Origin of the sequence: Enterobacter sp. Tr-810 (genome assembly GCF_011752765.1) — a bacterium.
In the GTDB taxonomy this organism is placed as follows: domain Bacteria; phylum Pseudomonadota; class Gammaproteobacteria; order Enterobacterales; family Enterobacteriaceae; genus Enterobacter; species Enterobacter soli.
Genome location: NZ_VWWW01000001.1, coordinates 230,687 through 687,407, shown reverse-complemented (window position 1 = coordinate 687,407; position 456,721 = coordinate 230,687). Strand labels below are relative to the sequence as shown.

General features: G+C 53.5%; 455 protein-coding genes, 2 tRNA genes, 2 other RNA genes, 12 pseudogenes, 1 riboswitch and 1 other annotated feature (2 of these 473 cut by a window edge). Of the genes and pseudogenes, 273 read left to right on the top strand and 198 right to left on the bottom strand.

The window, feature by feature from the left end; all coding sequences use genetic code 11:
- On the top strand, window positions 1-1,100 hold the 3' portion of the coding sequence (gene edd / locus F3J30_RS03315) for a phosphogluconate dehydratase (RefSeq protein ID WP_166715830.1). It extends 712 nt beyond the left edge of the window; the window shows 1,100 of its 1,812 coding nt (coding positions 713-1,812); its start codon lies beyond the left edge, outside the window; it ends in the stop codon at window positions 1,098-1,100.
- Window positions 1,101-1,137: 37 nt separating this feature from the next.
- On the top strand, window positions 1,138-1,779 hold the full coding sequence (kdgA, locus tag F3J30_RS03310) for a bifunctional 4-hydroxy-2-oxoglutarate aldolase/2-dehydro-3-deoxy-phosphogluconate aldolase (protein WP_014070680.1): 642 nt from the start codon (window positions 1,138-1,140) through the stop codon (window positions 1,777-1,779).
- A gap of 60 nt (window positions 1,780-1,839) precedes the next feature.
- On the opposite strand, the gene purT is transcribed toward kdgA, so the two are convergent.
- Window positions 1,840-3,018, bottom strand: a complete 1,179-nt coding sequence (gene purT / locus F3J30_RS03305; RefSeq protein WP_166715828.1) for a formate-dependent phosphoribosylglycinamide formyltransferase — start codon at window positions 3,016-3,018, stop codon at window positions 1,840-1,842.
- Window positions 3,019-3,216: 198 nt separating this feature from the next.
- Here purT and ptrB point away from each other — a divergent pair, with 198 nt between their 5' ends.
- Window positions 3,217-5,277, top strand: coding sequence for an oligopeptidase B (ptrB, locus tag F3J30_RS03300; RefSeq protein WP_166715826.1), 2,061 nt, complete (start codon window positions 3,217-3,219; stop codon window positions 5,275-5,277).
- Here the strand turns inward: ptrB and exoX are convergent.
- From exoX to F3J30_RS03285, 3 genes are all read right to left on the bottom strand, one after another.
- Entirely contained in the window at window positions 5,274-5,936 is a 663-nt protein-coding gene (gene exoX / locus F3J30_RS03295; protein WP_166715824.1) for an exodeoxyribonuclease X, read from the bottom strand. The genes ptrB and exoX overlap by 4 nt on opposite strands.
- 24 nt (window positions 5,937-5,960) lie before the next feature.
- Window positions 5,961-6,611, bottom strand: coding sequence for a carbon-nitrogen hydrolase family protein (locus F3J30_RS03290; protein WP_166715822.1), 651 nt, complete (start codon window positions 6,609-6,611; stop codon window positions 5,961-5,963).
- 109 nt (window positions 6,612-6,720) lie between these two features.
- A complete protein-coding gene (locus F3J30_RS03285) occupies window positions 6,721-6,951 on the bottom strand; it encodes a DNA polymerase III subunit theta (protein ID WP_013096102.1) in 231 nt (76 codons plus the stop codon).
- A gap of 138 nt (window positions 6,952-7,089) precedes the next feature.
- On the opposite strand from F3J30_RS03285, the gene yobA reads away from it, so the two are divergent.
- From yobA to F3J30_RS03270, 3 genes are read left to right on the top strand one after another with little or no spacing between them, the layout of a single operon-like run.
- Complete coding sequence (gene yobA, locus F3J30_RS03280; protein ID WP_166715820.1) at window positions 7,090-7,464, top strand: CopC domain-containing protein YobA; 375 nt, start codon at window positions 7,090-7,092, stop codon at window positions 7,462-7,464.
- Window position 7,465: 1 nt separating this feature from the next.
- Window positions 7,466-8,335 carry a copper homeostasis membrane protein CopD gene (gene copD, locus F3J30_RS03275; protein WP_166715818.1) on the top strand — a complete coding sequence of 290 codons (870 nt, stop codon included), beginning with the start codon at window positions 7,466-7,468 and terminating at the stop codon, window positions 8,333-8,335.
- Between the two features lie 14 nt (window positions 8,336-8,349).
- Window positions 8,350-8,688: a YebY family protein gene (locus F3J30_RS03270; protein WP_014070673.1), complete on the top strand. Its 339-nt coding sequence runs from the start codon at window positions 8,350-8,352 to the stop codon at window positions 8,686-8,688.
- 482 nt (window positions 8,689-9,170) lie between these two features.
- Here F3J30_RS03270 and F3J30_RS03265 read toward each other — a convergent pair whose 3' ends face one another.
- The gene (locus F3J30_RS03265; protein ID WP_014070672.1) at window positions 9,171-10,112 is read right to left on the bottom strand and encodes a VirK/YbjX family protein; all 942 of its coding nucleotides are present in this window, start codon (window positions 10,110-10,112) and stop codon (window positions 9,171-9,173) included.
- Window positions 10,113-10,291: 179 nt separating this feature from the next.
- Here F3J30_RS03265 and pphA point away from each other — a divergent pair, with 179 nt between their 5' ends.
- The gene (gene pphA / locus F3J30_RS03260) at window positions 10,292-10,936 is read left to right on the top strand and encodes a protein-serine/threonine phosphatase (RefSeq protein WP_166715816.1); all 645 of its coding nucleotides are present in this window, start codon (window positions 10,292-10,294) and stop codon (window positions 10,934-10,936) included.
- 38 nt (window positions 10,937-10,974) lie between these two features.
- Here the strand turns inward: pphA and F3J30_RS03255 are convergent, their stop codons facing one another.
- The 4 genes from F3J30_RS03255 to yebS form a co-directional block, all read right to left on the bottom strand.
- Window positions 10,975-11,214, bottom strand: coding sequence for a YebV family protein (locus tag F3J30_RS03255; protein ID WP_014070670.1), 240 nt, complete (start codon window positions 11,212-11,214; stop codon window positions 10,975-10,977).
- Between the two features lie 105 nt (window positions 11,215-11,319).
- Entirely contained in the window at window positions 11,320-12,762 is a 1,443-nt protein-coding gene (gene rsmF / locus F3J30_RS03250) for a 16S rRNA (cytosine(1407)-C(5))-methyltransferase RsmF (protein ID WP_348771110.1), read from the bottom strand.
- Between the two features lie 76 nt (window positions 12,763-12,838).
- On the bottom strand, window positions 12,839-15,472 hold the full coding sequence (locus F3J30_RS03245) for a PqiB family protein (RefSeq protein WP_166715812.1): 2,634 nt from the start codon (window positions 15,470-15,472) through the stop codon (window positions 12,839-12,841).
- Window positions 15,441-16,724, bottom strand: a complete 1,284-nt coding sequence (gene yebS, locus F3J30_RS03240; protein WP_014070667.1) for a membrane integrity lipid transport subunit YebS — start codon at window positions 16,722-16,724, stop codon at window positions 15,441-15,443. The genes F3J30_RS03245 and yebS overlap by 32 nt, the downstream gene beginning before the upstream one ends.
- A 132-nt stretch (window positions 16,725-16,856) precedes the next feature.
- Here yebS and F3J30_RS03235 point away from each other — a divergent pair, with 132 nt between their 5' ends.
- The 4 genes from F3J30_RS03235 to htpX all read left to right on the top strand — a co-directional run bounded on the left by F3J30_RS03235 (window position 16,857) and on the right by htpX (window position 21,283).
- Window positions 16,857-17,354, top strand: a complete 498-nt coding sequence (locus F3J30_RS03235) for a GAF domain-containing protein (protein ID WP_166715810.1) — start codon at window positions 16,857-16,859, stop codon at window positions 17,352-17,354.
- A gap of 96 nt (window positions 17,355-17,450) precedes the next feature.
- Window positions 17,451-18,140, top strand: a complete 690-nt coding sequence (proQ, locus tag F3J30_RS03230) for an RNA chaperone ProQ (RefSeq protein WP_014070665.1) — start codon at window positions 17,451-17,453, stop codon at window positions 18,138-18,140.
- A gap of 19 nt (window positions 18,141-18,159) precedes the next feature.
- Window positions 18,160-20,208 carry a carboxy terminal-processing peptidase gene (prc, locus tag F3J30_RS03225; RefSeq protein WP_014070664.1) on the top strand — a complete coding sequence of 683 codons (2,049 nt, stop codon included), beginning with the start codon at window positions 18,160-18,162 and terminating at the stop codon, window positions 20,206-20,208.
- 193 nt (window positions 20,209-20,401) lie between these two features.
- The gene (gene htpX / locus F3J30_RS03220; RefSeq protein WP_166715807.1) at window positions 20,402-21,283 is read left to right on the top strand and encodes a protease HtpX; all 882 of its coding nucleotides are present in this window, start codon (window positions 20,402-20,404) and stop codon (window positions 21,281-21,283) included.
- A 46-nt stretch (window positions 21,284-21,329) separates the two neighbouring features.
- Here the strand turns inward: htpX and F3J30_RS03215 are convergent, their stop codons facing one another.
- Window positions 21,330-22,703, bottom strand: coding sequence for an MFS transporter (locus F3J30_RS03215; RefSeq protein ID WP_014070662.1), 1,374 nt, complete (start codon window positions 22,701-22,703; stop codon window positions 21,330-21,332).
- A gap of 178 nt (window positions 22,704-22,881) precedes the next feature.
- Here F3J30_RS03215 and kdgR point away from each other — a divergent pair, with 178 nt between their 5' ends.
- Entirely contained in the window at window positions 22,882-23,673 is a 792-nt protein-coding gene (kdgR, locus tag F3J30_RS03210; protein WP_014070661.1) for a DNA-binding transcriptional regulator KdgR, read from the top strand.
- A 63-nt stretch (window positions 23,674-23,736) separates the two neighbouring features.
- Here kdgR and F3J30_RS03205 read toward each other — a convergent pair whose 3' ends face one another.
- The gene (locus tag F3J30_RS03205) at window positions 23,737-23,976 is read right to left on the bottom strand and encodes a YobH family protein (protein WP_014070660.1); all 240 of its coding nucleotides are present in this window, start codon (window positions 23,974-23,976) and stop codon (window positions 23,737-23,739) included.
- A 160-nt stretch (window positions 23,977-24,136) separates the two neighbouring features.
- On the opposite strand from F3J30_RS03205, the gene mgrB reads away from it, so the two are divergent.
- The 7 genes and pseudogenes from mgrB (at window position 24,137) to rlmA (ending at window position 29,367) form a co-directional block, all read left to right on the top strand.
- Entirely contained in the window at window positions 24,137-24,280 is a 144-nt protein-coding gene (gene mgrB, locus F3J30_RS03200) for a PhoP/PhoQ regulator MgrB (RefSeq protein WP_013096124.1), read from the top strand.
- Window positions 24,281-24,354: 74 nt separating this feature from the next.
- A complete protein-coding gene (locus F3J30_RS03195; protein ID WP_166715805.1) occupies window positions 24,355-24,645 on the top strand; it encodes a YebO family protein in 291 nt (96 codons plus the stop codon).
- A 23-nt stretch (window positions 24,646-24,668) separates the two neighbouring features.
- Window positions 24,669-25,658: an MBL fold metallo-hydrolase gene (locus tag F3J30_RS03190; protein WP_166715803.1), complete on the top strand. Its 990-nt coding sequence runs from the start codon at window positions 24,669-24,671 to the stop codon at window positions 25,656-25,658.
- Between the two features lie 527 nt (window positions 25,659-26,185).
- Window positions 26,186-26,330, top strand: a pseudogene (locus F3J30_RS03185) (DUF2627 domain-containing protein).
- A gap of 12 nt (window positions 26,331-26,342) precedes the next feature.
- Window positions 26,343-26,552, top strand: coding sequence for a transcription antiterminator/RNA stability regulator CspE (cspE, locus tag F3J30_RS03180; protein ID WP_001062678.1), 210 nt, complete (start codon window positions 26,343-26,345; stop codon window positions 26,550-26,552).
- 218 nt (window positions 26,553-26,770) lie between these two features.
- Window positions 26,771-28,489, top strand: a complete 1,719-nt coding sequence (ftsI, locus tag F3J30_RS03175; protein ID WP_166715801.1) for a peptidoglycan glycosyltransferase FtsI — start codon at window positions 26,771-26,773, stop codon at window positions 28,487-28,489.
- A gap of 65 nt (window positions 28,490-28,554) precedes the next feature.
- Entirely contained in the window at window positions 28,555-29,367 is an 813-nt protein-coding gene (gene rlmA, locus F3J30_RS03170; RefSeq protein ID WP_166715798.1) for a 23S rRNA (guanine(745)-N(1))-methyltransferase, read from the top strand.
- Here rlmA and mntP read toward each other — a convergent pair.
- The 5 genes from mntP to manX form a co-directional block, all read right to left on the bottom strand.
- Window positions 29,364-29,930: a manganese efflux pump MntP gene (gene mntP, locus F3J30_RS03165; protein WP_014070655.1), complete on the bottom strand. Its 567-nt coding sequence runs from the start codon at window positions 29,928-29,930 to the stop codon at window positions 29,364-29,366. The two genes, rlmA and mntP, sit on opposite strands and share 4 nt — an antisense overlap.
- A 400-nt stretch (window positions 29,931-30,330) precedes the next feature.
- A complete protein-coding gene (locus tag F3J30_RS03160; RefSeq protein ID WP_166715796.1) occupies window positions 30,331-30,789 on the bottom strand; it encodes a DUF986 family protein in 459 nt (152 codons plus the stop codon).
- 54 nt (window positions 30,790-30,843) lie between these two features.
- Complete coding sequence (locus F3J30_RS03155; protein WP_014070653.1) at window positions 30,844-31,695, bottom strand: PTS mannose transporter subunit IID; 852 nt, start codon at window positions 31,693-31,695, stop codon at window positions 30,844-30,846.
- Between the two features lie 12 nt (window positions 31,696-31,707).
- Window positions 31,708-32,508, bottom strand: a complete 801-nt coding sequence (manY, locus tag F3J30_RS03150; protein ID WP_008500490.1) for a PTS mannose transporter subunit IIC — start codon at window positions 32,506-32,508, stop codon at window positions 31,708-31,710.
- A 47-nt stretch (window positions 32,509-32,555) separates the two neighbouring features.
- Window positions 32,556-33,518: a PTS mannose transporter subunit IIAB gene (gene manX / locus F3J30_RS03145; RefSeq protein WP_014070652.1), complete on the bottom strand. Its 963-nt coding sequence runs from the start codon at window positions 33,516-33,518 to the stop codon at window positions 32,556-32,558.
- 463 nt (window positions 33,519-33,981) lie between these two features.
- Here manX and yoaE point away from each other — a divergent pair, with 463 nt between their 5' ends.
- On the top strand, window positions 33,982-35,541 hold the full coding sequence (gene yoaE / locus F3J30_RS03140; protein WP_166715794.1) for a CNNM family cation transport protein YoaE: 1,560 nt from the start codon (window positions 33,982-33,984) through the stop codon (window positions 35,539-35,541).
- A 6-nt stretch (window positions 35,542-35,547) separates the two neighbouring features.
- On the opposite strand, the gene F3J30_RS03135 is transcribed toward yoaE, so the two are convergent.
- From F3J30_RS03135 to pabB, 4 genes are all read right to left on the bottom strand, one after another.
- Window positions 35,548-37,146 (bottom strand): cyclic diguanylate phosphodiesterase, encoded by a 1,599-nt coding sequence (locus F3J30_RS03135; protein WP_166715791.1) that lies wholly within the window; start codon window positions 37,144-37,146, stop codon window positions 35,548-35,550.
- 132 nt (window positions 37,147-37,278) lie between these two features.
- A complete protein-coding gene (sdaA, locus tag F3J30_RS03130; RefSeq protein WP_014070649.1) occupies window positions 37,279-38,643 on the bottom strand; it encodes an L-serine ammonia-lyase in 1,365 nt (454 codons plus the stop codon).
- Window positions 38,644-38,827: 184 nt separating this feature from the next.
- On the bottom strand, window positions 38,828-39,406 hold the full coding sequence (locus tag F3J30_RS03125) for a CoA pyrophosphatase (RefSeq protein ID WP_014070648.1): 579 nt from the start codon (window positions 39,404-39,406) through the stop codon (window positions 38,828-38,830).
- A 3-nt stretch (window positions 39,407-39,409) separates the two neighbouring features.
- On the bottom strand, window positions 39,410-40,738 hold the full coding sequence (gene pabB / locus F3J30_RS03120) for an aminodeoxychorismate synthase component 1 (protein WP_166715789.1): 1,329 nt from the start codon (window positions 40,736-40,738) through the stop codon (window positions 39,410-39,412).
- A 61-nt stretch (window positions 40,739-40,799) separates the two neighbouring features.
- On the opposite strand from pabB, the gene F3J30_RS03115 reads away from it, so the two are divergent.
- On the top strand, window positions 40,800-40,982 hold the full coding sequence (locus F3J30_RS03115) for a YoaH family protein (protein ID WP_014070646.1): 183 nt from the start codon (window positions 40,800-40,802) through the stop codon (window positions 40,980-40,982).
- Between the two features lie 6 nt (window positions 40,983-40,988).
- On the opposite strand, the gene F3J30_RS03110 is transcribed toward F3J30_RS03115, so the two are convergent.
- Complete coding sequence (locus tag F3J30_RS03110; protein ID WP_041162240.1) at window positions 40,989-41,333, bottom strand: RidA family protein; 345 nt, start codon at window positions 41,331-41,333, stop codon at window positions 40,989-40,991.
- Between the two features lie 132 nt (window positions 41,334-41,465).
- On the opposite strand from F3J30_RS03110, the gene F3J30_RS03105 reads away from it, so the two are divergent.
- The 5 genes from F3J30_RS03105 to rnd all read left to right on the top strand — a co-directional run bounded on the left by F3J30_RS03105 (window position 41,466) and on the right by rnd (window position 47,845).
- Window positions 41,466-43,376 carry an ATP-dependent DNA helicase gene (locus F3J30_RS03105; protein ID WP_014070644.1) on the top strand — a complete coding sequence of 637 codons (1,911 nt, stop codon included), beginning with the start codon at window positions 41,466-41,468 and terminating at the stop codon, window positions 43,374-43,376.
- A gap of 66 nt (window positions 43,377-43,442) precedes the next feature.
- Window positions 43,443-44,138: a tRNA (adenosine(37)-N6)-threonylcarbamoyltransferase complex dimerization subunit type 1 TsaB gene (tsaB, locus tag F3J30_RS03100; RefSeq protein ID WP_166715786.1), complete on the top strand. Its 696-nt coding sequence runs from the start codon at window positions 43,443-43,445 to the stop codon at window positions 44,136-44,138.
- Between the two features lie 37 nt (window positions 44,139-44,175).
- Complete coding sequence (locus F3J30_RS03095; protein WP_014070642.1) at window positions 44,176-44,757, top strand: Slp family lipoprotein; 582 nt, start codon at window positions 44,176-44,178, stop codon at window positions 44,755-44,757.
- A 203-nt stretch (window positions 44,758-44,960) separates the two neighbouring features.
- Window positions 44,961-46,646 (top strand): long-chain-fatty-acid--CoA ligase FadD, encoded by a 1,686-nt coding sequence (gene fadD / locus F3J30_RS03090; protein WP_166715784.1) that lies wholly within the window; start codon window positions 44,961-44,963, stop codon window positions 46,644-46,646.
- 83 nt (window positions 46,647-46,729) lie between these two features.
- Complete coding sequence (gene rnd / locus F3J30_RS03085; protein ID WP_166716691.1) at window positions 46,730-47,845, top strand: ribonuclease D; 1,116 nt, start codon at window positions 46,730-46,732, stop codon at window positions 47,843-47,845.
- Window positions 47,846-47,927: 82 nt separating this feature from the next.
- Here rnd and minE read toward each other — a convergent pair whose 3' ends face one another.
- From minE to minC, 3 genes are read right to left on the bottom strand one after another with little or no spacing between them, the layout of a single operon-like run.
- A complete protein-coding gene (minE, locus tag F3J30_RS03080) occupies window positions 47,928-48,194 on the bottom strand; it encodes a cell division topological specificity factor MinE (protein ID WP_003859937.1) in 267 nt (88 codons plus the stop codon).
- 3 nt (window positions 48,195-48,197) lie between these two features.
- Complete coding sequence (gene minD, locus F3J30_RS03075; RefSeq protein ID WP_014070639.1) at window positions 48,198-49,010, bottom strand: septum site-determining protein MinD; 813 nt, start codon at window positions 49,008-49,010, stop codon at window positions 48,198-48,200.
- Window positions 49,011-49,033: 23 nt separating this feature from the next.
- Complete coding sequence (gene minC, locus F3J30_RS03070; protein WP_166715781.1) at window positions 49,034-49,741, bottom strand: septum site-determining protein MinC; 708 nt, start codon at window positions 49,739-49,741, stop codon at window positions 49,034-49,036.
- A 124-nt stretch (window positions 49,742-49,865) separates the two neighbouring features.
- Between minC and F3J30_RS03065 the strand changes: the two genes are divergently transcribed.
- The 3 genes from F3J30_RS03065 to F3J30_RS03055 all read left to right on the top strand — a co-directional run bounded on the left by F3J30_RS03065 (window position 49,866) and on the right by F3J30_RS03055 (window position 51,382).
- Complete coding sequence (locus F3J30_RS03065; protein WP_014070637.1) at window positions 49,866-50,141, top strand: YcgL domain-containing protein; 276 nt, start codon at window positions 49,866-49,868, stop codon at window positions 50,139-50,141.
- Between the two features lie 47 nt (window positions 50,142-50,188).
- On the top strand, window positions 50,189-50,848 hold the full coding sequence (locus F3J30_RS03060) for a fumarylacetoacetate hydrolase family protein (protein WP_014070636.1): 660 nt from the start codon (window positions 50,189-50,191) through the stop codon (window positions 50,846-50,848).
- A gap of 93 nt (window positions 50,849-50,941) precedes the next feature.
- A complete protein-coding gene (locus F3J30_RS03055) occupies window positions 50,942-51,382 on the top strand; it encodes a YcgN family cysteine cluster protein (protein WP_014070635.1) in 441 nt (146 codons plus the stop codon).
- 115 nt (window positions 51,383-51,497) lie between these two features.
- Here the strand turns inward: F3J30_RS03055 and dsbB are convergent, their stop codons facing one another.
- Window positions 51,498-52,028 carry a disulfide bond formation protein DsbB gene (gene dsbB, locus F3J30_RS03050; RefSeq protein ID WP_014070634.1) on the bottom strand — a complete coding sequence of 177 codons (531 nt, stop codon included), beginning with the start codon at window positions 52,026-52,028 and terminating at the stop codon, window positions 51,498-51,500.
- 143 nt (window positions 52,029-52,171) lie between these two features.
- The gene (nhaB, locus tag F3J30_RS03045) at window positions 52,172-53,710 is read right to left on the bottom strand and encodes a Na(+)/H(+) antiporter NhaB (protein WP_166715779.1); all 1,539 of its coding nucleotides are present in this window, start codon (window positions 53,708-53,710) and stop codon (window positions 52,172-52,174) included.
- Window positions 53,711-53,911: 201 nt separating this feature from the next.
- Here nhaB and fadR point away from each other — a divergent pair, with 201 nt between their 5' ends.
- On the top strand, window positions 53,912-54,631 hold the full coding sequence (gene fadR, locus F3J30_RS03040; protein WP_014070632.1) for a fatty acid metabolism transcriptional regulator FadR: 720 nt from the start codon (window positions 53,912-53,914) through the stop codon (window positions 54,629-54,631).
- Between the two features lie 89 nt (window positions 54,632-54,720).
- Here the strand turns inward: fadR and F3J30_RS03035 are convergent, their stop codons facing one another.
- A complete protein-coding gene (locus tag F3J30_RS03035; RefSeq protein WP_166715777.1) occupies window positions 54,721-56,253 on the bottom strand; it encodes a SpoVR family protein in 1,533 nt (510 codons plus the stop codon).
- Window positions 56,254-56,575: 322 nt separating this feature from the next.
- Between F3J30_RS03035 and F3J30_RS03030 the strand changes: the two genes are divergently transcribed.
- Window positions 56,576-57,874 (top strand): D-amino acid dehydrogenase, encoded by a 1,299-nt coding sequence (locus tag F3J30_RS03030; RefSeq protein WP_014070630.1) that lies wholly within the window; start codon window positions 56,576-56,578, stop codon window positions 57,872-57,874.
- Window positions 57,875-57,886: 12 nt separating this feature from the next.
- Window positions 57,887-58,957 carry a catabolic alanine racemase DadX gene (dadX, locus tag F3J30_RS03025; protein WP_166715775.1) on the top strand — a complete coding sequence of 357 codons (1,071 nt, stop codon included), beginning with the start codon at window positions 57,887-57,889 and terminating at the stop codon, window positions 58,955-58,957.
- A 47-nt stretch (window positions 58,958-59,004) separates the two neighbouring features.
- Here dadX and F3J30_RS03020 read toward each other — a convergent pair whose 3' ends face one another.
- Window positions 59,005-60,738 carry a potassium/proton antiporter gene (locus tag F3J30_RS03020; RefSeq protein WP_014070628.1) on the bottom strand — a complete coding sequence of 578 codons (1,734 nt, stop codon included), beginning with the start codon at window positions 60,736-60,738 and terminating at the stop codon, window positions 59,005-59,007.
- 97 nt (window positions 60,739-60,835) lie between these two features.
- Window positions 60,836-61,750 (bottom strand): muramoyltetrapeptide carboxypeptidase, encoded by a 915-nt coding sequence (gene ldcA, locus F3J30_RS03015; protein WP_166715773.1) that lies wholly within the window; start codon window positions 61,748-61,750, stop codon window positions 60,836-60,838.
- A gap of 108 nt (window positions 61,751-61,858) precedes the next feature.
- Here ldcA and emtA point away from each other — a divergent pair, with 108 nt between their 5' ends.
- Entirely contained in the window at window positions 61,859-62,470 is a 612-nt protein-coding gene (gene emtA / locus F3J30_RS03010) for a membrane-bound lytic murein transglycosylase EmtA (protein ID WP_166715770.1), read from the top strand.
- A 37-nt stretch (window positions 62,471-62,507) separates the two neighbouring features.
- Here emtA and F3J30_RS03005 read toward each other — a convergent pair whose 3' ends face one another.
- A complete protein-coding gene (locus F3J30_RS03005; RefSeq protein ID WP_014070625.1) occupies window positions 62,508-63,239 on the bottom strand; it encodes a flagellar brake protein in 732 nt (243 codons plus the stop codon).
- Between the two features lie 207 nt (window positions 63,240-63,446).
- Between F3J30_RS03005 and F3J30_RS03000 the strand changes: the two genes are divergently transcribed.
- Both F3J30_RS03000 and F3J30_RS02995 read left to right on the top strand, forming a co-directional pair.
- Entirely contained in the window at window positions 63,447-63,701 is a 255-nt protein-coding gene (locus tag F3J30_RS03000) for a GlsB/YeaQ/YmgE family stress response membrane protein (RefSeq protein ID WP_014070624.1), read from the top strand.
- 113 nt (window positions 63,702-63,814) lie between these two features.
- Complete coding sequence (locus F3J30_RS02995; protein WP_166715768.1) at window positions 63,815-65,917, top strand: TonB-dependent siderophore receptor; 2,103 nt, start codon at window positions 63,815-63,817, stop codon at window positions 65,915-65,917.
- Window positions 65,918-66,330: 413 nt separating this feature from the next.
- On the opposite strand, the gene F3J30_RS02990 is transcribed toward F3J30_RS02995, so the two are convergent.
- Window positions 66,331-68,016 (bottom strand): alpha,alpha-trehalase, encoded by a 1,686-nt coding sequence (locus F3J30_RS02990; RefSeq protein WP_166715766.1) that lies wholly within the window; start codon window positions 68,014-68,016, stop codon window positions 66,331-66,333.
- Between the two features lie 355 nt (window positions 68,017-68,371).
- Here F3J30_RS02990 and F3J30_RS02985 point away from each other — a divergent pair, with 355 nt between their 5' ends.
- A complete protein-coding gene (locus F3J30_RS02985; protein WP_166715764.1) occupies window positions 68,372-69,730 on the top strand; it encodes a glycoside-pentoside-hexuronide (GPH):cation symporter in 1,359 nt (452 codons plus the stop codon).
- 97 nt (window positions 69,731-69,827) lie between these two features.
- Window positions 69,828-71,210 (top strand): carbohydrate porin, encoded by a 1,383-nt coding sequence (locus tag F3J30_RS02980; protein ID WP_166715761.1) that lies wholly within the window; start codon window positions 69,828-69,830, stop codon window positions 71,208-71,210.
- 13 nt (window positions 71,211-71,223) lie between these two features.
- Here the strand turns inward: F3J30_RS02980 and F3J30_RS02975 are convergent, their stop codons facing one another.
- Window positions 71,224-72,180 (bottom strand): AraC family transcriptional regulator, encoded by a 957-nt coding sequence (locus F3J30_RS02975; RefSeq protein ID WP_166715759.1) that lies wholly within the window; start codon window positions 72,178-72,180, stop codon window positions 71,224-71,226.
- 116 nt (window positions 72,181-72,296) lie between these two features.
- On the opposite strand from F3J30_RS02975, the gene F3J30_RS02970 reads away from it, so the two are divergent.
- Window positions 72,297-73,484, top strand: coding sequence for an MFS transporter (locus tag F3J30_RS02970; RefSeq protein ID WP_166715757.1), 1,188 nt, complete (start codon window positions 72,297-72,299; stop codon window positions 73,482-73,484).
- Between the two features lie 110 nt (window positions 73,485-73,594).
- On the opposite strand, the gene gap is transcribed toward F3J30_RS02970, so the two are convergent.
- The 3 genes from gap to hpaX form a co-directional block, all read right to left on the bottom strand.
- Complete coding sequence (gap, locus tag F3J30_RS02965; RefSeq protein WP_014070617.1) at window positions 73,595-74,605, bottom strand: type I glyceraldehyde-3-phosphate dehydrogenase; 1,011 nt, start codon at window positions 74,603-74,605, stop codon at window positions 73,595-73,597.
- A 78-nt stretch (window positions 74,606-74,683) separates the two neighbouring features.
- The gene (locus tag F3J30_RS02960) at window positions 74,684-75,664 is read right to left on the bottom strand and encodes a helix-turn-helix domain-containing protein (RefSeq protein ID WP_014070616.1); all 981 of its coding nucleotides are present in this window, start codon (window positions 75,662-75,664) and stop codon (window positions 74,684-74,686) included.
- A gap of 48 nt (window positions 75,665-75,712) precedes the next feature.
- Complete coding sequence (hpaX, locus tag F3J30_RS02955) at window positions 75,713-77,101, bottom strand: 4-hydroxyphenylacetate permease (RefSeq protein ID WP_166715755.1); 1,389 nt, start codon at window positions 77,099-77,101, stop codon at window positions 75,713-75,715.
- A gap of 265 nt (window positions 77,102-77,366) precedes the next feature.
- On the opposite strand from hpaX, the gene F3J30_RS02950 reads away from it, so the two are divergent.
- The 19 genes from F3J30_RS02950 (at window position 77,367) to F3J30_RS02860 (ending at window position 93,166) form a co-directional block, all read left to right on the top strand.
- Window positions 77,367-77,840, top strand: coding sequence for a MarR family winged helix-turn-helix transcriptional regulator (locus F3J30_RS02950; protein WP_014070613.1), 474 nt, complete (start codon window positions 77,367-77,369; stop codon window positions 77,838-77,840).
- A 333-nt stretch (window positions 77,841-78,173) separates the two neighbouring features.
- Window positions 78,174-79,298: an amidase gene (locus F3J30_RS02945; RefSeq protein ID WP_166715753.1), complete on the top strand. Its 1,125-nt coding sequence runs from the start codon at window positions 78,174-78,176 to the stop codon at window positions 79,296-79,298.
- Window positions 79,299-79,398: 100 nt separating this feature from the next.
- Window positions 79,399-80,526 (top strand): acyl-CoA dehydrogenase family protein, encoded by a 1,128-nt coding sequence (locus F3J30_RS02940; RefSeq protein ID WP_166715751.1) that lies wholly within the window; start codon window positions 79,399-79,401, stop codon window positions 80,524-80,526.
- A 22-nt stretch (window positions 80,527-80,548) separates the two neighbouring features.
- A complete protein-coding gene (locus tag F3J30_RS02935; protein ID WP_166715748.1) occupies window positions 80,549-80,908 on the top strand; it encodes an IacB protein in 360 nt (119 codons plus the stop codon).
- Window positions 80,909-80,919: 11 nt separating this feature from the next.
- A complete protein-coding gene (locus F3J30_RS02930) occupies window positions 80,920-81,432 on the top strand; it encodes a nuclear transport factor 2 family protein (RefSeq protein WP_166715746.1) in 513 nt (170 codons plus the stop codon).
- Window positions 81,433-81,451: 19 nt separating this feature from the next.
- The gene (locus F3J30_RS02925) at window positions 81,452-82,765 is read left to right on the top strand and encodes an aromatic ring-hydroxylating dioxygenase subunit alpha (RefSeq protein WP_166715744.1); all 1,314 of its coding nucleotides are present in this window, start codon (window positions 81,452-81,454) and stop codon (window positions 82,763-82,765) included.
- On the top strand, window positions 82,765-83,244 hold the full coding sequence (locus tag F3J30_RS02920) for an aromatic-ring-hydroxylating dioxygenase subunit beta (RefSeq protein ID WP_166716690.1): 480 nt from the start codon (window positions 82,765-82,767) through the stop codon (window positions 83,242-83,244). The genes F3J30_RS02925 and F3J30_RS02920 overlap by 1 nt, the downstream gene beginning before the upstream one ends.
- Window positions 83,245-83,254: 10 nt before the next feature.
- Window positions 83,255-83,989, top strand: a complete 735-nt coding sequence (locus F3J30_RS02915; RefSeq protein WP_166715742.1) for an SDR family NAD(P)-dependent oxidoreductase — start codon at window positions 83,255-83,257, stop codon at window positions 83,987-83,989.
- 9 nt (window positions 83,990-83,998) lie between these two features.
- Window positions 83,999-84,931, top strand: a complete 933-nt coding sequence (locus F3J30_RS02910) for a PDR/VanB family oxidoreductase (RefSeq protein ID WP_166715740.1) — start codon at window positions 83,999-84,001, stop codon at window positions 84,929-84,931.
- 10 nt (window positions 84,932-84,941) lie between these two features.
- The gene (locus tag F3J30_RS02905) at window positions 84,942-85,436 is read left to right on the top strand and encodes a flavin reductase (protein ID WP_166715737.1); all 495 of its coding nucleotides are present in this window, start codon (window positions 84,942-84,944) and stop codon (window positions 85,434-85,436) included.
- A 30-nt stretch (window positions 85,437-85,466) separates the two neighbouring features.
- On the top strand, window positions 85,467-86,780 hold the full coding sequence (locus F3J30_RS02900; protein ID WP_247650486.1) for an MFS transporter: 1,314 nt from the start codon (window positions 85,467-85,469) through the stop codon (window positions 86,778-86,780).
- Window positions 86,777-87,460: a 3-oxoacid CoA-transferase subunit A gene (locus tag F3J30_RS02895; protein WP_166715735.1), complete on the top strand. Its 684-nt coding sequence runs from the start codon at window positions 86,777-86,779 to the stop codon at window positions 87,458-87,460. The genes F3J30_RS02900 and F3J30_RS02895 overlap by 4 nt, the downstream gene beginning before the upstream one ends.
- Entirely contained in the window at window positions 87,457-88,119 is a 663-nt protein-coding gene (locus tag F3J30_RS02890) for a 3-oxoacid CoA-transferase subunit B (RefSeq protein ID WP_166715734.1), read from the top strand. The genes F3J30_RS02895 and F3J30_RS02890 overlap by 4 nt, the downstream gene beginning before the upstream one ends.
- A 12-nt stretch (window positions 88,120-88,131) precedes the next feature.
- Window positions 88,132-88,911: a 3-oxoadipate enol-lactonase gene (gene pcaD / locus F3J30_RS02885; protein ID WP_166715731.1), complete on the top strand. Its 780-nt coding sequence runs from the start codon at window positions 88,132-88,134 to the stop codon at window positions 88,909-88,911.
- Window positions 88,895-90,010 carry a muconate cycloisomerase family protein gene (locus F3J30_RS02880; protein ID WP_166715729.1) on the top strand — a complete coding sequence of 372 codons (1,116 nt, stop codon included), beginning with the start codon at window positions 88,895-88,897 and terminating at the stop codon, window positions 90,008-90,010. Before pcaD ends, F3J30_RS02880 begins: the two co-directional genes overlap by 17 nt.
- Before the next feature lie 9 nt (window positions 90,011-90,019).
- Window positions 90,020-90,310: a muconolactone Delta-isomerase gene (gene catC, locus F3J30_RS02875; RefSeq protein WP_166715727.1), complete on the top strand. Its 291-nt coding sequence runs from the start codon at window positions 90,020-90,022 to the stop codon at window positions 90,308-90,310.
- A gap of 32 nt (window positions 90,311-90,342) precedes the next feature.
- Window positions 90,343-91,269: a catechol 1,2-dioxygenase gene (catA, locus tag F3J30_RS02870; protein WP_166715725.1), complete on the top strand. Its 927-nt coding sequence runs from the start codon at window positions 90,343-90,345 to the stop codon at window positions 91,267-91,269.
- Window positions 91,270-91,401: 132 nt separating this feature from the next.
- Window positions 91,402-92,373, top strand: a complete 972-nt coding sequence (locus F3J30_RS02865; protein WP_166715723.1) for a fatty acid desaturase — start codon at window positions 91,402-91,404, stop codon at window positions 92,371-92,373.
- The gene (locus F3J30_RS02860) at window positions 92,366-93,166 is read left to right on the top strand and encodes a PhnD/SsuA/transferrin family substrate-binding protein (protein ID WP_166715720.1); all 801 of its coding nucleotides are present in this window, start codon (window positions 92,366-92,368) and stop codon (window positions 93,164-93,166) included. Before F3J30_RS02865 ends, F3J30_RS02860 begins: the two co-directional genes overlap by 8 nt.
- 4 nt (window positions 93,167-93,170) lie before the next feature.
- Here F3J30_RS02860 and F3J30_RS02855 read toward each other — a convergent pair whose 3' ends face one another.
- The 7 genes from F3J30_RS02855 to F3J30_RS02825 all read right to left on the bottom strand — a co-directional run bounded on the left by F3J30_RS02855 (window position 93,171) and on the right by F3J30_RS02825 (window position 99,459).
- Complete coding sequence (locus F3J30_RS02855) at window positions 93,171-94,487, bottom strand: LLM class flavin-dependent oxidoreductase (protein ID WP_166715718.1); 1,317 nt, start codon at window positions 94,485-94,487, stop codon at window positions 93,171-93,173.
- 54 nt (window positions 94,488-94,541) lie between these two features.
- On the bottom strand, window positions 94,542-95,432 hold the full coding sequence (locus F3J30_RS02850; protein ID WP_166715715.1) for an ABC transporter substrate-binding protein: 891 nt from the start codon (window positions 95,430-95,432) through the stop codon (window positions 94,542-94,544).
- A gap of 30 nt (window positions 95,433-95,462) precedes the next feature.
- Window positions 95,463-96,140, bottom strand: coding sequence for an ABC transporter permease (locus F3J30_RS02845; RefSeq protein WP_166715713.1), 678 nt, complete (start codon window positions 96,138-96,140; stop codon window positions 95,463-95,465).
- Window positions 96,140-96,769 (bottom strand): ABC transporter permease subunit, encoded by a 630-nt coding sequence (locus tag F3J30_RS02840; RefSeq protein ID WP_166715711.1) that lies wholly within the window; start codon window positions 96,767-96,769, stop codon window positions 96,140-96,142. The genes F3J30_RS02845 and F3J30_RS02840 overlap by 1 nt, the downstream gene beginning before the upstream one ends.
- Complete coding sequence (locus tag F3J30_RS02835) at window positions 96,762-97,850, bottom strand: ABC transporter ATP-binding protein (protein ID WP_166715709.1); 1,089 nt, start codon at window positions 97,848-97,850, stop codon at window positions 96,762-96,764. The genes F3J30_RS02840 and F3J30_RS02835 overlap by 8 nt, the downstream gene beginning before the upstream one ends.
- 546 nt (window positions 97,851-98,396) lie before the next feature.
- Window positions 98,397-98,717 carry an AzlD domain-containing protein gene (locus F3J30_RS02830; RefSeq protein ID WP_014070589.1) on the bottom strand — a complete coding sequence of 107 codons (321 nt, stop codon included), beginning with the start codon at window positions 98,715-98,717 and terminating at the stop codon, window positions 98,397-98,399.
- A 1-nt stretch (window position 98,718) separates the two neighbouring features.
- On the bottom strand, window positions 98,719-99,459 hold the full coding sequence (locus F3J30_RS02825) for an AzlC family ABC transporter permease (RefSeq protein WP_166715707.1): 741 nt from the start codon (window positions 99,457-99,459) through the stop codon (window positions 98,719-98,721).
- Window positions 99,460-99,579: 120 nt separating this feature from the next.
- Here F3J30_RS02825 and F3J30_RS02820 point away from each other — a divergent pair, with 120 nt between their 5' ends.
- On the top strand, window positions 99,580-99,894 hold the full coding sequence (locus tag F3J30_RS02820; RefSeq protein ID WP_166715705.1) for a cupin domain-containing protein: 315 nt from the start codon (window positions 99,580-99,582) through the stop codon (window positions 99,892-99,894).
- A gap of 17 nt (window positions 99,895-99,911) precedes the next feature.
- On the opposite strand, the gene F3J30_RS02815 is transcribed toward F3J30_RS02820, so the two are convergent.
- From F3J30_RS02815 to F3J30_RS02805, 3 genes are all read right to left on the bottom strand, one after another.
- A complete protein-coding gene (locus F3J30_RS02815; protein ID WP_166715703.1) occupies window positions 99,912-100,814 on the bottom strand; it encodes a LysR family transcriptional regulator in 903 nt (300 codons plus the stop codon).
- A gap of 105 nt (window positions 100,815-100,919) precedes the next feature.
- Entirely contained in the window at window positions 100,920-103,208 is a 2,289-nt protein-coding gene (locus F3J30_RS02810; protein WP_166715701.1) for an FdhF/YdeP family oxidoreductase, read from the bottom strand.
- A gap of 575 nt (window positions 103,209-103,783) precedes the next feature.
- A complete protein-coding gene (locus F3J30_RS02805; RefSeq protein ID WP_166715699.1) occupies window positions 103,784-104,683 on the bottom strand; it encodes a LysR family transcriptional regulator in 900 nt (299 codons plus the stop codon).
- Between the two features lie 146 nt (window positions 104,684-104,829).
- Between F3J30_RS02805 and F3J30_RS02800 the strand changes: the two are divergent.
- Together F3J30_RS02800 and F3J30_RS02795 are read left to right on the top strand one after the other, a co-directional pair.
- Window positions 104,830-105,851: pseudogene (locus F3J30_RS02800) on the top strand (aldo/keto reductase).
- A 31-nt stretch (window positions 105,852-105,882) separates the two neighbouring features.
- Window positions 105,883-106,593 (top strand): annotated as a pseudogene (locus F3J30_RS02795) (carboxymuconolactone decarboxylase family protein); the annotation flags it as partial.
- Window positions 106,594-106,659: 66 nt separating this feature from the next.
- On the opposite strand, the gene ychF reads toward F3J30_RS02795, so the two are convergent.
- Together ychF and pth are read right to left on the bottom strand one after the other, a co-directional pair.
- Window positions 106,660-107,754 (bottom strand): redox-regulated ATPase YchF, encoded by a 1,095-nt coding sequence (gene ychF / locus F3J30_RS02790; RefSeq protein ID WP_014070581.1) that lies wholly within the window; start codon window positions 107,752-107,754, stop codon window positions 106,660-106,662.
- A gap of 126 nt (window positions 107,755-107,880) precedes the next feature.
- Complete coding sequence (gene pth, locus F3J30_RS02785) at window positions 107,881-108,465, bottom strand: aminoacyl-tRNA hydrolase (protein ID WP_166715694.1); 585 nt, start codon at window positions 108,463-108,465, stop codon at window positions 107,881-107,883.
- A gap of 274 nt (window positions 108,466-108,739) precedes the next feature.
- On the opposite strand from pth, the gene ychH reads away from it, so the two are divergent.
- A complete protein-coding gene (gene ychH / locus F3J30_RS02780; RefSeq protein WP_014070579.1) occupies window positions 108,740-109,015 on the top strand; it encodes a stress-induced protein YchH in 276 nt (91 codons plus the stop codon).
- A 119-nt stretch (window positions 109,016-109,134) separates the two neighbouring features.
- Window positions 109,135-110,181 (top strand): MerR family transcriptional regulator, encoded by a 1,047-nt coding sequence (locus F3J30_RS02775; protein ID WP_166715692.1) that lies wholly within the window; start codon window positions 109,135-109,137, stop codon window positions 110,179-110,181.
- Here the strand turns inward: F3J30_RS02775 and dauA are convergent.
- The 4 genes from dauA to lolB form a co-directional block, all read right to left on the bottom strand.
- Window positions 110,164-111,858, bottom strand: a complete 1,695-nt coding sequence (gene dauA / locus F3J30_RS02770) for a C4-dicarboxylic acid transporter DauA (RefSeq protein ID WP_166715690.1) — start codon at window positions 111,856-111,858, stop codon at window positions 110,164-110,166. The two genes, F3J30_RS02775 and dauA, sit on opposite strands and share 18 nt — an antisense overlap.
- 246 nt (window positions 111,859-112,104) lie before the next feature.
- Complete coding sequence (gene prs, locus F3J30_RS02765) at window positions 112,105-113,052, bottom strand: ribose-phosphate diphosphokinase (protein WP_003856663.1); 948 nt, start codon at window positions 113,050-113,052, stop codon at window positions 112,105-112,107.
- Window positions 113,053-113,176: 124 nt separating this feature from the next.
- Window positions 113,177-114,046 (bottom strand): 4-(cytidine 5'-diphospho)-2-C-methyl-D-erythritol kinase, encoded by an 870-nt coding sequence (ispE, locus tag F3J30_RS02760; protein WP_166715688.1) that lies wholly within the window; start codon window positions 114,044-114,046, stop codon window positions 113,177-113,179.
- Window positions 114,043-114,654: a lipoprotein insertase outer membrane protein LolB gene (gene lolB / locus F3J30_RS02755; protein WP_166715686.1), complete on the bottom strand. Its 612-nt coding sequence runs from the start codon at window positions 114,652-114,654 to the stop codon at window positions 114,043-114,045. Before lolB ends, ispE begins: the two co-directional genes overlap by 4 nt.
- 234 nt (window positions 114,655-114,888) lie before the next feature.
- On the opposite strand from lolB, the gene hemA reads away from it, so the two are divergent.
- Genes hemA through kdsA form a run of 6 tightly spaced genes read left to right on the top strand, consistent with a single transcriptional unit; the run spans window position 114,889 to window position 120,192 of the window.
- Window positions 114,889-116,145: a glutamyl-tRNA reductase gene (gene hemA, locus F3J30_RS02750; protein WP_166715684.1), complete on the top strand. Its 1,257-nt coding sequence runs from the start codon at window positions 114,889-114,891 to the stop codon at window positions 116,143-116,145.
- Window positions 116,146-116,186: 41 nt separating this feature from the next.
- A complete protein-coding gene (prfA, locus tag F3J30_RS02745; protein ID WP_014070573.1) occupies window positions 116,187-117,269 on the top strand; it encodes a peptide chain release factor 1 in 1,083 nt (360 codons plus the stop codon).
- Entirely contained in the window at window positions 117,269-118,099 is an 831-nt protein-coding gene (gene prmC / locus F3J30_RS02740) for a peptide chain release factor N(5)-glutamine methyltransferase (RefSeq protein ID WP_166715682.1), read from the top strand. Before prfA ends, prmC begins: the two co-directional genes overlap by 1 nt.
- Window positions 118,096-118,488 carry an invasion regulator SirB2 gene (gene sirB2 / locus F3J30_RS02735; RefSeq protein WP_014070571.1) on the top strand — a complete coding sequence of 131 codons (393 nt, stop codon included), beginning with the start codon at window positions 118,096-118,098 and terminating at the stop codon, window positions 118,486-118,488. The genes prmC and sirB2 overlap by 4 nt, the downstream gene beginning before the upstream one ends.
- A gap of 3 nt (window positions 118,489-118,491) precedes the next feature.
- Entirely contained in the window at window positions 118,492-119,301 is an 810-nt protein-coding gene (gene sirB1 / locus F3J30_RS02730; protein WP_014070570.1) for an invasion regulator SirB1, read from the top strand.
- Between the two features lie 36 nt (window positions 119,302-119,337).
- A complete protein-coding gene (kdsA, locus tag F3J30_RS02725; protein ID WP_166715679.1) occupies window positions 119,338-120,192 on the top strand; it encodes a 3-deoxy-8-phosphooctulonate synthase in 855 nt (284 codons plus the stop codon).
- A gap of 94 nt (window positions 120,193-120,286) precedes the next feature.
- Here kdsA and chaA read toward each other — a convergent pair whose 3' ends face one another.
- Window positions 120,287-121,387, bottom strand: coding sequence for a sodium-potassium/proton antiporter ChaA (gene chaA, locus F3J30_RS02720; RefSeq protein ID WP_014070568.1), 1,101 nt, complete (start codon window positions 121,385-121,387; stop codon window positions 120,287-120,289).
- Between the two features lie 269 nt (window positions 121,388-121,656).
- On the opposite strand from chaA, the gene chaB reads away from it, so the two are divergent.
- Both chaB and F3J30_RS02710 read left to right on the top strand, forming a co-directional pair.
- Window positions 121,657-121,887, top strand: coding sequence for a putative cation transport regulator ChaB (gene chaB / locus F3J30_RS02715; protein ID WP_014070567.1), 231 nt, complete (start codon window positions 121,657-121,659; stop codon window positions 121,885-121,887).
- A 177-nt stretch (window positions 121,888-122,064) separates the two neighbouring features.
- On the top strand, window positions 122,065-122,760 hold the full coding sequence (locus tag F3J30_RS02710; protein WP_166715677.1) for a gamma-glutamylcyclotransferase: 696 nt from the start codon (window positions 122,065-122,067) through the stop codon (window positions 122,758-122,760).
- 42 nt (window positions 122,761-122,802) lie between these two features.
- Here the strand turns inward: F3J30_RS02710 and F3J30_RS02705 are convergent, their stop codons facing one another.
- From F3J30_RS02705 to F3J30_RS02695, 3 genes are all read right to left on the bottom strand, one after another.
- Complete coding sequence (locus F3J30_RS02705; RefSeq protein WP_010432930.1) at window positions 122,803-123,042, bottom strand: DUF1883 domain-containing protein; 240 nt, start codon at window positions 123,040-123,042, stop codon at window positions 122,803-122,805.
- 213 nt (window positions 123,043-123,255) lie between these two features.
- The gene (locus F3J30_RS02700; RefSeq protein ID WP_166715675.1) at window positions 123,256-125,040 is read right to left on the bottom strand and encodes a methyl-accepting chemotaxis protein; all 1,785 of its coding nucleotides are present in this window, start codon (window positions 125,038-125,040) and stop codon (window positions 123,256-123,258) included.
- 106 nt (window positions 125,041-125,146) lie between these two features.
- The gene (locus F3J30_RS02695) at window positions 125,147-125,500 is read right to left on the bottom strand and encodes a DsrE/DsrF/TusD sulfur relay family protein (RefSeq protein WP_014070564.1); all 354 of its coding nucleotides are present in this window, start codon (window positions 125,498-125,500) and stop codon (window positions 125,147-125,149) included.
- 73 nt (window positions 125,501-125,573) lie between these two features.
- Between F3J30_RS02695 and nasR the strand changes: the two genes are divergently transcribed.
- The 7 genes from nasR to F3J30_RS02660 all read left to right on the top strand — a co-directional run bounded on the left by nasR (window position 125,574) and on the right by F3J30_RS02660 (window position 137,982).
- Entirely contained in the window at window positions 125,574-126,758 is a 1,185-nt protein-coding gene (gene nasR / locus F3J30_RS02690) for a nitrate regulatory protein NasR (RefSeq protein WP_166715673.1), read from the top strand.
- Between the two features lie 229 nt (window positions 126,759-126,987).
- The gene (locus F3J30_RS02685; RefSeq protein ID WP_166715670.1) at window positions 126,988-128,235 is read left to right on the top strand and encodes a CmpA/NrtA family ABC transporter substrate-binding protein; all 1,248 of its coding nucleotides are present in this window, start codon (window positions 126,988-126,990) and stop codon (window positions 128,233-128,235) included.
- Window positions 128,236-128,237: 2 nt separating this feature from the next.
- Entirely contained in the window at window positions 128,238-129,119 is an 882-nt protein-coding gene (gene ntrB / locus F3J30_RS02680) for a nitrate ABC transporter permease (RefSeq protein ID WP_166715668.1), read from the top strand.
- A gap of 9 nt (window positions 129,120-129,128) precedes the next feature.
- A complete protein-coding gene (locus F3J30_RS02675) occupies window positions 129,129-129,917 on the top strand; it encodes an ABC transporter ATP-binding protein (protein WP_166715666.1) in 789 nt (262 codons plus the stop codon).
- Window positions 129,918-129,930: 13 nt separating this feature from the next.
- The gene (nirB, locus tag F3J30_RS02670; RefSeq protein ID WP_166715663.1) at window positions 129,931-133,917 is read left to right on the top strand and encodes a nitrite reductase large subunit NirB; all 3,987 of its coding nucleotides are present in this window, start codon (window positions 129,931-129,933) and stop codon (window positions 133,915-133,917) included.
- Window positions 133,914-136,412 carry a nitrate reductase gene (locus F3J30_RS02665; protein ID WP_166715660.1) on the top strand — a complete coding sequence of 833 codons (2,499 nt, stop codon included), beginning with the start codon at window positions 133,914-133,916 and terminating at the stop codon, window positions 136,410-136,412. Before nirB ends, F3J30_RS02665 begins: the two co-directional genes overlap by 4 nt.
- Window positions 136,413-136,575: 163 nt before the next feature.
- Window positions 136,576-137,982 (top strand): YchO/YchP family invasin, encoded by a 1,407-nt coding sequence (locus F3J30_RS02660; RefSeq protein ID WP_166715656.1) that lies wholly within the window; start codon window positions 136,576-136,578, stop codon window positions 137,980-137,982.
- A 2-nt stretch (window positions 137,983-137,984) separates the two neighbouring features.
- Here F3J30_RS02660 and narL read toward each other — a convergent pair whose 3' ends face one another.
- Complete coding sequence (narL, locus tag F3J30_RS02655; RefSeq protein ID WP_003856701.1) at window positions 137,985-138,635, bottom strand: two-component system response regulator NarL; 651 nt, start codon at window positions 138,633-138,635, stop codon at window positions 137,985-137,987.
- Window positions 138,628-140,424, bottom strand: coding sequence for a nitrate/nitrite two-component system sensor histidine kinase NarX (gene narX, locus F3J30_RS02650; protein WP_166715653.1), 1,797 nt, complete (start codon window positions 140,422-140,424; stop codon window positions 138,628-138,630). Before narX ends, narL begins: the two co-directional genes overlap by 8 nt.
- A gap of 309 nt (window positions 140,425-140,733) precedes the next feature.
- Between narX and F3J30_RS02645 the strand changes: the two genes are divergently transcribed.
- The 5 genes from F3J30_RS02645 to narI (F3J30_RS02625) all read left to right on the top strand — a co-directional run bounded on the left by F3J30_RS02645 (window position 140,734) and on the right by narI (F3J30_RS02625) (window position 149,171).
- Entirely contained in the window at window positions 140,734-142,131 is a 1,398-nt protein-coding gene (locus tag F3J30_RS02645; RefSeq protein WP_014070555.1) for a NarK family nitrate/nitrite MFS transporter, read from the top strand.
- 380 nt (window positions 142,132-142,511) lie between these two features.
- The gene (locus F3J30_RS02640) at window positions 142,512-146,255 is read left to right on the top strand and encodes a nitrate reductase subunit alpha (RefSeq protein ID WP_166715650.1); all 3,744 of its coding nucleotides are present in this window, start codon (window positions 142,512-142,514) and stop codon (window positions 146,253-146,255) included.
- Complete coding sequence (narH, locus tag F3J30_RS02635) at window positions 146,252-147,787, top strand: nitrate reductase subunit beta (RefSeq protein WP_166715648.1); 1,536 nt, start codon at window positions 146,252-146,254, stop codon at window positions 147,785-147,787. Before F3J30_RS02640 ends, narH (F3J30_RS02635) begins: the two co-directional genes overlap by 4 nt.
- Window positions 147,784-148,494 (top strand): nitrate reductase molybdenum cofactor assembly chaperone, encoded by a 711-nt coding sequence (gene narJ / locus F3J30_RS02630; RefSeq protein ID WP_166715645.1) that lies wholly within the window; start codon window positions 147,784-147,786, stop codon window positions 148,492-148,494. The genes narH (F3J30_RS02635) and narJ overlap by 4 nt, the downstream gene beginning before the upstream one ends.
- Window positions 148,494-149,171: a respiratory nitrate reductase subunit gamma gene (narI, locus tag F3J30_RS02625; protein WP_119937684.1), complete on the top strand. Its 678-nt coding sequence runs from the start codon at window positions 148,494-148,496 to the stop codon at window positions 149,169-149,171. Before narJ ends, narI (F3J30_RS02625) begins: the two co-directional genes overlap by 1 nt.
- Here narI (F3J30_RS02625) and F3J30_RS02620 read toward each other — a convergent pair.
- Complete coding sequence (locus tag F3J30_RS02620) at window positions 149,168-150,064, bottom strand: DMT family transporter (protein WP_014070550.1); 897 nt, start codon at window positions 150,062-150,064, stop codon at window positions 149,168-149,170. The genes narI (F3J30_RS02625) and F3J30_RS02620 overlap by 4 nt on opposite strands.
- Before the next feature lie 107 nt (window positions 150,065-150,171).
- Between F3J30_RS02620 and F3J30_RS02615 the strand changes: the two genes are divergently transcribed.
- Entirely contained in the window at window positions 150,172-150,615 is a 444-nt protein-coding gene (locus F3J30_RS02615; protein WP_166715643.1) for an Lrp/AsnC family transcriptional regulator, read from the top strand.
- Between the two features lie 92 nt (window positions 150,616-150,707).
- Here the strand turns inward: F3J30_RS02615 and F3J30_RS02610 are convergent.
- The 6 genes from F3J30_RS02610 to F3J30_RS02585 all read right to left on the bottom strand — a co-directional run bounded on the left by F3J30_RS02610 (window position 150,708) and on the right by F3J30_RS02585 (window position 152,769).
- Window positions 150,708-150,838, bottom strand: a non-coding RNA gene (locus tag F3J30_RS02610) — RtT sRNA.
- Window positions 150,839-150,883: 45 nt separating this feature from the next.
- Window positions 150,884-150,968: transfer RNA gene (locus F3J30_RS02605), tRNA-Tyr, on the bottom strand.
- A 34-nt stretch (window positions 150,969-151,002) separates the two neighbouring features.
- Window positions 151,003-151,134, bottom strand: a non-coding RNA gene (locus tag F3J30_RS02600) — RtT sRNA.
- A 43-nt stretch (window positions 151,135-151,177) separates the two neighbouring features.
- Window positions 151,178-151,262: transfer RNA gene (locus F3J30_RS02595), tRNA-Tyr, on the bottom strand.
- A gap of 157 nt (window positions 151,263-151,419) precedes the next feature.
- On the bottom strand, window positions 151,420-152,262 hold the full coding sequence (gene purU / locus F3J30_RS02590; protein ID WP_014070548.1) for a formyltetrahydrofolate deformylase: 843 nt from the start codon (window positions 152,260-152,262) through the stop codon (window positions 151,420-151,422).
- A 48-nt stretch (window positions 152,263-152,310) separates the two neighbouring features.
- Window positions 152,311-152,769 (bottom strand): YchJ family protein, encoded by a 459-nt coding sequence (locus F3J30_RS02585; RefSeq protein WP_014070547.1) that lies wholly within the window; start codon window positions 152,767-152,769, stop codon window positions 152,311-152,313.
- Between the two features lie 114 nt (window positions 152,770-152,883).
- Here F3J30_RS02585 and rssA point away from each other — a divergent pair, with 114 nt between their 5' ends.
- The 3 genes from rssA to galU all read left to right on the top strand — a co-directional run bounded on the left by rssA (window position 152,884) and on the right by galU (window position 155,998).
- Window positions 152,884-153,786 (top strand): patatin-like phospholipase RssA, encoded by a 903-nt coding sequence (gene rssA, locus F3J30_RS02580; protein WP_166715640.1) that lies wholly within the window; start codon window positions 152,884-152,886, stop codon window positions 153,784-153,786.
- A gap of 92 nt (window positions 153,787-153,878) precedes the next feature.
- Window positions 153,879-154,892 carry a two-component system response regulator RssB gene (gene rssB, locus F3J30_RS02575; protein ID WP_014070545.1) on the top strand — a complete coding sequence of 338 codons (1,014 nt, stop codon included), beginning with the start codon at window positions 153,879-153,881 and terminating at the stop codon, window positions 154,890-154,892.
- 197 nt (window positions 154,893-155,089) lie between these two features.
- A complete protein-coding gene (galU, locus tag F3J30_RS02570; RefSeq protein WP_014070544.1) occupies window positions 155,090-155,998 on the top strand; it encodes a UTP--glucose-1-phosphate uridylyltransferase GalU in 909 nt (302 codons plus the stop codon).
- A gap of 205 nt (window positions 155,999-156,203) precedes the next feature.
- Here the strand turns inward: galU and hns are convergent, their stop codons facing one another.
- A complete protein-coding gene (gene hns, locus F3J30_RS02565) occupies window positions 156,204-156,617 on the bottom strand; it encodes a histone-like nucleoid-structuring protein H-NS (protein WP_008502781.1) in 414 nt (137 codons plus the stop codon).
- Window positions 156,618-157,168: 551 nt separating this feature from the next.
- On the opposite strand from hns, the gene tdk reads away from it, so the two are divergent.
- The gene (gene tdk, locus F3J30_RS02560; RefSeq protein WP_166715636.1) at window positions 157,169-157,783 is read left to right on the top strand and encodes a thymidine kinase; all 615 of its coding nucleotides are present in this window, start codon (window positions 157,169-157,171) and stop codon (window positions 157,781-157,783) included.
- An 80-nt stretch (window positions 157,784-157,863) separates the two neighbouring features.
- Here tdk and adhE read toward each other — a convergent pair whose 3' ends face one another.
- A complete protein-coding gene (gene adhE, locus F3J30_RS02555; RefSeq protein ID WP_166715634.1) occupies window positions 157,864-160,545 on the bottom strand; it encodes a bifunctional acetaldehyde-CoA/alcohol dehydrogenase in 2,682 nt (893 codons plus the stop codon).
- A gap of 480 nt (window positions 160,546-161,025) precedes the next feature.
- On the opposite strand from adhE, the gene F3J30_RS02550 reads away from it, so the two are divergent.
- The 7 genes from F3J30_RS02550 (at window position 161,026) to F3J30_RS02520 (ending at window position 168,957) form a co-directional block, all read left to right on the top strand.
- Window positions 161,026-161,673, top strand: a complete 648-nt coding sequence (locus F3J30_RS02550; protein ID WP_014070541.1) for a YchE family NAAT transporter — start codon at window positions 161,026-161,028, stop codon at window positions 161,671-161,673.
- 772 nt (window positions 161,674-162,445) lie between these two features.
- Complete coding sequence (oppA, locus tag F3J30_RS02545) at window positions 162,446-164,080, top strand: oligopeptide ABC transporter substrate-binding protein OppA (protein WP_014070540.1); 1,635 nt, start codon at window positions 162,446-162,448, stop codon at window positions 164,078-164,080.
- A 123-nt stretch (window positions 164,081-164,203) separates the two neighbouring features.
- Window positions 164,204-165,124 carry an oligopeptide ABC transporter permease OppB gene (gene oppB, locus F3J30_RS02540; protein WP_014070539.1) on the top strand — a complete coding sequence of 307 codons (921 nt, stop codon included), beginning with the start codon at window positions 164,204-164,206 and terminating at the stop codon, window positions 165,122-165,124.
- A 14-nt stretch (window positions 165,125-165,138) separates the two neighbouring features.
- Window positions 165,139-166,047, top strand: a complete 909-nt coding sequence (gene oppC, locus F3J30_RS02535; protein WP_014070538.1) for an oligopeptide ABC transporter permease OppC — start codon at window positions 165,139-165,141, stop codon at window positions 166,045-166,047.
- 11 nt (window positions 166,048-166,058) lie between these two features.
- A complete protein-coding gene (locus tag F3J30_RS02530; RefSeq protein WP_014070537.1) occupies window positions 166,059-167,072 on the top strand; it encodes an ABC transporter ATP-binding protein in 1,014 nt (337 codons plus the stop codon).
- Window positions 167,069-168,073, top strand: a complete 1,005-nt coding sequence (oppF, locus tag F3J30_RS02525) for a murein tripeptide/oligopeptide ABC transporter ATP-binding protein OppF (RefSeq protein WP_014070536.1) — start codon at window positions 167,069-167,071, stop codon at window positions 168,071-168,073. The genes F3J30_RS02530 and oppF overlap by 4 nt, the downstream gene beginning before the upstream one ends.
- A gap of 14 nt (window positions 168,074-168,087) precedes the next feature.
- Entirely contained in the window at window positions 168,088-168,957 is an 870-nt protein-coding gene (locus F3J30_RS02520) for an ion transporter (RefSeq protein ID WP_166715632.1), read from the top strand.
- A 31-nt stretch (window positions 168,958-168,988) separates the two neighbouring features.
- On the opposite strand, the gene F3J30_RS02515 is transcribed toward F3J30_RS02520, so the two are convergent.
- Entirely contained in the window at window positions 168,989-169,318 is a 330-nt protein-coding gene (locus F3J30_RS02515; RefSeq protein WP_003856748.1) for an HI1450 family dsDNA-mimic protein, read from the bottom strand.
- A 33-nt stretch (window positions 169,319-169,351) separates the two neighbouring features.
- Window positions 169,352-170,812 (bottom strand): cardiolipin synthase, encoded by a 1,461-nt coding sequence (gene cls, locus F3J30_RS02510; RefSeq protein ID WP_014070533.1) that lies wholly within the window; start codon window positions 170,810-170,812, stop codon window positions 169,352-169,354.
- 157 nt (window positions 170,813-170,969) lie between these two features.
- On the opposite strand from cls, the gene F3J30_RS02505 reads away from it, so the two are divergent.
- The 3 genes from F3J30_RS02505 (at window position 170,970) to leuE (ending at window position 172,516) form a co-directional block, all read left to right on the top strand.
- Window positions 170,970-171,143, top strand: coding sequence for a YciY family protein (locus F3J30_RS02505; protein ID WP_014070532.1), 174 nt, complete (start codon window positions 170,970-170,972; stop codon window positions 171,141-171,143).
- A 256-nt stretch (window positions 171,144-171,399) separates the two neighbouring features.
- Window positions 171,400-171,810, top strand: a complete 411-nt coding sequence (locus tag F3J30_RS02500; RefSeq protein WP_166715629.1) for an Exc2 family lipoprotein — start codon at window positions 171,400-171,402, stop codon at window positions 171,808-171,810.
- Between the two features lie 70 nt (window positions 171,811-171,880).
- The gene (leuE, locus tag F3J30_RS02495; protein WP_166715627.1) at window positions 171,881-172,516 is read left to right on the top strand and encodes a leucine efflux protein LeuE; all 636 of its coding nucleotides are present in this window, start codon (window positions 171,881-171,883) and stop codon (window positions 172,514-172,516) included.
- A 105-nt stretch (window positions 172,517-172,621) separates the two neighbouring features.
- Here leuE and F3J30_RS02490 read toward each other — a convergent pair whose 3' ends face one another.
- Both F3J30_RS02490 and F3J30_RS02485 read right to left on the bottom strand, forming a co-directional pair.
- Window positions 172,622-173,632, bottom strand: a complete 1,011-nt coding sequence (locus F3J30_RS02490) for a tyrosine-type recombinase/integrase (RefSeq protein ID WP_166715623.1) — start codon at window positions 173,630-173,632, stop codon at window positions 172,622-172,624.
- A gap of 96 nt (window positions 173,633-173,728) precedes the next feature.
- Entirely contained in the window at window positions 173,729-174,028 is a 300-nt protein-coding gene (locus F3J30_RS02485) for a helix-turn-helix transcriptional regulator (RefSeq protein WP_166715620.1), read from the bottom strand.
- Window positions 174,029-174,152: 124 nt separating this feature from the next.
- Between F3J30_RS02485 and F3J30_RS02480 the strand changes: the two genes are divergently transcribed.
- The 8 genes from F3J30_RS02480 to F3J30_RS02445 all read left to right on the top strand — a co-directional run bounded on the left by F3J30_RS02480 (window position 174,153) and on the right by F3J30_RS02445 (window position 180,800).
- A complete protein-coding gene (locus tag F3J30_RS02480) occupies window positions 174,153-174,428 on the top strand; it encodes a regulatory phage cox family protein (protein WP_059354248.1) in 276 nt (91 codons plus the stop codon).
- Entirely contained in the window at window positions 174,425-174,598 is a 174-nt protein-coding gene (locus F3J30_RS02475) for a hypothetical protein (protein WP_166715618.1), read from the top strand. The genes F3J30_RS02480 and F3J30_RS02475 overlap by 4 nt, the downstream gene beginning before the upstream one ends.
- A complete protein-coding gene (locus F3J30_RS02470; RefSeq protein WP_166715615.1) occupies window positions 174,595-175,095 on the top strand; it encodes a replication protein B in 501 nt (166 codons plus the stop codon). The genes F3J30_RS02475 and F3J30_RS02470 overlap by 4 nt, the downstream gene beginning before the upstream one ends.
- Before the next feature lie 66 nt (window positions 175,096-175,161).
- Window positions 175,162-175,380, top strand: coding sequence for a DUF2732 family protein (locus F3J30_RS02465; protein ID WP_159109623.1), 219 nt, complete (start codon window positions 175,162-175,164; stop codon window positions 175,378-175,380).
- Between the two features lie 23 nt (window positions 175,381-175,403).
- A complete protein-coding gene (locus tag F3J30_RS02460; RefSeq protein WP_166715613.1) occupies window positions 175,404-175,679 on the top strand; it encodes a DUF5405 family protein in 276 nt (91 codons plus the stop codon).
- Entirely contained in the window at window positions 175,669-177,957 is a 2,289-nt protein-coding gene (locus tag F3J30_RS02455; RefSeq protein ID WP_166715610.1) for a replication endonuclease, read from the top strand. The genes F3J30_RS02460 and F3J30_RS02455 overlap by 11 nt, the downstream gene beginning before the upstream one ends.
- A 401-nt stretch (window positions 177,958-178,358) precedes the next feature.
- Entirely contained in the window at window positions 178,359-179,846 is a 1,488-nt protein-coding gene (locus F3J30_RS02450; protein ID WP_166715608.1) for a hypothetical protein, read from the top strand.
- 69 nt (window positions 179,847-179,915) lie between these two features.
- The gene (locus F3J30_RS02445) at window positions 179,916-180,800 is read left to right on the top strand and encodes a DNA adenine methylase (protein ID WP_166715605.1); all 885 of its coding nucleotides are present in this window, start codon (window positions 179,916-179,918) and stop codon (window positions 180,798-180,800) included.
- A gap of 331 nt (window positions 180,801-181,131) precedes the next feature.
- On the opposite strand, the gene F3J30_RS02440 is transcribed toward F3J30_RS02445, so the two are convergent.
- On the bottom strand, window positions 181,132-182,148 hold the full coding sequence (locus F3J30_RS02440; RefSeq protein ID WP_166715603.1) for a phage portal protein: 1,017 nt from the start codon (window positions 182,146-182,148) through the stop codon (window positions 181,132-181,134).
- Window position 182,149: 1 nt separating this feature from the next.
- Window positions 182,150-183,919, bottom strand: coding sequence for a terminase ATPase subunit family protein (locus F3J30_RS02435; RefSeq protein WP_166715600.1), 1,770 nt, complete (start codon window positions 183,917-183,919; stop codon window positions 182,150-182,152).
- A gap of 165 nt (window positions 183,920-184,084) precedes the next feature.
- Between F3J30_RS02435 and F3J30_RS02430 the strand changes: the two genes are divergently transcribed.
- From F3J30_RS02430 to F3J30_RS02385, 11 genes are all read left to right on the top strand, one after another.
- Window positions 184,085-184,927: a GPO family capsid scaffolding protein gene (locus F3J30_RS02430; RefSeq protein ID WP_166715598.1), complete on the top strand. Its 843-nt coding sequence runs from the start codon at window positions 184,085-184,087 to the stop codon at window positions 184,925-184,927.
- Between the two features lie 58 nt (window positions 184,928-184,985).
- Window positions 184,986-186,053 carry a phage major capsid protein, P2 family gene (locus F3J30_RS02425; RefSeq protein ID WP_166715596.1) on the top strand — a complete coding sequence of 356 codons (1,068 nt, stop codon included), beginning with the start codon at window positions 184,986-184,988 and terminating at the stop codon, window positions 186,051-186,053.
- A 3-nt stretch (window positions 186,054-186,056) separates the two neighbouring features.
- Window positions 186,057-186,812 carry a terminase endonuclease subunit gene (locus F3J30_RS02420; protein ID WP_166715594.1) on the top strand — a complete coding sequence of 252 codons (756 nt, stop codon included), beginning with the start codon at window positions 186,057-186,059 and terminating at the stop codon, window positions 186,810-186,812.
- A gap of 99 nt (window positions 186,813-186,911) precedes the next feature.
- On the top strand, window positions 186,912-187,418 hold the full coding sequence (locus tag F3J30_RS02415; RefSeq protein ID WP_156240060.1) for a head completion/stabilization protein: 507 nt from the start codon (window positions 186,912-186,914) through the stop codon (window positions 187,416-187,418).
- The gene (locus F3J30_RS02410; protein WP_166715592.1) at window positions 187,418-187,621 is read left to right on the top strand and encodes a tail protein X; all 204 of its coding nucleotides are present in this window, start codon (window positions 187,418-187,420) and stop codon (window positions 187,619-187,621) included. The genes F3J30_RS02415 and F3J30_RS02410 overlap by 1 nt, the downstream gene beginning before the upstream one ends.
- A complete protein-coding gene (locus F3J30_RS02405) occupies window positions 187,612-187,833 on the top strand; it encodes an HP1 family phage holin (RefSeq protein WP_166715589.1) in 222 nt (73 codons plus the stop codon). Before F3J30_RS02410 ends, F3J30_RS02405 begins: the two co-directional genes overlap by 10 nt.
- Window positions 187,817-188,326: a lysozyme gene (locus tag F3J30_RS02400; RefSeq protein WP_166715588.1), complete on the top strand. Its 510-nt coding sequence runs from the start codon at window positions 187,817-187,819 to the stop codon at window positions 188,324-188,326. The genes F3J30_RS02405 and F3J30_RS02400 overlap by 17 nt, the downstream gene beginning before the upstream one ends.
- The gene (gene lysB, locus F3J30_RS02395) at window positions 188,323-188,748 is read left to right on the top strand and encodes an Rz-like lysis system protein LysB (RefSeq protein ID WP_166715585.1); all 426 of its coding nucleotides are present in this window, start codon (window positions 188,323-188,325) and stop codon (window positions 188,746-188,748) included. The genes F3J30_RS02400 and lysB overlap by 4 nt, the downstream gene beginning before the upstream one ends.
- Window positions 188,636-188,881, top strand: a complete 246-nt coding sequence (lysC, locus tag F3J30_RS22590; protein WP_247650485.1) for an Rz1-like lysis system protein LysC — start codon at window positions 188,636-188,638, stop codon at window positions 188,879-188,881. Before lysB ends, lysC begins: the two co-directional genes overlap by 113 nt.
- Entirely contained in the window at window positions 188,844-189,311 is a 468-nt protein-coding gene (locus F3J30_RS02390) for a phage tail protein (protein WP_166715583.1), read from the top strand. The genes lysC and F3J30_RS02390 overlap by 38 nt, the downstream gene beginning before the upstream one ends.
- Window positions 189,304-189,762: a phage virion morphogenesis protein gene (locus F3J30_RS02385; RefSeq protein WP_166715581.1), complete on the top strand. Its 459-nt coding sequence runs from the start codon at window positions 189,304-189,306 to the stop codon at window positions 189,760-189,762. Before F3J30_RS02390 ends, F3J30_RS02385 begins: the two co-directional genes overlap by 8 nt.
- 69 nt (window positions 189,763-189,831) lie before the next feature.
- On the opposite strand, the gene F3J30_RS02380 is transcribed toward F3J30_RS02385, so the two are convergent.
- Window positions 189,832-190,914 carry a hypothetical protein gene (locus tag F3J30_RS02380; protein WP_166715579.1) on the bottom strand — a complete coding sequence of 361 codons (1,083 nt, stop codon included), beginning with the start codon at window positions 190,912-190,914 and terminating at the stop codon, window positions 189,832-189,834.
- Between the two features lie 90 nt (window positions 190,915-191,004).
- On the opposite strand from F3J30_RS02380, the gene F3J30_RS02375 reads away from it, so the two are divergent.
- From F3J30_RS02375 to F3J30_RS02305, 15 genes are all read left to right on the top strand, one after another.
- Window positions 191,005-191,640 (top strand): phage baseplate assembly protein V, encoded by a 636-nt coding sequence (locus F3J30_RS02375; protein ID WP_166715576.1) that lies wholly within the window; start codon window positions 191,005-191,007, stop codon window positions 191,638-191,640.
- Window positions 191,637-191,987, top strand: coding sequence for a GPW/gp25 family protein (locus tag F3J30_RS02370; RefSeq protein ID WP_166715574.1), 351 nt, complete (start codon window positions 191,637-191,639; stop codon window positions 191,985-191,987). The genes F3J30_RS02375 and F3J30_RS02370 overlap by 4 nt, the downstream gene beginning before the upstream one ends.
- 5 nt (window positions 191,988-191,992) lie before the next feature.
- Window positions 191,993-192,901 carry a baseplate assembly protein gene (locus F3J30_RS02365; RefSeq protein ID WP_166715572.1) on the top strand — a complete coding sequence of 303 codons (909 nt, stop codon included), beginning with the start codon at window positions 191,993-191,995 and terminating at the stop codon, window positions 192,899-192,901.
- Window positions 192,894-193,424 (top strand): phage tail protein I, encoded by a 531-nt coding sequence (locus tag F3J30_RS02360; RefSeq protein WP_166715570.1) that lies wholly within the window; start codon window positions 192,894-192,896, stop codon window positions 193,422-193,424. Before F3J30_RS02365 ends, F3J30_RS02360 begins: the two co-directional genes overlap by 8 nt.
- A gap of 12 nt (window positions 193,425-193,436) precedes the next feature.
- Entirely contained in the window at window positions 193,437-195,422 is a 1,986-nt protein-coding gene (locus F3J30_RS02355) for a tail fiber protein (RefSeq protein WP_166715567.1), read from the top strand.
- A 3-nt stretch (window positions 195,423-195,425) separates the two neighbouring features.
- Complete coding sequence (locus F3J30_RS02350; RefSeq protein WP_166715565.1) at window positions 195,426-195,848, top strand: tail fiber assembly protein; 423 nt, start codon at window positions 195,426-195,428, stop codon at window positions 195,846-195,848.
- Window positions 195,849-195,971: 123 nt separating this feature from the next.
- Window positions 195,972-197,165 carry a phage tail sheath protein gene (locus F3J30_RS02345; protein WP_023333467.1) on the top strand — a complete coding sequence of 398 codons (1,194 nt, stop codon included), beginning with the start codon at window positions 195,972-195,974 and terminating at the stop codon, window positions 197,163-197,165.
- 12 nt (window positions 197,166-197,177) lie between these two features.
- Window positions 197,178-197,696: a phage major tail tube protein gene (locus F3J30_RS02340; protein ID WP_166715563.1), complete on the top strand. Its 519-nt coding sequence runs from the start codon at window positions 197,178-197,180 to the stop codon at window positions 197,694-197,696.
- Between the two features lie 56 nt (window positions 197,697-197,752).
- Window positions 197,753-198,046 (top strand): phage tail assembly protein, encoded by a 294-nt coding sequence (locus tag F3J30_RS02335; RefSeq protein ID WP_166715560.1) that lies wholly within the window; start codon window positions 197,753-197,755, stop codon window positions 198,044-198,046.
- Window positions 198,047-198,078: 32 nt separating this feature from the next.
- The gene (locus tag F3J30_RS02330) at window positions 198,079-198,201 is read left to right on the top strand and encodes a GpE family phage tail protein (protein ID WP_006175769.1); all 123 of its coding nucleotides are present in this window, start codon (window positions 198,079-198,081) and stop codon (window positions 198,199-198,201) included.
- Window positions 198,191-200,641 (top strand): phage tail tape measure protein, encoded by a 2,451-nt coding sequence (locus F3J30_RS02325; protein ID WP_166715558.1) that lies wholly within the window; start codon window positions 198,191-198,193, stop codon window positions 200,639-200,641. Before F3J30_RS02330 ends, F3J30_RS02325 begins: the two co-directional genes overlap by 11 nt.
- A gap of 10 nt (window positions 200,642-200,651) precedes the next feature.
- Window positions 200,652-201,116 carry a phage tail protein gene (locus F3J30_RS02320; RefSeq protein ID WP_166715556.1) on the top strand — a complete coding sequence of 155 codons (465 nt, stop codon included), beginning with the start codon at window positions 200,652-200,654 and terminating at the stop codon, window positions 201,114-201,116.
- Window positions 201,113-202,282, top strand: a complete 1,170-nt coding sequence (locus F3J30_RS02315) for a phage late control D family protein (RefSeq protein ID WP_166715553.1) — start codon at window positions 201,113-201,115, stop codon at window positions 202,280-202,282. Before F3J30_RS02320 ends, F3J30_RS02315 begins: the two co-directional genes overlap by 4 nt.
- 76 nt (window positions 202,283-202,358) lie before the next feature.
- A complete protein-coding gene (locus F3J30_RS02310; RefSeq protein ID WP_166715551.1) occupies window positions 202,359-202,580 on the top strand; it encodes a DNA-binding transcriptional regulator in 222 nt (73 codons plus the stop codon).
- Between the two features lie 383 nt (window positions 202,581-202,963).
- The gene (locus tag F3J30_RS02305) at window positions 202,964-203,971 is read left to right on the top strand and encodes a hypothetical protein (RefSeq protein ID WP_166715549.1); all 1,008 of its coding nucleotides are present in this window, start codon (window positions 202,964-202,966) and stop codon (window positions 203,969-203,971) included.
- Window positions 203,972-204,158: 187 nt separating this feature from the next.
- On the opposite strand, the gene catA (F3J30_RS02300) is transcribed toward F3J30_RS02305, so the two are convergent.
- Together catA (F3J30_RS02300) and F3J30_RS02295 are read right to left on the bottom strand one after the other, a co-directional pair.
- On the bottom strand, window positions 204,159-204,836 hold the full coding sequence (gene catA / locus F3J30_RS02300) for a type A chloramphenicol O-acetyltransferase (protein WP_166715547.1): 678 nt from the start codon (window positions 204,834-204,836) through the stop codon (window positions 204,159-204,161).
- Window positions 204,837-205,109: 273 nt separating this feature from the next.
- Entirely contained in the window at window positions 205,110-206,021 is a 912-nt protein-coding gene (locus tag F3J30_RS02295) for a LysR substrate-binding domain-containing protein (RefSeq protein ID WP_166715545.1), read from the bottom strand.
- 177 nt (window positions 206,022-206,198) lie between these two features.
- On the opposite strand from F3J30_RS02295, the gene F3J30_RS02290 reads away from it, so the two are divergent.
- Window positions 206,199-206,975, top strand: a complete 777-nt coding sequence (locus F3J30_RS02290) for an SDR family oxidoreductase (RefSeq protein WP_166715543.1) — start codon at window positions 206,199-206,201, stop codon at window positions 206,973-206,975.
- 31 nt (window positions 206,976-207,006) lie between these two features.
- Here F3J30_RS02290 and F3J30_RS02285 read toward each other — a convergent pair whose 3' ends face one another.
- On the bottom strand, window positions 207,007-207,303 hold the full coding sequence (locus tag F3J30_RS02285) for a YciI family protein (RefSeq protein ID WP_166715541.1): 297 nt from the start codon (window positions 207,301-207,303) through the stop codon (window positions 207,007-207,009).
- Between the two features lie 221 nt (window positions 207,304-207,524).
- Here F3J30_RS02285 and tonB point away from each other — a divergent pair, with 221 nt between their 5' ends.
- A complete protein-coding gene (gene tonB / locus F3J30_RS02280; protein ID WP_166715539.1) occupies window positions 207,525-208,250 on the top strand; it encodes a TonB system transport protein TonB in 726 nt (241 codons plus the stop codon).
- A 39-nt stretch (window positions 208,251-208,289) separates the two neighbouring features.
- Here tonB and yciA read toward each other — a convergent pair whose 3' ends face one another.
- The 4 genes and pseudogenes from yciA to F3J30_RS22585 form a co-directional block, all read right to left on the bottom strand.
- Entirely contained in the window at window positions 208,290-208,685 is a 396-nt protein-coding gene (yciA, locus tag F3J30_RS02275) for an acyl-CoA thioester hydrolase YciA (RefSeq protein WP_014070524.1), read from the bottom strand.
- 104 nt (window positions 208,686-208,789) lie between these two features.
- Entirely contained in the window at window positions 208,790-209,329 is a 540-nt protein-coding gene (locus F3J30_RS02270) for a septation protein A (RefSeq protein WP_014070523.1), read from the bottom strand.
- A gap of 57 nt (window positions 209,330-209,386) precedes the next feature.
- Window positions 209,387-210,130 (bottom strand): YciC family protein, encoded by a 744-nt coding sequence (locus F3J30_RS02265; RefSeq protein WP_014070522.1) that lies wholly within the window; start codon window positions 210,128-210,130, stop codon window positions 209,387-209,389.
- 25 nt (window positions 210,131-210,155) lie between these two features.
- A pseudogene (locus F3J30_RS22585) lies at window positions 210,156-210,329 on the bottom strand (YkgJ family cysteine cluster protein); the annotation flags it as partial.
- Between the two features lie 278 nt (window positions 210,330-210,607).
- On the opposite strand from F3J30_RS22585, the gene ompW reads away from it, so the two are divergent.
- The gene (ompW, locus tag F3J30_RS02260; RefSeq protein ID WP_014070521.1) at window positions 210,608-211,243 is read left to right on the top strand and encodes an outer membrane protein OmpW; all 636 of its coding nucleotides are present in this window, start codon (window positions 210,608-210,610) and stop codon (window positions 211,241-211,243) included.
- Between the two features lie 55 nt (window positions 211,244-211,298).
- On the opposite strand, the gene uspF is transcribed toward ompW, so the two are convergent.
- The 5 genes from uspF to F3J30_RS02235 form a co-directional block, all read right to left on the bottom strand.
- Window positions 211,299-211,733, bottom strand: coding sequence for a universal stress protein UspF (uspF, locus tag F3J30_RS02255; protein WP_166715537.1), 435 nt, complete (start codon window positions 211,731-211,733; stop codon window positions 211,299-211,301).
- 148 nt (window positions 211,734-211,881) lie between these two features.
- Window positions 211,882-212,115 (bottom strand): sulfurtransferase-like selenium metabolism protein YedF, encoded by a 234-nt coding sequence (gene yedF, locus F3J30_RS02250; protein ID WP_166715534.1) that lies wholly within the window; start codon window positions 212,113-212,115, stop codon window positions 211,882-211,884.
- Window positions 212,112-213,323: a selenium metabolism membrane protein YedE/FdhT gene (gene yedE, locus F3J30_RS02245; RefSeq protein WP_166715531.1), complete on the bottom strand. Its 1,212-nt coding sequence runs from the start codon at window positions 213,321-213,323 to the stop codon at window positions 212,112-212,114. Before yedE ends, yedF begins: the two co-directional genes overlap by 4 nt.
- A 334-nt stretch (window positions 213,324-213,657) precedes the next feature.
- Window positions 213,658-213,897 carry a DinI family protein gene (locus F3J30_RS02240; RefSeq protein ID WP_014070517.1) on the bottom strand — a complete coding sequence of 80 codons (240 nt, stop codon included), beginning with the start codon at window positions 213,895-213,897 and terminating at the stop codon, window positions 213,658-213,660.
- 382 nt (window positions 213,898-214,279) lie between these two features.
- The gene (locus F3J30_RS02235) at window positions 214,280-214,615 is read right to left on the bottom strand and encodes a colicin E1 family microcin immunity protein (protein WP_014070515.1); all 336 of its coding nucleotides are present in this window, start codon (window positions 214,613-214,615) and stop codon (window positions 214,280-214,282) included.
- A gap of 274 nt (window positions 214,616-214,889) precedes the next feature.
- Here F3J30_RS02235 and F3J30_RS02230 point away from each other — a divergent pair, with 274 nt between their 5' ends.
- Entirely contained in the window at window positions 214,890-215,228 is a 339-nt protein-coding gene (locus F3J30_RS02230) for an SMR family transporter (protein ID WP_014070514.1), read from the top strand.
- A 40-nt stretch (window positions 215,229-215,268) separates the two neighbouring features.
- Here the strand turns inward: F3J30_RS02230 and trpA are convergent, their stop codons facing one another.
- Genes trpA through F3J30_RS02205 form a run of 5 tightly spaced genes read right to left on the bottom strand, consistent with a single transcriptional unit; the run spans window position 215,269 to window position 221,801 of the window.
- Window positions 215,269-216,078: a tryptophan synthase subunit alpha gene (gene trpA, locus F3J30_RS02225; protein WP_166715529.1), complete on the bottom strand. Its 810-nt coding sequence runs from the start codon at window positions 216,076-216,078 to the stop codon at window positions 215,269-215,271.
- On the bottom strand, window positions 216,078-217,271 hold the full coding sequence (gene trpB / locus F3J30_RS02220; RefSeq protein ID WP_014070512.1) for a tryptophan synthase subunit beta: 1,194 nt from the start codon (window positions 217,269-217,271) through the stop codon (window positions 216,078-216,080). Before trpB ends, trpA begins: the two co-directional genes overlap by 1 nt.
- A 10-nt stretch (window positions 217,272-217,281) precedes the next feature.
- Window positions 217,282-218,640 (bottom strand): bifunctional indole-3-glycerol-phosphate synthase TrpC/phosphoribosylanthranilate isomerase TrpF, encoded by a 1,359-nt coding sequence (gene trpCF, locus F3J30_RS02215; protein ID WP_166715527.1) that lies wholly within the window; start codon window positions 218,638-218,640, stop codon window positions 217,282-217,284.
- Between the two features lie 3 nt (window positions 218,641-218,643).
- The gene (trpD, locus tag F3J30_RS02210; RefSeq protein ID WP_166715525.1) at window positions 218,644-220,239 is read right to left on the bottom strand and encodes a bifunctional anthranilate synthase glutamate amidotransferase component TrpG/anthranilate phosphoribosyltransferase TrpD; all 1,596 of its coding nucleotides are present in this window, start codon (window positions 220,237-220,239) and stop codon (window positions 218,644-218,646) included.
- Window positions 220,239-221,801: an anthranilate synthase component 1 gene (locus F3J30_RS02205; RefSeq protein WP_166715523.1), complete on the bottom strand. Its 1,563-nt coding sequence runs from the start codon at window positions 221,799-221,801 to the stop codon at window positions 220,239-220,241. Before F3J30_RS02205 ends, trpD begins: the two co-directional genes overlap by 1 nt.
- Before the next feature lie 25 nt (window positions 221,802-221,826).
- Window positions 221,827-221,921 (bottom strand) — a sequence feature (Trp leader region).
- A gap of 160 nt (window positions 221,922-222,081) precedes the next feature.
- On the opposite strand from F3J30_RS02205, the gene rnm reads away from it, so the two are divergent.
- The 3 genes from rnm to rluB all read left to right on the top strand — a co-directional run bounded on the left by rnm (window position 222,082) and on the right by rluB (window position 224,552).
- Window positions 222,082-222,963: an RNase AM gene (gene rnm, locus F3J30_RS02195; RefSeq protein ID WP_166715521.1), complete on the top strand. Its 882-nt coding sequence runs from the start codon at window positions 222,082-222,084 to the stop codon at window positions 222,961-222,963.
- Window positions 222,960-223,580, top strand: coding sequence for an L-threonylcarbamoyladenylate synthase (locus F3J30_RS02190; protein ID WP_014070507.1), 621 nt, complete (start codon window positions 222,960-222,962; stop codon window positions 223,578-223,580). Before rnm ends, F3J30_RS02190 begins: the two co-directional genes overlap by 4 nt.
- A 96-nt stretch (window positions 223,581-223,676) precedes the next feature.
- Window positions 223,677-224,552: a 23S rRNA pseudouridine(2605) synthase RluB gene (rluB, locus tag F3J30_RS02185; protein ID WP_014070506.1), complete on the top strand. Its 876-nt coding sequence runs from the start codon at window positions 223,677-223,679 to the stop codon at window positions 224,550-224,552.
- A 37-nt stretch (window positions 224,553-224,589) separates the two neighbouring features.
- On the opposite strand, the gene cobO is transcribed toward rluB, so the two are convergent.
- Together cobO and F3J30_RS02175 are read right to left on the bottom strand one after the other, a co-directional pair.
- On the bottom strand, window positions 224,590-225,180 hold the full coding sequence (gene cobO, locus F3J30_RS02180) for a cob(I)yrinic acid a,c-diamide adenosyltransferase (RefSeq protein ID WP_166715519.1): 591 nt from the start codon (window positions 225,178-225,180) through the stop codon (window positions 224,590-224,592).
- Window positions 225,177-225,938 (bottom strand): YciK family oxidoreductase, encoded by a 762-nt coding sequence (locus tag F3J30_RS02175; RefSeq protein ID WP_166715517.1) that lies wholly within the window; start codon window positions 225,936-225,938, stop codon window positions 225,177-225,179. Before F3J30_RS02175 ends, cobO begins: the two co-directional genes overlap by 4 nt.
- 251 nt (window positions 225,939-226,189) lie before the next feature.
- On the opposite strand from F3J30_RS02175, the gene sohB reads away from it, so the two are divergent.
- The gene (sohB, locus tag F3J30_RS02170) at window positions 226,190-227,236 is read left to right on the top strand and encodes a protease SohB (RefSeq protein ID WP_166715515.1); all 1,047 of its coding nucleotides are present in this window, start codon (window positions 226,190-226,192) and stop codon (window positions 227,234-227,236) included.
- 34 nt (window positions 227,237-227,270) lie between these two features.
- Here the strand turns inward: sohB and F3J30_RS02165 are convergent, their stop codons facing one another.
- Window positions 227,271-227,522 carry a YciN family protein gene (locus tag F3J30_RS02165; protein ID WP_014070502.1) on the bottom strand — a complete coding sequence of 84 codons (252 nt, stop codon included), beginning with the start codon at window positions 227,520-227,522 and terminating at the stop codon, window positions 227,271-227,273.
- Window positions 227,523-227,921: 399 nt separating this feature from the next.
- On the opposite strand from F3J30_RS02165, the gene topA reads away from it, so the two are divergent.
- The 6 genes from topA (at window position 227,922) to acnA (ending at window position 235,411) form a co-directional block, all read left to right on the top strand.
- Window positions 227,922-230,519 (top strand): type I DNA topoisomerase, encoded by a 2,598-nt coding sequence (gene topA, locus F3J30_RS02160; RefSeq protein ID WP_166715514.1) that lies wholly within the window; start codon window positions 227,922-227,924, stop codon window positions 230,517-230,519.
- A gap of 187 nt (window positions 230,520-230,706) precedes the next feature.
- Window positions 230,707-231,681 (top strand): HTH-type transcriptional regulator CysB, encoded by a 975-nt coding sequence (cysB, locus tag F3J30_RS02155; protein WP_006175683.1) that lies wholly within the window; start codon window positions 230,707-230,709, stop codon window positions 231,679-231,681.
- Between the two features lie 338 nt (window positions 231,682-232,019).
- Window positions 232,020-232,160, top strand: coding sequence for a YmiA family putative membrane protein (locus F3J30_RS02150; RefSeq protein ID WP_217186602.1), 141 nt, complete (start codon window positions 232,020-232,022; stop codon window positions 232,158-232,160).
- Window positions 232,161-232,162: 2 nt separating this feature from the next.
- The gene (locus F3J30_RS02145; RefSeq protein WP_041162075.1) at window positions 232,163-232,333 is read left to right on the top strand and encodes a hypothetical protein; all 171 of its coding nucleotides are present in this window, start codon (window positions 232,163-232,165) and stop codon (window positions 232,331-232,333) included.
- Window positions 232,334-232,471: 138 nt separating this feature from the next.
- On the top strand, window positions 232,472-232,570 hold the full coding sequence (ymiC, locus tag F3J30_RS22580; RefSeq protein ID WP_041162233.1) for a small membrane protein YmiC: 99 nt from the start codon (window positions 232,472-232,474) through the stop codon (window positions 232,568-232,570).
- A gap of 165 nt (window positions 232,571-232,735) precedes the next feature.
- Window positions 232,736-235,411, top strand: a complete 2,676-nt coding sequence (gene acnA / locus F3J30_RS02140; RefSeq protein ID WP_166715513.1) for an aconitate hydratase AcnA — start codon at window positions 232,736-232,738, stop codon at window positions 235,409-235,411.
- A 43-nt stretch (window positions 235,412-235,454) separates the two neighbouring features.
- Here the strand turns inward: acnA and ribA are convergent, their stop codons facing one another.
- A complete protein-coding gene (gene ribA, locus F3J30_RS02135) occupies window positions 235,455-236,045 on the bottom strand; it encodes a GTP cyclohydrolase II (protein ID WP_014070497.1) in 591 nt (196 codons plus the stop codon).
- A 197-nt stretch (window positions 236,046-236,242) separates the two neighbouring features.
- Here ribA and pgpB point away from each other — a divergent pair, with 197 nt between their 5' ends.
- From pgpB to yciH, 5 genes are all read left to right on the top strand, one after another.
- Window positions 236,243-237,010 (top strand): phosphatidylglycerophosphatase B, encoded by a 768-nt coding sequence (gene pgpB / locus F3J30_RS02130; RefSeq protein WP_014070496.1) that lies wholly within the window; start codon window positions 236,243-236,245, stop codon window positions 237,008-237,010.
- Window positions 237,011-237,158: 148 nt separating this feature from the next.
- Entirely contained in the window at window positions 237,159-237,467 is a 309-nt protein-coding gene (locus F3J30_RS02125) for a LapA family protein (protein WP_014070495.1), read from the top strand.
- Window positions 237,468-237,473: 6 nt separating this feature from the next.
- Complete coding sequence (lapB, locus tag F3J30_RS02120; protein ID WP_014070494.1) at window positions 237,474-238,643, top strand: lipopolysaccharide assembly protein LapB; 1,170 nt, start codon at window positions 237,474-237,476, stop codon at window positions 238,641-238,643.
- Between the two features lie 185 nt (window positions 238,644-238,828).
- Window positions 238,829-239,566 (top strand): orotidine-5'-phosphate decarboxylase, encoded by a 738-nt coding sequence (pyrF, locus tag F3J30_RS02115; protein WP_014070493.1) that lies wholly within the window; start codon window positions 238,829-238,831, stop codon window positions 239,564-239,566.
- The gene (gene yciH, locus F3J30_RS02110; protein ID WP_166715512.1) at window positions 239,566-239,892 is read left to right on the top strand and encodes a stress response translation initiation inhibitor YciH; all 327 of its coding nucleotides are present in this window, start codon (window positions 239,566-239,568) and stop codon (window positions 239,890-239,892) included. The genes pyrF and yciH overlap by 1 nt, the downstream gene beginning before the upstream one ends.
- Window positions 239,893-239,997: 105 nt before the next feature.
- Here the strand turns inward: yciH and osmB are convergent, their stop codons facing one another.
- The 3 genes from osmB to F3J30_RS02095 all read right to left on the bottom strand — a co-directional run bounded on the left by osmB (window position 239,998) and on the right by F3J30_RS02095 (window position 241,461).
- The gene (gene osmB / locus F3J30_RS02105) at window positions 239,998-240,216 is read right to left on the bottom strand and encodes an osmotically-inducible lipoprotein OsmB (RefSeq protein WP_014070491.1); all 219 of its coding nucleotides are present in this window, start codon (window positions 240,214-240,216) and stop codon (window positions 239,998-240,000) included.
- Between the two features lie 265 nt (window positions 240,217-240,481).
- Window positions 240,482-241,234: a DNA-binding transcriptional regulator YciT gene (locus F3J30_RS02100; protein ID WP_014070490.1), complete on the bottom strand. Its 753-nt coding sequence runs from the start codon at window positions 241,232-241,234 to the stop codon at window positions 240,482-240,484.
- 44 nt (window positions 241,235-241,278) lie between these two features.
- Window positions 241,279-241,461 (bottom strand): hypothetical protein, encoded by a 183-nt coding sequence (locus F3J30_RS02095; protein WP_014070489.1) that lies wholly within the window; start codon window positions 241,459-241,461, stop codon window positions 241,279-241,281.
- Between the two features lie 193 nt (window positions 241,462-241,654).
- On the opposite strand from F3J30_RS02095, the gene F3J30_RS02090 reads away from it, so the two are divergent.
- Window positions 241,655-242,524 (top strand): crotonase/enoyl-CoA hydratase family protein, encoded by an 870-nt coding sequence (locus tag F3J30_RS02090; protein WP_166715511.1) that lies wholly within the window; start codon window positions 241,655-241,657, stop codon window positions 242,522-242,524.
- On the opposite strand, the gene pdeR is transcribed toward F3J30_RS02090, so the two are convergent.
- From pdeR to pspF, 10 genes are all read right to left on the bottom strand, one after another.
- Window positions 242,521-244,512, bottom strand: coding sequence for a cyclic di-GMP phosphodiesterase (gene pdeR / locus F3J30_RS02085; protein WP_166715510.1), 1,992 nt, complete (start codon window positions 244,510-244,512; stop codon window positions 242,521-242,523). The two genes, F3J30_RS02090 and pdeR, sit on opposite strands and share 4 nt — an antisense overlap.
- Before the next feature lie 324 nt (window positions 244,513-244,836).
- Window positions 244,837-246,771 carry an exoribonuclease II gene (locus F3J30_RS02080; protein WP_166715509.1) on the bottom strand — a complete coding sequence of 645 codons (1,935 nt, stop codon included), beginning with the start codon at window positions 246,769-246,771 and terminating at the stop codon, window positions 244,837-244,839.
- Window positions 246,772-246,859: 88 nt separating this feature from the next.
- Window positions 246,860-247,864 (bottom strand): CMD domain-containing protein, encoded by a 1,005-nt coding sequence (locus F3J30_RS02075; RefSeq protein ID WP_166715508.1) that lies wholly within the window; start codon window positions 247,862-247,864, stop codon window positions 246,860-246,862.
- Between the two features lie 156 nt (window positions 247,865-248,020).
- On the bottom strand, window positions 248,021-248,809 hold the full coding sequence (fabI, locus tag F3J30_RS02070) for an enoyl-ACP reductase FabI (RefSeq protein WP_014070484.1): 789 nt from the start codon (window positions 248,807-248,809) through the stop codon (window positions 248,021-248,023).
- Between the two features lie 124 nt (window positions 248,810-248,933).
- Window positions 248,934-249,740: a putrescine export ABC transporter ATP-binding protein SapF gene (sapF, locus tag F3J30_RS02065; protein WP_014070483.1), complete on the bottom strand. Its 807-nt coding sequence runs from the start codon at window positions 249,738-249,740 to the stop codon at window positions 248,934-248,936.
- 1 nt (window position 249,741) lies between these two features.
- Window positions 249,742-250,734, bottom strand: coding sequence for a putrescine export ABC transporter ATP-binding protein SapD (gene sapD, locus F3J30_RS02060; RefSeq protein ID WP_014070482.1), 993 nt, complete (start codon window positions 250,732-250,734; stop codon window positions 249,742-249,744).
- Window positions 250,734-251,624 (bottom strand): putrescine export ABC transporter permease SapC, encoded by an 891-nt coding sequence (gene sapC, locus F3J30_RS02055; protein WP_014070481.1) that lies wholly within the window; start codon window positions 251,622-251,624, stop codon window positions 250,734-250,736. Before sapC ends, sapD begins: the two co-directional genes overlap by 1 nt.
- On the bottom strand, window positions 251,611-252,576 hold the full coding sequence (gene sapB, locus F3J30_RS02050) for a putrescine export ABC transporter permease SapB (RefSeq protein WP_166715507.1): 966 nt from the start codon (window positions 252,574-252,576) through the stop codon (window positions 251,611-251,613). The genes sapC and sapB overlap by 14 nt, the downstream gene beginning before the upstream one ends.
- Entirely contained in the window at window positions 252,573-254,213 is a 1,641-nt protein-coding gene (gene sapA, locus F3J30_RS02045; protein ID WP_014070479.1) for an ABC transporter substrate-binding protein SapA, read from the bottom strand. Before sapA ends, sapB begins: the two co-directional genes overlap by 4 nt.
- A gap of 88 nt (window positions 254,214-254,301) precedes the next feature.
- A complete protein-coding gene (gene pspF / locus F3J30_RS02040) occupies window positions 254,302-255,279 on the bottom strand; it encodes a phage shock protein operon transcriptional activator (RefSeq protein WP_166715506.1) in 978 nt (325 codons plus the stop codon).
- Window positions 255,280-255,445: 166 nt separating this feature from the next.
- Here pspF and pspA point away from each other — a divergent pair, with 166 nt between their 5' ends.
- The 9 genes from pspA (at window position 255,446) to F3J30_RS22720 (ending at window position 262,042) form a co-directional block, all read left to right on the top strand.
- On the top strand, window positions 255,446-256,114 hold the full coding sequence (pspA, locus tag F3J30_RS02035; RefSeq protein WP_014070477.1) for a phage shock protein PspA: 669 nt from the start codon (window positions 255,446-255,448) through the stop codon (window positions 256,112-256,114).
- 54 nt (window positions 256,115-256,168) lie between these two features.
- Window positions 256,169-256,393, top strand: a complete 225-nt coding sequence (pspB, locus tag F3J30_RS02030; RefSeq protein ID WP_014070476.1) for an envelope stress response membrane protein PspB — start codon at window positions 256,169-256,171, stop codon at window positions 256,391-256,393.
- A complete protein-coding gene (pspC, locus tag F3J30_RS02025) occupies window positions 256,393-256,752 on the top strand; it encodes an envelope stress response membrane protein PspC (RefSeq protein ID WP_166715505.1) in 360 nt (119 codons plus the stop codon). The genes pspB and pspC overlap by 1 nt, the downstream gene beginning before the upstream one ends.
- Before the next feature lie 12 nt (window positions 256,753-256,764).
- Window positions 256,765-256,983, top strand: a complete 219-nt coding sequence (pspD, locus tag F3J30_RS02020) for a phage shock protein PspD (RefSeq protein WP_166715504.1) — start codon at window positions 256,765-256,767, stop codon at window positions 256,981-256,983.
- A gap of 115 nt (window positions 256,984-257,098) precedes the next feature.
- Complete coding sequence (locus F3J30_RS02015) at window positions 257,099-258,496, top strand: YcjX family protein (RefSeq protein WP_166715503.1); 1,398 nt, start codon at window positions 257,099-257,101, stop codon at window positions 258,494-258,496.
- Entirely contained in the window at window positions 258,493-259,539 is a 1,047-nt protein-coding gene (locus F3J30_RS02010) for a YcjF family protein (RefSeq protein ID WP_014070472.1), read from the top strand. Before F3J30_RS02015 ends, F3J30_RS02010 begins: the two co-directional genes overlap by 4 nt.
- A gap of 120 nt (window positions 259,540-259,659) precedes the next feature.
- On the top strand, window positions 259,660-261,201 hold the full coding sequence (gene tyrR, locus F3J30_RS02005; protein ID WP_166715502.1) for a transcriptional regulator TyrR: 1,542 nt from the start codon (window positions 259,660-259,662) through the stop codon (window positions 261,199-261,201).
- Window positions 261,202-261,626: 425 nt separating this feature from the next.
- Entirely contained in the window at window positions 261,627-261,863 is a 237-nt protein-coding gene (locus F3J30_RS02000; protein WP_014070470.1) for a hypothetical protein, read from the top strand.
- A 35-nt stretch (window positions 261,864-261,898) separates the two neighbouring features.
- The gene (locus F3J30_RS22720; protein WP_014070469.1) at window positions 261,899-262,042 is read left to right on the top strand and encodes a hypothetical protein; all 144 of its coding nucleotides are present in this window, start codon (window positions 261,899-261,901) and stop codon (window positions 262,040-262,042) included.
- A 127-nt stretch (window positions 262,043-262,169) separates the two neighbouring features.
- Here F3J30_RS22720 and tpx read toward each other — a convergent pair whose 3' ends face one another.
- Window positions 262,170-262,676 carry a thiol peroxidase gene (gene tpx / locus F3J30_RS01995; protein WP_014070468.1) on the bottom strand — a complete coding sequence of 169 codons (507 nt, stop codon included), beginning with the start codon at window positions 262,674-262,676 and terminating at the stop codon, window positions 262,170-262,172.
- 108 nt (window positions 262,677-262,784) lie between these two features.
- On the opposite strand from tpx, the gene ycjG reads away from it, so the two are divergent.
- Complete coding sequence (ycjG, locus tag F3J30_RS01990; RefSeq protein ID WP_166715501.1) at window positions 262,785-263,750, top strand: L-Ala-D/L-Glu epimerase; 966 nt, start codon at window positions 262,785-262,787, stop codon at window positions 263,748-263,750.
- On the opposite strand, the gene mpaA is transcribed toward ycjG, so the two are convergent.
- Window positions 263,741-264,454 carry a murein tripeptide amidase MpaA gene (gene mpaA, locus F3J30_RS01985; protein WP_166715500.1) on the bottom strand — a complete coding sequence of 238 codons (714 nt, stop codon included), beginning with the start codon at window positions 264,452-264,454 and terminating at the stop codon, window positions 263,741-263,743. The genes ycjG and mpaA overlap by 10 nt on opposite strands.
- 181 nt (window positions 264,455-264,635) lie before the next feature.
- Here mpaA and F3J30_RS01980 point away from each other — a divergent pair, with 181 nt between their 5' ends.
- The gene (locus F3J30_RS01980; RefSeq protein ID WP_014070465.1) at window positions 264,636-266,252 is read left to right on the top strand and encodes a peptide ABC transporter substrate-binding protein; all 1,617 of its coding nucleotides are present in this window, start codon (window positions 264,636-264,638) and stop codon (window positions 266,250-266,252) included.
- A gap of 208 nt (window positions 266,253-266,460) precedes the next feature.
- Here the strand turns inward: F3J30_RS01980 and F3J30_RS01975 are convergent, their stop codons facing one another.
- The 3 genes from F3J30_RS01975 to F3J30_RS01965 form a co-directional block, all read right to left on the bottom strand.
- Complete coding sequence (locus F3J30_RS01975) at window positions 266,461-266,601, bottom strand: Ecr family regulatory small membrane protein (protein WP_166715499.1); 141 nt, start codon at window positions 266,599-266,601, stop codon at window positions 266,461-266,463.
- A 75-nt stretch (window positions 266,602-266,676) separates the two neighbouring features.
- Window positions 266,677-267,909, bottom strand: coding sequence for a sensor domain-containing diguanylate cyclase (locus F3J30_RS01970; protein WP_014070463.1), 1,233 nt, complete (start codon window positions 267,907-267,909; stop codon window positions 266,677-266,679).
- A 92-nt stretch (window positions 267,910-268,001) separates the two neighbouring features.
- Window positions 268,002-270,131, bottom strand: a complete 2,130-nt coding sequence (locus F3J30_RS01965) for a bifunctional diguanylate cyclase/phosphodiesterase (protein WP_166715498.1) — start codon at window positions 270,129-270,131, stop codon at window positions 268,002-268,004.
- Between the two features lie 453 nt (window positions 270,132-270,584).
- Here F3J30_RS01965 and F3J30_RS01960 point away from each other — a divergent pair, with 453 nt between their 5' ends.
- Window positions 270,585-271,739, top strand: coding sequence for a methyl-accepting chemotaxis protein (locus tag F3J30_RS01960; RefSeq protein WP_166716688.1), 1,155 nt, complete (start codon window positions 270,585-270,587; stop codon window positions 271,737-271,739).
- A 33-nt stretch (window positions 271,740-271,772) separates the two neighbouring features.
- On the opposite strand, the gene F3J30_RS01955 is transcribed toward F3J30_RS01960, so the two are convergent.
- A complete protein-coding gene (locus F3J30_RS01955) occupies window positions 271,773-272,897 on the bottom strand; it encodes a membrane-associated sensor domain-containing protein (RefSeq protein ID WP_166715497.1) in 1,125 nt (374 codons plus the stop codon).
- A gap of 197 nt (window positions 272,898-273,094) precedes the next feature.
- Between F3J30_RS01955 and zntB the strand changes: the two genes are divergently transcribed.
- From zntB to dbpA, 3 genes are all read left to right on the top strand, one after another.
- A complete protein-coding gene (gene zntB, locus F3J30_RS01950) occupies window positions 273,095-274,078 on the top strand; it encodes a zinc transporter ZntB (RefSeq protein WP_014070459.1) in 984 nt (327 codons plus the stop codon).
- Window positions 274,079-274,352: 274 nt separating this feature from the next.
- A complete protein-coding gene (locus F3J30_RS22695; RefSeq protein WP_014070458.1) occupies window positions 274,353-274,535 on the top strand; it encodes a hypothetical protein in 183 nt (60 codons plus the stop codon).
- Window positions 274,536-274,562: 27 nt separating this feature from the next.
- On the top strand, window positions 274,563-275,936 hold the full coding sequence (gene dbpA / locus F3J30_RS01945; RefSeq protein ID WP_166715496.1) for an ATP-dependent RNA helicase DbpA: 1,374 nt from the start codon (window positions 274,563-274,565) through the stop codon (window positions 275,934-275,936).
- Between the two features lie 46 nt (window positions 275,937-275,982).
- On the opposite strand, the gene ttcA is transcribed toward dbpA, so the two are convergent.
- The 15 genes and pseudogenes from ttcA to F3J30_RS22570 form a co-directional block, all read right to left on the bottom strand.
- The gene (gene ttcA / locus F3J30_RS01940; protein ID WP_166715495.1) at window positions 275,983-276,918 is read right to left on the bottom strand and encodes a tRNA 2-thiocytidine(32) synthetase TtcA; all 936 of its coding nucleotides are present in this window, start codon (window positions 276,916-276,918) and stop codon (window positions 275,983-275,985) included.
- Between the two features lie 48 nt (window positions 276,919-276,966).
- Window positions 276,967-277,158: pseudogene (locus F3J30_RS01935) on the bottom strand (tyrosine-type recombinase/integrase); the annotation flags it as partial.
- Between the two features lie 86 nt (window positions 277,159-277,244).
- A complete protein-coding gene (locus tag F3J30_RS01930; protein ID WP_166715494.1) occupies window positions 277,245-278,858 on the bottom strand; it encodes a mechanosensitive ion channel domain-containing protein in 1,614 nt (537 codons plus the stop codon).
- Between the two features lie 169 nt (window positions 278,859-279,027).
- Entirely contained in the window at window positions 279,028-279,153 is a 126-nt protein-coding gene (locus F3J30_RS22690) for a hypothetical protein (RefSeq protein ID WP_254916055.1), read from the bottom strand.
- 34 nt (window positions 279,154-279,187) lie between these two features.
- On the bottom strand, window positions 279,188-279,400 hold the full coding sequence (locus tag F3J30_RS01925) for a KTSC domain-containing protein (RefSeq protein WP_014070454.1): 213 nt from the start codon (window positions 279,398-279,400) through the stop codon (window positions 279,188-279,190).
- A 204-nt stretch (window positions 279,401-279,604) separates the two neighbouring features.
- Window positions 279,605-280,714: a porin OmpC gene (gene ompC / locus F3J30_RS01920; RefSeq protein WP_166715493.1), complete on the bottom strand. Its 1,110-nt coding sequence runs from the start codon at window positions 280,712-280,714 to the stop codon at window positions 279,605-279,607.
- 392 nt (window positions 280,715-281,106) lie between these two features.
- Window positions 281,107-284,631, bottom strand: coding sequence for a pyruvate:ferredoxin (flavodoxin) oxidoreductase (gene nifJ, locus F3J30_RS01915; RefSeq protein WP_166715492.1), 3,525 nt, complete (start codon window positions 284,629-284,631; stop codon window positions 281,107-281,109).
- A 102-nt stretch (window positions 284,632-284,733) separates the two neighbouring features.
- Window positions 284,734-286,026: a DUF3596 domain-containing protein gene (locus F3J30_RS01910; RefSeq protein WP_166715491.1), complete on the bottom strand. Its 1,293-nt coding sequence runs from the start codon at window positions 286,024-286,026 to the stop codon at window positions 284,734-284,736.
- Window positions 286,026-286,241 (bottom strand): excisionase family protein, encoded by a 216-nt coding sequence (xisR, locus tag F3J30_RS01905; protein ID WP_166715490.1) that lies wholly within the window; start codon window positions 286,239-286,241, stop codon window positions 286,026-286,028. Before xisR ends, F3J30_RS01910 begins: the two co-directional genes overlap by 1 nt.
- 64 nt (window positions 286,242-286,305) lie before the next feature.
- Window positions 286,306-286,548 (bottom strand): DUF4060 family protein, encoded by a 243-nt coding sequence (locus F3J30_RS01900; protein WP_166715489.1) that lies wholly within the window; start codon window positions 286,546-286,548, stop codon window positions 286,306-286,308.
- Window positions 286,545-287,378 carry a DNA adenine methylase gene (locus tag F3J30_RS01895; protein ID WP_166715488.1) on the bottom strand — a complete coding sequence of 278 codons (834 nt, stop codon included), beginning with the start codon at window positions 287,376-287,378 and terminating at the stop codon, window positions 286,545-286,547. Before F3J30_RS01895 ends, F3J30_RS01900 begins: the two co-directional genes overlap by 4 nt.
- 34 nt (window positions 287,379-287,412) lie before the next feature.
- Entirely contained in the window at window positions 287,413-288,453 is a 1,041-nt protein-coding gene (locus F3J30_RS01890) for a RecT family recombinase (protein ID WP_166715487.1), read from the bottom strand.
- Between the two features lie 14 nt (window positions 288,454-288,467).
- Window positions 288,468-291,350, bottom strand: coding sequence for a RecE family exodeoxyribonuclease (locus F3J30_RS01885; RefSeq protein WP_166715486.1), 2,883 nt, complete (start codon window positions 291,348-291,350; stop codon window positions 288,468-288,470).
- Window positions 291,351-291,488: 138 nt separating this feature from the next.
- Window positions 291,489-291,653: a YdaE family protein gene (locus F3J30_RS22575; protein WP_247650484.1), complete on the bottom strand. Its 165-nt coding sequence runs from the start codon at window positions 291,651-291,653 to the stop codon at window positions 291,489-291,491.
- Window positions 291,646-291,798, bottom strand: a pseudogene (locus tag F3J30_RS22570) (hypothetical protein); the annotation flags it as partial. The gene F3J30_RS22575 and the pseudogene F3J30_RS22570, both read right to left, overlap by 8 nt.
- 317 nt (window positions 291,799-292,115) lie before the next feature.
- Here F3J30_RS22570 and F3J30_RS01875 point away from each other — a divergent pair.
- The gene (locus F3J30_RS01875; protein ID WP_166715485.1) at window positions 292,116-292,313 is read left to right on the top strand and encodes a hypothetical protein; all 198 of its coding nucleotides are present in this window, start codon (window positions 292,116-292,118) and stop codon (window positions 292,311-292,313) included.
- Window positions 292,314-292,335: 22 nt separating this feature from the next.
- Here the strand turns inward: F3J30_RS01875 and F3J30_RS01870 are convergent, their stop codons facing one another.
- The 4 genes and pseudogenes from F3J30_RS01870 to F3J30_RS01860 form a co-directional block, all read right to left on the bottom strand.
- Window positions 292,336-292,641: a hypothetical protein gene (locus F3J30_RS01870; protein WP_211053060.1), complete on the bottom strand. Its 306-nt coding sequence runs from the start codon at window positions 292,639-292,641 to the stop codon at window positions 292,336-292,338.
- Window positions 292,634-293,086, bottom strand: a complete 453-nt coding sequence (locus F3J30_RS01865; RefSeq protein ID WP_166715484.1) for a hypothetical protein — start codon at window positions 293,084-293,086, stop codon at window positions 292,634-292,636. The genes F3J30_RS01870 and F3J30_RS01865 overlap by 8 nt, the downstream gene beginning before the upstream one ends.
- Before the next feature lies 1 nt (window position 293,087).
- A pseudogene (locus tag F3J30_RS22565) lies at window positions 293,088-293,213 on the bottom strand (transcriptional regulator); the annotation flags it as partial.
- Between the two features lie 231 nt (window positions 293,214-293,444).
- Window positions 293,445-293,912: a helix-turn-helix domain-containing protein gene (locus tag F3J30_RS01860; protein WP_348771109.1), complete on the bottom strand. Its 468-nt coding sequence runs from the start codon at window positions 293,910-293,912 to the stop codon at window positions 293,445-293,447.
- Window positions 293,913-293,925: 13 nt separating this feature from the next.
- On the opposite strand from F3J30_RS01860, the gene F3J30_RS01855 reads away from it, so the two are divergent.
- The 10 genes from F3J30_RS01855 (at window position 293,926) to F3J30_RS01810 (ending at window position 299,562) form a co-directional block, all read left to right on the top strand.
- Complete coding sequence (locus tag F3J30_RS01855; protein ID WP_166715483.1) at window positions 293,926-294,144, top strand: YdaS family helix-turn-helix protein; 219 nt, start codon at window positions 293,926-293,928, stop codon at window positions 294,142-294,144.
- A 2-nt stretch (window positions 294,145-294,146) separates the two neighbouring features.
- Window positions 294,147-294,701, top strand: a complete 555-nt coding sequence (locus F3J30_RS01850) for a toxin YdaT family protein (protein ID WP_166715482.1) — start codon at window positions 294,147-294,149, stop codon at window positions 294,699-294,701.
- A 185-nt stretch (window positions 294,702-294,886) separates the two neighbouring features.
- Entirely contained in the window at window positions 294,887-295,879 is a 993-nt protein-coding gene (locus F3J30_RS01845) for a replication protein (protein WP_166716686.1), read from the top strand.
- Window positions 295,863-296,546 (top strand): replication protein P, encoded by a 684-nt coding sequence (locus tag F3J30_RS01840; RefSeq protein WP_166715481.1) that lies wholly within the window; start codon window positions 295,863-295,865, stop codon window positions 296,544-296,546. The genes F3J30_RS01845 and F3J30_RS01840 overlap by 17 nt, the downstream gene beginning before the upstream one ends.
- Before the next feature lie 11 nt (window positions 296,547-296,557).
- Window positions 296,558-297,277 (top strand): DUF1627 domain-containing protein, encoded by a 720-nt coding sequence (locus F3J30_RS01835; RefSeq protein ID WP_166715480.1) that lies wholly within the window; start codon window positions 296,558-296,560, stop codon window positions 297,275-297,277.
- Window positions 297,264-297,524: a DUF977 family protein gene (locus F3J30_RS01830; protein WP_166715479.1), complete on the top strand. Its 261-nt coding sequence runs from the start codon at window positions 297,264-297,266 to the stop codon at window positions 297,522-297,524. Before F3J30_RS01835 ends, F3J30_RS01830 begins: the two co-directional genes overlap by 14 nt.
- A complete protein-coding gene (locus F3J30_RS01825; protein WP_166715478.1) occupies window positions 297,521-298,003 on the top strand; it encodes a hypothetical protein in 483 nt (160 codons plus the stop codon). Before F3J30_RS01830 ends, F3J30_RS01825 begins: the two co-directional genes overlap by 4 nt.
- Window positions 298,000-298,413 carry a hypothetical protein gene (locus F3J30_RS01820; protein WP_166715477.1) on the top strand — a complete coding sequence of 138 codons (414 nt, stop codon included), beginning with the start codon at window positions 298,000-298,002 and terminating at the stop codon, window positions 298,411-298,413. The genes F3J30_RS01825 and F3J30_RS01820 overlap by 4 nt, the downstream gene beginning before the upstream one ends.
- Window positions 298,376-298,915 carry an ead/Ea22-like family protein gene (locus F3J30_RS01815; protein WP_166715476.1) on the top strand — a complete coding sequence of 180 codons (540 nt, stop codon included), beginning with the start codon at window positions 298,376-298,378 and terminating at the stop codon, window positions 298,913-298,915. Before F3J30_RS01820 ends, F3J30_RS01815 begins: the two co-directional genes overlap by 38 nt.
- A gap of 209 nt (window positions 298,916-299,124) precedes the next feature.
- A complete protein-coding gene (locus F3J30_RS01810) occupies window positions 299,125-299,562 on the top strand; it encodes a hypothetical protein (protein ID WP_166715475.1) in 438 nt (145 codons plus the stop codon).
- Here F3J30_RS01810 and F3J30_RS01805 read toward each other — a convergent pair.
- Complete coding sequence (locus tag F3J30_RS01805; protein WP_166715474.1) at window positions 299,546-299,728, bottom strand: hypothetical protein; 183 nt, start codon at window positions 299,726-299,728, stop codon at window positions 299,546-299,548. The two genes, F3J30_RS01810 and F3J30_RS01805, sit on opposite strands and share 17 nt — an antisense overlap.
- 367 nt (window positions 299,729-300,095) lie before the next feature.
- Between F3J30_RS01805 and F3J30_RS01800 the strand changes: the two genes are divergently transcribed.
- The 15 genes from F3J30_RS01800 to F3J30_RS01730 all read left to right on the top strand — a co-directional run bounded on the left by F3J30_RS01800 (window position 300,096) and on the right by F3J30_RS01730 (window position 308,400).
- On the top strand, window positions 300,096-300,377 hold the full coding sequence (locus F3J30_RS01800) for a hypothetical protein (protein ID WP_166715473.1): 282 nt from the start codon (window positions 300,096-300,098) through the stop codon (window positions 300,375-300,377).
- A gap of 22 nt (window positions 300,378-300,399) precedes the next feature.
- A complete protein-coding gene (locus F3J30_RS01795) occupies window positions 300,400-301,392 on the top strand; it encodes a hypothetical protein (protein ID WP_166715472.1) in 993 nt (330 codons plus the stop codon).
- A 222-nt stretch (window positions 301,393-301,614) separates the two neighbouring features.
- The gene (locus tag F3J30_RS01790; RefSeq protein WP_166715471.1) at window positions 301,615-301,815 is read left to right on the top strand and encodes a hypothetical protein; all 201 of its coding nucleotides are present in this window, start codon (window positions 301,615-301,617) and stop codon (window positions 301,813-301,815) included.
- A gap of 263 nt (window positions 301,816-302,078) precedes the next feature.
- Window positions 302,079-302,372 (top strand): hypothetical protein, encoded by a 294-nt coding sequence (locus F3J30_RS01785; RefSeq protein ID WP_166715470.1) that lies wholly within the window; start codon window positions 302,079-302,081, stop codon window positions 302,370-302,372.
- Between the two features lie 876 nt (window positions 302,373-303,248).
- A complete protein-coding gene (locus F3J30_RS01780) occupies window positions 303,249-303,845 on the top strand; it encodes a DUF1367 family protein (RefSeq protein WP_166715469.1) in 597 nt (198 codons plus the stop codon).
- 5 nt (window positions 303,846-303,850) lie between these two features.
- Window positions 303,851-304,051: a hypothetical protein gene (locus F3J30_RS01775; protein WP_166715468.1), complete on the top strand. Its 201-nt coding sequence runs from the start codon at window positions 303,851-303,853 to the stop codon at window positions 304,049-304,051.
- A 2-nt stretch (window positions 304,052-304,053) separates the two neighbouring features.
- Window positions 304,054-304,335 carry a DUF1364 domain-containing protein gene (locus F3J30_RS01770; RefSeq protein ID WP_166715467.1) on the top strand — a complete coding sequence of 94 codons (282 nt, stop codon included), beginning with the start codon at window positions 304,054-304,056 and terminating at the stop codon, window positions 304,333-304,335.
- Window positions 304,332-304,691, top strand: a complete 360-nt coding sequence (locus F3J30_RS01765) for a RusA family crossover junction endodeoxyribonuclease (protein ID WP_166715466.1) — start codon at window positions 304,332-304,334, stop codon at window positions 304,689-304,691. Before F3J30_RS01770 ends, F3J30_RS01765 begins: the two co-directional genes overlap by 4 nt.
- 112 nt (window positions 304,692-304,803) lie before the next feature.
- Window positions 304,804-305,619 (top strand): antitermination protein, encoded by an 816-nt coding sequence (locus tag F3J30_RS01760; RefSeq protein WP_166715465.1) that lies wholly within the window; start codon window positions 304,804-304,806, stop codon window positions 305,617-305,619.
- A gap of 208 nt (window positions 305,620-305,827) precedes the next feature.
- Complete coding sequence (locus tag F3J30_RS01755; protein ID WP_166715464.1) at window positions 305,828-306,022, top strand: hypothetical protein; 195 nt, start codon at window positions 305,828-305,830, stop codon at window positions 306,020-306,022.
- A 600-nt stretch (window positions 306,023-306,622) separates the two neighbouring features.
- Window positions 306,623-306,964, top strand: coding sequence for a phage holin, lambda family (locus F3J30_RS01750; RefSeq protein WP_166715463.1), 342 nt, complete (start codon window positions 306,623-306,625; stop codon window positions 306,962-306,964).
- Window positions 306,948-307,391 (top strand): lysozyme, encoded by a 444-nt coding sequence (locus tag F3J30_RS01745; RefSeq protein ID WP_166715462.1) that lies wholly within the window; start codon window positions 306,948-306,950, stop codon window positions 307,389-307,391. The genes F3J30_RS01750 and F3J30_RS01745 overlap by 17 nt, the downstream gene beginning before the upstream one ends.
- The gene (locus tag F3J30_RS01740) at window positions 307,388-307,858 is read left to right on the top strand and encodes a lysis protein (RefSeq protein ID WP_166715461.1); all 471 of its coding nucleotides are present in this window, start codon (window positions 307,388-307,390) and stop codon (window positions 307,856-307,858) included. Before F3J30_RS01745 ends, F3J30_RS01740 begins: the two co-directional genes overlap by 4 nt.
- An 84-nt stretch (window positions 307,859-307,942) precedes the next feature.
- Window positions 307,943-308,104, top strand: coding sequence for a hypothetical protein (locus F3J30_RS01735; RefSeq protein WP_155738258.1), 162 nt, complete (start codon window positions 307,943-307,945; stop codon window positions 308,102-308,104).
- Between the two features lie 101 nt (window positions 308,105-308,205).
- The gene (locus F3J30_RS01730; protein WP_166715460.1) at window positions 308,206-308,400 is read left to right on the top strand and encodes a hypothetical protein; all 195 of its coding nucleotides are present in this window, start codon (window positions 308,206-308,208) and stop codon (window positions 308,398-308,400) included.
- 111 nt (window positions 308,401-308,511) lie between these two features.
- Here the strand turns inward: F3J30_RS01730 and F3J30_RS01725 are convergent, their stop codons facing one another.
- Entirely contained in the window at window positions 308,512-309,117 is a 606-nt protein-coding gene (locus F3J30_RS01725; protein WP_166715459.1) for a phospholipase D family protein, read from the bottom strand.
- 110 nt (window positions 309,118-309,227) lie between these two features.
- Between F3J30_RS01725 and F3J30_RS01720 the strand changes: the two are divergent.
- A pseudogene (locus F3J30_RS01720) lies at window positions 309,228-309,683 on the top strand (putative metallopeptidase); the annotation flags it as partial.
- A pseudogene (locus tag F3J30_RS01715) lies at window positions 309,682-309,975 on the top strand (hypothetical protein); the annotation flags it as partial. The pseudogenes F3J30_RS01720 and F3J30_RS01715, both read left to right, overlap by 2 nt.
- Window positions 309,976-310,214: 239 nt before the next feature.
- On the opposite strand, the gene F3J30_RS01710 reads toward F3J30_RS01715, so the two are convergent.
- Both F3J30_RS01710 and F3J30_RS01705 read right to left on the bottom strand, forming a co-directional pair.
- On the bottom strand, window positions 310,215-311,123 hold the full coding sequence (locus F3J30_RS01710) for an LPO_1073/Vpar_1526 family protein (protein ID WP_166715458.1): 909 nt from the start codon (window positions 311,121-311,123) through the stop codon (window positions 310,215-310,217).
- A gap of 414 nt (window positions 311,124-311,537) precedes the next feature.
- Window positions 311,538-311,765, bottom strand: coding sequence for a hypothetical protein (locus F3J30_RS01705; protein WP_166715457.1), 228 nt, complete (start codon window positions 311,763-311,765; stop codon window positions 311,538-311,540).
- 23 nt (window positions 311,766-311,788) lie between these two features.
- Between F3J30_RS01705 and F3J30_RS01700 the strand changes: the two genes are divergently transcribed.
- The 26 genes from F3J30_RS01700 to F3J30_RS01585 all read left to right on the top strand — a co-directional run bounded on the left by F3J30_RS01700 (window position 311,789) and on the right by F3J30_RS01585 (window position 335,331).
- A complete protein-coding gene (locus tag F3J30_RS01700; RefSeq protein WP_166715456.1) occupies window positions 311,789-312,361 on the top strand; it encodes a terminase small subunit in 573 nt (190 codons plus the stop codon).
- Window positions 312,358-313,929 carry a terminase gene (locus F3J30_RS01695; RefSeq protein WP_166715455.1) on the top strand — a complete coding sequence of 524 codons (1,572 nt, stop codon included), beginning with the start codon at window positions 312,358-312,360 and terminating at the stop codon, window positions 313,927-313,929. Before F3J30_RS01700 ends, F3J30_RS01695 begins: the two co-directional genes overlap by 4 nt.
- 4 nt (window positions 313,930-313,933) lie before the next feature.
- A complete protein-coding gene (locus F3J30_RS01690) occupies window positions 313,934-315,337 on the top strand; it encodes a DUF4055 domain-containing protein (protein ID WP_166715454.1) in 1,404 nt (467 codons plus the stop codon).
- Window position 315,338: 1 nt separating this feature from the next.
- On the top strand, window positions 315,339-316,442 hold the full coding sequence (locus tag F3J30_RS01685; protein ID WP_166715453.1) for a phage minor head protein: 1,104 nt from the start codon (window positions 315,339-315,341) through the stop codon (window positions 316,440-316,442).
- A gap of 104 nt (window positions 316,443-316,546) precedes the next feature.
- The gene (locus F3J30_RS01680) at window positions 316,547-317,311 is read left to right on the top strand and encodes a DUF6651 domain-containing protein (protein ID WP_166715452.1); all 765 of its coding nucleotides are present in this window, start codon (window positions 316,547-316,549) and stop codon (window positions 317,309-317,311) included.
- A gap of 88 nt (window positions 317,312-317,399) precedes the next feature.
- A complete protein-coding gene (locus tag F3J30_RS01675) occupies window positions 317,400-318,539 on the top strand; it encodes a P22 phage major capsid protein family protein (RefSeq protein WP_166715451.1) in 1,140 nt (379 codons plus the stop codon).
- A 41-nt stretch (window positions 318,540-318,580) separates the two neighbouring features.
- On the top strand, window positions 318,581-318,910 hold the full coding sequence (locus F3J30_RS01670) for a hypothetical protein (RefSeq protein ID WP_211053050.1): 330 nt from the start codon (window positions 318,581-318,583) through the stop codon (window positions 318,908-318,910).
- A 2-nt stretch (window positions 318,911-318,912) separates the two neighbouring features.
- Window positions 318,913-319,395 carry a DnaT-like ssDNA-binding protein gene (locus F3J30_RS01665; RefSeq protein WP_166715450.1) on the top strand — a complete coding sequence of 161 codons (483 nt, stop codon included), beginning with the start codon at window positions 318,913-318,915 and terminating at the stop codon, window positions 319,393-319,395.
- Window position 319,396: 1 nt separating this feature from the next.
- On the top strand, window positions 319,397-319,750 hold the full coding sequence (locus tag F3J30_RS01660) for a hypothetical protein (RefSeq protein ID WP_166715449.1): 354 nt from the start codon (window positions 319,397-319,399) through the stop codon (window positions 319,748-319,750).
- A gap of 2 nt (window positions 319,751-319,752) precedes the next feature.
- On the top strand, window positions 319,753-320,352 hold the full coding sequence (locus F3J30_RS01655; RefSeq protein ID WP_166715448.1) for a hypothetical protein: 600 nt from the start codon (window positions 319,753-319,755) through the stop codon (window positions 320,350-320,352).
- Between the two features lie 7 nt (window positions 320,353-320,359).
- Window positions 320,360-320,791: a DUF4128 domain-containing protein gene (locus F3J30_RS01650; protein WP_247650482.1), complete on the top strand. Its 432-nt coding sequence runs from the start codon at window positions 320,360-320,362 to the stop codon at window positions 320,789-320,791.
- A gap of 46 nt (window positions 320,792-320,837) precedes the next feature.
- Window positions 320,838-321,770: a phage tail tube protein gene (locus tag F3J30_RS01645; RefSeq protein WP_166715446.1), complete on the top strand. Its 933-nt coding sequence runs from the start codon at window positions 320,838-320,840 to the stop codon at window positions 321,768-321,770.
- Window positions 321,771-321,811: 41 nt separating this feature from the next.
- Complete coding sequence (locus F3J30_RS01640; protein ID WP_166715445.1) at window positions 321,812-322,150, top strand: phage tail assembly chaperone; 339 nt, start codon at window positions 321,812-321,814, stop codon at window positions 322,148-322,150.
- A 17-nt stretch (window positions 322,151-322,167) separates the two neighbouring features.
- Window positions 322,168-322,458 carry a DUF1799 domain-containing protein gene (locus F3J30_RS01635; protein ID WP_166715444.1) on the top strand — a complete coding sequence of 97 codons (291 nt, stop codon included), beginning with the start codon at window positions 322,168-322,170 and terminating at the stop codon, window positions 322,456-322,458.
- A complete protein-coding gene (locus F3J30_RS01630; RefSeq protein WP_166715443.1) occupies window positions 322,455-325,508 on the top strand; it encodes a phage tail tape measure protein in 3,054 nt (1,017 codons plus the stop codon). Before F3J30_RS01635 ends, F3J30_RS01630 begins: the two co-directional genes overlap by 4 nt.
- A gap of 74 nt (window positions 325,509-325,582) precedes the next feature.
- Window positions 325,583-325,750 (top strand): hypothetical protein, encoded by a 168-nt coding sequence (locus tag F3J30_RS22555; protein WP_247650481.1) that lies wholly within the window; start codon window positions 325,583-325,585, stop codon window positions 325,748-325,750.
- Between the two features lie 68 nt (window positions 325,751-325,818).
- Window positions 325,819-326,169 carry a phage tail protein gene (locus tag F3J30_RS01625; protein ID WP_166715442.1) on the top strand — a complete coding sequence of 117 codons (351 nt, stop codon included), beginning with the start codon at window positions 325,819-325,821 and terminating at the stop codon, window positions 326,167-326,169.
- Window positions 326,169-326,939, top strand: coding sequence for a phage minor tail protein L (locus F3J30_RS01620; protein WP_166715441.1), 771 nt, complete (start codon window positions 326,169-326,171; stop codon window positions 326,937-326,939). The genes F3J30_RS01625 and F3J30_RS01620 overlap by 1 nt, the downstream gene beginning before the upstream one ends.
- 12 nt (window positions 326,940-326,951) lie before the next feature.
- Window positions 326,952-327,683, top strand: coding sequence for a C40 family peptidase (locus F3J30_RS01615; RefSeq protein ID WP_166715440.1), 732 nt, complete (start codon window positions 326,952-326,954; stop codon window positions 327,681-327,683).
- A complete protein-coding gene (locus tag F3J30_RS01610; protein WP_166715439.1) occupies window positions 327,671-328,267 on the top strand; it encodes a tail assembly protein in 597 nt (198 codons plus the stop codon). The genes F3J30_RS01615 and F3J30_RS01610 overlap by 13 nt, the downstream gene beginning before the upstream one ends.
- Window positions 328,268-328,345: 78 nt before the next feature.
- The gene (locus F3J30_RS01605) at window positions 328,346-328,708 is read left to right on the top strand and encodes a hypothetical protein (protein WP_166715438.1); all 363 of its coding nucleotides are present in this window, start codon (window positions 328,346-328,348) and stop codon (window positions 328,706-328,708) included.
- Between the two features lie 54 nt (window positions 328,709-328,762).
- Window positions 328,763-332,584, top strand: coding sequence for a DUF1983 domain-containing protein (locus F3J30_RS01600; protein ID WP_166715437.1), 3,822 nt, complete (start codon window positions 328,763-328,765; stop codon window positions 332,582-332,584).
- Between the two features lie 43 nt (window positions 332,585-332,627).
- The gene (locus F3J30_RS01595; protein WP_166715436.1) at window positions 332,628-332,942 is read left to right on the top strand and encodes a hypothetical protein; all 315 of its coding nucleotides are present in this window, start codon (window positions 332,628-332,630) and stop codon (window positions 332,940-332,942) included.
- On the top strand, window positions 332,943-333,614 hold the full coding sequence (locus F3J30_RS01590; RefSeq protein WP_166715435.1) for a hypothetical protein: 672 nt from the start codon (window positions 332,943-332,945) through the stop codon (window positions 333,612-333,614). It abuts the gene before it with no gap.
- Between the two features lie 108 nt (window positions 333,615-333,722).
- Complete coding sequence (locus F3J30_RS22550; RefSeq protein ID WP_247650480.1) at window positions 333,723-333,956, top strand: cor protein; 234 nt, start codon at window positions 333,723-333,725, stop codon at window positions 333,954-333,956.
- 58 nt (window positions 333,957-334,014) lie between these two features.
- Window positions 334,015-335,331 (top strand): phage tail protein, encoded by a 1,317-nt coding sequence (locus tag F3J30_RS01585; protein WP_166715434.1) that lies wholly within the window; start codon window positions 334,015-334,017, stop codon window positions 335,329-335,331.
- A gap of 173 nt (window positions 335,332-335,504) precedes the next feature.
- On the opposite strand, the gene F3J30_RS01580 is transcribed toward F3J30_RS01585, so the two are convergent.
- Together F3J30_RS01580 and crcB are read right to left on the bottom strand one after the other, a co-directional pair.
- Entirely contained in the window at window positions 335,505-335,867 is a 363-nt protein-coding gene (locus tag F3J30_RS01580) for a hypothetical protein (RefSeq protein WP_247650479.1), read from the bottom strand.
- 262 nt (window positions 335,868-336,129) lie between these two features.
- Window positions 336,130-336,546 carry a fluoride efflux transporter CrcB gene (crcB, locus tag F3J30_RS01575; protein WP_166715433.1) on the bottom strand — a complete coding sequence of 139 codons (417 nt, stop codon included), beginning with the start codon at window positions 336,544-336,546 and terminating at the stop codon, window positions 336,130-336,132.
- A gap of 35 nt (window positions 336,547-336,581) precedes the next feature.
- A riboswitch (Fluoride riboswitch) is annotated at window positions 336,582-336,652 on the bottom strand.
- Between the two features lie 236 nt (window positions 336,653-336,888).
- Here crcB and F3J30_RS01570 point away from each other — a divergent pair.
- The 5 genes from F3J30_RS01570 (at window position 336,889) to F3J30_RS01550 (ending at window position 341,110) form a co-directional block, all read left to right on the top strand.
- Window positions 336,889-337,551 carry a DUF3313 domain-containing protein gene (locus F3J30_RS01570; RefSeq protein ID WP_166715432.1) on the top strand — a complete coding sequence of 221 codons (663 nt, stop codon included), beginning with the start codon at window positions 336,889-336,891 and terminating at the stop codon, window positions 337,549-337,551.
- Window positions 337,552-337,636: 85 nt separating this feature from the next.
- On the top strand, window positions 337,637-338,257 hold the full coding sequence (locus F3J30_RS01565) for a paraquat-inducible protein A (protein WP_166715431.1): 621 nt from the start codon (window positions 337,637-337,639) through the stop codon (window positions 338,255-338,257).
- The gene (locus F3J30_RS01560) at window positions 338,254-338,874 is read left to right on the top strand and encodes a paraquat-inducible protein A (protein ID WP_348771108.1); all 621 of its coding nucleotides are present in this window, start codon (window positions 338,254-338,256) and stop codon (window positions 338,872-338,874) included. The genes F3J30_RS01565 and F3J30_RS01560 overlap by 4 nt, the downstream gene beginning before the upstream one ends.
- Entirely contained in the window at window positions 338,874-340,508 is a 1,635-nt protein-coding gene (locus F3J30_RS01555) for an MlaD family protein (RefSeq protein ID WP_166715430.1), read from the top strand. Before F3J30_RS01560 ends, F3J30_RS01555 begins: the two co-directional genes overlap by 1 nt.
- Window positions 340,505-341,110, top strand: a complete 606-nt coding sequence (locus tag F3J30_RS01550; RefSeq protein WP_166715429.1) for a PqiC family protein — start codon at window positions 340,505-340,507, stop codon at window positions 341,108-341,110. The genes F3J30_RS01555 and F3J30_RS01550 overlap by 4 nt, the downstream gene beginning before the upstream one ends.
- A gap of 65 nt (window positions 341,111-341,175) precedes the next feature.
- Here F3J30_RS01550 and F3J30_RS01545 read toward each other — a convergent pair whose 3' ends face one another.
- On the bottom strand, window positions 341,176-341,799 hold the full coding sequence (locus F3J30_RS01545) for a TetR/AcrR family transcriptional regulator (RefSeq protein ID WP_166715428.1): 624 nt from the start codon (window positions 341,797-341,799) through the stop codon (window positions 341,176-341,178).
- Between the two features lie 336 nt (window positions 341,800-342,135).
- Here F3J30_RS01545 and F3J30_RS01540 point away from each other — a divergent pair.
- A pseudogene (locus F3J30_RS01540) lies at window positions 342,136-342,593 on the top strand (recombinase family protein); the annotation flags it as partial.
- Between the two features lie 64 nt (window positions 342,594-342,657).
- Here the strand turns inward: F3J30_RS01540 and F3J30_RS01535 are convergent.
- Window positions 342,658-342,897 carry a DinI family protein gene (locus F3J30_RS01535; RefSeq protein WP_166715427.1) on the bottom strand — a complete coding sequence of 80 codons (240 nt, stop codon included), beginning with the start codon at window positions 342,895-342,897 and terminating at the stop codon, window positions 342,658-342,660.
- Window positions 342,898-342,974: 77 nt separating this feature from the next.
- On the opposite strand from F3J30_RS01535, the gene F3J30_RS01530 reads away from it, so the two are divergent.
- A complete protein-coding gene (locus F3J30_RS01530; RefSeq protein ID WP_166715426.1) occupies window positions 342,975-343,394 on the top strand; it encodes a translesion error-prone DNA polymerase V autoproteolytic subunit in 420 nt (139 codons plus the stop codon).
- Between the two features lie 2 nt (window positions 343,395-343,396).
- The gene (locus F3J30_RS01525; RefSeq protein ID WP_166715425.1) at window positions 343,397-344,662 is read left to right on the top strand and encodes a Y-family DNA polymerase; all 1,266 of its coding nucleotides are present in this window, start codon (window positions 343,397-343,399) and stop codon (window positions 344,660-344,662) included.
- Here the strand turns inward: F3J30_RS01525 and F3J30_RS01520 are convergent.
- Window positions 344,645-345,226: a hypothetical protein gene (locus tag F3J30_RS01520; protein ID WP_166715424.1), complete on the bottom strand. Its 582-nt coding sequence runs from the start codon at window positions 345,224-345,226 to the stop codon at window positions 344,645-344,647. The genes F3J30_RS01525 and F3J30_RS01520 overlap by 18 nt on opposite strands.
- A gap of 48 nt (window positions 345,227-345,274) precedes the next feature.
- Window positions 345,275-345,933, bottom strand: a pseudogene (locus F3J30_RS01515) (SOS response-associated peptidase).
- Between the two features lie 509 nt (window positions 345,934-346,442).
- Between F3J30_RS01515 and F3J30_RS01510 the strand changes: the two are divergent.
- Window positions 346,443-346,709, top strand: coding sequence for a DUF333 domain-containing protein (locus F3J30_RS01510; RefSeq protein ID WP_014070451.1), 267 nt, complete (start codon window positions 346,443-346,445; stop codon window positions 346,707-346,709).
- Here F3J30_RS01510 and hslJ read toward each other — a convergent pair whose 3' ends face one another.
- From hslJ to F3J30_RS01490, 4 genes are all read right to left on the bottom strand, one after another.
- Entirely contained in the window at window positions 346,710-347,150 is a 441-nt protein-coding gene (gene hslJ, locus F3J30_RS01505) for a heat shock protein HslJ (protein ID WP_014070450.1), read from the bottom strand.
- A gap of 125 nt (window positions 347,151-347,275) precedes the next feature.
- Entirely contained in the window at window positions 347,276-347,404 is a 129-nt protein-coding gene (locus tag F3J30_RS01500) for a DUF2474 domain-containing protein (RefSeq protein ID WP_166715423.1), read from the bottom strand.
- Window positions 347,404-348,414, bottom strand: coding sequence for a cytochrome d ubiquinol oxidase subunit II (gene cydB / locus F3J30_RS01495; protein ID WP_166715422.1), 1,011 nt, complete (start codon window positions 348,412-348,414; stop codon window positions 347,404-347,406). The genes F3J30_RS01500 and cydB overlap by 1 nt, the downstream gene beginning before the upstream one ends.
- Window positions 348,414-349,811, bottom strand: coding sequence for a cytochrome ubiquinol oxidase subunit I (locus tag F3J30_RS01490; RefSeq protein WP_166715421.1), 1,398 nt, complete (start codon window positions 349,809-349,811; stop codon window positions 348,414-348,416). Before F3J30_RS01490 ends, cydB begins: the two co-directional genes overlap by 1 nt.
- A 428-nt stretch (window positions 349,812-350,239) precedes the next feature.
- Between F3J30_RS01490 and F3J30_RS01485 the strand changes: the two genes are divergently transcribed.
- The 8 genes from F3J30_RS01485 (at window position 350,240) to F3J30_RS01450 (ending at window position 358,675) form a co-directional block, all read left to right on the top strand.
- Window positions 350,240-350,428 (top strand): hypothetical protein, encoded by a 189-nt coding sequence (locus F3J30_RS01485; RefSeq protein ID WP_064555888.1) that lies wholly within the window; start codon window positions 350,240-350,242, stop codon window positions 350,426-350,428.
- A gap of 83 nt (window positions 350,429-350,511) precedes the next feature.
- Window positions 350,512-351,921 (top strand): PLP-dependent aminotransferase family protein, encoded by a 1,410-nt coding sequence (locus F3J30_RS01480; protein ID WP_166715420.1) that lies wholly within the window; start codon window positions 350,512-350,514, stop codon window positions 351,919-351,921.
- Between the two features lie 302 nt (window positions 351,922-352,223).
- Window positions 352,224-353,369: a putative ABC transporter substrate-binding protein YdcS gene (ydcS, locus tag F3J30_RS01475; protein ID WP_166715419.1), complete on the top strand. Its 1,146-nt coding sequence runs from the start codon at window positions 352,224-352,226 to the stop codon at window positions 353,367-353,369.
- A gap of 17 nt (window positions 353,370-353,386) precedes the next feature.
- Window positions 353,387-354,400 (top strand): ABC transporter ATP-binding protein, encoded by a 1,014-nt coding sequence (locus tag F3J30_RS01470; protein WP_166715418.1) that lies wholly within the window; start codon window positions 353,387-353,389, stop codon window positions 354,398-354,400.
- A gap of 1 nt (window position 354,401) precedes the next feature.
- Window positions 354,402-355,346: an ABC transporter permease gene (locus F3J30_RS01465; RefSeq protein WP_166715417.1), complete on the top strand. Its 945-nt coding sequence runs from the start codon at window positions 354,402-354,404 to the stop codon at window positions 355,344-355,346.
- Window positions 355,336-356,142, top strand: coding sequence for an ABC transporter permease (locus tag F3J30_RS01460; RefSeq protein WP_166715416.1), 807 nt, complete (start codon window positions 355,336-355,338; stop codon window positions 356,140-356,142). The genes F3J30_RS01465 and F3J30_RS01460 overlap by 11 nt, the downstream gene beginning before the upstream one ends.
- 24 nt (window positions 356,143-356,166) lie before the next feature.
- Entirely contained in the window at window positions 356,167-357,591 is a 1,425-nt protein-coding gene (gene patD / locus F3J30_RS01455) for an aminobutyraldehyde dehydrogenase (protein WP_166715415.1), read from the top strand.
- A 103-nt stretch (window positions 357,592-357,694) separates the two neighbouring features.
- Window positions 357,695-358,675 carry an acyltransferase family protein gene (locus F3J30_RS01450; protein ID WP_166715414.1) on the top strand — a complete coding sequence of 327 codons (981 nt, stop codon included), beginning with the start codon at window positions 357,695-357,697 and terminating at the stop codon, window positions 358,673-358,675.
- A 41-nt stretch (window positions 358,676-358,716) separates the two neighbouring features.
- Here F3J30_RS01450 and F3J30_RS01445 read toward each other — a convergent pair whose 3' ends face one another.
- Genes F3J30_RS01445 through F3J30_RS01435 form a run of 3 tightly spaced genes read right to left on the bottom strand, consistent with a single transcriptional unit; the run spans window position 358,717 to window position 359,611 of the window.
- A complete protein-coding gene (locus F3J30_RS01445; RefSeq protein ID WP_014070439.1) occupies window positions 358,717-358,899 on the bottom strand; it encodes a DUF1869 domain-containing protein in 183 nt (60 codons plus the stop codon).
- Between the two features lie 4 nt (window positions 358,900-358,903).
- Window positions 358,904-359,257, bottom strand: a complete 354-nt coding sequence (locus tag F3J30_RS01440; RefSeq protein ID WP_014070438.1) for a DUF1971 domain-containing protein — start codon at window positions 359,255-359,257, stop codon at window positions 358,904-358,906.
- 27 nt (window positions 359,258-359,284) lie between these two features.
- Window positions 359,285-359,611, bottom strand: coding sequence for a DUF1971 domain-containing protein (locus tag F3J30_RS01435; RefSeq protein ID WP_014070437.1), 327 nt, complete (start codon window positions 359,609-359,611; stop codon window positions 359,285-359,287).
- A gap of 245 nt (window positions 359,612-359,856) precedes the next feature.
- Between F3J30_RS01435 and F3J30_RS01430 the strand changes: the two genes are divergently transcribed.
- Both F3J30_RS01430 and F3J30_RS01425 read left to right on the top strand, forming a co-directional pair.
- Window positions 359,857-360,030: a GhoT/OrtT family toxin gene (locus F3J30_RS01430; protein ID WP_014070436.1), complete on the top strand. Its 174-nt coding sequence runs from the start codon at window positions 359,857-359,859 to the stop codon at window positions 360,028-360,030.
- 86 nt (window positions 360,031-360,116) lie between these two features.
- Window positions 360,117-360,887: an alpha/beta hydrolase gene (locus F3J30_RS01425; protein WP_014070435.1), complete on the top strand. Its 771-nt coding sequence runs from the start codon at window positions 360,117-360,119 to the stop codon at window positions 360,885-360,887.
- A gap of 17 nt (window positions 360,888-360,904) precedes the next feature.
- On the opposite strand, the gene F3J30_RS01420 is transcribed toward F3J30_RS01425, so the two are convergent.
- From F3J30_RS01420 to F3J30_RS01410, 3 genes are read right to left on the bottom strand one after another with little or no spacing between them, the layout of a single operon-like run.
- Window positions 360,905-363,079 carry a virulence factor SrfC family protein gene (locus F3J30_RS01420; RefSeq protein WP_014070434.1) on the bottom strand — a complete coding sequence of 725 codons (2,175 nt, stop codon included), beginning with the start codon at window positions 363,077-363,079 and terminating at the stop codon, window positions 360,905-360,907.
- Window positions 363,076-366,057 carry a virulence factor SrfB gene (locus tag F3J30_RS01415; RefSeq protein ID WP_166715413.1) on the bottom strand — a complete coding sequence of 994 codons (2,982 nt, stop codon included), beginning with the start codon at window positions 366,055-366,057 and terminating at the stop codon, window positions 363,076-363,078. Before F3J30_RS01415 ends, F3J30_RS01420 begins: the two co-directional genes overlap by 4 nt.
- 4 nt (window positions 366,058-366,061) lie before the next feature.
- Window positions 366,062-367,408, bottom strand: a complete 1,347-nt coding sequence (locus F3J30_RS01410) for an SrfA family protein (RefSeq protein WP_014070432.1) — start codon at window positions 367,406-367,408, stop codon at window positions 366,062-366,064.
- 283 nt (window positions 367,409-367,691) lie between these two features.
- On the opposite strand from F3J30_RS01410, the gene F3J30_RS01405 reads away from it, so the two are divergent.
- Both F3J30_RS01405 and F3J30_RS01400 read left to right on the top strand, forming a co-directional pair.
- On the top strand, window positions 367,692-369,290 hold the full coding sequence (locus tag F3J30_RS01405; protein WP_166715412.1) for an ABC transporter substrate-binding protein: 1,599 nt from the start codon (window positions 367,692-367,694) through the stop codon (window positions 369,288-369,290).
- Window positions 369,291-369,386: 96 nt separating this feature from the next.
- Window positions 369,387-369,620, top strand: a complete 234-nt coding sequence (locus tag F3J30_RS01400; protein WP_166715411.1) for a YdcY family protein — start codon at window positions 369,387-369,389, stop codon at window positions 369,618-369,620.
- Here the strand turns inward: F3J30_RS01400 and F3J30_RS01395 are convergent.
- Together F3J30_RS01395 and mddA are read right to left on the bottom strand one after the other, a co-directional pair.
- Window positions 369,617-370,066, bottom strand: coding sequence for a DMT family transporter (locus F3J30_RS01395; protein WP_166715410.1), 450 nt, complete (start codon window positions 370,064-370,066; stop codon window positions 369,617-369,619). The two genes, F3J30_RS01400 and F3J30_RS01395, sit on opposite strands and share 4 nt — an antisense overlap.
- On the bottom strand, window positions 370,063-370,581 hold the full coding sequence (mddA, locus tag F3J30_RS01390) for an L-methionine sulfoximine/L-methionine sulfone acetyltransferase (RefSeq protein WP_166715409.1): 519 nt from the start codon (window positions 370,579-370,581) through the stop codon (window positions 370,063-370,065). Before mddA ends, F3J30_RS01395 begins: the two co-directional genes overlap by 4 nt.
- Before the next feature lie 150 nt (window positions 370,582-370,731).
- On the opposite strand from mddA, the gene F3J30_RS01385 reads away from it, so the two are divergent.
- From F3J30_RS01385 to F3J30_RS01370, 4 genes are all read left to right on the top strand, one after another.
- Window positions 370,732-371,307 carry a helix-turn-helix domain-containing protein gene (locus F3J30_RS01385; protein ID WP_014070427.1) on the top strand — a complete coding sequence of 192 codons (576 nt, stop codon included), beginning with the start codon at window positions 370,732-370,734 and terminating at the stop codon, window positions 371,305-371,307.
- Between the two features lie 65 nt (window positions 371,308-371,372).
- Window positions 371,373-372,413, top strand: a complete 1,041-nt coding sequence (locus tag F3J30_RS01380; protein ID WP_166715408.1) for an NADP-dependent oxidoreductase — start codon at window positions 371,373-371,375, stop codon at window positions 372,411-372,413.
- 249 nt (window positions 372,414-372,662) lie between these two features.
- Window positions 372,663-373,331 (top strand): GntR family transcriptional regulator, encoded by a 669-nt coding sequence (locus F3J30_RS01375; RefSeq protein WP_014070425.1) that lies wholly within the window; start codon window positions 372,663-372,665, stop codon window positions 373,329-373,331.
- A gap of 186 nt (window positions 373,332-373,517) precedes the next feature.
- Window positions 373,518-375,059, top strand: a complete 1,542-nt coding sequence (locus tag F3J30_RS01370) for a methyl-accepting chemotaxis protein (RefSeq protein ID WP_166715407.1) — start codon at window positions 373,518-373,520, stop codon at window positions 375,057-375,059.
- 37 nt (window positions 375,060-375,096) lie between these two features.
- On the opposite strand, the gene pqqU is transcribed toward F3J30_RS01370, so the two are convergent.
- Window positions 375,097-377,211: a TonB-dependent receptor PqqU gene (pqqU, locus tag F3J30_RS01365; protein WP_166715406.1), complete on the bottom strand. Its 2,115-nt coding sequence runs from the start codon at window positions 377,209-377,211 to the stop codon at window positions 375,097-375,099.
- Between the two features lie 243 nt (window positions 377,212-377,454).
- Here pqqU and F3J30_RS01360 point away from each other — a divergent pair, with 243 nt between their 5' ends.
- Window positions 377,455-378,516, top strand: coding sequence for a YncE family protein (locus tag F3J30_RS01360; RefSeq protein ID WP_166715405.1), 1,062 nt, complete (start codon window positions 377,455-377,457; stop codon window positions 378,514-378,516).
- 97 nt (window positions 378,517-378,613) lie between these two features.
- Here the strand turns inward: F3J30_RS01360 and ansP are convergent, their stop codons facing one another.
- Complete coding sequence (gene ansP, locus F3J30_RS01355; protein WP_014070421.1) at window positions 378,614-380,110, bottom strand: L-asparagine permease; 1,497 nt, start codon at window positions 380,108-380,110, stop codon at window positions 378,614-378,616.
- 423 nt (window positions 380,111-380,533) lie between these two features.
- Here ansP and F3J30_RS01350 point away from each other — a divergent pair, with 423 nt between their 5' ends.
- Window positions 380,534-381,517, top strand: a complete 984-nt coding sequence (locus F3J30_RS01350) for an aldo/keto reductase (RefSeq protein WP_166715404.1) — start codon at window positions 380,534-380,536, stop codon at window positions 381,515-381,517.
- Between the two features lies 1 nt (window position 381,518).
- Here F3J30_RS01350 and F3J30_RS01345 read toward each other — a convergent pair whose 3' ends face one another.
- Window positions 381,519-382,409 (bottom strand): LysR family transcriptional regulator, encoded by an 891-nt coding sequence (locus tag F3J30_RS01345; RefSeq protein ID WP_166715403.1) that lies wholly within the window; start codon window positions 382,407-382,409, stop codon window positions 381,519-381,521.
- Between the two features lie 111 nt (window positions 382,410-382,520).
- On the opposite strand from F3J30_RS01345, the gene F3J30_RS01340 reads away from it, so the two are divergent.
- On the top strand, window positions 382,521-382,919 hold the full coding sequence (locus tag F3J30_RS01340; RefSeq protein ID WP_166715402.1) for a cupin domain-containing protein: 399 nt from the start codon (window positions 382,521-382,523) through the stop codon (window positions 382,917-382,919).
- Here the strand turns inward: F3J30_RS01340 and F3J30_RS01335 are convergent.
- On the bottom strand, window positions 382,916-384,451 hold the full coding sequence (locus tag F3J30_RS01335; RefSeq protein WP_166715401.1) for a methyl-accepting chemotaxis protein: 1,536 nt from the start codon (window positions 384,449-384,451) through the stop codon (window positions 382,916-382,918). The two genes, F3J30_RS01340 and F3J30_RS01335, sit on opposite strands and share 4 nt — an antisense overlap.
- A gap of 349 nt (window positions 384,452-384,800) precedes the next feature.
- Between F3J30_RS01335 and F3J30_RS01330 the strand changes: the two genes are divergently transcribed.
- The 10 genes and pseudogenes from F3J30_RS01330 to pptA all read left to right on the top strand — a co-directional run bounded on the left by F3J30_RS01330 (window position 384,801) and on the right by pptA (window position 393,883).
- On the top strand, window positions 384,801-385,385 hold the full coding sequence (locus tag F3J30_RS01330; RefSeq protein ID WP_166715400.1) for an adenylate kinase: 585 nt from the start codon (window positions 384,801-384,803) through the stop codon (window positions 385,383-385,385).
- Between the two features lie 65 nt (window positions 385,386-385,450).
- Entirely contained in the window at window positions 385,451-386,452 is a 1,002-nt protein-coding gene (locus F3J30_RS01325; protein ID WP_166715399.1) for an MsnO8 family LLM class oxidoreductase, read from the top strand.
- Window positions 386,449-387,570, top strand: coding sequence for an amidohydrolase (locus F3J30_RS01320; protein WP_166715398.1), 1,122 nt, complete (start codon window positions 386,449-386,451; stop codon window positions 387,568-387,570). The genes F3J30_RS01325 and F3J30_RS01320 overlap by 4 nt, the downstream gene beginning before the upstream one ends.
- A 16-nt stretch (window positions 387,571-387,586) precedes the next feature.
- Window positions 387,587-389,849: pseudogene (locus F3J30_RS22545) on the top strand (NtaA/DmoA family FMN-dependent monooxygenase).
- Between the two features lie 9 nt (window positions 389,850-389,858).
- Window positions 389,859-390,368: a GNAT family N-acetyltransferase gene (locus F3J30_RS01305; protein WP_166715395.1), complete on the top strand. Its 510-nt coding sequence runs from the start codon at window positions 389,859-389,861 to the stop codon at window positions 390,366-390,368.
- A gap of 9 nt (window positions 390,369-390,377) precedes the next feature.
- A complete protein-coding gene (locus F3J30_RS01300; protein ID WP_166715394.1) occupies window positions 390,378-391,304 on the top strand; it encodes an amino acid ABC transporter permease in 927 nt (308 codons plus the stop codon).
- Window positions 391,288-392,061, top strand: coding sequence for an amino acid ABC transporter ATP-binding protein (locus F3J30_RS01295; RefSeq protein ID WP_166715393.1), 774 nt, complete (start codon window positions 391,288-391,290; stop codon window positions 392,059-392,061). Before F3J30_RS01300 ends, F3J30_RS01295 begins: the two co-directional genes overlap by 17 nt.
- 9 nt (window positions 392,062-392,070) lie before the next feature.
- Window positions 392,071-392,958 carry a transporter substrate-binding domain-containing protein gene (locus F3J30_RS01290; protein ID WP_166715392.1) on the top strand — a complete coding sequence of 296 codons (888 nt, stop codon included), beginning with the start codon at window positions 392,071-392,073 and terminating at the stop codon, window positions 392,956-392,958.
- Window positions 392,959-393,000: 42 nt separating this feature from the next.
- Complete coding sequence (locus F3J30_RS01285) at window positions 393,001-393,615, top strand: glutathione S-transferase family protein (protein WP_166715391.1); 615 nt, start codon at window positions 393,001-393,003, stop codon at window positions 393,613-393,615.
- A 37-nt stretch (window positions 393,616-393,652) separates the two neighbouring features.
- Window positions 393,653-393,883, top strand: a complete 231-nt coding sequence (gene pptA, locus F3J30_RS01280; RefSeq protein WP_166715390.1) for a tautomerase PptA — start codon at window positions 393,653-393,655, stop codon at window positions 393,881-393,883.
- A 42-nt stretch (window positions 393,884-393,925) separates the two neighbouring features.
- Here pptA and F3J30_RS01275 read toward each other — a convergent pair whose 3' ends face one another.
- On the bottom strand, window positions 393,926-395,611 hold the full coding sequence (locus F3J30_RS01275; protein WP_166715389.1) for an NAD-dependent malic enzyme: 1,686 nt from the start codon (window positions 395,609-395,611) through the stop codon (window positions 393,926-393,928).
- A 34-nt stretch (window positions 395,612-395,645) separates the two neighbouring features.
- On the bottom strand, window positions 395,646-396,593 hold the full coding sequence (locus tag F3J30_RS01270; protein WP_014070404.1) for an AEC family transporter: 948 nt from the start codon (window positions 396,591-396,593) through the stop codon (window positions 395,646-395,648).
- A 447-nt stretch (window positions 396,594-397,040) separates the two neighbouring features.
- On the opposite strand from F3J30_RS01270, the gene F3J30_RS01265 reads away from it, so the two are divergent.
- Window positions 397,041-398,366: a 2-hydroxycarboxylate transporter family protein gene (locus F3J30_RS01265; RefSeq protein ID WP_166715388.1), complete on the top strand. Its 1,326-nt coding sequence runs from the start codon at window positions 397,041-397,043 to the stop codon at window positions 398,364-398,366.
- A 47-nt stretch (window positions 398,367-398,413) separates the two neighbouring features.
- Here the strand turns inward: F3J30_RS01265 and F3J30_RS01260 are convergent, their stop codons facing one another.
- The 6 genes from F3J30_RS01260 to F3J30_RS01235 all read right to left on the bottom strand — a co-directional run bounded on the left by F3J30_RS01260 (window position 398,414) and on the right by F3J30_RS01235 (window position 405,389).
- A complete protein-coding gene (locus tag F3J30_RS01260; RefSeq protein WP_014070402.1) occupies window positions 398,414-399,418 on the bottom strand; it encodes a LacI family DNA-binding transcriptional regulator in 1,005 nt (334 codons plus the stop codon).
- A gap of 30 nt (window positions 399,419-399,448) precedes the next feature.
- Entirely contained in the window at window positions 399,449-400,849 is a 1,401-nt protein-coding gene (locus F3J30_RS01255) for a sucrose-6-phosphate hydrolase (protein ID WP_166715387.1), read from the bottom strand.
- The gene (locus tag F3J30_RS01250; protein ID WP_166715386.1) at window positions 400,849-402,219 is read right to left on the bottom strand and encodes a sucrose-specific PTS transporter subunit IIBC; all 1,371 of its coding nucleotides are present in this window, start codon (window positions 402,217-402,219) and stop codon (window positions 400,849-400,851) included. Before F3J30_RS01250 ends, F3J30_RS01255 begins: the two co-directional genes overlap by 1 nt.
- A 136-nt stretch (window positions 402,220-402,355) precedes the next feature.
- Window positions 402,356-403,873 carry a carbohydrate porin gene (locus F3J30_RS01245; RefSeq protein ID WP_166715385.1) on the bottom strand — a complete coding sequence of 506 codons (1,518 nt, stop codon included), beginning with the start codon at window positions 403,871-403,873 and terminating at the stop codon, window positions 402,356-402,358.
- A 165-nt stretch (window positions 403,874-404,038) separates the two neighbouring features.
- Window positions 404,039-404,962: an aminoimidazole riboside kinase gene (locus F3J30_RS01240; RefSeq protein WP_166715384.1), complete on the bottom strand. Its 924-nt coding sequence runs from the start codon at window positions 404,960-404,962 to the stop codon at window positions 404,039-404,041.
- Between the two features lie 217 nt (window positions 404,963-405,179).
- On the bottom strand, window positions 405,180-405,389 hold the full coding sequence (locus F3J30_RS01235; RefSeq protein ID WP_014070394.1) for a YdgH/BhsA/McbA-like domain containing protein: 210 nt from the start codon (window positions 405,387-405,389) through the stop codon (window positions 405,180-405,182).
- Between the two features lie 258 nt (window positions 405,390-405,647).
- Here F3J30_RS01235 and F3J30_RS01230 point away from each other — a divergent pair, with 258 nt between their 5' ends.
- Window positions 405,648-406,541 carry a PhzF family phenazine biosynthesis protein gene (locus F3J30_RS01230; RefSeq protein WP_166715383.1) on the top strand — a complete coding sequence of 298 codons (894 nt, stop codon included), beginning with the start codon at window positions 405,648-405,650 and terminating at the stop codon, window positions 406,539-406,541.
- Window positions 406,542-406,551: 10 nt separating this feature from the next.
- On the opposite strand, the gene F3J30_RS01225 is transcribed toward F3J30_RS01230, so the two are convergent.
- On the bottom strand, window positions 406,552-407,445 hold the full coding sequence (locus tag F3J30_RS01225) for a dihydrodipicolinate synthase family protein (protein WP_166715382.1): 894 nt from the start codon (window positions 407,443-407,445) through the stop codon (window positions 406,552-406,554).
- A 27-nt stretch (window positions 407,446-407,472) separates the two neighbouring features.
- The gene (locus F3J30_RS01220; RefSeq protein ID WP_166715381.1) at window positions 407,473-408,159 is read right to left on the bottom strand and encodes a B3/4 domain-containing protein; all 687 of its coding nucleotides are present in this window, start codon (window positions 408,157-408,159) and stop codon (window positions 407,473-407,475) included.
- 43 nt (window positions 408,160-408,202) lie between these two features.
- Between F3J30_RS01220 and F3J30_RS01215 the strand changes: the two genes are divergently transcribed.
- Window positions 408,203-408,805 carry a helix-turn-helix domain-containing protein gene (locus tag F3J30_RS01215; protein WP_166715380.1) on the top strand — a complete coding sequence of 201 codons (603 nt, stop codon included), beginning with the start codon at window positions 408,203-408,205 and terminating at the stop codon, window positions 408,803-408,805.
- A 17-nt stretch (window positions 408,806-408,822) separates the two neighbouring features.
- Here F3J30_RS01215 and F3J30_RS01210 read toward each other — a convergent pair whose 3' ends face one another.
- Window positions 408,823-409,362 carry a GNAT family N-acetyltransferase gene (locus F3J30_RS01210; RefSeq protein ID WP_166715379.1) on the bottom strand — a complete coding sequence of 180 codons (540 nt, stop codon included), beginning with the start codon at window positions 409,360-409,362 and terminating at the stop codon, window positions 408,823-408,825.
- A 35-nt stretch (window positions 409,363-409,397) separates the two neighbouring features.
- On the bottom strand, window positions 409,398-409,697 hold the full coding sequence (locus F3J30_RS01205) for a helix-turn-helix domain-containing protein (protein ID WP_014070388.1): 300 nt from the start codon (window positions 409,695-409,697) through the stop codon (window positions 409,398-409,400).
- A 161-nt stretch (window positions 409,698-409,858) separates the two neighbouring features.
- Between F3J30_RS01205 and fusA the strand changes: the two genes are divergently transcribed.
- Window positions 409,859-411,958, top strand: coding sequence for an elongation factor G (gene fusA / locus F3J30_RS01200; RefSeq protein WP_166715378.1), 2,100 nt, complete (start codon window positions 409,859-409,861; stop codon window positions 411,956-411,958).
- A 45-nt stretch (window positions 411,959-412,003) separates the two neighbouring features.
- On the opposite strand, the gene F3J30_RS01195 is transcribed toward fusA, so the two are convergent.
- On the bottom strand, window positions 412,004-412,576 hold the full coding sequence (locus tag F3J30_RS01195) for a flavin reductase family protein (RefSeq protein WP_166715377.1): 573 nt from the start codon (window positions 412,574-412,576) through the stop codon (window positions 412,004-412,006).
- 136 nt (window positions 412,577-412,712) lie between these two features.
- On the opposite strand from F3J30_RS01195, the gene F3J30_RS01190 reads away from it, so the two are divergent.
- From F3J30_RS01190 to nhoA, 4 genes are all read left to right on the top strand, one after another.
- Complete coding sequence (locus F3J30_RS01190; protein ID WP_166715376.1) at window positions 412,713-413,405, top strand: ABC transporter ATP-binding protein; 693 nt, start codon at window positions 412,713-412,715, stop codon at window positions 413,403-413,405.
- Complete coding sequence (locus tag F3J30_RS01185; protein WP_166715375.1) at window positions 413,402-414,370, top strand: ABC transporter substrate-binding protein; 969 nt, start codon at window positions 413,402-413,404, stop codon at window positions 414,368-414,370. Before F3J30_RS01190 ends, F3J30_RS01185 begins: the two co-directional genes overlap by 4 nt.
- 39 nt (window positions 414,371-414,409) lie before the next feature.
- Window positions 414,410-416,065, top strand: a complete 1,656-nt coding sequence (locus F3J30_RS01180; RefSeq protein ID WP_166715374.1) for an iron ABC transporter permease — start codon at window positions 414,410-414,412, stop codon at window positions 416,063-416,065.
- A 73-nt stretch (window positions 416,066-416,138) separates the two neighbouring features.
- Window positions 416,139-416,984 (top strand): N-hydroxyarylamine O-acetyltransferase, encoded by an 846-nt coding sequence (gene nhoA, locus F3J30_RS01175; RefSeq protein ID WP_166715373.1) that lies wholly within the window; start codon window positions 416,139-416,141, stop codon window positions 416,982-416,984.
- 87 nt (window positions 416,985-417,071) lie between these two features.
- On the opposite strand, the gene F3J30_RS01170 is transcribed toward nhoA, so the two are convergent.
- The 7 genes from F3J30_RS01170 to F3J30_RS01140 form a co-directional block, all read right to left on the bottom strand.
- Window positions 417,072-418,040 carry an alpha/beta hydrolase gene (locus F3J30_RS01170; protein ID WP_166715372.1) on the bottom strand — a complete coding sequence of 323 codons (969 nt, stop codon included), beginning with the start codon at window positions 418,038-418,040 and terminating at the stop codon, window positions 417,072-417,074.
- A gap of 102 nt (window positions 418,041-418,142) precedes the next feature.
- The gene (gene narI / locus F3J30_RS01165; RefSeq protein ID WP_014070379.1) at window positions 418,143-418,823 is read right to left on the bottom strand and encodes a respiratory nitrate reductase subunit gamma; all 681 of its coding nucleotides are present in this window, start codon (window positions 418,821-418,823) and stop codon (window positions 418,143-418,145) included.
- Window positions 418,820-419,515 carry a nitrate reductase molybdenum cofactor assembly chaperone gene (gene narW / locus F3J30_RS01160; RefSeq protein WP_166715371.1) on the bottom strand — a complete coding sequence of 232 codons (696 nt, stop codon included), beginning with the start codon at window positions 419,513-419,515 and terminating at the stop codon, window positions 418,820-418,822. The genes narI (F3J30_RS01165) and narW overlap by 4 nt, the downstream gene beginning before the upstream one ends.
- Window positions 419,515-421,059: a nitrate reductase subunit beta gene (gene narH, locus F3J30_RS01155; RefSeq protein WP_014070377.1), complete on the bottom strand. Its 1,545-nt coding sequence runs from the start codon at window positions 421,057-421,059 to the stop codon at window positions 419,515-419,517. The genes narW and narH (F3J30_RS01155) overlap by 1 nt, the downstream gene beginning before the upstream one ends.
- A complete protein-coding gene (locus F3J30_RS01150) occupies window positions 421,056-424,796 on the bottom strand; it encodes a nitrate reductase subunit alpha (RefSeq protein ID WP_166715370.1) in 3,741 nt (1,246 codons plus the stop codon). The genes narH (F3J30_RS01155) and F3J30_RS01150 overlap by 4 nt, the downstream gene beginning before the upstream one ends.
- 67 nt (window positions 424,797-424,863) lie before the next feature.
- Window positions 424,864-426,249, bottom strand: coding sequence for a NarK family nitrate/nitrite MFS transporter (locus F3J30_RS01145; RefSeq protein WP_166715369.1), 1,386 nt, complete (start codon window positions 426,247-426,249; stop codon window positions 424,864-424,866).
- 211 nt (window positions 426,250-426,460) lie between these two features.
- Window positions 426,461-427,036 carry a TetR family transcriptional regulator gene (locus F3J30_RS01140; protein WP_166715368.1) on the bottom strand — a complete coding sequence of 192 codons (576 nt, stop codon included), beginning with the start codon at window positions 427,034-427,036 and terminating at the stop codon, window positions 426,461-426,463.
- A gap of 116 nt (window positions 427,037-427,152) precedes the next feature.
- Here F3J30_RS01140 and F3J30_RS01135 point away from each other — a divergent pair, with 116 nt between their 5' ends.
- Together F3J30_RS01135 and F3J30_RS01130 are read left to right on the top strand one after the other, a co-directional pair.
- Window positions 427,153-428,643, top strand: a complete 1,491-nt coding sequence (locus F3J30_RS01135; RefSeq protein WP_166716682.1) for an MFS transporter — start codon at window positions 427,153-427,155, stop codon at window positions 428,641-428,643.
- Window positions 428,644-428,710: 67 nt separating this feature from the next.
- Window positions 428,711-430,594: a KUP/HAK/KT family potassium transporter gene (locus tag F3J30_RS01130; RefSeq protein WP_166715367.1), complete on the top strand. Its 1,884-nt coding sequence runs from the start codon at window positions 428,711-428,713 to the stop codon at window positions 430,592-430,594.
- A 39-nt stretch (window positions 430,595-430,633) separates the two neighbouring features.
- Here the strand turns inward: F3J30_RS01130 and F3J30_RS01125 are convergent, their stop codons facing one another.
- Genes F3J30_RS01125 through F3J30_RS01095 form a run of 7 tightly spaced genes read right to left on the bottom strand, consistent with a single transcriptional unit; the run spans window position 430,634 to window position 437,082 of the window.
- Window positions 430,634-431,860, bottom strand: a complete 1,227-nt coding sequence (locus F3J30_RS01125; protein ID WP_166715366.1) for a Zn-dependent hydrolase — start codon at window positions 431,858-431,860, stop codon at window positions 430,634-430,636.
- Entirely contained in the window at window positions 431,857-432,339 is a 483-nt protein-coding gene (locus F3J30_RS01120) for an L-2-amino-thiazoline-4-carboxylic acid hydrolase (protein WP_166715365.1), read from the bottom strand. The genes F3J30_RS01125 and F3J30_RS01120 overlap by 4 nt, the downstream gene beginning before the upstream one ends.
- Before the next feature lie 17 nt (window positions 432,340-432,356).
- On the bottom strand, window positions 432,357-433,514 hold the full coding sequence (locus F3J30_RS01115; RefSeq protein ID WP_014070369.1) for a branched-chain amino acid ABC transporter substrate-binding protein: 1,158 nt from the start codon (window positions 433,512-433,514) through the stop codon (window positions 432,357-432,359).
- 26 nt (window positions 433,515-433,540) lie between these two features.
- Entirely contained in the window at window positions 433,541-434,260 is a 720-nt protein-coding gene (locus F3J30_RS01110; protein ID WP_166715364.1) for an ABC transporter ATP-binding protein, read from the bottom strand.
- Window positions 434,253-435,020, bottom strand: a complete 768-nt coding sequence (locus F3J30_RS01105) for an ABC transporter ATP-binding protein (protein WP_166715363.1) — start codon at window positions 435,018-435,020, stop codon at window positions 434,253-434,255. Before F3J30_RS01105 ends, F3J30_RS01110 begins: the two co-directional genes overlap by 8 nt.
- On the bottom strand, window positions 435,017-436,123 hold the full coding sequence (locus F3J30_RS01100; protein WP_166715362.1) for an ABC transporter ATP-binding protein: 1,107 nt from the start codon (window positions 436,121-436,123) through the stop codon (window positions 435,017-435,019). The genes F3J30_RS01105 and F3J30_RS01100 overlap by 4 nt, the downstream gene beginning before the upstream one ends.
- 8 nt (window positions 436,124-436,131) lie before the next feature.
- Entirely contained in the window at window positions 436,132-437,082 is a 951-nt protein-coding gene (locus F3J30_RS01095; protein WP_166715361.1) for a branched-chain amino acid ABC transporter permease, read from the bottom strand.
- 171 nt (window positions 437,083-437,253) lie between these two features.
- Here F3J30_RS01095 and F3J30_RS01090 point away from each other — a divergent pair, with 171 nt between their 5' ends.
- On the top strand, window positions 437,254-438,198 hold the full coding sequence (locus tag F3J30_RS01090; protein ID WP_166715360.1) for a LysR substrate-binding domain-containing protein: 945 nt from the start codon (window positions 437,254-437,256) through the stop codon (window positions 438,196-438,198).
- Here F3J30_RS01090 and F3J30_RS01085 read toward each other — a convergent pair.
- The 3 genes from F3J30_RS01085 to yddG form a co-directional block, all read right to left on the bottom strand.
- The gene (locus F3J30_RS01085; protein ID WP_166715359.1) at window positions 438,188-438,628 is read right to left on the bottom strand and encodes a GFA family protein; all 441 of its coding nucleotides are present in this window, start codon (window positions 438,626-438,628) and stop codon (window positions 438,188-438,190) included. The two genes, F3J30_RS01090 and F3J30_RS01085, sit on opposite strands and share 11 nt — an antisense overlap.
- Window positions 438,629-438,707: 79 nt before the next feature.
- On the bottom strand, window positions 438,708-439,790 hold the full coding sequence (gene ompC / locus F3J30_RS01080) for a porin OmpC (protein ID WP_166715358.1): 1,083 nt from the start codon (window positions 439,788-439,790) through the stop codon (window positions 438,708-438,710).
- 626 nt (window positions 439,791-440,416) lie between these two features.
- Window positions 440,417-441,301, bottom strand: a complete 885-nt coding sequence (gene yddG / locus F3J30_RS01075; protein WP_014070361.1) for an aromatic amino acid DMT transporter YddG — start codon at window positions 441,299-441,301, stop codon at window positions 440,417-440,419.
- 221 nt (window positions 441,302-441,522) lie between these two features.
- Here yddG and fdnG point away from each other — a divergent pair, with 221 nt between their 5' ends.
- Genes fdnG through fdnI form a run of 3 tightly spaced genes read left to right on the top strand, consistent with a single transcriptional unit; the run spans window position 441,523 to window position 446,115 of the window.
- On the top strand, window positions 441,523-444,570 hold the full coding sequence (fdnG, locus tag F3J30_RS01070) for a formate dehydrogenase-N subunit alpha (RefSeq protein WP_166715357.1): 3,048 nt from the start codon (window positions 441,523-441,525) through the stop codon (window positions 444,568-444,570).
- 11 nt (window positions 444,571-444,581) lie between these two features.
- Window positions 444,582-445,466 carry a formate dehydrogenase subunit beta gene (gene fdxH, locus F3J30_RS01065; protein ID WP_014070358.1) on the top strand — a complete coding sequence of 295 codons (885 nt, stop codon included), beginning with the start codon at window positions 444,582-444,584 and terminating at the stop codon, window positions 445,464-445,466.
- Window positions 445,459-446,115 (top strand): formate dehydrogenase-N subunit gamma, encoded by a 657-nt coding sequence (gene fdnI / locus F3J30_RS01060; protein ID WP_166715356.1) that lies wholly within the window; start codon window positions 445,459-445,461, stop codon window positions 446,113-446,115. Before fdxH ends, fdnI begins: the two co-directional genes overlap by 8 nt.
- Window positions 446,116-446,207: 92 nt before the next feature.
- Here fdnI and F3J30_RS01055 read toward each other — a convergent pair whose 3' ends face one another.
- The 3 genes from F3J30_RS01055 to ppk2 form a co-directional block, all read right to left on the bottom strand.
- Window positions 446,208-446,531, bottom strand: a complete 324-nt coding sequence (locus tag F3J30_RS01055; RefSeq protein ID WP_166715355.1) for a CcdB family protein — start codon at window positions 446,529-446,531, stop codon at window positions 446,208-446,210.
- Window positions 446,531-446,719, bottom strand: coding sequence for a type II toxin-antitoxin system CcdA family antitoxin (locus tag F3J30_RS01050; RefSeq protein WP_166715354.1), 189 nt, complete (start codon window positions 446,717-446,719; stop codon window positions 446,531-446,533). Before F3J30_RS01050 ends, F3J30_RS01055 begins: the two co-directional genes overlap by 1 nt.
- Window positions 446,720-446,869: 150 nt before the next feature.
- Complete coding sequence (gene ppk2, locus F3J30_RS01045) at window positions 446,870-447,691, bottom strand: polyphosphate kinase 2 (protein WP_166716681.1); 822 nt, start codon at window positions 447,689-447,691, stop codon at window positions 446,870-446,872.
- A 164-nt stretch (window positions 447,692-447,855) separates the two neighbouring features.
- Here ppk2 and araJ point away from each other — a divergent pair, with 164 nt between their 5' ends.
- Window positions 447,856-449,031, top strand: a complete 1,176-nt coding sequence (araJ, locus tag F3J30_RS01040) for an MFS transporter AraJ (protein ID WP_014070353.1) — start codon at window positions 447,856-447,858, stop codon at window positions 449,029-449,031.
- Between the two features lie 6 nt (window positions 449,032-449,037).
- Here the strand turns inward: araJ and F3J30_RS01035 are convergent, their stop codons facing one another.
- The 7 genes from F3J30_RS01035 to F3J30_RS01005 form a co-directional block, all read right to left on the bottom strand.
- Window positions 449,038-450,129, bottom strand: coding sequence for an alkylhydroperoxidase domain protein (locus tag F3J30_RS01035; protein WP_166715353.1), 1,092 nt, complete (start codon window positions 450,127-450,129; stop codon window positions 449,038-449,040).
- A gap of 10 nt (window positions 450,130-450,139) precedes the next feature.
- Window positions 450,140-451,129 carry a putative FMN-dependent luciferase-like monooxygenase gene (locus tag F3J30_RS01030; RefSeq protein WP_166715352.1) on the bottom strand — a complete coding sequence of 330 codons (990 nt, stop codon included), beginning with the start codon at window positions 451,127-451,129 and terminating at the stop codon, window positions 450,140-450,142.
- On the bottom strand, window positions 451,126-452,733 hold the full coding sequence (locus F3J30_RS01025) for an ABC transporter ATP-binding protein (protein WP_166715351.1): 1,608 nt from the start codon (window positions 452,731-452,733) through the stop codon (window positions 451,126-451,128). The genes F3J30_RS01030 and F3J30_RS01025 overlap by 4 nt, the downstream gene beginning before the upstream one ends.
- Window positions 452,730-453,581: an ABC transporter permease gene (locus tag F3J30_RS01020; protein WP_166715350.1), complete on the bottom strand. Its 852-nt coding sequence runs from the start codon at window positions 453,579-453,581 to the stop codon at window positions 452,730-452,732. Before F3J30_RS01020 ends, F3J30_RS01025 begins: the two co-directional genes overlap by 4 nt.
- The gene (locus F3J30_RS01015) at window positions 453,578-454,522 is read right to left on the bottom strand and encodes an ABC transporter permease (RefSeq protein WP_166715349.1); all 945 of its coding nucleotides are present in this window, start codon (window positions 454,520-454,522) and stop codon (window positions 453,578-453,580) included. Before F3J30_RS01015 ends, F3J30_RS01020 begins: the two co-directional genes overlap by 4 nt.
- A gap of 10 nt (window positions 454,523-454,532) precedes the next feature.
- Window positions 454,533-456,152 carry a TIGR04028 family ABC transporter substrate-binding protein gene (locus F3J30_RS01010; protein WP_166715348.1) on the bottom strand — a complete coding sequence of 540 codons (1,620 nt, stop codon included), beginning with the start codon at window positions 456,150-456,152 and terminating at the stop codon, window positions 454,533-454,535.
- Window positions 456,153-456,292: 140 nt separating this feature from the next.
- Window positions 456,293-456,721 carry the final stretch of an NAD(P)/FAD-dependent oxidoreductase gene (locus F3J30_RS01005; RefSeq protein WP_166715347.1) on the bottom strand. 774 nt of this gene lie beyond the right edge of the window, so the window shows 429 of its 1,203 coding nt (coding positions 775-1,203); its start codon lies off the right edge, out of view — the gene reads right to left on this strand; the stop codon is at window positions 456,293-456,295.

Sequence of the window (456,721 nt, the reverse complement as noted above, 5' to 3'; positions counted from 1 at the left end):
GGATGCAGCTTCCTGGCTCGTCCTTCATTCAGCCGGATGCACCCCTGCGTCAGGCACTGACCGAGGCCGCTGCCCGCCAGGTTACTCGCCTTACCGGAAACGGCAACGAGTGGATGCCGATGGGCAAAATGGTGGATGAAAAAGTGATCGTCAACGGGATTGTTGCTCTGCTGGCAACCGGTGGTTCTACCAACCACACGATGCACCTGGTAGCGATGGCTCGTGCGGCAGGCATTCTGATTAACTGGGATGATTTCTCTGACATCTCTGCCGTTGTCCCGCTGATGGCGCGTCTGTACCCGAATGGCCCGGCAGACATTAACCACTTCCAGGCGGCCGGTGGTGTACCGGTGCTGATGCGCGAACTGCTCAAAGGCGGCTTGCTGCATGAAGATGTGAATACGGTGGCAGGCTTTGGCTTGCAGCGTTACACCATGGAGCCGTGGCTGAACAATGGCGCGCTGGACTGGCGTGATGGAGCCACTGCATCCCTGGACGCACAGGTTATCGCGACCTTCGATACCCCGTTCTCCCGTCATGGTGGCACAAAAGTGCTGAGCGGCAACCTGGGGCGCGCGGTCATGAAAACCTCTGCTGTACCGGAAGAGAACCAGATTATCGAAGCTCCGGCTGTGGTATTTGAAAGCCAGCACGATGTTTTACCTGCCTTCGATGCCGGTCTTCTCGACAAGGATTGCGTGGTGGTTGTGCGTCATCAGGGGCCAAAAGCGAACGGGATGCCAGAATTACATAAACTTATGCCACCACTTGGTGTATTATTGGACCGCCGTTTCAAAATTGCGTTGGTTACCGATGGACGCCTCTCTGGTGCATCAGGTAAAGTGCCTTCTGCAATCCACGTGACACCCGAAGCGTACGATGGCGGGCTGCTGGCGAAAGTCCGTGACGGCGATATGATTCGCGTCAATGGCCAGACAGGCGAGTTAACCCTGCTGGTGGATGAGGCTGAACTTGCTGCCCGTAAACCGCATATTCCTGACCTGAGCGCATCGCGCGTGGGAACCGGACGCGAAATGTTCAGCGCGCTGCGCGAGAAACTCTCCGGCGCGGAACAGGGTGCGACCTGTATTACGTTTTAAGACGACCTGAATTATCGATCTGGCGAGAGAAACTCTGATGAAAAACTGGAAAACAAGTGCAGAAGCAATCCTGAAAACTGGCCCTGTCGTGCCGGTAATCGTGGTGAATAAGCTGGAACACGCCGTACCTATGGCAAAAGCGCTGGTTGCTGGCGGTGTGCGCGTGCTGGAAGTGACCCTGCGTACTGCCTGTGCAATGGACGCGATCCGCGCGATCGCCAAAGAAGTACCGGAAGCGATTATTGGTGCGGGCACAGTTCTGAACCCACAACAGCTGGCTGACGTGACTGAAGCAGGCGCGCAGTTCGCTATCAGCCCTGGCCTGACTGAGCCACTGCTGAAAGCCGCAACCGAAGGCACCATTCCGTTGATCCCGGGTATCAGCACCGTTTCTGAACTGATGCTGGGTATGGACTACGGTCTGAAAGAGTTCAAATTCTTCCCGGCTGAAGCGAACGGTGGCACCAAAGCGTTGCAGGCGATTGCTGGCCCATTCTCTCAGGTTCGTTTCTGCCCGACTGGCGGTATCTCTCCGGCCAACTACCGTGACTACCTGGCGCTGAAAAGCGTGCTGTGCATCGGCGGTTCATGGCTGGTTCCGGCGGATGCGCTGGAAGCGGGTGACTGGGATCGCATCACTAAACTGGCTCGCGAAGCGGTTGAAGGCGCGAAACAGTAAGTTTGCTTGCCGGGTGACCCGGTCTGCGAAATAAAAAACGGGCCTTTTGGCCCGTTTTTTTTATTCTGCGACGATAACATTCGCCGCGGCTGTTTTGGCTCTTGCCACGGCATCGTCCACGTTATCACCGGTGGCTAACGCCACGCCAAGACGGCGCGTGCCGTCGATTTCCGGCTTGCCAAACAGACGTACCTGCAACCCTGCGCCAACGGCACCGTCAACGTTATCAAACGTCACGTTCTGGCTGGTCAATTGCGGCAGGATCACCGCCGATGCCGCCGGGCCGTACTGACGAATGCCGCCAACAGGCAGGCCAAGGAAAGCGCGGACATGCAGGGCGAACTCAGAGAGATCCTGCGAAATCAGCGTCACCATCCCGGTATCGTGCGGGCGAGGGGAGACTTCGCTGAACACCACTTCATCGCCACAGACAAACAGCTCAACGCCGAACAGACCATAACCGCCCAGAGCCAGCACCACTTTGCGGGCGATCTCCTGCGCACGCTCCAGCGCCAGGGCACTCATCTGCTGAGGCTGCCAGGATTCACGATAATCGCCATCTTCCTGGCGATGGCCGATTGCTTCGCAGAAATGCACGCCGTCCACGGCGCTGACGGTCAGCAAGGTGATTTCGAAATCAAACTTCACCACGCCTTCAACAATTACGCGTCCGGCGCCTGCGCGGCCACCCTGTTGTGCGTAATCCCAGGCCTTGTCCAGCATGGCGCTGTCGCGAATGAAGCTTTGTCCTTTGCCGGAAGAACTCATCACCGGCTTAATGATGCACGGGTAGCCAATCTCTTCCACTGCACTGATAAAGGTCTCTTTGCTGTCGGCAAAACGGTAGCTGGAGGTTGGCAGGGCCAGCTCTTCTGCCGCCAGGCGGCGAATGCCTTCGCGATTCATGGTGAGCTTTGCCGCTTTTGCACAAGGCACAACGCGCTGGCCTTCATGCTCAAGCGCAATCAACGTATCGGTGGCAATGGCTTCGATTTCAGGCACCACAAAATCCGGTTTTTCTTGTGCAATCAGGGCGCGCAGGGCATCGCCATCCAGCATGTTTATAACATGTGAGCGATGGGCGACATGCATGGCAGGCGCATCGGCATAACGGTCAACCGCAATCACTTCCACACCTAAACGCTGGCACTCAATGGCGACTTCTTTACCCAGTTCACCCGAGCCCAGCAGCATTACGCGAGTGGCTGCCGGACGCAGCGCGGTTCCTAAACGAGTCATAATAATCCCCCTGAAAAAGTTGCGCGCAGTATAAACGAAAACGTTTGCGTCTGTCTTGTCTCTGGCCCGATGAGAGGGGTAAGAAATTGCGCTTTCTGATTTCAGGGCCAAGTGACGGAGCTGACGGCGATGTTTCGCTTGCATCGTGCGTGTGTTTTGCCAACCTTATAGGGTGTAAAACCAAAACGAATAAATAACATGTCACCAAAAGCCCGACGCGAGCCTCACGCCATTACCACACATGGCGATACACGCATAGACAACTATTACTGGCTACGGGACGATTCGCGTTCCCGCCTGGAGGTTCTCGACTATCTTCACCAGGAAAATGACTATGGCCGCAAGGTGATGGCCAGCCAGCAGGCGCTTCAGGATCGGTTATTAGCCGAAATGGTGGAGCGAATCCCGCAACGGGATATCTCCGCCCCCTGGACCAAAAATGGCTATCGCTATCGCCATATCTACGAGCCCGGCAACGAATACCCGGTGTATCAACGCCAGTCTGCCCTGAGCGCGGAATGGGATGACTGGGAAATCCTGCTGGATGCCAACCAGCGAGCAGCCCACAGCGAATTCTATACGCTGGGAGGGATGTCCATCTCCCCGGATAACGCCATTATGGCGCTGGCCGAGGATTATCTTTCGCGTCGGCAGTACGGCCTGCGTTTTCGTAATCTAGAAAGCGGGAACTGGTATCCCGAAATGCTCGACAATGTGTCACCGGATTTTGTCTGGGCGAATGATTCCGAAACGGTCTACTACGTAAAAAAACACGCGGTGACATTGCTGCCTTACCAGGTCTGGCGCCATACCATTGGGACATCCGCCGCTCAGGATGAGCTGGTGTATGAAGAGAAAGACGAAACCTTTTACGTCAGCCTGAGTAAAACCACGTCCCGTCATTATGTTGTTATCTCTCTTGCCAGTGCGACCACCTCAGAAGTGCTGCTGCTGGATGCGGAGCTTCCTGACGCGCAGCCTTTGTGCTTCCTGCCGCGTCGTAAAGATCATGAGTACAGCCTGGATCACTACCAGCACAGCTTTTACCTGCGCTCAAACCGCGAGGGGAAAAACTTCGGCCTTTATAAAACCAAAGTGCGCGACGAGCGGAAATGGGAGGTATTAATTCCTGCCCGCGAACAGGTGATGCTGGAAGGTTTTACGCTGTTCACTGACTGGCTGGTGGTGGAAGAGCGCCAGCGCGGGCTGACCAGCCTGCGGCAGATCAATCGTAAAACGCGGGAAGTGGTGGGGATTGCCTTTGATGATCCGGCCTATGTGACGTGGATTGGTTTCAACCCTGAACCGGAGTCGTCTCGTCTGCGCTATGGCTATTCGTCAATGACTACGCCGGACACACTGTTTGAGCTGGATATGGACACCGGGCAACGGCAGGTGCTGAAACAGGCTGCGGTTGCGGGTTTTGAGTCGGAAAATTATCGCAGCGAACACCTGTGGGTGAAAGCCCGGGATGGCGTGGAAGTGCCGGTATCGCTGGTATATCGGCCGGAACATTTTCGTAAGGGCAAAAATCCATTGCTGGTTTACGGTTACGGCTCGTATGGCGCCAGCATGGATGCCGATTTTAGCAGCAGCAGGCTCAGCCTCCTCGATCGTGGTTTCGTGTTTGCGATAGCCCATGTGCGTGGCGGCAGTGAGCTGGGCCATCACTGGTACGAAGAGGGGAAATTCCTCAGGAAGAAAAATACCTTCAATGACTATCTTGATGTCTGCGATGCGCTGATAGAGCAGGGCTATGGCGATCCGGGGCTCTGTTTCGGTATGGGGGGCAGTGCCGGGGGAATGCTGATGGGAGCGGTGATTAATGCGCGGCCAGAGCGATTTAAAGGCATTGTTGCCCAGGTGCCCTTTGTTGATGTCCTAACCACGATGCTGGATGAATCCATCCCCCTGACGACCGGCGAATTTGAGGAGTGGGGCAATCCGCAGGACGAAACCTATTACCGCTACATGAAAGAGTACAGCCCTTACGACAACGTGGAGGCCAAAGCCTATCCGCATCTGCTGGTGACCACCGGGTTACATGACTCGCAGGTACAATACTGGGAGCCGGCAAAATGGGTCGCCAAACTGCGCGAGTTAAAAACCGACGATAATCTGTTGTTGCTCTGCACGGACATGGATTCCGGCCACGGGGGTAAATCGGGGCGTTTTAAATCCTACGAAGGGGTCGCGCTGGAGTACGCTTTTTTGATTGGCCTGGCGCAGGATACGCTGCCAGGCCGTGTCGGGAATTAAGATTCGCCCAGATAGTGCCGGAGGGTTAAACGAAGTTCCGGGCTCATTCTGTCGAGGTTGTTGTACAGCCAGCGCAGATAGCCCGGATCCTTGTCGGCAACTTCAGACACCGCTTTTCCGCGGTATTTGCCGAACGTAAAGGTCGTCAACAGTGCCGGGCGCCCGGTTATGGTTGCCATATCATCCGGCGTCCACCCCGAGGTATTCATAATATCGATGAGCAGTGCCGCGGTGATATAGCAATCATACAGGGCACGGTGATGGTGTAGCCCTTCAGGGGTTCTCACGCTCAGCTTGCGCGATTTGTAGAGCGCCATATTGCTGTATTTGATCCCCGGCCATAAGCGGCGGGCCAGCTTCATGGTACAGATCCACTCACCGGGCATTTCCGGCAACACGCGGCGGTCAAAACTGGCGTTATGCGCCACGTACCACATGCTGCCGAAATAGTGGGGGATGACCTCTTCGATCCAGGGCTTATCCGCCACCATCGATTCAGTAATGCGGTGAATGGCCATCGCCTGCGGGCTAATCGGACGATCGGGACGCACCAGGTGACTCATGGGATTGACTATTTTACCGTCAACCACGTCAACAGAGGCCACTTCCACAATTCCGCCCTGAAGATCGCAAGTTTCGGTGTCGATTACGCGCAGCATTGATCGCTCCTGACCCTAAAACGCTTAGCCTAAAGGAATGATATCGCCTTGCCAACCCTGTCTTCCCCGGGAGCCAGTCAATAACAGCTCACCTTTATCAGCCCGGACGATGAGTTGTCCTCTTTCATCCCACAGCGCGCTGCCGTTGCGGGCATTCGCCATCAACACGGCAATCGAATATTTGTGGGCAAATCGCTGTAAGGTACTAATAGACTGACGCCAGCGGTGATCGCCTACATCCTGGCTGCTGGTTAATAATGCGGCCAGTGGGTCGAGGTTTGGCGTGTCAGAGTGGGTGTCTATGATCGTGAGTTGCGTATCATCGCGGGTAAGGCTCGCGCTGCTTCCCTGCGGATAACGCAGAGCGGTATCGCAGCACGGGCTAAACAGGGCTAGTCCTTTCTGGCGCTGACCCTGGTTTTCCAGCGTGATCCCGGCGATAACGGTAATACGGTATATTTGGCTAGCCCGAAGAAGAGGCTCCAGCTGGCGATCGCTGGGTGGGGCTGGCAGAACCTCATCACCCGGGCCGGTTAACGAAAGCTCAGGGAAAACCAGCAAATCGCACTGCTGTCGTGCGGCTTCGGCAATGAAGCGTAAATGGTGCTCAACGTGCGCATCCACGCAGTGATGCTGGCGGGCATACTGAGCGGCAGCAATATTCCATCGTGACATCGTGACATCCTTATACACAGAGTCGCAGACTTTAAGAATACACCTTAAAACATCAGGGTTTTCTTATCCTGCCATAATCCGTGTAAGGAAATGTATCACGTCGTTAAGGTTACTTAACTTTAGGTTCGTAGGGTAAACGCGAAAGATTAACTGAGGCAAGACGGTGGGCAATGAGGCGCTCGCGGAACCAGTCGCGCAGGTGTGCAGGCTGTTCACGTTCGACAACTTCGGCCACGATAGGCATGTTGTAACGCTCTTTAAATGCCACGCCAGCGGCAGCGAGATCGACATTCACTTTGTCCATCTCGTCCTGAGGAAGGGCGGCCAGATTGATCTTCATTTCCTTCTCCTTTTTTTTGCGGCGGCAACGTTACCGCGATTGCACGGCGTTGACAAGCAGGCGCAGGATGATCCTCGACTCGTTTATTATACAGAGTTATCCTCTGTCATGTAGACATAACAAAAAGGAATGATTGCGATGGTTTTTTCCTCGACCCGCGCGGTTTGCGCGTTAACCTTTCTGATTGCTTCGGTGGCAACACCTTCTGTCCTGGCGCACGCGCATCTTAAACAGCAAACCCCGGCGGCAGACGCCGTGGTCGCAACGGCACCACAGGCGTTAACCCTACATTTTTCAGAGGGCATTGAACCTGCTTTCAGCGGAGTAACCGTGACAGGGGAGCAGCAGCAAACGGTCAAAACAGGCGCGGTTAAGCGTGATGAGAAAGACAAAACGCAGCTGATTGTGCCCTTAGACCAAACGCTGGCGACGGGGACGTATCTCGTCGAATGGCATGTGGTTTCTGTGGATGGCCACAAAACCAAAGGCAGCTATCGTTTCAGCGTGAAATAACATGTTGGCGTTAAGCTACGTTGTTCTGCGTTTTATCCACTTCGGCGCGCTGATGCTGATTTTCGGCAATGCGTTGTACAGCGCATGGCTCGCGCCTTTTTCGCTGCACCGGCTAATGACGCGGCGTTTTCAGCAACAGCAAAAAGTCATGGCAGTAGTTAGCCTTCTGTCGGCGCTCCTGATGTTTGGTCTTCAGGGTGGGTTGATGGGTAATGGCTGGAGTGACGTGTGGCGCCCGGAGATCTGGAGTACGGTGGCCTCGACGCAGTATGGTAGCGTCTGGATGTGGCAGATAATTCTGGCATTAATCACCACCGCAACTGCCTGGATTGCGCCGCAGAAAGGGGCGCGATTACTGTTGCTGGCGATGGGGCAATTTTTCCTGCTGGCGGGCGTCGGACACGCTGCGATGAATGAAGGCATTGCCGGAGGCGTGCAGCGTGTGAACCATGCAGTGCACCTGCTGTGCGCTGCAACCTGGCTCGGCGGATTGCTGCCACTGCTGTTTTGTATGCAGCTGGCCAAAGGCCGTTGGCACGTTGCCGCCATCTACACCATGATGCGTTTTTCCTGCGTGGGACATTATGCGGTGGCAGGCGTCATTTTTACCGGGGTAATCAATGCGCTGTTTATCCTTGGCCTAAATGTTCCCTGGGACACGCGCTACGGACAACTTTTGTTGTTCAAATGTGCGCTGGTGGCAATGATGGTGGTAATTGCGCTGACGAATCGGTATTTTCTGGTTCCACGATTTCGACCGGATGCCGGACGAGAACAACAGATTTTTATCAGGATGACACAGGCAGAGGTTGTGCTGGGGGCGCTGGTGCTGGCAACGGTCAGTCTTTTCGCCACCTGGGAACCCTTCTGAGAAGGTTAAAACATATGAAAAAGACACTACTTTCGCTCTTACTGCTGGCCAGCGCCGGAAATGCACTGGCGGCGCAGCAGGTGATCACGGTCAGCCGTTTTGAAGTGGGTAAAGAGAAATGGGCGTTCGATCGTGAAGAGGTGATGCTGACCTGCCGTCCTGGTCATGCTCTGTATGCCATTAACCCAAGCACTCTGGTGCAATACCCGCTTAATGATATTGCGGAGCAACAGGTCGCCAGCGGCAAAAGCAGCGGGAAACCCATCAGCGTGATCCAGATTGATGATCCGGCAAATCCCGGCCACAAAATGAGCCTGGCACCGTTTATCGAGCGAGCCGACAAGCTCTGCTAGCATTCTGGTTTCCAATAAAAAACCGCAGGCGCTTGCGAGAGCTCTGCGGTTTTTTTAGTTTTTATGATGGCGATGCGCTTTTTTTCAGGCCACTTTTACCGTGGACTGGAAAACCTGGCGCTCTCATCTATTCTTAAAAGGCAAGGCGATTTTAGCCTGCATTAATGCCAACTTTTAGCGCACGGCTCTCTCCCAAGAGCCATTTCCCTGGACCGAATACAGGAATCGTATTCGGTCTCTTTTTATGTGCTTGTTTTTTCAAAGTGATTACCGGTGTTAACCCGGAACCACCTGAAAACTTCTCGAATTTTCCATATCCTGTCTAAACCATAACATACTCTGCACCGCGTTCGTCCAGGTATTTTTGTCATTGTTACATTTTCGTGTTTGAGCGATCTGGTGAATGGATGTGGGGCGAGGGCGATACAAAAATGCCGCCCGAAAGCGGCATATCCTGCACCGGGTTTATACCCGTTTCAGGCTTAAAAGCGTGATTTTACTGACGCTTCAATTTCGTCGAGCAGTTCAAAACGGCGGCGGTATTCAGCACGTTTTTTACTGGCAATCTCTTCCAGGGATTTACGTTCCATCTGCAAAGGTAACTGCCAGCGGAAGGTGGACAGTTTTTTGCCGTCGATAGACTCCCAGAACTCATCGTAGCTGGCGTGGAAATGGCGGCCTTTGCTCAGACGATAACGCAATGCACGGAAGATGTGGCCTTCATCGCTGACGGCGTAAATGGCTTTGATGCCGGAAAGTGTTGCCAGCTGGAACAGCACTTCCATCAGTACGCGTTTCGGGAACAGGCCATGACAGGCGCGGGTGGCTTGTTTAATCACGTCACGAGACACGCTGCGACGCGGGCCTTGCAGACCGCCAATCACCAGCACCGGCTGGCCGTTTTCACGGGCAACACAGAACGTCAGGCTCGCGAGCAGGGTATTTTCGTTATCACGCAGCCACAACGTACATTCACCCTCACGTTCCGCTTTGCTGGCATTCATGGCGTTGACGTTATAACTGACGCCTTCTTTAGCATGAAATTCAACAATCGACTGTTCCTGCGGGCCCGTTAAGGCCTTGACCAGGCTGGCGTCTTTCAGTGAATCGATCCACTCATAGTGGCTGACGATGGCTTCAGCACGATCGTTGGCATTCATGCCGCGCATCAGATACTGACGGTGAGTTTTGCTCGGCAAGGTGATTTGTGAGGCCAGAAGCTGATCAAAATCGTCACGACGAGACAGCGCTTCCAGCATCCGGTGAGTTGAAGACCAGAACAGCAGCGAGCGCAGAAGAAACTTCAGTCGATACTCGCGTTTTTGCCAGATTGGGCCTGGGACGAGTTTACCTTTCACCAGATCGGAAATAATAGTTGCGCGATGAGAATGTGCTACATCGTTTTGCAGGCGCGAATTTGACACGTGAGAACCTCAGATTTTATGCATTGCATATTTTAGGGGGCATGCAAAAGTGGATTAATACTGGTGAGAGATTTATTTGTCCTTAGTTTACTGTTTGTTTAGCTTTATGAAAAGGTACATCACCCTGGCCGCTCCGTATGGACTTTTATGTTGCGACTATACTCCTTTGAGGAGGCGTTATGTATCAACGAATCGATGGTTCACAGTGGCGTCATGTCTGGGTTGTCAGCGATATACATGGTTGCTATCAATGGCTTATGGACGAACTTAAACGTCGGCATTTTAATCCCTATGAGGATCTACTCATCTCAGTTGGGGATTTAATCGACCGTGGGCCGGACAGTGTCAGTTGCCTCGCTCTAATGAACGAAAAATGGTTTCGCGCGGTACGGGGTAATCATGAACAAATGGCTCTCGATAGCCTTCAGGATAATGATTTCGCACTCTGGACGATGAATGGCGGCATATGGTTTGCCAGGCTTGAGAGCGGGGAGCAAAAACGGGCGCTGGCGCTGCTTGAGGAGTGTCGAAAGTTACCGCTGATTATTGAAATCACCTGTGCAAACGGTCTCAACGTAATTGCCCATGCAGACTACCCCTCAGAAGAGTATGCCTGGAACAAACCCGTCAGCGAGCAGCGGGTCTTGTGGGACCGTAATCGCTTAATGGGGTTTATGGCGGGTAAAGGGCAGGGGATTCGCGGTGCGGATCACTTCTGGTTTGGGCATACGCCACTCGATAAACGCTATGATTTTAATAACCTGCACTATATCGATACCGGTGCAGTCTTTGACGGGTATTTTACGCTGGCGCAGTTACAGTAACGCATAAATAACCCGCCTTCGGGCGGGTTCTCTTTAGGTCAGACAAGCCGCATGACCCAGGCATCGGAATTACGATCGTAGTGCTCACGGTAAAGAACAGAGTGTTCGCCATCAAGAATTGCAGGAATGCTGATATCGGCATCCCAGGCATCCAGTTGCATACATAAATCCGGGTCGGATTTGCAGGGAATACTTAACGTTCGGTCGCCTTGTGTTTCGCCGCGCAATTCTGCATCGTCGATTTCAAAAGCGCCAATACGCACGCTGGTTTTCGTCATAATGCTCTCCGGGGTTTGTGCTAAAAATCTGGTATGACCAGTCGGTCACCCAGATTTTAGAGTAGCCAGGGGGAGCAAAATCGCCAGTAAAAAAGTGCGCTTTTTTCAGGCAGTGCGATCGTTACCGGTAAACAGGCGGCCATCGCGCACCAGTTCGCGCGGGTAGCTGTTTTTCAGGCGTGAGCCCACCTTCTTCGCCAGCCCTATCGGATATCCCTGATGGGTGACGACCACTTCGTCAGATGCTGGCGTATTTTCAGGATAAACATCCCGGCCGCGATACCACTCTTCGGCTTCCTGATGCGTCAGGGCAAAGGTGTTTGCCTCACCGGCAAGCGCAATCACCGCTTCATGTTGCCAGCGATAGCCTTTGTTATGTACCTCTGCAAGGCGAATACCAATGCGCGAGAAACGAACTTTGCCGATCAGCGGCTCAATGTTGACCGGGAAAAGCCAAATCTCTTTATCACGCATCCAGAGGCGCAGGCTCTCATCCCAGGAAATCCCGGCCTTGCGCGCGGCCTCTTCGGCCTGTGCCGCTTCACGACCTTTTATCGGGGTGAAGGGGAAATTGCCGACTTTGAATTTTGGAGCGGGCAGCGGTGCGATTGCGGAGGTTTTACGCAGACGGGCGACGAAGAACCCTTCGCAGTCGTAAATTTGCGGGAAGACATGCAGGAAACCTTCAGGGGTCAGTGCCTCTGTTGCCGAAGAAAACAGCTCGCCAAGCGGCAGAAATTCGACGGCATCCGGATATTGCGCCTTGAGCCACAGGCAGACGTCTTCGTTTTCGTCGCGGTTTAATGTGCAGGTGGAGTAGACCAGCGTGCCGCCAGGGCGCAATGCATGGAATGCGCTGTCGATAAGTTCACGCTGCGTGGCGGCAATATCCAGATTACTTTCAACGGACCAGTTCTTAAGCGCATCGGGGTCTTTACGTACCACACCTTCACCGGAGCAGGGTGCATCCAGCAAAATGGCATCGAATGCTTCAGGTAATGCCGCGCCAAACACGCGGCCATCAAAATGCGTAAGGGCAACGTTGTGGATACCGCAGCGGCTGATATTGGCGTGCAGCACTTTGACGCGACTGGCGGAGAATTCGTTAGCGAGGATTGCCCCGTGGTTACCCATGCGTGCGGCAATCTGGGTGGTTTTTGACCCAGGCGCGGCGGCGACATCCATCACCCGCTCAGGCGTATTGCCGTCGGCGAACAGTGCTGCTACCGGCAGCATGGAACTGGCTTCCTGAATATAAAACAGCCCGCTCAGATGTTCGGCGGTGCTGCCCAGCGGCAGAGCTTCTTCGTCATCACGCTCAATCCAGAAACCTTCTTCACACCAGGGGATGGGCGTCAGCTGCCAGTTGTAGGGCGACACCAGTGCCAGAAAATCGGGCACGCTGATTTTCAACGTATTCACGCGGATGCTGCGGCGCAACGGGCGCTGGCAGGCCGCGATAAAATCGTCAAAGGAGAGATGAGAAGGAAGCGCCTCGCGCATCTGCGCCAGGAATTGTTCAGGAAGAAATACGGAGTTTTGAGCCACGGGCACACCACAGGGAATCATTCAAGTGCGCAGTGTAACATAAAGGCTCCGGCGCGTTGACACCGGAGCCCTGAGATTAACGCGGTAACGCGGTTCCCCACTCACGCCACTCTTTTGGTTCGCTCTCCAGCAGCAGGAAGTGTTTATCCGGCTGCGCTTTTGGCGCAAGAGGCGTGCCAGGCGGTGTGGCGAAGGCGATACCACCGCGGATGAACTGGTTGAAGGTCCCGGTTTTCACCACGCCTCCCGTCAGACCAAAGTCCAGCGAATACCCGGAGGCCAGCCAGAATACCGAGTTGTTCCGCACCAGATGCTGGTAACGTTCGCTGATCCTGAGGGCTACCATCACTCGGTCAGACAATGTTCCGAGCGTCAGGCCGGTAACGGTACCCACTTCAATACCGCGGAACAGTACCGGCGTCCCGATATTCAGGGAGCCCGCTTCCGGCACTTCAACCACAATGCTCAGGCCGTCAAGATAACGGGAGTCGGTGATGGTGGCTTCCTGAAGTTCAAAGTCACGACGGGCATTGCCACGACCGGGTTCGACGTTGATATACGGTTGCAGAATAGTATCCAGATGCTCAACACCCGCGGCAGAAATTTGCGGTGTAACCACCGAGAACCGGCTGCCTGTTCTGGCGAAGGTCTGCACATACTCCGGATACAGCACGGCAGTTGCCTGCACTTCGTTACGCGCGGTGATAAGCGTTAACTTCTGGATCTGCCCGATGTCGATACCCAGATAGCGAATGGGCATTCCCTCCGCCAGCTTGCCCGCATCGAATGCATGAAGCGTTATCTGCCCACCGACCGCGCGTGCTGCCGTTTCTGACGGGAAGAGAATACGTTTATCGCCTTTACGCAGGTTCGCACCTGCACCGCTGAGGTTGTCGAAGCTGATCGCCCCACGCAAGGCCCGGGAGAGCGGGGAGGCCTGAACGGTTAAACCGCTGCCATTGAGCTGCACTTTCGCGCCACCTTCCGCCCAGAAGACGCTATTCGGGGTCAGCAGATGGCGGTATTCCGGTTTGATATGCAATTCGATATCAAAGGCATCCGCACGCGGGCGCACGGTAATCACTTCACCCACGTCAAACTTACGGTAGAGCACCACCGAACCCGCCTGCACATCAGGCAGGGTTTCCGCGCTGAGCGTCAGTGTGGTGGTGGGTAAATCACTCAGGCTGTTTTCAATCGCCTTATCGAGATTGGCATACAGCGGATAACTGTCGCGCAGAGGACCCTTCGCACCCGGCAGAACTCGGATACCGCCGTTGATCCATTCGCTGGCGCTGGCACCAAGAAACTCCACACCGTCCAGACCGACTTTTACATCGACACGGCTGTTAACCACAAATTTGCTGTCGCCATGCAGCAAGTCACGATACTGCGGTTCGACGGCAGCGGAGAAGGTCACGCCCTGTTCCGTGAGTTTACGCTCCAGCACCTGGCCGACCTGAACGCCGTGTAAGATCAACGGCTGGCCCGCTTCGATACCGTAGCTTTCCGGGGCATTCAGCGTCACAGTGATCACACCAGGCTGTTGCAGCAGTGATTTATCTGCCGGGGCGATAACAAAACTGCTGACAGGCTCGCCGTCACCGGGGATTAACTCAAAGGTGCTGCCGGTCAACAGGCTACTGATGTTCGCATCGCTCAGGGATAGCTTCGGATTACGCATTTCAATACGCGTTTTTTCACGCAAGAGGTCGACCACGCCAGGGTCGACGGTCATCTCTCCGGTAACCGAGCCGCCAGGATTAAGCGTCATTTTGGTAAGCTGACCCACCTGCAAGCCCTGATACATCAGCGGCGTGGAGCCGGCTTTCAGACCTTTACCATCCGGCAGGGCGAGTTTGACGAGAACGCCACGCTGGCTGTGGGCCAGGTCGGCATACAGCCCGAAGGTGTCGTCTGCCGTTGCGGCGCTGGAGTTGTCAGGGGAGTCGAAGGCGATGGCACCATTGACCAGAGCCGCCAGGCTCTCAAGTTTTACTTTAGCTCCGCTGAGACTCAGATCTGCGTCCACGCCAGAAACATTCCAGAAGCGGCTACCTTTTTTGACCAGATTGGTGAAACGGCGCTCGATCAGGACGTCAATAGTCACTCCCTGTTTGTTCGGGTTGATCGTGTAATCGTAGACACGCCCGACTGGGATTTTACGGAAATAAACCAGTGAGCCACTGTTCAGCGAACCCAAATCCGGGGATTGCAGGTGAATCATCAAATCACCGTTATTGAGACGGTATTTGGGCTGGGTGTCCAGCGCGGTGAAGTGATCCTGGGGTTCGCCTTTACCGGGCATCATGCCGATATAGTTCCCGCCCACCAGCGCATCCAGACCTGATACGCCGGCCAGTGAGGCTTTTGGCGTAACCAGCCAGAACTGTGTTTCACTGCGCAGAGCATCCTGCATATCGGATTTAATACTGGCGCGGACCTGAATATTATTCAGACCTTTGCCCAGCGTAATATCCTGAACTGTGCCCACTTCTACACCCTGGAAGCGGACAGGTGTTCGCCCGGCGACAATACCGTCCGCAGACTGGAAATCTATGGTGATGGTATTACCGCGATCTTCGTAGCTCGTCCAGACGAGCCAGCCAGCGATCATCAGTGCGATGATCGGCAGCAACCAGAATGGCGAAATGCGGCGTTTTGTTTTAATTCTCGCTTCAGTCGGCGAAGCGGGCGTTTCCTGACTCATGTGCATCCCAAAGTAAGCGGCTATCCAGCCATTCCACTGCAAGAATAGTCAATATCACCGCAGAGCCGAAGTAAAAAGCTGCGGGTCCCATTGTAAAAGCAAGTAACTGATCGCGATTGATGAGCGACATCATCAACGAAATCACGAACAGATCCAACATCGACCAGCGACCAATCCACGTGACCAGCCGCAGGAGCAGGATACGTGTGCGTAACCCTTGCTCACATTTAAAGTGAATGCTGATAAGCAACGTAAACATCACTACGACTTTAGTAAACGGCACCAGAATACTGGCGATGAATACGATGGAAGCCACGGCAACGTTGCTGTGACCCAGCGAGATAATACCCGAGAGGATAGTATCTTCCTGTCGCCCCCCGTTAACATAAATGATTGAAATTGGAAGCATGTTCGCAGGTATCAGGAATACCACCGAGGCGATCAGCGCCGCCCAGCATTTTTGCAGGCTATTGTTGCGGCGCAATCTTAACGGGATATGGCAGCGCTTGCAGCGCCCACGGGCGTCGGGCAGGCCGGTGTAGTGGCAGCCCAGGCACACGCGCAGGTTGTTATCGGGGCGCGTGGCAGGGCGCTGGGGATAAAACCGTTCCCAGAGTTGCTCAACGTTGAGATGGATAAGCGTCAGAATACTGAGCAACACCAGCGAGAGAAATGCCACTAGGCCAATGCCTGGCTGCAAAAATGCATAGTCCTGTACCTTAATAGAGGCAACGCCAACGCCGACAAGATAGATATCGAGCATTACCCACTCTTTGAGCTTCTCCAGCATCAGCAGCACAGGGCGCAGGTTCATCCCCAGAATGTTGCCAAACCACAGGTAAGCAATGGCCGCGACCAATACCAGTGGTGCACCAACGGTACAAAATAACACCATCGCTGCCGTCAATGGATCGCCCTGACGGGTCATTTGCCAGATACCTTGCAACACGTTGGCATCAATGCGCACGCCAAGCAGATAGAGCTTGAGCAGCGGCTCGCTCCAGGCGAAAGGCATCAGCATCAGCATGGTCACCGCCATTGCCGCGAGCCGGGTTAATGACCAGTCGCGACCACTGCGGATTTTTGCATCGCAGCGAGGGCAAAATGCACTTTGGTGCGATTTCATCTTCGGCAACATAAAAAGCGTATCGCACTGAGGGCAACGCTGATAATGTGCACGAGGCAGCGCATCGCTTACCGTATGAACTGTTATCTTTTTTGTCGGCGTAATTTTGGGTGTTTTTAGAGCCATCAGTCGCGCACAGATAAGTATTGTTGAAGGTTATATTAACTCATGAACTGATTCATCTTGAGCATGAGCGCATTTAATGCTTATTTTAATAGGCTATGCGGTAATTTTGTAAGACAACCAAGTGATTGAATAATGAACAAAACAGAATTCTACGCGGATCTCAACCGCGACTTCCAGGCATTAATGGCAGGTGAAACCAGCTTTTTAGCCACTCTGGCAAATACAAGTGCGTTGCTGTTTGAACGTCTTTCCGACGTTAACTGGGCCGGTTTTTATCTTCTTGAAGATAAAACGCTGGTGCTCGGGCCATTCCAGGGGAAAATCGCCTGTGTGCGTATTCCTGTGGGGCGCGGCGTATGCGGCACTGCGGTTGCAACAAACCAGGTTCAGCGTGTAGAAGATGTTCACGCCTTTGACGGACATATTGCATGTGATGCGGCCAGTAATTCTGAAATCGTCCTTCCGCTGGTGGTGAAAAATCAGATTATTGGCGTTCTGGACATCGACAGTACGGTCTTCAGCCGCTTCACAACCGAGGATGAGCAGGGGCTGCGCGAGCTGGTCGCACATCTTGAAAAGGTGTTAGCAGCTACCGATTATCAAAAATTCTTTGCGAGCGTCGCAGGATAATCAACGGATAACGTAGCATTTACTGATGGCGTCATTATAATGTCGCCTGTTCATGCCTGCGCTTGTTGGCAACGTCCGTTGTAATCAGGAAATTTCATGGAAAATCAACCTAAGTTGAATAGCAGTAAAGAAGTTATCGCATTTCTGGCCGAGCGTTTCCCACAGTGCTTTAGCGCTGAAGGTGAAGCTCGTCCCCTGAAAGTCGGTATTTTTCAGGATTTGGTAGCACGCGTTGAAGGTGAGATGAATCTCAGCAAAACTCAGCTGCGTTCTGCCTTACGTCTTTATACTTCGAGCTGGCGTTACCTGTACGGTATCAAAGCGGGCGCGACGCGTGTCGATCTCGACGGCAACCCTTGCGGTGAGCTGGACGAGCAGCACGTAGAGCACGCACGCAAGCAGCTGGAAGAAGCGAAAGCCCGTGTTCAGGCACAACGTGCTGAGCAGCAAGCGAAAAAACGCGAAGCCGCAGCGGCAAACGGTCAGGAAGAAGCGCCTCGTCGTGAGCGCAAACCGCGTCCTGCACCACGTCGCAATGATAATAACGATCGCAAACCGCGTACTGACAAACCAGCAGCAGCGAAAGCTCCGCGTGCGCCTCGTGAAGAGCCGCGCCACACCCCAGTTTCTGATATCAACGCTCTGAGCGTAGGTCAGGCTCTGAAGGTTAAAGCGGGTAACAATGCGATGGACGCCACCGTACTGGAAATCACCAAAGATGGCGTTCGGGTACAGCTGACTTCTGGTATGTCAATGATTGTACGCGCAGAACACTTGTTGTTCTGAAACGGAGGCCAAGCCTGGCATGAACACTTTTTTTAAGCTCACCGCGCTGGCGGGCCTGTTTGCCATAACAGGTCACGCCTTCGCAGTGGACGATATTACGCGTGTTGATCAAATTCCGGTTTTAAAGGAAGAGACTCAGCACGCGACGGTGAGTGAACGTGTGACGTCACGCTTTACTCGATCGCACTATCGTCAGTTCGATCTCGATCAGGCCTTTTCGGCCAAAATCTTCGACCGCTATTTAAACTTGCTGGACTACAGCCATAACGTGCTGTTGGCCAGCGATGTTGAACAGTTCGCAAAACGTAAGGCCGACGTGGGCGATGAACTGCGCTCCGGTAAGCTGGATCTGTTCTACGACCTGTATAACCTGGCACAGAAGCGCCGTTTTGAACGTTACCAGTACGCACTGAAAGTGCTGGAACGTCCGATGGACTTCACCGGTAACGACACCTTTAATCTGGATCGCAGCAAATCTCCATGGCCGAAAGACGAAGCCGAGCTGAATGCGCTGTGGGACGGAAAAGTAAAATATGACGAGCTAAGCCTTAAGCTCGCCGGCAAAGACGAAAAAGAGATCCGTGACACGCTGACGCGTCGTTATAAATCGGCCATTCGTCGTCTGGCGCAAACCAACAGTGAAGATGTGTTCTCACTGGCAATGACCGCGTTTGCCCACGAAATCGATCCGCATACTAACTACCTTTCCCCACGTAATACCGAACAGTTCAATACTGAAATGAGCCTGTCTCTGGAAGGTATTGGTGCGGTGCTGCAAATGGACGACGATTACACGGTAATCAACTCCATGGTGGCGGGTGGCCCTGCATCCAAGAGCAAAGCGATTAGCGTTGGCGATCGCATTGTCGGTGTTGGTCAGACAGGTCAGAGCATGGTTGATGTCATCGGCTGGCGTCTGGATGACGTTGTCGCGCTCATCAAAGGACCAAAAGGCAGCAAAGTTCGCCTGGAAATCCTACCTGCCGGTAAAGGCACCAAAACCCGTATCGTTACCCTGACCCGCGAACGTATCCGTCTGGAAGACCGCGCGGTGAAAATGTCGGTCAAAACCGTGGGTAAAGAGAAGGTCGGTGTTCTGGATATTCCTGGCTTCTACGTTGGCCTGACGGATGACGTAAAAGTACAGTTGCAGAAACTGGAAAAGCAAAACGTCAGCAGCATTATCATCGACCTGCGTAGCAACGGTGGTGGTGCATTGACTGAAGCCGTCTCACTTTCCGGGTTGTTCATTCCGTCTGGTCCGGTGGTCCAGGTTCGCGATAACAACGGTAAAGTGCGTGAAGACTCTGATACCGATGGCGTGGTTTATTACAAAGGCCCGCTGGTGGTGTTGGTCGATCGCTTCAGTGCTTCAGCCTCTGAAATCTTTGCTGCTGCAATGCAGGATTATGGCCGTGCGCTGATTGTGGGTGAGCCTACCTTCGGTAAAGGCACTGTTCAGCAATACCGTTCTCTGAACCGTATTTACGATCAGATGCTGCGCCCTGAATGGCCAGCGCTGGGCTCCGTACAGTACACCATTCAGAAGTTCTACCGTGTGAATGGCGGCAGTACGCAGCGTAAAGGCGTCACGCCGGATATCATGATGCCTACGGGTACGGAAGAGACAGAAACCGGCGAGAAGTTTGAAGATAACGCACTGCCGTGGGATAGCATCAATGCCGCGACTTATGTGAAATCCGGTGACATGACCCAGTTTGGTCCTGAACTGCTGAAAGATCATAACGAACGCATTGCGAAAGATCCTGAGTTCCAGTACATCATGAAAGACATTGCGCGTTTCAATGCCATGAAAGATAAACGGAACATTGCTTCTCTTAACTACGCCCAGCGTGAGAAAGAGAACACGGAAGATGATGCAACCCGTCTGGCGCGTATCAACGATCGCTTCAAACGTGAAGGCAAACCGCTGCTGAAAAAACTGGACGATCTGCCTAAAGATTACCAGGAGCCAGATCCGTATCTGGACGAGACGGTACATATCGCTCTCGACCTGGCGAATCTTGAAAAAGACAAGCCAGCCGTGCAACCCGCACCGGCAAAATAACCCCCAGACAGGCACAAGTAATTGTGCCTGTTCTTTTTAGTTCTGCATCCTCCCGTCAATCAGCTTTCCAATTGTGTAAAGTTGTGTCTTTCTGGTGACTTACGCCCGTCGAATCCTTGAAAATAGCCGCAATACCCATACGATGTGGGTAATCGCATAGTGCGCTTTGTTAAACTGAGGTTAAAAGAAAATTATGATGCGAATCGCGCTCTTCCTGCTCACCAACCTGGCGGTTATGGTGGTATTCGGGCTCGTGCTAAGCCTGACAGGAATTCAGTCGAGCAGCGTTCAGGGCCTTTTGATTATGGCGCTGCTATTTGGTTTTGGTGGCTCCTTCGTTTCTCTGCTGATGTCGAAGTGGATGGCACTGAAATCGGTGGGTGGTGAGGTCATTGAGCAGCCACGTAACGATATGGAACGGTGGCTGATGAACACCGTTGCGCAGCAGTCGCAACAGGCGGGTATCGCCATGCCACAGGTCGCCATTTACCATGCACCGGACATCAATGCGTTCGCCACGGGGGCGCGCCGCGATGCGTCCCTGGTTGCGGTCAGCACCGGTCTGTTGCAGAACATGAGCCGTGATGAAGCCGAAGCGGTTATCGCTCACGAGATTAGCCATATTGCCAACGGTGACATGGTGACCATGACCCTGATTCAGGGCGTGGTGAACACCTTTGTTATCTTTATTTCGCGCATCCTGGCGCAGATTGCCGCAGGCTTTATGAGTGGCAACCGTGACGAGGGCGAAGAGAGCAACGGTAACCCGCTGATCTATTTCGCTGTGTCGATGGTGCTGGAGCTGGTGTTCGGTATTCTGGCAAGCATCATTACCATGTGGTTCTCCCGTCACCGTGAATTCCACGCGGATGCAGGCTCTGCGAAACTGGTAGGGCGCGAGAAGATGATTGCCGCGTTGCAGCGTCTGAAAACAAGCTACGAGCCGCAGGAAGCAACCAGCATGATGGCATTCTGCATCAACGGTAAATCGAAATCGCTGAGTGAGCTGTTTATGTCTCACCCACCGCTGGATAAACGTATCGAAGCACTGCGTAGTGGGGAATACCTGAAGTAACGCTGTGTGATGAAGAGCCGGGCAGGAGTCACTCCGCCCGGCTTTTTTATGCCTGAACGCCAGGCTGAGTGACGCGAAGCCCGCTGATAATCGCGGCAATGGTTGCCAGCGTCCCGGCGGTAAACAGTGCCACGTGCGTACCATTCTGACCGGCAAGGTTGAACATCAGAGCAACCAGTGCAGCCCCGGTACTTTGCCCCAGTAAACGCGCCGTACCCAGCATTCCGCTGGCACCACCGCTGCGATGGCGTGGAGCGGAAGTGATAATAGTGTGGTTGTTCGGTGACTGGAACAGACCAAACCCGGCGCCGCAGAGAATCATTCGCCAGATAATATCCAGGTCAGAAGGCGAAGAGGGGAGCAGTGCCAGAGCGAATAGCCCTGTCGCCATCACCACCAGACCAAGCGCACCCAGCAGCCCGGCATGAACCCGCTCAATCAAATAACCTGCCAGCGGTGCCATCACCATGGTGGCAAGCGGCCATGGGGTTAACAACAGCCCCGTCTCCACCTCAGTACGGCCAATCACGCTTTGTAAGAAGAAGGGCAGAGAAACCAGTGCCAGCATCTGCGCACAGAACGAACAGATTGACGTACCAATTGAGAGTGAAAACAGTGGAATGCGTAACAGATCAACCGGCAGCAGGGGAACGGGTAAAGACAACTGGCGGCGGACAAAGAAGAACCCGATAACCAGCATCGCGGCGATTTCTGCGGCGATTAAGGTGATGGACTGACCTTGCGCAAACCCACTCAGAGCGGTGATCAGCAGACCGAAGGTCAGCGCATTCATCACCGCACTGGGTAAATCGAATTTCGGCATAGTGCTTTTCGGCCCATTTGCCGGGAGGTAACGCAGGGCAAAAACGATAGCAATGATGCCCAGCGGCACGTTGATGGCAAAAAGCCACTGCCACGACGCAACGGAGAGGATTGCGGCGGCAATGGTTGGCCCGGCTGCCGAGGAGACCGCGACAATAAAGGAGTTTATCCCCATGCCGCGCCCCAGATGGCGCTGCGGGTAGATAAGGCGTATCAGAGCCGTATTCACGCTCATCAGTGCCGCGCCGCCAAACCCCTGGGCGATACGGGCGAGCGTCAGGGTATGCAGAGAATCCGACAGGGCGCAGAAAAGAGACGTCAGCGTAAAGACCACCAGACCACACTGATAGACCCGACGGTAGCCAAACATATCGCCGAGGAAAGAGAGCGAAAGCAAAGAAACCACGATCGCTATCTGGTACGCATTCACAATCCAGATAGAACTGGCGGGTGAGGCATGAAGGTCGCTGGCGATGGTTGGCAGGGCAACGTTAGCAATTGCACCGTCAAGGACGGCCATCGAAATACCGATAATAATGGTGGCAATGGCGCCGTACCGCTGGGGTAAGGGCAGCCCATCAGAAGGATTTTTTTCCATTGGGAATGAAAAGCTCAACGTGAAATTATTCTCAGAGTAACTATTTTAGCATTGTTAATTCTGTTTTATGTCGCAGATTTGTAACGAAGTAAACGCGGATTGATTGCAGGTAGCATGACAGGAATTTATAATAAAAACCGGTTCTGATTTTTATAAAACACTCTCCATGAGGTGATAAATGGCAATTGCGGATTTGGATAAGCAGCCAGATTCTGTTTCTTCCGTGCTGAAGGTGTTTGGCATCTTACAGGCGCTCGGAGAAGAGCGTGAAATTGGTATTACAGAGTTGTCGCAGCGTGTGATGATGTCGAAAAGCACCGTTTATCGCTTTTTGCAAACCATGAAGTCTTTAGGGTATGTCGCACAGGAAGGCGAATCTGAAAAATATTCTCTGACGCTGAAACTGTTCGAACTGGGTGCCCGCGCACTCCAGAACGTCGATCTGATTCGCAGCGCCGATATCCAGATGCGTGAATTGTCTCGTTTAACCAAAGAGACGGTTCACCTGGGCGCGCTGGATGAAGACAGCATTGTTTACATCCACAAAATTGACTCCATGTACAACCTGCGCATGTATTCGCGCATTGGTCGTCGTAACCCGCTGTACAGTACCGCAATCGGTAAAGTGCTGCTGGCCTGGCGCGACCGCGAAGAAGTGACCCAGATCCTCGAAGGCGTGGAATACAAACGCAGTACCGAGCGAACCATCACCAGCACTGACGAGCTGTTAACGGTTCTCGATAAGGTTCGCGAGCAGGGTTACGGCGAAGATAACGAAGAGCAGGAAGAAGGTTTGCGTTGCATCGGTGTGCCGGTGTTTGATCGCTTCGGTGTGGTGATTGCCGGTCTGAGTATTTCGTTCCCGACGCTACGTTTCTCTGAGGAGCGTCTGCACGAGTATGTGGCGATGCTGCATACCGCGGCGCGCAAAATCTCTGAGCAGATGGGTTATAACGAGTATCCGTTTTAATCCCGGCTAAGATAAAAAAACGCCGCGTAATCGCGGCGTTTTTTGTGAATTCCCATTGCGGTATTAGCCGTTATCGATAACGACCGTCATCTTGCGCAGCACCGGGCAGTTGGTTAACCCAATGAAACCGCTATCTGAATGCAGGTATTGTGCCGTGCTTACCCCACGAGCGGTCACATACTTACACTGAATGCCTAAGCCCGCCGCATTTTCTGTACTTCCCACAAGTACACCGTATCCAGTTAATAACAGGCCAATCCAGATAATGGCCAGTGCAATAATGGTGCGAATGATTAAATGCATCATTGCCTCTTTTTGTTAGTTGTCATGCCTTTAAGCGTAACGGGTTTACGCAATGAAACAAGTGCACTATTCCGAAAAGGACTTGATGACAGTACAGTTAGCCCCTGTTTAAGATAGCCATGCTAACCTGGTTGCATCAGGTCATAAGACGGAGTGTGGAGTGAAAAAAATACGCTGGGTAATTCTGGTTATCGTGCTGATAGCGTGCGTGGTGCTATGGACGCAGACTATCAATGTGATGTGCGATCAGGATGTACAGTTCTTCAGTGGCGTTTGTGCAATCAATAAGTTTATTCCGTGGTAAGACGCATTTTTTCTCAAGGTGATTTCCTTCCTTCGCGCCAGTGGTAAAATAGACGTTTTTATTGAGGTGGTGAAATGGGTGAGTTACTGAATTCAGGGCTGCTGAGTATGGCGTCCCTGGTTGTCTCATTGGTTATTCTGGTTGTGGGTTTGGTTCTGTGGTTCTTCGTAAACCGTGCCAGTTCTCGCACGAACGAGCAAATTGAGTTACTGGAAGCGTTGCTCGATCAGCAGAAACGACAGAATGCCTTACTGCGCCGTCTGTGCGAAGCCAACGAGCCAGAAGAGAAAGAAGAAGCAAAAGAAGCGGTTGTTGAAGATAAAGAAGAAGACGACGATTTTATTCGCCTGGTGGCTGAACGTTAATCTGTGATTCACGGGAGGTGGCTGTGGTCTGGAAAAATCCCTGGTATGACCCCTCCCTGAAGCATCACACCCCCGCTGGTTTTCGTAATACTCTCCCCGCTGGCCATCAGCAGGGCGATGTTGATCGCTGGCGAAAAGAGCGGAAATCCGCCGGGTTGCCTAAACCTCCCGCATTGGGCTATGAAGCCTTTCTCAACCAGTGGTGGCAGCCTGTAACCCTTAACGCATTACCTGAAGATGGCGTATGGTGGCTGGGCCATGCCAGTATGTTGTTGCGTATGGACGGGAATTATATCCTGACTGACCCCGTTTTTTCCCGACGTGCCTCGCCGTTACCTTTTGTTGGGCCCGAGCGTAAAACGCCCCCGGCTATCTCTGTCGATAAACTCCCGCAGCTTGATGCTCTGGTCATTTCCCATAATCACTATGATCACCTTGATGCTGCCACCGTTCGTCATCTGTTGCGTCGTTTCCCCGATCTGCACGTGTTTGTGCCATTAGGCCTGGCGAGCTGGTTTCGTCGTCGGGGGGCAAGAAATGTGACTGAACTCGACTGGTGGCAGAGCATCAGCTGGCAGGGTATGACGCTGACGGCTGTACCCGCGCAGCACTGGAGTATGCGCACGCCATGGAACCGAAATCGCTCTCTCTGGTGTGGCTGGGTGTTTGAAAGCCGTTATCATCGCTTCTGGTTCAGCGGTGATACGGGGTATACGCCAGAGCTGCTCACTATCCCCGAACGCCTTGGCAAGATTGACGCTGCCGCATTGCCGGTTGGCGCGTATGCACCACGCTGGTTCATGTCCGTACATCATATGGACCCACAATCCGCCGTTGCCTTATGGCAACAACTGGGTGCGCCGCTGGCATTTCCTATTCACTGGGGCGTGTTTGAACTGGGGGATGAATCGCTGGAAGAACCTGTGCAGGAGTTAAATCAGGCGCTCGCTAATTTAGCACCAGTTAATGATTCATTCAGGACACTGAAAATTGGTGAATATTTACCCTTCTAAACGCAGCGCTGATGTGTTGCATATATTCTGTATTTTAATCAATCAACGAGAGTTTTATTTTTATCGAAACGTTTTGCTTGCCTTCTTTTGAGGCAGAGTCATAAAAATTTCATTATTTTGGTGCATAACGATATTTATTAAGCGGTGAATTTTAATACAATTTGGGCGGGTTTATTAACAACGTATTTTCATTACAACGGTACCGGTACGTTGCAATGATTTAAGCATAACTTTTCACAATTTGTTCTAACTCAATCATTGCATGGAGGATTCTGTTGCCCGGCGTTGGACGCACCGAAGTGGTTGAGCTAAGATAAAAAAGTCTTAGATTACAGCGGTTGTGAAAACATCGTTAAGGCAGTTCAGGCTGGTAATGCTGGCCGCAAACATTGCGCATAATTGTGCAGAAGGTTGCGAGGCAGCGCCAGAATTTGTGCGGCGGATCGAGACACGTTTAAAAATGGCTTGCCATAATTAACGTTGTGTGTGATAACACGTTTTGGGTCAAACGAGGTACAGTTCTGTTTATGTGTGGCATTTTCAGTAAAGAAGTCCTGAGTAAACACGTTGTCGTTGAATACCGCTTCTCTGCCGAACCTTATATTAGTGCCTCAAGCAGTAATGTCTCAGTTTTATCTAAGTCAATGCCTGCGGGCTAAGAAAACACTCTAAGGAATTTTGCAAATGGCAAAGATTAAAGGTCAAGTTAAGTGGTTCAACGAGTCTAAAGGTTTTGGTTTCATTACTCCTGCTGACGGCAGCAAAGATGTGTTCGTACACTTCTCTGCAATCCAGGGTAACGGCTTCAAAACTCTGGCTGAAGGCCAGAACGTTGAGTTCGAAATTCAGGACGGCCAGAAAGGCCCAGCTGCAGTTAACGTAACTGCTATCTGATCGAACCACTGCTGACTGAAGTGCTTCTACGCTTCGATCTCAGATATAAAGCCTCGCTTATGCGGGGCTTTTTTATTGCTTTATCTTTCAAAATATTACGAATGAACGCCTTGTTAGCAACTTGTTGCAAAGCTACGAGGTTATTAGCATTGTTTTCACCGCGTCAGCCAGCCTTTTCCCGTTAAATCAGGGCGTTGTTCAACGGACCTGGGGTTCAGGTGAAAAAGAAAACGATAACGACAGCCGGAAACTTCACCCCGGCTCGTTTTGCGCTGCTGTGTCTTGCTATTTTTTGTAGTCTGGCTTTCTTACTGGGCCGTGTTGCCTGGTTGCAAATCATTAAACCTGACAATCTCGTTAAGCAGGAAGATATGCGCTCGCTGCGTGAGGTGGCGATTGATGCACCGCGCGGGATGATAGTCGACAGGGAAAATCGACCGCTTGCCGTCAGTGTACCGGTAAGAGCCGTCTGGGCTGACCCGAAAACTGTGCTGGCAAAAGGCGGAGTGGGGTTTGACGAACGCTGGCAGGCGCTGGCGAATGCGCTGCATCTCTCTCTTGGCACACTCTCTGCCCGAATTAACAGCACCCCGCAGGGACGCTTTATCTATCTTGCCCGTCAGGTTGACCCTTCCCAGGCACAATGGATCGATAAACTGAATCTGCCAGGCATCAATTTGCGCGATGAATCGCGGCGCTTTTATCCTGCCGGTCATGTGGCGGCCAACCTGATAGGGTTCACGAATATTGACGGGCAGGGTATTGAAGGGGTCGAGAAAAGCTTTAACGCACAACTTTCGGGGAAAGCCGGCGTCAGGCAGGTGAGGGAAGACCGCTACGGCCGCGTAGTTGAAAATCTGACAGAGATAGCGCCGGTTCCAGCACACAACATCCAGCTGAGTATTGATGAGCGTCTGCAAACCATTACGGAAGATGCGCTGGATAACGCTGTCGCGTGGAATAAAGCCGAATCAGGCGCCTCCGTACTGATTAATGTGCAGACGGGCGAGATCCTGGCGATGGCGAGTTTCCCTGATTTCAACCCGAACAACCGCGATGGGGCAACGCTGAACGATTTTCGCAATCGCGCCATCAGTGATACCTTTGAACCTGGCTCTACCGTCAAACCTCTGGTGCTGATGACCGCATTACAGCAAGGTCTGGTACAGCCAGACAGCGTGATAGATACCCATCCGTACATGCTTGATGGCCATCGCATCCGTGATGTGGGGTATTACCCGGAACTGACGATGACCGGGATCCTGCAAAAATCGAGCGACACGGGTGTGTCACGTCTCTCACTGGCGATGCCGATCCAGCGATTGCTCGATACCTATAAGAACTTTGGTTTTGGCACGAACACCGGGCTTGGCTTAACGGGGGAGAGCTCTGGCTTGCTGCCGCAGCGTAAATTCTGGAGCCAGCTCGACCGGGCCACCTTCGCGTTCGGTTATGGGCTGATGGTCACGCCGCTGCAACTGGCGCATGTCTACGCCACCATCGGCAGCTTTGGCCTGGAGCGGCCTCTGTCGATAACCCGAATTGATCCTCCGGTCATCGGGCACAGGGTGATGTCTGAGGAGATAGCCCATGAAGTCGAACATATGATGGAAAGCGTGGCGCTGCCGGGCGGCGGTGGCATTAAGGCGGCGGTACGCGATTATCGTGTCGCAGTGAAAACCGGGACGGCGAAAAAAATCGGCGATGACGGTAAATATGTCGATAAATACGTGGCTTACACCGCAGGCGTTGCGCCAGCCAGCCAGCCGCGTTTTGCGCTAGTGGTGGTGATTAACGATCCGCAAAACGGGGATTATTACGGCGGGGCGGTATCAGCACCGGTTTTCAGCGAGATCATGGGGAACGTGCTACGTCTTGAAAACGTCAAACCTGATGGTTTAGCGGCGGATTCCACTCACCTTATCGTCATGCGTTAGCCAGGCGTTTATAACCCGGGCGAATAGCGGTACACTTTCGCCCTTTATGATTGCCCGGAGCCACCATGTCCTTCAGTTGCCCACTTTGCCACGTGCGCCTGACGCGTTCTGAGAAAAGTTTTACCTGCCCGCAAGGGCACCAGTTTGATATGGCGAAAGAGGGCTATGTGAATCTTCTTCCGGTGCAACATAAGCGCTCGCGCGACCCGGGTGACAGCGCAGAGATGATGCAGGCGCGCCGCGCGTTTCTTGATGCCGGGCATTATCAGTCCCTGAGAGACGCCGTTGCACAGCTTCTGAGAAACAACCTATCGACGCCTTCAGCTATTCTGGATATCGGCTGTGGTGAGGGGTACTACACGGCGTTGTTTGCAGATGTGGCTCGCGAGAAAGGCGCTGAAACTTACGGTCTGGATGTTTCTAAAGTGGCTATCCGCGCGGCGGCGAAGCGCTATTCGTCGGTGACGTTCTGCGTAGCGTCCAGCCATCGCCTGCCGTTTGAGGATGCGAGTATGGATGCCGTGGTGCGAATTTATGCGCCCTGTAAAGCTGAAGAGCTGGCACGGGTCGTAAAACCCGGTGGCTGGGTGATTACCGTTACGCCGGGCCCGCGTCATCTGATGGAGATGAAAGGTTTGATTTACGATGACGTGCGTTTACATGCTCCGCATTCTGAACAGCTGGCGGGTTTTAGCCTGCAACAGGAACAGACGGTCGCGTATGAGATGAAACTCAAAGGGGATGAAGCGGTAGCCTTGCTGCAAATGACGCCTTTTGCGTGGCGGGCGAAACCGGCTGTGTGGGAAACGTTAGCGGAACAGGACGAGTTTTGCTGCCAGACGGATTTCAGTATCCACTGCTGGCAGCGCGAAGTTTAACCGGCGAAGTGTGCCCACAGGATTTGGGCACCAATCCCAATTAACACGATACCGCCCAGAATTTCGGCTCGCTTACCAAGCAGCGGGCCGATAAAGCGGCCAACCATTATGCCGAGCGTTGACATAATCAGGGTGGCACAGCCAATCGCCAGAGCGGTGGCGATGATGTTCACCTGAAGGAATGCCAGACCTACCCCTACAGCCATCGCGTCAAGACTTGTGGCGATAGCGGTCGTGACCAGCAACCAGAAACCATGGCGATGCTGCGGCGCTTCATCTTCATCGCTGTTGCCGCGAAAACCTTCGATAACCATTCGCCCGCCGAGGAACACCAGCAGAACAAAGGCGATCCAGTGGTTCCACTCCAGAACGAACTGACTGGCAAGCATTCCCAGACCCCAGCCAATAAGCGGCGTCAGAGTTTCGATGGCACCAAAGATAAGACCGGTGCGTAACGCTTCTGAGAATTTTGGTTTGTGGAGAGTGGCGCCTTTACCAATGGAGGCTGCAAAAGCATCCATGGACATGCCGAAGGCAAGAAGAATTGTTGCAGAGATATTCATAAGAGCGTCCAGACCGGGAGATATCCATATGACACATCACTGCCCCCAGTAAACAGCAGTTAATGTATCTATGGTCTCGCCTGATCTTTTCGTACACAGCAACTGTGCAGAAAGATCCGTACGCGCCACGTTTTTCAACGAGTATGTTGACACGTACATTTCCTGGAAAACAGGAAATCAGCTACTCCCCAACGACGGGCGCAACCTTAACATATTTTTAGAATATAAAACAACAACAGAAAAGTATTATTCCATTAACTAGTTGATAACGATTTTCATTTAGATTTAAGCGTAAAGTTATCGTTAATGAATATAAGTGTTTTTGGGGTTCTTAATATAGCTAAGGCTATATTCTTTGCGTGAAAATACCGCAATATATAGCCAGTGCTATAAATTTAACTTATTGAATTTTAATGAGTAATTTGTATATTTTTTCGAGGTCTTCAATATTCTTGACCCGAATAAGCAGGCGGCGTTGTTCTAATTGCATCACCAGAACACCATCTTCCGATAAATTCATCTCTTTAATGCGGTTATATTCTATCCACACATTGGCAAAGAAAAATCCCTGACTTTTAAAGATGATCTTTGGTGAGCGGACCCAGAACAAATAAATCGCCATTAATACCAGCGCACATAATAACCATGTGGTTAATAATGCACCGTGACTCATGGTGTTGTTGTAAATCAGAATGACCAGTAAACCCACAAAGATGACGGCATCGATGCGGTTACGGCGCAGAAGAGCGATGGTGAGCAACGATTCGCCATGGCGGCGGGGCATGATGAACTCATCATAAATGGCGTAAGCCAGAAGGGCAGCAATAAAAAGAACCAGTACGATGTCCGTGGCAGTCATTCATCCTCCAGATAAAAAAACCGGGGGCAAGCCCCCGGTATATAACGCAGTAACTTACAGACCCAGCAAGCCGACAGCGTAGCCCGCGATACCGATGACGAAGAAGCCAACGATGATCCACAGTGGGTTAACTTTCTTACGCAGCAGCCACATACAGGCGAAGGTCAACAGCAGTGGAACCAGGCCTGGCATCAGCTGATCCAGAATGGTTTGCACCGTGGTAACGCGAGTCTGACCATCCTGACCGGTAATGGTCGACACCACCAGCGGGATGTTCACGTGCGTCCACTTGTTAACCAGCGCCCCCATGACAAAGAGGCCGAGAATAGACGCCCCCTCGGTCAGTTTTTGCAGGAAGCCGCCGCCCATGTCCTTAACGATGTCCACACCTTTACGGTAGCCGTATGCCACGCCGTAGTAACGGGTCAGCAGACGCACGGCGTTGAACAGGATAAAGAACAGCAGTGGGCCGAGCAGGCTACCACTCATCGCGATACCTGCGCCAAGCGCCGCAAATACCGGACGAACAGTACCCCAGAAGATTGGGTCGCCCACGCCTGCCAGCGGCCCCATCAGACCGACTTTGATACCGTTGATGGCACCATCGTCAATCTCTGCGCCGTTAGCACGCTGTTCTTCCATCGCCAGGGTAACGCCCAGAACCGGTGCCGCTACATAAGGATGGGTGTTGAAGAATTCCAGGTGACGCTTAATCGCCTGACGACGTGCTTCGTTGTTTTCCGGATACAGGCGTTTGATTGCCGGTACCATGGAGAAGCAGAAGCCAAGCGCCTGCATACGTTCGAAGTTCCATGAACCCTGAAACAGGTTAGAACGGATGAACACGCCACGAATATCACCCGGAGTGAGTTTCTTCTCAGTGGTATTTTTTGTCATATCAACCATTTCGCTCACCTGCTAGTCCAGTTCGTTATCGAGATCGTTATTACCAGCAGCCTGTGCCGGAGCACCCGCTACGCGGTTGTATTTCGGGCTGAGCTGGATGTAGAGAATCGCCATGACCGCACCAATCACACCCAGAGCAACCAGGTTGAAGTTGGTGAACGCAGCGGTAACGAAGCCGAGGTAGAAGAACGGCATCAGATAGCCTGCGCGCATCATGTTGATGACCATCGCATAACCTACTACCACGATCATGCCACCAGCGATGTTCAGGCCGCCGGTCACCACTTCAGGAATGGCGTTCAGCATACTCTGCACTTCGCTGGTACCGACAGAGATAGCAACGATAACGGCCGGGATTGCAATACGCATTGCTTGCAGGAACAGGGATGAAACGTGGATCCAGGACAACGCCGTCAGGTTGCCATTTTCGGCCGCCTTATCCGCCGCGTGCTGGAAGGCTACGGTGATGGTACGAACGATGATGGTCAGTACCTGGCCTGCTGCTGCCAGTGGAATTGCCAGCGCGATACCTGCACCGATACTTTGGTGACCAGCAATAACCAGAACGGTAGAAATAATGGATGCCAGTGCGGCATCTGGCGCAACCGCCGCACCGATGTTCATCCAGCCGAGGGCGATCATTTCCAGGGTACCACCGATGATGATACCGGTTTTCATATCACCGAGAACGGCACCAATCAACGTACAGGCCACCAGAGGGCGGTGGAACTGAAATTCATCAAGTACGGATTCCATACCCGCAATACATGCGACGACGAACACCAGCACAATCTGAAGAGTGGTAATCTCCATTGCACTTCTCCTATTACATAAGCTTTATGTGAAAAATCAGCGCGGGGTTATTTCCCAACTTTGCCGATCAAATCCATCATTTTCAGTTTCTGGTCTGTGGAAACTTTACGGGCTTCCAGCTCAATACCGCGTGCATTCAGTTTGTTGAATGCTTCGATATCTTTCTCATCGACTGAAATCGCGTTGTTGACCTGAGTTTTCCCCTGACGGAAAGCCATACCACCAATGTTAACGGAGGAGATTTTCACGCCGCCTTCAACAATGCGCTCGACGTCTGTCGGGTTAGTAAACAGCAGCATCACGCGCTCACCCGCATATTTCGGGTTGTTATAAACGCGGAGCATCTTGGCGATATCCACAACGTGCGCGGTTACGCCCGGTGGAGCAACCTGAGTCAGAAGGGTGCTTCGCACCTTGTCGGCGGCAACTTCGTCGCTGACCACGATAATGCGTTTAACGTTGGTTTCTTTGGTCCAGCGTGTTGCCACCTGGCCGTGGATTAAACGGTCATCGATACGCGCGAGGCCGATAACCATGTAATCGTTCGGGCCCATCGGTTTCGCGGGTGCGGCGGGTTTTGGTGCTACGGCCGCTGGAGCTGGCTTCGCAACCGGCTGCGCTTTCAGCGCTTTCACGCCTTCGCGACCGGTTTCAACGGCCAATGCTACCAGCTCATCGAAAGAAGGATTGTCGTCACGCGCCATGAAGGTTTCCACCAACATCGGCACGTTAACCCCGGCGATGACTTCATAGTGCTCTTTATCGACGACAATGCGACTGGCAGCGTTGAACGGGCTGCCGCCCCATGTATCGACGAGAAACAGCACGCCTTTGCTGGTATCCAGCTTCTCCAGTTGAGCAGTGTATTTCTCAATTAGCGTTTCGGCGTTTTCACCGGGAACGAAATCGATCCAGCCCACGTTTTCCTGCTCGCCCAACAGCATTTCTGCTGTTTTGAGTAACTGCTCTGCAGCCCAACCATGTGTGCCTATTACAATAGCAATGGTCACTTGCTACCTCCTTTTATTATCATTAATACGTCTGCCAGGCATTCGTACTGAGAATCGTATTAGGTGAACCGAATCGATTCAGATAAGGGTTAGAGTTAAATTAACTAAGACTTCCGCGAATTATTTTAGATAGTGAAAAAATAATTTATGTGATGAAGATCCGTAATTTAGCTACGCATCGCAGAAATTCCTGTAAGTTAAAGCACTTGTGTTACAGATGTTTGCAAAGGAACGTAAATCTTTGCTAAAAACCCATTGTCTCTGATATGTTTAGCCTCCGTTTAATTGTTCAGGAGTATAGGGCATCAGCCCACTGTATGGACCGTCACCGACGTCAGACATCTTTCAGGCTATTTCATGCCTTTTTCACCGGCGTTTCTCGCCACGCATCAATTCTGTCTACCCTTGATTTGCCCACGTTGAGTGGGGCACCGTTTCGTCATTCCTTTAGCAGGAGCTTGTCATGGAATTCTTAATGGACCCGTCAATCTGGGTGGGATTACTCACGCTGGTGGTACTGGAGATTGTTCTCGGTATCGATAACCTGGTGTTTATTGCCATTCTCGCGGACAAACTGCCGCCGAAACAGCGTGATAAAGCGCGTCTGATTGGCCTTTCGCTGGCGCTGATTATGCGACTGGCGCTGCTGTCCGTCATTTCGTGGATGGTCACGCTGACCAAACCGCTGTTCTCCGTGATGGATTACACCTTCTCCGGCCGTGATTTGATCATGCTGGTCGGGGGTATATTCCTGCTGTTCAAAGCGACGACGGAGCTTCACGAACGGTTAGAGAACAGACAGCATGATGATGGCCACGGTAAAGGCTATGCCAGCTTCTGGGTTGTGGTCCTGCAAATTGTGGTGCTGGATGCCGTGTTCTCGCTGGATGCGGTGATTACTGCGGTCGGTATGGTGAACCACCTGCCGGTCATGATGGCGGCTGTTGTCATTGCGATGGCGGTCATGCTGCTGGCGTCTAAACCGCTGACGCGCTTTGTGAACCAGCACCCGACGGTGGTTGTACTCTGTCTGAGCTTCCTGTTGATGATCGGCCTGAGCCTGGTGGCAGAAGGGTTTGGCTTCCATATTCCGAAAGGTTACCTGTATGCCGCAATTGGCTTCTCGATCATCATCGAGCTGTTTAACCAGATTGCGCGCCGTAACTTTATCAAACAGCAGTCGAATCAGCCGCTGCGCGCCCGCACGGCAGATGCCATTCTGCGTCTGATGGGCGGTCGCCGTCAGGTGAACGTACAGTCTGATTCAGATAACCGTAACCCGGTTCCGGTGCCTGAAGGCGCGTTTGTCGAAGAAGAGCGTTACATGATTAACGGTGTGCTCTCTCTGGCCTCCCGTTCGCTACGTGGGATCATGACCCCGCGCGGTGAAATCAGTTGGGTAGACGCGAACCTCAGCGTGGATGAAATTCGCCAGCAGTTGCTCTCATCGCCACACAGCCTGTTCCCGGTGTGTCGTGGTGAACTGGACGAGATTGTCGGTATCGTGCGTGCGAAAGAGCTGCTGGTGGCCCTGGAAGAGGGTGGCAACGTTGAAGCCATTGCTGCTGCGTCGCCTGCTATCGTGGTGCCGGAAACGCTAGACCCGATTAACCTGCTGGGCGTGTTGCGTCGTGCCCGTGGCAGCTTTGTTATCGTCACCAACGAGTTTGGCGTTGTGCAGGGGCTGGTCACGCCGCTGGACGTGCTGGAAGCCATCGCCGGTGAATTCCCGGATGCGGATGAAACCCCGGAAATCGTCGCCGATGGTGACGGATGGCTGGTCAAAGGGACCACTGACCTGCACGCTTTATCCCATACGCTGGGCGTGGAAAACGTGGTCAACGATGAAGAAGACATTGCCACCGTGGCAGGTCTGGTCATCTCGGTGAACGGACAAATTCCGCGTACCGGTGATGTCATCGAACTGCCGCCGCTGCACATCACGATTGTCGAAGCGAACGACTACCGTGTTGATTTGGTGCGTATTGTTAAAGAGCAATCTGCACACGACGAAGATGAGTAAGTGTTTCTAACGTAACGGCATTAAAGGCACGATGTGCCCGTTATGACGCGCTGGCGGGGGCGAACTCCCCGCCAGCCATTTAGGAAACTCCCGCAGCGGCATTGGCCGGGCGTAAAAAAATCCCTGCAAGATATCCACACCGTGGCGGCGCAAATACTGCGCCTGCTCCACGGTTTCCACACCTTCTGCAACCAGTTCAATATTCAGCCGCTGACCGAGCGCAATGATGATATCCGTCACGGTCGAATTCACCGCGTCCGTACCAATTGCAGTAGTAAATGACTGATCGATTTTCAGCACATCCGGGTGCAGCTTTTCAAGCCAGGAGAGCGAACTGTTTCCGGTACCAAAATCATCGATGGCAAGCTTCACCCCTTTATTGTGAAGCTCGCGCACTATCCGGTAGTCCACATCCATAAGCGCATCGCGCTCAGTCAATTCGATAACCAGTTGCTGCACCGGATGCACGTTAAACCAGGAACGGTTGAGATCCTGTAGCAGGGTGGCGCGGCGAAAATGGCTGGCGGCCACGTTAATGCCTATCTGAAACCCAGAGGACGCGGGGAAAAAGCCAATCTGGCGAACCGTTTCGGAAATCACATAGCGAGTGAGCGGGACGATCAGGTTGTGTTCTTCTGCCAGAGGGATAAACACTTCGGGTGAAATCCAGCCCTGACGCGGGTTATTCCAGCGCAGTAAAATTTCAACGCCAACGCATTTCTGCGTTCGGGCATTCACCAGCGGCTGACAGAAGAGTTCAAATTCGCGTGCCGCCAGCCCCATGTTAATTTCCCACGTGAAGCTCATTCTCCTGGCCGTAGCAAGCCAGGCAACATAGCCCAGCAGCAGGCTGAGCATGAGCGCTAGCGGCAACTGAGTTGGCAGGTTTTTCAGCGCCAGTTTCCCGGGGCCGGGGCCACTTACCGTAATGCTGAAAGGATAGTGTGATGACGCTTTGTGCAGGAGGGAATTGCCATCATCAAAGGTCAGGGTATCCGTCACCTGTTGCCCGTAGCGCAGGAAGTTGTCGCCCACGGTCAGGACAACGTCAGTAATCAGCGGGGGTTGCGGCTCCAGCATCATTCGGGTGATGAGGTCGATGTTGACTATCTCCATTACCCCGTCTTCACCACTTTGTGAAACGGGATACCACTGGATGAGGATTGGACTGCCTTTCAGCAGCCACTGGTCGGTCGATAAAATGAGCCGGGGGGCGTTAGTGGGTAACGTGGGCTGTATCTCGCGCACAAGAACGTCCCGAGTGCCGAAAATACTCGAACAGTACAGAACACCATCCTTGACCAGGGCGATGGAGCGGACGGTTTGCAGAATGGCGGCCTGTTTTCGCAGCACCAGATGGGCTTGCGTGCAGGGCTGGCCGACCAGCGATTGCAGCACCCCACGACGTTTTTCTAACGAAAGTATAACCTTATCCATTGAATTCACGGTGTGGCTGGTAAAGTCACGGATCTGTTCCCGATTTAAATTGCGCTGTGAAATAAACCGAATTCCCAGCGTAAGGGTGAGTGTAAGAAGCGCGACCGTGACACTGACGATAACGCGTTTTCGGCGGTAGTTTTTTATGATCGTTTGTGCAGTTTGCATAAAACGGTCGCCTGATACGCCACCAGCACCAAAAGCCAGAAGCAACAGAGAAAGTGTAGTGGGGAAATGGTAAGGCGACGAGAAAGAAGGGAAAAATTCGCCCATCCGTTGCAGATGGGCGAGAGCGAGGTATTAGTCGCACTGAACCTTAATGGCCAGCCCGCCACGCGAGGTTTCGCGATATTTGGCGTTCATGTCTTTACCGGTTTCGTACATGGTTTCGATAACCTTATCCAGCGATACGCGTGGTTCGCTGGTACGGCGCATCGCCATGCGGGACGCATTGATCGCTTTCACGGATGCGATTGCGTTACGCTCGATACACGGCACCTGCACCTGGCCTGCGACCGGGTCACAGGTCAGACCGAGGTTATGCTCCATACCGATTTCGGCAGCAACACATACCTGCTCAGGGCTTGCGCCCAGCAGTTCCGCAAGACCGGCTGCGGCCATAGAACAGGCCACACCCACTTCACCCTGGCAACCCACTTCGGCACCAGAGATAGAGGCGTTCATTTTGTACAGCGCGCCAATCGCACCTGCCGCCAGGAAGTAACGGATATAAATATCCGGGCTGACAGATTCAATAAAGTGATCGTAATAGGCCAGCACCGCAGGAACAATACCGCACGCGCCGTTGGTTGGAGCTGTAACAACACGGCCACCTGCGGCGTTCTCTTCGTTTACCGCAAGGGCAAACATGTTCACCCAGTCGACCACATTCATCGGGTCATTAGAGAACTTATCGGTTGTGACAAGCATCCGGCGAAGAGCAGAGGCACGGCGCGGCACGCGCAGGGGGCCAGGCAGCACGCCTTCGGTATTCATACCGCGATCGATACAGGCACGCATGGTTTGCCACACGTTAGCAAAGTAGTCTTCAATCTCTTTCTTGCTGTGCAGCGCCAGTTCGTTCTGCATCACCATGCCGGAGAGCGACAGACCCGTCTCTTTGCAATACGCCAGCATCTCGGTGGCAGACTTGAACGGATACGGCACGCTGACGTCGCCAGCGCTGTCTTTGCCAAAATGCTCTTCATCCACGATGAAGCCACCGCCGATGGAGTAGTACGTTTTGCTGTAAATCTCTTTTTCGCCGTTCCACGCGTGGATGGTCATGCCATTTTCATGCAGCGGCAGGTTGTCGCTGCGAAAACGCATTCCGTCATCCTGCGGGAAATCCACTTCGTGCTGGCCGTTTGCCAGCAGCAGGCGACCGCGCGTTTCAACGTCGCGGATGAATGCCGGGATGGCATCAATATCAACGGTGTCCGGCATGTTGCCTGCCAGACCCATAATAATGGCGATATCGGTGTGGTGGCCTTTACCCGTCAATGACAGCGAGCCGTAGACATCCACGGCAACACGGGTAACGCTTTCCAGTAATCCTTTTTCGACCAGGTCATCGACGAACTGTTTACCGGCCTTCATCGGCCCTACAGTATGGGAAGAAGAAGGACCAATTCCCACTTTGAACATGTCGAATATACTAATCACTTTCACACTCCTGACAGGGTTACCGGGTTTCCAGTAACGATGTTATAACTGCGCATAGTGTAAGAGGGAACACTGGCCTCGGCTTAACTATTCACATGAATTAAACTAATGGATAACACCTATTTTGCTAATAGCGCGACAGCGATCGCAAACCTGGCAGAAAAGGGTGGAATGTAAAGTATAGTCAAGGCTTCAGGCCGATTTGCAGCGCCAGCTCACGAATGATGCCAGCCGTCATGCCCCAGACAAAATAATGCTGATACCAGGAGAGCCACACACGGTGAGCATGTCCACGGCGCTGAATATCCAGAGGATGATAGCGACCAAGACGAAGGGCCTCTTCCAGCGGCATTTCAAATACCGCAGAGACTTCATCAACGCTGGCATGATACTGAAGGTCGGGGGGAATAATGCCCACCACCGGTGTGACCTGAAAACCCGTTACGCTGTCCACCGGCGGCAAAACGCCAATGATTTCCACTGACTCCGGCGGGATGGCGACTTCCTCCTGCGCTTCACGCAGCGCCGCGGCAATTAATGACGCATCGGTGCTGTCCACCGCACCGCCCGGAAACGCAACCTGGCCGGCGTGCTTACGCAAATGCGGTGAGCGCTGAGTGAGCAATAGGCCGGGGTGCTCGCGCCGTACCACCGGGATCAACACGGCGGCCTGGCGGTTATTCAGGGTTTCGCGGCGCGTCTGCGGACGCAAAAGCTGAAAGCGTGACAAAAAATCATCCAGCGTCAGGTTATCTTTCTCCACCCGTTAGTTCTCCAGTTGTTTCAGGATACGGTTAACTTTATCAAAGGTTTCCTGATATTCCGCCTCAACCTGGCTGTCGGCAACGATGCCGCCTCCTGCGGAGCAATACAGTGTTCCCTCACAGGCCGTCAGAGTGCGAATGGTTATGCTGGTGTCCATCGTGCCGCACAGGCTCACATACCCAATACTGCCGCACCAGGCGTTGCGACGGTGAGGTTCCAGCTCGTCGATAATTTCCATCGCCCGCACTTTTGGCGCACCGGTAATAGATCCACCCGGAAATGCGGCACGCAACAGGTCACAGGCGGTGCGCGAGTCCGGCAAGCGTGCGGTAATAGTACTGACCAGATGATGTACCGCCGGGAAGGGTTCGACGACAAACAGCTCAGGTACGCGCACGCTGCCGGGTTCCGCAACACGGCCAATATCGTTACGCATCAAATCCACAATCATCAGATTCTCCGCCCGATCTTTCGGAGAAGCAGCGAGTTTTTCCGCCTGCTGATGGTCGGCGACAGGGTCGGCCAGACGCGGCAGCGTACCCTTAATTGGCCGGGTCTGAATGGTCCCTTCCGCCAGATGAATAAAGCGCTCCGGCGACAGGCTTAAGATAGCGCCATGCTCCAGACGCAGGAACGCGCTGAACGGTGCCTTATTGCTGGCATTCAAACGAGTAAACGCCTGCCACTCATCCCCCTGATACGTCGCCTGGAATCGCTGCGCAAGGTTGACCTGATAACAGTCACCGCTTTGCAGGTATGCCTGAACGCGTGCGAATTTTTCCGCATATTCCTGCTCGGTCATGTTCGAGCGCCATTTTGAGGTCAGCGTGAACGTCTCTGCCGGTGCAGGCTGCTGCGCCTCAAGCCAGGCAAGACGCGCATGAACGTCACGATGGCTCAGGAGTGAAACCGTTTTTTTCTGGTGATCAACAATTAACGCCCAGTCATACAGCCCCACAGCCATGTCTGGCAGGGAAATATCCGCCTGCGCAAACTCGGGAAGCGTTTCGAAACGGCGCCCTAAATCGTAGCCAAACAGGCCCAGCGCGCCTCCCTGAAAGGGGAAGTCCGGATTCGGCACGGCAGATAAGCCCAGGGCGTTAATTTCTTGCTGAAGGTGCATCAGCGGATCGTCCGTTAACGACAGATCATTCGTCGTCAGCGTTTTCAGCGGGTCGGCCACCAGAATATCAAAGCGGCTATAAGGGTGGTCTGCATGGCCGGAATGCAGCAACATCGCAAAAGGCAGGTGGTTTAAGCGTGCAAACCAGAATTCAGCGGCGTCTGAACGCCAGGGTAAAGTCATGACAGTGGGAAAGCGCATCTTCATGTGTGGCAAACTACCGGGCAGCGTGAAATAATTAGCGCAGACAATTTAGCAGGAGTTGACGATGTTTGCAGGTTTACCTTCTCTGAGCCATGAGCAGCAGCAGAAAGCGGTTGAGCGAATCCAGGAGCTGATGTCCCAGGGGATGAGCAGCGGTCAGGCTATCGCACAGGTGGCTGATGAACTTCGCGCCACCCATACCGGCGAGCGGATCGTGGCGCGTTTCGAGGATGAAGACGAAGAGTAATCGGGCTCAGACCGCCGCGATAATCTTAATCTCTACCTTATATTCCGGTTTCATCAGCGTGGCCTGTACGGTGCAACGTACAGGCGCGTGACCCGCCACGACCCACGCATCCCAGGCTTTGTTCATCGCCGCAAAATCATCTTTACTGGCAAGAAAAATGGTCGCATCCAGAATGCGGGATTTGTCGCTGCCCTGTTTTTCCAGTACCGCGTCAATCTGTGCCAGGGTGTTGGCCGTTTGCTCAAAGGCATCGGCATCCAGGTTTGCCGGCACGCCGGTGTAGTACAGCGTCTGGTTATGGATCACCACATCAGACCAGCGGGCTTCGGCATCAATGCGCACAATTGTCATAAACGTTTCCTCGTTATTTTTCGTATCAGGCGGCAAGACTGCCATATTGTTCTCGCCTCGTCACTATTTGGGGTGGCACTGGCGAGAGTGGGCTGACATAATCCCTGTGTAAAAATACAGTGAGAGAGCACCGTGGCAGACGATTTTTCAGCAGATGGTCAATTAGCACAGGCGATCCCCGGCTTTAAGCCGCGTGAACCCCAGCGCCATATGGCGCACGCCGTTGCGCACGCAATCGACAATGCACAACCGCTGGTGGTTGAGGCGGGTACCGGAACAGGTAAAACCTATGCTTATCTGGCCCCGGCGCTGCGTGCAAAAAAGAAAGTGATCATCTCCACGGGGTCTAAAGCGTTACAGGATCAGCTCTATAGCCGCGATCTGCCCACGGTGGCGAAGGCGCTGAAATACAAAGGCCGACTGGCACTGCTGAAAGGCCGCTCCAACTACCTTTGCCTTGAGCGTCTGGAGCAACAGGCGCTGGCGGGGGGCGATCTCCCGGTACAAACCCTGAGTGATGTCATCATCCTGCGTGCGTGGGCGAATCAGACCGAAGACGGGGATATCAGCACCTGCGCGAGCGTGGCGGAAGACTCGCAGGCCTGGCCGCTGGTGACGAGCACCAACGATAACTGCCTTGGCAGCGACTGCCCGCTGTATAAAGACTGTTTCGTGGTAAAGGCGCGTAAAACGGCCATGGATGCGGATGTGGTGGTGGTAAACCATCATCTGTTTCTGGCGGATATGGTGGTGAAGGACAGCGGATTTGGCGAGCTGATCCCGGAAGCCGACGTCATGATCTTCGATGAAGCACACCAGTTGCCGGATATTGCCAGCCAGTATTTTGGCCAGTCGATCTCAAGCCGTCAGCTGCTGGACCTGGCGAAAGATTTCACCATTGCCTATCGCACGGAATTAAAAGACACCCAACAGCTGCAAAAATGTGCCGACCGGCTGGCGCAAAGCGCACAGGATTTCCGCTTACAGCTTGGGGAGCCGGGTTATCGCGGTAACCTGCGTGAACTGCTGGCCGATAAAAACATCCAGCGCGCTTTGCTGTTGCTGGATGATTCGCTGGAGCTTTGCTACGACGTGGCGAAGCTCTCGCTTGGGCGCTCTGCGTTGCTCGACGCCGCTTTTGAGCGCGCGGCGGTGTATCGTGGCCGTCTGAAAAGACTTAAAGAAATAAACCAGCCAGGGTTCAGCTACTGGTACGAATGTACTTCACGCCATTTCACCCTGGCCCTGACGCCGCTGACCGTGGCGGATAAATTCAAAGAGGTGATGGCGCAAAAACCGGGGAGCTGGATTTTCACCTCGGCAACGCTGTCGGTAAATGACGATTTGCACCACTTCACCGAACGTCTGGGGATTGAGCAGGCCGAATCTCTTCTGCTGCCAAGCCCGTTTGATTATGAAAAACAGGCACTGCTTTGCGTCCCACGCAATCTGCCGCTGCCAAACCAGCCCGGTGCTGCGCGGCACCTGGCGGCGATGCTGAAACCGATGATCGAAGCCAACAATGGCCGCTGCTTTATGCTCTGTACCTCCCACGCCATGATGCGCGACCTGGCAGAACAGTTCCGTGCCACCATGACTTTACCGGTACTGCTCCAGGGGGAAACCAGCAAAGGGCAACTGTTGCAACAGTTTGTCAGCGCCGGTAATGCCCTACTGGTGGCAACCAGCAGTTTCTGGGAAGGGGTAGACGTGCGCGGTGATGCACTATCACTGGTGATCATCGATAAACTGCCGTTCACATCGCCGGACGACCCGTTACTGAAGGCGCGCATGGAAGACTGCCGCCTGCGGGGCGGCGATCCCTTTGATGAAGTGCAACTGCCTGATGCGGTGATTACCCTGAAGCAAGGGGTAGGACGTCTTATTCGCGATGTCACCGACCGTGGTGTGCTGGTTATCTGCGACAACCGCCTGGTGATGCGCCCGTATGGCGCCACTTTCTTGGCGAGTCTGCCGCCCGCGCCGCGCACACGGGACATTAAACGCGCGGTTCGGTTCCTCGCGAACCCAACGGCGGAGTAATTTGCTCCGGGGTGTGCTAAAATGCGCGCCATTTTGTGACTGACCACTGCGAGAGCGCGACGACTCATGCGAATTCTGGCTATTGATACCGCCACAGAGGCCTGTTCTGTTGCCCTGTGGAACGACGGTGCTATCTGTGCTCATTTCGAAGAGTGCCCACGAGAACATACCCAACGGATCCTGCCCCTGGTAAAAGAGATCCTCACCCAGGGCAACACCGCCTTAACCGATCTTGATGCGCTGGCTTACGGCCGTGGCCCGGGCAGTTTTACGGGCGTACGTATCGGTATCGGCATCGCGCAGGGGCTTGCCCTGGGCGCAGAACTGCCGATGATCGGTGTTTCTACACTGGCAACCATGGCGCAGGGCGCATGGCGCATGACCGGTGCAACCCGCGTACTGGCGGCCATTGACGCACGTATGGGCGAAGTTTACTGGGCGGAATATACCCGCGACGAAAACGGCGTCTGGCACGGTGAAGAGACGGAAGCGGTACTTAAACCTGAAGCCGTAACCGAACGTCTCCAACAGCTTTCAGGCGAATGGGCGACGGTAGGCACTGGCTGGCCAGTATGGCCGGAAATGGCGAACGATACTGGCGTGACGCTGGTAGACGGCAACATGCTTCTGCCTGCCGCGGAAGACATGTTACCTATCGCTTGCCAGCTGCTCGGCGCAGGAAAAACCGTTGCAGTTGAACAAGCTGAACCAGTTTATTTGCGAAACACGGTCGCGTGGAAGAAACTTCCAGGCCGCGAGTGAATCTCAGTAACAGGAACTGAGAAAAAGGAGTCGCACCATGGCGGTTCAAACTAAAGTAGTACGTCTGATGATGGCGGGTATTGTTGCCGCAGCGCTGAGCGGGTGCGTTACCGTTCCTGATGCGATCAAGGGAACAAGCCCAACGCCGCAGCAGGATCTGGTGCGCGTGATGAATGCGCCTGAGCTCTACGTTGGCCAGGAAGCGCGTTTTGGCGGCAAGGTGGTTGAGGTCTTAAACCAGCAGGGGAAAACCCGCCTGGAGATCGCCACCGTCCCTCTGGATAGCGGCGCAAGACCGGTCCTGGGCGAAGCCTCGCGCGGGCGTATTTATGCTGACGTCAGCGGCTTCCTCGACCCGGTTGATTTCCGCGGACAGCTGGTGACCGTTGTCGGCCCCATTACCGGCACGGTAGAGGGCAAAATCGGCAGTACGCCGTATAAATTCATGACCATGCAGGTCAACGGTTATAAACGCTGGCGGCTTGAGCAGCAGGTGATTATGCCACCACAGCCTATCGATCCGTGGATGTGGGGCCCACATCCATACCGTTATGGCTATCCGGGATGGGGCTGGTATAACCCAGGTCCGGCGCATGTTCAGACTGTTGTAACCGAGTAACTAACTGTTATTAATAGGAAAGAGACAGCGGCTCAGCCGCTGTCTCTGTTTTTTTACGGATAAAACTAAAAAAAAGAGTGACGCGCTTCGCAACCTTAAATCTGAACAATTAATAAACTGGTACGCTGAGTTAATATAATGTTAACAAACTGTTTATTATCGGGGTTGTGATGACGACGAACACTCATTTCAGAGGTGATGCATTGAAGAAGGTTTGGCTTAACCGTTATCCCGCAGATGTCCCTGCGGAGATCAATCCTGACCGTTATCAATCCCTGATTGAATTATTTGAGCACTCGGTAAGGCGCTACGCGGACCAGCCCGCATTTGTGAATATGGGCGAGGTAATGACGTTCCGTAAGCTTGAGGAGCGTAGCCGCGCGTTTGCGGCCTATCTTCAGGAAGGGCTGGGGCTGCAAAAAGGGGACCGCGTCGCGTTGATGATGCCCAACCTGCTGCAATACCCGGTGGCGCTGTTTGGTATCCTGCGTGCCGGGATGATTGTCGTCAACGTCAACCCGCTGTATACCCCGCGCGAGCTGGAGCACCAACTGAACGACAGCGGCGCGGCCGCGATTGTGATTGTATCCAACTTTGCCCATACGCTGGAAAAAGTGGTCGACAAAACCCAGGTGAAACACGTCATTCTGACGCGCATGGGGGATCAACTCTCCACCGCCAAAGGCACGCTGGTTAACTTTGTCGTCAAATACGTCAAGCGTCTGGTGCCAAAATACCACCTGCCGGATGCTATCTCCTTCCGCCGTGCGCTGCACGCGGGCTATCGTATGCAGTACGTTAAGCCGGAGGTGGTGTCAGAAGACCTGGCCTTCCTGCAATACACCGGCGGTACCACCGGCGTGGCCAAAGGGGCGATGCTGACCCACCGCAACATGCTGGCAAACCTCGAACAGGTGAATGCGACCTACGGGCCGCTGCTGCATCCGGGTAAAGAGCTGGTGATCACCGCGCTGCCGCTGTATCACATTTTCGCGCTGACCATGAACTGCCTGCTGTTTATTGAGCTCGGCGGCCAGAACGTACTGATTACCAACCCGCGAGACATCCCAGGGCTGGTGAAAGAGCTGGCGAAATATCCCTTCACCGCCATGACCGGGGTAAACACCCTGTTTAACGCGCTGCTGAATAACAAAGAGTTCCAGCAGCTCGATTTCTCAACGCTGCATCTGTCCGCTGGCGGCGGGATGCCGGTGCAACAGGCCGTTGCCGAACGCTGGGTGAAACTCACCGGACAGTATCTTCTGGAAGGCTACGGCCTGACAGAATGCGCACCGCTGGTCAGCGTCAACCCGCACGATATTGACTACCACAGTGGCAGTATCGGGCTGCCTGTTCCGTCGACAGAAGCCAAACTGGTTGACGACGACGATAACGAAGTCGAACCCGGTCAGCCTGGGGAGTTGTGCGTGAAAGGCCCGCAGGTGATGCTGGGTTATTGGCAGCGCCCGGATGCCACGGATGAGATAATCAAAAATGGCTGGCTCCACACCGGTGATATTGCCGTGATGGATGAAGAGGGCTTCCTGCGCATCGTTGACCGTAAGAAAGACATGATCCTGGTGTCCGGCTTTAACGTTTATCCGAACGAAATTGAAGACGTGGTCATGCAGCACTCCGGCGTGCAGGAAGTGGCGGCCGTGGGTGTACCTTCTGGCAGCAGCGGTGAAGCGGTGAAGATTTTTGTGGTCAAAAAAGATGCTTCGCTTAGCGAAGAGGAGTTGATCACCTTCTGCCGCCGTCAGTTGACGGGCTACAAAGTGCCGAAGCTGGTTGAGTTTCGCGATGAACTGCCGAAATCCAACGTCGGGAAGATATTACGACGAGAATTACGTGACGAAGCCCGTGCCAAAGTGGACAATAAGGCATGAGCTTCACGCTAATCGCCCAGACGCCGGTTTAGCCGGCGTTTTTTATGGGCGCAAACAAAAGAGAAACCGTTTTGAATTACCAGATGATCACCACCAACGACGAGCTGGCTTCGCTGTGCGAGGTTACGCGTGACTTTCCCGCCATCGCGCTGGATACCGAGTTTGTCCGCACCCGTACATACTACCCGCAGCTGGGTTTGATTCAGATGTACGACGGTAAACATGTTTCACTTATCGATCCTCTTGGTATTACCGACTGGTCGCCGATGCGTGAGCTGCTGCTGGATACTGGCGTCACCAAATACCTGCACGCTGGCAGTGAAGATCTGGAAGTGTTTCTCAACACCTTTGGCATCATGCCGCAACCCCTGATTGATACGCAGATCCTGGCGGCATTCAGCAATCGTCCGCTCTCATGGGGCTTTGCGGCCATGGTTGAGGAGTACACGGGGATCGCACTGGATAAGAGCGAATCCCGTACCGACTGGCTGGCGCGCCCGTTAACCGAACGTCAGCTGGAATATGCTGCGGCAGACGTGTTTTATCTGCTGCCGATTGCCGGCCAGCTGATGAAAGAAGCCGAAGCGTCTGGCTGGTTGCCTGCGGCGCTGGACGAATGTCGTATGACACAGCAGCGTCGTCAGGAAGTGGTTGATCCGAAAGAAGCCTGGCGTGACATCAGCAACGCGTGGCAGCTGCGTACGCGTCAGCTGGCCTGTTTGCAGTTGCTGGCTGACTGGCGCCTGCGTAAAGCGCGCGAGCGCGATCTGGCCGTTAACTTTGTGGTTCGTGAAGAACATCTCTGGGCGGTTGCGCGTTATATGCCGGGTAGTATGGGCGAGCTGGACAGCATTGGTCTTTCCGGGAGCGAAATCCGTTTCCACGGTAAAACCCTGCTGGCGCTGGTGGAGAAAGCCCAGCAAACGCCGGATGACGCACTGCCAGAGCCGCTGCTGAACCTGATGGATATGCCGGGTTACCGCAAAGCGTTCAAAGACATTAAGGCACTGGTGCAGGAAGTCGCAACTGAGAGCAAACTGGGCGCTGAATTGCTGGCGTCGCGTCGTCAGATCAATCAGTTGCTGAACTGGCACTGGAAGCTGAAAACACAGAATGGATTACCGGAAATGATGGCAGGCTGGCGCGGGGAACTGATGGCCGATCGCCTGAATACGCTGCTGGAAGGGTATCCGCGATAAAATGTGCCGGGTCATGAAACCATGCCCGGCACATCTCCCCGGTGGCGCTAGCGCTTACCGGGGCTACAAAAACAAAACCTGACTAACGTGATTCTTCCGCTTCCGGAAGCGTAACGTTCAGCTCCAGAATCGAAATATCCCCGTCTTTTTGTTCCAGCTGTACGGTGACCATTTCCGGGTCAATCTGCACATACTTACAGATCACTTCCAGGATGTCCTTGCGCAGCTGCGGCAGGTAATGTGGCTCGGCGTCACTACGACGACGCTCCGCAACGATGATTTGCAGACGCTCTTTAGCGATGTTGGCGGTGCTTTTTTTCCGCGAGAGAAAAAAGTCCAGTAATGCCATAACTTATCCTCCGAACAGGCGTTTGAGGAAACCTTTCTTCTCTTCTTCAATGAAGCGGAAAGGACGTTCTTCTCCCAGCAGACGGTCAACGGTATCGGCGTAAGCTTTACCTGCGTCTGCCATCGTATCCAGAATAACCGGCTCACCCTGGTTAGAGGCGCGTAACACGGATTGATCTTCCGGGATAACACCCACCAGTTTGATGCGCAGGATCTCCAGCACGTCTTCCATGCTCAGCATGTCACCTTTGTTCACGCGACCTGGGTTGTAACGGGTCAGCAGCAGGTGCTCTTTGATTGGATCCTGGCCATTTTCCGCACGACGAGACTTAGACGCGAGGATACCCAGAATACGGTCAGAGTCACGCACGGACGACACTTCAGGATTAGTGGTGATGATCGCTTCATCAGCGAAGTAGAGCGCCATCAGTGCACCTGTTTCGATACCGGCAGGGGAGTCACAGACCACAAAGTCGAACTCCATCTTTTTCAGATCGTCGAGCACCTTTTCCACGCCTTCGCGGGTCAGGGCATCTTTATCACGTGTCTGAGAGGCCGGGAGAATATAGAGATTCTCGGTGCGCTTATCTTTAATCAGCGCCTGGTTCAGCGTGGCATCGCCCTGAATGACGTTCACAAAGTCATACACAACGCGACGCTCACAACCCATAATCAGGTCCAGGTTACGCAGGCCGATATCGAAATCGATAACGACGGTTTTCTTTCCCTTCTGGGCCAAACCAGTAGCGATGGCCGCGCTGGAGGTGGTCTTGCCAACGCCTCCTTTACCCGAAGTAACAACAATAATGCGTGCCATAGAAATTCCTTGTTAAAAAGGGATCAATTCAACGGTTGAACGGTCAACGCGTCGTCTGCCAATCGCAGACGAGCCGCTTTGCCATAAAATTCGGCTGGGATCTTGTCGCTCAGCCAATATTCACCTGCGATGGAAACCAGTTCCGCCGTCAGGTGAGTACAAAATATTTGTGCATCCCGATCGCCACTTGCACCAGCAAGCGCACGTCCACGCATCATACCGTAGACGTGAATATTGCCATCTGCAATGAGTTCTGCACCGGCGCTGACGTGGCTTGTAACAATCAGATCACAGTTTGGTGCATAAATCCGCTGACCGGAACGAACCGGCACATCAATCAATCGCGTTTTTGTGACAGGTGTAACGTTCTGCACCGGCGGCGGGGGTGTTTGCACGGCAACAGGTGCCGGACGTGGGGCTTTTTCTTTGCCTTCCGTCAGAATGGGCAGCCCTGCGCGGTCAATGTCGGCTTTCAGTTCGGCATCTTTGCAACCGCTGATGCCGACAATGCGCAGCCCGGTCGATGACACGGCCTGCTGGAGAAGTTTCCAGTTAACAGGGGCATCAAGACCGCTGACATTGACGACGACGGGGGCGTGCTTCAGAAAAGCGGGAGCCTGCGCGATTTTGTCTTCTAACGCCTGACGAATAACCTCGGGTTTTGCATCATGCAAATGAACCACTGATAAGGTGAAGCTACTGCCTTTAAGCTCGATGGGCGTGTTTGACATCCTGGCCTTACTCAATTTGCTATTAACCACAACGCAGTCGTTGCGATATTCCGAAGAGTATCAGGCATGTTATAGTCAGGAGTATATTGAGGCAAGCAACCACCCGAGAATTCAGAGTAAAAACATGTTTTGTGTGATCTACAGAAGTACCAGCCGCGACCAGACCTACCTTTATGTCGAAAAGAAAGACGATTTCTCCCGCGTGCCTGAAGAATTAATGAAAAGCTTTGGCCGTCCGCAGCTGGCGATGCTGTTGCCGCTGGATGGGCGAAAGAAACTGGTTAATGCCGATCTGGAAAAAGTGAAATCAGCATTAGCTGAACAGGGCTATTATTTACAGCTTCCGCCACCACCCGAGAATTTATTAAAACAGCATCTTGAGGTGAACGGAAAGAAATAGTCCCGGGTAGGCCCGGGAACAACACATCAACCGTTTAGGGGTCGTAAATGTATCAACATCATAACTGGCAAGGTGCATTACTGGATTATCCCGTCAGCAAAGTTGTCTGCGTTGGCAGCAATTATGCGAAACACATTCAGGAAATGGGCAGTGCCACGCCAGACGAGCCGGTGCTGTTCATTAAACCGGAAACTGCGCTTTGCGACATTCGCCAGCCGCTGGCGTTGCCACAGGGGTTAGGTTCAGTTCATCACGAAGTGGAGCTGGCCGTACTGATTGGCGCAACCCTGCGTCAGGCCTCTGAAGAGCACGTGCAAAAAGCGATTGCTGGCTACGGCGTTGCGCTGGACCTCACGCTGCGTGATGTGCAGGGCAAAATGAAAAAAGCCGGGCAGCCGTGGGAAAAGGCCAAAGGGTTTGATAATTCCTGCCCGATCTCCGGTTTTGTGCCAGTGGGCGAGTTCACTGCTGACCCGCAGGATACGCCACTTTACCTGAAGGTTAACGGTGAATTCCGCCAGCAAGGTACCACTGCCGATATGATCCACAAGATCCTGCCGCTGATTGCCTATATGAGCCGTTTCTTCACCCTGAAACCGGGAGATGTGATCCTGACCGGTACGCCAGAAGGTGTTGGCCCGCTTAACAGCGGTGACGAACTGGAAGTGAGTTTTAACGGCCAGTCGCTGAAAACCCGCGTGCTGTAAAAGCAACTTGCCGCCTTCTTCGGGCGGCAAAACTTGCATCAACGTGCCAGACTCGTTATAAGGTGCGCTTTCTTTTGACGTGTGGACATCCTGATGAACGACATTCCTTTCTGGCAAAGCAAAACTCTCGACGAAATGACCGACGAGGAGTGGGAATCGTTGTGCGATGGCTGCGGGCAGTGCTGCCTGCACAAACTGATGGATGAAGACTCAGACGAGATCTATTTCACCAACGTTGCCTGCAAACAGCTGAACATTAAAACCTGCCAGTGCCGCAATTACGAACGCCGCTTCGAGTTTGAGCCGGACTGCATCAAGTTAACCCGTGATAACCTGCCAACCTTCGAATGGCTGCCGCATACCTGTGCCTATCGTCTGCTGGCGGAAGGGCAGGCTCTGCCGAAGTGGCATCCGTTGCTGACGGGGTCAAAAGCGGCGATGCACGGCGAGCGTATTTCCGTGCGCCATATTGCGGTGAAAGAGTCAGAGGTGCGGGACTGGGAAGACCACATCATGAATCATCCCAATCGTTGATACGAGAAAACCCGCCGAGGCGGGTTTTTTTATGTGGTGTGCTGTGTCGGGTAGCGCTGCACTTACCCGACCTACAAAACCGTAGGCCCATGCAAGCGAAGCGCCGCTGGGCAAATTAGCGCCCAAACAAATCACGTTTCTTCGGTTTGAACGGCTGAGCAATCAACACCAGCAGCGCCACAACAAAGTAAGCCACAAAAATCCCTACCAGCCACTGAGGCATCTCTAGCGTCAGGAATTCCCACTGACGCACAGAGCAGTCACCGGATGCCACGAACACCTGTGGCAGCCATTTATCCAGCGGCAGCCAGCTCGGGAAGCGGGCTGCAAAATCACAGGTCATAAACGGTGACGGATGCAGCTGCATCATGGTGTGCTGCCAGGACAGCTCAATGCCTTTCCAGGCGCTGTAAATCCAGATGGCGAGGCCGGCATAGCGAAGCGGGGATTTTGGCGCAATCGCCCCAACCAGACCCGCACCCATAATGCCGAACAGTGCGCAACGCTCGTAGATACACAGCACACAAGGCTTAAGCCCCATAACATGCTGGAACCACAGAGCGACCATTTCCAGCGCAAAGGCGGTCAGGGCCATCAACAACCACGCTCCGCGACCGCGAGAGCACTGGTTTAAAAATCTCAACATAATCATTTCCCTGGAACATGCTTAGAAAGCGCAGTGTAAACGAATTCGTTTCCTGCGCCACCTGTGCCTTGCGAATTAAAGCGTAATCGGATGTTTATCATGCGAAAACGCAAACGGGCAGCGAACTGCCCGATATGCCTGATTTACTGCGCCGCAAGTATACCTGCTTGTAGCAACCAGTGCGTATAGGGAATGAGGGTAATTTTGACGCAAAGCAATCCCACGAGTGTCAGCACCAGCGTATATGGCAGCGCCATCCATACCATTCTTCCATAAGAAAGTCGTATGAGTGGGGCGAGGGCAGACGTCAGCAGGAATAAAAAGGCCGCCTGTCCATTCGGTGTCGCGACGGAAGGCAGATTTGTCCCGGTATTAATCGCGACCGCAAGCAGTTCAAACTGCCCGGCGCTGATAGCGCCATGTTCCATCGCGGCTTTTGCTTCATTGATATACACGGTGCCGACAAAGACGTTATCCGAAATAGACGACAACAGGCCGTTAAACAGGTAGAAGAGCGTCAGCTGCGAATCAGGGGCTGCCTGGAGCACAAAGGCGATAATCGGTGAGAACAGCTGCTGGTCAATAATGACCGCCACAACCGCGAAAAATACCGCCAACAGTGCGGTAAACGGCAGGGCTTCGGTAAACGCTTTGCCGATAGCATGTTCGTCTGTCACGCCGGTAAACGACGTGGCCAGAATAATCACAGACAGGCCGATTAAGCCCACTTCCGCGAGATGGAACGCCAGCGCGGCGATAAGCCATACGCCGATAATCCCTTGGGCGATAAGGCGCAATGTTTCCTGCCGGGTGCGCTGGCTGCGACTCTGCTGGTCAAATTTGCGTAACTCCTGAAGTACCGGCTCCGGGAGTTTTGCGCCATAACCAAAGACGCTGAATTTCTCGACCAGAATACAGGTGGCCAGGCCGCAGAAAAGCACCGGTACGCTGACAGGCGCCATGCGCAGGAAGAACTCCCCGAAATGCCAGCCTGCGGCTTTCGCGATGATCAGGTTTTGTGGTTCACCGACCATGGTCATTACGCCGCCCAACGCGGTACCGACACCGGCGTGCATCATCAGGCTGCGCAGGAAGGCGCGGAACTGCTCCAGCACCACACGATTATGTGCGTCAATGTGGCTGTCGTCCTGGAGATCATCGCCCTGGCGGGATGAGGCAACCCGGTGGTAGATACCGTAAAAACCGACCGCCACGCTTATCACTACCGCGACCACCGTTAAGGCATCGAGAAACGCAGACAGGAAGGCTGCTGCAAGGCAGAAGGCGAGCGAGAGCAGCGTTTTCGAAGGAATGCTCAACAGCAGGCGCGTGAAAATAAACAGCAGAAGCTGTTTCATGAAATAGATGCCAGCCACCATAAACATCAGCAGCAGAAGCACTTCAAGATTCGATGCCAGCTCTTCTTTTACATGTTCGGCACTGGTCATACCGATGACCACCGCTTCAAATGCCAGCAAGCCGCCAGGCAGTAATGGATAGCATTTCAGCGCCATTGCCAGAGTGAAGATGAATTCTGCAACCAGCAGCCACCCGGCAAAAAAGGGGCTGACGATAAAAATGATAGGGTTAACGACCAGAAACACCAGGAGTGCCAGTTTGTACCAGTCAGGTGACTGGCCTAAAAAATTGCGCCACAGTGCGCGCCCAAATGAGATTTCCACTACAGATTTCCCTCTCCATCAAGACAACCAAAGCATAAGTATACGCAAATTCAACACCCAGGAGGGCAATAAGGCCGTATTGTAAATTTCACAAAAATGAAACGGCGATCCCTCTTTTCTCGCGCTGCTGCGCTACCTGCCGGTACTAGCCTCTGGTATGATGAGTCCAATTTGCTAAAGCTGTGTAATGGAAATCTCACTATGGTCATTAAGGCGCAGAGCCCGGCGGGTTTCGCGGAAGAGTACATCATTGAAAGCATCTGGAATAATCGTTTCCCTGCGGGGTCAATTCTTCCTGCTGAACGCGAACTCTCTGAACTGATTGGCGTCACCCGTACCACGTTGCGTGAAGTTCTTCAGCGACTGGCGCGTGATGGCTGGTTGACGATTCAGCACGGCAAGCCAACAAAAGTAAACAACTTCTGGGAAACGTCCGGGCTGAATATTCTTGAAACGCTCGCGCGTCTTGATCACGAAAGCGTGCCGCAGCTGATTGATAACCTGCTGTCCGTTCGTACCAACATTGCCACCATCTTTATCCGTACGGCGTTCCGCCAGCATCCGGACAACGCGCTGGAAGTGCTGGAAAGCGCAAAAGCGGTTGAAGATCATGCCGATGCCTTTGCCACCCTCGATTACAACGTATTCCGTGGGCTGGCGTTCGCATCAGGTAACCCGATTTACGGTTTGATCCTCAATGGCATGAAAGGGTTGTACACCCGTATCGGTCGTCACTATTTTGCTAACCCGGAAGCCCGTAGCCTGGCGCTGGGCTTCTATCACAAGCTGAGCGAGCTGTGCTCATCGGGTATGCACGATCAGGTTTATGAAACCGTGCGTCGCTACGGACGCGACTCCGGCGAGATCTGGCACCGGATGCAGAAAACGCTGCCTGGCGACCTGGTTATCCAGGGCCGCTAAAATAAAAAACCTCTCAGTTGAGAGGTTTTTTTTCGCCCGGTGGCGCTTCGCTTACCGGGCCTACAAAACCCGTAGCCGCCACCCGGCAACTACAGCGTATTTAACCGGGCCGGGCAGCGTTCCAGCAGCTCCACGCTACCGTCTTCGTTCTGCTGCTCCAGCAACACGTCAAACCCCCACAGGCGGTGCACATGTTTCAGCACCTCTTTGCGGCCTTTATCCAGCGGCGCGCGGTTATGCGGAATGTAGCGCAACGTCAGCGAGCGGTCGCCGCGTAAATCCACATTCCACACCTGTATGTTTGGTTCGAGGTTGCTCAGGTTGTACTGGGAAGAGAGGCGGGAGCGGATCTCGCGGTATCCCTCTTCGTTATGGATAGCGGAAATTTCCAGATAATTATTCCTGTCATCATCCAGTACGGTAAAGAAGCGGAAGTCACGCATGATCTTCGGCGACATAAACTGGCTGATAAAACTCTCGTCCTTAAAGTCACGCATCGCAAAATGCAGCGTTTGCAGCCAGTCAGAGCCGGCGATATCCGGGAACCAGTATTTGTCTTCTTCCGTTGGTGACTGGCAAATACGTTTAATGTCCTGGAACATCGCAAAGCCGAGCGCATATGGGTTAATACCGCTGTACCACGGGCTGTTGTACGGCGGCTGGAACACCACATTGGTGTGGCTGTGCAGGAATTCCATCATAAACCGCTCGGTGACTTTCCCTTCATCGTACAGATGGTTAAGGATGGTGTAGTGCCAGAAGGTGGCCCAGCCTTCGTTCATTACCTGGGTCTGTTTTTGCGGATAGAAATACTGGCTCACCTTGCGCACAATGCGCAGGATCTCACGCTGCCACGGTTCCAGCAGCGGCGCGTTTTTCTCCATAAAGTAGAGCAGGTTCTCCTGCGGCTCAGATGGATAACGGCGCGCCTCCGTCACCGTTTTCTCTTCTTCACGTTTCGGCAGGGTACGCCACAGCATATTCACCTGGCTTTGCAGATACTCTTCACGGCTTTTCTGCCGGGCTTTTTCCTCCTGCAAAGAGATCTTCTGCGGACGTTTGTAACGATCCACCCCGTAGTTCATCAGCGCGTGGCAGGAGTCGAGCAATTTCTCAACTTCATCTACCCCATAGCGTTCTTCGCATTCTGTGATGTATTTACGGGCGAAAATCAAATAATCGACTATCGAGCTGGCATCCGTCCAGCTGCGGAAAAGATAGTTATTCTTGAAAAACGAGTTATGCCCGTAGCAGGCATGGGCCATAACCAGCGCCTGCATGGTAATGGTGTTCTCTTCCATCAGATAAGCGATACACGGATTGGAGTTAATGACGATTTCATACGCCAGCCCTTGCTGTCCGTGTTTGTACAACCGCTCGGTTTCAATGAATTTTTTACCAAACGACCAGTGCGGATAGTTGATAGGCATCCCAACGCTTGAGTAGGCATCCATCATTTGTTCGGAGGTAATCACTTCAATTTGATGGGGGTAGGTATCCAGGCGATACAGTTTTGCCACCCGGTCGATCTCGGCCAGGTAGACATCCAGCAACTCAAAGGTCCAGTCGGGTCCATCGCTCAGACGTGTGCTGTCCTTGGATATGGAATCAATAGTAGCCATTAGCGCGCCCTCGTTGTTGGTGCTCTCTCTGTCTGGAGAGCCTCTTTTCAAGCATAGAACAACGCATTCAAAAGCGTGCTGGCGCAGAAATTTTTTCTTTGCGATTTCCCGTTTTTGAAACGGGTGAAAAGCTTCCGTCCACAATATTTTATGCTGGTTAAAAATAACGCGCAGCAGGAGATCCCAAATAAGCCCTGTCCCCGTATACAGGGGAAGATGTGAGATAAGTCACCATAAAAAAGTCGTATGTTGAATAATATTTTCAACTAGGTTATCAATCTGTAATTAGAAGATTGTTCTTTTGCACATAATGGAGTTGGCTATGCGTGTTGTCATACTGGGAAGTGGTGTCGTTGGGGTAACCAGCGCCTGGTATTTAAGTCAGGCGGGACATGACGTTACCGTTATCGACAGGGAACCCGGCCCGGCACTGGAAACCAGTGCGGCGAACGCCGGACAGATCTCACCGGGCTATGCAGCACCGTGGGCCGCTCCGGGTGTGCCGCTGAAGGCGATCAAATGGATGTTCCAGCGCCATGCGCCGCTGGCGATTAGCCTTGATGGCTCGCAATTCCAGCTCAAGTGGATGTGGCAGATGCTGCGCAACTGCGACACCCGCCATTACATGGAAAACAAAGGCCGTATGGTTCGCCTGGCGGAATACAGCCGTGACTGCCTGAAAGCGCTGCGTGCCTCTACCGGTATTGAGTACGAAGGCCGTCAGGGCGGCACATTGCAGCTGTTCCGTACCGCGCAGCAGTACGAAAACGCCACGCGGGATATCGCCGTGCTAGAAGACGCCGGCGTGCCGTATCAACTGCTGGAAGCCAGCCAGCTGGCGCAGGTTGAACCGGCGCTGGCGGAAGTCGCACACAAGCTGACCGGCGGGTTGCGTTTGCCGAATGACGAAACCGGCGACTGTCAGCTGTTTACTCAGCGTCTGGCCGCGATGTGCGAACAGGCAGGCGTGAAATTCCGCTTTAACACCTCCGTCGATAAGCTGCTGTCAGAAGGTGAAAATATCTACGGCGTGAAGTGCGGTGACGAAGTGATTAAAGCTGATGCTTACGTCATGGCGTTTGGCTCGTACTCCACCGCGATGCTGAAAGGCATTCTTGATATTCCGGTCTATCCGCTGAAAGGCTACTCGTTGACCATTCCTGTCAAAGAGGAAAGCGGCGCGCCGGTATCAACTATTCTTGATGAAACCTACAAGATTGCGATCACCCGTTTTGACAACCGTATTCGCGTGGGCGGTATGGCCGAAATCGTGGGCTTTAACACCGAGTTGCTACAGCCGCGCCGTGAAACGCTGGAGATGGTGGTGGGCGATCTGTTCCCACGCGGCGGTTTTGTTGAACAGGCGACATTCTGGACCGGACTGCGCCCTATGACGCCAGACGGCACGCCGATCGTTGGGCGTACACCGTTTAAAAATCTGTGGACCAACACAGGCCACGGTACGCTGGGCTGGACGATGGCCTGCGGTTCAGGCCAGCTGTTGAGCGACCTGATTTCCGGGCGTACACCGGCGATTCCATTTGACGATTTAAGTGCCGCGCGTTATCAATCGGGGTTTACCCCATCGCGCCCACAGCACCTGCACGGCGCGCATAATTAACAAGGAGTTGTCATGTCCCGTCCTATTCTGGCTCAGCTGGATCTGAAGGCGCTGAAGGATAACCTCCAGATTGTTCGTCGTGCAGCGCCAGGCTCGCGTGTATGGTCGGTTGTCAAAGCTAACGCCTACGGCCACGGTATTGATCGCATCTGGAGCGCGCTCAGCAGCACTGACGGCTTTGCCTTACTGAATCTGGAAGAAGCCATTTTACTGCGCGAGCGCGGCTGGAAAGGGCCGATACTGCTGCTGGAAGGGTTCTTCCACGCCGACGATCTGCCGTTACTGGATAAGTACCGCCTGACCACCAGCGTACACAGTAACTGGCAAATCAAAGCGCTGCAAAATGCGAAATTACATGCCCCGCTGGATATCTACGTCAAAATGAACAGCGGCATGAACCGCCTCGGCTTCCAGCCTGAGCGGGTGCATACGGTCTGGCAGCAACTCCGCGCCCTGCAAAATGTGGGTGAAATGACGTTAATGGCGCATTTCGCCGATGCAGAAAAACCGGATGGAATTGCCGACGCCATGACGCGTATCGGGCAGGCCGCCGAAGGGCTGGATTGCCCGCGTTCGCTTTCCAATTCAGCGGCCACGCTCTGGCACCCTGAAGCACACTATAACTGGGTGCGTCCGGGGATTATTCTGTACGGCGCTTCTCCGTCGGGCCAGTGGCAGGATATTGCCAACAGCGGCCTGAAACCGGTGATGACCCTGCGCAGTGAAATTATTGGCGTGCAGACGCTGAAAGCGGGGGATACCGTCGGTTACGGCAGCCGTTACCGTGCGACAGGCGAGCAGCGTATCGGGATTGTGGCAGGCGGTTATGCTGACGGCTATCCGCGCATCGCACCATCGGGCACGCCGGTTTGGGTTGATGGCGTTCGCACCGGCACGGTGGGAACCGTTTCGATGGACATGCTGGCGGTTGATTTAACGCCGTGCCCTCAGGCGGGTATTGGTTCGCCGGTTGAGCTGTGGGGGAACGAGATTAAAATCGATGATGTGGCCGCTGCGGCGGGGACTATCGGGTATGAACTGATGTGCGCGCTGGCACCGAGAGTACCCGTTGCGACAGTGTAACCATGTTTTTGTGCCGGGTGGCGTTGGCGCCACCCGGCACAAACCCACTACTCTGCGTCTTCTTCCATCGGCCTTACGCCGACCTTACGTACCGAATTATCTTCTTTCTCGGCAACCGTCCAGATCATCCCGGCAAACTCCACCTGGTCACCGACAACCGGTGCCGCGCCCAACAACTGCTGGATAATCTCACCCAGGGTTTGTTGCTTGTCGCGGTACTCCAGACCTTCATCCAGGCCGTAAATCAGGGCGACATCGGCAAATTTGGCGTTGGCTTCCAGAATAAAATCACCGAAGAAGCGCTGATCCAGCGCCACCGGAGGTGACTGGCTGAACAGCTTCCCTAATGCCGGAAGGTCGCGCTCGCGGCCAATAACGCAGAGAATATCGCCTTCGCGCAGGCGCGTGCTGCCGGTCGGGTGCAGCAGAATATTATCGCGGAACAGGGCTGCAATTCGCGTTTCGGCAGGCATGTGCAAATCGCGCAGCGAAGCGCCCACGCACCACTTGTCAGCACTTAGCTGATAGACGAACTGTTCCCACGGATTTTCCGGGTGAATATCCAGCCCCACGCGGGAGACCGGCCATCCGACGGGCGGAACCACCACTTTGGCTTTTTTGGCCGCCCATCCCAGCGATGTGCCCTGGAACAGCAGCGACACAAGCACCACGAAGAAGGCCACGTTAAAGAACAACCGCGAGTTATCCAGGCCCGCCATCATCGGGAACACGGCAAGGATAATCGGCACTGCGCCACGCAGCCCCACCCAACTGATAAAAATACGCTCGCGCAGGTTGAACCCGCGAAACGGCAGCAGCCCGGCAAAGACCGACAGCGGGCGGGCAAAGAAAATCATCCAGGCAGAAAGGATCAACGCCGGAACGGCAATCGGCAGCAGGTCGGATGGCGTAACCAGCAATCCCAGCACCAGGAACATGCCGATTTGTGCAAGCCAGGCCAGCCCGTCAAAGTTCTGCAAAATGGCGTGGCGGTTACGAATAGGGCGGTTGCCCAGCAGGAACCCGCACAGATAGACCGCCAGAATACCGCTGCCGTCCATCGCCGTGGTGAGGCCGAAAATAAGGATCCCGCCACTCAGGGCCAGCAACGGATAGAGCCCCGCAGGCAGTGAGATGCGGTTGATCATCTGCTGTAGCAAATAGCCGCCAGAAAGGCCGATGACAATCCCCAGACCAAACTGCTGCAAAATATGCCAGGCAAACATCCAGCTTAAACCGGTTTCGTGCTGCTGGATCATCTCAATCAGGGTAATGGTGAGGAACACCGCCATCGGATCGTTACTACCGGATTCAATTTCTAGCGTTGAGCCAACACGCTCGTTCAGCCCTTTACCGCCCAGCAGGGAAAAGACCGCTGCCGCATCGGTCGAGCCGACAATCGCGCCAATCAGCAGGCCTTCCATGATGTTGAGGTGAAACAGCCACGCCGCCATCATCCCGGTCAGGCCTGAGGTGATAAGCACTCCGACAGTCGCAAGCGAAAGCGCCGGGCCTAAGGCGACCCGAAACGAACTGGCCTGAGTACGCATCCCGCCGTCCAGCAAAATGACCGCCAGGGCGAGGTTACTGATCATATAAGCGAAGGGATAGTTATCGAAAGGAATACCGCCGATACCATCTATACCGGCCAACATCCCGATAGCGAGGAAAATAACAAGAATAGGGATGCCGAGGCGCGAAGAAAATGAACTTAATAAAATACTACAGGTTACAAGGACAGAACCCAGAATGAATAGGCTGATTATCGCTGCGGCATCCAATGTTGTCGTACTCCCACCTTAATGCTGTATCTGTTATTAAAACCCTATCATATTAACGGCAGATACAGCGTTTTATTGCGGTGGTTTAACGGCTTTTTTATGCCTTTATGACCGGATGGCCGCTTATTGTTAACCGACTGCCTGAATTATCGTGCTTCAGGAAAGCCTGCGCGCCAAGCGGAAGGGTCACCGTTTGTTGTTCATGACCAAACGCCAGCCCGGTTATCACCGGAATATCCAGCCTGGAGCGGATAAAATCAACCATCGTTTCAAGAGAATAGCCCGCGTCGTACTCATTCGGCGCGGAGCCGCTAAAACTGCCGAGCACGATAGCCGACTGACGCGCAAGAATACCGGCATGATAAAGCTGAAGCAGCATTCGCTCGACCCGGAACGGGTGCTCATTGATATCTTCAAGCACCAGAATGCCGTCATCAATATCCGGCAGCCACGGTGTGCCAATCAGCGACACCAGCATCGCCAGATTTCCACCCCACAGTTTTCCTTCACACTCCCAGTCTGGCCCGTTACCTTGCCACTCGATGCTGAAGGTCGGGTTGCGCAGGGCGCGCCAGAAATGCTCCTGGGTAAAGGCATCAAGCTCTGGTGCGCCAAAATTCCCGGCCAGCATTGGGCCGCTGAAAGTAATGACATTATTCAGTGCCAGCAGGCCAAGCTGGATAACCGTGAAGTCACTGTGGCCGCAAATCAGCAGGGGATCCTGCTGCTGGCGTTTGGCCAACCCCGCCCAGTCGATGCTTTCCAGCAACCGGCTGGCGCCGTATCCGCCTCGCACTGCCAGAACGATGTTATTCTCACCCTTCAGGTTCACCAGGCCGTTGATATCATCCAGTCTCTGCGCTTGCGTCCCGGCAAAACGTTGTTGGCGGCGGGGGATAATCGTCTGATTTTCTACCTGATGGCCGGATTCCAGTAAGCGCTGAACGCCCCGCTGTGCCGCCTCCTGGTTAATGCAGTAGCCCGACGGCGCGATGAGATGAAACTGAGACATGGCAATTCCTTGCTGAATGAGAAGCTAATTGTCTATATCATGCCGCTTACACGATGCCGCCTTCAAGAGGCAGCGTGAACGCGATGACCGGATATAAGGATAGATGACGTGAAATTGAGATGGTTTGCTTTTTTGATTGTGTTGCTTGCTGGCTGTAGTACCAAACATGACTACCAAAATCCGCCATGGAATCCGGAAGTGCCTGTTAAACGGGCAATGCAGTGGATGCCAATCAGCGAGCAAGCCGGAAAGGCCTGGGGCGTAAGCCCGCGTCTGGTGACGGCGATCATTGCGGTGGAGTCGGGCGGTAATCCGACCCTGGTCAGTAAATCTAACGCGGTGGGGCTGATGCAGCTGAAGGCGTCGACGGCCGGGAAAGAGGTTTATCGCTATATGGGATGGAGCGGCCAGCCATCGACCAGCGAGCTGAAAAACCCGGAACGTAATATCTCAATGGGGACGGCGTATCTGAGCATTCTGGAACACGGCGTGCTGAAAGGCATTGAAGATCCAGAAGTGATGCAATATGCGCTGGTGGTCTCTTACGTGAACGGCGCGGGCGCGTTGCTCAGGACATTCTCATCTGACCGGAAAGAAGCGATCGACGAAATTAACGGCATGGATAAAGACGAGTTCTTTGAACATGTGGTGAAAAATCATCCGGCACCACAGGCCCCACGTTATATCTGGAAAGTTCAGAAAGCGATGGATGCCATGTAATGCCGTCGTCGGGCGGCAGTCTGCTGCCCGACATCTGTCACAGGACTTTGTTTGCTCTTTCCCGCGCTTCGCGTTCCAGCGAGAAAATAATGCGCTGAAGTTCCCGCTCTGCACCTGGTCCGACATTCAGAAAACGGAAGCTCAGACGCGGGGTGGTGATGGTTTCGTTCTTGCTATCAACCACTTTGCGCTCGCTGATGGCAATCAACTGGGCATCAAAATAGAACCGCCCCCAGCCGCCCATATCCAGCTCAATTTGCGAAAAACGCATTCCTTCGACCAGTCCGTCGGGTTTTGGCGTGTCCATTAAAGCGCCCATCCCGCCGAGGGACAGATCAAACAGGCGGAAGCGAAACTCTTTCTTATCCGGCATTCGCGCCTTGCAAAAATACGCCGGATGAAGCGGAGCGCTGATACGAAAATATTCGCGGCGTTGCACAAACCACAGGTTAGTCGGCAGGGGGGTGATAAACGCAGGAAGGCCCTGGAATTCACCCTGTGTCAGTCGTGGCAGCACAAACTCTACTTTTGCACCCTGCGTTTCAGCCATCACCGCGATATTTTCTGCCCGAAGTGCCGCGCGGTTTTCGTACTCCTGGCTACCCAGATCGATGACCAGGCGCTCCGGCGAGGCTTCGAGGATTTTGCTGATAAACTGATTGGTTGCCCAACTGATGCGCAGTGGCACCTCGCCTTTTTGCAGATCGCGTAATACCCCTAATACAGCCAGCGGATTTTGTTTCAGGAACTGCTCACTGTAATTACTCACGCCAGATGGCTCCTCGATGTGTGACAGACTGTCTTTGAGTTATCGGCAGCCTGAAATGAAACTTAATACAAACCGGTGAGTTTTTTTTCATGGCGGCAGCAATTTAAGTCGGTGAGATGAAATCGGTTTTATGGCTTTAGCCTATAATTAGAGTACATGTGCAGAAGGTTTTCTGCGTATGCGTTAAACCTGCAAGAGGGCATCGCTATGGGTATCATCGCCTGGATTATCTTTGGTCTTATTGCCGGCGCTATCGCCAAACTTATCATGCCGGGGCGTGATGGTGGCGGCTTTATTTTGACCTGTGTCCTCGGGGTCGTTGGTGCAGTTGTTGGTGGCTGGCTGGCAACAATGTTTGGCCTCGGAGGCAACGTGAGTGGTTTTAATATGCACAGTTTCCTGGTTGCCGTAGTGGGCGCCATCGTGGTACTGGTCGTGTTCAGGTTACTCAGAAGAGCATAAGAATAGTGAAAAACGGCTCTCTTCGGAGGGCCGTTTTCTTTGGTGGTATTGATTTGTTTATGCAAATGATAATAATTGTCGTTCCTAATATCATTTAATAATTAGACGACAATATGATCACTTCGCGTTTTGCGTTATGTGCGTTGGCAGGAGCCGTGGCGCTGGCATTGCAGGGAGCGGCTTTTGCCGAAGAATCCACAATTGTGGTTACGGGTTCAGCACAGGGCGATGTGCTGCCGGTCTGGACGAACAGTGCCACCAAATCTGCGGTGGCGGAAAGTAAAACCCCGCAAGTCATCAATACCCTCTCCGCACAAGAGATCGAACAACGCCATGCGAACTCGGTGAACGAGATCCTGCGCTATGCCCCGGGCGTGTCGACCGAGGTCCGCGGTAATACGTCGTACATGAGCGAGTATAAAATTCGCGGCTTTACCGTCGATCAGGAGTTCTACAACGGTCTGCAGCTGCCTTACAACGTTACCGGCAACACCAAAGCGCGCATCGATCCTCTGCTGATCGAGAGCGTCGATATTCTGAAGGGGCCATCTTCCGTGTTGTATGGCGGGGGCTCGCCGGGCGGCCTGGTGAATATTCAGGGCAAGATGCCACAAAAAGAGGCGAAAACCGAGCTGGGCTTTACTACCGGTAACCGCAATCTGAAAGAGGGATATCTCGATTCGACCGGGCAAATAGCCGACAGCGACTGGAATTACCGTCTGTTGGGTAAAGCCACCGAAAATGACGACCAGCCGCACACCACGCGCTATGAAAACTATCTGGTGGCGCCGTCCGTTACCTGGCAGCCAGACAGCAACACGCGCCTCACGATTGATGCCCTGGCGCAAAACACCCCGAGTTTGTCGCCGTCTAACCCGTTGCCGTTAGCCTATCTGCGCTCTGAGTATGCCGGACGTCGCGATTATGCCGGGGACGAATGGAGCGGTTTCAAACAGCGGCAGTGGATGCTCGGATACCACTTCGAACATGCGTCTGACAGTGGCTGGGGCTTCAGCCAGAAAGTGCGTTATTTCGATGTAGATACGCATCAGCGCAGCGCCTATTCCACCGGACAGGGAAGTGAAGTGTATGAACTTAACCGCTTCGCCTATACCACGGATGAAGACCTCCAGAGCTTCAACATGGATAACCAGGTCACCAAAACGGTAACCCTCGGTGAGTGGCAACATCATCTGCTGGCAGGGTTCGACTACCAGAAGCTGAATTCCCACTTCCACTATCGCTACGCCTCCGCCACACCAGGCATCGATATGCGCGACCCGGACTATTCACAAATTCATGAAAGCGAGCTGGGTTTATATACTGCGCAGAAAAACCGCCTGAGCTATCAGCAGAACGGTTACTACGTGCAGGATCAGGTGGTCTTTGGCGGGTTTAACCTGCTGGGTAGCCTGCGTTATGACGATTACCGCTCTGTGACCACCAACTATCTGCAAAACGGGGATAAAGCGTGGGTTTCACAGGATCGTGTCACCAAACGTCTGGGCGCGCTGTATGCCTTCGACAATGGCATATCGCCGTTCATCAGTTACTCCGAAGGATTTGCCCCGGTATCGCCGCAAGGCACGCTGACGGCCCGGGATGTGAAGCCAACGACCAGTAAGCAGGTGGAAGGCGGGGTGAAGTATCTCATGGAGGACTTCGCGACCACCTTGACTGCCTCGGTGTTTAACATTCGCCAGAAGAACGTGGTCACAACCGATCCCGGTTTCCTGAACTACCGCCAGACCGGCGAGGTGGAATCTGAGGGTGCGGAGCTTTCGGCAACCAGTCGCCCGACGGACAACCTGACGCTGGTGGCCAACTATGCGTATACCCACGCGATTAATACCGAAGATGATAAGTACAAAGGCAAACGCCCAACCCAGGTGCCGGAGAATGCGTTTAACCTGTGGGGCGATTACACTTTCGACAGCACCCCGCTGAAAGGGGTGAATATTGGTGCCGGTGCCCGCTATACCGGGCCAATGGAAATTTCGCCAGCCAACGATGCGGGCAAACTGGGCGGCACTACGCAGTATGACCTGGCGGCGTCTTATCGTATGGGTGAGTTGCTGCCGTCACTTGCGGGGCTGACGCTGAAGATGAGCGCGCAGAACATCACCAACAAAGAGACGCTAACCTGCTACGACGCCAGCAACTGCTGGATAGGTCGCGACCGCACCTGGCAATTGGGAGCAAGCTACAGTTTCTGATGCCAGGTGGTTTTCTCCCTCTCCCTGTGGGAGAGGGATCCCCAGTTACCCAGCGATGACATTGCACCTTTGAAATAAAAGGCTTATAGCGGCTCCATGGTCCGGCTGAAAATCGCCGAAGCGTTTCCTGTAGGCCGGGGCGAGGCGCAGGGATGCGCCGAGAGGGCGCGACTTGCAAGGACGCTTCATCGCGCCCGACCCGAAAGCCGAAAGGAATAAGCTGAGGGTACCGCGTAGCGGCGATTTTCTTGCCGGGAGCCCGGGTCGCCAGGGTGGTGGCGGCGAGCCACCCTGGCACGTTCACCGGTAATGTGGTGACAGAGTAGCAAGGAACATAAAGTGAACGGAATGACCACTTCAGTCGTATGTACCGCCTCACTCCACACAGCACCCCAATCCCCGACAATCTCAACCTACTGCGCCGTACTTTTCACCGGAGCCGCGACCTCCTCATTTGCCGCAGGCTGATTCTCCGGCACGCTCTCGCACGGCTTCTCTTTCGGACACACCAAATCCAGCATTTTCAGCGTCACGCCGTTGCTCCAGCCGAAACCATCCTGCAACGGATACTCACCGCCGCCGCCACCTGTGCCAGTAGTGGAAACATCATACTTCTCAACCAGTTTCTGCTCGCGATCGTAGGTATGCTGAACATTTTTCAGGAACCGCCAGGTCACATCCATGGCCACCTTGTCTTGCCCGTAATTCTGCAACCCTTCCGTCGCGACCCACTGCAATGGCGCCCAACCGTTTGGTGCATCCCACTGTTGCCCGCTGTTGATCGTGGTCGTCGAAATACCGCCGGGTTTTAACAGTCGCGCAGAGGCCGCGGCCGCCACTTTATCCGCACGATCCTGCGCCGCCGCTTTAACAAATAGCGGGTAGAGGGCGGCAGCGGTCAGCTGATTACGCACCTTTTTGCTTTTCAGATCGTAATCGGCGTACCAGCCCTCTTTTTCATTCCACAGATGTCCCTCAATGGCTTTCTGGCGCGCGGTTGCCAGGGCGTCATATGTCGTCGCACTGGCTGTATCCCCTGCATCCTGGCTGGCTTTGGCCAGCAGTTTTTCCATCTTGTACATCAGCGCATTAAGATCGACCGGCACAATGCTGGTGGTGCGGATCGTGCCAAGCTTTTGCGGATCATCCATCCAGCGGGAGCTGAAATCCCAGCCGGATGCCGCAGCAGAACGCAGATCGCGATAGATCTCCGTTGCCGGGCGGTTAGGGTTGCTTTTGGCGGTGGTGACATCATCAAGCCAGGACTCCGGACGCGGTGTATCACGGTCGTCCCAGTAGCGGTTAAGGATCGCGCCGTCGTCCAGTTTCACCACTCGCTTATTGGCCTGCCCCGGCTGGAGTGCGTCCACGCCGTCCATCCAGTACCGGTACTCTTTTTCCATTTGTGGGCGATATTTTTTCAGCGCGTCGCTGTCATGCGTGGCTAAAAGCTCAACCATCAGAGCGAAAAACGGTGGCTGCGAGCGGCTCAGGTAATAGCTGCGGTTGCCGTTCGGGATATGCCCCCAGGTATCAATTTCATAGGCAAAGTTGTCCACCATATCGCTGATTTTGTCCCAGTGGCCGCTTTCCGCCAGCCCGAGCATGGTGAAATAACTGTCCCAGTAATACACCTCGCGAAAACGCCCGCCGGGCACCACGTAAGGTTTTGGCAGCGGCAGCAAAGAATCCCATTTGCTGGCTTTGTCAGTGGTGCGTGTCAGTACCGGCCACAGCCCGTCGATATGCGCCCGCAAACTCTGTCCTGACGGCGGAACGTACTTTTCGCCTTCCGTCGGCAGGGTAAAGTTCATTTCTACAAAATGTCGCAGGTCGAAGCCGGACTGGGTGTGCTGCATCCGGTAATCCGCCAGGATTGTCAGGGGATCGCTTTTGGGAACGGCATCGGCAAAGGTCTTTTGATCGGGAAAGAGTTTGGCGCTCTGGACATCGTTAAAAAGGGGCCCGAGCAGTATGTCAGGGGGCGTCGACTGGCCGGTAACCTTGTCTTCCGCGTAGCCAGATACGGAAACGCCCAGCAGTGCGCCGCCAAGTGCGAGCGATAAAAGTGTAGGGTGGCGCATATGAGGTTTTATCATCGGTTCTCTCCTGTATTTGCAGAGCAGCGTGACCGCTGTCATCAACCACGTGAAAACCTTAGACGAATATTGAGAGATTCGCGTGTCGAATATCCCATTTTTCACAGACTCAGACAATTTACCGTTGCGTTGAGATGGGTGTGGGAATATTTGAAATATTGACCGGAAGAATAATTACGGCATTATTTAATATGAAATGAAGCACGCTCTTGCGGTCATTTCATTATTTTAATTGTCAGGATCACATAAAATAAAAAACATAATCTTGTAGTGAAAAAACATAATGGATAATCGTGAGCCTCTCAGCGAGATTATCGCCGACAACAACATCGGGTTGGAAAAATGAGAGGTATCTATGGCGGCAACAGAACGAATTCCGGTAAAAGAAAAAATAGGTTATAGCCTGGGGGATGCGGCAAGCCATATTGTATTTGATTCGTCAGTGGCAATCCTTGCCTATTACTACACTGATATATACGGCCTGCCGCCTGCGGTAATGGGAACCATGTTTCTGCTGGTTCGGTTATTAGATGCGATAACCGACCCGATAATGGGGGCTATTGCGGATGCCACGTCAACGCGCTGGGGGCGTTTTCGCCCGTGGCTGTTGGCAATTTGCATTCCCTTTGCGGTAAGTTGCGTACTGGTGTATTCCATTCCTGATTTTACCGAAACCGGGAAAATCTATTATGCCGTTGGGGCGTATATATTTATGACCCTGATGTATACCGCTATTAATATCCCTTACTGTTCGCTCGGCGCGGCGTTAACCTCCGACCCGCGTGAAAACCTCTCGTTGCAGTCCTGGCGCTTTGCCATCACCCCCATCGGTGGCGCACTGGGCACTGCCTGCATTCTGCCGCTGGCGGATTATCTTTTCCCGGGCGATCGCGCCACCGGCATTCAGGTGGCGATGGGCATTTTTGGCGTGATTGGCTGCCTGATGTTTCTGGCCTGTTTTCTCACCACCAGAGAGCGGGTTCAGCCTATCAAAGAAGAGAATCTTAACATCGCCCGCGACGTTAAGATCCTGTTTCGTAACGACCAGTGGCGCATTTTGTCCGTCTATAACTTTATGATGCTGGTCGCAGTGGTGATCCGCGGTGGCGCCGTGGTCTATTTCGTCAACACGGTGCTGAACAAAGGGGCGGACATCATCTCCTTCTTTATGCTGGGTGGAATGCTGGCCTCGATGTTGGGTTCGGTCCTGGCGCAACCCTTCGGGACACGTTTTTGTAAGGTGAAACTGTCGTTCTGGATCAATATTCTCAACGCCGCACTCGGTGTGGTGTGCTTCTGGCTCCCGCTGGAGTTTTGGATAATTCCGTTAATTGCTCATGTTCTGATTCAGATAGTGCAGGGCGGAAATGGGGCATTACAGTGGTCAATGATCACCGATGCAAATAACTATGGCGAATGGAAAACGCAGCGTCGAATAACGGGCATGAATGTCGCTGCCAATATTTTTGTTATTAAATTGGGTGTTGCAGTCGGTGGCGCAATTCTGGGATGGGTACTGGCCTGGTTCAACTATGAATCAAACAGTGAAATACAGTCTGAATCCGCAGTGCAGGGCGTTATTCTGTTATTCACACTTATCCCATCGCTGTTTTATTTGCTCACGGCGTTCTCAATTAAGTTCTATGGTCTGAATGAAAATGTGATGAACGGCGTAGTCCGTGATTTGAATAAAGGTGAATTCGCAAAAGAATAAAATAACGATTGATGTATTAAGCCGGTAATACAGCCGTATTACCGGTATAGGGTAGTACAACTCAGGACGTAATGAATAATTCACGAGGATGGAATCCATGAGAGTTAAGACTATTGCTCTGGTCATTAGTGCTTTTTGTACCACAGGCGCTTTCGCAGCAAAAAATACCCCGACACTTGAAGAAAAACTGGCGAAACTGGAAGCTCGCCTTGAAAGCGCAGAAAACCGTGCGGCGCAGGCAGAAGCGCAAATTCAGGTTCTCCAGCAACAACAGGCGGTCACCGCACAAAAAAACGCTAGCGTGAATGTGGAATCGGCGGAGCCCGTCACCCCATCCGCTGTACCAAAACTGACGTTATCAGGCTATGGCGATATTAAATTCTACGGTGACGTGGAATTTAACATGGATGCGGCCAGCAAAACCGGTAGCCTGACTTCAATGAAAACCTCGGCCAATAAAGACTGGGCGCCTGGCAGCAACGAGCGCTGGGATATCAACGGCCGTCTGCTGCTCGGTTTTGACGGTTATCGCCGTATGGATAACGGCAATTTCGCCGGTTTCTCCGTGCAACCGCTTGCCGATCTGACCGGGAAAATGAACCTTGATGATGCGGTGTTCTTCTTCGGAACTGAAAAAGACTGGCAGGTAAAAGTGGGTCGTTTTGAAGCCTACGACATGTTCCCGCTGAACCAGGATACCTTCGTGGAGTACTCCGGCAATACAGCAAATGACCTTTACAGCGATGGCTACGGCTACATCTACATGATGAAAGAAGGGCGTGGGCGTAGTGACAGCGGCGGTAACTTCCTGCTCAGTAAAACGGTCGATAACTGGTATTTCGAGGTCAACACGCTGCTCGAGAACGGCAGTACGCTGTTCGTCGATAAGCAGTATCACGGCATTGATCTCGATAACGAGAAAAACGTGGCTTATGTGCGTCCGGTTATCTCATGGCAAAACGGGGGCTTCTCGACCGCCATCGCGATGGAGAGCAACCTGGTGAACAACGCCTATGGCTATCGTGATGCATCCGGCAAATGGGTGGATCAGTCCGATCGTACCGGTTACGGCCTGACGATGACCTGGAACGGCCAGAAAGCCGATCCGGAAAATGGCACTGTGATAAACCTGAATACGGCCTACATGGACGCCACGGATGAGAAAGACTTTACGGCGGGCATCAACGGCTTATGGCGCAAGTTCGAGCTGGGGTATATATACGCACATAACGAAATCGACCAATTTAACACCACCAGTTTCAATGCCGATTGCGACAACGACTGCTGGATCACCGATCCGGGTGATTACGATATCCACACCATCCATGCCTCTTATCTCTTCGATAACGTCATGAAGATGAAAAACTTCAATATCTATCTGGGCGCGTATGCGTCCTGGGTTGAAGCACATCCAAACGAAGGGGACGGCAATAACGACTCCCGTTACGGTGGCCGCTTACGCTTTAAATACTACTTCTGATACCGTCTGACAGTCAGACCTCTTCCGGGGTCTGACTGGTTTCCCGCAGTGAACCGGGCGCCTGGCCGACAATGCGCTTGAACGCCCGGCTAAACGCAGCCAGTGACCCATATCCCAGACGCAGCGCGACCGTTTCGAGCGGCTGATGTTCGTGGCGAATATACTGAATGGCCAGCCGCATCCGCAGCTCTGAAAGGTATTTGGCCGGCGTGGTGCCGGTTGCCGACAGAAAACGCTCGGCGAAGACGGAACGCGACGTTCCGGCCTCTTTTGCCAGATCCGCCACGTTCCAGTTTACCCCCGGCTGTTGATGCATGGCATAGATCGCGCGGCTTAAACGCGGGTCGCGCAGCACCTGTACCCATCCGGTTGCTTTTCCGCATCCTGCTTCTACCCAGCCACGCACAATCAGCGCCGCCACTACATCGGCAAGGCGTGCCAGGATGCCAGCAAAACCGACCTGTCGGGTCATGGATTCCCGCTCCATTGCGGCGAGCAGCGGATGGATCTCTGGCCAGGTGGACATCAGGCGGCTCACCATCATCACTTCCGGCATCGCCTTGATCAGGGGCTGCATCCCGCCAAGCTCAAAATCCATGCATCCACTGAATATGACGGTGTTCTCGCTGTCCGGGCAGGGTTCACAGGTGATAGCGCAGACGGAGTTGCAAATCGGCTCACTGGGAAACGCGCTCACCGGCGTGATGTCGGCATGTTCGTCAGAAAGCAGGGCATGAGCGTTGCCGTTTGGTATGAACAGCGCGTCACCGCCACTTAGCGTGAACGTCGTGCCACTCTCCATGCGCAGCAGCGCGGAGCCATGACTCACAAAGTGGAATTGCGCTTTGCCGGGTGCCTGATGGAACGCCACGCCAAAGGGAGAGCTGGCTTCAATACGGCGATATTTCACACCGGAAAGGCGCATTCCACGGAGAAGCTCGCTGATCAAATCGGGTGACTGGTTGCTCATGTCTTCACTTTCGGACGAATTATCAATAATCAGAGATTATATGTCATAGATCGTCCATGGGAAACTCACTATGCTTTTGCGACAGTTGTCACATTTTTCTAACGGGAGAATAACACATGAATTCATGTGTCGCGGCGAGAGAGGCTATAGCACCCGCAAAGCCTGCCTGGCGAGCAGTCTATTCACTGGGGCTGGGGGTCTTTGGCCTGATCACGGCAGAGTTTTTACCTGCCAGTTTACTGACGCCGATGGCGGCCAGTCTTGGTGTCAGCGAGGGAATGGCCGGACAAGCCGTGACCGCAACGGCGCTGGTGGCACTCGTCACCGGGCTGCTGATTACCTCGGCCACCAAAAGTATCGACAGACGCTGGGTATTGATGTTTTTCTCGGTGCTGCAAATCATCTCCAGCCTGCTGGTTGCCTTTGCGCCAACCCTGCACGTGTTGCTGCTGGGGCGTCTGCTTCTGGGAGTTGCCATCGGTGGTTTCTGGGCGATGTCTACCGCCACGGCGATGCGTCTGGTACCTGCCGATAAAGTGCCGAAAGCGCTGGCGGTGATTTTCTCCAGCGTGTCGATCGCCACGGTGGTTGCCGCCCCGCTGGGCAGCTATCTCGGTAGCCTTATTGGCTGGCGTAACGTTTTTATTCTCTGCATTTTGCCAAGTATGCTGGCGCTGCTCTGGCAGCTGTGGGTGCTGCCGTCCATGAAGCCAGAAAGCAGCGGTAGCCTGGGGACGTTGTTCCGCGTGCTGCGCCGTCCTGGCATGATTGGTGGAATGCTGGCGACTATCCTGATTTTCAGCGGTCACTTTGCCTTCTTCACCTATCTGCGTCCGTTCCTTGAAACGGTAGGGCAGGCAAGCGTTGAGAGCATCTCTCTGATCCTGCTGGGCTTTGGCGTGGCGAACTTTATCGGTACGTCAATTGCCGGACATCTGCTGGCGCGAAATCTGCGTCTGACGCTGGCGTTAGTCCCGTTTGCGATGGGGATCCTGGCGCTGATGATGGTCGCCTTCGGGCACCTGGCGATGCTGGATGGTTTACTGGTGGCGCTCTGGGGCTTTGCGTTTGGGCTGGTGCCGGTCGGCTGGTCAACATGGCTTGCCACCACCGTGCCGGATGAAGCAGAAAGTGCAGGGGGGCTGCTGGTGGCGTCTATCCAGCTGGCCATCAGTGCGGGTGCAGCTGGCGGCGGAGCGGTATTTGATCTGAATGGTGCCAGCGGCGTGTTTGCCGGAAGCGGCCTGCTGCTGGTGACGGCAATGGTGATTGTGTTTATGGGTGTGAAGGTGAAGGCAGAATAGCCTTGGTAGGCCCGGTAAGCGGAGCGCCACCGGGCTATTGTAGTGACAGTGAAGCAAGGAACATAAAGCGAAAGGTGGCTCTGTGTTCCTTAACCTCAATCACCCAACACTCACAACCCTTTCTTATCCATCAGCACGGCCAGGTCTACCAGGCGATTCGAGAATCCCCATTCGTTGTCATACCACGCGAGGATCTTGACCATATTACCGCCAATCACCAGCGTAGAAAGACCATCGATAATGGAGGAACGTGGATCACCCTGATAATCGCTTGATACCAGCGGCTCATCGCTATAACCCAGGATCCCTTTCAGCGGCCCGCTGGCGGCGGCTTCCCGGAAGGCGGCGTTAACCTCTTCAGCGGTCACGTTACGACTCAGCGTTACCGTTAAATCCACAATCGACACCACCGGAACCGGTACGCGGAGTGAATACCCCGTCAGCTTACCATCCAGCTCGGGAATGACCTTGCCAAGCGCTTTTGCCGCACCGCTGGAGTAAGGCACAATCGACAGGGCCGCAGCCCGCGCGCCGCGCAGATCTTTTTCCGGCTGGTCGTGCAATGCCTGGCTGTTGGTGTACGCGTGGGTGGTATTCATCAGCCCGTGTTCGATACCAAATGTCTGATGCAGCACCTGCGCCGCCGGTGCCAGCCCGTTGGTGGTGCAACTCCCGTTACTGACGACGAAGTGCTGTGCCGGGTCGTAATTCCCGTGATTAACGCCCATCACCACCGTCAGGTCATCGTTCTTGCCCGGGGCCGAGATAATGACACGTTTCGCGCCGCCGCTGGTGATATGTACCGCCGCTTTTTCGCGCTCGGTGAAAAATCCGGTCGCTTCGATAACCACGTCCACGCCCACATCACGCCAGCGAATGTTTGCCGGATCACGCTCGCTAAACACCCTGATACGCTGGCCATCGACCTGCAATGCGCCGTCTGCCGCTTCAACAGAAACCGGTAGCGTACCGAGTAAGGAATCGTATTTCAGTAAATGGGCGAGGGTTTTGCTGTCCGTCAGATCGTTAATTGCCGCAATCTGAATATCCGGGTTACCCAGCGCAGCGCGTAAGAAATTACGTCCGATCCTGCCGAAGCCATTAATACCGACCTTAACCATGATTAACTCCTTATCTGTGTTGTCTGGAGTCAATGTAGGCTTTAGGTAAAATGGCGTAAATGACAAAAAAGGATCACATTACGCCATCTTACGACAGTGAAAACGCTGGCGGTATTCGCCTGGGGTGAGGTGGAGCTGCTTTTCAAACACCCGGCGCAGATTGATGCTGCTGCCAAAACCACTTTTTTCGGCAATGCGATCCAGGGGCTCTGTCGTTTGTTCCAGTAGCTGTCGTGCCGCCGCCAGGCGTGCCTCGGTGACATACCGCGCAGGGGACGCGCCGGTTTCCCGGGTGAACACACGGGTAAAGTTACGCGGGCTCATGGCGACTTTTTCCGCCAGATTTTCAACGCACAGGTCAGCGGTGAGATGTTGCAGGATCCAGCGTTGCAGTTCATTTATCGGCCCGGAAGCGCCCGGTTGATGCAGGTTATAGCGGCTGAACTGAAGCTGCCCGCCGGGGCGGCGCAGGTACATCACCATGTCCTGCGCAACATCACGCGCAAGGCTAAATCCGTAATCATCTTCAACCAGCGCCAGCGTCAGGTCAAAGCCAGAGCTCACGCCGCCGGATGTCCATATCGGGCCATCCTGAATGTACAGCGGCCCGCCTTCGACGTTAATTTTAGGGTAGGTGGCCTGCATGGTTTCCAGCAGACGCCAGTGGGTCGTTGCCCGTCGTCCATCGAGCAAACCGGTCTGCGCCAGCAGCATCGCACCGCCGCAAATCGACGCCACACGGCGCGCGTGCGGCGCCGCGAGATGCAGCCAGTCGACCACTGCGGTGCTCTCCAGTTCGTTCATCCCGCGTCCGGTAATGATGATGGTGTCGAGCGGCTCGCGGGGGTCAAGCTCCGGCAGGCGGTAGTCCGCCAGCAGGTTTAACCCGGACTGGCCGTGGATCACCTGGTGGGGCTGGGTGGTGGCGATAATAATGCGATAGCAGGGATGTTGCAGGCCTTCCGGGTGCAGCCGGTTGGCCTGCATTAAAATGTCGGCGATACCGGCAGCTTCAAACAACATACCGCCATCCGGGACGATAATCAGGATTTTCTTCATGTCCTGAAAAGTACCTTTATCGCAAAATAAGTCAAGAAGCAGCTGTGCTTAATGCGCGGGTTGTGCCGTGTTTTTTGCCATTGGGATCGCCGCGATAATCACTGCCCCCAGTACCAGGAATCCGGCCACCATAAAGATCCCGGCATTGAAATTCCCCGTGGCGTCTTTCATCAGGCCCATCAGCAGCGGGCCAAGCGCTGCGCCGGTCATCCCGGTGGCGTTGATCACCGCAATGCCCACCGCACGGGCGCGTACGGAGATAAACCTGTCCGGCGTGGTCCAGAAAATCACCATTGCAGCAAAGGCACCGGCAGAGGCCATCACTATCCCGGTGAACTGGAACAGTGGCGTGGTGCTGGTGGCGGTTAACATCCAGCCTGCGGCCGCAAACAGATAGGGGAGCAGGGTGTGAATTTTTCGTTCGTTCAACCTGTCCGAACGCTTACTCCACCAGACCATTGCCACAATGGTACAGACCTGTGGAATGGCGCTCAGAATGCCGATGGTCACGTTGCTGCTGGCTTCGTTAATACTGCGCAAAATCAGCGGCGTCCAGACGCTCAGCGCACTAAGAGTATTGGTCAGGCAGAAGTAAGCCACGGTGTAGAGGATTATGACCGGGGTAAAGAGTTCGCGCGCCAGGCTGCGCTGCGCCACAGGCGCGGTATTTGCCGCAAGCTGTGTCTTCTGCACCGCCACTTTGTCCGCCTCCAGCATCTCGTTCAGGCAGGCTTTTTCATCATCCGTTAACCATTTGGCTTTCGCCGGGCTATCGTCCAGCCAGAACCAGACCACCAGGCCCAGCAGCACGGACGGGAACCCTTCCAGCAGGAACAGCCACTGCCAGCCTTTCAGGTTCAGCAGACCGTCCATATTCAAAATATACCCTGAGGCCAGCGACCCCAGCGCCATGGTCACCGGCATCGCAATCATAAACAGCGCGTTGGCGCGGGCGCGATAGTGCGCCGGGAACCAGTAGGTTAAGTAGAGCAACAAACCGGGCAAGAAACCGGCTTCGGCAATCCCCACCAGCATTCGCAGCACGTAAAGGCTGTTTGGCCCGGTGGCAAACATGGTGGCGGTGGAGGCAATTCCCCAGATAACCATCAGGATGGCAATCCAGCGGCGCGCGCCGACAATACTCAGCATCACATTGCTGGGGATCCCGCAAATCACATACATCACGTAAAACAGGGTGGTGGCCAGGCCAAACATGGTGCTGGTCAGCCCCAGGTCTTTGCCCATCGTTAACCCGGCAAAGCCAATGTTGATGCGGTCGAGGTAGGAAAAGACGAACAGAATAAATAAAAAAACAATTAAACGGCGGAACAGCTTTTTGATGACGGCTTGCTGGCGGGGATCCAGAGTGGTATCTCCCGTGGCTGGCGGGGCCAGCGTTCCGTTCTGGGTCTGTTCTACAGAGGCATTATCGTTCATGAAAGCTCCACATTGCGTTTTTTAGTATGAGTGTGCAGGTCGGCTAACGTATAGAAAATCGCCATATGAAGCGTCAAATTAATGTTCAAAAAATGATACATATTTGTTAATTGCATAGCATTTGTGAATCATAATGAGACAAGGATCGCACCCAAAGCTCCCCGGATCGCCGCCAGGGGTTTTGCAGGCGGCAATGGTGCTATAGCCGTCACAGATTCGCAGGGTATAATCGCGTTATCTGCCGCTTTTTTTGGTAAGGAAACGCATGAGTAATATAAAAAAAACAGCCGAAGAACAGGCCACCGATCCTGCCTTTCATCGTGAAGAATTTCCCTTCTACTGGATTGTTAATGTCTATGCGCGCTATACGCAAATCATGGAAATTACGCTGAAAAAAGCGCAGCTGGATGTCTCTGGCTTCCGGGTGCTGATGGTGACGCACCAGTACGGCAAAGCGAGCATTTCGCAGATTTCCGAATACGCGATGGCAAAAATGCCGACGGTGACCAAAATCGTCGGGCGGCTGCGGGAGGATGGCCTGGTGACCACCGCCAGTAGCGAAAATGATGCCCGGGTAACGGAGGTGATGCTCACCGACGCCGGACGGCAAAAAGTGGAAGAGGCCATGGCCCAGGCAGGCAAAGTGTTCGAAAAAGGCTTCAAAGGAATGACCCGTAATCAGGTCGCTAAAATGAATCTCTCCCTGGCAAAAGTGCTCGATAACCTCAACGAGCTTTAAGCCAAAAAAACCGAATGACAAATTTGTGACCTGCGTAGAAATTCGTTTTAACTCATTGTAAAACATCACCTTTAATTCAACCGCTGTTGCAAGTGATTGCAACGGCGGTTCTCGCCATGTTCGTCATTTTTGCTTTATTTTTCATCACCATGAATGATTAGCCCTTTATTTATAATGGTTAATGAAATGTTGCTGTTACGTAAAATTAACGTGAAATGTTACTTGAATTTTCATCTAATTCTTCCATGATTGACCTAACGTTAGTCAGGACAAAAAGACAGCAATGACTGTCAGCCTGAATGTGATTCAACATTTCTGGTCAAGGTGTCAATCATGAAGCCAGTTTCAGAGAGCAATGGTTATACTGAGCAGTTTATCCTCGGCGAAGGCGATCTGCGCTTCGCCGTCAAAGACACGCTGGATATCGCCGGATACCGCACCCAGGCGGGTTGCCCGGCGCTGGCAACGTCGCCTGTTGCACGCAGCCATGCCCGCGTGGTGTCACAGTTACTGGAAAACCGTTGCGTACTGACGGGCAAAACCACGCTGCATGAGCTGGCTTTCGGAGTCACGGGGATTAACCCGCGCTGCGGTACGCCGGTTAATCCCCGCTTCCCGGCACTGATCCCTGGCGGATCATCCAGCGGCTCGGCGGCGGTAGTGGCCTCCGGTGAGGTGGATTTTTCACTCGGCACCGATACCGGCGGCTCCGTGCGGATGCCTGCGGCCTGCTGCGGCGTGATGGGCCTTAAACCAGGCTATGGCGTGTTAAGCCGTCAGGGTGTCATGCCCGCCGAAAGCTCTCTCGATTGCGTGGGTGTATTCACCCGTGATGCCGCCGTGCTGCGCCAGGTCATGACGCGCCTGTCGGTGCCGGTTGACGCCCCACTGAATGCCCTGCCGCCGGTGGCGTTTGTGCTGGCGGCTGAGCCTGATATCGACGCCTGTATCCTGAACGCACTCTCTCAGGCCGAGGTTTCTGTACAGGAAATCACGCTGCCACTGCTGGAAGAGGCGCACCGTGCGGGGTTAACACTTATCAGCCATGAAAACTGGCTGGCATTAGGCCCGCTGCTGGCAAGCGGTGCCGTCTCGCCGGACGTAGCATCCCGTATTCGTGCTGGTGCGAACGTCAGCCGCGAAGCGCTGGAGCAGGCAGAAAAGGTCCGCGTGGCCTTTAGCGAACATCTTGATGCCGTGCTCGAACAGACGCCGCTGCTGGCGCTGGCCACGCTGCCAGAACTGCCGCCCACGTTACAGGAAGCACAAGATCCGCTCACTGTCGTCAACCTGACCCGACTGGTGCGCCCGTTCAACCTGAGCGGTCATCCTGCAATCACGTTACCGGTGGGTGAGATCGACGGCCGCCCTGTGGCCCTGCAACTGGTCGCCCGCAAAGGGCATGACGGCCTGCTGGTGCAGGCCGCCGAATGGCTCACGGCGCGACGACGCCACTAGCCAACCCCCTGTTTTCATTTTCCTGATTTCTCAGTGAGTACGACTCATTGCGGCCCCGTTCGCCTTAGCGACAGCCGCGGATAACTTTTCGGAGGTCGCTATGTCTGCTGTACAGGTTCGTGAAGAGCTGGTTTCGCTGCTGAATGATGTTGCCGCACGCAGCCCTGATTTTGAGCACCAGCGCCATATTTCTGACGATGTGATCGCCCGTTTCAGGGAAGTGGGCGTATACCGCGCACTGGTGCCGAAAATGTACGGCGGAGAGGAATGCTCTCCGGCGCAATTTTGCGAGCTGATAGAACAAATCTCTACCGCCGATGGCTCGGCCGGATGGGTGGCAAGCTTTGGCATGAGCCCGTTTTACCTGGGCGCACTGCCGCCGGATACCCTGAAAGAACTGTATCGCGACGGGCCGGACGTGGTTTTCGCGGGCGGCATTTTCCCTACCCAAAAAGCCACCCAGGCCGATGGGGGTTATCGCGTGAGCGGACGCTGGAGTTTTGCCAGCGGCAGCATGGGGGCCACGGTACTGGGCGTGGGCATTTTGCCGGAAGGCGAACAGGCTCTGCCGCGCATGGCGGTACTTCCACGTGAACGCGTACAGATCGATCCCGTCTGGGACACCGTCGGGCTGGCCGGGACCGGCAGCCATGACCTGGTGGTAAACGACGCCTTTGTTCCGAACGAATGGACCTTTATTCGCGGCGGCGCTCTGAACCTTGAAGGGCCTCTGTATCGCTATCCGGTGCTTTCTCTGGCGACCCAGGTGCTATCGGTGGTGGCGCTCGGCGTGGCGCGTGCTGCACTCAACGAGATCTACGCCATCGCCCATCGCCAGCAGTCCGTCACCGGCGCACCGCGTCTGGCCGACCGGCCGCAGGCACAGATGCAAATTGCCCGCTGCGAGGCGGAACTGCGCTCAGCGCGCGCCTGGTTCTACGACGCCATCGACGACGTGTGGCAGCGTCTGCTGGCGGGCGATGATGCCAGCTGCGAACAAATTAACGCGCTACGTCTTTCCTCAACGCACGTGACCCGCGTGGCCGCCGATGTGGCGCGTCAGGCGCTGGCGCTCAACGGGATGGGCGGCGTCACCATGCGTAGCCCGCTGCAACGCTACGTGCGCGACACGATGGTGATTACCCAACACGCCTTTATGGGCGACCTCTCGTACCTCAATGCCGGGACGGTCTTTTTCGGCGGCAAACCGCTGCCGGGTTACCTGTGATTTTTAACGAAAGGAGCAACACATGAGCCAGTCAACCACCTTACGCGTGCTGTTTTGTATTGGGGTGAATCAGAACTTTTTTGATGCCAGCGCGACCGAAGCCAAACAGGTCTGGGCGGCCTTTGGCGTGATGATGAAAGGCATCGACGAGACGCCGGGGATCCGGGTTATCGGCAACATGGATGACGACCAGCTGATGGTCGGGCCATCGACCACCGCCCCCTGGACCACCTACGTGCTGGCAGATGCCGAGCGCCTGGAAAACGTGGCGGCCGTCTGCAACCTGTTCCGCACCACGCCGGTAGGCGACAGCGGCAGCAAGTTGTGGAAGTACTGCAAAATCGAAGCCCGCGTGGGCCGCGAACTGATTATCCAGAACTAACGGAGCCCGCGATGAACGCCCAGGATGCGCTGCGTTTACAGCAGCTTGAAGACAGCCAGGCCGCCCGCGTCTGTATTAGCGACTACATGCGCCTGTGCGACAGCCTCGACAGCCCCGAAACCGTGCAGGCCATTGGCGCCTTGTTTACTGCCGATGCCTGCTGGGAGGGCATCGGTGAACCTTATGCCACACGTCTTGGGCGTCATCTGGGGCGCGAGGCCATCGTCACCATGATGGCCGGTTACGTGCGCCAACCAGCGCACTTTGCCATGAACGCCCATTTTTTGTGCTCTGAGGCGCTGTGGCATGAGCCGGACGGGCAGCTGCAGGGCCGCTGGCTGATGCTGCAAACCTCGGCGTTCAGTGCCGGCGGGGCACACCTGAATGCGGCGGAAATCCGCGTCACCTTCGTGCGCGATGAGCACGCCATGGTGATGGCCCATTTCACGACCCGCAATCTGTTCAGCAGGCCGGTTGATCACTGGCACGCGGCGGATGTGCTTCCCGTACCGGATAAAAAATAAGACTTGCAGGAGACTGGACATGCAATGCGATCACCTCATCAACGTGAAGAATATCGATACCACCACGCCAGCCACGCCGACGACGGCGGAGATTGCGGCGCTGGTGCAGCACGACCGGGTACACACCTCTCTGTACACCTCGGAGGATCTGTTCAGCATGGAGCTTGACAGGATCTTCAGCAAAACCTGGGTGTGGGTCGCCCACGCCAGTGAAATCCCGGACACCGGCAGTTTTAAAACCACCGAGATCGGCACACAGCCGGTGATCGTGGTGCGCGATCGCAAAGGCACGGTACACACCCTGCTGAACCGCTGTCGTCATCGCGCCGCGACCGTTTGCGAACACCGCAGCGGCAAAACCAACAGCTTTGTCTGCCCGTATCACGGCTGGGGCTACGCGCTGGACGGCAGCCTTCGTGGCGTGCCGCACCCGGAAAGCTACGCCGACCAGCTGGAAAAAGGCGAGCTGGGGCTGGTGTCGCTACGTACCGAACAGTACGCCGGGATGATTTTCGCCACCTTTAACGACCAGATTGAGCCGCTGGAGGATTTCCTCGGCGTGGCGAAAAAGTGGATGGATCTGTTTATGAAACAAGGGGCAGGTTACCCGATCAAAACCGGCCCGGCACACCGTTTCCGCTTCCCGGGCAACTGGAAAATCCAGCTCGAAAACACCACTGACGGCTACCACTTCCCGGTGGTCCACCGTTCGTTTTTAAGCTCGGTCGATAAGCAAACAGAAGAAATGCTGAATTTCGTGGATGGCAGCGGCTACGTCGAAGACTTAGGCAACGGCCACAGCGTGATGGTCATGATCCCGGAACTGGTGGATCTGGACGCTAACCTTGATGCGCCCATCCCGGAGCGCTTTAGCGAACTGGCAGACGCCCTGCGCGCAGACCACGACGAAGAACAGGTCCGCCGTATTGTGCGTGCGGTCGGCGGTTCCGGATTTAACCTCAATATCTTCCCGAACATTGCCTGCTCGATGGCGTTCTTCCGCGTGCTTCAGCCGGTGTCCGTCAACGAAACGGAAATTCACCATGCGGTGATCACCATGGATGGCGGCCCGGAAATTGCCAACCAGGCGCGTCTGCGTCTGCACGAACATTTCCAGGGGCCGATGGGCTTTGGCACGCCGGACGACTCCGAAGCCTGGGAGCGCGTTCAGCGCGGGGCCACCTCGGGCAACGATCTCTGGATCATGCTCAACCGTGGGCTGGCGGGGGAATACCGCACCGACGATGGTCGGCGCAGCGATGTGAGCGCCGAAACCGGGATGCGCGCCGCCTACCAGCAGTGGAAAAAGCTCATGACGGAGAACGCGCAATGATGACGCCTGATTCAGCACTCTTTACCGCCATGTCGGTAATCAATCTCGAAGGTGATTTGCTCGACCAGGGCGAATTCAACACCTGGCTTGAACTGTGGCAGCACGATGGCCTGTACGTGGTGCCAATTGATCCGGCCGAAACGGATTTCAAAAACACCCTCAACTACGCCTGTGACGATCACCACATGCGGGAAAAGCGCGTGAGACGTCTTTACAGCGGGGAGTCGATTTCCACTACGCCACGCGCCCGTACCTTACGCACTCTGTCGCGCTTTCGCGTGCTGGAATCCGCCGAGGACAGCATTGTGGTGCGCGGGGCGCAGTCCCTGTGGGAGCACCGTAAAGGTCACAGCCGCCACTATGCGGCGGATATCACCTGGCACCTGCAGCAGCAGGATGGCCGCTGGCTTATTCAGCAAAAGGTGATCCGCCTGGTGAACAGCGACGATGTGCTGCACAGCATCGGCTACATCCTCTGAGGAGCTGACCATGACGCAAACCGTATTAGTGACCGGTGCAGCCGCCGGTCTGGGACAGGTTATCGCCGCCACGCTGCTGGAGCAGGGTTATCAGGTGGTGCTGACCGACGTAGACGCCCGCCGCGCACAGCAGGCGGCAGATGAACTGGATAACGGCAAGGTGCTGGCGCTTGGGCTCGACATCCGCCAGCCGCAGGATTTTGCCCGCGCGCTTGATGCCACCCTCGCTCGCTTTGGCAGCCTGGAGGTGCTGGTGAACAACGCCGCGCTGACGCTGGCCACGCCGGTGATGGAGATCAACGTCGACGAATTCGACCGGGTGATCTCCACCAATCTGCGCGGCACCTTTGTCGGGTGTCAGACGATGGGGCGCTATTTCGCCGGCCGGGGCTATGGCCGAATCATCAACCTTGCGTCCCTGGCCGGGCAAAACGGGGGCACGGCATCCGGGGCGCACTATGCGGCGTCCAAGGGCGGCATTTTAACGCTGACCAAAGTCTTTGCACGCGAACTGAGCAAATCCGGCGTGACGGTGAATGCCATCGCACCGGGCCCGATGGATCTGCCCACCGTTCACGCGCTGGTCCCGGAAGAGAAGATGGCCGGGCTGCTGCAAATGATCCCGGTGGGCAAACTGGGTGAGGCGGAGTTTGTCGCCCAGGCCGTTGCGTTGCTGGCTTCACCTCAGGCGTCGTTTGTCACCGGGGCGACCTGGGACATCAACGGCGGTCTGTTTATGCGTTAAGGAGTGAACATGCTGACATTACAGGTTATCCGACGCGAGGTGCAGGGCGACGTGGTGTTGCTGACGCTGGCGCATTCAGAGGGCATCGCACTGCCGGCGTTTCGCGCGGGGGCTCATATCGACCTGCATCTCAGCGCCGAACTGGTCCGCCCGTACTCCCTTTGTGGCGATCCGCAGGACCGGCAGCACTATCAGCTGGGCATCCTGAAAGAAGGGCGCTCAAAGGGCGGATCCCTTGCAGTACATGCCCTGCGCGAAGGCGATGCCATTGCGGTTAGCGAGCCGCGCAATCTGTTTGAGCTGGAAGAGCGCGCGGCGCACACCCTGCTGATTGGCGGGGGAATTGGGGTCACGCCGATGCTGGCGATGGCCGCCGAGCTGCACGCCGCCGGGCGCTCCTTCACGCTGCACTACTGCGCCCGTTCGCGTGCGCAGGCGGCGTTTGTTCCACAGCTGGAACGTGCCCCTTATGCAGCGCAGGTGCAACTGCACTTTAGCAACGAACAACGCCTGGATCTGGCGGCGGTGCTGACCGATGTGCCTGCGGAAACCCACGTGTACGTGTGCGGTCCCACGCGGCTGATGGATGCCGTCACCGAGCAGGCGCAAACCCTGGGGTACTCGTCGGGCCAAATCCATCAGGAATGTTTTAGCGCTGAGGTGCAAACCGGCGGCTCAGCCTTTGATGTGGTGGCGGCCACCAGTGGGATCACCGTGAAGGTGCTGGAAAACCAGACCATTGTCGAAGCCCTGGCCCAGGCCGGGCTGAAGGTGAATGTCTCCTGCAAGCAGGGGATCTGCGGCAGCTGTTTAACCGATGTGCTGGAAGGGGATGTGGATCATCGTGACCACTATCTCACCGATGAAGAGAAAGCCGACGGCGATCAAATCCTGCTGTGTTGTTCCCGCGCGAAGTGCGGGCGTTTAGTTATCGATCTGTAAGGGGACACCCATGACTCTGCAAACTGAATTTCGTAATGCGATGGCACAGCTCGGCAGCGCGGTATCGGTGATCACCACCGACGGCCCGGCGGGCAAGTTTGGCTTCACCGCCTCTGCCGTCTGTAGCGTGACCGATCAGCCGCCAACCCTGCTGGTCTGTATGAACCGCAACTCTTACGCCCACGAACACTTTCGCCGCAACGGGGTGTTGTGCGTCAACGTGCTCTCCAGCAGCCATCAGGAGTTATCCGGCGTGTTTGCCAACGCCAGCCTGCGCTCGGACCAGCGTTTTCTGCATGACAGCTGGCAGGTGATGAGCAGCGGCGCGCCGGTGCTGAGTTCGTCGGTGGCAAGCTTTGACTGCCTGATAGCCGATTGCCATGAAGTCGGCAGTCACTCGGTCTTTTACTGCCAGGTGCAGGCCATTCGCATCAGCGAACAGCCGCGCGGGCTGGTCTATTTCAACCGTCGTTACCATGCCGTCGGGCATGACATTGAGGCTTAAGCCTTTTTCCCGAATACAGGGGAGTGCGTAATGAGCAATGTCGTCACAGAAAACAACATCACCACCGGGGTGAATCAGAATGCGGGCCAGATGCGCAAGCTGGTGATTGCCTCGGTACTGGGGAATGCGCTCGAGTGGTATGACTTTTTCCTCTATGGCACCGCAGCGGCGCTGGTCTTTGGGCCGCTGTTCTTCCCGGTCGGCGGCGATCCCCTTCAGGGGACGCTGCTGGCGTTTTCCGGTTTTGCGGTCGGCTTTCTGGCGCGTCCGCTGGGTGGCATCGTCTTTGGCCACCTGGGTGACCGCTACAGCCGCAAGATGACGCTGATCATGACCTTAACGCTGATGGGGGCGACCACGTTTGTGATTGGTCTGCTGCCGGTCTATAGCCAGGTTGGCATCTGGGCACCGCTGACGCTGATTATTCTGCGCTTTTTACAGGGTGTGGCCTCGGGCGGCGAGTGGGGCGGCGGCGTGCTGATGCTGAGCGAAAATGCCCCGGCATCGCGGCGGGGGTTCTACACCGCGTGGAGCCAGATGGGGGTCTCGGGCGGCTTTGTGCTGTCGGCATTTGCCTTCTGGCTGGTGCAAAAACTCCCGGAGTCCGACTTTATGTCCTGGGGCTGGCGCGTGCCGTTCCTGCTGAGCATCGTCATCTTTCTGGTCGGGGTGTACATCCGTAAAAACATCCGCGAAAGCAAGGCATTTACTCAGGCGAAGTCGCAAGAGAAACACGACAAAATTCCGCTTCTGGTCCTGGTGCGTGAACACCCGAAAGCGCTGCTACAGGCCATTGCTCTGCGTCTGCCGGAAAACGGCGCGTCGTACATTTTTTTCACCTTCTCCGTGGTGTATGCCAAACACATCGGCATCAGCACCGGGGACATTATCAGCGCCGTGACCCTGGCGATGCTGGTGGAATTTTTCTCCATTCTGTTCTGGGGTGCGTTGTCGGATCGCATCGGCCTCAAACCGGTCTATTACATCGGCGTGATAGGTCTGCTGGTGATGGCCTTTCCGTTCTTCTGGCTGCTTTCAACCGGGAGCTACGGCGCGATCATGCTGGCCATGTTCCTCGGCCTGCCGTTCTGCCACGGGGCGATGATCGGCACGCAGCCCTGCATCATGAGCGATCTTTTCCCGGTGCGGGTGCGCTACTCCGGGCTGGCGCTGGGGCATGAGGTGGGGTCGATTTTCTCCGGCGGATTAGGGCCGATGCTGGCGGTGGCGTTGCTTATCGAGTTCGACGCTGCCTGGCCGGTCTCCATTTTGCTGGTGGTCTACGCACTTCTGGCGTGGGTTGCGCTACGTAGCCTGCCGTCTCAACACGAGGAAAAACAATGATTGATAAAAGGATGACGGACATCGACAGCGCGGTGGCGGACGTGTTCGATGGTGCGGTGGTGATGGTGGGCGGCTTTGGCCCGGCGGGTCAACCGTCGGAGCTGCTGGACGCGCTGATCCGCCGTAAGCCACGCGGGCTGACGCTCATCAGTAATAACGCAGGTAATGGCGACTACGGCCTGGCGGCGCTGCTGAAAGCCGGCTGCGTGAAAAAGGTGATTTGCTCCTTCCCGCGCCAGGTGGACTCCTGGGTGTTCGATGACCTCTATCGTCGCGGGGAAGTGGCGCTTGAGCTGGTGCCGCAGGGCAACCTTGCGGCACGGATCCAGGCGGGTGGCTCGGGTCTGGGGGGCATTTTCACGCCAACCGGATTCGGCACGGAGCTGGCACAGGGCAAAGAGACTCGCCGTATCGACGGCAAAGATTATGTGTTCGAAACGCCCCTGAAAGCTGACTTTGCCCTGATCAAGGCGCTGAAGGCCGACCGCTGGGGCAATCTGGTGTTCGACAAAACCGGGCGCAACTTCGGCCCGATTATGGCCACCGCGGCGGCCTGCACCATTGCGCAGGTGAGTGAAACCGTTGCGCTTGGTGAGCTTGATCCCGAAGCCGTTGTTACGCCGGGGATTTTTGTGCAGCGCGTGGTATCGGTTGCGGCGGCGCTTAAGGAGTCTGCGTGAATAAATTAACCCATCAGCAGCTGGCGCAGCGTATTGCGCGTGATATCCCGGAAGGGGCGTACGTCAACCTCGGCATCGGGATGCCCACGCAAATTGCGAACTACCTTCCGCCCGACCGTGAAATATTCCTGCACAGCGAAAACGGCATTCTCGGCATGGGGCCTGCACCCGCGCAGGGAGAGGAAGATCCCGAACTCATCAACGCCGGAAAACAGCCCGTCACGCTGCTGGCGGGTGGCTGTTATTTCCACCATGGCGACTCCTTCACCATGATGCGCGGCGGCCATCTCGATATCTGCGTGCTGGGGGCGTATCAGGTGTCGGAACGTGGCGACCTGGCGAACTGGAGCACCGGTGAACCCTCATCCATTCCAGCCGTGGGCGGGGCGATGGATCTGGCGATAGGTGCAAAAAAAGTGTTTGTGATGACCGAACACCTGACCAAAAACGGCGCCTGCAAAATCGTCAAAACCTGTACCTACCCGCTCACCGGGATGGCCTGTATTGACCGCATTTATACCGACATGGCGGTAATGGATATCACCAACAGCGGTGTGGTGGTCCGCGAGCTGTTCGGCGATATCACTGCCGACTATCTGCAATCTGTCACGCACGTTGCACTGACGTTCGCGTTACAGACTGACGATGCCACGGCGTAACGGAGGGTGACGATGGATCTCGAATACCGACTGGATGGCGACAGCAATTTGCCGCTACTGGTGCTCTCGAACTCACTGGGCACCACATGGGAGATGTGGCAGGCGCAGCTGCCCGCCCTGACGCAGCACTTTCGCGTGCTGCGGTACAACACGCGCGGGCACGGCCATTCACCGTTAACGCAGCATGATCTCAGCCTGGCCACGCTTGGGCAGGATGTCATTTCACTGCTCAACCATCTTGGCGTGGAGCACGCCTTTTTCTGCGGCATATCCCTGGGCGGCTTGACCGGGCTGTGGCTCAACCGCCACGCGGGGGGGCGTTTTCATCGTCTGGTGGTGGCAAACACCGCCGCCAGAATCGGCGAAACAAACGGGTGGTTGCAGCGCGCAAACCTGGTGCGCGAGCAAGGTATGGCGCCCGTGGCCACCAGCGCTGCCGACCGCTGGTTTACGCCAGCGTTTCGTCAGGCTCATCCGGAAGTTGTGGAAAACCTGGTGACCACCCTGGCCCACACGCCCACAGAGGGTTACGCCGCCTGTTGTGAAGCATTGGCCCGCGCCGACCTGCGCAATGAGGTGCCCGCCATGCAGCGTCCGATGCTGGTGATTGCCGGAGAAGACGACCCGGTGACCACTACGCACGACGCCGAATGGCTGGTGGTGGAAGCCCCGCACGCACACTACCTGGCGCTGCCCGCCTCGCATCTTTCTAACGTCGCCTGCGCTGAGGCATTCAGCCAGCACGTCATCTCTTTCTTCACTGCCGGAGCAGAACATGAGCATCACGATTGAATCTATCGCCTGCTGGCTGGTGGATATCCCGACCATTCGGCCGCACAAGCTGTCGATGACCACTATGGGTTGCCAGACGCTCACCATCGTGCGCATGACCTGTGCGCAGGGCGTGGTGGGTTGGGGCGAAGCCACCACAATCGGCGGCCTGAGCTACGGGGCCGAAAGCCCGGAGGCGATTAAATCAGCCATTGAAACCTATCTGGCACCGCTGCTGTGCGGCCAAAGCTTCAGCGGCCCGGCGGCGCTGGCCGAAACCATGAACGCCAGCGTGAAGGGCAACACCTTTGCGAAGTCCGCCCTCGAAACTGCATTTCTTGATGCGCAGGGAAAAGCCCTTGGCGTGCCCGTCAGCACGTTGCTGGGTGGCGCGCTGTGCGAACGGCTGCCGGTGCTCTGGACGCTGGCGAGCGGTGATACCAACAAAGATATCGAAGAGGGCAAACGCTTGCTGGCGGAAGGCCGACACAACGCTTTCAAACTCAAAATTGGCGCCCGCGAACTGGCAACAGATGTTCGTCACACGCTGGCAATCAAGGCCGCGCTGGGGGATGAGGTCAGTATTCGGGTGGACGTGAATCAGGCCTGGGATCTCACCACCGCAATGAAGGGAATGCGCCAGTTGCAGGACGGGGGAATCGACCTCGTGGAGCAGCCGATCCCGCTGTGGGACACGCAGGGGTTAATCACTCTCAGCCAGCGCTTTGAGGTCCCGATTCTGGCGGACGAGGCGGTGGCCACGCGCCATGACGGTTACGCCCTGGCACGTGGCGGCTTCACGGGCGCTTATGCGCTGAAGATTGCCAAAGCGGGCGGCCCGGTGCAGGCGCTGAAGCTGGCTCAGGTGGCCCAGGCGGCAGGCGTGGCGCTCTATGGCGGCACCATGCTGGAAGGCTCGCTGGGAACGGTTGCCTCACTCCATGCCTGGTCAACGGTCAGGATGCAGTGGGGCACGGAGATGTTTGGCCCGCTGCTGCTGAAAGACGACATCGTGGTGCGCCCGCTCGATTTCAGCCAGGGGCAGGTGAGCGTACCGCAAGGCCCGGGGCTGGGTATTGAGATTGATGACGATAAATTGCGCCATTACGCGCGCCAGTAAGGGGTTCTTATGCTGTTTAAAGTGGAAATGACGGTCAACATTCCCGCCTCACTGCCAAAGGTGCAGGCGGATGAAATTAAAGCCAAAGAAAAAGCCTATTCGCAACGGTTACAGCGCGAAGGCAAATGGCTGCATATCTGGCGGGTGGTGGGGCAATACGCCAACGTCAGCATCTTTGACGTTGGCGACAATCAGGAGCTGCACACGCTGTTAACGGAATTACCGCTCTACCCGTATATGGACATCACCGTGCAGCCGTTATGCGCGCATCCGTCGTCGATTGATAACGAAAAAGAGTAAAAACCGTACCCTACAATAACGAGGAACATGCAATGTCCAAAAATCCTGCACATCAGTCTGAACTGGAAACCTTACTCGCCATCAGCAGCGGCCTGAACGCCGACGGCGGAAACGATCGTTTTAAGAACATCATGCACCAGCTCCTGAGCGACCTGTGCCAGACCATTAAAAAATTCGACATCACCGACGAAGAGTTCTGGGTGGCGGTGAACTACCTTAACGAACTGGGCGAACGCAAAGAAGCGGCGTTGCTGGCGGCAGGGTTAGGGCTTGAGCACTACCTGGATATGCGCGCCGATGAAAAAGAGGCCGCAGCCGGTACTGACGTGGGTACCCCACGCACAATCGAAGGGCCGCTGTATGTGGCCAATGCGCCACTGAGTGAAGGGTTTGCCCGCATGGATGACGGCCGCGAAAACGCCGAAACCATGTGGCTGCACGGCAGCGTGACTGACCTTGACGGTAAACCGGTTGCTGGGGCGATTGTCGACATCTGGCACGCCAATACGCTCGGCGGCTACTCGTTCTTCGACCCGTCACAAAGTGAGTACAACCTGCGCCGCCGGGTTAAAACCGGCGCGGACGGCCGCTACGCGGTGCGCAGCATTGTGCCATGCGGTTATGGCTGCCCTCCTGACGGCCCAACGCAAAAGCTGCTGACCGGCCTTGGCCGTCACGGCAATCGCCCGGCACACGTTCATTTCTTTGTCTCGGCACCAGGCTTCAAACACCTGACCACCCAGATCAACCTCAATGGCGATCAATACCTGTGGGACGACTTTGCCTTTGCAACCCGTGAAGAGCTGATTGCTGATCCGGTGAAAATTACCGACGGCACGCTCGCCCGCGAGCGTGATATCAACGTGCCGCATACGGAAGTGAGCTTTAACTTCTCGCTGGTGAAGGCCGCCGAAAATACCGAGGAGTCGAGAGGGAAACGCTCACGCGTGAAAGAGTAATACCGGCGGGCAGCATCCCGGTGCTGCCCCTGTTTTTCTGGCAAAGCATAGCGATTTAAGTTCTTTGTTATTTCAGGCGTTATCCCGGATCTTCATGCCATATTGTCACTGGCGGAAAGGGCGTCTGAAGGAATGGGTAAACGAAACTCCCTCTATTTACATCAACAACAACGAGAACATATTCACCAGCTTTCAACCAGCATCCTGTGGCGCAGCGAACTCCCGACCTGGATACTCATGATGGCCATTTATGGCGGCTGGTTTGCGACCCTGGTGAACTGGCAGGTGCTGGGTTTGTATCCCGCGACTTTGCTGCTTATCGGGTTTACCGCCTGGTACATGTCGCTTCAGCATGAATTGATCCACGGTCATCCCACGCGCTTTCCCCGGCTGAACCAGCTTTTCGGCACGCTGCCGCTGGCGGTCTGGTATCCGTATGGTCTGTACCGGGACTCCCATCTGGCGCATCACCGCAACGACCACCTGACCGTGCCGGTGGACGATCCTGAGTCGTATTACTTTAGCGATGAAAGCTGGGCGCGGTTTCGTCCGTGGCAGAAGCGGGTGATTCATCTGCGTAACACCTTCATCGGACGGCTGTTGCTGGCGCCGTTAATTGATATTGTGCTGACGCTGGGCAGTGCTGTGTCGGCCTTTCGCCGCTTACAGGTTGCCGCCATGCTGATGTGGATAATCCACGGGGCCTTACTGGCCGTGCTTTTGGTCTGGATGTCGCACCTTGGCTTCTCCCCGCTGTGGTTTGTTCTGGCGGTGAGTTATCCCGCGCTGGCGCTGACCAAAGTGCGATCTTTTCTTGAGCACCGGGCGGCGGACGATCCGCTGGCGCGGTCGGTTATCAACGAAGCCGGGCTGTTCTGGCGGGTCCTGTTTTTGAATCTTAACTATCATTCTGTACATCACGATCTGCCAGGTGTGCCCTGGTACGGGCTGAAGGCGGTTTACCTGCACAATCGCGATGCCTATCAGCAACGCAATCACGGTTTCCTGGTGAAGGGATACGGCGAATGGTTGCGCCATTTCTGGGGTAAACCGGTGGATGTGACGGTGCATCCGGGCATTCATAAAGGAGACAGCCATGAGTGATCCGCTGGCATTCCCGATGTATGCCGTGAACCGCCGTGACACCGATGCCCTGTGGCTGGCGGTGCAGGCGCTGCTGGTAGCCCGGGGCGTACCGGTGGGAAGTCTCACGCCCGTGTTGCCGCAGGAGAAGCTGGTGGAACACTGGCAAAACCCGCAACTGATCCTGAGCCAGACATGCGGTTACCCGCTGGTGACGCAGCTTTTGGATGTTCAGGTAGTTGGCTGTTTTCACTACACCACGCCGGGCTGCGAAAGCTTCTATTACCGCAGCGTGCTGGTGGTGCGTGAAGAGGATAAACAGCAAACCTTTGCTGATTTTCGCGACCGGACGGTAGTGTGCAATTCCACCGATTCGCAGTCAGGCTACAACGTACTGATGAAGATGGTGACGCCGTTGGCGGTAAACGGGCGGTTTTTCTCGCGCGTTGTCCTGAGCGGCAGCCATCGTCAGTCGCTGATCGACGTGAAGCGCGGGGAGGGGGATATCGCGGCTATCGACTGCGTAACCTGGGCGCTATTACAACGCCATGAACCCGCGTTACTGGACGGGCTGGCGATCATCGACCAAAGCCCGCTGGCACCGGGATTGCCGCTCATCACCGCAGGTGAAACCTCTTCCGACACGCTTGCAGCGCTGCGCGAGGCGCTGCATACGCTGGTGAGCGCGGCGGAATACCGGGAAATCTGTGCCGCGCTGCTGATTGGCGGGTTTAGCGAAGTGACGCGCCAGCCTTATTCGCAGTTGCTGGACTGGCGCAAGGCAGCGCAAACAGCCGGGATCGCCCGGCTGTAGCCATTCAGGCAAAGTGGTTTTGGGCCAGTGGAAGGCCCAGTTTTTCCCGCAGGGTGCCCGGCGCATATTCGGTTTTCATCACTCCTTTGGCTTTCAGAACAGGGACAACCTGTTCCGCGAAGCGATCAAAATCACCGGGCAGCAGCGGGAACATCAGGTTAAAGCCGTCTGCGGCCCCGGAAAGATAGATTTCCGCCAGCGTGTCGGCAACCTCCTGTGCAGTGCCAATCACCAGCCAGCTGTCGGAGCTTTGCAGCAACAGGCGACCCAGTTCCAGAATGGTCAGGGCGGGGTCGTAATCCCGGATGAGTTGCAGCGTGGTGCGAATACCGTCGAAGTTTGCTTCGTCCGGCAGCGGCGGCAGCGGTTCATCGTGCGGATACGGGCTCAGATCCAGCTTCAGATAGGCCGACAGCAGATCGATAGCCATCCGGTCGCTCATCAGCTCGGCGTTAAGCTGCTGACGCTCGGCTTTTTCGGTTTCTGAATTCACCACCACCGGCAGCACTCCGGCGATGATTTTAAAGTCTTCAGGCGAACGTCCTAGCGCGTTCAGGCGCTGATTCATCTCTTCGCGGTAGGCTTTTCCCTGCTCGATGGATTTGATAAACACGAAGTGCATATCCGCCCGGCTGGCCGCGAGCTGCTTACCGGCTTCGGAAGAGCCCGCCTGCACGAGTACCGGATGCCCCTGCGGCGGACGTGGCACGTTAAGCGGGCCGCGCACCTTAAAGAAATCACCACGATGGTTAAGATGGTGCACTTTGTCGGCATCGGCAAACAGGCCGCGCGGTTTATCAAACAGGAGCGCGCCATCGTCCCATGAGTCCCACAGACGGGTGACCACATCGATGAACTCCCCGGCGCGCTGGTAACGATTGCTATGTTGCGGGATCTGATCCAGCCCGAAATTGGCGGCTTCCTCTTCCAGCCAGGAGGTCACAATGTTCCAGCTTGCGCGCCCGTTACTCAGGAAATCGAGCGAGGCGAAATAGCGCGCCAGATTATAGGGCTCGGTATAAGAGGTTGAAGCCGTTGCCATCAGGCCAATATTGTCCGTCACGGCCGCCAGCGCCGAGAGTAGCGTCAGTGGTTCAAGCCGGGCATTGGCGTAGTGGGCAAGGCCGCTGTCCCAGATCCCGGTATGGTCGGCAATGAACAGGGCATCAAGCGTAGCGGCTTCGGCCTTGCGGGCAAGGGCGGTGTAGTAGCTGAGGGTGAAAACCTCGTGTTCGGGAGCGTCCGGGTGACGCCATGAGAACCGGTAATCACCCTGTGGATTGAAAAAGAACAGGTTCAGGATCATGGAGTTGTGCGACATTGTGGGCCTGTGTCAGGTTGTGGCCGATCCCTGGCCATTGAATAATGAAAAACGTTACAGGTTGGCGTTGACCCATTGTTCTGCCACGGCAGCAGGATCTTTGTGCTGGAGGTCAACCTGCTTGTTCAGCTCGACCAGGGCGGTGTTATCCAGCTTGTGAGACACCTGGTTGAGGATGCCATCGATTTTTGGCGTCAGAGCCGCTTTGCGTACCAGCGGAACAACGTTCTGGCTTGGCTGTTCGTGTTTGTCATCTTCCAGTACCACCCAGTCCTCTTTAGCGAGCGAACCCTGGGTGGAGACCACCGTTGCCACATCAATTTTGCCGGAGTTCAGTGCCAGGCGGGACAGCGGCCCGCCCATGTCGAGGGATTTCACCTCTTTAAACTCCAGGCCGTAGACGCGCTTCAGGCCCGGCAGGCCGAGGGCGCGAACCGGTAACTCCGGTGGGCCGCCGATCACCAGCTCGTGTGCCACAGGCGTCAGATCGGAGAGTTTGGTTAACCCATATTTTTTGGCCGTCTCGGCGCGAACGGCCCAGGCAGTGACTGAGCTGGCAGAAGAGGGGGTCAGCAGCGTGAATTCTGCCGGCAGCACTTTTGCCAGCCCGGCACTGACGTCGCTCTGGGTGGTTGCCAGCGTTTTCCCGTCATAATAATTCAGCAGTGCGCCGAGATATTCCGGCACAATATCTATTTCACCGCTTTTCAGCGCCGGAATAATAATCTCGCGGTTACCCAGATTAAGCCGCGTTTTAACGTCGATATTATTTTTCTTTAATGCGCTGGCGTAAATATTGGCAAGAATGGAGCTTTCGGTAAAATTCGCTCCTCCAATGGTGACGGTTTCCGCCAGAGTGGTAAAACTCAAGCTGAATAATCCTGCCGCCAGAAGGGATAATTTAAATCCACGGCGGTTAAACGCATGCCATAATGATTGCTTCATAATGCCTCTTTTATTTGCTGGTGGTTTTTATCATGATTCCGTTATTGCGGGTGCGTCCTGTGACTGAAATAACATGTTGTTGATAAGTGAAAATATCCCCTCGCAGGCAAGCGCCAGTAGTGTTACCACAAGGGAGCCGGAAATGACCTGCGGGATATCGCGCTGACCCAGACCATCAATCAGGAAGCGACCCAGTCCGCCGAGCCCGGCATAGGCGGCGACCACCGCCGTGGCGATGAGCTGCAACAACGCGGTGCGAACCCCGGCAAAGATCAGCGGCATCGCCAGCGGGATACGCACCTGCCACAGGCTCTGTATAGGCGTCATGCCTAGTGCGGTAGCAGCATCGCACAGGGTGCGGTCGGCGTGGTATATCCCCACCCAGGTATTGGTCAGGATCGGCGGGACAGACAACGCGATCAGCGCAACAAACACCGGCACATCGTTGAAACCAAAAAGAATAATGCACAGTAAAATCAGGCCCAGAGACGGGATTGCCCGGCCAATGTTGAACAGGTTGATGACCAGAAAAGCGCCTTTGCGCCAGTAGCCCAGCGCCACCCCCAGGGGTAGTGCAATGGCCGAAGCGATGACCATGCTCACCAGCACATACCAGAGATGCTCGCGTAAGCGCAGCAGGATCCCCGTCTCGCTGAGCCAGTGGTCTGGCTGAATTAACCAGTGCCAGGTTGCGGTTAAGATGTCCATTAGCGTGCCCAGGGTGTAACCCAATAGCCCACGCGCGCTATCAGAGAGTCAAAAAGAAACGACAGCACCAGGCTCAGCACCACGCTGACCACAATCGGCGTCAGGAAATCCTGGTTAAAGCCCGACAGCAGCAGTTGCCCCAGCCCGCCCTGACCAATCAGCGCCGTGACTGTGACCAGCCCAACCAGCGTGACCGAGGCAATACGCAGCCCGGCAAACAAAGACGGAATAATCAGGTGCAGTTCAACGTCAACAAAACGGTGCCAGCGGGTGTAACCCAGCGCACGGGCGGATTCCAGTACGTCGAACGGCAGTTTTTCGATCCCGGCGACCACGTTACGCAGCAGGATCAGCAGCGAATAGAGTGTTAAGCCGATCACTGACGTGGTGAGCGACAGGCCGGTAAACGGGATCAACAGAATAAACAGCGCCAGCGACGGAATGGTAAACAGCACCCCGCACAGGCCAAGCAGTGCCGGAGCCGATGCGGGCCAGCGCAGGGTCAGGCCAATCAACACCCCCGTGAGTGCCGTGCCGAAAAAGAGCGATACCGCCACCAGCAGCGTGTGCTGCCAGAGCAGGGCGGCAATCGGGCCCTGATTATCCACGATCCATTGCCAGTCAATCATAGCGGCGCACATCCACATGCCCGTCCAGCACGCGCTGGAGCAGCCCGTGGGAAATACTGCCTTGATACTGACCGTCTCCGTCGACGTGCACCAGCACGCCCTCCGGCGCATCCAGAAGTGCGCTGTAGGCGAAACGCAGGGAGTGAAGAGCCTTCAGGGTGAGTGAAACGGGCAGGGCGGTACGCCGCTCAGGGTCGAGCCAGTACAACGGGCGTAGCTGTTTGTCGAGCACCAGCCGCAGCGGGCTGGCAACCACCGGATGCTGGCTGGTTATCGGGATCAGCGCCTCGTCTACCAGGGGAACATCGTGGCGCGGAAGCTGCCCAACCTGAAGCCTGGCAAGGCGTTTTAAGTTGGGCTCAGGCCCGATGAATCGTGCCACGAACTCACTGGCAGGCTGGGCCAGGATATGATCCGGCGTATCAAACTGAGCCAGGACGCCACCTTCCTGGAAGATGGCGATTTTGTCGCCCAGGCGAATGGCTTCGTTAATATCATGGGTGACGAGCACGATAGTTTTATGCAGGCGCTGCTGGAGCTGCAACAGCTCGTCCTGGAGCTTTTCCCGCACCACCGGGTCGATGGCCGCAAAGGGCTCATCCATTAACAGAATAGGAGGATCGGCCGCCAGCGCACGGGCAATCGCCACCCGTCCTTGCTGCCCGCCCGAAAGCTGGTGGGGGTAGCGCGCAAGCAGGCTCGGGTCGAGGGACATGACCTCCACCAGTTCATCAATACGCGCCTGAATGTGCTTTTTATTCCAGCCAAGCAGACGCGGAACGGTTGCGATATTCTGGGCAACGGTCCGGTGCGGGAATAACGCAGCACTTTGCATCACAAAACCGATTTTTCGCCGCACCTGAATAATATCGGCATCGGCTATTTTAATACCCTGAACATAAACCGAACCGGTATCCGGGATATCCAGTTGATTAATCATACGTAACAGGGTGGTTTTCCCGCAGCCGCTGGGGCCAACGAATGTGCAAAATTCACCTTCATTGATAGTGATATTTAATTTACCGATCGCGGCGTGCGTACTACCAGGGTACGTTTTGTTTATGTTTTCGAGTCTGATCATATGAAACAATAGCGCCCTGAAATTATTGCGTTTATATCAAACACAAATTACAGAGGCGATCAAAAGGGCGCAAATATGATATTTGCATTTGTATTGCAGGTATTTGGATTTTGATAAAGGAGGATAGCGGGCAGTAATAACGCCCTCTCCATTTAGGGGAGAGGATTGGGGTGAGGGGGAACATACGGCCGAGGTGGTCATTCCGTTCACTTTATGTTCCTTGCTACTCAGTCACCACATTACCCGTGAACGTGCCAGGGTGGCTCACCGCCACCACCCTGGCGACCCGGGCTCCCGGCAAGAAAATCGCCGCTTCGCGGTGACCCTCAGCGTTTGCTCCAGGCTAATCGGGGACGGGCGGATGAAACGTCCCTGTAAAGCCGCCCTCGCCGCGCATCCATGCGCGTCGCCCCGGCCTTCCGTAAACGCTTCGGCGATTTTCAGCCGGACCGTGGAGCTGCGGTAAGTCTTTTATTTCAAAGGCGTAATATCATCGCTGAATAAAGACAACAATTACTGGGGAACCCTCTCGGAGAGGGGGAAACATCACATCAAAAAATAGCTCAGACCTGAAAACGCCACCATCCCCGCAAGCACCGTCGCGAAGAGGCTGCGCGTCACTATCCCGGCTAATGCAGCAACCGCCGCCGCCAGCAGCGAAATGCTGACCCCGGACGGCGTCAGCGCCGGTTTACCCAGCAGCTCGGCGGTGATAATGGCGGCCATAATGGCGGCAGGAATAAAGCTCAGCCACTGCTGCAACGCCGGTGCAAGACGAAAACGGGAAAGCAGCAGAATCGGCACGGTGCGCATCAGTGCGGTAACCAGCGCAGAGATGAAAATCGCCAGCAAGATATTGCGTTCCATCTTATTTCCCTCCTTTACTGAAGAATCGCAATCCCAGGGTAGCAAGCGTGGCCGATACCGATGCCGCGATAATCACCACCAGGCTGATGTCCATCTGGCGGGCGGTCAGCAGCGTAATCACCACAGCGGCAGCGATACTGAATGTTTCCAGCGCTTTTCGGTGGCTGGCAAACCACAGCATCAGCACCAGACCAATAAACATCGATACCAGGCTAAAGCTCAGGCCTTCCATCAGCGATGACGGAAGGGCCGAGGCCAGCCACGCGCCGACCACGCAGGCGAGGATCCAGTTAAGCCAGGCGGCGACGTTAAGCCCAAGCATCCAGGCAAACGGAACGGCACTGTGCTGGCTACCGCGCTGCACGGCAACGCCGAAGGTTTCATCGGTCAGTAACAGGCCGCTTACCAGTTTTTGCAGGGTACTGTGTTCGCGGAAGAATACGCTCATGGCAGAGCTCATCAGCAGGTAGCGTAAATTCACCAGGAAGACGCTGAACACCACCGAGGCCACTTCTGCCCCGGCCGCCCACAGTGAATAGAACAGAAATTGCGCCGAGCCGGTATATAACACGCTTGCCAGCAGCGCGGTTTGCAGGGTGGTAAACCCTGAAAGGGTGCCGATAGCGCCAGCGGCAAAACCAATACTCCAGTAACCGGGGATAGTGGGCAAACAGGCGGTGATCCCTGCCCGAAACTCCGCGCCTGCCTCATCTTTGTGTGAGGCCTTTGTTTTCATCAACATCAGTATTTCCTGTACCAGAGCATTAAGCCGGAATTGAGATAATCATTTGATCTATTGATATTTGTGAACATGAAACAGTGAGGTACAACTAACTTATCACGTCCTGGCCGAAGTGTTTCGATGAAAAAGAGTTCAATTTTTAGTGTGGCAGCAGGGCTGCCACAATTGTGGCAGTCGCGCATTCTGGGGCAGGTTGGAGATGCCAGTATTAAAGTTATCAGGATGGGGGGAGAGGGCATTCCCCCCGAAGTGCATGACGCTTTCGATGAATGGTTACTGGTGCTGGATGGTGAACTGCCGCTGGTGGTGGACAATCAATTGTTCACCCTGTCTGCCGGAGAGTATGTCGTTGTGCCACGTGGCAAAACGCACCATGTCCCTCCGGGGAGTGTCGGAACGCTGTTGCTGGTGGATATTAACGCGCCAACGGCGTAATGCCCACTCGCGTCCCGTTATTCATAACTCTCATTTTCCACCGTATAAATCTCCTGAGCGTCGGTAAAGCAGCGCAGTGCCAGGGATGACACGGGTTCCTGTTTGCGCATAATCAGGCCAATAGGGGCGTCGATGTTTGAGTCGGTTATCGGAGTTATCAAAAAATGGCTGTTTAAATTCTCAAGCCCATTATTCAGCGGCATAACGGCACAGCAGATGCCGCTTTCTACCGCCTGGATTATCTGAAAGGTTGAGTCGCTCTCAAATACATAGTCCGGGGTGATCCCGGCGGATTTAAAACTGACGTCCATATGATCGCGATAGTGCATCCCTTTGCTCAGGAACCCCAGAGGGAAATTCACCAGGTCCTGCCAGGTGAGCGTTGTCTTATCCAGCTGGAAACGGCGGGTGTCGTGCAGTAAGCCCATTTTGGTTTTCGGCAGCTGAATAACATCAAAAACGCTGGTGTTAATATTATTCAGATAGCAAATTCCCAATTCCAGCTGATTACTGTTTACCCCTTCGGCAATTTGTTCTGATGACATGGAATACAGACTAAATTTCAGTTCAGGGTATTTTTGCGTCAGCTGGCGAATAAAAATCATCGGGTCAACGCTTGCCAGCGGAACCATGCCAAGACGTAGTTCACCCACCACTTGCCCCTTACACAGGGCGGCTTCTGCCTGAAGCCCATCGTGTGCGGCAAGCAGCGCGCGCGCCCAGGCCAGGATCCGTTCTCCCTCAGGTGTAAAGCCCTCAAAGCGTTGCCCACGGACGATCAATACCAGGCCAAGCTCCTCTTCCAGGCTGCGAATACGCATGGAAAGCGTCGGCTGAGTGATATTGCATTGCGCTGCCGCCTTACCAAAGTGGCGGGTTTGATCCAGGGCGATCAAATATTTTAATTGTTTTATGTCCATTATTTTTCTCTGATCGGGCAGGTGCTACGAGTATTACATAAATGCGGAAGGAATTGATAAATCCCCCTTATTCATTGCCAGAGCGTTGAATAAGGAGGACTGGGATCAGAGCATTCGGATTTCTTTGGAACGCAGGGTCACGCGAACGGGCACGGACTTATAGGACGGAGTACCACTGTCTTTATCGAGGTAGTTAAGCGGCACCAGCACGTTCGCTTCCGGGTAGTAGGCGCCAACGGAACCCGACGCGATGCTGTAGGCCACCACGGTAATATCCTCGAGGCACTGAACACTTCCTGCCAGCGCGGTTTCGATATCCACGCGGTCGCCGTGCTCCAGACCCAGATTTTCCATATCGCCTTCATTCATAAACAGAATGTCCCGCCGGCCAAAGACGCCGCGATAGCGATCGTCCAGCGCATAGATGGTGGTGTTGTACTGGTCATGGCTGCGAAGGGTAATCAGGCGCAGAACATTGTCGCCTTCGCCTTTGGCATTCTCATCCACGCCATCGAACACGGAGAACATCGCTTTACCAGTAGCGGTAGGCCAGATGCGCTGGATTGGCGGCAGCGGCATTCGGAAGCCACCCGGTACACGAATGCGGTCGTTATAGTTGTCAAAACCGGGGATGGTTTGCTCGATCAACTCGCGGATCAGATCGTAGTCTGTCACCAGTTCCATCCAGTCCACTTTGGTCTGTTTCAGCGTTGCGCGGGCCATGCCCGCAACGATTGCCGGTTCAGAGCGAATCAGCGGGGAGGCGGGTTTCAGCTTGCCGGAAGAGGCATGAACCATCGACATGGAATCTTCCACGGTGATGGACTGACGCCCCGTCTGCTGCATATCCAGCTCGGTACGGCCAAGACACGGCAGGATATAGGTTTCTTTGCCCACCAGCAGGTGAGTACGGTTCAGTTTGGTGCCCACATGCACACTCAAATCCAGGGTATGCATGGCCGGGAATCCATTCTCGTGATCGGGCATCGCAACCGCAAAGTTACCGCCGAGGCAGATAAGGGCTTTCGCATGGCCGTCGATCATCGCCTGCGTGGCCTGTACGGCATCGTGGCCGTGTTTAGCCGGTGCGTCAAAGCCGAAGACATCCTTAAGGCGCTCAATAAACGCTGCCGTCGGTTTCTCGGTGATCCCCACAGTACGGTTGCCCTGCACGTTCGAGTGGCCACGAAGCGGACAAATCCCCGCACCTGGTTTGCCGATGTTGCCGCGCATGAGCAACACATCGGCAATCAGCCGCACGTTCGCCGTGCCCTTGTTATGCTGGGTGATCCCCATACCGTAGGTGATAATGGTGGCGTTCGATTTTGCATAGGCTTCAGCCACGCTTTTCAACGCGTCAGCGGTTAACCCGGACTCGCGTTCAATCGCCTCCCACGAGGTCTGCGCGATATCGTCCGCAAAGGCCGAAAACCCCTGGGTGTGTTCGGCAATAAATTCGCTATCCAGCACGCCTCCACGTTCCTGTTCCATTTGCAGAAGGTGTTTAGCGATCCCTTTCAAGGCTGCGGCATCGCCACCTGCTTTCACCTGGAAATAAGTAGAGGCGATATCGGTAGAGCTGTAGGTGGCCATTTCAATGACGCTTTGCGGATCGGCAAAACGTTCCAGGGCTCTTTCACGCAGCGGGTTAAAGACGATGATCGGCACGTTGCGGCGTGCCAGCTCGTGAAGCGTCCCCATCATGCGCGGGTGGTTTGTGCCCGGGTTGTGACCAATAGAGATAACCAGCTCTGTTTTGTCGAAATCATCCAGTGAAACGGTACCTTTCCCGATCCCGATAGAGCGCGGTAAGCCGACGCTGGTGGCTTCATGGCACATGTTGGAACAATCAGGAAAGTTGTTCGTACCGTATTCACGGGCAAACAGCTGGAACAGATAAGCCGCTTCGTTCGATGCTCTGCCCGAGGTATAAAATTCGACCTGGTCTGGTTCAAGCCCGCGCAGGACTTCGCCGATCCGCTCAAAGGCCTCTTCCCACTCAACAGGGCGGAACGTGTCGCTTGCCCGGTCGTAACGCAGCGGGCGGGTCAGACGGCCATAGCCTTCAAGTTCGTAATCGGATTTTGCCAGCAGGGAAGTAACAGTGTTTTTCGCCAGGAATTCCGGGGTGACGCGCTTGCTGGTGGCTTCCCACGTTACGGCTTTCGCGCCATTTTCACAGAACTGGAACGTGGATTTGTGTTCTTTATCCGGCCAGGCGCAGCCCGGGCAGTCAAACCCATCGGGCTGGTTGGTGCGCAGCAGCGTGACGGGAGCGTCCAGCGCATCCATTTGCGTGCGTACGGCTATCGCTGTCGCTTTTAAGGCACCCCAGCCACCGGCAGGCCCGTCATAATGTCTGATCCCGGGAACTGAACGTCTTTTCTTATTCATGCGAACTCCTGACTATTCTGGTCATGACAAAGCGCGGCCAGATTAACCATAAATAAATGATGGTTAATTGAAGGGGCCACTAAAGCAGTGGGTTGGGGTAATAAACAGAAGCAATGAATAATCGTTGTATAACTCATTACATAACCGATGATGAATTTCGTTTAAAACACACCGTTTGCAGCGGTTAACAAAATCAATGCCTTTGATTTAAAGAAATTATAACAGGAATTTATCATCTTCATAATAAATGTTATCTATCACTTATTAAATTTAACCTATTTGCACTTCGCAGAGGATTGTCTGGGTATTATTCAGCGCGCCAGGCCTCTCGCCGTAGTTGGGTTAAAATATTAATAAAATCAGCGTTAAGCGATAAATCAAGGGGGTGAAATGGCGCTGTTTCGCAAGCCAGGGAAGAGAACGATGGCGATGTCTCTACAGGAATGATTATGTGCAGGTGAATTTGTTAATTAATTTCAATGTCAGCGCTGAAATCTTACACTCTGACATATTTAAAATTCACCAGGCCGTGTTTATTAATAATTACACTTCCCATCCTGCACTGGAAAACCGTATTACCTGGCGTTTTTTAAGATTAAAAAATCAATAAGGCTTTGGACTCTTTTGGTTTTACCCGCGCTTTTAGGATAATAAAGAAACACCGGGGGATAGGTTTTCCAGTAAGGTTCCATCACCGGGATAAAACGGTCTTTATCGGCCTGTAACTGATACACCGGCTCGAAAAGACGCCCGATGCCCAATCCGCTGCGGATCCCGTCTGCCATCACGTCAATATCATTGCTGATAAGCTGGCCTTGCATATCAAGGGTTAACTGCTCACCGTTCTCCTCGAGCATTAACGGAAGGATACGGTTGTTGGTGATAAACCGATAGCCAATCAGCCGATGCCGCGAAAGATCTGCGGGGGTCACTGGAATACCAAATGCCTCAAGATAGGTGGCTGAGGCATACAAGCCCTCACGAAAGGGCGCCATCAGCTGACGCGCGACGACGCCGCCTTCAAGGATATCGCCAAACCTGATCCCCAGGTCATAGCGCTCATCGACAATGTTGATGGTTCCATCGTAAACGGATATCTCAAGCTGAATACCCGGATACTGAGCACAAAACTCGGCCATATGCGGTTTCAGGATCAACAGATACGCGAAACGGGACAAGGTGATCCTGACCAGCCCGGAAGGTGCCTGATGTGCGTCCTTGATGCCCTCCAGTGCATTTTCCAGTGACGTTACCGCCGCCTGCGTTTGCTGTAGCAGCTGTTGCCCGGCGTCCGTCAGCTCTATATGCCGCGTGGTGCGGACAAAAAGAGGATGCCCGATGTGCTGTTCCAGCAGTTTTAGCGCTTTGCTCACGGACGGGGGCGTAATTTCCAGCTTTCTGGCCGCTGCCGTGATGCTGCCCTCGCGCGCGATGCACTGAAAAATCCGTATCTGGTTGTAAATCACATTGTTCATTAGGCCATCCTGATGCAATCAGCGTGCTGATTATTAGCTATTGGCTAACTATCTTTGAATCAATGATGACCTAATCTTCCCGCGATCGCGAGCCTATACTGGCGGTGTCTTTTTACATTCACGCTATGTTCGGGTGGGGAAAACGAATGCAATACAGTCAGTTGGGTAACAGCGATTTACGCGTTTCCCGCATTTGTATGGGGTGCATGGGGTTTGGCGATCCTTCTTTGGGTCAACACAGCTGGACCCTGAACGAGCAGGAAAGCCGGGACATCATCCGCTACGGCCTTGAGCAAGGGATCAATTTCTTCGATACCGCCATTGCCTACCAGAATGGTTCCAGTGAACGTTTTGTCGGTAAAGCGCTTCGTGATATGGCGAGGCGAGATGAGGTGGTGCTGGCAACGAAATTTTTGCCCCGAACTGGGCAACAGATTGCCGCGGGGATCAGCGGCCAGCAGGCCATTACGCACACGCTTGACCAGAGCCTGCAAAACCTCGGCATGGAGTACATTGACCTTTATATCTACCACATCTGGGACTACAACACGCCAGTCCTGGACGTGTTGATCGCGCTGCACCAGGCGGTTCAGGCGGGAAAGTGCGTGCCGTTGGCATCTCAAATTGCTTTGCCTGGCAGCTGGCGAAAGCCAACGCGCTGGCGGAACGCGATGGCCTGACGCCTTTTGTCTCTGTCCAGAGTCATTACAACCTCATTATGCGCGAGGATGAACGCGAACTGGCGGGGCTCTGCGCGCAGGACAATATCGCCATGACGCCCTACAGCGCGTTGGCCAGTAGCCGTCTTTCTCGCATTGATAATGCTCAGACACGACGAGCAAGGGAAGACACTTATGCCAAAGGGAAATATGACAAAACGGCAGAGCAGGACGCAGAGATAATCTCTCGCGTGGCGGAGCTTGCCAGCCAGTACCAGGTGTCAATGACCGAGATTTCCCTGGCCTGGCTGTTAACCAAAGTGACGGCTCCGGTCGTGGGCGCAACGAAAAAGCAGCATGTCGAGGACGCGGTCAAGGCCGTGAATTTGCGGCTGAGCGAGGAGGATATCCGTTATCTGGAGGTCTGTTATCAGCCTAATGCATTGTCGGGGATCATGGCGCAAAACACCCCAGCCACGAAAGACCAGAAACAGGTCTGGACTCGCTAACGGCCCGGGGAATCAATAAGGTGAAAACACAATGAAAGTTAATGCATCCGTACTGTCTGACGCCGATATTCAGTCGGTATCACCCGCACTTGTCCGGTTTGGCAATGACGTTATCGCCAATGAACTGTGGCAGCGAAATGACCTGTCAGCGCGGGATCGCAGTATCGTCACGCTGGCCATCCTTATCGCCAGAAATCAGCCTGCCGAACTGAAACACTATGTGGAAGTGGCGCTCGAGTGCGGCGTAACCCCGGCTGAAATATCCGAAGTGATTACTCATCTGGCGTTTTATTCCGGCTGGCCGAATGCGATGGCGGCCATTGCGGTGACTAAAGATATTTTCCGCGCTCGCGGAGTAAGCCCTGATGCACTCCCGCAGGCGAAACCGCCGCTATTGCCCCTGAATGAGGAGGTTGAACGGCTGCGAGCTGAAACCGTGAAAAAGAACGTTGAACCCGTTTCGCCGGGGTTGGTGAAATTCACCGCCGATCCTCTTTTTCTTGAGCTGTGGCAACGGCCAGCGCTTGCCCCCCGCGACCGGAGCCTGGTTACCGTCAGCGCGCTGATTGCCTCCGGGCAGAGTGCGCAAATCGGCTATCACCTGAACCGGGCGATGGACAATGGGCTTACCGCGCAGGAAGCGGGTGAGATTGTGGCGCACGCCGCATTCTATGCCGGCTGGCCAAATGCTTTTTCAGCGGTGGGTGTGGTGGGGGAAGTATTGCAGGGAAGGAAAGCCTGACGCTGGGAGGCCAGAAAAAGAAAAATCCACGCATTGGCGTGGATTTTTTTTGAAGCAGAGAGGGGATTAGACGTTGAACAGGAAGTTCATCACATCGCCATCTTTAACGATGTAGTCTTTACCTTCTGCACGCATCTTGCCGGCTTCTTTTGCACCTTGCTCACCTTTGTAGGTGATGAAGTCTTCAAACGCGATAGTCTGCGCACGGATGAAGCCTTTCTCGAAGTCGGTGTGGATTTTACCCGCAGCCTGTGGCGCAGTGGCACCCACTGGGATGGTCCATGCGCGTACTTCTTTCACGCCAGCGGTGAAGTAAGTTTGCAGGTTCAGCAGTTCGTAGCCTGCGCGGATCACGCGGTTCAGACCCGGCTCTTCCAGACCCAGCTCAGCCATGAATTCTTCACGGTCTGCGTCGTCCAGTTCAGCGATATCAGACTCAACGGCTGCGCAAACGGCAACAACCACAGAACCTTCGCCAGCAGCGATTTCACGCACTTTATCCAGGTATGGGTTGTTTTCGAAACCGTCTTCGTTGACGTTAGCGATATACATGGTCGGCTTCAGCGTCAGGAAGCTCAGGTATTTGATCGCTGCCTTGTCTTCTTCAGTCAGGTTTTTCAGCGCACGCAACATGCCCGCGTTTTCCAGCTGTGGCAGACATTTTTCCAGTGCGGTCAGCTCGGCTTTAGCGTCTTTATCGCCGCCTTTAGCTTTCTTCTGCACGCGGTGAATGGCGCGTTCGCAGGTGTCCAGGTCAGATAACGCCAGCTCGGTATTGATAACGTCGATGTCGTCAGCCGGATCCACTTTATTGTTTACGTGGATGATGTTGTCGTTTTCAAAGCAACGGACAACGTGGCCGATGGCTTCGGTTTCGCGGATGTTGGTCAGGAACTGGTTACCCAGGCCTTCACCTTTAGATGCGCCTTTTACCAGGCCCGCGATATCCACGAATTCCATCGTCGTTGGCAGAATACGCTGCGGTTTAACGATTTCAGCGAGCTGATCCAGACGTGGATCGGGCATCGGTACAACACCGGTGTTTGGCTCGATGGTACAGAACGGGAAGTTCGCTGCTTCGATGCCCGCTTTGGTGAGCGCGTTAAACAGGGTGGATTTGCCAACGTTAGGCAGACCAACGATACCGCATTTGAATCCCATTTCTAAATCACCTTAATATCTTGATAATCAATCCGTTAGCGTTAACCGATTGAAGAAAAGTAAATAACTCTGCCTATTATACACGTAACCCGCACGCTGCGCGGCAAAAAAGCCGTAATGTGTGGATTATTGCGCTTTGAAGGCGTGCAAGCGATTTGTGGCTTTGGTTAAACCGTCTTTGAGCCAAATTTCGGTGCAACGCACCGCTTCGTCTACCGCTTCGTCAATCAGTTTCTGCTCAGAAACCGGAGGTTTACCCAGCACAAAACCGACAACTTTGTTTTTATCGCCCGGATGGCCAATTCCGACGCGCAAACGGTGGAAATTCGGGTTATTACCCAGTTTGCTGATAATATCTTTCAGACCGTTGTGGCCGCCATGACCGCCACCGAGTTTAAACTTTGCCACGCCCGGCGGCAGATCAAGCTCATCGTGGGCGACGAGAATTTCGTCAGGATTGATGCGATAGAACGTCGCCATTGCAGAAACCGCTTTACCACTCAGGTTCATAAAAGTGGTCGGGACAAGCAGCCGCACATCCGCCCCGGCAAGGTTAATACGTGAGGTATACCCGTAAAACTTCGGTTCCTCACGCAGAGGGGCACGTAACCGTTCGGCCAGTAAATCAACGTACCAGGCGCCCGCATTATGGCGAGTTGCTGCATACTCTGCGCCCGGGTTGGCAAGACCGACAATCAGTTTAATCGTCACGATGTAATTCCTAAAGGGTTCCAGATCTGGCGCGTAGTTTACTGTCTGGCGAGCCGGTTGACAAAATTCTGCGACAACAACAACGGAATACGAATAATTACTTATTTGAACAATTAGAATTTCAAGCTGTTCAGTTGCTTATTTGTAAACTTTTGTACCAATGGTAACCATTATTGTGATCGTTCACGCAACTCACAAAACGGGCGTTGTCTATACTTTACACACAAGGATTAGGGGCTTTTCCCCTTACAACCCAAAGTTCCGGAGGTGACATATGAAACGCAAAAACGCTTCGATGCTCGGTAACGTGCTAATGGGGTTGGGGCTGTTCGTGATGGTGGCCGGTGTGGGTTATTCTATTTTAAACCAGTTGCCACAGCTTGACCTTCCACAATACTTCGCACACGGTGCGGTGCTGAGTATCTTCCTCGGTGCGGTTTTGTGGCTGGCAGGTGCGCGTGTGAGCGGCCATGAACAGGTAAGTGACAGGTACTGGTGGGTGCGCCACTACGATAAACGCTGCCGCCGCGATCAGCATAAACACAGTTAGCGGTTAAACGGTTTTATAAGAACGGTTCCTTCTGGAGCCGTTTTTTTTTGCTTATTATCTTGACCCTCACGTAACGTAAGGTTCCAGAGTGGGGCAACTGGCAAAGAAAAGGAGCGGCTATGTTGATTCAGGTGGGGGAACTGGCAAAGCGTGCCGGGATCACCGTACGCACACTACATCACTACGAACAAACAGGGCTGTTGCTGCCTTCTGCCAGAAGCGAGGCAGGTTACCGGCTTTACAATCTGCGCGATGTTCAGCGTTTGCATATGATACAGGCGCTGGCAAAAGCGGGGCTGGAACTTGCTGAAATCAGGGACTTTCTGGAAAAGGAGTCGCTCTCACTGGCGGAATTGCTCGACGCACAAATCACGTTGCTGGAAAAACAGGCGCGCAGCATTACGACGCTGCGTGACAGGCTGGTGGATTTGCGTACCGGGCTTAGCGCAGATGAGGACCCCGATCTTGAGTCCTGGCTACAGACTCTGGAGTTGATGAACATGTACGATCGCTGGTTTAGCAAAGAAGAGTTGCAACAGTTGCCGTTCGCGGTACAGAAAGAGGAACTGGGCGCCATCTGGGCAGGGCTGGTTGCAGAGGCAAAAGTGCTGCTGGAACAACACGCCGACGTATCCGACCCACGCGCCATGGATCTGGCCACTCGCTGGATGGTGCGCCTGGAGCAGGATACAGCGGGAAAACCGGAGTTTCTGACCCGTCTTAACGAGATGCATAGCGTTGAGCCGCAGATGCGCCAGCAAACGGGGATCACTGCGGAAATGACGGACTACATTACCCAGGCATTTGCGGAAACAAAGCTTGTTATCTGGCAGAACTATCTGTCCCCAGACGAGATGGCATTCACTCGCGCGCACTATTTTGACCGCATGATGGAGTGGCCGCCGCTGGTGGCAAAACTGCATCAGGCACAGCGCGAGCGCCTGGAGCCCTCATCAGAAGAGGCGCAAAAACTGGCGGAGAACTGGCTGGCGCTGTTCCAGTCTTATGCCGGAACCGATCCGGCGACACAGCAGAAGTTTCGTGTTGCGATGCAGCAAGAACCGCATCTGATGAAAGGAACCTGGATGACGCCTGCCGTACTCGAATGGCTACAGCAGGCGATAGGGATCATGATGCAAAGACGAATGTCAGTGCAGGGTCGGTGACAGGTCAGCTAGCGCAGCGGTACGGTCAGGATAGAAGGCAAGGCGGCCAGGGATTGGCTGCACGCCAGCACGCGCCATCGTACGCAGCGGCTGAAACTCAAGATTACTCACTCGCAATTCACAGCCTTCCGGCAGTCGTTTCACAAAGCGCTGGAAGGCATCAAGACCGCCCGCATCCAGCACCGGCACCGCATCCCATTTCAGCACCACAATCCGTTTACCTGCGATACGTGACTCCAGATCGCTAAACAGACCTTCTGCGGCGGCAAAGAAAAGCGGGCCAATCACGCGCAGCACCAGCACATCGTCAGGGACGTCGACGTTGACCGGGGCCAGGCGGGTCATCCGCGCGATACGGCGCATAAACAGCAGGGAGGCCAGCACAATACCCACGCTGATGGCGATAACCATATCGAACAGCACGGTCAGCGACATGCAGATGAGCATCACGATAATGTCGTCTTTCGGCGCGCGACGAAGCAGGTTCACCACTTTATGCGCCTCGCTCATATTCCAGGCCACCATCAGCAGCAGGGCCGCCATTGCCGAGAGCGGCAGCCAGGAGAGCAGCGGGGCGAGGATCAGCAGGGCGAGGATCACCAGCACGGAGTGGATAACCGCCGATACAGGAGACGTCGCCCCCGCACGCACGTTAGCCGCAGAGCGGGCGATGGCCGCCGTGGCGGTAATACCGCCGAAGAACGGGGCGATGATATTCCCCAGTCCCTGGCCCACCAGTTCGCTGTTCGCTTTGTGTTTGGTGCCCGTCATGCCGTCCAGCACCACGGCGCACAGCAGAGACTCAATCGCCCCCAGCATCGCCATAGAAAAGGCGGCAGGAAGCAGGGCGCGCAGTGAATCCCAACTTAGGGTGAAGCTGGAGCCGGGCATATCCCACGGCAGCACCAGCTGCGGCAACAGCTGCGGGATCCCGTTTCCCTGAGAGCCGTCAGCCAGCGTGTAATGGAACTGAGAGCCAATCGTTGCCACATGGCCGCCAAGCATATTGACGATAGCCATCACCGCGCAACCCAACAGCAGTGCTGGTAAATGGCCTGGCAGACGAATACCTAAGCGCGGCCAGACAATCAGCGTACCTAGCGTGACAATCCCAATGGCGGCATCGCCCAGGTTCGCCGTCGGCAGCGCCATAATCAACGCGCCCAATTTTTGCAGGTAGTGTTCAGGAACGTGGGCCATTTGCAGACCGAGGAAATCCTTGATCTGCATTGTCCCGATGGTAATACCGATCCCGGAAGTGAACCCCAGCGTCACGGAAAGGGGGATATATTCGATTAACCGGCCAAAACGGGCCAGCCCGAACAAAATCAAAAAGACGCCGGACATTAGAGTCGCAACCAACAGGCCTGCCAGCCCAAACTGTTGAGATACCGGATAGAGAATGACCACAAACGCAGCCGTAGGGCCCGATACGCTAAAGCGCGAACCGCCGGTCAGCGCGATGACAATCCCGGCAACGGCCGAGGTGTACAGACCGTATTGTGGTGCCACGCCACTGCCAATAGCCAGTGCCATTGCCAGAGGAATGGCGATAATGCCAACGGTTATCCCGGCAATAACGTCGCGCAAAAAGCGTGACGAGGTGTATTTCTCTTTCCAGCAAGCGTCGATGAGGGCGCGAAAAGGCAGAACATGTGAGGAGGCTACATTTTTCACAATTATCTATCATCCGTGTGCGCATCATCTGTCATGTGAATGGCAGGTGAAGGAGGCATTAGTCATTGCTCGTCATACTTCGAGTTGCAGATGCGTTGGCTGCACTCATTCACCCCAGTCACTTACTTGAGTAAGCTCCTGGGGATTCATTCCCTTGCCGCCTTCCTGAAACTCGAATTATTTAGAGCATCAATAAATATCAGAGACAAAAAAACCCGCCGCAGCGGGTTTTTTGGCCGTGTTCGATTAGTGTTCGAACATTGCAGAGATGGATTCTTCGTTGCTGATACGACGAATCGCTTCGGCCAGCATCCCGGACAGGGTCAAAGTACGCACGTTTGGCAGTGCTTTGATTTCGTCACTCAGTGGGATGGTATCGCATACCACAACTTCGTCGATAACGGAGTTGCGGAGATTATTAACCGCATTACCGGAGAAGATCGGGTGAGTTGCGTATGCGAATACGCGCTTAGCACCACGCTCTTTAAGCGCTTCAGCTGCTTTACACAGCGTGCCGCCGGTATCGATCATGTCGTCAACCAGCACGCAGTCACGGCCAGCAACGTCACCGATGATGTGCATCACCTGAGAAACGTTAGCGCGTGGACGACGTTTGTCGATGATCGCCATGTCGGTGTCGTTCAGCAGTTTCGCGATAGCGCGAGCACGTACCACACCGCCGATGTCCGGAGAAACCACAATCGGGTTATCCAGGTTCAGTTGCAGCATGTCTTCCAGCAGGATTGGGCTGCCGAATACGTTATCAACCGGAACATCGAAGAAGCCCTGGATCTGCTCTGCGTGCAGGTCAACGGTGAGTACGCGGTCAACGCCTACGCTTGACAGGAAGTCAGCGACAACTTTGGCAGTGATTGGCACACGCGCGGAACGGACGCGACGGTCCTGGCGGGCATAACCAAAGTAAGGGATTACAGCAGTGATACGGCCTGCGGAAGCACGGCGCAGGGCATCGACCATAACAACCAATTCCATCAGGTTGTCGTTCGTTGGAGCACAGGTGGACTGGATGATGAAAATATCACCACCGCGTACATTTTCGTTAATTTGTACGCTGACTTCGCCGTCGCTAAAGCGACCTACAGCGGCGTCGCCGAGGGAAGTGTACAGGCGGTTGGCAATACGTTGTGCTAGTTCCGGGGTGGCGTTACCAGCAAAAAGCTTCATATCAGGCACGAGAAGAACCTCAGGCATGCGTCCAGTGGTGGATAACCTTCGCCAAAAACTGTGCGGGCCAGGCGAACGCTATCCAGGCGTGTATTAAAGAGCGCGATGCAACGTCTGGAACAGGGTGACGTTGTCACCGAAACTCAGTCTGCGCCAGAATGGTCTGCTGTAGGGGGGAGATGTTCATCCCGCGTGCTACAAAACCATGCAGCCAAACCGGCGCTTGCTCAAGCACCTGACGAGCAGCGGACTCGGTGTCAAATTCAGCAAAGACACAAGCCCCTGTACCAGTCAGGCGCGACGGCGCGTATTCTAACAGCCAGGAAAGCACCGCATCAACCTCGCGAAAACGTTTTCTTGCGATATCCTCGCAATCGTTGCTGAATTCACAATTTAATAACGTTTCTATTGACCGCACCGGGGTATTTCTTTTCAGGTCAGGATCTTTAAAGATGACCGGTGTCGGAATGCTGACTCCCGGGTGGGCAACCAGGTACCATTTTTCCGCTGGTTCTGCGGGCGAGAGGATTTCACCTACGCCTTCGGCAAACGCCGCATGGCCCCGCACAAACACAGGAACATCCGCGCCTAGCGTTAACCCTAAAGCGGCCAGTTCGTCTTGCGACAGCCCGCATCCCCAAAGATGATTGAGCGCGACCAGCACGGTAGCGGCATTGGATGAACCACCACCTAAACCGCCGCCCATCGGCAGACGTTTCTCAATGCTGATATCCGCACCGCTTCCAGCAGGCAAACGACCAGAGTCGGCGGCTGCCTTCATCAGCAGACGCGCGGCGCGCACAATCAGGTTGTCTTCGTGCGCCACACCCTCTACTGCGGTGAGCAGGTTAATCTGTCCATCGCTGCGCAGTTCAATCGAGATCGTGTCGCCATAATCGATAAACTGAAACAACGTCTGCAACGTGTGATACCCGTCAGCACGTTGCCCGGTAATGTATAAAAACAGATTCAGCTTCGCGGGTGAGGGCCATTGGGTCATCATTTAACGATCCAGTTGTCCATTTTCAGCTTGATACGCTGGCTACCCTGGGTCAGCTCCATGTTGGACGGCAGCGACGGTTTGGTGTTGCTGTCGTAGGCGCTGTAAACCACTTTCCAGGTTTTACCGTGCTGCGTGTAGTTGACCTGGCTCAGACGATACTGGTCGTCGAGCGTGTAGTCGGTCGCATCACCCGGCAGGCCAAGGATCCACTGACGCAGGCTGTTCAGCGGGATCGGCATCCCGGTCAGTTTGCCGATCATCTCTTCGGCATCGGTCGCGGTGTAGTGCTGGCCTTTGTTGTCGGTTATCTGTGCTTCACCCGGTTTGGCGATAAGCTCCAGCTCAGTGCTGCCCAGCGGGTTCAGCAACAACAGGCGGTAGCGATCCTGACCCGTCTGCTGCCAGAAGAATCGCGCATAAACCTTTTGTTCGTCAGACAGATAAGCAAACGCGCCACGCGTCTGGTACTGGCTCAAATTACGTACGTCCTGCTGGTGCTGACGCCATTGCGGGGAGTCCGGGCTTTTGCCTGGCCCTTTCGGTGGAGTAATCGAACACGCGGTCAGAACCAGCGCCGCCAGCGGCAGAAGGCGAATCAGTCGGGTCATGATAATGACAAATCCTTGAGATACATTGCAGTTATAACTGTTAATGCTAGCGTCACAGGGTGCCACCGTCTACGTTCAAATTATCTCAAAGAGTTGTATCTACCCTAAATAATGTGAGTTGCTTGACCGGGATAAGCTATTACTCCGAAAGGGTGCAGTCCCTTTTATTGATCTCGCGCATCCTGTATGATGCGACCTGCTAACCTTATTAACGCTGGTACTACTCCCGCTCATATGACCCTTTTAGCACTCGGTATTAACCACAAAACAGCCCCGGTTTCTCTGCGAGAACGCGTAACGTTTTCGCCGGATACGCTCGACCTGGCGCTGGACAGCCTGCTTGCACAGCCAATGGTGCAGGGCGGTGTGGTGTTGTCGACGTGCAACCGTACCGAGCTGTACTTAAGCGTGGAAGAGCAGGACAACCTGCACGAAGCGCTTATCCGCTGGTTATGCGACTACCACAATCTGAACGAAGAAGAGCTGCGTAAAAGCCTCTACTGGCATCAGGACAACGATGCCGTCAGCCATCTTATGCGCGTGGCCAGTGGTCTTGATTCACTTGTTCTGGGCGAACCGCAGATCCTGGGGCAGGTAAAAAAGGCCTTTGCTGATTCACAAAAAGGGCATCTTAAGGCCAGTGAACTGGAACGTATGTTCCAGAAATCCTTCTCTGTGGCGAAGCGAGTGCGAACCGAAACCGACATTGGTGCCAGTGCGGTTTCTGTTGCTTTCGCAGCCTGTACGCTTGCGCGTCAAATCTTTGAATCGCTCTCCACCGTTACGGTGCTGCTGGTCGGTGCGGGTGAAACCATCGAACTTGTGGCGCGTCATTTACGCGAACATAAAGTGAAAAAGATGATTATCGCCAACCGTACCCGTGAGCGTGCGCAGGTGCTGGCAGACGAAGTGGGCGCAGAAGTGATTGCGCTTAGCGACATCGATGAACGCCTGAAAGAGGCGGATATCATTATCAGCTCCACCGCCAGCCCGCTGCCGATTATCGGTAAAGGGATGGTTGAACGTGCCTTAAAATCCCGCCGTAATCAGCCAATGCTGCTGGTGGATATCGCCGTTCCGCGCGATGTTGAGCCAGAAGTCAGCAAACTGGCTAACGCCTATCTTTACAGCGTGGATGACCTGCAAAGCATCATTTCGCACAACCTGGCGCAGCGTAAAGCCGCGGCAGTTCAGGCAGAAACGATAGTCGAGCAGGAAACCAGTGAGTTTATGGCCTGGCTGCGCGCGCAAAGCGTCAGCGAGACTATCCGCGAGTATCGCGGGCAGGCAGAACAGGTGCGTGACGATCTGACTGCCAAAGCGCTGGCTGCCCTTGAACAAGGTGGCGACGCGCAAGCAATTATGCAGGATCTGGCCTGGAAACTGACCAATCGCCTGATCCATGCACCAACCAAATCTCTTCAGCAGGCAGCCCGAGACGGGGATGACGAACGCCTGACTATTCTGCGCAACAGCCTCGGGCTGGAATAGCGCCCTATACCCATTTTCTATTACAAGGTGCACTTACGCCTATGAAGCCTTCTATCGTCGCCAAACTGGAAGCTCTGCACGAGCGCCATGAAGAAGTCCAGGCGCTGCTCGGCGATGCCGGGACCATTGCAGACCAGGACCGTTTTCGCGCGCTGTCGCGTGAGTACGCGCAGTTAAGTGATGTTTCTAAATGCTTTACCGACTGGCGACAGGTCCAGGAAGATATCGAAACCGCGCAGATGATGCTCGACGATCCTGAAATGCGCGAAATGGCGCAGGAAGAGTTACAGGAAGCAAAAGCGCGTTCAGAAGAAATGGAGCAACAGCTCCAGGTTCTGCTGCTGCCAAAAGATCCGGATGATGAACGCAATGCCTTCGTGGAAGTGCGCGCCGGGACCGGCGGCGATGAAGCCGCGCTGTTTGCAGGCGATCTGTTCCGCATGTACAGCCGCTACGCGGAAACGCGCCGCTGGCGTGTCGAAATCATGAGCGCTAACGAAGGCGAGCATGGTGGTTTTAAAGAAGTGATCGCTAAAATCAGCGGTGACGGTGTATACGGGCGTCTCAAATTTGAATCCGGCGGCCACCGCGTGCAGCGCGTACCGGCTACCGAATCGCAGGGGCGTATCCACACCTCCGCCTGTACGGTTGCGGTGATGCCAGAGCTGCCGGAAGCAGAACTGCCGGACATCAACCCGGCCGACCTGCGTATCGACACCTTCCGTTCATCCGGTGCGGGTGGTCAGCACGTTAACACCACCGACTCTGCTATTCGTATCACTCACTTGCCAACCGGCATTGTGGTGGAGTGCCAGGACGAACGTTCCCAGCACAAAAACAAAGCCAAAGCGCTGTCTGTGCTGGGCGCGCGTATTCGTGCCGCGGAAGTGGCCAAACGCCAGCAGGCAGAAGCCTCGACCCGTCGTAACCTGCTGGGTAGCGGCGATCGCAGCGATCGTAACCGTACCTATAACTTCCCGCAGGGCCGCGTCACCGACCACCGTATCAACCTGACGCTGTACCGTCTGGACGAAGCGATGGAAGGGAAACTCGATATGCTGATTGAGCCTATCGTGCAGGAATACCAGGCCGACCAGTTGGCGGCATTGTCCGAGCAGGAATAATGGATTTTCAGCACTGGTTACGTCATGCCGTCAGCGCGCTTTCAGAAAGTGAAAGCCCGAAGCGTGATGCCGAAATATTGCTTGAGTTTGTGACGGGAAAACCCCGCACTTACCTGCTGGCTTTCGGCGAGACGATGCTCACTGCTGAACAGGAAACACAGCTCGCAGCGCTGCTTGCCCGCCGTAAAACCGGCGAGCCAGTAGCGCATCTGGTGGGGGAACGCGAGTTCTGGTCATTACCGCTGTACGTCTCAGCGGCCACGCTTATCCCGCGCCCCGACACCGAATGCCTGGTGGAGCAGGCGCTGGCGCGTTTACCGGCCACTCGCTGTAGCATTCTCGATCTTGGGACCGGCACCGGCGCGATTGCGCTGGCGCTTGCCAGCGAGCGCCCGGACTGCGACGTAACGGCGGTGGATGTGATGCCTGATGCCGTTGCGCTGGCGCAGCGTAACCAGCAACGCCTCGGGCTCAGCAACGTAACGGTATTGCAAAGCAGCTGGTTTAGCGCGCTGGCGAACCGCACGTTTGCCATGATTGTCAGTAATCCGCCCTATATCGACGAACACGATCCGCATCTGGCTCAGGGTGACGTGCGCTTTGAACCGCTGACGGCGCTGGTCGCCGCCAATGAAGGGCTGGCCGACCTCGTTCATATTGTGTCGACATCGCGCCAGCATTTGTTACCGGGTGGATGGCTGCTGGTCGAACACGGCTGGACACAGGGCGAAGCCGTTCGCGCGCTCTTTACTGCGGCAGGGTACACCGCGGTAGAAACCTGTCGCGACTATGGCGGCAATGACCGCCTGACGCTGGGACAGTGGTTATGAGCCTGTTTTCCGTTCTTATTACCGCCCACCTGGCGTCGGTTGCGCTGACCATCGGGTTTTTCATCGTCCGTTACTGGTGGCGTTACAGCAATAATCCGCTGATTGACGCGCGCTGGGTGCGCATTGCGCCGCACTGTATCGACACTGTGCTGTTCCTGTCTGGCGCCGGATTAATGTGGAAGACCGGCTATCTGCCATTTACTGATAAAGGCACATGGCTGACTGAGAAGCTGTTTGGCGTTATCATCTACATCGTTTTGGGTTTTATCGCGCTTGGGCGTCGTCGTCCGCGCAGCCAGCAGGTGGGGTTTATTGCCTTTCTGCTGGGTCTGGTGGTGCTGTACATCATCATTAAACTCGCCACCACAAGAATACCGTTACTGGGGTAAGTCATGAGGTCCTTAGCCGATTTCGAATTTAACAAAGTGCCGCTTTGCGATGGGATGGTCCAGATTTCTGAGATGATCCGCGACGATTTTTCGTCACGCTTTGTCTACGATGAGCTGGAAAGCCTGGTCAGCCTGGCGCGAGAAGAGATTAATCAGGCGCGTCCTCAGGACTGGCAGTTAGAGAAGCTGGTTGAGCTTTTCTATGGCGAATGGGGCTTTTGCGACACGCGCGGCGTGTACCGCCTTTCTGATGCGTTATGGCTGGATCAGGTTTTAAAAAATCGCCAGGGCAGCGCCGTTGCGCTGGGGGCTATTTTACTGTGGGTTGCCCACCGTCTGGATATTCCGCTGGTGCCGGTCATTTTCCCGACGCAGATGATCCTGCGTGCGGAGTGGCTGGACGGTGAGATGTGGTTAATTAACCCCTTCAACGGTGACACGCTGGATGAACACACGCTGGATGTCTGGCTGAAAGGCAACATTAGCCCGGTGGCTGAGCTCTTTAACGAAGATCTCGACGAAGCCGATAACTCAGAAGTTATCCGCAAACTGCTGGATACGCTGAAAGCCGCGCTGATGGAAGAGCGGCAGATGGAGCTGGCGCTGCGTGCCAGTGAAGTGTTGCTGCAATTTAACCCGGAAGATCCATACGAAATTCGCGATCGTGGTCTTATTTATGCCCAGCTCGACTGCGAGCATGTGGCGCTGAATGATTTGAGTTATTTCGTCGAGCAATGCCCGGAAGATCCGATTAGCGAAATGATTCGTGCGCAGATCAATTCGATCTCGCATAAACAAATTACACTGCATTAAATTTAATTCCGATTCACACCTGAATAAGGCGATCCTATGAAACAAAAAGTGGTTAGCATTGGTGATATCAAGGTAGCAAACGACCTGCCGTTCGTGCTGTTTGGCGGTATGAACGTGCTGGAATCCCGTGATCTCGCAATGCGCATCTGCGAGCACTACGTGACCGTGACCCAGAAGCTGGGCATCCCGTATGTGTTTAAAGCCTCTTTTGACAAAGCCAACCGCTCCTCTATCAACTCTTACCGTGGCCCAGGTCTGGAAGAGGGGATGAAGATTTTCCAGGAACTGAAACAGACCTTTGGCGTGAAAGTGATCACCGACGTGCATGAAGCCGCTCAGGCGCAGCCAGTGGCTGACGTGGTTGACGTTATCCAGCTTCCGGCCTTCCTGGCGCGCCAGACCGACCTGGTTGCCGCGATGGCGAAAACGGGTGCCGTGATCAACGTGAAGAAACCACAGTTCGTCAGCCCGGGCCAGATGGGTAACATCGTCGACAAGTTTATCGAAGGCGGTAACGACCAAATTATCCTGTGTGACCGTGGCGCAAACTTCGGTTACGACAACCTGGTTGTGGACATGCTGGGCTTCAGCGTAATGAAGAACGTGTCTAACCAGTCTCCGGTTATCTTTGACGTGACCCACGCCCTGCAATGCCGTGACCCGTTTGGCGCTGCGTCTGGCGGTCGTCGTGCGCAGGTTACCGAGCTGGCGCGTGCCGGTATGGCAACTGGCCTTGCTGGCCTGTTCATTGAAGCGCACCCGGATCCGGCTAACGCGAAATGCGACGGCCCATCCGCACTGCCGCTGGATAAGCTGGAGCCGTTCCTGAAACAGATCAAAGCGATTGACGATCTGGTGAAAAGCTTCGACGAGCTGGATACCAGCAACTAATAAAAAAACCCGCTTCGGCGGGTTTTTTTATGTTTTCTCCCTCTCCCTGTGGGAGAGGGTTGGGGTGAGGGCATCAGACCGCAGAGGATGAAAGCTACGCAAATATCGTCATCAGATACGCAATAAACAACGCCATATGCGCTGCACCGTTAAGCACGTTAGTGCGCCCGGTTGAGAACGAGATATGGCACAACACCAGCGACGCCACCATCACAATCATCTCTGGCGCGCCCAGCGCAAAGTTCAACTCGTTACCTGTCATAAAGGCAATCAGCGTCACCACCGGTACGGTAAGTGAAATCGTCGCCAGCACGGAACCAAAGAACAGGTTCATCGCGCGCTGTACCTGATTGTTCAGCACCGCTTTCAACGCCCCAAGGCCTTCCGGCGAAAGGATCAGCAGTGCAACCAGGAAACCGGTAAACGCCACCGGCGCGTTCAGTTCGGTCAGCAGCGTCTCCAGCGGGTTAGCGTTCATCTTGGTCACCGCAATAACCGCAATCAGATGTACGATCAGCCATACGGTATGCCACGCGCTGCTGTGTGCAGACGGTTTACCGTGATGCGGGTCGTCGTCGTCGCTGTCGTCTTCGTGCTCATAGACAAACAGGCTCTGGTGCGTTTTAGTCTGAATCAGCAGGAATACGCCGTACATGGCTGCGGAAATCAGCGCAACCAGCAATGCCTGGCCGGTGGTGAAGTTCGCACCCGGCAGCGCCATCGGGAACACCAGCACGATAATCGCCAGCGGGAAGAGGGCAATCAGGTACTGTTTAATCCCGAACAGATTCATATATTGGGTAGCGAATTTACGCCCGCCCAGTAGCAGAGAAAAACCGACCAGACCACCCGTTACAATCATAATGATGGAATAGAGCGTGTCGCGCATCAGCGTAGGCGCGGCGTCACCGGTTGCCATCAGGGCAGAAATCAGGCTGACCTCAAGAATGACGACGGAAAGGCTTAATATTAAGGAACCGTACGGCTCGCCCAGACGGTGAGCTAAAACATCAGCGTGGCGAACAACGCTGAATGCGCTGGTTAAAATACCAATAAGTGCAAGAATATTGATACCAACGACCACTGGCAGTGACTGACTGCTTCCCCAGAAGAGCAGCACAGCCAGTGCCAGAACCGGGAAAATGAGCGACGTCTCCTTGTGGCGGGTTTTTACCGCCTCGTGTGCTGCTGTCATGTGCTTCTCCATCAATGCAGGTGCTTGTAATTATAGATAGAATTTTGAGGTCATTAAACTAACAGATCTCTGTTAAATACCCTTTATTTTTTACTTAATTTTACCGTTTGCAATTACTTTGGATTGTGTTGATTGAAAACTTGTATCTTTTATAAATATTCATTAAATAACAAATAATTAATTAAAGCATAATCGCAATATAACTATCGCAGTGGCGCGATTGTAATGCATCGACCACACTTAACTCTTTAACAAAAAAGAGGTTAGTGATGCCATATAAAGCGAAACGCGAATTACCCGATAGTGTACAACACGTACTCCCCGCCCATGCGCAAGATATCTACAAAGAGGCCTTTAACAGCGCCTGGGAACAGTACAAAGATAAAGAGGATCGCCGGGATGATGCCAGCCGCGAAGAGACGGCGCACAAAGTCGCCTGGGCCGCAGTAAAACATGACTATGAGAAAGGAGACGATGATAAATGGCACAAAAAGAAATAGCGACCAAATAATATGCTGCCTTCATTTTGACTTTTCAGGCGGTTGAACTTTCGTTGTATTGCAACTGGCCCATGAATTGCTTATCGTTAATTAACTGCTGGCAAAATGACCAGTAAAAATAGCCGGGAAGGCGAATTACAGATGTCGCAAGGAAGCATGCAGTGGCGGAGGTGTAAAGTGTTAACGCGTGATTTCTTAATGAAGGCAGATTGTAAGACGGCATTTGGTGCTATTGAGGAATCGCTTCTCTGGTCGGCTGAACAACGTGCGGCATCGCTTGCTGCCACGCTTGCCTGCCGCCCGGATGATGGCCCGGTATGGATTTTTGGCTACGGCTCCCTGATGTGGAACCCGGCGCTTGAATTTGTAGAATCAGCAACAGGGACGCTCTCTGGCTGGCATCGCGCATTTTGTTTGCGTTTGACCGCCGGGCGAGGCAGCGCATGTCAGCCTGGACGAATGCTTGCACTGAAAGAGGGCGGACGCACCACGGGCGTGGCATACCGGTTGCCGGATGCGACCCTGGAAGATGAGCTGACGCTGCTCTGGAAGCGCGAAATGATCACCGGCTGCTATATGCCGAGCTGGTGCAAGCTTGAACTCGACGACGGTCGTACCGTCAATGCGCTGGTGTTTATTATGGACCCGCGCCATCCTCTGTACGAAGCCGATACCCGTACACAGGTTATTGCCCCGTTGATTGCCGCCGCCAGTGGGCCGCTTGGCACCAACGCCCAGTATCTCTTTTCACTGGATCAAGAACTGACTCGCCTCGGTATGAAAGACGATTGCCTGAATGAGCTGGTGATGAAGGTGAAAGCGTTGCTGGAAGGGAATCTGCTAAATAATCCGTTGCGCCCGGGTTTTGCCTGATAAAACGCCCGGTTGCCAGATGGCGAACCGGGCGTTCATTTATTACGCGGCAACGTAGCTTACGGAATGCTCAAGAGACTGACTGTGGCTGTCAATCAGCACATCCCAGGTGCCGGTGTAAGGCACGGTCAGCCACGCTTTATCATCCTGCACGGTCAGAATATCGGCCTGCGATTGTTTTTGCGCTTTAGAACTCATCAAATGAATGCGGCAGCGCTCAGAGCAACGCACCACAACAGTATCCCCGCCAAACAGTTTCAAACTTGTTTTTACCAGTGCCATTTTTAAACCCCGTAGTCTTAAACAACGCTCTCCTTGCAGCCAATCCTGAGCGTGATGTTGTTCACAATTCACTCATTGCATAACACCAAAGGGGAGGGCATGGGATGCTGATTTTGATCAAAAAATGGCATAACGTTTAAACAAAAATGACAAAACACCTGAAAACTTTTGGCCCGCGCGCATTTAGCCAGGTAAATGCGCGCGGGAGGAACATTAAATGCGGAAATGACCGGCTGTTTCAGCAAGGTCGCCCGCCTGGCTCTGCAATGCGCTGGCCGCTGCGGCCGATTGCACAACCAGTTCGGCGTTTTGTTGCACCATACGATCAAGATGTGTTACCGCATGGTTAATCTCATGAATCCCTTTCATCTGCTCGCTGGTCGCAATAGAGATTTCACGCATAATCCCCGACACGTTGCCGATGCTGGAGCGGATCTCATTCATGCTTTCACCCGCCAGATGCACATAGCGTGAGCCGGTTGCCACGCTGTCGGTGGTGGAATCAATCAGGGATTTGATCTCTTTCGCGGCCTGAGCGCTGCGGCTGGCAAGGTTACGCACCTCACCGGCTACCACCGCGAACCCGCGTCCCTGTTCCCCTGCACGGGCGGCTTCTACCGAGGCGTTCAGCGCCAGAATATTCGTCTGGAAGGCAATGCCGTCAATCACGCTGGTGATATCACCAATTTTTGCTGATGCCACTTCAATTGACTGCATGGTGCTGATGGCCTGAGACACCACGTCACCACCGCGCGAGGCGGCAGCAGAGGCTTTGCTGGCCTGGTCGTTGGCAACCGCCGCCGATTCGTTCGATTGAGTAACGGATGCGGTGATCTCCTCGACGGCGCTGGCGGTTTCGCGCAGGCTGGATGCCGCCTGTTCGGTACGCCTGGAAAGGTCGTGGTTGCCTGCGGCGATCTCCTGGGCCGCATTTTTCACCGAGGCGCTGGCATCACGCAGCTGCGCCATCACCACCGACAACTTATCGCTGAAGGCGTTAAATGCCTGCGCAATTTGCGCCACTTCATCGTCGCCACTATCTGGCAGACGCTGTGACAGGTCGTTGGTGCCGTTAGCAATGTTGTGCATGGCATCGCGAATATCAGACAGGCGCTTCAGCAGACGGGCAATCAGGAAGTGGACAATGGCGCCACTCAGCAGGGCAAGGATCACCAGCGACAGCGCAGAAGCCTTCAGTAGGGCGCGCATCCCGGAGGTTGCGTCGTTGTTGTCGAGCGCGACAATGAGCATCCAGTGCGTCCCGGTAACCGGGGTCGCCACGAAGGTCTTTTCTGTGCCATTAAAGGTGCCGTCAAGCGGGTTGCCGTTTTTCAGCGCCGCAAAATCCACGCCTTTAATGGTTTCAGCGAAGGGCTTCAGGGTCAGGGCCGGATCGTTGGCGGCGATAACCGTGCCATCGCTGTCCACCAGCAGCCCGCTGCTTGATGGTGTAGGGTGAATACCGCGCACGTTAGACACCACGCTATCCATCGCCACATCACCCGCAACAACGGCCTTCAGCGTCCCGTTGTCTTTCACCGGCACGGCAAAAGTCACCACCAGCTTCCCGGTGCCTGCGTCAACGTAAGGCGCGGTCACCACCGGCGCATCGGTGCTAACCACCTGCTGATACCACGGACGCACGGTAGGATCGTAATCCGCAGGCACACCCGCAGGATCAGAGAATTTCGCCGTCTTGCTGGCATAACCCACATAGACGTTGGTGAACCCGCCCGCCTGCGCCAGCTGTTTGAAGACTGGCACCGGATCATCGCTCAGGGCAACGGTTTGTGCGGAGGAGATAACGGTCATTTTGCTGTTTACCCAGTCAGCAATGGCCATGTTATGACTGGCGCTGGTGCTGGTCAGAATATCGCGCTGTGACTGCTGGTTATCCTGGCGGGTAACCTGGAAGTTAATAACGGTGTTAAGAATGAGGGCGACGATCAGACAACCTGTCGTCGCGGCAATAATGCGTGCACGAATGGACCTGAACATAAGTGAAATACCTGCTGTGTTGTTTCCATGCCTATCGGCAACCTCGCAGGTAAACTTGATGCTGAAACCGCGTCCATAAGAAAATAATATTTTTACGGGTTTATTATTAAAACGTTAATACTTTATCGGCGGTCAGAGTCCACTGCGCCAGCTCAACCAGCGTGCCAATCTCAACCCCGTCAATCAGCGGCAGCGCAGTAATGCCACGCCCGTCGGTGCAGGTTTTGCACAGCTTCACCGGGATGTTTTGCGCCGTCAGGATCTCCAGCATCTGCTGAATGTTGTAGCCTTCGGCAGGTTTTTGTCCCTTCAGCCCGGCAGTCACCGCATCTGACATTAAAAAAAGACGTAACTGGAGCTCGCTGTCCTGATCGCGCAGGGCAATGGCCAGGCGCAGGCTGTTGAAAAGAGATTCACTTCCGTATGCCGCACCGTTCGCGACGATCACAATCTTCTGCATGTTGACTCCTGTTCTTTGAAAAGGCACGAATTTTGCTTATTTCTGCGAATAGATCGTATCCGGGAGAATAAGTATGACGTTAATGGCTGGCAGTTCGCCCGGCGCAACCGAATGGTTCCAGCGCGCAAAGCAGATGCGTCAGTTGCAGCTCAGTAAACTCGCGCAGCTGGGCGAGCTGGTGAACGGCATCAGCCGACTGGTGCATATGCTACAGTGCGAGCGCGGTGCGTCAAACGTCTGGCTGTGTTCGCAGGGGCAACTTTACGCCCCTGAATGCAAGGCCAGCCGGGCGCTGGTGGACGAAAACCTCACCGCACTTCACCGGATGCTTAACCAGCAATCCCCGATGCCGGGCAGCGCCGTGTGCGAACGCATCGCCAGCGCGTTGCTAAGCCTGGAAGGACTTATCGCCCTGCGTGACGGGGTAAGCGGGCAACACATTGCCGCACCGATGGCGATGGAGCATTACAGCCGGATGCTGCGCCAGCTGCTCAGTATCGTACCGCAACTGAATGACAGTATTGATGATCCGCAAATCGCCGGGCGATTTGTCGCGCTCTATAGCCTGATGCAGGGCAAAGAGCTGGTGGGGCAAGAGCGGGCATTAGGGGCGATTGGCTTCACGCAGGGCTTTTTTAGCGATGATACCCGCCAAAAGCTGGTTGACCGGATTGATGGCCAGCAGGCCTGTTTTGAGGTCTTTTTGTCTCGCAGCGGCGATGACATCCGCCAGACATTTACCCTCAACTGTCAGCCGTGTCTGGAAACAGAGCAGCTGCGGCGCGTGGCCTGCACCCGCCAGCCTGCGGCGGATAATGGCCAGACGGCCCTCAACTGGTTTGCCCTACAAACGGCTCGTCTTGAGCATCTGCGCACGCTGGAAGAGATGGTCATCGCCGATCTGATGGTCGCCGTGGATGCGCGTATTAACAGTGACGATGATGTCACCCCCGCCGGGGACGAACACGACGACCCCCTTGTGCGTTACCCGGACAAACCCTTACTGCCTCTGGTACGCCAGCAGGCGCGGGAAATAGAGCTGTTGTCCCGCCAGCTGGCATCGCTTCGCGACACGCTGGAAGAGCGCAAAACCATTGATAAAGCCAAAAGCGTATTGATGACTCACCAGAATATGAACGAAGAACAGGCGTGGTATGCCCTGCGTAAAATGGCGATGGACAAGAATCAGCGCATGGTGGATATCGCCCGTGCGCTGCTCACCGTTAAGACTTTATGGCAGATAACTCCAAAGGAGTAGTTGCACAATCAGTGGGCATTTTCTGCCTGATTGAGGTGCGTAAAGGGGGCGGGAACCCCGCCAGGAGCCGAAAAACAGGGGCTTAAAAGCTGGCATTGAGTTTGCATTAACAGATTAACCATTTTTGACGATGCGCCAACGGCGGTGCAATCGTCTGCGGGATAAAGGCGTCCAGCGGTGCTTCGGCACTGTCGGGCGCTTTTTTTTGTCTTTTTTTCAGGAGTGGGTCATGGCGGATTTGTCGAGACGGCGGTTTTTGCAGGCCAGCATGTTGGCGAGCGGCGCAATGTTGTTACCGGGCGTTATGCAGGCCGCGTGGGCAGCAGGTTCGGATAAACCAGAGCAGGACACGGTGCGCATCGGGTTTATCCCCCTGACCGACTGCGCCCCGGTGGTGATCGCGGCGCTGAAAGGGTTTGATAAAAAATACGGCATCACCATTGTGCCCACCAAAGAGGCGAGCTGGGCTGCGGTGCGCGACAAACTGGTGGCCGGCGAGCTGGACGCCGCGCATATCCTCTACGGCCTGCTGTACGGGCTGGAGTTGGGCATCGCCGGTAAGCCGCAGCAGATGGCAAACCTGATGACCCTCAACCATAACGGCCAGGCGATTACGCTTTCAGCCGATCTGGCGGAGAAGGGCGTGCGCGATCTTGACGGGCTGAAAAAGCTGGTCGGGCAGCAGGCGCCAGGGACCTATACCTTTGCGCACACCTTCCCGACCGGGACACACGCCATGTGGCTGTACTACTGGCTGGCCAGTGCGGGCATCAATCCGTTCGATGACGTGCGTACCGTGGTGGTGCCGCCGCCGCAAATGGTGATGAACATGCGCATTGGCAACATGGTCGGCTTTTGTGTCGGTGAGCCGTGGAATGCGCGCGCCATTAACGACCGCATCGGTTTTACGGCCGCAACCTCGCAGTCCATCTGGCCGGAACATCCTGAAAAAATCCTCGGCACGCGTCGGGAGTGGGTAGAGAAAAACCCCAATACCGCCCGCGCGCTGGTGAGTGCCGTGCTGGAAGCGTCTCGCTGGATAGACGCCTCACCGGAAAACAAACGCGAAACCGCGCAGATCCTCTCGCGCCGCGCGTGGCTTAACACTAAAGAGCAGTACCTCACAGGGAGAATGCTCGGTGAATACGACAACGGTATAGGCAAGCGCTGGCAGGATGCCAACCCCATCCGCTTCTTCAACGACGGGGCGGTCAGCTATCCGTATCTGTCCGACGGGATGTGGTTCTTAACTCAGTTCCGCCGTTGGGGATTACTCAAAACCGCACCGGATTACGCGGCCATTGCCGCACGCATTAATCAGACCTCGGTCTGGCAGGACGCCGCCACGGCAGTGGGCGGGATCTCTGCACCATCATCACCTGTTCGTAGCAGCACCCTGATGGACGGCACCGTCTGGAACGGCACCGACCCGGAAGGTTACGCAAACCGCTTCGCCATTCATCGTAAAGGGGCCTGATTATGAAGCATCTGCAAAACACCAGACATGTTGAAGAGAAGCCACTGAGCGGGGAAGTGATCGCCCTGCCGCCCGTTCAGGTTCGCCGTCGTGCACCGGCACTGGCACGCAAGGTCAATGCACTTTTACAACGCATTATTCCGGCATTTCTGGGGCTGGGGTTGCTGGTGGTGCTCTGGCAACTGGCGGCGATTAACAGCAAAGGCTTTCCGACGCCGCTCAGCACCCTGGATTCCGCGTTAACGCTGTTCGCCGATCCGTTTTACCGCGACGGGCCAAACGACATGGGGATTGGCTGGAACGTACTGGCCTCGTTACAGCGCGTGGCGGTGGGCTTTGGCCTGGCGGCGCTGGCGGGTATTCCGCTGGGCTTCCTGATTGGCCGTTTCACCTTTTTCTCGCACATGTTTACGCCGCTGATTGCGTTGCTGCGCCCGGTCAGCCCGCTGGCGTGGCTACCTATCGGATTGCTGTTGTTCCAGAAAGCGGAGCCTGCCTCCAGCTGGACCATTTTTATCTGCTCTATCTGGCCGATGGTCATTAACACCGCCGAGGGCGTGCGCCGTATTCCGCAGGACTACCTCAACGTCGCCCGCGTATTGCAGCTTTCCGAGTGGACCATCATGCGCAAAATTCTGTTTCCGGCGGTGTTACCCGCTGTGCTGACCGGGGTGCGCCTTTCTATCGGGATCGCCTGGCTGGTGATTGTCGCCGCCGAAATGCTCACCGGGGGACTGGGGATCGGTTTCTGGATCTGGAATGAGTGGAACAACCTCAACGTCGAAAACATTCTCATCGCCATTGTGATCATTGGCGTGGTCGGGTTGCTGCTGGAGCAGGGGTTGATGCTGATCGCCCGTCGCTTTAGCTGGCAGGAAAAATAAGGAGTGACTATGAAACCGTTAATTCAGGTACAGGCCGTGAGCCAGCGTTTTTCCACCGCCAGCGGTGAGTTTCTGGCGCTGCAAAATGTCTCTTTCGATATTCACGAAGGCGAAACCGTGAGCCTGATTGGCCACTCCGGCTGTGGTAAGTCGACGCTGCTGAACCTTATCGCCGGGATCACCCTGCCGACAGAAGGCGGGCTGATTTGTGATAACCGCGAAATCGCAGGCCCCGGGCCAGAGCGTGCGGTGGTCTTCCAGAACCACTCTTTACTGCCGTGGCTAACCTGCTTCGACAACGTGGCGCTGGCGGTCGATCAGGTGTTCCGCCGCACCATGGGCAAGGCCGAGCGCAAGGAGTGGATTGAGCACAACCTTAATCGCGTGCAGATGGGCCACGCACTGCATAAGCGCCCGGGGGAGATCTCCGGTGGCATGAAGCAGCGTGTAGGCATTGCCCGCGCGCTGGCAATGAAGCCGAAAGTGCTGCTGATGGATGAACCTTTCGGTGCGCTGGATGCGCTGACCCGCGCCCATTTGCAGGACTCGGTAATGCAAATTCAGCAGGAGCTGAATACCACCATCGTACTGATTACCCACGATGTGGATGAAGCGGTGCTGCTTTCCGACCGGGTACTGATGATGACCAACGGCCCGGCGGCCACCGTCGGAGAGATCCTCTACGTTGATTTGCCGCGCCCGCGTAACCGGGTACAGCTTGCTGACGACAGTCGCTATCACCACATGCGCCAGCAGATCCTGCATTTCCTCTACGAAAAACAGCCGAAAGCGGCGTAACGAGGAGGCCACGATGCGTCTGGTCATTATCGGCAACGGCATGGCAGCAACACGACTGATCACCGCACTCTCGGAGCGCGCACCGGGCCGTTTTGTTATCACCGTCATCGGTGATGAGCCAGAACATGCCTATAACCGCATTCAGCTCTCTCCGGTGCTGGGTGGCGAGAAAGAGGCAGCGAAAATCCGTCTTCAGGATGACGAAAGTTATCGCGTACAGGGCGTGACGGTATTGCGGGGGGAAAAAGTCACAGCGGTGGATGTGGCAGGCCGTGAAATCCACACCCAGAGTCGGACGCTTCCGTGGGATGAGTTGGTTTTCGCTACCGGTTCCAGCCCCTTTGTGCCGCCGATCCCCGGTAACCAGGCGCCGCATGTTTTTACGTTTCGCACGTTGAAGGATACCCGCGCCATTCAGGGGATCGCAGGCCCGGCGGTGGTGTTGGGCGGTGGGGTGTTGGGCGTAGAGGCGGCCGCAGCGTTAGCGCTCTCAGGTGACAACGTCACGCTGGTGCATCGCGGGGAATGGCTGATGGAACAGCAACTGGATCAGCAGGCTGGGGTTCTTCTGGAAGAAGTGCTGGCAGAGCGAGGGGTTCGCTGTGAGCTGTCGTCCGGTATTACGGCGATTGCGGAGGATTCGGTCACGCTGGCGAATGGTCGTCAGATACCGGCGGCACGCGTGGTGATGGCCACCGGCGTTATCCCCAACAGCCGTCTTGCGAACGAGAGCGGTATTGCCTGCGCCAGAGGCATCCTGGTTAACCATCAAATGCGGACTTCCGTCCCACACGTCAGCGCGATTGGTGAGTGCTGCGAGATTGACGGCCAGACGTTTGGCCTGGTCGCCCCCTGCCTGGCGCAGGCGGATATTCTCGCCGCACGGCTGGCCGGGGAGACACCACCGGCATTGAGTCATCACGACAGCGGGATGCGTCTCAAAGTGACCGGCGTGGAGTTGTTCAGCGCCGGGCGCGCCCGGGCACTGCCGGAGGATGTGGTCTGGAGTTCGTGGGATCCGCTGACCCGCCATTATCGCCGTTTATTAATTCATCGCGGTGCCCTTGCAGGCGTGCTGCTGATGGGTGATTGCCGCAGCGCGGCAACATTTACCGATTTACTGGCAACGCCTGTTCCCGCGCACGTGGACTGGCTGTTCGATCGTTTCACTACGCAACCGCAGGTTGCAGGACAGAAAGCTATGACAAAACCTACTCTGGTGGTGGTTGGGCACGGTATGGTCGGCCATCATTTTCTTGAGGATTGCGTAAACCGCAATCTGCATCAGCAATACCAGATTATCGTCTTTGGTGAGGAGCGTTATGCCGCCTATGACCGCGTACATCTTTCCGAGTATTTTGGCGGGCGCAGCGCAGATTCCCTCTCACTGCTTGAGGGCGATTTCTTTGCCGACAACGGTATCGAACTGCGTTTATCCCAGCAGGTAACCGCTATCGACCGGGAGTCCCGGGTGGTGCGCACCGCCAGCGGGCATGAAACCCACTGGGACAAACTGGTGCTGGCGACCGGCTCTTATCCCTTCGTGCCACCTGTGCCGGGGAATGACCAGCTAGGGTGCTTTGTCTACCGTACGCTCGACGATCTGGACAATATCGCGGCTCATGCCACGGGTTCCCGCCGTGGGGTGGTGATCGGCGGCGGCCTGCTGGGGCTGGAAGCGGCAAATGCCCTGAAACAGCTCGGGCTTGAAACGCATGTGGTGGAGTTCGCCCCGAATCTGATGGCGGTCCAGCTCGACAACGACGGCGCGGCGATGCTGCGTAAAAAGATTGAAGCGCTTGGCGTGGGTGTGCATACCAGCAAAGCGACCACGGAAATCGCCGCGACCGATGCAGGGCTGGTGCTGCGCTTTGCCGATGGCGAACAGCTTGATACCGATATGGTGGTGTTCTCTGCGGGGATCCGCCCGCAGGATGCGCTGGCGCGCAGCAGTGGTCTGGCAGTAGGTGAGCGTGGGGGGATCTGCATTGATGCCCGGTGCCAGACCTCCGACGAAAACGTGTTTGCCATCGGGGAATGCGCTCTGTGGGAGGGCAAAATTTTTGGCCTGGTCGCCCCGGGGTACCAGATGGCGCGCATTGCCGCCGCCTGTCTGGCGGGAGAAGAGAAGACCTTTGCCGGTGCCGATATGAGCACCAAACTGAAGCTGCTCGGGGTGGATGTTGCTTCGTTTGGCGATGCGCACGGCCGCACGCCGGGGGCGTTGAGCTACCAGTGGACCCACGGCCCGCAGCAGATCTACAAAAAAATCGTCGTCAGCCACGACAGTAAAACGTTACTCGGCGGCGTGCTGGTGGGCGATGCCAGCGAATACGCCACCCTGGTGCAGATGATGCTGAACGGCGTCAGCCTGCCAAAAGAGCCGGAAACGCTGATTTTACCGGCCGTTGCCGGCAGTGCGCCTAAAGCGCTCGGTGTGGCGGCGCTGCCAGAGAGTGCGCAGATTTGCTCATGCCATAACGTCAGCAAAGGCGACATCTGCCAGGCCGTCAGCGCCGGGGCAACGGATATCGGTGCCATCAAGCAGTGCACCAAAGCGGCCACCGGCTGCGGCGGCTGTAGCGCGCTGGTCAAACAGGTGATGGAGTACCAGCTTGCCGAGCAGGGCGTGGAGGTGAAAAAGGACATTTGCGAACACTTCCCGTACTCGCGTCAGGAGATTTATCACCTGGTACGGGTTAACCACATCCACACGTTCGATCAGCTGATTAGCCGTTACGGGCAAGGACACGGGTGTGAAATCTGTAAGCCGCTGGTGGGCTCCGTGCTGGCGTCCTGCTGGAACGAGTATCTGCTTAAGCCTGCGCATTTGCCGCTTCAGGACACCAACGATCGCTACTTCGCCAATATCCAGAAGGACGGAACTTACTCCATCGTGCCGCGAATGCCAGCCGGTGAAGTCACCGCCGACGGGCTGATCGCCATTGGCCAGATTGCAAAACGCTATCAGCTGTACAGCAAAATTACCGGCGGGCAGCGAATTGACCTGTTTGGTGCCACCCTGGAGCAACTGCCGGAGATCTGGCAGGCGCTGGTGGAAGCGGGCTTTGAGACCGGGCACGCGTACGGCAAATCCCTGAGGACGGTGAAATCCTGCGTCGGCTCAACCTGGTGTCGTTACGGTGTGCAGGACTCCACGGGGCTCGCTGTCAGGCTGGAGCATCGCTACAAGGGGCTGCGCGCGCCGCATAAAATCAAAATGGCTGTGTCTGGCTGTACCCGCGAATGTGCGGAAGCCCAGAGCAAAGATGTCGGCGTTATCGCAACCGACAAAGGCTGGAATTTGTACCTGTGCGGCAACGGCGGCATGAAGCCTCGCCACGCTGACCTGTTCGCCAGCGATCTGGATGACGAGACGCTACTTCGCACGGTAGACCGTTTCCTGATGTTCTATATCCGCACTGCGGATCGTCTGCAACGTACCAGTACCTGGATGGATAACCTGGAAGGCGGCCTGGATTACCTTCGTGAGGTGATCCTGGACGACAGCCTGGGCATTGCCCACGAGCTCGAACAGGAGATGGCACGGGTCGTGGATACTTATCAGTGCGAATGGCAAACCACACTTAACGATCCCGATCGTCTGGCGCTGTTCCGCACGGCGGTGAACGGTACGCCTGCGGAGGAGAATAAACGCTGGCAGGAAATCTGCGGCATTGACGACATTCCTGAGCAGGCGGGCATTGGCGCGACACTTGGCCGCAAACACATTGCGTTGTTCCGCTTTGGCAAAACCGTCTATGCCCTTGACGATGTTGAGCCCGGCAGCTCAGCCCGCGTGCTTTCGCGCGGCATTCTGGGCGATGCGGGGGGCGAGCCTGTTGTGATTTCGCCGCTCTATAAGCAACGCATCCGTCTGCGCGACGGGCGCCAGGCTGAAAACGGTGAACCTGCCGTGCGCGCCTGGCCGGTGAAAATTGAAAACGGCAAGGTGTGGGTCGGAAACGAAGAGCTGGTGATACGTGCGGAGGCCTCATGAATGAAACCCGTACAACCTGTCCTTACTGCGGCGTAGGCTGCGGTGTCGTTGCCCGTGTAGAAGGCGAGACAGTGAGCGTGCGGGGGGATGAAACCCATCCTGCGAATCTGGGGCGGCTTTGTGTTAAAGGCTCGGCGCTGGGTGAAACCACAGGGTTAGCGGGGCGCTTGTTACGCCCTGTGGTGGATGGCGAAGAGACAACATGGCCGCAGGCGCTGGACGTAGCCGCTGAGCGCCTGCGGGAAATCATTGATACCTGGGGGCCGCAGGCGGTGGCATTTTATGCCTCCGGCCAGCTATTGACCGAGGATTACTATGCCGCCAATAAGCTGATGAAGGGATTTATCGGTGCGGCGAATATCGACACCAACTCCCGGCTGTGTATGTCGTCGGCGGTGGTGGGGTACAAACGTGCGTTTGGCGAAGATATCGTGCCGTGCAGTTACGAGGACGTAGAAAACAGCAATCTGGTGGTGCTGGTGGGCTCCAATGCGGCATGGACGCACCCGGTGCTCTATCAGCGGCTGGTAAAGGCGCGCCAGCAGAACCCGGCGATGAAAGTGGTGGTTATCGATCCGCGTAAGACGGCCACCTGCGATATCGCCGATTTGCATCTGCCGTTACTCCCCGGCAGCGATGCCGGCCTGTTTGTCGGCCTGCTGAATATGATTCAGGGGACAACGGCGTGGCCGCTCGCGCGGGTGGCAGAATTTTGCGGTTTACCGGCAGAGGATGTCGGTATGTTTTATGACTGGTTTATCACCGCGCCCCGGGCGATCACGCTCTACACCATGGGCATTAATCAATCCTCCAGCGGCAGCGATAAGTGCAACGCGATCATCAATGTCCATTTGGCCAGCGGGAAGTTCGCCCGGCCGGGCTGTGGCCCGTTTTCCCTGACCGGGCAACCCAACGCGATGGGGGGGCGAGAGGTGGGAGGGCTGGCGAATCAGCTGGCAGCGCATATGAATTTTGAACCGGATGACTTATCGCGCGTGGCACGCTTCTGGGGAACTGAACGGCTGGCGCAAACGCCGGGGCTGATGGCCGTCGAGCTGTTTGATGCCATCGCGCGCGGAGAGGTCAAAGCGGTGTGGATCATGGGGACGAACCCTGCCGTATCGCTGCCGGACAGCCACGCGGTGTGTCAGGCGCTGGCATCCTGCCCGCTGGTGATTGTCTCTGAGGTCATGCGTGACACGGACACCAGTCGCTTCGCCCATGTCCAGTTTCCGGCGCTCGGCTGGGGAGAAAAGAACGGCACTGTCACCAACTCTGAGCGGCGTATCTCGCGGCAGCGCGCTTTTCTGCCCACGCCCGGAGAAGCCCGACCGGACTGGTGGATAATTGCCCAGGTGGCAAAACAGCTTGGCTACGCAGAGGCGTTTTCCTGGCAGCATCCGCAGGAGATTTTTTGTGAACATGCGGCGCTCTCGGCGTTTGAGAATGACGGTTCGCGGGCCTTTAACCTTAAAGCGCTGGCCACGCTGAGCCGTGAAGAGTGGGATGCGCTGGCCCCGTACCAGTGGGCTACGGGGGATTTTCCGCGCCGGAAGATAATTCCCGTGGAGCCAGAAAAGCACGGTGCCACGGTGGATGCGCTTTATCCGCTGCTGCTGAACAGCGGGCGTATCCGCGATCAGTGGCACACCATGACCCGCACCGGCTATGTTCCCAGGCTGATGCAGCACATGGATGAGCCGCGCCTTGAAATAGGTGCAGAAGATGCTGCGCATTTTGCCCTGTGCGATGGCCAGCTGGCCCGCGTCAGTTCACCGCGTGGGGTGATGGTCGCCAGAGTGAAGATCAACAATGGTCAGCGGGCAGGTGAACTGTTTACCCCGATGCACTGGAACGGCTGTTTTGCCCGTCAGGGGAAGGTCAATGCTCTGGTGGAAGGGCGTTGCGATCCGCATTCAGGCCAGCCCGAAAGCAAGCAGACGGCGGTCAGAGTCATGCCCTGGCAGCCTGCCTGGCAGGGGGAGCTTTACGCCCGTGAACTGCCGGAGCTGCCGCCAGCGGCCTACTGGTGGCGCAAAGCCGCGCAGGATGTGCAGCGCATCACTGTGGCTGGAGATAAATCGCTGCTGGAGTGGGTCATGGCGCACTGCACCGGGCAGGGCTGGCAGCTGCAAATTGCGCAGACCGGTGAGCGCAGCAGCGTGCTGGCCTGGCAGCAGGGTGAGTTGATGCTCGGTTATTGGGAAGGAAAGACACAGCCGGAACTGGCGCTGGCGTTTATTGAGGAGGCTTTTCGCACCGCGCCCGTGGAGCTGGCAGAGCGACATGCGATCCTGAACGGGCAGCGTCCGGGCGAACGGGTGGATCCTGGGCGGATTATCTGTAGCTGCTTTAGCGTGGGTGAAAATGCGATACGTGAGGCGATTGCTGAAGGGTGTGATTCAGCGGCAGCGTTGGGAGCGAAGCTGCGCTGTGGCACCAACTGTGGCTCTTGCGTGCCGGAGCTGAAAGGGTTGTGTAAAGTGACGGTGTAACGGTGTCGGGTGGTGGCTTTGCCTTACCGACCTATAAATGCGCGCCGCCTGACGAAAATGTTCAGGATAATCCTGAAATTTAGGCTAAGACTGCATTTCACTGCTTATCGCGTTAACATAATAAGAGTTGATTCATAAACGCAGGTTCTTATTTACGACGTTGATGGCTGTATCGTCCCGCATTCGTTCGCTGTTTTTACTCCCCCTTATTTCGGCCGGAGCCGTTTACGGTGCGCCGAATTCCTTTATTCAGCAGGCACAAAATCCCTTTGATAACAACGGTGATGGGCTGCCCGACCTCGGTCTGGCGGCACCGTCGTCTGCAAGAGAAAAGCATCTGGCGGAGATGGCAAAAGCATTCGGTGAAGCGAGCATGACCGATAACGGCCTGACGACCGGCGAGCAGGCCCGTCAGTTCGCCTTTGGTCAGGTGCGTGATGCGTTAAGCGGTGAAGTGAATCAGCAAATTGAAACCTGGCTCTCTCCCTGGGGTAACGCCAGCGTGGATTTGCTGGTGGACGAGGAGGGGAATTTCACCGGCAGCAGCGGGAGATGGTTTGTGCCCTGGCAGGATAATAACCGCTACCTGAGCTGGAGCCAGCTTGGGCTGACTCAACAGACGGACGGGCTGGTCAGCAATGCCGGTATCGGCCAACGCTGGCTGGCCGGGACATGGCTGCTGGGCTACAACACCTTCTATGACAACCTGCTGGATGAAAACTTGCAGCGTGCGGGGCTGGGCGCCGAAGCCTGGGGTGAGAATTTACGCTTGTCGGCAAACTACTACCAGCCGTTTGCCAGCTGGCGCAACCACTCAGATGTCCAGGAGCAGCGCATGGCCCGTGGCTACGATGTCACGGCGAAAGCATGGCTACCGTGGTTCCATCACCTGAACACCAGCGTCAGTTTTGAACAGTATTTTGGCGATAGCGTGGATCTGTTTAACAGCGGAACTGGCTACCACAACCCGATGGCGGTAAACCTGGGGCTGGATTATACCCCCGTGCCGTTGCTGACGTTTTCTGCCGCCCATAAGCAGGGTGAGAGCGGCGTCAGCCAGAACAATCTGGGCCTTAAGGTCAATTATCGTTTCGGGGTTCCGCTGGTTAAGCAGCTCTCTGCCGGTGAAGTGGCCGCCACACGTTCGCTGCGCGGCAGTCGTTACGATTCGCCAGAGCGGGATAATCTGCCGGTGATGGAGTTCCGCCAGCGTAAAACCTTATCGGTGTATCTGGCGACGCCACCCTGGGATCTGAAAGGGGGTGAAACGGTGATGCTGAAGCTGCAAGTGCGCAGTACCCACGGTATTCGCAAGCTGCACTGGCAGGGTGATACGCTGGCCCTGAGCCTGACGTCGCCGGCTAAAAATAACAGCAGCGATGGCTGGAGCGTCATTATGCCTGCCTGGAGCGAGCAGAGCGGCGCACGTAATAGCTGGAAATTATCGGTGGTGGTGGAAGATGAGGACGGGCAGCGTGTCTCTTCCAATGAGATCACGCTTGCTGTGGCACAACCGCTGGTGGCATTACCTAACGACGACCCACGCTGGAAGCTGCTGCCGGACGAATGAAATCAGAAGATACGTTCCTGATGTACCCAAACCGCTGCTTCAACGCGGGATTTTAATTTCATCTTCTTGAGCATATGTTTCACATGCACTTTGACCGTACTTTCGGTGATATCCAGACGGCGGGCGATCATTTTGTTTGGCAGACCCTGAGCAATCAGCTTGAGAATGTCACGCTCGCGCGGCGTTAGCTGGCTGACGTCGCGGTCAGAGGTGGCGCGGTTGGCGCGCAGGCTGGCGGCCAGCACTGGCGTTAAGGCTTCGCTCAGTACCATCTCACCGGCGGCGGCCTGTTGCAGCGCTTTGAGCAGATCTTCTGGCTCCATATCTTTCAGCAAATAGCCATCGGCACCCCGTTTCAGCGCGGTGACAACATCTTCTTCATGATTCGACACGCTGAATACCACCACCCGGCCAGACAGTGATTTTTCACGCAGTTTGTCGAGCGTTTCCAGACCGTTCATACCCGGCATATTGAGATCGAGCAGGATCAAATCAGGATCAAGCGATTCGGCAAGCTCAATACCCTGTTCGCCGTTGCTGGCTTCGCCAACCACCGTGATATCTGGCGCCATGCTGACAAGTTGCTTCACGCCTGTGCGCAGCATCGGATGGTCGTCAATCAACAGGATGGATGCCGGTTCCTGATTAGTCATGGTTTTCTCCTTGAGCAGTTATTTGGGGCTTTTCGGGAATAAAGGTGACCACTACCTCGGTGCCACCAGACTCTCCCCGGCGAACCTGGCAATCTCCGCGCAGGCTTTGTGCGCGATCTCGCATGATAATTAAACCATAGTGGTTACTTCTCTCGGCATTTTCCGGCACGCCGCAACCGTTATCCTGGACCGTAAGCTTCACCTGATTATTGTGCTGGCTGACGGTCACGGTTACTGCCGTCGCACCGGAATGTTTGAGCACGTTGCTCAGGGCTTCACGGGCGATTTGCAGTAAATGTATGGCCTGATGAGAGGGGACAAAACGCGGGGGAAGCTGGTAGTCAAGCTTCACCGGGAACCCCAGTCGGGCGCTAAATTCGTGGCAACTGGACTCAAGTGCCGGGCGCAGGCCAGGCTCGGTCAACTGCAAACGGAAGGTGGTCAGCAGTTCGCGAAGCTGTACCCAGGAGGTATTCAGCTCGTTGCGGATCTGGCTGAGAAGCTGTTTGCTGCTTTCCGGCAGTCCGTCGTCCTGCATTTGCAGGCAACTGACCTGCATCTTCATACAGGAGAGCGACTGGGCAATGGAGTCGTGAAGCTCGCGGGCAATGGTGGCGCGCTCTTCCATAACGATCAACTGCTGCTGTTTTTCCTGGTGGTGATCGAGCGCCAGTGTAGCGGCCAGCTGTTCAACCAGCGTGTCCACCAGCTGCTGCTGGTCATGGCTCAGGTGACGCCCCGCAGGCAGGGTGGCCAGCAAAATACCGTACTGCGTGTGGCCGTCCGTCAGACGCCATTTGAGCGTGGTCCCGCTGCCGGTCAGCGGGGGTAATCCGCGCGGGCAAAGGTGGCAACCTTTATCATCGCAGGACATGTCCGACTGACAGGTAAACTCCTGATGATTTTCTTCATCTTCGATGTCGTAAACCCGCAGCTCCAGATCGTGCAGCAGGGTTAAATTTTGCAGGCCGTTCAGCACCGGCGAGAGGCGTTCACACAGGGGAACCTGCATATGCAGACGGCGATTGGCCTGCCATAAAAACGAGAGAATTTCGTTTTTATGCTCAAGACCGGCCGTTTTCTCCTGGACGCGTTTTTCCAGCACCGCATAGCTTTCAGACAGCTCTTCCGACATTGTATTCAGCGCTTGTCCGAGCATCGCCATTTCATTGCGGCCGCTGATGTGGGTGCGCTGGGTAAAATCGCGTTGCGTGACCGCACGCGCCATCGCCAGCAGCTGTTTCCACGGGTTGAGCAACCGCGCACGCAGCCAGACGATGGTAAACACCAGCAGCAACGCCATAAATACCGCCATCACACGATGGACGACCACCACCCGGTCAATACGGTGTTCGGTGGTCTGGTCGAACGAGGAGACCAGCATATCGATGCGCGAGACAAAACCGGCGACGTCCTGTGATACGGTGTCTGCACGTTGGGCGCTTTTCAGGTTGGGTTTCAGCTGCGAGTGCCAGTAGCCCTGGAGCGCCTTAAGCTGCGACTCTTGTCCGTCGCGGGTGGCGGCTCTTTCCAGTTCAGGGCTGAACGCCGTGCGCTCCATTTCGTCGATCAACGGCTGATCGTCCAGTGAAAGGGGCACAGCTGCCAGCAGGCGGTAACTCTGCATACGTAGCGAGCCTGCCTCGTTAATGGCATGTGCATTACCCTGCACACCCTGTACCAGCGAGCCAGAGATAGCCATGCCGGTCACACCGATAGCGGTGGACAGCAAGACAATCAGTGCCAACTGGTTAACGAGTGTCAGCGGGGATAAACATCTTTTTAACATAGGGTTGCCGGGCTCCTGACGTGGCCTGCTTGCAGGAATGGCGCTATTTTCATGCATACCCTGGAGTATACCCATACCAATAAAGGATTACCTCTAAATTGCCAGGTGGGTGATGTCTGGGGGGAAGGGAGTACGGGGAACCGTCAGCACCGTGAAAAACCACACCTTTTTTACCGGAAAAGCCTACTCACTTAGAGTAATGACTTTTTTTTCGCCGCAAATCTGCCCACTTTTCCTTTGATTTATATCAACTTACCGTCGGCCTAAAACCCTAATGTTTGCAGCATCATTCGAGAATCAGAGGTGTCTATGAGTCACTCATCCGCCCCCGAAAGGGATAATGGTGCCGTAATTACAGAATGGCGTCCGGAAGATCCGGCGTTCTGGGAACAACGCGGCCACCGTGTAGCAAGTCGTAATCTGTGGATTTCTGTTCCGTGTCTGCTGTTGGCGTTTTGCGTATGGATGTTGTTTAGTGCGGTGGCGGTAAACCTGCCGAAAGTGGGTTTTACCTTCACAACCGATCAGCTGTTTATGTTGACCGCGCTGCCGTCGCTGTCGGGCGCGCTGCTGCGTGTTCCTTACGCGTTTATGGTGCCGGTGTTTGGCGGCCGTCGCTGGACAGCGTTCAGTACCGGGATCATGATCGTGCCGTGCGTGTGGCTCGGTTTTGCCGTGCAGGATACCTCTACACCGTTTAGCGTGTTCGTGATTATCTCTCTGCTGTGCGGTTTTGCTGGCGCAAACTTCGCCTCCAGTATGGCAAACATCAGTTTCTTCTTCCCGAAAGCGAAGCAGGGCGGTGCGCTGGGCATTAACGGCGGTCTGGGGAATATGGGCGTGAGCGTAATGCAGTTAATTGCACCGCTGGCGATCTCTGTTTCCATCTTTGCGGCGTTTGGCGGCGGCGGTGTGACGCAGCCTGATGGTTCCTCTCTCTTCCTGCAAAACGCGGCATGGATCTGGGTACCGTTCCTGGTGATATTCACCCTGGCATCCTGGTTCTTTATGAACGACCTGTCAGCGTCGAAGGCTTCTCTGAGCGAACAGCTTCCGGTTCTGAAGCGTGGGCACCTGTGGGTGATGGCGCTGCTGTACCTGGCAACCTTCGGTTCATTCATTGGTTTCTCCGCAGGCTTCGCGATGCTGTCGAAAACGCAGTTCCCTGAAATTCAGATCCTGCACTTCGCCTTCTTCGGCCCGTTCATTGGTGCGTTGGCCCGTTCTGTTGGCGGGATGATCTCTGACCGTCTGGGCGGAACGCGCGTGACGCTGGTGAACTTTGTGGTGATGGCTATCTTCTGTGCGCTGCTGTTCCTGACGCTGCCAACCAACGGCCAGGGCGGTAACTTTACTGCATTCTTCGGCGTGTTTATGGTGCTGTTCCTGACGGCCGGGCTGGGTAGTGCCTCTACCTTCCAGATGATTTCGGTCATCTTCCGTAAGCTGACGATGGACCGCGTGAAAGCGCAGGGTGGCAACGAAGCACAGGCCATGCGTGAAGCCGCGACCGATACCGCAGCGGCACTGGGCTTTATCTCTGCCATTGGCGCGATTGGTGGCTTCTTCATCCCGAAAGCGTTCGGTATTTCGCTTGACCTGACCGGCTCTCCGGCAGGGGCAATGAAAGTGTTCCTCGTATTCTATATCGCCTGCGTAGTGATTACGTGGCTGGTATATGGCCGTAATACCAAGAAAAATAAGTAAGTTTGATTATCCGTTTGCGCGGCCTTAGAGCCGCGCTTTTTTTTGGCTCCAAGTAGTTACAACATACTGATAGGGGATTTACCTGTCGCCGCGAGTAACACTGTGATCTTCATCGCTTTACAGCCGTTTCTACCCCTTAATACCTAATATGTTAAAAAAAGCCGTAGTGTTTGTACGATAAATCAATATTTATCTTTTAAATCAATAAGTTAAAAAATAGAAAATAATACCGCTTTGGTGGTATGTGCACTAATACCACCGCGCAGAGACCCCCTTTGCCTTGATCGTTATCAATTCCCGTCATCTATCAGAGCGTTACTTTCGCTGCAAATCAGCAATGTCGATTTAGAGAGCCACAGGCTCCACACAGGAGATACCCGATGAGCAAATTTTTGGACCGGTTTCGCTACTTCAAGCAGAAGGGCGAAACTTTTGCCGATGGGCACGGCCAGGTTCTGGAGACCAACCGGGACTGGGAAGACGGTTACCGCCAGCGTTGGCAGCATGACAAAGTCGTCCGTTCAACCCACGGCGTTAACTGTACTGGCTCGTGTAGCTGGAAGATTTTCGTAAAAAATGGTCTGGTGACCTGGGAAGTGCAGCAGACGGATTACCCGCGCACCCGCCCGGATTTGCCAAACCATGAACCGCGCGGCTGCCCGCGTGGCGCAAGCTACTCCTGGTATCTGTACAGTGCTAACCGCCTGAAATACCCGCTGATGCGCAAACGCCTGATGAAAATGTGGCGTGAAGCGAAAGTCCAGCACAGCGATCCGGTCGATGCCTGGGCCTCTATTATCGAAGACGCCGACAAAGCCAAAAGCTTCAAGCAGGCTCGCGGTCGCGGTGGCTTCGTGCGTTCCTCCTGGAAAGAAGTGAACGAGCTGATTGCCGCCTCAAACGTCTACACCGTCAAAACCTACGGCCCGGACCGCGTAGCGGGCTTCTCGCCAATCCCGGCGATGTCGATGGTGTCCTACGCTTCTGGCGCGCGCTACCTCTCTCTGATTGGCGGTACCTGCCTGAGCTTCTACGACTGGTACTGCGACCTGCCGCCTGCGTCTCCGCAGACATGGGGTGAGCAGACCGACGTTCCTGAATCGGCCGACTGGTATAACTCCAGCTACATTCTGGCGTGGGGTTCTAACGTTCCGCAGACCCGTACTCCGGATGCTCACTTCTTTACTGAAGTGCGTTACAAAGGCACCAAGACTGTCGCCATTACCCCTGACTATGCAGAAATCGCCAAACTGTGCGACCTGTGGTTAGCACCAAAACAGGGTACCGATTCCGCGATGGCGCTGGCGATGGGCCACGTCATGCTGCGTGAGTTCCACCTCGATAAACCGAGCCAGTACTTCACTGACTACGTGCGTCGCTACACCGACTTCCCGATGCTGGTCATGCTGGAAGAGCGCGACGGTTACTACGCGGCAGGCCGTATGCTGCGCGCCGCCGACCTCGTGGACGCACTCGGTCAGGAAAACAACCCACAATGGAAAACCGTTGCCTGTAACAGCAATGGCGAGCTGGTGGCACCAAACGGTTCTATCGGCTTCCGCTGGGGTGAAAAAGGGAAGTGGAACCTTGAGCAGCGTGATGGTACCTCCGGTGAAGAAACTGACCTGCGCCTGAGTATGCTGGGCAGCCAGGATGAGATCGCTGATGTCGGTTTCCCGTACTTCGGGGGCGAAGGTTCCGAGCACTTCAACAAAGTTGAGCTGCAAAACGTCTTAATGCACAAGCTGCCGGTCAAACGCCTGCAACTGGCGGATGGCTCCACGGCGCTGGTGACCACCGTTTACGACCTGACCATGGCCAACTACGGCCTGGAGCGCGGTCTGAATGATGAAAACTGCGCAACCAGCTATGACGAAGTAAAAGCGTACACCCCTGCCTGGGCAGAGCAGATTACTGGCGTACCTGCTGCACAGATCACCCGTATCGCACGCGAATTTGCGGAGAACGCCGACAAGACGCACGGTCGTTCGATGATCATCGTGGGTGCCGGTCTGAACCACTGGTATCACCTCGACATGAACTACCGCGGCCTGATCAACATGCTGATCTTCTGCGGTTGCGTCGGTCAGAGCGGCGGCGGTTGGGCACACTACGTGGGCCAGGAAAAACTGCGTCCACAGACGGGCTGGCAGCCACTGGCGTTTGCGCTTGACTGGCAGCGTCCGGCACGTCACATGAACAGCACCTCTTACTTCTATAACCATTCCAGCCAATGGCGCTACGAAACCGTGACCGCGCAGGAACTGCTGTCACCAATGGCGGATAAATCCCGCTACAGCGGTCATCTGATTGACTTCAACGTGCGTGCTGAACGTATGGGCTGGTTGCCGTCTGCTCCACAGCTGGGTACCAACCCGCTGCGTATCGCGGAAGAGGCGAAGAAAGCGGGCATGACGCCGGTGGATTACACCGTCAAATCTCTGAAAGAAGGCTCTATCCGGTTTGCGGCGGAACAGCCTGAAAACGGTAAAAACCATCCGCGTAACCTGTTCATCTGGCGCTCCAACCTGCTGGGTTCATCCGGTAAAGGCCATGAGTTCATGCTGAAGTATCTGCTCGGTACTGATCACGGTATTCAGGGGAAAGATCTCGGCAAGCAGGGCGGCGTGAAGCCTGAAGAAGTGGAATGGAAAGACAACGGTCTGGACGGCAAACTGGATCTGGTGGTGACGCTGGACTTCCGTCTGTCGAGCACCTGCCTGTACTCCGACATTGTGCTGCCAACCGCGACCTGGTACGAAAAAGACGACATGAATACCTCGGATATGCATCCGTTTATTCATCCACTGTCTGCGGCCGTTGACCCGGCATGGGAATCCAAAAGCGACTGGGAGATCTACAAAGGCATCGCTGAGAAATTCTCCGAAGTGTGCGTAGGTCATCTGGGCAAAGAAACCGACGTGGTTACGCTGCCAATTCAGCACGACTCCGCTGCTGAACTGGCGCAGCCGCTGGACGTGAAGGACTGGAAAAAAGGCGAGTGTGATCTGATCCCGGGCGTTACTGCTCCGCACATCATCCCGGTTGAACGTGACTACCCGGCTACCTATGAGCGTTTTACCTCTATCGGCCCGCTGATGGAAAAAATCGGTAACGGCGGTAAAGGGATTGCCTGGAATACCCAGAGCGAAATGGATCTGCTGCGCAAGCTCAATTACACCAAAGCAGACGGCCCGGCAAAAGGCCAGCCAATGCTGAACACGGCGATTGATGCGGCAGAGATGATCCTGACTCTGGCACCGGAAACCAACGGTCAGGTGGCCGTGAAAGCCTGGGCCGCACTGAGTGAGTTCACCGGTCGTGACCACAAGCATCTGGCGCTGAACAAAGAAGACGAGAAGATCCGCTTCCGCGATATTCAGGCACAGCCACGCAAAATTATCTCCAGCCCGACCTGGTCTGGCCTTGAAGATGAGCACGTGTCTTATAACGCCGGTTATACCAACGTTCACGAGCTGATCCCATGGCGCACCCTGACCGGTCGTCAGTCTCTGTATCAGGATCATCAGTGGATGCGCGATTTCGGTGAAAGCCTGCTGGTTTACCGCCCGCCAATCGACACCCGTTCGGTGAAAGCGGTGATGGGCGAGAAATCCAACGGTAACCCGGAAAAAGCGCTGAACTTCCTGACGCCGCACCAGAAGTGGGGTATCCACTCCACCTACAGCGACAACCTGCTGATGCTGACGCTGGGTCGAGGTGGGCCAATTGTGTGGATGAGTGAAGCCGATGCCAAAGACCTGGGGATCGTGGATAACGACTGGATTGAAGTGTTCAACACCAACGGTTCATTGACGGCGCGTGCCGTTGTCAGCCAGCGTGTGCCAGCTGGTATGACCATGATGTACCACGCGCAGGAACGCATTGTGAACATTCCTGGCTCTGAAATTACCGAGCAACGCGGCGGTATCCATAACTCGGTCACCCGTATTACGCCAAAACCAACCCATATGATTGGTGGCTATGCGCAGTTGGCCTACGGCTTTAACTACTACGGCACCGTGGGTTCTAACCGTGATGAGTTTGTGGTGGTTCGTAAGATGAAGAATATTAACTGGTTAGACGGCGAAGGTAATGACCAGGTACAGGAGAGCGTAAAATGAAAATTCGTTCACAAGTCGGCATGGTGCTGAATCTGGATAAGTGCATCGGCTGTCATACCTGCTCAGTCACCTGTAAAAACGTCTGGACCAGCCGTGAAGGTACCGAATACGCGTGGTTCAACAACGTTGAAACCAAGCCAGGTACCGGCTTCCCGACCAACTGGGAAGATCAGGAGAAATACAAGGGCGGATGGATCCGCAAAATCAACGGTAAGATCCAGCCGCGCATGGGTAACCGTGCCATGCTGCTGGGTAAAATCTTTGCTAACCCGCATCTGCCGGGCATTGATGATTACTACGAGCCGTTTGATTTTGACTACCAGAACCTGCATAACGCCGCGGAAGGTAAACATCAGCCGATCGCACGCCCTCGCTCGCTGATCACCGGTCAGCGGATGAACAAGATCGAAAAAGGCCCGAACTGGGAAGACGATCTGGGCGGTGAGTTTGAGAAGCTGTCGAAAGACAAAAACTTCGAAAACATGCAGAAGGCGATGTACGGCCAGTTCGAAAACACTTTCATGATGTACCTGCCTCGTCTGTGCGAACACTGTCTGAACCCGGCGTGCGTGGCGACCTGTCCGAGCGGCGCCATCTACAAGCGCGAAGAAGACGGTATCGTACTGATCGACCAGGACAAGTGCCGCGGCTGGCGCATGTGTATTACCGGTTGCCCGTATAAGAAAATCTACTTCAACTGGAAGAGCGGTAAGTCAGAGAAGTGTATTTTCTGTTATCCACGTATCGAAGCCGGTATGCCGACTGTCTGTTCCGAAAGCTGCGTAGGCCGTATTCGTTACCTCGGCGTGTTGCTGTATGACGCGGATGCCATTGAAAGCGCAGCGAGCACTGAACACGAGAAAGATCTGTACCAGCGTCAACTGGACGTGTTCCTCGATCCGAACGATCCGAAAGTGATTGAGCAGGCGTTGAAAGATGGCGTACCGCAGAGCATGATCGACGCCGCACAGCAGTCACCGGTGTACAAAATGGCGATGGACTGGAAGCTGGCTCTGCCGCTGCACCCGGAATACCGCACGCTGCCGATGGTGTGGTATGTGCCACCTCTGTCACCGATTCAGTCTGCTGCGGATGCCGGTGAACTGGGCAGCAATGGCATTCTGCCGGATGTCGAAAGCCTGCGTATCCCGGTTCAGTATCTGGCAAACCTGCTGACTGCGGGTGATACCCAGCCGGTGGTGCTGGCACTGAAACGTATGCTGGCAATGCGTCACTTTAAACGCACCGAAACCGTGGACGGCGTGATTGATACCCGTGCACTGGAAGAAGTGGGTCTGACCGAAGCGCAGGCGCAGGAAATGTACCGCTATCTGGCGATTGCTAACTACGAAGACCGTTTCGTGGTGCCAAGCAGCCACCGTGAACAGGCTCGTGAAGCCTTCCCGGAAAAAAGCGGTTGTGGCTTTACCTTCGGTGATGGTTGCCACGGTTCAGACACCAAATTTAACCTGTTCAACAGTCGTCGCATTGATGCCATGGATGTGACCAGCAAAACGGAGCCGCACCAATGATTGAACTCGTCATTGTTTCGCGTCTGCTCGAGTACCCGGATGCTGCGCTTGCGCAGCATCAACAGGAACTTTTCGATGCACTCGCGTCATCTGAAAACCTGGATAAAGAAGATGCCCAGAGCCTGGGCGTTTTCCTGCGCGATCTGTTAGCGCGCGATCTTCTGGATGCACAGGCTGACTACAGCCAGCTGTTTGACCGTGGCCGTGCCACTTCACTGCTGCTGTTTGAACATGTTCATGGTGAATCCCGTGACCGGGGTCAGGCGATGGTCGACCTGATGGCGCAATATGAGCAGCATGGTCTGCAACTCGACAGCCGCGAGCTGCCGGATCACCTGCCGCTGTACCTCGAATATCTGGCGCAGCTGCCAAAAGAAGAAGCGCTCGGCGGGTTGCAGGACATCGCCCCGATTCTGGCGCTGCTCAGTGCGCGTCTGCAACAGCGTGAGAGCCGTTATGCAGTGCTGTTCGACCTGCTGGTGAAACTGGCGAATGCGGCAGTCGATAGCGAAAAAGTGGCGGAAAAAATTGCCGATGAAGCTCGCGATGATACCCCGCAGGCGCTGGATGCGGTCTGGGAAGAAGAGCAGGTGAAATTCTTTGCTGACCAGAATTGCGGCGAGTCAGAAATCTCGGCTCACCAGCGTCGTTTTGCCGGAGCTGTTGCCCCGCAATATTTGAATATCTCTAACGGAGGACAGCAATAATGCACTTCCTGAATATGTTCTTCTTTGATATCTATCCGTATATTGCGGGCACCGTGTTCCTGGTGGGAAGCTGGCTGCGTTATGACTACGGTCAGTACACCTGGCGTGCGGCCTCCAGCCAGATGCTGGATCGCAAAGGGATGAACCTGGCTTCTAACCTGTTCCACATCGGGATCCTGGGCGTGATCGCAGGCCATGCATTCGGGATGTTGACGCCGCATTGGATGTACGAAGCCTGGTTGCCGCTGGAAGTGAAACAGAAGATGGCAATGTTTGGTGGTGGTGCTGCGGGCCTTATGTGTCTGGTTGGCGGCCTGTTGCTACTCAAACGCCGCCTCTTCAGTCCTCGCATTCGCGCTACGACAACCGCAGCAGATATTCTGGTGATGTCGGTACTGGTTATCCAGTGTGCGCTGGGTCTGCTGACCATTCCATTCTCTGCGCAGCATATGGACGGCAGCGAAATGATGAAGCTGGTTGGCTGGGCGCAGTCTGTCGTGACCTTCCACGGCGGTGCGTCTGAACACCTGGACGGCGTGGCGTTTATCTTCCGCATGCACCTGGTACTGGGCATGACCCTGTTTGTGCTGTTCCCGTTCTCCCGTCTGGTGCACATCTGGAGCGTGCCGGTGGAGTACCTGACGCGCAAATACCAGATTGTGCGTGCCCGCCGCTAATTAGCTGTTTTGATACCAACCCCGCACTCGCGGGGTTTTTTTTCGCCCCAGCCCAGGTTGTTGCCCGCGGCGGCAACCAGGATCAGCGCGCCACCCGCCAGCTGCGGTGCAGTCAGCGAATGCCCGAAGACCAGGTTATCAACCACAATCGCTACCACCGGGTAAATAAAGGAAAGGGAGCCGGTGACAGGGGTCGGGAGCTTCTGAATGGCGCTATAAAGCAGCTGATACATGATGCCAGTGTGCACAATCCCCAGCGTTAAGAGTATTCCCCACGGGAAATGCCCGGAAAGCGTTGGCATGTGCGCCAGCGGCAATAGCATAACCACCCCGGTTAATACCTGAATAAACGCAATATGTTGTGGCGCAATACTTCTGAGCTTGCGGGTGATAATGGCCGTCAGTGCATAAAAGAAGGCTGCACCAAGTGCCAGCGCAATACCGCTAAGCCAGCCGGCTTCGTGTTTGCCGGTCAGCTCGCCTGAGAGCAGAACCACCACGCCGCCGAATGCCAGCAGGAGCCATCCCCATTTTGCCAGACTCACGCGTTCACCCAGTAGCATCCCCATCATCACCAGCATAAACGGCTGTGTGTTGTAGACTACGGTCGACAGACCTATCGAGATGCGCGCGTAGGCGGCAAAAAGCAGCAGCCAGTTAACAACCAGCGCGATACCGCCGAGGATGGCCAGCCCCAGGGTAACTTTGGTTAACGGGCTAAAAGGTTGTTTGCTGATACGGATAAAAAGAAAGAGAGCAACGGCGCCGATGAGGCAGCGCCAGAACACGACTTCTGTGACCGGTAAACCGGAGAGTAAAACAAAAGCTCCGATTGAACCGGAAATAAGCATCGCCAGGCTCATTTGCCAGACGCCTTTTTGTCTATCACCCATAATGCACCTCCTGATTAATAGCTCTATTGTCGAAAAAGTGCGTTGGCTTTTACAGTAGTGATATAAGGTGAAATACAGTTATGGCGTTTTAAAATTAGGTGAATACTATGGATTACCTTCTCGATGATATCGACCGTCAGATATTAGCCTGTCTGGTGGAGGATGCGCGTGTGTCGTTGAAAGTGCTGAGTGGCCGTATCGGGCTGACATCGCCAAGCACCGCAGAGCGTCTGAAAAGACTGGAGGAGCGGGGCGTTATTCAAGGGTATGGTGCTCGCGTGAATTTAGCCGCGCTGGGGTATAGCTTGCAGGCGCTGGTGCGTGTGCGGCCGTTGCCGGGATTGTTGCATAAAGTGGATAAATACATTCAGGCCATGCCGGAGTGCATTGAGAGTGACAAGGTGACCGGTGAGGATTGTTTTGTTATCAGGCTGGTGGTGCGATCAATTGAGCAGCTTGATACGTTGCTGGATGGTCTCGCTGAACACGCCCAGTGTAATACGTCGATAGTGAAAAGCTCACCTGTGAAGCGCCGGTTGCCACCGATGTAGCTGTCTGTTGCCGGGTGGCGGCTGCGCCTTACCCGGCCTACAAGGGTGCAATCAGTTCGGTGATGTTTTTTTTGGATTTTTTCGGGAAATGATGGTGGTGGGGGAAGGATTACTCGGCGCGTTGCGCCTCGCCCTTCGGGTCGTTGCCTGCGGCAACGCATTCTCGCTACGCTCGAATCGAACCTTGGTCGAAGCTTCTCATCCTTCCCCGTTACGGAAATGCATGATGCCCGGTGCGAACAGAAGGTTTAGAGTCATTTGGAAATGATGGTGGTGGGGGAAGGATTCGAACCTTCGAAGTCGATGACGGCAGATTTACAGTCTGCTCCCTTTGGCCGCTCGGGAACCCCACCAGGGGTATTCATATTTTGAGGTAACGCTGAGATATGGTGGTGGGGGAAGGATTATTCGTCGCTTCGCTCCTCACCCTTCGGGCCGTTGCCTTTGGCAACGTTCTCTCGCTGTCGCGAGAGTCGAACCTTAATCGAAGGTTCTCACCCTTCCCGATAAGTGCAAACTTCACATTATCTTATCGGTGTTACCACATCGCTGTGGTGAATAATGGTGGTGGGGGAAGGATTCGAACCTTCGAAGTCGATGACGGCAGATTTACAGTCTGCTCCCTTTGGCCGCTCGGGAACCCCACCACGGGGTAATGCTATTTATTGGCCTGCTTCCTGTTGGAAGCGGGGCGCATCATATCAAATGAGACGCCCCTGTAAAGCGTTACCACGATAAAAATAAACTGGTTGGCTGAATTTTATGCGCAAAGACGCAAAGCTAACCAATTCATTTCTCAGTCGATTAAAGAATAATCGTCCGGTTACCGTAAACAAAGACGCGTTGACCCAGTACCTGATACAACGCGCGGCTTAATACATTCTTCTCTACGTCGCGCCCGGCACGCATCATGTCTTCTGCTGTGTAGGTGTGATCCACATGAATCACGTCCTGCATAATGATTGGGCCTTCGTCCAGGTTGTCATTCACGTAGTGCGCCGTTGCACCAATGATCTTCACACCACGCTCATACGCCTGGTGGTATGGACGAGCACCGATAAAGGCCGGCAGGAACGAGTGGTGGATGTTGATAATCTTGTTCGGGAAACGTGACACGAAGGTTGGGGTCAACACACGCATGTATTTTGCCAGCACTACGTAGTCCGGATTATGCGCTTCAATGGCCTGCGCCATTAAGTCGTCATGCTCTTCACGGGTATGACCTTCGTGGCTCACCAGTTCGAACGGAATATCAAAACGTTCAACCAGCGTACGCAGCGTGTCGTGGTTACCAATAACGGCGGCAATTTCCACATCCAGCCCACCGTAGTTCGCCTTCATCAGCAGATCGCCCAGGCAGTGTGCTTCTTTGGTGACCAGAATCACGATACGACGACGGCCAGCGGGCGTCAGCTCACGAACAGAACCTTCAGGTAATGCGCTATCCAGGTCGGCAAGCAGGGTGGTGTCGTTGAAAATACCTTCCAGCTCGGTACGCATAAAGAAGCGACCGGTACGGTGGTCAACGAACTCGTTGTTCTGCACGATATTCAGTTCATGTTTGTAACAAATGTTGGTAATTCGTGCGATCAGCCCTTTTTGATCGGGACAGATGGTGCGCAGAACTTTACGTTGTAATGATTGCATCGCCGGGAAATCCTGTTTGAGTATTTGCGAAATCTGAGTTGTCAGGCATTACTGCCCGCAACACTTTTTAAATTTTTTACCTGAACCACAAGGGCAGGGATCGTTACGACCGATTTGCGGGCGCGTACCGTCAATATAATACCACTGCCCGCTTTCCTTTAAGAAACGGGAACGTTCGATAATGGCAGACGTTTTATCGCGTTCGGTAAAGCGGGCAACAAAGCTGACGTAGCCTTCGTTGTCGTTGCTTCCGGCCGAGGCGTCAAAAACGGTCAGGCCAAGCCACTGCGTGTTGGCGAAACCAGTTTCGATGTCCTGACGAAAATCGGCGGCATGACAAGACGGGTGCCAGGTCTTAATCAGATAGTCTGCGTCTTTGATCACAAAAGCAGTATAACGCGAACGCATAAGGTGTGACGGGTCTGGTGCAACCTGCTCGCCAGTAAGATATCGCTGGCAACATAGGCTATAATCCAGAGCGCTACCACAGGGGCAGAGTTGAGACACGATTCTCTTCCTGGAACAAAAATTAAGGGCGTAAAACGCTTCGGGTAGCACCATGTTAACTGAGCAGTTGCGTTGACGCTATGTTGAGAATCCAGGGGAAGTAAATCAGGGCTAATGAGAAAGGTTAAAATTGGACTGGCGCTGGGCTCAGGTGCAGCTCGCGGCTGGTCACATATCGGCGTAATTAATGCCTTAAAAGAGATGGGCATTGAGATTGATATCGTTGCAGGGTGTTCTATCGGTTCGCTGGTCGGGTCTGCGTATGCCTGTGGGAAGCTCCCGGAGCTGGAAACATGGGTGCGTTCCTTCAGCTACTGGGATGTTCTACGCCTTATGGATCTCTCCTGGCAACGCGGCGGTTTACTGCGCGGCGAACGGGTGTTTAATCAGTTCCGCCAGATAATGCCTCTTGAAGACTTCAGCGATTGCCGGTTGCCTTTCGGCGCTGTAGCGACAAACCTCAGCACGGGCCGGGAACTCTGGTTTACCGAAGGCGATATTCATCTTGCCGTACGTGCCTCCTGTAGTATGCCGGGTTTAATGGCGCCCGTTCCGCATAACGGCTACTGGCTGGTCGATGGCGGCGTGGTGAACCCGATTCCTATCTCACTCACCCGCGCGATGGGCGCAGACATCGTGATAGCCGTCGATCTGCAACATGATGCACACCTGATGCAGCAGGAGCTTTTGCCCGTCAATCTACAAAGCGAGGATGCGGAAGGTGAAAAACTCGCCTGGCATGAACGCTTGCGTGGGCGAATCGGCCGGATGGCGGCGCGTCGTGCGGTAGCCGCACCGACGGCAATCGAAATCATGACGACCTCAATCCAGGTGCTTGAAAACCGCCTTAAACGTAACCGCATGGCGGGCGACCCACCTGACATCCTTATTCAACCGTATTGCCCGCAAATCGCGACCCTGGACTTCCATCGTTCCGAAGCCGCTATTACTGCGGGCTCGTTAGCCGTTGAGAAGAAAATGGATGAGCTGTTGCCGTTTGTGCGGACATCAGCCTGAGCACCCTTTTTTTGATTACTTCAGCAAAATCTGACAGGCGATAGTGCCGATCACATGCCACTATTTAGTAACTGTCAGCCAGGGGAGGAACCATGACGCAGCCATTGGCCGGAAAACACATTTTGATAGTTGAAGACGAGCCCGTTTTCCGTTCGCTGCTGGATTCGTGGTTATCCTCGTTAGGCGCGATGACATCGCTTGCCGAGGACGGTATTGATGCTCTGGAAAAAATGGTCACTATCACGCCTGATCTGATGATTTGTGACATTGCCATGCCGCGCATGAACGGACTCAAGCTGGTCGAGCATCTTCGAAACGAGGGTGACCAGATCCCGATTCTGGTAATTTCTGCCACCGAAAATATGGCTGATATTGCCCGGGCATTGCGTTTAGGTGTGCAGGATATTTTGTTAAAACCGGTCAAGGATTTGAATCGCCTGCGTGAAACGGTACTGGCTTGCCTGTATCCCAATATGTTTAATTCCCGGGTTGAGGAAGAAGAACGCCTTTTCCAGGACTGGGATGCGTTAGTCAGTAATCCGCTGGCGGCCTCAAAATTGTTGCAGGAACTCCAGCCACCGGTTCAACAGACTATTTCTCATTGCCGTATAAATTATCGCCAATTGGTCGCCGCGGACGAACCCGGGCTGGTGCTTGATATTGCACCTTTATCGGATTCCGACCTCGCGTTTTATTGTCTGGATGTTACGCGAGCAGGTGATAACGGTGTATTAGCTGCGCTGTTACTTCGGGCGCTATTTAACGGGCTCTTGCAGGAACAGTTATCCCATCAGGGTCAACGGCTTCCTGAATTAGGCAGTTTACTTAAGCAGGTTAATCATCTTTTTCGCCAGGCCAATTTGCCGGGGCAATTTCCGCTGCTGGTCGGTTATTACCACAGCGGTCTGAAAAACCTTATCCTCGTCTCTGCCGGACTAAACGCAACGCTCAATACGGGGGAGCATCATATTCAGGTAAGCAATGGCGTTCCTTTAGGGACATTAGGAACAGCTTATCTTAATCAAATTAGCCAACGCTGCTCCTCCTGGCAGTGCCAAATTTGGGGGGCAGGGGGACGGTTACGCTTAATGTTGTCCACGGAATAAGCAATTGACTTTTATTCGTCAGATTGCTTTTCCGGTGTTTTGCTGACAGTGCTACTATCACCGCCAGATTCATGCGTATTTATCCTAATTGATCGGCAACGCGTCCTTTTCAGACCCGGACTGTATGGTGAGGCTGATATACTCAACGCGTTATTTATTGAATAAGTTCAAAACTTGAACAGCTCAGGAGAATTTCAATGGCTGCCCTAAATTCGAAAGTCAGAAAGGCCGTTATCCCGGTAGCGGGATTGGGAACCAGGATGCTACCCGCAACGAAGGCAATCCCTAAAGAGATGCTGCCGTTGGTTGATAAGCCATTAATCCAGTATGTCGTTAATGAATGTATCGCTGCCGGAATTACCGAAATTGTGCTGGTTACGCATTCATCCAAAAACTCTATCGAAAACCATTTTGATACAAGTTTTGAACTTGAAGCCATGCTGGAAAAACGCGTTAAGCGTCAGCTGTTAGCGGAAGTTCAGTCTATTTGCCCACCGCATGTCACCATCATGCAGGTGCGTCAGGGTCTGGCGAAAGGCCTGGGCCATGCGGTGCTGTGTGCTCACCCTGTTGTGGGTGACGAGCCTGTGGCCGTTATTCTGCCAGACGTTATTCTGGATGAATTCGAATCCGATCTGTCCCAGGATAACCTGGCAGAGATGATTAAACGCTTCGATGAAACCGGCAGCAGCCAGATCATGGTTGAGCCTGTTGCGGATGTCACCGCATACGGCGTTGTAGACTGCAAAGGCGTTAATCTGGAGCCTGGCGAAAGCGTGCCGATGGTTGGCGTCGTTGAAAAGCCAAAAGCGGATGTTGCACCGTCTAATCTGGCCGTTGTGGGTCGTTACGTCCTGAGCGCAGAAATCTGGCCGCTGCTGGCGAAAACCCCTCCAGGAGCGGGTGATGAGATCCAGCTTACTGATGGCATTGATATGCTGATCGAGAAAGAAACCGTTGAAGCTTACCACATGAAAGGTAAGAGCCATGACTGCGGTAATAAACTCGGTTATATGCAGGCGTTTGTTGAATATGGCATTCGCCACAATACTCTGGGTGAAGAATTTAAATCCTGGCTCCAGGAGAGCATGGGTATTAAAAAATAATCTGTTTCCTGGATGAACTAAACCGGTGTGGCATTGCCCACCGGTTTTTTTATGCCCATAACCCGGGCGGGGTCACCTGAGCCGGATTGTAAGGGTTTTTAAATAGTGTCTTGTCGCTATATGACAGAGTGTAAGGGGATGTTCGGCGTGAATTACAGATACAAAAAATCCCGCATTTAGCGGGATTTTTTAGAATGCGTCCTGATTAATCCTTGATCAGGAAGTCATCCAGTTGTTTACCCTGCTCATCCATTGCTTTCTTGATAACAGCAGGAGTACGACCCTGGCCAGTCCAGGTTTTAGTTTCGCCGTTCTCATCAACATAGCTATATTTAGCAGGACGAGCAGCGCGTTTAGCTTTGGTGCCGGTTTTAGCAGCAGCCATGCTGTTCAGCAATTCATTTGGATCGATACCATCAGCAATCAGCATTTCACGATATTGCTGAAGTTTGCGAGTGCGTTCTTCGATTTCAGCAGCAGCTGCGCTTTCTTCTTCACGACGTTCATTAACTACAACTTCTAATTTTTCCAGCATTTCTTCAAGCGTTTCAAGGGTGCATTCTCTTGCCTGCGCACGAAGAGTACGGATGTTGTTCAGAATTTTAAGTGCTTCGCTCATTGTAGTAATCTCAAACTTATAATGGGGGGTGGTTTGTTGTCCTAATAATAGAGCCATAAATTGACTTGTGCAATAGGTGAGAATGTAAGGAATTCAAAAAATACTAAATATGAGACGCTATTATTAATTACGCTAACTTAAATTTCACCCCCTCCCAGAGATGCTTCTTATCACGTCATAGATCATAAGGTTGCCGAACACATGTTTGTTTTTGTGACATTTACCGCAGGAATTATAGTTGCGACGGATAAATATCAGCCTTTTGTATTACTCCAGAAAAGCAGAGTGTTGCCGACAATAGTTAATAAATAGTGAATTTTAATGAATGCTGAATCCAGTATAAAAAGAAGTGTTATCTATGACTAAACGCTTAACCAAACTTTGCAGAAAAATGCGTTTACTTCATGTTTTAACGGATTATTTTCATAATCTGCTTGCTGATGCCTTCCCCCTGAAACCCATACTCTGTGCGGCGTGTCGCTGATGGAGAGACAAATTATGGTACAATGAACCATCGGAAATATTACACATTGATTAGGGTTTTACGGCCAATGGCACAACTTTATTTCTACTATTCGGCAATGAATGCAGGGAAATCCACAGCGTTACTCCAGTCCTCCTACAATTACCAGGAAAGGGGGATGCATACGTTGGTTTACACAGCCGAAATTGACGATCGCTTTGGCGCAGGGAAAGTGAGTTCAAGGATAGGCCTTTCGTCTCCTGCGAAGCTGTATAACCCCGAGACTGACCTGTTAGCGGATATCCGTACAGAACATGCTTCACGGCCCGTACATTGCGTGCTGGTGGACGAGAGCCAGTTCCTGACGCGCCAGCAGGTACATGGCCTTTCAGAGGTCGTTGATGAGCTGGATATCCCGGTGCTCTGTTATGGCCTGCGCACAGATTTCCGTGGAGAGCTATTTGCCGGCAGCCAATATTTACTCGCGTGGTCAGATAAACTCGTCGAATTAAAAACAATCTGCTTCTGTGGTCGCAAAGCGAGCATGGTACTTCGCCTTGAGCAATCCGGAAAACCTTACGCCGATGGTGAGCAGGTGGTGATAGGGGGCAATGAACGCTATGTTTCGGTCTGCCGTAAACACTATAAAGAAGCGTTGGTCGTGGGCTCGCTGACGGCTATTCAGAGCGATAACCGGAAATAAGATAAGGTTTGTTCCTTTAATTGCCTGACCGGCAGACATAAAAAAACCCGCCAATGGCGGGTTTTTTATCAGGCTGTCAATTAAGCGCTTTTCTTCGCTTTTTTATCAGCTTTTGCCGCAGGAGCTGCTTCAACTTTAGCTGCTGCAACTTCACCTTCTTTGAACTCACGGCCGTAGTAGGTATCCAGCAGGATCTGTTTCAGCTCGGAGATCAGTGGGTAGCGCGGGTTAGCACCAGTACACTGGTCATCGAAGGCATCTTCAGACAGTTTATCTACGTGAGCGAGGAAGTCAGCTTCCTGAACGCCAGCTTCACGGATAGATTTAGGAATACCCAGTTCAGCTTTGATGCTTTCCAGCCATGCCAGCAGTTTCTCAATCTTCGCAGCAGTACGGTCACCCGCAGCGCTCAGACCCAGATGGTCTGCGATTTCAGCGTAACGACGACGTGCTTGTGGGCGGTCGTACTGGCTGAATGCAGTCTGTTTGGTTGGGTTGTCGTTCGCGTTATAACGGATAACGTTGCTGATCAACAGGGCGTTCGCCAGACCGTGAGGAATGTGGAACTGAGAACCCAGTTTGTGCGCCATTGAGTGACAAACACCCAGGAAGGCGTTAGCAAACGCGATACCCGCGATAGTTGCTGCACTGTGTACACGCTCACGTGCTACAGGGTTTTTAGACCCTTCGTTGTAGGACGCAGGCAGGTTTTCTTTCAGCAGTTTCAGCGCTTGCAGAGCCTGGCCGTCAGAGAACTCAGATGCCAGTACAGAAACGTAAGCTTCCAGGGCGTGAGTCACTGCATCCAGACCACCGAACGCACACAGTGACTTCGGCATATCCATTACCAGGTTGGCGTCAACAATGGCCATATCTGGAGTCAGTGCATAGTCAGCCAGTGGGTATTTCTGACCTGTTGCATCGTCGGTAACAACCGCAAACGGCGTCACTTCTGAACCGGTACCGGAAGTGGTCGTCACAGCGATCATTTTCGCTTTTACGCCCATTTTCGGGAACTTGTAGATACGTTTACGGATATCCATAAAGCGCAGCGCCAGTTCTTCGAAGTGCGTTTCTGGGTGCTCGTACATTACCCACATGATTTTCGCGGCGTCCATTGGGGAACCGCCACCCAGTGCGATGATCACATCTGGTTTGAAGGAGTTCGCCAGTTCAGCACCTTTGCGAACAACGCTCAGTGTTGGGTCAGCTTCAACTTCGAAGAAGACTTCAGTTTCGACGCCAGCAGCTTTCAGAACAGAGGTGATCTGGTCTGCATAGCCGTTGTTGAACAGGAAACGGTCGGTCACGATGAGCGCACGTTTGTGGCCATCAGTAATCACTTCATCCAGCGCGATTGGCAGGGAGCCACGGCGGAAGTAGATAGATTTCGGAAGTTTGTGCCACAACATGTTTTCAGCTCGCTTAGCAACGGTTTTCTTGTTGATCAGGTGTTTTGGACCAACGTTTTCAGAGATGGAGTTACCACCCCAGGAACCACAACCCAGAGTCAGGGAAGGTGCGAGTTTAAAGTTGTACAGGTCACCGATACCACCCTGAGAAGCAGGGGTGTTAATCAGGATACGTGCTGTTTTCATCATCTGACCGAAGTGAGCAACACGTTCTGGCTGGTTATCCTGGTCGGTATACAGACATGAGGTGTGACCGATACCACCCATGGCAACCAGTTTCTCGGCTTTTTCTACCGCGTCTTCGAAATCTTTCGCGCGGTACATTGCAAGCGTAGGTGACAGTTTTTCGTGAGCAAATGGTTCGCTCTCATCAACAACTTTCACTTCACCGATCAGGATCTTAGTGGTAGCCGGAACGGTGAAACCTGCGATTTCGGCGATTTTATACGCTGGCTGGCCAACGATAGCGGCGTTCAGCGCGCCATTTTTCAGGATGATGTCCTGAACGGCTTTCAGCTCTTTGCCTTGCAGCATGTAGCCGCCGTGGCTTGCGAAACGTTCACGAACCGCATCGTATACAGAATCAACAACAACAACGGACTGCTCAGACGCACAGATTACACCGTTATCGAAGGTTTTAGACATCAGTACAGAAGCAACAGCACGTTTGATATCCGCAGTTTCGTCGATAACGACAGGGGTGTTACCCGCGCCTACGCCGATGGCTGGTTTACCGGAGCTGTATGCTGCTTTAACCATACCAGGACCACCGGTCGCCAGGATCAGGTTAATGTCAGGGTGATGCATCAGCGCGTTGGACAGTTCAACAGAAGGTTGGTCAATCCAGCCGATCAGGTCTTTTGGTGCGCCCGCAGCGATAGCCGCCTGCAATACGATATCAGCAGCTTTGTTGGTTGCATCTTTAGCACGTGGGTGCGGGGAGAAGATGATTGCGTTACGGGTCTTCAGGCTGATCAGTGATTTGAAGATTGCGGTAGAAGTTGGGTTGGTGGTTGGAACGATACCGCAAATAATGCCGATAGGTTCAGCGATAGTGATAGTACCGAAGGTGTCGTCTTCAGACAGAACGCCACAGGTTTTCTCATCTTTATAGGCGTTGTAGATATACTCAGAAGCAAAGTGGTTTTTGATCACTTTATCTTCGATGATACCCATGCCAGATTCAGCAACGGCCATTTTAGCGAGAGGGATTCGAGCATCTGCAGCAGCCAGAGCGGCCGCGCGGAAGATTTTATCAACCTGTTCTTGGGTGAAATTGGCATATTCACGCTGGGCTTTTTTGACGCGCTCGACGAGTGCGTTCAGTTCAGCGATGTTAGTAACAGCCATAATGCTCTCCTGATAATGTTTAAACTCTATTAGTAAACCAGCGCTCGATACGAGAGACAGTATAGTCAGAGCCGTTAGTACTTGCGTAACACTTAGTAAAACAAAGGGTTACTCGCTGCTCTAACACACTAATTTACTAAAAGAGCCTTACCTTAGCATCATCCCTTTTTGATAGGTGATCTCCCTGGGGGCGTAATCAAGATTACTCACTTCTGAGTACGAAAATCATGATCTACGTCAATTTTACCCCAAGCTGATACCTTTCAGCAGGGTTATTTCTTTGAGATTTTTCCAGTGTTAAATAATTAAGTAACTATTGGAAGTGGCGCTATCATTGAGAACACAAATGTTTAACATCATGAAATGATAGCGTTTTGACATAGATTTCTGGTGAAGTGTGCTAATAAAAAGCGTATCTTCAGCGCGGATGTATCATGACACACTGTCAGTCCCTGGCCATGCTCATAGGCGGAGCTAAACGTGATCCAAACGCTCTTTGATTTTCCTACATATTTTAAGTTTTTTATTGGTTTGTTCGCCCTGGTCAACCCGGTGGGGATTATTCCTGTCTTCATTAGTATGACCAGTTACCAGACGGCAGCGGCCAGGAACAAAACCAACCTGACGGCCAACATGTCTGTTGCCATCATTCTGCTGACGTCACTGTACCTGGGCGACGGCATTTTGCAGATATTTGGCATTTCTATCGATTCATTCCGTATTGCGGGTGGGATCCTGGTTGTTACCATTGCCATGTCGATGATCAGCGGCAAATTAGGTGAAGATAAGCAAAACAAACAAGAGAAGTCAGAAACGTCTGTCCGTGAAAGTATCGGTGTCGTGCCACTGGCGTTGCCGCTGATGGCAGGTCCGGGGGCAATCAGTTCCACTATTGTATGGGGAACGCGTTACCACAACCTGATGCACCTTATTGGTTTCTCCGTTGCCATTGCGATTTTTGCGTTGTGTTGTTGGGGGGTGTTCCGCATGGCGCCCTGGCTGGTTCGCCTGCTCGGGCAAACCGGCATTAACGTGATTACCCGTATTATGGGTCTGCTGCTGATGGCGCTGGGGATTGAATTTATCGTGACCGGGATAAAGAGCATTTTCCCCGGACTATTGCACTGAAGTCTTCATATGAAAGAACGGAGCCTGTGGCTCCGTTTTTTTTACGTGATTATCAGCAAATCATATAAATAAAATTGAAAAGGCGATGCGTCATAATAAATTCTACTAATAATAGCCTTTTCTTAAATTTCAACAGGTTAGTTATTTCTTGTTGACCTGCCTGCGCAGAAACCATCCAAACGATCTGTTATTTTACTCACATGATACTCTGGGGCTTGCTGAGAGATAACTGAAATGATATTAGTAATTTCAACGTTCCCCTAGAGGAATGTGCTAAATAATAACCAGTTGTTAAATTTTCGTACAAAACCAGTCGATGATAGCGCAGCGACGCGCTTGCAGAGGAAAATTCCTCTATCACATTGAATGTCATATGCTTTTATTGATTTTCAGTGCCAGGCAGGGCTGCCCCCAAAGAAACGGTAATCACCGTAAAAGAGAATTGCTTAACAAATTTGCAAAATGTATTGGCGCGAGATTACGCCATTTGGTACTTTCCGGCCTTATATTTTGCACACTAAACAAGTAGATGAGAATTATTTTCATATAGTTTCCATCTCAGATATCAAACGCACGTCTCATAACAGGGGAGGCGTGTTAAGAATCGACGCAAGACGGCCATACGAGCGGTCAGTAATAAAGAAGTCGGTGATAGCAAGAAGTAAAAAAAGAACCTGACAGTAGCAAAAAAAACTCCTGCACTGTACAGGCCCCAACAGGGGATTACACAGCTGGCAAAGCCAGTAATTATAATGAGTGGAGTATCAACACAATGTCCATCATCACTAAAAAAAGTCTGATTGCCGCGGGAATCTTTACTGCGCTAATCGCGGGTAATATGGCAATGGCTGCCGATGTACCTGCTGGCGTTACGCTGGCAGAAAAGCAAACCATGATTCGTAACAACGGCGCTGAGCCGCAGTCTCTGGATCCGAACAAAATTGAAGGCGTACCTGAAGCAAACATCAGCCGCGACCTGTTCGAAGGTCTGCTGATTACGTCGACGAAAGACGGTCACCCAATTCCGGGTGTTGCTGAAAGCTGGGATAACAAAGACTTTAAAGTCTGGACATTCCACCTGCGTAAAGACGCAAAATGGTCCAACGGTGAACCTGTCACCGCACAAGATTTCGTATATAGCTGGCAGCGTCTGGTTGATCCAAAAACCGCTTCCCCATACGCCAGCTATCCGCAGTACGGTCACATCCTGAACGTTGATGAAATCATCGACGGTAAAAAAGCCCCATCAGAACTCGGCGTGAAAGCCATTGACGATCACACTCTGGAAGTCACCCTGAGTGAGCCAGTCCCGTATTTCTACAAACTGCTGGTGAACCCGGCAATGTCTCCGGTTAACAAGACCGCCATCGAAAAATTCGGTGAGAAGTGGACTCAGCCAGCTAACATCGTCACTAACGGTGCTTATAAACTGAAAGACTGGGTTGTTAACGAACGTATCGTGATGGAGCGTAATACCAACTATTGGGATAACGCGAAAACCGTCGTAGACCAGATTACCTATCTGCCGATCTCGTCTGAAGTAACAGACGTTAACCGCTACCGCAGCGGCGAGATCGACATGACCTATAACAACCTGCCGATCGAACTCTTCCAGAAACTGAAAAAAGAGATCCCGACTGAAGTTCACGTCGACCCGTACCTGTGTACTTATTACTATGAAATCAACAACCAGAAAGCACCGTTCACCGATGCTCGCGTTCGTACCGCGCTGAAACTGGGTCTGGACCGCGATATCATCGTAAATAAAGTGAAAGCACAGGGCGATCTGCCGGCATTCGGTTACACTCCGCCATACGCGGACGGTGCAAAACTGACCAAACCAGAGTGGTTCACCTGGACTCAGGAAAAACGTAACGAAGAAGCGAAGAAACTGCTGGCCGAAGCTGGTTACACCGCAGACAAACCGCTGACGTTTAACCTGCTGTACAACACCTCCGATCTGCACAAGAAACTGGCAATCGCTGCCGCATCCATCTGGAAGAAAAACCTGGGTGTGGATGTGAAACTGGTGAACCAGGAGTGGAAAACCTTCCTCGATACCCGTCACCAGGGTAACTACGACGTGGCACGTGCTGGCTGGTGTGCAGACTACAACGAACCAACGTCCTTCCTGAATACCATGCTGTCTGACAGCTCCATGAACACCGCGCATTATAAGAGCCCGGCGTTTGATGCGATCATGAAAGACACGCTGAAAGTGACTGATGAAGCGCAACGTACTGCCCTGTACGACAAAGCAGAACAGCAGTTAGGCAAAGATTCTGCGATTGTACCGGTTTACTACTACGTGAACGCGCGCCTGGTGAAACCTTGGGTTGGCGGTTATACCGGTAAAGACCCGATGGACAACATCTATACTAAAGATCTGTACATCATTAAGCATTAATGGCAATCCGTGGGGCAAAGTTATTTGCCCCACTGTGTCTTAACTCATCGCACCATATACACCCGAATTTTCAGGTTTCCTGAAAGCTCAGGTGTAAAAGGCACACGCCAGAAGGTACGGGCAATGTTGAAATTTATCCTACGTCGCTGTCTTGAAGCGATTCCGACGCTCTTTATTCTTATTACTATTTCATTCTTCATGATGCGTCTTGCTCCCGGTAGTCCATTTACCAGCGAGCGCGCGCTGCCGCCAGAAGTCATGGCGAATATCGAAGCGAAATACCATTTAAACGATCCTATCTCCACGCAGTACTTCAATTATCTGAAGCAGCTGGCGCATGGCGATTTTGGCCCGTCATTCAAATATAAAGACTATTCCGTTAACGACCTGGTGGCCTCGAGCTTCCCGGTATCGGCCAAATTAGGTGCTGCGGCATTTATCCTGGCCGTGGTTCTCGGAGTGGCAGCGGGTGTTATCGCCGCGCTTAAACAAAATACCAAATGGGATTATGCAGTAATGGGGGTCGCAATGACCGGGGTGGTTATCCCCAGTTTCGTTGTCGCGCCATTGCTGGTGATGATATTTGCCATCACGCTGAAATGGTTGCCTGGCGGCGGCTGGAACGGCGGGGCACTGAAGTTCATGATTCTGCCGATGGTGGCATTATCTCTGGCGTATATCGCCAGTATCGCGCGTATTACCCGTGGCTCGATGATTGAAGTTCTGCACTCAAACTTCATTCGTACTGCGCGTGCCAAAGGGTTACCTATGCGCCGCATTATTCTGCGCCATGCGCTTAAACCTGCGCTGTTACCGGTGCTGTCTTATATGGGGCCAGCTTTCGTCGGTATTATTACCGGTTCAATGGTTATCGAGACCATCTATGGTCTGCCGGGAATTGGTCAGCTGTTTGTTAACGGCGCGCTCAACCGCGACTATTCGCTGGTACTGAGTCTGACTATCCTTGTCGGTGCATTAACCATTCTCTTTAACGCAGTTGTCGATGTGCTGTATGCCGTTATCGACCCGAAAATCCGTTACTAACACTGGAGCACGCCATGATGTTGAGTAAGAAAAACAGCGAGGCGCTGGAAAACTTCAGTGAAAAACTGGAAGTGGAAGGACGTAGCCTCTGGCAAGACGCCCGCCGTCGCTTTATGCATAACCGCGCAGCCGTTGCCAGCCTGATTGTTCTGGTGATCATCGCGTTGTTCGTGACCTTTGCGCCAATGCTGTCGCAGTTCACCTACTTCGATACCGACTGGGGCATGATGTCCAGCGCGCCTGATATGGCGTCCGGGCACTATTTTGGTACCGACTCCTCTGGCCGCGACCTGCTGGTGCGTGTCGCTATCGGCGGTCGTATCTCGCTGATGGTGGGTATTGCGGCCGCGCTGGTGGCGGTGATCCTCGGGACGTTATACGGCTCACTTTCCGGCTACCTGGGCGGCAAAGTGGACTCGGTCATGATGCGTCTGCTGGAGATCTTAAACTCCTTCCCGTTCATGTTCTTCGTCATCCTGCTGGTGACCTTCTTCGGTCAGAACATCCTGCTTATCTTCGTGGCAATCGGGATGGTGTCCTGGCTGGATATGGCGCGTATCGTGCGTGGTCAAACGCTGAGTCTTAAACGTAAAGAGTTTATCGAAGCGGCACAGGTCGGCGGTGTTTCAACCGGCAATATTGTGGTTCGCCACATTGTTCCTAACGTGCTGGGCGTGGTGGTGGTGTATGCCTCTCTGCTGGTGCCAAGCATGATCCTGTTTGAATCTTTCCTGAGCTTCCTTGGCCTTGGTACGCAAGAGCCACTGAGTAGCTGGGGTGCGCTGCTGAGTGATGGCGCTAACTCCATGGAAGTTTCACCGTGGTTGCTGCTGTACCCGGCAGGATTCCTGGTTGTAACCCTGTTCTGTTTCAACTTTATCGGCGATGGCCTGCGTGATGCCCTCGACCCGAAAGATCGTTAAGGAGCGCCGTGATGACTATTATTGAAACGGCATCTGCGCCGGCGGCGCAAGCGCAGGGCAAAATCCTGCTGGATGTGAAAGACCTCCGCGTAACCTTTAAAACGCCAGATGGTGATGTGACGGCGGTAAACGACCTCAATTTCAACCTGCGCGCAGGTGAAACCCTGGGGATCGTTGGCGAGTCGGGGTCGGGCAAGTCGCAGACGGCGTTTGCACTGATGGGGCTTCTGGCCCAAAACGGCCGCATTGGCGGCTCGGCAACCTTCAACGGTAAAGAGATCCTGAACCTGCCTGAGCAGGAGCTGAACAAGCTGCGTGCTGAACAGATCTCCATGATCTTCCAGGACCCGATGACGTCTCTGAACCCGTACATGCGTGTGGGTGAGCAGCTGATGGAAGTACTGATGCTGCATAAAGGCATGGGCAAAGCCGAAGCCTTTGAAGAGTCTGTGAAAATGCTGGATGCGGTGAAAATGCCTGAAGCGCGTAAGCGTATGCGCATGTTCCCGCACGAATTCTCAGGCGGGATGCGTCAGCGCGTTATGATTGCAATGGCGCTGCTTTGCCGTCCTAAGCTGCTGATTGCCGACGAACCTACCACCGCGCTGGACGTTACCGTACAGGCGCAGATCATGACGCTACTGAACGAGCTTAAGCGCGAGTTCAATACCGCTATTATCATGATTACCCACGACCTTGGCGTGGTTGCTGGTATCTGTGACAAAGTGCTGGTGATGTATGCCGGTCGTACGATGGAATACGGTAAAGCCCGTGACGTGTTCTATAACCCGGCACATCCTTATTCCATTGGCCTGCTGAATGCCGTTCCGCGTCTTGATGCGGAAGGGGAATCGCTGCTGACCATCCCGGGTAACCCGCCGAACTTACTGCGTCTGCCAAAAGGTTGCCCGTTCCAGCCTCGCTGTCCACATGCGATGGAAATCTGTAACAGTGCTCCGCCACTGGAAGAGTTTGCACCAGGCCGCCTGCGCGCCTGCTTTAAGTCGCATGAGGAGCTGGTATGAACGCATTAGACGAAAAAAGAAATGTGCTGCTCGAAATTGCCGATCTGAAAGTGCATTTCGACATCAAAGATGGCAAGCAGTGGTTCTGGCAACCGCCTAAAACCCTTAAGGCCGTAGACGGCGTGACGCTGCGTCTGTATGAAGGGGAAACCCTGGGCGTGGTGGGCGAATCTGGCTGCGGTAAGTCAACCTTTGCCCGTGCGATTATCGGCCTGGTGAAAGCCACTGGCGGTAAAGTCGCCTGGCTGGGGAAAGATCTGCTGGGTATGAAGCCCGACGAGTGGCGCGACGTGCGTAGCGATATTCAGATGATTTTCCAGGATCCGCTGGCATCACTGAACCCGCGTATGACTATTGGCGAAATCATTGCTGAGCCGCTGCGTACCTATCATCCGAAAATGCCGCGCCAGGAAGTTCGCGACCGCGTAAAAGCGATGATGATGAAAGTGGGCCTGCTGCCTAACCTCATCAACCGCTATCCGCATGAGTTCTCGGGCGGCCAGTGTCAGCGTATTGGTATTGCGCGTGCGCTGATCCTTGAGCCGAAGCTGATTATCTGTGATGAGCCCGTCTCTGCACTGGACGTGTCGATTCAGGCACAGGTGGTTAACCTGTTGCAGAAATTGCAGCGCGAGATGGGGCTGTCCCTTATCTTCATCGCGCACGATCTGGCGGTGGTAAAACACATCTCTGATCGCGTTCTGGTGATGTATCTGGGCCATGCGGTTGAGCTTGGCACTTACGATGAGGTGTACCACAATCCGTTGCACCCTTATACGAAAGCGCTGATGTCGGCGGTGCCGGTTCCCGACCCGGATCTGGAAAAGAACAAAACTATCCAGCTTCTTGAGGGTGAACTGCCATCACCGATTAACCCGCCTTCAGGCTGTGTTTTCCGCACCCGCTGCCCGATGGCCGGGCCGGAATGCGCGCAAACGCGACCGGTACTGGAAGGCAGTTTCCGACATGCGGTTTCCTGCCTTAAAGTAGACCCGTTATAATCGCAAGGGCTGACATGATGTCAGCCCTTATTTTTTGCGAGGTTAATGTGTCGCGATTATCTATTTCTGCCCGTCAGCGGCTTTATCATTATTTGTTCGATCTTAAAACGCGCTCAGGCCGTCGATTCGAAGGGCTTTGCGGTTTATTTGCGCTGCTGAGCGTAATTATTATTTTTGTCGAATCAGGCGCCGGGACGCAGTACCACCTGACATTTGACGAATGGCACGTGTTTGTCTGGCTGGAACTCATTGTGACTCTGGTCTTTACCTGCGAGTATTTGCTGCGGGTTTTCTGCTGGCCGAATCCGGTAAAATATGTCTTCAGCTTCTGGGGATTTATTGATCTTGCGACGATCCTGCCGCTGTATGTGATGTGGCTGTGGCCTGAAATCAGCCTCGACTATGTTTTTGCCTGGCGCGCCATGCGAGCGATTCGGGTTTTGCGCATCCTCAAACTCTTGCGTTTTATGCCATCGCTACGGGTATTCTGGCAGGCGATAATAAGCGCACGTCATCAGCTGGCCCTTTTCTATTCGTTTATCGCCATCGTGATGATCGTTTTTGGCGCGCTGATGTATTTAATTGAGGGGCCGAAATATGGATTCACCACGCTAAACGCGTCTGTATATTGGGCCATTGTTACCGTCACGACGGTGGGGTACGGCGATATTACACCTCATACGCCACTTGGGCGAATTGTTGCGTCGGTGCTGATTTTGATTGGTTATTCGGTGATTGCGATCCCGACAGGGCTGATTACCACTCATATGAGTTCTGCATTTCAGAAGCGGCAATTTGAACGCCGGTGCCCGAATTGCCAGCAACGCGGCCATGAGAACAGCGCCCGGTATTGCAACCGGTGTGGTAACGAACTGCCGGACTAAATAAAAAAGGCTGCCATCGCAGCCTTTTTTATTATTCGCGCCAGAGAATATGGCACAGCTTGTGGTCTTTCTCGCGACACAGCAGCACGCGGGCGAAGATGTCGTTAATTTCACCGCCATCTTCATCAGCAAGCCCAATTACCACTTCGGCAAAGAAGTCCGGGTTGAGGTCGAAATCCACGTGCTCGGCCCAGTCTTCTGCCGGGTCGAATAACTCGGCACCGCCGCGCTCTTCAAATTGCAGATTAAAGAGGATCACGTCTGCGGGATCGAGGTTATCAACCGCCAGTTCGAGAAAAATGTCATAGGCCTGCTCGAGCGTTTCGTCTTCGGTCAGGCGATTGTTCAGATCCATTTCCATGATGACTACCTGTTTAACATCGTTGGGCACGTTTTACAGCAACGGACTAAAGAAGTAAAACAGTCGTTCAGCAATTCTCTGCCATAGCGGGCGTTTCACCCACAGTCGGGCATCCAGCAGGCGGGAACGGGAAATATAGTCATCCTGAACGGCCGCCAGATCGCCGCCAAACCCGGCATCGTCAATCACCAGCGTAATTTCAAAGTTGAGCCACAGGCTGCGCATATCCAGATTAACGGTGCCGACCAGGCTTAATTCACCGTCGACCAGCACGCTTTTCGTGTGCAGAAGACCGCCTTCAAACTGATAGATTTTTACCCCTGCAGCCAGCAGTTCAGTAAAGAAGGCGCGGCTGGCCCAGCCCACCAGAACCGAGTCGTTTTTACGCGGCATAATAATGCTAACATCCACGCCTCGCTGCGCGGCGGTACATATGGCGTGCAGCAGGTCATCGCTCGGAACGAAGTAAGGTGTGGTCATTATCAGGTACTCACGGGCGGAATAGGCCGCAGTGAGCAGAGCCTGGTGAATAAGATCTTCCGGGAAACCCGGGCCAGAGGCGATGGTATGGATGGTGTGCCCGCTGGCCTCTTCAAACGGCATGATGTTGACGTCTGGCGGCGGCGGAAGAATTCGTTTCCCGGTTTCTATTTCCCAGTCGCAGGAGTAGACAACCCCCATGGAGGTGGCGATCGGGCCTTCCATACGCGCCATCAGGTCAACCCACTGTCCAACGCCGGAATCCTGCTTGAAGAAGCGAGGATCAACCATGTTCATACTGCCGGTGTAAGCAATATAGTTATCAATCAAGATCATTTTACGGTGCTGGCGCAGATCCATACGGCGCAAGAACACACGCAGGAGATTAACCTTCAGCGCCTCGACCACTTCGATGCCCGCGTTACGCATCATCGCGGCCCACGGACTGCGGAAAAACGCCACGCTGCCAGCGGAGTCCAGCATCAGCCGGCAGTGAATGCCGCGACGGGCAGCCGCCATCAGTGATTCTGCAACCTGGTCTGCCATACCGCCGGGCTGCCAGATATAGAACACCATCTCGATATTATGGCGAGCCAGCTGGATATCGCGGATCAGCGCTTGCATCACATCATCTGAAGTGGTCAACAGCTGAAGCTGGTTGCCTTTTACACCAGCAATCCCCTGACGGCGCTCGCACAGCTTAAACAGTGAAGAGGCGACGCTACTGTTGTCTTCAGCAAAGATATGTTTGCAGGCTTTGAGGTCGTTCAGCCATTTCGCCGTAGAAGGCCACATGGCGCGGGCGCGTTCTGCCCGACGTTTGCCCAGATGCAGTTCACCGAAAGACAGATAAGCAATAATCCCGACCAGAGGCAGGATATAGATAATCAAAAGCCAGGCCATGGCAGAGGGTACGGCTCTGCGCTTCATCAGGATGCGTAACGTCACCCCCGCGATGACCAGCCAGTATCCCAGAATGACCAGCCAACTCACCACGGTGTAGAAGGTTGTCATAAATAAAAAATCCTTTTGAAAGCGTATTGTTATGAGTGTACGCATCAGGTTTCATCTGGCAAATAAAAACGGCAGATAAAAGCGCTGGTTTGCCGCAGGGTTGGGTTTATAATGGCCTTTCTTTTAGAGAAAAAGTGTTAGAGAAAGAGTTGTAGACATGAAGCGCAGTAGAACAGAAGTAGGGCGCTGGCGCATGTTGCGACAGGTGAGTCGTCGTAAGGCTCGTTGGCTGGAAGCACAATCCCGCCGCAATATGCGTATACACGCCATCAGAAAATGTGGGTTAAGCAAACACCGTAACGCGTTACTGTTTGCATTCCAGGAACTCTGAAAACCACGAGGGCACCGTTAAGGTGCCCGATGTTTATATAAGGCTATTAATTTTCGCAGTCTCCCCCGACGTGATTCCGCGATATACTACCCCTGTTTAACTTTATGAAATAAAAGATGAATCCATACCTCTGGGTATTTATTGTGCTTTTTGCGCTGGATGCGCTCAGAGAAAATTTAGGGCTGTCGTCATTTTCCTCGCTGGCAGATTTTATATTTGCCTGGGTGTCACAGTGGTTTTACTAAGGGATCAAGGGATGAACGGAAAAGTGGTTGCTGCTCTATTGAGCATTGCGGTGTTGAGCGGGTGTGCCAGTACCAAAACAGCACCGGAACGACATGCGTATTATTTCGTCTCACATAAATCGAGTTTCACTGGCGGGAATTTTGCCTCCAGCGTGCCCGAGAATTATCGTCTGAACGTACCGCAGTTTCGCGAGATGTACGCCAGCGGCAAAGCCGACCGCGCGGCCGGACACACAGAGGCCGAGGCCAATGCGTATGCGCAAAGTATTCGCGATCAGCTAAAGAAAAGTGCCGTGACAAAACAATCTTTCTCGGGCAATGCGAATGACCAATGGTCTTCAGATATGGACCTGAAAGATGCCGTGTTGTTTGGTAACGAATTAGCTGCGACTTATCTTGATGGCTTTAACGGCGTACAATAGGTTAATTCACTGTTGGGAATAGCGCCGTTGCAGTGCTATTCCCTTTGTTTTATAGCAAAAGGAGGGAGCTGTGTTTGCGGAGTTTGGTGTGCTTAATTTCTGGACCTATGTGGTAGGCGCATTTTTTATCGTCCTGGTTCCAGGGCCAAACACACTGTTTGTGCTGAAAACGGGTATTGGCCATGGCGTCAAAAAAGGATATCTGGCCGCGACCGGTGTCTTTATTGGTGATGCCGTACTGATGTTTCTGGCATGGGCAGGGGTCGCTGCGTTAATTCAGACCACACCTGTGTTATTTAATATTGTGCGTTATTTAGGCGCATTCTATTTGCTGTGGCTCGGCGGCAAAATGTTGTGGTCGGTTATCACCCGCAAGAACAATGGCCATGATGCCGGTACTGAACCAGCAAGTATGATCATGAAGCGCTCTCTGGTGTTAAGCCTGACGAACCCGAAGGCGATTCTGTTTTATGTGTCGTTCTTTGTGCAGTTCATTGATGTGCGTGCAGAAAACACCGGAACCTCTTTCCTGATCCTCGCCACCACGCTTGAGCTGATTAGCTTTACCTACATGAGTTTCCTGATTTTCTCTGGTGCGTTTGTCACTCGCTACCTGAAAACCAAGAAGAAACTGGCGAAGCTGGGAAATGGCCTGATAGGGCTGCTGTTTGTAGGATTTGCTGCGCGACTTGCGTCGCTGCACTGAGATGAGGCTCCTGAGGGAGCCTTTTTAATGTCTGGCGTAACTGGAAAGCCGCGCCAGACAAGGCTTCAAGTTTTACTACTAGCAGTCAAAAGCCATAAAAAGCGGCTAGGGTGTGGACACATTGTGGACACTCTGACCGCCATTAGCACCCTTCAACGGGTTGAGCGAAATCGCGTCCTGCAGATACTGAGGAGCGAAGTGCGCATAGACCATTGTCTGCGCAATTTTCGTATGACCTAAGATCCTCTGCAGTGTGATGATGTTGCCCCCGTTAATCATAAAGTGCGTGGCGAAAGAGTGTCGCAGCGCATGTGTCGCTTGCCCGGCCGGTAAATCTGGTTTAACCGCTTTGAGGATTCGCCTGAATTCAGCATAACTGGCCTCAGCAAACAGAAAGCCTCTTGTTTTACCGACTATGTAAGCCGCAACATCGTCAGAGATCGGAACCGTTCGCGGTATGTTGGTTTTCGTCTTAATGAAAGACACCCGGTTATGAATCACGTTCTCTGCTTTCAGCCTTGCAGCCTCTCCCCATCTTGCCCCGGTACTCAGGCACAAGACGGCAATTTTACGATTGTCTCCTGATAGAGCTGCCAGTAAGGCGTCAATTTCCTCAAGAGTGAGATAGCCCGTTTCGGCAGTCTGCTCCTTAAGTTTTTTGAACCCTCTAAACGGATGCTCGCCGTTATACATTTCTGACTCAATCAGGGTAGTAAACATCCCACCTAATGTAATCAGGTCGCGGTTGATGGTAGTTGGCTTAATACCTTCACCCCGGCGTTGAGCACAATATTGCGTTATCAGGCTCTTGGTGATCTGGAAAGCGCATGGGTTACCGGTCATCGTTTCGAAACGCTCAATTTTCTTGAGATACGATTGACCGTGTTCCTCGTGTTTACCTTTCAGCTTCCACCATAACTCTTTCAGTTCTGACAGTTGGCGTTTGTCCGTGGGTTTTGAAAGCCATTCCTTTGAGTGATGGTTATATTGAGTATGTTTTTCAAAAGCCATCGCCTCGCTTTTCTTGTCGAACTTCCGACGGATGCGTTTTCCGTTACGCCCGGTCGGTCTAATGTCCACTTCATATCGACCATCATCGAGCTTTTTAACAGACATAAAGCCTCCCGATGATGTTACTGCGTACTTCAATTTCCTGATTTAAATAGCAAAAACTCACTGTGCATTTACTGCACAAATAAGCGCCGTAAATGGTTAGCCAGTTTTCTGGTCTGAGTGGGGCGACGTTGTTGTCTGCTGCCCAAAGTGCGCGAGAGCCGGTGCAATCTGCCCAGCTTCGGGTGTTATTTGATCAGTCATAAACCACAAGGTGTATTTCGTGAAGCGTGGGTGCTGGAGGATTTTCATGATTTGTTCGACTCCCGGCTTCTTATCACCGGCTTCATAACTACAAAAAGAACCGTAAACGATTCCAGTTAACTCACTGAATTGTCTCCTATTTAACCTTTCTGACTCTCTTATCAGCTTGATTTTTTCATGGATCTGTATTGACATAAAATCACCTATAGTTGAACATTATCACCTATCGTAGATTTAATTTATCGATAGATGAATCACCTTTTAGAGCAACTAAACCCTATTTAGAGCAATTAATCACACTAAAGGAGAATCGTAGCAGATGACTAATCAGCTTGTAAGCAGAACAGATGCGGTTCCATACCAGGAATTTGCGCGTCTTATTGGCAAAACTCCTGCTGCAGTCAAAGGGATGATTGAGAAGGGCAAGCTGCCTGTGGTCGAGATGACCGATCCACAGTCAACAAGTGGTCGTGCAGGAGAATACTGGGTTTATCTGCCAGCGTGGAACAAGGGTATGAAGATGGCTTATGACAGCCGCCCGAAGGAAATTCGGGACGGTTGGCTGATGTGGCTCGGATTAGGGGAGCCAGTATGAAGGGTGAACCTCGCTGTATTGCGCAACTGCTTCGTAGAGAAAGCCCTAATCCGATTAACTTCACTATCACTCACGGTCGCGGCAAGAAGGGCATCATCATCCGAACCCGTAAGCAGGGTGTTATCGAGAAGCTTCGCCGGCTGGTAAAAAAGAGAGGGCTGTGGTTATGACCGTTATGACTCTTGATGTGATCCAGAAACAACCGGCAGCGCTTCGCGGTTTGGTTTGCAAGTATCTGGCTCAACCTCGTTGGCAAGACACTTGCGATTTTTACAATCAGATGATGGAACGGGAGCGGCTGACCGTCTGTTTTCATGCGCAATTAAAACAGCGCCATTCGGTAATGCGCCTTGAGGAAATGGAAGAAGCCGATCGCGAGCGTATTGTTTGCGCGCTTGATGAGTTGCGGTTTGCATTCACCCGATTCCGTCAGATTGGTTTCACCAAATCAACGTTTATCAACCGCCTGACCGTCAGCCAAAGGCGCTCACTGTTTCTTCATGCGGGACTGACTGAGCAGGAATTTATGATGCCGCACTGGCGTTTGAACGAGGAGGACTGTTATTGGCGTGACAAACTTTTCCGCGCTTTGCGAGAGTTGTTCAGCCTTTTTGAGTACGCGCCAACCATTTTAACCTCGGTAAAACCTGAGCAGTATTTACATTAATTAATCTGGATTCGTTTTATTACGCGCCTTACAGCGTGGGGACTCCTTTTGTCCGGAGATAGGCAAATGCAAAAGCAAAATACAGCGCAGCGGGGGATGTATTCGGCACTTCTGGCGCAGGCAGTAAGCGAGGCACAGCGCGACACGGCGACCCGTTTCTCTTCTCAGTTTGACGGGCTTATCGCGCACATCAGTAAGTCAGAACTTAATCGCACCGAGATTATCGAGTTATTAGGTCAGGAGTCGGAAAAGTTACACAACGCAATTTTCGGTAGAGCTGGCTAACCACTTTTGAAAGGAAGAAAAAAATGAGCATACGCATCGAGATAAATAACCAGTACGTCATTACCAGCGACCGCTATCAATTCATTTTGCAGGAAAAGAAAACCGCCACATCTGGTAAGAATGAAGGTAAAGAATGGCTGGATGTTGTCGGTTACTACCCAACCATTTCTAAGCTCGTTTCGGGTCTTGCCTTGCATGACCTTTTAACGGGAGACGCGACTTGTTTCTCTGCGCTTGAAACTCAGATTGAGCGCGTGTCAAAGCAATGTCTGGACGCCTTCACTCCTAATGGCCGGTGAACCTCGGGGGCGTATTGCCCCCTCGCCACCAACGCCTTTCCCAAAGCACACCGATGATACTTTTGTCGGTGCTTATCCCTGGAATAACGTCAACAAAGAGGCCATTGGCCGCGACAGACCCCTTACACGTGCCGAACTCCGGCAGGTGCAAGGTGTTTTAAACCGAATTGACCGCCTGCCATTTTTCCTGCAAACGCTGTTTACCTCGCGTTATAACTTCATACGCCGCACAAAGAGCCCGTTGGGTGGGCTGTATTTCCTCAAAAACACGTTTGAGCGCAAGCTGCTACCGCGCCTTGAGCGTGTTAACGAGTTGTGCGGGATGAATGAATCCACCTCAATTGGCTTTTTATCTGAGCGCGACCAGTACGCGCGCTTACCTGATATGAATGACAAAGAGCTCAGGAAATTCTCGGCCAGAATCGCCGCGCAACTCTGGAGTAAATACGAGGAACTGAGCGACGCCTGGGCGGATGCGCACGGCGGTAAAGAGACTCTTTTCACCGATGAGGCGCAGGCACATTTATACGGTCAGGTGGCTGGTGTTGCGCGCGCTTTCAATTTCACTCCGTTGCACTGGAAGAAATACCTTAAGGGTCAGATGACGATCCGCCAGGCATTTTCCGCTATTTCCCGTTTGATTAAAGATGAGTGGTGGGTTAACCAGCTCAAGGCTCAGCGTATGCGCTGGCGCGAGGCGCTGCTCATTGCTGCCGGTGAGGTCAATAAAGACCGTTCACCCTACGCAAGCAAAATGGCGATCCGTGATGTTCACGCGCGCCGCTTGGCTAATCTCGAATATCTGAAATCCTGCGAGCTGGAAAACAAAGTTACCGGCGAACGTATCGACCTCATCAGTAAGGTCATGGGGAGTATCTCAAATCCTGAAATACGCCGTATGGAGCTGATGAATACTATCGCCGGTGTTGAGCGCTACGCGGCCAGCGCGGGTGATGTGGGGATGTTCATCACGCTGACCACGCCGTCGAAGTATCACCCGACGCGTCAGGTCGGCAAGGGCGAAAACAAAACGGTACAGCTCAATCACGGCTGGAACGAAACCGCATTCACCCCCAAAGACGGCCAGCGTTATCTCTGCCGAATCTGGAGCCTGATACGCACCGCTTTCAAAGATAGAGATTTAGAGGTTTACGGGATGCGCGTTGTCGAACCGCACCACGACGGCACGCCACACTGGCACATGATGCTGTTTTGCAAACCCGATCAGCGTAATGCCATTAACGAAATTATGCGTCGTTACGCCCTCAAAGAGGACGGACACGAAAAGGGTGCGGCAAAACAGCGTTTTGAGTCACGTCACCTTAATCAGGGAGGCGCGGCGGGTTATATCGCTAAATACATTGCCAAAAATATCGACGGCTACGCGCTCGACGGCCAACTCGACCACGACACTGGCAAGCCCCTCAAAGATACGGCCGCAGCCGTCACCGCATGGGCGTCTACATGGCGCATCCCCCAATTTAAACCGATTGGCCTCCCGACGATGGGCGCTTACCGCGAGCTCCGCAAACTGCCGCGCGGGGTGAGTATTGCCAGCGAGTTTGACGACCGTGTCGAGGCTGCGCGAGCGGCTGCAGATGAGGGGGAGTTTGACCTGTATATCATCGCGCAGGGCGGGGCAAACATGCCGCGTGATGCTCAGGCCGTCAGGGTCGCCCGTAAGGTGACGGATGAGGTTAACGAGTACGAGGAAGATATCGAGAGGGTGGTAGGTATTTATGCCCCTCACCTTGGGGCTCACCGTGTCCATGTAACCCGTACAGCCGAATGGCGAATCGTTCCAAAGGTTTTGGCTGTTGAGCCTTTGACCTTAAAAAGCGGCTCTGCCGCGCCTCGGAGTCCTGTCAATAACTGTGGAAAGCTCACCGGCGGTGGCGATCCAGTTATGACACCCACACCGTCTGAGCAAGCCGCAGCGGTGTTAAATCTGATTGAGCGCGGGGTTATCGGCTGGAATGAGCCAGACGTCGTGAAAGTGCTTAACGACGCGTTAAAAGCTGGCGTGCCGCGTAAGAATCGCCAGCAAAGAAGCAATGCGCCGCTCAAAACGAGCGAGCAAGCGCCATCAGTCAGGATGACAAAACCCGAAAGGGATCGCGTTGCAAAAATTCGTTTCGATTTGGCTCAGGAAGGGATTACCCCGGAACGGTGGGAAATTGACGCGCTGGCGCGTGGGGCAACGGTGATTTATGGCGATAAAAAATTTAGATATCCTGCTGCTTATGAGTGGCCGGGAATTTTAAATCAAACGGAGTGAGCTTAATAAAGATTACATGATTCGATATGTACTTTACTCTTGCGTAGCAAGGACAGATGAAGATCTAAGCATACAGGTTATGCATCAGGTTTAAGTGTTGTAGCTTTGGACAGCGGTCATGGTAGTCGCCAGCATTCATTAAAGGTAAAAAGACTGTGAGAATGTACAGTTTTTAAGAAGTGGTTATGGCCGGTAAGATGTTGGTTTTCAGGTAGTTTATCGAGGTAAGTTTATGGAGTATTATTAGCCGGTCTTAGGTGTTTTTTACTGCGCCCTAAAAATGCTGCTGCGGAACTTGGCCAGCTTCACTTATGTTATTGTTTTTATAATTGAATTTGGCTATGCACTTATGATAAAAAAATGTTTATTATGACCATAAAGATTCAACAGAGGATGTGTTGATGAATCAAATAAAATCAATGAATATCAATAAGCTATTGTTAGATGTTGATAACCCTCGTTTTCCTACATCAGCAGAAAATCAGCGTGATGCTATAGCAAAAATGCTTGATCTACAGTATGACCGGATTTATCGCTTGGCCAAGGATATTGCTGCTAAGGGACTAGACCCATCAGAGAACATCTTAGTTTATCCTAGTGAAGAAGAGGATGGATTTTTCATTGTTGCTGAAGGTAATCGACGTGTTACCGCTTTGAAACTTTTATTATCCCCGAAATTAGCTTCGAGTGAAAAAGCGAGAAAAGCTTTTGAAAAACTAAAAATAACACAAGCTAAAGATATTAGAGTTATTGATAACTGTGTGCTCTTTGACGATGATGATTACGAACATTGGGTCAATCTCAAACATACAGGTCAGAATGGTGGAGTTGGCAGGGTTGAGTGGACTGCGCCAGAAAAAGCTAGGCATATGGCTCGCATGGGTAAGCAATCTTTTGGTAACCAAGTGCTTACTTTCTTAGATTTAAACTCTGATTACTATAAAGAAATAATTGACAAAAAGAAATTATTGAAAATTACAAACATAACTCGTCTTTTCGGAGATTTGAAAGTACGAGATTATTTTAACTTAAAAAGCATTAATGGAATTTTATATTCATTTCAACCTTACGACCGATTTAAAGATCAACTTAAAAATATTCTGAGTGTTATGGTTGAAGAGGATGAAAAAGGTAAGGCATGCTTTACTGTTAATAGAATCCGTAGTCAGGATGATAGAGTTACATTCATTATTGAACAAAAAATTAAAGCATCTGAGAAACTACTAAAAAAACCATGGAGTTTGCTCGACCCAAATCCGGCGACTTCTGAAGAAGATGATAATATAGATTTAGAAGAAGATGAGCCATCTAAGAAAAAAGGTGGTGGTTTTTCAGGTGGCAGCTCCTTTGGTGGGGAGGAGGGTAAAGATGAGGACTATTCTAAAGACAAGGATGAGTCAGATTCTGAACCTGAACCGAAACCTAAAACCAAAGCCAAGAATCCACCTAAGATGGATCGCAATAATTTGATCCCATCATATGTAAAACTAAATTTTAGAGGCCACAAAAAATGTTCTCGTATATACAACGAGCTTAAAACTCATTTGACCTTTGACTCGACTCCAAATGCAATATCAATTTTGTTACGTATATTCATTGATCTTTCTGTTAGTGCTTTCATTGAAGATAATAAATTAGAGGCTAAGGATTCAAATAGAAACCCTGGTCTTCATGACAAGGTCATAATGTGTGCGCAATATCTTCGTGATAATAAAAAAATGACAGGGAGTCAATGTACTGCTGTAATAACTTACTCAAGTCAAATAACTAAACATAATGGTTCTTTGCAACAATATGTTCATAATCCGCACTTAATCCTCTCAAAAGAGGCTGTAAATACCGAGTGGGATAATTTTGAGTTGCTACTCAGCCTTATCTGGAGTGACTGACGTTAAGTTGATTCTGGACAGGGATGTCCATGAGTTGATATACTATGGGATCAAGATTGAGAGGGACATATGAAATTTTATACTCCATTGAGATACCCCGGCGGGAAAGGTAAGCTATCTTACTTTTTGAAAGATGTCATTGAACAAAATTCGTTAAATGATGGGGCTTACGCTGAACCCTATGCTGGCGGTGCAGGAGTAGCTTTAGAATTGCTATTGGAAGAGTATGTCCGTAAAATCTACATTAATGATGCAGACTTGGCTGTCTATTCTTTTTGGTCATCTGTGGTTGATGATACAGATAATCTTTGCAGGCTTATTAATGACGCAAAAATAAATATGGATGAGTGGCGCCATCATCGCTATGTGATTTCAAACCCTTCAGAATTTACTAAGCTTGAAATTGGTTTTGCTGCCTTTTTTTTAAATAGAACTAATCGTTCTGGAATTCTAAAGGCTGGTGTTATTGGTGGTAAAGAGCAAAATGGCAAGTGGAAGATGGACGTGCGTTATAACAGGGGTGATTTGATATCAAGAATTGAAGGAATAGCTAATTACAATCAAAGAATAGTTGTTACAAATCTTGATGCATTAGATTTTCTTGATGCGTTAAGTTTCATGGATGGTGTGGGTAAGGCTGATAAAAATAAAACTCTTCTATACTTGGATCCTCCTTACTATATAAAAGGTCAAGGGCTGTATAGGAATTTCTATGAGCACGATGATCATGTGCTGGTGATGGAGAAACTTAGGGCGATAGATTTTCCTAAATGGCTTGTGTCTTACGATAATGCAAAAGAAATTAAAGACATCTACACCGAATTCACTCAAGTTGAATATTCGTTGCAATATACCGCGCAACAAAAGAAATCTGGGGAGGAAGTAATGATTTTCTCTTCGGAAATTGTTATTCCTGATACTCTTAAAGGTGTATCAATGCCAATCTCTGCATGAATTTCTTAATGTTAATTTCCTGTGCATTAGTAAGGTGCATGAATTTGCATTCGTTTTTGATTCAAGTGTATGACAACCGGCGTCAGCATGGGCGCGGCTCGGGACTCCTGATGCAATTGCATTAAAAGCGCCCCCTTAAGCGCGCAGGCGAGGCGGGGATAGCACTGCGCGCCAGACGTGGTGACAGCATTTATTTTGCGCGTCTGTGCGCGTCGTGGTGGTGCGCTGTGCTTTCGGGTCGGGCGATGAGGTGCGCGAGGGATTTCGTGGCGTCTGCGGCGTCTGTGCGCTTTGTGAAAGTGCCGCCCGAAGGCGGCATTATTGGCAAGGTTTACTCGGTGTCGATGCTGTAATCCTTAAAGCGGATCACCTTCATTCCTAACCAATCGTTTATTTCTTTGAAACGTTCCTGTAGCGGCGTCAACTCGTTACGCACAAACACCCGCGCCACCTTCTCAATATCCCCCATTGAGCCGATATTCTCAGGCTTACCGCCCATCAGTTGAAAGGGTACGCGGTGCGCATCGAGCAGGTCGGCGGCGCTTACTTTCTTGATGTTGAAAAAATCATCCTTTGTGGCGACTTCACTCAGCGGAACAATCTTGATGCCATCCGGTTTCCCGTTCGGGGCATAGAAAAACAGGTTTTTAAAATTCCCGAGTCCTTTCGAGTCACGCATCGCGGAACGCAGCGACTCGACATCGGTGCTGCTTTGCGCCGCGTCGGTCACGTACATGATGTAACCCGCGTGAGCGCCGTTCTGGTAATACTTGCGACGAAACAGCGTAGCGGATTCATTCAGCCAGGCGGAATTGAGCGCGCTCAGGTATTCCGGCATCCCGTAGAGCTCCTGATTGATATCCGGCTCAAGCAGATGGCACACCGAGCCGGGTGCGAACTGGTGCGGGTGGGTATAGCTCGACACGTACCAGTACACATCATCCTCGACACCCCGGCGGGTGTATTTTGCCGGGGAGGTTTCCAGTTTAAAAAGCTGACCGGTCACGCTAATGCGCTTTTCCAGATACCCGTTAGCAAAAACCAGATAATCGAGCACAAGGCGGCTGAAATCCTGACGTGACAGCAACGGGTGCGGGATGTAGGTACTCGTCAGGATGTTGCGCTTTACGTAAATCGGAGAGCTGTGGTGCACTGCGGCGCGCAGGCTTTTCGCCAGCCCGGAGAAGTTGACCGGCGGTTCGTACCATTTGCCGTTATTGATGCACTCGACATAGTCGAGAATGTCGCGGCGATCCAGGACAGGGGACGGCTCGCCAAAGGTGAACGCCTCCATTTTTTGCGGCGCGCTGGCGGTCATGGTGGTGGTTTTCTTATGGCGTTTTTTCATCTTAGTTAATATCCAGAATTGAGGTTGATTGCATACCGCTACCGGCGGAAAGCGGTTCGTTTAACAGGGCGTGCATGGTCGCCCACGCGATGTCCGCATGGCTGGCCTCTTCACTGCGGCTGGCTTCATAGGTGGCACTGCGGCCACTGCTGGTCATGGTTTTGCGGATAGCCATAAATGACTGAGTGATGTCGGTTGCACCGGCGTCATACTCCAGACACCCACGGCGAATCGTGTCTTTCGCCTTGAGCACCATTGCGGTTTTCATTTCCGGCGTGTAGCGGATGGCGCGCGCGGCCGGGAAGAATGAGCGCACAAGCTGGTAAACACCCTGGCCGATGCCGGTCGCATCGATGCCGATATAATCGACGGTGTATTTCTCGGTCAGTGCCCGGATGGCCTCGGCCTGCGCGGCAAAGTCCATGCCTTTCCACTGATGACGCTCAAGGATGCGGAACTTGCCACCGGCAACCAGTGGCGGAGCCAGTACTGCACAGCCTGCGCTGTCGCCGGTGTGTGACGGGTCGTAGCCAATCCAGACCGGCCGCCAGTTAAATGGACGGTCTGCAAACGGTTCAAAGTCTTCCCATTCCTCCATCGCATCGACCATGCAGCGCTGCAACTCCTCGAACGGGAATACCGACGCCTTATCGTCGACAAACTCGCACATAAACAGGTTACTGAAGTCATCCGCGCTGTTTTCCTGTTTAAGCTGGTCTAGGTTAAAGAGAGTGCAGCCACCGGCGAGCGCGTCCTCAATGGTGACAATCTGCCTCCACTGGCCGTCCGGGCAAAGCACGCCACCGGCAAGCGCCTTGTGACTGATATCGATGTCGACACGTTCGTCGCGGTTACTGCGGCCACGATTAAACAGCTCACCTGACCAGAACGGGTAAGCGCCATGCGCCAGCGTGGACGGGGTCGAAAAATAGGTGGTGCGCAGATGTGACTGCGAGGCCATGCCCGAGGCCACTTTGCGCAGCTTCTGGAAATTGGGTATCCAGAAAATTTCATCAACGTACAGGTCGCCGTTGTGGCTCTGCGCGGTGTTGGAATTCGTCCCGAGAAAAATCAGCTCAGCGCCGTTATTGCCGATGACAATAGGGTCGCCTGACAGGTCGACGTCGACCAGGCGTGCAAAGGCGATGATGTATTTTCGGAACACGTAAGCCTGCGTTTTACTGGCCGACAGAAATATCTGGTTTTGCCCGGTCTTGAGGGCGCGCAGTAGTGCCTCGCGCGCAAAGTAGAACGTTGCGCCAATCTGGCGCGATTTCAGTATGTGGCGAATGCGATGCGCGATGCCTGCCTTATGCCAGTTGAGCTGATACTCAAAGGACTGGTCGAAGAAAATCTCTTCCAGCTTCTCGATTGCCTCGTCGCTAAAATAATTACGTTTCGGCTTTTTGCGATCCCCTTTGTTACGGCTGGCTATATTTGGGTTTAAATCTGCCTCGTTTCCGGTCTGGCCGTAACGGTTCACGCGCGCGAGGCGCTCCATCTGGCGCGACAGAAAATCAGCGACTTTAAAATCATGTGCGGTCAGGTCAGGCTTTGCGTAAAGCTGGATGAGTCGCGCCTCTAACGTCGATTCAACGCGGTTAATCGGCGCGGTTTCCTCCCATCCATCACGCTGCTTCCAGCTTTGCACAGTCGGGCGCTTTATCTTCAGAGTCTCTGAGATTTGCGGTACAGAAAATCCCTGCCAGAACAACAGACGCGCCTGTCGTCGCGGGTCATTTAACAGTGAAAGGTCAGTCGAAATGGTCATGTTTGCCTCGTTTTGGTGTCACGAGGCAAGGCTAAGGAAATAGGCGGGCATTATCGCTAAACCCCTGTTGTGTCAGGGGTTGCACTTCTGTAACCGGTGGCTGATGCGGGGCTGAGTCGGGAAACTAACCCCGACCCGAAAACCCAACATCAGGACACCTGAACAATGGCAAAGAAAATTTCAAAATGGTTTCGCATCGGCGTAGAGGGTGACACCTGCGATGGCCGTGTCATCAGTGGCGATGATATTCAGGATATGGCCGACACGTTCGACCCGCGCGTTTATGGCTGTCGCATTAACCTCGAACACCTGCGCGGCATCCTGCCCGACAGCGTGCTCAAACGTTATGGCGACGTGACCGAAGTGAAAGCCGAAATCATCAGCGATGACTCTGCACTGAACGGCAAAAAAGCGCTGTTTGGCAAAATCGCACCGCTCGATGAGCTGGTCAGCATGGTGAAAGCTGGTCAGAAGGTATACACCTCAATGGAGATCCGCCCGAACTTTGCCAACAGCGGCAAATGTTACCTCGTGGGTCTGGCTGTCACCGATGATCCGGCAAGTCTCGGCACTGAATACCTGGAATTCTGCAGCCGTGCCACGCAGAACCCGCTCGCTGGTAAAAAAGCCCACCCTGACGACCTCTTTTCTGTGGCCTCACTGGCTGAGCTGGAATTTGAGGATGTTCCCGACACCATGCTTAATAGCCTGACCGACAAGGTCAAAGCCATTTTCAGCCGTAAGCAGGCCAGCGATGACGCGCGTTTTGCTGATGTGCATGAAGCGGTGACCACCGTCACCGAGCTGGTGCAAACCAACCTTACTGCCACCGACCAGCGCGTCACCGGGCTGGAGACAGCACTTGCGCAGCTTAAGCAGGCGAACGTAGAAAACGCACAGGCGTTTACCTCCCTCAAAAGCTCCCTCGATAACACCGAAAGCCAGCGCCAGCCTCGCCGCGAGCTTTCCAAAGGTGGTACGGGCGATGAGCTGCTGACCAACTGCTGACAACACGCCGGGCGTGCTGCCCTGCCTGAACTCCCTTTTTTAGAAAACAGGAAAAACAATGCGTAAAGATACCCGTTTCAAATTCAATGCCTACCTGTCCCGTGTTGCGGAGCTGAACGGCGTTTCCACCGACGATGTGGCGAAGAAATTCACCGTCGAGCCGTCGGTCACGCAAACCCTGATGAACACCCTGCAGATGTCATCCGCGTTTCTGACCAAAGTTAATATAGTTCCGGTCGACGAGCTGAAAGGCGAAAAAGTCGGGGTAGGTGTTAACGGTACGATTGCCAGCACTGCCGACACCGCCGGTGATGATGAGCGTAAAACAGCTGATTTCAGTGCACTTGAGTCCAACAAGTACGAGTGTGCACAGGTTAACTTTGACTTCCATATCCGCTACAAACAGCTTGACCTGTGGGCGCGTTTCCAGGACTTCCAGACCCGTATCCGTGACGCGATTATCAAGCGTCAGTCGCTCGATTTCATTATGGCCGGATTCAACGGTATCGAGCGCGCGGATACGTCAGACCGCAAAAAGAATCCGATGCTGCAGGACGTGGCTGTGGGCTGGCTGCAGAAGTACCGCAATGAAGCGCCAGCGCGCGTGATGTCAAAAATCACCGACGAGGAAGGTGCGGTTATTTCCGATGTGATCCGCGTGGGTAAAAACGGTGACTATGAAAATCTTGATGCTCTGGTCATGGATTCAACAAGCGAGCTGATTGACGAGATTTACCAGGATGACCCGGAGCTAGTCGTCATTACCGGCCGTAAGCTGATGGCGGATAAATATTTCCCGCTGGTTAACAAGTCTCAGGAAAACAGCGAATCGCTGGCCGCTGACATCATCATCAGCCAGAAGCGCATCGGCAACCTTCCAGCTGTGCGTGTGCCGTACTTCCCGGCCAATGCGCTGATGGTGACGCGTCTCGACAACCTGTCTATCTACTTCATGGATGACGCGCACCGTCGCAGCATCATCGAAAACCCGAAGAAAGACCGCATTGAAAACTACGAGTCAATGAACATTGACTATGTGGTCGAGGCTTACGCCGCCGGTTGCCTGATTGAAAACATCACGCTCGGTGACTTCACTCCATCTGCAGCACAGGAAGGTGGAGAGTAAGCCATGACGAGTCCCGCAGCGCGTCACATGATGCGGGTCTCGGCCTCTGAAACTGCGCAGCGGGTTGCTTCGCCGCTGCGCAATGCAACTGCTTATGAGCAGATGCTGGTTAAGCTGGCCGCAGACTGTCGCACACTAAAACAAATCCGCTCAAACGAGAATAAGGCCGACAAAAAGCGCGAGCTGCTGCCGTTCTATCTGCCGTGGGTGGCTGGCGTCCTCGAAAACGGCAAAGGTGCGCAGGATGACATCGTGATGACGGTCATGCTGTGGCGTCTCGATGCCAACGACATCGCCGGGGCGCTGGAGATTGCCCGTTACGCGATGACCTATGGCATGACCATGCCGACCGGGCGACGCCCGACGCCTTATCTGCTGACCGAAGAGGTGGCACTCGCCGCGCAGCGCCTGCGCGATGCAAAGCAGTCGGTTGAACTGGCGAACCTGCTCGACACCCTCGTATTGACTGAGCGTGCAGATATGCCCGATATCGTGCGTGCGAAGCTGCACAAAATCACCGGGTATGTGCTGCGAGACGCTGAGCAACTGCACGAGGCACTTGCGCACCTGCAGCGTGCGATCCAGTTAGAGCGCAGCATTGGGGTGAAAAAGGACATTGAGCAGTTAGAGCGCCAGCTCAGGCCAAAACCCGAACCTGCACCCAAAACCAAAACGACTCAACCACGCACGCGCAAAGCTGCCGCCAAACCGGCGGGACGGCGCGGGCGCCCACCAAAGGCGGCAAAAGCCGCAGGTTAACCGAGCGCTCCCCGAGCCGGGCGGCACGCCGGTCAATGCGGGTATCAATTGCCCTGACTGCGACCGGCGTCCACCGCCCACCTATTACCCGAGGTTGTCATGACGACGCTGATTATTGAGCAGAACAAAGAGCCGCAGGATGTGCCGGGCGTGGTGATACCGCCGCCGGGTGTGAGCGAGCCGGTAATCAAAAACACCCCGTTTTACCCTGATGTTGATCCGAAGCGTGTGCGCGAAGAAATGCGCCTTGAGCAGACCGTTTCCCCTGTGCGCCTGCGCCGGGCGATTAAAACCGCCATCGCGGAGACTAACGCGGAGCTGGGCGAGTGGCGCGAGCGTCAACTCGATGCCGGTTACGCCACGCTGGCTGATGTCCCGACCGACGAGCTCGACGGCGAGAGCGTGCGCGTTTTTCACTATTTCAACGCCGTGTGCTCAATGACGACCGCCACGCTGTATGAGCGTTTTCGCGGCGTGGATGCGACCGCCAAAGGCGATAAAAAGGCCGACAGTATCGACAGCACTATCGATGAGATGTGGCGGGACATGCGCTGGTCAGTCGCGCGCATCCAGGACAAGGCGCGCTGCATTGTGGGGCAAATCTGATGAAAGCCTATGCGCTGCAGGGCGACACCCTCGACGCGATTTGCGCGCGGTACTACGGGCGCACTGAGGGTGTGCTCGAAACCGTGCTGGAAGCGAATCCCGGACTGTCTGAGCTAGGCGTGATTCTGCCGCAGGGCACGGCGGTCGAACTGCCCGAGGCCGACAGCGCGGCCAGAACTAAAACGGTGAATTTATGGGACTGAGTATGGAGAAAATCACCACCTTTATTGCCTATTGGCTGGCCGTTGCGCTGGCCTATTTCGGGGCAATGTCACCCGAAAAGGTGGCGCTTTATGTGGGGGTCGGATGCGCCATTTTTACCGCGCTGACGAATTACTGGTTTAAACGAAAAACCTATCGCTACCTGACATCACTTGGACTCGATAAGGGGGCAATTCGTGGGCTCAATCATTAAACGATGCAGTGTGGCCACAGTGCTGGCGCTGGCGGTGCTGATGCCTGACTTTCGTCTGCTTAACACCTCGCCCGAGGGGTTGGCGCTGATTGCCGACCTCGAAGGATGTCGCCTGACACCTTACCAGTGCAGCGCGGGAGTGTGGACGTCAGGCATCGGCCACACTGCCGGGGTAGTACCGAAAGGGGAAATCACCGAGCGTCAGGCGGCGGCGAACCTCGTCGCGGATGTGCTGAACGTCGAGAGGCGTCTGGCGGTCTGCGTGCCGGTGGAAATGCCTCAGCGCATTTACGACACACTGGTCAGTTTCTCATTCAACGTGGGAACCGGCGCGGCCTGCCGGTCGACGCTGGTCTCGTATATAAAACGCCAGCAATGGTGGCAGGCGTGCGACCAGCTCACCCGATGGGTTTATGTGAACGGCTCTGTTAACAAAGGGCTGGAAAACCGACGCGCGCGTGAGCGTGCTTACTGCATCAGGGGCATTCCATGAAAGTGACGTTGTTTTTAGTGGCCGCACTGATTGCGGTTGTGCTGTGGCAACGCCACGAGAACGGCAACCTGACGCGCTCTTTTGAACGGGCGAACAAGGTCGCCACCGAACAAAAAACCGCGATCGGAATGCTGAAAAATCAGCTTTCAGTGTCGCAGGGAATTGCCAGGCGAAATGAAACCGCGCAGGTCAGTTTACGCGGTGAACTGATTGCCGCCGGTGCGATGGCCGTGCGACGTGAAGAAACTATTACGAGGCTGATAAATGAGAATGAAACGTTACGCCGCTGGTATAGCGCTGAGTTGCCTGATGTTGTGCGCAGGCTGCACACCCGCGCCGGTTGCGCCTCCGCCGGTCATTGTTTACAGCGCGTGTCCGAAAGTGAGCTATTGCCCGATGCCGGGAAGCAACCCGGCGACTAATGGCGACCTGAGCGCCGATATACGCAGGCTTGAGCACGCGCTTACCGCCTGCGCGCTGCAGGTTGAAACCGTCAAAGACTGTCAGGATAAACTCGATGAAGAAAGCACACAGCCTGCGCAAAGCGTTAACTGACGCCGTCCCGCAGTTAAAAACCAATCCCGAAATGATGCGCATCTTTGGCGATGAGGGGAATATCGATGCGCGTCTCGCGGCCTCGCTTTCACACGAAAAGATTTACACCCTGAATGTGATCGTGTGTGATTTTGTGGGCGACCCGGATCTGATATTCGTGCCGGTGGCCGCATGGCTCAGGGAAAACCAGCCGGATATCTGCACGCTCGATGAAGGACGAAAGAAGGGCTACCGTTTCCAGATGGATTTAAACGACGGGGACAGTGTCGACATCAGTATCAGCCTGCAGCTCACCGAACGCACCCTCATCAAAGAGGAAAACGGCGCGCTGCATGTGAGCTATGCCCCTGAGCCGCCATTGCCTGAGCCTGTCACCCGACCAAAAGAGCTCTATATCAACGGTGAACTGGTGAGCAAGTGGGATGAATGACTTTAAGCCCTTTGACGACCAGCTCGCCGGGCTGCTTGCTGCCCTGTCACCTGCAGGGCGCCGACGGCTTGCCGGTGAGATTGCAAAGGAGTTGCGCAAGTCGCAACAGCAACGTATCAAACAGCAAAAAGCCCCGGACGGTTCACCGTATAAGGCGCGAAAACGCCAGCCACTCAGGGCAAAGAAAGGGCGTATAAAACGGGCGATGTTTCAGACTCTGCGCACAAGCCGGTACATGAAAGCCAGCGGCCGCGAAAATAGCGCGGTGGTGGAATTTTCTAGCAACGTACAACGTATCGCGCGTGTCCATCAGTATGGCCTAAAAGACAAGCCCAACGCGGGCTTTCAGCATGTGCGGTATCCGGAGCGTCAGTTGCTTGGATTCAATGAACAGGATAAATATATTGTAGAATCTTTAATTCTTACATATTTTAAGAAAGCACCACTATGATTTTAGATTTCTAAAGTATAAATGCATTAAGTTTGCCTGCACGTTAATGCAGGCAAGCTTAAATGTTAGTTATGGCTGTTTATTTGTTGCTGTTTGTTTGAGGCTGTTTATAAGTGATGCTATTTGAGTTATTCCATCAAATGTTGACGGCATTTTTTCTTCGGATGCCATTATGTTTGAAAATATAATATCTTCAAATTTTCTTAAGAGATAATTGTTTTCGCCTTTGATTTCTTTTGCGTATTCGGCGTAGCTTTGAATGAAACAACATAAGCTTTTCCTTAGCTCAATTTGCACCTGTTGTGCTTTGATCGAATTGTAGTTGCTTATGGCAACTTTAAAATAATAGATAAATATAAGAGTGATTGAGGCTACAGGGATTAGTTTGTATAATTGAGCAGTGATTGGATGTGTGTCTTTTGAAAGTAACATATATGCCATTTCGAGTATCAAAGGGATTGGCATTAGTATGCTAATGCCAATTAGTATATTTTTTGCCCAGCGCATTTCGATTTTTTTAAGTTCTCCCAACCTAAAGAATCCATCGTATAACCCAACGAAATTGAAGTCTGCCTCTTGCCTTAAAATAGCATCATTCAATTTCTGAACTCTACTTTCCTTCTCTTCTATATCTTTTTTCCATTTAAGTATCATGCTCTCGGATTTGCTGACGTTTTCTATAAAGTCGCGGCATATTTTAACATCTTGAGCTACTGATAACCGTCTTACAATTCTACTTGGCATTACCATTAAACTTCTTTGTATGGATTGTTTTGCTGAAGGATCTAATTCGTCAATGTAATCTATGCAGAAGTCTTTAAATTCAAGTGTTATGTGGTCATTAAGATAGCTGTCAAACATCTCGGCTTCGAGAGCAAACTCAAAGCAAATAGCAAGCGTCTTGTCTATTTCATGGTTTGTCATATGGCAAGCGCTTATGCTGAACCCAAGTTGCCTGCCTTTGTTTTCTATTGAGTGCTCTGTTCTGGCATCCCATTCGACACACTGAGAAATAAAACTTTTAAGCAATTTTGAGAGTGTTTTGTGCCTTTTTTTTTCAAAATTGGTCTCCAGTTTTAGAGTGGAGAGTTCATTAATATATACCTGAAAGGATTCTTTCATTGTCTCGTCATCAAAATAATTCCTTGTCATCCTTTCCTCTATTTTCTGTGGTGTGTTGTATGGTTACTACCCCAACAAGGGCAAGTTTAACTTTCATGGGGTTCAATTCATTATGCAATTATGAAGACACAACTCAATGAAATTCTCAGGCAAGTACGCAACATACTACGCCTTGGCTATATCTCCGACGTCGACCTCGTTGAGGGGTTGTGCCGTGTCCAGACCGGAGGAATGCAAACCACCTGGCTGAACTGGCTCACCTGTCGCGCCGGTCGCTCGCGGGTGTGGTGGGCTCCCTCGGTCGGTGAGCAGGTGCTTTTGCTCGCTATAGGCGGCGAGCTCGACACGGCTTTTGTGCTGCCGGGCATCTTCTCTGATGACCATCCCGCGCCGTCGTCCTCACCTGATGCGTTTCACGTTGCCTTTCCTGACGGGGCGGTCATCGAGTACGAACCCGAAAGCGGGGCGCTTACCGTGACAGGTATCAAAACCGCCGACGTGACCGCGTCGGATTCTATTACGGCCACCGTGCCGGTGGTGCTGGTGAAAGCGGCAACCCGTATCACGCTCGATACACCCGAGGTGGTGTGCACCAACAAGCTGATAACCGGCTCGCTCGAAGTGCAGAAGGGCGGAACGATGAAAGGGAATATCACTCACACCGGCGGGAAACTAACCTCGAACGGGGTGCAGGTGGATGACCACGACCACGGCGGCGTCGAACGGGGCGGAAGCTGGACGGAGGGTATTAAATGACGGTGCGTTATCTGGGTATGAACAGCCAGACCGGGCTCAGTATCTCTGAGGTCGAGCATATCAGGCAAAGCGTGCGCGACATTCTGGTCACGCCGGTTGGATCGCGCGTCATGCGCCGGGAATACGGCTCGCTGTTATCAGCGTTGATTGACCAGCCGCAGACCCCGGCACTGCGTCTGCAGATTATGGCCGCGTGTTATTCCGCGCTCCAGAAGTGGGAGCCGCGCGTCAGCCTGACAACCATCACCTTTGAACGGTCAGACGCCGACGGCGGGCTGTATGTCGATATCACCGGCACGCGCTCGACATCGGGCCAGCCGTTTTCCATCACCATTCCACTGAGTTAAACGCTATGGCAATTGTTGACCTGAGCCAGCTCGCCGCGCCGGATGTCGTGGAAGAGCTGGACTATGAAACCATCCTCGCAGAACGTAAAGCGACGTTCGTCTCGCTTTACCCCGAAGACCAGCAGGAAGCGATTGCGCGCACGCTGACGCTTGAATCTGAGCCGATTGTGAAGCTGTTGCAGGAAAACGCCTATCGGGAAGTTATCTGGCGACAACGTGTCAACGAGGCCGCGCGTGCGGTGATGCTGGCTTATGCCGCCGGTGCAGACCTCGACCAGTTAGGGGCAAACGCCAGAGTCGAGCGCCTTGTGATTACCCCTGCTGATGACACCACTTTACCCCCGACGCCTGCCGAAATGGAGTCGGACACCGATTATCGTCTGCGCATCCAGCAAGCCCCGGAAGGTCTGAGCACCGCAGGTTCAACCGGTGCATATCAGTTTCATGGCCGCAGCGCCGACGGGCGTGTCGCGGATATTTCTGTTATCAGTCCAGAGCCCGCGTGTGTGACGGTCTCGGTGCTGTCCCGCGAAAATAACGGCGTGGCCTCTGACGAGTTGCTTGCCATCGTGCGTACTGCCCTGAACGATGAGGACGTGAGGCCGGTCGCTGACCGCGTGACCGTGCAGTCGGCAAGCATTGTCGACTATAAAATCACCGCATCGCTTTACCTTTACCCTGGCCCCGAAAGTGAGCCGGTGCTCAGTGCCGCGAAAACAAAGCTGCAGGCGTATATCACCGCACAGCACCGGCTCGGGCGTGATATCCGTAAATCAGCCATTTATGCCGCGCTCCATGTCGAGGGGGTGCAGCGTGTCGAGCTGGCCGAACCGGTAGCTGACATCGTGCTCGATGACACGCAGGCGTCATGGTGCAGCGAGTACAGCGTCACCATCGGGGGTAACGATGAATGATACCCGCCTGTTGCCGGTGGGCTCGTCGCCGCTTGAGGTGGCGGCGGCGCGTGCCTGCGCTGACATTGAAAAAGCGCCAATCCCACTGCGCCGACTCTGGAGCGCTGACGACTGCCCGGCAAATTTGCTGCCGTGGCTGGCGTGGGCGTTTTCTGTCGACCGGTGGGATGAGAACTGGCCGGAAGCCACCAAACGGGAGGTGATCCGCGCGGCGCGGTTTATCCATGAGCACAAAGGGACGATTGGGGCGGTGCGCCGTGTGGTGGAGCCGCTCGGCTACCTGATTAACGTTACTGAGTGGTGGGAAGCTAATGACCCGCCCGGCACGTTTCGGCTTGATATCGGGGTGCTTGAAACCGGCATCACTGAGGAAATGTATTTCGAAATGGAGCGGCTTATTGCGGATGCAAAGCCAGCCAGCCGCCATCTTATCGGCCTCACCATTATTCAGGATATTCCGGGCTATCTGTACACCGGATCCCTGACCTATGACGGCGACATCATCACGGTTTACCCCGGATAAGTGAGCATAAAAATGACAGTGAAATATAAAACGGTCATCACCAAAGCCGGTGCGGAAAAACTGGCCGCAGCAACCGTCCCGAACGGGAAAAAGGTGAATTTTACAGCGATGGCCGTCGGTGACGGTGGCGGAACGCTGCCGACCCCGAACGCCAGCCAGACAAAACTGGTGCGTGAGGTCTGGCGTCATACCCTGAACAAAGTCAGCCAGGACAATAAACATAAAAATTATGTCGTGGCTGAGCTGGTCATCCCCCCGGAAACTGGCGGTTTCTGGCTGCGGGAAATGGGGCTTTATGACGACACCGGCACGCTGATTGCGGTCGGCAATATGGCCGAAAGCTACAAGCCAGAACTGGCGGAAGGGTCAGGACGTGCGCAAACCCTACGAATGGTCATTATGGTGAGTGATATCGGGTCAGTCGAACTGACAATCGATACCACGCTGGTGATGGCTACGCAGGATTATGTCGATGATAAGCTCGCGGAGCATGAACAGTCACGCCGCCACCCCGACGCCTCGCTCACCGCAAAGGGTTTCACTCAGTTAAGCAGTGCGACCGACAGCACGTCTGAGACGCTCGCAGCGACACCGAAAGCGGTTAAGGCAGTGCGAGACATTGCTGACGGGAAATATACCGCTCAGGACGCCACCACGGCGAAAAAGGGTATCGTCCAGCTCAGCAGTGCGACCGACAGCACGTCTGAGACGCTCGCAGCGACACCGAAAGCGGTTAAGGCGGTGCGAGACATTGCTGACGGGAAATATACGGCTCAGGACGCTACCACGGCGAAAAAGGGTATTGTCCAGCTCAGCAGTGCAACCGACAGCACGTCTGAGGTGCTTGCAGCAACACCGAAAGCGGTTAAGGCGGCGAATGATAATGCGAACACGCGTTTTCCCATCGCCGGGGGGTGGTTGACGGGGAGCAGTGGTGTCAAAACCACGCTGGGGTCTATTACCTTTGGTGTGGGCAATACCGATGTTTATATCCAGAACGGCACTTCTAATAAATATCTTCAGCTTGGTCATGATGGCGTTCTGAAATATAGCGGGAGTTATATTTACCATGAAGGCCATAAGCCGACCGCCAGTGAAGTCGATGCGGTTTCTGCTGAGAATGGCGGAACGTTCAAAAAAGAAGTCGCATTCAGCGGTGGGTTGAATATACGCAGTGGAACCACAGGGATTTATCCCGGTAGTGATGCGGCAAGTTTTACCAGTGCCAATATGATTTTTAAATCATGGTACGGTATCGGTTTTTATTGCACGCTGCCAGATTCTGCCGGAGATGAAACGGGAATGACCGGGTTTATCAATACCCGGAATGGCCTGTTACAGATGAAAGGGCAAATTATTCCCGGCGATTATGCAAACTTTGACGGGCGTTTTATTAAGCTTGCCGGAAACCTGAATATCACTGGCACGCTTCGTAGCTCAGCAGAGTTTCAATCTACCTCTCAAAATAATTACAGAATCGTAAGCGGCAATTTTGGCACGTTCTGGCGCAATGATGGCTCAAACCTGTATTTGATGTTGACTAACTCAGGTGACCAGTACGGGGGTTACAGCAGCCTGCGTCCTTTTGCGATTAATCTCGCAACGGGTGACGCGACCATAAATAAGCTGGCTCTGGCTAATTATGCCAACTTTGATGCGCGCTATTACACAAAAACGTTAGCTGATGCCACATTCCAGCCAAAGGGCAGTTATGGTGCGCCTGATACCTCCGGGGTTAGCGGAAACGTCCTGTGGTGGAAAAATACGGCGACGGGTGTCATCACCATGATGGGGCAGACTGCAAACGTCGGGAACAGTGGCCGGGTGACCTTCCCGTTTGCATTCCCGACCAAATGTTATGGGGTTGTGCCAACCCGAAACAATGAAACCGGCAACGGTGCAGCAATGCAGCCTTACAGTGTTGATAATACCGGGTGGAATTTGCGAATCGCTGGCGGTGGTACTGAGACGGTAATGTGGATCGCAATGGGAAAATAAGACATGACTATGTATTTTAGCGCGGCAACCAATGGGTTTTATTCTGACCTCTGGAAAGGATCGTATGAAGAGGCGGGGACATGGCCTGCTGATGCGGTAGAAATTTCTGAGAACTGGCATGAGTATCTGGTCAGAAAGCAGGGCGACGGAAAGAACGTGACGGCTAATGAATACGGTCAGCCGGTTCTGGCTGACCAGCCTCCACCAACAACGGAAGAGTTAATCAGCCAGGCAGAAGAGACAAGAGCGACGCTGATGGCATCGGCAAGCGCGGTTATTTTGCCGCTGGAAGATGCGAGTGAGCTCGATATTGCCACCGAAGAGGAGGCGGAAACGCTTTTGCGCTGGAAGCGTTACCGGGTCATGCTGAGCCGACTCGATATCAGCGCTGCGCCATCGATAGAATGGCCTGAATTACCCACCTGACCTGAGCCCTCCACCCGGAGGGCTTTTTGTTTGTTGTGTTATCCCTCCACCAACGGCATTGAATCGCTCCCAGACTGCACACAACAGAAAATAGTTGCTCCACTTCACCACGGAGTTTAACGGATGGGCGACTATCATCACGGCGTCGAGGTCATCGAGATTAACGATGGCACGCGCACCATTTCCACGGTCTCGACGGCCATCATCGGCATGGTCTGCACGGCCAGCGATGCTGACGCAAAGACATTCCCGCTTAACGAGCCGGTGCTGATTACCAGTGTACAAACTGCAATCGGGAAAGCCGGTACAAAAGGGACGCTGGCAAAATCCCTGCAGGCCATCGCTGACCAGTGCAAACCGGTCATTGTGGTGGTGCGCGTTCCCGAAGGTGTCGAAGACCCGGAAGACCCGGAGGCGGCGCAAAAACAAACCATTTCCAACATCATCGGCACGACAGACGAAAACGGCAAATATACCGGGCTGAAAGCGCTGTTAACCGCAAAAACCGTCACCGGCGTTAAGCCGCGCATTCTCGGTGTGCCGGGGCTGGATTCTCAGGAAGTGGCGACCGCGCTCGCGTCGACCTGTCAGAGCCTGCGCGCATTTGGCTATATCAGCGCGTGGGACTGCAAGACCATTTCAGAAGCGATGGCCTATCGCGAGAATTTCAGCCAGCGTGAGCTGATGGTCATTCACCCTGATTTTCTGGCGTGGGACACCACGGCGAATGAAACCGATATTGCATGGGCGACCGCCCGCGCGCTCGGCCTGCGCGCCAAAATCGACCAGACAATTGGCTGGCACAAAACGCTGTCCAACGTCGGCGTGAATGGCGTCACCGGTGTCAGTGCCTCGGTCTCATGGGATTTGCAGGAACAGGCCACCGACGCCAACCTGCTCAATCAGGCCGGTGTGACAACACTTATCCGCAACGACGGCTTTAAATTCTGGGGCAACCGCACCTGCTCAGACGATCCGTTATTCGTGTTTGAGAACTACACCCGCACCGCGCAGGTGCTGGCCGACACGATGGCGGAAGCGCACGCGTGGGCGATGGATAAACCCGTCACCGCAACGCTTATCCGCGACATCGTCGCCGGTATCAATGCCAAATTCCGCGAGCTGAAAAACAACGGCTATATCGTTGACGGTACGTGCTGGTACGACCCGGAATCAAACAGCGTGGAAACGCTGAAAGTGGGGAAACTGTATATCGATTACGACTACACCCCCGTACCGCCGCTGGAAAACCTGACCCTGCGCCAGCGCATCACTGATACCTATCTGGCGAACCTGTCAGAGTCGGTTAACAGCTAAGGAGCCCGGAGCATGGCACTACCACGCAAACTGAAATACCTGAATATGTTTAACGACGGCCTCAGCTATATGGGCGTTGTTGAATCCGTCACCCTGCCAAAGCTGACCCGTAAGCTCGAAAAATACCGGGGTGGCGGGATGCCGGGCTCGGTGTCGATTGACCTCGGTCTCGATGACGATGCGCTGTCGCTGGAATGGACGCTCGGCGGTCTGCCTGATGTCGAGTTGTGGGCGCAGTACGCGTCACCGGGCGCGGATAGCGTGCCGCTGCGTTTCACCGGCTCTTATCAGCGCGATGACACCGGCGCGATTTCCGCCGTTGAGGTGGTCATGCGTGGCCGTCACAAAGAGTACGACGGCGGCGAAAATAAACAGGGGGAAAGCGGCTCGACCAAAATGTCGACCGAGTGCGCTTACTACCAGCTCACGATTGACGGCAAAGAGGTCATCGAGATTGACGTCATCAACATGGTGCTGAAAGTCGATGGCGTCGACCGTCTGGCAGAACACCGTAAGGCCATCGGCCTGTAACCCCTTAACCGGTCAGCCAGGCTGGCCGGTCATCCAACTTTGAAGAGAGCAACATCATGGAAAACATCACCGAAACTGAAAACCCGAACATTGTGATCCTCGATAATCCCGTCATGCGCGGTGAGCAAAAAATCGAACAGGTGACCGTGTTTAAACCCAATGCGGGAACCCTGCGCGGTGTGAGTCTCGCCGCACTGGCAAACTCTGATGTCGACGCGCTGATTAAGGTGCTGCCGCGCATGACTTATCCGGCACTCACCGAGCATGAAGTCACACGTCTGGAAGCATCAGACCTGATTTTATTTGCTGGTAAGGTGGTCGGTTTTTTGTCGCCATCTTCGGCTCGCTGAAATTTCCCGACAACCTGTCGGTCGATGACCTGATGGCGGATATCGCAGTGATTTTTCACTGGCCGCCATCAGAGCTGTATTCCCTGAGCGTGACCGAGCTCATCACATGGCGCGACAAGGCGCTGCAGCGAAGCGGAAACCACCATGAGCAATAACGTCAGACTTGAGGTGCTGCTTAACGCAGTAGACCGGGCAAGCCGACCGCTTAAAGCTATCCAGACCGCCAGCAAATCCCTTGCTGGCGACATCCGCACTTCACAAACCAGCCTGCGCGATCTCAATGCGCAGGCGTCCCGAATTGACGGATTCAGGAAAGCGAGCGCACAGCTTGCCGTGACCGGTCAGTCGCTTAACAAAGCGAAACAGGAGGCCGCTGCGCTGGCCGTCCAGTTTAAAAACACGGAAAACCCCACGAATGCGCAGGCGCGCGCGATGGAGGCGGCAAAGAAATCCGCTGCTGACCTGCAGCTCAAATATAACGGGCTCAGGCAGTCGGTACAGCGCCAGCGAACCGAGCTTGCGCAGGCCGGGATAAACACCCGCACGCTGTCGGCGGATGAGCGCCGTCTGAAATCAAGCATCAGCGAGACGACCGCGCAGCTTAACCGGCAACGTGATGCGCTGGCGCGCGTCAGCCAGCAACAGGCCAGACTCAGCGCGGTTAAACGTCGCTATGAATCCGGGCAACAGCTCGCCGCCGGTGCGCGTAATGCCGGTATGGTGGGTGTCGGGGTGGCGACCGCCGGGCTGTATGGTGCATCGCGCTTTATTGCACCGGGCATCGGTTTTGATAAACAGATGTCAGGCACGCAGGCGATCCTCGGTCTCGATAAAGGGGATGACAAGCTCGCGGCCATCCGCCAGCAGGCGCGCGATATCGGTGCGACAACCGCCTTTTCACCGGGTGACGTGGCACGCACGCAGACCACGCTCGCACGCTCAGGCTATAACGCCGATGACGTGCTGGCCGCGACCGGGTCAACCGTAAACCTGAGCCTCGCGGCTGACGTGGATATCGCCGAAGCCGCCGACATTATCACCAATATGCAGTCGGCCTTTAACCTGCCGACCACGGAGATTGAGCGGGTCGCGGATGTGATGACCAAAGGTTTTACGTCATCCAATACCGGCCTTGTCGAGCTGGGCGAGGCGATGAAGTATGTCGCGCCTATCGCGGAGGCCGCAGGGGCGAGCATTGAAAACACGACCGCCATGCTCGGCATTCTGGCTGATAACGGGATAAAGGGCTCGATGGCCGGTACGGGGGCGAGTGCCATTTTCAACCGCCTGCAGGCACCGATGGGTAAAGCCGTGGACGCCATTGCAGAGTTGGGCGTGAAAACCCGCGACAGCAAAGGGAACATGCTGCCGGTCGAGAAAATCCTCAAAGATATTAATAAGTCCTTCGTGAAAAATAAGCTCGGAACGGCTGAGCAGGGCGAATATCTGAAAGTGATTTTCGGCGAGGAAGCCATGAAGGGGGCGATTAAGCTGGTCGCCGCTGCCGGTGATGGCTCGCTCGATAATAAGCGCCAGCAAATCCGTGACTCGAAAGGCACAACTGAGCGCATTGCGAAAATCCAGACCGATAACCTCGACGGCGACCTGAAAAACCTGCAGTCGGCATGGGAAGACCTGCAGATTGAGGTTTTCGAAAAAGAGGATTCAGCACTGCGCCGCCTGACGGTTTCCGCGACTGAGTGGCTCGGCAAGGTCGCCGCCTGGGCGAAAGCTAACCCTGAGCTTACGCAAACCCTGTTTAACCTTGTCGCCGGTGGGATGGCGCTGATTGGGGTGCTCGGGGGTATTGGTCTGATAGCGTGGCCGGTAGTAACGGGTATCAACATGATTATCGCCGCTGCCGGTATTCTTGGAACAAATCTGGCCGCAATGGGCACGGCCATTGTCTCTGTCCTCGGTGCTATCACCTGGCCGGTTGTGGCCGTGGTTGCGGCATTTGTGGCAGGGGCGCTGCTGATACGTAAATACTGGGAGCCCATCAGCGCATTCTTTTCGGGGGTGGTGGAGGGGCTTAAAGCTGCCTTTGCACCGGTGGCGGAAATCTTTGCCCCACTCGCGCCGGTGTTTGATTCCATCATCGAAAAATTGCGCGGTGTCTGGCAGTGGTTCACTGACCTGATTGCGCCGGTTAAGGCAACGCAGGAAACGCTCGACCGCTGCAAAAATGTCGGGGTGGCGTTCGGTCAGGCGCTGGCTGATGCCCTGATGGCTCCACTCAATATCTTTAACAGCCTGAGCAGTAAGGTCGGCTGGCTGCTGGAGAAACTCGGGGTTATCAAAAAAGAGTCGGGCGACCTCGACCAGACTGCAGCGAAAGCCAGTGCAGCAGCCGGTGCACAAAATGGGTCTTATATCCCGGCAACGTCTGCCTATGGTGGTTATCAGGCTTATCAGCCTGTGACCGCACCTGCTGGCCGGTCTTATGTCGACCAGAGCAAAAGCGAGTATCACATCACCCTGCAGGGTGGCGTTGCGCCGGGTAGCGACCTTGAGCGACAGCTAAGTGACGCCGTCGAGACATTAGACCGGAAAAAAAGGGCGCGTCAGCGCTCAAGTATGCGCCACGACGAATGAGGGCTAAAGCATGTTAATGGTACTGGGTTTATTCGTGTTTGAGCACCGCACGCTGCCGCATCAGTCGATGCAGTATTCGAAGGATTACCGCTGGGCGTCAAACGACCGCGTCGGCAAACCACCGGCTTATCAGTTTCTCGGGGAGGGGGAAACCTCACGCACGCTGTCGGGTGTGCTGTACCCTGAAATCACCGGCGGTCGCCTGTCGCTGACGGCTATCGAACTGATAGCCGACGAGGGCAGGGCGTGGCCGCTGATTGACGGAACTGGCATGATCCACGGCATGTATGTCATCGACAAAGTGACCCACACGCACAGCGAATTATTCAGCGACGGCGCGGCCAGAAAAATCGAGTTTAGCCTGTCGCTAAAGCGGGTCGATGAGTCACTCGCCGCTATCTACGGCGACCTGAAAACGCAGGCCGACAATCTGGTGACGTCTGCCGGTAACTGGCTGGGAGGGCTGGCAGGATGATTACCGGAATGAAAGTACAGGCCGGGGCGCTCATTGCCCCGGCGTTTATGCTCACGCTGGATGGTGACGACATCACGCAGAATTTCAGCGACCGGCTTATCAGTCTGACGATGACGGATAATCGCGGGTTTGAGGCTGACCAGCTCGATATCGAGCTCGATGATACCGACGGGCTGGTCGAGCTGCCGCCGCGTGGTGCAAAGCTGACGCTGTGGTTAGGCTGGCAGGGCTCAGCCTTGCTGAATAAGGGGATTTTCACGGTCGACGAAATCGAACATCGTGGCGCGCCTGATACGCTGACCATCCGGGGGCGCAGTGCTGATTTTCGAGGAACGCTGAACTCACGCCGGGAACAGTCATGGCATGACACCACGCTCGGGGTCATAGTGGAGACCATCGCGGCGCGCAACAAACTGACCGCCAGCGTGGCCGACACGCTGAAAGCGATCCCCGTCCCTCACATCGACCAGACGCAGGAATCAGACGCGGTTTTTTTGTCCCGTCTGGCTGACCGCAACGGTGCAACGGTCTCGGTAAAAGCGGGAAAACTACTATTCCTCAAAGCCGGTAGCGCGATGACGGCCAGCGGCAAATCTATCCCACAAATGACGGTCGAGCGCGGCGACGGCGACCGGCATCAGTTCGCCATTGCCGACCGGGAGGCATACACCGGCGTGACGGCGAAATGGCTGCACACCAAAGACCCGAAACCGCAAAAGCAAAAAGTGAAACTGCAGCGTAAGCCGAAGGTGCAGCACCTGCGCGCGCTGCAGCACCCGAAATCGGCCAAAACCACGACCAAAACCAAAGCCAAAAAAGAGCAGGAAGCGCGCGAGGGTGAGTACATGGCCGGTGAGTCTGACAATGTGCTGGAGCTGACAACCATTTATGCGACAAAGGCGCAGGCCATGCGCGCCGCTCAGGCGAAGTGGGACAAAATACAGCGCGGAGTTGCGGAGTTTTCAATCTCGCTGGCGTTTGGCCGTGCGGATTTATTTCCTGAAACGCCGGTTGCGGTGAAAGGCTTTAAGCGCGTTATAGATGAACAGGCGTGGATAATCAGCCGGGTGGTGCATAACCTCAACGGGAACGGCTACACGACGGGCTTAGAGCTTGAGGTTAAGGTTTCGGATGTGGAGTACGAAAGCGAAGAGATAACACAATAAGGTGTGTTTATATAATTGATATGTAAGGGTTTAATGGTTAAAATTAGCGCATCAAAAACGTTCTGAGGTGCTCGCCATGTTCCACTGCCCAAAATGCCATTACGCTGCCCACGCTCGCACAAGTCGCTATTTTTCCGACACGACCAAAGAGCGCTATCATCAGTGCACAAACATCAATTGCAGTTGCACGTTTGTCACCACTGAGACGGTTGAGCGCTTTATCGTATCGCCGGGAGTAGTAGTACCAGCGGCACCGCACCCGACATTATCCGGTCAGCAACAAATTCACTGGCAGTGACAAAAAGAAAGCCCCGCAAGCGCGGGCCTTTTACTTATATAAAAACATGGAGTGATGTTTTGTATATCGATTATAATTTCGTGTAAATTTGTATTATGGGAAGATACATATCTTGGATAAGGGCAAAACGAGAAGTTAACTACTTAACTGTTACAACTAAGGCTTTAGGACCGATTAAACTTTTTGCGAAAATCGTTGTTTCAAATTTGAGCGCAAAACCACAAGGGCAATGACCTTATAAAAAGTTATTTGTTGATAAAAAGCCATTTAAAGGTTACTTTATTTACAGTTTGTAACTAAAGACTTAACTCGATATAAATTATGCGGGTTTATCTTTCTGTGAAATTTAGAAATTAATGGTGACCACGTGAGGTTAGAGTGTAATGCCTAGTTCTTTGATTCGTATGATAAGTAGACTAAACCCTTTGGGATACGCTTTATTATTTGCCGGTGTTGGTATTTATTCTATAAGATATGATTTAAGTAAATATTTTTATGTGAGTGATCGAATAACATTTTTATTCTCGGTTTCACTTATTGGGTACGGTGTCGCGATCCTGTTACTTAATTATTTGAAGGGTGACAAATATCAATCCGCAGAAAATAGCCTTTTAATGGATGAATTAAAAGTTTTACGGAATGAGTTAGTTCACTCTCAAACATCCAAGAGTGAACTAGAAGAGACTAAGAAAAAAATCCATGCCTTGGAAGATATCCTTAAATCGTTAAAGGAAGAAAAATATCAAATAACTTCAGATGAACGGCAAGAAATACTTGAGGGTTTAAGAAGTAATATACTTTCTGAATCATCAAGTGCTTTAATGAAAGAAATTGAACTTAAATATTCTGAGAGTATTAAGGCCGATAATCAATTAAATAGAGTTCGCGAGCAATTAGATGGTACAAGATTAAGGCTTAGAGGAGAAATTGCAGCACTAGGCCGTCGAGGGAATGTCAATCTTGTAATAGGCGTATTAACAACTATTGTTGCGGTTGGAATACTTGCCAATACAGTATTAAATCTTGAGTTGAAATTACCGAGCGAAACGTTAATAGCTCATCTAGCGCCTAGAATAACTCTTAGTCTATTCATTGAGGTCTTTTCTTTTTTCTTTCTGAAACTCTATAAATCTGGTCTTTCTGAAATCAAATATTTCCAAAACGAGTTAACTAACGTCGAGATGAAATTTATCTCACTAGATATTTGCTTGCGGAGTAAAAGTACGGAGTTAATTAGTGATGTCGTCTGTGAGTTTTCTAAAACAGAGAGGAACTTTATTTTAAACAAAGGCCAGACAACAGTGGAGATTGAACGTGGCAAGTTAGATAATGAAGTTATTAACAATGCTGTATCTTCTTTCTCCAAATTTGTTGAAGTAATAAAAAAATAAGCAATTCATAATTTTTACTGCTTACGTAGGATGTGCATTACAAAATTGACACTTCAAGCCCCGCATTGCGGGGCTTCTCATATCGATGTGGTCAATCTGTGGGCGTGAACTGAAATAAATCCTTTTATTTCAATGTGTTGAAGTATTTTAAAAAGCTCCTGAGGGAGCCTTTTTAACCTCTGCCACATCAACCATTAACTCCCTCTAACTGACCTGGCAAATCATCACACATCTCTTGTAACTCATTGAACAGTCGTGCCATATGGAAACCATCGCACACGGAATGGTGAATCTGCAGGGCGACTGGGAGCAATACTTTTCCGTTTTGTTCGTAGTATTTTCCCAGCGTAAACATCGGGGCGAAAAAGTTTTTCATGTCAGCAACGGTGATATTAAAACTGGTAAATGTTACCCAGGGAATGGCCGAGACGAAAAATATGTTCTCCCGCGACTCTTCCTTTGGCCAGTATGCAAGGTTATCGCCATAGCGTGCCATGTCTTCTGAATAAACGTTCTGGAAGTGATGAATATTGCCATCGTAGTGGCTCCATAAAGACGAAAAAGTCTCCGTTTCATTATGGAAAATCGTATAGTTTGGATGTACTTCATTCCAGATAACTAACTCATTGTTTTTCATCGCCATACGGAATTCGGTATGGCTGTTGACGATTTTAGACAGGAGGAAAATCACCGTAGGGTAAAATTTCCAGCCAGCTTGTTTGATATTTTTAAGCAGGGCAGTAATGTCTATCAGTACCGTCTGGTTAATAGTACTTTGAGCAAAGCCCTGAAATACTTCAAAATGTTCCTTCCTGGCCCAACGTGATAAGTCAACAGGGGTATATTCCGGGATTATTTTTTTCATTTCTTACCCTTTGATTAGCAATAACACATCAAATGTTAGCCTAAATTATTTCTCATGAATGATGTTACCCTAAAGGTCATGAGCCGTTTTGAACGTAAACGAGATTGCGAGATTAGCGCATCCTTATACAGGAAGGAAGTGGTGTTAACTATTTAATTTTTAAGATAATAAAAGTGGATTGCGTAATCTACAGATGTTTGCCTGACAAGCGAATGTCGTAGATTTCCCAAGCCAGGCAGACGTCGAAAATTAGCGCCTGTGTGAGGTTTTTCTTCACCCGCCGGAAAGCACGTCCTGCACAAGCCAGTCATGAAAAATTTTAACCTCACCGCGCATTACGGCGTGTTGCGGTGTGACGACATAATAAGACCATTTTAGCGGCCAGCGATGGGCGGGATGCAGTTGGACAAGCTGGCCGGTTTCAATCAGCTGTTTTACCAGCGCATGGCGGACAATCGCGACGCCACGGCCACTTAGCGCCGATAAAATCACCGCCGAGGTTGAGTTGATGTGCAGGCCGCTTTCCTGTGCCGCAGGCGCATTGACAGCCTTCAGCACATCATCCCAGGAGGGGAAGTCCGCGCCGGGGTGGGGCGTGTCGTCATGAATGAGTTTTTGTGTGGCAAGCCAGTCGCGACAGGCAACTTTTTCGGGGGGCACAAGACGCGGGCTGCACACGAGGATCGCCTCTTCATCCATCAGCCAGGTTTTGTCGACACCTTGCCAGTCTCCCAGACCACAACGGACGCCAATATCGGCCTCGCCGTGTGAGACATCCATCAGTTTCTCTGTCACGTTCAGACGCAGGTCGATGTGCTCATGGGTTTCCGAGAAACGATTTAAACGCTCCATGAGCCAGTTCATCACCAGCACCTGAGACGCCGTAATCACCACAACTGAACGGGCCCGGCGACCGCGCAGTTTGTTCAGCCCCATTTCCAGTTTATCCAGCCCCTGTGTGATGTCCTGTAGCGCATCACGGGCTTCATCAACCAGCGTCAGGCGCTCTTTGCCACTGCGTGTACGGTGCAGAAGTGGATGGCCGACCCAGTCCTCCAGGGAACGAACAAGCTGACCTACGGCGGCTGGCGTTACTCCCATTTCCTGAGCTGCGCCGGTAAAGCTGCCATGACGCGCAGTCGCTTCAAAAGCATGTAGCCATTTCAGTCGGTTAAGGGATCGCATGTATGATTCCTGGTAATCAGTTTTCCCGTTAGTATACGTCATCGACAAAGATTTTCTTTCTTGGAGGGCAATTTCTTCTCAGTCGTCAGTATCGCGCCGTACTGGCATTCTGGCCTCACCCGATGAGGCCTAACGCGTCTCATCAATACCATTCAATTGATTTCAAAGAGGTGAGCGATGAACGCATCTTTTTCCGGTAAAAAACTGTTAGTTGTCGGCGGGACAAGCGGTATGGGGTTTGAAACCGCGAAGCGTGTTCTGCAAGGCGGTGGCAGTGTGGTGCTGGTGGGTAATCGCCAGGATAAAGCCGAGCAGGCCCGCCAGGCGCTTTCAACGGCGGGCAACGTTTCAATTATCGTGGCAGATCTGATGACCGAATCAGGTATGAAACACGTGGTTGATAAGCTCAACGCCGAGCATAAAGATATCAGCCTGTTGGTGAATGCTGCGGGTGTCTTCTTTCCGAAACCCTTTACCGAACATGAGCTGCCCGATTACGACATGTATATGAGTATCAACCGGGCCACCTTTTTCATCACCCGCGATGTTGTGCGCAATATGATCGATGCCGGTATTAAAGGCGCTGTGGTAAATATTGGCTCTATGTGGGCGCAGCAGGCTATCGGCGCGACGCCGTCATCGGCCTATTCTATGGCGAAGGCAGGGCTTCATGCGCTGACGAAAAACCTGGCGATTGAACTCGGTGGTAACGGTATTCGGGTTAACGCTGTCTCACCTGCGGTGGTACATACGCCAATTTATGAAGGATTTATCCCTAAGGACGATGTTAAAGCGGTGATGAACAGCTTCGACAGTTTCCATCCGATTGGTCGGGTAGGGACGCCAGAGGATGTCGCTGAAACCGTTGCTTTCCTGCTCTCAGATAAAGCAGGCTGGGTGACCGGAGCCATCTGGGATGTCGATGGTGGTGTTATGGCAGGTCGAAACGCATAATTAAAAGGCTCCTTTTGGAGCCTTTGGTGCATCAGAACACTTTCTTAAACGGACGCACGGTGACTTTTGCGTAAACGCCAGCGGCCACATACGGGTCAGCGTCAGCCCAGGCTTTGGCGGCTTCAAGGGATTCGAACTCCGCAATAACGGTTGAACCGGTGAAACCTGCCGCGCCAGGATCGTTGCTGTCTACCGCGGGCATTGGGCCTGCGGTCAATAAGCGACCTTCATCGTGTAACAGCTGTAAACGCGCCAGATGGGCAGGGCGTACAGAAAGGCGTTTTTCCAGGGAATCAGCTACATCTTCTGCATAAATCACATAAAGCACGGCGGAGCTCCTTAACCAGTAAAAGTGGCAATTACGTTATGTGAAAGCACAATTGACTGCAATGTAAAGATAACAGCAATGTTAAAACCCTGATCTGAATGCGCCTTTTTTGGCCTCTTATGCGCTTAAATCGCGCGAAGATAAAGTGTCTTATTGAATATGATTGCTATTTGCATTTAAAATCAGGGTCTGGTTTTTTAACTCTGATGATTATGACTTCGATGACCCTAGATTTACCTCGCCGCTTTCCCTGGCCGACGTTGCTTTCTGTCGTTATTCACGGTGCTGTTGTGGCGGGTCTGCTCTACACCTCGGTTCATCAGGTTATTGAAATGCCAGCGCCCGCGCAGCCTATTTCTGTGACCATGGTAACGCCTGCGGAGCTTGAGCCGCAGGTCGTTACGCCGCCGCCACAACCGGTTGCTGAGCCGGAACCCGAGCCAGAGCCAGAAGTTGTCCCGGAGCCGCCGAAAGAAGCGCCGGTGGTGATCCACAAGCCTGAGCCGAAACCTAAACCCAAGCCGAAGCCAAAGCCGGTGAAAAAGGTTGAAGAGCGTCCAAAACGTGAAGAACGCCCTGTTGAGACGCGTACCACGCAGCCGGTTGAAAACGCTGCACCAACGCGTGCCGTGGTCAACAACACGCCAGCGGTAGCAAAACCAACGCCAGCCGCGCCAGCAGGCCCGCGCGCATTGAGCCGCAACCAGCCGCAGTATCCGCAGCGTGCCTGGGCATTGCGCATTGAAGGGCGTGTTCGTGTGAAGTTTGACGTTACGCCAGATGGCCGCCTTGATAACATCGAAGTCTTATCTGCGCAGCCTTCAAACATGTTCGAACGTGAAGTGAAAACCGCCATGCGTCAGTGGCGTTACGAACCGGGTAAACCGGGCAGCGGATTGATTGTGAATATTGTGTTCCGCCTGAACGGCGGGGCGAAAATGGAATAAAAAAAAGCCTCCGTATCGGAGGCTTTTTTTTGACTGGCATTAAATTGCAGGTAGCTGGCGGGGTTTCCCTTGGCTATCAACTGCCACATAAATAAACAGCGCTTCGGTAGCTTTATAACGCTGACCGATAGGCTCGGAAGAGACTTTTTTCACCCACACTTCAATGTTGATCGAAATTGAACTGTTCCCGCGCTTCACGCAGCGCGCATAACAGCAGACGACATCGCCCACGGCAACCGGGCGCAGGAACGTCATTCCGTCAACCCGAACGGTTACCACGCGCCCGTGAGCAATCTCTTTTGCCAGGATCGCGCCGCCCATGTCCATTTGTGCCATCAACCATCCACCAAAAATATCGCCATTGGCATTGGTGTCGGCGGGCATTGCCAGTGTGCGTAATACCATTTCGCCCTGAGGGGCGTCATTTGTTGTCATTGTTTTAACTCGTAACTGAAGACTTCAGGCGGGATGCTACTATGATTTTCGGCTGGTGAGAATAGACCAGAACGCCCGTGGGGTGAGCGTTCTGGTAAAAACTGTCAGTGCTTATCGTCCTGAGGCATGTGGCGGTAAATATAAACACCGCTTAAGAGCGTAAAAATAAGCGTCAGTGCGGTCAGCCCGAAGACTTTGAAGTTGACCCAGATATTCTGTGGCAGCCAGAAGGCGATGTAGATATTGGCCAGGCCACAAAGGATGAAGAACACCGCCCAGGCGATATTCAGTCGTGACCATACTTCCTGCGGGAGCGTCAGCTCTTTACCCAACATACGCTGGATCAACGGCTTTTTCATGACCCACTGGCTGATCAGCAGCGCGCCGGCAAACAGGGCATAAATGACCGTAACCTTCCATTTAATAAACTCATCGTTATGGAAGAACAGGGTTAACCCGCCAAACACGGCGACCAGAACGAACGTGATCAACGCCATTTTCTCAACTTTGCGATAACGCACCCAGCTGTAGATAAGCACGATAGCGGTCGCGACGATCAACGCCGTTGTGGCGGCATAAATGTCGTAAAGCTTATAAAACGCGAAAAACACGACAAGGGGTAAAAAATCAAGAAACTGCTTCATTCTGTGATTCCATCTTCTTCGTTGAGCCGGGTACAGCGACATACCCGGCCATCAGGATTACTGACGAATTAACATATACAGGCGGAACAGGTAGACCAGCAATACCGCTGATATCAGGTTGCTCAGCGTATTCGCCACTACCGCGCCAACGTTTGGCGTGAGTACGGCAAAGTTTGGTGCGAACAGCAGCAGAAGCGTTTTGGCCAGCAACCAGCCGATTACCGCTGGAGCCACCAGGCGCATATTAGACCATGCCAGTTTTATGCTGCTGCGCATAGCGACGAATATTCCCATTTTATCCTGCACAACCATCACCGGTGCGAAGGAAAGAACAATCGCCAGAAGTACGCCAGGCACAACAACCAGCATAATGCCAATCTGAACCAGCATCGTGGTTAAAAAGATAAGGATGAACAGCTTCGGTAAAACGGGTGCGCTGGCGCCGATAGCGCGCAGGGCGCTAACACGCTGTCCCGCAGACACCAGTTGGATCATCAGCAGAACCCCGCCGGCCAGAACGGCGTTGCCAATCAGGCCGGAGAAGGTTGATGCCGCAGAAGCCCGCAGCAGGATTTGCTGCTGTTCGGGAGTCATGTTTTGCACCAGCTCAAATAAGCCCACGCTGCCTGCAAGATTGTCACCCTGACTCAGGCTTGCAATCTGGTCATCACTGGGTGAAAACGCATGGCCAAGCACCACCGTGATAAATGCGCATAGCAACGCTATCAGTAAAAAGGTAATGAACTGATTGCGGAAAAAATTCCCCGTGTCACGGTAGACAGACTTCGCCGTGATAGACATGCACTCTCCTTGAGTATTGCAGGTGTTAATTAGCCGGCAATTGTACACCGGATAAGACTGCGGTGGCAGCATCAAGCCTTGTATGGAAAAGCATATCTTTGTAAAGCAGAGGTAATCCGTAGCGTGCCTTCGCCCGATTACAGGCCTCTTTGACCTTCCCATCCACCCTCGACATTGAACTTTCCCGGCAGGGTGTCGGCATACCTGCACATTAGAACGCATCAAATCAAATGCTGAGATAGCTAAACTATCCAGCTGCAGAAAAGAGAGCAAGAGGGGGAAAGCAGAATATTGTGTCACTGAGGAATGGCAAAAATTGACTTGGAAGCGTGTTACCCCTTTCTGATTAGTTATGAAAAATTAACTCAGATCAATGAATGTTAAATTACTGGTTTTTATGTGATCTGTGTTAGATCACTTATTACTCATTTGTGAGTATATTCTGCTCCGAAATAAAACCACAACGATGGAGCGGATATGAAAAAATTAGCGGTGGCAGCCCTTATCTTAAGCAGTATCTCTGGCGGCGCGTATGCGCATGAAGCAGGCGAATTCTTTATTCGCGCAGGTTCGGCAACGGTTCGACCAACGGAAGGTTCCGATAATGTGTTGGGTAAACTGGGTGGGTTTAACGTCAGTAACAACACCCAGTTGGGCCTGACGTTTACCTATATGGCGACCGACAATATCGGGGTAGAACTGTTAGCCGCAACGCCATTCCGTCATCACGTTGGCACCGGGCCTACCGGTAATATCGCCACGGTTAATCTGTTACCGCCAACCTTAATGGCGCAATGGTATTTTGGCGACTCCAGTAGCAAGGTGCGCCCTTATATTGGCGCGGGCGTAAACTACACAACGTTCTTTAATGAGAAATTTAACGATACCGGTAAAGATGCGGGCCTTTCCGATCTCAGCCTGAAAGATTCCTGGGGTGTGGCGGGACAGGCCGGGCTGGATTACCTGATTAACCGTGACTGGCTGATCAATATGTCCGTCTGGTATATGGATATCGATACGGACGTGCGCTTTAAAGCGGGCGGCGAACAGCAGAGCGTTAGTACCCGTCTGGATCCGTGGGTCTTTATGTTCTCGGCGGGTTATCGTTTCTGAGTATCACAACCACCTGCCTGGCAGGTGGTTGATTTACGCTTTGCAGCACAGCACTTCATCGAACAACCAGCACCGGACAGGTGGCGTGACGCACAACAACCGCCGCATTTGACCCTAAAAGGTAGGTCGAAATGTCAGGGCGATGAGAGGCAATAATAATCAAATCAGCACGGATTGAATCCGCCAGTTTCAGTATCTGATCTTTAGGTGAGCCAGAAATGGCATGGGTATGCACTTTGTCTGCGGGCAAGTTGAACTGTTTAACCACCTCATCCAGTTTCGCTAACGCGTGCTGCTGTATCTCCGCCAGTTTCGGCGTTTCAATCGAATAAGCCAGCCCCAGTGACGAGTAATAAGGTAAAGACGGGATAACCGTCAGAAAATGCACGCTGGCGTTGTCGATTGCTGCGTTCGCCTGAACATAGGGGATCACCTGATGAGTCAGGCGGCTTTCGGAAATATCAATAGGCACCAAAATAGAATGGAACATACCGCACCTCCTGTTTGTTTTTTGTCCGCTTTAAGTTTAGCCCCGGTGAAACATCACCGGCGAGATTCGCGCGCAAAATGGGAGCCAGGGCGTTTTTCAGGTGATGACTGGAACAGGTCAGTGCGCCCCTGAACGGGGCGCGACGGGATTATTTCTGAATCAGATAGCGAATGGTTGGCCCATCCTGCTGGATATCCAGCACCGTATATCCGTGGTTTCTGGCATCCAGAGGGATGTTGTTAATGGATTGCGGACAATCGCTCACCACTTCCAGAATTTCCCCCTTCTTAAGCTGAGGCAGGGCCTCAAGCGTGGCGACCGCCGGATAAGGGCAAGGCTCGCCCACCATATCCAGGCGGTAGTCAGGCACAATCTCTTTCATGCGATATTCTCCTGGGTTTGAGTTTTAGTGGCTGTACGGCGAAAGAAGCGCTTTTCCTGGGCGACAACCAGCAGAAATGCAATCAGCAGCAGGGCGTAGGTCACCAGCAGACCGCCGAGCGGGCCGAAGGTATTCAGCAGGTTAACCTTGTCCCAGTTGGTTGCCAGTACCGGGGATAAATCATCCCAGAAGTACGCCAGCACCGTAGAGCCAATCACGTTGCCCAGCCCAACCCACCAGTAATGCACCTGGCCTTCTACCGCACGATACATCCAGCCCGTTTCACATCCACCGGCCAGCACAATTCCGAAACCAAACAGCAAACCGCCGATCACCGCATTGGGGCCAGCCCACATGATTTTCGGTTCAACGCCGAGTTGCACGTAGCTGAAAATACCGATCGCACTGACCGCCATCCCGGCAATAATGGCTTTTGCCATCATCGTACGGCCGGTTATCCACATATCGCGAAACGCAGAGGTAAAGCAGATCTGCGCACGTTCTATCAGTAAGCCAAAGCCAACGCCGAACAGCATTGCCAGGCCCAGTTTCGGCTGGTTAAGCGCAGTGCATAATCCCCAGGCCAGCATGGCGAAAAAGACCAGCATCCCGAGTCGAAAGCGACGGCGCGCCTGATCGGGTTTTTGCGTCAGCGGCGAGGCGGCACTGACTTTGGTCATTTTCACCGGAATGCGGAAGAAGGGCAGTAGAGTAAAGCGCGCGCCAAAGTAAGAGCCAATGGCCGTTGCCACGGCAAAGAACCAGGCGTGAAGTGAAAACTGTGGAATACCGGTAAAGAAAGCGGCCAGGTTACAGCCCATCGCCAGGCGCGCGCCGAAGCCGGCGATAATACCGCCCGCGACGGCCTGCATAATGCGGATCCGGCTTTTCGGCATTCGTAGCTTTACGTTGTTTGCCCACAGCGCAGCGGCAAAACAGCCCCCGAACATGCCGATAATCATCATCCCGTCGATACGGGTCAGAGGCGTACCGTCCAGATGAATCAGCTTAAAATAGCCCCACTCTTCGGTATGCACGCCCGCAAGCTGTAATAATTGCCCACCCCAACGGGTAAACTCACCCGTTACCGCCCAGAAGGTGCCGGTGATCCCGAAATAGTAGGTAGAAAGAATGCCCGCGGCGATAACCGCCGGAACCGGTGACCAGAACTTAACCAGGTAAGTCTGTTTGAATTGATGCCATGTCATGATGATGCCTCTGAACTCAGAAGGTGTATGTGGATTTAACGGGCTGGAATATAGAGCTTTTGCGCTTTCTCAAAAACCTCTCCCAACCATTTCTCCAGAATACCTGCCATTTTAATGACCTCAGTCATCAAAAGTTCATGCTCAGTAGGAAAGCGATATACAAAAATTAAATGTTTACGGACAGCATTGATACATCCAGCCTAATGGGGCGTTTGTTACGATGTTGCCGTGTGGACTTTGTAAAAGAGTTTTCCGGTGGGTGGAAAATAACAGTTTACAGGCAGGCGTATCATTAAATGACTGCCTGCTGGTATTGAAAACTATCAAATAAAGACTAAGCCTCAAGCCACATATCAGCTTCTTCAAACATCTCCTGCACAACCCGGCTTATCTGTTCCTTCTCATGCTTGCTTGCATCAGTGTTGATCGCTGGCAGTGTCATCATCGGTTTAACTCGAACTTCTGCATCCGGGAAAACGCGGCCAATCCGCTTTGTCAACTCATCCAGAATGATGTTTTTTGCACCTGGCAGGCCTTCGAAATTGCGTTTGTCATAAACGAGCTCTACGAACATTACCTTTCCTTAGATTGTGAAATTAGTCTTAGCTTGATCTTTGGTTTTAAAAATACAACTGTATATGTATACAGTCAATGGGTGGGTGAGGGTGTAACTCATGTCACGTCCATACGAGATAAGGGCTGTATTCGTTGAGGCCATACAACTCAATCAGGCTATTGCAATGTCAGCACTGACAGCTTCATTGCGAGACGGCGGTGACAAGACCACTGACGACAGCGAAAACCGCTACTGGATCCTTCATAACATGGGGTGGGTAGTCTGATGTGATTATGTCAAAGCTAAGTTTAAATTTCCGGGATAGGGAAAAGCTGAAATGTCCGCTCTGTGCTGCGAGTTCCATGGGTCGATGCAACGCTATCCTTAATCAAGGGCAACGTCATGTGCACTTTTTGGATATTGCAAGGTACAGCAGATAGATTACGCCAACCGGTATGGCCACGACGAAAATCAGCATGAAGTAGAATGCGTACAACCCGTTCTTCATCGGCGTTTCAGTATAGAAACCTGTAGTCCACTGTTCGCGTGTTGAATATTTCAGGGCAATCCGTTCAATCGCTTTTTTTGCAAAGGGGAAAATCAACCCACTTAGCATAGCGAGTACCATAAATATCTTCATTGTGGTTGTTTGAAGTTCATCATGCCAGCCAAAGGCGATAATCCCGAACACGACCAAACCCCAACATAAGTTACCCAGATAGTATTTAAGTGTCATGCTTACCTTATAAATCTAAACAGCCCTGTTGAAATTTCGCCTGTTCTCCGCTTTCCCGCGTCTCACAATCATAGCCTGAATGCAAAAGAGAAGCTTAAACATCCGCCTGGTGGCCGCAGTTTCAACGCGTGCGTTTGCTCAGCAGCATAACTTTGGTGCTGGGCGCAACGTTGTCACGGCCAATCTATAGATAAGATCAATGACAAAGACTTCTCTGAACCGTCATAAAAGCGTTTTATAATATCGGGTTTGCTGGCTTTTTATTGAGGACTCTATGAACCAACAGGCTGTTCTTTTTCTGGCGATTGCCATTGTGATGGAAGTCATTGCCACCACGGCGCTTAAGCTTTCGGATAGCTTTACGCGTCTGTTACCGAGCGTTGTGGCCATTCTGGGGTACTGCATTGCCTTCTGGTGCCTGACCATCCCGATGAAAAGCATTCCTACGGGGATTATCTACGCTATCTGGTCCGGGGTGGGTATCGTCATGATCGGCGCGGTTGGCTGGCTGTTTCTGGGGCAAAAACTCGATTTCCCGGCCATGCTGGGGATGTTGATGATTATCGGTGGGGTGGTGGTCATTAATCTCTTTTCGAAAAGCGTGGCCCACTAAGGGATACCCGTCTGGCAGCGAGCCAGACGGGTGACACTGTTTACGCTTTACGTGTAGCGGCTTTCATCTCGGTGACGAAGGCTTTCAGTTCGGCCAGCATCTGTTCTGGCTTATCAACGTTCTTCTCGATGATTTTCACAATCGCGGAGCCGGAAATGGCCCCGGCAGCCTGGGCATCAATCGCCGCAGTCACCTGCTCTGGTGAGGAGATACCAAAGCCTTGCAGCGGAGGCGCTGCGTGGTATTGCGCCAGTTTTTCCACCAGATGATGCAGTGGCAGCGCCGCTTTATTCTCGGCTCCGGTTACGCCTGCACGGGAAAGCAGATAGGTATAACCACGGCCGTAAGAGGCAATCTGACGCAGCAGTTCGTCATCGGCGTTTGGCGGGCAGATGAAAATTGGCGCAACATTATGACGCATTGCCGCCTGGCGGAACGGGGCAGACTCTTCAATCGGCACATCCGCAACCAGCACGGAATCCACACCCACGCGTGCACATTCGGCATAGAACTCATCAATACCGCGGTTAAACACGAGGTTGGCATACATCAGCAGGCCAATCGGGATTGTCGGGTGTTTCTGACGAATGGCAGCCAGCATCTCAAAGCACTGGGTTGGCGTTACGCCCGCGGCAAAGGCGCGCAGGGTCGCATTCTGAATGGTTGGGCCATCTGCCAGCGGATCTGAGAACGGGATCCCCAGTTCCAGCGCATCGGCACCAGCTTCCACCAGGGTGTCGATGATTTTCAGCGACTGTTCCGGGCCAGGATCGCCAAGGGTGACGAAGGGAACGAACGCGCCTTCCTTGCGGGCTTTCAGTTGTGCAAATGCGTTATCGTAGCGTTCCATCAGATTTCCCCTCGTGCTTTCAGAATATCGTGAACGGTGAAGATATCTTTGTCACCGCGACCGGAAAGGTTAACCACCAACAGCTGCTCTTTTTCCGGGTTTTCTTTCATCATTTTCAGCGCGTGTGCCAGCGCATGAGAGGACTCTAGCGCCGGGATGATCCCTTCGTGGCGACACAATGTTTTAAATGCTTCCAGCGCTTCGTCATCGGTAATAGAGACATAATCCGCACGACCGATGCTGTTCAGATACGCGTGCTGTGGCCCAACGGACGGGAAATCAAGGCCCGCAGAGATAGAGTAAGACTCTTCAATCTGGCCCTCATCCGTTTGCATCATCGGGGATTTCATACCGAAGTAGATCCCAACGCGGCCATGCTTGAGCGGCGCGCCGTGTTCACCGGTTTCGATACCGTGCCCGGCAGGCTCAACGCCAATCAGCCCTACGCTGGTGTCGTCGATGAAATCTGCAAACATCCCAATGGCGTTAGAGCCACCGCCCACGCAGGCGATCACTGCATCAGGCAGGCGCCCCTCTTTGTCGAGGATCTGGGCTTTGGTCTCTTCGCCGATCATGCGCTGGAATTCACGTACGATAGTCGGGAACGGATGCGGACCTGCCGCGGTGCCCAGCATATAGTGCGCGGTGTCATAGCTGCCAGACCAGTCGCGCAGCGCTTCGTTACAGGCATCTTTCAGCGTGGCCGAGCCGCTGTGTACCGGGATCACTTCAGCACCCATCAGACGCATACGGAACACGTTCGGCGACTGGCGTTCAACGTCTTTCGCACCCATGTAGATGCGGCATTTCAGGCCGAGCAGGGCACTGGCAAGAGCCGACGCCACACCGTGTTGACCCGCACCGGTTTCGGCGATGATTTCGGTTTTGCCCATACGCTTGGCGAGCAGCGCCTGACCCAACACCTGGTTGGTTTTGTGCGCGCCGCCGTGCAGTAAATCTTCACGCTTAAGGTACAGCGTGGTTTTTGTACCTTCGGTCAGGTTACGGCACTTGGTCAGCGCGGTCGGGCGGCCAGCGTAGTTTTTCAGCAGGTCGGTAAATTCAGCCTGAAATGCCGGATCCTTTTGTGCACTCACGAACGCTTCTTCCAGCTGGCGCAGCGCAGGCATCAGGATTTGCGGTACGTACATACCACCGAACTCACCAAAATACGGGTTTAGTAATGTCGTCATCTTCTCTTCCTTAATATGCACGCAGAGTTTTAAACACCGAGGCCAGCTTGCTGGCATCTTTGATACCCGGTTGGGACTCTACGCCTGAATTGAAATCGAGGCCGGCACAGCCGGTTTTCGCCGCTTCTACACAGTTATCCGGGCTCAGCCCGCCTGCCAGCAGCACGTTGTCCAGCACTTCACCATTCAGCAATGACCAGTCAAAACGCTGGCCGGTGCCGCCCTGGCCGTTGTCGAGTACGTATTTATCAACATGATTAAGATTACGCGCGGGCAGGGTGTCGCCTACGCTCTGGGCTTTCCAGATTTGCACCTGTGGTGCCAAAACTTGACGTAGGGCGTCGATATACGCCTGGTCTTCGCTGCCGTGCAACTGGACTGCGCTAAGCGATAAGGTTTCGGCTTTCGCGGCAACATCAGCAATATCCGCGTTACGGAACACGCCCACGTAGCTAAGTGGTGCTGCCGCGATAATTCCACGTGCCCGCTCGACGGTAACGGCCCGAGGGGAGGTGTCGACGAAGATCAGCCCGCCGTAAATCGCACCGGCTTCACAGGCTGCCTGCGCGTCCTGTTCACGGGTTAAGCCGCAAACTTTGTTTTCCCCAAGCAGCACGCGGCGCACGGCAGCGTTGAGATCGTCATATGCCATCATGGCGGAACCAATCAGGAAGCCGTTGGCAAAATGGCTCAGCTCGCGCACCTGGGCATAAGTGTTAATGCCGGATTCGCTGATAACCGTCACGCCGGAACCGAGGCGCGGCGCAAGCTGGCGTGTACGGTTAAGGTCAATTGACAGGTCACGCAGGTCGCGGTTGTTAATGCCAACCACTTTGGCTTTCAGCGCAATGGCGCGTTCCAGCTCTTCTTCGTTGCTCACTTCGGTCAGCACGCCCATGTTCAGGCTATGTGCCACGGCAGAGAGCTGGCGATACTGTTCGTCGTCAAGCACCGAGAGCATCAGCAGGCAGGCATCGGCCTGGTAAAACCGTGCCAGCCAGATTTGGTACGGATCGATAATAAAGTCTTTGCACAGGATTGGCTGCGGGGCGATGCCGCTGACAATCGGCAGAAAATCAAAACTGCCCTGGAAATATTTTTCATCTGTCAGCACGGAGATGGCTGACGCATGATGTTTGTAGACGCCTGCAATGCGTGCAGGATCAAAATCATCACGGATAACGCCTTTTGACGGAGAAGCTTTTTTACACTCCAGGATAAACGCGGTGCGCGTACCCTGAAGGGCATCGTAAAAACGGCGGCTGCTTGGTACGACATCATTCTGAAAACTGGCAAGCGGCTGCTGTTGTTTGCGTGCTTCTACCCAGATGGCCTTATCGGCAACAATTTTCGCTAAAACGGTCTGCATTCTTTACCCTCTCGCCGCAAGTGCGGTAACGCGATCGTATGCTGCGCCAGAGCGCAGTACGTCCAGAACTTTTTGTGCGTTGACCTTCAGGTCTTCTTCACCGTGTAAACGCATCAGCATGGCAACGTTGGCGGCAACGGCAGCCTCATGAGCGGACTCACCTTTACCTTGTAGTAAGCGCGTCAGAATGTCACGGTTTTCTTCCGGTGTGCCGCCTGCCAGCGCTTCCTGGCGATAGGGCACTAATCCAAAGTCTTCGGCTTCAAGCTGGTAGCTATGGATTTCGCCCTCGCGCAGCTCTGCAACCAGCGTTGGTGCATGAAGAGACACTTCATCCATACCGCCGCTGTGTACGACTGCGGCACGCTGATAACCCAGTACACGTAAGGTTTCGGCAATCGGCAGTACCAGTTCCGGGCTGTAAACGCCAATCAGCGCCAGCGGCGGATGCGCCGGGTTAATCAGTGGGCCCAGCACGTTAAACAGGGTGCGGGTTTTCAGCTGCTGTCGAACCGGCATCGCATGGCGGAAACCGGTGTGGTATTTCGGGGCAAACAGGAAACAGACACCCAAATCGTCCAGAGCTTCACGCGAGCGTTCTGCCTTCATGTCCAGGTTGATGCCAAAGGCCGCCAGTAAATCAGACGACCCCGAACGGCTGGATACGCTGCGGTTACCGTGTTTCGCCACTTTCATCCCACAGGCTGCTGCCACAAATGCGCTGGCCGTGGAGATATTGATGCTGTTGCTGCCGTCACCGCCGGTGCCGACGATATCGGCAAACGGATAATCAGGGCGCGGAAACGGTGCGGCGTTTTCCAGCAGTGCGGTTGCTGCGCCAGCTATCTCCTGCGGGCTTTCGCCGCGGACTTTCATGCTGACCAGCGCTGCTGCCAGCTGTTCAGGTTTCAGTTCACCGCGAACTACAGCGGAGAAGAGCTGGTGGCTTTCCTGCTGGCTCAGCGTCTTCGCCTGGTACAGTTTTTCCAGAATCGGCTGGAGCGTATTGGTTTGCTCCAGTTTCTGTAACGCCCAGTCGAGGGTCTGTTCCAGCAGACGCGCGCCGTTAGAGGTCAGAATAGATTCCGGGTGGAATTGTAGGCCGCAAACGCGATCGGCATCGTGGCGCACCGCCATCACCATGCCTTCGAACGAGGCGTTAATCGTCAGCCCCGCCGGGATATTGCTGCCAACCAGCGAGTGATAACGCGCAACCGGCAGTGGGTTTGGCAACCCGGCAAACATCGCCTGGCCGTCATGTTCAATGCTGGAGGCTTTACCGTGCAGAATTTCACCGGCCTGGCCGACATAGCCGCCGTAAGCTTCAACGATCGCCTGATGACCAAGGCAGATACCGATGATCGGCAGCTTACCGCGCATCCGGGTCAGCAGCTCTGGCATACAGCCCGCTTCGCTTGGTGCGCCAGGCCCAGGGGAGAGCATCAGCACCGGGTTTTGCATAGTGCCCAGACGCTCAATCAGGGTCTGCGCCGGAACATGGTTACGGTAAATAACAACGTTGTGGCCATTCGCACGCAGCTGATCTGCCAGGTTGTAAGTAAAGGAGTCGATATTATCGAGCAGCAGAATGTCAGCCATCAGAAAATCTCCTGTGCATGGTGTGCGGTAGCAATGGCGCGCAATACCGCGCGAGCTTTACTGCGAGTTTCGTCAGCTTCAGACTGCGGAACAGAATCCAGAACGATACCCGCACCCGCCTGGACGGTGGCAATGCCATCTTCCACATATGCAGAGCGGATAACGATGCAGGTATCGAGATCGCCGTGAGCGGTGAAATACCCTACTGCACCGCCGTAACTGCCGCGACGACGGCCTTCGGCTTCGGCGATAAGCTGCATGGCGCGAACTTTTGGCGCACCGCTCAGGGTACCCATGTTCATGCAGGCACGGTAGGCGTGAAGCACGTCCAGGTCGCTGCGCAGTTCACCGACCACGCGGGATACCAGGTGCATCACAAATGAATAACGGTCGACTTTGGTGAGGTCAGCGACGTAGCGGCTGCCTGGGGTACAAATTCGTGCCAGGTCGTTGCGCGCCAGGTCTACCAGCATCAGATGCTCGGACAGCTCTTTATGGTCGGTGCGCATTTCCAGCTCAATACGGCTGTCGAGATCGCGGTCAAGCGAGCCATCGGCACGGCGGCCACGCGGGCGTGTCCCGGCAATCGGGTAGATCTCAATCTGGCGGCTGGTGGCATCGTATTTCAGTGAGCTTTCCGGAGAGGCGCCAAACAGGGTGAAATCATTGTCCTGCATAAAGAACATGTACGGGCTCGGGTTGCTCTTTTTCAGCACATCGTAGGCGGCCAGCGGTGACGGGCAAGGCAGCGAGAAACGACGGGACGGAACTACCTGGAAAATTTCACCGGCGCGAATCGCTTTTTGCATCTGACGCACGACGGCACCGTACTGATCGTCAGTCTGATTAACATCGCATTGCATTTTTTCCACGCGCTGAACCGGCAGCACAGGGGGCTCTTCGGTCAATTGCTGCTGAAGTTGCGCGATGCGGTGATCAAGACGTTTCTTTTCCGATACCGACGGCGTGAACAGGCTTGCCTGAATGCGGGTGTATTTTTTCTGATGGTCGATCACCAGCAATGTTTCGGCCAGATAGAAGCAGTAGTCCGGGCAGCGGTTGCCTTGTTCGGTTTCCGGTAAATCTTCAAAACCTGCGACCAGGTCATACGCAAACAGCCCGCCAAAGAACATGGCTTCACGTTCATCTTCAGGCACTGAAACCAGATTTTGCAGCAGTCGGAAGGCATCGAATACAGACAGGGAGCACAGGCGGGCGTCTTCATCCAGCAGCTGACTGACCGGCGGGAAATGCAGCACACGCATCTCCGGGTGATGTTCATTCTCGATGCCAGCAGGCAGCGCGGCATCCAGCAGCGGCAGCAGGGATGCACCGTTGTCAGATAAGGCTTTAATTGTGACGGTGTCACCTAACGCGGTAATGCGCAGCGCGCTGTCGACCAGCAACAGGCTTTTGAGATCGTCTTTGCTGTCGATATCCGCTGATTCCAGCAGCAGGGTGGCCGGACGCGCACCGCACACCTGATGAAACAGCGCGGTAGGGTTATGGCGATAGGCCGCCTCGCAGGTCAGCAATTCGAGGTGTGGTTTGGCTGTTTGCATGATGTTCTTCTCATTTATTCTGTTCAAAAAAAAGCCCGCTTTAGCGCGGGCCTGGTATCTGTTTGCATTTCGCAGACGAGTGACACTGCCCGATAATCAGGAAGTGCGCCACCAACCGTGCAGAGTGAAATGTGCTGTCATTTTCAGATACCTTTCTCGTGTGAACTTGCGTACTAGTTAACTAGTTCGATGGCGTGTTGTCAACCCTTGATTTCAGAATTTTGCGGCAAGCCGTTATCATAGGCCTCTGAGATGTTATTAACCTGTGATGGGAAGTGTTTTGAGCGATACCACCTACGCCGTAATTTACGATTTACACAGCCATACTCAGGCTTCTGATGGCCTGCTGACGCCCGAAGCTCTCGTCCACCGTGCCGTCGAAATGCGCGTTGGCACGCTGGCGATAACCGATCACGATACAACGGATGCTATTCCTGCGGCGCGTGCCGAAATTGCCCGCTGCGGTTTACCGCTAAACCTGGTTGCTGGTGTGGAGATCTCAACCCTCTGGGAAAACCATGAAATTCATATCGTTGGCCTGAACATCGATATAGAACATCCTGCAATGTGCGCATTTTTGCAAGAACAAAAAACGCGTCGTAACCTTCGCGCAGAGATGATTGGCGAGCGTCTCGAAAAAGCCCATATCCCGGGGGCACTGGAAGGGGCTCAGAAGCTGGCGAACGGCGGTGCCGTTACGCGCGGTCATTTTGCCCGTTTTCTGGTTGAGGCCGGTAAAGCCACCACCATGGCCGACGTGTTTAAAAGATACCTGGCGCGCGGGAAAACCGGATACGTTCCGCCACAGTGGTGTACAATAGAACAAGCTATTGATGTGATTCATCATTCTGGTGGCAAGGCAGTGCTGGCCCATCCTGGGCGGTATAATCTTTCTGCTAAATGGCTGAAAAGGCTGTTGGCTCACTTCGCCGAGCGCGGAGGAGACGCGATGGAAGTCGCACAATGCCAGCAGGCACCCAATGAGCGTTCGCAGCTCGCGACCTATGCCCGCCAGTTTGGGCTTCTTACGTCACAGGGCTCTGATTTCCATCAGCCTTGTGCGTGGATAGAACTGGGTCGCAAACTCTGGCTCCCCGCAGGCGTAGAGCCTGTCTGGCAGCTCTGGGAACAGCCGAAGCAACTTGAAGAGAGGGAAGTATGAGTCAGTTTTTCTATATTCATCCAGATAACCCGCAACCCCGCCTGATCAATCAGGCCGTGGAGATTGTCCGCAAGGGGGGCGTTATCGTTTATCCGACCGACTCGGGTTACGCGCTGGGCTGCAAAATTGAAGACAAAGGGGCGATGGAGCGTATCTGTCGCATTCGCCAGCTGCCAGACGGCCATAACTTTACGTTGATGTGCCGCGATCTCTCTGAGCTGTCCACCTATGCTTATGTTGATAACGTGGCGTTTCGTCTGATCAAAAACAACACGCCGGGTAACTACACTTTTATCCTGAAAGGGACAAAAGAGGTTCCGCGCCGTCTGTTGCAGGAAAAACGTAAAACCATCGGGATGCGCGTTCCTTCGAACCCGATTGCACAGGCGCTGCTGGAGACTCTAGGTGAGCCGATGCTGTCGACGTCGCTCATGCTGCCTGGCAGCGAGTTTACCGAGTCCGACCCGGATGAAATCAAGGATCGACTGGAGAAGGTGGTAGACTTGGTTATTCACGGTGGATACCTCGGGCAGCAGCCGACTACCGTGGTTGATCTGACTGACGATGCGCCGGAAGTGATTCGCGAAGGCGTGGGTGATGTTAAACCTTTCTTGTAAAGGTGTAAGCAGCTATACTACGCGGCCATCAAAACGGGGCGCTGCCGTGTTTTGACCTGATTCGACGCCTGTGAAGGCGACACCTGAGGAAGCTCAATGAGCGAGAAGTTACAGAAAGTGCTGGCGCGCGCCGGCCACGGTTCACGCCGTGAAATCGAAGCTATTATTGAAGCAGGTCGCGTGAGTGTGGACGGTAAAGTCTCCACGCTGGGCGACCGCGTAGAAATTGTACCGGGGCTGAAGATCCGTATCGACGGTCATCTTATCTCGGTAAAAGAGTCCGCTGAACAGATCTGCCGCGTGCTGGCCTATTACAAGCCAGAAGGTGAGCTGTGTACCCGCAATGACCCGGAAGGTCGCCCGACAGTATTCGACCGCCTGCCTAAACTGCGCGGCGCTCGCTGGATTGCCGTGGGTCGTCTGGATGTGAACACCTGCGGTCTGCTGCTGTTTACCACTGACGGTGAGCTGGCAAACCGCCTGATGCACCCAAGCCGCGAAGTTGAACGTGAATACGCAGTGCGTGTATTCGGCCAGGTTGATGAGAACAAACTGCGCGACCTGTCGCGTGGCGTGCAACTGGAAGACGGCCCGGCGGCGTTCAAAACCATCAAATTTACCGGTGGTGAAGGGATTAACCAGTGGTACAACGTTACCCTGACAGAAGGCCGTAACCGCGAGGTTCGTCGTCTGTGGGAAGCGGTTGGTGTGCAGGTGAGCCGCCTGATCCGCGTACGTTATGGCGACATCCTGCTGCCGAAAGGTCTGCCGCGTGGTGGCTATACCGAGCTGGATTTAACCCAGACTAACTACCTGCGTGAACTGGTCGGCCTGACGCCGGAAACCACCTCTAAAGTGGCGGTTGAAAAAGATCGTCGTCGCATGAAAGCGAACCAGATCCGCCGTGCGGTAAAACGTCACAGCCAGGTGAGCAATAATCGCCGCTCTGGCAGCCGTAATAACAACGGTTAATCTTTAAAAGCCCGGTCTCATCAACCGGGCTTTTTTCTTAGTAATCAATCCCGATCTGGGCTTTGATACCTGCATCGAAAGCATGTTTAACCGGGCGTAATTCGCTGACGGTATCGGCTATTTCAAGAATATCCCGGTGGCATCCGCGTCCCGTTATAATCACCGTCTGGTGCGCCGGACGAGCCTGTAATGCAGCCAGTACAGCATCCAGCGGCAGATAGTCGTAGGCCACCATATAGGTGATTTCATCCAGCAGCACCATGTTCAGCGTGGGGTCTGCCAGCATTCTTTTCGCGTGTTCCCAGACGGCCAGACACGCGGCTGTATCGGTTTCACGGTTTTGTGTGTCCCAGGTAAATCCGGTCGCCATGACCTGAAATTCGACGCCGTGCGGCTCCAGCAGGTTACGCTCTCCGTTAGGCCATTCGCCTTTAATAAACTGAATAACACCCACTTTCTGACCATGGCCCACAGCGCGAGTGGCCGTGCCAAACGCGGCGGTGGTTTTACCTTTCCCGTTGCCGGTGAAAACAATAATAATGCCGCGCTCATCCTGGGCTGCGGCGACACGTGCATCGACCTGTTCTTTCAGACGTTGTTGGCGTTGCTGATGGCGTTCTTCACTCATTGCGAAATCCCTGGTTTACGGCCTGGCTGTGCGTCAAAGGTCATACCGGTTTTACGGCGGCTGTCATCACCCATGAGCCAAAGATAGAGCGGCATAATTTCGGCCGGAGTTTTCAGTTTTTGCGGATCTTCACCCGGGAACGCGCTGGCGCGCATTTTGGTGCGTGTTCCGCCCGGATTAATGCAATTTACGCGCAGATGGCGGCTCTGATACTCCTCGGCCAGCACCTGCATCATGCCTTCTGTGGCAAATTTTGATACCGCGTACGCTCCCCAGTTTGCACGTCCCTGACGCCCAACGCTTGACGATGTAAAGACCAGCGATCCTGAATCAGATTTGAGTAATAAAGGAAGCAATGCCTGTGTCAGGAAAAATGTCCCGTTGACGTTAACCTGCATCACCTGCTGCCAGAGCTCCGGCTTTTGTTCATCCATAGGGCGAACTTCCCCGAGCAACCCGGCGTTGTGCAATACGCCGTCGAGGCGCGGGTGGTGCGTTGCAATTCGCTGTGCAAGCTCCTGGCACGTCTCAGGCGTGCAGGTAAGTAAATCGAGCGTATACCAGGGGGCTAATGCGCCGCCTTCGTCTTCTATTTCTTGCGCCACGTCGCGCAGTTTGTCTTCGTTTCTGCCCACCAGGATGACGTGTGCCCCGTAGCGGGAGTAAGTCAGCGCAGCTTCACGACCAATCCCGTCGCTGGCACCGGTGACAAGAATGATGCGGTTTTGTAGTAAATCTTTTTGCGGTTGATAGTGCACGGTGACTCCTCTGGGCGCTGCACGTAGATCGCGCCTGCTTTTTATCACTTTTCGGCTTTATGCCCGAAATAGCATGAGAATTCAATCAGTCTACAGGACGCTTCTCTGTGAAATTAACAATTTGCAAATATTTCATCCAGTAACGGGGATTCCTGAAGGCGGCTCGCACAGGTATTGTCACGAGCAAGACGCCTGACAACGGCTGTTGTACACTGGCGGGGAAGAATCGTGGTTAAATCAAGGTGGAACACGTGGAATTACTTTCTGAATATGGGTTGTTTTTAGCCAAAATCGCGACGGTGGTGATTGCCATTGCGGTCATCGCGGTCTTGCTCGTTAACCTGACCCAGCGTAAACGTCAGCGTGGCGAATTGCGGATCACCCGCTTAAGCGAACAGTATAAGGAGATGCAGGAAGAGATGTCCCTTGCGCTGCTGGATAGCCATCAGCAGAAACAGTGGGTAAAAGTGCAAAAGAAAAAGCACAAGCAGGAAGCTAAAGCGGCCAAAGCGAAAGCAAAATCACAGCTCCCACAGAATGACGTTAAACCACGTGTTTATGTTCTCGATTTTAAAGGCAGTATGGATGCGCATGAAGTGACCTCCTTACGCGAAGAGGTAACGGCAGTGCTTGCAGTGGCGAAGCCTGCGGATCAGGTGGTATTACGTCTTGAAAGCCCTGGCGGTGTGGTGCATGGCTATGGCCTGGCAGCGTCTCAACTCCAGCGTCTGCGTGATAAACAGATTCCGTTGACCGTCGCCGTGGATAAAGTGGCCGCGAGCGGTGGCTACATGATGGCATGTGTGGCCGACAAAATTGTAGCTGCGCCGTTTTCAATCATTGGCTCTATTGGCGTTGTGGCGCAAATTCCGAATTTTAACCGCTTCCTGAAAAACAAAGAGATCGACATTGAGCTGCATACCGCCGGGCAGTACAAACGCACGCTGACGCTGCTGGGTGAAAACACCGAAGAGGGGCGTCAGAAGTTTCGTGAAGACCTTAATGAAACCCACCATCTCTTTAAAGACTTTGTGCAGCGTATGCGCCCAACCCTGGATATTGAGCAGGTTGCAACCGGGGAGCACTGGTACGGCACGCAGGCTCAGGAAAAAGGGCTGGTGGATGATGTCGGTACCAGTGACGATCTGCTGTTAGGGCTGATGGAAGGGCGTGAGCTGGTCGGCGTGCGCTTTGCGCAGCGTAAACGCCTGCTCGACCGGTTTACCAACAGCGCTGCGGAAAGTGCAGATCGCCTGCTGCTACGCTGGTTACAACGCGGACAAAAACCGCTGCTGTAAACGAAAACGCGAGGCATCTGCCTCGCGTTTTGCGTTAATCGACCAGGTGATATTTCTCAGATAGCGTATGCGCCAGGTATTTAAACATGTTAAACACCGCGGTGCTTTTCGGGGTGGGTAACCCTTGCTCATCAAGGAAATATTCACCGCTGAACACCAGCACGCCATTTCGTTGCTCTACGCCGGTCGCTTCGATGCCAGCGAGAGTATCTTCATGGTTGCGAATCAGTTTGTTCGCTTCAATAAGAAGAGATGCTCGGTCAATTGGTTGGGTTGTATTCTGCATAATCCACTCCTTAAACAGTGACAATAGTCTACGCCGGAGGGGCTTTGGGGGCAAATTTTCCCTGTTATCAGAGGGGGTAAGCACGGTTCCGGCGGCTGGCGGGAATCGCTATTACATGCTAATAAAGTTGCGTAACGAATTTTATCAGGTACAGTGTGCGCTTTCGTCATTCTGGCAACAGAATTGCTTGACATTCGAGCGGGAATTCGTCACGAATTAACGTCTATCTGAGAAAAATACCCGATAACTCAATCACCTGGACGTCATCTTTCTGACGCAGGGTAAGACAAAGGGGTTGATATCCCCTGACGCAGTCTCAATATCAAGAGCTCGTCGTCAGCGGAAGGGAAATCAACGTGCGGCGTATTCCTGGAAGAATTAAATTAGGTAAAGGTGAATATGGGTAAAGCTCTCGTTATCGTTGAGTCCCCGGCAAAAGCCAAAACGATCAATAAGTATCTGGGTAATGACTACGTGGTTAAATCCAGCGTTGGTCACATCCGCGATTTGCCGACCAGTGGCTCAGCCAGCAAAAAGAGCGCAGACTCTACCTCCACCAAAGGGGCTAAAAAGCCTAAAAAGGATGAACGTAGCGCGCTTGTCAACCGCATGGGTGTTAACCCGTGGCACAACTGGGATGCACAATATGAAGTGCTGCCAGGAAAAGAAAAGGTCGTTAATGAGCTGAAGCAGCTCGCTGAAAAAGCCGACCACATCTATCTCGCAACCGACCTTGACCGCGAAGGGGAAGCCATTGCATGGCACCTGCGGGAAGTGATCGGTGGCGACAACAAACGCTACAGCCGTGTAGTGTTTAACGAAATTACGAAAAATGCGATTCGCCAGGCGTTTGAAAAGCCTGGTGAGCTGAATATCGACCGCGTTAATGCTCAGCAAGCACGTCGCTTTATGGACCGTGTTGTGGGCTATATGGTTTCTCCGCTTCTGTGGAAAAAGATTGCCCGTGGCCTGTCAGCAGGGCGCGTTCAGTCCGTAGCGGTACGTCTGGTTGTTGAACGTGAGCGCGAAATCAAAGCGTTTGTACCAGAAGAGTACTGGGAAGTAGACGCCAACGTCACCACACCAGGTGGTGACGCGCTGCCGTTGCAGGTAAGCCATCATAACGACAAGCCGTTCCGTTCTGAAAATCGCGAGCAGACAATGGCTGCCGTCGCGTTGCTGGAAAAAGCACGCTATCAGGTTCTGGAGCGCGAAGATAAACCGACCAGCAGTAAGCCTGGCGCACCTTTTATTACGTCCACACTGCAACAGGCGGCGAGCACGCGTCTGAGCTATGGCGTGAAGAAAACCATGATGATGGCGCAGCGCTTGTATGAAGCGGGCTACATCACCTATATGCGTACTGACTCAACCAACCTGAGCCAGGATGCCGTCAACATGGTGCGCGGTTATATCAGCGACAACTTTGGTAAAAAATACCTGCCAGAAAGTGCTAACCAGTTCGCCAGCAAAGAGAATTCTCAGGAAGCGCACGAAGCGATTCGTCCTTCTGATGTCTCTGTGTTGGCTGAATCGCTGAAAGATATGGAAGCCGACGCGCAGAAACTGTATCAGCTGATCTGGCGTCAGTTTGTGGCGTGTCAGATGACGCCAGCCCAGTACGACTCCACCACGCTGACCGTGGGGGCAGGTGATTTCCGCCTGAAAGCGCGTGGACGTATCCTGCGCTTTGATGGCTGGACAAAAGTGATGCCTGCGCTGCGTAAAGGTGATGAAGACAGAACCCTGCCTGCGGTAAACAAGGGCGATGCACTGTCTCTGGTCGACCTGGTTCCGGCACAGCACTTCACCAAACCGCCTGCGCGTTTCAGTGAAGCGTCACTGGTTAAAGAGCTGGAAAAACGTGGTATTGGTCGTCCGTCAACGTACGCATCAATTATCTCGACTATCCAGGATCGCGGTTACGTTCGCGTTGAAAGCCGTCGTTTCTATGCAGAAAAGATGGGTGAGATTGTTACCGACCGTCTGGAAGCTAACTTCCGCGAGCTGATGAACTACGATTTCACCGCGCAGATGGAGGACAGCCTTGACCAGGTGGCCAGCCATCAGGCTGAGTGGAAAAAGGTACTCGACAGCTTCTTTAGCGACTTTACCCAACAACTGGATAAAGCCGAGAAAGATCCGGAAGAAGGCGGGATGCTGCCGAACCAGATGGTGCTGACCAGTATCGACTGCCCAACCTGCGGTCGTAAGATGGGTATCCGTACTGCCACGACCGGCGTCTTCCTGGGCTGTTCTGGCTACGCGCTTTCACCGAAAGAGCGTTGCAAAACCACCATTAACCTGGTGCCAGAGAACGAAGTGCTCAACATTCTTGAAGGCGACGATGCCGAAACGAACGCCTTGCGTGCGAAGCGTCGTTGTAAGAAATGTGGCACTGCGATGGACAGTTATCTGATCGATCCTAAACGCAAACTGCACGTCTGCGGTAATAACCCAACCTGTGATGGGTATGAGATCGAAGAGGGTGAGTTCCGCATTAAGGGCTACGACGGCCCAATCGTTGAGTGTGAAAAATGTGGCTCCGAAATGCACCTGAAAATGGGACGTTTTGGTAAATACATGGCCTGCACTAACGACGAGTGTAAGAACACCCGTAAGATCCTGCGTAACGGTGAAGTTGCACCACCGAAGGAAGATCCGGTTCCGCTGCCAGAGTTGCCGTGTGAGAAATCAGACGCCTACTTCGTGCTGCGTGACGGCGCCGCCGGGGTCTTCCTGGCCGCCAATACCTTCCCGAAATCGCGTGAAACTCGTGCGCCGCTGGTGGAAGAGTTGTATCGCTTCCGCGATCGTCTGCCGGAGAAACTGCGTTATCTGGCCGATGCGCCGCAGCAGGATCCAGAAGGTAACAAGACGGTTGTGCGTTTTAGCCGTAAAACCAAACAGCAGTATGTTGCCGCAGAGAAAGAGGGTAAAGCGACAGGGTGGTCAGCCTTCTTTGTTGACGGTAAATGGGCTGAAGGCAAAAAATAATCTGCACTTACCGTAACTTACCTGTAAAAGGGCCGGTCTTCCGGCCCTTTTTTATTACGTCGTTATTATTTTTTGTTCCGTACTATACAGTCAGGCTATAAATGATATAGTGGTTATAGTTAACCCTTTTCTTATTATCAAATCGTCTTAAGCGATTGACCGCGTGCGCTAAATCGGATGGTCTGGCATGAAACTACAGCAGCTTCGCTATATCGTTGAGGTGGTAAATCACAACCTTAACGTCTCTTCTACCGCTGAAGGTCTATATACCTCTCAACCCGGCATCAGTAAGCAAGTTCGAATGCTGGAGGATGAACTCGGTATTCAGATCTTTGCCCGTAGCGGTAAACACCTCACTCAGGTTACGCCGGCGGGGCAGGAGATAATCCGTATCGCCCGGGAAGTGCTTTCTAAAGTCGATGCGATTAAATCGGTGGCAGGAGAGCACACCTGGCCTGACAAAGGCTCGTTGTACATTGCCACCACCCATACTCAGGCGCGTTATGCCCTGCCTGGGGTGATTAAAGGCTTTATCGAACGTTACCCGCGCGTATCGTTGCATATGCACCAGGGATCACCGACGCAAATCGCTGAAGCGGTATCCAAGGGCAACGCAGATTTCGCCATTGCCACAGAAGCGCTGCATCTGTACGACGACCTGGTGATGCTGCCATGCTATCACTGGAACCGCTCGATTGTGGTTACACCCGATCACCCGCTTGCCGGGAAGGGGTCGGTGACTATTGAAGAGCTGGCGCAATATCCGCTGGTAACCTATACCTTCGGCTTCACCGGCCGTTCTGAGCTGGACACCGCATTTAACCGTGCAGGTTTAACGCCGCGGATTGTCTTTACTGCAACAGACGCAGACGTGATTAAAACCTATGTCCGGCTGGGGCTTGGGGTAGGGGTCATTGCCAGCATGGCGGTTGATCCGGTATCCGACCCGGATTTAGTCCGTCTCGATGCGCATGATATTTTCAGCCATAGCACAACCAAAATTGGTTTCCGCCGTAGCACCTTCCTGCGCAGCTATATGTATGATTTTATTCAGCGCTTTGCGCCGCATTTAACGCGCGATGTCGTAGATACCGCCGTAGCTCTGCGCTCCAATGAAGACATCGAAGAGATGTTTAAAGACATTAAACTCCCTGCCAAATAATCACTCCCGGTATCTTTCCATTACGGAAAGATACCGATATATCCGCCTAAACCTAAATCATAATTATCATCATCTGCACTTCGCTGACATATAATGTCATAATCCATTTTATTTATAGGGTTTTACTGTCGTGAATTTGCGACAAAAGTAGAAAGTAAATTCCGACTGCGCAAATAATTCTTTTCAATTATTTATTTCTGGTCAAAAGATTGAATATTTAATCTGGACCACAGCGTAAATTCACTGGCTTTTCAGCTAAAGTTTCTTTAGGATTTATCTCAACTGATAATTACTTGTACCAATTGTTTGGTATCAAAATGATAAGCGATGTCGATTGTATGAGGTTAGCAATGCCGTCAGGAAGTGAAGAACCGCAAAGGGACCCTGCGCTTAAACGCAAAGCCTGGATGACGGTCTTTGTTGTCTCTGCCCTGTTTTGGGTGGTGGTTGCTCTCCTGGCCTGGAAATATTGGGGTTAACTATGACAGTGACGGTACGTACAGAATCGGTCAAACAGATGTGTCAGCATCGTGACAGTAGCCACAAAGCGCGTAAAGAGCCGGCTACCAGTGTTCCAGCCTCATGGAAACTCACGCCGCAGCAGAAGGCCTTTATTGATATCTTCGCTGAAGACGAACCTAAAAAACAATAATTTAGTTTTGAGCGTTATTACGCGAATAGTCTGAAGAATGTCTTTGCGCTTTTGTACTCTTTTATAAATACACATCAGCAATATTGTACTGAGGAACTGACTCAGGATCGCTAATTAATAAAGTCTGGTGTTGCTATGATGAATAACGTGACAACTCTCAAATACTGGTCGTGGATAGGCGCTTTTTCGCTGTCGATTCTCTTCTGGTGTCAGCTTGTCTGGCTGACAATTTTTTAATTGGTAAAACCTCGCTACGGCGGGGTTTTTTGTTTTATACCCGCCGTCTTCGCCCGCAAGAATTTATCAATTTGGGTTGTTATCAAAACGTTACATCCACCATGTGTTATCTTTAATTACAGCCCTGGAGTTAATCAGGGTATCCCTGTAATTAAGGAGGAGCTTATGTCGTTAACCCTACGCGAAGCCAGTAAGGACACGTTACAGGCAGAAAACAAAACCTGGCATTACTACAGTTTGCCGCTGGCTGCCAAAAGCCTTGGGGACATTTCGCGGTTACCCAAGTCGCTGAAAGTTTTACTGGAAAATCTCTTACGCTGGCAGGATGGCGATTCTGTCACTGCTGATGATATTCACGCGCTGGCCGGATGGCTAAAACATGCCCACGCGGACCGGGAAATTGCCTACCGGCCCGCCAGGGTGCTGATGCAGGACTTCACGGGCGTACCTGCCGTGGTTGATTTAGCCGCCATGCGGGAAGCCGTAAAACGTCTCGGTGGTGACACGGCGAAAGTCAACCCGCTCTCCCCGGTGGATCTGGTTATTGACCACTCCGTTACCGTCGACCGCTTTGGTGACGAAGACGCGTTCGATGAGAACGTGCGTCTGGAAATGGAGCGCAATCACGAACGCTATGTCTTTCTGAAGTGGGGACAACAGGCGTTCAGCCGGTTCAGCGTCGTGCCACCCGGCACCGGTATTTGCCACCAGGTTAATCTCGAATATCTGGGGAAAGCCGTCTGGAGCGAATTACAGGGTAAAGAGTGGGTCGCTTATCCTGACACGCTGGTGGGCACCGATTCCCATACTACTATGATCAATGGCCTTGGCGTGCTGGGATGGGGCGTGGGTGGGATTGAAGCCGAAGCCGCGATGCTCGGGCAGCCGGTTTCAATGCTGATACCCGATGTCGTGGGTTTTAAACTCAACGGTAAGCTCTCTGAAGGCATTACTGCCACTGACCTGGTGCTGACCGTCACCCAGATGCTGCGCCAGCATGGTGTGGTGGGCAAATTTGTTGAGTTCTATGGTGATGGCCTTGATTCTCTCCCGCTTGCGGACCGCGCCACTATTGCCAATATGTCGCCAGAGTATGGTGCAACCTGCGGCTTTTTCCCGGTCGATAATGTCACACTTGACTATTTACGCCTGAGTGGGCGTTCAGAAGAGCAGGTGGCTCTCGTAGAGGCGTACACCAAAGCGCAGGGAATGTGGCGTAACCCGGGTGACGAGCCGGTCTTTACCAGCACCCTGGAGCTTGATATGGGCACCGTTGAGGCAAGCCTCGCAGGGCCAAAACGTCCGCAGGATCGGGTGGCGCTACAAAACGTCCCCAAAGCCTTTGTGGCCAGTAATGAGCTGGAACTTAACGCGGCACAAAAAGATCATCGCCCGGTAGATTATGTGCTGAACGGACAAACCTGGCAGCTGCCGGAAGGCGCGGTTGTCATTGCGGCCATTACCTCCTGTACCAATACCTCTAACCCGAGCGTGCTAATGGCGGCGGGCCTGCTGGCGAAAAAAGCCGTAGAGCTTGGGTTAAAACCGCAGCCGTGGGTGAAAGCATCGTTAGCTCCGGGGTCGAAAGTGGTATCCGATTACCTGGCAAAGGCAAAACTCACACCGTATCTGGACGAACTTGGATTTAATCTTGTGGGGTACGGATGTACCACCTGTATCGGGAACTCAGGGCCTTTGCCTGAGCCTATTGAGCAGGCGATTAAACAAGGTGATCTCACGGTTGGCGCTGTTTTGTCTGGTAACCGCAATTTCGAAGGACGTATTCACCCGCTGGTGAAAACGAACTGGCTGGCATCACCGCCGTTGGTTGTGGCCTATGCGCTGGCCGGCAACATGAACGTCAATCTGGTTTCCGACCCTATTGGGCAAGACCGTAATAACCAGCCGGTTTACCTCAAAGATATCTGGCCGACATCGCAGGAAATTGCGCGCGCGGTTGAGCAGGTTTCTACCGAAATGTTCCATAAAGAGTACTCAGAAGTGTTTGAAGGTACGCCTGAATGGAAAACCATTGCAGTCGAGGGGTCTGACACCTACGCCTGGCAGGATGATTCGACTTATATCCGCCTGTCGCCTTTCTTTGATGAGATGCAGGCGCAACCCGTGCCGCTGAAAGATATCCAGGGCGCGCGCGTGCTGGCCATGTTGGGCGACTCTGTGACCACGGACCATATCTCCCCGGCAGGCAGCATCAAAGCCGACAGCCCGGCAGGGCGTTATTTGCAGGGCCGTGGTGTGGAGCGGCGGGACTTTAACTCATACGGTTCACGACGTGGTAACCATGAAGTCATGATGCGCGGTACGTTTGCCAATATCCGTATCCGCAATGAAATGGTGCCGGGTGTGGAAGGGGGCATGACTCGCTACCTGCCAGGAACGGAAGTGGTGTCGATTTATGATGCGGCGGTCAGTTATCAGCAGGCGGGGATCCCACTCGCGGTTATTGCCGGTAAAGAGTACGGTTCCGGCTCCAGCCGTGACTGGGCGGCAAAAGGGCCGCGTTTGCTGGGTGTCCGGGTGGTTATTGCCGAGTCATTTGAACGTATTCACCGTTCGAATCTGATTGGTATGGGGATTTTGCCGCTTGAGTTCCCGCAGGGCGTGACGCGCAAAACGCTGGGATTGACCGGGGAGGAGCAGATAGACATCAGTGGATTGCAAAACCTGCAACCGGGTAAAACGGTGCCGGTGAAGCTTACGCGTGCTGACGGTAAAACAGAAATGCTTGATTGCCGGTGCCGCATTGATACCGCAACAGAGCTGACGTATTACCAGAACGACGGCATCCTGCACTATGTAATTCGTAAGATGCTGGATTGATGGAATGTGCCCGGCGCACATTACCGCACCGGGCTTATAGCCATTATTCGTTTAACAGATGGCCCATTTTCGCGGCTTTAGTGTCGAGATAGTGGGCATTTTTCGGGTTACGCCCCACAATCAACGGTACACGTTCAACAATGTTGATGCCGGCTTCCGTCAGGATCTCAACTTTACGTGGGTTGTTCGTCAGCAGACGCACTTCATCCACGCCCAGCAGCTTGAACATATCTGCGCACAGGGTGAAATCACGCTCATCGGCGGCAAAACCAAGCTGATGGTTAGCTTCGACCGTATCGTAACCCTGATCCTGAAGGGCATAAGCGCGGATTTTATTCAGCAGACCGATATTACGGCCTTCCTGGCGGTGATAGAGCAGAACCCCACGACCTTCTTCCGCGATGTGCGTCAGGGCCGCTTCCAGCTGGAAACCGCAGTCGCAGCGCAGGCTGAACAAGGCATCGCCCGTCAGACACTCCGAATGGACGCGAGACAACACCGGCGTCTGCCCTGAAATGTCGCCAAACACTAAGGCGACGTGATCTTGTCCGGTTGCCAGTTCTTCAAATCCCACCATCAGGAAATCGCCCCATGGGGTTGGCAGTTTGGCTTCTGCCACACGTTTAAGCTGCATGTGATTCTCCAGAGTATGCTGACACGTTTCGTGTCTTTCGCCTGTTTGGCTTTCTGTATCTGTTCATTTTGCCACAAGCTCAGCAACTTCGCCTAATCGCCACCATGCTATACGAACGTTAAACGCACGATCCGACATATCCACCTGTCGGGCGAAATTCAGTTATGATTGTGACGCTTAGCGAACAAGGAGAAGACATGCTTTCAATTGCCCGACGAACGGCAGCAGGTGCGGCCATCTTACTTATTATGCCTCTGGCCGTGTGGATTTCCGGCTGGACATGGCAGCCCGGTCAACATACCGCGTGGCTTAAACCGCTGTACTGGGTAACAGAAACGGTTTCTCAACCCTGGGGGATCATTACCCATGTACTACTATGTGCATGGTTCCTGTGGTGTCTGCGTTTTCGCCTGCGTCCGGCGGTGATGTTATTTGCCATTCTTGCGGCGGCGATTGTCGTCGGGCAGGGGGTGAAGTCCTGGGTGAAAGATCATGTGCAGGAGCCGCGTCCGTTCGTTATCTGGCTGGAAAAAACGCACCATATCCCGGTGGATGAGTTCTACAATTTAAAGCGTAAAGACCGTGGCGCGCTGGTCAAAGAGCAACTTTCGGAACAACAGGATATTCCCAAGTTTTTGCGTAAGCACTGGCAGAAAGAAGCTGGCTTCGCATTTCCTTCGGGGCATACGATGTTTGCTGCCAGCTGGGCGTTGCTTGGCGTGGGATTACTCTGGCCACGTCGTAGGACGGTGACGATAGCCGTGCTGCTGGTGTGGGCGACAGCCGTGATGGGAAGCCGTCTGCTGCTGGGAATGCACTGGCCACGTGATTTGGTTGTTGCCACACTGATCTCGTGGGTGCTGGTGACCTTCGCTACCTGGCTTGCCCAGAGACTGTGTGGGCCGCTGACACCGCCGCCGGAAGAGAAGAAAGAAATCGCGGAAAGAGAGCAAAGCGGGGTCTGACGGTTGATATTCTGCGTTTAGCCCATAAATCCCATACTGGCGCGTTACTTTTTCCGTATCGCGCCCGTCACTAAAATGGTAGTTTATAAGGCTGATTGCGGTAAGTTGAACACACTTTATTCGCTTGAACCACATAACGGGAAGTAATGTGAAATATTTACTCATTTTCTTACTGGTATTGGCGATTTTTGTCATTTCGGTCACATTGGGTGCGCAGAACGACCAACAGGTGACGTTTAACTATCTGCTGGCACAAGGTGAATACCGGGTATCAAGCCTGCTTGCGGTGTTATTTGCTGCGGGATTTATCATCGGCTGGCTGGTTTGCGGCCTGTTCTGGCTTAAAGTTCGTGTTTCTCTTGCGCGCGCTGAACGTAAAATCAAACGCCTTGAACTTCAAATTGCGCCCGCGACTGACATTCCAGAGCGTTCTGGTGTGCCGGTAGCCAAGGAATAATCGAATATGCTGGAGTTGTTGTTTCTGCTTTTGCCTGTAGCCGCAGCCTATGGCTGGTATATGGGCCGCAGAAGTGCGCAACAAACAAAGCAGGATGAAGCTAACCGACTCTCCCGTGACTATGTTGCGGGGGTGAACTTCCTGCTGAGCAACCAACAGGATAAAGCGGTAGACCTGTTCCTCGACATGCTTAAAGAGGACACCGGTACCGTTGAAGCCCATCTCACCCTCGGAAACCTGTTCCGCTCGCGTGGCGAAGTTGACCGCGCTATCCGTATTCACCAGACCCTCATGGAAAGCGCGTCGCTGACGTACGATCAGCGCCTGCTCGCGGTTCAGCAACTGGGGCGTGACTACATGGCCGCCGGTCTGTACGACCGCGCCGAAGACATGTTTACGCAACTGGTCGATGAAACTGATTTTCGAATCAGCGCGTTGCAGCAGCTGTTGCAGATTTACCAGGCGACAAGCGACTGGCAAAAGGCGATTGATACCGCTGAGCGTCTGGTGAAGCTGGGCAAAGACAAACAGCGCGTTGAGATAGCCCATTTCTACTGTGAACTCGCATTGCAACAGATGGGCAGCGATGACATGGATAAAGCCATGACACTGCTGAAAAAAGGTGCTGCGGCTGACCGTAATAGCGCGCGCATTTCCATCATGATGGGGCGCGTCTTTATGGCAAACGGTGAGTTTGCCAAGGCAGTGGAGTGCTTGCTGCGGGTGATTGACCAGGATAAAGAGCTGGTCAGCGAAACGCTGGAAATGCTGCAAACCTGCTACCAGCAGTTGAATAAGCAGGATGAATGGGTCACCTTCCTGCGTCGTTGTGTTGAAGAAAACACTGGCGCAACAGCCGAGCTGATGTTGTCAGACATCGTTGAACAACACGAAGGCAGTGACACGGCGCAGGTATATATTACGCGCCAGCTTCAGCGCCATCCAACGATGCGTGTTTTCCATAAGCTGATGGATTATCACCTGAATGATGCGGAAGAAGGGCGCGCCAAAGAGAGCCTGATGGTGCTGCGCGACATGGTCGGTGAACAGGTGCGCAGTAAGCCACGCTATCGCTGCCAGAAGTGCGGTTTTACCGCTTATACGCTGTACTGGCACTGTCCTTCGTGCCGCGCCTGGTCCACAATTAAGCCTATTCGCGGCCTGGACGGGCAGTAATTTTTTAAAACACATTATTTTAGTTACAACATACTAATGTGTTTTTCTCCATCTGATGGCACCGTGCGGCCATTGGCCTAGCAGGAAAGGAAATCGATTCTGTTCATTTGTGGCGCTGACAGGTAGAATGCTGGCCGTTTATCTGTTCCGCGCCGCTGCGCGCCCATAGACGAAAAGGGCTGGTCATGACGTCTGTTACTTCCTCCGCTTCCCGCGTAGTTACTGATTCTCCTGTTGTTGTTGCTCTCGATTACAATAACCGCGATGCTGCACTTGCCTTCGTCGATGGCATTGATCCACGTGACTGCCGCCTGAAAGTCGGCAAAGAAATGTTCACGCTGTTTGGGCCACAAATTGTGCGTGATCTGCAACAGCGTGGCTTTGAAATCTTCCTCGACCTAAAGTTTCACGATATCCCCAACACCACGGCACATGCCGTTGCTGCTGCTGCTGAGCTGGGCGTATGGATGGTAAACGTCCACGCATCGGGCGGGGCGCGTATGATGACCGCCGCGCGTGAAGCGCTTGTACCTTTTGGCAAAGACGCACCATTACTGATTGCCGTAACGGTTCTGACCAGCATGGACGAAAGCGACCTGCGCGATCTCGGCGTGACGTTGTCACCAGCTGAACACGCCGAACGCCTTGCGCGCCTGACTCAAAACTGTGGTCTGGACGGTGTGGTTTGTTCTGCGCAGGAAGCCGTACGCTTCAAATCAGAATTGGGCCAGGCGTTCAAACTGGTTACACCGGGTATTCGTCCGGCGGGCAGTGACGTGGGCGATCAGCGCCGTATCATGACGCCTGAGCAGGCGCTGGCGGCGGGTGTTGACTATATGGTTATCGGTCGCCCGGTAACGCAATCGGCTGACCCGGCTCAAACCCTGAAGGCTATCAATGCCTCACTGAAGAAGGGCGCGTAATGAGCGATTCTAACAGCCGCCTGGTGTATTCCACCGAAACCGGGCGCATCGATGAACCCAAGGCCGCTGTAGAGCGTCCGAAAGGTGATGGTGTGGTGCGCATTCAGCGTCAGACCAGTGGCAGAAAGGGTAAAGGTGTATGCCTTATTACCGGCATTGATGCCGACGATGCTGAGCTGGCGAAACTGGCAGCCGAGCTTAAAAAGAAATGCGGATGTGGCGGCGCTGTGAAAGACGGAATTATTGAAATTCAGGGCGACAAACGAGATTTAATTAAATCACTGCTCGAAGCCAAAGGCATGAAAGTAAAACTGGCAGGCGGTTAAAATAAGTGAGCCACGGCAAATACCGTGGCTCTATTTTTACGTGCGTAAGTCAGACCTGAAATATATTCAAAACTATCTTTATACCGGTGGTTGCCGTTATGGAGATTATTTGCCCACCTGGTGACCGATAATACCGCCGACAGCAGCACCACCTAAAGTACCCAGCGTACTACCGTCAGTTAAGACCGCACCACCGAGTGCACCGGCACCGGCACCAATGGCTGTGTTACGGTCGCGTTTTGACCAGTTGGAACATGCGCTCAGGGACATTGCTAAAGCAACAGCCAGAACAGCTGCGGTTAATTTTTTGCTGGTTAAAGACATAATACTTTCTCCTGAATTATCGATTCACGGAAAGAAATACACTTTAAGTATAGACCATTGGCATACTTAAATTCCGTTTCCCGTGAAAGCTGGTCGCGCAGGCGTTACGTAATCACGCAGGTGATAGTCACTTCCTGTTATATCGCTAATACTAATTTTACGAGTTTAACGCCGGTTAAACAGGTAAAAAGTCTTAAAGGGAGACCAGGAATTCTCTCAGAGATGAAATTGCCTGCGCCCGGAGGAGTCGGGCGCAGAAAAGATATTATGCGGGGTGTTTGACAATATCGACCGTCAGGCCAGTTTGTTCGAGTTGCTGGCGATGATCATTACTTAACCGATCATCGGTAATTACGCGGCTGAAACGGGAAATCGGGCCCATCATATAAGGGTGAACCGCGCCAAATTTTGAACTGTCGGTAAGAACAATGGCCTCACACTCTTTTTCAAGTACTGCGTTAACCACATCTGAACGCATCATGTCCCGGCCGGTAAAACCTGTCTCTGCCTGCCAGCCGTCGATACCGATAAACGCTTTACTGAAGTGAACCTGCTGAACATATTGCCGGGTCAGTGGCCCAACCATGCTCTCACTTTTTTTCTGATAAATCCCCCCGAGCAGAATCACTTCGCAGCGGGTTTCTTTAAGCAGGTGAGCGATATAGCTGCTGACGGTGATGATAGTGATGTCTTTCTGGTCGGCGAGCGTACGCGCCAGTAGCGCGTTACTGCTGCCGTTCTCGATAAACACTGTCTCACCGTTATTCACCAAAGACGCGGCAAATTCTGCCAGCTCACGTTTCAGCGCATAGTTGTTCATCATGCGGGTTTCGACGTCTTCGCTATCCAGCGGAACGGCGTACCCGTGCGCACGGCGCAGGTAACTCTGTTTTTCCAGCAGATTAAGATCCTGACGGATTGTGACTTCAGATACGCCAGTGGTTTTAGCGAGGTCGACCACGCTCACGCGTCCCTGATCGATGACCATCTGTAAAATGAGTTGTTGTCGGGAATTCATAGCATCCATTTAAAAAAAGCTGAACGAGGTCGGAAACGTGGTGGTTACACTTCCCACGGGGCTTTAGGTTGCGCGCTTTCTGGTGCGGTGTCGGCGCCATTCTGTGCCAGCAATTCGGATTTTAAGATCTCAAGATTACGGATAGCAGAGTGATAATCGCCCGCAACCAGGATATCCAGCACAGTATCAATACGTTGTGCCACGGTCAGTGCATCAATGTTGGACATAATTTCACCCCTGGAGCGAAAAGTTAATATTTTCAATGATGCAGAAAATAGGGTCAAAAGAGAAGGGAAAAAATGCAATAAGGAAATTACATAAATGAAAGTGATAAATTTATCCCTCCTCATGCAGTGAGTTGAATGTGTGGATTAGGCTAATTCTGCGCGCAAGGCGCTTTTTTATATGAGGAATTAGACTATGACAGTTATCAATCAAGCTACTTGCACACTGTTCACTGATGCTGAACGCTTTACCCAACTTGCTGCGTATTATGAGGAGGAACGTCACACCGTCTGGATGATGTTGCGGTCTCAGCCACGGCCTTGCTTCAACCATGCATTGATTGAAGAAATCATGAACTTGTCCTGGCTGGTGCGGCAGTCTGGTTTTGTTGTCGACTTCTGGGTCACCGGATCGCTGGTTCCTGATATGTACAACACGGGGGGTGATTTGAAGTTCTTTGTCGAGTGCATCCAAAACGGCCGCCGCGAAGCATTACGTGCCTATGCTCGCGCCTGTGTCGATTGCGTACACGCCGCCTCACGTGGTTTTGATACCGGCGCCATCACACTGGCGATGGTTGAAGGCAGCGCCTTAGGTGGCGGATTTGAGGCGGCCCTGGCGCACCATTTTGTTCTTGGTCAGCGCGATGCACGTCTGGGATTTCCTGAAATTGCCTTCAACTTGTTCCCCGGTATGGGTGGGTATTCGCTGGTTGCACGCCGTTCAGGCATGAAACTGGCGGAGGAACTTATCTACAAAGGGGAGTCGCATACTGCGGAGTGGTACGAACAGCACGGGTTAGTGGATGTCCTGTTTGAGCCAGGACAAAGCTATATGGCGGTGCGTACATTTATCGACACATTACAGCCGAAGATGAATGGCGTAAGAGCAATGCTGCGCGCCCGTACACGCGTGCTGCAACTTCCGCGTAGCGAGTTGATGGACATTACAGAAGATTGGGTCGACGCTGCGTTTTGCCTCGAACCCAAAGATATTGCCTATATGGAGCGTCTGGTTATGTTGCAGGACCGCCACCACGCGGCGGGGTTACGCAAAGCCAGTTAGCGCATTTTTCGCGCCTGATAACGCTTTAGCCATCGCTCGAATGCGGCAGCGGGCATAGGTTTAGCAAAGAGATAACCTTGCCGTTCGTTGACGCCGTTCTTAGTCAGAAAGGCGTCTTCTTTCGCGCTTTCTACCCCTTCCGCAATGACCTGTAAATTGAGCGCCTGCGCCACCGCAACGATCGCGCGCACCAGCGATTGCGATATCGATTGTTTATGAATATCCCGAACGAATGACTGATCGAGTTTAATCGCATCGATTGGGAAACGCGCTAATTGCGAAAGCGAAGAGTACCCGGTACCAAAGTCATCCAGGTGGATTTGCGCCCCAAGCTGGCTGAACTGCTGGATAACAGAAAGCGCGAGATCTTCATTTTCAATCAGGCAGCTTTCGGTTAATTCCACATCGATAGGGCAGTACTCAAAGTTCAAATCCTTCAGCGCCTGTTTTAAATCGCTGAAAATGGTCTGATCGGCGAGCTGACGCGCCGAGACGTTAACCGCGACGCGAAGATTAATGCCTTTGTCGCGCCATTTGGCAACCTGACGTACCACGTCGAGCATAACCCAGCGCCCAAGCGGCACAATCAGCCCCGATTCTTCGGCATAGGAGATAAACTCCAGCGGCGGGATCAGACCACGTTCAGGGGACTGCCAGCGGACCAGCGCTTCCAGGCTTCTGATTTCGCCACGCCAGGTCATTTTCGGCTGATAGTGAATCAGCAGCTGATCGTTATCCAGCGCCTTCCGCAGGTTGGTATCCAGCCAGAGGTACTCGAACACACGCTGGTTCATCTCTGGTGAGAAGACGCAGAACTTACCGCGGCCACTCTCTTTGGCGGTATACATCGCCGTATCCGCGTTACGAATCACGCTTTCACGGTCGATACCGTGCTGAGGCGCAAGTGCGATACCCAGTGAGCAGCCGGTATAAATCTCAATCAGTCCGATGCGGAATGGCTGGCGTAAGCGGGTGAGGATCCGCGAGGCCATCGCTTCCAGCGAACCTTGCGAGGTGTCCGTCGCCAGCACAATAAATTCATCGCCACCGAGACGGGCGAGGATTTGTCCTTCTTCCAGACAACTGAGGATCGCCAGCGCGACCGCCTGCAATAACTGATCGCCAAACATGTGCCCGTAGGCATCGTTCACTTTTTTGAAGTTATCCAGATCGAGATACACCACGCCGACCTGGGTTTCTCCGCGCGTCTCTATGGCGTCGGATATCAGTTCGTGGATGGCATTCCGGTTAGGCAACCCGGTGATGGTATCGGTATTTGCCATCACGCGCAGGCGTTCCTGAGCGCGGCGTTCCTCAGTGATATCGGTTCCTGAACAGATGAGGTAAATTTCATTCTTACCGCTGCCGCTGTGAACAAATTTGTTTCTGAACAGAAACAATCTTTGTCCCTTGCGCGTCTTGATCCAGCGTTCGACTTCGTAGGAACTGCCGTTACGAAAAAAACCGGTAATGTTGCGTTTGGATGCAGCGGCTTCACTGCGGCTCATGAACAGCTTGAAGACGTTCTGGCCGATCACTTCCTGTTCTTTCAGGCCGGTATACTCTTCGCTAAGGCGATTGAAGCGCTGAATATTCCCGTTTTGATCGAGGATAACAATGACAGAGTTAGCTTCGGAGACAACTTGCTCTGCAAATGAGAGTCCCTGTGCCAGATCGCGGGCAACAGAAGGGGTATCGTTCCAGGCAGATGCTGTGCCAGCCCACTCTTTTTTATTGATTTTACGGCCGACCAAATGAACCGGGACATCAGTACCGTACAGTGATAACGTCATCGTAATGCTGGAGGTGATAACCGTAAGTTGACGAATGAGATCGGCCTGCTCATCGCTCAGCGCCGCAACCTGAATAACATCGGCACTTTCGCTGGCGGCCAGATGCAGAGCATTGCTATCGGCTGTCAGTCGCCACCAGGGACTGTGCGTACCCATGTAACGAAACAGCAAATTCTGCTCCAGATCATCCATCATGTTTTCTCCTGCGGCTGCTCATTAGCGCAAAAAATATTCAATAGCAGTCGACTTTTCCGTAGTGAGACAGCGGCAAAACCGAAGTGAACTTATTGTTTTTCCCAGTTTTATTATATTAAAACGAGTCGCGCCAAAAAGGATACGTGCTGTATAAAAATTCACGTAACCGAATATGACGGCTCTCTTTTAATGTAGATAATTCTGGCAAGTTTTGGCGGTATGAAGAGGAAAATAATAAGAAAAAATGATGATTTGGCGAAATAAGAGGCGTTGAGGAAATGTCGGCCTTTCCTAAAAGGAAATGACCGACATTTTAATAAGTTATCAGGCGGCTGGACGCGCGATAATGCTGCGGGTTTCCATGCGAACTTCAGCGATAGTTACGTCAATCACGTCTGTGACTTTATAAACCGTTTCGCCTTTGATTTGCACAGTACCGTTTTCCTGGCTACAAACCAGTTCATCACGAACGGCGTGCAGGAATGGCGCAGGGATAAAGGCTACCGCGCCATTATCAACCAGGCGTACACGCATCCCACCACGGCTGATATCGATGATTTCCGCCGGGAAACGGGTGTCAGTACCCGCTTTGTCGTTCAGGAAGCGCGCATACAGCCAGTCACCGACATCGCGTTCAGCCATGCGGTTCAGGCGGCGACGTTCCGCCATCTGTACCGTGGTATCGTCCTGAGGACGCGCAATGGATTCGCCTTTGATAATCGCTTTCAGCAGGCGATGGTTAACCATATCGCCATATTTACGGATTGGAGAAGTCCAGGTTGCGTAAGCTTCAAGACCCAGACCAAAGTGCGGACCTGGCTCAGTGCTGATCTCAGCGAAGGACTGGAAACGACGAATACGGCTGTCCAGGAAACCGGATGGCTGTGCATCAAGTTCGCGACGCAGTTTGCAGAAGCCGTTCAGCGTCAGCACTTCTTCTGGATCAACGTGTACATCGTGGTTTTTCAGCAGGGCAGCCAGCGCTTCGGTGTTTGCCGGATCAAAACCAGTGTGCACGTTGTAAATGCCAAAGCCTAATTTGTCGCGCAGCACACGTGCGGCACAAATATTGGCGGAAATCATGGCTTCTTCAACAATGCGGTTAGCGATGCGACGCGGCTCAGCAACGATATTCAGCACTTCGCCTTTTTCACCGAGAACAAAGCGGTAATCAGGACGATCTTTAAATACCAGCGCGTGAGTGGTACGCCATTGGCTACGGCTCAGGCAGATGCGATGCAACAGACGGATCTGCGCGGCAATCGCCTCGCTTTCTGGTTTCCAGCTGCCGGTGTTTTCCAGCCAGTCAGAAACGTCGTCATAGGCCAGTTTGGCTTTTGATTCGATTGTGGCGGCAAAGAATTCGATATCGTCTTCAATGGTGCCGTCAGCGGCAATGATCATGCGGCAGGCGAGCACTGGACGAATTTCGTTCGCGCGCAGCGAGCAGAGATCGTCGGACAGTTCACGTGGCAGCATCGGGATGTTGAAGCCCGGCAGGTAGTTGGTGAATGCGCGAATTTTCGCGGCATCGTCCAGCTTGCTGCCTTCAACGATCCAGGCCGTTGGATCGGCAATCGCCACGGTCAGATGCATTTTGCCGTCAGCTGACTCTTCAGCAAACAGGGCATCATCCATATCTTCAGTGCTTGCACTGTCGATAGTAACAAAATCCAGAGCAGTCAGGTCACGACGTACCAGACCTTCATCCTGCATTTCAGTTGCTACGCCGTCTGGCGCTTCTTTTTCAAGATTGTGGCGTGCCAGCGTTACCCACCATGGGACGAAATGATCGTCGCCAAAGGTAATGAACTGGGTCAGTTCCGCATAGAAACCGCGGTCGCCTTTCAGAGGATGACGGCGCATTTCAGCAACGGCCCAGTCACCTTGTTTAAAATCATGCTCAACACCACGTGCAGCGCGGCACGGAATGGCATCTTTCAGCAGGGGATGGTCCGGTACAATAGACAGACGGTCGTCTTTTTTATGTACCTTACCCACGAAACGGGTCAGGAAAGGTTCGATCAGTTCTTCCGGCTCGGCGGATTCACGTTCTTTCTCGGTGTGAATGACGGCCGTGACGCGATCGCCGTGCATCACTTTCTTCATCTGCGGAGGCGGAATGAAGTAGCTTTTCTGCGCATCAACTTCAAGGAAGCCAAAGCCCTTTTCCGTGGCTTTTACGACCCCTTCTGCACGCGGCGTCTGGGAATGCAGTTGCTGTTTAAGCTGCGCTAGCAGCGGGTTGTCCTGAAACATAATGTTCTATTTTCGTAGCCATTGAGCGGCTGACAGTTTTACGCGATTCTCACTGCTACAGCAAGCGCTCTTTAGGTAATTAGTATGGTTATTCCCCTTTGCCGAGGGCGATTCCCAAACGGTCAAGCCAGCCGTTAAAAGCACTCCAGGTGAGCAGATTAATTGCCTGTACTTCGCTCAGACCACTCTGGGTGAGCGGCGTAAATTGCGCGGCGCTGAACCGGTCCGGGGAGGCGTTGAGCAATGCGATTGCGCCAGCCAGTGCCACAGAGGATGCATCATTGGCAGACGAACGAATACCGCCAGTCAGGATCTCTCCGGTGAGGGCAAGCAGGGCCGGTTCATGACACAGCACCGGCGTCAGCGCCTGGAGTTCAGGTTGTGCCTGCCAGCGGGCGAGCAATTCAAGCTGCTGGGCACTGGCATAGCGCAATTCGACAACGGGCAGGATGGATTCCCATTCCCCCGGAACCCTGCGCGTGGCACTGATTAGCGCATGAGGCTGGATATGATGCCCCGGCAGCCAGCGTACGGGATGCCCCTGGAAGGCCTGAAACGCTGCCACTACGCGCGCCTGGAATCCAGTGAACCCGATTATCTGACTGATCAGCACAATGTCGTAGGTTGTCAGGCCGACTTCATCGAGTTGTTGCTGCGCTTTATCGTCGATCACGTCAGGAGAGCTGGCAAGCTGGCGGGCGTACTGGGTAATTTGGGCAAGGCGGCGATTACTTTCTCGTGAGGAATCAGGGCCGGGAAGCGGGGCGAGAAGGGCAGCGTAGTGATTACAGAGCCGTTGAACGCCGCACGCCTGAGCAACGGTCAACGCAGTGCTCAGCCTGTCGTACGCGCTAAGTGTCCGCAGACGACTCACAGCAACATTGAGCGGAAACAGTTGGTGACAGAGCGCTCTGGCAGGGGCTAGCCAGCTTTCGCATCCGGCGACAATTTCTTCGGGAAGGGCTAAATCGAGCAAAAAACGATCGTCAACGTAAGCGGCTTCGGGTACCAGAGGCAGAACATCCGTCTGCGAATGATTTGACTGGGTTTCATGATACCAGTGGCCTTTGCCAGAAAAACGGCGTTGTTCCATGGGCGTTCCTTGATCTCAAAATGGCGATCAATATCCTGGCGTAAGGCGGATGAGGGGAAAAATATTGTTAGGTGATAACAAATAGCAGAACGGAATAACGAAAGGTCTTGCAGGGAGAGGGAAAACTCTCTTCCCGGGCGGGAAGAGAGTGACAACTTATTTGATTTCCAGCTCGTTCATTGCAGCGATGTTGAAGCCGCCGTCAACGTGAACCACTTCGCCGGAGATACCCGCGGAAAGGTCAGAGCACAGGAATGCTGCGGAGTTACCCACATCTTCAATGGTAACGGTACGGCGAATCGGGGTAACCGCTTCGCAGTGTGCCAGCATTTTACGGAAGTCTTTGATGCCAGACGCCGCCAGGGTACGGATTGGGCCAGCAGAGATACCGTTAACACGCACACCTTCTGGACCCATCGCGTTCGCCATGTAGCGCACGTTTGCTTCCAGAGAGGCTTTTGCCAGACCCATAACGTTGTAGTTAGGGATTGCACGCTCTGCACCCAGGTAGGACAGGGTCAGCAGTGCAGCGCCCGGGTTCAGCATGGTGCGGCAAGATTTAGCCATCGCCACGAAGCTGTAAGAGCTGATGTCGTGAGCGATTTTGAAGCCTTCACGGGTAACCGCGTTCACGTAGTCGCCGTCCAGCTGGTCGCCAGGAGCGAAGCCGATGGAGTGAACGAAACCGTCGAATTTCTCCCACGTTTTTGCCAGTTCAGCGAACATGCCATCGATGCTTTCATCTTGTGCAACGTCACATTCCAGAACAATGCTGGAACCCAGCTGCGCGGCAAACTCTTCAACACGGCCTTTCAGCTTGTCGTTCTGGTAGGTGAACGCCAGCTCAGCGCCTTCGCGATGCATAGCCTGTGCGATGCCGTATGCGATGGACAGTTTGCTGGCAACGCCGGTCACCAGAATGCGCTTACCGGAAAGAAAACCCATAGCTTTAATCCTTATATTCATTGTTGTGGCGATCGTCATCTTCTTGGGACAATCGTCGTTAAAACGCGGCGATAATATCACGTGTCGCGTGCTTAGTTAATCCGACCACTCTTTTGACGCGCGGTTAACGGTCTTTTCGCCATGCATCGGCGGTTAATGCTTCACCAAAATGCCCGGCAATCAGTCTTTTCGTCAGCTCATGAAGCGGGGAAGCCATCACATCCGCTGTGCTTCCGCGTTCGACCACTTCGCCCTGATGCATCACCAGCACCTGATCGCTAATGTGCTTCATCATGCCAAGATGCTGCGTCACATAGATATAAGAGATACCCTGTTTTTCCTGCAATTCCAGCATCAGGTTAATTAACTGCGAACGCATCGACATATCAAGTGACGCCAGCGCTTCGTCGGCGATAATGACTTTCGGGCGCAAAATTAACGCGCGCGCCAGACCCAGACGCTGTTTCTGTCCCGGGGCCAGCATATGCGGGTAATAACTCTCGTGGTCAGGCAGCAGACCAACCATGCGCAGGGTTTCGACAATCCGCTTGCGGCGCTCTTCCGGCTCCAGCTCCGTGTTTAATCGAAGCGGGAAGTCCAGAATCTGCGAAATACGCTGGCGCGGGTTGAGGGATGTCGACGGATCCTGAAAAATCATACGGATGCGCTGACTGCGAAACGAGTAATCACCAAATTCCAGCGGATGATCGTCAATCAGCACTTCACCTGCGGTGGGTTCAACCATGCCGGCGAGCATTTTCGCCAGTGTGGATTTCCCGGAACCGTTCTCACCGATAATGGCCAGCGTCTGTTTTTCCCGAAGCGTAAAGCTCAGGGGTTTAACCGCTTCTACAGTCTGGCGATGAAATAACCCTGTCCGGTAGCGAAAGGTCTTACTCAGGTTGCGAACTTCCAGCAAAGTTTCGACCATTTCACTCTCTCTCCATGTTCAACGGGAAATGACAGGCATAAAGATGGTTTTTAGCCCCCGACAGCCGTGGTGTTTCAATGCATTTACGCTGAGCGTAAGGACAGCGCGGGCCAAGGCGGCAGCCAATAGGCAGTGATTCCAGCAACGGAATGGCCCCAGGCAAGGTATTCAGGCGGCTTTTGTGTGGCATGGCGCTGCCAAAGTCTGGGATCGCGCGGATCAGCGCCTGGGTATACGGATGATGCGGGGTGTTCACCAGCTCTTCGCTGACAGCCGTTTCTACCGTCTGGCCGCAGTACATCACATCAATTTTATCTGCCCATTTGCTCAGCATTTGCAGGTCATGGCTGATCAGCAAAATGGTGGTGTTGTTGTTCTGATTAAGACGCGTCAGCAGGCGGAAGATCTGTGCCTGTGTGGTGGGCTCCATCGCGTTTGTTGGTTCATCGGCAATCAGCAGACGCGGTTGGTTCGCCAGCGCGATGGCAATCATCACTTTCTGGCATTCGCCGTCGGTCAGCTCGTAAGGGAAACTGCGCATCGCATCTTTATGATCTTTGATCCCGACCCGGTGCAGCAGCTCAATGGCACGGCGCTTACGCCAGCCAACGCGTTGCCACCAGCGGCCTTTGTACGTCCAGCCGGGGATGTTCTGCATCAGCTGTTTACCCACGCGCTCGGAGGGATCAAGACAGGATTGTGGCTCCTGAAATATCATCGACACGTTATGACCCACCAGCTTACGGCGCTCACGCGGAGAAAGGCGCAGCAGGTCAATATCATCAAAACGCATACGGTCAGCAGTCACGCGCCAGTTGTCTTTCGCAACACCACAGATGGCCTTGGCTATCAGGCTTTTACCGGAGCCGGATTCACCCACCAGCCCGCGGATTTCACCTTCTGCAAGCGTGATGCTGATACGGTCAACGGCTTTCACCCAGCCTTCGCCGGTCTTGAATTCAATCGTCAGGTTGCGGATATCGAGTAACGGCATTATTGCACTCCCGCATTAATTGCCCGGCGAATACCATCCCCAAGCAGGTTGATCAGCAACACGCTGACCATAATCGCAGCCCCGGGCAGCATAACGGTCCAGGGAGCGACATAGATAAGTTCCAGCGCGTCGCCCAGCATGGCTCCCCATTCGGGAGACGGAAGCTGAGCACCAAGATCGAGGAAGCCCAGCGCGGCGATATCCAGAATCGCCATCGACAGGGCACGAGTGATCTCGGTGACCAGCCCGGACGCAATGTTTGGCAACACGGCAAACCACAGGATATTGAACGTGGTGGCGCCATCCAGACGTGCGGCAACCACATACTCTTTTTCCAGCTCGTCATGCACCATGCTATAGACCGAACGCACCAGACGCGGAAGGATCGCCAGCCAGACGGCAAACATGGCATGGGACAAATGCGGGCCCGCAAAGGCCACGACAATAATGGCCAGCAGCAGGGAAGGAATAGAGAGCAGCGTATCCAGAATGTGATTCATCACAGCGGAGCGCAGGCCGTGGGTTGAACCGGCAAAAATCCCCAGCGCCAGGCCACAAATGGTGGCAGCCAGCGTAACCACAAACGCACCACCCACCGTTGGCGCTGCACCGCTCAGCAGGCGACTTAAGACATCGCGGCCCAGATCGTCAGTGCCTAAAAAGAAGGACACTTCACCATAACGTGACCAGGAAGGCGGTAAAAGCTGATAACCGAGAAACTGCTGGTCGATCCCGTAAGGCGCAAACCACGAACCCAAAATGCACAACACCGCCAGTGCACCACAGCCATACAGGCCAATCATCGCCGTGGTGTCACCATAGAATTTACGCCACACGGTACGCAGCACACCGGGTGTGCGCTTTTCGCTGTATACGTTATCGTAAGGCATACCATTCCTTATGCTTCAGTGGGTTAGCCATAGCACCCAAAATATCGGAAATCACGTTAACGATGATGACCAGCGAGCCAATCACCATGACCCCTGCGGAAATCGCTGCATAGTCTTGCTGACGAATGGCGTTAATCAGCCAGCGACCAAGCCCGGGCCAGCTAAACACCATTTCCGTGATCATCGCCAGGGTCAGCATGGTTGAAAATTGCAGCCCAAGGCGCGGGATGACCGGCGGCAGGGCGTTGTGCAGTACGTGACGGCGCAGGATCGTCAGCCGGGACAGCCCGCGTGTGGCCGCCGCTTTCACGTAGTTTTGATCAAATACTTCGATGGTGCTGATACGCATAAGGCGGATCACTTCGGTTGTGGGTGCAACGGCCAGCGTCAACACCGGCAACACCATATGGCGCAGGGCACTGATGATCATTTCATGGCGCCAGACCGAATCTGAAAGCCAGGCGTCAATAATCGCAAACCCGGTCACCGTTTTTACCGTGTACAGCAGGTCAAAACGACCCGACACTGGCAGCCACCCCAGGGTTAGCGAGAAGAACAGGGTCAGCAGCAGCGCCAGCCAGAAGATAGGGATCGAGAAGCCGAGCAGGGCGAGGGCACTGATAAATTTGTCCTGCCATTTATTGCGATAAATCCCCGCCAGCATCCCCACCGGAATACCGACCAGCAGAGCAAATCCGAAGGCCAGAATACACAGCTCCATGGTGGCCGGGAAAACTTCTTTCAGCTGTTCGGAGATCAACTGCCCGTTGATGCTGGACACGCCAAAGTCCCAGTGCAGCACGCCGTTAAACCAGAACAGCCAGGCATCCCACAGCGACGAACCCTGAAGCGGCGCGTGCGGCGTGAAATAGCTCAGGCTAAAGCCGACAAAGGTCAGGAAGAAGAGGGTTACCAGCAGCAGTAACAGGCGACGCAAGGTAAAAATAATCACGGTTTTTTCACCTCTTGTTCTTTTTCACGCGAGACGCCCGCGAAGGAGGCGTTACCAAACGGACTCAGCACCAGCCCTTTGATGTCATAGCGATAGGCCTGAAGGCGCAGGGACGAGGCAAGCGGCAACACCGGCAGTTCTTTTGCCAGAATGTTTTGCGCTTCATCGTAGGCGTCGATACGGGAGGCCAGCTGTTGTGAGGCGAGGGCTTTTTGCAGCACGGCATCAAATTCGCGGTTACACCAGTGGGCGTAGTTGGTTTGCGAGTTGATCGCCGCACAGCTCAGGAGCGGGCGGAAGAAGCTATCCGGGTCATTACTGTCGGTCGCCCAGCCTGCCAGGGTTAAATCATGGTTCATGTCCATCAGACGCGCCTCCTGGAAACGCCCCTCGACCGGCACGATCACCACTTTGACGCCCACCTGAGCCATATCGGCCTGGAGCAGTTCAGCGGTTTTCAGCGGGCTTGGGTTCCAGGCTTGCGAACTGGTCGGTACCCAGAGCTGGAGCGTCAGGTTTTCTACGCCCAGCGCTTTTAGCTGCTCACGCGCTTTTGCCGGATTGTATTCCGTAACTTTAGCTTCGCCATCATAGGCCCAGGAGGCTCGAGGCAAAATAGAGGCGGCGGTTTCTGCTGTCCCGTAGTAAATCGACTGCATCAGGCGCTGGTTGTTAATCGCTAAGGCCAGCGCATGGCGAACGGCTGGGTTGTTGAGTGGTGGTTTATCCGTATTAAAGGCCAGATAGGCGATATTCATGCCCGGACGCAGGGTCAGACGCAAACGTGGATCGTCACGCAGAATGGTTAACTGGCTGGCGGCAGGCCACGCGAGCACGTCGCACTCACCTGTCAGCAGTTTAGAGAGTCGGCCGGTGCCACCAGAGCCGAGATCCACCACCACCTGCGGCATCAGCGGTGTGCCGCGCCAGAAGTGTTCGTGACGTTGCAGGCGAATGTACTGGCCTGAACGGTACTCCGCCATCTGGAACGGACCTGTGCCGACGGGCTGCCTGTCGAGTAGCTCCTGGCGATCCTGGCTGGTCAGTTTCGCTGCGTATTCCGCCGACATCACCGAGGCATAGTGGGTCGCCAGATGCCATAAGAAAGAGGCATCCGGACGCGTCAGGCTAAATTCAACCGTTCTGTTGTCGAGTTTACGCACGCTTTTGACGGTATCGGCAAACTGCAAACTGTCGAAATAGGGGAAGCTCCCGCCATTCACGTTATGCCACGGATGATTGCGGTTAAAGATACGCTGGAAGGTAAAGACCACATCATCCGCATTCAGTTTGCGGGTTGGCGTAAACCAGGGCGTGCGCTGGAAAGAGACATCGTCACGCAGGTGGAAGCGGTAGGTCGCGCCATTATCAAGCACTTCCCAGCTCTCGGCCAGCTCCGGCACCAGGCGATAGGTATAAGGGTCGACATCCAGCAGGCGGTCGTAAAGCTGTGCGGCAAGGGTGTCAACAATCAGGCCGCTGCCCGCTTTTTGCGGGTTAAAGGTGTCAACTTGCCCGCTGACACAATAGACAAAGCCGCTATCGCGAATATCAGGAAGCGCAGCACGCTCAGGCGCAGCAAAGACCGTATTGCTGAACAGACCGAGCGCAAACAGGGACGATAAAACCAGACGCATAATTTTTAAGGTTTTTAGGTTCGATCTGCAAAGTGTATCGCACTTACGCCTGCTTCGTAAAAATGTCTGCGGGTAAGTGCTGATATTGTCAGCGCATTTGATGCTTTTTGAGCAATGCCCTTAATTGATGGTAGGTCAGACCCAGCAGTTCGGCCGCTCGTTTCTGGTTATATTTTGCCTGTTTCAGGCTCTGTTCCAGCAGCTGTTGTTCCTGATGATGCTGGAACTGACGCAGGTCCAGCGGCAGCGTCGGGGACTTGTTGCTGGTGGCGGGCGTTACGTGTGCCGGCTCCGCGCGCTGGAAAGGATCGAGAATGATGTTATCCAGCTCCATGTCACTGCTTCCATGGCGATAAACTGACCGTTCCACCACGTTTTTCAGCTCACGAATATTCCCCGGCCAGTGGTATCCAAGAAGCGTTTCCCGGGCGTAATCGCTAAAACCGGGGAACAGCGGCAACCCAAGTTCACGACACATCTGTATGGCGAATTGTTCAGCCAGCAACATGATGTCGCTTTGGCGTTCACGCAGTGGCGGCAACTGCACAACGTCAAACGCCAGCCTGTCCAGCAGGTCGGCGCGGAATTTGTCCTGTGCAACCATCTGTGGCAGGTCGGCATTGGTGGCACAAACCAGACGCACGTTGACCTGCAATGGCTGGCTGCCGCCAACGCGCTCCAGTTCACCGTATTCAATCACGCGCAGCAGTTTTTCCTGTACCAGCATTGGTGCGGTGGCTAGCTCATCCAGAAACAGCGTGCCACCATCAGCACGTTCAAAACGGCCGGGATGGCGCTTTTGCGCGCCGGTAAATGCCCCGGCTTCATGGCCGAACAGCTCTGAATCCAGCAGGTTTTCATTCAACGCGGCGCAGTTCAGGGAGATAAATGGGCCGTCCCAGCGGCCGGATAAAAAGTGTAAGCGGTTGGCGATAAGCTCTTTACCGGTTCCGCGCTCACCGATGATGAGCACCGGTTTATTGAGTGGCGCCAGTCGCGATACCTGCTCCAGGACCTCCAGAAAGCTGTTTGCTTCACCAAGGAGATTATCTTTAAATTCGGCCATAGTTAAATTCACCACTCGTTAGCGATATTCACCAGGTGAGAGTAGAGTGTTGTTGGTTTAAAATCAAACAGAATCAGGTAAATCAACAAGATAAAAAGTTGGCATGAGATTTGTATTATCTGTTCAGCAGGGCATTGCCCGATAACAGAACTATGAGGATCGAATTATGGGTATTTTTTCTCGTTTTGCCGACATCGTGAACGCCAACATCAACTCTCTGCTGGAGAAAGCGGAAGATCCACAGAAGCTGGTGCGCCTGATGATTCAGGAAATGGAAGACACGCTGGTGGAAGTCCGTTCAACGTCGGCGCGTGCGCTGGCAGAGAAAAAACAGCTGACACGCCGTATTGAGCAGGCCACCGCGCAGCTCAATGAATGGCAGGAAAAAGCCGAGCTGGCGCTGCGTAAAGATAAAGAAGATCTGGCCCGCGCCGCGCTGATTGAAAAGCAGAAGCTGGCCGATCTCATCACCGCGCTTGAGCATGAAGCGACTCTGGTGGACGACACGCTTACGCGTATGAAGAAAGAGATCGGCGAGCTTGAGAACAAGCTCAGCGAAACTCGTGCTCGCCAGCAGGCGCTGACGTTACGCCACCAGGCGGCCAGTTCATCACGTGACGTGCGCCGCCAACTGGACAGTGGCAAGCTGGATGAAGCCATGGCCCGCTTTGAATCCTTCGAACGTCGTATCGACCAGATGGAAGCGGAAGCCGAAAGTCACGGCATTGGCAAACAAAAGACGCTGGACCAGCAGTTTGCAGATTTGAAAGCGGATGACGAAATCAGCGAGCAACTCGCGGCGCTTAAAGCCAAAATGAAGCAAGACAATCAATAATAAAGGGTGCGGCACATGAGTGTGCCGCCACGCATCGTAAAACAAGGAGTACCTATGAGCGCGCTTTTTCTGGCCATTCCCCTGACGATTTTCGTGCTGTTCGTTCTGCCGATTTGGTTATGGCTGCACTACAGTAATCGTTCTTCTCGCGGTGAGCTTTCCCAGAGTGAACAACAGCGTCTGGTGCAGCTTTCCGCAGACGCCAACAAAATGGGTGAGCGTATTCAGGCGCTGGAAGCGATCCTTGATGCGGAACATCCAAACTGGAGGGATCGCTAATGTCCGGGCTGAATCTGAATAAAAAACTGTGGCGGATCCCCCAGCAGGGCATGGTTCGCGGTGTATGTGCCGGGTTGGCTCATTATCTCGATGTACCGGTGAAACTGGTGCGTGTGGTAACGGTGCTGTCGATTTTCTTTGGTCTGGCGTTTATTACGCTGGTGGCGTACATCATTTTATCGTTTGTGCTTGACCCGATGCCTGAAGGTGAACTGGCGAGCGAAAATGCGCCGACCACCAACGATTTGCTCAATGCGGTGGATGCCCAACTGGCCGCCGGTGAGACGCGCTTGCGCGAGATGGAGCGCTATGTCACGTCTGATACCTTTACGTTACGAAGCCGTTTTCGTCAGCTTTAAGAGAGAATACGAATGAATCACTCCTGGCAACGGGCGGGGCAAAAGGTGAAACCCTGCCTGAAGTTAGCAGGGAAGCTGGTTTTGTTTACCGCCTTACGTTACGGTCCGGCAGGTGTGGCTGGCTGGGCGGTGAAGTCCGTCGCCCGCAGACCGGTCAAAATGTTACTGGCCGTGGCGCTGGAGCCGTTGCTGAGAAAATTAGCCGGGCGGCTCTCGGGAAAACTAAAATAATCTCCAAACGGCACGCTGACTGGCGTGTCGTTTTGCTTTAAGGTTTTATTCCTTTCATTTTGTCCCCATGTCATATTTTTAAGAATACAAACGCCTTCAGGCAAAAAGGACGGCGATGAAGCGACTTAAAAACGAACTCAATTCTCTGGTGAACCGTGGCGTTGACCGTCATCTGCGTCTTGCGGTGACGGGCCTGAGCCGCAGCGGCAAGACGGCCTTTATCACAGCGATGGTAAACCAGCTGCTTAACCTGCATGCGGGGGCACGGTTGCCGCTGCTCAGTGCGGTTCGGGAAGAGCGATTGCTGGGCGTGAAACGTGTTCCGCAGCGAGATTTTGGTATCCCGCGCTTTACTTATGACGAAGGGCTGGCGCAGTTGTACGGCGACCCTCCTGCCTGGCCAACGCCCACGCGTGGGGTCAGTGAAATTCGTCTCGCGCTGCGTTTTCGTTCTAATGATTCCCTGATGCGCCATTTTAAGGATACTTCCACGCTGTATCTCGAAATTGTGGACTATCCGGGCGAGTGGCTGCTGGATTTACCCATGCTGGCTCAGGATTACCTGAGCTGGTCACGACAAATGACCGGTTTGTTACAGGGTCACCGCGCGGAGTGGTCGGCGAAATGGCGGCAGCTGTGCGAAGGGCTCGACCCTCTGGCGCCTGCGGATGAAAACCGCCTGGCGGCAATTGCTGAAGCCTGGACCGATTATCTGCATCAGTGTAAGCAGGAAGGGCTGCATTTTATTCAGCCAGGGCGTTTTGTCCTGCCGGGCGATCTGGCGGGTGCGCCAGCGTTGCAGTTTTTCCCGTGGCCGGACGTCGACGCAATCGGAGAGTCAAAACTGGCGCAGGCGGATAAACACACCAATGCCGGGATGCTGCGCGAGCGTTACAACTACTACTGCGAAAAAGTGGTGAAAGGTTTTTATAAAAACCACTTTTTGCGTTTCGACCGCCAGATTGTGCTGGTGGATTGTCTTCAGCCACTGAACAGCGGGCCGCAGGCATTTAATGATATGCGCCTGGCGCTGACGCAACTGATGCAAAGTTTCCATTACGGGCAACGCACGTTGTTCCGTCGGTTGTTCTCACCGGTTATCGACAAACTGCTGTTCGCTGCCACCAAGGCCGATCATGTCACTGTCGATCAGCACGCTAATATGGTGTCGCTGTTGCAGCAGCTGGTTCAGGATGCGTGGCAAAATGCGGCGTTTGAAGGGATCAGCATGGACTGCCTGGGGCTTGCGTCGGTGCAGGCGACCCAGAGCGGATTGATTGAAGTGAATGGCGAGAAGATCCCGGCGCTGCGCGGTAACCGCTTAAGCGATGGCGAGCCGCTGACGGTCTATCCCGGCGAAGTGCCTGCACGCTTGCCAGGCCAGGCGTTCTGGCAAAACCAGGGATTCCAGTTTGAAGCGTTTCGCCCGCAGGTAATGAATGTTGACCAGCCATTACCGCATATTCGTCTTGATGCGGCGCTGGAATTTTTGATTGGAGATAAATTGCGATGACGGAACCGTTAAAGCCGCGCATTGATTTTACGGGCCCGCTTGAGAAAGAGCCGCTCGACGCGTTCAGGACCGCGCAAACATTCAGCGGGACACAGGCCGATAATTTTGCGCCTGTGCTGTCGGAAGAGCCGCTTGCTGATGAAGGGCAGGCAGAAGCGGTCGTTGAATCCGCGCTGCGTCCTAAACGCAGCCTGTGGCGTAAAATGGTGACCGCCGGGCTGGCACTGTTTGGTGTCAGTGTGGTTGGGCAGGGTGTCCAGTGGGCGGTAAATGCCTGGCAAACCCAGGACTGGGTGGCGATGGGCGGCTGCGCTGCGGGAGCGCTGATCATCGGTGCGGGCGTCGGCTCGCTGGCAACTGAGTGGCGGCGTCTGTGGCGTTTGCGCCAGCGCGCGCATGAACGTGATGAGGCGCGGGATCTGCTGCACAGCCATGCCACCGGTAAAGGTCGTGCATTCTGTGAAAAACTGGCAAGCCAGGCGGGTATCGATCAGTCACATCCGGCGCTTCAGCGCTGGTACGCCGCTATCCATGAAACGCAAAACGATCGGGAAGTGGTCACGCTCTATTCACATATGGTGCAACCGGTACTGGATGCACAGGCGCGCCGTGAAATTAGCCGTTCAGCGGCAGAATCCACACTGATGATTGCGGTTAGTCCGCTGGCGCTGGTGGATATGGCGTTTATTGCGTGGCGCAATTTGCGCCTGATTAACCGTATTGCCACGCTGTATGGTATTGAGCTTGGGTATTACAGTCGTTTACGCTTATTCCGCCTGGTCTTGCTGAATATCGCTTTTGCTGGTGCCAGTGAGCTGGTGCGGGAAGTCGGCATGGACTGGATGTCTCAGGATCTGGCCGCGCGCTTGTCGGCGCGAGCCGCTCAGGGGCTGGGAGCCGGTTTATTGACGGCACGTCTGGGGATCAAAGCGATGGAAATTTGCCGTCCGCTGCCGTGGATAGACGGCGACAAACCCCGGTTGGGTGATTTCCGCCGCGAGTTAATTGGCCAGCTTAAAGACACGCTGAGCAAAAAAGCGTAATTGGCTAACATCATCGTCTAATTAACCATCAGGCTGTCAATATTTGTTGACAGCCATCTTCCCGATCACCGCTTTCTGACATATTATTTTAATGTTATTGGCTTAAACGGTGAATTTCCCATGCGTCTGGAAGTCTTTTGTGAAGACCGACTCGGTCTGACCCGCGAATTACTCGATCTGCTTGTTTTACGTAGTATTGATCTGCGTGGCATTGAGATCGATCCTATCGGGCGAATTTACCTCAACTTTGCCGAAATTGAATTCAATACCTTCAGCAGCCTTATGGCTGAGATCCGCCGTATCGCTGGCGTTACGGATGTACGAACCATTCCGTGGATGCCATCAGAGCGTGAACACCTGGCACTGAGCGCACTGCTTGAAGCGATGCCAGAGCCGTTCTTATCCCTGGACCTGAAAAGTAAAGTCGAACGTGTAAACCTGGCCAGCTGTCAGCTGTTTGCACAGAGCCAGGAGAAGCTGAGCACTCAACATGCAACGCAGCTGATCCCCGGTGTTAACTTCCAGCGCTGGCTGGAAAGCAGCCCGCAAAACACGCACAGTGAACACGTGGTGATCCACGGGCAGAACTTCCTGATGGAAATCACGCCTGTGTACCTCAAAGGGGAAAATGATGCCCGCGTGCTGACCGGCGCGGTGATCATGCTGCGTTCTACCGTACGTATGGGGCGTCAGCTGCAAAACCTCTCCAGTCAGGATGTTGGTGCCTTTAGCCAGATAATCGCCGTCAGCCCGAAAATGCGCCATGTGGTTGATCAGGCGCGTAAGCTTGCCAATCTGACGGCTCCGCTGCTGATCACCGGTGATACCGGTACCGGGAAAGACCTGCTGGCTCATGCCGTGCATCTGTCCAGCCCGCGCGCGGCAAAACCGTATCTGGCGCTGAACTGTGCCTCAATTCCGGAAGATGCAGTTGAGAGCGAGCTGTTCGGCCATGCGCCTGAAGGAAAAAAAGGCTTCTTCGAGCAGGCAAATGGCGGCTCGGTTCTGCTGGATGAAATCGGCGAAATGTCGCCACGGATGCAGGCTAAACTGCTGCGTTTCCTCAATGACGGAACCTTCCGTCGTGTAGGGGAAGATCATGAAGTCCATGTGGATGTTCGTGTGATTTGCGCCACGCAGAAAAACCTGGTGGAGCTGGTGCAGAAAGGGGTGTTCCGCGAGGATCTCTACTATCGCCTGAACGTGCTGACGCTCAATATTCCGCCGCTGCGGGATTGCCCTCAGGACATCATGCCGCTGACCGAGTTGTTTGTGGCACGCTTCGCCGATGAACAAGGCGTCCCGCGCCCGAAACTGTCCGCTGACCTGGGGACAGTGCTCACGCGTTACGGCTGGCCGGGTAACATTCGCCAGCTTAAGAACGCCGTTTATCGTGCGCTGACTCAGCTGGAAGGGTACGAACTGCGTCCGCAGGATATCTTATTACCGGATTACGATGCCGGGACGGTATCGGTGGGTGAAGAGGCGATGGAAGGCTCGCTGGATGATATTACCAGCCGTTTCGAGCGCTCGGTGCTGACGCAGCTTTATCGTAGTTATCCGAGTACACGTAAGCTGGCGAAGCGTCTTGGTGTGTCTCATACTGCGATTGCGAATAAACTGCGTGAATATGGTTTAAATCAGAAAAAGGGCGACGAATAAGGTTAATTTCGTATTCGTTATCCGGATAAGTAAATAGAAAACCCCGTCATCGCGATGGGGTTTTTTATTTGCGAGAAATAAAATATTACATTTTAATAAGGCTGGCTTTTATATTCTTTCGCCATAAATAATAACGGCCGAAATTTTAATTTATTCCTGATTAGACACGATTAGTGTATAAAAATACTCTCTTGAGAGTATTTTAACCGACATAACAGAATAGATTTCGGCGGAAACAAGAAAATTGATGTGTATCAATATAAACGGCAAGCCAGTGCGAAAGGGTAAATGTTGACTTATATCAAATTTTTGAAGCGAATTACGTAGCATTTTATGCGCCACTTTTAATTCACAGGTGATGTATGGAATTCGTTATAAAAATAGAAAGAATATTCAATCGACCCTCAACGTTATGGGGTTGGTTAATGTGCAGTGCTATCAATGGGATAGCAATCATCATTGTCTTCGCAGCTATCAGTTATCTTATCGGCATTCGAGAGTTTGTCTGGCATATGGTGGTGACAGTGGCGCTGTTAATTTCTGTTATTTACAGCGCGAATTATTTTTCCGCATTAGAAGCTCGCCACGATCATCGCCGCTTTCTGCTGGTCGTCTGGGTCTTTTTTACCGTTGGGCTGAATCTGATCCACATCTGGAATTGATAATAAAACACCACAATATCATTTGGGGATAGATAATGACGCTCGCAATGCTACTCATTCTGCTTAAAACCAATAAATGGCTGGCACTTTTATTGATAGTAATCATTGCCTTATTGTTTATGGCAATAAAACCCTTAATCAAACGATTACTCAATAATATTGCCGAAAGTGAAAAATAACCTAACACTTGAAAAAAGCCCCACCAGGGTGGGCAGGGCTTTGACATTCTGCTCATATTGAGAAATGAACAGAAATAAATCCTTTTATTTCATTACTTTGCTAAGCTATAAACGCTAAGCTAAGTGATTACGCTTTCAGCACATCCAGGGCAGCGGTGTAATCGGGTTCGGTGGTGATTTCGTTAACCAGTTCGCTGAAGACGATGTTGTCATTCTCATCGATAACCAGCACAGCGCGTGCTGCCAGGCCTTTCAGGGCACCTTCAGAGATACCCACGCCGTATTTCTCGAGGAAATCCGGGCTACGCAGCGTAGAAAGGGTGATGACATTGCTCAGACCTTCTGCACCGCAGAAGCGAGACTGGGCAAACGGCAGGTCCGCAGAAATGCACAGCACAACGGTGTTGTCCATTTCAGTTGCCAGTTGGTTGAATTTGCGCACAGATGCGGCACAAACACCGGTATCGATGCTTGGGAAAATGTTCAGGACTTTACGTTTGCCTGCGAACTGGCCCAGCGTGACGTCAGACAGATCTTTAGCCACCAGAGTGAATGCCTGTGCTTTGCTACCAGCCTGCGGAATGGAACCTGCAACAGCAACCGGGTTGCCCTGGAAATGAACGAGTTGTGACATAGATATCTTCCTGTTTACATATAGTTAACGTCAGGGCTAGTGTATGCCAACTGCGGACAGCACGGCAAACCAATTTTATCGCCTCACCGGGCCGAAAGGAGACAGTCAATGAGAAGCGTGAAAGTCTATGAAGAAGCCTGGCCATTGCATTCCCCGTTCGTTATTTCGCGCGGCAGTCGTAGCGAAGCCTGCGTTGTGGTGGTTGAAATAGAAGAAGACGGAGTGAAGGGCGTGGGGGAATGTACCCCGTATCCGCGTTATGGAGAAAGCCTTGCCTCAGTGATGGCTCAGATTATGGCGCTGGTGCCTGAGCTGCAAAAAGGGCTTACCCGGGCTACATTGCCACAGCACCTGGCGGCAGGGGCTGCGCGTAACGCGATTGATTGTGCGCTCTGGAACCTGGAAGCCGCTCAACAGCACCGCACTTTACCATCGCTTCTGGATATCACGTTGCCGGCGTCGGTTGTCACTGCGCAAACGGTGGTGATTGGTGAGCCAGAACAGATGGCTGCCAGCGCAAAAGCGCTGTTTGCCTCCGGGGCAACCTTATTAAAGGTGAAGCTTGATGACCGGTTAATCAGCGAGCGCATGGTTGCGATCCGCGCTGCCGTGCCGGACGCCACGCTGATTGTCGATGCTAACGAATCCTGGCACAGTGAAGGGCTGGCCGCCCGCTGTCAACTGCTGGCGGATCTGGGGGTGGCCATGCTGGAACAACCGTTACCGGCAGAAGATGACGCAGCGCTGGAGAACTTTATCCATCCGTTGCCCGTGTGCGCCGATGAAAGCTGCCATACCCGCGAAAGCCTTGTCGGGCTAAAAGGCCGCTATGAGATGGTTAATATTAAACTCGATAAAACGGGCGGGCTAACCGAAGCGCTGGCGCTGGCGAAAGCGGCGCGGGCGCAGGGTTTCTCGCTGATGCTGGGTTGTATGCTCTGTACGTCCCGGGCGATTAGTGCCGCGTTACCGTTGATTCAGCAGGTGAGTTTTGCCGATCTGGATGGCCCGACATGGCTGGCGGTAGACGTCTCGCCAGCCCTGCATTTCACCACCGGCACGCTTCATCTCTGAGGTTGCCAGCGCAGAAGCCCGACCATCGCTTTAAGGTACTTTTCGCTCGCTTCGTCGGATGAGATTGGAGGGAACTCTGCGGTGATGCAGTGTAACCCCAGATCGGCACACCAGCTCCCGAACGAGCCGGGCGTCTCGTAACCCACACTAGTGACCAGCGGAAGGGTAAAGGCATCTGCCAGCCACTGTCCGAGCGCGGTGTGATGGGGATCTTCGATGCAGGCTAGCGGGTCGTGAAACGAAACGACCCAGGCAGGATGTAGTCGATGAATCAACTGACACAGCGCGTGTGTTTCCGGTTCTGAACCCGGCTTTTCTCCCGTCAGTAACACCACGTCACGCTCTTCTGCGGAGCTGTTCCAGCGATAGACCGTTTCACCCGCGCGCCAGTTCGCTGACGGGAAATTACGATTTAAGTCGATGCCTCGCGCATTTGCCCGAAGCCCAAGCTGACAGCCGTCCGGGTTGACTGTCAAAATGACGTGATGACGGCGTAATTCAGGCGCCAGGGTACGTAGCGCACAGGATAACGTCACAATTGAGGAGTTCTCGTCACCATGCGTGCCGGCGATGATTAGCCCGCTGTTACGGTCGGCCTCCGGGGCGGGAAACCAGATTAACGGCGCGCCTAAAAATGAATGGCCATAATGTTCGGTTCCTGGCGGGAAAGCGCCACGTTCCGTTCTTGGTCGGGTGAGTGACATAGGAAATCCTGATAACGAAGTCTCTACTGGCAGTGTTGTGCAAAACTCGCGGTTAATCAAATAGTTTCCATCGCTGCGGAAAATTGCCAGATATCAACTTTCCGATTTAAGGTATTTGCATTTCTCCGTTTCGAAACAAATAATTACGCATCTGTTTTACCTGACATCTTAAGGGGATCTCATGAAGCATCCTGTTTCGCTGCTTTGTTCTGCACTCTGGCTGTGCGGACTTTCTTCACTTTCTTATGCTGCGGACATCCCAAAGGGAACCGTTCTGGCACAAAAGCAGGAACTTGTACGTCACATAAAAGACGAACCCGCCTCGCTTGATCCGGCAAAAGCCGTGGGGTTGCCCGAAATTCAGGTGATTCGCGATCTCTTTGAAGGGCTGGTCAATCAGAATGAAAAAGGGGAGTTAGCGCCGGGTGTCGCGACACGCTGGCAAAGTAACGATAACCGCGTCTGGACGTTCAGCTTGCGTGATAATGCAAAATGGTCGGATGGCTCCCCTGTTACCGCACAGGATTTTGTCTATAGCTGGCAGCGTCTGGTAGATCCGAAAACCACATCGCCTTTCGCGTGGTTCGCGGCCCTGGCGGGTATTAATAATGCCCAGGCCATTATAGATGGGAAAGCAGCGCCCGATACGCTCGGCGTAACGGCCGTCGATGATAAAACCCTGCGCGTTCAGCTGGATAAACCGCTGCCGTGGTTTGCCAGCCTGACGGCGAGCTTTGCGTTTTATCCGGTGCAAAAAGCCAATGTTGAAAGCGGGAAAGAGTGGACTCGGCCAGGTGCTCTGGTGGGTAACGGTGCCTATGTCCTGAAAGACCGCGTGGTGAATGAAAAGCTGGTTGTTGAACCTAATACGCACTACTGGGATAACGCCAAAACGGTATTGAAAAAAGTCACCTTTGTGCCAATTAATCAGGAGTCTTCCGCGACCAAGCGCTACCTGGCCGGTGATATTGATATCACTGAATCTTTCCCGAAAAACATGTACCAGAAACTGCTGAAAGATATTCCGGGACAGGTTTACACACCACCTCAACTCGGGACTTACTATTACGCCTTTAATACCCAAAAAGGGCCAACCGCAGATGCGCGCGTGCGTCTGGCGTTGAGTATGACCATCGATCGCCGCATCATGGCGGAAAAAGTGCTGGGCACGGGTGAGAAACCGGCATGGCATTTCACGCCTGACGTGACCGCCGGGTTTACTCCGGAAGCGTCCGTGTTTGAACAGATGTCGCAGCAGGAACTGAATGCGCAGGCGAAGATGTTGTTGCAGGCGGCAGGTTATGGCCCTCAGCGCCCTCTGACCCTGAATCTGCTGTACAATACCTCAGAGAACCATCAGAAGATCGCGATCGCCGTGGCGTCGATGTGGAAGAAAAATCTGGGCGTTGACGTCAAACTGCAAAACCAGGAGTGGAAGACGTACATCGATAGCCGAAACACCGGCAATTTCGACGTGATCCGCGCGTCCTGGGTTGGGGACTACAATGAGCCGTCCACTTTCCTGTCGCTCCTGACCTCTACGCACAGCGGCAATATCTCCCGGTTTAACGATCCGGCGTACGATAAGATAATCAATCAGGCGTCGCTTGAAACAACCGAGAAAGCGCGGAATGTGGATTACAATAAAGCCGAGAAGATCCTCGCCGAAAAAGCCCCAATTGCGCCGATTTACCAGTACACCAATGGACGTCTGATCAAACCGTGGGTTAAAGGCTATCCTGTTAATAATCCGGAAGATGTCGCTTACAGCCGTACGATGTATATTGAGAAGCACTAATTGTGACGGGTCGGAACTTAACCAAAATTAATGTTCTGGTCCGTAAAAAAGAAATAAAAAAAGCCCGTCAGAGAACGGGCGAAATAAGCAAATGATTTATTGATTCGTTACCCGCCATCACGGAGGCTAACAGCGCGTATATTACGCGTCCGTTCAGTTGGCGTGTAGCTGACAAATTCGGTAGGTGAAACAAGGGATTAAACGTGCGTTACGGGGCTTCGATGGACGGGTACACGCTGTTTTCAAGATATTCGACTAGCTGCCAAATCTCACCGCTGAAGATAAACCAATAGCCAAAAATAATAAGGCTTAAAATAATTAAGATGAGTATTAATTCTGTCTTTCCCATTGCTGGATACTACCCACCTGAAGTCTGTTTCTTCGAGGTGGGCATTGTAGCGAGGCTTGATTAAATACTCCAGTTTCACGCAGCCAGTACCTTATTGCGCCCGTTGTTCTTGGCGCGGTACAGCGCATCATCAACCCGTTTAAACAGGTCATCGATACTCTCTCCCTGATTATGGCGTGCAACGCCAATACTGACCGTAAAACGCGGAAGACCAGGGATAGTAATGTGCGCAACGGCGGCGCGAATCGTTTCGGCAACCTGCATGGCGGCATCGAGCGACGTTCTGGGCAACAAAATCACAAACTCTTCACCGCCCCAGCGAAAAACAAAATCGTCTTTACGGCTACAGGCCTCCAGCGTGCGGGAGAGGGAGATAAGCACTTCGTCGCCTTTGAGATGGCCAAAGACATCGTTGATATTTTTAAAATGATCGGTATCCACCAGCAGCAGGCTGAACTGCTCCTGAGCGGGCAGGTGAGCAGGATTTGTTTGTTCGGTGATGATGTAAAACTGCCGACGATTAAGCAGGCCTGTCATGGAATCTCGCAGGGCCGCATGTTCCAGCTCCTGTTCTAACCGCTTTTGCTCTGTAATATCGTGAATGATGCATAGCATCAGCTTATCGCCGTATATTTCAATTGGCCCGGCATAAGTCTGTACATGGCGGGTTGAGCCATCGGCGAGTCGGTGGACAAAGTTAAGCGGTTTATGCCCGCCTGGCAGGCTCGCTATCTCTGTCATTACCGGTATGATGTCACGACCGAGTGTATTAATTTCCCAGGTATGTTTGTTGCACAATTCGTCGTGCTGATAACCGTAAAAATTCAGTGCTGCCAGGTTAGCATCCACAATTTGACCATCTCGCGCCGGGTCGATGAGCAGCATCGGTGCGCTGTTGGTCAGAAAAAATCGAGCGTAAAAGCCCTGTTTTTTTCGCTGATAGGTTGCCGAACGACTGGCTTTAAGGCCCGATGTGGTTTGCTGGGCGATCCCCTCAAAAATGATGACATCACCGTGAGGCTCACACTGGGTGAGTGTCAGGCGGCAGGTTAACGTTGATTCTTGCTCATTACGCCAGACCGTCCAGATTTCGATTATTTCCTGGTCGGCTTTCAGGTCCGGAACATACATGGAGAGTGCGGATTGCGCATTAGCGGAGTAGATCCCCGTACGCATTTCAATAACTGTTTTATTCCGCATAACATCGGTAGCGGCGGTGTTTGCAAATATAATGTGTTCTGAGACAGGTGAAATCAGCCAGACAGGTGTTTTGATGTAATTCAGTGCATCGAAGCAAGTTAGCGGCATTGGGAATTCCTATCCATCGACACTGCGTGTCTGACGATCACGGCGGAATTGACTCGCGTGGGCTTCTTTGAAACATACTCTACTTCACCACATCAGGCATGATTTTTTTGTGAAACAAATGGGGATTCCGTATGAATTTTACCAATTGGTATAATCTGTTTGTCGGACTTTTTTTGTAACAACAACCAGGGGACTTGTTCGGCAGGTAACGGGCGAGAGAAAAGGAAACCCTGAAGGAAATCACAGCCTAAATCGGTAAGAACGGCCTGCTGTTGTTCTGTTTCAATGCCTTCGGCCACGACATTCATCTCCATCGTGCGCGCGATATTGATAATGGTTTCCACCAGTTTCCGGCTTTTCTCGTTTTCCAGCATTGAGCTTACAAAGCTTTTATCGATTTTAAGTTCTTTCGCAGGAAGCACGCTGAGCATCAGCAGGTTTGAATAGCCTGTGCCGAAGTCATCGATGGATACCGTTATCCCGGCATGGTTAAAGGCGGTGAGTAACTCAATACTGCGATCGAGATTTTTGAGCGCAGTGCTTTCGGTGACTTCAAGAATCAATCTGGATGGCGATAAATTGTATTTTTCCAGCATGGACGAAACAACCTGGAATATATCCTGTTGCTCAAACTGGATGGGCGACAGGTTGAAGGATAACGTCCACTGACTGAAGCCTTGTTCCGTCCAGAAATTGAGCTGACGGCACGCCGCTTCAATTGCCCAGTTGCCCACCGGAATAATTAAACCGGTTTGCTCAAGAGAAGGTAAAAACACATTAGGCAGTAAAACGCCTTGTTCCGGGTGGCGCCAGCGGATCAGCGCCTCAAAACCGTGAATGGTGTTTTCCTCGGCGATATAGGTTGGCTGATACCAAAGCTCAAACTGATCGCGTTCGAGTGCCTGGGACAACTCCTGCAAGAAACCCGGTTCCGCCGGCGCGGTGGTGGACATCTCCGTGCGGTAAACTGCCCAGTCGTTGCGTCCTTCCTGCTTAACGTACTGCATGGCGGCATCGGCCTTAAGCTTAAGCTCATGCAATGTTTCACCGTGTTGGGGATAGAGACTAACACCTGCGCTGAGGGTAGTGCTCAGCGCGTGCCCACAGATGGGCTGGCGACGCCGCATATCTTCAGTCAGTGTCGAAAGCAGGGTGTTTAATTTATCATCATCGCATTCCGGGACCAGCAACATAAACGAATCGCCACCCAGTCTCGCCAGCGTCATTTCGCGTGTCAGCCTGGCCGTAATACGCTGGGCAACGTTAATCAGCAGCTCATCACCCACCTGATGTCCCCAGGTGTCGTTCACCCGCCTGAAGTGATCGACATCGAAGAAGATCAGCGCAAATTGCTTCTTGTTCAGTAATGAGTTGTGTAGACAATCCTGTAAGCGGATATCCATCTGATGCCGGTTAGCAAGCCCGGTGAGGATGTCAAAACGCGCCTGCAATTCCAGCTGGCGGTTAAGCTGGCGCAGATTGTCGGTCAGCCGGGTTGTACGCCAGTGGGAGTCCACCAGCGAGATAATAAGCATCAGACCAAGCAGGCACAGGGTTGTGACCGACACCCAAATCGACAGCCCCAGCTCACTGACTCCGCCTGACCGGGTTTGCTCCATTTCATGAATATGGGCGGCGCTCATCCCGGTGTAGTGCATGGCACAAATAGCGACGGCCATCACCACCGCGGCCATTACGCGATTAATAAAGATACCTTTGCGATTTTCCCGCAGGTGGAATGCTAACCACAGGGCAACACCGGAGGCGATAACGGCAATCACTACGGACAGCAGAACAATACGATGATCCCAGAGAATACCGTCTTCAAGCATCAATGCGGCCATGCCGATATAGTGCATGGAGGCCACGCCTGCGCTCAGAATGAGCGTGGCAAGGATCAGCCGGAAAGGGGAAAGGGTTTTAGCGGTGACGGCAATATAGATAGCAATGGTAGAAGCCAGAACGGCAGCACCCAGTGAGGCGAGTGTAAGCCCCAGGTCATAGCTCATGGTCATCGGCATTTCCATCGACAACATGCCAATGAAGTGCATTGACCAGACCCCGATACCCAGAGTTACGCCTCCGGCAATCCGCCAGAATAACGCGGCTTTGCGGCTGGAAAGGGGGATCTTACCCGCACTGTCCAGTGCAACAAATGAGGCGATAAACGCCACCAGAAAAGAGATGGCAATTAACACTGGGTCCCACGATACATTGAGCATTATGCAATCCCACGCCAAAAAGTGACTGAGGTCGCCTGCTGACGCCCTGCATCAGCGAGCCGCGAACTCGTTCAAACAATATTAGTTATTAATCGCGAAAAAAGACCAGGCGCATTACTTTTTTTCACTCAGATTAAAGAACAGAATATATTCTTTCATTAATTAGTTAAGTTTCGCTAAACAACGAAGCTGTAGAGCAATACTGTTCCTTAAAATATGAGTGCGATCGTATTAGTTCACAAAAGAAGATGCTATCGCTTAAGTGTCATAAAAACCAGTGTTCCGGGATGAAGCGCATAACATTTATCATAATATGGTATTTTGTATCTACTTAAGTGAAATCATGGGATGCAAAATGCGAAACGAAAGGAGTTGCGGGATAGTGAGGAAAAAGCGCTGAGGCAATGCTATATATTTTAACGCCGACCAAAATATCAAGCAGTGGGACAAATCATGCTAAAAAATATTAGTGTCAGAACTTTCATTATGTATTTTCTGGTGACCGCTTTTTTGTTAATTGATGGTTTGATTGCTTTGTTATCTCGCAGCGCAACTCTTTTTGTTTCTGTAACTGTTGTTAATTTAATTGCCTTGTTTTTACTTTGGGGCTACATGACAAAATATCTTGTGACGCCCATCAACACTGTGAAAAAAAGTATTGAAGAAGTGACGTCGGGCAATCTTGCCGTCTCTATTCCCGAGTTTGGCAATAACTGTGCCGGGCGACTGATCCCAGGCATTAATACCTTATCGAGTAACATCGCAACGCTGGTGCGGGAGATTCGGGCATCATCCGAATCGGCGATGACCTTGTCCGGGCAGCTTTCTGAACGAAGCGCACAGCTTTCTGTGAAAACGGAACAGCAGTCAGCCTCGCTGGTGCAAACCGCAGCCAGCATGGAACAGATGGCCGCCAGTACGAAAAACAACGCCGATAACACCCGTTTAGCCAGCGAACAGGCGAATGCTGCCACGTTGCAGGCGCGAAAGGGGGGCGAGTTGATGGGGCAGGTTGCCCACAATATGCAATCCATCACCGAATGCGCCCAGCAAATGAAAGAAATTATCACAATGATTGACGGTATCGCGTTCCAGACCAATATCCTGGCCCTGAATGCCGCCGTTGAAGCAGCACGCGCAGGTGAGCATGGCAAAGGTTTCGCCGTGGTGGCCGGAGAAGTCAGAAATCTGGCGCATCGAAGTGCAGAGGCCGCGAAAAACATAAAATCCCTGATCGACGAGACCAGCTCTAACGTCACGCAGGGCGTTACCGTGGTTGCTCAGGCGGAAAAAAACATGCACGAAATTGTGGCGGGTTCGGGCCAGGTCAGCAGGTTAATGGACGATATCTCTTCATCAACGTCAGAGCAGGAGAAAGGGATATCGCAAATTACGCTGGCGCTTTCTGAGCTTGAACGGGTTACCCAGAGTAACGTTGTGATGGTGGAAGAGTTGAGCGGTTCGTCAGATGTACTTAAGAATCAGGTCATTGAATTACAGGCCCGGACGCGCAATTTCAGGCTTGAAGAGGGTTTCCAGAAACCGCTGAATGCGTCGCCACATCACCATTCCCTGATGTTCGCGCAGCACGCCAAACACTCCCTCTGAGGGTAAAAAAGAGCCTGCACCCAGGCTCTTTTTTTACGCCTGCACCCAGCGATTTCGTCCTTGCTGCTTTGCGCTGTAGAGCGCCTTGTCAGCCCGGGCAATGACCGACTGGGCCGTTTGCCCAACTTCCCATGTTGCTAACCCCTGGCTTACGGTAACGAGAGGGTTGACCGGGGAAAGGGCATGAGCCTGTGCCTGAGATTGCAATGTACTGGCTATCGCCGCCGCTGTGCTCTGCAACTGGCCGGGATCGGGCAATAGCACGATAAACTCTTCGCCGCCAAAGCGCCCGACAACGCCGTGGTTATCCCGCGTGGCGCTTTCAAGTACGCGGGCAATCATCATCAGGCAGCGGTCACCGCCCTGGTGGCCATAGTAGTCGTTGTAAAGCTTGAAATGATCGACATCGAGCATAATCAGCCCGAATTCGGTGCCTTCACGCTGGTGGCTGATAATTTCCTGATCCATGCGCGTTTCAAATGTGCGGCGGTTTGCGATGCCGGTTAACGGGTCTTTGCTGGCAAGCTGCCCCAGTTGTTGAATAAGGTCCGCATTTTCCTGCTCACGACGTAGCGCAAGGATGAACCAGCTGTTGAGGATCCGGCGACCGGATTCAATCATCCCGGCCAGCAGTATCCACAACAATGCGTTCAGCACGGTAAGATTAGAAGGATAAAAAAGACTAGTGACCAGGATGGTTAGCCACACCGGCGCGATAAAGCTCAACAACACTTTCGGGTCGAAATAGAGCGAAATAAGTGCGGTAAAAAGCAGCAGGGCAGCAAACGGAAAAATTAAACGCATGTCACCGCTGGCAATTAGCACGTAAAAACAGACCGACCAACAAAGGCTTATCCCGACGACCACCCCTTTTGCCAGACTCCGGAGCCAGGATGCGTTCTGGAGTGGCGCCATACGCAGGATAAACAAAACCCCGGCTGAAAGCGTCAGGTCGATAACCATCATGGTTTCCAGCAATCCGGCGGGATTAAGAGGCGCGGTTAAGGTATCAACCGTAGAAAAATAGCGCCGTCCCAGCAGGAACAACGAGAATAAAATGTTCACCCACAGGAACCAGGTCATGCTGGTTTTGATGGCAATTGCGCGCATTTCCGCCAGGCGAAAATCGAATGCAGCACAGGGCTTTTTTGTTGTCACCAGCTCACTCCGGGATACATTTAGATCAAAACGGCAGCATTTCATTAACTCTAACGATTTACCTGTACCTGTCTACTTAAACCTGAAGGATAATGTGCAATTCCTGAGCTAATTCAGCGCGATGCTGGACATATTTATTGCTTAACGTTAAGTGAAAGCTAGACTGACAACCAAAGAGTCAAAAAGGTGGAGGTGCTGTGGATAGCATTAAAGGGTCTGAGGTTAACGTTCCTGACGCGGTTTTTGCGTGGCTGCTCGATGGTCGCGGCGGCGCGAGGCCGCTGGAAAACGGTGATGACATCGACAATCAACATCCTTGCTGGCTGCACCTGAACTACACCCACCCGGATAGCGCTCAGTGGCTGGCCACAACCCCGCTGTTGCCAAACAATGTTCGGGATGCGCTTTCGGGAGAGAGCCTGCGTCCACGAGTCAGCAGGATGGGGGACGGTACGCTGATTACGCTGCGCTGCATTAACGGCAGTACCGATGAACGTCCCGACCAGCTGGTGGCGATGCGCGTGTATATGGATGAACGAATGATTGTCTCTACACGTCAGCGCAAAGTGCTGGCGCTGGATGACGTGGTTAACGATCTAAAAGAGGGCACCGGGCCGGCGGATTGCGGCGGATGGCTGGTGGATGTCTGCGACGCTCTGACCGATCACGCCAGTGAGTTTATCGAGGAACTGCACGATAAAATTATCGACCTGGAAGATAATTTGCTCGATCAGCAGATCCCCCCGCGCGGTTTTCTCGCGCTGCTGCGAAAGCAGTTGATTGTGATGCGTCGCTACATGACGCCCCAGCGCGATGTCTACGCGCGTCTGGCCAGTGAGCGCCTTAACTGGATGAACGATGATCAGCGCCGCAGGATGCAGGATATCGCCGACAGGTTAGGGCGAGGTCTGGACGAAATTGACTCCTGTATCGCCAGAACGGCTGTGATGGCCGATGAAATCGCGCAGGTGATGCAAGAATCCCTGGCGAGAAGAACCTATACGATGTCGCTGATGGCGATGGTCTTTTTGCCGAGCACCTTCCTGACCGGGCTGTTTGGTGTGAACCTGGGCGGGATCCCCGGTGGTGCCTACCGGTATGGATTCATTTCCTTTTGCATCATGTTAGTCGTTTTGATAGGTGGTGTTGCGTGGTGGTTGCATCGTAGTAAATGGTTGTAAAATTACGTTTTTTGGCTTCGATGAGAGCCTCAAAACGCTATTTTACTTGAGCGAAGTCAATAAACACATACCCCGTAAGGTGCAATATTACTCCCGCAGGTGAATGCAACGTCAAGCGATGGGCGTTGCGCTCCATATTGTCTTACTTCCTTTTTTGAATTACTGCATAGCACAATTGATTCGTACGACGCCGACTTAATAGTCGGCTTTTTTTTGCCTCCTGTTCTTCAGCGTCTACCCTAAAAAGGGAGAGCGCCCAACCCTGGAGGGAAAGATGAGCATCCTGGCCACTCTTCAACGAGTAAATTCCATTCCGATTGGTCCTGAACCTAACGATCCTGTACCGATGCCGGACCCCATCCCGCGTCCGCAACCGATGCCCGACCCGCCACCCGATGAAGAACCGATTAAAATGTCGCATCAAACCCCGAGATCTGCGAGGATACGCGCCATCTGACTGCAAAGATGACCGCGAGAGTATATTGTGACCGCATTTTCTACCCTGAATGTTCTGCCCGCTGCCCAACTCGATAACCTTAACGAGTTGGGTTACCTCACTATGACCCCTGTTCAGGCGGCTGCGCTGCCCGCCATTCTTGAAGGCCGTGATGTACGCGTACAGGCAAAAACGGGCAGTGGAAAAACGGCTGCATTTGGTCTTGGGCTGTTGCAGCATATAGATGTCGCACTTTTTAAGACCCAGTCTTTAGTGCTGTGCCCGACCCGTGAACTGGCGGAGCAAGTCGCCGGTGAACTGCGTCGACTGGCGCGTTTTCTGCCGAACACCAAAATTCTGACGCTGTGCGGCGGACAACCGTTCGGTGCACAGCGCGATTCACTCCAGCACGCTCCGCACATTATTGTGGCAACCCCGGGGCGTTTACTGGATCACCTGCAAAAAGGCACTGTATCTCTTGATGCGCTGCAAACGCTGGTTATGGATGAAGCAGACCGAATGCTGGATATGGGCTTTAGCGACGCCATCGACGAAGTCATCCGCTTTGCACCTGCCGATCGTCAGACGTTGCTGTTTTCTGCAACCTGGCCTGAAGCCATTGCGGCAATCAGCGGCCGGGTACAGAAAAACCCATTAACCATCGAGATTGATACCGTCGATGCGTTGCCTGCCATTGAGCAACAGTTCTTCGAAACCTCACAACAGGGCAAAATTACGCTGCTGCAAAAGCTGCTGAGCCAGCATAAACCTGCGTCCTGCGTGGTGTTCTGTAATACCAAAAAAGATTGTCAGTCCGTATGCGATGCGCTGAATGCTGCCGGGCAGAGCGCGTTATCACTGCATGGCGATCTTGAGCAGCGCGACCGCGATCAAACGCTGGTGCGTTTTGCCAATGGCAGTGCGCGCGTGCTGGTGGCAACCGACGTTGCGGCACGTGGTCTGGATATCAAATCGCTGGAGCTGGTGGTTAACTTTGAGCTGGCCTGGGATCCCGAAGTGCATGTGCACCGTATCGGACGTACCGCCCGCGCCGGGAATAGTGGTCTGGCAATCAGTTTCTGCGCGCCGGAAGAGGCGCAACGAGCCAATATTCTGTCTGAAATGCTGCAACTTAAGCTGAACTGGGTCAGCGCGCCGGGTAATGTCAACATTGTGCCGCTGGATGCAGAAATGGCGACGCTGTGTATTGATGGCGGTAAAAAAGCCAAAATGCGTCCGGGTGATGTGTTGGGTGCATTGACCGGCGATATTGGTCTGGACGGGGCGGATATCGGGAAGATTGCCGTGCATCCGGCACACGTTTATGTTGCTGTTCGCCAGTCAGTGGCGCAGAAAGCATGGAAGCAGTTGCAGAACGGCAAAATTAAAGGCAAAGCCTGCCGGGTTCGCCTGCTTAAGTAAGCGGCAGGAAGGTAGCGTCCCGAAGCCAGTTCGGGACGCTAACGGATTACTTCACTTCAACGACGTTCAGACGCAGTTCATCAAGCTGGGCGTCATCTTCTTCCGGTTGCCAGCCAGTCGGCTGCATTGGGATCTCTTCACGATCAAACGCCAGATCGCCGCCGTTCACCACTTCTGAGTCGTGGTTAATCCCTTTAAAGTCAAACAGCTCTACGTCCGCCAGATGCGAAGGCACAACGTTCTGCATGGCACTGAACATGGTTTCGATACGGCCCGGATAGCGTTTGTCCCAGTCACGCAACATATCGCCAATCACCTGACGTTGCAGGTTTGGCTGCGAACCACACAGGTTGCAAGGAATGATTGGGAAGCCTTTCGCCTGAGAGAAACGCTCGATGTCCTTCTCGCGGCAGTACGCGAGAGGGCGGATAACGATGTGCTTTCCGTCATCGCTCATCAGTTTTGGTGGCATCCCTTTCATTTTGCCGCCGTAGAACATATTCAGGAACAGCGTTTGCAGGATGTCATCGCGGTGATGGCCCAGCGCAATTTTGGTTGCGCCCAGTTCGGTTGCCGTACGGTAAAGGATGCCGCGGCGCAGACGCGAGCACAGAGAGCAAGTGGTTTTGCCCTCAGGGATCTTCTCTTTCACGATACCGTAGGTATTTTCTTCGACGATTTTATACTCAACGCCGAGCTTCTCCAGATACTCAGGAAGAATATGCTCCGGGAAACCTGGCTGCTTCTGGTCGAGGTTTACCGCCACCAGTGAAAAATTCACCGGCGCGCTCTGCTGAAGGTTGCGCAGGATCTCCAGCATGGTGTAACTGTCTTTCCCCCCGGAGAGGCAAACCATGATGCGATCGCCTTCTTCAATCATGTTGAAGTCAGCAATTGCTTCGCCCACGTTACGGCGCAGACGCTTTTGTAATTTGTTCAGGTTGTATTGTTCTTTCTTGTTAATATCTTGATTTTGTTGCATTTATTACTACCTATGGAACCAAAAGGGGCATTTATTCAATTCTTTGATCTACGCATTGCAGACGTCATAAACCATTTGCGCGTTTTCATGCCCCATCTGGCTCACGATGAAAGAGGGGTTAGCGCCAGCGGATAAAAGCCAGCAGGCAAAAGTATGTCGCGTATGGTACGGATTCCGGCGACGAATTCCAGCACGTTTTACAGCGGCGTTTGATCTGGCATCGGTACTTGATAAAGCGTAGTCGGCTTTTAACGCGCCTTGCGTAGTGCAGGCGCAGAAACCGAAGGCACTTTTTGATACTCCGCCGCAGGACTGACTATGCCGTATTACCCTTCACGCTTGGGTGGTGTAGCGGGGGCGGCATACCAGTTTTCTTGCGCGACCATGATGTTCCCTTCAGGCTGCATGACAAAATTCGGCGACATGATCTGAACGTTGAATTCATTGAACACATCCTGAATGTTGCTGTACAACGCGTTGCGCGCGATGGCCAGGGACTGACCGGGCAACAGTCTCACCTGGAGCTCATAGGCTATGTACCAGTCCATCAGTTCCAGCTGGCGCACCAGTGGCGGGTGCGTCAGGTCAACACAGCTTGCCCGTTTGGCTGCCAGCTCAAGCATGGCGTGAACCTGCCGCCACGGGGTGTCGTACCCAATGGTCACGCCGACGGTTAAGTTGATGCTGCCATCTTTATTGTGCGCACTGAGGTTAACAATCTTGCCACTCACCACAACCGCATTGGGCACGGTCACCACGTAGTTTTCACGCGTGATGATTTTGGTGGCGAGCATCCCGATTTCGCTGACTTCGCCTTCGTTATCTGCCACCCGAATGACATCTCCTTTTCGCAGTGCTCGCGAGTAGATAAGAACCAGGCCACTCATGGCGTGATTCATTACGCCAGCCGAGCCGAGCGTTAACATCAGACCAAAGAAGACGCTAATGCCTTTAAAGGCCAGTGAATTTGCGCCGGGCAGGAAAGGGTACGCGGCGGAAAGGGCAAATAACCACACTATCACGGAGATAAGTTTACGCGTTGCCCCGACGGTCTCAGGGTGAAGCCCCGGAAACTGTAAACGACCGGCTTCAACCTGGCGGAGTACCATTTTGAGCAACTTCAGAATAAAGGCGGTGATAATGAAAATAATCAAAACTATCATCAGGCCCGGTAATGCAGAGACGATGGACAGGGCTATCTGACGTACGACTCGCAGTGACCAGTCACCCAGCGACGTGGCCCAGACCCGTGTCCAGGGGAATAAACTTAATGCCCAGCTTAACCAGCCGTAAAAAGCCACAATCCCCAGCAATATCATCAGTAAGCCATACAGACGCGCTTCAATTGCTCCTGTATAACGGCGCCAGCTTTTGGGGATCCAGCCCCGGTTTTCAGCAATCTGGCGGCGATAATATTGCCGTACCCAACGCCATGAGCGCCACGCGCCATAGCCAACGAGCAGAAATAGAGCCAGACCTGCAACCGTCTTAACCGCAGAAAGGACAAGCCAGCCAGTATTGAATTGATCGCGAAGTGCAGTTCGCTGTGCTTCCAGGCGCACCAGCACGCGTTGTGCAGCCTGGTCCAGAGTCAGATCGTCTCCCTCATCCAGATCTGCCTGCGCCAGCAGCATCAAAGGTTTGCCATTCATCACGAACAGTCTTCCCGGCTGGTTATAGCGGGTGACAGGGACGATTTCCAGGGGGTCGAGAAGATCCGCATGTTCGAAATGGCGCAGCGTGTTGCGGATGCGTAGCACGCGCTCTTCTGGTGTAGTGAGCCCGAATTTTGCCTGAAGCATAACAATGGGGTGATGGAAGATATAAACCGTGCGGGCTTGCTCCTGGTCAGTTGGCTCCTGACGGGGTTCTGCCGCAAAAGAACAGAAGGCGAAAAGCGATACCACACACGTCAGAAATGCGAGCACTCTCTTATTCATACCCACCACCCGATAACACGAAATTATCATTATTTTCAGGCAGCCAGCTAACCGGCAGGCATGAACTTTCTGAGCATAGACCAGTTGCCCGGTTGTGCAACATTCACCTTAAGCAAGGCGATGGCTGCCGGGATGTTCATCAACAATGATGCAGGAGGGTAAGAGTGGATTAATAGCTGTCTAAATGGTTCAGAAAGTCGCCAAGATGGCTAACGATACCGCCAATATCGAAAATCAATGCCATCCACATGAATGCAAGAAGGGCGAGTACAACCACGGAGATACGACTAAACAATGCGAATGTCCTTATTCATGCTGAAAGGTCCGGTTCAATATACTTTGACCTCTTTAAACTTACCTTTAACGACGCCGTCATAAAAGCGGCCTTTAGACACTACGCTCAGGAAATCCCGAAAAATGCGAGCGGGGACACGTTGATACTGGAAAGCAGAGCGATCATGAAACCGTATCTCGAGGGTAGCACTGTTTTCGTCGTAGGCAATCGATGAGATGCGTGATGATCTGACTGGATGGTGGTTCATGATGGGCTCTCCCTGACGGCGTAACGGGGAGATTCATCATCCACCATTACAGGTGCAGCACGCAATAAGTAAATTCAAATCAGTTATGCAAAGAATCAGATATCAGGTGAAATAAGAAAGGGTATTGAAGAAGGGGCTTTAATTTCAGTTAAACAGTTAACGATAATAAATTAATAGCCCGCGTGTGCACGCGGGCCAGAAGAATTAGAACTGGTAAACCAGGCCTAACGCTACGATATCATCTGTACCGATACCGTTGTTTTTGTAGAATGCGTCATCTTCGTCCAGCAGGTTGATTTTATAATCAACATAGGTGGACATGTTTTTGTTGAAGTAATAGGTTGCGCCTACGTCAGCATATTTAACCAGATCTTTATCACCTTCGCCGTTACCCAGGTCTTTCCCTTTGGATTGCAGGTAAGAAATGGCCGGACGCAGACCGAAATCAAACTGGTATTGCGCAGTGACTTCGAAGTTCTGCGTTTTATTCGCAACCGCGTCGTCGTTGTCACCGTAAGGAGTCATATTGCGGGTTTCGGAATACATGGTTGCCAGGTAGATATTGTTGGCATCATATTTCAGGCCAGCAGTCCAGGCATCGGCTTTATCGCCGCCCGCAGTGGTGTTGCGAACCTGGTCATTTGAACGGTCAGAAGAGGCGTAAGCTGCACCGGCGCTGATACCCATGCCGAAATCATAGGTGGTGGAGATACCGAAACCGTCGCCGTTCTCATGACGCGTATCGCGACCGTTGTTGGTTCCTTCCTGATTGTTGCTGGCGCTTTCATTTTTGCCCTGGTACTGCAAGGCAAAGTTCAGACCCTGCACCAGGCCGTAGAAGTCGGTATTACGGTAGGTTGCAACACCGTTAGCACGGCCAGTCATGAAGTTGTCTGCTTTGGTGTAAGAATCGCCACCGAACTCTGGCAGCATATCGGTCCAGCCTTCCACGTCGTACAGCACGCCGTAGTTACGACCATAATCGAATGAACCGTAGTCGCCAACTTTGACACCCGCGAACGCCAGACGCGTCCAGGACTGGTTGTCAGAGCCTTCAGTATTGTTGGCCTGAACGTTGTATTCCCACTGTGCGTAGCCGGTCATCGTGTTGTTAATCTGGGTTTCACCCTTGAAGCCCAGACGCATGTAGGTTTGATCGCCATCCGCGCCTTTATCGTCAGAAAAGTAATGCAGACCATCTACTTTTCCGTACAGATCTAATTTGTTGCCATCTTTGTTGTAAATTTCAGCTGCATTCGCTGCGCCAGCGACTAAAAGAGCCGGAATCATAAGAGCCAGTACTTTTCTTTGCATTGTGATATTCCTTTGCAGTTGTTTTTATTTAATTACTGATTGAACTTTCCTGACTGGAAAGATGTCCCATGCTAAATCACTCCAATATGAGAGTAATAAAATATAATTGTTACCGATTAAGTAAAATCTCAACAGAATGATGCTGCTGAAATGATGATAAGTTTCATGAATGTATAACTACAAAGTATACAGAATAAAAATTATTAATGTGGCGGTAAAGAGGATAGGCTCTACGCCGTTATATGCCTTTAAGATATTTGTTCATTATTCCGGTGAATCTTATTTAATTAAATAAAGAGTTTTCGGGGATAAACTGAATGCGCCCGATGCGAATGCATCGGGCATTTTTTTGCCCAGAATAAAAAAAGCCCGGACATGCCGGGCCTGAGTGATTATTCGTTGGTGGATTTTTCCGCTTTACCTGCCATTTGGGCCAGGAAGTCATAGCGCTTTTGCAGGTCGGCCGCCGCATCTTTCCAGAGCTGCTCAGCTACCTCAGGCTGCTGCGCATTCAGGCGACGGAAACGCTGTTCCTGCATTAATGTCTCGGCCAGCGCATCTGACGGTGGACGCGAATCCAGCGCCAGAGGCAATTTGCCTTCATCAGCACGACGCGGATCGAAGCGATACAGTGGCCAGAACCCGGTAGCGGTGAGCTGGCGCATCTGATCGTGGCTGAGCGCCAGATCGTAACCATGCTCTTCACAAGGGCTGTAGGCGATAATCAGCGACGGGCCCGGATAGGCCTCCGCTTCCTGAATGGCTTTCACCGTCTGGTTAAGCTGAGCTCCCAGTGAAATCTGCGCGACATAGACGTGGCCATACATCATCATGCTGACGCCCAGATCTTTACGCGCTTTGCGTTTCCCGTGCTCACCAAACTTCGTGACCGCACCCAGCGGGGTAGCTTTTGAGGCCTGGCCACCGGTGTTGGAATAACACTGCGTATCCAGCACCAGAATATTGACGTTTTCGGTCAGGCTCAGCACATGATCCAGACCGCCGAAGCCAATATCATAAGCCCAGCCATCACCACCAATCAGCCAGATAGATTTCTCAACCAGCGCATCGGCATCGGTTAGCAACTGCTCTGCGCCGTCCACGCCCTGGAGCGCACTGCGCAGCGCCGCCACCTGCTCGCGGCGCACTTCTGGTGTTGCATCGGAGTGCAGGGCATCGTTCAGCTCAGCCGGGATCTTATCGGCAAACTGGTCCAGCAGGCGGATCACGCGGGCACGATGCTGATCGACCGTAAGACGGAACCCCAGGCCGAATTCTGCGTTATCTTCAAACAGGGAGTTTGCCCATGCCGGGCCGCGCCCGTTGGCATCGGTGGTGTACGGTGTTGATGGCAGGTTGCCGCCGTATATAGATGAACAGCCGGTGGCATTGGCTATCAACATGCGATCACCATACAACTGGGTCAGCAGCTTGATATACGGGGTTTCACCGCAGCCAGAGCAGGCACCGGAGTACTCAAACAGCGGGGTAATCAACTGCGACGTACGGATGTCGATACGTTCCAGTTTGCTGCGGTCGATTTCTGGCAGATCCAGGAAGAAGTCATAATTCACTTTCTCCTCTTCAACGTGCTCCAGACGCGACATCATATTGATGGCTTTAATTTCCGGGTTCTGACGATCTTTCGCCGGGCAAACTTCCACGCACAGGTTACAGCCGGTGCAATCTTCCGGTGCGACCTGGAGAACATATTTCTGTCCGCGCATATCGCGGGATTTTACATCCAACGAGTGCAGGCTGGTTGGGGCATTTTCCATCGCCTCCGGTGACACTACTTTGGCGCGAATGGCAGAGTGCGGGCAGGCAGCAACGCAGTGATTACACTGAGTACACAGCTCTTCTTTCCAGATTGGGATCTCTTCGGCAATGTTGCGTTTTTCCCAGCGAGTGGTACCCATCGGCCAGGTTCCGTCTGGCGGCAGCGCCGAAACAGGAAGGGCATCACCCAGGCCTGCCAGCATTGCAGCGGTCACGGTTTTGACAAAGTCAGGGGCAGCTTCAGAAACCACTGGCGGACGGTTCGGGCTGGCGGCATTCACCTGCTGTAAAGGCACTTCGAATAAGGATTCGCGTGCCAGCGCCAGAGCCTGCCAGTTACGTTCAACCAGCTCCTGACCTTTGCTGCTGTAGCTTTTGGCAATCGCACCCTGCAACTCCGCCAGCGCGCTGTCGCCCGGCAGAATGTTGGTCAGGTGGAAGAAAGCCATCTGCATGACGGTGTTAATACGGGCAGCAAGCCCGCACTCACGCGCAATTTTTGCCGCGTTGACCACAAAGAAGCGTGCTTTTTTCTGATTGAGAACCGCCTGCACTTCCTGCGGCAGGCGCGACCAGACTTCCTCTGCGCTGTACGGCGTATTGAGCAGGAAAATACCGCCGGGTTTCAGGCGTTCGGCCATCTGGTATTTGTCGATAAACTGCAACTGATGACAGCCGACAAAATCTGCCTGCGACACCAGGTATGCAGAACGGATCGGGTGCTCGCTGACGCGCAGGTGAGAAACGGTCAGACCACCGGCTTTTTTCGAGTCATACACGAAATAACCCTGCGCATACCACGGCGTCGAGTTACCGATGATCTTGATGTTGTTCTTGGTTGCCGAGACGCTACCATCACTGCCTAATCCGTAGAACAGTGCTTCAAGCTTCGCTTTGGATGGCAGCGTGTTTTCCGGTAACACCAGAGAAAGATTGGTGACGTCATCATAAATGCCGACCGTAAAGCGCGGCTTTGGCTTCGCTTCAGCCAGTTCATTAAACACCGCGAACACGCAGTCCGGGCCAAACTCTTTGGAGGAAAGACCGTACCGGCCGCCAATGACACGCGGTAAGGTTTCGCGCTCACCGCTGTTGAAGGCTTCCGCCAGGGCGGTCATCACGTCCAGATATAACGGCTCGGCATGTGCGCCTGGCTCTTTGGTTCGGTCGAGCACGGCAACACTACGGGCGCTTTCAGGCAGGGCAGAGAGCAGGTGTTTTGCCGAGAACGGGCGATAAAGGCGCACTTTCAGCACACCGACTTTTTCGCCTCGGGTCAGAAGTTCATCCACCACCTCTTCACAGGTGCCAATTGCGGATCCCATCAGCACGATGACGCGTTCCGCCTGCGGGTGACCGTAGTATTCAAACGGCTTATATTCACGCCCGGTCGCGGTGGCAAAGTCGTTCATCGCTTGTTCAACGTGGTCGTAAACGGCGTTGTACCACGGGTTTGTTGCTTCACGTGACTGGAAGTAGGTGTCCGGGTTGGCTGACGTGCCGCGAATAACCGGATGTTCCGGATTCAGGGCGCGGGCGCGATGGGCGTCAATCTCTGCCTGCGGCAGCAGGTTCAGGATAGTGTCATCCGCCAGGGGAACAATTTTGTTGATTTCATGCGAGGTGCGGAAACCATCAAAGAAATGAATAAACGGTACGCGGCTCTTGAGGGTGGCGATATGGGAAATCAGCGCGAAGTCCTGGGCTTCCTGAACGCTGCTGGCACAGAGCATGGCACAGCCGGTCTGGCGTACGGCCATGACGTCAGAGTGATCGCCAAAAATCGAGAGCGCGTGGGTGGCAACGGTGCGCGCCGCCACGTGCAATACAAAGGGAGTCAGTTGTCCTGCCAGCTTGTACAGCGTCGGGATCATCAACAGCAATCCCTGGGAAGAGGTGAATGACGTGGAAAGGGCACCGGTCTGAAGCGCACCATGCACGGCAGCAATGGCCCCGGCTTCTGACTGCATTTCGACTACTCTGGGAACATCGCCCCAGACGTTTTTTAACCCGTTTCCCGCCCAGGCATCTGCCTGCTCAGCCATGGTTGAACTTGGCGTAATTGGGTAGATGGCGATAACTTCGCTGGTACGGAACGCGACTGACGCGACAGCACCATTACCGTCAATAGTTTGCATAAGACGACACCCTTACATTGCGCAAAAAAGGGGACCCGTGAAACCGCTACGGATCCTGATAATTATTCCCTTATTATAGGCCGCGCTCCTATTCCATTGAAGTTATAAGGCTTTCGAGTGCACAAATTGATCCAAGGGGCACACCGGGGGCAAGGCATCAGGTAAGTTTTGATTAATGATATCCACCTGATTTTTACTCATTTCTCCAATCCACTTCCCGTAAACCTCATAAACCATTTTTGCGTTTTCATGACCCATCTGGCTGGCGATGAATGACGGATTGGCACCTGCTGACAGTGACCAGCAAGCATAAGTATGGCGCGACTGGTATGGATCACGAGCGCGGACACCAGCTTTTTTCAGCCCATTCTCCCAGGAGTAAGCAAGGGAGTTTCGCGCGTAATGACCTTTATTTTTTCCACCGCGTTTTGGTGGAACAAATACAAAGCGCAGTCCAAGTGGTTCAGTCCGCCCAGGCTCCCGGTGGTGCAGGATGATTTGCTTTCTGGCCATAGCGCCGGTGCTCCGGAATTGCTCACGTAAAGCCTCAAGCGCTGGCTTGAGCAAGGAGACGGTTCGGATACCAGCATCCGTTTTAGGCAGCACAAAAATATTTTTATTGGTGAGGTTTCGCCTGACATTAATCTCGCCTTTCTGGAGATCAACGTCTTCCCATGCAAGAGCCGCCAGTTCTCCGTGACGCAAACCAGTGTGAATGGCGATAGTCCAGAGCAGTACCGCATAACGTGACCGTGTCAGAGAAGATATAAACGCAAGATATTCGCCAGGTAGAAGCGGATCCGGTGGCTCTTTGGTTTTCTTCAACCACCTCAGACCTTCATAAGGGGTATGCTTGATGAAGTTACTGCGATAGGCAAGCTTGAGAATGGTGCTCAGTGCGCTCATCATCCCGTTAACTGTGGAAGCAGCTCTCCCGGACTTATTGAGCGAAGAATGGAGCGGATGAACAACATTGCCCGTGAGCAAGTCATTGCGATAGCGCAGTAAATCAGAGTGCTGGATATCGATTATCAAGGTGGCATCCCCAACCACACGCCGAAGTGTTTTTACAACTGACGTGAGAGAATCGAAAGTTGCTGCGGAGATTTCGTATCGCTTGGCCTCCATAAACAGGTCGCAAAGCTCACCAAAAGCTGTGATTTTCTTCGTTGAAGAGAATTTTTTTAAAGCCTTTGACTCAGGGAATCGCTCTGCATATTCGAAAGTACCAAGCTGAATTTCACTTACGATGACTGCGCGAAGGTTGCCAGCTTTGCGCAAATTACCACTCGTGACAACCCAACCCTGAAGTACCTCCCGGCACCGAATACCACGATAAATGAAGGAGATTCGTATCTTTCCGTTGTGTAATTCAACGCCGGTTGGAAAATTCATCAGAGTTCCTGCACTAACTGGTTAATCTTGGGTAAGTTGTACCAGAGCAATCCTTTAGAATTGTCTGTTTGCCCCTGGGCGGTAAGGCGTTTGAAGTGAACTCCCTCCACCCAGAGTTTCAGACGATAGTTTTTGATTTGCCCTTCATTAAGGCCCGTTCTTTCTGTTAGCCTGGCCTCAACAACCCACTCTTCGTTAAAAATCACCTGTGCCATCGTTCACCTCAGGTAACCGGCATAAGTATATGTATGCCGGTTTTTAGTCGTTGATATTTCGGTTTCAGCCTGCCTGGCCGGGCAGGGAGCGCAGACGACGCATTCCGGTCATTGCAGTGGCCACGTAACTGGCTTTACGGTTTACCACCTCCACCCAGACCTTCACGCCTTCCACTCTGACCGTATATGTCTCTTTCATCTTGCTTCGTCCGTAGTCGCCATAGCGTTGCTGGTGGGTTGCCAGGGCGATGTCGCAGGCCTGGCGCGCTAACGGTGACTGCTTGCTACCGCGGTTAATCAGTTTCACGCTGCACGCTCCGCCTGTTGTGATGCTGGGTTGAGCCATAGGCATTCAGTGCGGACCTTGGTACCTCTTCCGGCGCTAATGCGGGATGATTTTTCCTTTTTCGTCCAACCAACGAGCATGTCGTTGTACACATCAGTGTCGTAGCCGCTGATCATCACCATTCCGGACATTGTTCTGGATACTGCGAGCAATTGCTCATGTCCCTCTACAGTCATTTCGTGGCTGTAATAACGATTACCCTGTACGCGGGTCGCCGGTAGATAAGGTGGATCGATGTAATGCAGGGTGGTTTCAGTGTCATGGGCGCGCATTACTGCCAGGGCATCTTTGTTTTCGATAATGACTCCCTGGAGACGCTGGCATAGTGCAGCCAGATTTTCCGGATAACGCTCCCATAGATGCGAAGCTGTCGCATATTTCCTTTTGCTGTCGCTACGGAAGCCGGAATTACCGCCTATTCCTGCTGCTGACCCAAAGCCCATGCTGGCTCGAACGACCATGCGTCTTGCCCGCTCAATAGGTTCATCGGTTGCTTCCTTTGCTGCGCAAAATTCATCGCGAGAATATGGCGTGAGCACGCACGCATCCTTTAGACGCTGGTTCATCTCGGCATCGCGCAGTACGCGGAACAGGTTTACCACCTCACCATCCAAATCGTTATAAACTTCCGCGTAACTGCGTGGCTTTTGCAGCAGTACGCCAGCTGCGCCACCGAACGGTTCCACGTAACAGATGTGTTCAGGCATCTGAGGGATAATCCATGATGCCAGGCGGAATTTACCGCCGTGGTAACGGATCGCCGGGTGCTTAACAGATTCTTCTCTTAACATCTCATTACCGGGAGGGCGAACCCTCCCGCCTCCATTAGCCCACGTATTCCGGTTTCATGTCGGCCAGGGTGATGCTGAACTGATCATGCAGTTCATCTCCCAGGTGACGTTTTGCTGATGCCAGTACGCGCTCAGCTTCCTCAAATCGCGATGCGGCGCCGGGTTCATCCGGAGACGGGAGGGAGTTGATCGCGGCCTCCACTTTGTTGCGGGAATCCACCAAGTAATAACGCTTCACGGCTTTGTTTTTCAGCTCTGTGAACAGGGCGGTACCCAGTGTTGCTTTGGCGCTCTCAATGTCAGCCCGTACCGCTTTGGCGTTATCTACATCTTGGGCACCCTCAATGCGATCCCGGAATTCGTCAGCCAGAACATCGATGTTGGTTGCTGCTTCCTGCGCGCTTTGTGTAGTTGTTACGTTGTCACCTGAAATGTCAGAGAGGGAGACGTGCTTCGGCGCCGGGTTAATTTCCTTTTCAGTACGCGGTTCAACTTCGTCCGGGCTGTATACGCCAAGAATGACCTCAGGACAGTACAGGCGCGCCCAGTACTTAACTGCGAGATAGGCGATCTGTTGTTTTGGCGCTGTCTTCCACAATGGCGAGTTACGGGTGGTGATGTCAGCCAGGTAGATGTTCTCTCCCCAGGTGATATCCGCTTCTCCGCGCAGAACCGCGCCGACTCGAATAAAGAGACCTAACTCGTCACGCCCTTCTTTCTGGCCTGCGATTCTTTCCCAGTCACCGCCGTACTCGTAATGGAACCGGCCAACGATGGCACTGGAACTGGAGATCACCGCATTCACAAGCTGCGCTTCATAACCCAGCACGCCGTTAACCAGGTGTGTTTTTTGGGCTACTGCATACGGATTCATCCCCCACTGCATAGCCTGCATGACAATCGCCATACAGTCGGCGGGTTTCCCCGCGAGGTGTTTGGGGACAGTGACGAGTGACTGCGCCATCAGTTCTGCGAATGCGGTTAACTGGCCCAGAGCTTGCACGTTGAACACCGCGTTGCTGGCAGAAATTGTGGTTGGAGTCTGATCCGTCGTAATGATGTTGGTATTTTGCATGGTCATTTCCTCCATTAAGCCTGGCGCAGCGCTTCAAGACGGCGCATGTCAAAGTCGTTCAGTTCATCGGTGTAGTCTTCGGTGATCGGAGCTGGCCAGCAGTCGGTGTCATAGGCCTGAGCCAAGGCGCGCATCGTCTTCTGGTACTCTTGCAGACCAAGCGCTAACAGGTCTTCCGACGCCTCAATAACTGCCACCCAGTGATATCCCTCATCCTTGTTAACGAAGATCCAGAAGAACTGGTCAAAGTCAGCAACGTCGCAGTACATACCAGCGCTTACGTGGTAATCACGATCGATGATTTCGCGGTGCAGTTTTGCGCGAAGGCCTTCCTGTTTAACCCGGCCCATGCTGATGGTTTTAAGGTCAACAGCAATACGAACGCCACTGGCTTCGACCTCAAGGTCAGGACGCACGCGAACTTCTAAGCCTGTCTCGTCGTCAAATCCGAAATAGCTTGTTTCTACGGCGCGGGAAGGGTGGTGGAGAAGTTTCCCGGCTGATTCATGATTGAGGAGTGCCTGCTGAATTGCTGTGGCTAGTTGCAGTTGTTCTTTGGAAAGAATGGTCTTCCCTGCAACGCTGTCGCGCCATTGCTGCTCGAATTCTTCAGCGAAGATGGCCTCTGGTTTCACTGAGCGGATCGCTTCTTGTAACTCTTCTTTCTTGCCAGTTAGTTTCAGCTGTTCAGCCTTCGGTTTGTCCGAGTTAAATTCGCGAATGAAAGCTTTCAGTGAGTCTGTCGTGGTGAAGGCTTCGGCCGGAATGCCCGGGAATACCGCGAATTCTTCATGAAGCTTCTCTGGTTCGAGGGCAAGCGTGTGCGCCAGACTACCGAACGTCAGTGCGTCACTGCTTTCTCGGCGAATAGTCCTGGCTACATGGCGGCCGTGATAGAACATCAGGCTGACGCGGGCATCCTTCACCTGTGTGGAGCTGATCCCGTTAGCTGCGTGATAAACATTATTGGGCAGACCTTCATATCGGCCAGGTTCGAAGTCTACAGGGAACACCACATCTGGATTCGATTCCTGAAAGTCATTTGTGGTTTCTTGCAAACTGACCGTTTCTACGCAATCTGTTTGCGGATTAGCATCATCAGTGCCTTTGCTCGGTTGTACTGCTTCATCAGATGTACCTTTTTCAGGAGGTGCCGCTTCCTTCTGCGCATCGCTGGTGGTCTCCCCATTAACCGGTGAACGGTCATCGTTTTCTGGTTGTTTTTCGTTCATCAGGCCATCAATGGAGAACATGCCGCCACCGAGATTTTCAACCTGTGGCTGCAATTCGTCTTTAACCCACTTTGGATCCGCCGGGTCGCTGATACCTTCGACGAATTCACCGCGTTCGGTAGCCAGCTGCTTGTCAGTTTCTTCACGGGATACTTCTGGTGCTGGCAGCGATACCAGATCGACAGCAGCATTGAACTCAGCGGTCATCGTCTGGTTAACAAACTCAAGATGTGCTGCCGGAGTGTGGTGTATGTTTTCAGGTGCGATGCGTACCAGGTTGAAAATGGCTGCGCGGTTTACCGACAGAACACCGGGCTGATTACGCAGGATGGCGCTCCATGATTTCCACGGCTCTTCTTTTTTGGCCACGATCTCTTTGGCACGCCGGTGAATACTGCCCGGAATTTCGCGGTGGTTGAAGTCCATCGGCAACAGGGCGCAGGCAATCTCCATATCGAGAGTGTCCAAGGTGTGACGCGCACCTTCACCGCGGTCAGTGACATAGCCTCCATCTGCATTGGTACCGGAATCTGTGCGCTGAACATTGCTAATGCGATTGCCAGCAGCCCACTCGCGAACCAGGATGCCGCGATCGATGTGCTCTGTGTTAAACCAGATCCGGATGAACCGCATGACAAGAGACAGCTCAGTCCGTTTCCCTTCAACCGGGAAGACGGTTTTCAGAGCGGCTACAATCCGTGAGATGTCTATCTCAGAAGCATTCTTGAAGAATTCCACGTTCTCAGCAGCTAGCAGCAGGTTCTGCACATAGCTGTTATCAACATCCAGCTCGAGTTCCTGGATGGTTTTCTTCTGTTTTGCATCGATGTGATATGCATATTCATCAGAAATAAACTGGGCAAGAATGCGCTGGCGCAGGGGGAGGGTTGCCACGGTAATAAGCACAGGTGCGGTTGCGGATGGGGCGCTTTCACCCTTAACAACAACTTCCGGCTCTTTATCAAAAAGCCATTTGTGAGTGGTGAGGGTTCTGTGTTCAGGCGCGCTGGCCCATTCGGTCATAAACTCTTCGAATGAACTGACGGTATAAACCTGGTCACGCTGGAACACTTGTTTAATTGCACTAACAAGGTTCCACTCAACATGGGCGGAAAGCTCCTTGATATCAGGAACGTTAGATGCTGCCAGTAACAGATTCTGCACGTACTGGTTGCTATCATCGCTTTCCATCTGCCCGATCTGGATGTGCTGCTCTTCGCTGATTTCCTTTACTTCAGTGTCATTAATCAGGTGCGCGATGAGGCGTTGCGGGAGGCGCAGGCGCGATACTGGGCGGAGTAATGCCTGTTTTTCTTCCTCGATGCTGCTGTCTTTACCCGTCGCAACATCAGGCTGTGCGGTTGCATCCTGCTGCCAGTCACCCGCCAGCAGTTTAATTTTCCAGGTACGTTGGTCTTCGTCCAGTTCGTAGCGTTTACACCATGAATAATCCACGGTGCCTTCATCAGGAAGATCGTTATATACCGGGAAATCGGTACGAACCGGCTTCTGATAGTCCTTGCCACGGCCAGTTTCAATACCGCCATCTTCCAGCTCTACATCGAGCTGTAAGTTCGCGCGGGCTTCAGATTTAGCAGTGAACCAGATTACGGCATCTTCTTTGCCGGATTTCTGCGTAGCCTTAACTACATAGAAAAATTCCATGTGAGATCCTCTTTTTTGGATGTAAGATCCCCGGGCCAGAGATAGCGCCCATTGGGTGTTGTTTTGGTTTGGTAAAAAATCCGGTGGAACTTTGGTCGGTGTCACCGGGCGTACAGGCCGCCTTGCGCGGCTTTTACGTTAGCTTTCGTGGGCCATCTGATCGTACGAAGCACAACGTTCAGAGCAGTATTCTTTTTCTTTACGTGCCAGCTGTGCGCCGTTGCGATAGAGAAGGATACTTTTGACTACTTCCTCCGGTTTTACCGGTTTACCGCAGTACCTGCATTTCGTTGAGTTACACATCTGGATTCCCCTTTTGCGCCAGCAGGTAGCACAAGCGGCGAAGAATCACCTCAAAGAAGTTCAATTTAACGGCTTGCTGCCGTCCTGGTTTGCGTGCGAAATCAATCATTCTCACCCTCGTTTGCCTTATCGCCGGCTAGCGGAACATTTACACCTGATGCGCGTTAATCTCTCCACCTCATCCGACTATTCATATGCCGTCGGCGGCTACTTCGTGGGCTCCATGCCTGGGTGGTTCGTAGTGCGTCTTGGTGATATCAGTAAATCACTACTTTACTAATAGGTCAAGCGCTGGGGTTCTAAAAAGTACAGCATTGCTTTACCATGGTTGTTTGGAGTATGAAAATGCGTGATAGGGGACAAAAAAATCCCGACGCTAAGGTCGGGATTGGAGTAAGGATCAGGCATTTAGTATTTACATTCTCGGTGCTAATCTTTCTAAGGGCATAGCGGAGTAAACCGATGAAGAACAAAGACGAACAAACTGGGTTGGTTGGATTGGCGATCGGCGCAGCGGTGATTGGCTTGGTATCAGCTCAAAAAACCATAAATCGGGAGAGCATCATTGACGAACTGGTGAGACTGGGGAGACAGAAGGGCGATGGCGTACAGGATGAAGTGTTTGAGAAGGCGGCAAAACTGGTGAGCAAGGGGATATAAAAAAACCGGCTCGGTGGCCGGATTATTTGTGGAAGAAGATTTCCAATATTTTAGGTATCGCCGGGATAAGCTGTGCGAAGACGACAGCTCCAACTACCCAAAGAATAATCGAATTTTTTGCGTCACTAACATCAGTTTTTGTTGCGTAATTTGAACGCATGACCGCAATGTCGGTTTTCATCTGCTGGACGTCTTTTTCGAGGTCCTTAACTCTTTGCAGCATATCATCGCCTCCACCATTACCTCCGCCATATTTACTATCTTGGCTCAGATCGTTAGCGGCTTCAATATGCGCATTAGGTAATGGTATAACCTTACGCTCAGCCATCGATTTTGTTTCTCCATTCCTTAGAGACTGCAAAGAAAGATTTCTTTACATCAATGACTTCCCATTCAGAATTTGGAGTAGGCAGCTTAAAAAGAAGAGATGCTTCAAGGGTATAATAGCCAGGCCCTTTTGCAATGAAGGATTGAATAACTGACATCGTAGCTACATATTCGCCGCTGCTACCCCACTGAGGTTGGTACTGAAAAATTTCTTTAAGATCCGACTCAATAGAAACAGTTTCACCATCGTAGAAAATTTCGATTTCTAATGAATAATTATCAACACCGTTAAAGTCAATGACGCCAAAATTAACAGATAAAAGTTGCTCTGATGGAAAATCGTTGCATGATATTGCAATACCTGGAGTAGGGTCCCCAACTTTTATTCCTGGAGCTATAAGCCCTGAATAAACAAAAGCAATTTTGGCCTGCTCTACTTTAGACATTTTATTCACCCTGCGATCGAATGTGCCCCTTCATGTACTTCTCAAACAACTCATCCAGCTCCTTCAGGCGAAGCGCGCAGATGCTGATAATGTTCAGTTGCTCATCTCACGGCAACTGGCGAACGATCTAACTTTCACATCAACACCATCACTGTAACCACTACGAACGCTATAAAAAGCACTGCCATAGCAATGACCGCAAAAGTTGTTGAGTCATTAAAGTACGTTTTATCCTGCCCATTCACAGGACCAATGAGTACGATCCAGATGAAAAGGAAGGTGAAACAAAGAACGGCGATAGAAATTAAAAATAGACCAGTTTTCAATCGTGTCCCTCGTCGTTTGCATCAGATGCTTACTACTCAGAGTCGCCCTTGATTCGTCTGCTCATGTATTTTTCATACAACTCATCCAGCTCCTTCAGGCGGAGCGCGAAGATGCGAAGCATGTTTTGCTGCTCTTCTTCCGGGAGTTGGCGATAGAGCTCCAGTAGGCGCTGTTCGTCAGGCTTGAGTCCATCTTTCTCTCCAACATCCTCACCGAGTAACCATGGCACTGATACGCCAGCAGCGTCAGCAACAGCCAATGCTGATTCTTTGCTGATTTTACCTGTTCTAAACCACCCGGTTACCGCCTGCTTACTGACATTAGCAACCTTGGCCATCTCTGTTTTTGAGAAGCCTTTACTGTTCAGTTCAGTCAGCCTGGAAATAAGGCTCTGGTTAGGATCTTTTTTATTCATGCATGGATTGTAAACAATAGCTTTACCAGTAGATAGGCAGGCGTTTATTGACTCATTGGTAAATTGGTGCTTTACTTCACTCACTTAAGGAGGTCCTATGACTGGTATTGAAAATGCAATTCTCCGATCAGGTTCCGCCAGTGCGCTTGGTACTTTGATCGGTGTTTCAAAAATGGCTGTTTCGCTGTGGCGCCGCAAAGGCATTCCCGCCGAGCGAGTGTTGCCAGTATTTGAGGCTACAGGTGTAACACCCCATGAACTGCGTCCTGATCTCTACCCAAACCCCAGTGATGGTTTACCTAAACAGGAGCCTTAACCATGCAAACACTTTCTTTTCAACAGAGTAACAGAGCACCCACAGAACGCCTGATATTCAACTGTCATCAGGAACCTAAGGCAAAGCAACCCGTCGATCACCACGCAATCTGTTCGGCTGTTCGCGCATGGGCTGCGGCAGAGGGGCGTTTGGTTGCTGCTCTGCAAATCCAGGAGTCGGCTGAAGAGTTGCATCTGAAAGGCGTTGACTTTACCGGCCAACCTGAAGTCTGGAACGTGAAGCTGTTTCGCTGGCTGGATAACAAAGAGGACTCAGCAGTTTACCGGGACAACGTTAAGCAGTTGGCGCCGGCAATTATGGCTGCATTGCCTTTGGCGTACCGGGATCGACTGATTAAGCATGACGATATTACGGTCCGCATTGCCCGGTCGGTGAAAGAGGATGCAGAAGCACTTCAGGCTGTCGTTCTGAATGCACCGAAGCAGGTGCGACTGAAGGAAATCAGCGAAAAAATAGTTGCCAGTTTCTACCTGGACGGACCGGACTCTGTGGCGCCATTGATGGCCATGGTTACAACGATGCTGGGGGCAATGTGAAGACTTCAGAAAAGGCGAAAGCCGGTCTGCGCGAACAGAACCGACTTTCAGGTGCAAAAACGGAAAGGTAATTGCGAGTTCATTATGACAAATACATGTACAAAACACCAGGTGAAAGGGGCATAGCTATGTCGAATGTCGCTTACGCTGATTTCTCGGCACGTAGTGCCGTCAGGAGCAACCGGATGGAGAACCAGAAGACCGGATTCATCCCGTTGTACCGGAGTGTATTGAAGAAGCCCTGGGCGAAAGATGTCTTCCTGCGCACATTGTGGGAAAACCTTCTGTTGGGCGCTGCCCGTCAGCCTTATACGGCGAACTTTAAAGGCCATCAGTGGCCTCTGCAACCGGGACAACTGGTGACCACCTCAGCCGATCTTGGCCTGAAATTATGTGACCGGGCAGGGGAGCCAACAAGTCGCCACGCGGTGGATCGGATGCTGGCTATTTTCGAGAAAGAGGGGATGATTTCGACTGCCGGAGAGAAGAGAAAAGGCACTGTGATAACCATCACAAATTACATGCTTTATGCTCAAAAAATGGACGATTTGCCCGCGCATTTGGCCGCGCATTACCCCGAGCATAGCGCCGCGCATGACGAAGCCAGTAATGGCGGGGCTTTCGGAGGTGATGCCGCGCATTCTCCCGCTCATAAGGCCGCGCATTTCCCCGCGCATCATGAACAAGAAGGTAATAACAACAATATAAATAATAAGATCTCTTCGTCTCGGAATTCTGAAGAATCCCGAAACGAGGCGACTCAAAAATTCCTCATTCGTCACCCAGAAGCTGCTGATGGAATCTTCACCCCGGCAGGTAAGTCATGGGGTACTGCTGACGATCTCAAAGCCGCTCGCTGGATTCACGCCATGCGTCTGACGGTCAATGCAAGTCTCAACGAACCCAAATGGGTTGAATGGGCTAACACTATCCGCCTGATGCGCCTCCAGGACAACCGTACCCATTTTGAGATTTGCGACCTGTTCAAGTGGGCTAACAGGAATGATTTCTGGAAAGACAACATCCTGAGTCCCTCAAGCCTGCGAAAACAGTGGGACCAACTGGCGACCAAGCGCAAGCGTAGTGACGAAAATGCCGCAGCGACAGGAGTGAAGGGCAAAGTCGACTTCAACAACACAGACTGGATCAACGGGGTGTTCGATGGAAAGTCTTTCTGAGCAAATGATCAATTTTGACCGGGAAAACTTCGGTCGCGTAGCGAACGGGTTGCCAGAGCTTAAAGCTGCTCAGGCAGAGCAGACAGCAGAAATTTTCAACACCCTGTTCAGTGCTCTTCGCGCCGCATTTCCAGCCAGCTTGCATAGCTTCAACGATCAGGCCGAGTTCAACGAACTACGCCGCCAGTGGGCCCTGGCATTCTACGAAAACGGGGTTACAACCATGGAACAGGTCAACGCTGGGCTGCGGGTTGCGCGCCGTCAGGAAAGACCGTTTCTGCCTTCCCCTGGCCAATTTGTCGCCTGGTGTCGCGAAGGACGCTGTGTGCTCGGTATCACCGTGTCTGACGTCATGACTGAGTACTGGAAATGGCAGAAGCTTGTTTTCCGCTACCCGTCCAGCGAGCAATACCCATGGGCGAAGCCGGTTCTGTATCACATTTGCATCGAACTTCGTCACCGGAGCACTGAAGGCCAACTGAGCCGCCAGGAGCTCGAGCGTGAAGCCATTGATGTGCTGGATAAGTGGGAAAGACGCGTCATATCCGGCAAGCCAGTTCCCCCAATCCGCCGCGCGATTGCGGCGCCGTTAAAAGCGAGTGGCCCCACACCAGCAGAAATGCTGATGGCTAAATACAAACAACGCAAAGACTCTGGTCTGATTTAACAGGAGAACTCATGGAAACCGTAATTCAAGCGCTGGAGAAAATGGGCCGGGCAACTTACCGCGAAGTGGCCGCACGTCTGGATATCGAGCCTGTTGAAGCGTTGAACATGTTGCGCGAACAGCGCGATCAGGGGTTGTGTGATTTTGCTGATGGCGGCTGGTTCCTTGGGTCCGTAACTGATGCGAAGCGTGTAGCTACCGTGCCACCGGAAAATCCTGTTCTGCATGGTGAAGCGCGAGAGCCTGTTGACCCGGCTGTGATTCGTAGCCTCCTGGCGAAGAATGGCGCCATGGATACTGCTTCACTGGCAAAAGAGGTGAACCGCAACGGTCGCGGTATGACCTCAGTAATGCGCGCGCTAGAACGCCAGGGCATGGTGGTGAAGAACGGGCAGGGCAAGGGCGTTACCTGGTCGCTGCCGGTAACTACGGAAATTGCTGAAGCATCAGAAGGTCCAGCCACACCATTAGTAATCGCAGCACCTGAAGTGGCGGAGCCAATTCAGCCTAAGGATATCGCGAAGATTGTCAGTGAGATCCCGTCTTTCACTGAAAGGTGCGTAACCGCCCAGTCTGTTCCAACAGTCCGTGTTATCTCCCGCGAAATCCGCCGCGCTAAGAGCAAGCTGGCGAACCTGGAGAGATTGCGTGATGCCGTGCGCGTAGTTGGCCGTCATAAACATCTCGTGCAACAGCTGGTAACTGCGGAGGTTGATAATGGCAAGGCCTAAGACCAACCAGGAACGCAGCTTGTTCATCGCCTGGATTATCGAGATGGTGAAAAAACATGGCCGCGCAACGACCAAAGATATCGTGGAAATGTTTGGCCTACATCGCTCTACCGCCGAGAAGTACATCCGGGTAGCCATCAAACAGGGTGAACTTATCCGGCATGGCCGTTGCGGCATTTTCCGCGACCAGCGCGCAGTTATCGACTTTGACATGGAACGTTTCACGCACCGGGGAGCAGCAGAATGACCGATTCACTGAACAACAAAGAGCTGATCGTAGTTGGGCATGAGTTCGCGCGCACGCTGAGCAGCAACACGCCAATCATCGACATTGCGAAGATGTTCACGCGCCTGGCTGAACGGTTGGACTGCACAACGGCAGCGCTAAGGGAGAAAGGGAAACAGTGTGATGCCCTGGCTGCGGAGAATGCGGCGCTGAAGGCGGTTGTTTCTGAAATCAGAAATGAGCTATACGGTAATGGATTTCAAGTTTCCGGCTGGCATCTGAATGGCGCGCTTGAGCCACTCGATTCTTGGTTTGAAGAAAACAACTGGAACCCAGAAACCCCATCGACAGACGCTTTTCTGGCTGAAGCGCTGGCGCAAGGTGTGGATGCTGCTATCGAACACCTGCTTAACAAATTCGAAGGCACAGGTCACATTGGCGTTCCAGTAATGGCGCTTGAGTGGTTGGCGCAGGAACTTCGCAAAGGAGTGCAGTCATGAGCGCAATTCAAGCAGTGAAATCATTTTTCGGGATTGGAGATTCCTGTCAGTTCCCAGTGGTACACAGGATGCACGAGAAAAAGCGGAGTCTCTTCGACATGATCGTATTCCCTTACATTGACCTCTCAGATCCCATGCAAGCCACTCTTTTCATGAAGGCTGCAAGGGAAATGCAAGAGCACATGACCGGGCATTACTACCGGGTGGATATTTGCCCGATAAACGAAATCATCCAGCTTGTAGGTATGACGTTATGGGGAAGGTCAGCTGAAGCTTATGAGTGGCTGCATAAACTCCACTGCGTTCGGTTTAAGGATATGCACCCTGATATAGCGATGCAGGTTCCTCACCGTATCAATATGGTCTTTGCAAATGGCGATTATCAATACCCATGGGAGGCAGCCCAATGAGCACTTCGACAAACAGGCGCTGCGTGAAGCGGCGGAGAAGGCAACTCAGGGTGAGTGGTGGTCTGATGTTGTAGAGACTGACGGAGAATATGGCGAGGGCGAAGATAGGGTATCTGGCTACCACTCATACGCGTTCTACGTTGGACATGAGTCATTGCTCGACATGACCAATTCAACCGCTGCGTGCATCCACACTGAATGGGATCATGATTACCACATGGCATGGGATGAAACGGCTAAGCGTAACGCTGAATTCATCGCCGCAGCCAACCCAGACACCGTGCTGGCGCTGCTGGTTGAGCTGGAAGCCGCAGAGAAGCAGATTGCTGGCCAGAGGGAGATTATGCGTCAGGCCGCCAGTGATATCGCTTACGCAATTTTCAACCTGACAGGGTCTGATTTGAGCAGACTGAAACCTGGCGTTGTTGAAACTACAGACCCGACTGATACAGCCTTAATCGCAGAGCGAAACTTGCGCGCCGCAGCCGGTAAAGGAGAGTGAGCATGGCTGACAAATGCCTCCGCTGTGTAACTGGGATGATCGGAGCGACGAAGATTTATTAGGGCGACTGGGAACAAAGTGCGGCCCTGTTTGAAAAGAAAATTGCTGACTGGAATGAGCGCACACGTCGTTACGCGATTCCTCACCCCGGTTATGCCAATAAATTTAACCATTGCCCAATGTGCGGCAACAAGGTTGAGGACTAACCCATGAGCACAATTACCAGAGAATTTACCACAGAGAAGTTAATCGCAATCATTGCAGCAGTGGACGACCTGAACGAGGCGCTGGAGGAAGTCCGGAAATCCGACCTCATAAACGGCAAGGTTGTGGCGAGATGGGATTTTCTAAACGACCACGCCCCGCCGTCGGAAGTTGTAAAGCGCCTAGCCGAAATCGCGCTGGCATCGCTCGAAGCGGAGCCTATGGCGTTCAGGTCTAAATTAAAACCACCTTCTGCGATAGGCAGTGAACGCTGGGATTATACAGATCATCGCCAGCCAGACGCCTTCGAACTTGAGAACTGCGTGATTGAGCGCTTATTCATAGCCCAGCCTGTGCCGGAAGTGCTTGAGCGTTTGCGCTACATAGTCGCTGACCCGCGCGCATTACCTCGCCGAAAAGAATGGATTAGCGGCCAGCAATAATTACGTACTTCTCGAAAACGTAGAAACTATGGTTGATGAAGCCTGCCGCGCCGCCGTGCGCCAGGGTAAAGCCGATCCCCTGAACAGCGAAGAACGAAAAGAGCTCGAACGCCTGCGCAGAGAAGACGCTCAACGCCGCGTGGCCTGGGCGCAACAGATGCAGCATGATCCGACGTTCGGCGGAATTCTTCCAAAACTATGAATCCGCTTAGGCGGGTTTTTTATTGCTTCTATTTCAGGGCATTTGCACCATAACTGGTGATGACTGGACAGCCACAGAAAACTGAAGATTTTGTTTTTTTTGCCGATACTTATAGAAGTAGTCTGATTGCTCGCCTTTGTTTTTACGTTGTTAATGCTGTAATGGCGTCTGGGAGTTTTCTATCCTTTGGTTTGAAAGTTAGAATCCTAAAGTGTGCTATCAGACAAACTTTTCAACAAAATTTAGTAGCTTAGATCAAGTGGATTTGTGATACTGCGTCTACTAAAATTATTAATGTCAAGTAATTACGCCACCAACTTAAGGATTTATTATGAAATTCACAGGGTTACAGTCTTCAGCACTGCCCGATACCTCTGATTCAGTGAAAGAGTGTGTGAATCTCGGGCAATGGATGCTCTTTAAATCTTCCTCTGCAGATGCACTGGGCATCTGTTTTTTCTTAAAAACAGGTAAAGAAATCTATGCTCTAAATGAAAGAGGAAAGGTCTTAACATCCACTCCATTAAAAGCTAATTTAGAAATGAGTGAGCTGTTTTATTTTTCAGATCTACCAAAACCCGAATCTTTAAGTAATGCGGTTTTTCCTTTTTAACTAAGTTTTTATTGGAAATAAAATGAGCTTAAGGTCAGAGCGAACAAAATGGGTCATGTTTCTGCCATGTTCAAGTGCCGAGGTGGATACGCGGCATATTTTCGATTTGGTTTATGGGGTTTTCTGTCTGGAACGAGCTGGTATCTCACCGCAAGATATATTCGTTTATATAGATAGTCCTTCTTTAAATTATGATTCCTTTTTTAGTTTCGCATCAACTACTCCTTATGTGTCAAAAACCACACAGGATTTTTTTTCTGATATAGAAGAAAATACGTACGAGAACATAGTTATGTTCGTTACAGGCCACGGAAGCCCATTTGGCCTTGATGGTATCTCTAATATTTCTCCTAATAAATTAATTACTTCATTAAAAAACACTCCAAATCTTAAAAATGCTATAATTTATTTAGGTCAATGTTACGCTGGTACATTTAACTACGTCAATGCTGGGAAATCCCGCGATGAGGTTGTGGATATAATTATAGTTGGTGCGACTAATCTTAACCAAAGTTTAAGTTCTACTACAGCAGAAGATTTTCTTCCTCCTGGTCTTAAAATTCCTTGGGTTGCCAACGTATTTCTTTTGTATGTATTTAAATGGATGTCTTCGCCTCGAGATATTGATGGAGACGGAGTTAATACAATCATGGATTCATACAAATATGCTGGAGTATGTTCAAATGAAGCGAATAAGCAGTCGAAAACAAAGGGATTTGTTAATGTCATGGATTTGCTTCAAGACTATGTAAAAGCTAGGGATTTACTTAAGGAAAAATTGGAAGCTCAAGCACAGGCCGCACCTGAAGCCGAAGCCGCACCTGAAGCCGAAGCCGCACCTGAAGCCGCACCTGAAGCCGCACCTGAAGCCGAAGCCGAAGCCGATGATGATTTAGATGATGAAGTGGATTGTAAGGCAAAAGAAGATATTTATTTAGGCCAACTTGCTCTACATCATGTGCATCAGGAATGTTGGATCTTAAACTCAAGGCCAGCTCAAACGATAGAGTTTTGACCATTACCTAAACCCGCTCCGGCGGGTTTTTTGTCTCAGCCCGTTGTGGCAGCGCAGTATCGTCATCCTTCGCAGAGGCGTTAGTGAGGGCTGATCCCCCGGAATGTGCCAACTAAAAGAGATTGCAGCTAAGTTAACTTACAATCTTTGAACACATAGGGGCTTCCACGACAAAAGAGAGCCACTTCAATGCCAAATTACTTTTATGACATGGGGTAGATAATGAGTGAGGGAATTGCAGAGCCAAAGAATCCGAAAGCAGCTGATTATAAAATTTATGCACGTCTTGATGGCGGAGAATCGCTGGAAAGCATCATTGCTAACCCGCCGTCAACGAAGTTCGGTAAGCTCACCAGCGAGAGTAATATCAGGCAAGAATACGGTTTCTGGCTGCGATGGAGGAAGGGAAACCCCAAGCCATAGTCGTTAGGTTATATCACCCCATTTCTGTCAGGGCCAAGATTTCTAAACTTAAAAAATCCCACCAATTCAACCCGATATATGCGGTTTTTTCTTTCTGGCGGAAAGTTGCGTTAATGAAGTGCCATCACCTTTTGCTGAGGCTCTAATGAGGGCTAACTTGCCAGAGTTGTGTGGGGTACCAGAAGACGTTGCTTGATATACTTCCGACATGGCTCGAAATTACTACGGGTTAATAACTATCTTCATTTTATAGGAGAGTTAGAATGAATGTTGATTATCTGATGATTGGTTACGGACGGGATGGAGAGATAAAACAGGAAGAATGTAACAGTGGAGACATTCTCGCGCCCGCTCTGACATTTGCTCCAGCAAATACTTCTTCCCGGCAATATCCAGTGCAAACGTTCGATGTCAAAGTCATACATCATCTCGGTAACAGGTATGCTGTTGCGATAGCTCTGGAAGAAGGTGAGGTAATTCCTGCGTCAAGAATTAACTCCCTGATTGAGACCTCAGGCGTTAAGCCTGTACCTGATGAGATTTATGGGGACATCTAACAGAATTTTGGTTATTGCAACCTCAATCCCGACAGTACCTTATAGCAATCAATGGCCTCTCCAGAGGCCTTTTAATCGTCGCTCGGTTAATCGGGTAATACACACCTGAGCATGATCGGGGAAAACGTTCGATATGTAAAAATCGAACTATTAAAGCGATTATAAAACGGGCAATAAAACAGAAATAGCAACATGACAGGTAGTGTCAGTAGGGAAAAATATAATTCGTTGGGGTTCTGGGGCTCTCAATACGCAGGTAATTGCCAGCCCTGGTATTTGCGAACCCACCAGGCAGTTAGGCAATGGCAGATAGAAATAAAGCGTTAGCTTACGCGTTAAAATGGCAATAAAATACAACCAAATCAATATGATGCGCGTTGTTGCCTGTGACCGGTCAGCACCAGCATACTTAACCAAATTGAATAAATGCTGTTTATGCATACAGTATTTTGTTGTATGGTTTAGACGCTACAGTAAAAAACTGATTTTTTCTTCCGGCGAACCTATTAGGAAAATTGCGGCATTTGATATTTTGGTTGTGCCAAGGGGACTTCTCCCCGCCGGAAGAGTGTATTTGTGGATAGCGAAGAAGGGGTATGTGTGTGAACGAAAGTCAGGAACAAGCAGACTGGTACGATATTATTCGGCGCTCGGACGGGAGGCTTATGGGATCTATGCCTCTTGAGCGCCGATACCTCGTTTACTGTCAAAATGGAATGGTGTCATGCCGTCCGTTAATGGAGGATGAAGGTATTTTTAATTTGTCTTCAGGAACCAGATTTCTTCGTCGCCTTGGCTACCGTATAACGCAACCCTCTGATATCATAATTTCAACGGACTGAACACCCGTTAACCTGATGCGCCACGGAGAACACCATGGCGCAGTTACAACTCATCAAGCAATCATCAGGAATCCTGATCCCCGCCACGCCGGAGACCAGTGAATTACTGCAATCAAAAATCAAGCTCGGCGCCGTACTGGTGGCCGACTTCAAACAGGTCCGTAACCCGGCATTTCACCGCCGTTTCTTCGCACTGCTGAATCTCGGTTTCGAATACTGGGAACCAACCGGCGGCGCTATCTCTTCCAACGAACGCAAGCTGGTTACTGGCTACGCCAAATTCCTCGCTTCATACGGCGGGAACGAAGGTGCGCTGCTGGATGCTGCTGAGCAATACCTCGATCGCATCGCCGATAAGCGGACTGGCAGTGTAAGCGCCTGTAAATCCTTCGATGCCTACCGCGCATGGGTGACAGTTGAATCCGGTCATTACGATGCCATCCAGCTGCCGGACGATACTCTTCGCAAACACCCCCGCAGTATTGCTTTCGCCAATATGGACGAAACCGAGTTCCAGCAACTCTACAAAGCGGCGCTTGATGTCCTATGGCGCTGGATTTTGTCCAGGGCATTCAGAGATCAGCGTGAAGTAGAAAACGCAGCCGCGCAACTGATGAACTTCGCAGGGTGACGGCGATGAAAGAAACTTGGTTCCAGTACCCAGAGTGCACCACACAGCAGGCCGATGAGCTAATGGCTCAATACCGGCGCCGCGGAGTTCCCGTCGAGCGCAGCCTTAACAACGATTTCATCACATGGACGGTTAGTGCCCGGCTGCCGGAAAGTAACCATCCGCCGCGCGCCGATCGCCGCTGGCAAAACCGGATGTGGGGGTGAGCGTGGCTATTTATCGCAACAAAAAATGGCTCGCTGCTGTTGGGCAGATCGAGCGTTGTGTTCTTTGTGGGGCATGGGGTACTCAGGTGGCACACCGAAACGAAGGGAAAGGTATGGGGTTAAAAACGGATGATTGTGCGACAGCTGCGCTCTGTGTTTGCTGTCATGACAACATTGATAACGGTAATAAGCTGAACAGGGAAGAACGCCGGCAGTTAATGGAGCGCGCGATTGTGCTTACAGTGATCGAAGTTGCCCGTCGTGGGCTGGTGGTTCCCGCATGAAAATTTTCGAAATTAAGCCGATTGGCAAACCCCGAATGACCCAGCGAGATCGGTGGCATAAGCGCCCAGCTACAGCAGCGTACTGGGCATTTAAAGAGCAGGTCCGGTTGCTTGGGATCAGCCTGCCGGAATCCGGTTATCACGTCACTTTTGTTATTCCCATGCCAAAGAGCTGGAGCCAGAAGAAGCGCGCACAACTGAACGGGCAGGCTCATCAAAATAAACCGGACAAAGACAACCTGGAAAAGGCGTTACTCGATGCCATCTTCGAAGACGACAGCCGCGTCTGGGATGGACGAGTCACAAAAGTTTGGGGTGAAAAAGGGCAAATCATCATCGGGGATTGCGCGAAGTGAACAGAGAACAAATTGAGCATTACCAGTCAGAAAGCGTTAAGCGCGCAAATATGCCGCCGATTGCAAAACACGGGCAGAACAAGCAGACCAAACAGCCAGAGAGGGCAGCAGCATGAATCTTGAAAACACAGTGAAATACCACTTCGCTAAATCCACGCTGATTAGCGACTCTCCGCGCGCTACTGCGTCAGACTCATTAACCGGTACTGATATCATGGCTGCAATGGGTATGACACAGGAGCGAGCTGCAATGGGGTACAGCGCGTTCCTCGGAAAGATGGGCATCAGCCAGAATGACCGGGAGAGGGCGATCGAACTTCTGGCTGAATACGCCCTGACCAAATGCGATAAGGTGGCAGCGCTCCGCAAACTGGATACCGCGGTTAAACCGTTGGTGATGCGCCAGCTGGCTGCCTTCGCTTTTCAAGATTACTCGCGCAGCGCCGCCAGCACGAAAAAGTGTGATTGTTGCGATGGTGAGGGGTTCATTGAGGCTGATGTGTTCACAATGAAATCGCACTACACCATGAAGCTCCCGCAGTGGGCAAAAGACCTTAAGCAATCGCCGGGCGATTTCGAGGTCAAGCGGCAGGTGAAAGAGGTGGCTCGGATACTGTGCTCAGCCTGTAAGGGGAAGAAGGTAATCAGCTGCGCCTGCAATGACTGCCACGGGCGCGGGAAAGCGGTGAATAAGGAGCTCACTGAGAAGCAGGGTGTACCGGTTCAGGCTGACTGTAAGCGCTGCGGTGGTCGCGGGTATGAACGCATTCCATCGACCGAAGCATACGCAGCTGTTTGCCAGATAACAGATGCCATATCTCTGGATAACTGGAAAAAGTCAGTGAAACCGTTCTACGACCAGTTGATCACCAAATTCGACATGGAAGAAGCGTGGGCCGAATCACAGCTGAGAGCAATAACTCGATAGCGACATAAATAATTGTGCACAATTTTATTGTAAGCTATTTACTTTTCCCGAATCTGTGTTAATTTCTCTCTAACGATGGATTACTGCCTTCGTTTAAAGCCCTGCGGATAACACCTCGGGGCTTTTTGCTTAATAAAGATTTAAGAATTTCTAAAACCATCAAATCTGTAGCCTCTTATAATTTCCTCATCAACTTTCGGGAGGGGATATGGAAGAGGGTTTTTATTGGATACAGCACAACGGCATCAGACAGGTCGCTTACTACACCCACGGTGTAACTGAAGACCTGGAAACAGGCCAATCCATAACAGGGGTCTGGCATCTGACGCAGGGCGATGACATCTGCAACAATGGCGAAGCAGAAGTTTTACAGGGGCCTCTTTCCCCGCCAGCCATCAAATAAGATATATTCTACTGAATTTATTGTACTTCTTACCTTTTCAACTAATCTTTTTAGCATCCGGTGGAATGGATATGGAAGTGCTTGTACTTAGTGCTTTTAACTAACGGCGTGCATGCTGTTAGTCTCTGATTGCCTGCTCTGTGAGTAGGCTTTTTTTTGTTCAAAGATAAGTTATTGACCACAGGAATGAATGGAGCGTAAATTATTTCTGTGGTGAATCCTTTCTAAGCGAAAGGGCGTTCCAGTCGACTGCTATCAGCAGGTATGCGCGCGGCTTTGCTGGCCAGGGGCAGAGTCACCGGGAGGCACCCGGCACCAAAACACAAATAACAACGATGCTTTAATTCCTTGAGAGCCTGCCGTAAACAGCAGGCTTTTTTTTATGGCTTTGTTTACAGCTGCTACGCTTTGAGTTGTGGGAAGTTCCTGAATGCCCGGTGGTTCTCCTGAACCTTGTGTGAATCAGCCGATACAGCGTCACCCGGGATGCAAGATCAACACACACCTACCATACAAATAGTCAACTCATTGGCCCGCTTCATAAGAGCGGGCTTTTTTTATTTCTCCGCACAGCACCCGCACACAGCGAGGTGAGAGACGATGAAAATGCATAACGATCCCCACTCCTGGACGGAGGTTATCGAACTGCTCCACAGCTGGTGGCGCGGTGAAACGCCGATGGGTGCCGTATTGCTATCGGTAGTCATGGCTGCCATGAGGATCGCCTACGGCGGTGGCGGCTGGAAAAAAATGATTCTGGAGGGCTCCATTTGCGGAGCGCTAACTCTAACAGCTGTATCAGCTCTCGATTACTTTAACCTTCCGCAGTCTCTGTCAATTGCTATCGGCGGCGCGCTCGGGTTTGTTGGCGTAGAACAGGTTAAGGTTATGGCTGGCAGAGTGTTTAACTCTCGCTTTGGAGGCGGTGATGCAAACCAGTGATAAGGGTATCTCCCTGATCAAAGAGTTCGAAGGCTGCAAACTCACCGCCTACCAGGACAGCGTTGGCGTCTGGACGATCGGCTATGGCTGGACTCAGCCTGTAGATGGGAAACCAATCCGCGCCGGAATGACCATTAAGCAGGAGACGGCAGAACGCCTGCTGAAGACCGGCCTGTTAAGCTATGAAAGTGATGTTTCTCGCCTGGTTAAAGTGGAACTTACTCAGGGCCAGTTCGATGCCCTGGTGTCGTTCACGTATAACCTCGGCTCTCGCTCATTGTCGACTTCGACACTGCTTCGGAAACTCAACGCCGGTAATTACGCTTGTGCTGCTGAAGAGTTCCTGCGCTGGAATAAAGCTGGCGGCAAAGTCCTGAATGGGCTGACCCGTCGGCGTGAGGCAGAGCGCGCTCTGTTCCTGTCGTGATTGGCGCACTGGTAAGGCGTTACTGGCCTCAACTGCTTGTGGTGGCGTTAATCGGCGTGCTGGCGCTCCTCGTGAACCACTACCGCGACAACGCCATCACCTACAAAGAGCAGCGTGATAAAGCGACCAGTGCGCTGACACTGGCTAATGACACCATCACCGACATGCAGACGCGGCAGCGTGACGTAGCTGCGCTCGATGAGAAATACACGAAGGAACTAGTTGATGCGAAAAAGCAGCTTGATGATCTGCAGCGTTGTGTTCGCACTGGCAAGTGCGGGCTGCACGTCAACGCCAGATGTCCCGCGAACGGAACGACCAACACCGGCGGCCTGGGCGATGCTACCGGCCCCCGACTTACTGACTCCGCTGAACGGGATTATTTCACCCTTAGAGAGCGAATCGTCACAGTGACGAAGCAGATCAGCTATCTGCAGGAGTACATCAAAGAACAGTGCATGAAATAAAAATGAAGATAGGGCATTGAAAGCGATGAGATTAATCCCAATTAAAATATTGCACATTCTCGTGCTCATTATCAGGGGTTAGCCATGAGCTACATTGTTTATCTTGAGAATTCCGGTGAGGCTTTTTTCACCATTGATGCCGATGAGGCAAAAGAAGAAGGCGGTCAGGTTGTGTTCTACAAAGATGGAACTGTTGTTTCACGCATCGACACGAGCGATGTTCGTACCTATTTGCCTAACGGCTAATAAATTTCTCGCCTAAATTGGGGCGTGGTACCATCTCAAAGGTCACCTTCGGGTGGCTTTTTTTATGTCTGCATCCAAAAAAACGGATAAAGAGGCCCTCAATGTCCGACATCTATCAAATCACGCTAACCACCCAAACAGGCGAAACCTTTACTGGCAAGATGTCACGACGTCAGCCTGAGCTGGTTAACGGCTTTGTACCGCTGGCGACTGAGATGGGCGAGTGGCTGTATTTCGCTCCTGACGATGTGAAGCGCGTGCAGTTCACGCCAGTAGCTGAAGAGGTCTCTGTATAAAAACGAATGGAGCAGTTGAACGTTGAGATCTTTGATACAAATAGAAATGCATGAACTGATCTAAGAAAAGCCATCTCCGCTTGGTTTAACGGAGATGGGATAGGATTTCGATTACTCAGTTGTGTTTAAAATGTCTTCACGTAACTGTATTAGCCTATCTCTTATTGTCAATCCGCCATTTTTGTTGGGGCTATATGAAGTGCGAATTACATCTGAAGGAGAGGATTCTAACAGGACGTTGTTAACAGCAGAACTAACTCCTTTCGCTTGTGGAATCCATAATGCAACGTCAGCTTCATAGTTAAATGGTTTCGATGTTGAAAATGCATTTCTCGTCATGTTGCTGCTGCCGATCAAGGAGAATACGGGGCCGTTTTTAGTACTTGCTATAAATACTTTTGCATGCCATTTATAGCCCTTAACTTTTCTCACAGTCAGATTTACGCCTGCAGAAGTCAGCGAATTATTGAAGTCATCAAAAGAGAATCTCCATTGAGGATTATGTATCCCAACAGTGATTACTTCTGCATTTGAAGTGGCAAGCTTTTGTGCAAGGTTACCTTCTGTCGAGGCGCAATAAGCCGATTTAAAGTTATCTTGAAAGAAGCCGCTGCATATGATTACCTCTTTTATATCAGGGAGTTGCACTGTGCTGAGTAGTAAATTCCGAAAGACGTTAGGCACTTGCTGATTTCTTAAGAGTATTGCGATGCTCATAGTTGCTCCTTATTATGCAAATATTTTTTGTTATCGGTCATATTCTCACCATCTTTATTTAAAAATAACTCCAAAAAATGGTGTCTCAGTCCCGAGTAAGGAGATTGAAAATGGATTATCGGCCATACCCGCCAGTTAACTTCATCGACTCCGACAACTGGCAGCCATACACCAGGCTGATTCCTGCAAACGAAGTGCATGAGTGGATAAACCACCAAATCCTGAGCGATACAGGCAGCATCCATAACCCTGACCACGAACACCTGCTTGATGCTGACCTCTGCTTTATGTGGGCGTCTGACTCATTCGCGAAGAAAGGGCGCTACGTCCTCGGCCAGGCCGAACAGGTAATGCTCCGCGCCGGTGGTTGGCAGAAAGCCAGAATGGAACAGCAGATGCATGAATGGTTCGGGCGCGTCCCGAAGTACATCATCACACTGGCAGCTGACTACTGCTCACAATGCAGTGACCTAGAATTCTGCGCGCTGGTAGAGCATGAGCTTTACCACATCGCCCAGGCAACCGATGATTTCGACGCTCCGAAGTCCAACAAAGGTACCGGGCAGCACTGATAACACTGTTATCGAATACCGGGAGATACTCCGCCGTGAAAAAACCTGTGATCTGCTTGTTCTTGCTGATGTTGCTGGTGGGTTGCTCGAATACGCGAACCGTTTACGTGCCAGCGCAATGCACCCCGATACCAGCAACGCTGACGCAGCCAATGATAGTGCCACTGCCTCCGGCTCAATGACGTACTGCCAGGCTGTTTTGCGGATTAAGCCGCTGCTGGCCACCATTGAGAAGGGGAACAACCAACTGACTGGAATCAGAAAAATTGAGTTGGAACGTAAATAACTAGGACAAATTATGGAGTTAAAAGCCAGAGAAGTTAAGGTTGTAAATTTTTTAAATGAATATGAATGCGATAAATGTAAGTTGGGTAAAATGGTTTTCAGCCCTGAATCACGTAATGGTATGTATCTCAATAATCATATTGTTTTTTATAGACATATTTGTAATAAGTGTGGGTTTGAAGGGTACCTTAATAAAAAATACCCTTTTCTGTCTAATGTTTACAAACAATAATTTTTATTCTATTGAAGGAAGTTACGAGCCCTAAGAAAGTTTTGAGCAATCAGGTCGCCAATCGGATTTAAAACATAGGAATTAAAGTCATTTATGGTTGATACACCAAATGCATCTAGAGTTAACTTTAAGGCAGGAAATGTTTCAAAGAACATCTCATCGCTCTCAAAGCCGGTGATTCCAGTCCTTTTTCCAAGTAGGTCTTGATAGTTTGTGATGTAGTGCTTGTCTGTAAAGATAACGCCTTTTAAGCCGAGGAGATCAATGTTTATTTTTCTCAAAGACTCCATTTTATCTAAAAATTTAATGTAATCAACATCATAGTTCGCATGGTATTCTTTGTGGACTGAATGGTTTTGCTCTACAGTGAAGCCAATTAATCCAAAGTGAGTTTCATTTTTTTCAGCGAGAGCTGTTATGTTAATACCGTTTCGTATCTTATGTATGCTTCTGAGGTAATATATTAGAGATAGGAATTTAATGTCGTTTGTTGTTAATTTAGATGTCGCTTCAAGAGCGTGATCTATAACTATGCTATCCTCTTCTTCTTCAGTTTGAATTTTCGAAACGATTAGCTCTTTAAGTAACTCCGATTTTTCATCAAATCCTTTTCGAGCCACCTGAATTACAGCTTGGTTCATTGAGTATTGAATGTCAGGGTCGGATAATTTCTCTTTTAATTTATCGTCAAGATCACTAGAAAGCTTAGCTGCAATCTGATTACCAAATTCTGTCGCTCGTTGGTTTACAAGTTTATAAGCATCCTCTTTTAAAGAAGCCATTTGTGCTCGAATTACTAATTCACAGATAGTAACTACTTCAGTAGTAGTATTACCAATGATAGCATCACCGGTTACTTGGATTGCGGTAGAACCATCTCCGACATGTTGACCTGACTTATTATCGAAAAGACTCATTTTTTGTCCTTTTCATTAATGGTTAAGTTACCACCGACTTGTATTCCTGAAGAGTTATTCCCAATCACCTGGCTTATAGAGGATGACTTCTTCTTCTCACTTATTAAGTTGGCTACAGCAGTTAGAAAAGCCCCGAAGCTGACTAAGAAAGCCAGTAGTGAGGCCAGTCCATGATGCTGGTATGCCTGATATCCGAATCCGCATGTTGCAACGAACGCAATTAGACAGATTAACTTTCTCACGCGTCATATTCCTCTGTAGGTTAAATGGCACTATAAGTAACGCAGGATATGCTTTGCCCTGAACACATCATTGATTCATATTACTAATATCTATTAATTAAAAGATAAAAACTAGTGGATTTATGGCACAACCGGACTGGGGCGTGCTTCAGCAACGGTTAACTGTTGTAGCTTAAACTCGTTTTCCGCCAACTGAAACACTTGCCTGAGCTGAACTATTTGGTATGTAAATTTTGACTTTTGATCCACTTTCGGTAATCACCTCAATCGTCAAAGATGTCGGTGGTGCGCCAGTGTCATCGCCTGTGAAGGCAGTAACGATTTCTTCAGAGGTTCTATCCTCAATGATTGGCATACGGTCGCCGTTAACCAAACCAGCGTAAATTTTTACGTTGCCCATCAGCATCTCCCAAAGGTATTAAAATGGCACTCACCGACAAGCAAGAGATGTTTTGTCGCGAGTACCTCATCGATTTAAATGCCACGCAAGCGGCTATTCGGGCGGGGTACAGCGTCAAAACTGCGAATCGTACCGCATCCGAGAACCTGTCAAAACCTGTCATCCAAAACAGAATTGCCGAACTCAAAACGAAGCGCAATGAAGATGTGGGTATTAATGCAGATTATGTGCTACGGCGTTTGGTTGAAATCGACCAGATGGACGTGCTGGATATTCTGAACGACGATGGCAGCCTGAAAGCGATCAGTATATGGCCTAAGTCGTGGCGAACCACTCTTACCGGGCTTGATATCAGTACCACTATCCAGAACTTCGACGAGGAGACGGCGGAAACCATCCTCAAGAAGATCAAGTGGCCGGATAAGGTCAAGAACCTCGAGTTGCTAGGCAAACACGTTCGTGTGCAGGCATTCAAAGAGCAGGTTGAGCAAAAGGTCACAGCAACCCACAACGTAATGCTGGTACCGACCAGTGACAGTGTAGATGACTGGGAAGCGGCGGCGCAGAAACAACAGGATGGGGTGCTCGGTGGATGAATTACAAAGCCGTCTGGAAACCTTTACCGGGATCGCAATCGCTCTCCCTGAGTTGCCCATGTAACGAAATTCTGTACGAGGGGACGCGCGGCCCGGGGAAAACTGCTGCGCAGCTGGCACGCTTTCGCCGCCTCGTTGGTCTGGGCTATGGCTCGTTCTGGCGTGGCGTTATTTTCGATACCGAGTATAAAAACCTCAACGACATCATCACCCAGTCGAAGCGTATGTACCGCTTGTTTAACGACGGTGCACGCTATCTGGCATCCGCCAGTGAATTACGTTGGGTGTGGCCGACTGGCGAAGAGCTGCTGTTCCGTTTTGGAAAGGAAGAGAGTGATTACTGGGACTACCACGGTCAAGAGTTCCCCTTTATCGGATTCAACGAGCTGACCAAACAGCAGTCTGCTGAGTTCTATGAAATGATGTTCTCCTGCCGGCGCTCGTCGTTCCGGCCCGAGAACTACCCACTGGATAACGGTTCGCTGCTTAAGCCGATTCCACTCGAAACGTTCAGTACAACGAATCCGTTCGGCATCGGCCATACCTGGGTAAAGAAACGCTTCATCGAACCAGCACCACGCGGAACCGTCATCCGCGAAACGCAGAAAGTGTTTAACCCGCAGACTGAACGCGAAGAAGATGTGACGCTGACTCGCGTGGCGATTCACGGCTCCTTCAAAGAAAACCCTTATTTGGATCCGCAGTACATCGCGACACTGATGGCTATCAAGGACCCAAACCGGCGCAAAGCGTGGGTAGAAGGCTCCTGGGATGTCACCAGCGGCGGGCGATTTGACCATCTGTGGAATGCCTCCCATCATGTCATCAAGCCGTTCCGTATCCCGGATAGCTGGACGGTTGACCGCTCCCATGACTGGGGTGAGTCGAAGCCGTTCTCTAACCTCTGGTGGGCACGCGCCGACGGTACCGCCGCAGAGCTCTCTGATGGTCGTCATTTCTGCCCGCCTGCCGGGTCGCTGATCCTGATTGGTGAGTGGTACGGCTGCCCGCCGGACGAGCTCAACAAGGGTCTGAACATGTCATCCACCAACGTTGCCAAGGGCGTAGCGTGGGCTGATAAGCGGCTGGTGGGCGTAGAGCTTGCTGAGCCTGAAGAGATAAAACTCAACGGGGTAACTCAGGGGCAACTCAATATCATGCCCGGCATCTGTAAGAGGGTTCTCCCTGGCCCGGCTGACGGGGCGATCTACAACACTGGTGATGATGAGTTATCCATTGCTCAGAAGATGGAATCTCAGGACGTTAAGTGGGTGCCATCCAACAAAAAACCGGGATCGCGTGTGAACGGTGCGGCCCTGTTTGCTGACATGCTTGAGGCCGTTGTCGAAGGTAAGAAACTTGAATCCGGCATCCCAGAGAAACCTGCATTTTATGTTTTCGACTACTGCCGTGGCTGGATAAGCCGTGTGCCGGTACTCGTGCGCGACAGCAAAAATCCTGACGATGTAGATACCCAGCAGGAAGACCACGACTGGGATGCTACCCGATATGCCGTTCTGCATTCACCACCGAAGAAAGTCGGCAAAGTCACCAACCTGAGGCTCTAACTCCATGCCTGATATTTCAACACCCAATCTGGACTATGGGAACATGGTGCAGGCGTGGGACGTTAACGACGCCCTGATGGGCGGCACGCTGTATATGCGTCAGCTTGGCGAAGCATTCATGCCACGCTGGCCGAAAGAAGACAAAGAGGACTATAAGAAGCGCCTCGACGTGGCCACGCTATTGCCAGCCTACGAAGAGACGATTAACCAGAATGTTGGGCGTGTTTTTGCTGAGCCCATCCATCTTGGTGAAAACGTACCGGGTGCGCTGCGTGAATTTGCAAAGGATGTGGATCTGGAAGGTACTCGCCTTGATGTCTGGGCGCAGGCCTTCTTCAGCTTGGCGATGCAGTATGGCCTTTCTCATGCGCTGGTGGATTTTCCGCGCGTGGACGCAGAACAGGTGAAGACCAAGGCAGATGAAAAAGCCACCGGCGCGCGACCCTACGTAACCATGCTCAATCCCCGCCAGGTAATTGGCTGGAAGTCGAAGATGGTCGGCGGTAAGGTTCAGCTCGCAGCATTGCGCATCAAAGAGGTTGTGGTTGAAGATGGTGACGACTTCGGGCAGAAGAAAGTCGAGCAGATCCGCTATCTGACTCCAGGGAAAGTTGAGATTTACCGCAAGTCTACTGCCGCTGAGGGCTCGGCAACCTGGGCACTGCATGAGGAATGGGAAACTTCCCGCAAGGACATCACGCTGGTCACGCTTTACACCAAGCGCACCGGTTTTATGTGCGGCTCTCCGCCGCTGCTCAACATGGCGTTGCTTAACATCAAGCACTGGCAGAGCCAGAGTGAGCAGGACAACATCCTGCACGTCGCCAGGGTGCCAATACTGACAGTTTTCGGTCTCGAGGAGGGGCAGGAGCTGACGATCGGATCATCATCAGCAGCTTCATTCACCGATCGGCAGAAGCAGGGGCTCGAATACGTCGAGCACACAGGTTCCTCCATTGGCGCTGGCAAAGAGTCGCTGGCTGAGCTGATAGAGCAAATGCGCCAGGCTGGCGCGAAGTTGCTACGCACCGATAACACCTCAACCAAGTCAGTAGACCAGACCTCGGAAGAGAAGATGCAGGAGCAGTCGCCGCTCTACACCATGGCAACCAGCCTGGAAGACGCGATCGACAACATTCTGCAAATCATGGCTGAGTACATAGGCGAGAAGGAAGGTGGCAACGTAGATGTCCGCACCGAACTGGATGTTGAATCGAAAGAGTTCAATCCTCCAGCGGCGATGGCCATTCAGTCCCTGCGGCAGGGCGGCGACCTTCGTCGCATCGATGCCATAAAGGCCCTGCAAAAACTCAATCTGATTGATGCTGATGCGGATCCGGAGAAGGTTCTGGATGAGTTGCTGGCCGAGTCTGCGTCGCTGACCGAACCGCCGCCGGAAGAGGTGTGATATGGCCCGCTCTGTTAACGATCGCCTACAGGACGAGACGATAGCGCACGGACTGTATGTGAGCCGCTACGGTACTGGCGTCGCCCGGCGCATGGTGGTTCTACTCGATAAGCTGGATTCCGAACTGGCTGCAAAGCTGATGGTGTTGCTGGATGGTAAGCGTGCAGACACCTATAGTGCCCGCCGCCTGGCATCGCTGCTGGCTGGTGTACGGGACCTCAACCAACAGGCCTACGAATCGGTTAATACCGCGTTGACCCGCGAACTGACGCGCTACGTTGATTATGAAGCCGGATATCAGATGGACCTGTTCAGCAGCGTAATCCCTCAGCAAATACTGAAACATGTCCCGCTTCAGAGCATCGCGCCAGAGCAGGTTTATGCCGGAGCTGTGGCGCAGCCGTTCCAGGGGCGGTTGCTGAAAGAGTGGGGGAAGAAACTCGAAACCGATCGGCTGGACAAGATTACCAATGCCGTTCGCTCCGGGTTCCTCCAGGGGGAAACGGTAGAGCAAATTGTTAAGCGTGTCGCCGGAACACCGCAGCGCAACCGTGAAGATGGGGTGATCAACACTGCCCGTCGTGACCTGGCGGTAGTGACACGTACCGCGGTGAATCACATGGCCGCCACAGCGCGCCATGAGTTCGCCCAGGCCAATAGCGATATCGTGAAGGCCAAGCAGTGGTCCTCAACACTCGACACGCATACCAGCCAGTGGTGCATTATCCGCGACCGCAAACTCTACACGCTCGACGGCAAGCCGCTGGGGCATGTAGTTCCTTATCTGCGCGGACCTGGCAAAATCCACTTCTGCTGTCGGTCCAGCGAAATCCTAATCACGAAATCGTGGGAGGAATTGCAGATACCACTTGGCGAACTGAGCAACGCTACACGCGCCTCGATGGACGGGCAGGTACCAGCGAATACCAGTTATGCCGAATGGCTTACCCGACAGCCATACGCGCGACAGGAGCAGGTACTAGGCGTTACCCGCGCGATGATGCTGCGTGACGGCAAAATCACTGTGCCGCAGATGTTCAACGATGCCGGGGAGTTTCTCACTCTGGATGCACTACGACGACTCGATGCTGCTGCATTTGAATAACACAAACCAAATTAATCTCAGGCTGCCTTCGGGTGGCCTTTTTTATTGCCATAAGCCGGATGGCGAGTGGTGCAACGGTCGGATGACCTCGAAAAGGTATAAACATGAAACTGAAGACAGTAGAAGTGAACGGCAAACAGTATGCGGAAGTTGATGCTGGTGGTCTGCCCGTCTATGTCCATGAGGATGGGCAGGAAGTTGGCTTTGATGCTGTTCAGGCCGTTGGAAAGATTTCTGCGTTGAATGGTGAAGCAAAATCTCACCGTGAAGCGAAAGAGTCTGCTGAAGCCAGTCTGGCCAAATTTGCCAAAATTGGTGACCCGGCTAAGGCGATTGAAGCACTGGATATGATGACCAAAATTGACCAGAAAAAACTGATCGACGCGGGCGCAGTTGACCAGGTCAAAGCGGATATCACTAAATCATTCCAGAGCCAGCTTGATGAGGCTACACAACGAGCAACGACTCTGGAAGGTCAGCTTTACCAGGAGATGATCGGCGGGCGATTCTCCGGTTCTAAGTTCATCGCAGATAAAGTGGCCATTCCATCAGATATGCTTCAAGCCCGTTTCGGCCAGTCATTCAAAGTTGAGGATGGCAAAGTCGTCGCATACGACGGCGCCGGCAACAAGATTTATTCCCGCTCTAAACCTGGCGAGCTGGCTTCCTTTGATGAGGCGCTGGAATTCATGGTGGAGCAGTACCCTCAGAAAGACCACATCCTGAAAGCCAGCGGCAATCAGGGGACAGGTTCACGCCAGACCCAACACACTTCCGGTCAAAAGACCATGAAGCGTGACGCGTTCACCACCTTGAGTCCGGTAGAGCAACAATCGACCCTCAAAGACGGTATCACCATCGTCGACTAACCCCTTTACCAGTGGCCGGATGGCGGCTGGTGCCAGAGCTGGATAGCTCAACCAACCCTAATTAATTATCTCGAAGGAAACCATAAACATGGCTGGAAATACACTTACCGGGTTGATCCCGACTATCTTTACGGCTCTGGATACCGTATCACGTGAACAGGTCGGGTTTATTCCCTCTGTATCGCGTAATGCGAAAGCTGATGCGGCAGCGAAGGGGCAATCTGTCACTGCGCCGGTCGCACCACCTGCAACGACGGTCGATATCGAACCCGGAGCTACAGCGCCAGATGACGGCAACCAGAATATCGGCAACATCGAAGTTAAGATCACCAAGTCCAAAATGGCGCCGGTCAAATGGAATGGTGAAGAACAGCTGGCGCTTGGCCCTGCTGGTACATATAACACCATCCTGGCCGATCAGTTTAAGCAGGCATTCCGCGCACTAGCTAATGAGATGGATGCCGATCTCGCCGCCTTGTATTACGCCTCCTCACGTGCTGTCGGCACCGCCGGCAAAGCTCCATTCGGTACAGCTGGCGATTTATCTGATGCTGCCAATGCGCGTCAGGTTCTGTCTGATAATGGCTCTCCAACGACTGATTTACAGATGGTGCTTGGATCTTCAGCCATTGCTAACCTTCGCGGTAAGCAGTCGGTCCTGTTTAAAGTTAACGAGTCGGGAACCGATTCTCTGCTGCGAGAGGGCATCGTAGGTCGCCTCGAAGGCTTCAATATCCACGAATCAGCGCATGTTAAAAAACGTGCGGCTTCTGCAGCTGCGGGTTATCTGGCTAATGGCACAAAGGAAGAAGGCGATGTCCTGATTTCGATTGATACCGGCACGGGGGCTTTTGCTGCCGGCGATGTTGTTACGTTTGCTGGTGATAGCAACAAGTACCTGCTCGCCGCGGCTACTGCCACGGTTATTACCCTGGCTTCTCCAGGCCTGCGTCAGGCACTGCCAGATAATACCGAAATTACCGCCGTTGACTCCTTTACCGCCAACATGGCGTTTGACCGTAATGCCTTCCTGCTGGCATCTCGTACTCCTGCCATGCCTCAGGGCGGTGATACCGCGGATGACGTGATGAACGTTACAGACCCGGTTTCTGGCATCACTTACCAGGTGGCTCTGTACCGTCAGTACCGCCAGGTGCGCTATGAGGTCGGTTTGTCATGGGGCGTCGCTCCAGTCAAAACAGAGCACTCTGTTTTGCTGTTGGGTTAACCATAAGGGGGCTCTGGCCCCTTTGTTTTTCAGGAGGCCCAATGGCCGGATTAACCAAAGAGCAGCGTGCGCAGCGTGAGGCTGAAAAACTTGCAGCGCAGAACGGTGCTGAACAAACTCCTGCGCAGCAGGAACAGCAGCAGGAACAGCAGCAGGAACAGCAGCAGGAACAGCAGCAGGAACAGCAGCAGGAACAGCAGCAGGAACAGCAGCAGGAACAGCAGCAGGAACAGCAGCAGGAACAGCAGGGTATTGAGCTGGTGTTCATGGTGCGTGATTTTCCTGAGTTCCCTGGCGGCCCGCTGAGCGCGGGAGTTCACCCTGACGAAGTTGATAACTGGCTGGCGCTTGACTGGCGCCTGGAGGACTAACCATGCTGGTTACCGATCCCCATTCGCCTGACTTCAACACCTACGCCAGCGTTGATAACCTGCGCGCGTTCGCAGCTGGGCGGGGATATACCATTCCCTCCGATGATGGTGAGTGTGGGCAGCTGCTGATGCAGGCGATGGATTATCTGGAAGGTAAGTCATGGCGTGGGCAGCGCTCTCACACCTCACAACCACTATCGTGGCCGCGTACAGGCGTGCGCTTCGATGGTGTTGACCTGCCTGATGACGCTATCCCGCAGCGTCTGGTTGATGCTCAATGCCGCCTGGCCGTCGAATCGCAGGAGATAAACCTCACGCCTTCGGTTGCTGGTGGCGGGGCAGTGACGATGGAGCGCGTCGAGGGTGCGGTAACCGTCCAGTACGAGCCCGGGACCAACAAGGCATCACCTTCATTCCCCTGGTTCTATTCATCGATGCGCGGACTGGTGGTGGGCGGCAATCAGATCCGCGTCGAAAGGGGCTGATATGGCAATCAACTACCTCCGTATGCGTGCGACCGCGACACGGCTGCTAACCGAGAACGGAAGGACCTACCCGCTGACCCGCGGCGGCAGCACTACTCGCGATCAGTTCGGTAAAGAAGTCACCACGCCGGTGACCACTGCGATCGTCACCGGAGTTATCACCGAATATTCCTCCCGAGAAATTGATGGTTCGCTGATCGCCACCGGCGATAAGAAGCTGGCAGCCACATTCGAAACGGAAGTGCATATCGATGACCGCATTGAAATTGACGGCAAAAAATGGCGTGTGGTGCAGCCGAACCCGGTTAAGCCTGCTGATGTACTTATCTCGTACAACATCCAGTTGAGGGCGTGATTATGGCCAGCAATACAAACCAGCCTTTTTTGGCTGCCATTCAGTTGTTCGTGGATAGCTCAAAAGAGGAGATGGATGAGGTGGTACGCAGGACGGGTATTAAAATCCTTGGTCGCCTTATTGAAATGTCTCCGGTTGGTCAACCAGAAACATGGGAGGTGAATCAGACGGCATCTGCTTACAACATCGCCGTTCGTGAGCATAACGCGGCTCTGCGTGATGACCCGGCCAACCTGACTAAATCAGGGCGGCTTAAGCGCGGTCTGCGTGTCCACGACTCGATGGATATCAAAAAGCCTGAGGGGTATGTCGGTGGGCGCTTCAAAAACAACTGGTATGTCGGTTTTGATAACAAACCTACAGAATCGAACGATACTCCTGATGCATCCGGGCAAGGATCTAACTCTCGCGGGCTGGCAGTGCTTGAGGTTTTCCAGGTTGGGCAGGTAAGCACGATTTATTTCACCAATAATTTGCCATATGCGCAGGCGCTGGAGAATGGGCATTCGAACCAGGCTCCAGGTGGAATGGTTGGCCTGACTGCGATTGATGCTGCTCAGTATTTCAGGGAAGCAATGAGCGAGGTACGCAATGGCCAGTGATCAGTCAATGCGAATAGCTGACCTGCTGGAGGGGCGCATTGCAGTTATCTGCACTTCGCTCGCTCTGCCAGTGGCCTGGCCGAACATCGCTTTCACACCTCCTGATAATGAGCCTTACGGGCGTGTTTATGTTTTACCGGCGCAAACCGTAGGACAGGATCTTGAAGGCCAATTGCGCACTTACCAGGGCATTCTCCAGCTCAATATCATTGCGCCAGCAGGTAGCGGGGTGACGCAGGCCAGAGGGCTGGCTAAGTCTGTCGCTGATGCTTTTCCCGAAGGGCTGCCGCTGGTGGATGGCGACTTGACCGTCTACATCAACGGCCCGCCTCAGGTTCGGCAGCCAATACAGGATCGTCCCACCTCAGCACCCAACGGTAGTAGTGGCTCCATCACCTATACCACCCCCATCAGTATGCAGTATCGCGCTGATTACTAACCCGCCGTATGGCGGGTTTTTTATTCCCTAAATTCAGGAGAATGAAATGTCATTCGCAATCCCTAACGGGTCACGTGTGCACGTGGCCAAGGCCTATCTTGCGCCGATTATTTTCACTGCGGCATCCAATGCGACGGAATGCGAACTGACCGTTGCATCCGCCGCCGGCATCCTGGCTGGCGATGTTGTCCAAGTCACCTCTGGCTGGCTTAAGCTCGACAACATGGTACTGCGCGTTAAGTCTGTTGCCGGCACTAAAATTGTGCTGGAAGCGTTTGATACCACCGACACCATGAAATTCCCTGCGGGTACCGGAGCAGGCACGATTCGTAAAATCGATTCGTGGATCACCATGCCTCAGGTTATGACTTTGTCTACCGAAGGAGGCGATCAGCAGACCATCAGCGTGCAGTTCTTGGAAGATGATAAGGCCCGAACCATCCCGACGTTTAAAAATGCCGTAGTTCAGGTCTACACCTTCGCACATGACCCGCTTTTGGCTATCTACAAACGACTCATTGAACTGGATGAGTCGAGCGATACAACCGCAATTTGGTTCCACAACCAGCGCGGCAAGGCTGACCGTTACTATTCTGCGAAAGTATCGTTCCAGAAGGTTCCAAAGACCGAAATCAACGCAGTCGAAAGCAATGAAGCGCGCATGAACTTCGAATCGGATATGCAGATTTACCCGATCGCTGACGCCTCTGCGGTGCCGCTGGCGTTCCTGACAGATCTGTCCCCAACCAAATCTGTTGCCACTGGCGCAGCGTTGGATCTGGCTGTGGTTATGCAGGGCGGTTCCGCGCCATACACCTACGTCTGGAAGAAAGCGGGCACAGCCATTCCGGGCAAAACGGCCTCGACGTTCAACATCCCGTCTGTGGAATCCGGCGATGCTGGCTCTTACACCTGCGAAGTCACTGACGCCGCTGGCAAGACCATCACGTCTGCTGTGTGCGCCGTCACTATCAGCTAACCAATTATGCCCGGTTCGCCGGGCCATTCTGAGATAAATCCATGACCAAATTCTCTCTGATCCCGAATCCTACCTTTTCCGTAACCGCCAGCATCCCACGCGCCGGCGCTGAAGACGGCAAACTGACCTTCACTTTCCGCCATAAAACGCTGGAGGAACTGCGTGCTATGGACGAGAAACTGCACAAAGCAGCCGAAGGGAAAAAAGCCCCTACTGAGCCACAGGCCGACTACCTGATGGAAATTGTTGAAGGTTGGGCGCTCCCTGACGAATTCACCCGCGATAACATGATCACACTGCTGAAGAACTACCCGCGGGCATTTGACAGCATCGGCCTGGCCTACACCAAAGAGCTGATGGGTATCCGCGAAAAAAACTGAGGCAGGTCGCCGCAGCGATGTATACGCCGGGGCCGACGCTTGCGGAGTTGAGCGCTTTTGGTTTAACGCCTGAAGATGTTGAGGAAGAGGTGGGGATCCTGCCATCGGTATGGGAAACCTTCACCATCTTCTCCACGCTGGCGACCCAATGGCGCGTCGGCGCGAGTGGCGCTATCGGGCTTGATTACAACGTTCTCCCTTGGGTGTTTCAGTTGCACGGGGTGGAGGATGCGGCGGCCTGCATGGCTGATCTTCAGATTATGGAAAGTGAGGCTCTCAAGGTAATGCATAAGGAGACGAGAAAATGACAGACCAGATCGCCTCGATTACCTTGAAGGCTGATGTCACTGACCTGAAAACAGCCAGCAACGAACTGGATAAACTCGGTGAAGCGGCAGCAGGCGCCGTCGAGAAAGCGGATGACCTTAACAGTGTATTCCGTGCCGGTGCAGAGTCTGCAAAACAGGGTAGCGCTGGTATCAAAGAGCAGCAGGCTGCGCTGAAAGGCCTGCTGGAGAATATCGACCCGGTAAACAAGGCACTGAACCGGCTGGATGAACAACAGGCAGCGCTGCGTAACTTCCAGACCAAAGGCTTTCTGGATACTGAAGATTTTCAACACTACAACAAGATCCTCGATGATACACGCTTAAAACTGACGGACACCGGGGAAGTCGCAGCGAAGGCTCAGGCAGAACTAGCAGTAACCCAGGCTGCCGAGAAGCAATCCGCCGCGCTGAAGAATCTGCTGGGCTCTATCGACCCGACCATTCGCGCATTCTCTTCGCTTGATGAACAACATGCGCAACTGGTGGCACATTTCGAAGCGGGGCGTATTAACAGCACCCAGTTCGAACACTTCAACACCATCCTCAACCAGACGCGTGAGCGTCTGTCTGGCGTCGCTGACGTACTGCCTGAGGCGTTATCACGTCAGGAAGCTGCCGCGCGTCGTGCTGGCATTTCTGTGGGCCAGTACAGTGCAGCGATGCGTACGCTTCCGGCTCAGTTCACGGATATCGCCACGCAGTTAGCTGGTGGGCAGTCGCCATTTCTTATCCTGCTCCAGCAGGGCGGGCAGATTAAAGACCAGTTCGGCTCAGTGCAGGGTGCTCTGTCGGGTGTGGGTGAATACATTCGCAGCATGGTCGGGATCATCAACCCAACCACGATTGCTCTGGGTGGGCTGATTGGCACTGTGGGCTTACTGGCCGCGGCAGCATACAATTCATCTGAACAGTTCGATCAGGTGGCCCGGTCAGTCATCATGATGGGTGGCGCCGGCTTTGCCTCGATGCAGCAGCTTAATCAGGCAGCTGAAGAGGTTGCTGGTAAGACGAACACATCGATCAGCTCTACTGTCGATACGCTGGTTACGCTGAATGACACTGGCAAATATACCGCCAGCCAGATGAAGCAGATTGCCACATCCATCACCCTGATGGGCAAGGCTGGCAGTGACACCAAAACGGCGATGGCCGACTTCGGCAAGATTGTCAGTGACCCTGTGAAAGGGCTGGCAAGCCTGAATGAACAGTATGGTTTTGTTGATGAAGCCATGATGAAGCACATCATCCAGTTGCGTAAGCAGAAGGGTGAACAGGCGGCAGTTACCGAAGCCATTGAGCTATTCGCAGGCGTAATGACAAAGCGCGCAGAAGAGACCAACAAGGCCACCGACAATATCGGGCAATCGTGGCAGTGGTTGAAGAAAACAGCATCTGACACCTTCGATGATATAGGTATTACCGTACGCGCCTGGGGTAATCAGATAATCGATATCTTTGATTTGGTGAAGGCCTCGATCAAAGACCTGTTCCTCAATATCACTTCACTGGACTCCAAATTCACCGGCACCATCGCTGGCTGGGCTGAAAAAATACCTGGCGGCGGTGCGTTGGCTAATTTCCTCGGTATGGATGTCGAGGCTATGAAAAAGGCGGGAGTGGAAGCTGATAAAGAAATTGAGGCTAATAAAAAACGGTATAACGAACTTTGGAAGCGTGTAACTGACCCTAATGCCCAGGCAAATTACGAAGCTGAAGCCAGAGGAGCTGAAGTATCTGGTGAGGGTGGATCCAGTCGCGAATCGAGAGACGCAGTCTCGAAGCTTGCAGAAGACTCTGCGAAAAAAACCAAAGAGGCAAGAGCTACGCTGGATGCTGGCGATCGCACCCTGGAGAACTACCGCGCTCAGGCCAGAACCTTAACGGAAACCCTCGAAGCCCTACGACAAACCGGCGAAACTCACGCTAAAAATACCGAGTTTAGCAAACAGCAATCTCGCTTTGCTGAATTGGATGAGGCAGCCAAAACTCGCGCGCTGACCACTCAGGAGAAATCCCTGCTATCAAGCCGGGAAGCGATCCTCAACGCTGCTAAAGTGGTGGATCAGAAAAATAAGGAAGTTGAGGCCCAGCAGAGGATTAACGGGCTGGCGCAGCAGGCGAACAAGTACGTCACACAGATGGCGGAAAAAACCGATGCATTACGTGATAGCGCCGGGTTAAGTAGTCGCCAAACGCAGCGTCTGATGGAAGAGGCGCAACTTCGTCAAGGATGGCTGAATGGTGGCGGCAAGCTTGAAGATGCAGGCTATGCGAAAGAGCTGGCAGCGCTTCGGAATTACTATGCTGAAGAAGACAAACTGCGCGGCGACTGGAAGGCTGGCGCAGTAAGCGGCTGGAATGAGTATCTTGATGCCGCCACGAACACCTATGACGCTGTTAAGAACGTAGCCAGTTCTACGTTAACCGGATTATCTGACATGCTCACCGAACTAATGACAACCGGTACCGCTTCGGTTAAAGAGTTCGGCAAATCAATGCTTAAGATGATCCTTGAGGTGACAAATCGCCTTATGGTTGCTTATGCGGTTCAGGCGGCGATGGGCTGGATAAGTGGTGGAAGTAGCGGCGGCAGTACTCCTGGTGGGGCATATGCTAACGCTGCTGCTGGCGTAACGTTCAATGCCAAAGGCGGCGTGTACGAGTCATCCGGGTTAAGTAAGTATGTGAATGGCGTCTACGATTCTCCTCAATACTTCACGTTCCAGGGGGCGTCGAAGTTTGCCAAAGGTGGCGTCTTTGCTGAGGCAGGTGCAGAGGCAATCATGCCACTGACGAGGGATTCCGCTGGGCGACTGGGTGTTCGTGCTCAGGGCGGTGGCAGTATGGCCCCGGTTATTAATACCACCGTTAATGTCGATGCTGGTGGTTCGGTAACAACCCAAACATCCAGTTCTGGTGATGCCATGGGGCGCGCACTTGCTGATGAAATGCAGAATGCTGCGTTGCAAGTGATACAAAAACATCTCAAACCAGGCGGGATAATCTACAACTTCAGCAAAGGTAGATAGCCCGCTTCGGCGGGTTTTTCCGCTGAGTGAATGCTGTTAGGATTAGTCCGGATTTTTACTGAGGGGATAGGGAAATGAAGAAAGCTCTCGTTGTTTTATTGGTGTCATTTTTCTCATTGGCCGCAACGGCAGCAAACAAACCATGCTCAGGTAAGAAAGGCGGGATATCGCATTGCTCGGGTGAAAAGTTTGTTTGTAATGATGGCACTATCAGCAAGTCAAAGAAGGTTTGTCAGAAATAACCGTCGATAATTAGAACTCACAATCAATATTAAACCCAGCTCCGGCTGGGTTTTTTTATGGAGTAAATATGGCCGTTGAGACATATAGCTGGCGCTCTCAACTCGGTGCTGGCGCGATTGAATATAGTCAGACCGTAAGGTCAGCGCAGTTCGGTGATGGGTATGAGCAGGTTGCTGAGAATGGAATTAACTCCAACGCTATTCAGGTGCCGATGAAGCATACAGGTACCGAGAAGGAGGTGGATACTATTCGTGATTTCCTCCTGGCCCATACCGTAAAAGCTTTCATCATTACGCCGCCTGGTGAAGAGAAGGGGCTTTACCGCGTCGTAGCCGATTCGGTTCGCAAAACTCAGATCAGCAGCAAATTCGCTGAGCTGACATTCACTATCAAACGGGCTTACGGAGTCTATGCATAATGGCATTAGTCGATCAGGCGGCGATGCTGGCACCGGGTGGCAGAGTCCGCCTGGTTGAAGTCGACGCCTCAGAGTTTAGTGGTGGGATTCACCGTTTTCATTATGCACCTTTCCCTCATACACCGGCCGAGATAGAGGCAGCGAATGGAGATGAGAATAAGCTCGGTCCCAAGCCCGTCATCTGGGCAGGTAATACCTTCGATTTCTGGCCGTTTCAGATTACCGACCTGGCGGTTTCAACCGAGCAGGCCGCAGAACCAAAGCTCAGCGTTTCTAACCTCGACGGCCACATCACAGCACTTTGCCTCCAGTTTAAGGATATGGTGAATGCGAAGGTGAGCATCATCGACACCTACGCTGTTTACCTCGATGCTGTGAACTTCCCTGGTGGCACAAATCCGACCGCAGACCCGACAATGTTCACGCTACAGACTTTCTGGCTGGACACAAAAACATCTGAAGATGATGAAGTGGTGACCTGGTCACTTAGCAGTCCAGCCGACCTGCAAGGGTTGCTGATCCCCACCCGGCAGATAACGTCTCTTTGTGAGTGGACGCTGCGCGGGCAATACCGAAGCGGCGACGGCTGCACCTACAACGGCACAGCTTATTTCGATGCTAAAGGCAATGCGGTCGCTGACCCGGCGCTGGATGTATGCGGGGGATGTCTAAGTGACTGCCGTAAACGCTTCGGTGCAGGGCTCGCTGAGCCTAATGCTGCTGTTCTGGATTTTGGCGGCTTCCCGGCGGCCGTTCTCATCTCACGATAAACGGACATCCAAATGAATAAAACAATCATGGCGGCTATCCGCGCTCATGCAGTGGAGGAGTCCCCGCGCGAGTGCTGCGGCTTTGTAATTCAGTCTGGCCGACGCCAGCGCTACTTTCCGGTGCCCAATACCCACGAAAATCCGACAGAGCACTTCCGTATCGATGGTGAGCACTGGGCGAACGCTGAGGATACCGGAACAATTGTCAGAGTCATCCACTCACATCCTGGAGATGGTGCGCGGCCTATCCCGTCAGACCTCGATCGCCAGCAGTGCAATAACTCGGGAGTGGTCTGGGGCATCTACGCGCCGGACTGTGACGAGTACGCTGAGATAACGCCTGAGTCCATCCCGCTTATTGGTCGTCCATTCATTCTGGGCTCTCACGACTGCTGGGGGCTTATTATGGACTGGCACGCAACTCAAGGCGTGATGCTTAACGATTTCCGCGTCGATTATCCATGGTGGGAAAGCCAGTACCCGGACAACCTTTATTTCGATAACTGGGAGCGGGAAGGGTTCATTGAATGTGACCCGATGCCCGGCTGCATGGTCATCATGCAGGTTGAATCCGGTAAGTGGAATCATGCGGGGATCATTACCGAAGAAGGTGAGCTGCTACACCACCTTTACGGCCAGCCATCCTGCATCACGCCCTACGCGCGCGGTTACTTCAAAGACCGGACGATGATCAGCGTTCGTCACAAAGACCTGGCACAGGAGATAAATCCATGGCGCGTTTAACCACTATTCGGCTCTATGGCGTGCTTGGTGCCAGGTTTGGCCGAGTGCACCGGCTGGCGGTACAAACCTCAGCAGAGGCCGTAAAGGCGTTGTGCATCAACTTCGACGGGCTGGAAGACTACCTAATGAGTGCCAAGAAAAACGGCATGACTTTCGCCGTGTTCCGTGGAAAACGCAATATCGGCGCGCAGGACTTTCAGGAGTTGGCAGGCGACAGTGATATCCGTATTGCACCAGTGATGGAAGGGGCGAAGAAGGCTGGCATGTTCCAAACTATCCTCGGTGCTGTGATGGTTGTTGCAGGTTTGGCTTTGGGCCCTGTTGGCTGGGGTGTTGTGGGCGCAGGTTTCGCTAATGGGCTCATCATCGGCGGCATCACTTCTATGGCTGGCGGGATTTATCAGATGTTATCGCCACAACCCAAAGGCTTACAAATGCGCGACGATCCGGACAACAAACCATCCTATGCCTTCGGTGGCGCGGTCAACACTACCGCGATGGGCAATCCGGTCGCGTTGCTATATGGCGAACGTGAAATTGGCGGCGCGATAATCAGTGCGGGGATCGTTGCGGAAGACATTTAAGTTTCAGTAACGTAGCTCGGGTTTATCATGCGCAGTGTTATGCTTCCTTCATAAGCATTTCACTATAGGGAAAACACAATGCCAGCTGTAAAGATAGTTGCTGAATGGTCGAAAGAAGAAAATGATCTTCGTATGGAATCTACTTTAGAGTTTGTCGCAGCTATTGATTTAAAAGGACATATCAAACCTGAACAAAGGGTATTTGGCCTAATTACGGGATATGACTATGGTTCTCTCCCTCCCGGGGATTATCCATTCACAGGTAAAGAAAGCGATCAAGAATTACTGAAAATGGACTGGGGCAGGGACTACCAGAAATTCAATTCGACGATTAACGTCCTCGGGAGACGACTGAAGCCAGGAGACATCATCACTCATGTGGAAAAACCCGGGATAGAGAATACTTACGATTACAAAATATTGTTTGTCACATACTTTTAGTGATTAGGCTTAGTAAACCCAACCCGCTTCGGCGGGTTTTTTTATGGACGCAATATGGCAACGATCACTGGTGCAAAGGGTGGCAGCCAGAAGCAGCACACACCTGTAGAGCAGCCCGATTCGGCGCAGTCAATGGCGCGCTGCCGTATGTTGCTGGCGCTGGGGGAAGGTGAGTTTGCTGGTGGTCTGGATGCGACCCGAATTTTCCTGGACGGCACGCCGCTGGGCAATACCGACGGCTCGATGAACTTTGAGAATGTATCCTGGGAATTTCGCCCCGGCACTCAGGCTCAGACACCTATCCAGGGCTTTCCCGCGGTCGAGAACGAAACTACGGTTGGCGTAACGCTGACAAAGGCTACGCCCTGGACGCGAGCTATCAGCAATACCCAGATTGATGCTGTCCTTGTTCGTATTGGTATTCCACAACTACAGCAGCAGGAGCGCGACGGCGATATTGTTGGTGCCAGCGTTAAATACCACATTGATTTGTCCGTTGATGGTGGTGCTTCTGCCACAGTGCTGACCAAGACGGTGACTGAAAAGCTTGGTGCGCTGTATGAACTGACGCACCGCATTAATCTGCCAAAGGCTAATACCAGCTGGCAGATTCGTGTTGTGCGTGACACTGACGACAGCACCAGCCAGCTGTTACAGAACAAGACGCAAGTGCAGGCAATCACTGAGGTGATCGACGCCCGCCTGCGCTATCCCCTCACGGCGCTGCTGTATGTCTCGTTTAACGCGAAGTCATTCAACAACATCCCAAAGATTTCCTGTAAACCGAAAGGGCGCATTATCCGCATCCCCGCGAATTACGATCCAATAGCCCGAACCTATTCTGGCGCCTGGGACGGAACGTTTAAATGGGGCTGGACGAACAATCCTGCGTGGATTTGGTTTGATGTTCTTACGGTGCCGCGTTTCGGCCTTGGGCGCCGCGTGAAACCTGAAATGCTCGACAAGTGGGAACTCTATCGCATCGCCCAGCGCTGCGACCAGAAGGTACCCGACGGGAAAGGCGGAAGCGGTACCGAGCCGCGCTTCATGTTTGACGTTTACATCCAGTCGCAGGCCGATGCCTGGCAGGTAATCAAGGACATCGCCGCGGGGTTCAATGGCATGACGTTCTGGGGCAACAACATGTTCAATGTTGTCTCGGACATGCCGGCGGACACGTCGAAGCTGCAAATCCTTACCCGGGCTTCGGTGGTGGGCAAGCCGGTTTACTCGAGCGGCAGTGAAAAGACCCGCTTCTCCAGTGCGTTGATTAACTTCAGCGACCCTGACAATCACTATCAAGACCGCACAACAGCGGTGATGTTCCCGGATCTGGTTAAGCAGTTCAAGTTTAAGCAGACGCAGATCACTGCGATTGGCTGCACACGTGAAAGCGAAGCGCAGCGCCGGGGGGGCTGGGCTGTCTTTTCCAACTCCCTGGATCGCATTATCACGGTTTCGACCGGGCTTGATGGGTTTGTTTACGTCCCGGGCACGGTGTTTGCGTTCGCCGATGAACGCCTTTCCGGGCGAGTATACGGTGGGCGCATTACCGGCTACAACGCAGGGCTTAAGACTGTTACCACCGATCGGGGAACCAGTGCCATTGCGGGCGATACGTTGATGATCCGCACACAGGGCGGTACCGTTGAAAATCGGGTAATCCAGGCCGTAAATGGTACGCAACTGGTGGTGACCACGCCGTTTACAGCTGCGCCGTTACCGAACGCCGTTTTCGTTATTGATGCTGGACAGCTTCGTCTCCAGTACTTCCGGGTAACGAACCTGAAATTCGATGATGAGGAAAACACCGTCACTATTACCGGCGCTGAATATAACGCGTCAAAATATGACGCCGTTGACAACAATGCGCGTCTGGATACACCGCCAATCAGCCTGATCCCGACCGGGATTGTGAATCAGCCGACTAATATCGCGGTGTCGAGCTATGACTCGGTTCGACAAGGACAACGTGTGGCCACGCTAACCGCCACCTGGAATGCGCCGTTGGATAAAAACGGCAAGCCTCAGGCAGATGTAATTGCCTATCGGGTGCAGTGGAAGCGCGGAGATAATGAATGGATTAACTTGCCTGATACTGGCCTGCGCAATATCGAAGTGCCCGGTATCTTCGAGGGCGACTACCTTGTCAGGGTCAGGGCAATTAACTCTGGGGGGGCCTCAAGTCTATGGACAACTTCAGCACTCACGCATCTGAAAGGACGCACTGGTGATGTACCTAAACCGGTTGGTCTTGCTGCAACGGATGATGTCGTTTTCGGCATCAATGTAACCTGGGGATTCCCTGCTGATTCCGGCGATACGCTTAATACAGAACTGCAATACAGCCTGACCTCTGATGGTCCGAGCCCAATGCTTCTGGCTGATGTTCCGTATCCTCAGAAACTCTATCAGCAGATGGGACTGAAGGCGGGTCAGGAGTTCTGGTACCGGGCGCGGCTGGTTGACCGTATCGGTAATCAGAGTGAATGGACTGACTTTGTGCGCGGCCAGGCAAGCATCGATGTTTCCGATATCACTGATGCCATCCTGGAGGACATCAAAAGCTCTGAAGTCTTCAAGGACCTGATCGAGGATGCAGTGGCCAGCAGTGACAAACTGGCTGAACTGTCTGATGCGATTAAGGAGAATGCTGATGGCCTGGCGGCTGCGGTTGGCTCGAATAAGCAGACAGCGGAAGCCATTATCGGCAACGCGCTGGCCATTGCTGATGTCGTTGTCCGTCAGACTGCGCAGCAGGGAGCTAACACTGCCACCTTCGAGCAGCTCAGGGAAGTGATTGCCACGGAAACTGAAGCGCGCGTTACTGACGTCACCCGGCTGGAAGCGGAAACGGCAGACAATGCTGCCGGCATTACGGAGGTCAGGCAAGCTCTGTCGGACGAAACGCAGGCCAGGGCCACCGCAGTTGACCAGCTAACTGCCGCCACCCAGGTGATTTCTGACAAAGCGGATGCTGCGGGGCAGGCCAGCTCGCAGAACAGCGCTGATATCACCAGTTTGCAGCAGGTTGTAACGGATACTACTTCGTCTATGGCATCCCGCCTGGATGAGCTGGGAGCCAGAACCGATACGGCAAATGGTGGCATCCAGAACAACGCGATAGCGCTTATCACCAGTACCCTTGCTCAGGTGAATCAGCGAATGACCCAGAGCGTGCAGTACGGTGACAACAAAGCCAGTATTGAACGCGTTGATAATGTCATGGCTGATGCCAGTAAGGCCGTTGCCGAATCGCTCAAAACGCTGGACTCAAGTGCTGGCGGGAACACCGCGAACGTGACGGATTTCGCCAAAACCATGGCGGACTTCTCTCAGGCATCAGCCATGCAGATCAACTCGCTTAAGGTCACGGTAAACGGTCAGCAGGCCGCTATTGTCCAGAACGCGCAGGTGTCGGCAGATATCAATAACAACCTGAATGCGATGTACAGCATTAAGGTCGCTGTTGACTCTAATGGTAACCAGTACGCGGCAGGGATGGGGATTGGCGTTCAGAACACACCAGCGGGGATGCAGTCGCAGGTGCTGTTCCTGGCTGACCGCTTCGCTGTGATGACCCAGGCCGGTGGCGCTGTGACTCTGCCGTTTGTTATCCAGAACGGACAGACGTTTATCCGCGATACCTTTATCCAGGATGGGACTATCACCAACGCGAAGATCGGAAGTTTCATTCAATCGAGTAACTACGTTGCAGGTTCAGTTGGGTGGAAGCTGGATAAGTCCGGGACTTTCGAAAATTACGGCTCAACTGCTGGCGAGGGCTCGATGAAGCAAACAAATCAGACAATCAGCGTCAGGGATTCCAGTAATGTGCTGAGGGTACAGATCGGGAGGATTACCGGTACATGGTAAACATGGGGCCTCATATGAGGCCCTGATTTTTAGGGTGAAAAGTATGGCTGAATACGGTGTTCAAACATGGGACGCATCCGGCAAGATTAACAACTACGGCATCAAACCAGTCAGCGTGAGTGGTACTCTCCAGCTGGCCGTTAACCAGAAAACAGGCTCTTATTCTGTGCCACTTCCCCCTGGCTGCAAGCTGACTTATTTCCAGATCATGAATGATGATCAGTGGGGAACGGGGCGGCGAAAGATCACCATCTCAGGTGGTACCGCAACTGTTTCGGCGGCCAGTGATACCGACTACTCAGCTGGAACGGAGCCCGCGGCTGCGGCTTATTTAATTTTCCAGATAGAGAAGGCTTAAATGGCGCAGTATGGAGTTTTACTGGCGACAACAAGCGGTGAAGTGTGGGTGACATCAAACAGCACACCCATCGCATTACAGGCTCGCAAAACGGCTGCTTTGCAAGGTACATCAGGATTTAACACTCAGGTTACGCATACTTTCAACGCAGGTCAGCCGGTTGTGGCTTTTGTCCATTGCACGGTAGAAGTGGAGATCACCCAGAAGATTAGCGGAAACACAATCACCGTTGATTTTCTCAGACCTGGCGGTACCGGTACGGCCTATGTGTATTTTTTCTCGATCTTCCCACAGACAAAGCCGGATTATGGCTTGGCCGTCTGGGATGCTTCAGGGACGCTGATTTTAACAAACGAGACACGCACACTGAGTGACGTAGTTACTCTCGGAACCGCGGGGGTAGATGCCAGTTCAGGCTATAACATCAATACAACCAGGGCGGGGAAATGGGCCTGTATGCCGGTGATGCTCGGGCTGATCACTGGGGTAATTTCATCGGGAGGGCAGCCCCTGCCGTACGCAGCAATATACAAGAGCATGGCAAAACTTGAAGGCAGCAATACGCGTATTTACGCCCGACCGCAGACGACACCCACTGGAAGTCTTCAAAATGTCGCGTACTCAAACATGAGAAACGTGATTATGGCCATCAACTGCGCAAACTATGATTGATCGTTTTAAACGATCGATAACTGATAATTGATCTACCGAATCAATTATATCCCTCTGATTCATATTGCTATTGTGTCTCTTCATGAATACCTCTGGGATATCATAAATATGAAAAATCTAATTTTCTGTCTGACGGCAGTTATCTTGCTGTCCGGCTGCACTGGCGTACTCGAGAGACAGCAACCCGTATGCACAGGAACGGCCATGATTGGCGGGCAGGAAAATACCGTGCAGATTTACGGCGTCCGAAAGCAAAATAATCAGACGCAGTATCGTGCAGGATACCCTTTCAACTGGAACTGGATGAGTTCCAACACGTTCACCAGTACCACCTGTAAATAAACCATTCTGATTAATATCAACCCCGCCCCGGCGGGGTTTTTTATTGCGTGGAGAAAATATGATTTACACAACAGGCACGATTGCAATCAGCGGCAATACGCTAACCGGAACGGGGACAAACTTTACTGCTGCGGGCTCACTCATCCGCAACGGATGTACTGTCATCGCGCTGACCAGCCCCGCCCAGGTATTCCAGATTACCGCTATCGGTGGGGCTACCAGTCTCACCGTGACACCTGCGGCAAACCCTGTAATCCCTGTGGGGACGAAGTATTCGATTTTGCTGAGCGACAGCCTGAGTGTGGATGGCCTAGCGCAGGACATTGCTGAAACGTTCACGATGTACCAGCGTTACATGAGCGGTTTCGCTGATGTGATGAACGGCACGACAGACGTCACCATCACGATTAACGGCGTGGTCGTCACGGTACCGGGTCAGAAATCGCTGGCGAAGAAAGGGGCAAACAAAGACATCTCCAGCCTTTCCGGGCTGACTACGGCGCTCAGCGTTGACCAGGGCGGAACCGGTGCAAAAACCAAGGAAGACGCTCGCACAAACCTTGGTTTAGGAAGTGCCGCAACGGTTGATGTCCAGACAAGTACATCAGACAACTCTTCCGGCAAGGCAATGTTGAATGGTGCATTCGGGGTGGGAGGCGATAGTCTTGCTTATCCCATGGATGATACGGCAAGTCATACAAGACCAAGTGGATTTTATAACGTTGTAAGTGGCTACATGCCACAGATTGGCCTTACCGCAGATTTTACTTACCTCACCATTCAGCGAGGTCAGCGGGCAACAAGGATTTTGCAGTCTTATATCACCCGAAGAACGTTCTTCAGTTACAGCAACGGAGCGTCCTGGACCTACCATGAAGCGTACACCACGGGTAATACCACAAAGGCCAGTGATGGCACGCTCAAGGCAGCATCACCGGTCGCCCGTATTGTGATGTCACAGGAAGAAAATCAGCGTACTGATATCGCCGAAGACGGATTCTCCTGGTGCGGTTGCGCCACGGCGAACGAGGAAGCTGAAGGCGTTCACGTCAGTCGCCTCGATGTTGGTGTTTATACGCTGACTGGCTCTGCCGGTCTGGCATCCTCTGGCTGGCAGCTCTTGCCGCCTATGGACCCGGGCGGAATGGGGGAACTCGGTATTGTAGAGGCTGAGCAAGGCGATAACGGGGATCTGATAATCCGCCTGTTTAAGCGTAAATACATCTTAAGTGAAGATGGAGAAATGGTGAAAACGAAGGGGGCTCCAATCGACGTTCCGCTGAACAGCTGGATCGATGTGCGTCTTGATATGCCTGAAGGTAGCATCTGGAAGATGAAGGTGAATGCTGCCTCGCAGGCCGCAACCGGGGATTAATGACTTGTACTAGCGCAGACTTGATCTGACGGCTTCATTAACAGCACACAATCAAGTCTGACAGTCTGCTTTAAGCGAACAGCGGACATTAACTAACTGTTTGGACGTTTTAAAAAAGGGCGCAGGTCTGTTTGGGTTTGATTTAAACATGTCGACTCAGCATCCCGTTCTGACTAATTAGGACAAAGTCCTGTCGGGGCTTTTTTCGGGCCACACTCATCAAAGCCATACACTTTATATCCCTTCTCCTTCATGCAACTCAGGATGTGACCGCGCCTGGCATCAAAATGCTCGCTTGTTTCTCCTGGCTCAATACCATTCAAACTCCAGTTTTTACCGTCAAGGTTTGCCCTAGGGTTAACACCGCAGGCATACAGATCGGTTTTACGCTGTGCAATATTGGTTAGCCCAGTAGACTCAGGCTTCTGGAATACCTGAACCCAGGGGACATAGTCATAGTTGGAGGAGTCCATATCGGCGACCACGCAGCCTGTTAACATCACTACACCGGCTAATATCACTCTGTTAATTTTCAAAAAATACTCCCTGAGGTGAAATCGTCATCGGATATCCAGTTAACACGATGTAAAAGGGCCTGGCAAATTTCGACTGGCACGGGGGGGACAGACTACCTATGCAGAAGGTCTACAGTGAGCGAAAAGCGGACATCTAAATCATGGCTACAGGGGACTTCTGCTAAATTAAGCATACTAACCTTATAAGGAGTCCTGGCGGGTAATCGAAGAAAGCCAGGATACCTTCTGTTTAAAAACGAAAATAGATATTTAAATCAAGTAATCATATCAACGACGTGTAGATAAAAAATCCTAGAGCGGTCATCAGAACCGAGCCCATGACATGTACCAGTATTGAAGTGAATGCCCAAAGATAATTACCGCATTGCAGAAATGAAAACACTTCCAGCGAAAACGTTGAGAACGTTGTCATGCCGCCACACAGACCTGTCATCAAAAGTAATTTCCATGCCGGGTCAAGATCTGGATAACGCAGGGACCATCCTAACCCCATACCAATGATCAAGCCTCCGGCAAGATTCACAATCAACGTGCCCGGTGGCAGGCTGGGAAAAAGGCTGTTCAGACGAACGGCTAGAAGCCAGCGAATAATACAGCCTACAGAGCCGCCAATAATAACTGCAAGGAGTGGTTTCAAGGGAGTGCCTCTTGTGAAAGAGGGAGTATGTGACTTAGTCATTCAAGACGTCCTGACATACTCCCAGTTAATTGGAAGTTATATCAGGCGTCATCAGCTTCTCGCTGGAAGCGGTTGGATAAGGTGGAACGCCATCACCTTGGCGTAAGAATGGCCTAACTCACAGGCTTTATCAAGTAGTTAACGTTGCAAACTATTCACCACCACATCTTCGCCGAATCTGGACAAAACTTCATCACAACCATCTTATCGAACAATTTCGTTGACAGGTTTCAGCAATGCGATCAAAACTAAACTGTACAGTTCAAATGTGCGCAAATTTGATGCTTCTTGCTGAGGGCATGGCGGTACGCGCGGCCCTAACCAAAACGAAAGGATGTATTCATGAAGATGTTAAGACAGGTCAGTGGGCTGGTGGGAGTCAGCGTTGCTTTACTGCTGGCGGGCTGTGCGGGTGATCAACCTGTGCGCTACAGCGGCATCGATTCTGCTGCAAAACTTTCTGCAAACACCGATGATAATTCCGAACGCATGCCGTGGCGGTATTCACCACAGGTCGACTGGCGCAAGTACGACAGCATCATCATTGACCCGGTGAAGATTTATCAGGGTACCGATGGGCAGTTTGACGACATAGCTCAGGCCGATCGGCAGGCTCTTGCTACTCACATGCAGGATGCGTTCAGCAAATCATTAAGCGCGCGCTTTAAAGCGGTCAACACGCCTGCGACCGGAACTTTGCGCCTGAAACTGACGCTGACGGGCGTGGACACTACGCCACAGGTGGTGGGTACCGTCACCAAGTTCGATCTTGCGGGTGGCCCCTACAACATTGTGCAGTCCGTGCGTGGTGGGAGAGGTCTGATGAGTGGTTCGGTTGATTACGTTGTTGAAATTTATGACGCCAGCAGTCACGAACTGCTGAAGGCTTACGTTGCTCACCAGTACCCGAATGCCATGAACATCTCTGCCAGTATCGGCTCGCTGAGTGCCGCCGAAGTGGGTATTGAAAAAGGGGCGGAAGAACTGGCGGAGATGCTCCAGTAGCTGTCGTCAACTGCTTACAGCCGGATGCCTTAACCGGTACCGGCTGTGATTTTACTCGTGCATCACTTTCTGGCGAACCGGCTTTATGAAAACATTCCCGCATATGACTATCTGCCCACATTGCGACAGTGTTTACCAGACGTTGTCCTGCGTGCCGGGCGATATCGCGCTCTGTCAAAGGTGCTACGCCGTGTTATGGCGGGGTCATCATCGGGTGCCCGGTCATGTGCTCCCCCTGATATTGACGGCGGCCATTACTTTGTTCCTCGCCTGTATCTTTCCGATAATGTCCGTTGAATTTTACGGCATGGCGAATGACATCACTCTCTGGAATGCAGCATGGGCGCTGGCAACAAAAGATGGCAACTCTGTGATGGCGATCTGTACCGTATTCCTGCTCATTCTCGCCCCTTTTCTGAAGATAATACTAACGGCCTGGCTGCTGAGCTTTGCACATTTCGGGCGTGCGGCACCGGCGTTTGTCTTCATCATGAAAGTGCTTAAATCGCTTCATCCCTGGAGCATGGTCGAAGTGGGCGTGCTGGGGTTTCTCGTGGCGGGGATAAAACTCTCGTCACTACTGGACGTTTCTGTGGGACCTGGCGGTTGGGCGCTGGCCATTTCCTGCGTGCTGGTTGTTCTCATTAACAGTCACGATTTACGCCCGCTGTGGGATCTGCTTCCTGTTGTGGGGGACGGGCCGTGACTATTGATGTTCCGTTTGCCCGTGAGATGCAAGTGTGTCGCTGTCCCTTATGTGGGCTGGTGTGTTCCGACGACAAGGCGGCCGATTCGGGGAGGAAATGCCCACGCTGCCATACGGTCTTGCCCCATCGCCAGCATAGCCGTACGCAGCTGAGCTGGGCGCTGCTGTTCACCGCGATGATACTGTATGTGCCCGCCAATCTGTTCCCGGTGATGTCCACCACGCTGCTCGGTCAGGATAGTGACAGCACCATTCTTTCCGGTGTCCTGGTCTTCTGGCGAAGTGGGTCGTGGGGCATAGCGGCGATCATCTTTGTTGCCAGCGTGGTGGTTCCTTGTCTGAAGTTTCTCTCACTCAGTGTGCTGCTTTTTTCAACGGGCCGTAAGAGCTGCTGGGCCAGACGCGAACGAGCCCGGCTGTACCGCGTAGTGGACTGGATTGGATGTTGGTCAATGCTGGATGTCGTGGTGGTGGCTGTGCTGTGTGGCCTGCTTCAGTTTCATACGATTAGTGAGGCTGAACCCCGGGCCGGAATTTTTTACTTCGGCTTTATGGTCATCCTGACCATGCTCTGCACGCTGAGTTTTGAACCAAAAACATTATGGGAAGATAAGTAATGATGCGTCCTGTTTCGGGTATTCCTCTTTTACATCAAGGGCGCTGGCGCAATGCCGTCATCTGGCTACTGCCGGTTGTCGCGCTGGTGATTGCGTTATCGATGGTCATCCAGGCGCGTTTATCCGTCGGGCCGGAAGTGGTTATAGCGTTTCGCAGCTCCGCAGGTCTTGAAGCTGGGAAAACCGCCGTGAAATACAAAGATGTCAATGTCGGACTCGTAAAGGAGATCACCCTCAGCCCCGATAACACGCAGGTACTGGTACGGGTTTCGCTTGCCAAAAGCGCGCAGAATCTGGCACGCCGCGACACTCGATTTTGGGTGGTCAGGCCGCGAGTGGGAATGAACGGCGTCAGTGGTATCGATACGCTGCTGTCCGGTGCGTACATTGGCGTGGACAGAGGGCTGTCTGATGAGAGCCAGTACCGGTTCACCGGCCTGGAAACGCCTCCGCCCATCGTTAACGATATGGAAGGCAGCCAGTTTCTGCTGGAAGCGGACGACCTCGGTTCCCTGGATATTAACTCGCCGGTTTACTTTCGCCGCATCCCGGTTGGGCGGATCACCTCTTATCAGCTACGTAAAGACGGCAGGGGAATCGATGTGGACATCTTTATTGATGCACCTTATGACCGTCTGGTCACCGCAGATTCACGGTTCTGGAATGTAAGTGGCGTGGATCTTTCAGTTGGCAGCGACGGTTTTCAACTAAAAACCCAGACCGTTGCTGCCATCATGGCCGGGGGGATTGCGTTCTCCACGCCGGAGGGATCCTCTGATGGTCTGCTCTATAAGCAAACACGATATAAACTGGCACCGGATGAAGAGAGCGCGATGGCTCCTGTGGACGGCCCACCTGTGCGATTTCAGTTGCGTTTTGAAAACACCCTGCATGGCCTGAATGTGGGGGCACCCGTAGAGTTTTCCAGCGTGCGTATTGGGCGTGTTGCGTCCATTGAGCTTGACTACAATGCTGAAGGGTATCGCTTTCCAATTGTGGTAGGCATCGATGTTTACCCATCGCGAATGGGCAACGTTCTTGAAAAGCTTCCGAAACCGACGGGGGACGTTGATCTCAACACAGCTATTTTCACTCGCGAGATGATCGCTAATGGATTACGGGCACAGGCCACATCCAGTAACCTGCTGACAGGGCAATTGTACATCTCTCTCGATTTCATACCGGATGCGCCCAAAGTGAAATTTGATTTGACTAAACGCCCATTCGAAATCCCGACTATTAATGGTGGGCTGTCCATCCTCCAGGATCAACTCACAGATATCACCCGTAAAATCAACAAAATGCCGCTCGATGAAATTGGGATCAACATGAATACTTCGCTGGTAGAACTGACTAAAACGCTACGCATGGTCAACTCCCGGACGCTGCCCGCTGCTAACCGCCTGATGCAACAGACGCAGCAGACAACACAGGACGTGCAAAACCTGCTGGCGGAAGATTCCCCGCTGATGGTGGCCCTTCTGCAGTCTTTACAGGAAGCAACGCGAACACTTCGGAGCGTGCGCAGCCTGACAAACCAGTTGGACAGACACCCGGAATCATTAATACAGGGGCGAGCAGCGGATGCGGCGCTGGATAATGGTTTTCCACTTAAGCAAGGAGAACAACCATGAAAGTTATTTCATCGCTTATTCTCTGCATCACCAGTGTGCTGGCTGGGTGTACCTCACCGCATGTGCGTTACCACACCCTGGTCAGTTCTGACCCCGTTTCCCATATGGTTGCGCCACCGGAGTTTGCGATCGACCTTCTGCCTGTTGGTGTTCCGGCACAACTGGATACCCAACAGGTGGTGGTCCGCCAGAGCAACAGTCGTATGGTAGTTCTGGATAACGATCGATGGGTAAGTCCATTAGGTGATGAGCTGCAAAACGCACTGTCTCTGGGCATGACGCAACAGCTCAACACTGTGGATGTGGCAGGGCTTGCGCAGGATAATAGCAAACCGGTAGTACGGGTGCTTATACAGGTTAGGCGTTTTGACAACTGGCCCGGCAACGCCGTCAGTCTCTATGCTGAGTGGAGCTTATCCGTTCAGCAAGAAGGAAAAAACCGGCGACTGGTGTGCAGAAGCAACATTACACAGCCGATTGGCGAAGATCCTGCGCAGATGTTTAGAGCCGGGCAGCAGGTTGTGACGAGCCTGTCAAACCAGATAGGGCAGGTCGCAACTGACTGGGTGACGAAGGGTAAGGATGTGTGTCACCTTAACTGACCTGAAGTAAATAAACCGGGTTCGATGTGGCGAATCCGGTTTTTCATACCCTTTTTATATGATGGTTATTCCGTTTTTTTCACTGCACCATTCAGAAAGAGTTGCAGGCCATTGGCAACCATTTCACTGATTTTTTCCTGCGTGAAATGAGGCAGTTCGCGCAGGAAAAACAGGACCTCGGTTTCCGCTTTAACAAGCGTCGTAAACTGAATGGCGCGGAGCATCGGGTTCGCTGGTGCCAGTTCACCCCGTTCCATTGCGGCACTCATTTCCTGCGCCAGCGACTCCATGCTCTGCCGGATCCCGGATTCCAGGAACAGTTGCCCGATATCAGAATGTCCGGATTCCCCCAGCACCACGCGGTAAATCTGTAATGCCTGGTTGTCAGATGCCACCACCCGCAGCATATCTTCGCCAAAACGGGTGAGCTTTTGTTCCAGTGTCAGGTCCCGGTTTTCCGGTTGTGCTAACCCGTTCGCTGCTTCGGTGAGGAACCGGGCGCTGTAATTGCGCACCACCGTTTCAAACATCGTTTCTTTGGAGGAGAAGTATTTATAGAGTGTGGCCTTGGAACCACCGGCGCGTCTGGCCACTTCATCCATGGAGGCACGTTCGTACCCAATTTCAAGGAACACCTCAGCGGCGGCAGCCACGATTGCGTCACGGCGCGCCTGCGTTAGTACTTTCATGTTGACCCCTTCGCTGGTTAAAAAGTCATGCCAAAACATAACTATACCGTACGGTACTCACGTTATTATGCCACAATAGCAGCCTTAAAGGTGGGATGAATATCGATTGATAAGCAGCGGTAAATGAAGTTGTATCAGGACCTGAGTTTTAGTGCATATACCGCAGTCGTCTTGTCCCGGAATGCCAGCCAGGATGCATCTACGGCTTATAATACTTATCACAACAGCGTTGCCAGACCGGTCAACATTAAGTCCTGCTGACTAAGCAGGACATCGGTTCTGTGGCAAGCGGGGTCAGTCGAGAGGCAAACTGGCCACAGATAAAGCCGCCAGCTTGAAAAAATAAGCGGCACAGTGGCAAACAGGCTAGTACTAAAAAAACTACTCAAGGCCTTCAATGAGGGGGACACACTGGTGGTATGGAAACTGGATCGACTCGGTCGCAGTATTCGGAATTTGGTGCTGCTGGTGTACGAACTCGTCAGCACGGCATCCACTTTAAGAACCTCATGGACAGCATAGATACTTCAATCCCAATGGGGCGTTTCATATTTCATATCATGTCAGCCTTGGCGGAAATGGAAAGGGAGCTAATAGTGGAACGCACCCGGGCTGGATTGGCGGCGGCGAGGGAAAAAGGGCGCATCGGAGGAATACGGCCGAAATTAGCACCTGAACAATGGGCGCAGGCCGGGAGGCTGATTGCCAACGGCCTGGACAGAAAAAAGGTGGCGCTCATTTACGATGTTGCAGTTTGTACTTTGTACAAGAAATTTCCGGTGAGCGGAAAATAACAGTATACAGGCAGGCATATCATCAGATGACTGCCTGCTGGTATTGAAGACCATTGAGTGAAGACTAAGCTTCAAGCCACATATCAACTTCTTCAAACATCTCTTGCACAACCCGGCTTATCTGTTCCTTCTCATGCTTGCTCGCATCAGTGTTGATCGCCGGCAGAGTCATCATTGGTTTAACCCGAACATCAGCATCTGGAAAAATATGGCGCACTCTTTTGCTTAATTCGCCAAGAATGATGTCTCTGGCGCCAGGCAAACCATCAAAATTCCTTTTGTCATAAACGAGTTCCACAAACATGCCTTAACTCCTCTTTACTGGGTGTAACCTCAGTATATACTGTATGCATATCCAGTATCAATGTAAGTGAGTTTATTATGCGGTTTTATTCACCAACCGATCTGCGTCAAATTGTGACGATTCCGCTATTCAGCGATGTGGTTCAGTGTGGGTTCCCATCGCCAGCTGCCGACTATGTTGAACAACGTATCGACCTGAATGAGTTATTGATTGCGCACCCGAGCGCCACTTATTTTGTGAAAGCCAGTGGTGACTCGATGATTGACGGAGGGATCGGTGACGGCGATCTGCTCGTTGTCGACAGTTCACGCACCGCCGGACATGGAGACATCGTTATAGCTGCCGTCGAAGGCGAATTCACTGTTAAGCGGCTTCAACTTCGTCCAACCATCCAGCTTAACCCGATGAATGGCGCCTATAGCCCGATTATTGTTGGTAGTGAAGATATTCTGGATATCTTCGGTGTCGTGACATTCATCGTCAAATCAGCGAGCTGATAATGTTTGCGCTCTGTGATGTGAACTCATTTTATGCTTCATGCGAGACCGTATTCAGGCCGGATCTGAAAGGGCGACCAGTGGTTGTTCTTTCAAATAACGATGGCTGTGTAATTGCACGAAGTGCAGAAGCAAAGCAGTTGGTTGTTATGGGTGAACCATATTTCAAGCAGAAGGACGCTTTCAGGCGGCATGGCATTACTGCATTTAGCAGCAACTACGAGCTTTATGCTGATATGTCGAACCGGGTAATGACGACGCTGGAGGGAATGTGCCCTCGCGTCGAAATTTACAGCATCGACGAAGCTTTTTGCGACCTGACAGGTGTTCGCAACTGCCGGGACCTGACGGATTTCGGCAAAGAGATCCGCGCTACAGTTCTGAAGCGTACGCACCTGACTGTCGGTGTAGGTATAGCTCAGACAAAAACACTCGCAAAGCTTGCCAACCACGCCGCAAAGAAATGGCAGCGGCAGACGGGCGGTGTAGTGGACTTGTCAAATGCCGATCGGCAGCGCCGACTCCTTGCCATGGTACCAGTTGAGGACGTATGGGGCATCGGCAGGCGCATCAGTAAGAAGCTAAACGCCATGGGCATCAAAACGGCTCTGGACCTCTCAGAACAAAGTACATGGATTATCCGTAAACATTTTAACGTGGTGCTCGAGCGAACGGTTCGGGAGTTACGCGGAGAACCATGCCTTAATCTGGAAGAGTTTGCACCAGCAAAGCAGGAAATTGTCTGCAGCAGGTCGTTCGGTGAACGCGTTACTGAGTATGAACAGATGCGCCAGGCTATCTGCAGTTATGCGGCCCGTGGTGCTGAAAAGCTACGCGGCGAGCATCAGTATTGCCGTTTTATCTCGGCGTTCGTTAAGACCTCTCCCTTTGCGCTTAACGAACCGTATTACGGTAATAGTGCTTCAATGAAGCTTCTCACCCCTACACAGGATTCCCGCGACATAATCAACGCCGCGGTAAAGTGCCTGGACAAAATCTGGAAGGATGGTCACCGGTACCAGAAAGCCGGCATTATGCTTGGGGACTTCTTTAGCCAGGGAGTGGCCCAGTTCAACCTGTTCGACGAGAACTCGCCGCGGGCAGGTAGCGAGAGGTTGATGGAGGTTCTCGATCATCTCAACGCGAAAGACGGGAAAGGCACGCTCTACTTTGCTGGGCAGGGCACACAGCAGCAGTGGCAGATGAGACGTGACATGCTCTCACCTCGCTACACAACTTGTTATGCCGATTTATTGACGGTCAGATAGGCCGCCATGGGATTGAGATACCTCGACAGGCGAACACGTAAAAGGATAAGTAAAAGTTTTGTTGCTGCCATTAAGTTCGACGTATTGGATGACTAAAGTACAGTTTTTTGGTACATCGTCTTTGGAACTTAAAATCGTCTGAATTTCATAGGGAAGAGGGGAAGGTATAGGTGCCCCGTTTGAGGCATTAAGTACTTTAGCTTGCCCTGGTTCAAGGAGTGTGCCATCAAGCTGATTATCGAGGTACCATGTACCTATCCCGAAACTCATCTTGCTGTCAATTTCAATAGAAGTAATTGCTGCCGGCTGGTTGCCGTTATTGGCGATCATAAAATGAAGCTTATTTGACTCGCCAGATATGATAGAGGTAACTATTTCTGCCTGTTTAGATTGAAAAACACCATTAATAAATGGAATTGTCCATATTGAAAGCAGTGTCAGAAAGAAGCCAGTAAACAGAGCAAACGTATTGAGGTGACGGATCCAGTTCTGATAGCTTCCACAGTGGTGACATTTTTTAGCTCCGTGGTGTATTGGATTTCTACAATCACGACAGTTATTCATAAGGCATTCCCTGCTTATACCATGAACAATATTAGTGAATACATAGTACTAGAGCGAGACTGGTTCTAATAGATCATGTCCTTGGTTTTTCACATTCCCCACGGCGCGCGTTACTGCATGCCATGTAAATTTGCTTGCCGGCACGGCACCGCCGACAGCTATCTCTTCCGCTTCTTTCCCTCCAACGTCCTGGCGCATCCATTCCCGGGCCGCTTCTGGCGATAGAACAAGCGGCCGGCGGTCGTGAATGTCGACCAGACCTTTATCAGCTGCTGACGTCACTATCAGAAAGCCTTCTTCTTCCTCGCTCTCAAACGGCGTGCTGCCGATCGCCGCCATGAATATGGGGTGGCCGTCGGCTCGGTGGATGAAGTAGGGCTGTTTCTTGTCGCCTTCCTTTCTCCACTCAACCAGCCATCGGTAAAGCAGATAGCACGTCCATGCTGCCAGAGGGGCTTAAACATCGCAGTTTCGCCACGTGCGTTTATCAGCGGTGGCTTGTCCCACCACCCGGGTGCATAGCCCCAGAATTCCGGGTCAAGATGCAGTTGTTCGTCGCGTTCACTCAGCAACAGAACTTTGATACCGGGCGCAACGTTGTAACGACCAATTGGTTCGGCGTTGTATGGTATGTCCTCCTCGGCTTCGTCAGCCAGGATAGCCAGGTACTGCTCGCGGGTCATTGATTGCGAAAAACCGCCACACATAGAAACCTCCAGTCAGTCAGACTGAAAGATAGGGTAGGGGGAACATGAGGTGCGCACCGAAAACGTTATGATGGAGGTATTATGTGGTTGGTTAAAGCTGGGGGTGAGTCACTGGAAGCAGCTGCGCAAAAGATGTGATTTTTTGGGGGCAAATTTGGGGGCAAAGTTGCTCAAAGGGGCACTAAAAGGGGCGGTAAAATAGCCGTTATTACCTGACATAATCTGATGGTGATTGTTCGTAATGCATTGATAAATAATCAAGTTATTGCATTTTAATGGTTTTCGGGAAATCTTATATAATTATTCCCTTATTTTAGCAAAGGTCGGGTTTTTCGATTTTCGCTTTTGTGTCCTCGGTATTCTCTGCATCAATGAGTAGATCAACTTTTTGGCAAAAAAAGCGTGAGCATTTGTTTCCTGAGTGCATAAATACGCATTCTGGCACTCGACGCAGCGCGGTGGGATGCCTATTATGCTTAAGTTTCGTTACCGTTGATGGGGAAAAAAGTATGCGTTTAGCGTTATGGGTGGGGTGTGCCGCATTATTGTTGTCGGCCTGTAGCAGTGAACCTGTGCAGCAAGCAACTGCCGCACACGTTACGCCAGGGATGAAAGCGGCAATGACCAGCTCAGGTCAGGCCAATTGTGCGATGATTGGCGGCTCGCTATCCGTTGCCCGTCAGCTTGACGGCTCCGCGATTGGGATGTGCGCACTGCCAAACGGCAAACGTTGCAGTGAACAGTCGCTTGCCGTAGGAACCTGCGGAAACTACTGATTACTCAGCCCGTTTAAAGGTCAGCGTTTTCTCCGCGGTTGCCAGCGTTAACTGGTCTTCAGTCAGGTCGACCTGCGCCCCTTTGCGCAGCATATTGCCGATCGCCTGATCCAGCTCGTTAAGCTGCGGCTCTGTACATAATTTGCGGGTCATGGCCAGCGTCTTAACCTTAAGCTCGCCTTCGGACAATTTCCCCTCGCCGCTAAAGCGATTACACATCACGCCGGAAACGGTAATGTTTTTGATCAGACTAATATCTGACTGCGCACCACTGAAGCTAATTTCAGGCCGCGTTGCGGTGGTTGTCACGGCTTTACCGTCCACATTTTCCAGAATGAAGCGATGGTTCTGGAGTTGATCTGCCTGAACGGATGCTTTGCCGGGATTAACGCAGCCGGCGAGCACCAGGCTGAACAAACTTAACGCAACGAGCTTTTTCATATTTCTTCTCAAACTATAAATTCCGTGAATCAATTACAGTGTAACGATACTCCTGCGTGAGTTAATGGGGTTTATCTGAAAGTGCGAGAAGACACCGGGCCGCCTGATGCAGCCCGGTTTGTCGGTTAGTGAGATTTAAACCCAGCGGCAGCCATCAGCAGGCGAAAGACCATACTCACACCCGCCAGAGCCAGGACGCTGCCACCCCAGATGAGGGCCAGCCATATCAGGCGTTTCCAGACCGGTTGTTGCATCAGTGATAACCCTCCCCATGCTGTACTTTTCCGCGAAAGACGTAGTAGCTCCAGAATGTGTAGACCAAAATAACCGGAATAATCAGCAGCGCGCCCACCAGCATAAAGCCCTGGCTTTGCGCCGGCGCTGCGGCCTGCCACAGGGTAATCGACGGCGGAATAATGTGCGGCCAGATGCTGATCCCAAGCCCGCTAAAGCCGAGGAAAATCAGCCCCAGCGTCAGAACAAACGGCAGATTATGACTCGCCGGGTTATTCAGACTGCGCCACTGGAACAGACTAAACACCACAACCAGCACCGGTACAGGCAACAGGAAGAACAGGTTCGGCAGCGTAAACCAGCGCGCGGCAATGGCGGAGTGCGTCAGTGGAGTCCAGGCACTGATCGCGGCGATAATCACCAGCAGCATCAGCAGCAGGCGCTTTGACACATGGCGCATCCGCTGCTGAAGGGCGTTCTCACTTTTCATTACCAGCCACGTTGAACCGAGCAGAGCATACGCCACCACCAGACCCACGCCGCAGAACAGATTAAACGCCGTAAACCAGTCGAATGGCCCGCCCGTGTAAGTGCGCCCGGTCACCGTAAACCCATTGATCACCGCACCCACCGTCACCCCCTGAGTGAAGGTTGCCAGAAACGACCCGCCAATAAAGGCTTTATCCCAGAAAGGACGGTGCGCCGGCGTAGCCTTAAAACGAAACTCAAAGGCAACGCCGCGGAATATAAGTCCGATCAGCATTAATGTCAGCGGAATGGTCAGGGCATCAATAATCACCGCATAGGCCAGCGGGAAAGCGCCAAACAATGCCGCGCCGCCAAGCACCAGCCAGGTTTCGTTGCCATCCCAGACCGGCGCAACGCTGTTGACCATTACATCGCGATCGTCGGCGTTTTGCGTTGCCGGGAACAGAATGCCAATCCCCAGATCAAAGCCGTCCATCACGATATACATCAGCGTGGCAAAGACGATGATGACAAACCAGATAACGGAAAGATCGATACCCATTATGGTTTCTCCTTCAGTTCAGTAACGGCAGAAAGCGGGCGCGCAGGGCGGCCATCGGATTCTGTGGCAAAGGTTTCATGTGCCTGAGGGCCTTTCTTAATCAGCCGCACCATATAGCTGTATCCCACGCCAAAGACGGAGGTGTAGACCACAAAGAACGCCAGCAAACTGACGCTCATATGCAAGTCGCCGTGCGCCGATACGGCATCTTTTGTGCGTTGTAACCCATACACCACCCACGGCTGGCGGCCCACTTCAGTGGTCACCCAGCCCGCCAGAATGGCAATCAGCCCGGACGGCCCCATCAGCAGGGCAAACCACAGGAAAGGGCGTGAGGAATAAACGCGTTTCTTGTAACGCAGCCAGACGGCCACCACCCCGAGCAGCAGCATCAACATGCCCAGCCCGGCCATAATGCGGAATGACCAGAACACGATGGTGGAATTTGGGCGATCTTCTTTCGGGAACTCTTTCAGCGCCGGAACCTGTTTATCCAGGCTGTGCGTGAGGATAAGGCTGCCCATGGCCGGGATCTCAAGCCCAAAGCGCGTGCGCTCCTGCTCCATATCCGGCAGGCCAAACAGTAATAACGGTGTCGGCTCGCCAGGCGGATTTTCCCAGTGACCTTCAATGGCGGCGATTTTCGCTGGCTGATGCTTAAGGGTATTCAGACCGTGCATATCACCAATCATCGCCTGAATGGGGGCAACAATCAGGGTCATCCACAGCGCCATCGAGAACATGGCGCGGATAGCAGGCGTATTGTTGCCGCGCAGTAAATGCCAGGCCGCAGACGCGCCGACAAAGAGTGCGCTACTCAGGAATGCCGCTATCGACATGTGCAGCAGGCGATACGGGAAGGAGGGGTTAAACACCACGGCAAACCAGTCGACGGGTACAACCTGGCCGTTGACGATTTCATAACCCTGCGGGGTTTGCATCCAGCTGTTCGAGGCCAGGATCCAGAAGGTTGAGATGATCGTCCCGAGCGCCACCATACAGGTTGAAAAGAAGTGCAATCCCGGCCCGACTTTGTTCCAGCCGAACAGCATTACCCCGAGGAAACCCGCTTCCAGGAAGAAGGCGGTTAATACTTCGTAGGTGAGCAGGGGGCCGGTAATACTCCCGGCGAACTGGGAGAATCCGCTCCAGTTGGTGCCGAACTGGTAGGCCATCACCAGGCCTGAAACCACCCCCATGCCAAAGTTAACGGCAAAGATTTTTGACCAGAAATGGTAAAGCGAACGCCATACCGGATTTTTCGTTTTCAACCACAACCCTTCCAGCACGGCGAGGTAGCTCGCCAGGCCGATGGTGATCGCCGGGAAAATAATGTGAAAGGATACGGTAAATGCGAATTGTATCCTCGCAAGATGAAAAGCATCTAAACCAAACATGCACAGCCTCAATGTCAAACGGTGTGCTGTTATGGTATGGGGTCGCAAAGCGCAGTATCAGACGCAGAAAAATGAAATTTATGTATAACAGTTTGCTAAAGGCATGTTTTTTCGGCATCTGATATAGCTGGTTTTGCCTGGAAGCATCAACAGAGAAGACATAATTCGATGGATTATAAAAAGATTATTCTTATGCATTTTATTTATTAATTCGCTTGCTTTATGGTCATCGCCGTGCGTTAATGTCCTTCTGGTTTTGATTTCAAATAAATATCTGACGTAGTTTTATAAAGCAGTTCTCATCACGTTGTGCCTCTCCGCAGCCTCTCTTGGGTCTTTTTCTACACTCCGATAAGTTTTGTTTCATACCACTATCGCCTGAATGGCCCATTAGCAATTTACGTTTTTTACGTTTACAGGAGAATCTTATGACTTCTTATATCCATTTCCGCTGCCCATGCTGTCATGGCTCACAGTACCGCACTTCAGTTTTTGATGTGTCAGAAAAAAATCCACACGGTGCGAAATGCATTTTCTGCAAATCGTCGATGATTACGCTCGATCATTTAGCCGCTGCCCGCTTTGCCCAAAGCGCAGTGACTGAGTTCCGCAAGTAATCACACCGTTAAACCATAACAGTTAGCAAAATCTTCTCTTTTTCTTCTTCTGATATACACTATTGGTCAGCAAGGAGAATCTGATGAAAAAATACCAGCGTCTGGCGCAACAAATTATCTCGCAAATTGAGCTTGGCGCATGGCTGCCAGGCGATAAGCTGCCTTCCCTGCGTGAGCAGGTTGCGAGCAGCGGCATGAGTTTCATGACCGTTGGCCATGCCTATCAGATGCTGGAAAGCCAGGGAAGGATTGTCGCAAGACCGCAGTCGGGCTATTACGTTGCCTCGCGCCCGACCACGCAACAACCTTTGCCGCCCGCCCAGGTGATGCGCGATGAAGTGGTGGATATCAACACCTATATCTTCGACGTGTTGCAGGCCAGCCGCGATCCTTCTGTGGTGCCTTTTGCTTCGGCGTTTCCTGATCCCCGGCTCTTTCCGCTCCAGCAACTCAACCGCTCACTTGCTAACGTCAGTAAAACAGCCACCGCCATGAGCGTGATTGAAAACCTGCCGCCGGGTAACGTCGATTTACGTCATGCCATTGCCCGCCGTTACGCCCAGCAGGGGATGAACATCTCGCCGGAAGAAATTGTCATCACCGCCGGAGCGCTTGAGGCGCTCAACCTCAGTTTGCAGGCGGTGACCGAGCCAGGCGACTGGGTGATTGTCGAAAACCCCTGTTTTTACGGCGCACTTCAGGCGCTCGAACGCCTGAAATTAAAAGCACTGTCGATTGCCACTGACGTCCGCGACGGGATCGATCTGAACGCGCTTGAACATGCGCTGAATGAATATCCGGTCAAAGCCTGCTGGCTGATGACCAACAGCCAGAACCCGCTTGGATTTACGCTAAGTGCGGAGAAAAAAGCGCATTTGGTGGCGCTGTTGACCCGTTACAACGTCACTCTGATTGAAGATGATGTTTACAGCGAGCTCTATTTTGGCCGTGAAAAACCGCTTCCGGCCAAAGCGTGGGACACCCAGGACATGACGCTGCACTGCTCGTCATTTTCAAAGTGTCTGGTGGCTGGATTTCGTATCGGCTGGGTGGCCGCCGGGAAACATGCCCGACGCATTCAGCAGTTACAGCTGATGAGCACGCTATCCACCAGTTCGCCCATGCAGCTGGCGCTGGTGGATTATCTGGCGACAAAACGCTATGACGCTCATCTTCGCCGCTTGCGGCGCACGCTGGCCGAACGTAAGCAGTTGGCGTGGCAGTCGCTTTTGCGCCATATGCCTGCGGGGGTGAAAATCCATCACAACGACAGCGGCTACTTCTTATGGCTGGAACTGCCCGCGCCGCTGGATGCCGGGTTGCTGAGCGAAAAAGCGCTGGAGCACCACATCAGCATCGCGCCGGGCAAAATGTTTTCAACCTCCGACGCCTGGACTCCGTTCTTCCGTTTTAATACCTCCTGGGCGTGGGACGAACGAGAGGAGCAGGCGGTCAGTCAGTTAGGGAAATTAATAAGCACGATGATGGAATAATAATTATCGCCAGATTTCCGGGGCGTAATGTCCCTTTAAAAATAAACAATCCTTATCTCAGATAAAGCACTGCGAATATCCAGTGGTGCTTTTTCTTTTGCATCATAGGAAATCCGCATACCGCCTCTCAGCGCTAACCCCTTGTCTATAATCCAGTTAACGGGGAATGCGCCCTCGGTCACAACCTGATGAAATTTCCTTAAGCCGCAGGGTGCGGCCCATTTGCGCGGTCTACGTTTAATTAGGGAGATATTTTTACGGCACGGCTGCCGCCAAATTTCATTGCGACAGGAGTAAATCTAATGAGCAAAAAATTTGCCCGCAGCAGCCTGTGCGCGCTCGGTATGACTATCATGACAGCGCAAGCCGCTGAGCCACCAAAGGCGATTGGCGAAGGTGAAGGTCGACTGGATATTATTGCCTGGCCGGGGTATATCGAGCGCGGTCAGACCGATAAAAACTATGACTGGGTAACGCAATTCGAAAAAGACACCGGATGCGCGGTGAATGTCAAAACCGCCGCCACTTCCGATGAAATGGTCAGCCTGATGGCAAAAGGCGGTTATGACCTGGTAACCGCCTCTGGTGATGCGTCCCTGCGTTTGATTGCGGGTAAACGCGTTCAGCCAATTAATCCTGATTTGATTCCCAACTGGAAAACCATCGATCCGCGCATTGTTAAAGGGGCTTGGTTTAACGTAGGCGGTAAGGTTTACGGCACGCCGTATCAGTGGGGGCCGAACCTGCTGATGTACAACACCAAAACCTTCCCGACGCCGCCTGACAGCTGGAAAGTGGTCTTTGTGAAACAAGACCTGCCGGACGGCAAAACTAACCAGGGCCGCGTTCAGGCCTATGATGGTCCGATTTACATTGCTGATGCGGCGCTGTTTGTGAAAGCCACTCAGCCGGCATTGGGGATCTCCGACCCGTATCAGTTGACGGAAAAACAGTATGCTGCGGTCCTGAAAGTTCTGCGCGAACAACATGCGCTTATCCACCGCTACTGGCATGACACAACCGTTCAGATGAGCGACTTCAAAAACGAAGGCGTAGTGGCCTCCAGCGCCTGGCCATACCAGGCGAACGCCCTCAAAGCAGATAACCAGCCTATCGCCACCGTCTTCCCGAAAGAGGGTGTGACCGGATGGGCAGACACCACCATGCTTCATGCGGAAGCTAAACACCCGATGTGCGCCTACAAATGGATGAACTGGTCACTGACGCCAAAATTGCAGGGGGATCTGGCGGCATGGTTTGGCTCGTTACCGGTTGTTGCTGAAGGCTGTAAGGCCAGCACACTGCTGGGCGACAAAGGCTGCGAAACCAACGGCTATAACTACTTCGACAAAATTATGTTCTGGAAAACGCCGATTGCAGAAGGGGGCAAATATGTTTCGTACAGCCGCTGGACGCAGGATTACATCGCCATCATGGGCGGCCGTTAATCGCCCGGGAGCAGAACATGACGTACGCAGTAGAGTTCAATGATGTTTCCCGTCTGTACGGTGACGTACGGGCGGTGGATGGTGTCACCATTGGTATCCGTGACGGGGAGTTTTTCTCCATGCTGGGGCCTTCGGGCTCCGGCAAAACCACCTGCCTGCGTCTGATCGCGGGGTTTGAGCAGTTAAGCGGTGGCGCGATAAAAATCTTCGGTAAAGAGGCCAGCGAACTGCCCCCGTGGGAGCGCGATGTGAACACGGTATTCCAGGATTACGCGCTGTTCCCGCATATGTCTATTCTCGACAACGTCGCTTACGGCCTGATGGTCAAAGGTGTCGATAAGAAAAAACGTCACGCTCAGGCGCGTGAAGCGCTGGACAAAGTCGGGTTGAGTTTTGCCGTCGCCCGTAAACCTTCGCAACTGTCCGGCGGGCAGCGTCAGCGCGTGGCGATTGCACGCGCGCTGGTCAATGAGCCGCGCGTACTGCTGCTGGATGAACCCTTAGGTGCGCTCGATCTCAAATTGCGCGAACAGATGCAGTTCGAACTCAAAAAGCTCCAGCAAGAACTGGGTATCACCTTTATTTTCGTCACCCACGATCAGGGCGAAGCCCTGTCGATGTCTGACCGTGTGGCGGTCTTCAATAACGGCCGTATCGAGCAGGTCGATACCCCGCGTGAGCTGTACATGCGCCCGCGTACGCCATTCGTGGCGAGTTTTGTCGGCACCTCAAATGTATTTGATGCCGGGATCGCGCACCGCGTTTGCGGCATGGAAGGCATGTATTCGCTACGCCCGGAACATATTCGCCTGAATGAAAGCGGTGAAGTTCAGGTGCAGGGGGTGGTGCAGGCGGTGCAGTATCAGGGGGCGGCAACACGTTTTGAACTCAAACTGGCCGACGGTGAGAAACTGCTGGTGAGTCAGGCAAATCTAAGTGGTGCAACGGTGCCTGCGGGCGTGGAGCCGGGGCAGCAGGTACTGGCATCGTGGTCACGCGAGGCTATGGTCCTGCTGCATGAGGAGAGGTGAAATGGATATGAGCGTTTCACACACTCCGTCACACCACGGCAGGTTAAGTCGCATTACCGCGCTGTTCTGGCGCAAACCGTCGCTCGGGCTGTTCCTGCTGCTGATTGCGCCGTTAATGTGGTTTGGTATCGTCTATCTGGGATCGCTCCTGACGTTGCTGTGGCAGGGGTTTTATACCTTTGACGACTTCACCATGTCGGTCACGCCGGATCTCACTTTTGCGAACATCCAGGCACTTTTCAACCCGGCCAATTACGACATCATTGTGCGAACGCTGGTCATGGCGATCGCGGTCACCCTTGCCAGCGCCGTGCTGGCGTTCCCGATGGCCTGGTATATGGCCCGTTACACCAGCGGTAAGTGGAAGGCGTTTTTCTATATCGCCGTGATGCTGCCGATGTGGGCGAGCTACATCGTGAAGGCCTACGCGTGGACGCTGTTGCTGGCGAAAGACGGGGTGGCGCAGTGGTTTCTCAGCCATATGGGGCTGGAGCCGATTTTAACTTCGATCCTCACGCTGCCTGCAATTGGCGGAAATACGCTTTCGACCTCCGGGCTTGGGCGTTTTCTGGTGTTCGTCTACATCTGGCTGCCGTTTATGATCCTGCCGGTGCAGGCGGCGCTGGAACGGCTACCTGCTTCTTTATTGCAGGCGTCTGCCGATCTGGGTGCCCGGCCGCGCCAGACCTTCCGCTATGTGGTGTTGCCGCTGGCGATCCCGGGCATCGCCGCAGGGTCGATTTTCACCTTCTCACTGACGCTGGGTGACTTTATCGTGCCGCAGCTGGTGGGGCCTCCGGGCTACTTTATTGGCAATATGGTCTATTCCCAGCAAGGGGCGATCGGCAATATGCCAATGGCCGCCGCGTTCACGCTGGTTCCTATTGTTCTTATTTCACTCTATCTGGCGTTCGTGAAACGTCTGGGAGCGTTCGATGCACTCTGAACGCGCACCATTGTTCCTGAAAGTGGCAGCCTGGGGCGGGGTTATTTTCCTGCACTTCCCGCTGCTGATTATCGCGACCTATGCGTTTAATACCGAAGATGCTGCGTTTAGCTTTCCCCCGAAGGGGCTAACGCTGAAGTGGTTTAGCATCGCGGCCGCGCGTGGGGATATCATCGACTCAGTGACGTTGTCACTTCAGATCGCGGCGTTATCGACGGGTATCGCGCTGATACTTGGCACGCTTGCTGCTGCGGCGTTATGGCGCAGTGAGTTTTTTGGCAAGAATGCCATCTCGCTGTTACTGCTGCTGCCAATAGCGCTGCCGGGGATCATTACCGGCCTGGCGCTGCTGACCGCATTTAAAACCATCAATCTTGAACCGGGCTTTTTCACTATTGTTGTCGGGCACGCCACTTTCTGCGTGGTGGTGGTCTTTAACAACGTGATTGCCCGTTTCCGTCGTACCTCCTGGAGCCTGGTGGAAGCGTCGATGGACTTAGGAGCAGATGGCTGGCAAACCTTCCGTTATGTGGTGCTGCCCAATCTTGGGTCGGCCCTGCTGGCGGGGGGCATGTTGGCGTTTGCGCTGTCGTTTGACGAAATCATCGTCACGACATTTACGGCGGGACACGAGCGCACGTTACCGCTGTGGTTGTTGAACCAGCTTGGGCGTCCGCGTGACGTACCGGTTACCAACGTGGTAGCACTGTTGGTGATGCTGGTGACAACCATTCCTATTCTGGGAGCCTGGTGGCTAACCCGCGACGGCGAAAATATTGCCGGCAGCGGGAAATAACTTCGATTTCAACAGGACAACGCTATGCAAAATCAACTGCTCATTAATGGTGAACTGATTACGGGCGAAGGCGAGAAACAGCCCGTGTTTAATCCCGCCACCGGAGAGGTACTGCTGGAAATCGCTGAAGCCTCTGCCGCACAGGTTGATGCAGCCGTGCAGGCAGCCGATCGTGCGTTTGCTGAATGGGGGCAAACTACCCCGAAAACCCGTTCAGAGTGTTTGCTGAAACTTGCTGACGTTATTGAAGAACATGCCGAAACCTTCGCTAAGCTGGAATCCCTTAACTGCGGGAAACCGCTGCACTGCGTGGCGGGGGATGAGATCCCTGCGGTGGTTGACGTGTTCCGCTTCTTTGCCGGTGCGGCGCGCTGCCTGAACGGTCTGGCCGCCGGAGAGTATCTTGATGGCCACACCTCAATGATCCGTCGTGACCCGGTGGGTGTCGTGGCGTCTATTGCACCGTGGAACTACCCGCTGATGATGGCCGCATGGAAACTGGCGCCTGCACTGGCGGCAGGGAACTGTGTGGTTATCAAACCCTCGGAAATCACCCCGCTGACGGCGCTTAAGCTGGCCGAACTGGCAAAAGATATCTTCCCGGCAGGCGTTCTGAACGTGCTGTTCGGGCGCGGTAAAACCGTGGGTGATCCGCTAACCGGGCATGAAAAGGTGCGCATGGTGTCACTGACCGGCTCAATTGCCACCGGGGAACATATCATCGGCCATACGGCATCATCGATTAAGCGGACCCATATGGAGCTGGGTGGCAAAGCACCGGTTATCGTTTTTGATGATGCTGACCTGGATGCGGTCGTGGAGGGCGTGCGTACCTTTGGTTTTTACAACGCCGGTCAGGACTGCACTGCTGCCTGCCGCATCTATGCTCAGAAGGGAATTTACGCCGCGCTGGTGGAAAAACTCGGTGCCGCAGTTGCCACCCTGACTATGGGTGCCCCGGAGGATGAATCTACAGAGCTTGGCCCGCTGAGCTCAGCTGCGCATCTGTCACGCGTCTGTAAGGCGGTAGACGAGGCAAAATCCCAGAGCCATATCCGCGTAGTCACCGGCGGCAGTAAAAAAGAGGGGGCAGGATATTACTTCCAGCCAACCCTGTTGGCGGGGGCAAAACAGGACGATGCGATTGTTCAGCGCGAAGTTTTTGGCCCGGTCGTCAGCGTGACCGAATTTGACGACGAAGCGCAGGTGCTGGGCTGGGCGAACGACTCTCAGTATGGGCTGGCGTCATCCGTGTGGACCAAAGACGTGGGGCGCGCCCACCGTCTCAGCGCCCGTTTGCAGTATGGCTGCACCTGGGTCAACACCCACTTTATGCTGGTCAGCGAAATGCCGCACGGGGGGATGAAGCTGTCAGGCTACGGGAAAGATATGTCGGTGTATGGGCTGGAGGATTATACGGTCGTGCGACACGTCATGATTAAACACTAAAAGTCTGATATTCGGGATTTTGCGTGTTGCGTGGTGACCGTGCTGTAGATGGGTGCCAGCTTGAATGATATGATTTTGGAAACTATCAGGCTGGCACTTTTTAATGAGAAACAACACTTTAGATTTCGCTAAATTTTTTGCGAGCTTTTTTGTTATCGTCGTGCATTCCGGGTCTTACCCTGAAATGTCACCGGCAAATGCTGACTTATTCCGTGCTGCGTCGCGCTGGGCTGTCCCGTTTTTCTTTTTGGCCTCCGGGTATTTAATGGGGGGGGTGGGAAACATCGATGTTGGTAAAAAACTAAATAAATTATTCGGAATTTTATTTTATTCATCATTGCTGTACGTTCCGATAATTTACCTCAGTGCTAATAGCGATATTACGACGCTATTTATCCGTGTTTTTTCGTTTGACACCTTACGGTCAGGAACCTTTTTCCATCTGTGGTTTATCACGGCGCTTATGTCAGGCGTAATGCTCACCAATTACATGATTAAGAATGTAAAAACAGCAACGGGGCTGGTGATTGCGCTGTTGCTTTTAGCCGGGTACTGGCTCAGTGATATTGGGCAGGCGTTCAACATCCCGGCCGAGAGAAACTACATGTTCTATGTGTTCAGAAGCCTGTTGGGTATTCCGCTAGTGTACATGGGATACCTGCTCGCAAAAGAGGGACTACTGAGTAAGATAAGCAACACAATGGCATGGACTCTGTTCATTGCGGGGATAATGCTGATGATGCTTGAGGTCCCACTGTGCCAATGGTTCATTGACGGGTATGCACGTGAAAGGCAATTCCCTCTGTTCAGCGTACCTGTAGCAGTGGCTCTGCTGGCGATTTGTGCGAATACCTCAACCAAAGAAAACCTGATTTCCAGAGCTGGGAGAGATTTTTCATTGGGTATTTATCTCATCCATCCATTCCTGCTTTATTTCATCGTTCCCTGGCTTGAATCGAAGGGGGTGAAAGTATCAACGGTGAATCTGGTTTCAGCTTTTATTTTGTCATGGTTCATTTTTGCCATCATGAAAAAATGGCTGCCGGCGCTGTACGGTAAATTTAACGGCGCGGGTATTAAATAATGCGAAGAAAATCTGGCCGGGCTGTTCACCCGGCCAACAAACTACCAGCCACACACCTCGTGCTCATTTTCCGTATCGTAAGCACGTACGGTATTCACCAGGTCTTTAACCACGTCTGCGGCGACATCCGGAATTAAGAGCTCCATCGGGGCTTGCGTTTCATAGTCCACCGAGACACCGTTGCTATTGTTGGTGACCGTGACGGTATAGGTTGCTTTGCCCATGATGTTACTCCTTATGCGTGTTAACCACTTTTCCGATGCCTGCGCCCTGGAGGGTGACATCCGGGTCGGCGAAAAAGTCGATATTAAACCAGGTATCGTCGGTCAAAAGCTCAATACGATGCCATTTTTCTGGCGGGGAAATACCAAATGAACCGGCTTCAATCACCAGCTCCAGATCCGGTTCGGTGGCGTTACCATCCGGGAAGCCGAAATAGCGCACGGCACCCTGCATCACAGATAAACGGCCGTATACACCTGCTTTAGTATTGTGATGAGTAAAGAGCGCTTTTGGTGCTGTCTCATGGTTCCAGAACGGCGTTGCGCGAGTATGAACAAAATTCTCAGGAATACGTAACATAATGGTTTCCTTATCAGTGTCAGACACTTAAAGAGACTTCAGCACATCAGGCTCGACAAAAAAGTCGATATTGAACAGGGTGTCGTCGCTCATCACCTCGATATGGTGCCAGCGTTCCGGGGGGAAGACACCGAAGTGGCCTGCGTGAATAATGAGTTCGCTATCCGGTTCTGGTGTGAATTCATCAGCATAGCCTAAATAACGTACTGCACCCTGCGAAACGGACAGGCGAGGGTAAATGCCCGGGCGTGTGCCCTTATCAAGATGACGCTGAAAAATCCCTGCGGGGGCAGTCTCTTTGTTCCAGAAAGGGGTGGAACGGGTATGAATACAACTTTGCGGAATGCGTAGCATGTTTCCTCCCTCTAAAGTCTGGCTTTATTAGAGCGCTTTCTGCGAGTGAGAATTTATCAAAAAGTGCATTTATAATGCATGTTATCAAAAAAGGTGATCCCCCATCCTCATGAGATGTAACGCAAAATACCTAATTGTTATTACCCGTTATTTTTAAGTGGTTATTGTGTAACGAAAAAACTTGATCTGTATCAACATATGACGCATATTGCGTGCGGTTATTTTTGACAGTTTGGGTAAGCAGGATGACGTTGTATCAAAAAATGTTGGTTTTTTACGCAATCATGGCAACCATCAGCGCGTTCATTACCTGGTTCCTGTCTAAAGACCGTAAACGCATCCGCCTGCTGAGCGCTTTCCTTGTGGGTTCTACCTGGCCGATGAGCTTTCCTGTCGCGTTGCTGATATCGCTTTTCTGAAGCACGCTTCCAGTTTTAAAAGATGAACATAGCATTCCGCCATTGATGCCTGTATAAATAAACAGTGCATCGAAAAAGGAGTGCTCATGAACAGTTTCTACTCTCGGCGCGCGGGTTGCAGTGTGCGCTGGCAAGACCTCCCTGGTTCTGGTGATCCCGTCGTGTTTATCCACGGCCTGGGGTGCGCCTCGTCCTATGAATATCCGCGTGTTGTCTGTGACCCGAATTTTGGTGCGCGCAGGGCCATTCTTATTGATCTCCCCGGCAGTGGATACAGCGACAAACCCGAGCACTACAGCTATAAAACGGGCGATCAGGCCCGGGTGGTTGCTGAATTGCTCGACAATATTGGCGTCAAAACCTTCTGGCTTTATGGGCACAGTATGGGCGGCAGCATTGCCATCGAAACTGCGGTGTTGATGCAGGCACGCCTCAACGGCTTAATCGTCTCTGAACCTAATTTTCATGCCGGTGGCGGCATGTTCAGCCGTAGCATTGCCGCGCAGTCTGAACCGCAATTTATTGACCACGGCTATGCTCAGTTGCTTGCCGCTGAAACCTCTGCGTGGGCGGGTAGCCTGCAAAGTAACGCGCCTTTTGCGGTGTGGCGTGGTGCCACAAGCCTGGTTGAGGGCGCCAGCCCTGACTGGGAAGCGCAGTTCTTGTCATTAAGCTGCCCGATTACGCTTATTTTTGGGGAAATCTCACTGCCTGATAAGGATGTGGATTCGCTAAAAGGCAAAGGAGTTGCGGTGAAAATCATCCCTGCGGCGGGTCACTCGATGTCGTGGGAAAACCCTTCGGCACTGGCTCAGGCGTTATCTGATTGTATGACGGGTAAAAAGCAGCCCGCATGACTGCGGGCTGACATGGGCTAGCGCAAAATAGCCTGTAAGGCCTGGCGGGCGCTGGGCTGGACATCGTACGGGCCCTGGTAATCGATGTTCTCGGTAGCCCGGCTGTACAGCGCAACCAGCCAGTCGTAAACGTAGACGGTTGCAGCGTGAACAGGTTGTTCACCCAGATGCGTCAGACGGGGTGTCGCGCTGTTAACCACCGGGGTGACAAAGATAGGCTGGCCTTTGCGCACCCGGCTGGCTGGGCGGTCTGTAACAGGTGTCTGTTCGTAACCCAGCCAGCCGATGAAATTCCCCATCACGGCATGTAACTGCGCCGCACTGCTTTTATCTGCTTCGACAATACGCTGAAGTTGTTGCGCCAGATCCAGACGATAGCTGCTGGTGACCAGGACATCCGCAATTTGCTGTAACACCGCTGGCTCCAGGCCTAAGCGGGCGGCGGCGGCTTCATTTCGGCTCCACTGGCGCAGGTGATTGATCCACACCTTGTGTGCCAACCTGGCTTTGTCTTTTGTCTGGAACGGGCTGCTATTCTCCTGGGCATTTTCCGCGAACAGGTCAATCACATCGGTAAACAACCCGTTGACCTGCTCCTCACGCGGTTGCTGAACGGCTAACAGCGTTTCGAAGGCTTTAAGCGGCGGGAGAAGGCCTTCCAGCAACTCGCCGTGTCGCGCAGCACTGGCCTGGAGCATTCGGACCATGTTTTCGGCCTGAGCACGTCTTGCGCCTGGTTCCAGCGTCGCAGGTGCCAGATAGCTTTGCATCAGGGCGGATAATTCCTTCTGCAACAACGTTTTCAGGGTACGAAGACGGGTCTGGCGCTGTGCTGACAGCGTTGCCTGAGACAACCACTCAACCACGCGCTGCATACTGTGGCTATCCAGTGCTTGTAATGTGCCCCAGCGTTGGCCGGGTTTGCCAAGCAATTGCTGGACTGCTTCGTCGAGGTTTTGTTTGGTGGTAAAGCGGGCATCATGTGGGGTAATCGCCCAGACCAGCCCCGGCAGGGCAGAATCAACGGACGGCTGCGTCTCCTTAACCCAGTTAAGAAGCACTTTTGCGATTTTTGCCGTCTGCTCATGTTGCGCTGTAGCGTTACAGATAACCAGCACATCCGGCTGAAGCTGCTGGCGATAATGCTCCAGCAGCCACAAACATTTTGCCTGGGTCAGCAGCGGACTACTGCTGTCTGAGAACGCCGGAATATCAATGATATCCACGTTATCCAGAACTGCGTTTTCAACCGGGAGCACCAGTTCGCGGGTCAGGAAGGCCAGCACATCCACAGGAATACTGATGGCGTTGAGCATCTCACCGTTGTTAAGCGGGTGAAGCAACGTTTCCTGTGACTCAGGTGACGTCAACGCGCCGTGAGTCAGAAAACCTTCGCTCGGCAGACCGAAGTTATCCACCAGCAGGCTGAGCGGTGCGGCAAGTTCGCTGGCATGGCTCGTCTGATGCAGGACATGAGCCAGCTTCAGCCACTGTTGGGTCAGTTCTTGTTGTTCTCCCCACAGCAATGACCAGACGCTTGCGCGGGTGCTTAAATCAAGAGATGGCACCAGAAGGGCAAACTGATGCCAGAGCGCATCATCCATTTGTTGTTTAGCGCCTGGCACCGTGCTTTGCCAGAAGCGTGCAATGGCACCTACTTCCTGAGCGGTAATGCCCGGCACGCCCTGAGGCTGGCGAAGTGCGCGCCATTTTTCCAGGCGCGTCTCAATCACGGATTTATCAACCGGGCGGATCTGCGGATGCAGCGTGGTGCGGGCAATAAACAGCTGTACCAGCTCTGCCTCCGTCACCAGACTCAGACGCAACGGAAACGCCTCATCGGCGATATCGCGACTTTCTCGGGTGAATCGCACGGCCATATTGGTCAGCGCGTGGCCAGGGTTGATATGTGAAAAATAATCAAAAGTGCGTTGCCCCGGGACGACATTCAGGCGGGCGTTGCCGCTACCGCACAGGGAGGCCAGCAGATGCGCTTTTGCCGCCTGAGAATGTCCGTAAAGCCCGATACTGCTGCGGCTTGCCAGTGCACGATCGATAGCCTGCTCGCGTGCCTGGGCGGCATTGACCCGTGCCAGCAGTGCGTCAGCGTCGTTATCCAGAACTGGAGCGTGCTGGCGCGTGTCGTTGATCCACTCGATTATGGCCTGAGTGGTGGCAGTCATCGCAGTCATTTCAGGTATACGCTCCCGCTGTCGATCCAGTAGTGGCTTCCGCTGTGACGGCGATCGGCCAGGGTATTCAGTTTAAACGTTAAGGCATCAGCCGGAACCGGGGTGCCATCCTGGAGCCAGGCGTCGCTAAGCTCAAAGGATTCTGGCCCTTCGTGCTTACTCCCGCCGCTAAGTTTCAGGCGCACATTCAGCACGCCATCTCCGGCAATGGCTTTTGCCAGCTCGGCAGAGTTGATGCTCAGGGTGTACAGCGGTGTCGCCGGCCAGCGTGCGTTCGCCAGCTGACGGAAGCCCAGGGTCACATTTCCGCGCAACGGGAAGTGCAGGCGAGCGTCAAGTTTTGCCCCTGGTTTGTCGAGATCGATATCCTGATACCAGACGTTGTCCTCGCGTAGCGTGTTCACTGTGTTATCCAGCACACCCAGATAACGCACGGTGGAGTACGCGCCAATATCGGCGGCTTTAAAATTAAAGCGTGGCAAGCGCAGGTCAAGCGCCAGGCTGCACAGCATCGCACCCACTGCGGCAGTGGATTTCGGATTGCCAATACGTCCCTGCTGGCTGAACGGATACCATTCATGTACCTGATATTTATCCAGCCAGACAATGCGGTTGACCGGTACAGGTTGCAGGTGGCGAATCAACGCCTGAACACCCGGCAGGCAGCCAGGACGGCCCGTGATCAGCAAAATATCGCAGCTGTAATGTGAAATCGCTTCGCAAACGGCATGGAGCGGGGCCGCCAGCGTAAACTGGCCTGCCAGCATCGCGTCCTGCATTTCGCGGAAATTCACGTGCAGCGGCACTGCGAACAGATCAAATTCCGCCGAGCCCGCAGGCAGGGCGTGGTCAATGGCCTGTTGCAGATAACCCATCACGTTACGGGTGGGTTTCTGGTTCAGCAAATCACCAAAGGTTGCGTGCAGTCCGGCAAGTGGATCGTCGATATCGCTGCTCTCCCAGGCGGCAAGAATAGCGTGGCCGATTGGCATAAACAGCTGGAGCGCGGTTTGCTGGCGTAACACCGCCTGCGTGTCGATACGCCCGGAATCACCAAACAGCGACGCCATCAGCATTGATGCATCGGCAATGCCGGATTTCTGAAGCTGAGTTTGCAGGGCTGGTAAGACATAACGCTGGATCACGTCCAGCAGGGTGTCATCACCCGCTACCTTAAAGCCTTCGCGGAACAGCAGTTGTGGCGTGATTTTGACGTTGTTACCCGAGCCATCGTCCAGCGCATAATGCGTGATCGCCATATCCGTGGTGCCGCCGCCAATATCAATGGACGCAACGCGTAGGGAACGAGCGGGGTTCACCCCTGGCTCTGGCGCTCTGTCCGGGCGAGCAAGAGAGGCGAAGAACGCTTCAGTCTGCCCGCCGAAATGGGAGATAGCTTCGTTGTAAAGCCACACTAGCTGGCCGCAGCTGGCTTCGTCCCACTCCATCTGGATCTCAGGTACCGGAACGACGCTCTTTTCCTGCTGCTTACGGCTGGCAAAATCTTCATCCTGCGGGTGCCAGCCCATGGCTTTCCAGACAATCGCGATGGCTTCAAACATGCGGCGGCGGAAAATCTCGCGCTCCTGTTTTGGCATGGCGGAAGGCAGCGTCAGGATCAGGGTGCGCAGCTGGCGAGGTGAAGCAGGGAACCCCAGGCGCAGACGCGTTGCCACGCTGTTGATCTGCCCCAGAGCCTGGGCCAGCAGTTCGCACAGCATGTGCGTCATCAGGGTGCTGCGGCTGTACTGCGGTGAAAACACAGGCAGACGCTCATCCTGTGGCAGAGTAAAGAGCGGCTCGCCGTCGTCGTTCATCAGGTTCATCAGCGGGAAGGCAGTCGCTAACGGCTCACGCTGGGTTTTGCTGTTCATCTGGCTGAAACGCCAGTCCTGCACCACTGGGGTTTCGTCCCACAGGTAGCGACGTGGGCTGGAGATCCCGCTATTGCCCTCGGTTCCCAGGCGCTGCATCGCCAGCTTGCGGGCTTCATCGCCCACTCGCACGATAGAAGGCCAGACAAAAGCATCTTCACGGCCGCTTTCAACCGAGAAATGCTGCTTGCCAAAACGCGCTTCAGAAAACTCAAGGCGGCTGGTGAAAAGCGGCTCATTAAGGAACTGCGGTTCACTCAGGGAGCGCACCTGGAGCTCAGCCGTCTGACGCAGTCCGTCGTTGGCATCGCCGTGATCTTCGATGATCACGCCGCAGGTATGGGTGTTACCGACGTCGAGGATGAGGTCGACTGGAATGGCTGGCGTGCTGAGCGTGTGGGTAACAAACTTCACCTCTGGCACGGTGAGCTGCTCACCGAGCATGGTCAGCATGTTCAGCCAGTGGGCCTGGTATTCAAAGCTGCGCATCGCCTGTTGCAGGTCGCGTTCAGAACGGTTTTCCACGCCTGTCGCGAACTGGCTGAATGCTTCACGCAGCCAGCCGTCAATCCAGGTCTGGTCAAGGAAACTGTCCACTTCGTCATCGCGCCAGGCCAGCGCAAAGCGCGTGCCGTTCAGGATATCGTTTCCGACGGGCGAAAGGGCGGATGTGGCGTGTTCGGCAATCTGGCTGTCGAGCGCAAACGTTACCCGGTGGGTATTACCGGCGCTGTCTGGCTCATCAAGCTTACGTACCTGAACGCGAGCCCAGTTATCCGGGCCATCGACAAAGGTGCGCGGCGGGTTAAAGCGCAAGAAAGGCACCGGAAGCCACACGCCATCCAGAACCGTCAGGGACTGATGCAGTGGGATCGTACTTTCCGGCTTAACCACTTCGGGCTGCGCGCCCCCGGTGCCTGGCAGCGTGTAGCGCCCATTAACCAAATCGAAGTCCAGACGCAGCAGCGGGCCATTGGCCGTTTTTCGGACAAACCGACCATTGCTGGCGGTGTCCTGCGGGGTCAGACCAAAATCAAGGAATTGCACGCCGCTATTGGCAATAAGCGTAACGCTTTGTTTATAGTCGCAAAGATTTACCAGCATAGGGTCATGCACCTGCTTTCTTGAACGTCAATGGAACGATGGTTTTGGCATCGTAACGTGCGCTGCATTCCGCCACATCGCTGGTTCCGGCTTTACAGGCGATCTCAGGCATCGGATAGCGCGAGCCATCGGTGCAGCGCGCGTTGCCACGACTTTTGATCATCAGCTCGCCATTGCTGTGTAACCCGGAAAATACGTCGGTCCGACACACAATATTGTCGCCGTGTACCACGCGGGCAAAGCCCTTGTTGTTCTGGATCTGGAAGCGTAATGACGGTGGTTTGCCCGTGACCGGATCTTTTACATCCAGAATGGCGCGCCAGCTGCCGTTGAGGAAACGGGTTGAACCGGCTTTCACCTGGTTTGCGTCCATCACCATGGCATCTTTCGGGATAGCGGCAATCACCACCGTGGCTTGCACCGGAGCAGGCTCTGGCTCTTTAACCTTTGCCACCAGCACTTCAGCCTGATGCAGAGGCAGATTCATTGGCAGCGGTTCAACAGTTTTCACCGGCTGTGGGGCAATAGCCACAGGCGTCGGCGCAGGAGCGGGGTCAACTGGTTGGGATGGCGCTTGTTTTGGCCACAGCAGCGGAGCGGCAACCGCGGCAACCAGCACCGCCGCAACAGGGAGGGACCAAAGCGGGACACGACGCTTTTTGCGCACGATTTCCGGTGCCGGCTGGGCTTCCTCGACGGGAGGAATGACAACGGGTGCTGGCTCCGGCTCATACAGATCTTCTGGCGTAATACGCACCACCGTCGCCGGTGTCATCAGCGGTTCGTCGGCCTGTTCAAACGTGATGACCGGAGCGGGTTCCGGTTCGGGTTCTGGATCTTCAATCACCACGGGCGCAGGTTCAGGAATAAGCGACTCGCGCAGGCATTCAAGAACGTCATCGCGGGCGTTCTCGTTAAGATTCACAAAGCCCCAGAACGTGATAACCGGTTTGCCATCAAGCAAAAACAGGAAGTTTTCACCAGGAAACTGAAAGGCTTTAGATAGCAGGGAGCCAAAAAGTTGTTGCGCAGTTTTAGGCGACTGGAGGCACTTTTTACTCAGCGATTCAACGCTCGCGAGGGTGTTTTCCAGATAGCGCAGGGCGCGGAAGCGGGTATCTTCGTCGGCAGCTTTCCAGCTGGTGACCATCCCGTCAACCGGTGAATACCAGTCTACGCGGTCGCCACCATCATTGACCTGAGGGATAGCCAGACAATCGACAATGGCCTGCTGTTTTCGCAGGCGAAGTGCTTCACGGATTTGCAACGCTGATTCAAAAACGGCCTGTCCGCCGCCGCCAACGGCCTGAAAGTCATCCAGATTACCGCTGCGTAAAAGAGTTTTTGCCACGATTTGGTCCCATTTACTTCTTCACACCGTTACTTTAACGAAACTGCTCATCAAGCAAACGGAGGAAGAGAGGCTAAAAGGGGGGATTTCTTGCGGCATTGATCGTGACGGTTGTGCTTGACGAATAATGGCACTTAAGGCAAATCAATTTCAGAGTCACTGGCTGTAAAACCAGCGAAAAGCACTGCTTTAGAATAACCTGATAGTGTTTCGTTATTTGCCAGTCCATCCGGGCTGTGCTGTTATTACTGTCCTATATAATAAAACCGAAAGGGTTATAACCATGTCTACAGGGAAAACGCTGCTCGCGCTTGCGCTGAGCACTCTTTTACCGGCAAGTGCCGCATGGGCGGCGAACAACGACACCATTATTTACTGTTCTGAAGCCTCGCCTGAGTCATTCAACCCACAGATTGCCAGCTCCGGCCCCTCTTTTGTCGCCAGCTCTCAGGTACTGTACAACCGCCTGATTAACTTTGACCCGGTAAAAAATACCCCGGTTCCGTCGCTGGCGGAGTCATGGACCATTTCCCCGGACGGCAAGACCTATACCTTTACGCTGCGTAAAGGGGTCAAGTTCAACAGCAATAAATACTTCAAACCGACCCGTGATTTTAATGCCGATGACGTTATTTTCTCCGTCATGCGTCAGAAAGACCCTAAACACCCGTATCACGATGTATCGAAGGGCAATTACGAATACTTTAACGACGTAGGCCTGGATAAGCTGATTCAGGACGTTAAAAAGATTGATGATTACCATGTCCAGTTCACCCTGAGCGAACCGAATGCCGCATTTCTGGCCGACTGGGGGATGGATTTCGCCTCTATTCTGTCTGCGGAATATGCGGATGTGATGCTGAAAAAGGGAACGCCAGAGAACGTGGATACCTGGCCGATTGGTACCGGGCCATATGTGCTCCAGCAGTACAAAGTGGATTCGCTGATCCGCTACATCGCGAACCCGAACTACTGGGATGGCGCGGTGCCGACCAAACACCTGATTTTCTCCATCACGCCGAACGTGGAAACGCGTCTGGCGAAGCTGCAAACCAACGAATGCCAGATTATCCCTGCGCCATCTCCGGTGCAGTTTGATGTTATCAAAAACAACAAAGATCTGACCCTGCATTCCGTGGATGCGCTGAACGTGGGCTATCTGGCGTTTAACACCGAGAAAAAACCGTTTGATAACGTGCTGGTTCGCCAGGCGCTTAACTATGCGACCGACAAAAAAGCGATCGTTAACGCAGTCTTTATGGGCTCCGGTACAGTGGCAAAATCACCTATTCCGCCAAATATGATGGGCTTTAATAAGGATCTGAAAGATTACAGTTACGATCCTGAGAAAGCGAAGGCGCTGCTGAAGCAGGCCGGACTGGAGAAGGGCGCAGAGGTAACGCTGTGGTCGATGCCGGTGCAGCGTCCGTATAACCCGAACTCTCGCCGTATTGCGGAGATGATCCAGGCCGACTGGGCGAAAGTGGGCGTGACGGCGAAAATCGTCTCTTACGAGTGGGGCGAGTACCTCTCCGGAATGCGTAAAGGCGAGCACGATTCTGCGCTGTTTGGCTGGATGTCGGATAACGGTGACCCGGATAATTTTGCCGACGTGCTGCTGGGTTGCAACAGCATCAAGACCGGTTCAAACGCCGCGCGCTGGTGCGACAAGGGTTATGATGGCCTGGTACAGAAAGCCAAGCTTACCAGCAACCCGGCCGAGCGCGCGAAACTCTACAGCCAGGCGCAGGAGATCTTCTACCAGCAGGCGCCGTGGATTGCGCTGGCAAACGGGAAGACGTTCTATGCTACCCGTAGTAATATTACGGGATACAGCGTGAGCCTGATGGGAAGCGATTTCTCGAAAGCGAAGCTGAACTGATCTTATGCCCGGTGGCGCTTCGCTTACCGGGCCTACGGTTCCCCCTGTAGGCCAGGTAAGTCGTAGCCGTCACCCGGCAATTCTCAAGGAGTGACAATGTCACATTTAAACGAAGTGACTGCCCGTGTGGACGCCGCGCTTGAAGAGAGCGTTATAACTCACATGAATGAACTGCTTATCGAACTGAGCGATGATGCTGAGCTGAGTCGCGAAGAGCGCTTTACCCAGCAGCAGCGACTGCGTACCGCGATTGCGCATCACGGTAAGCAGCACAAAGAAGAGATGGAAGCACGCCAGGAGCACCTGACTAAGGGCGGCACCATCCTTTAAAATTGCCGCCTTGCCACCAGCCAGGCTCCCACGACCAGCATCACTGCGCCGCATCCTGGGCCAATCAGTGCGCGCAGTGGGATGCCGTTACTTCTCAGTACATCCATCACCAGCCCACCAATAAGCTGGCTTGCGACCAGCACGGCAATGGTGGTGGCAGCGCCCACGTTCTGATACCCACTGATACTGGCAAACACAAAAAACGAGCCCAGCAAACCGGGGATCAGCGTCCACCAGCGTACGGTAGATGCCAGTTCGCTAAATCCGGCTGTACCTTGCTTAATCAGTAAGATGCTGACGAACAGGACAATCCCTACCAGTGAGTTCAGCAACATCGCGATGAGGATCGTGGAGGAGGTCTGGGTGATGCGCACCATTAAGGTGTTCTGCACCACCAGGCCAATACCCGCCGCCACCAGAAATGCCAGCGTCAGTGATTGATTCATGAAATGGCGTCCGGGTCGGTGCGCTCGTCCAGCTGCAACTGCATAAAGGTTAAATCCAGCCAGCGGCCAAACTTGGTGCCGACCTGCGGCATTTGTCCGGTAGTGACAAAGCCAAGTGTCTCGTGCAGATGAATAGACGCATGGTTTTGCGCTTCTATTCCGGCCACCATCACATGCTTGCCAATATTACGTGCTTCAACGATCAGGGCTTTCATCAGCTGGCGGCCAATACCTTTACCCTGGTGTTCCGGGTGAACGTAGACCGAGTGTTCAACCGTATGGCGGAAGCCATCGAAGGCGCGCCAGTCGCCGAATGAGGCATACCCAGTCACCACGCCGTTTTCTTCACTGACCAGCACCGGGTAGCCCACCAGAATACGCGCTTCATACCAGGCGATACGGTTATCGGTATCTACGGTTTTATCGTTCCAGATTGCTGCGGTATGCACTACCGCGTGGTTGTAGATCTCACCGATGGCGGCGCAGTCTTCTTTGCTGGCGTGGCGAATTATCATGATTGAACCTCTGAATGTGTTGTTCACTATAGTAGTACGTGTTTGACACGATATTACACAACTGTCGCATCAAATCGCTACGGCATAAGCCATATTTTTTTGTTATGAAAACACCATTGAATTGCCGTTCATACACTATAGTATGACGTCATGAACACTATTACAGACAATATGAATCAACGGATTAGCGCACGAATTCGCATTGAACGCGAGTCGCGCGGTTGGTCTCTGAGCGAGCTTGCCGACCGGGCAGGCGTCTCGCGCGCCATGATCCATAAGATTGAACGTGGGGACAGTAGCCCAACGGCGACCTTGCTTGCCCGTTTATCCGGCGCGTTTGGAATCAGCATGTCCACATTGATTGCCAGAGCCGAAATGCAGGAAGGAAAACTGCTGCGCCTGGCGAATCAGCCGGTCTGGCGCGATCCGCAAAGCCACTATCTTCGCCGCCACGTTTCACCGAGAACCGATCTTCCTATCGACCTGGTACAAGTGGAATTGCCTGCGGGCAGTGATGTCCCCATGCCCGCTTCGTCCTATGCGCTGGCTCGTCAGCTTATCTGGTTACAGGAAGGCGAACTGGTATTTCAGGAAGGCGATACCCGCCACGAAATGAAAGCCGGAGACTGCCTGGAGCTGGGGCCGCCCAACGACTGCCGTTTTATCAATGAAACCGAAAATTCCTGTATTTATCTGGTCGTTCGGCTTAATCAGTCAGGCTCGTAATGCTAAAGCGGCCTGCAACATAAGGGGCTAGTCTCTAATGACATTTGCACAATAAGGAACACGATATGAGTCAATCGCCACTGCAAAATCGTCGCTGGGTTCTGGCCTCTCGTCCACATGGCGCGCCGGTCGCTGAGAATTTCCGTTCAGAAGCGCAGCCAGTCCCGACACCTGCTGCGGGGCAGATAGTGCTGCGCACCGAGTGGTTGTCTCTTGACCCCTATATGCGTGGTCGCATGAGCGATGCCCCGTCTTATTCGCCGCCGGTAGAAATTGGCGCGGTGATGGTGGGCGGTACCGTCAGCCGCGTTGAGCAGTCAAATCATCCGGATTTCAAACCGGGTGAGTGGGTGCTGGGTTACAGCGGCTGGCAGGAGTATGAGCTGTCCGACGGCAGCGGTCTGGTGAAACTGGGTGAAAACCCGGCGCATCCTTCCTGGGCACTTGGCGTGCTGGGGATGCCAGGTTTTACCGCCTATATGGGGTTACTGGACATCGGGCAGCCAAAAGCGGGAGAAACGCTGGTGGTTGCCGCGGCCACCGGGCCGGTGGGTGCCACGGTTGGGCAAATCGGTAAAATTAAAGGTTGCCGGGTCATTGGCGTTGCGGGTGGAGCAGAGAAATGCCGCTATGCCACCGAGATTTTAGGTTTTGATCTTTGCCTGGATCACTATGCGGACGACTTCGCGGCGCAGCTGGCGAAAGCTTGTCCGAACGGGATTGATGTGTATTACGAAAACGTCGGAGGCAAAGTCTTTGATGCCGTGCTGCCGTTACTGAATACCTCGGCGCGCGTGCCGGTGTGTGGCCTGGTGAGTGGTTATAACGCCACCGGATTGCCGGATGGCCCGGACCGTTTATCGCTGTTAATGGCGACTATCCTCAAAAAACGCATCCGGATGCAGGGTTTTATCATCGGGCAAGATTACGGTCACCGCGTCCTGGAGTTCCAGGCGGAAATGGGACGTTGGGTGCAGGAAGGTAAAATCCACTATCGTGAACAGGTTATTGATGGGCTGGAAAATGCGCCCAAGGCGCTGATTGGCCTGCTTGAAGGGAAAAACTTCGGCAAAGTCGTGATACGTGTCGCGACTGAAAACAAATAAATCCGATTATGGCGGGAATACCCGCCATAAATATTTGTGAAGATACGATATATTGTCTTTAATTAAACCAGCACATCCTCTTCACCCTCAGCATCGCTGAGCGGGGAGAGTAAAAAAACAAAATGTGTAATATTTGCGTTTTAAGCGCATTTCCCAATACCAGGCACCATGATACAGGATATATCTAGCGGCGTCGTATTTTCACGGACGCTGAAAAATAGCATTTTGTTTTGGCTACGGGAATTGAACATGCTTGATTTGGATAATTTAGAAAAGGCACAGCGCGTCAGTCTTACCATGCAGGTCGAAATCAGTCTGAAAGGGGCATTAATTACCGGTTCGTTGAAACCGGGAGCCAGGCTGATTACTAAAGAGATTGCCGATAAATTAGGCACCAGTATTACTCCGGTCCGCGAGGCGTTGTTGCGATTGGTGTCAGCTGGCGCGCTTCATGCGACACCGGCTCAGGCGTTCCTTGTGCCTGAAGTGACGCTGGAACGCTATAACGAAATTAACGCCATCAGAAAACAACTTGAGCCTATGGCTGTCGCCGCGGCCTGTGAGCGCATGTCTGATGCGAAGCTTGCGGCATTGCGCGAGCTGTCGGATCTTTTCCATCAGGCCATGCGCAATGGAAATGTTCAGCAGGCGCTAAATGCCAACCGTATTTTCCGTTTCACACTTTATCAATATGCCGACATGCCAACGCTCAGCGCACTTATTGAGCAGCTGTGGGTGCGAATTGGGCCGTGTATCAACTACCTGCATGAGGGGCTGAACGACATCACTGCCTCGCCGTATCACTATGCTGAGCTGCTGTCTGCACTCGAAAGAAGAGATGTGGAAGCCAGCCAGGAAGCGATTGATACTCTGATTGATGAAGCGAATGTACTTTTACAACGGCAATATTTTAGTTAAGGAATTATTTACTACAGGTCGCATCTTTTAATTTCAAATATTCATTATATAAATAATTTCCTGGTGGCACGATGTCACCGGGAACGTTATTTCATTTTTCTACAGGTAAGACCAACGCCGCTATGAAATAACCCCACATCCTGCCGATAACGGGTAAAGGCACATTTGCCTTTTAAGGAGCCCAGGATGTTTAGTATTAGCCTTCGATTACGTAATATAAAAATGAGCAAAAAGCTTTCAGCGGGTTTTGGTGTGGTATTGCTGCTGGTGGCGGTTTCAACCGCCATGAGTGTGCTGCGCTTCAAAGAAATCCGCGATGTATATCAACAGACCAACCTTATCTACAATATCAATATTGAAGTATTCCAGGCGAAGATTAACCGACTCAAGTACCTCTATAACGGGGATGAAAAATCGGGTCAGCTTCTGGCCGGGTATGTGAAACATGCCGAAGAATTAACGGCTGAAGCCAAAAAACTGAGCTGGACGGCAAAAGAAGCCCCAATCGTTGACGCGATTGCCGAACACCTGGCGCAGTTTGGCACGGGTGTGCAAGACATGCAGACCGCAATGGCCGCTGTAAAAGCCAATAAGGGTGATGCGACGGCAGAGCAGGCGCTGAAAACAGCCGAAGATAACGTCAAAACCGCTGGCGATAACAGCAGTGCCGCCATCCGGGATATTATCGCTCTGGTAAAAGCCCACAATGATGCACTGGCCTACAGCTCCAGCACCATTACGGCGATTGTCGGCGTGATTGCCATCCTCTTTGGCATCCTGGTGTCATGGTGGGTGACTCGCCAAATCACCCGACCGGTAAAACATAACCTGTTACTGGCTGAACGTATCGCCAGTGGCGACCTCAGTTCTGATATCCGCGCGCAGGGCAACGACGAGCTGGGCAAACTCACCGGGGCAATGGGGCGCATGAACGACACGCTGCGTTCGATGATTGGTGATGTGCGTAACAGCGTGGCGCAGGTTTCTCAGGCGGCGAGCGATATCGCCGAAGGGAATACCGATCTTTCTTCGCGCACTGAACAGCAGGCCGCAGCAGTAGTAGAAACTGCAGCCAGCATGGAAGAGTTAACCGCTACGGTGAAAAACAACGCCGATAACGCCCGTCATGCCAGCCAGCTGGCAGCGGAAGCCTCGCAGACCGCCACCCACGGCGGGCGCGTGATGCGCGATGTGGTCAACACCATGAACGATATCAACACCAGTTCGCAAAAAATTGCCGACATCACTGCGGTTATCAACAGCATCGCGTTCCAGACGAATATTCTGGCGCTGAACGCTGCGGTGGAAGCGGCGCGGGCGGGTGAGCAGGGGCGTGGATTTGCGGTGGTGGCCAGCGAAGTGCGTAGCCTTTCCCAGCGCAGTTCGCAGGCGGCGAAGGATATCGAACTGCTGATCAGTGAATCGGTTAACCGCATCACCACAGGCAGCGACCTGGTGGTGAAGGCCGGGCAGACGATGGAGCAGGTGGTGGAATCGGTCACCCGGGTGAATGACATCATGGGTGAAATCTCGTCCGCGTCTGAGGAACAGAGCCGCGGGATCGAACAGATTTCACGGGCGGTGATGGAGCTGGATACCACCACGCAACAAAATGCCTCGCTGGTGGGGGCATCGTCCACGGCGGCAGGGGCGCTGGAAGATCAGGCGCGCGTACTGGAAGAGCTGGTGGCGGCGTTCCGTCTTGAACAGAGCGCGCAGGCTGCGTAATAAACAACCCGGCAGCAGGACGCTGCCGGGTGTTTGCTTACTCGAAGCGGTAGGAGACTGACATCCCAACACCGTAGTTACGGCCAGGTGCCGGTTCGTAATACCGCCCGTTAGATTCGTTCACAATCACTGAGCCGACATACTCTTTGTCGAACAGGTTATCAACGCGACCAAACACGTCCATTCCCCAGTTACCGTAATTGAATTTATACCCGGTATTCAGGCCTACAACCGTGTAAGACGGGGCTTTCGCCGTGTTTTCGTCGTCGGCCATGATATCGCTCATGTAGCGCACATCGGTACCGGCATACCAGCCTTCTTCAGGCTGCCAGCCAAAGGATGCGTAACCCATGTTGCGGGCAATGCCCGGCATCCGGTTACCGTTACAGTCGGCATCGCTACAGACGTTGGTGCGGTAGGTGGCGTCCAGATACGTCCACGCCATCTTCAGCTTCCAGTTCTCGGCAAACTGCTGATCGAGGGAAACTTCCACACCCTGACGACGCGTTTTACCGGCGTTTTTATAGCTGGTGCGCCCGCCAGAGCTCGCATCCACCACAATTTCGTCATCAGTGTCGGTACGGAACAATGCGGCCGTCAGCAGGCCATTGCCGATACGCGTTTTGCTGCCCACTTCATAGGTGTTGTTGGTCGACGGCTTCAGGCCGATATTCAGCCCGCCTTTATCATCTGAACGGTAAGAGAGCTCGTTAATGGTCGGCGTTTCAAACCCACGTCCCGCTGCGGCATACAGATTCCATGCATCGGTCAGCGCATATTTTACCGAACCGGCCGGAAGCCACTTGTGATAGCTCGCATCGCCGCTGTCATCACCATTCCCCGGGGTAACGTAATGGTCGTTAGAGTCAAACCACACGGAGCTGTAGCGCACACCCGCATCCACCGAGAGCTTCTGTGTCAGCTGCCAGCTGGTTTGCAGATAAGGGTCAACGTTCCACATCAGGTTACGTTCATCGCGGCGTTTTTCGCCTTTGACGCCGTAGTCTGGGACGCCGTTATTCATGACGAAGTTCTGATAACCCCGGCGATCTTCGCTCATGTTTTCGTAGTTCAGCCCGGTGGTAAAGGTAACCGGAACCAGCAACTCGCCTTTGTGCGTCCAGCGAGTATCAATGCCCTGATAATGGCGCTGCATGTCAATCACACCACCGGAGTGGGTGGCTTTCAGCTGCGGCTGATACGGAATGGACTGATACTGCGTCATTTCACGTTCACCCGCGTACATCATCACGCTGAGGTCGTCCTGGGCGCTTAACTGACGGTCATAGCGCAGCCCGGCCTGCGTCTGCTTGATGGTTTTACGGGTGTTGTACTGATCCCCGCGCGGCGACTGACGCGGATTGTCTCGCCACTCCTGGTAGTCCAGGCCGCCCGGATCGTTGGCTTTCATGTCCACGCTGTTAAACATCAGCGTCAGCTTGCTGACATCATCAATACGCACGCCCAGTTTGGCGTTGGCGAGGTTTTTGCGCGCGCCGCTGTGGTCACGGTAGCCTTTGGTGGTGAAGCGGGTTGTCGATACCGTGTAATCCACATCGCCCGCGTGCGTGCCATCACCCATTGCACCGGTGGCTTTCATACCATAGCGCCAGGTGCCGTAGCTGCCGTAATAGCTGCTGGCTTCAATGGTTGGCGGCTGTTGCCCGGTCTGGGTGTTGATGTTGATAACGCCGCCAGACGCATTGCCGTAGAGCGCTGAGAACGGCCCGCGCAACACTTCAACGGTGTCCACACTGGTGAGGTCAATGTTGGACGTCTGGCCCTGGCCGTCAGGCATGGTTGCCGGGATACCGTCCACATACATACGGATCCCGCGCACGCCGAAGGTTGAACGTGCGCCGAAGCCACGCATGGATAACTGTAAATCCTGCGCATAGTTCTGGCGGTTCTGGATTTGCAGACCCGGCACACTGCCGAGGGATTCCGAAAGGTTGATGCGCGGAGCCGCCTGGCGCATATCGTCCCCGTTGACGACGCTAACCGCCGCTGGAGTATCGAGTTCCGATACGGTTTGCGGGGTGGCGCTGACGATCATGGTCTGTTCTTCTGCGGCCATCGAGACGGCAGGGGCGAAAACAACAGGAACCAGCAGCAGCGGAAAGGTTGCCTTAGAGGCAGAAAAGATTTTCATGGAGTAAACCGCTTGAGGAAAAAAAACGAACCAAATGGAACATGTGCATACATGTTAAATCTTTTGTAAATCTTTTGAAAACTATAACCGCACATTGCGTTAATGAAAGGTGGCCTGGGAAAGAAAAACTCCACATTCAACGGATTAATGATTACTATTCTCATTAATATGACGGCGAAGCCATGACTTTGCCTGCCGGAAGCGATGTCAGCAGTACACCACCTCTTTTAAAAAGGAATTGTTATGTCTTTACGTCACCTGTGCTCGCCGCGCCTGCGGAGTTCTCTGCTGTTAGGCTCCTTACTCTTTGCCGGAACTTTCCAGGTTCATGCCGCCGAAGAGATGCTGCGTAAAGCCGTCGGCAAGGGCGCATATGAGATGGCCGTAAGCCAGCAGGAGAATGCGCTGTGGGTTGCGACAACATTAAGCCGTAAAACCGATAAAGGCGGCGTGGTTTATCGCCTGGACCCGGTGACGCTGGAAGTGACGCAAGCGATCCATAACGATCTCAAACCGTTTGGGGCAACGATCGATAACGCCACCCAGACGCTGTGGTTTGGCAATACCACCAGCAGCGCGGTAACGGCCATTGACGCGAAAACAGGTGAGGTGAAAGGGCGCCTGGTGCTGGACGAGCGCAAGCGCAGCGAAACGGTGAAACCGTTACAGCCACGCCAGCTGGTCGCGGATGACACCACCAATACCGTTTACATCACCGGGATTGGCAAAGAGAGTGTTATCTGGGTGATTGATGGTGCAACGCTGAAATTGAAAGATACCATTGCCAACACAGGTACGTTCAGCACCGGTCTGGCGCTGGATGCGAAGGCCAAACGCCTGTACACCACCAACGCAGATGGCGAACTGGTGACGATTGATACAGCCACCCATAAAATCCTCAGCCGTAAGAAAGTGCAGGATGACGGGAAAGAGCATTTCTACCTGAATCTGAGCCTGGACACTGCCGGACAGCGCGCATTCCTGACCGATTCAAAACAGCCGGAAGTGTTGGTGGTTAGCCTGAAAGATGGCAGCGTTATCGAGAAAATTGCCGCGCCTGAATCGCTGGCCGTGCTGTTCAACCCGGCGCGTAACGAAGCCTACGTCACACATCGCGAAGCGGGCAAGGTGAGCGTAATTGACACTAAGACCTATAAAGTCACTAAAACGTACGATACCCCGGTCTATCCGAACAGCCTGGCGCTCTCTGCCGACGGTAAAACCCTTTACGTGACGGTGAAGCAAAAATCCACCCGTCAACAGGAAGCGACACAGCCGGACGACGTGATTCGTATCGTTTTGTAACGCGGATGTCAAAGTAGGCCCGGGCAAGCGTAGCGCCGCCGGGCAAAAAAAAGGGAAGGCTAAATGCCTTCCCTTTTTTCATGACCGCCATGCGGTATTAACGCGATGTCTCTTCAATCAGCGGGCCGTCCTGCTTTTCATCATCAGGATGAACAGGCGCGGTGCTGTGAATTTCGTGAACGCGTTTACGCACGCCAAACCAGCCTGCAATCAGCAGCACAGCCAGCAGTGGAATGGTGGCGATGGTATAAGTGCCGTTCGGGTAATCGAACGCCATCAGCACCAGCACGCTGAACAGGAACAGCAGGGTCAGCCAGGAGGTTACCGGCGCGCCAGGCAGCTTAAAGCTGACTTCTGCGGCTTTACCTTCTTTAATCGCTTTGCGCAGACGCATCTGGCAAACCACGATAAAGGCCCAGGAGGCGATAATGCCCAGTGCAGCCACGTTCAGGACGATCTCAAACACCTGAGACGGCACCAGATAGTTCAGGAACACGCCAAAGACATAGACCACCAGCGTGGCGAGAATACCCGCGTAAGGCACCTGCTGCTTACTCATTTTCGACATGAATTTCGGTGCAGAGCCACCCATCGACATCGAGCGCAAAATACGGCCGGTGGAGTACAGACCAGAGTTCAGGCTTGAGAGCGCCGCGGTCAGTACCACGATGTTCATAATGCTGCCAACATAAGGCACGCCGAGTTTAGAGAAGAAGGTCACAAACGGGCTCTGACCTGCCTGGTATGCCGTCCACGGCAGAAGCAGTACCAGCAGTACCACAGAACCCACGTAGAACAGACCAATACGCCAGATAACGCTGTTAATCGCTTTTGGCACCATGGTCTGCGGATCTTTACATTCGCCTGCCGCCGTACCGACCAGCTCGATAGAGGCAAACGCGAACACCACACCCTGTACCAGCACCAGCGCAGGCAGCAGACCATGCGGGAAGAAACCGCCGTTATCGGTTATCAGGTGGAAGCCCGTGGCACTACCATCCAGCGGTTTACCGCTGCCGAGGAACACCGTACCGACCACCAGGAACACCACAATCGCCAGAACTTTTACCAACGCAAACCAGAATTCCATTTCGGCGAACCACTTCACACCGATCATGTTCATGGTCCCGACAATGGCCAGGGCGCCAAGGGCAAACACCCACTGTGGTACATCACCAAACGCCCCCCAGTAATGCATATACAGCGCAACGGCGGTGATATCGACAATACCGGTCATCGCCCAGTTGACGAAGTACATCCAGCCCGCAACGTAGGCTGCTTTTTCGCCGAGGAATTCACGGGCATAAGAGACAAAACTGCCGCTGGAAGGGCGATGTAAAACCAGTTCGCCGAGCGCGCGAAGAATAAAGAAAGAGAAGATGCCGCACACCAGATACACCAGTGCGAGAGCCGGACCCGCCATTTGCAGACGTGCGCCTGCACCTAAGAACAAACCCGTACCGATAGCGCCGCCGATGGCGATCATTTGAACCTGACGGTTACCCATCGCTTTGTGGTAGCCCTCTTCATGAGAGTTCAACCAGCGACGTTTCGCAGCGTGATGATCGGCTGCGCTTTTATTGCTTGTTTTCATTGAGTTACCTGTTTGCCTGTCTGAACCATTGTCGTGATAGTTGTATCTGGCAGGTGGCAATACAAACGATTGCCTGTGCACAGACACATGTCGCCTTTCCAGTCTTTCTGCGTATGGATAAGGCGAACATGGCGACGCATCCTACCCGCAATTGATAAGCGACGCAAAATATAACCGCGCCGAAAGTGATGTCTGTCGAAGGAAATTGTGTGGTCAGAGCAGACGGGGATCACAACGCGCTGAATCGTGGCGAATTTCCAGGCAAACCAGTAAGTGTAGTGGTGCTTTAATCATCAGATTTGCTTAATAGTTACCCGTTGGTATTGATGAATTGAGTTCATAGAGACAAGCAGATATGCGCTGTAGTGCTCATAAAAAAATGCGCCTAGAGTAAAACACTCGAAAAGACGCGTGAGGTGAACGATGCAACAGCGACAATTAGGGCAAAATGGATTGACGGTTTCGGCATTAGGGCTGGGGTGCATGGGGTTGAGCTTTGGTTATGGCCCGGCGACCGATAAGCAGCAGGCCATTTCCCTTATCCGTGCAGCGGTAGAAAAAGGGGTAACGTTCTTCGATACCGCTGAGATCTACGGTCCTTTTGTGAATGAAGAAGTGGTTGGCGAAGCGTTAGCTCCTGTGCGTGATAAGGTTGTGATCGCCACGAAATTTGGTTTTGACTGCGAGCAACCCGGCCAGGTGCTCAACAGTCGCCCGGAACATATTCGGGCAGCGGTCGAAGGCTCACTGGCACGTCTGAAAACGGATTACATCGACCTTTATTATCAGCACCGCGTTGACCCGGACGTTCCCGTGGAGGACGTGGCAGGCACCGTTGCCGATTTAATTGCCGAAGGCAAGGTCAAACATTTTGGGCTGTCGGAAGCGGGTGTCGGGACTATCCGTCGTGCTCACGCCGTGTGCCCAGTGGCGGCTCTACAGAGTGAATATTCTCTGTGGTGGCGTCAGCCTGAGCAGGAGATCCTGCCACTACTGGCAGAACTGAATATCGGTTTTGTCCCCTTTAGCCCACTGGGTAAAGGCTTTTTGACGGGGGCGATTGACGCCACAACCACTTTTGAAAGCGGTGATTTCCGCAACATTGTTCCGCGTTTCAGCGAAGAGTCTCGTCAGGCGAACCAGCAGCTTGTGGATATCGTAAAAGGCCTTGCCACAGAGCAGGGGGTAACACCTGCGCAAATCGCGCTGGCCTGGTTGCTGGCTAAAGCGCCGTGGATTGTCCCCATCCCGGGCACGACCAAACTTCACCGTCTGGAGGAGAATCTGGGCGCGGAAAGCGTGACGTTGTCACCTGTAGCGTTAAGCCACATCAACGCTGCTCTGGAACAAATTGATGTGGTGGGCGATCGTTATCCGAAGCATTTACAGGCGCGGGTCGGGAAGTAATTCACGCGCTGCGCAAGGCATCGACAAGTAATGCGAAAGCGGTGGTGTGCTGGCGGCGGCTGGGATAGTACAGATGATAGCCGTCAAAGGCCGGGCACCACTCTTTAAGCACCTGAATCAACCGTCCCTGAGCGATGGCCTCCTGGACGGTATCGTCCGGTACATACGCCAGGCCAAGACCCGACTCTGCGGCATCGATACGCTGTGGCAGGTTGTTCAGCGTCAGTTGGCCCTCAACGCGCACCCGCAACTCGCGACCGTCACGTTCAAATTCCCAGGCATATAAGCCTCCCCGCGTGGGCAGACGCATATTGATGCAGTTGTGCTGCGCAAGCTGCTCTGGCTCTTCCGGAACACCAAAGCGTGCAAGATAGTCCGGTGAACCGACCACCGCCATACGCATATCGGGCGCAATGCGTACGGCAATCATATCTTTGGCGACCTGCTCACCCAGGCGCACACCGGCATCAAACCGCCCGTCAACAATGTCCGTGAGGCCGTTATCCACGGTCACTTCAACATGGATGTCAGGATATTTCTCCATGAAGGGTTTTAGTACCGGCCACAGCACGCAGGTCATGGCGTGTTCTCCGGCGGTGATGCGAATATTTCCGGCGGGCGTGTCACGCGTGTCACGTAGCGCGGTAAGTTCCTGTTCAATTTCCAGCAAGTGTGGACTCAGACGCATGAAGAGTTGCTCACCGGCTTCAGTCGGTGCAACGCTCCGTGTGGTGCGGGTCAGCAATCGCACATCCAGCCGCGCCTCCAGATTACGCATCGCGTGGCTCAATGCCGACTGTGAAACACCCAACTGGGCGGCCGCGCGGGTAAAACTGCGTTCGCGGGCGACTACCATAAAAGAGAGCAGGTCGTTGAAATTGTCTTTTAACATCGTCAGTTACCCGATTCATGAATTACGTTCATGGTTCCTTTCTGATTATGCAGTCTAATGCTCCACACACCTTTGCGCTACTGTTACACAACAGCAAACGAGGAGTACAACATGAAAATTATCCGTAGCGGTTCGTTACCTTCCATCCGAGGTCCGGAAGACTGGTTTACCGGCACTGTTCGTATTGATGCGCCTTTCCAGGCGACTGAGCCCGCCGCTGTGGGTGGCGCAACGGTGACCTTTGAACCCGGCGCGCGTACCGCCTGGCACACACATCCACTGGGACAAACGCTTATCGTGACTCAGGGGCGCGGCTGGTTACAGGAGTGGGGTAAAGAGGCAGAGCCGCTGAATCAGGGCGATATCGCGTGGATCCCGCCAGGCGTGAAACACTGGCATGGGGCCAGCGCGCAAACGGCGATGACCCATATTGCCATCGCCGAATCGGTGAACGGTAGCCCGGTCGAGTGGATGGAAAAAGTCACCGACGAGCAGTACCAGAGCAGCTAGCCGCCAAACACCGCTATCGCCTGTTGCAGACGCGTGGTGCGCTGCGTCAGGTGATTGGCGGCATTGGCGACATTATCGACCATCCCGGTGTTGTTGCTGGTCATTACGCCAATACGAGAGATGGATTCGTTAATCAGCGAAAGCGCCTGCGTTTGTTCCTGTGTGGCATGGCCGATCTCTTTAATCAGGGAGGTCATCTGCAACACATTACCGATCATCACCGTCAGATGCGTTTCGGTCTGTTCAACCATTTCCACACCGTTATTCACGCTGGCGACGTTCTTCTCGATCAGCGTTTTGATCTCTTTGGCCGCCGTGGCAGAGTGTTGCGCCAGGTTGCGTACCTCAGCCGCCACGACCGCAAAACCGCGCCCGGCTTCACCCGCGCGTGCTGCTTCAACGGCGGCGTTCAGTGCCAATATATTGGTCTGGAAGGCAATACGGTCAATCACGCCGATGATATCGACAATCTGGCTATTATCCTGCGATACCGACTGCATCATGCCGATGGTCTGTTTCATCATCGCTTCGCCGCTGTGGGCGCTGGCGCTGGTCCGGTCCGCCATCTGAATGGCTTCTTTTGCAGTTTCTGCCGTCTGCTGCACAGCACTGGCAATTTCTTCTACCGCCGCAGCGGTTTGCTGCAAATCGTCTGCCGTCTCTTCGGAACGCGCCTGTAGGGCCGCGCCTTCTTTCGCCACCTGCTGACTGATATTGCCGATACCGCCAATCTGGGTACCAACATCATCCACCAGCGAATTCAGGTTTAAACCCGACTGATTCACGAGTCGCATCATCAGGCCAATTTCGTCGACCCGATCAAAATGGCAATAGTCTGTTTTGCGCCCGGAAACCACGCGCTGCATCTGGCTGACAATGGTTTTTAATGGCCGTGATATTTGTGCATTAAGGTATAATGCCAGGATAATTAACGGAAGAATTACGCCACTCAGTTGACTAATACCTTTGGGTAATATCAGAAAAAGTAAACAAGAGAACAGGGCGGTTAGGGTAATGCCGATATTAACGCGTCGGGTAATGCTCAGCCGCTTAAAAACAGAGGTAAAAGAGAAAAGTCCGCGGCGAACTAACAACCCTTTATAAAAACGGTGATGTTTTAATTCGTTATTTCGCACTTTCTCATAGAGTTTTTCACTGGCTTCGATCTCTTCACGAGCGGGAATATTACGCACAGAGATATAACCGGTTAATGTGTCATTCTGGTAAACCGGCGTAACGTTGGCGCGCACCCAGTAGTGATCCCCGTTGTGGCGGCGGTTCTTGACAAGCCCTGTCCAGCTCTCTCCCTGCTGTAACGTAAACCACATGTCACCAAATGCCTCGGCCGGCATATCCGGGTGGCGAATAACATTATGGGGTTCACCCAGAAGATTTTCTTCTTTATATCCACTGGCTTCAATAAAGGCTGAATTCGCATAGGTAATATGACTATGCGTATTGGTTGTCGACATTAACGTCGAACCTTCGTTAAGTAAATACTCGTTTTGTGTAACGGGTGTGTTACGCCTCATGAGTAACTCCATAGTGATGTATATGTAAAAGAGAAGCCGCCCGATAAAGACACAGGCAAGAGATAAACTTTTATTCTTTGTTTTACAGCGAGCGTATTCTCCCTGAAAGTAAAGGTATTCGGAACACCCTAAGTTAACTATTTTTTACCTGTTTAATTTTGGCTGTGTAATAAAAATGAAAATATTTACAGGTTCAGAATAACGTACCCCTGCAAATAAATGACTTAAGCCAAATAAACAGCGGTACGTAGACTCTCCGGGTAAACTGATAATCCGAAATAGCGTTTTATTAACAGGATTTAAACGCTATGATTTGCTCAGTTTTTCTTCTTACAGGCCCGGAGGGAGAGTGAAAATCAATATAATTGGTACCAGCGGGAGCGGAAAAAGCACGCTTGCCAGGCGGATCGCCGCCGAGTTTGCTATCCCTTATATCGAAATGGACCAGCTTTACTGGCGGCCGAACTGGCAGGGAACAGAAGACGACGCGCTGTGGTCCAGGCTTGAAAACACGTTAGCTGCCACGGAGGACTGGGTGCTAGACGGCAACTATAACCGTACGCGCCCTGTTAAGTGGCGCAATGTGGATCTGGTGGTGTGGGTGGATTACGGTTTTGCCCGTACCCTGTATCAGGCCGTGTGCCGGGCATTCAGGCGTGCGTGGCATAAACAGGAGCTGTGGCCCGGCACGGGAAATTGTGAAAGCTTTCGTCGATCGTTTTTCAGCCGTGAGTCCATCATCATCTGGACAATCAAAACCTGGCGCAGTAACCGCGAACGTTACGAAGCTGATATGCGAAACCCGCAATATGACCATATCCGTTTTGTGCGCATCACCCGGCGACAGGACGCGGAAACGCTGATTGCTTCGCTAAAGGCACAGTATGAAAAGGGTTTTGCATTCCCAGTTTCCGGCAATCCAAATGTAAATTAATTGTTTCTCAGTGGTGAAATCCGCCTTTAATAATGACGACATGTTAAGTCAAACGAGATAACAACATGTCCTGGCGAATCAGCATTCTTGATAAAAGCCCTGTAGCCGAAAATGAATCGGCCGCCGATGCGCTGGCGCGCACCTTAAGCCTGGCCCAACAGGCAGAAACCCTGGGTTATCACCGCTTCTGGATTGCCGAACACCACAATACCCCTCAACTGGCCAGCCCATCGCCGGAGCTGTTGATTGCCTGGATCCTCGGGCAAACAAAGCGCATTCGCGTCGGCTCTGGTGGCGTGATGCTCCAGCATTATAGCCCGTACAAAGTGGCGGAAAACTTCAACGTTCTGGCGGCCATTGCTCCCGGGCGTGTGGATCTGGGCGTCGGTAAAGCGCCCGGCGGTCTGCCGCTCTCTACGCGTGCGTTACAGCAGGGTCAGAACCCGCAACAAAAGGGCAGTTTTGCCGATCAACTGACGCAGCTGGATGGCTGGTTACGCAATGAAACTCCGTCGCAGGACGATGCTGTACGTGCCACGCCGATGCCACCGGTCCCGGCTCAGGGTTTCCTGCTGGGAGCGAGTACCGAAAGCGCGCTGTTGGCGGCAAAACTCGACTGGCATTTTGTCTTTGCCGCGCACCTGAACGGTGCCCCCGACCTGCTGCGCGAGGTGATTGCAACCTGGCGTGCTAACAGCGCCCGTGAAGTCATCGTTGCGGTACAGGTGATTGTTGCCTCTTCGCAGGCCCAGGCCGATTCCCTGGCGCAAAAAGTGGAAGTGTGGGGCGTTGAGCTGGCAAACGGGCAGCGAGTGACCGTGGCAAGCGAAGAGCAGGCCTATGCTTTTGCCCGTCAGGCCGGGAGCGAGCCGGTGCGTATTGCCCGTCGCGCGCAGTCTCTGCTGGCGGGGACGGCGGAGTCGGTACTGGAACAACTTAACGCACTGCACCAGCAGTGGGGCATTGACGAATTCATTATTGATACACCGGTTGCGGATGGCGCAACGCGTATTCAGTCCCTGCGTCTGCTGGCACAGGCACGACTCAACAAGGAGGTTACAGCATGAGTTTTGGTGAACAACTGATTGCCTGGCGCCGCGAGCTGCACCAGAACCCGGAACTGTCAGGGCAGGAAGTGGAAACCACCGCCCGTTTACGCCAGTGGTTAACCCGCGCAGGCATCACGCCGCTGCCTTACGAGCTGTCGACGGGGCTGGTGGCAGAAATTGGTACGGGTAAAAAGTTGATTGCCCTGCGGGCAGATATTGATGCCTTGCCGATCGAGGAGCGCAGCGGTGTGCCATTTAGCTCACAGCGTGCGGGCGTTATGCACGCCTGCGGACACGATATCCACACCAGCGTGATCCTGGGGGCCGCGCTGAAGCTGAAAGAGCGTGAAGACGCGCTGAACGGGCGCGTACGGATCCTGTTCCAGCCAGCGGAGGAGAATTTTGGTGGGGCAAAAAGCATGGTGCGCGCCGGGGCCTTACATGATGTCAGCGCCATCTTCGGGATGCATAACGAGCCAGGGCTGCCGGTCGGTGAATTCGCCACCCGCGGCGGGCCGTTTTATGCCAACGTCGACCGGTTTGTGATTCGCATTACCGGAAAAGGGGCGCACGCCGCACGTCCGCACGAAGGAAATGATGCCATTGTGCTGGCCAGCCAGTTGGTGACGGCGTTGCAAAGCGTGGCCAGCCGTAACGTTAATACGCTGGATTCCGTGGTACTCAGCGTCACGCGTATCGCCGGAGGGAATACCTGGAATGTCCTGCCGGAAAGCGTAGAGCTGGAAGGGACGCTGCGGACTCACCGCACCCAGGTGCAGCAAAATGTCAAAGCACGGGTAGGTGAGATCGCAGCCGGGTTTGCCAGCGCTTTTAGCGCCCAGATTGATATTACCTGGTACGCCGGGCCAACGGCGCTGGTGAACGACGAACGCTGGGTGGAATTCGCCACTTCGGTTGCGCGGGAAGCGGGTTATGAAACCCGTCACGCAGAGCTGCATATGGGCGGGGAAGATTTTGCCGTTTATCTCCAGCATATTCCGGGCGCATTTGTCAGTATTGGCAGCGCCAGCCCCTTTGGTTTACACCATCCGGCATTTAACCCTGATGAAGCATTAATCGAGCCCGCTGCCCGCTATTTTGCACAGCTTGCGGAAAAAGCACTGCAACACGTTTAAACAATAAGAGGTGAATATGTCTGCAACCCGACAATTGCGGCTGGGAACCATATTGCATGGTGCATCCGGGAATATGTCTGCGTGGCGTCATCCGGCGGCTGCCGCAGATGCCAGTATTAATTTTAATTTCGTTAAAGAGACGGCATTAAAAGCGGAAGAGGGTAAGCTCGATTTTTTATTTGTCGCCGATGGTCTTTATATTAATGAAAAATCCATTCCGCATTTTTTAAATCGATTTGAACCGCTCACCGTATTATCCGCGCTGGCGAGCATCACCACGCGTCTGGGGCTGGTGGGAACATTATCCACCTCGTACAGTGAACCCTTCACCGTGGCGCGCCAGTTTGCCAGTCTGGATCATCTGAGTAACGGCCGCGCGGGCTGGAACGTGGTAACCTCGCCGCTGGAAGGCTCGGCGAAGAATTTCTCCCGCGAAAAACACCCGGAACACGCGCTGCGTTATCGCATTGCCGATGAATATCTGGACGTGGTGAAAGGGTTGTGGGACTCCTGGGAAGGTGATGCGTTTGTGCGTAACAAAGAGACGGGGCAGTTCTTTGATTCTGAAAAGCTGCATACCCTGGATCACCACGGTGATTTCTTTAAGGTCGCCGGGCCGCTGAATATTGGTCGCACGCCACAAGGTCGACCGATTGTATTTCAGGCTGGCGCTTCCGATGACGGGAAAAAACTGGCGGCAAAACATGCGGATGCCATATTTACCCATCACGAATCGTTAGAAGAGGCGCAAGCCTTTTATTCCGATGTGAAACAACAGCTGGAAATTAACGGTCGCCTCGCTGCGGACTTACATATATTCCAGGGCGTCAGTGTTATTGTCGGAAAAGATGCTGATGATGTGGAAAACCAATATCAAACCACCGCCGCGCTGGTTTCTGTTAAAGACGCCCTGAATTATCTCGGCCGTTATTTTGAACATCATGATTTCAGCCAATATCCGCTCGATGAACCTTTCCCGGATATTGGCGATTTAGGTAAAAACAGTTTCCGCAGTACCACGGATGAAATTAAGCGTAATGCCCGGGAGCGCAACTTAACCCTGCGCCAGGTGGCGCTGGAAGCCGCCTCGCCGCGCCCGCGCTTCTCCGGTACCCCGGAACAGGTGGCAGACGGGCTTCAGGCGTGGTTCGATGGTTTTGCTGCTGACGGATTCATCATTCAGGGCGGCACGCCGGATACCTTCCCACGCTTTGTTGAGCAGGTCGTGCCGGTACTCCAGGCGCGCGGTATTTTCCGCACGGAATACCCTGGCACCACGCTTCGCGAGAGCCTGGGATTAGTACAACCTGAAAATCAGTTTACACAACAATAAAAGAGAACCCGCTATGCAGAAAACATCGCTTATTCTGGCGCTTGCGCTGGCCTTTACCCCTGCCGTCTGGGCAGAAAATGTGAATATTAACGGCACGGGTGTGAGCCTGGAAGCCAATAAAACCCCGGTCAATACGGCGAAAAACAGCGCTGCCGTGGCACAGTTGCCAAAAGATTATCGCTTCGCCGTGCCGGGTAAATTTACCGTGGCGGTGGCTGCGCTTAACTCGCCGCCGCTGACGGTTTTCTCTGACGACAACAAAACCCTGCTCGGCAGTGAAGTGGACGTGGCGCGGCTGGTGGCCGACAGTCTGGGGCTGGAACTGAACGTGGTGCCAACCTCCTGGGAAGACTGGCCGCTGGGCGTGGCATCTGGCAAATACGATGCGGCAATCAGCAACATCACCGTCACGAAAGAGCGCAAAGAGAAGTTTGATTTTGCGACTTACAGGAAAGACTCGCTGGGCTTCTACGTGAAATCCACCAGCCCGATTAAGTCTATCGAGAAAGCGGAAGATATTGCCGGGCTGCGCATTATTGTCGGCTCTGGCACCAATCAGGAATCGATCCTGCTGGCATGGAACGCTGAAAACCTCAAAAAAGGCCTTAAGCCTTTCACCCCGGTGTACACCAAAGACGATGCGGCGCAAACCCTGGCGATTCAGTCCGGGCGGGCTGATGCCTTCTTCGGGCCGAACGTGATCGGCGCCTGGAAAGCGGCATTAACCGGGAAAACCAAACTGGTGGGCAGCGTGGACGGCGGATGGCCGAAGGCCGCGCATATCGCGGTCACGCTGAAAAAAGGCAGTGGTCTCGCGGAGCCGGTGCAGACCGCGCTTAACGGCGTGATTAAAAACGGCGACTACGACAAAGTGCTGAACCGCTGGGGCGAAGGGGTTGAGCGTATCCCGCAATCAGAAGTGAACCCGGCAGGTCTGGGTGACTAAGGAGGCTGTATGAGCGAACTATTTCGTGATGTTTCGCCGGAAGACGCCGATCTTCAGCCCATCATTGATGGGTTGTTCGGCGAATACGCCGCCCGCTACGGGGACTATTTCTCAAAAGACGCGGAAGTGGAACTGACGCAGTGGTACTTAGCGCCGCAGGGTCTGTTTATCGTGCTGGAGCGTGACGGCGAGATCATCGCCACCGGGGCCTACAAACCCTTTGATGAACGCACCGCCGAGATCAAACGCATCTGGACCAATAAGGCGCTACGCCAGCAGGGACTGGCTGCCCGTGTGGTACAGGAGCTGGAGCGCAGGGCGGTGCTGGCGGGGTACAGCCAGATTTACCTCACCACCGGTTTTCGTCAGCCGGAGGCTGTCAGGCTCTATATCAGCCAGGGCTATCAGCCGCAGTTCGATCTTAACCGTGACCCGGAAGAGTACAGCCAGCCCCCGTTTGACGGGCGGCTGCGATTCACCAAAACGCTGGTACGCGAAGCGTTCAGTAAAACCGCATGAGGAACGACGATGAGAAACGTTGAAACCATTAAGGTGGTCCCGGCGCGTTACCCGCTGCGCGCCGTCGGTGCTGTGGCGGCGCTGTTTGTGCTGGCCGTGGTTATTCAGTCCGTGGCTTTTAACCCGCGCTGGGAATGGGCGGTGTTTGCCCGCTGGTTCTTTGATCCGGTTATCCTGGAAGGGTTAGGCCAGACGCTACTGTTGACGCTGATTGGCACCGTCTTAAGCGTAGTCATCGGCGGGATGCTGGCGCTGGCACGCCTGTCATCTTCATGGCTCTTAAGCAGCCTGGCCTGGGGCTATATCTGGCTGTTCCGTTCGCTGCCGCTGATTGTGGTGCTGATCATCCTTTATAACTTCTCGTATCTCTACGACACGCTTTCCCTCGGCGTGCCCTTTACCGGCATTACCTGGGGAAGTTTTGAAACCATCAACGTGCTCGGGCAGTTTTCCACCGCCGTGGTGGGGCTGACGCTGGTCCAGAGTGCTTACACCGCGGAAATTATTCGCGGTGGCTTCCTCGGGGTCGATCACGGTCAGTATGAAGCGGCCGCCGCACTGGGATTACCCGCATGGCGCCGTACCCTGCGCATTATCCTGCCTCAGGCGTTGCGCACCATTCTTCCTGCTGGGTTCAACGAAATCATCAGCCTCGCGAAGGGCACCGCAATGGTTTACGTGCTGGCGATGCCGGAGCTGTTCTACACCATTCAGATGATCTACAACCGCACCCAGGAGGTGATCCCACTGCTGATGGTTGGCGCAGTGTGGTATCTGGTGATCACCACGGTGTTGTCCGCCATTCAGCATTTAGTGGAACGCGGCCTTGCCCGTAGCGAACGCCGTTCGGCAGTTAATCAGAACCGTGCCAGTAGCCGTACCCGTTCCGTGACCACCACTCAAGTACAGGAGCCTGTCCATGCAAGCCTCTCCTGAAGGACACATTTCGATTACCGGCGTCAGTAAGTTCTTTGGCCGCCATAAAGCGCTGGATAACGTCTCGCTCGAGATCCCACCCGGTTCCGTCACGGTGATCCTCGGGCCATCCGGCTCCGGGAAATCCACGCTGCTGCGCACCATTAATCATCTGGAGCGGGTGGATGAGGGCTTTATCCAGATAGACGGGGACTACATTGGTTACCGCCGTCAGGGGGATAAGCTGTATGAACTCAAGGAAAAAGAGATCCTTAAGCAGCGTGTCAACGTAGGTTATGTGTTCCAGAACTTTAATCTGTTCCCGCATCTCACGGTGCTGGAAAACCTGATTGAAGCCCCGATAGCCCACAAACAACTGAGCCGCAAAGAGGCCATTGAAAGGGCGCACGGGCTGCTGGACGTGGTGGGACTGCGCGATAAAGCCGATGCCTGGTCGCGCCATCTCTCCGGTGGCCAGCAGCAACGCATTGCCATTGCCCGCGCGCTGGCGCTGCGACCACGGGTGATGTTGTTTGATGAGCCCACTTCTGCGCTCGACCCTGAGCTGGTGGGCGAAGTGCTCGACGTTATCAAAAAGCTGGCCCGTTCCGGGACAACGCTGGTGGTGGTAACCCACGAGATCGGTTTTGCCCGCGAAGTGGCGGATCAGGTGGTGTTTATGGTCGATGGCAAAATTGTCGAGCAGGGCAGCAGCGATGAAGTATTAAACCACCCGTCCCACGCGCGAACGCGCCAGTTCCTGTCAAAAGTGCTGTAAGGAGTGCAGATGAAATATGGAGTTCTGGCTGGCCTGGTGTTGACCACGGCGAGCCACGCCAGCATTGATTTAAAAGCCAATGAGCAGCCTCTGCCGGTCACGGTGGATCAACAGGCGGTGGCAAAGATCCCAAAAGGCTATCAGTTTGTCGAGCCGGGCACGCTGACGGTGGCTATTTCCGCGCTCAATTCACCGCCGCTTGCGCTGCTTGCCAGTGATAACCGCACGCGTATCGGCAGCGACCCCGATATCGCACGGCTGCTGGCGGGCAGCCTGGGGCTAAAACTGAAGCTCGTACCCACCGCCTGGGAAGACTGGCCGCTGGGGATCACTTCCGGGCGTTATGACGTGGCGCTGGTGAATATCGCCGTGACCGAACAGCGCAAAGAGAAGTTTGATTTTGCCACCTACCGTGTTGACTCTCTGGCCTTTTCGGTGAAATCCACCAGTGATATTCAGTCGATAAAAAGCGCTGGCGATCTGGCGGGCAAAAAGGTGATTGTCGGCTCCGGGACCAACCAGGAGCGTATTTTGCTCGGCTGGAATGAAGAGAACAAACGCGCCGGGCGTGAAACTGCGTTGCCGGTGTATCTGACCGATGATGCTTCGGGCAATCTGTACATTCAGTCCGGCAGAGCGGATGTCTTTTTTGGCCCGCAGTCCGTGTCGGCGTATAAAGCCGCGTTAACCGGCAAAACCCGCGTAGTGGGCTTAGGGCCGAAGAAAGCCTATGTCGCCACTACCACCAAAAAAGGCAACGAGCTGGTGTATGCGCTACAGGCGGCGCTGGACGGCGCCATTCAGCGCGGTGAGTACCAGAAGGTGCTGGCGCGCTGGGGCGAGCAGGGCGAAGCGGTGGCGCAATCAGAGGTGAATCCGCCGGGGATAACGTACTAATGCTGCTCTACACTTAGGGTTTTATTCCTGAGGGGCAACACGATGAAACTCTATGGCGTACCCGGTTGGGGCTCGGCAATCAGTGAAGTGATGCTGACCCTGGCCAACATTCCTTATCAGTTCGTCAATGTGGACGGTTTTGATGCACCCGGGCCTCAGCGTTCTTTACTCGAAACGCTTAACCCGTTGTGCCAGGTACCAACGCTGGTGCTGGAGCACGGGGAGGTAATGACTGAAACAGCGGCCATCGCCCTGATGGTGCTCGACAGATGTCCGGATCTCGCGCCGCCTGTGGGCCAGCCTGAACGCCGCCAGTTTCAGCGCCTGCTTATCTGGCTGGTGGCCAACGTCTATCCGACCTTCACCTACGCCGATTATCCTGAACGCTGGGTTCCTGATGCGCCGGAACAGCTCAAGGAGAACTGCCTTGAATACCGGAAGTCACTCTGGCTGTGGCTGGAAGAACAGCTCAATCCTGCGCCCTATACCTTTGGCGAACAGCTAACGTTGATTGATGTGTATCTTGCGGTGATGCGTTCCTGGGGGCCGCGCCACGCGTGGTTTGCCGCCAACACGCCAAAGATCACCGCCGTTGCCGATACCGTGTGTGCGCTGCCAGAACTGCACAAGGTGTTAAAGGCGAACGAAATTATCTGATAACGTGGAACGCTAACTCACAACTGGAAGCCTGCACATGCCACACGTAGATATCAAATGTTTCCCTCGCGATTTGAACGATGAACAAAAAGCCGCGCTGGCGGAGGATATTGCTCAGGTGATTATTCTCCATTTAGACAGCAAAGACAGCTCAGTGTCTGTGGCCCTGAATCAGGTACAGCCGGAAGACTGGAAAGCACAGGTCTGGGACACGGAAATTGGCCCGAAGATGGATGAGTTGATTAAGAAACCCGGCTATTCGATGTAAGTTTTGTTGCCGGGCAGGCATGAGAGCCACCCGGCGATAACGTTACAGCGCCGAGCGACGATACGGGGCGTAATCCGCCTGCCACCAGGTCTTCTCAATACGCGCCATCAATTCGTCATCCGAGACGGCGGGTGCAACCCCCTGGTCAATAGCCGTGCGCGCAACGGCAAACGCAATGGTGCGGGAAACCGACTCAATCTGATCCACCGGAGGCAGCAGACCCCCTTTTTCGGTGGTGACCAGCGGCGACTGCGCGGCCAGCGTGCAGCTGGCGGTCATCAGCATCTCTTCCGTAACCCGGCGGGCGTTACAGGCCATGATGCCTAAACCGAGGCCCGGGAAGATATACGCGTTGTTGCACTGGGCAATTTCATACTGCTCGTTTTGATAGAACACCGGTGCGAACGGACTGCCGGTGGCGATCAGGGCGGCACCCTGCGTCCACTCAATCAGATCCTGCGGCTGTGCTTCGGCACGCGATGTCGGGTTAGACAGCGGCATGATAATCGGGCGCGGGCAGTGACGATGCATCTCTTTGACGATTTCTTCACTGAACAGCCCTGGCTGCCCTGAAACCCCAATCATCACCGTTGGTCTGGCATTTTTCACCACCTCCAGCAGCGAAATATTATTCGATTCAACCTGCCAGTTCTGGATGTTTTCCCGCGCCGTAAGCAGGTTTTTCTGGAAGTCGAGCAGGTTGGTCATGTCATCCGTCAACAGACCAAAACGATCGACCATAAAGATCCTGCTGCGGGCTTCGGTCTCGGTCAGGCCGTCTTCCACCATCAGCGCCACGATTTTTTCCGCGATGCCACATCCCGCCGAGCCGCTGCCTAAAAAGACGACGCACTGATCGCGAATGCGGGTTCCCGCGGCGTGAGCGGCGGCAATCAGCGTGCCGGAAGTCACTGCTGCCGTGCCCTGGATGTCGTCATTGAAACAGCAAAGCTGGTCGCGATAGCGCTGGAGCAGTTTGGTCGCGTTCTTTTGGGCAAAATCCTCGAACTGGAGCAGCACATCCGGCCAGCGCGCTTTAACGGTGCTGATAAACATGTCCATAAATTCCGCGTACTGGTCATCGCTGATACGCGGATGGCGCCAGCCCATATACATCGGGTCGTCCAGGTGCTGCTGATTATTGGTACCAACATCCAGCATAATCGGTAGCGTAGAGGCCGGGTGCACGCCGCCACAGGCGGTATACAAAGACAGCTTGCCAATCGGGATCCCCATGCCGCCGATCCCCTGATCCCCAAGGCCCAGAATACGTTCGCCGTCGGTGACCACAATGACGCGGATATCATTGCGGGAAAAACTCTGGAGCATCTCGTCAATACGGTGGCGGTTAGGCCATGAAATAAATAAACCACGCGCACGGCGATAAATGGTAGAGAAGTGTTCGCACGCTTCACCTACGGTTGGTGTATAGATAATGGGTAAGGTTTCTTTAAGGTGCGAGCGCAACAGGTTGTAAAATAATGTCTCGTTAGTGTCCTGAATATTTCTCAGATACACGTGGCGGGAAATATCACTCTTGAAATGACAGAATTGCACCCAGGCGCGTTCGGTCTGTTCCTCGATAGTTTCTACATTGTGCGGTAATAAACCGTGCAGGTTAAAATTGTCACGTTCTTCTTTAATAAATGCCAGCCCCTTGTTTAACAGCGGATTTTCCAGCAAAACGGCTCCGTTATACGGTGTGTAAAGCACTTCTTTGCGAGACATGGGTAACTCCTGAAAGAATGTAAATTAAAACAGATTAAGAAATTAAATAAATCATAATGCCTTCTGTCAGCACACCCACGGCAGTACCAATCAATATCGAAGAAGAGGCCGTGTCAATATAGGTGTCGCTGCGCAATGCAAACATTCCCGCGGCTATTGCTGAAGGTGTGGCGCCAATAATAACGACCTGCTGCAATAACGTATGGCTGAGCCCAAATGCCAGACCGGCGGCTGCCATCATGGCTGGCTGAATAAGATTTTTAATGCTGATATTGGTAAATGTCTGTACGTTAAGTTTTGGACGTTCACCGTAGAAAAGAAGCCCAAGGGCAAACAGAGAAAGCCCGCCAGACACTTTGCCAACCATTTCAATCGGCATACTGAGAATATGCGGTATTTGCACCCCGGCCAGGCTTAGCAATACGCCCGAAACAGGGATCCAGACGATGGGGTTGCGGGCTGCTTTAATCAGATTTTGCAGCACCATCGCACCCGGATGCAGCGCGTTGAGGCTCTCATCACCACTTTTATCTCCCATACGAATCAGTACGATAGTCAATGGGATCATGATGACGCTGGTAATGATGTTGCCAATCAGCACGCCGATAAATCCTTCCGGGCCAATCAATACCGCCAGAACCGGGGCACCAAAATAGGCCATATCCGGGAAGGCGCACACCAGTGACTGAATGGCGCTGGTTTTAATATCATGACGAAAAACAAAGCGTGAAATAAACAATGTCAACAAATAAGAACCCATCAGGCCAACAACCAGCACGGCCATAAATGTCAGGTTCTTAATTTTATTGGGGTCAGTATTTAATGCGCCAATAAAAAGATGAAAAGGAAGGGCGAAGCGAATGACTACCGTTGCCAGAACGTTAGCATCTTCACGCCGGGTATAACCAAGTTTTCCGCTTAACCACCCTAATAGCATAATAAAGACGAGTGGAAACAGGGACTGTAATAATAATGAGGGCATAAGATATCCTGTCGAGTACATTTTATGGGTATTGTTGATGCGCTAATCTAGCGGTTAGCAAACAGGGCAGGAGTGATAACGGTCACACTCTATCTGGTTTTATTAATTTCAAAATGGTTGTTTTAGTTTGATAAGGCTGTGTGCATTCATATATTGATGAATGACAAGAAAAACGCAGTAATTTATAAAAAACAGAATCGTCAGTAACTTTAGTTACGTAATGATGATTTAAGTTATTTAAAATGGAATTACCATGCTGCTCACATTTCCATCAATCATGTTGTCAGGCGATCTGTTTTACTGAATTTGCCCATGATATTTTCACCCTGAGCCTGGTTTATAAAAGGCCTTTATACATTTTTTCTTTTTAGAACGTTTTAAATCTGATGAATAACATCACGTTATTCTTTTTCTCTGTTTATCCGAACTGACTAATCAGGTGATTATATGAAAGATAATCCTGTACATCCTTCTCCGGCGGCATCACCGCGTTTTACCTTCAGCCTGAACAATGCTGAGGTTGGGGCTGTGCCGTTGATCTTGTTTGTGGGCATCGCCTCTATCGTGGCCATTTCCGCGTGGGCGGGCCTGTTACCTAAAAATATGATTGGCGGGCTGGCGGTGATCATGACGCTCGGTTTCGCGTTTGCCAAAATCGGCCGCCAAATCCCGGTGCTGAAAGATATCGGTGGCCCGGCGATCCTGTGCCTGATGGTGCCATCGATACTGGTTTATTTCGGGGTGTTCCAGAAACATACGCTGGATACCGTACACCTGCTGATGAAAGAGGCGAACCTGCTCTATTTTGTGATCGCCTGTCTGGTGGTGGGCAGCATTCTGGGGATGAACCGTATTCTGCTGATCCAGGGGATGATCCGCATGTTCGTTCCGCTGGTGGTCGGCACAATGATGGCGGTACTGAGCGGTTTAATCGTCGGTTCATTGTTTGGTTTTACGCCGTATCACACGTTCTTTTTCATCATCGTTCCGATTATCGGCGGCGGGATTGGCGAGGGGATTTTGCCGCTGTCACTGGCGTATTCGGCAATACTGGGGCAAACACCGGATGTCTATGTTGCGCAGCTGGCACCGGCTGCGGTGGTGGGGAATATCTTTGCGATTATCTGCGCAGGCGTCTTTGCGCGTCTGGGGGCGAAACGGCCCTCGCTCTCTGGGAATGGCATGTTAACCCGTGGCAAAAGTGAGGATAACCTGTTCGCTGGCGCGCAGCACGTGCAGCCGACCGATTTTCACCTGATGGGCGGCGGCCTGCTGATGGTATGCGCATTCTTCATTGTGGGGGGATTGTTTGAAAAGCTGGTGCATATTCCAGGCCCGGTGCTGATGATCCTGATTGCCGTGCTGTGCAAGTACTTCCGGCTGATCCCGGACTCCATGGAGCAGGGGGCGCACAGTTGCTATAAGTTTGTGTCCGCAGCGCTGGTGTGGCCGCTGATGATTGGTCTGGGCATGTTGTATGTTCCGCTGGAAAGCGTGGTGTCGGTCTTTTCCGTGGGATACGTGGTCGTGTGCGGCTCGATTGTGATTGCGATGGCGTTAAGCGGGTATTTTATTGCTTCGCGGCTGAACATGTACCCGGTTGAAGCGGCAATTGTGACCTGCTGCCACAGCGGCCTGGGCGGAACAGGGGATGTGGCGATCTTGTCCGCCTCTAACCGTATGTCGCTCATGCCGTTCGCTCAGATTGCCACCCGTATTGGCGGCGCATCGACGGTGATTTTCGCCACGCTGCTGCTGGGATGGATAATGTAGTGTTGACGAAGGTAAGCCGGGTAGACACCCGGCTTGCTGAACTGAAATCAACGATGGCGGATTTGCAGTGTCGCAGGCAGGTAGCGCTGTAGCGGCTCTGGCGTATTGCCATCAATCAGCTGGGTTATCAGGTCGTAGCAGTGCCAGGCCAGCTGGCGGTTGTCCTGCTGCACGGTATCAATACGCAGCGACAGCGAATCGTAGAGATAGTGATCGTCGAAGCTCGCCAGATGAATATCGGAATCGAGCAAATTGTGCTGGCTCATATAGCGTAGCACCCCTTCCAGCAGCCCACAGGCGGCGGTAAACAGCGCCTTTGGCGGTCGGCCGAGACGGGCGCAAAGGGCGGCGAACATCTCGTAGCCGGAGCTGGGATGATAGTTACCGTTGATCACCCATTCCGGGTGCAGTTCGATACCCGCCTGGGCCAGACCCTGCGTAAACCCAGCCAGTCGGTCGCGTGACGGCGATAGCCGCGGTTGGCCGCCTAAAAACCAGAACTCATCGCTATGGGAAGGCGCGATACGGGAAATCAGATCTGCCGTCGGGGTAATCGAATCGGTCATGACCAGTGGCAGGGCGCTTTCATTAGGGCAGCGGTCAAACAGCACCACCGGCAGCTGGTTGCTGAGCTTCAGATAGTCGGCATCATTATGCATACAGGAGGCGACGATCAGCCCGTCAACCTGACGGGCAATCATATTGTTCACCACCATGTTCTCCTGACTGGGGTTTTCATCAGTACAGGAGATAAGCAGCTGAACCCCGGCCTCGCGGCACAGCGTTTCAAGCTCGTGGGAAAAGACGGCAAAACCGTAGTTGGTGATCTCCGGCACCACCAGCCCGACGGTGTGGCTGCGGTTATCGCGCAACGAGCGGGCATGAATGCTCGGCTGATAATGATGCTCACGGGCAATCGCCAGCACGCGCTCACGAGTTTCCTGCGCCACGCGCAACTCCTTGCCACGCCCGCTCATCACCAGGCTGGCGGTTGCTTTGGACACGCCAGCCAATTCGGCAATATCTTTAATGGTTACGCGTTTGGTTTTCATTACGACGCCATGAGCCTGAAATCAAAACGCTTATTCTACCATGCATCGTCGCAGCGGCCAGTAGCAGAATGCTTCAGGCGTGATCCCGGAGAGCATTAGCTGTGCCGGATAGTCCGGGAAGTAGCGGCTGCTCATGACTCCTTCACCGTCGTTGATGAAGATTTCCACGCTCGACTGGTCGATAAAAATCCGCAGCGAGCGAACCTCGCCGCGCCAGTAGCGATAGTGTGTTTCGTCTTTAGCAAGGCTGCGTCGCGCCAGGCGAATGCCGCTGGCATCGCGCTCGAGGGTGAGCGCGCCACCAAAATCGATGTGTAACGCGTTGTCACGGGCGGTTTCCAGGGATATCTCCATCGGTTCCAGCGGCAGGGCACTGTCCTGCCAGCTGTGCGCGTCGCCACGCAGGGCGGTGAGTTCGCGCAGCGGACGCTGCCAGAGCTGACCGTCGATAAACTCCAGCTCGCGCAGGCAGGTCATCTGATGGATCCAGCCGTTAGCCAGCGTCGGCTGAAGCATCTCTTCGCCGTCCGGCACGCCCATCCAGCCGACCAGCAGGCGGCGACCGTCGCTGGCCTGCATGGTTTGTGGGGCGTAAAACTCAAACCCGGCGTCCAGTTCGTGCAGTTCGCCGTGTTTGAAAGCTGCACATTCGTAGTCGAAATCGCCGCTCATCCACACTGCCGGGTAGGTGTTGAGAAAACGCTCCTTCTCGCGGGTAATCCCCTGCGGGCAGCAAATCAGGATATGCTGGTCACCGAGCGCAAACAGGTCCGGGCACTCCCACATATAGCCCGCGTCGTCCAGGCCGTTGATAGCGTAACCGGCGATTTCGCCTTCATTATTCCACTGATGCAGGTCAGCAGAGCTGAATAACAGCACCTTGCCGCGCTTTTGCAGATCCTGTGCGCCCAGCACCATGTACCAGCGACCTTCATGCTGCCAGACTTTCGGGTCGCGCACGTGGCCGGTATAGCCTTCCGGCAGCGGTAATACCGGGCCGAGTTTGGTAAAGGTGCCGTCGGCATTTTCTGTCGCCAGGCACTGCCACGCGGTTCGGCTGCCGTCGTCAAACTTGACGTTGCCGGTATAGCACAGGGTGAGGGTGCCGCAGTTATCCACGGCGCTGCCGGAGTAGCAGCCGTTGCGGTCATACTCTTCATCCGGCATGAGTGCGATAGGCTCATGTTGCCAGTGCAGCAGGTCAGCAGAGCTCCAGTGCCCCCAGCACTTGAACTTATGATCGCAGGCGAGCGGGTTCCACTGATAGAACAGGTGATAACGTCCGGCGAATTCAACAAAGCCGTTGGGATCGTTCATCAGCCCGGTCACCGGCGCATGATGCCAGCGGGGATAGTGGCTGTCGGCCAGCGCGCGCGGCTGGCCCTGCATAACGGCCTGCAAAATCGCAGGCAGGCGTGATGGAAGTGACATTATTCAGCGTCCGTTTTGTATTTCAGTACCAGGGAGACGACAAAGGCGACGCCAAAGGCGATAACCATCCCGATAATGTAGTTCAGTAGCGAGCTGGCCTGCACGATAGCCATGCCAGGGATAGCCGTCAGGCCTACCGCGGTCATGTAAACATGCATGGATACCACCCACGCGCCGCCCACCGCGCCGCCAATCAGGGCGGCGATAAACGGTTTTACAAAGCGTAAGTTAATACCAAAAATCGCTGCTTCGGTGATGCCCAGCATCGCAGAGAACGCTGAGGGCAGGGTAATGGCTTTGATTTTTGCATCTTTCGTTTTAAACCACACCGCCAGACAGGCTCCGCCCTGGGCAACGTTGGCCATCGCCCAAATCGGCAGCAGGAAGTTAACCCCGATGGACGGGTTGCCAAGCAGTCCAGCTTCGATGGCATGGAAGCTGTGGTGAATACCGGTAATGACGATAACCGAATAGAGGCCGCCAAACAGCAGTCCGGCCAGCCAACCGGCGTGGGTTATCAGGGTGCTGAGGACGAACGAAATACCGTCGCCAAGCGCGCGACCGGCCGGGCCGATAATCAGCAGGGCGATAAAACCGGAAATGATCACCGTCAGGAATGGCGTCAGGATCAGATCCAGCGCATCGGGGATCACTCGACGCAGCTGTTTCTCAACGATGCTCATAAACCACACTGCCAGCAGCACCGGGAACACCGTGCCCTGATAGCCGATCATCGCAATCTCAAGGCCGAAAAAGTTCATGGTATGGAAACCGGCAGCCACGCCCCAGGCGTTGGTCAGCGCCGGGTGGGTCAGGATGCCGCCAAGCGTCGCACCAAGATAAGGATTACCGCCGAATTCGCGGGCGGCGGTGAAGCCAATCAGGATCGGCAGAATAATAAACGCCGCCGAGCTGCACATATCCAGCATGATGTAGATGGCGTTACCCGGGTCGACCCAGCCGTATGTTTTGACCATCCCCAGCAGGCCCATCAACAGGCCGGAGGCGACGATAGCCGGGATGATTGGCACAAAAATGTTCGATAACAGGCGGGCGATGCGCTGGAAAGGATTCAGTTTTTTCGCCGCAATGTCGGCAGCTTCCGATTTGCTGGATTCGCCAATCCCTGCCACCTGGATAAAGGCGGCGTAGACTTTGTTCACCACCCCTGTGCCGAAGATAATCTGCATCTGTCCGGCGTTACGGAAACAGCCCTTAACCCCATCAATTTTGCCGATGGCCTGCTGATCGGCCAGTGAATCATCGACCAACACCAGGCGCAGGCGTGTGGCGCAGTGCGCGGCGCTGGCGATATTATCCTTGCCTCCCAAAAGCGGAAGTAGCGAGTGGGAAATTTGTTCAAAATCCATAGTACCCTCTGAATGCGTATTGTTTTTCGAGTTGTCGTCCCGTGATAAGGGGGCGCAGTCTCTTCGTCGTTATTGTGTCCGGGGCGACGAAAGGCACGTAGTTGCCCCGGTGGTGACTGTCGTCAGATATTAACCGTCAAAACCAGGTTTCCATCTGCATACCGAACGACCATTCGCCGCCCGATTTAAAACCACTGCTGCCCAGCGCGTCATCGCTGGCGTAATTATTGAGTTTTTTGCTCCAGTCCATCCATGAGGTGTAAAGGCGGATTTCAGGACGACTGAAGAAATCACCGATGTCGCCAACCTTAAAGGTTGGGGCGAAGGTAAGCTTGTAGAAGCTACCGTTTACCGCATGGCGATCGTTATAACCTTCCGGTTTGAGATCCATATACTGGTAGCTGCCTTCATAAGCGAGAGCGAAATTCTGATTGATCTCCTGGATCAGGCGCATGTTGAGCGTTGCCCACTGATAGCTATCGCCATCGGCATAACGGTCTTTACTGCTTTGCGCCAGTATCGCCGGGGCAATGAACCAGTTTTTGCTAAGCGGCGTGGTGCCGTAGCTGGCGAAACGCCAGGTGTTGGCACCCGAGCGAAGTGCGCCGTCAGACCCGATACCTTTCACTTCTGCACCCAGGCCGTGACCGTAGAGCAGGGCGGTTTTGCTGCTACCTTCACGCAGGCCGTAGAAACTATCGTTGTGCAACCCTAGCAGGGTATGCACACCGGTATTTGCCGCATCGCCTTTGACCGGATTACCGTTGGTGTCCAGACGTTCATCGTTATCTTTTGCCCGCATCCCGCTGACCATCACCTGCACCGGGCCGATGAAGTTGTTCATGCTGACGATGTAGTTCTGCACGCTGTTGCTCGAATCAGCGATATCGCCGAAGTTACGCCCGTAAAGAGAGAAGTTACTCCGGATGCTGTCGTTCCACCTGACGTCGTAAATACCGCCGCCGGTACCGGCGAGGAACACGACATCCGAGTCGATCCAGTGAATGTCAAAGTTATCCCGGTCAAAGCGTTTCCCGGCCCACAGGGTGGAGCCTTTAAACGGCCCGTCGAAGGTGGGCAAGTTGCCCAGTTCAACAAAGGCCTGACGAACGTTCAAATCACTGGTGCTTGCCGTCCAGTCGTTATAAGTGGTTTGACCGTCGGCGACCATGACTTTGAAGCGGGTCGTCGCCCCGTTATCCAGGGTCTGCTTATGTTCAAGATTCATTTCAACATAGGTATCGGCCTGGTTTCCCAGACGGCCAATAGCCCCGCCGGTTTCCCCTGCTGGCGTCATGTAGGCTCCGGATTTGGTGCTGGCACCGGAGTCATTCATTATCACGCCGGAGCGGGCATAGCCGTGGAACTCAAACCCGCTTTTTTCATCGGCTTTTTTCTCCAGTTTGGCGGTACGCTGAGCCACTTCCTGGGTGCTGTTCTGGGTTTTTTGTTGCTGTGTCGTGAGCAGTTGTACTTTTTTCTCTGCCGACTCTGCGCGGGTTTCTGCCGTTTGTGCCCTGTTTTCTGCATCCTGAAGGCGTTTTTCCAGCGCAATTAAACGGGCTTCGATACTGCTGAGATCCGTTTGTGCATGGGCTGAGGCGGCGCCGGTTAGCAAAGCGATAAGAACCGCAAGTGTGCTTTTTCTGAACATATTGATTGCATCCCAAAAGGAAAATTTAAAATTGTGTGTTTTTGCTAAACCGGTTTAGTTGCTATGTTAAGCACGACATTTAACATTTTGAAATTGATTTTGCTAAACCGGTTTAATAAGTGTGATGGATGCAACAAAGTGGACCGCGCACAGCGGTATTTAGGATCAAATCTGGCGTTGTAGATCGCGCTGGTATGGAAGGGCAGTCATCGCGCCTTTCGCCAGGGTTGCCAGGGCGCCGCAGGTTTGCGCCAGAGTGAGCGTTGGCTCCAGGGCATTGATATCCGCCGGCATCCCGTTGGCTGCAAGGCTGGCGAGCAGTCCAGCGACAAAAGCATCGCCCGCGCCTGTGGTGTCCACGCTGACAACCGACTTAGCACTGAAATGGGTGAATTTCTGCTGGAATGCGGCGATGACGCCCGCTTTGCCCTGTGTCACCAGCAGTAATTCAGGCTGATAACGCTCAGTGACGCTGGCGATCCCCTGCGCGATATCATTACTGCCGCTGATAAGTACCAGCTCTTCTTCGGACAGTTTTACCACGTTTGCCAGGCGCAGGGCGCGGTCGAGACAGGTGTGCAGCAGGTTCTGATCTTGCCAGAGATCCAGGCGGATATTAGGGTCAAAGCTCACCCGGCCACCGGCATGTTTGATTTTTTCCATTGCGGCAAACGTCGTACTGCGGCTGGGTTCGGCGCTAAGAGCAATAGAGCAGACGTGCAGCCACTGATTGGCGGCAAACGCCGGCAGGTCTTCTTCTTCCAGGTACAAATCCGCGCTGGGACGCACCATAAAGGTAAAGTTTCGCTCGCCCTGGTCGTCAAGGTCGACAACGACGGTGGAGGTGCGATGCTGCCCATCAAGGCGCATGTGGCTGATGTCGACCTGCTCCTGCTGCAGGGTATGGCGCATAAAACGACCAAAGGGATCGTCGCCGACGCGCCCGATAAACCCGCTGTTGCCGCCAAGGCGAGCAACGCCTACCGCCACGTTAGCCGGTGCGCCGCCGGGACACTGTAGTAGTCGGCCCTCGCTTTCCGGCAGCAGGTCTACCACCGCATCGCCCAGAACCCAAACTTTTGCATTCATGTTGGTATTTCCCCTCTCATTGCTAAACTTAATTAAACCGGTTTAGCTTATTAAAGCACAGGGGTAAAGTAAGTGAAATGCCACGATCCGAAAAGTGCGGGGTCAGGGGCAAAAATGAACCTTTGACTTGCCGCCTGATTCTCAGGTGAGATAAGACGCAAAAAAGCCCCCGAGGGGGCTAAAGGGTTCTGCTGCTGCGAGAGTAAAGGTGACCCTCTTATTTGGTCAGTTCAGCCGTCATATGAACACGATTATTGAACTGAGCACTGGTAATTTTGTACGACGCACCCTGTTCAGCCGCCTGTGCGGCAATTTTGGCTTCTGCACGATCCAGGGTGGAAGCGCTGGCGCTGATGCTCTGCGCGAAAGCACCGAAAGACATCAGAGAAAGAGCGGAAACTACAACTAAAGTTTTGATGGTTTTCATGGTCGTATTCCTTAAGTTATTTTGTTCTGTATGGGGCTGTGTTGCCCTGATGTGATAAATAATAGGACGAGCATGAGGTGATTAAAATCGAAACAATTTGCTTACATTGTTCAAAAAAATAGAATAACTAAGGCGGTTCGTGAACTCCGCGCGTATCTGATTTTCGTAACTGCCTGCTTTGAGTGAAAAAAAACACCTTTCGGGGGTTTGACTGTGTAATGATGAAGTGGCGCTGCCTCATTGATTCCAGGACCAATAATGAAAAGACGTTATGCCATTGCTGATGTATTTACGGACACCCCTTTTCTCGGTAATCCCGTTGCCGTTGTTTTAGATGCTGAAGGTATGAGTACCGAACAGATGCAACGGATTGCGGTTGAGTTTGGCTACAGCGAAACAACGTTCGTTTTGCCTCCCGATAAGGCAGAAAACACTGCGCGAGTCAGGATTTTTACCCCCTCGCGCGAGATTCCTTTTGCCGGGCATCCCAACGTCGGCACCGCCTATGTGCTGGCACAATATGCCGTTCTGGCGGGTGATGTGGTGCCTGACACCCTGCGGTTCGAAGAGATTGCCGGACTGGTCCCGATTACGATCCTGAAAGAAGACGGCAAGGTTACCGGTGCTGAACTGCTTGTGCCCGAAGCATTATCCTGCCGCTCTGAGGTGAGTCCAGCAAAAGTCGCTGCCTGCCTGTCTCTGGGCGTAGAGGAGATCAGCACGAAAACGCATAACCCGCTTGTCGCCTCGGTGGGGTTGCCATTCCTGGTGGTGGAGCTGGCATCGCGCGAGGCGTTGCGCCAGTGTGTGCCAAATTTACAGGGATTTCGGGATATCCTGCCGCTTGATGGGGCGGTCTCTGTTTATGCCTGGGTCGCAGAAACCGATCCTGACGCGCAATGCGATCTTCACGCGCGGATGTTTACCCCGCGTATGACCGAAGATCCGGCGACGGGCAGTGCGTCCGCAGCTGTAACGGCTCTGCTGGCAACGCTTCAGAATAAAACGACGCTCGCTCTGCATATCCACCAGGGTGTGGATATGGGGCGCGCAAGCTCGCTGTATACCCACTACGATGCGACGTCCGGCAAGCCGCTGGTCAGAGTGGGTGGCAAGAGCGTCATTACCATGGAAGGGACGTTTAGCCTCTGACCTAAACAGGCTACTTCAGATCTAACAACGTTATTACGTCGGCAATCTCTGCAATATCGCCGGCGGATAATGGCTGAAGCGGGCGAGGCAGGCAGTCAACATCAGTCAGCCCCAGAACGCCCGCCGCAGCGGCCATCACGCGGATACTGCCACCATGTTTGCGATAAAGCGCCCACAAGGACTCCAGGCGCGCAGCCAGGGCGGTAACCCGGGCATGATCTTTCATCGCCGCCGCCTGGGTGATCTGTTTTGCGGTTTCGGGGAATAGCCCTGCGCACACGGAATACCAAATCTCACACCCTGCATTGAGACCCAGGCCTGCAAAAGCATCCCCGCTGATACCGATGGTCACACCCGGTTTGAGCTGACTGCGTAAGTTCCCGACGCGTTCAGCAGCCGCTTGTGCCGTATCAGGTACGCCTGGGATTTTGACCGAGCCAACGCCATCCAGCGATGACAAACGGCCGTGCAGTTCATCTGAAAACGTAAAATGCGTTGTGCCGGGATTGTCATACACGCATATCGGCAGTGACGTGTGGCGGATCACCGTTTCAAAGAGGCTGAACACCTCGTCATCCCTTAGCGACTGGTAACTGACTGCGGGCAGAAGCAGTGCATCCGCACCCGCCTGCTGGGCATCTTCCGTCAGACGCAGAATGGCATCGGTACTGACGGCACCGACACAGACCATTATCGGAATATCCCCGGCCAGTTCACGGGCAAGGAGAGCAACACGTTTGCGTTGTTCCCGTGTCAGGTAGGCATAACTTCCTGTCGAGCCCAGAATCCCAAGAGAGTCGACCCGCGCGGTGGTGAGACGCGACAGGATCTTCCTGAAGCCAGCTTCATCAACATCGTTGCCGGTGAAAGGGGTTAACGGGAAAGCGCACAAACCAGTGAACATAGTGTTTCTCCGGCTAAAAATTGAGTGTTATTCCGTAAGAAGTGTCACGTCAAACCACAGGCCTGGCATCATTTTTTCAAGGCCATCCGTCAGCATTCTTCCGGCTTCATGAAGTTGTTCCAGCGGCATTTGTGGCAGGCTTTCCAGAATAAACCACATTTGCCGGGCTTCCACATCTAAACGTGTCCTGATTCCTTGCCTCCAGTTCCAGCGGCGGCAGGTCACGCCTGTGTCGTCCCGCCAGATAATTTCCCCAGCGGAAGGGGACTCAATGGCAGGCTCGCCATCTTTCACCGTATCAAAAGGTTCGGTGCCTTCTGAAATTGTCAGACAAGGGGCACCCTGGTAGGCCGCAATATTCTCACCGCCGACGGGAATAGCGTAACGGAGGCTCACGGCGTTATACAGATCAACAACAGGATCGAGCGCCGGCATCATTCCATCACGCAGTACGCGCTTGCGTAATGCCTGCGCGGAACATGGTGTCCGCTTTGGTTTGGCGCCAAACTTCTGAAAAACATCTGCCCATGCCGCCAGATGAGATTCCGCCCATTCGGGCCCGCCTGCAAGTACGGCTTCACAGGCTTCGCGTAGCGCTATCTCTCCAGCGCCAGGGTTCACTACCGGCGCGGCTTTTACGCTAATACTTAGTGCCCGAAAACCAGGCGCAATACGATAAATTTCAGGGGCAATTGACGGAGATACTGTTAGCACGGGATAATCCTGTAATGACCAATTTATTCCATGATAATGACCGATGACCAAAAAAGTCAATTTAATGACCGATGCAGATTCCATTGTCAGCACCGTAAATGAAGCGGTATCTCAGCGCATTAAGCTTTATCGCAAGCAAAAGAAAATGTCCCTCGATGAGCTGTCTCGTCGGGCCGGGGTCAGCAAAGGCGCACTGGTTGAAATCGAAGGGTGTAAGGCGAACCCGAGTATTGCGCTGTTATGCCGCCTGGCAGCGGCGATGGGTGTTTCAGTGGCTGATTTTGTCGATGTCAGCTCAAAACCGACTGTGCATCTTATCGCGGAAGATGAAATTCCTGAGCTCTGGAAAGGTGAGAACGGCGGAAGGGCGCGGCTTCTTGCGGGGTCCGGCGGCCCCGATATGACGGAGCTCTGGATGTGGGAAATGCAGCCGGGAGAAAAGTTCACGTCACCAGGGCACCCAGAAGGAACCCTTGAACTGTTTTATGTGCAAACAGGGACGCTTACGCTTGGGGTACAGGATCATCTGTACGTGGTGAATACCGGTTGTTCGGCAACCGCCAGGACCGATGTCCCTCATTTCTACGAAAACCAGGGCGAGCACCCACTGAAATTCATCATGACGGTAAATGAAAAAGCAACCTGAGTGATGATGGGTAGATTTCACCCGTTCTGTTCTTTCAGCCATTCCTGCTGCGAAATGGAATACAGCAGGCTAGGGGGCGCATTTTTAACATCATGAATATCACGGACGTATTTCAGCCCCGATTTTTCCAGCACCTTTTGCGATGCCAGGTGATTTCCTCTGACCACGGCGGCGATCTCCAGTAATTTCAGCGCGTTAAATCCGTATCTCACTGCGCCTTCAGCGAATTCCGTGGCCAGCCCTTTTCCCCATGCTTCAGTGGCGAAACGGTATCCGAGATTATTTATCGTGATGCCGTCATAGCTAAGAATGCTCAGCCCGCCGAAGCCGATAATGCTTGTTGGAGTATCGAGAAGTGAAATGGCCCAGTTGCCAAATCCGTGCTGTTCACGGTGGTGTATCCAGCGTTTCAGCACCGTTTCTGCATGATGAAGATCAGGATAGGGGCCAGACGGGTTAAAGGTATTGGTAGCCGGATCGCCGTAAATGCGGAACAGGGCGTCTGCATCGGATGCCACAACGGGGCGAAGGTACAGGCGTTTCGTTTCAACGGGCAAACTGGGCTCCTTATCGACAAATGGCTACGCGGGGTTCACTTCACCTGCAACAGTATCGCCATCAGCCCCGGAAAGCGGGCGTCAAGATCGTCTCTTCGCAAGGAAATCATATTTTCTCGCCCCTGAGGGCGCTGCCAGATCACACCGCTGTCGCGTAAAACGCGCCAGTGATGGGTCATGGTGGACTTCACCACGTCTTCTGGCCGCAGGGCATTACAGCTCAGTTCTTCGCCATCGGCAAGACGGCGGATTATCGATAAGCGTAGCGGGTTGCCGAGGGCAAACAACACATTTTCCAGCAGTATTTGTTCAGGTTCCGGATGGTTTGGGATCATAGTTTTCCTGCGTCAGGCATCAGATTGAGCTATATCAACAATAGGTCAATCATCAAAAAATAGTTCGATAATACTCGTACAATGGGACTATTATAGCAAACGAATGAATACGCGGCCATCCTGGCCTTCACAACACAGTCTTTGAGACTTAAGGAAATATCATGCCCCGACCCATCCCGCTCGAACGTTATCGCAACATCGGTATCTCCGCGCATATCGATGCCGGTAAAACGACCACCACTGAACGCATCCTGTTTTACACCGGGATGAGTCACAAACTGGGTGAAGTACACGATGGCGCGGCAACCACTGACTGGATGGCGCAGGAGCAAGAGCGCGGAATAACGATTACCTCCGCAGCCGTTAGCTGCTTCTGGCCGGGTATGGACAGAGGGTTTGAGCCGCACCGGATAAATATCATCGACACCCCAGGGCACGTGGATTTCACCATTGAAGTGGAACGATCCATGCGTGTGCTGGATGGCGCGGTGATGGTGTATGACTCCGTGGGTGGCGTACAGCCGCAGTCGGAAACCGTCTGGCGTCAGGCGAATAAATACCATGTGCCGCGCCTGGCGTTCGTCAACAAAATGGACCGCCCGGGGGCTGATTTCTTCCGCGTGGTGCAGATGATGCACGATCGCCTGAAAGCCAATCCGGTGCCGATTGTGATCCCGGTTGGCGCCGAGGATCACTTCAGCGGCGTGGTCGATCTCATCAAGATGCGCACAATCGTCTGGGACGATGCCACGCAGGGCATGGTGTTTACCTATGCGCCAGTGCCTGATGACTTGCTGAGTACCGCCCAGGAATGGCGGGAAAAAATGGTGTCAGCGGCGGCGGAAGCCAGCGATGAGCTGATGGATAAATACCTTGAAACCGGTGAGCTTGATGAGGCCGATATTATCCGTGGCCTGCGTAAACGCACCATTTCAGGGGAGATCCAGCCGATGCTGTGCGGCAGCGCCTTTAAAAATAAAGGGGTGCAGCGAATGCTGGATGCCATTGTCGAGCTGATGCCATCGCCGCTGGACGTCCCGGCCATTGATGGTGTGGATGAAAAAGGGCAACACGCAGAACGCCATCCAAGCGATGAAGAACCGTTCTCAGCACTGGCGTTCAAACTGATGAGCGACCCGTATGTTGGGCAGTTGACCTTTATCCGCGTTTACTCGGGTGTGCTGAGAAAAGGCGATGCGGTCTATAACCCGGTGAAAGGTAAAAAAGAGCGCATCGGGCGTATTGTGCTGATGCACGCCAACGACCGGCACGAAGTGGATGAACTGCGGACGGGTGACATCGCGGCCTGTGTTGGCCTGAAAGATGTGACAACCGGCGACACGCTGACTGACCCGAATGCGGTGATCACGCTTGAACGTATGGAATTCCCGGACCCGGTGATCTCGCTTGCGATCGAGCCGAAAACCAAAGCGGATCAGGAAAAAATGGGTATCGCGTTGCAGCGCCTGGCGGCGGAAGATCCGTCGTTCCGTTTGCACACTGACGAAGAGTCCGGGCAGACGATTATCTCCGGGATGGGTGAGTTGCATCTGGAAATTATCGTCGACCGTATGAAACGTGAGTTTGGCGTAGAGGCGAACATCGGCCGCCCGCAGGTAACTTACCGCGAAACTCTGCGCAAAGCAGTGAAAGATATCGAAGGCAAGTTTGTACGCCAGTCTGGTGGTAAAGGTCAGTACGGCCATGTGGTGCTGAGCCTTGAACCATTAGCGCCGGGAAGTGGTTTCAAATTTGAAGATGCCACAAAAGGCGGCGTGGTACCGCGCGAGTACATTCCTTCAGTGGAAAAAGGGCTGCGCGAAGCCATGAACACCGGTGTGCTGGCGGGTTATCCGGTAGTGGATGTGAAAGCGACCCTGACGTTTGGTTCGTATCACGATGTCGACTCCTCGGAGATGGCATTCCGCATGGCGGCAATCCTCGGCTTCAAAGACGGGGCGCGTAAAGCGGATCCGGTGATCCTTGAGCCGGTGATGCACGTCGAAGTGGAAACGCCGGAAGATTACGCCGGGAATATCATGGGGGATTTATCTTCCCGCCGCGGTATGGTGCAGGGCATGGAAGAGCAGTACGGCAGCCAGATTATTCGTGCTGACGTGCCGCTCGCCGAGATGTTTGGTTATGCCACCACGCTGCGTTCGATGTCGCAGGGCCGTGCGACCTACACGATGGAATTCCATCATTATGCGGAAGCCCCGCGTAATGTGGCGGATGAAATCATTGCAGGGCGTACGAAGTAAGGTTGACTGGGGTGAGGGGACAAATTTGTTCACTCACCCCTTTTTTTAATCCGGCGCTTTCACCATCTTCCCGCTGGTCACAAACGTTCCCGCGCCCAAATGGTGCAGCGTATTCAGCTTATCCCCGTCAAACTGCCAGCGTCCGGCCACAAATGCGCGCTCATCCGCTGCGGCGGAAACCACTTCCCCAAACAGGGTGTCGTATTTTTCAGCAGCAGAGGTTACCGGCAATAACCGGCACTCCATCCACGCCAGGCACTTCTCTTCAATGACGGGCAGACCAAGCACCGGGCCGTTCACAACCGGGATGCCGTAGCAGTTGAATTTATCTTCATCGCGACCGCTTACGCTGCCAACCGCATACGTCCAGTTGGCAGCCGCCACACCCGGGATCACGATGCCAAATTTACCGCTGCGCTCGATTAACTCGCGTGACCAGGCGCTTTTATCCACCACGATGGCAATGCGCGGCGGTTCGAACTCGACGGGCATCGACCAGGCGGCAGCCATCACGTTGCGGCGATCGATAGATTCATCACGGCTGGTGATCAACACCGTAGGACCGTGATTCAGCAGGCGGCTGGCGTGCTTTAACTCAACAGGGCGAAACGCGCTCATAGATTTTCCTCTCAACGTGGCTACCGGCATTAAACGACTGAAGCGCATAAGAAATCAAGACGCAACATTAGCGTCATGTTTTCGTCACACTCGCTCCCTACAGTGGCCGACAGTAAATCCCAAAGAGGATAACAATATGCTCACTTCCATAACGCTCAAAAGCGTGTCGTACGCTTTTGGCGCGAATACTGTATTGAATCAGATAGATCTGCACATTGAGGCAGGCAGCGTGGTTGCGCTGTTAGGGCCATCAGGGTGCGGCAAAAGTACGTTGCTCCGTTTGCTCGCCGGGCTGACACAGCCTGCCTCGGGCGAACTCCTGTTTGGTGATCGCCTGGTGGCGAAAGCAGGGTGGTCATTACCGCCTGACGCCCGCGACATCGGTATGGTCTTCCAGGACTATGCCCTGTGGCCGCACATGACCGTGGCGCAGAATGTCGCCTTCCCGTTAAAGATGCGCAATATCCCTCGCCCGGAATGTGAATCCCGCGTTGCGAAGGCCTTGTCGCGCGTGGGGCTGGGGGATTTTGCCGGGCGTAAACCGGCAGGATTATCGGGCGGCCAGCAGCAGCGTGTAGCGCTTGCCCGTGCCATTGTCGCGGAACCCCGTGTGCTGCTCTTCGATGAGCCGCTCTCCAACCTCGATAGCGAACTGCGTGAATCACTGTGTCAGGAGATGGCCACGCTACTGCGCCAGCTCGGGACGACTGCCGTGTACGTTACCCACGACCGCCGGGAGGCTGAAATCCTGGCCGATCGCATCGTGCATTTATCTGCTGGCAGCGTTGCTGCCGATCGTTTGATTTCATCCTCAGGGGAGTTTGCATGAAAGCCACAATGTCCGTGAAAAAAGGAGTTCTGCTCGCAATGGCGTTATCGTCCGTCATGATGTCCAGCGCCCACGCGCTGACTGTCTATACCGCAGGCCCGGGATCGCTTGCTAAGAATCTGGCAACGGGATTTGAAAAGAAAACCGGCGTGAAAGTCGACATCTTCCAGGCCACGACCGGCAAGGTGATGGCACGTCTGGAAGCAGAACAAGCCAACCCGCAGGCGGATATTTTGATCTCCGCCTCCTGGGATACCGCAGAAGATCTGCATACCCGCGGCTGGCTGCTGCCATACCAGAGCGCCAATGCGGAAAAAGTCCCGGCGGACCTCAAATCTACCGACTTCGTGGCGCAAGGAGTGTCGGCGCTCGGGATCGTCTGGAACACCAAAAGCGGAACGCCAGAGCCGAAAGAGTGGCAGGATCTGACCACCGACGCCTTTAAAGACAAAGTCACCACGCCAGACCCGGCGCTGTCCGGTGCGTCGCTGGATTTGCTGATCGGTCTGCAAAACGGGATGGGCGATAAAGCCTGGGCGTTGTTTGATGAGCTGAAAAAGAACGGCATGGTGGTAAGCGGCCCGAACGCGCAGGCCGTCACGCCGGTGATGCAGGGCGCGAAGGCGGCCGTGTTCGGCGCGGTGGATTATGTCTCTTATGGCAACATCAGCCAGGGGGAATCCCTGAAGGTCATCTTCCCGGCCAGCGGTACGGTGATTGCGCCGCGTCCGATGATGATCCTTAAATCGACGCAACACGCCGACGATGCGAAAGCCTTTGTGGATTACGTGCTGTCGCCAGAAGGTCAGGCGATGGTGGCCGACGCCTGGCTGATGCCTGCCCGCGATGATGTGAAAGCGAAACGTCCGCTGTTAGGCGAGCTGAAAGTGCTGCCAACCAAAAGCGATGGCTCCAGCGCGCGCGGCGATATTCTCAAGCGTTTCAACGCCATTTTCGCCCTGTAATCCACCTGACGGGGGCAACCCCGTCTTCAGGAACCTCTCGTGAATCAACGACTCTTGTCTGCGATGACGCTGACGCTGCTGGTTATCCTGGTGGCGTTTCCGTTGTCGTTTATCGCTTTACAGGCGGTGTTCCCTCAATTTAACGCAGGTGACTTTAGCGGTGCCTTTAGCGGCGTTCGCACGCTGCTGGCTGAGCCACAACTGCCCGTGATGCTTGGCGGAACGCTTCAGATTGCCATCGGCGTTGCGCTGGTGAGCGCCTTAATTGGTTTTCCGCTTGGGGTTGCGCGGGGGCTGTTGAACCTGCCTGCACCACGGCTGTGGGATTTGCTTTTTCTGATCCCGTTCTTAACGCCACCCTATATTGCGGCGCTGTCGTGGATGCTGGTATTGCAAACCAACGGCTATCTTCAGCAGATAACCGGCATCAATCTCAACGATGTGCTGTTCAGTAAAACCGGCATCGTGCTGGTGATGGCGCTGAACATTTTCCCGGTGGTCTATTTTGCGGTGTCGCGCAGCCTGCTGGCGAGCGGGCAGCGTCTGGCGCTGGTGGCCCGCGTTCATGGCGCGAGTGCCGCCAGAGCTTTCTGGCATATCACCTTGCCGATGTTGTCTCCGGCGCTGGCGGCAGGAATGCTGCTGGCGTTTACCCTGGCCATTGAAGAGTTTGGTGTACCTGCGGCGCTGGGCACCCGCGCGGGCGTGCTGATGCTAACCACGGATATCGAAAAGAAACTGGCAGACTGGCCGGTGGATCTCTCTGGGGCGTCGATGCTTTCTGTGGTGCTGGTGGTTATCGCCCTGTCGGCGTGGGGGTTACAGAAAAAGCTGACCGGACATCATGATGTCACCAGCGTGACCGGCAAACCAACGGAAAATAGCGGGGCGAACGCGGGCGTATTTACGCTGCCGATAGTGGTGTTGATGGCGCTTGTGGGCGGTATTGCAGTGATCCTGCCGGGCGCGTCGATGGCATTATCCGGTGTATTAGGAACGTTGTCCGGCGGGGTGACATGGTCTAACGTGACAATGTCACATTATATGGCACTGTTTAGCCAGCAGGGTGACGCGCTCCCTGCGCTGGGCACCAGTCTGTCGCTGGCGTTGGGTGCCGCCTGTATCACCGGGATGCTGGGGCTGCTGGCCTCCTGGCTGGTGGTTGTGCAGAAGATAAAAGGGCGCGCGGCGCTGGATGCGCTGTCGCTGATGCCTGCTGCGTTGCCGGGGATTGTGGTGGGGGTCGGGCTTATCCTTCTGTGGAATCAGCGCTTCTGGCCCGTTTCTCCCTATAACACCTGGGTCATCTTACTCCTGTCGTACTGTTGTTTGCTCCTGCCGTGGCCGGTGCGTTATGTGGGCAGTGCCTTACGCCAGCTTGGTGGCAATCTGGAGCCAGCTGCGCGGGTACACGGGGCTTCGGCGTTTCAGGCGTTACGTTTTATCGTGATGCCGCTGGTGTCGCCTGCGCTGCTGGCGGCGATGCTGATGGTGTTCGCTATCGCCTCGCGTGAGCTGGTGACATCGTTATTACTCGCGCCTGCGGGAACGCAGACGGTGTCGGTCTTTATCTGGCGGCAGTTCGAACAGGGCTCAGTTGGACAAGGAATGGCGATGGCAACGCTGACGCTGATCACCGGGCTGATTTTGATGCTGAGTGCGCTTGGCATCATGCAGCGCAATAGCCAAAGATAAAAAGCACTTTTGCACCAGTGGGCAGACAAAAATAGTTTATAAACAGGGAATCACTGAACAAGGAACCTCTGACATGTCTCCATTTCTGAGTGCGTATTTTGCGCGATCAGGCTGGCAACAGCCTGTATCGGTTGATATCGACACCCTGCGTGCGCTGCATTTGCAGCATAACTGCACCATCCCGTTTGAAAATATCGACGTCGTGCTGCCACGTGAAATCCATCTTGAGGATCAGTGCCTGGTCGACAAGCTGGTGACGGCGCGCCGCGGCGGTTACTGCTTTGAGCAAAACGGCCTGTTCGAGCGCGTATTGCGTGAAATCGGCTTTACGGTGCGCAGCGTACTGGGTCGCGTGGTGCTATCTAATCCGCCGCAAATGCCGCCGCGCACGCACCGTCTGCTGCTGGTTGAGCTGAACGGCGAGCGCTGGATTGCTGACGTAGGTTTTGGCGGGCAGACGCTGACGGCACCGATTCGCTTAATTGCCAATGAAGAGCAAGCCACGCCGCACGGGCTGTATCGGCTGCTCAGTGAAGGCAACGACTGGGTGCTCCAGTTCCGCCATCACGAGCACTGGCAGTCGATGTACCATTTTGACCTGACGGCGCAGTATTTCAGTGATTATGTCATGGGGAATTTCTGGTCAGCGCACTGGCCGCAATCGCATTTCCGCCATCACCTGCTGATGTGTCGCCATCTGCCGGACGGCGGGAAACTGACGCTGACCAACTTTAACTTTACCCACTGGCAGAACGGACATGTGGAAGAGCAGATCCATTTAGCGGATGCAGAAGCACTGTATACGTTGATGGCAGAACGGTTTGGCCTGGGCGTTGACGATCCGAAACACGGTTTTTCGCTGGCAGAACTGACGGCGGTAATGGCCGGGTTTGAAACACATCCGCAGGCCGGAAAATAGCCCGGTGGCGCTAACGCTTACCGGGCCTGGAAAACCCCTGAAGGTAGGCCGGGTAAGGCACAGCCGCCACCCGGCATAAACGTAACCTCAGCGTATCAGGACCGTTTTCCCTTCACCGTCAACCGAGCGTGTTGGCATGGAGTAGCGATCCGTGCCAATTAACGTATAGAAAAGATCCCGAGTAAAAATCTTATTGCCGAAATACCAGGAGTGGGTTGGCATTCCTACTATCCCATAAGGTTCATCTTGTTTTAAAACCTCAGGGTCATTATCTAATTGCTCATAATACTGCGTACAGTCGATATTAATGGCGAGTGAAGGGGCGTTATCCGGAAGACCAATACGTCCAACGCGTGGGGCGACACCCACCCGTTTCACGTTTGATATATCCAGTGCCTGGTCGCGGCGGCTTGAATAATTAGTCAGGCGAATGCAGTGACGGTAGATAGAATCACTGCGAGGATCGGGATTGGACATCACGCTGCTCGATACATCTCCGGCAACAAAAATGATTTGGCTAACTTTCCAGGCGCTATTTGGCAGGTTGCTATCATCGGCATCGTCAAATGCTTCAGTGAGAACATAAGCCCCGGTTGAATGCCCCAGCACATGGATATTAACTGGACAGTCCGGTTTTTGTTTCTCTGAGACATAGGCAATGCCTTCCGTCATCAGGCGCATGGCAGTGAGCTTTGCCTTGTGGCGATCGGCCAGGTAGGCGAGTGCTTTATCATCGCTCGGCCAGTCAAAGGAGACGACCATACCTTTAAAGCCAATGTCGGCCAATCCGTTTGCAAGCAGCCGGTGTCGCTCAATCACTTCGCTTTCGCTCATATTGTAGCCATGAGCGGCAAACAGCAGATCTCCGCGTTTTTGCCCTTTGTCATTTGTCCACTTAGCGCCATTCGTCACCTTATCAAACCACTCCTGTGCGGGTATGGCATGGCTGGGGCTTGGATCCGTGCCATCAGGAACAACCAGATAACTGGTGTTGCCGATGTCAGCGGTAAATTGACCTCTTGATACTTTACGAACAGACATAACGTATGAAGGCATGTTAACTCCCACGATGAAAAACATATTCATGGCATGAATTAAATAATAAGCGGGATAATAAAAAGCCTGTTGTAAACAACAGGCTCTGGAACGTTATCGCCGCTACCTTCTCGATCTCACCACCTGATACCTGCGCGTCAGATACTCCACCGGCGCGCTCCACACGTGCACCAGACGCGTGAACGGGAATAGCAGGAAGATGGTCATCCCCAGCACCAGATGAACGCGGAAGATAAACGCCACGCCATCAAGATGCGCAGATGCACCACCGCGGAAGGTGACGACCGCCTGCGCCCAGTCCACCAGTTTCAGCATTTCACTGCCGTCCGGGTGTTGAGCGGAGAACGGGATCGTGGTCAGACCAAGAATACACTGCACCAGCAGCACGCAGAGGATCAGGATATCGGCAGTGGATGATGTCGCCCGGATACGCGGATTGGTCAAACGCCGCACCAGCAGACCCGCGCCGCCTACCAGCGTCAGCACACCGCACACGCCACCGGCAATCATCGCCATCAGCTGCTTTTGCGACATCGGCAGGAACCAGGAATAAACCCAGTGCGGCGTCAGCATCCCGAACAGGTGGCCGAAGAAGATCCCCAGAATGCCGATATGGAATAAGTTCGACCACAGCACCATCCCGCGTTTATCCAGCATCTGACTCGATGAAGCTCGCCAGGTGTACTGCCCGTAGTCGTAGCGCAGCCAGCTTCCCACCAGAAAAACCGTGCCGCACAGGTAAGGATAGATATCGTAGAAAAAGACGTTCAGATACTGGATCATTTTTGGCCTCCGGCGCTGACGTCGACATACTGCGGGGCGACGTCCTGGCTAAAGCGTCGTTGATATTGCTGCATCGGCGAGCTGTCGCACGATGTGGCGTTGTCCTCAATAAACTTGACTTGTTCCTCTTCCCAGACCGCATCCAGCGCCTGACGGGTGTCATCCCGTTTTTCACCGGAAACCTGTTTTGCCACGCTGTCGCTGGTAAGGCGGCTGCCGGCAAGCGACAGCAGGGCATCGAACAGCTGGTAATGCGCCACACCGCGCTGTTTCAGACGTCCGCCAATCAGCGCCAAAATCGGCGCAACGTTTTGCAACCCTTCGCGTGCCTCGGCATCGGTGACGATGCTGAGGTATTCCAGATACAGCGGCAGATAATCTGGCAGTTCGCGGCAGTCCAGCTGGAGCCCGGCTTTCTCATACTGCCCCATGAGATCAACCATTGCCTGGCCGCGATCGCGAGATTCCGCATGAACATGTTCAAACAACAGCAGCGAGGTTGCGCGGCCTCGCTCGAACACTTCGCACCACTCAGCCTGTTTATCCAGCAGGGTTGCTCCCAGGTGCTGCCGGGCAAACGGCAGCAGCACGGGCGCATCCTGCGCAATCAGCGAGAGCGCCTCGTCACGGCTCTCCCACAGCGCGTCATCGGGGTATTCGATCAGCAGCGCGATGATTTTGAGGATCTGCATTATTCTCCCTCCCCATGTTCGCGCACCTCGGAGATGTTGATGGCATCAATACGGTGGCTGTTGAAGAGGTTGAATTTGGTGTCGGAGCCGTGGCAGCCGTCGCCAAAGGTAAAGCCGCAGCCGTTTTTCTCCGGGAAGGCGTCCTGCGCCATTTCGCGGTGGCTGGTTGGGATCACAAAGCGATCTTCGTAGTTGGCAATCGCCAGGTAGCGGTACATCTCCTCAACCTGTTCCACGCTCAGGCCCACTTCCTCGATGGCGCGGGTGTCGGTCACGCCCTCAACGGTCTGGGAGCGTTTGTAATGGCGCATTGCCATCATGCGTTTCAGGGCGCGCAGCACCGGGCCGGTATCACCTGCGCTGAGCATATTCGCCAGGTACTGCACCGGAATACGCAGGTTTTCTACCGCAGGAAGCACGCCGTCGTTCATCGGCAGGCCGCCCGCGTCGGCGTAAGACTGGATGGGTGACAGCGGCGGCACGTACCAGACCATTGGCAGGGTGCGATATTCCGGATGCAGCGGCAGAGCCAGCTTCCAGTCCATCGCCATTTTATAGACAGGGGACTTTTGCGCGGCGTCAATCACGTTTGCCGGAATGCCTTGTTTCAGCGCTTCTTCGATCACCGCCGGATCGTGCGGGTTGAGGAACACGTCGCACTGGCGTTCGTAGAGATCCGTTTCATGCTCGGTGCTTGCCGCTTCTTCGATGCGGTCTGCGTCATACAGCAGTACACCAAGGTAACGAATACGCCCGACGCAGGTTTCCGAGCAGACGGTCGGCTGGCCGGATTCAATACGTGGATAACAGAAAATGCATTTTTCTGACTTGCCACTCTTCCAGTTGAAGTAGATTTTTTTGTACGGACAGCCACTGATACACATGCGCCAGCCACGACATTTGTCCTGGTCGATCAGCACAATGCCGTCCTCTTCACGCTTGTAGATAGCCCCGCTTGGGCAGGTGGCAACACAGCTCGGGTTGAGGCAGTGTTCGCACAGGCGCGGCAGATACATCATGAAGGTGTTTTCAAACTGGCCGTACATCTCTTTTTGAATTTTCTGGAAGTTGCGGTCACGGGCGCGTTTTTCGAACTCACCGCCGAGCAACTCTTCCCAGTTCGGGCCGCCAACGATTTTGTCCATCCGTTTACCGCTAATCAGCGAACGCGGGCGGGCGGTGGGCAGGTGATCCCCCTCCGGGGCGCGGTGCAGATCCTGATAGTCGAAGGTGAAAGGTTCGTAATAATCGTCGATACCCGGCAGGGACGGGTTGGCGAAGATTTTCGACAGCACGCCCACGCGGCTACCGAGGCGTGGTGTTAGCTTACCGGTAATGCCGCGCACCCAACCGCCTTGCCACTCCTCCTGGTCTTCCCAGTTTTTCGGGTAGCCGATACCCGGCTTAGTTTCGACGTTGTTGAACCACGCATATTCCATGCCTTCACGCCCGGTCCAGACGTTCTTACAGGTGACCGAGCAGGTGTGGCAGCCAATGCATTTATCGAGATTCAGTACCATTCCAACCTGTGAGCGTATTTTCATTTTTTCGCCTCCTGTACCTGATCCCGACCTTCGCCATCCAGCCAGTTAATGTTTTTCATTTTGCGGATCATGATGAATTCGTCGCGGTTGGAGCCGACGGTACCGTAATAGTTGAAGCTGTACGCCAGTTGCGCGTAACCGCCGATCATGTGCGTCGGTTTCGGGCAGATGCGGGTGACGGAGTTATGAATGCCACCACGGCGCCCGGTCACTTCTGAACCCGGAATGTTCAGGATGCGCTCCTGAGCGTGGTACATCATGGTCATGCCTGGCGGCACACGCTGGCTGACCACCGCACGGGCGGTGAGGGCGCCGTTAGCGTTGAAGGCTTCGATCCAGTCGTTATCCTCAATGCCTAATTCTTTGGCGTCCGCTTCGCTTATCCAGACAATCGGCCCACCGCGCGACAGGGTCTGCATCAGCAGGTTTTCGCTGTAGGTGGAGTGAATGCCCCATTTCTGGTGCGGCGTGAGGAAGTTCAGCGCTTTCTCCGGGAAGCCGTTCGGTGGGATCTCCCGCATATGGGTGACGCTGCGGGTATCAATCGGCGGACGATAGGCCACCAGACTCTCGCCAAACGCACGCATCCATGCGTGATCCTGGTACAGCTGCTGGCGCCCGGAAATCGTCCGCCACGGGATCAGCTCATGCACGTTGGTGTAACCCGCGTTATATGAAACATGCTCGCTCTCAAGCCCTGACCACGTCGGGCTGGAGATGATTTTGCGCGGCTGGGCCTGGATATCACGGAAGCGAATTTTCTCGTCTTCTTTGTTGATGGCCAGGTGAGTGTGATCGCGCCCGGTCAGTTGCCCGAGCGCTTCCCAGGCTTTTACCGCCACCTGTCCATTGGTTTCAGGTGCCAGGGCGAGGATCACTTCGGACGCATCAATCGCCGTTTCAATCAGTGGACGACCTTTTGCCGGGCCGTCAAGCTTGACGTAGTTCAGTTTGCCGAGGAAATCGACCTCGTTTTGGGTGTTCCACGAAATGCCTTTCCCGCCGTTGCCAAGTTTATCCATCAGCGGGCCGAGGGCCGTGAAACGTTCATACGTTTCGGGGTAGTTTCGTTCCACCACCGCAATACTCGGGGCGGTTTTACCGGGGATCAAATCGCACTCGCCTTTGCGCCAGTCCAGGATATCAAACGGCTGCGATAGCTCCGCCGGGGAGTCGTGTTGTAGCGGTTGCAGCACCACGTCCGTTTCAGTACCCAGATGGCCGACGCACACCTCAGAGAAGACTTTGGCGATGCCTTTGTAGATCTCCCAGTCGCTACGGGATTCCCATGCCGGGTCAACGGCGGCAGAAAGTGGGTGAATAAACGGATGCATATCCGAGGTATTCATGTCGTCTTTTTCATACCAGGTGGCGGTCGGCAGGACGATATCCGAGAACAGGCAGGTGCTCGACATGCGGAAATCGAGCGTCACCAGCAGGTCGAGCTTGCCTTCGATGGCTTTGGTCTGCCATTCCACCTCTTCGGGTTTGACGTCATCGGTTGAGCCTAAATCCTCGCCCTGAATCCCGCTTTCGGTGCCCAGCAGGTATTTGAGCATGTACTCGTGACCTTTACCGGATGAGCCAAGCAGGTTCGAACGCCAGACAAACAGGTTGCGCGGGTGGTTTTTTCCGTTGTCAGGTTGTTCGCAGGCGAAACGGATATCGCCCGATTTTAACGCCTGCACGGTGTACTCCTGCGGCGTAATCCCGGCGGCATCTGAGCGAGCCTTGATGTGCAGTGGATTGAGGTTGAGCTGTGGCGCAGACGGCAGCCAGCCCATGCGTTCTGCGCGCACGTTGAAGTCGATCAGGTGCCCGGTGAATTTAGAGGCATCCGCCAGAGGGGAGAGCAGCTCCTGTGCGGTCAGTTTTTCGTAGCGCCACTGGCTGGCATGGTTATAGAAATACGAGGTGCTGTTCATCTGACGGGGCGGGCGGTTCCAGTCCAGCGCGAAGGCCAGCGGCAGCCAGCCGGTTTGTGGGCGTAGCTTTTCCTGGCCGACGTAGTGCGACCAGCCGCCGCCGCTTTGCCCGACGCAGCCGCAGAAGACCAACATGTTGATCATCCCGCGGTAGTTCATGTCCATGTGATACCAGTGGTTCACGCCTGCGCCGAGGATGATCATCGAACGGCCGTGGGTTTTGTGTGCCGTGTCGGCAAACTCACGGGCAATTTTTTCAATCAGATACGCCGGTACACCCGTAATCTGCGCACCCCAGGCAGGGGTGTAGGCTTTGATTTCGGCGTAATCTTTCGCTGCGTTGGTATCCTCCAGACCGCGATCAAGCCCGTAGTTTGCCAGTACCAGATCATAAACGCTGACCACGCGTTTCTGGCTGCCATCGGCCAGCGTCAGGGTTTTGCTGGGCACGCGGCGAACCAGAACCGGTTCTTGCTTCACGCTGCGGAAATGCGGGTTCTCGTTGCCACCGAAATAGGGGAAGGCGACATCGGCGATGCTGTCGTGGGTGATCAGCAAAGAGAGTGTAAGCTCGGTTTCATGACCGGCCGCCAGCGGTTCGAGGTTCCATTTGCCTTTTTCACCCCAGCGAAAACCAATCGAGCCATTCGGCGCAACCAGGTTGCCGGCAATATCAAAGGCGATGGTTTTCCATTCCGGGTTATTGGCCTCGCCAAGCCCGTCGGCCAGGTCCGAAGCGCGCAGCATACGACCAGGAACAACATGGCCATCGTCCCGCTCATCCAGCAGAACCAGCATCGGCATGTCCGTATAACGGCGGCAGTAGTTCAGGAAATAGTCGCTTGGGTTGTTGAGATGGAATTCTTTGAGGATCACATGGCCCATCGCCATGGCTAGCGCGCTGTCAGTGCCTTGTTTTGGCGCCAGCCACTGGTCACTGAGCTTCGCCACTTCAGAGAAATCAGGGGTAATGGCAACGGTTTTGGTGCCTTTGTAACGCACTTCGGTAAAGAAGTGGGCATCGGGCGTGCGGGTCTGCGGCACGTTAGAGCCCCAGGCGATGATATAGCTGGAGTTGTACCAGTCGGCCGATTCCGGCACGTCGGTCTGCTCGCCCCAGGTCATCGGCGATGCCGGCGGTAAATCGCAGTACCAGTCATAGAAGCTCAGGCAGGTTCCGCCTAGCAGAGAGAGATAGCGCGTCCCGGCGGCGTAAGAGACCATCGACATCGCCGGAATAGGCGAGAAACCGGCCACGCGATCCGGGCCAAAATTCTTGATGGTCCAGACGTTGGCAGCAGCAATCAGTTGGTTCAGCTCTTTCCAGTTCGAGCGGATAAATCCGCCGCGCCCACGCGCCTGCTTATAGCTCTGGCTCTTTTGTGGGTCACTCTGGATGGCGTCCCACGCCAGCACCGGATCGTTATGCTGCGCCAGCGCGTCGCGCCACAGTTCGATCAACTTACGGCGCACCAGCGGGTATTTCAGGCGGTTGGCGCTGTACAGATACCAGGAGTAGCTTGCGCCACGCGGGCAGCCGCGCGGTTCGTGGTTCGGTAAATCCGGACGGGTGCGGGGGTAGTCGGTTTGCTGCGTTTCCCAGGTCACTAACCCGTTTTTGACATAGATCTTCCAGCTACAGGAACCGGTACAGTTCACGCCGTGGGTGGATCGCACAATTTTGTCGAACTGCCAGCGCTGGCGGTAGCTGTCCTCCCAGTCACGGTTGGTGTTATACACCTGGCCGTGTCCATCGGCGAAGGTGTCGCCTTTTTGTTTAAAATAGCGAAAGCGATCCAACAGTTTACTCATGACATTTCTCCTGCTCCGATAACATTGCCGGAAAGCGCTGCACCGCTCGCCGGCGAAAGGCTATTTGTTATTTTTGTGAGGATTTACGGCCATAAACCAGCCAGGTGACGAATACGCAGACGATGTAAAACACGAGGAAAACTTTCATGGCGCCAACCGGCGAGCCGGTCATGGCCAGCGAGGTGCCAAAGGCTTTAGGGATAAAGAACCCGCCCACCGCGCCAATGGCCGAGATAAAGCCCAGTGCCGCCGCGGTTTCAGTAACGGCTTCATGCTGGGCCTGTTCGTTAGTGCCGCCTCGTTGCTTCACGCGGGCAATGGTTATCTGACGGAAGATGATCGCAATCATCTGGAAGGTTGAGCCGCTGCCCAGTCCGGCGGTCAGGAACAGGCCCATAAACACCAGATAGAACGCGACAAAGCTGCCGGAACCTGAACCGGGTAGCGTCAGGAACAGCAGGGCGCTGAAAATCGCCATAAACACGAAGTTAATCAGCGTAACGCGCACCCCGCCCAGACGGTCAGAGATCATCCCGCCCGCCGAACGCGCCAGCGCACCAATTAAGGGGCCAAAGAACGCAAGATGCAGGATGTTTACGTCTGGAAACTGGGTTTTCGACAGCATGGCAAAGCCTGCGGAGAAACCGATAAATGAGCCAAAAGTCGCCAGGTAAAGCAGGCTCAACAGCCAGAGGTGAAAGCGCTTCAGCACCGGAAGCTGGCTGGCGATAGAGGCCTTAGAACTGGCGATATCGTTCATACCAAAGAAGGCGGCGATGGTGGCCAGCAGCAGAAGCGGCGCCCATATCCAGGCGGCGTTAGCCAGCCACATCGTCGAGCCATCATCCTGAGGCACGCCATTCACGCCGAGAAACGTATACATCGGCAGGAAAATCACCAGCGGCGCGACCAGCTGCATCACGCTGACGCCCAGATTCCCCAGCCCACCGTTGATACCCAGCGCGCTGCCCTGTTTTGCTTTCGGGAAGAAGAAGCTGATGTTACCCATGCTGGAAGCAAAGTTTGCCCCGGCAAAGCCGCACAGCAGGGCGATCACAATAAAGATCCAGTAGGGTGTGGCCGTGTTCTGTACGGCGATACCCAGCCAGACGCAGGGAACAATCAAAATGACGGTGCTTAATACCGTCCAGTAACGGCCGCCAAATATCGGCACCATAAAGGAATAGGGGACGCGTAATATGGCACCCGAAAGCGAAGGTAATGCGGTTAACATGAACAGCTGGTCGGTGGTGAAATTAAATCCGACTTTATTAAGATTCACCGTAATGGCGCTAAATAACATCCATACACAAAAGGCTAAAAGCAGACAAGCGACAGAAATTACAAGGTTTCTTCGGGCAATACCTTTGCCTTTGTTCTCCCAAAAATCGCTGTTTTCCGGTTTCCAGTTACTGAGTAGATAATGATTATTCTTCTCACTTTGTTGTGACATATCGCCCTCTTGCTTACGCACAATGATCAGAAAAGTGAATATAAAACAAACAGATATCTAACGTAGTGTTGTACGGGGTTTTTGGAATAATGGGATGCAATTGAAAGGATAGATAAAAAAGCGAACCCCCGACCCGGGAATAGAATAGTGGCTCCGCTTTATGTGTTACTAATTGTAACTTTTACCGGATTTTAATACTCCATAGTGGGTATTAAAACAATTCGAGGGTGATTAATTTATCAAGATGCTTATTAAATGCGGCATTGTCCATTTCAGGCATATTTAAAACGTATATCCCGTCCAGACCGCAGACCAACCCAATCAGACGCCAGGCAATATTTTCTGCCCGGTCTGTCAGGGTAAATTCTTTTGCTTCAGCGCCGCCCCGGATAATGGCTACCGTTTCCTGGTGCCACATTTCCATCGTCAGGATGTAGGCGCTTTTGATTTCCGGATCACGGCTGGCGAGGATTTGCGCTTCACGCCATAGCCTGATGTACGGCTCAAATCCACCATCATCGCTGCCCAGCATCCCGTGCAGGCGTTCCCGCCAGCTGGCGTTTTCAGCAAGGACATCCGCATCCAGCAGGGCTCGGATCAGCCGGACAAAGGCTAATGATTTTAACTCGCCGCCAGAGGCAAAATGGTGGTGAACCTGCCCGGTGGCAACGCCCGCTTCGGTAGCGATGCGTCTTACCGTCATCGCGGCCAGCCCTTCGGCTAGCGCCACGCGCATGGCCGCCTGAAGAATATCTTCCCGCCGTTCGTCCTTGCTCAGATAACGCATTTTTACTCACTCTTAATGGAGATGAAACGAGTGTAACAAAGAGCTGGACATGCGTTCAACTTTACGTAGGATCGCATTCTGGACATGTGTCCAGGTTTGAAATGAAAAGGACATTTATGTTTCGTCAGTGGTTAGCGTTAGTGATTATCGTGCTGGTCTATATTCCGGTGGCGATTGACGCAACGGTGCTGCACGTGGCGGCGCCGACATTGAGCATGACGCTTGGCGCAAGCGGCAATGAATTGCTGTGGATTATTGATATTTACTCGCTGGTGATGGCGGGGATGGTACTGCCGATGGGCGCACTGGGTGACCGCATCGGCTTTAAGCGCCTGCTGATGATCGGCAGCACGCTGTTTGGCCTCTCGTCTCTGGCGGCGGCGTTTGCGCCCTCTGCGGGCTGGCTGATTGCCGCGCGGGCTTCTCTGGCGATTGGCGCGGCGATGATCATTCCGGCGACGCTTGCCGGGATCCGCACGCTATTTATTGATGCCCGGCATCGCAATATCGCGCTGGGGGTATGGGCAGCCGTCGGTTCAGGCGGCGCTGCGTTTGGGCCGCTTATCGGCGGGATGCTGCTTGAGCATTTTTACTGGGGTTCGGTCTTTTTGATCAACGTACCGATCGTGGTGGTGGTGGTTTCACTGGCGGCGCGATTTGTCCCGGCACAACAAGGACGACCGGAGCAACCGCTGAATATCAGCCATGCCATCATGTTGATCGTCGCCATCTTGCTGCTGGTGTATAGCGCAAAAACGGCGCTGAAAGGCGCGCTTGCCCCGTGGATGGTGGCGTGTACGCTTATGACCGGTGCGGTAATGTTGTTTGTTTTTGTGCGCATTCAGTTGCGCGCCCGTGTACCAATGATCGACATGCGTTTGTTTTGCCATCGTATCATCTTAAGCGGTGTGGTGATGGCAATGACCGCCATGATTGCGCTGGTGGGGTTCGAGCTGCTGATGGCTCAGGAGCTCCAGTTCGTTCACGGTTTTACGCCGTTTGAGGCCGGGATGTTTATGCTGCCGCTGATGGTAGCCAGCGGGTTCAGCGGCCCCATTGCCGGGGTGTTGGTCGGGCGTCTGGGGCTGCGGATTGTGGCTGCCGGAGGCATGGGACTGAGCGCGATAAGTTTTATTGGGCTGTCGTTGCTCGATTTCAGCACCCAGCAGTGGCAGGCGTGGAGCCTGATGGTGTTGCTGGGGTTCAGTGCCGCCAGCGCGCTGCTGGCGTCTACGTCCGCCATTATGGCTGCTGCGCCGAAAGAGAAGGCCGCTGCCGCAGGGGCCATCGAAACCATGTCCTATGAACTGGGTGCCGGGCTGGGGATTGCCATCTTCGGTCTGCTGCTAACCCGTAGTTTTTCGGCATCGATTACCCTGCCGGACGGCTTAACCCCGGCGCTGACCGACAAAGCCTCATCGTCAATTGGTGAAGCAGTGAAGGTGGCCCAGGAGCTGACGCCTGCACTGGGAGATTCCGTGATCGAGGCGGCGAAAACGGCGTTTATTACTTCACACAGCGTGGCGCTGGGCAGTGCTGGCGGTATGTTGCTGTTGCTTGCCATTGGGATCTGGTTCAGCCTCGCAAAGGTGAACCCGAACTCGTAGCGTGTTGGCGTGAAAAGGGGATGTGGGCTATGATTTTTAAAGGATTATCAAACCCACGCTGGATTATATGAACCTGCTCAGCAGCAGTGAAACATCGTCCGCATCCCCTCGGGTTGTGTTGCTTGCGGGCAGTGCGCTTGGTGTGGTGTTCGGTGATATCGGCACCAGCCCGCTCTATACCTTCAAAACGGTGCTGTCGTTGTCCGGGCATGACCCGACGCCCCCGGTCATTTTAGGCTTGCTTTCGCTGATTACCTGGACGCTTATCCTGGTTACCTCGGTTAAATATGCTGCGTTCGCCATGCGCATTGATAACCACGGCGAGGGCGGCATCATGGCATTAATGTCATTGCTGGTTGAAAAGGGAAAAGGCGGGCGCTGGGTGATCTTCGCGGCGCTGATTGGCGCGGCATTAATTTACGGTGACGGGGCGATCACTCCGGCCATCTCCGTGCTCTCTGCGCTTGAAGGCTTAGAGATTGTGATCCCGGAGTCTAAACCTTTTATCCTGCCTGCAACGGTTGCCATTTTACTGGCACTCTTTTTTATTCAGCCCTTTGGCACCGCCAGAATTGGCAAAATTTTTGGCCCGATCATGGCGTTGTGGTTTTTCACCATCGCTGCGCTGGGCGTATGGGGCATAGTGCAGCATCCGGCGGTTTTGCTGGCCCTGAATCCGTACTACGGCATCACCTTTTTACTCTCTAATGGCTTTACCAGTTTTCTGGTGTTAGGCGGAGTATTTCTCTGTGTCACCGGTGCGGAAGCCCTGTATGCGGATATGGGCCATTTTGGTAAAAAACCCATCTGGCTGGCCTGGTACGGGGTGGTCTTCCCCGCGCTGCTGCTCAATTATGCCGGGCAATCGGCGCTGATCCTGGCGGGTGCAGACAGCACCAAAAACGTCTTCTTTATTCTGTGCCCCGGCGCGCTCCAGGTTCCGCTGATCGTTCTTGCGGCACTGGCGACCATTATTGCCAGCCAGGCGATTATTACCGGCGCCTTCTCTATGACCCGCCAGGCGATCCAACTGGGCTGGCTGCCGCGCTTGCGGATCAAACAGACTGCCGCCGAAAGCTACGGGCAGATTTATATCGGTGCGATCAACTGGCTGCTGATGGTGGTAACCATCGGGCTGGTCGTGTTCTTTGAGTCGTCCGACAAACTTGCTGCCGCCTATGGCATCGCCGTGTCGTTAACCATGCTGATGACCACCGGCCTGTTGTTTGTGGCCATGCGTGAAATATGGCGCTGGAGCCTGTTCAGCAGTGCAGCGATCGCCATGGTGTTTGTCGTCATCGATACCAGTTTCTTATTCGCCAATATGATTAAAGTCCTTGAAGGGGGTTATATCCCGCTGCTGCTGGCCGCAGCCATCTGCACCGTTATGCTGATCTGGAATCGCGGGATTAAGGCGGTAGCAAAGGCAATTGGCGAGAAAGGGATCAGTGTCGATGGTTTCTTTTCGGCGCTTGTGCAAAAAGAGGTGCCCAGAGTGGCGGGTTCGGCCATCTTTTTAACGCGCACCCGGGATAACATCCCGCCCGTGATGCGCTGGCATGTGGCACGAAACCGCGCCTTGCAGCGCGAGGTGCTGTCCCTGACGATTGATATTCTTAATGTGCCTTACGTGGATGATGAACAGCGAATCGAAGTGATGCAACGCGCCCCGGGATACTGGCATGGTATCGCGCAATACGGTTTTATGGAGCACCCGGATATCCCGCATTTGCTGCAAGGGATAAGTGAAATCAACGCGATATTTGCAACCGATAATGCCACCTGGTACGTCGGGCATGAAACCATTGTCGCGGGTGAGGGCTCTGCGGGGATGGCGGTCTGGCAACGCCACATCTTTGCCTTTATGAAGCGCAACTGTACGCATGTTATCAATCACTACCATCTGCCGAGTGACCGGGTGGTCGAAATCAGCCGACGCGTGGCGATCTAGGTTCTGGCGAAAGCAGAGCGTATCTGCTTTCGCACAGTGTTATTGCTCCTGAGCCGCCGCCAGCACGCTGTGCAACAGCACATTCGTCCCTTTCTCTGACCATTCTGGCAGGATCTTTTCTGCTTCGTTATGGCTGATGCCTTTGACGCATGGGATGAAAATCATGCTCGCCGGAGCAATTTTGCTGACATAACAGGTGTCATGCCCCGCGCCGGATACCATCGGTTTTGATGAATAACCCAGTGCCGTCACGGCCTGCTCAGTACGGGCCAGACACTGCGGGTTAAAGGCAATTGGCGCGTAGTCAAAAATGCGTTCAACGGTAGCGGTAACGTCGCGTGCAGTCAGCGATTCCGCAGCCTGATGCAGTGCCGATTCCATCGCTTCAAGCGCATCCTGCACCGGGTGGCGAAACTCCACGCTGCACACCACGCGAGACGGCACCACGTTGCGCGAGTTCGGCGTGACCTGCGCCATACCGATCGTGGCGCGGCCATCTGGCTGATGCTGATAGCCAATCTCTTCCACCTTTAATGCCAGTTCGGCAAAGGCGGTTAATGCATCGCGTCGGCTGTGCATCGGGGTCGTACCCGCATGAGCGGCAAAACCGTCCAGGGTAATGGTAAACCAGCGCTGGCCCATTGCGGCCCGCACCAGCCCGATATCAATGGCTTCATCTTCCAGAATTGGCCCCTGTTCGATGTGCAGCTCGTAACAGGCGTGAACCGGAAATGCCTGTGCAGGTTGCTCACCGCGATAGCCGATAGCGTCAAGCGCTTCACCAACGGTTACCCCCGCGTTATCGGCCAGGGCGTGGGCATATGTTTCGCTGAACTGCCCGGTCCAGACACCGGATGAGAGCATCGCCGGAGCAAAGCGCGCGCCTTCTTCGTTGGTCCAGTTCACCAGTACAATATCGCGCTCGGTTTCCACCTGGTTATCGTTCAGGGTACGCAGCAGCTCAAGCCCGGCGAGCACGCCGTAAATCCCGTCGTAGTTCCCACCAAGCGGTTGAGAATCAACGTGCGATCCGGTCATCACCGGAGCCAGAGCCCGGTTTTTCCCGGCGCGGCGGATAAACATGTTGCCCATGCTGTCCACATCACAGGTAAAACCGGCGTCCAGCGCCCAGTCGCGCAGCAAATTGCGTGCGATCCGGTCTTCTTCGCTTAACGCCAGACGGGTGACGCCACCGGCGGGCGTACCGCCGATTTGCGCCATCATTTCCAGCGTGGCCCACAAGCGCTCTGCGTTTACACGGATCATGCTTTGTCCTTTGTGCTGCGATAGCGGAAGTCGCAACATGAACCTCCCTGCATGATGGTGGACGTGCGGGTCAGCTCCACATCCGGCGCGTAACCCACAATGAATTTCTCATCGCGGGCGCAGGAGAGCAGATGCCCGATTTCGCCTAGACCCATCTCGTGGTACATCTCGGCGTAGCGGCAACGGGTCACGTTGTAGTTGTACTGCTGATCGTCGGCGTCGATCACTTTGACGTCCAGCGCGTTGTCTTTCTCCCACAGATATTGCAGGGCGATAAAACTTTTCACATTCGCGCCGTTGGGCTCTTTGCTGGCGAATTCTTTACCTGCATCGATAGCGGCCTGTTCAATAGCCTCGCCAATCACCGCCTGGGCGCGGGTTTTCCCTATCTCGCGCACCAGGATTTCATAAATTGGCTTAATAATTTCTGCTTCAATTTTACGGCGGGCGAGAATGCCCAGCTCATTATTATCACTCATCACATTGCCTCACTGCGTTACTTCGCTTTGGTGCCGCCCAGTACGGTCTGCGGCTGCCATTTGCCATCCACCACTTTGTAAACGGTGAAGGACGGCGCTTTCAGGTTACCTTCGTTATCAAACGCAATCTGTCCGGTGACGCCAGAGTAGTTAATGGCACGAAGGGCGGGCAGGTATTCAGACGGGTCAACGGAGTTGGCTTTTTCCATCGCGGCAACCAGCACTCGGGTAGCGTCATAGGCGAACGGCGCGTGCAGCTCGATGTGGGTGTGGTAACGGGACTGATATGCCTGCTCGAACGCTTTACCGCCCGGCATCTGATCAACCGGCAGACCTGGCTCCAGCGCCACAACGCCTTCGCCTTCTTTCTGTGCCAGTTGCAGGAAGGTCTGGCTGACGAATCCGCCAGCGCCCATCAGGGTGGCATTCATGCCGAGCTGTTTGATACGTCGCGCCAGCGGTGCGGCCTGGCTGTCAACGCCGCCGAAGAAGATCAGGTCAGCGTTTTTGCTGCGGATCGCGGTCAGAACGGCGCTGAAATCCACGGTTTTGTCATCAACGTACTGACGGTCAACAATCTTCACGCCCTGGGCTTCCAGCGATTTAATGAATTCGTCGGCCAGACCCTGACCAAACGCGGTACGGTCGTCGATCACCGCAATGCGTTTCGCCTTCAGGGTGTTTACCGCGTACTGCCCGGCAAACTGGCCGCCGTCATCATCATGGCCCATCACGCGGAAACTGGTGTCGAAACCCTGTTTGGTATAGGCGTGACCGGTGGCAACAGGGGCAACTTGCGCGATACCGGCATCGTGATACACGCGCGCGGCCGGAATACTGGTGCCGGTGTTCCAGTGGCCCACCACACCTGCCACGCCGCTGTCGACCAGACGCTGCGCGACCGCTACGGCGGTACGTGGGTCAGACTGATCGTCTTCGGATTGCAGTTTGAATGTGACAGCTTTGCCGCCGATGGTCGGATGCTGTTTGTTGATATCGTCGATAGCCAGTTGCGCGCCGTTTTCCAGATCCTTACCGATACGGGCAGACGGACCGGTTAACGGGCCTGCCAGGCCAATAACAACGGTTTCGCTATCCGCTGCCCATGCTCCCGTTGAGGCAAAACCACTGAGCAGAATGGCGGCGCTGAGCGCACTGATTTTTACTGTTTTCATTGTTTTCCCTGATGTTGGTTGGTGTGTTAAACGGGCATTTCGCCCAAATAAATCTGTGCAATCTGGTCGTCGTCCAGCATGGCTTTCGACGCGCCGTGATGAACGATGCTGCCGCTGTCCATGACCCACGCGTTGTCGGTCACTTCCAATGCCAGGCGCGCGTTTTGTTCAATGAGCAGCAGGGCCACGCCGCGTTCACGCAGCCCGGAAATGACGGCAAAAATGTTCTCTACCATTTTCGGTGCCAGCCCCATCGACGGTTCATCGAGGATCAGCAGGCGCGGGCGGCTGAGCAGGGCGCGGTTAAGTGCCAGCAGCTGTTGTTCCCCGCCGGAAAGCAACCCCGCCAGCTGGTGCTGGCGTTCGCCAAGGCGCGGGAAGCGTTCAAATATCGCGTTCATTTCATGTTTAACTGTGACAGTGTCACGCCTTAACCAGGCACCCATCTGCAAGTTTTCCAGTACCGTCATACGGGCGAAAATGCCGCGCCCTTCGGGAACCATCACCAGCCCGTCACGCAGCAGGGTCTCTGGCTTGTGTTTACGCACGTTTTTGCCGCTGAAGGTGATGCTGCCGGTGAAACTTTCCAGCCCGGTAATGGCACGCACGGTGGAGCTTTTCCCTGCGCCGTTGGCGCCGATCAGCGTGGCCTGCTCGCCTTCGTGCAGGGTAAAGGAGACATCGCGTACTGCCTGAATGCCGCCGTAATGCACGTCAAGACGTTCAACCTTTAATAACTCAGACATGCGCGTTGCCTCCAAGCCAGGCGGCGATCACGGCCGGATCGCGACGTACGCTGTCCGGCGTGCCGCAGGCGAGCGTTTTGCCATAATCAAGAACCGTCAGACGGTCGCAGATCCCCATCACCAGTTTGACGTCATGCTCGATCATCAGCAGGGTTTTACCGTCGTCACGAATGCGGGTAAGCAGTTCGCCGAGTGCTACTTTCTCTGCGGCGTTCATCCCGGCAGCCGGTTCGTCGAGCGCCAGCAGCAGCGGATCGGTGGCCAGCGCACGGGCGATCTCCAGCCGACGCTGGTGGCCGTAAGCCAGGTCGCAGGCGCGATAGTGGGCGAATTTTGCAATGCCGGTATATTCCAGCCAGTGCCAGGCTTGCTCGCGGGTGTCGGTTTCCTCTGCCCGCGCGCGCTTGTGGCGGCTCAGGGCAGCCCACAGACCGTTGCGGGTGCGTACATGGCGGCCGACCATCACGTTTTCCAGCACCGACATCTGGTTGAACAGACGCACGTTCTGGAAGGTGCGTGCGATCCCGGCGGCAGTCACTCTCTCGATCTGCTTCGGGAAATAGGGTTTGTCGGCAATCAGGAATTCGCCGCTGTCGGCCGGGTATAACCCGGTTATCAGGTTAAAACAGGTGGTTTTTCCCGCGCCGTTAGGGCCAATCAGACCGTAAATCTCACCCTTGTTGATGGAGAGTGATACATCGTCCACGGCGGTCAGGCCGCCGAAGCGTTTGGACATGTTGCGAACGGTGAGCAGACTCATGCTTTTACCTCCTTGTGGCGCACCGGCCAGATCCCGGACGGACGAAGGAGCATCACCAGCACCAGCGCCAGGCCGTAAAACAACTGACGGAGAATTTCCGGGTCAATCAGTACCGTGCCGAACAGTGCCTGCTGTACAGGGGCTGCCTGGCTGCGCAGCAGTTCTGGCAGGGCGGTCAGCAGCACCGCACCGAGGATAACGCCGGGGATGTGTCCCATACCGCCCAGCACCACCATTGCCAGTACGGCAATAGACTCCTGCAAGGTAAAGGATTCCGGCGAGACGAAGCCCTGGAACGCGCCAAACAGCGCGCCCGCCACGCCGCCAAAAGAAGCCCCCATGGCAAAGGCCAGCAGCTTATAGTTGCGCACGTTTATCCCCATCGCGCGGGCCACGTCTTCATCTTCACGGATGGCGTGCCAGGCGCGGCCAATGCGGGAGTGTTGCAGGCGCAGGCAAACGAAAATGATCGCCACAATCACCAGCATCAGCAGGTAGTACCACAACCACAGTGCAGGCACCTTAAAGCCAAACCAGTGATACACACCGCTGAACTTCAGGCCGAACAGGTTCAGCGTATCCACACCGGTAATGCCTTTCGCGCCGTTGGTGATATTGACCGGGCGGTCGAGGTTACGCATCAGGATGCGGATAATCTCGCCAAAGCCCAGCGTTACGATCGCCAGATAATCTCCGCGCAGCTTCAGCGTCGGTGCGCCGAGCACAATCCCACACACCGCAGCAACGAGGGCGGCGAGCGGAATAATCAGCAGATACGACGTGTGCAGCCCGTCCGGGAACCAGACGGCGAGGATTGGGAAAACCTCAAGCAGATGCGGTGAGGCCAGCAGGGCGGCCAGATACGCCCCCACGGCGTAAAAGGCGATAAAGCCCATATCCAGCAGCCCGGTGTAGCCGACCACGATGTTCAGCCCCAGCGCCAGCATGATGTAGAGCAGAGCGAAGTCGATCACCCGCACCCAGTAGTTACCGCCAAGCTGGCTGGCAACAATTGGGGCAAGCAACAGGGCGAGGCAAAACAGGGTCATTCCGGACCAAAATTTGCGGGTTGCGACAGGAGTCTGTAATTGTACGGTTGTCATAGTGTTCCTTACGCCCTGTGCGCCACACGTTCGCCGAGCAGGCCCGCCGGACGGAAGACCAGCACCAGGATCAGCACCATGAACGCAAACACGTCCTGGTAGTTACTGCCGAATACGCCGTTGGTGAGTTCACCGAGATAGCCCGCGCCCAGCGCTTCGATGATGCCGAGTAAAATCCCGCCGACCATCGCGCCACGGATATTGCCGATACCGCCCAGCACGGCGGCCGTGAAAGCTTTGATCCCCGGTAAAAATCCCATCGCGAAACTGGCATTGCCATAGTTGCTGGCCATCATCACGCCCGCCAGTGCGGCAAACACGCCACCAATGGCGAAGGTCAGGGTGATAATCGCGTTAGGGTTAACGCCCATCAGCGTGGCAACGCGGGGATTTTCGGCAACCGCACGCATCCCGCGTCCAAGACGGGTGTATTCAACCAGCAGCCACAGTGCAGTCATGACGACCAGCGCCAGCACCACGGTCACAATACCGGTTACGGTGACAATGGCTGGAGGATGGGCTTCGCTGCCTGCGGTGACGGCAATCGGGTCCATCGGCAGGATCTGCGGGAACATCAGCGGATTGCGCGTCCAGACGATCATCGCCACGGTTTGCAGCAATACCGAAACGCCAATCCCGGAGATCAGCGGAGCCAGACGCGGTGCGTTACGCAGGCGGCGGTAGGCAAATCGTTCAACTGCCATTGCCAGCAGGGCGCAGACAGCCATCGCGATCACCAGCGCGCAGCCCAACTGAAGCAGCAGCGGCATATGCGGGAAAGTGTTATTCAGGACGTTAATGGCAGAAAGCGTGGTGAGCGCGCCAACCATCAGAATATCGCCGTGGGCAAAGTTAATAATGCGCAAGATGCCATACACCATGGTATAGCCCAGCGCGATCAGTGCGTAGATGCTTCCCAGCATCACACCGTTGATCAGTTGTTGTATGAGTGTATCCAACGTTCGTACCCGACAAATTGCTCTTTCAGCGGCTACCATCTAATAATTGAATTAAATTGTAAAATACACATATATTATTTCTTATGATAAACCGGTATCGTTTTATCTTTATGATTTATATAAGATTAACAAAGTCATTCGATCGGGTGAACGGTCTAAAGAAATCAACATATGAATAAAACAGAACAATCGACAGGCCAGTCTCTGTTTGCTGAAACCCGTCTTGCTAACGATCCCCCCCTGCGGGCCGTGCGCGCGTTTGAAGCCATTGCCAGGCTCGGCAGCGTGACGCTGGCCGCCCAGGAACTGGCGATTTCACCATCCGCCGTGAGTCATCAACTCAAGGTGCTGGAAGGGTATCTGCAAATGCCGCTTACGGAGCGTCAGGGGCGCAGACTGGTGTTGAGCCAGCAAGGGCGCGATTATTACCGCTCGATCCGGGCCGCGTTTAATGTGCTGCGCCAGGCCACGGAACATCTGGTGGAACAGTCGCAGACGCGGCAGGTCACCATCAGCCTGATCCCGCTGTTTGGCATGGGCTGGTTTATCCCGCGCCTGCCTGCCTTTATGCGCGCGAACCCGCAGACTGAAATTAACGTGGTGTATGCCAACCACCGCAACTACCTGAGCGATGCCTCGGATATGTCGATTCGTTTTGGGAATGGGCAGTGGGCGGGCTACCAGAGTGAAAAGCTGATTTCCGGGCAGATGGTACCGGTGTGCAGCCGGGCTTTTTTGCGTATTCACGGGCACATCGACACGCCGGAACAACTGTTGCAAATGCCGTTATTGCATGATGAGGAGCGCAGTACCTGGCAGCAGTGGTTTATGTTACAGGGGGTAAAGCGCCCGCCACGACGAAGCGGCCCGATGTTTGAAGATGGCCTGTTGACGCTGGCGGGTGTTCAGGCCGGGCTGGGCTGTGCGCTGATGCGCGAACCGCTCATCGCGCCGTATCTTGAAAGTGGGGAACTGGTGAAAGTTTTCGATTTGCCTATCGATGACGGTCGCGACTATTACCTGTGCGTACGCTCAGATACAGAAATGACCGAGGACGGTAAGCTCCTGCAAAACTGGCTACGCCGTGCGGCGGGCAGTGAACAACCTACGGCGTAAGCAGACAGCTTTTATCCTGTGCTTCAATTTCCGCCCCACTAAAGCGCGCGTATTGCCCGGTTAATCCCCAGAATGCGGGCTGGGTTTCAGTATAAATTTCGGCGGCCAGCACCAGGCGACGACGTTCGTCTTCGCTCATCTCCAGCAGTGTCCAGGGAATGAAGTAGCGTGCGGATGAGGTTAATTCAAACCACAGTGGGCAGCCGCAGCCCGGGCAGAACCAGCGTTCGCCGCGTGGAGAAGACGAAAAATGAGAAGGGGCGATGGAATCGTCCTCGACCAGAGGATGGCCTTGCGCTTCCAGATACATGGCGATACCGCCGGACCACTTCTGGCACAACGTACAATGGCAGGCATACACGTCGAAATTAGTGAGACTTACGCTGAACTGACTCATCCCACATAAACAGCGTCCTTTGAATATGTGCATGGCGTACTCCTTTATCACGCCAGTAAAACCGGATAAAAAAAGCCAGCCACGAGGGCTGGCCTTTTTATACTGACAAATCTTAGAACTGGTAGGTCAGACCCAGTGCAACGATGTTGTCGGTAGAAACACCAGCAGCTTTGGTGAAGCTGTTGTCGTCAACCAGGTTGATTTTGTAATCAACATAGGTAGACATGTTTTTGTTGAAGTAGTAGGTCGCACCCAGGTCTACGTATTCAACCAGATCCTGGTCGCCGTAAGAACCGATGTCTTTACCTTTGGATTTCAGGTAAGCGATGGATGGACGCAGACCGAAATCGAACTGGTACTGAGCAACAACTTCGAAGTTCTGTGCTTTGTTCGCGATAAAACCGTCACCGAAGTTGGTCATGTTGCGAGTTTCGGAGTAGGTGGTTGCCAGGTAGATGTTGTTCGCATCGTATTTCAGGCCTGCAGCCCAAACTTCTGCGTTCTCACCGCCAGCATTGATGGTGCCCGCTACACGGCCAGCGTTTACTTGGTCGTTAGTACGGTCAGATTTCGCATAGGTCGCACCTACACCGAAACCGTCCATTTCATAGGTAGAAGACAGACCCCAGCCGTCACCGTTTGCTTCGGCGATGTCACGGTTGTCGTTTTTACCCTGGTACTGAGCAGCGAAGTTCAGACCGTCAACCAGACCGAAGAAGTCGGTGTTACGGTAGGTTGCAACGCCAGTGGTACGGCCAGTCATAAAGCCATCAGTCTGGGTCCAGGTATCACCACCGAATTCTGGCAGAACGTCAGTCCATGCGCCGATGTCGTAAGCAACACCGTAGTTACGACCGTAGTCGAAAGAACCGAATTCGTTGAATTTCAGACCTGCGAATGCCAGACGGGTTTTGTTGCCGTCAGAACCTTCTGATTCAGAGCGGTTGCCCTTGAACTCATATTCCCACTGGCCGTAACCGCTCATCTGGTCGTTGATCTGAGTTTCACCTTTGAAGCCCAGACGAACGTAGGTTTTGTCACCGTCGTTGCCGGAATCATCAGAGAAATAGTGCAGACCTGTTACTTTACCGTACAGATCCAGCTTGTTACCGTCTTTGTTATAAACTTCAGCCGCGTTTACAACGCCCGCCGCCAACATGGAAGTCACTGCCACTGCAACTAATTTAAGTTTCATCTTAAATAATCCTTATAATTTTCTTTAGGTATTCCTGAGCCAAATTGAACGATTTCTAAACGAGGCTGTTCGTCAATGGCATGTTATTTTTAAAAATCTTGTAGCTTCGTTTCAATAATAAGTTTCAAATTATTAGCGATAATTTCAATTAGTGTGATCCTGATCTGAAAAATTGCCGTTAATCGGGGTGTTTTGACCAATTAATACACAGGAAAGCACTATTTTCAGCCGCGAATAATTGCCATGAGTATAGTTTTATAGGGTTCCTATTTTTCGAGGTAATTACTGGTTGCTACTCGGAAAATATTTGAGGTGATGTGTATTTGTTGACGTTAAAACAGCGGGTTATGGTATTTGTTGCGTAATTGTTGTTCGAAAATTGATGAAACATCCAGAAATAAACTATTGCAATAAGTGCTATATACAAGGTGAATATTTGCAGGGAATTAGTTACGTGACGTTGTCAATTAATGTCAATAAAGCGTGAGGAGGAATTTACGAAGGGAGATAAATATAAACAAAATCTAAACCTATTAACTACGCGTCGAGTAAATATTTTGAGGCGCGATCACGTTTTATTTTCACAGGATTTGCGCCGGGCTGAGAGATTGCCCGGCAGAGCGCTGTCAGGCTTTATTTCGTGTGGCATACCAGCACAGCAACGAGCCTGCGCAGACCATCAGTGCGCCTTGCCAGAAGGCGAAAGAGAGCGGTGCGTTGAGCAGTGTTGCTGCCAGTGCGGCCGATAACACGGGAGTAAAATAGGATACTGCAGCAAGCACCGTGACATTTCCGTGCAAAATGCCGATATTCCACGAGGCATAGCCAAACCCAAGCGCAACGCCACACATTAATAGTTTTACCACCACCGGAACGCTGAACACCATTTCCGGCTGGCTGCTCAGGGCATATTTCACCCACAGACTCAGGGCGGTGAGCAATACGAAGAGGGTGATGCCATTTTGCCCTTTGGCAAATTTACTGGTGACAGTGCAGTAGGCAGCCCAGATAAATGCCCCGGCAAAGGCCAGCGCATAGCTCAGCGGGCTGGAGACAATATTGCTGATGATTTCATCAATATGCAGGCCCTGTTCGCCTCCTAATACCCAACACACACCCAGCAGCGAGATAGCTAATCCCGGGATCACCCACAGGTTTGTTTTTTGACCATTAAACAAAATCGCAAACACAATGGTCAGGCTGGGCCAGAGATAATTGACCATCCCGACTTCAATCGCCTGCGGCCGCGTTGCCGCATAGCCTAAAGACAGCGCCAGGCAAATTTCATAACTGACAAACAGAACACTGCCTGCAATAAGGTATCGGGTTGAGAAACGTCTAATATCAGGAAAACCCACCGTCACCAGACACAGTAATCCGCTGATGGTATAAATCATCGCCGCGCCGCCCACCGGGCCCAGCCCTTCACTGACACTGCGAATAAGCCCGACCATCGTGCTCCATAACAGGATTGCCGCCAGCCCAATGAGCGTTGCTCTTTTTCTGTCCATTACCTTGCCATTACTCTCAAATATAAAGGAAAAATTTATAGCATTATTCCACGGTTTACCGCGAATAATTCTGTTAAGCGCTTAACCCAAAAGGATTATTCAATTTCGTCAGTCGCGACTATTAAGGGGGCGATGCCGTTCGACATTGATTTGACGCAAAAAAATCAGGGGCTTTGCTGTTAGTTTGCGGCACGAAGTCTTATCAGAAAAAGAGGACAGCAATGGACGTCAGCCGCAGACAATTTTTCAAAATCTGCGCGGGCGGTATGGCCGGAACAACAGCGGCGATGTTGGGATTTGCTCCCAAAATGGCACTGGCTCAGGCACGCAACTATAAACTGCTGCGCGCCAAAGAGATCCGTAACACCTGCACATACTGCTCCGTGGGATGCGGGCTATTAATGTTTAGCCTGGGCGATGGCGCGAAGAACGCCAAAGAAGCGATTTATCATATTGAAGGTGATCCGGATCATCCGGTAAGCCGTGGGGCGCTGTGTCCTAAAGGGGCCGGGCTGCTGGATTATGTTCACAGTGAAAACCGTCTGCGTTACCCGGAATACCGCGCGCCGGGTTCCGATAAATGGCAGCGTATCTCGTGGGATGAAGCTTTCTCACGTATTGCAAAACACATGAAAGCCGACCGCGACGCCAATTTCATTGAAAAAAACGCGCAGGGCGTTACCGTCAACCGTTGGCTTTCCACCGGGATGTTGTGTGCCTCTGCGGCAAGTAATGAAACCGGGATGCTGACGCAAAAATTTGTGCGTTCGCTCGGGATGCTGGCGGTAGATAACCAGGCGCGCGTCTGACACGGACCAACGGTAGCAAGTCTTGCTCCAACATTTGGTCGCGGTGCGATGACCAACCACTGGGTTGATATCAAAAACGCTAACGTCGTCATGGTGATGGGCGGTAACGCCGCTGAAGCACATCCGGTGGGATTCCGCTGGGCGATGGAAGCGAAAAACAACAACGATGCGACGCTTATCGTTGTCGATCCGCGCTTTACGCGTACGGCATCGGTGGCGGATATTTATGCGCCTATTCGCTCCGGTACGGACATTACGTTCCTGTCTGGGGTGCTGCTGTACCTGATTGAAAACAACAAAATTAATGCTGAGTACGTCAAACACTACACCAACGCTAACCTGCTGGTGCGGGATGACTTTGCCTTTGATGACGGGCTGTTCAGCGGTTATGACGCGGAAAAACGGCAATACGATAAGTCGTCCTGGAACTACCAGTTCGATGAAAACGGCTATGCGAAACGCGATGAGACACTGACCGATCCACGTTGTGTGTGGAATCTGCTGAAACAGCACGTTTCCCGCTATACGCCGGACGTTGTCGAAAACATCTGCGGAACGCCAAAAGCAGATTTCCTGAAAGTGTGTGAAGTACTGGCGTCTACCAGTGCGGCCGACAGAACCACCACGTTCCTGTATGCGCTGGGCTGGACACAGCACACTGTGGGTGCGCAGAACATCCGCACCATGGCGATGATTCAGCTGCTGCTGGGCAACATGGGCATGGCGGGTGGCGGCGTGAACGCATTGCGTGGTCACTCGAACATTCAGGGCTTAACCGATCTCGGTTTGCTCTCCACCAGCCTGACGGGTTATCTGACGCTGCCGTCGGATAAACAGCCGGATCTGCAAACCTATCTGGCTGCCAGCACGCCAAAAGCCACGCTGCCTGACCAGGTCAACTACTGGAGCAACTATCCAAAATTCTTCGTCAGCCTGATGAAATCCTTCTACGGCGATGCGGCGCAGAAAGAGAACGACTGGGGCTTTGAGTGGCTGCCGAAATGGGACCAGGCCTACGATGTCATCAAGTATTTCAACATGATGGATAAGGGCAACGTCACGGGTTATATCTGCCAGGGCTTTAACCCGGTGGCCTCTTTCCCGGACAAAAATAAGGTCGTTCGCAGCCTGAGCAAGCTGAAGTACATGGTGGTTATCGATCCACTGGTGACGGAAACCTCGAACTTCTGGCAAAACCACGGCGAGATGAACGACGTGGATACCGCGTCGATTCAGACCGAAGTATTCCGCCTGCCATCAACCTGCTTTGCTGAAGAAGATGGCTCGATTGCCAACTCGGGCCGCTGGTTACAGTGGCACTGGAAAGGGCAGGATGCACCGGGTGAAGCGCGTAATGACGGCGAAATCCTGGCCGGTATCTACCATCGCCTGCGCGAGATGTACCGCACTGAAGGCGGCAAGGGCGTTGAGCCACTGCTGAAGATGAGCTGGGACTATAAACAGCCGGATCACCCTGAATCTGAAGAAGTGGCGAAAGAGAACAACGGCGTTGCGCTGGCAGATCTCTATGACGCAACCGGCAACCTGGTGGCGAAGAAAGGGCAACTGTTGAGCAGTTTCGCGCTGCTACGTGACGACGGCACCACTGCGTCTTCCTGCTGGATTTATGCCGGTAGCTGGACGGAGCAGGGCAACCAGATGGCCAACCGCGATAACGCCGACCCTTCAGGGCTAGGCAATACGCTGGGCTGGGCCTGGGCGTGGCCGCTGAACCGCCGCGTGCTGTACAACCGCGCATCGGCGGATATCAACGGTAAGCCCTGGGATCCCAAACGGATGCTCATCCAGTGGAACGGGTCGAAGTGGACGGGTAACGACATCCCGGACTTCAACACTGCGCCGCCGGGTAGTGCAACGGGACCGTTCATCATGCAGCAGGAGGGCTTAGGCCGACTCTTTGCGCTCGATAAACTGGCTGAAGGTCCGTTCCCGGAACACTACGAGCCGATGGAAACGCCGCTGGGCACCAACCCTCTGCACCCGAACGTGGTTTCAAGCCCGGTTGTGCGTATCTACGAGGATGATGTGCTGCGCTTAGGTAAGAAGGACAAATTCCCATACGTGGGGACAACCTACCGTTTGACCGAGCATTTCCACACCTGGACCAAGCACGCGCGGCTTAACGCCATCGCGCAGCCGGAACAGTTTGTGGAGATAAGTGAAACGCTGGCGAAAACGAAAGGCATTGCCAATGGCGATCGCGTGACGGTCAGCAGCAAGCGCGGGTTTATTCGCGCCGTGGCGGTGGTGACACGCCGCCTGCAATCGTTAAACGTGCATGGTCAGCAGGTGGAAACCGTCGGTATTCCTCTGCACTGGGGCTTTGAAGGTGTGGCGCAGAAAGGTTATATCGCCAACACCCTGACGCCGAACGTTGGCGATTCCAACTCGCAAACGCCTGAGTACAAAGCGTTTCTGGTCAACATCGAGAAAGCGTAAGGAGCGAATAAATGGCGATGGAAACACAAGACATTATTAAACGCTCCGCGACTAACTCCATGACTCCCGCGCCGCGCGCGCGGGATTACAAGGCAGAAGTCGCAAAGCTTATCGATGTCTCTTCCTGCGTGGGCTGTAAAGCCTGCCAGGTGGCCTGTTCAGAATGGAACGATATCCGCGATGAAGTGGGGCACTGCGTTGGGGTCTACGATAATCCCGCCGATCTGAGCGCAAAATCCTGGACGGTAATGCGCTTTAGCGAAACCGACCAGAACGGCAAGCTGGAGTGGCTAATCCGTAAAGACGGCTGTATGCACTGTGAAGATCCGGGCTGCCTCAAGGCATGTCCGTCTGCCGGAGCAATCATTCAGTACGCCAACGGGATCGTCGATTTTCAGCAGGACAACTGTATCGGCTGCGGTTACTGCATTGCTGGCTGTCCGTTTAATATTCCGCGTCTCAACAAAGAGGATAACCGGGTTTACAAATGCACCCTGTGCGTGGACCGCGTCAGCGTCGGGCAGGAGCCTGCCTGCGTGAAAACCTGTCCTACGGGCGCCATCCACTTCGGCACCAAGAAAGAGATGCTCGAAGTGGCGCAACAGCGCGTGGACAAGCTAAAAGCGCGCGGTTACGAAAATGCGGGTATTTATAACCCGCAGGGCGTGGGCGGTACGCACGTCATGTACGTGCTGCACCACAACGACCAGCCGGAGCTGTACCACAATCTGCCGAAAGATCCGGCGATCGATACCTCGATCAACCTGTGGAAAGGGGCGCTTAAGCCTCTCTCGGCGGCGGGCTTCATCGCCACCTTTGCCGGGCTGATTTATCACTACATCGGTATTGGGCCGAACAAAGAGGTGGATGACGACGAGGAGGAGCATCATGAGTAAGTCGAAGATGATTGTGCGCACGAAGTTTATTGACCGCGCCTGTCACTGGACGGTGGTGATCTGCTTCTTCCTGGTGGCGGTATCGGGGATTTCGTTCTTCTTCCCAACGCTACAGTGGCTGACTGAAACCTTCGGCACACCGCAGATGGGGCGTATTTTGCACCCGTTCTTTGGGGTACTGATTTTCATCGTGCTGATGTTTATGTTCGTGCGCTTTGTGCACCACAACATCCCGGATAAGCAAGATATTCCGTGGGTGAAGGGGATTGTTGAAGTCCTGAAAGGTAACGAGCATAAAGTCGCGAGAGTGGGAAAATACAACGCCGGGCAGAAAATGATGTTCTGGACCATCATGAGCATGATTTTCGTGCTGCTGGTGACCGGGGTGATCATCTGGCGTCCGTATTTTGCGCACTACTTCCCGATTCAGGCCGTTCGCTATGCGCTGCTGATCCACGCAACGTCAGCCATCATCCTGATCCACGCCATCCTGATCCATATGTATATGGCATTCTGGGTGAAAGGGTCGATTAAAGGGATGATTGAAGGCAAGGTCAGTCGTCGCTGGGCGCAAAAGCATCATCCGCGCTGGTATCGGGATGTTGAACGCCTGGAAGCGAAGAAAGAGAGTACGGAAGGGATGAAGTAAGCGTTAGCGCCGTCGGCGTGGGTCGGCGGCGTTTAACAATTGCCAGTGATTTAGAAAATGCAGGCCAGGTAGGCTGAAAGTCTCAATCCTGGTCAGGTATTGGTTAACAGCCTGTCAATGGCTGCAATAACATCATGGCGTGAATCGCGTAAATTACAGATGTAATCTTTACTGTTAATTTTATTATTATTGATATTGGTGATCATTGGTGCATAAATAAGGAATGATTCAAATTCTATATTTACACCTGGCGCAAGAGGACTATGCCATAATGGTAACTGATGATTTCTCACTAAGGGCACAATTACACGTGTTGTCAGATCCTCATAGCAATCATCCTGAATAAGCATGTAATAAGGCAATTTTTCTCGGGTTACCGTTGAGGGATTACGGTAGACATTAAATTGTTTTAGCATCAAAGCACCCTGAAAAATTCATCATCGGTAATAGTTCCATTCTTTTCGACAAAATCATTCATTGCTTGTATAAATTGCCGGTCATGCTCTGATAGTTTGCGCTGGCCGTTTGAGCGCCTGTGAGTAAGGGCTACGTGGCTTTGGGACGGACTGGGCTGATGTTCATATACTGCTGCTGAATCTTTCATCTTTCACCTCCTGTGTGGGTGCGCTCATTATCAATCTCTGCCGCCCAAAAACAATACTGTTTCCCCTGGTAATATTATTATTGCGAGCACCATTCCAGACAACGGTGAATGAAATAGCCTCTTTGCATTCAACAAAGAGGCTGGAGGATATCAGAAGCGTTCTTCGACATACCTGAAGGGGTATTTTGTTGGTTTGACTTTACCGATTTTACGCTTCGGCAATTCAACGGGCTCAACGTGCAGTTCTTTATACGGGATCTGGGTCAGCAGGTGAGAAATAATATTCAGTCGAACACGTTTCTTATCTTCCGAGCGGGCGACAAACCAGGGGGCCCAGGCGGTGTCGGTGGCGGCAAACATGGCATCGCGTGCAACGGTATAATCATCCCACATATTGAAGGATTTAATGTCCATCGGGGATAACTTCCAGGTTTTGCGCCCATCGTTAATACGATCGCGCAGACGGCGCTCCTGCTCTTTTGGCGTCACTTCCAGCCAGTATTTCAGCAGGATGATCCCGGCATCCACCATCGCTTTTTCCATCACCGGCGTGCCATCCAGGAACTTTTCAACCTGTTCCGGGGTGCAAAAGCCCATCACCCGTTCAACGCCTGCCCGGTTGTACCAGCTGCGATCGAAGATAACGATTTCACCCGCCGCAGGCAGGTGGGGCACATAACGCTGGAAATAGAGCTGACTTTTTTCTTTCTCGGTCGGGGCCGGTAAAGCAACCACCCTGAACACGCGCGGGCTGACGCGCTCGGTTATTGCTTTAATCGTCCCGCCTTTACCGGCTCCGTCACGACCTTCAAAGACAATACACACTTTCAAACCTTTACTGACGACCCATTGCTGAAGCTTAACCAGCTCAACGTGAAGACGGCGCAGCTCTTTTTCGTACTCTTTGGTTTTGAGAGGTGCATCTTTAACGACATCAACAACGACACTGGCTTTCTTTTTTTTACTGACCATCATTGTCATCCTCTTATTGTCCGGTCGCGAAATAAAGGGCCGTACTTTGAAGTGTAAACGACCTGAATTAATGGATTAACCTGTCAGCAAGTCGTTTTGAACTGGCTCACCATACAAGTTTATTTAATAATAGTTGTCGCAAATTTTTAACAAGTGGTTGCGGTATGAAAAAGACTATTTTTTCGTTAGCACTTGGCACGTTTGGCCTCGGCATGGCTGAATTTGGCATTATGGGTGTGTTAACCGAGCTGGCGAACGATACGGGGATTTCGATCCCCTCAGCCGGCAATATGATTTCGTTTTATGCCTTCGGTGTCGTGATCGGTGCGCCGATTGTGGCGCTGTTTTCCGGTAAGTTCTCGCTGAAATCGACGCTGCTGTTTTTAGTGGCGATGTGCGCGGTCGGGAATGCCATCTTTACCTTTTCGACCTCCTATACCGGGCTGGCGATCGGGCGTCTGATTTCCGGTTTTCCGCACGGGGCCATTTTTGGTGTGGGTGCCATCATCCTGTCGAAAATTGCTCCTCCGGGTAAGGTGACGCTCGCGGTCGCAGGCATGATTGCCGGGATGACGGTCGCCAATCTGGTGGGTGTCCCGCTCGGGACGTGGCTTGGGCATGAATACAACTGGCGCTACACCTTCTTACTGATTGCCGTGTTCGATGCACTGGTGATCCTGTCCGTGATTTTCTGGGTGCCTAAGATCTACGATAAAACGGAAACCCGGCTCAGCGAGCAGTTTCATTTCCTGAAGAAGCCGGAACCCTGGCTTATTTTTGCCGCCACCATGTTTGGCAACGCCGGGGTGTTTGCCTGGTTCAGCTTTGTGAAGCCGTTTATGGTGAACGTCTCCGGTTTTTCCGAAGGGCTGATGACGGTGATCATGATGCTGATGGGGCTGGGCATGGTGTTGGGTAATATGCTGAGCGGTAAATTATCCGGGCGCTATAGCCCGCTGCGCATCGCTGCCACGACCGATATGGTGATTGTCGCCTCGTTGTTGCTGCTCTTTACGTTCGGCGAGCACCAGACCGCCTCTCTGGTTATGGGCTTTATTTGCTGCGCCGGGCTGTTTGCGCTCTCTGCGCCGCTGCAAATACTGCTGCTGCAAAACGCGAAAGGTGGGGAACTGCTGGGTGCAGCGGGTGGTCAGGTGGCGTTTAATCTTGGCAGTGCGATTGGCGCCTATTTCGGCGGGATGATGATAACGCTAGGCTTTAGCTGGAGTTACGTTACCTTGCCAGCGGCCATTCTTTCGTTCTCTGCCATGACGTCACTGCTGATGTATGGCTACCTGAAAGCCAAACGAAGCCAGGCTAACGCACGCGCGCTAGCCTGATACCCCTCAGGACAACCAGGGTTCGCCCAGGGTCAACATCAACCGGTTGGCCCAGGCGAAGAAGGCGGCAGACTGAATCAAGTCGAGTTGTTCCAGCGTATCCAGCGACTGTTTTTCCAGTGCCGCGAGATGATGTGGCGTCACTGCTGGTGGCGTGACGGACAGCGCCGCCGCAAATTCAATTTCCGCCTGCCAGCGCGCAGACTGCCCTTCACTCAGCGACTGCCCTGGTCGGATGGCCAGTAGCGCTTCAACGGCATTGTCATCCTTCGATAACTGACTGGCTTTACGCGCATGGACAGATGCGCAGTAAATGCAGCCGTTGACCTTGCTGGTGACCGTTGCTGCAAGCTCGCGTTCGGCGCGGGGGAGGCCGCCCGGCGTATAAAAAATCCCTTTATCCGTCAGCGTGCGTTGTTCCAGTATCGGCAGGTTGCGCCCCAGCAGGCGGAAATAGTCAGAGTCGGTGTGGCCAAATTTCGCGAGGATAGCCACCTCATCGTCGGCAAAATCGGCCAGCGGTTTTGCTGCTATCCACGGCTCCCAACCGAGTTCTGCCTGGGTGAAGACCACTGGCGCGGCTTTGCCCGTTGCGGTGGTGTTTGTTGTGTGCCAGATGCCCGCCACAACCGGTGTATCACTGGCGGTAACAGGTTTATCGTTCAGTAAACGCAGCCCGGTAATAAGCCGACTCTGGAAACTGACAAACGCGATAAGCTGCGCCAGCGTCACAATGCCTTCTTTGCTCCAGCCTGCCTGAGTCAGTGTTTTCAGGGCCGACGGGGCGGCTTCTACCGGAGAAAAGGTCAGCAAACGGGCGAAATTCAGGGCCGGAGTCAGACGTGCAGAGGTCGGGTCAGCCAGCCCAAACCCGGCGTAGTGCGCCGCCAGAGCGTTTGCGTTATGCCATTTCGCGACTTTTGCCGCCACGGCAAAACGTTCATCCAGCGGAAATGCCGTGTCCTGCTGGCTGAACAAGGTTTCGTAACTCCCCTGGGCATGACGCGTTGCGGCATCACGCGTGGCGCGGGCCTGTGCCAGAGCGGAACCGGGAGTGATTTCCGCCAGTTCGGCGAGAATATCCTGACTAAATGCCATCTGTGACTCCTCAAAGAATGTGGGGGGCAATATGTGCTGCAATCAATTCAATCGAACGCAGGGTATCCGGGTGCGAGGGTTCCACCGAATGCACCTGGAATGAAATATCCGTCGCGCGCGCCAGAACGGTATCGGCTTGCAGCGAGGCGAGTACGGTTTCAGGCGCGCCAATATGCGCGTCAAACTGGCGGCGATAATCCTTTACGCTATCGCCGGTTATCTGATGTCCGGCGGCACGATGCTGCTGAGCCTGTTTTGTCAGCCCGGGTGTTGCCACCGTTAATGCATAGTCATCGCTGTCGGCGACGAACGCTGTTCGCGAGGCCAGAATACGTGGCGCGACACCCGCGGGCAGGGCATTCAGATAGGCATCAACGATCGGGTTCTGGATTTCATCCAGCGTCAAATCCAGCCTGTCTGCCGGGCGGGGTTGCGTGCGTGAAAGCATCAGCCCGTGCCCGGCTTGTGCCGCACGTATGGCTCCTTCCACCGAAAAGGTCGCAATCCATACCCGCTGGTTAAGCTGTGGTGCGGGTGGGTAAAGATGATTGTCGGGATGGGTGAGCGAATCCCCGCCCCAGGCGCTCTGGATAACATGCAGATGTTCAGCAAATACGGCGGAACGTGCCTCAAACGTCAGGCCAAACGGCAGGAATGAGGTCGGCGTGCCGCCCGAGCCAAAGCCCACTTCCAGGCGGCCATTTGCCAGCAGATCCAGCACGGCGGCGTCTTCCGCCACGCGCAGCGGGTTTTCCATCGGTAACGTGATGATGGCGGTTCCCAGACGAATATTGCGCGTATGCGCCGCCACATGCGCCAGAAATAACAGCGGAGAGGGCAGCCCGCCTTCGTGTTCATGAAAGTGGTGCTGCGCAATCCAGGCACTGTCGAAACCGCTGCGCTCTGCGTGCTGGATTTGTTCTGTTGCCAGGCGGTAACGTTCTTTTGGCGTGGCCTCATCCAGCAGTCGGGTGAAAAATCCCAGGCGTTTTCGCGTCATGCGAACTCCTCCGTAACGGGTGAAAAATGGGGAATGGCGTCAATCAGTTCACGGGTGTAGCTGTTCTGCGGTGCGGCAAACAGCGCCTCTACTGCACCATGTTCTACAACCTGCCCGCTACGCAGCACCGTCACGCTGTGCGCTATGCGGCGAACGGTCGCCAGATCGTGAGTGATAAAGAGATAGGTCAGCCCCAGCTGTTGCTGTAACTGCTGGAGCAGGGCCAGGATTTGCGCCTGTACCGTGACATCCAGCGCCGAAGTGGCTTCATCCAGCACCAGGATGGTCGGTTCAAGGATCAGCGCCCGTGCAATAGCCACACGCTGACGCTGCCCGCCGGACAGTTCGCGTGCCGTTCTGCTCAGGAGCTCTGCGGGTAACGCGACACGCCGGGCAACACTCTCGACGCACGTTTTACGTTCCGTTTTATTGAGACGGGCAAAGTTTTTCAGGGGTTCTTCGATTACTTCAAAAAGGGTTTGCCGCGGATCCAGTGACGCAAACGGGTTCTGGTATACAAACTGGATTTTCTGTCGCAGCTGGCGGCGCGCCTCATTACTTAAGGTGGTGGCGTCGATATCGTCAATTACTACGCGGCCGCTGTCGGCCTGCTCGAATCCCAGTAAAATGCGTGCGAGGGTGGTTTTCCCGGAGCCCGATTCGCCCACCAGGGCGTGGGTACTGCCGCGTGTCACATCGAAGCTCACCTGATCCAGTGCCTGGAGCTGATGACCTTTACCCAGCGAAAAATGTTTGCTGATCCCCTGCGCGCGAATAGCCGGTGATGCCAACGGTAAACCTGATACCGGGGCAATGGTCAGCCGTTGTCCCTGGAGATCGCTTAACAACTGCCGAGTGTAGGCGTGTTGCGGAGCACGCACGATATCTGCTGTGGCGCCGTGTTCCTGCACCTCTCCGTGGCGGAACACCAGCAGTCTGTCGGCTCGCTGTGCGGCAAGGGCAAGGTCGTGGGTGACAAACAGCACGGCCGTACCGGACTCACGACGCAGCACATCCAGTAAATCGAGAATGCGCTTTTGCACCGTGACGTCCAGCGCACTGGTCGGTTCATCGGCGATGATCACGTCCGGGCGCAGGGCAATAGCGATGGCAATCAACACGCGTTGCTTCATTCCTCCGGAAAGCTGATGCGGGTACTGTTTCATGCGTTGTTGCGGGTGGCTTAACCCCACTTTGGTTAACAGCGCTAATACCTGTTCATCCCGCTGGGCGGTGGTGATTTTCTGATGGATCTGAATAATTTCGCCCACCTGCGCGCCGATGGTCTGAACCGGGTTCAGTGAGTTGCCGGGGTCTTGCGGGACAAGGCTAATCCGCGTGCCGCGCAGGGTATCGAGCCGTTTAGCAGACCAGTGGCTGATCTCTTCACCATTCAGCAGAATGCTACCGCCATCGCGGCGGGCGTTGTCTGCCAGCAGACCAATAATCGCCTGCGCGGTCGTCGTTTTGCCCGATCCGGATTCGCCAACAAATGCCAGCATTTCGCCCCGTTTTAACGTAAAGCTGACGTTATGGACCACTTCACGCCACTGGCGTCCGGTGCGGTAGCTGAGGCTGAGGTTTTCTACGCTGAGAACGGTCATACACGGCCTCCGCTGAACTGCTGGCTGATACGGTTGGTGGCAAGCACCACCGCGATGACGACAATGCCCGGGAAGGTGGTTAACCACCAGGCGGTGGAGAGATAGTTACGTCCCTCAGCGATCAGTAATCCCCATTCCGGGACGGGCGGTGGCGTGCCATAGCCGAGAAAACTCAGCGTAGAGAGCGCCAGAATCGCCTGGCCAAACTGTAAGGTGGCAAATGCCAGCACCGCAGTGAGCGAATTGGGAAGAATGTGTCGCCACAGCACGGCCAGAAATGTGCCGCCGCTGCCAAATGCTGCTTCGACATAATCGGTATGGCGAATACGGACCACTTCACCACGAGCCAGCCGGGCGAAGCTGGCGATAGAGGCTACCCCGACGGCAATGGCGGCGTTTACAGTGCCAAAACCGAGCAAAATAATCACTGTCAGAGAGAGCAGCAGGGACGGAATAGACAGCAGCACATCGACAAAACGCATCAGCAAGGACTCAACGCGCCCGGCAAAAGCACCGGCAATAACACCAAGCCCTGTACCCACCACTAATCCCATGGTTACCGCAGCCAGCGCAGCGCTCAGGGAGTGTGATGCGCCGTAAATAATGCGCGTATACACATCCCGGCCAAGCTGGTCGGTACCGAGCCAGTGGCCCGCCTGCGGCGCCAGACGTTGCGCTCCCGCAATACCTTCAATCGGGCTGTAGTGGGTGAGCAGACCCGGCGCGAAGGCGGAAAACGCGGCAAGCACAATCACAGCCCAGGCCAGCCATAATCCGGGCTGCCACGGAATACCGGGCAACCGGGGCACGCGTTTTCGTGCGGCCGCGGCGTAATCAACAAGACTCATTGGGCACCTCCGGTGACGGTTTGCAGGCGAGGGTCGAACAGCGGCATCAGCAGATCCACCAACAGGTTAATCAGGACAAACCCCAGGGCCGAAATCATCACTATCGCCTGGAGCACGGCGATATCCTGATTATTCACCGCCTGCTGGGTCAGCTGGCCCAGGCCGCTGCGCCCGAAGACGGTTTCAGTGATAAGCGCCCCGGCAATCAGTTCGCCCAGCAGCAAACCGGCAATGTTCAGCACCGGCAGCAGGGCGTTACCCGTGACGTGACGCCACAGAACGGCGGTCTCACTCAGCCCTTTAGCACGCGCTACGGCGACAAACGGCTGGGATGCAACCTGGTCCAGGCTGCGCATGAAAATCTGTGCCAGCGGGGCGGAGATCGGAATGGCGACGGTCACGATCGGCAGGATCAGGCCTTGCAGCGGCGTTGGGTTAATGACCGGGATCCATTTCAACTGGAACGAAAAGAGCTGAATTAAGGCGATACCCAGCCAGAATGTCGGCAGCGAGATAAACAGCACCGGCAAAGACTGAATGGTATTGCTGAGCCAGTGCAAACCCGGCAGGCGCGAAGCAAAAGCCAGTGCGAAAGCCAGTACCACCGCCAGCGCAAACGCCGGGAGCGCCAGGCACAGGGTATCCGGTAGATTGCTGGTAATCAGCTCGCTGACCGGGACACCCGCCTGAAGCGAGTAGCCGAAATCCCCGCGTAACATGGCAAACAGCGTATGGCCATACTGCTGCCACAGCGGGCTGTCAGCCCCGTAAGCTACGCGCATCTCCTGAATTTGCGCCGGGCTTAAACCAAGATCAGGGTTCTGAAATTTGATCAGCACCGCATCACCCGGCAGCACCTGAAGCAGCACGAACGAAAGGGTAAAGGCGGCCCATAACACCAGAAGCCCGTGGCCTGAACGTCGAAGCAGTGCGTGGCTCATGTCCGACTCCTTAATGTTTCTCAATCCACGCACCGTAGAACGACGGGCGGCCAACGGCTTCAAAATTCACCCCTTTGAGCCAGGGCGCACCGGCAAAGACCTGCGGCTCTTCGAAGATGGGGATCACGTAGGCGTTGTCCAGCAGATAGCGCTGTGCATCCCCTGTCAACTGAAGGCGTTTTTGCGGATCCACTTCTGCGGAAATATTCACCAGCAACTCGTTCAGCTTGTCGTCGCGGAAACTTTTGACCTTGTCGCTGGAACCGCCTTTTTGCAGCAGTGCATCGCGGTTAGCGGGGTAGAACATGCTTTTCACCACGTCCGGGTCGGCGCGGCCCACTTCAGAAACCGTCAGCGGTGTTTTTAACGGGTCGAGATTATCCAGCGTGCGGCTTCCGGCATCACCGGCTTTGACGCTCAGTGCCACGCCAACCTGACGCCACTGCTGGGCGACCAGCTGTAATACCTCTTTATTTTGTGGCTGTGGCAGAGATTCATAGATGGTCAGCGCCAGGCGTTGCCCGTCTTTGGCGCGGATCCCGTCGCTGCCCGCTTTCCAGCCGGCATCGTCGAGTAATGCGTTGGCTTTGGCCGCATCGAAGGTCAGTTTGTCGCTCAGATCTACAAAGCCCGCGGCGGAACCGGCAATAACGGATTTTGCCTGCGGGTAATTGGGTGAGAAGAGGGTGTCCACGACCTGCTTCGCGTTTGTTGCGTGGAGCAGCGCCTGACGAACCCGAACATCGGCAACCAGCGGGTTATCCGGGCGGAAGCTGATACTGTCGTTCACCCCTCGAGTCGGTGCGGCATAGATGTGATAACCCTGATCCGTGGCCTGTTTTTCGTCATACGCCTGCACCTGACGAATCAAATCTGCCTGGCCTGCCAGCAGGGCGCCAATGCGAACGCTGTCTTCCTGGGTGACAATAAACTTAATACCGTCGAGGTTGGCCGGGCCTTGCTGGGCCAGGTTTTTGGGCCCCCATTGATAGTCTTTACGCGCCTCGAGCGTCACTTCGCGCCCCAGCTTTTCGTCTTTCACCACGAACGGCCCGGAACCAATAATATGGCGGGCATCACCCAACTCTTCGAAATTACGCTTCAGCGTACTGAGCGACACCAGGCCCGAACCGATGGTGGCCGTACCCTGTAAGAATCCCGGCGACGACTTTTTAAAGAAGAACTTCACGGTGAGCGGGTCGACCACTTCGCTGTGATCGTAGTTATTGATCACCTCAGAAACCGGCAGGCGCTGCGCCTTATTCCCCAGGCCATAGGTGTCGAAGTTTTTCGCCACGGCGTTGGCGTCGAGCGGTGTGCCGTCAGAGAACGTGATCCCCGGGCGGATCTTAAAGGTGTATTCGGTTTTATCGGCGTTTGTGCTCCAGCTTTCCGCCACCCAGGGTTCAACCGCCAGCGTCTGCGGGTTCTGCCAGGTCAGTTTGTCGGTTATCTGATTCAGAATGCCGCCGTTAGGGTAAAAGCCACCGGCGGGCGGATAAAGGTTGGTATGCGCCTGTTGTTCCAGATAGATAAGCGTGCCGCCTTTAACTGGCGTATCAGCCGCGTAAGCCGCCGTGGTAGCCAGAATCAGCGCTGTCAGCAGCGGCAGGCGAAATGGGGTTTGCATGGTGAATTCCTTTGTTATCTTCTTGTTAGCGTCGGATTCATCATCGGGCGCGGGGGAAAACAAGGGAACAAAGGAATTGAGATAAGGTTTGCCGGAAACTGAAAATGAAAACGCCCCATCAGCGAGGCGTTGAAAGCGTACTACACAAATTTAGCCAGCGGATCGGCAGCAGCAAAAGCCACGGTTTTATCTGCGGCAGGTGGGTAGATAAGTTCGTTAGTGATGGCGATTTTGATTTTCTTTGCCTCTTCACGAACAGACTTCACCTCCTGTTCCCAGCCTTCGGTATACACCGCGCCCCAGGCACCTAAATCGAGGCAGGTGACATAATTCACCTGGCGATAAGGGTACGGCTCGATATTTAACAGGCTGGCCGCAGCGTTGTGCCCGGCAAATTTACCCAGCTGGATCGCATGCTGGCAGGTCATCAGCGCCGTGTTGCCCACATCGTCGGTTTTGGCGTGCGCCATATCGCCGGTGGCGTAAATGTCCGGGTGAGCGGGCACTTGCAGGCTCTCTTCAACAATCAGACGCCCCTGATTATCACGTTCGCCTTCAATCTGCTGGTT

Coding starts and splice junctions, on each gene's coding strand:
- kdgA (WP_014070680.1), top strand. CDS start 1,138: ATGAAAAACTGGAAAACAAGTGCAGAAGCAATCCTGAAAACTGGCCCT.
- purT (WP_166715828.1), bottom strand. CDS start 3,018: ATGACTCGTTTAGGAACCGCGCTGCGTCCGGCAGCCACTCGCGTAATG.
- ptrB (WP_166715826.1), top strand. CDS start 3,217: ATGTCACCAAAAGCCCGACGCGAGCCTCACGCCATTACCACACATGGC.
- exoX (WP_166715824.1), bottom strand. CDS start 5,936: ATGCTGCGCGTAATCGACACCGAAACTTGCGATCTTCAGGGCGGAATT.
- F3J30_RS03290 (WP_166715822.1), bottom strand. CDS start 6,611: ATGTCACGATGGAATATTGCTGCCGCTCAGTATGCCCGCCAGCATCAC.
- F3J30_RS03285 (WP_013096102.1), bottom strand. CDS start 6,951: ATGAAGATCAATCTGGCCGCCCTTCCTCAGGACGAGATGGACAAAGTG.
- yobA (WP_166715820.1), top strand. CDS start 7,090: ATGGTTTTTTCCTCGACCCGCGCGGTTTGCGCGTTAACCTTTCTGATT.
- copD (WP_166715818.1), top strand. CDS start 7,466: ATGTTGGCGTTAAGCTACGTTGTTCTGCGTTTTATCCACTTCGGCGCG.
- F3J30_RS03270 (WP_014070673.1), top strand. CDS start 8,350: ATGAAAAAGACACTACTTTCGCTCTTACTGCTGGCCAGCGCCGGAAAT.
- pphA (WP_166715816.1), top strand. CDS start 10,292: ATGTATCAACGAATCGATGGTTCACAGTGGCGTCATGTCTGGGTTGTC.
- F3J30_RS03255 (WP_014070670.1), bottom strand. CDS start 11,214: ATGACGAAAACCAGCGTGCGTATTGGCGCTTTTGAAATCGACGATGCA.
- F3J30_RS03245 (WP_166715812.1), bottom strand. CDS start 15,472: ATGAGTCAGGAAACGCCCGCTTCGCCGACTGAAGCGAGAATTAAAACA.
- yebS (WP_014070667.1), bottom strand. CDS start 16,724: ATGGCTCTAAAAACACCCAAAATTACGCCGACAAAAAAGATAACAGTT.
- F3J30_RS03235 (WP_166715810.1), top strand. CDS start 16,857: ATGAACAAAACAGAATTCTACGCGGATCTCAACCGCGACTTCCAGGCA.
- proQ (WP_014070665.1), top strand. CDS start 17,451: ATGGAAAATCAACCTAAGTTGAATAGCAGTAAAGAAGTTATCGCATTT.
- prc (WP_014070664.1), top strand. CDS start 18,160: ATGAACACTTTTTTTAAGCTCACCGCGCTGGCGGGCCTGTTTGCCATA.
- htpX (WP_166715807.1), top strand. CDS start 20,402: ATGATGCGAATCGCGCTCTTCCTGCTCACCAACCTGGCGGTTATGGTG.
- F3J30_RS03215 (WP_014070662.1), bottom strand. CDS start 22,703: ATGGAAAAAAATCCTTCTGATGGGCTGCCCTTACCCCAGCGGTACGGC.
- kdgR (WP_014070661.1), top strand. CDS start 22,882: ATGGCAATTGCGGATTTGGATAAGCAGCCAGATTCTGTTTCTTCCGTG.
- F3J30_RS03205 (WP_014070660.1), bottom strand. CDS start 23,976: ATGCATTTAATCATTCGCACCATTATTGCACTGGCCATTATCTGGATT.
- F3J30_RS03195 (WP_166715805.1), top strand. CDS start 24,355: ATGGGTGAGTTACTGAATTCAGGGCTGCTGAGTATGGCGTCCCTGGTT.
- cspE (WP_001062678.1), top strand. CDS start 26,343: ATGGCAAAGATTAAAGGTCAAGTTAAGTGGTTCAACGAGTCTAAAGGT.
- rlmA (WP_166715798.1), top strand. CDS start 28,555: ATGTCCTTCAGTTGCCCACTTTGCCACGTGCGCCTGACGCGTTCTGAG.
- mntP (WP_014070655.1), bottom strand. CDS start 29,930: ATGAATATCTCTGCAACAATTCTTCTTGCCTTCGGCATGTCCATGGAT.
- F3J30_RS03160 (WP_166715796.1), bottom strand. CDS start 30,789: ATGACTGCCACGGACATCGTACTGGTTCTTTTTATTGCTGCCCTTCTG.
- F3J30_RS03155 (WP_014070653.1), bottom strand. CDS start 31,695: ATGGTTGATATGACAAAAAATACCACTGAGAAGAAACTCACTCCGGGT.
- manY (WP_008500490.1), bottom strand. CDS start 32,508: ATGGAGATTACCACTCTTCAGATTGTGCTGGTGTTCGTCGTCGCATGT.
- yoaE (WP_166715794.1), top strand. CDS start 33,982: ATGGAATTCTTAATGGACCCGTCAATCTGGGTGGGATTACTCACGCTG.
- F3J30_RS03135 (WP_166715791.1), bottom strand. CDS start 37,146: ATGCAAACTGCACAAACGATCATAAAAAACTACCGCCGAAAACGCGTT.
- pabB (WP_166715789.1), bottom strand. CDS start 40,738: ATGAAGATGCGCTTTCCCACTGTCATGACTTTACCCTGGCGTTCAGAC.
- F3J30_RS03115 (WP_014070646.1), top strand. CDS start 40,800: ATGTTTGCAGGTTTACCTTCTCTGAGCCATGAGCAGCAGCAGAAAGCG.
- F3J30_RS03110 (WP_041162240.1), bottom strand. CDS start 41,333: ATGACAATTGTGCGCATTGATGCCGAAGCCCGCTGGTCTGATGTGGTG.
- tsaB (WP_166715786.1), top strand. CDS start 43,443: ATGCGAATTCTGGCTATTGATACCGCCACAGAGGCCTGTTCTGTTGCC.
- F3J30_RS03095 (WP_014070642.1), top strand. CDS start 44,176: ATGGCGGTTCAAACTAAAGTAGTACGTCTGATGATGGCGGGTATTGTT.
- rnd (WP_166716691.1), top strand. CDS start 46,730: ATGATCACCACCAACGACGAGCTGGCTTCGCTGTGCGAGGTTACGCGT.
- minE (WP_003859937.1), bottom strand. CDS start 48,194: ATGGCATTACTGGACTTTTTTCTCTCGCGGAAAAAAAGCACCGCCAAC.
- minD (WP_014070639.1), bottom strand. CDS start 49,010: ATGGCACGCATTATTGTTGTTACTTCGGGTAAAGGAGGCGTTGGCAAG.
- minC (WP_166715781.1), bottom strand. CDS start 49,741: ATGTCAAACACGCCCATCGAGCTTAAAGGCAGTAGCTTCACCTTATCA.
- F3J30_RS03065 (WP_014070637.1), top strand. CDS start 49,866: ATGTTTTGTGTGATCTACAGAAGTACCAGCCGCGACCAGACCTACCTT.
- F3J30_RS03060 (WP_014070636.1), top strand. CDS start 50,189: ATGTATCAACATCATAACTGGCAAGGTGCATTACTGGATTATCCCGTC.
- F3J30_RS03055 (WP_014070635.1), top strand. CDS start 50,942: ATGAACGACATTCCTTTCTGGCAAAGCAAAACTCTCGACGAAATGACC.
- dsbB (WP_014070634.1), bottom strand. CDS start 52,028: ATGTTGAGATTTTTAAACCAGTGCTCTCGCGGTCGCGGAGCGTGGTTG.
- fadR (WP_014070632.1), top strand. CDS start 53,912: ATGGTCATTAAGGCGCAGAGCCCGGCGGGTTTCGCGGAAGAGTACATC.
- F3J30_RS03035 (WP_166715777.1), bottom strand. CDS start 56,253: ATGGCTACTATTGATTCCATATCCAAGGACAGCACACGTCTGAGCGAT.
- F3J30_RS03030 (WP_014070630.1), top strand. CDS start 56,576: ATGCGTGTTGTCATACTGGGAAGTGGTGTCGTTGGGGTAACCAGCGCC.
- dadX (WP_166715775.1), top strand. CDS start 57,887: ATGTCCCGTCCTATTCTGGCTCAGCTGGATCTGAAGGCGCTGAAGGAT.
- ldcA (WP_166715773.1), bottom strand. CDS start 61,750: ATGTCTCAGTTTCATCTCATCGCGCCGTCGGGCTACTGCATTAACCAG.
- F3J30_RS03000 (WP_014070624.1), top strand. CDS start 63,447: ATGGGTATCATCGCCTGGATTATCTTTGGTCTTATTGCCGGCGCTATC.
- F3J30_RS02995 (WP_166715768.1), top strand. CDS start 63,815: ATGATCACTTCGCGTTTTGCGTTATGTGCGTTGGCAGGAGCCGTGGCG.
- F3J30_RS02990 (WP_166715766.1), bottom strand. CDS start 68,016: ATGATAAAACCTCATATGCGCCACCCTACACTTTTATCGCTCGCACTT.
- F3J30_RS02985 (WP_166715764.1), top strand. CDS start 68,372: ATGGCGGCAACAGAACGAATTCCGGTAAAAGAAAAAATAGGTTATAGC.
- F3J30_RS02980 (WP_166715761.1), top strand. CDS start 69,828: ATGAGAGTTAAGACTATTGCTCTGGTCATTAGTGCTTTTTGTACCACA.
- F3J30_RS02975 (WP_166715759.1), bottom strand. CDS start 72,180: ATGAGCAACCAGTCACCCGATTTGATCAGCGAGCTTCTCCGTGGAATG.
- F3J30_RS02970 (WP_166715757.1), top strand. CDS start 72,297: ATGAATTCATGTGTCGCGGCGAGAGAGGCTATAGCACCCGCAAAGCCT.
- gap (WP_014070617.1), bottom strand. CDS start 74,605: ATGGTTAAGGTCGGTATTAATGGCTTCGGCAGGATCGGACGTAATTTC.
- F3J30_RS02960 (WP_014070616.1), bottom strand. CDS start 75,664: ATGAAGAAAATCCTGATTATCGTCCCGGATGGCGGTATGTTGTTTGAA.
- hpaX (WP_166715755.1), bottom strand. CDS start 77,101: ATGAACGATAATGCCTCTGTAGAACAGACCCAGAACGGAACGCTGGCC.
- F3J30_RS02950 (WP_014070613.1), top strand. CDS start 77,367: ATGAGTAATATAAAAAAAACAGCCGAAGAACAGGCCACCGATCCTGCC.
- F3J30_RS02945 (WP_166715753.1), top strand. CDS start 78,174: ATGAAGCCAGTTTCAGAGAGCAATGGTTATACTGAGCAGTTTATCCTC.
- F3J30_RS02940 (WP_166715751.1), top strand. CDS start 79,399: ATGTCTGCTGTACAGGTTCGTGAAGAGCTGGTTTCGCTGCTGAATGAT.
- F3J30_RS02935 (WP_166715748.1), top strand. CDS start 80,549: ATGAGCCAGTCAACCACCTTACGCGTGCTGTTTTGTATTGGGGTGAAT.
- F3J30_RS02930 (WP_166715746.1), top strand. CDS start 80,920: ATGAACGCCCAGGATGCGCTGCGTTTACAGCAGCTTGAAGACAGCCAG.
- F3J30_RS02925 (WP_166715744.1), top strand. CDS start 81,452: ATGCAATGCGATCACCTCATCAACGTGAAGAATATCGATACCACCACG.
- F3J30_RS02920 (WP_166716690.1), top strand. CDS start 82,765: ATGACGCCTGATTCAGCACTCTTTACCGCCATGTCGGTAATCAATCTC.
- F3J30_RS02915 (WP_166715742.1), top strand. CDS start 83,255: ATGACGCAAACCGTATTAGTGACCGGTGCAGCCGCCGGTCTGGGACAG.
- F3J30_RS02910 (WP_166715740.1), top strand. CDS start 83,999: ATGCTGACATTACAGGTTATCCGACGCGAGGTGCAGGGCGACGTGGTG.
- F3J30_RS02905 (WP_166715737.1), top strand. CDS start 84,942: ATGACTCTGCAAACTGAATTTCGTAATGCGATGGCACAGCTCGGCAGC.
- F3J30_RS02900 (WP_247650486.1), top strand. CDS start 85,467: ATGAGCAATGTCGTCACAGAAAACAACATCACCACCGGGGTGAATCAG.
- F3J30_RS02895 (WP_166715735.1), top strand. CDS start 86,777: ATGATTGATAAAAGGATGACGGACATCGACAGCGCGGTGGCGGACGTG.
- pcaD (WP_166715731.1), top strand. CDS start 88,132: ATGGATCTCGAATACCGACTGGATGGCGACAGCAATTTGCCGCTACTG.
- F3J30_RS02880 (WP_166715729.1), top strand. CDS start 88,895: ATGAGCATCACGATTGAATCTATCGCCTGCTGGCTGGTGGATATCCCG.
- catC (WP_166715727.1), top strand. CDS start 90,020: ATGCTGTTTAAAGTGGAAATGACGGTCAACATTCCCGCCTCACTGCCA.
- catA (WP_166715725.1), top strand. CDS start 90,343: ATGTCCAAAAATCCTGCACATCAGTCTGAACTGGAAACCTTACTCGCC.
- F3J30_RS02865 (WP_166715723.1), top strand. CDS start 91,402: ATGGGTAAACGAAACTCCCTCTATTTACATCAACAACAACGAGAACAT.
- F3J30_RS02860 (WP_166715720.1), top strand. CDS start 92,366: ATGAGTGATCCGCTGGCATTCCCGATGTATGCCGTGAACCGCCGTGAC.
- F3J30_RS02855 (WP_166715718.1), bottom strand. CDS start 94,487: ATGTCGCACAACTCCATGATCCTGAACCTGTTCTTTTTCAATCCACAG.
- F3J30_RS02850 (WP_166715715.1), bottom strand. CDS start 95,432: ATGAAGCAATCATTATGGCATGCGTTTAACCGCCGTGGATTTAAATTA.
- F3J30_RS02845 (WP_166715713.1), bottom strand. CDS start 96,140: ATGGACATCTTAACCGCAACCTGGCACTGGTTAATTCAGCCAGACCAC.
- F3J30_RS02840 (WP_166715711.1), bottom strand. CDS start 96,769: ATGATTGACTGGCAATGGATCGTGGATAATCAGGGCCCGATTGCCGCC.
- F3J30_RS02835 (WP_166715709.1), bottom strand. CDS start 97,850: ATGATCAGACTCGAAAACATAAACAAAACGTACCCTGGTAGTACGCAC.
- F3J30_RS02830 (WP_014070589.1), bottom strand. CDS start 98,717: ATGGAACGCAATATCTTGCTGGCGATTTTCATCTCTGCGCTGGTTACC.
- F3J30_RS02825 (WP_166715707.1), bottom strand. CDS start 99,459: ATGTTGATGAAAACAAAGGCCTCACACAAAGATGAGGCAGGCGCGGAG.
- F3J30_RS02820 (WP_166715705.1), top strand. CDS start 99,580: ATGAAAAAGAGTTCAATTTTTAGTGTGGCAGCAGGGCTGCCACAATTG.
- F3J30_RS02815 (WP_166715703.1), bottom strand. CDS start 100,814: ATGGACATAAAACAATTAAAATATTTGATCGCCCTGGATCAAACCCGC.
- F3J30_RS02810 (WP_166715701.1), bottom strand. CDS start 103,208: ATGAATAAGAAAAGACGTTCAGTTCCCGGGATCAGACATTATGACGGG.
- F3J30_RS02805 (WP_166715699.1), bottom strand. CDS start 104,683: ATGAACAATGTGATTTACAACCAGATACGGATTTTTCAGTGCATCGCG.
- ychF (WP_014070581.1), bottom strand. CDS start 107,754: ATGGGATTCAAATGCGGTATCGTTGGTCTGCCTAACGTTGGCAAATCC.
- ychH (WP_014070579.1), top strand. CDS start 108,740: ATGAAACGCAAAAACGCTTCGATGCTCGGTAACGTGCTAATGGGGTTG.
- F3J30_RS02775 (WP_166715692.1), top strand. CDS start 109,135: ATGTTGATTCAGGTGGGGGAACTGGCAAAGCGTGCCGGGATCACCGTA.
- ispE (WP_166715688.1), bottom strand. CDS start 114,046: ATGATGACCCAATGGCCCTCACCCGCGAAGCTGAATCTGTTTTTATAC.
- lolB (WP_166715686.1), bottom strand. CDS start 114,654: ATGACCCGACTGATTCGCCTTCTGCCGCTGGCGGCGCTGGTTCTGACC.
- hemA (WP_166715684.1), top strand. CDS start 114,889: ATGACCCTTTTAGCACTCGGTATTAACCACAAAACAGCCCCGGTTTCT.
- prfA (WP_014070573.1), top strand. CDS start 116,187: ATGAAGCCTTCTATCGTCGCCAAACTGGAAGCTCTGCACGAGCGCCAT.
- prmC (WP_166715682.1), top strand. CDS start 117,269: ATGGATTTTCAGCACTGGTTACGTCATGCCGTCAGCGCGCTTTCAGAA.
- sirB2 (WP_014070571.1), top strand. CDS start 118,096: ATGAGCCTGTTTTCCGTTCTTATTACCGCCCACCTGGCGTCGGTTGCG.
- sirB1 (WP_014070570.1), top strand. CDS start 118,492: ATGAGGTCCTTAGCCGATTTCGAATTTAACAAAGTGCCGCTTTGCGAT.
- kdsA (WP_166715679.1), top strand. CDS start 119,338: ATGAAACAAAAAGTGGTTAGCATTGGTGATATCAAGGTAGCAAACGAC.
- chaA (WP_014070568.1), bottom strand. CDS start 121,387: ATGACAGCAGCACACGAGGCGGTAAAAACCCGCCACAAGGAGACGTCG.
- chaB (WP_014070567.1), top strand. CDS start 121,657: ATGCCATATAAAGCGAAACGCGAATTACCCGATAGTGTACAACACGTA.
- F3J30_RS02705 (WP_010432930.1), bottom strand. CDS start 123,042: ATGGCACTGGTAAAAACAAGTTTGAAACTGTTTGGCGGGGATACTGTT.
- F3J30_RS02700 (WP_166715675.1), bottom strand. CDS start 125,040: ATGTTCAGGTCCATTCGTGCACGCATTATTGCCGCGACGACAGGTTGT.
- F3J30_RS02695 (WP_014070564.1), bottom strand. CDS start 125,500: ATGCAGAAGATTGTGATCGTCGCGAACGGTGCGGCATACGGAAGTGAA.
- nasR (WP_166715673.1), top strand. CDS start 125,574: ATGACGTTAATGGCTGGCAGTTCGCCCGGCGCAACCGAATGGTTCCAG.
- F3J30_RS02685 (WP_166715670.1), top strand. CDS start 126,988: ATGGCGGATTTGTCGAGACGGCGGTTTTTGCAGGCCAGCATGTTGGCG.
- ntrB (WP_166715668.1), top strand. CDS start 128,238: ATGAAGCATCTGCAAAACACCAGACATGTTGAAGAGAAGCCACTGAGC.
- F3J30_RS02675 (WP_166715666.1), top strand. CDS start 129,129: ATGAAACCGTTAATTCAGGTACAGGCCGTGAGCCAGCGTTTTTCCACC.
- nirB (WP_166715663.1), top strand. CDS start 129,931: ATGCGTCTGGTCATTATCGGCAACGGCATGGCAGCAACACGACTGATC.
- F3J30_RS02665 (WP_166715660.1), top strand. CDS start 133,914: ATGAATGAAACCCGTACAACCTGTCCTTACTGCGGCGTAGGCTGCGGT.
- F3J30_RS02660 (WP_166715656.1), top strand. CDS start 136,576: ATGGCTGTATCGTCCCGCATTCGTTCGCTGTTTTTACTCCCCCTTATT.
- narL (WP_003856701.1), bottom strand. CDS start 138,635: ATGACTAATCAGGAACCGGCATCCATCCTGTTGATTGACGACCATCCG.
- narX (WP_166715653.1), bottom strand. CDS start 140,424: ATGTTAAAAAGATGTTTATCCCCGCTGACACTCGTTAACCAGTTGGCA.
- F3J30_RS02645 (WP_014070555.1), top strand. CDS start 140,734: ATGAGTCACTCATCCGCCCCCGAAAGGGATAATGGTGCCGTAATTACA.
- F3J30_RS02640 (WP_166715650.1), top strand. CDS start 142,512: ATGAGCAAATTTTTGGACCGGTTTCGCTACTTCAAGCAGAAGGGCGAA.
- narH (WP_166715648.1), top strand. CDS start 146,252: ATGAAAATTCGTTCACAAGTCGGCATGGTGCTGAATCTGGATAAGTGC.
- narJ (WP_166715645.1), top strand. CDS start 147,784: ATGATTGAACTCGTCATTGTTTCGCGTCTGCTCGAGTACCCGGATGCT.
- narI (WP_119937684.1), top strand. CDS start 148,494: ATGCACTTCCTGAATATGTTCTTCTTTGATATCTATCCGTATATTGCG.
- F3J30_RS02620 (WP_014070550.1), bottom strand. CDS start 150,064: ATGGGTGATAGACAAAAAGGCGTCTGGCAAATGAGCCTGGCGATGCTT.
- F3J30_RS02615 (WP_166715643.1), top strand. CDS start 150,172: ATGGATTACCTTCTCGATGATATCGACCGTCAGATATTAGCCTGTCTG.
- purU (WP_014070548.1), bottom strand. CDS start 152,262: ATGCAATCATTACAACGTAAAGTTCTGCGCACCATCTGTCCCGATCAA.
- rssA (WP_166715640.1), top strand. CDS start 152,884: ATGAGAAAGGTTAAAATTGGACTGGCGCTGGGCTCAGGTGCAGCTCGC.
- rssB (WP_014070545.1), top strand. CDS start 153,879: ATGACGCAGCCATTGGCCGGAAAACACATTTTGATAGTTGAAGACGAG.
- galU (WP_014070544.1), top strand. CDS start 155,090: ATGGCTGCCCTAAATTCGAAAGTCAGAAAGGCCGTTATCCCGGTAGCG.
- hns (WP_008502781.1), bottom strand. CDS start 156,617: ATGAGCGAAGCACTTAAAATTCTGAACAACATCCGTACTCTTCGTGCG.
- tdk (WP_166715636.1), top strand. CDS start 157,169: ATGGCACAACTTTATTTCTACTATTCGGCAATGAATGCAGGGAAATCC.
- adhE (WP_166715634.1), bottom strand. CDS start 160,545: ATGGCTGTTACTAACATCGCTGAACTGAACGCACTCGTCGAGCGCGTC.
- oppA (WP_014070540.1), top strand. CDS start 162,446: ATGTCCATCATCACTAAAAAAAGTCTGATTGCCGCGGGAATCTTTACT.
- oppB (WP_014070539.1), top strand. CDS start 164,204: ATGTTGAAATTTATCCTACGTCGCTGTCTTGAAGCGATTCCGACGCTC.
- oppC (WP_014070538.1), top strand. CDS start 165,139: ATGATGTTGAGTAAGAAAAACAGCGAGGCGCTGGAAAACTTCAGTGAA.
- F3J30_RS02530 (WP_014070537.1), top strand. CDS start 166,059: ATGACTATTATTGAAACGGCATCTGCGCCGGCGGCGCAAGCGCAGGGC.
- oppF (WP_014070536.1), top strand. CDS start 167,069: ATGAACGCATTAGACGAAAAAAGAAATGTGCTGCTCGAAATTGCCGAT.
- F3J30_RS02520 (WP_166715632.1), top strand. CDS start 168,088: ATGATGTCAGCCCTTATTTTTTGCGAGGTTAATGTGTCGCGATTATCT.
- F3J30_RS02515 (WP_003856748.1), bottom strand. CDS start 169,318: ATGGAAATGGATCTGAACAATCGCCTGACCGAAGACGAAACGCTCGAG.
- cls (WP_014070533.1), bottom strand. CDS start 170,812: ATGACAACCTTCTACACCGTGGTGAGTTGGCTGGTCATTCTGGGATAC.
- F3J30_RS02505 (WP_014070532.1), top strand. CDS start 170,970: ATGAAGCGCAGTAGAACAGAAGTAGGGCGCTGGCGCATGTTGCGACAG.
- F3J30_RS02500 (WP_166715629.1), top strand. CDS start 171,400: ATGAACGGAAAAGTGGTTGCTGCTCTATTGAGCATTGCGGTGTTGAGC.
- F3J30_RS02490 (WP_166715623.1), bottom strand. CDS start 173,632: ATGTCTGTTAAAAAGCTCGATGATGGTCGATATGAAGTGGACATTAGA.
- F3J30_RS02485 (WP_166715620.1), bottom strand. CDS start 174,028: ATGTCAATACAGATCCATGAAAAAATCAAGCTGATAAGAGAGTCAGAA.
- F3J30_RS02480 (WP_059354248.1), top strand. CDS start 174,153: ATGACTAATCAGCTTGTAAGCAGAACAGATGCGGTTCCATACCAGGAA.
- F3J30_RS02475 (WP_166715618.1), top strand. CDS start 174,425: ATGAAGGGTGAACCTCGCTGTATTGCGCAACTGCTTCGTAGAGAAAGC.
- F3J30_RS02470 (WP_166715615.1), top strand. CDS start 174,595: ATGACCGTTATGACTCTTGATGTGATCCAGAAACAACCGGCAGCGCTT.
- F3J30_RS02465 (WP_159109623.1), top strand. CDS start 175,162: ATGCAAAAGCAAAATACAGCGCAGCGGGGGATGTATTCGGCACTTCTG.
- F3J30_RS02460 (WP_166715613.1), top strand. CDS start 175,404: ATGAGCATACGCATCGAGATAAATAACCAGTACGTCATTACCAGCGAC.
- F3J30_RS02455 (WP_166715610.1), top strand. CDS start 175,669: ATGGCCGGTGAACCTCGGGGGCGTATTGCCCCCTCGCCACCAACGCCT.
- F3J30_RS02450 (WP_166715608.1), top strand. CDS start 178,359: ATGAATCAAATAAAATCAATGAATATCAATAAGCTATTGTTAGATGTT.
- F3J30_RS02445 (WP_166715605.1), top strand. CDS start 179,916: ATGAAATTTTATACTCCATTGAGATACCCCGGCGGGAAAGGTAAGCTA.
- F3J30_RS02440 (WP_166715603.1), bottom strand. CDS start 182,148: ATGAAAAAACGCCATAAGAAAACCACCACCATGACCGCCAGCGCGCCG.
- F3J30_RS02435 (WP_166715600.1), bottom strand. CDS start 183,919: ATGACCATTTCGACTGACCTTTCACTGTTAAATGACCCGCGACGACAG.
- F3J30_RS02430 (WP_166715598.1), top strand. CDS start 184,085: ATGGCAAAGAAAATTTCAAAATGGTTTCGCATCGGCGTAGAGGGTGAC.
- F3J30_RS02425 (WP_166715596.1), top strand. CDS start 184,986: ATGCGTAAAGATACCCGTTTCAAATTCAATGCCTACCTGTCCCGTGTT.
- F3J30_RS02420 (WP_166715594.1), top strand. CDS start 186,057: ATGACGAGTCCCGCAGCGCGTCACATGATGCGGGTCTCGGCCTCTGAA.
- F3J30_RS02415 (WP_156240060.1), top strand. CDS start 186,912: ATGACGACGCTGATTATTGAGCAGAACAAAGAGCCGCAGGATGTGCCG.
- F3J30_RS02410 (WP_166715592.1), top strand. CDS start 187,418: ATGAAAGCCTATGCGCTGCAGGGCGACACCCTCGACGCGATTTGCGCG.
- F3J30_RS02405 (WP_166715589.1), top strand. CDS start 187,612: ATGGGACTGAGTATGGAGAAAATCACCACCTTTATTGCCTATTGGCTG.
- lysB (WP_166715585.1), top strand. CDS start 188,323: ATGAAAGTGACGTTGTTTTTAGTGGCCGCACTGATTGCGGTTGTGCTG.
- lysC (WP_247650485.1), top strand. CDS start 188,636: ATGTTGTGCGCAGGCTGCACACCCGCGCCGGTTGCGCCTCCGCCGGTC.
- F3J30_RS02390 (WP_166715583.1), top strand. CDS start 188,844: ATGAAGAAAGCACACAGCCTGCGCAAAGCGTTAACTGACGCCGTCCCG.
- F3J30_RS02385 (WP_166715581.1), top strand. CDS start 189,304: ATGAATGACTTTAAGCCCTTTGACGACCAGCTCGCCGGGCTGCTTGCT.
- F3J30_RS02380 (WP_166715579.1), bottom strand. CDS start 190,914: ATGACAAGGAATTATTTTGATGACGAGACAATGAAAGAATCCTTTCAG.
- F3J30_RS02375 (WP_166715576.1), top strand. CDS start 191,005: ATGAAGACACAACTCAATGAAATTCTCAGGCAAGTACGCAACATACTA.
- F3J30_RS02370 (WP_166715574.1), top strand. CDS start 191,637: ATGACGGTGCGTTATCTGGGTATGAACAGCCAGACCGGGCTCAGTATC.
- F3J30_RS02365 (WP_166715572.1), top strand. CDS start 191,993: ATGGCAATTGTTGACCTGAGCCAGCTCGCCGCGCCGGATGTCGTGGAA.
- F3J30_RS02360 (WP_166715570.1), top strand. CDS start 192,894: ATGAATGATACCCGCCTGTTGCCGGTGGGCTCGTCGCCGCTTGAGGTG.
- F3J30_RS02355 (WP_166715567.1), top strand. CDS start 193,437: ATGACAGTGAAATATAAAACGGTCATCACCAAAGCCGGTGCGGAAAAA.
- F3J30_RS02350 (WP_166715565.1), top strand. CDS start 195,426: ATGACTATGTATTTTAGCGCGGCAACCAATGGGTTTTATTCTGACCTC.
- F3J30_RS02345 (WP_023333467.1), top strand. CDS start 195,972: ATGGGCGACTATCATCACGGCGTCGAGGTCATCGAGATTAACGATGGC.
- F3J30_RS02340 (WP_166715563.1), top strand. CDS start 197,178: ATGGCACTACCACGCAAACTGAAATACCTGAATATGTTTAACGACGGC.
- F3J30_RS02335 (WP_166715560.1), top strand. CDS start 197,753: ATGGAAAACATCACCGAAACTGAAAACCCGAACATTGTGATCCTCGAT.
- F3J30_RS02330 (WP_006175769.1), top strand. CDS start 198,079: ATGGCGGATATCGCAGTGATTTTTCACTGGCCGCCATCAGAGCTGTAT.
- F3J30_RS02325 (WP_166715558.1), top strand. CDS start 198,191: ATGAGCAATAACGTCAGACTTGAGGTGCTGCTTAACGCAGTAGACCGG.
- F3J30_RS02320 (WP_166715556.1), top strand. CDS start 200,652: ATGTTAATGGTACTGGGTTTATTCGTGTTTGAGCACCGCACGCTGCCG.
- F3J30_RS02315 (WP_166715553.1), top strand. CDS start 201,113: ATGATTACCGGAATGAAAGTACAGGCCGGGGCGCTCATTGCCCCGGCG.
- F3J30_RS02310 (WP_166715551.1), top strand. CDS start 202,359: ATGTTCCACTGCCCAAAATGCCATTACGCTGCCCACGCTCGCACAAGT.
- F3J30_RS02305 (WP_166715549.1), top strand. CDS start 202,964: ATGCCTAGTTCTTTGATTCGTATGATAAGTAGACTAAACCCTTTGGGA.
- catA (WP_166715547.1), bottom strand. CDS start 204,836: ATGAAAAAAATAATCCCGGAATATACCCCTGTTGACTTATCACGTTGG.
- F3J30_RS02295 (WP_166715545.1), bottom strand. CDS start 206,021: ATGCGATCCCTTAACCGACTGAAATGGCTACATGCTTTTGAAGCGACT.
- F3J30_RS02290 (WP_166715543.1), top strand. CDS start 206,199: ATGAACGCATCTTTTTCCGGTAAAAAACTGTTAGTTGTCGGCGGGACA.
- tonB (WP_166715539.1), top strand. CDS start 207,525: ATGACCCTAGATTTACCTCGCCGCTTTCCCTGGCCGACGTTGCTTTCT.
- yciA (WP_014070524.1), bottom strand. CDS start 208,685: ATGACAACAAATGACGCCCCTCAGGGCGAAATGGTATTACGCACACTG.
- F3J30_RS02270 (WP_014070523.1), bottom strand. CDS start 209,329: ATGAAGCAGTTTCTTGATTTTTTACCCCTTGTCGTGTTTTTCGCGTTT.
- F3J30_RS02265 (WP_014070522.1), bottom strand. CDS start 210,130: ATGTCTATCACGGCGAAGTCTGTCTACCGTGACACGGGGAATTTTTTC.
- ompW (WP_014070521.1), top strand. CDS start 210,608: ATGAAAAAATTAGCGGTGGCAGCCCTTATCTTAAGCAGTATCTCTGGC.
- uspF (WP_166715537.1), bottom strand. CDS start 211,733: ATGTTCCATTCTATTTTGGTGCCTATTGATATTTCCGAAAGCCGCCTG.
- yedF (WP_166715534.1), bottom strand. CDS start 212,115: ATGAAAGAGATTGTGCCTGACTACCGCCTGGATATGGTGGGCGAGCCT.
- yedE (WP_166715531.1), bottom strand. CDS start 213,323: ATGACATGGCATCAATTCAAACAGACTTACCTGGTTAAGTTCTGGTCA.
- F3J30_RS02240 (WP_014070517.1), bottom strand. CDS start 213,897: ATGTTCGTAGAGCTCGTTTATGACAAACGCAATTTCGAAGGCCTGCCA.
- F3J30_RS02235 (WP_014070515.1), bottom strand. CDS start 214,615: ATGACACTTAAATACTATCTGGGTAACTTATGTTGGGGTTTGGTCGTG.
- F3J30_RS02230 (WP_014070514.1), top strand. CDS start 214,890: ATGAACCAACAGGCTGTTCTTTTTCTGGCGATTGCCATTGTGATGGAA.
- trpA (WP_166715529.1), bottom strand. CDS start 216,078: ATGGAACGCTACGATAACGCATTTGCACAACTGAAAGCCCGCAAGGAA.
- trpB (WP_014070512.1), bottom strand. CDS start 217,271: ATGACGACATTACTAAACCCGTATTTTGGTGAGTTCGGTGGTATGTAC.
- trpCF (WP_166715527.1), bottom strand. CDS start 218,640: ATGCAGACCGTTTTAGCGAAAATTGTTGCCGATAAGGCCATCTGGGTA.
- trpD (WP_166715525.1), bottom strand. CDS start 220,239: ATGGCTGACATTCTGCTGCTCGATAATATCGACTCCTTTACTTACAAC.
- F3J30_RS02205 (WP_166715523.1), bottom strand. CDS start 221,801: ATGCAAACAGCCAAACCACACCTCGAATTGCTGACCTGCGAGGCGGCC.
- F3J30_RS02190 (WP_014070507.1), top strand. CDS start 222,960: ATGAGTCAGTTTTTCTATATTCATCCAGATAACCCGCAACCCCGCCTG.
- rluB (WP_014070506.1), top strand. CDS start 223,677: ATGAGCGAGAAGTTACAGAAAGTGCTGGCGCGCGCCGGCCACGGTTCA.
- cobO (WP_166715519.1), bottom strand. CDS start 225,180: ATGAGTGAAGAACGCCATCAGCAACGCCAACAACGTCTGAAAGAACAG.
- F3J30_RS02165 (WP_014070502.1), bottom strand. CDS start 227,522: ATGCAGAATACAACCCAACCAATTGACCGAGCATCTCTTCTTATTGAA.
- topA (WP_166715514.1), top strand. CDS start 227,922: ATGGGTAAAGCTCTCGTTATCGTTGAGTCCCCGGCAAAAGCCAAAACG.
- cysB (WP_006175683.1), top strand. CDS start 230,707: ATGAAACTACAGCAGCTTCGCTATATCGTTGAGGTGGTAAATCACAAC.
- F3J30_RS02150 (WP_217186602.1), top strand. CDS start 232,020: ATGAGGTTAGCAATGCCGTCAGGAAGTGAAGAACCGCAAAGGGACCCT.
- F3J30_RS02145 (WP_041162075.1), top strand. CDS start 232,163: ATGACAGTGACGGTACGTACAGAATCGGTCAAACAGATGTGTCAGCAT.
- ymiC (WP_041162233.1), top strand. CDS start 232,472: ATGAATAACGTGACAACTCTCAAATACTGGTCGTGGATAGGCGCTTTT.
- acnA (WP_166715513.1), top strand. CDS start 232,736: ATGTCGTTAACCCTACGCGAAGCCAGTAAGGACACGTTACAGGCAGAA.
- ribA (WP_014070497.1), bottom strand. CDS start 236,045: ATGCAGCTTAAACGTGTGGCAGAAGCCAAACTGCCAACCCCATGGGGC.
- pgpB (WP_014070496.1), top strand. CDS start 236,243: ATGCTTTCAATTGCCCGACGAACGGCAGCAGGTGCGGCCATCTTACTT.
- lapB (WP_014070494.1), top strand. CDS start 237,474: ATGCTGGAGTTGTTGTTTCTGCTTTTGCCTGTAGCCGCAGCCTATGGC.
- pyrF (WP_014070493.1), top strand. CDS start 238,829: ATGACGTCTGTTACTTCCTCCGCTTCCCGCGTAGTTACTGATTCTCCT.
- yciH (WP_166715512.1), top strand. CDS start 239,566: ATGAGCGATTCTAACAGCCGCCTGGTGTATTCCACCGAAACCGGGCGC.
- osmB (WP_014070491.1), bottom strand. CDS start 240,216: ATGTCTTTAACCAGCAAAAAATTAACCGCAGCTGTTCTGGCTGTTGCT.
- F3J30_RS02100 (WP_014070490.1), bottom strand. CDS start 241,234: ATGAATTCCCGACAACAACTCATTTTACAGATGGTCATCGATCAGGGA.
- F3J30_RS02095 (WP_014070489.1), bottom strand. CDS start 241,461: ATGTCCAACATTGATGCACTGACCGTGGCACAACGTATTGATACTGTG.
- F3J30_RS02090 (WP_166715511.1), top strand. CDS start 241,655: ATGACAGTTATCAATCAAGCTACTTGCACACTGTTCACTGATGCTGAA.
- pdeR (WP_166715510.1), bottom strand. CDS start 244,512: ATGATGGATGATCTGGAGCAGAATTTGCTGTTTCGTTACATGGGTACG.
- F3J30_RS02080 (WP_166715509.1), bottom strand. CDS start 246,771: ATGTTTCAGGACAACCCGCTGCTAGCGCAGCTTAAACAGCAACTGCAT.
- F3J30_RS02075 (WP_166715508.1), bottom strand. CDS start 247,864: ATGGAACAACGCCGTTTTTCTGGCAAAGGCCACTGGTATCATGAAACC.
- fabI (WP_014070484.1), bottom strand. CDS start 248,809: ATGGGTTTTCTTTCCGGTAAGCGCATTCTGGTGACCGGCGTTGCCAGC.
- sapF (WP_014070483.1), bottom strand. CDS start 249,740: ATGGTCGAAACTTTGCTGGAAGTTCGCAACCTGAGTAAGACCTTTCGC.
- sapD (WP_014070482.1), bottom strand. CDS start 250,734: ATGCCGTTACTCGATATCCGCAACCTGACGATTGAATTCAAGACCGGC.
- sapC (WP_014070481.1), bottom strand. CDS start 251,624: ATGCCTTACGATAACGTATACAGCGAAAAGCGCACACCCGGTGTGCTG.
- sapA (WP_014070479.1), bottom strand. CDS start 254,213: ATGCGTCTGGTTTTATCGTCCCTGTTTGCGCTCGGTCTGTTCAGCAAT.
- pspF (WP_166715506.1), bottom strand. CDS start 255,279: ATGGCCGAATTTAAAGATAATCTCCTTGGTGAAGCAAACAGCTTTCTG.
- pspA (WP_014070477.1), top strand. CDS start 255,446: ATGGGTATTTTTTCTCGTTTTGCCGACATCGTGAACGCCAACATCAAC.
- pspB (WP_014070476.1), top strand. CDS start 256,169: ATGAGCGCGCTTTTTCTGGCCATTCCCCTGACGATTTTCGTGCTGTTC.
- pspC (WP_166715505.1), top strand. CDS start 256,393: ATGTCCGGGCTGAATCTGAATAAAAAACTGTGGCGGATCCCCCAGCAG.
- pspD (WP_166715504.1), top strand. CDS start 256,765: ATGAATCACTCCTGGCAACGGGCGGGGCAAAAGGTGAAACCCTGCCTG.
- F3J30_RS02015 (WP_166715503.1), top strand. CDS start 257,099: ATGAAGCGACTTAAAAACGAACTCAATTCTCTGGTGAACCGTGGCGTT.
- F3J30_RS02010 (WP_014070472.1), top strand. CDS start 258,493: ATGACGGAACCGTTAAAGCCGCGCATTGATTTTACGGGCCCGCTTGAG.
- tyrR (WP_166715502.1), top strand. CDS start 259,660: ATGCGTCTGGAAGTCTTTTGTGAAGACCGACTCGGTCTGACCCGCGAA.
- F3J30_RS02000 (WP_014070470.1), top strand. CDS start 261,627: ATGTGCAGTGCTATCAATGGGATAGCAATCATCATTGTCTTCGCAGCT.
- F3J30_RS22720 (WP_014070469.1), top strand. CDS start 261,899: ATGACGCTCGCAATGCTACTCATTCTGCTTAAAACCAATAAATGGCTG.
- tpx (WP_014070468.1), bottom strand. CDS start 262,676: ATGTCACAACTCGTTCATTTCCAGGGCAACCCGGTTGCTGTTGCAGGT.
- ycjG (WP_166715501.1), top strand. CDS start 262,785: ATGAGAAGCGTGAAAGTCTATGAAGAAGCCTGGCCATTGCATTCCCCG.
- mpaA (WP_166715500.1), bottom strand. CDS start 264,454: ATGTCACTCACCCGACCAAGAACGGAACGTGGCGCTTTCCCGCCAGGA.
- F3J30_RS01980 (WP_014070465.1), top strand. CDS start 264,636: ATGAAGCATCCTGTTTCGCTGCTTTGTTCTGCACTCTGGCTGTGCGGA.
- F3J30_RS01975 (WP_166715499.1), bottom strand. CDS start 266,601: ATGGGAAAGACAGAATTAATACTCATCTTAATTATTTTAAGCCTTATT.
- F3J30_RS01970 (WP_014070463.1), bottom strand. CDS start 267,909: ATGCCGCTAACTTGCTTCGATGCACTGAATTACATCAAAACACCTGTC.
- F3J30_RS01965 (WP_166715498.1), bottom strand. CDS start 270,131: ATGCTCAATGTATCGTGGGACCCAGTGTTAATTGCCATCTCTTTTCTG.
- F3J30_RS01960 (WP_166716688.1), top strand. CDS start 270,585: ATGCTAAAAAATATTAGTGTCAGAACTTTCATTATGTATTTTCTGGTG.
- F3J30_RS22695 (WP_014070458.1), top strand. CDS start 274,353: ATGAGCATCCTGGCCACTCTTCAACGAGTAAATTCCATTCCGATTGGT.
- ttcA (WP_166715495.1), bottom strand. CDS start 276,918: ATGCAACAAAATCAAGATATTAACAAGAAAGAACAATACAACCTGAAC.
- F3J30_RS01930 (WP_166715494.1), bottom strand. CDS start 278,858: ATGAATAAGAGAGTGCTCGCATTTCTGACGTGTGTGGTATCGCTTTTC.
- F3J30_RS01925 (WP_014070454.1), bottom strand. CDS start 279,400: ATGAACCACCATCCAGTCAGATCATCACGCATCTCATCGATTGCCTAC.
- ompC (WP_166715493.1), bottom strand. CDS start 280,714: ATGCAAAGAAAAGTACTGGCTCTTATGATTCCGGCTCTTTTAGTCGCT.
- nifJ (WP_166715492.1), bottom strand. CDS start 284,631: ATGCAAACTATTGACGGTAATGGTGCTGTCGCGTCAGTCGCGTTCCGT.
- F3J30_RS01910 (WP_166715491.1), bottom strand. CDS start 286,026: ATGAATTTTCCAACCGGCGTTGAATTACACAACGGAAAGATACGAATC.
- xisR (WP_166715490.1), bottom strand. CDS start 286,241: ATGGCACAGGTGATTTTTAACGAAGAGTGGGTTGTTGAGGCCAGGCTA.
- F3J30_RS01895 (WP_166715488.1), bottom strand. CDS start 287,378: ATGTTAAGAGAAGAATCTGTTAAGCACCCGGCGATCCGTTACCACGGC.
- F3J30_RS01890 (WP_166715487.1), bottom strand. CDS start 288,453: ATGCAAAATACCAACATCATTACGACGGATCAGACTCCAACCACAATT.
- F3J30_RS01885 (WP_166715486.1), bottom strand. CDS start 291,350: ATGGAATTTTTCTATGTAGTTAAGGCTACGCAGAAATCCGGCAAAGAA.
- F3J30_RS22575 (WP_247650484.1), bottom strand. CDS start 291,653: ATGTGTAACTCAACGAAATGCAGGTACTGCGGTAAACCGGTAAAACCG.
- F3J30_RS01875 (WP_166715485.1), top strand. CDS start 292,116: ATGAAGAACAAAGACGAACAAACTGGGTTGGTTGGATTGGCGATCGGC.
- F3J30_RS01870 (WP_211053060.1), bottom strand. CDS start 292,641: ATGGCTGAGCGTAAGGTTATACCATTACCTAATGCGCATATTGAAGCC.
- F3J30_RS01865 (WP_166715484.1), bottom strand. CDS start 293,086: ATGTCTAAAGTAGAGCAGGCCAAAATTGCTTTTGTTTATTCAGGGCTT.
- F3J30_RS01855 (WP_166715483.1), top strand. CDS start 293,926: ATGACTGGTATTGAAAATGCAATTCTCCGATCAGGTTCCGCCAGTGCG.
- F3J30_RS01850 (WP_166715482.1), top strand. CDS start 294,147: ATGCAAACACTTTCTTTTCAACAGAGTAACAGAGCACCCACAGAACGC.
- F3J30_RS01845 (WP_166716686.1), top strand. CDS start 294,887: ATGGAGAACCAGAAGACCGGATTCATCCCGTTGTACCGGAGTGTATTG.
- F3J30_RS01840 (WP_166715481.1), top strand. CDS start 295,863: ATGGAAAGTCTTTCTGAGCAAATGATCAATTTTGACCGGGAAAACTTC.
- F3J30_RS01835 (WP_166715480.1), top strand. CDS start 296,558: ATGGAAACCGTAATTCAAGCGCTGGAGAAAATGGGCCGGGCAACTTAC.
- F3J30_RS01830 (WP_166715479.1), top strand. CDS start 297,264: ATGGCAAGGCCTAAGACCAACCAGGAACGCAGCTTGTTCATCGCCTGG.
- F3J30_RS01825 (WP_166715478.1), top strand. CDS start 297,521: ATGACCGATTCACTGAACAACAAAGAGCTGATCGTAGTTGGGCATGAG.
- F3J30_RS01820 (WP_166715477.1), top strand. CDS start 298,000: ATGAGCGCAATTCAAGCAGTGAAATCATTTTTCGGGATTGGAGATTCC.
- F3J30_RS01815 (WP_166715476.1), top strand. CDS start 298,376: ATGGCGATTATCAATACCCATGGGAGGCAGCCCAATGAGCACTTCGAC.
- F3J30_RS01810 (WP_166715475.1), top strand. CDS start 299,125: ATGAGCACAATTACCAGAGAATTTACCACAGAGAAGTTAATCGCAATC.
- F3J30_RS01805 (WP_166715474.1), bottom strand. CDS start 299,728: ATGCTGCATCTGTTGCGCCCAGGCCACGCGGCGTTGAGCGTCTTCTCT.
- F3J30_RS01800 (WP_166715473.1), top strand. CDS start 300,096: ATGAAATTCACAGGGTTACAGTCTTCAGCACTGCCCGATACCTCTGAT.
- F3J30_RS01795 (WP_166715472.1), top strand. CDS start 300,400: ATGAGCTTAAGGTCAGAGCGAACAAAATGGGTCATGTTTCTGCCATGT.
- F3J30_RS01790 (WP_166715471.1), top strand. CDS start 301,615: ATGAGTGAGGGAATTGCAGAGCCAAAGAATCCGAAAGCAGCTGATTAT.
- F3J30_RS01785 (WP_166715470.1), top strand. CDS start 302,079: ATGAATGTTGATTATCTGATGATTGGTTACGGACGGGATGGAGAGATA.
- F3J30_RS01780 (WP_166715469.1), top strand. CDS start 303,249: ATGGCGCAGTTACAACTCATCAAGCAATCATCAGGAATCCTGATCCCC.
- F3J30_RS01775 (WP_166715468.1), top strand. CDS start 303,851: ATGAAAGAAACTTGGTTCCAGTACCCAGAGTGCACCACACAGCAGGCC.
- F3J30_RS01765 (WP_166715466.1), top strand. CDS start 304,332: ATGAAAATTTTCGAAATTAAGCCGATTGGCAAACCCCGAATGACCCAG.
- F3J30_RS01760 (WP_166715465.1), top strand. CDS start 304,804: ATGAATCTTGAAAACACAGTGAAATACCACTTCGCTAAATCCACGCTG.
- F3J30_RS01755 (WP_166715464.1), top strand. CDS start 305,828: ATGGAAGAGGGTTTTTATTGGATACAGCACAACGGCATCAGACAGGTC.
- F3J30_RS01750 (WP_166715463.1), top strand. CDS start 306,623: ATGAAAATGCATAACGATCCCCACTCCTGGACGGAGGTTATCGAACTG.
- F3J30_RS01735 (WP_155738258.1), top strand. CDS start 307,943: ATGAGCTACATTGTTTATCTTGAGAATTCCGGTGAGGCTTTTTTCACC.
- F3J30_RS01730 (WP_166715460.1), top strand. CDS start 308,206: ATGTCCGACATCTATCAAATCACGCTAACCACCCAAACAGGCGAAACC.
- F3J30_RS01725 (WP_166715459.1), bottom strand. CDS start 309,117: ATGAGCATCGCAATACTCTTAAGAAATCAGCAAGTGCCTAACGTCTTT.
- F3J30_RS01710 (WP_166715458.1), bottom strand. CDS start 311,123: ATGAGTCTTTTCGATAATAAGTCAGGTCAACATGTCGGAGATGGTTCT.
- F3J30_RS01705 (WP_166715457.1), bottom strand. CDS start 311,765: ATGGGCAACGTAAAAATTTACGCTGGTTTGGTTAACGGCGACCGTATG.
- F3J30_RS01700 (WP_166715456.1), top strand. CDS start 311,789: ATGGCACTCACCGACAAGCAAGAGATGTTTTGTCGCGAGTACCTCATC.
- F3J30_RS01695 (WP_166715455.1), top strand. CDS start 312,358: ATGAATTACAAAGCCGTCTGGAAACCTTTACCGGGATCGCAATCGCTC.
- F3J30_RS01690 (WP_166715454.1), top strand. CDS start 313,934: ATGCCTGATATTTCAACACCCAATCTGGACTATGGGAACATGGTGCAG.
- F3J30_RS01685 (WP_166715453.1), top strand. CDS start 315,339: ATGGCCCGCTCTGTTAACGATCGCCTACAGGACGAGACGATAGCGCAC.
- F3J30_RS01680 (WP_166715452.1), top strand. CDS start 316,547: ATGAAACTGAAGACAGTAGAAGTGAACGGCAAACAGTATGCGGAAGTT.
- F3J30_RS01675 (WP_166715451.1), top strand. CDS start 317,400: ATGGCTGGAAATACACTTACCGGGTTGATCCCGACTATCTTTACGGCT.
- F3J30_RS01670 (WP_211053050.1), top strand. CDS start 318,581: ATGGCCGGATTAACCAAAGAGCAGCGTGCGCAGCGTGAGGCTGAAAAA.
- F3J30_RS01665 (WP_166715450.1), top strand. CDS start 318,913: ATGCTGGTTACCGATCCCCATTCGCCTGACTTCAACACCTACGCCAGC.
- F3J30_RS01660 (WP_166715449.1), top strand. CDS start 319,397: ATGGCAATCAACTACCTCCGTATGCGTGCGACCGCGACACGGCTGCTA.
- F3J30_RS01655 (WP_166715448.1), top strand. CDS start 319,753: ATGGCCAGCAATACAAACCAGCCTTTTTTGGCTGCCATTCAGTTGTTC.
- F3J30_RS01650 (WP_247650482.1), top strand. CDS start 320,360: ATGCGAATAGCTGACCTGCTGGAGGGGCGCATTGCAGTTATCTGCACT.
- F3J30_RS01645 (WP_166715446.1), top strand. CDS start 320,838: ATGTCATTCGCAATCCCTAACGGGTCACGTGTGCACGTGGCCAAGGCC.
- F3J30_RS01640 (WP_166715445.1), top strand. CDS start 321,812: ATGACCAAATTCTCTCTGATCCCGAATCCTACCTTTTCCGTAACCGCC.
- F3J30_RS01635 (WP_166715444.1), top strand. CDS start 322,168: ATGTATACGCCGGGGCCGACGCTTGCGGAGTTGAGCGCTTTTGGTTTA.
- F3J30_RS01630 (WP_166715443.1), top strand. CDS start 322,455: ATGACAGACCAGATCGCCTCGATTACCTTGAAGGCTGATGTCACTGAC.
- F3J30_RS22555 (WP_247650481.1), top strand. CDS start 325,583: ATGAAGAAAGCTCTCGTTGTTTTATTGGTGTCATTTTTCTCATTGGCC.
- F3J30_RS01625 (WP_166715442.1), top strand. CDS start 325,819: ATGGCCGTTGAGACATATAGCTGGCGCTCTCAACTCGGTGCTGGCGCG.
- F3J30_RS01620 (WP_166715441.1), top strand. CDS start 326,169: ATGGCATTAGTCGATCAGGCGGCGATGCTGGCACCGGGTGGCAGAGTC.
- F3J30_RS01615 (WP_166715440.1), top strand. CDS start 326,952: ATGAATAAAACAATCATGGCGGCTATCCGCGCTCATGCAGTGGAGGAG.
- F3J30_RS01610 (WP_166715439.1), top strand. CDS start 327,671: ATGGCGCGTTTAACCACTATTCGGCTCTATGGCGTGCTTGGTGCCAGG.
- F3J30_RS01605 (WP_166715438.1), top strand. CDS start 328,346: ATGCCAGCTGTAAAGATAGTTGCTGAATGGTCGAAAGAAGAAAATGAT.
- F3J30_RS01600 (WP_166715437.1), top strand. CDS start 328,763: ATGGCAACGATCACTGGTGCAAAGGGTGGCAGCCAGAAGCAGCACACA.
- F3J30_RS01595 (WP_166715436.1), top strand. CDS start 332,628: ATGGCTGAATACGGTGTTCAAACATGGGACGCATCCGGCAAGATTAAC.
- F3J30_RS01590 (WP_166715435.1), top strand. CDS start 332,943: ATGGCGCAGTATGGAGTTTTACTGGCGACAACAAGCGGTGAAGTGTGG.
- F3J30_RS22550 (WP_247650480.1), top strand. CDS start 333,723: ATGAAAAATCTAATTTTCTGTCTGACGGCAGTTATCTTGCTGTCCGGC.
- F3J30_RS01585 (WP_166715434.1), top strand. CDS start 334,015: ATGATTTACACAACAGGCACGATTGCAATCAGCGGCAATACGCTAACC.
- crcB (WP_166715433.1), bottom strand. CDS start 336,546: ATGACTAAGTCACATACTCCCTCTTTCACAAGAGGCACTCCCTTGAAA.
- F3J30_RS01570 (WP_166715432.1), top strand. CDS start 336,889: ATGAAGATGTTAAGACAGGTCAGTGGGCTGGTGGGAGTCAGCGTTGCT.
- F3J30_RS01565 (WP_166715431.1), top strand. CDS start 337,637: ATGAAAACATTCCCGCATATGACTATCTGCCCACATTGCGACAGTGTT.
- F3J30_RS01555 (WP_166715430.1), top strand. CDS start 338,874: ATGATGCGTCCTGTTTCGGGTATTCCTCTTTTACATCAAGGGCGCTGG.
- F3J30_RS01550 (WP_166715429.1), top strand. CDS start 340,505: ATGAAAGTTATTTCATCGCTTATTCTCTGCATCACCAGTGTGCTGGCT.
- F3J30_RS01545 (WP_166715428.1), bottom strand. CDS start 341,799: ATGAAAGTACTAACGCAGGCGCGCCGTGACGCAATCGTGGCTGCCGCC.
- F3J30_RS01535 (WP_166715427.1), bottom strand. CDS start 342,897: ATGTTTGTGGAACTCGTTTATGACAAAAGGAATTTTGATGGTTTGCCT.
- F3J30_RS01530 (WP_166715426.1), top strand. CDS start 342,975: ATGCGGTTTTATTCACCAACCGATCTGCGTCAAATTGTGACGATTCCG.
- F3J30_RS01525 (WP_166715425.1), top strand. CDS start 343,397: ATGTTTGCGCTCTGTGATGTGAACTCATTTTATGCTTCATGCGAGACC.
- F3J30_RS01520 (WP_166715424.1), bottom strand. CDS start 345,226: ATGAATAACTGTCGTGATTGTAGAAATCCAATACACCACGGAGCTAAA.
- F3J30_RS01510 (WP_014070451.1), top strand. CDS start 346,443: ATGCGTTTAGCGTTATGGGTGGGGTGTGCCGCATTATTGTTGTCGGCC.
- hslJ (WP_014070450.1), bottom strand. CDS start 347,150: ATGAAAAAGCTCGTTGCGTTAAGTTTGTTCAGCCTGGTGCTCGCCGGC.
- F3J30_RS01500 (WP_166715423.1), bottom strand. CDS start 347,404: ATGCAACAACCGGTCTGGAAACGCCTGATATGGCTGGCCCTCATCTGG.
- cydB (WP_166715422.1), bottom strand. CDS start 348,414: ATGGGTATCGATCTTTCCGTTATCTGGTTTGTCATCATCGTCTTTGCC.
- F3J30_RS01490 (WP_166715421.1), bottom strand. CDS start 349,811: ATGTTTGGTTTAGATGCTTTTCATCTTGCGAGGATACAATTCGCATTT.
- F3J30_RS01485 (WP_064555888.1), top strand. CDS start 350,240: ATGACTTCTTATATCCATTTCCGCTGCCCATGCTGTCATGGCTCACAG.
- F3J30_RS01480 (WP_166715420.1), top strand. CDS start 350,512: ATGAAAAAATACCAGCGTCTGGCGCAACAAATTATCTCGCAAATTGAG.
- ydcS (WP_166715419.1), top strand. CDS start 352,224: ATGAGCAAAAAATTTGCCCGCAGCAGCCTGTGCGCGCTCGGTATGACT.
- F3J30_RS01470 (WP_166715418.1), top strand. CDS start 353,387: ATGACGTACGCAGTAGAGTTCAATGATGTTTCCCGTCTGTACGGTGAC.
- F3J30_RS01465 (WP_166715417.1), top strand. CDS start 354,402: ATGGATATGAGCGTTTCACACACTCCGTCACACCACGGCAGGTTAAGT.
- F3J30_RS01460 (WP_166715416.1), top strand. CDS start 355,336: ATGCACTCTGAACGCGCACCATTGTTCCTGAAAGTGGCAGCCTGGGGC.
- patD (WP_166715415.1), top strand. CDS start 356,167: ATGCAAAATCAACTGCTCATTAATGGTGAACTGATTACGGGCGAAGGC.
- F3J30_RS01450 (WP_166715414.1), top strand. CDS start 357,695: ATGAGAAACAACACTTTAGATTTCGCTAAATTTTTTGCGAGCTTTTTT.
- F3J30_RS01445 (WP_014070439.1), bottom strand. CDS start 358,899: ATGGGCAAAGCAACCTATACCGTCACGGTCACCAACAATAGCAACGGT.
- F3J30_RS01440 (WP_014070438.1), bottom strand. CDS start 359,257: ATGTTACGTATTCCTGAGAATTTTGTTCATACTCGCGCAACGCCGTTC.
- F3J30_RS01435 (WP_014070437.1), bottom strand. CDS start 359,611: ATGCTACGCATTCCGCAAAGTTGTATTCATACCCGTTCCACCCCTTTC.
- F3J30_RS01430 (WP_014070436.1), top strand. CDS start 359,857: ATGACGTTGTATCAAAAAATGTTGGTTTTTTACGCAATCATGGCAACC.
- F3J30_RS01425 (WP_014070435.1), top strand. CDS start 360,117: ATGAACAGTTTCTACTCTCGGCGCGCGGGTTGCAGTGTGCGCTGGCAA.
- F3J30_RS01420 (WP_014070434.1), bottom strand. CDS start 363,079: ATGACTGCGATGACTGCCACCACTCAGGCCATAATCGAGTGGATCAAC.
- F3J30_RS01415 (WP_166715413.1), bottom strand. CDS start 366,057: ATGCTGGTAAATCTTTGCGACTATAAACAAAGCGTTACGCTTATTGCC.
- F3J30_RS01405 (WP_166715412.1), top strand. CDS start 367,692: ATGTCTACAGGGAAAACGCTGCTCGCGCTTGCGCTGAGCACTCTTTTA.
- F3J30_RS01400 (WP_166715411.1), top strand. CDS start 369,387: ATGTCACATTTAAACGAAGTGACTGCCCGTGTGGACGCCGCGCTTGAA.
- F3J30_RS01395 (WP_166715410.1), bottom strand. CDS start 370,066: ATGAATCAATCACTGACGCTGGCATTTCTGGTGGCGGCGGGTATTGGC.
- mddA (WP_166715409.1), bottom strand. CDS start 370,581: ATGATAATTCGCCACGCCAGCAAAGAAGACTGCGCCGCCATCGGTGAG.
- F3J30_RS01385 (WP_014070427.1), top strand. CDS start 370,732: ATGAACACTATTACAGACAATATGAATCAACGGATTAGCGCACGAATT.
- F3J30_RS01380 (WP_166715408.1), top strand. CDS start 371,373: ATGAGTCAATCGCCACTGCAAAATCGTCGCTGGGTTCTGGCCTCTCGT.
- F3J30_RS01375 (WP_014070425.1), top strand. CDS start 372,663: ATGCTTGATTTGGATAATTTAGAAAAGGCACAGCGCGTCAGTCTTACC.
- F3J30_RS01370 (WP_166715407.1), top strand. CDS start 373,518: ATGTTTAGTATTAGCCTTCGATTACGTAATATAAAAATGAGCAAAAAG.
- pqqU (WP_166715406.1), bottom strand. CDS start 377,211: ATGAAAATCTTTTCTGCCTCTAAGGCAACCTTTCCGCTGCTGCTGGTT.
- F3J30_RS01360 (WP_166715405.1), top strand. CDS start 377,455: ATGTCTTTACGTCACCTGTGCTCGCCGCGCCTGCGGAGTTCTCTGCTG.
- ansP (WP_014070421.1), bottom strand. CDS start 380,110: ATGAAAACAAGCAATAAAAGCGCAGCCGATCATCACGCTGCGAAACGT.
- F3J30_RS01350 (WP_166715404.1), top strand. CDS start 380,534: ATGCAACAGCGACAATTAGGGCAAAATGGATTGACGGTTTCGGCATTA.
- F3J30_RS01345 (WP_166715403.1), bottom strand. CDS start 382,409: ATGTTAAAAGACAATTTCAACGACCTGCTCTCTTTTATGGTAGTCGCC.
- F3J30_RS01340 (WP_166715402.1), top strand. CDS start 382,521: ATGAAAATTATCCGTAGCGGTTCGTTACCTTCCATCCGAGGTCCGGAA.
- F3J30_RS01335 (WP_166715401.1), bottom strand. CDS start 384,451: ATGAGGCGTAACACACCCGTTACACAAAACGAGTATTTACTTAACGAA.
- F3J30_RS01325 (WP_166715399.1), top strand. CDS start 385,451: ATGTCCTGGCGAATCAGCATTCTTGATAAAAGCCCTGTAGCCGAAAAT.
- F3J30_RS01320 (WP_166715398.1), top strand. CDS start 386,449: ATGAGTTTTGGTGAACAACTGATTGCCTGGCGCCGCGAGCTGCACCAG.
- F3J30_RS01305 (WP_166715395.1), top strand. CDS start 389,859: ATGAGCGAACTATTTCGTGATGTTTCGCCGGAAGACGCCGATCTTCAG.
- F3J30_RS01300 (WP_166715394.1), top strand. CDS start 390,378: ATGAGAAACGTTGAAACCATTAAGGTGGTCCCGGCGCGTTACCCGCTG.
- F3J30_RS01295 (WP_166715393.1), top strand. CDS start 391,288: ATGCAAGCCTCTCCTGAAGGACACATTTCGATTACCGGCGTCAGTAAG.
- F3J30_RS01290 (WP_166715392.1), top strand. CDS start 392,071: ATGAAATATGGAGTTCTGGCTGGCCTGGTGTTGACCACGGCGAGCCAC.
- F3J30_RS01285 (WP_166715391.1), top strand. CDS start 393,001: ATGAAACTCTATGGCGTACCCGGTTGGGGCTCGGCAATCAGTGAAGTG.
- pptA (WP_166715390.1), top strand. CDS start 393,653: ATGCCACACGTAGATATCAAATGTTTCCCTCGCGATTTGAACGATGAA.
- F3J30_RS01275 (WP_166715389.1), bottom strand. CDS start 395,611: ATGTCTCGCAAAGAAGTGCTTTACACACCGTATAACGGAGCCGTTTTG.
- F3J30_RS01270 (WP_014070404.1), bottom strand. CDS start 396,593: ATGCCCTCATTATTATTACAGTCCCTGTTTCCACTCGTCTTTATTATG.
- F3J30_RS01265 (WP_166715388.1), top strand. CDS start 397,041: ATGAAAGATAATCCTGTACATCCTTCTCCGGCGGCATCACCGCGTTTT.
- F3J30_RS01260 (WP_014070402.1), bottom strand. CDS start 399,418: ATGAAAACCAAACGCGTAACCATTAAAGATATTGCCGAATTGGCTGGC.
- F3J30_RS01255 (WP_166715387.1), bottom strand. CDS start 400,849: ATGTCACTTCCATCACGCCTGCCTGCGATTTTGCAGGCCGTTATGCAG.
- F3J30_RS01250 (WP_166715386.1), bottom strand. CDS start 402,219: ATGGATTTTGAACAAATTTCCCACTCGCTACTTCCGCTTTTGGGAGGC.
- F3J30_RS01245 (WP_166715385.1), bottom strand. CDS start 403,873: ATGTTCAGAAAAAGCACACTTGCGGTTCTTATCGCTTTGCTAACCGGC.
- F3J30_RS01240 (WP_166715384.1), bottom strand. CDS start 404,962: ATGAATGCAAAAGTTTGGGTTCTGGGCGATGCGGTGGTAGACCTGCTG.
- F3J30_RS01235 (WP_014070394.1), bottom strand. CDS start 405,389: ATGAAAACCATCAAAACTTTAGTTGTAGTTTCCGCTCTTTCTCTGATG.
- F3J30_RS01230 (WP_166715383.1), top strand. CDS start 405,648: ATGAAAAGACGTTATGCCATTGCTGATGTATTTACGGACACCCCTTTT.
- F3J30_RS01225 (WP_166715382.1), bottom strand. CDS start 407,445: ATGTTCACTGGTTTGTGCGCTTTCCCGTTAACCCCTTTCACCGGCAAC.
- F3J30_RS01215 (WP_166715380.1), top strand. CDS start 408,203: ATGACCAAAAAAGTCAATTTAATGACCGATGCAGATTCCATTGTCAGC.
- F3J30_RS01205 (WP_014070388.1), bottom strand. CDS start 409,697: ATGATCCCAAACCATCCGGAACCTGAACAAATACTGCTGGAAAATGTG.
- fusA (WP_166715378.1), top strand. CDS start 409,859: ATGCCCCGACCCATCCCGCTCGAACGTTATCGCAACATCGGTATCTCC.
- F3J30_RS01195 (WP_166715377.1), bottom strand. CDS start 412,576: ATGAGCGCGTTTCGCCCTGTTGAGTTAAAGCACGCCAGCCGCCTGCTG.
- F3J30_RS01190 (WP_166715376.1), top strand. CDS start 412,713: ATGCTCACTTCCATAACGCTCAAAAGCGTGTCGTACGCTTTTGGCGCG.
- F3J30_RS01185 (WP_166715375.1), top strand. CDS start 413,402: ATGAAAGCCACAATGTCCGTGAAAAAAGGAGTTCTGCTCGCAATGGCG.
- nhoA (WP_166715373.1), top strand. CDS start 416,139: ATGTCTCCATTTCTGAGTGCGTATTTTGCGCGATCAGGCTGGCAACAG.
- F3J30_RS01170 (WP_166715372.1), bottom strand. CDS start 418,040: ATGCCTTCATACGTTATGTCTGTTCGTAAAGTATCAAGAGGTCAATTT.
- narI (WP_014070379.1), bottom strand. CDS start 418,823: ATGATCCAGTATCTGAACGTCTTTTTCTACGATATCTATCCTTACCTG.
- narW (WP_166715371.1), bottom strand. CDS start 419,515: ATGCAGATCCTCAAAATCATCGCGCTGCTGATCGAATACCCCGATGAC.
- narH (WP_014070377.1), bottom strand. CDS start 421,059: ATGAAAATACGCTCACAGGTTGGAATGGTACTGAATCTCGATAAATGC.
- F3J30_RS01150 (WP_166715370.1), bottom strand. CDS start 424,796: ATGAGTAAACTGTTGGATCGCTTTCGCTATTTTAAACAAAAAGGCGAC.
- F3J30_RS01145 (WP_166715369.1), bottom strand. CDS start 426,249: ATGTCACAACAAAGTGAGAAGAATAATCATTATCTACTCAGTAACTGG.
- F3J30_RS01140 (WP_166715368.1), bottom strand. CDS start 427,036: ATGCGTTATCTGAGCAAGGACGAACGGCGGGAAGATATTCTTCAGGCG.
- F3J30_RS01135 (WP_166716682.1), top strand. CDS start 427,153: ATGTTTCGTCAGTGGTTAGCGTTAGTGATTATCGTGCTGGTCTATATT.
- F3J30_RS01130 (WP_166715367.1), top strand. CDS start 428,711: ATGAACCTGCTCAGCAGCAGTGAAACATCGTCCGCATCCCCTCGGGTT.
- F3J30_RS01125 (WP_166715366.1), bottom strand. CDS start 431,860: ATGATCCGTGTAAACGCAGAGCGCTTGTGGGCCACGCTGGAAATGATG.
- F3J30_RS01120 (WP_166715365.1), bottom strand. CDS start 432,339: ATGAGTGATAATAATGAGCTGGGCATTCTCGCCCGCCGTAAAATTGAA.
- F3J30_RS01115 (WP_014070369.1), bottom strand. CDS start 433,514: ATGAAAACAGTAAAAATCAGTGCGCTCAGCGCCGCCATTCTGCTCAGT.
- F3J30_RS01110 (WP_166715364.1), bottom strand. CDS start 434,260: ATGTCTGAGTTATTAAAGGTTGAACGTCTTGACGTGCATTACGGCGGC.
- F3J30_RS01105 (WP_166715363.1), bottom strand. CDS start 435,020: ATGAGTCTGCTCACCGTTCGCAACATGTCCAAACGCTTCGGCGGCCTG.
- F3J30_RS01100 (WP_166715362.1), bottom strand. CDS start 436,123: ATGACAACCGTACAATTACAGACTCCTGTCGCAACCCGCAAATTTTGG.
- F3J30_RS01090 (WP_166715360.1), top strand. CDS start 437,254: ATGAATAAAACAGAACAATCGACAGGCCAGTCTCTGTTTGCTGAAACC.
- F3J30_RS01085 (WP_166715359.1), bottom strand. CDS start 438,628: ATGCACATATTCAAAGGACGCTGTTTATGTGGGATGAGTCAGTTCAGC.
- ompC (WP_166715358.1), bottom strand. CDS start 439,790: ATGAAACTTAAATTAGTTGCAGTGGCAGTGACTTCCATGTTGGCGGCG.
- yddG (WP_014070361.1), bottom strand. CDS start 441,301: ATGGACAGAAAAAGAGCAACGCTCATTGGGCTGGCGGCAATCCTGTTA.
- fdxH (WP_014070358.1), top strand. CDS start 444,582: ATGGCGATGGAAACACAAGACATTATTAAACGCTCCGCGACTAACTCC.
- fdnI (WP_166715356.1), top strand. CDS start 445,459: ATGAGTAAGTCGAAGATGATTGTGCGCACGAAGTTTATTGACCGCGCC.
- F3J30_RS01055 (WP_166715355.1), bottom strand. CDS start 446,531: ATGCTAAAACAATTTAATGTCTACCGTAATCCCTCAACGGTAACCCGA.
- F3J30_RS01050 (WP_166715354.1), bottom strand. CDS start 446,719: ATGAAAGATTCAGCAGCAGTATATGAACATCAGCCCAGTCCGTCCCAA.
- ppk2 (WP_166716681.1), bottom strand. CDS start 447,691: ATGGTCAGTAAAAAAAAGAAAGCCAGTGTCGTTGTTGATGTCGTTAAA.
- araJ (WP_014070353.1), top strand. CDS start 447,856: ATGAAAAAGACTATTTTTTCGTTAGCACTTGGCACGTTTGGCCTCGGC.
- F3J30_RS01035 (WP_166715353.1), bottom strand. CDS start 450,129: ATGGCATTTAGTCAGGATATTCTCGCCGAACTGGCGGAAATCACTCCC.
- F3J30_RS01030 (WP_166715352.1), bottom strand. CDS start 451,129: ATGACGCGAAAACGCCTGGGATTTTTCACCCGACTGCTGGATGAGGCC.
- F3J30_RS01025 (WP_166715351.1), bottom strand. CDS start 452,733: ATGACCGTTCTCAGCGTAGAAAACCTCAGCCTCAGCTACCGCACCGGA.
- F3J30_RS01020 (WP_166715350.1), bottom strand. CDS start 453,581: ATGAGTCTTGTTGATTACGCCGCGGCCGCACGAAAACGCGTGCCCCGG.
- F3J30_RS01015 (WP_166715349.1), bottom strand. CDS start 454,522: ATGAGCCACGCACTGCTTCGACGTTCAGGCCACGGGCTTCTGGTGTTA.
- F3J30_RS01010 (WP_166715348.1), bottom strand. CDS start 456,152: ATGCAAACCCCATTTCGCCTGCCGCTGCTGACAGCGCTGATTCTGGCT.